Annotated in this window: 325 protein-coding genes, 1 other RNA gene and 6 pseudogenes (1 of these 332 running past the window's edge); 170 read left to right on the top strand and 162 right to left on the bottom strand. The window is 69.6% G+C overall.

Annotated features, from left to right (window positions below):
* Positions 1–333 precede the first annotated feature (333 nt).
* Complete coding sequence (locus ACZ7L6_RS12970; RefSeq protein ID WP_471922964.1) at positions 334–1,017, top strand: ABC transporter ATP-binding protein; 684 nt, start codon at positions 334–336, stop codon at positions 1,015–1,017.
* 265 nt (positions 1,018–1,282) lie between these two features.
* The gene (locus tag ACZ7L6_RS12965; protein WP_471923391.1) at positions 1,283–4,516 is read left to right on the top strand and encodes a S8 family peptidase; all 3,234 of its coding nucleotides are present in this window, start codon (positions 1,283–1,285) and stop codon (positions 4,514–4,516) included.
* Between the two features lie 75 nt (positions 4,517–4,591).
* Here ACZ7L6_RS12965 and sigJ read toward each other — a convergent pair whose 3' ends face one another.
* Complete coding sequence (gene sigJ, locus ACZ7L6_RS12960) at positions 4,592–5,530, bottom strand: RNA polymerase sigma factor SigJ (RefSeq protein WP_471922961.1); 939 nt, start codon at positions 5,528–5,530, stop codon at positions 4,592–4,594.
* Between the two features lie 142 nt (positions 5,531–5,672).
* Between sigJ and ACZ7L6_RS12955 the strand changes: the two genes are divergently transcribed.
* On the top strand, positions 5,673–6,212 hold the full coding sequence (locus tag ACZ7L6_RS12955; protein WP_471922958.1) for a YceI family protein: 540 nt from the start codon (positions 5,673–5,675) through the stop codon (positions 6,210–6,212).
* Positions 6,213–6,261: 49 nt separating this feature from the next.
* Complete coding sequence (locus ACZ7L6_RS12950; protein ID WP_471922955.1) at positions 6,262–7,032, top strand: globin domain-containing protein; 771 nt, start codon at positions 6,262–6,264, stop codon at positions 7,030–7,032.
* 28 nt (positions 7,033–7,060) lie between these two features.
* Here the strand turns inward: ACZ7L6_RS12950 and ACZ7L6_RS12945 are convergent, their stop codons facing one another.
* Complete coding sequence (locus ACZ7L6_RS12945; RefSeq protein ID WP_471922953.1) at positions 7,061–7,444, bottom strand: VOC family protein; 384 nt, start codon at positions 7,442–7,444, stop codon at positions 7,061–7,063.
* 222 nt (positions 7,445–7,666) lie between these two features.
* On the bottom strand, positions 7,667–8,710 hold the full coding sequence (locus ACZ7L6_RS12940; protein ID WP_471922951.1) for an NAD(P)-dependent alcohol dehydrogenase: 1,044 nt from the start codon (positions 8,708–8,710) through the stop codon (positions 7,667–7,669).
* A 183-nt stretch (positions 8,711–8,893) separates the two neighbouring features.
* On the opposite strand from ACZ7L6_RS12940, the gene ACZ7L6_RS12935 reads away from it, so the two are divergent.
* Positions 8,894–9,826: a helix-turn-helix domain-containing protein gene (locus ACZ7L6_RS12935; protein WP_471922948.1), complete on the top strand. Its 933-nt coding sequence runs from the start codon at positions 8,894–8,896 to the stop codon at positions 9,824–9,826.
* A gap of 104 nt (positions 9,827–9,930) precedes the next feature.
* Positions 9,931–10,713, top strand: a complete 783-nt coding sequence (locus tag ACZ7L6_RS12930) for a class I SAM-dependent methyltransferase (RefSeq protein ID WP_471922946.1) — start codon at positions 9,931–9,933, stop codon at positions 10,711–10,713.
* 25 nt (positions 10,714–10,738) lie between these two features.
* Here ACZ7L6_RS12930 and ACZ7L6_RS12925 read toward each other — a convergent pair whose 3' ends face one another.
* The 5 genes from ACZ7L6_RS12925 to ACZ7L6_RS12905 all read right to left on the bottom strand — a co-directional run bounded on the left by ACZ7L6_RS12925 (position 10,739) and on the right by ACZ7L6_RS12905 (position 15,342).
* The gene (locus ACZ7L6_RS12925) at positions 10,739–11,203 is read right to left on the bottom strand and encodes an SRPBCC family protein (protein ID WP_471922944.1); all 465 of its coding nucleotides are present in this window, start codon (positions 11,201–11,203) and stop codon (positions 10,739–10,741) included.
* 66 nt (positions 11,204–11,269) lie between these two features.
* Positions 11,270–11,932: a M15 family metallopeptidase gene (locus ACZ7L6_RS12920; RefSeq protein WP_471922940.1), complete on the bottom strand. Its 663-nt coding sequence runs from the start codon at positions 11,930–11,932 to the stop codon at positions 11,270–11,272.
* Complete coding sequence (locus tag ACZ7L6_RS12915; RefSeq protein ID WP_471922937.1) at positions 11,929–12,378, bottom strand: hypothetical protein; 450 nt, start codon at positions 12,376–12,378, stop codon at positions 11,929–11,931. The genes ACZ7L6_RS12920 and ACZ7L6_RS12915 overlap by 4 nt, the downstream gene beginning before the upstream one ends.
* Before the next feature lie 9 nt (positions 12,379–12,387).
* Complete coding sequence (locus ACZ7L6_RS12910) at positions 12,388–14,802, bottom strand: glycoside hydrolase domain-containing protein (protein WP_471922934.1); 2,415 nt, start codon at positions 14,800–14,802, stop codon at positions 12,388–12,390.
* Between the two features lie 237 nt (positions 14,803–15,039).
* Positions 15,040–15,342, bottom strand: coding sequence for a hypothetical protein (locus ACZ7L6_RS12905; RefSeq protein ID WP_471922932.1), 303 nt, complete (start codon positions 15,340–15,342; stop codon positions 15,040–15,042).
* 143 nt (positions 15,343–15,485) lie between these two features.
* Here ACZ7L6_RS12905 and msrA point away from each other — a divergent pair, with 143 nt between their 5' ends.
* On the top strand, positions 15,486–15,998 hold the full coding sequence (gene msrA, locus ACZ7L6_RS12900) for a peptide-methionine (S)-S-oxide reductase MsrA (RefSeq protein ID WP_471922930.1): 513 nt from the start codon (positions 15,486–15,488) through the stop codon (positions 15,996–15,998).
* A 64-nt stretch (positions 15,999–16,062) separates the two neighbouring features.
* Here msrA and ACZ7L6_RS12895 read toward each other — a convergent pair whose 3' ends face one another.
* Entirely contained in the window at positions 16,063–17,181 is a 1,119-nt protein-coding gene (locus ACZ7L6_RS12895; protein ID WP_471922928.1) for a hypothetical protein, read from the bottom strand.
* Between the two features lie 187 nt (positions 17,182–17,368).
* Between ACZ7L6_RS12895 and ACZ7L6_RS12890 the strand changes: the two genes are divergently transcribed.
* A complete protein-coding gene (locus ACZ7L6_RS12890; RefSeq protein WP_471922926.1) occupies positions 17,369–18,523 on the top strand; it encodes a cystathionine gamma-synthase in 1,155 nt (384 codons plus the stop codon).
* Between the two features lie 13 nt (positions 18,524–18,536).
* On the opposite strand, the gene ACZ7L6_RS12885 is transcribed toward ACZ7L6_RS12890, so the two are convergent.
* The 3 genes from ACZ7L6_RS12885 to ACZ7L6_RS12875 form a co-directional block, all read right to left on the bottom strand.
* Positions 18,537–18,785: a hypothetical protein gene (locus ACZ7L6_RS12885; protein ID WP_471922924.1), complete on the bottom strand. Its 249-nt coding sequence runs from the start codon at positions 18,783–18,785 to the stop codon at positions 18,537–18,539.
* Positions 18,782–19,294 carry a sigma factor-like helix-turn-helix DNA-binding protein gene (locus ACZ7L6_RS12880; RefSeq protein WP_471922921.1) on the bottom strand — a complete coding sequence of 171 codons (513 nt, stop codon included), beginning with the start codon at positions 19,292–19,294 and terminating at the stop codon, positions 18,782–18,784. Before ACZ7L6_RS12880 ends, ACZ7L6_RS12885 begins: the two co-directional genes overlap by 4 nt.
* A 194-nt stretch (positions 19,295–19,488) precedes the next feature.
* Positions 19,489–19,995 (bottom strand): MarR family winged helix-turn-helix transcriptional regulator, encoded by a 507-nt coding sequence (locus ACZ7L6_RS12875; protein WP_433054797.1) that lies wholly within the window; start codon positions 19,993–19,995, stop codon positions 19,489–19,491.
* Positions 19,996–20,158: 163 nt separating this feature from the next.
* Between ACZ7L6_RS12875 and ilvA the strand changes: the two genes are divergently transcribed.
* The 3 genes from ilvA (at position 20,159) to ACZ7L6_RS12860 (ending at position 23,334) form a co-directional block, all read left to right on the top strand.
* Entirely contained in the window at positions 20,159–21,388 is a 1,230-nt protein-coding gene (gene ilvA / locus ACZ7L6_RS12870) for a threonine ammonia-lyase (protein ID WP_471922917.1), read from the top strand.
* Positions 21,389–21,514: 126 nt separating this feature from the next.
* Positions 21,515–22,492, top strand: a complete 978-nt coding sequence (locus ACZ7L6_RS12865; RefSeq protein WP_471922914.1) for an ATP-binding cassette domain-containing protein — start codon at positions 21,515–21,517, stop codon at positions 22,490–22,492.
* The gene (locus tag ACZ7L6_RS12860) at positions 22,489–23,334 is read left to right on the top strand and encodes an ABC transporter permease (RefSeq protein WP_471922912.1); all 846 of its coding nucleotides are present in this window, start codon (positions 22,489–22,491) and stop codon (positions 23,332–23,334) included. Before ACZ7L6_RS12865 ends, ACZ7L6_RS12860 begins: the two co-directional genes overlap by 4 nt.
* Positions 23,335–23,413: 79 nt before the next feature.
* On the opposite strand, the gene greA is transcribed toward ACZ7L6_RS12860, so the two are convergent.
* Together greA and ACZ7L6_RS12850 are read right to left on the bottom strand one after the other, a co-directional pair.
* Positions 23,414–23,914: a transcription elongation factor GreA gene (gene greA, locus ACZ7L6_RS12855; protein ID WP_433046678.1), complete on the bottom strand. Its 501-nt coding sequence runs from the start codon at positions 23,912–23,914 to the stop codon at positions 23,414–23,416.
* Between the two features lie 211 nt (positions 23,915–24,125).
* Positions 24,126–24,524, bottom strand: coding sequence for a DUF4307 domain-containing protein (locus ACZ7L6_RS12850; RefSeq protein ID WP_471922910.1), 399 nt, complete (start codon positions 24,522–24,524; stop codon positions 24,126–24,128).
* A 167-nt stretch (positions 24,525–24,691) separates the two neighbouring features.
* On the opposite strand from ACZ7L6_RS12850, the gene mca reads away from it, so the two are divergent.
* Genes mca through ACZ7L6_RS12835 form a run of 3 tightly spaced genes read left to right on the top strand, consistent with a single transcriptional unit; the run spans position 24,692 to position 26,978 of the window.
* Positions 24,692–25,552 (top strand): mycothiol conjugate amidase Mca, encoded by an 861-nt coding sequence (gene mca, locus ACZ7L6_RS12845; RefSeq protein ID WP_471923389.1) that lies wholly within the window; start codon positions 24,692–24,694, stop codon positions 25,550–25,552.
* The gene (locus ACZ7L6_RS12840) at positions 25,545–25,778 is read left to right on the top strand and encodes a hypothetical protein (protein WP_471922908.1); all 234 of its coding nucleotides are present in this window, start codon (positions 25,545–25,547) and stop codon (positions 25,776–25,778) included. The genes mca and ACZ7L6_RS12840 overlap by 8 nt, the downstream gene beginning before the upstream one ends.
* Positions 25,779–25,838: 60 nt before the next feature.
* On the top strand, positions 25,839–26,978 hold the full coding sequence (locus ACZ7L6_RS12835) for a Fic family protein (protein ID WP_471922907.1): 1,140 nt from the start codon (positions 25,839–25,841) through the stop codon (positions 26,976–26,978).
* A gap of 36 nt (positions 26,979–27,014) precedes the next feature.
* On the opposite strand, the gene ACZ7L6_RS12830 is transcribed toward ACZ7L6_RS12835, so the two are convergent.
* Positions 27,015–30,218, bottom strand: coding sequence for a tetratricopeptide repeat protein (locus ACZ7L6_RS12830; protein WP_471922906.1), 3,204 nt, complete (start codon positions 30,216–30,218; stop codon positions 27,015–27,017).
* A gap of 156 nt (positions 30,219–30,374) precedes the next feature.
* On the opposite strand from ACZ7L6_RS12830, the gene ACZ7L6_RS12825 reads away from it, so the two are divergent.
* From ACZ7L6_RS12825 to ACZ7L6_RS12805, 5 genes are all read left to right on the top strand, one after another.
* Positions 30,375–32,408: a thioredoxin domain-containing protein gene (locus tag ACZ7L6_RS12825; protein ID WP_471922905.1), complete on the top strand. Its 2,034-nt coding sequence runs from the start codon at positions 30,375–30,377 to the stop codon at positions 32,406–32,408.
* Positions 32,409–32,599: 191 nt separating this feature from the next.
* Positions 32,600–33,877: a glycosyltransferase gene (locus ACZ7L6_RS12820; RefSeq protein WP_471922904.1), complete on the top strand. Its 1,278-nt coding sequence runs from the start codon at positions 32,600–32,602 to the stop codon at positions 33,875–33,877.
* On the top strand, positions 33,874–35,532 hold the full coding sequence (locus tag ACZ7L6_RS12815; protein ID WP_471922903.1) for an ArnT family glycosyltransferase: 1,659 nt from the start codon (positions 33,874–33,876) through the stop codon (positions 35,530–35,532). The genes ACZ7L6_RS12820 and ACZ7L6_RS12815 overlap by 4 nt, the downstream gene beginning before the upstream one ends.
* Complete coding sequence (locus ACZ7L6_RS12810; protein ID WP_471922902.1) at positions 35,529–36,710, top strand: glycosyltransferase; 1,182 nt, start codon at positions 35,529–35,531, stop codon at positions 36,708–36,710. The genes ACZ7L6_RS12815 and ACZ7L6_RS12810 overlap by 4 nt, the downstream gene beginning before the upstream one ends.
* On the top strand, positions 36,707–39,121 hold the full coding sequence (locus ACZ7L6_RS12805) for a galactose oxidase-like domain-containing protein (protein WP_471922901.1): 2,415 nt from the start codon (positions 36,707–36,709) through the stop codon (positions 39,119–39,121). The genes ACZ7L6_RS12810 and ACZ7L6_RS12805 overlap by 4 nt, the downstream gene beginning before the upstream one ends.
* Here the strand turns inward: ACZ7L6_RS12805 and ACZ7L6_RS12800 are convergent.
* The 8 genes from ACZ7L6_RS12800 to trhA form a co-directional block, all read right to left on the bottom strand.
* Positions 39,108–39,431 (bottom strand): hypothetical protein, encoded by a 324-nt coding sequence (locus ACZ7L6_RS12800; protein ID WP_471922900.1) that lies wholly within the window; start codon positions 39,429–39,431, stop codon positions 39,108–39,110. The two genes, ACZ7L6_RS12805 and ACZ7L6_RS12800, sit on opposite strands and share 14 nt — an antisense overlap.
* Positions 39,432–39,491: 60 nt before the next feature.
* On the bottom strand, positions 39,492–40,214 hold the full coding sequence (locus ACZ7L6_RS12795) for a Mut7-C RNAse domain-containing protein (protein WP_471922899.1): 723 nt from the start codon (positions 40,212–40,214) through the stop codon (positions 39,492–39,494).
* A gap of 33 nt (positions 40,215–40,247) precedes the next feature.
* Positions 40,248–40,877, bottom strand: a complete 630-nt coding sequence (locus ACZ7L6_RS12790) for a TetR/AcrR family transcriptional regulator (protein WP_471922898.1) — start codon at positions 40,875–40,877, stop codon at positions 40,248–40,250.
* Between the two features lie 5 nt (positions 40,878–40,882).
* Positions 40,883–41,665 (bottom strand): MFS transporter, encoded by a 783-nt coding sequence (locus ACZ7L6_RS12785; RefSeq protein WP_471922897.1) that lies wholly within the window; start codon positions 41,663–41,665, stop codon positions 40,883–40,885.
* Positions 41,662–41,916 carry a hypothetical protein gene (locus ACZ7L6_RS12780; RefSeq protein WP_471922896.1) on the bottom strand — a complete coding sequence of 85 codons (255 nt, stop codon included), beginning with the start codon at positions 41,914–41,916 and terminating at the stop codon, positions 41,662–41,664. The genes ACZ7L6_RS12785 and ACZ7L6_RS12780 overlap by 4 nt, the downstream gene beginning before the upstream one ends.
* A 30-nt stretch (positions 41,917–41,946) precedes the next feature.
* Positions 41,947–42,111: an MFS transporter gene (locus ACZ7L6_RS12775; RefSeq protein WP_471922895.1), complete on the bottom strand. Its 165-nt coding sequence runs from the start codon at positions 42,109–42,111 to the stop codon at positions 41,947–41,949.
* The gene (locus ACZ7L6_RS12770) at positions 42,111–42,242 is read right to left on the bottom strand and encodes a hypothetical protein (RefSeq protein ID WP_471922894.1); all 132 of its coding nucleotides are present in this window, start codon (positions 42,240–42,242) and stop codon (positions 42,111–42,113) included. Before ACZ7L6_RS12770 ends, ACZ7L6_RS12775 begins: the two co-directional genes overlap by 1 nt.
* 100 nt (positions 42,243–42,342) lie before the next feature.
* Positions 42,343–43,089, bottom strand: coding sequence for a PAQR family membrane homeostasis protein TrhA (trhA, locus tag ACZ7L6_RS12765; protein WP_471922893.1), 747 nt, complete (start codon positions 43,087–43,089; stop codon positions 42,343–42,345).
* Positions 43,090–43,418: 329 nt separating this feature from the next.
* Here trhA and ACZ7L6_RS12760 point away from each other — a divergent pair, with 329 nt between their 5' ends.
* Both ACZ7L6_RS12760 and ACZ7L6_RS12755 read left to right on the top strand, forming a co-directional pair.
* Positions 43,419–45,242, top strand: a complete 1,824-nt coding sequence (locus tag ACZ7L6_RS12760; RefSeq protein ID WP_471922890.1) for a phosphoenolpyruvate carboxykinase (GTP) — start codon at positions 43,419–43,421, stop codon at positions 45,240–45,242.
* A 306-nt stretch (positions 45,243–45,548) separates the two neighbouring features.
* The gene (locus ACZ7L6_RS12755; RefSeq protein WP_471922888.1) at positions 45,549–47,297 is read left to right on the top strand and encodes an Ig-like domain repeat protein; all 1,749 of its coding nucleotides are present in this window, start codon (positions 45,549–45,551) and stop codon (positions 47,295–47,297) included.
* Here the strand turns inward: ACZ7L6_RS12755 and ACZ7L6_RS12750 are convergent.
* The 6 genes from ACZ7L6_RS12750 to ACZ7L6_RS12725 form a co-directional block, all read right to left on the bottom strand.
* Entirely contained in the window at positions 47,287–47,910 is a 624-nt protein-coding gene (locus ACZ7L6_RS12750; RefSeq protein ID WP_471922886.1) for a hypothetical protein, read from the bottom strand. The genes ACZ7L6_RS12755 and ACZ7L6_RS12750 overlap by 11 nt on opposite strands.
* Positions 47,897–49,447 (bottom strand): substrate-binding and vWA domain-containing protein, encoded by a 1,551-nt coding sequence (locus ACZ7L6_RS12745; RefSeq protein WP_471922884.1) that lies wholly within the window; start codon positions 49,445–49,447, stop codon positions 47,897–47,899. The genes ACZ7L6_RS12750 and ACZ7L6_RS12745 overlap by 14 nt, the downstream gene beginning before the upstream one ends.
* On the bottom strand, positions 49,444–50,616 hold the full coding sequence (locus ACZ7L6_RS12740; RefSeq protein WP_471922882.1) for a toxic anion resistance protein: 1,173 nt from the start codon (positions 50,614–50,616) through the stop codon (positions 49,444–49,446). The genes ACZ7L6_RS12745 and ACZ7L6_RS12740 overlap by 4 nt, the downstream gene beginning before the upstream one ends.
* Before the next feature lie 14 nt (positions 50,617–50,630).
* Positions 50,631–51,695 carry a hypothetical protein gene (locus ACZ7L6_RS12735; protein ID WP_471922880.1) on the bottom strand — a complete coding sequence of 355 codons (1,065 nt, stop codon included), beginning with the start codon at positions 51,693–51,695 and terminating at the stop codon, positions 50,631–50,633.
* A 269-nt stretch (positions 51,696–51,964) separates the two neighbouring features.
* The gene (locus ACZ7L6_RS12730; protein ID WP_471922877.1) at positions 51,965–52,384 is read right to left on the bottom strand and encodes an SCO4983 family protein; all 420 of its coding nucleotides are present in this window, start codon (positions 52,382–52,384) and stop codon (positions 51,965–51,967) included.
* Positions 52,385–52,456: 72 nt separating this feature from the next.
* Positions 52,457–53,668, bottom strand: coding sequence for a pyridoxal phosphate-dependent aminotransferase (locus tag ACZ7L6_RS12725; protein WP_471922874.1), 1,212 nt, complete (start codon positions 53,666–53,668; stop codon positions 52,457–52,459).
* A 126-nt stretch (positions 53,669–53,794) separates the two neighbouring features.
* Between ACZ7L6_RS12725 and ACZ7L6_RS12720 the strand changes: the two genes are divergently transcribed.
* Entirely contained in the window at positions 53,795–54,619 is an 825-nt protein-coding gene (locus tag ACZ7L6_RS12720; RefSeq protein WP_471922871.1) for a hypothetical protein, read from the top strand.
* A gap of 100 nt (positions 54,620–54,719) precedes the next feature.
* Here ACZ7L6_RS12720 and ACZ7L6_RS12715 read toward each other — a convergent pair whose 3' ends face one another.
* Positions 54,720–55,397 (bottom strand): hypothetical protein, encoded by a 678-nt coding sequence (locus ACZ7L6_RS12715; RefSeq protein ID WP_471922869.1) that lies wholly within the window; start codon positions 55,395–55,397, stop codon positions 54,720–54,722.
* 324 nt (positions 55,398–55,721) lie between these two features.
* Between ACZ7L6_RS12715 and ACZ7L6_RS12710 the strand changes: the two genes are divergently transcribed.
* The gene (locus ACZ7L6_RS12710) at positions 55,722–56,660 is read left to right on the top strand and encodes a S1 family peptidase (RefSeq protein ID WP_471922866.1); all 939 of its coding nucleotides are present in this window, start codon (positions 55,722–55,724) and stop codon (positions 56,658–56,660) included.
* Between the two features lie 4 nt (positions 56,661–56,664).
* Here ACZ7L6_RS12710 and ACZ7L6_RS12705 read toward each other — a convergent pair whose 3' ends face one another.
* Positions 56,665–58,281, bottom strand: a complete 1,617-nt coding sequence (locus tag ACZ7L6_RS12705) for an N-acyl-D-amino-acid deacylase family protein (protein WP_471922864.1) — start codon at positions 58,279–58,281, stop codon at positions 56,665–56,667.
* Positions 58,282–58,293: 12 nt separating this feature from the next.
* The gene (locus tag ACZ7L6_RS12700) at positions 58,294–59,577 is read right to left on the bottom strand and encodes an amino acid deaminase (protein WP_471922861.1); all 1,284 of its coding nucleotides are present in this window, start codon (positions 59,575–59,577) and stop codon (positions 58,294–58,296) included.
* A gap of 135 nt (positions 59,578–59,712) precedes the next feature.
* On the opposite strand from ACZ7L6_RS12700, the pseudogene ACZ7L6_RS12695 reads away from it, so the two are divergent.
* The 6 genes and pseudogenes from ACZ7L6_RS12695 to ACZ7L6_RS12670 form a co-directional block, all read left to right on the top strand.
* A pseudogene (locus tag ACZ7L6_RS12695) lies at positions 59,713–60,447 on the top strand (sugar kinase); the annotation flags it as partial.
* A 771-nt stretch (positions 60,448–61,218) separates the two neighbouring features.
* Positions 61,219–61,521, top strand: a pseudogene (locus tag ACZ7L6_RS12690) (PfkB family carbohydrate kinase); the annotation flags it as partial.
* Positions 61,518–62,279: an IclR family transcriptional regulator gene (locus tag ACZ7L6_RS12685; protein ID WP_471922859.1), complete on the top strand. Its 762-nt coding sequence runs from the start codon at positions 61,518–61,520 to the stop codon at positions 62,277–62,279. The pseudogene ACZ7L6_RS12690 and the gene ACZ7L6_RS12685, both read left to right, overlap by 4 nt.
* 22 nt (positions 62,280–62,301) lie before the next feature.
* Entirely contained in the window at positions 62,302–62,712 is a 411-nt protein-coding gene (locus ACZ7L6_RS12680) for a RidA family protein (protein WP_471922856.1), read from the top strand.
* Between the two features lie 117 nt (positions 62,713–62,829).
* Positions 62,830–64,311, top strand: a complete 1,482-nt coding sequence (locus ACZ7L6_RS12675) for a GntP family permease (protein ID WP_471922854.1) — start codon at positions 62,830–62,832, stop codon at positions 64,309–64,311.
* Between the two features lie 54 nt (positions 64,312–64,365).
* On the top strand, positions 64,366–64,932 hold the full coding sequence (locus ACZ7L6_RS12670; RefSeq protein ID WP_471922851.1) for a hypothetical protein: 567 nt from the start codon (positions 64,366–64,368) through the stop codon (positions 64,930–64,932).
* On the opposite strand, the gene ACZ7L6_RS12665 is transcribed toward ACZ7L6_RS12670, so the two are convergent.
* Positions 64,929–66,281: a M14 family metallopeptidase gene (locus ACZ7L6_RS12665; RefSeq protein WP_471922848.1), complete on the bottom strand. Its 1,353-nt coding sequence runs from the start codon at positions 66,279–66,281 to the stop codon at positions 64,929–64,931. The genes ACZ7L6_RS12670 and ACZ7L6_RS12665 overlap by 4 nt on opposite strands.
* A 424-nt stretch (positions 66,282–66,705) precedes the next feature.
* Here ACZ7L6_RS12665 and ACZ7L6_RS12660 point away from each other — a divergent pair, with 424 nt between their 5' ends.
* From ACZ7L6_RS12660 to ACZ7L6_RS12645, 4 genes are all read left to right on the top strand, one after another.
* Positions 66,706–69,252 carry an ATP-binding protein gene (locus tag ACZ7L6_RS12660; protein WP_471922845.1) on the top strand — a complete coding sequence of 849 codons (2,547 nt, stop codon included), beginning with the start codon at positions 66,706–66,708 and terminating at the stop codon, positions 69,250–69,252.
* A 69-nt stretch (positions 69,253–69,321) separates the two neighbouring features.
* Positions 69,322–70,212 (top strand): anti-sigma factor RsbA family regulatory protein, encoded by an 891-nt coding sequence (locus ACZ7L6_RS12655; RefSeq protein WP_471922840.1) that lies wholly within the window; start codon positions 69,322–69,324, stop codon positions 70,210–70,212.
* Between the two features lie 75 nt (positions 70,213–70,287).
* Positions 70,288–70,806, top strand: a complete 519-nt coding sequence (locus tag ACZ7L6_RS12650) for an ATP-binding protein (RefSeq protein WP_471922837.1) — start codon at positions 70,288–70,290, stop codon at positions 70,804–70,806.
* 66 nt (positions 70,807–70,872) lie between these two features.
* The gene (locus tag ACZ7L6_RS12645) at positions 70,873–72,192 is read left to right on the top strand and encodes an Nramp family divalent metal transporter (protein WP_471922833.1); all 1,320 of its coding nucleotides are present in this window, start codon (positions 70,873–70,875) and stop codon (positions 72,190–72,192) included.
* Positions 72,193–72,204: 12 nt separating this feature from the next.
* On the opposite strand, the gene ACZ7L6_RS12640 is transcribed toward ACZ7L6_RS12645, so the two are convergent.
* Together ACZ7L6_RS12640 and ACZ7L6_RS12635 are read right to left on the bottom strand one after the other, a co-directional pair.
* The gene (locus tag ACZ7L6_RS12640; RefSeq protein ID WP_471922831.1) at positions 72,205–73,461 is read right to left on the bottom strand and encodes a hypothetical protein; all 1,257 of its coding nucleotides are present in this window, start codon (positions 73,459–73,461) and stop codon (positions 72,205–72,207) included.
* Positions 73,462–73,539: 78 nt separating this feature from the next.
* Positions 73,540–74,055: a SigE family RNA polymerase sigma factor gene (locus ACZ7L6_RS12635; RefSeq protein ID WP_471922826.1), complete on the bottom strand. Its 516-nt coding sequence runs from the start codon at positions 74,053–74,055 to the stop codon at positions 73,540–73,542.
* Positions 74,056–74,184: 129 nt separating this feature from the next.
* On the opposite strand from ACZ7L6_RS12635, the gene ACZ7L6_RS12630 reads away from it, so the two are divergent.
* Positions 74,185–74,640 (top strand): hypothetical protein, encoded by a 456-nt coding sequence (locus tag ACZ7L6_RS12630; protein ID WP_471922824.1) that lies wholly within the window; start codon positions 74,185–74,187, stop codon positions 74,638–74,640.
* A 12-nt stretch (positions 74,641–74,652) separates the two neighbouring features.
* On the opposite strand, the gene ACZ7L6_RS12625 is transcribed toward ACZ7L6_RS12630, so the two are convergent.
* Positions 74,653–76,332, bottom strand: a complete 1,680-nt coding sequence (locus ACZ7L6_RS12625) for a chitinase (RefSeq protein ID WP_471922822.1) — start codon at positions 76,330–76,332, stop codon at positions 74,653–74,655.
* 243 nt (positions 76,333–76,575) lie between these two features.
* Here ACZ7L6_RS12625 and ACZ7L6_RS12620 point away from each other — a divergent pair, with 243 nt between their 5' ends.
* The 17 genes from ACZ7L6_RS12620 (at position 76,576) to ACZ7L6_RS12540 (ending at position 89,810) form a co-directional block, all read left to right on the top strand.
* A complete protein-coding gene (locus tag ACZ7L6_RS12620; RefSeq protein WP_471923387.1) occupies positions 76,576–77,385 on the top strand; it encodes a hypothetical protein in 810 nt (269 codons plus the stop codon).
* Positions 77,386–77,463: 78 nt separating this feature from the next.
* The gene (gene cpaB, locus ACZ7L6_RS12615) at positions 77,464–78,171 is read left to right on the top strand and encodes a Flp pilus assembly protein CpaB (protein WP_471922819.1); all 708 of its coding nucleotides are present in this window, start codon (positions 77,464–77,466) and stop codon (positions 78,169–78,171) included.
* Between the two features lie 8 nt (positions 78,172–78,179).
* Complete coding sequence (locus tag ACZ7L6_RS12610; RefSeq protein WP_471922815.1) at positions 78,180–79,442, top strand: AAA family ATPase; 1,263 nt, start codon at positions 78,180–78,182, stop codon at positions 79,440–79,442.
* 50 nt (positions 79,443–79,492) lie between these two features.
* On the top strand, positions 79,493–79,816 hold the full coding sequence (locus ACZ7L6_RS12605; protein WP_471923385.1) for a pilus assembly protein: 324 nt from the start codon (positions 79,493–79,495) through the stop codon (positions 79,814–79,816).
* A gap of 1 nt (position 79,817) precedes the next feature.
* Positions 79,818–80,177, top strand: coding sequence for a TadE/TadG family type IV pilus assembly protein (locus tag ACZ7L6_RS12600; protein ID WP_471922813.1), 360 nt, complete (start codon positions 79,818–79,820; stop codon positions 80,175–80,177).
* 12 nt (positions 80,178–80,189) lie between these two features.
* Complete coding sequence (locus tag ACZ7L6_RS12595) at positions 80,190–81,527, top strand: CpaF family protein (RefSeq protein WP_471922811.1); 1,338 nt, start codon at positions 80,190–80,192, stop codon at positions 81,525–81,527.
* Between the two features lie 75 nt (positions 81,528–81,602).
* A complete protein-coding gene (locus tag ACZ7L6_RS12590) occupies positions 81,603–82,550 on the top strand; it encodes a type II secretion system F family protein (protein ID WP_471923383.1) in 948 nt (315 codons plus the stop codon).
* Between the two features lie 50 nt (positions 82,551–82,600).
* Positions 82,601–83,488: a DUF5936 domain-containing protein gene (locus ACZ7L6_RS12585; RefSeq protein ID WP_471923381.1), complete on the top strand. Its 888-nt coding sequence runs from the start codon at positions 82,601–82,603 to the stop codon at positions 83,486–83,488.
* A gap of 107 nt (positions 83,489–83,595) precedes the next feature.
* Positions 83,596–84,243: a response regulator transcription factor gene (locus ACZ7L6_RS12580; RefSeq protein ID WP_471922809.1), complete on the top strand. Its 648-nt coding sequence runs from the start codon at positions 83,596–83,598 to the stop codon at positions 84,241–84,243.
* Positions 84,244–84,399: 156 nt separating this feature from the next.
* Positions 84,400–84,597 carry a hypothetical protein gene (locus ACZ7L6_RS12575; protein WP_471922806.1) on the top strand — a complete coding sequence of 66 codons (198 nt, stop codon included), beginning with the start codon at positions 84,400–84,402 and terminating at the stop codon, positions 84,595–84,597.
* Positions 84,597–85,193 carry a pilus assembly protein TadG-related protein gene (locus ACZ7L6_RS12570; protein WP_471922803.1) on the top strand — a complete coding sequence of 199 codons (597 nt, stop codon included), beginning with the start codon at positions 84,597–84,599 and terminating at the stop codon, positions 85,191–85,193. The genes ACZ7L6_RS12575 and ACZ7L6_RS12570 overlap by 1 nt, the downstream gene beginning before the upstream one ends.
* Before the next feature lie 34 nt (positions 85,194–85,227).
* Positions 85,228–85,806: a hypothetical protein gene (locus tag ACZ7L6_RS12565; protein WP_471922801.1), complete on the top strand. Its 579-nt coding sequence runs from the start codon at positions 85,228–85,230 to the stop codon at positions 85,804–85,806.
* Positions 85,807–85,814: 8 nt separating this feature from the next.
* A complete protein-coding gene (locus ACZ7L6_RS12560; protein ID WP_471922799.1) occupies positions 85,815–86,444 on the top strand; it encodes an OmpA family protein in 630 nt (209 codons plus the stop codon).
* 24 nt (positions 86,445–86,468) lie between these two features.
* Entirely contained in the window at positions 86,469–88,574 is a 2,106-nt protein-coding gene (locus ACZ7L6_RS12555; RefSeq protein WP_471922797.1) for a CdiA C-terminal domain-containing protein, read from the top strand.
* Between the two features lie 14 nt (positions 88,575–88,588).
* Positions 88,589–88,981, top strand: a complete 393-nt coding sequence (locus ACZ7L6_RS12550) for a hypothetical protein (protein ID WP_471922795.1) — start codon at positions 88,589–88,591, stop codon at positions 88,979–88,981.
* A 119-nt stretch (positions 88,982–89,100) separates the two neighbouring features.
* The gene (locus ACZ7L6_RS12545) at positions 89,101–89,475 is read left to right on the top strand and encodes a type II toxin-antitoxin system RelE/ParE family toxin (protein ID WP_471922793.1); all 375 of its coding nucleotides are present in this window, start codon (positions 89,101–89,103) and stop codon (positions 89,473–89,475) included.
* On the top strand, positions 89,472–89,810 hold the full coding sequence (locus ACZ7L6_RS12540; protein WP_471922791.1) for a helix-turn-helix domain-containing protein: 339 nt from the start codon (positions 89,472–89,474) through the stop codon (positions 89,808–89,810). Before ACZ7L6_RS12545 ends, ACZ7L6_RS12540 begins: the two co-directional genes overlap by 4 nt.
* Positions 89,811–89,937: 127 nt before the next feature.
* On the opposite strand, the gene ACZ7L6_RS12535 is transcribed toward ACZ7L6_RS12540, so the two are convergent.
* The 3 genes from ACZ7L6_RS12535 to ACZ7L6_RS12525 form a co-directional block, all read right to left on the bottom strand.
* Positions 89,938–90,063 (bottom strand): hypothetical protein, encoded by a 126-nt coding sequence (locus tag ACZ7L6_RS12535; protein WP_471922788.1) that lies wholly within the window; start codon positions 90,061–90,063, stop codon positions 89,938–89,940.
* Between the two features lie 11 nt (positions 90,064–90,074).
* A complete protein-coding gene (locus ACZ7L6_RS12530) occupies positions 90,075–90,632 on the bottom strand; it encodes a hypothetical protein (protein WP_471922785.1) in 558 nt (185 codons plus the stop codon).
* Between the two features lie 268 nt (positions 90,633–90,900).
* Positions 90,901–91,083 carry an ATP-binding protein gene (locus ACZ7L6_RS12525; RefSeq protein ID WP_471922783.1) on the bottom strand — a complete coding sequence of 61 codons (183 nt, stop codon included), beginning with the start codon at positions 91,081–91,083 and terminating at the stop codon, positions 90,901–90,903.
* 30 nt (positions 91,084–91,113) lie between these two features.
* On the opposite strand from ACZ7L6_RS12525, the pseudogene ACZ7L6_RS12520 reads away from it, so the two are divergent.
* From ACZ7L6_RS12520 to ACZ7L6_RS12510, 3 genes and pseudogenes are all read left to right on the top strand, one after another.
* Positions 91,114–91,904, top strand: a pseudogene (locus ACZ7L6_RS12520) (helix-turn-helix domain-containing protein).
* A gap of 8 nt (positions 91,905–91,912) precedes the next feature.
* On the top strand, positions 91,913–92,158 hold the full coding sequence (locus tag ACZ7L6_RS12515; RefSeq protein WP_471922781.1) for a hypothetical protein: 246 nt from the start codon (positions 91,913–91,915) through the stop codon (positions 92,156–92,158).
* 488 nt (positions 92,159–92,646) lie between these two features.
* The gene (locus ACZ7L6_RS12510; RefSeq protein WP_471922779.1) at positions 92,647–93,090 is read left to right on the top strand and encodes a hypothetical protein; all 444 of its coding nucleotides are present in this window, start codon (positions 92,647–92,649) and stop codon (positions 93,088–93,090) included.
* A gap of 313 nt (positions 93,091–93,403) precedes the next feature.
* Here ACZ7L6_RS12510 and ACZ7L6_RS12505 read toward each other — a convergent pair whose 3' ends face one another.
* Positions 93,404–93,574 carry a hypothetical protein gene (locus ACZ7L6_RS12505; protein WP_471922777.1) on the bottom strand — a complete coding sequence of 57 codons (171 nt, stop codon included), beginning with the start codon at positions 93,572–93,574 and terminating at the stop codon, positions 93,404–93,406.
* Between the two features lie 1,367 nt (positions 93,575–94,941).
* Between ACZ7L6_RS12505 and mycP (ACZ7L6_RS12500) the strand changes: the two genes are divergently transcribed.
* The 5 genes from mycP (ACZ7L6_RS12500) to ACZ7L6_RS12480 all read left to right on the top strand — a co-directional run bounded on the left by mycP (ACZ7L6_RS12500) (position 94,942) and on the right by ACZ7L6_RS12480 (position 100,061).
* Positions 94,942–96,147: a type VII secretion-associated serine protease mycosin gene (gene mycP / locus ACZ7L6_RS12500; protein ID WP_471922775.1), complete on the top strand. Its 1,206-nt coding sequence runs from the start codon at positions 94,942–94,944 to the stop codon at positions 96,145–96,147.
* A gap of 151 nt (positions 96,148–96,298) precedes the next feature.
* Positions 96,299–96,751 carry a hypothetical protein gene (locus tag ACZ7L6_RS12495; protein WP_471922773.1) on the top strand — a complete coding sequence of 151 codons (453 nt, stop codon included), beginning with the start codon at positions 96,299–96,301 and terminating at the stop codon, positions 96,749–96,751.
* Between the two features lie 81 nt (positions 96,752–96,832).
* A complete protein-coding gene (locus ACZ7L6_RS12490; protein ID WP_471922771.1) occupies positions 96,833–98,896 on the top strand; it encodes a hypothetical protein in 2,064 nt (687 codons plus the stop codon).
* Positions 98,893–99,432 (top strand): hypothetical protein, encoded by a 540-nt coding sequence (locus ACZ7L6_RS12485; RefSeq protein ID WP_471922769.1) that lies wholly within the window; start codon positions 98,893–98,895, stop codon positions 99,430–99,432. The genes ACZ7L6_RS12490 and ACZ7L6_RS12485 overlap by 4 nt, the downstream gene beginning before the upstream one ends.
* A 164-nt stretch (positions 99,433–99,596) precedes the next feature.
* Positions 99,597–100,061: a hypothetical protein gene (locus tag ACZ7L6_RS12480; RefSeq protein ID WP_471922767.1), complete on the top strand. Its 465-nt coding sequence runs from the start codon at positions 99,597–99,599 to the stop codon at positions 100,059–100,061.
* Between the two features lie 290 nt (positions 100,062–100,351).
* Here the strand turns inward: ACZ7L6_RS12480 and ACZ7L6_RS12475 are convergent, their stop codons facing one another.
* The 4 genes from ACZ7L6_RS12475 to ACZ7L6_RS12460 all read right to left on the bottom strand — a co-directional run bounded on the left by ACZ7L6_RS12475 (position 100,352) and on the right by ACZ7L6_RS12460 (position 104,555).
* Complete coding sequence (locus ACZ7L6_RS12475) at positions 100,352–100,945, bottom strand: hypothetical protein (protein ID WP_471922765.1); 594 nt, start codon at positions 100,943–100,945, stop codon at positions 100,352–100,354.
* A gap of 258 nt (positions 100,946–101,203) precedes the next feature.
* Positions 101,204–102,406, bottom strand: a complete 1,203-nt coding sequence (locus ACZ7L6_RS12470) for a hypothetical protein (protein ID WP_471922763.1) — start codon at positions 102,404–102,406, stop codon at positions 101,204–101,206.
* Positions 102,403–103,551, bottom strand: a complete 1,149-nt coding sequence (locus ACZ7L6_RS12465) for a hypothetical protein (protein WP_471922761.1) — start codon at positions 103,549–103,551, stop codon at positions 102,403–102,405. The genes ACZ7L6_RS12470 and ACZ7L6_RS12465 overlap by 4 nt, the downstream gene beginning before the upstream one ends.
* Positions 103,552–103,958: 407 nt before the next feature.
* Positions 103,959–104,555 (bottom strand): TetR/AcrR family transcriptional regulator, encoded by a 597-nt coding sequence (locus tag ACZ7L6_RS12460; RefSeq protein ID WP_471922759.1) that lies wholly within the window; start codon positions 104,553–104,555, stop codon positions 103,959–103,961.
* Between the two features lie 64 nt (positions 104,556–104,619).
* Between ACZ7L6_RS12460 and ACZ7L6_RS12455 the strand changes: the two genes are divergently transcribed.
* Positions 104,620–105,129 (top strand): DUF3995 domain-containing protein, encoded by a 510-nt coding sequence (locus ACZ7L6_RS12455; RefSeq protein WP_471922757.1) that lies wholly within the window; start codon positions 104,620–104,622, stop codon positions 105,127–105,129.
* Positions 105,130–105,131: 2 nt separating this feature from the next.
* Complete coding sequence (locus tag ACZ7L6_RS12450) at positions 105,132–105,518, top strand: DUF6463 family protein (RefSeq protein WP_471922754.1); 387 nt, start codon at positions 105,132–105,134, stop codon at positions 105,516–105,518.
* Positions 105,519–105,553: 35 nt separating this feature from the next.
* Here the strand turns inward: ACZ7L6_RS12450 and ACZ7L6_RS12445 are convergent, their stop codons facing one another.
* From ACZ7L6_RS12445 to eccD, 7 genes are all read right to left on the bottom strand, one after another.
* A complete protein-coding gene (locus tag ACZ7L6_RS12445) occupies positions 105,554–106,108 on the bottom strand; it encodes a hypothetical protein (protein WP_471922751.1) in 555 nt (184 codons plus the stop codon).
* Positions 106,109–106,434: 326 nt separating this feature from the next.
* The gene (locus tag ACZ7L6_RS12440; RefSeq protein ID WP_471922749.1) at positions 106,435–107,133 is read right to left on the bottom strand and encodes a hypothetical protein; all 699 of its coding nucleotides are present in this window, start codon (positions 107,131–107,133) and stop codon (positions 106,435–106,437) included.
* A gap of 142 nt (positions 107,134–107,275) precedes the next feature.
* Positions 107,276–107,572: a WXG100 family type VII secretion target gene (locus ACZ7L6_RS12435; protein WP_062720929.1), complete on the bottom strand. Its 297-nt coding sequence runs from the start codon at positions 107,570–107,572 to the stop codon at positions 107,276–107,278.
* Between the two features lie 64 nt (positions 107,573–107,636).
* Entirely contained in the window at positions 107,637–108,005 is a 369-nt protein-coding gene (locus ACZ7L6_RS12430) for a WXG100 family type VII secretion target (RefSeq protein ID WP_471922745.1), read from the bottom strand.
* 251 nt (positions 108,006–108,256) lie between these two features.
* A complete protein-coding gene (gene mycP, locus ACZ7L6_RS12425) occupies positions 108,257–109,522 on the bottom strand; it encodes a type VII secretion-associated serine protease mycosin (protein ID WP_471922742.1) in 1,266 nt (421 codons plus the stop codon).
* Between the two features lie 16 nt (positions 109,523–109,538).
* Complete coding sequence (gene eccB / locus ACZ7L6_RS12420; RefSeq protein WP_471922740.1) at positions 109,539–111,083, bottom strand: type VII secretion protein EccB; 1,545 nt, start codon at positions 111,081–111,083, stop codon at positions 109,539–109,541.
* 42 nt (positions 111,084–111,125) lie between these two features.
* The gene (gene eccD, locus ACZ7L6_RS12415; RefSeq protein ID WP_471922738.1) at positions 111,126–112,676 is read right to left on the bottom strand and encodes a type VII secretion integral membrane protein EccD; all 1,551 of its coding nucleotides are present in this window, start codon (positions 112,674–112,676) and stop codon (positions 111,126–111,128) included.
* Between the two features lie 290 nt (positions 112,677–112,966).
* Between eccD and eccCa the strand changes: the two genes are divergently transcribed.
* Together eccCa and ACZ7L6_RS12405 are read left to right on the top strand one after the other, a co-directional pair.
* Positions 112,967–116,941, top strand: a complete 3,975-nt coding sequence (eccCa, locus tag ACZ7L6_RS12410) for a type VII secretion protein EccCa (RefSeq protein WP_471922736.1) — start codon at positions 112,967–112,969, stop codon at positions 116,939–116,941.
* Between the two features lie 51 nt (positions 116,942–116,992).
* Positions 116,993–117,286, top strand: coding sequence for a hypothetical protein (locus ACZ7L6_RS12405; protein ID WP_471922734.1), 294 nt, complete (start codon positions 116,993–116,995; stop codon positions 117,284–117,286).
* A 1,065-nt stretch (positions 117,287–118,351) separates the two neighbouring features.
* On the opposite strand, the pseudogene ACZ7L6_RS12400 reads toward ACZ7L6_RS12405, so the two are convergent.
* From ACZ7L6_RS12400 to ACZ7L6_RS12375, 6 genes and pseudogenes are all read right to left on the bottom strand, one after another.
* Positions 118,352–119,080: pseudogene (locus ACZ7L6_RS12400) on the bottom strand (extracellular solute-binding protein); the annotation flags it as partial.
* Positions 119,077–120,114 (bottom strand): hypothetical protein, encoded by a 1,038-nt coding sequence (locus tag ACZ7L6_RS12395; RefSeq protein ID WP_471922732.1) that lies wholly within the window; start codon positions 120,112–120,114, stop codon positions 119,077–119,079. The gene ACZ7L6_RS12395 and the pseudogene ACZ7L6_RS12400, both read right to left, overlap by 4 nt.
* Positions 120,111–121,502 (bottom strand): vWA domain-containing protein, encoded by a 1,392-nt coding sequence (locus ACZ7L6_RS12390; RefSeq protein WP_471922730.1) that lies wholly within the window; start codon positions 121,500–121,502, stop codon positions 120,111–120,113. The genes ACZ7L6_RS12395 and ACZ7L6_RS12390 overlap by 4 nt, the downstream gene beginning before the upstream one ends.
* 139 nt (positions 121,503–121,641) lie before the next feature.
* Entirely contained in the window at positions 121,642–124,002 is a 2,361-nt protein-coding gene (locus ACZ7L6_RS12385; RefSeq protein WP_471922728.1) for a tetratricopeptide repeat protein, read from the bottom strand.
* Positions 123,999–125,342, bottom strand: a complete 1,344-nt coding sequence (locus ACZ7L6_RS12380; protein WP_471922726.1) for a S1 family peptidase — start codon at positions 125,340–125,342, stop codon at positions 123,999–124,001. The genes ACZ7L6_RS12385 and ACZ7L6_RS12380 overlap by 4 nt, the downstream gene beginning before the upstream one ends.
* 241 nt (positions 125,343–125,583) lie before the next feature.
* On the bottom strand, positions 125,584–125,955 hold the full coding sequence (locus tag ACZ7L6_RS12375; protein WP_471922724.1) for a DUF192 domain-containing protein: 372 nt from the start codon (positions 125,953–125,955) through the stop codon (positions 125,584–125,586).
* 61 nt (positions 125,956–126,016) lie between these two features.
* Between ACZ7L6_RS12375 and ACZ7L6_RS12370 the strand changes: the two genes are divergently transcribed.
* From ACZ7L6_RS12370 to ACZ7L6_RS12360, 3 genes are all read left to right on the top strand, one after another.
* Complete coding sequence (locus tag ACZ7L6_RS12370) at positions 126,017–126,907, top strand: LLM class flavin-dependent oxidoreductase (protein WP_471922721.1); 891 nt, start codon at positions 126,017–126,019, stop codon at positions 126,905–126,907.
* A 109-nt stretch (positions 126,908–127,016) separates the two neighbouring features.
* The gene (locus ACZ7L6_RS12365) at positions 127,017–127,517 is read left to right on the top strand and encodes a GNAT family N-acetyltransferase (RefSeq protein ID WP_471922719.1); all 501 of its coding nucleotides are present in this window, start codon (positions 127,017–127,019) and stop codon (positions 127,515–127,517) included.
* A 56-nt stretch (positions 127,518–127,573) separates the two neighbouring features.
* The gene (locus tag ACZ7L6_RS12360) at positions 127,574–128,389 is read left to right on the top strand and encodes a class I SAM-dependent methyltransferase (protein WP_471922716.1); all 816 of its coding nucleotides are present in this window, start codon (positions 127,574–127,576) and stop codon (positions 128,387–128,389) included.
* A 122-nt stretch (positions 128,390–128,511) separates the two neighbouring features.
* Here the strand turns inward: ACZ7L6_RS12360 and ACZ7L6_RS12355 are convergent.
* Positions 128,512–128,862, bottom strand: a pseudogene (locus tag ACZ7L6_RS12355) (DNA glycosylase AlkZ-like family protein); the annotation flags it as partial.
* Positions 128,863–129,635: 773 nt separating this feature from the next.
* On the opposite strand from ACZ7L6_RS12355, the gene ACZ7L6_RS12350 reads away from it, so the two are divergent.
* From ACZ7L6_RS12350 to ACZ7L6_RS12335, 4 genes are all read left to right on the top strand, one after another.
* Positions 129,636–130,409 carry an isoprenyl transferase gene (locus ACZ7L6_RS12350; protein WP_471922714.1) on the top strand — a complete coding sequence of 258 codons (774 nt, stop codon included), beginning with the start codon at positions 129,636–129,638 and terminating at the stop codon, positions 130,407–130,409.
* 374 nt (positions 130,410–130,783) lie between these two features.
* Complete coding sequence (locus ACZ7L6_RS12345) at positions 130,784–132,109, top strand: PhoH family protein (RefSeq protein ID WP_471922711.1); 1,326 nt, start codon at positions 130,784–130,786, stop codon at positions 132,107–132,109.
* A 399-nt stretch (positions 132,110–132,508) separates the two neighbouring features.
* The gene (locus ACZ7L6_RS12340; RefSeq protein ID WP_471922709.1) at positions 132,509–133,213 is read left to right on the top strand and encodes an aggregation-promoting factor C-terminal-like domain-containing protein; all 705 of its coding nucleotides are present in this window, start codon (positions 132,509–132,511) and stop codon (positions 133,211–133,213) included.
* A gap of 221 nt (positions 133,214–133,434) precedes the next feature.
* A complete protein-coding gene (locus ACZ7L6_RS12335) occupies positions 133,435–134,841 on the top strand; it encodes an AI-2E family transporter (protein ID WP_471922706.1) in 1,407 nt (468 codons plus the stop codon).
* Between the two features lie 24 nt (positions 134,842–134,865).
* Here ACZ7L6_RS12335 and ACZ7L6_RS12330 read toward each other — a convergent pair whose 3' ends face one another.
* Positions 134,866–135,399, bottom strand: coding sequence for an alkyl hydroperoxide reductase (locus ACZ7L6_RS12330; RefSeq protein WP_471922703.1), 534 nt, complete (start codon positions 135,397–135,399; stop codon positions 134,866–134,868).
* Between the two features lie 5 nt (positions 135,400–135,404).
* Positions 135,405–135,959 (bottom strand): peroxiredoxin, encoded by a 555-nt coding sequence (locus tag ACZ7L6_RS12325; RefSeq protein ID WP_471922700.1) that lies wholly within the window; start codon positions 135,957–135,959, stop codon positions 135,405–135,407.
* Positions 135,960–136,095: 136 nt separating this feature from the next.
* Here ACZ7L6_RS12325 and ACZ7L6_RS12320 point away from each other — a divergent pair, with 136 nt between their 5' ends.
* On the top strand, positions 136,096–137,097 hold the full coding sequence (locus tag ACZ7L6_RS12320) for a LysR substrate-binding domain-containing protein (RefSeq protein ID WP_471922697.1): 1,002 nt from the start codon (positions 136,096–136,098) through the stop codon (positions 137,095–137,097).
* An 18-nt stretch (positions 137,098–137,115) separates the two neighbouring features.
* On the opposite strand, the gene ACZ7L6_RS12315 is transcribed toward ACZ7L6_RS12320, so the two are convergent.
* From ACZ7L6_RS12315 to ACZ7L6_RS12300, 4 genes are all read right to left on the bottom strand, one after another.
* On the bottom strand, positions 137,116–139,449 hold the full coding sequence (locus ACZ7L6_RS12315) for an ABC transporter permease (RefSeq protein WP_471922695.1): 2,334 nt from the start codon (positions 139,447–139,449) through the stop codon (positions 137,116–137,118).
* Positions 139,446–140,135, bottom strand: coding sequence for an ABC transporter ATP-binding protein (locus tag ACZ7L6_RS12310; RefSeq protein WP_468177940.1), 690 nt, complete (start codon positions 140,133–140,135; stop codon positions 139,446–139,448). The genes ACZ7L6_RS12315 and ACZ7L6_RS12310 overlap by 4 nt, the downstream gene beginning before the upstream one ends.
* Positions 140,132–140,656: a PadR family transcriptional regulator gene (locus ACZ7L6_RS12305; RefSeq protein ID WP_031483740.1), complete on the bottom strand. Its 525-nt coding sequence runs from the start codon at positions 140,654–140,656 to the stop codon at positions 140,132–140,134. Before ACZ7L6_RS12305 ends, ACZ7L6_RS12310 begins: the two co-directional genes overlap by 4 nt.
* 178 nt (positions 140,657–140,834) lie before the next feature.
* Positions 140,835–141,278 (bottom strand): hypothetical protein, encoded by a 444-nt coding sequence (locus ACZ7L6_RS12300; protein ID WP_471922690.1) that lies wholly within the window; start codon positions 141,276–141,278, stop codon positions 140,835–140,837.
* 570 nt (positions 141,279–141,848) lie between these two features.
* Here ACZ7L6_RS12300 and ACZ7L6_RS12295 point away from each other — a divergent pair.
* Positions 141,849–144,245, top strand: coding sequence for a transglycosylase domain-containing protein (locus tag ACZ7L6_RS12295; protein ID WP_471922688.1), 2,397 nt, complete (start codon positions 141,849–141,851; stop codon positions 144,243–144,245).
* Between the two features lie 84 nt (positions 144,246–144,329).
* Here the strand turns inward: ACZ7L6_RS12295 and ACZ7L6_RS12290 are convergent, their stop codons facing one another.
* From ACZ7L6_RS12290 to ACZ7L6_RS12275, 4 genes are all read right to left on the bottom strand, one after another.
* On the bottom strand, positions 144,330–146,441 hold the full coding sequence (locus tag ACZ7L6_RS12290) for a SpoIIE family protein phosphatase (protein ID WP_471922685.1): 2,112 nt from the start codon (positions 146,439–146,441) through the stop codon (positions 144,330–144,332).
* A gap of 295 nt (positions 146,442–146,736) precedes the next feature.
* Entirely contained in the window at positions 146,737–147,432 is a 696-nt protein-coding gene (gene fomD / locus ACZ7L6_RS12285) for a cytidylyl-2-hydroxypropylphosphonate hydrolase (RefSeq protein ID WP_471922683.1), read from the bottom strand.
* Positions 147,433–147,516: 84 nt separating this feature from the next.
* Positions 147,517–148,902 (bottom strand): class II fumarate hydratase, encoded by a 1,386-nt coding sequence (locus tag ACZ7L6_RS12280; protein ID WP_471922681.1) that lies wholly within the window; start codon positions 148,900–148,902, stop codon positions 147,517–147,519.
* Between the two features lie 312 nt (positions 148,903–149,214).
* The gene (locus tag ACZ7L6_RS12275) at positions 149,215–150,882 is read right to left on the bottom strand and encodes a fumarate hydratase (RefSeq protein ID WP_471922679.1); all 1,668 of its coding nucleotides are present in this window, start codon (positions 150,880–150,882) and stop codon (positions 149,215–149,217) included.
* A gap of 169 nt (positions 150,883–151,051) precedes the next feature.
* On the opposite strand from ACZ7L6_RS12275, the gene ACZ7L6_RS12270 reads away from it, so the two are divergent.
* Both ACZ7L6_RS12270 and ACZ7L6_RS12265 read left to right on the top strand, forming a co-directional pair.
* Positions 151,052–151,744: a DUF1707 SHOCT-like domain-containing protein gene (locus ACZ7L6_RS12270; protein ID WP_471922677.1), complete on the top strand. Its 693-nt coding sequence runs from the start codon at positions 151,052–151,054 to the stop codon at positions 151,742–151,744.
* A gap of 175 nt (positions 151,745–151,919) precedes the next feature.
* A complete protein-coding gene (locus tag ACZ7L6_RS12265) occupies positions 151,920–152,297 on the top strand; it encodes a WhiB family transcriptional regulator (RefSeq protein WP_398814398.1) in 378 nt (125 codons plus the stop codon).
* A 156-nt stretch (positions 152,298–152,453) separates the two neighbouring features.
* Here the strand turns inward: ACZ7L6_RS12265 and glpX are convergent, their stop codons facing one another.
* Positions 152,454–153,491 carry a class II fructose-bisphosphatase gene (glpX, locus tag ACZ7L6_RS12260; RefSeq protein ID WP_471922675.1) on the bottom strand — a complete coding sequence of 346 codons (1,038 nt, stop codon included), beginning with the start codon at positions 153,489–153,491 and terminating at the stop codon, positions 152,454–152,456.
* Between the two features lie 128 nt (positions 153,492–153,619).
* On the opposite strand from glpX, the gene ACZ7L6_RS12255 reads away from it, so the two are divergent.
* Positions 153,620–154,141, top strand: coding sequence for a DUF4245 domain-containing protein (locus tag ACZ7L6_RS12255; protein ID WP_471922673.1), 522 nt, complete (start codon positions 153,620–153,622; stop codon positions 154,139–154,141).
* A gap of 93 nt (positions 154,142–154,234) precedes the next feature.
* Here ACZ7L6_RS12255 and ACZ7L6_RS12250 read toward each other — a convergent pair whose 3' ends face one another.
* The 3 genes from ACZ7L6_RS12250 to xseA form a co-directional block, all read right to left on the bottom strand.
* Positions 154,235–154,825 carry a malonic semialdehyde reductase gene (locus ACZ7L6_RS12250; RefSeq protein WP_471922671.1) on the bottom strand — a complete coding sequence of 197 codons (591 nt, stop codon included), beginning with the start codon at positions 154,823–154,825 and terminating at the stop codon, positions 154,235–154,237.
* Between the two features lie 158 nt (positions 154,826–154,983).
* Positions 154,984–155,220, bottom strand: a complete 237-nt coding sequence (locus ACZ7L6_RS12245; protein WP_471922669.1) for an exodeoxyribonuclease VII small subunit — start codon at positions 155,218–155,220, stop codon at positions 154,984–154,986.
* A 9-nt stretch (positions 155,221–155,229) separates the two neighbouring features.
* A complete protein-coding gene (gene xseA, locus ACZ7L6_RS12240; RefSeq protein WP_471922667.1) occupies positions 155,230–156,462 on the bottom strand; it encodes an exodeoxyribonuclease VII large subunit in 1,233 nt (410 codons plus the stop codon).
* Between the two features lie 166 nt (positions 156,463–156,628).
* On the opposite strand from xseA, the gene ACZ7L6_RS12235 reads away from it, so the two are divergent.
* Together ACZ7L6_RS12235 and ppgK are read left to right on the top strand one after the other, a co-directional pair.
* The gene (locus tag ACZ7L6_RS12235) at positions 156,629–157,636 is read left to right on the top strand and encodes a 4-hydroxy-3-methylbut-2-enyl diphosphate reductase (protein WP_471922665.1); all 1,008 of its coding nucleotides are present in this window, start codon (positions 156,629–156,631) and stop codon (positions 157,634–157,636) included.
* Between the two features lie 29 nt (positions 157,637–157,665).
* Positions 157,666–158,415, top strand: a complete 750-nt coding sequence (gene ppgK, locus ACZ7L6_RS12230) for a polyphosphate--glucose phosphotransferase (protein WP_471922663.1) — start codon at positions 157,666–157,668, stop codon at positions 158,413–158,415.
* A 19-nt stretch (positions 158,416–158,434) separates the two neighbouring features.
* Here ppgK and ACZ7L6_RS12225 read toward each other — a convergent pair whose 3' ends face one another.
* Positions 158,435–158,836 (bottom strand): DUF6542 domain-containing protein, encoded by a 402-nt coding sequence (locus tag ACZ7L6_RS12225; RefSeq protein WP_471922661.1) that lies wholly within the window; start codon positions 158,834–158,836, stop codon positions 158,435–158,437.
* A 604-nt stretch (positions 158,837–159,440) separates the two neighbouring features.
* On the opposite strand from ACZ7L6_RS12225, the gene ychF reads away from it, so the two are divergent.
* Positions 159,441–160,529: a redox-regulated ATPase YchF gene (gene ychF, locus ACZ7L6_RS12220; protein ID WP_471922659.1), complete on the top strand. Its 1,089-nt coding sequence runs from the start codon at positions 159,441–159,443 to the stop codon at positions 160,527–160,529.
* A 349-nt stretch (positions 160,530–160,878) separates the two neighbouring features.
* Positions 160,879–162,108: a hypothetical protein gene (locus ACZ7L6_RS12215; RefSeq protein ID WP_471922657.1), complete on the top strand. Its 1,230-nt coding sequence runs from the start codon at positions 160,879–160,881 to the stop codon at positions 162,106–162,108.
* A gap of 16 nt (positions 162,109–162,124) precedes the next feature.
* On the opposite strand, the gene ACZ7L6_RS12210 is transcribed toward ACZ7L6_RS12215, so the two are convergent.
* From ACZ7L6_RS12210 to ACZ7L6_RS12065, 30 genes are all read right to left on the bottom strand, one after another.
* The gene (locus ACZ7L6_RS12210) at positions 162,125–162,505 is read right to left on the bottom strand and encodes a glutamate ligase domain-containing protein (RefSeq protein WP_471922655.1); all 381 of its coding nucleotides are present in this window, start codon (positions 162,503–162,505) and stop codon (positions 162,125–162,127) included.
* Positions 162,505–163,053, bottom strand: coding sequence for a C39 family peptidase (locus tag ACZ7L6_RS12205; RefSeq protein ID WP_471922653.1), 549 nt, complete (start codon positions 163,051–163,053; stop codon positions 162,505–162,507). Before ACZ7L6_RS12205 ends, ACZ7L6_RS12210 begins: the two co-directional genes overlap by 1 nt.
* 12 nt (positions 163,054–163,065) lie before the next feature.
* Positions 163,066–164,157 carry a D-alanine--D-alanine ligase family protein gene (locus ACZ7L6_RS12200; protein WP_471922651.1) on the bottom strand — a complete coding sequence of 364 codons (1,092 nt, stop codon included), beginning with the start codon at positions 164,155–164,157 and terminating at the stop codon, positions 163,066–163,068.
* Complete coding sequence (dapF, locus tag ACZ7L6_RS12195) at positions 164,154–164,963, bottom strand: diaminopimelate epimerase (protein ID WP_471922648.1); 810 nt, start codon at positions 164,961–164,963, stop codon at positions 164,154–164,156. The genes ACZ7L6_RS12200 and dapF overlap by 4 nt, the downstream gene beginning before the upstream one ends.
* A gap of 59 nt (positions 164,964–165,022) precedes the next feature.
* Positions 165,023–165,178, bottom strand: a complete 156-nt coding sequence (locus ACZ7L6_RS12190; protein ID WP_471922646.1) for a hypothetical protein — start codon at positions 165,176–165,178, stop codon at positions 165,023–165,025.
* Positions 165,179–165,360: 182 nt separating this feature from the next.
* Positions 165,361–165,903 carry an NUDIX hydrolase gene (locus tag ACZ7L6_RS12185; RefSeq protein ID WP_471922644.1) on the bottom strand — a complete coding sequence of 181 codons (543 nt, stop codon included), beginning with the start codon at positions 165,901–165,903 and terminating at the stop codon, positions 165,361–165,363.
* Positions 165,900–166,286 carry a hypothetical protein gene (locus ACZ7L6_RS12180; protein ID WP_471922641.1) on the bottom strand — a complete coding sequence of 129 codons (387 nt, stop codon included), beginning with the start codon at positions 166,284–166,286 and terminating at the stop codon, positions 165,900–165,902. The genes ACZ7L6_RS12185 and ACZ7L6_RS12180 overlap by 4 nt, the downstream gene beginning before the upstream one ends.
* Positions 166,287–166,378: 92 nt before the next feature.
* Positions 166,379–167,221: a helix-turn-helix domain-containing protein gene (locus tag ACZ7L6_RS12175; RefSeq protein WP_471922637.1), complete on the bottom strand. Its 843-nt coding sequence runs from the start codon at positions 167,219–167,221 to the stop codon at positions 166,379–166,381.
* Positions 167,222–167,248: 27 nt separating this feature from the next.
* The gene (locus ACZ7L6_RS12170) at positions 167,249–167,758 is read right to left on the bottom strand and encodes a DUF6879 family protein (RefSeq protein WP_471922634.1); all 510 of its coding nucleotides are present in this window, start codon (positions 167,756–167,758) and stop codon (positions 167,249–167,251) included.
* Positions 167,739–168,005 (bottom strand): hypothetical protein, encoded by a 267-nt coding sequence (locus ACZ7L6_RS12165; protein WP_471922632.1) that lies wholly within the window; start codon positions 168,003–168,005, stop codon positions 167,739–167,741. Before ACZ7L6_RS12165 ends, ACZ7L6_RS12170 begins: the two co-directional genes overlap by 20 nt.
* A 109-nt stretch (positions 168,006–168,114) precedes the next feature.
* A complete protein-coding gene (locus tag ACZ7L6_RS12160; RefSeq protein ID WP_471922629.1) occupies positions 168,115–168,390 on the bottom strand; it encodes a hypothetical protein in 276 nt (91 codons plus the stop codon).
* A gap of 73 nt (positions 168,391–168,463) precedes the next feature.
* Positions 168,464–170,608 carry a ribonucleoside-triphosphate reductase, adenosylcobalamin-dependent gene (gene nrdJ / locus ACZ7L6_RS12155; RefSeq protein WP_471922625.1) on the bottom strand — a complete coding sequence of 715 codons (2,145 nt, stop codon included), beginning with the start codon at positions 170,606–170,608 and terminating at the stop codon, positions 168,464–168,466.
* 2 nt (positions 170,609–170,610) lie between these two features.
* Positions 170,611–171,018 (bottom strand): hypothetical protein, encoded by a 408-nt coding sequence (locus ACZ7L6_RS12150; RefSeq protein WP_471922622.1) that lies wholly within the window; start codon positions 171,016–171,018, stop codon positions 170,611–170,613.
* Positions 171,015–171,398 (bottom strand): hypothetical protein, encoded by a 384-nt coding sequence (locus ACZ7L6_RS12145; protein ID WP_471922619.1) that lies wholly within the window; start codon positions 171,396–171,398, stop codon positions 171,015–171,017. The genes ACZ7L6_RS12150 and ACZ7L6_RS12145 overlap by 4 nt, the downstream gene beginning before the upstream one ends.
* On the bottom strand, positions 171,395–171,718 hold the full coding sequence (locus tag ACZ7L6_RS12140; RefSeq protein ID WP_471922616.1) for a hypothetical protein: 324 nt from the start codon (positions 171,716–171,718) through the stop codon (positions 171,395–171,397). Before ACZ7L6_RS12140 ends, ACZ7L6_RS12145 begins: the two co-directional genes overlap by 4 nt.
* Positions 171,715–172,893 carry a hypothetical protein gene (locus ACZ7L6_RS12135; RefSeq protein ID WP_471922614.1) on the bottom strand — a complete coding sequence of 393 codons (1,179 nt, stop codon included), beginning with the start codon at positions 172,891–172,893 and terminating at the stop codon, positions 171,715–171,717. The genes ACZ7L6_RS12140 and ACZ7L6_RS12135 overlap by 4 nt, the downstream gene beginning before the upstream one ends.
* 18 nt (positions 172,894–172,911) lie before the next feature.
* Entirely contained in the window at positions 172,912–173,121 is a 210-nt protein-coding gene (locus ACZ7L6_RS12130; RefSeq protein ID WP_471922612.1) for a hypothetical protein, read from the bottom strand.
* Positions 173,118–173,483 carry a hypothetical protein gene (locus ACZ7L6_RS12125; RefSeq protein ID WP_471922610.1) on the bottom strand — a complete coding sequence of 122 codons (366 nt, stop codon included), beginning with the start codon at positions 173,481–173,483 and terminating at the stop codon, positions 173,118–173,120. The genes ACZ7L6_RS12130 and ACZ7L6_RS12125 overlap by 4 nt, the downstream gene beginning before the upstream one ends.
* On the bottom strand, positions 173,480–174,097 hold the full coding sequence (locus ACZ7L6_RS12120; RefSeq protein WP_471923379.1) for a toprim domain-containing protein: 618 nt from the start codon (positions 174,095–174,097) through the stop codon (positions 173,480–173,482). The genes ACZ7L6_RS12125 and ACZ7L6_RS12120 overlap by 4 nt, the downstream gene beginning before the upstream one ends.
* Positions 173,979–174,284, bottom strand: a complete 306-nt coding sequence (locus ACZ7L6_RS12115) for a CHC2 zinc finger domain-containing protein (protein ID WP_471923377.1) — start codon at positions 174,282–174,284, stop codon at positions 173,979–173,981. The genes ACZ7L6_RS12120 and ACZ7L6_RS12115 overlap by 119 nt, the downstream gene beginning before the upstream one ends.
* A gap of 110 nt (positions 174,285–174,394) precedes the next feature.
* Positions 174,395–174,547, bottom strand: a complete 153-nt coding sequence (locus tag ACZ7L6_RS12110; protein ID WP_471922607.1) for a hypothetical protein — start codon at positions 174,545–174,547, stop codon at positions 174,395–174,397.
* Positions 174,544–174,921 carry a hypothetical protein gene (locus ACZ7L6_RS12105; RefSeq protein ID WP_471922604.1) on the bottom strand — a complete coding sequence of 126 codons (378 nt, stop codon included), beginning with the start codon at positions 174,919–174,921 and terminating at the stop codon, positions 174,544–174,546. The genes ACZ7L6_RS12110 and ACZ7L6_RS12105 overlap by 4 nt, the downstream gene beginning before the upstream one ends.
* Positions 174,922–174,936: 15 nt before the next feature.
* Positions 174,937–175,800: an AAA family ATPase gene (locus ACZ7L6_RS12100; RefSeq protein WP_471922601.1), complete on the bottom strand. Its 864-nt coding sequence runs from the start codon at positions 175,798–175,800 to the stop codon at positions 174,937–174,939.
* Positions 175,784–176,194 (bottom strand): deoxycytidylate deaminase, encoded by a 411-nt coding sequence (locus ACZ7L6_RS12095; protein WP_471922599.1) that lies wholly within the window; start codon positions 176,192–176,194, stop codon positions 175,784–175,786. Before ACZ7L6_RS12095 ends, ACZ7L6_RS12100 begins: the two co-directional genes overlap by 17 nt.
* A 62-nt stretch (positions 176,195–176,256) precedes the next feature.
* Positions 176,257–176,694: a hypothetical protein gene (locus ACZ7L6_RS12090; protein WP_471922597.1), complete on the bottom strand. Its 438-nt coding sequence runs from the start codon at positions 176,692–176,694 to the stop codon at positions 176,257–176,259.
* Positions 176,691–176,816, bottom strand: a complete 126-nt coding sequence (locus ACZ7L6_RS12085) for a hypothetical protein (protein ID WP_471922594.1) — start codon at positions 176,814–176,816, stop codon at positions 176,691–176,693. Before ACZ7L6_RS12085 ends, ACZ7L6_RS12090 begins: the two co-directional genes overlap by 4 nt.
* A gap of 5 nt (positions 176,817–176,821) precedes the next feature.
* Positions 176,822–177,310 (bottom strand): hypothetical protein, encoded by a 489-nt coding sequence (locus ACZ7L6_RS12080; RefSeq protein ID WP_471922592.1) that lies wholly within the window; start codon positions 177,308–177,310, stop codon positions 176,822–176,824.
* Positions 177,311–177,337: 27 nt separating this feature from the next.
* Positions 177,338–178,288 (bottom strand): hypothetical protein, encoded by a 951-nt coding sequence (locus ACZ7L6_RS12075; RefSeq protein ID WP_471922589.1) that lies wholly within the window; start codon positions 178,286–178,288, stop codon positions 177,338–177,340.
* Positions 178,285–178,692, bottom strand: coding sequence for a hypothetical protein (locus tag ACZ7L6_RS12070; protein WP_471922587.1), 408 nt, complete (start codon positions 178,690–178,692; stop codon positions 178,285–178,287). The genes ACZ7L6_RS12075 and ACZ7L6_RS12070 overlap by 4 nt, the downstream gene beginning before the upstream one ends.
* Before the next feature lie 258 nt (positions 178,693–178,950).
* Positions 178,951–179,400 (bottom strand): hypothetical protein, encoded by a 450-nt coding sequence (locus ACZ7L6_RS12065; RefSeq protein ID WP_471922586.1) that lies wholly within the window; start codon positions 179,398–179,400, stop codon positions 178,951–178,953.
* Positions 179,401–179,634: 234 nt separating this feature from the next.
* Between ACZ7L6_RS12065 and ACZ7L6_RS12060 the strand changes: the two genes are divergently transcribed.
* From ACZ7L6_RS12060 to ACZ7L6_RS12050, 3 genes are all read left to right on the top strand, one after another.
* Positions 179,635–180,546 carry a hypothetical protein gene (locus tag ACZ7L6_RS12060; protein WP_471922584.1) on the top strand — a complete coding sequence of 304 codons (912 nt, stop codon included), beginning with the start codon at positions 179,635–179,637 and terminating at the stop codon, positions 180,544–180,546.
* 56 nt (positions 180,547–180,602) lie between these two features.
* Complete coding sequence (locus tag ACZ7L6_RS12055; protein WP_471922582.1) at positions 180,603–181,277, top strand: hypothetical protein; 675 nt, start codon at positions 180,603–180,605, stop codon at positions 181,275–181,277.
* A 79-nt stretch (positions 181,278–181,356) separates the two neighbouring features.
* Entirely contained in the window at positions 181,357–181,686 is a 330-nt protein-coding gene (locus ACZ7L6_RS12050) for a hypothetical protein (protein WP_471922581.1), read from the top strand.
* Positions 181,687–181,741: 55 nt separating this feature from the next.
* Here the strand turns inward: ACZ7L6_RS12050 and ACZ7L6_RS12045 are convergent, their stop codons facing one another.
* The 23 genes from ACZ7L6_RS12045 to ACZ7L6_RS11935 form a co-directional block, all read right to left on the bottom strand.
* Positions 181,742–181,942, bottom strand: coding sequence for a DUF7439 family protein (locus ACZ7L6_RS12045; RefSeq protein WP_471922578.1), 201 nt, complete (start codon positions 181,940–181,942; stop codon positions 181,742–181,744).
* Complete coding sequence (locus ACZ7L6_RS12040; RefSeq protein WP_471922576.1) at positions 181,939–182,772, bottom strand: C40 family peptidase; 834 nt, start codon at positions 182,770–182,772, stop codon at positions 181,939–181,941. The genes ACZ7L6_RS12045 and ACZ7L6_RS12040 overlap by 4 nt, the downstream gene beginning before the upstream one ends.
* A 69-nt stretch (positions 182,773–182,841) precedes the next feature.
* Positions 182,842–183,192 (bottom strand): DUF2746 domain-containing protein, encoded by a 351-nt coding sequence (locus tag ACZ7L6_RS12035; protein ID WP_471922573.1) that lies wholly within the window; start codon positions 183,190–183,192, stop codon positions 182,842–182,844.
* Positions 183,189–184,496 carry a tail fiber domain-containing protein gene (locus ACZ7L6_RS12030; protein ID WP_471922572.1) on the bottom strand — a complete coding sequence of 436 codons (1,308 nt, stop codon included), beginning with the start codon at positions 184,494–184,496 and terminating at the stop codon, positions 183,189–183,191. The genes ACZ7L6_RS12035 and ACZ7L6_RS12030 overlap by 4 nt, the downstream gene beginning before the upstream one ends.
* 12 nt (positions 184,497–184,508) lie before the next feature.
* Positions 184,509–186,968 (bottom strand): siphovirus ReqiPepy6 Gp37-like family protein, encoded by a 2,460-nt coding sequence (locus tag ACZ7L6_RS12025; protein ID WP_471922570.1) that lies wholly within the window; start codon positions 186,966–186,968, stop codon positions 184,509–184,511.
* Complete coding sequence (locus ACZ7L6_RS12020) at positions 186,968–187,816, bottom strand: phage distal tail protein (protein WP_471922569.1); 849 nt, start codon at positions 187,814–187,816, stop codon at positions 186,968–186,970. Before ACZ7L6_RS12020 ends, ACZ7L6_RS12025 begins: the two co-directional genes overlap by 1 nt.
* Positions 187,813–192,588, bottom strand: coding sequence for a hypothetical protein (locus ACZ7L6_RS12015; protein WP_471922568.1), 4,776 nt, complete (start codon positions 192,586–192,588; stop codon positions 187,813–187,815). The genes ACZ7L6_RS12020 and ACZ7L6_RS12015 overlap by 4 nt, the downstream gene beginning before the upstream one ends.
* A 4-nt stretch (positions 192,589–192,592) precedes the next feature.
* The gene (locus tag ACZ7L6_RS12010) at positions 192,593–192,775 is read right to left on the bottom strand and encodes a hypothetical protein (protein ID WP_471922566.1); all 183 of its coding nucleotides are present in this window, start codon (positions 192,773–192,775) and stop codon (positions 192,593–192,595) included.
* Positions 192,776–192,969: 194 nt separating this feature from the next.
* A complete protein-coding gene (locus ACZ7L6_RS12005) occupies positions 192,970–193,308 on the bottom strand; it encodes a phage tail assembly protein (protein ID WP_471922564.1) in 339 nt (112 codons plus the stop codon).
* Positions 193,309–193,416: 108 nt separating this feature from the next.
* Entirely contained in the window at positions 193,417–194,157 is a 741-nt protein-coding gene (locus tag ACZ7L6_RS12000) for a phage tail tube protein (protein ID WP_471922561.1), read from the bottom strand.
* 75 nt (positions 194,158–194,232) lie between these two features.
* Positions 194,233–194,727: a hypothetical protein gene (locus ACZ7L6_RS11995; protein WP_471922559.1), complete on the bottom strand. Its 495-nt coding sequence runs from the start codon at positions 194,725–194,727 to the stop codon at positions 194,233–194,235.
* Positions 194,727–195,110 (bottom strand): DUF5403 family protein, encoded by a 384-nt coding sequence (locus ACZ7L6_RS11990; RefSeq protein ID WP_471922557.1) that lies wholly within the window; start codon positions 195,108–195,110, stop codon positions 194,727–194,729. Before ACZ7L6_RS11990 ends, ACZ7L6_RS11995 begins: the two co-directional genes overlap by 1 nt.
* Positions 195,110–195,445 carry a phage head-tail adapter protein gene (locus ACZ7L6_RS11985; RefSeq protein WP_471922555.1) on the bottom strand — a complete coding sequence of 112 codons (336 nt, stop codon included), beginning with the start codon at positions 195,443–195,445 and terminating at the stop codon, positions 195,110–195,112. The genes ACZ7L6_RS11990 and ACZ7L6_RS11985 overlap by 1 nt, the downstream gene beginning before the upstream one ends.
* Positions 195,442–195,900, bottom strand: a complete 459-nt coding sequence (locus tag ACZ7L6_RS11980; protein ID WP_471922551.1) for a hypothetical protein — start codon at positions 195,898–195,900, stop codon at positions 195,442–195,444. The genes ACZ7L6_RS11985 and ACZ7L6_RS11980 overlap by 4 nt, the downstream gene beginning before the upstream one ends.
* 76 nt (positions 195,901–195,976) lie before the next feature.
* A complete protein-coding gene (locus ACZ7L6_RS11975) occupies positions 195,977–197,038 on the bottom strand; it encodes a hypothetical protein (protein ID WP_471922549.1) in 1,062 nt (353 codons plus the stop codon).
* Between the two features lie 80 nt (positions 197,039–197,118).
* Entirely contained in the window at positions 197,119–197,640 is a 522-nt protein-coding gene (locus ACZ7L6_RS11970; RefSeq protein WP_471922547.1) for a hypothetical protein, read from the bottom strand.
* 1 nt (position 197,641) lies between these two features.
* Positions 197,642–198,664, bottom strand: a complete 1,023-nt coding sequence (locus tag ACZ7L6_RS11965; protein ID WP_471922545.1) for a VG15 protein — start codon at positions 198,662–198,664, stop codon at positions 197,642–197,644.
* A gap of 14 nt (positions 198,665–198,678) precedes the next feature.
* Positions 198,679–200,106: a phage portal protein gene (locus tag ACZ7L6_RS11960; RefSeq protein ID WP_471922544.1), complete on the bottom strand. Its 1,428-nt coding sequence runs from the start codon at positions 200,104–200,106 to the stop codon at positions 198,679–198,681.
* 32 nt (positions 200,107–200,138) lie between these two features.
* Complete coding sequence (locus ACZ7L6_RS11955) at positions 200,139–201,785, bottom strand: terminase (RefSeq protein WP_471922540.1); 1,647 nt, start codon at positions 201,783–201,785, stop codon at positions 200,139–200,141.
* Positions 201,786–201,804: 19 nt separating this feature from the next.
* Positions 201,805–202,233 (bottom strand): phage terminase small subunit, encoded by a 429-nt coding sequence (locus ACZ7L6_RS11950; protein ID WP_471922538.1) that lies wholly within the window; start codon positions 202,231–202,233, stop codon positions 201,805–201,807.
* A 23-nt stretch (positions 202,234–202,256) separates the two neighbouring features.
* Positions 202,257–202,481, bottom strand: coding sequence for a hypothetical protein (locus ACZ7L6_RS11945; protein WP_471922534.1), 225 nt, complete (start codon positions 202,479–202,481; stop codon positions 202,257–202,259).
* A 324-nt stretch (positions 202,482–202,805) separates the two neighbouring features.
* Entirely contained in the window at positions 202,806–202,940 is a 135-nt protein-coding gene (locus ACZ7L6_RS11940; protein ID WP_471922531.1) for a hypothetical protein, read from the bottom strand.
* A 277-nt stretch (positions 202,941–203,217) separates the two neighbouring features.
* A complete protein-coding gene (locus tag ACZ7L6_RS11935; RefSeq protein ID WP_471922527.1) occupies positions 203,218–203,727 on the bottom strand; it encodes a DNA cytosine methyltransferase in 510 nt (169 codons plus the stop codon).
* A gap of 1,271 nt (positions 203,728–204,998) precedes the next feature.
* Between ACZ7L6_RS11935 and ACZ7L6_RS11930 the strand changes: the two genes are divergently transcribed.
* The 21 genes from ACZ7L6_RS11930 to ACZ7L6_RS11830 all read left to right on the top strand — a co-directional run bounded on the left by ACZ7L6_RS11930 (position 204,999) and on the right by ACZ7L6_RS11830 (position 215,599).
* The gene (locus ACZ7L6_RS11930) at positions 204,999–205,403 is read left to right on the top strand and encodes a hypothetical protein (protein WP_471922525.1); all 405 of its coding nucleotides are present in this window, start codon (positions 204,999–205,001) and stop codon (positions 205,401–205,403) included.
* 85 nt (positions 205,404–205,488) lie between these two features.
* Positions 205,489–206,115, top strand: coding sequence for a hypothetical protein (locus ACZ7L6_RS11925; RefSeq protein WP_471922523.1), 627 nt, complete (start codon positions 205,489–205,491; stop codon positions 206,113–206,115).
* 74 nt (positions 206,116–206,189) lie between these two features.
* Positions 206,190–206,256, top strand: an RNA gene (locus ACZ7L6_RS11920) — hammerhead ribozyme type II.
* Between the two features lie 28 nt (positions 206,257–206,284).
* Positions 206,285–206,752, top strand: a complete 468-nt coding sequence (locus ACZ7L6_RS11915; RefSeq protein ID WP_471922521.1) for a hypothetical protein — start codon at positions 206,285–206,287, stop codon at positions 206,750–206,752.
* A gap of 31 nt (positions 206,753–206,783) precedes the next feature.
* Entirely contained in the window at positions 206,784–207,029 is a 246-nt protein-coding gene (locus ACZ7L6_RS11910) for a hypothetical protein (RefSeq protein WP_451290582.1), read from the top strand.
* Positions 207,030–207,108: 79 nt separating this feature from the next.
* Entirely contained in the window at positions 207,109–207,648 is a 540-nt protein-coding gene (locus tag ACZ7L6_RS11905) for an antirestriction protein ArdA (protein WP_471922518.1), read from the top strand.
* 33 nt (positions 207,649–207,681) lie between these two features.
* Positions 207,682–207,993: a hypothetical protein gene (locus ACZ7L6_RS11900; RefSeq protein ID WP_471922516.1), complete on the top strand. Its 312-nt coding sequence runs from the start codon at positions 207,682–207,684 to the stop codon at positions 207,991–207,993.
* Positions 207,990–208,244 (top strand): hypothetical protein, encoded by a 255-nt coding sequence (locus ACZ7L6_RS11895; protein WP_471922514.1) that lies wholly within the window; start codon positions 207,990–207,992, stop codon positions 208,242–208,244. The genes ACZ7L6_RS11900 and ACZ7L6_RS11895 overlap by 4 nt, the downstream gene beginning before the upstream one ends.
* A 56-nt stretch (positions 208,245–208,300) precedes the next feature.
* Positions 208,301–208,633 (top strand): hypothetical protein, encoded by a 333-nt coding sequence (locus tag ACZ7L6_RS11890; RefSeq protein ID WP_471922512.1) that lies wholly within the window; start codon positions 208,301–208,303, stop codon positions 208,631–208,633.
* 11 nt (positions 208,634–208,644) lie between these two features.
* Complete coding sequence (locus ACZ7L6_RS11885; RefSeq protein WP_471922510.1) at positions 208,645–208,869, top strand: hypothetical protein; 225 nt, start codon at positions 208,645–208,647, stop codon at positions 208,867–208,869.
* 27 nt (positions 208,870–208,896) lie between these two features.
* Positions 208,897–209,304: a hypothetical protein gene (locus ACZ7L6_RS11880; protein ID WP_471922508.1), complete on the top strand. Its 408-nt coding sequence runs from the start codon at positions 208,897–208,899 to the stop codon at positions 209,302–209,304.
* Between the two features lie 19 nt (positions 209,305–209,323).
* Positions 209,324–209,908 carry a hypothetical protein gene (locus tag ACZ7L6_RS11875; RefSeq protein ID WP_471922506.1) on the top strand — a complete coding sequence of 195 codons (585 nt, stop codon included), beginning with the start codon at positions 209,324–209,326 and terminating at the stop codon, positions 209,906–209,908.
* Between the two features lie 75 nt (positions 209,909–209,983).
* A complete protein-coding gene (locus ACZ7L6_RS11870) occupies positions 209,984–210,685 on the top strand; it encodes a hypothetical protein (protein ID WP_471922504.1) in 702 nt (233 codons plus the stop codon).
* A gap of 13 nt (positions 210,686–210,698) precedes the next feature.
* Entirely contained in the window at positions 210,699–211,262 is a 564-nt protein-coding gene (locus tag ACZ7L6_RS11865; protein ID WP_471922502.1) for a deoxynucleotide monophosphate kinase family protein, read from the top strand.
* Positions 211,263–211,291: 29 nt separating this feature from the next.
* On the top strand, positions 211,292–211,723 hold the full coding sequence (locus ACZ7L6_RS11860; protein ID WP_007264297.1) for a hypothetical protein: 432 nt from the start codon (positions 211,292–211,294) through the stop codon (positions 211,721–211,723).
* 19 nt (positions 211,724–211,742) lie between these two features.
* Entirely contained in the window at positions 211,743–211,991 is a 249-nt protein-coding gene (locus ACZ7L6_RS11855) for a hypothetical protein (RefSeq protein ID WP_471922500.1), read from the top strand.
* 17 nt (positions 211,992–212,008) lie between these two features.
* Positions 212,009–212,251: a hypothetical protein gene (locus ACZ7L6_RS11850; protein ID WP_471922499.1), complete on the top strand. Its 243-nt coding sequence runs from the start codon at positions 212,009–212,011 to the stop codon at positions 212,249–212,251.
* A gap of 56 nt (positions 212,252–212,307) precedes the next feature.
* Positions 212,308–212,997, top strand: a complete 690-nt coding sequence (thyX, locus tag ACZ7L6_RS11845; protein ID WP_471923375.1) for an FAD-dependent thymidylate synthase — start codon at positions 212,308–212,310, stop codon at positions 212,995–212,997.
* Complete coding sequence (locus ACZ7L6_RS11840) at positions 212,994–213,176, top strand: helix-turn-helix domain-containing protein (RefSeq protein ID WP_471922497.1); 183 nt, start codon at positions 212,994–212,996, stop codon at positions 213,174–213,176. Before thyX ends, ACZ7L6_RS11840 begins: the two co-directional genes overlap by 4 nt.
* Positions 213,177–213,217: 41 nt before the next feature.
* Complete coding sequence (locus ACZ7L6_RS11835) at positions 213,218–214,498, top strand: tyrosine-type recombinase/integrase (protein ID WP_471922495.1); 1,281 nt, start codon at positions 213,218–213,220, stop codon at positions 214,496–214,498.
* Between the two features lie 279 nt (positions 214,499–214,777).
* Positions 214,778–215,599, top strand: a complete 822-nt coding sequence (locus tag ACZ7L6_RS11830; RefSeq protein ID WP_471922493.1) for an SDR family NAD(P)-dependent oxidoreductase — start codon at positions 214,778–214,780, stop codon at positions 215,597–215,599.
* Positions 215,600–215,923: 324 nt separating this feature from the next.
* Here ACZ7L6_RS11830 and ACZ7L6_RS11825 read toward each other — a convergent pair whose 3' ends face one another.
* Entirely contained in the window at positions 215,924–216,760 is an 837-nt protein-coding gene (locus tag ACZ7L6_RS11825; protein WP_471922491.1) for a DUF2182 domain-containing protein, read from the bottom strand.
* A gap of 326 nt (positions 216,761–217,086) precedes the next feature.
* Between ACZ7L6_RS11825 and ACZ7L6_RS11820 the strand changes: the two genes are divergently transcribed.
* On the top strand, positions 217,087–217,743 hold the full coding sequence (locus tag ACZ7L6_RS11820; RefSeq protein ID WP_471922489.1) for a DUF1326 domain-containing protein: 657 nt from the start codon (positions 217,087–217,089) through the stop codon (positions 217,741–217,743).
* Positions 217,744–217,761: 18 nt separating this feature from the next.
* Here ACZ7L6_RS11820 and ACZ7L6_RS11815 read toward each other — a convergent pair whose 3' ends face one another.
* Complete coding sequence (locus ACZ7L6_RS11815; RefSeq protein ID WP_471922487.1) at positions 217,762–218,664, bottom strand: LysR family transcriptional regulator; 903 nt, start codon at positions 218,662–218,664, stop codon at positions 217,762–217,764.
* Between the two features lie 104 nt (positions 218,665–218,768).
* On the opposite strand from ACZ7L6_RS11815, the gene ACZ7L6_RS11810 reads away from it, so the two are divergent.
* The 9 genes from ACZ7L6_RS11810 to ACZ7L6_RS11770 all read left to right on the top strand — a co-directional run bounded on the left by ACZ7L6_RS11810 (position 218,769) and on the right by ACZ7L6_RS11770 (position 229,470).
* Positions 218,769–219,599, top strand: a complete 831-nt coding sequence (locus ACZ7L6_RS11810; RefSeq protein ID WP_471922485.1) for an oxidoreductase — start codon at positions 218,769–218,771, stop codon at positions 219,597–219,599.
* Positions 219,600–219,678: 79 nt separating this feature from the next.
* A complete protein-coding gene (locus ACZ7L6_RS11805; protein ID WP_471922482.1) occupies positions 219,679–219,903 on the top strand; it encodes a hypothetical protein in 225 nt (74 codons plus the stop codon).
* 335 nt (positions 219,904–220,238) lie between these two features.
* Positions 220,239–221,816 (top strand): S8 family peptidase, encoded by a 1,578-nt coding sequence (locus ACZ7L6_RS11800; protein ID WP_471922480.1) that lies wholly within the window; start codon positions 220,239–220,241, stop codon positions 221,814–221,816.
* 931 nt (positions 221,817–222,747) lie between these two features.
* Positions 222,748–224,016: a DUF4190 domain-containing protein gene (locus tag ACZ7L6_RS11795; protein ID WP_471922477.1), complete on the top strand. Its 1,269-nt coding sequence runs from the start codon at positions 222,748–222,750 to the stop codon at positions 224,014–224,016.
* A gap of 113 nt (positions 224,017–224,129) precedes the next feature.
* Positions 224,130–224,882: a GntR family transcriptional regulator gene (locus ACZ7L6_RS11790; RefSeq protein WP_471922474.1), complete on the top strand. Its 753-nt coding sequence runs from the start codon at positions 224,130–224,132 to the stop codon at positions 224,880–224,882.
* A 371-nt stretch (positions 224,883–225,253) separates the two neighbouring features.
* Entirely contained in the window at positions 225,254–225,445 is a 192-nt protein-coding gene (locus tag ACZ7L6_RS11785; RefSeq protein ID WP_471922471.1) for an SPOR domain-containing protein, read from the top strand.
* A gap of 41 nt (positions 225,446–225,486) precedes the next feature.
* Positions 225,487–225,879 carry a (deoxy)nucleoside triphosphate pyrophosphohydrolase gene (locus ACZ7L6_RS11780; RefSeq protein ID WP_471922469.1) on the top strand — a complete coding sequence of 131 codons (393 nt, stop codon included), beginning with the start codon at positions 225,487–225,489 and terminating at the stop codon, positions 225,877–225,879.
* A gap of 114 nt (positions 225,880–225,993) precedes the next feature.
* On the top strand, positions 225,994–226,458 hold the full coding sequence (locus tag ACZ7L6_RS11775) for an ATP-binding protein (RefSeq protein WP_471922466.1): 465 nt from the start codon (positions 225,994–225,996) through the stop codon (positions 226,456–226,458).
* A gap of 318 nt (positions 226,459–226,776) precedes the next feature.
* Positions 226,777–229,470: a SpoIIE family protein phosphatase gene (locus ACZ7L6_RS11770; RefSeq protein ID WP_471922465.1), complete on the top strand. Its 2,694-nt coding sequence runs from the start codon at positions 226,777–226,779 to the stop codon at positions 229,468–229,470.
* 250 nt (positions 229,471–229,720) lie between these two features.
* On the opposite strand, the gene ACZ7L6_RS11765 is transcribed toward ACZ7L6_RS11770, so the two are convergent.
* Positions 229,721–231,397 carry a hypothetical protein gene (locus tag ACZ7L6_RS11765; RefSeq protein ID WP_471922463.1) on the bottom strand — a complete coding sequence of 559 codons (1,677 nt, stop codon included), beginning with the start codon at positions 231,395–231,397 and terminating at the stop codon, positions 229,721–229,723.
* A 95-nt stretch (positions 231,398–231,492) separates the two neighbouring features.
* Between ACZ7L6_RS11765 and ACZ7L6_RS11760 the strand changes: the two are divergent.
* A pseudogene (locus ACZ7L6_RS11760) lies at positions 231,493–231,654 on the top strand (aminoglycoside phosphotransferase family protein); the annotation flags it as partial.
* 5 nt (positions 231,655–231,659) lie between these two features.
* On the top strand, positions 231,660–231,980 hold the full coding sequence (locus tag ACZ7L6_RS11755; protein WP_471922461.1) for a hypothetical protein: 321 nt from the start codon (positions 231,660–231,662) through the stop codon (positions 231,978–231,980).
* On the opposite strand, the gene ACZ7L6_RS11750 is transcribed toward ACZ7L6_RS11755, so the two are convergent.
* From ACZ7L6_RS11750 to ACZ7L6_RS11735, 4 genes are read right to left on the bottom strand one after another with little or no spacing between them, the layout of a single operon-like run.
* Positions 231,961–232,731: a succinate dehydrogenase/fumarate reductase iron-sulfur subunit gene (locus ACZ7L6_RS11750; RefSeq protein WP_471922460.1), complete on the bottom strand. Its 771-nt coding sequence runs from the start codon at positions 232,729–232,731 to the stop codon at positions 231,961–231,963. The genes ACZ7L6_RS11755 and ACZ7L6_RS11750 overlap by 20 nt on opposite strands.
* Positions 232,728–234,671, bottom strand: coding sequence for a fumarate reductase/succinate dehydrogenase flavoprotein subunit (locus ACZ7L6_RS11745; RefSeq protein ID WP_471922458.1), 1,944 nt, complete (start codon positions 234,669–234,671; stop codon positions 232,728–232,730). Before ACZ7L6_RS11745 ends, ACZ7L6_RS11750 begins: the two co-directional genes overlap by 4 nt.
* Positions 234,672–234,691: 20 nt before the next feature.
* A complete protein-coding gene (locus ACZ7L6_RS11740; protein WP_433047024.1) occupies positions 234,692–235,513 on the bottom strand; it encodes a hypothetical protein in 822 nt (273 codons plus the stop codon).
* A 26-nt stretch (positions 235,514–235,539) separates the two neighbouring features.
* Entirely contained in the window at positions 235,540–235,830 is a 291-nt protein-coding gene (locus tag ACZ7L6_RS11735) for a hypothetical protein (protein ID WP_471922456.1), read from the bottom strand.
* 377 nt (positions 235,831–236,207) lie between these two features.
* On the opposite strand from ACZ7L6_RS11735, the gene ACZ7L6_RS11730 reads away from it, so the two are divergent.
* From ACZ7L6_RS11730 to ACZ7L6_RS11690, 9 genes are all read left to right on the top strand, one after another.
* Positions 236,208–238,409, top strand: coding sequence for an ABC transporter family substrate-binding protein (locus ACZ7L6_RS11730; protein WP_471922454.1), 2,202 nt, complete (start codon positions 236,208–236,210; stop codon positions 238,407–238,409).
* Positions 238,410–238,566: 157 nt separating this feature from the next.
* Positions 238,567–239,238, top strand: a complete 672-nt coding sequence (locus ACZ7L6_RS11725) for a hypothetical protein (RefSeq protein ID WP_471922452.1) — start codon at positions 238,567–238,569, stop codon at positions 239,236–239,238.
* A 137-nt stretch (positions 239,239–239,375) separates the two neighbouring features.
* Positions 239,376–241,283 (top strand): translational GTPase TypA, encoded by a 1,908-nt coding sequence (typA, locus tag ACZ7L6_RS11720; protein ID WP_471922450.1) that lies wholly within the window; start codon positions 239,376–239,378, stop codon positions 241,281–241,283.
* 592 nt (positions 241,284–241,875) lie between these two features.
* Complete coding sequence (locus ACZ7L6_RS11715) at positions 241,876–243,504, top strand: peptide ABC transporter substrate-binding protein (RefSeq protein ID WP_471922448.1); 1,629 nt, start codon at positions 241,876–241,878, stop codon at positions 243,502–243,504.
* A gap of 151 nt (positions 243,505–243,655) precedes the next feature.
* Positions 243,656–244,588 carry an ABC transporter permease gene (locus ACZ7L6_RS11710; protein WP_471922446.1) on the top strand — a complete coding sequence of 311 codons (933 nt, stop codon included), beginning with the start codon at positions 243,656–243,658 and terminating at the stop codon, positions 244,586–244,588.
* On the top strand, positions 244,581–245,522 hold the full coding sequence (locus tag ACZ7L6_RS11705; protein ID WP_471922443.1) for an ABC transporter permease: 942 nt from the start codon (positions 244,581–244,583) through the stop codon (positions 245,520–245,522). Before ACZ7L6_RS11710 ends, ACZ7L6_RS11705 begins: the two co-directional genes overlap by 8 nt.
* Positions 245,523–245,533: 11 nt before the next feature.
* The gene (locus tag ACZ7L6_RS11700) at positions 245,534–246,592 is read left to right on the top strand and encodes an ABC transporter ATP-binding protein (RefSeq protein ID WP_471922440.1); all 1,059 of its coding nucleotides are present in this window, start codon (positions 245,534–245,536) and stop codon (positions 246,590–246,592) included.
* Positions 246,585–247,730, top strand: coding sequence for an ABC transporter ATP-binding protein (locus ACZ7L6_RS11695; RefSeq protein WP_471922438.1), 1,146 nt, complete (start codon positions 246,585–246,587; stop codon positions 247,728–247,730). The genes ACZ7L6_RS11700 and ACZ7L6_RS11695 overlap by 8 nt, the downstream gene beginning before the upstream one ends.
* Before the next feature lie 180 nt (positions 247,731–247,910).
* On the top strand, positions 247,911–248,300 hold the full coding sequence (locus ACZ7L6_RS11690) for a VOC family protein (RefSeq protein ID WP_471922436.1): 390 nt from the start codon (positions 247,911–247,913) through the stop codon (positions 248,298–248,300).
* Here the strand turns inward: ACZ7L6_RS11690 and ACZ7L6_RS11685 are convergent.
* From ACZ7L6_RS11685 to ACZ7L6_RS11665, 5 genes are all read right to left on the bottom strand, one after another.
* On the bottom strand, positions 248,290–249,267 hold the full coding sequence (locus ACZ7L6_RS11685) for an ABC transporter ATP-binding protein (RefSeq protein ID WP_471922434.1): 978 nt from the start codon (positions 249,265–249,267) through the stop codon (positions 248,290–248,292). The two genes, ACZ7L6_RS11690 and ACZ7L6_RS11685, sit on opposite strands and share 11 nt — an antisense overlap.
* A gap of 295 nt (positions 249,268–249,562) precedes the next feature.
* Positions 249,563–250,537, bottom strand: a complete 975-nt coding sequence (locus tag ACZ7L6_RS11680) for an ABC transporter ATP-binding protein (RefSeq protein ID WP_471922431.1) — start codon at positions 250,535–250,537, stop codon at positions 249,563–249,565.
* Between the two features lie 154 nt (positions 250,538–250,691).
* Positions 250,692–251,615 carry an ABC transporter permease gene (locus ACZ7L6_RS11675; protein ID WP_471923373.1) on the bottom strand — a complete coding sequence of 308 codons (924 nt, stop codon included), beginning with the start codon at positions 251,613–251,615 and terminating at the stop codon, positions 250,692–250,694.
* 74 nt (positions 251,616–251,689) lie between these two features.
* Positions 251,690–252,742 carry an ABC transporter permease gene (locus ACZ7L6_RS11670; protein WP_471922429.1) on the bottom strand — a complete coding sequence of 351 codons (1,053 nt, stop codon included), beginning with the start codon at positions 252,740–252,742 and terminating at the stop codon, positions 251,690–251,692.
* Between the two features lie 5 nt (positions 252,743–252,747).
* A complete protein-coding gene (locus ACZ7L6_RS11665) occupies positions 252,748–254,571 on the bottom strand; it encodes an ABC transporter substrate-binding protein (RefSeq protein ID WP_471922426.1) in 1,824 nt (607 codons plus the stop codon).
* A gap of 328 nt (positions 254,572–254,899) precedes the next feature.
* Between ACZ7L6_RS11665 and ACZ7L6_RS11660 the strand changes: the two genes are divergently transcribed.
* The 5 genes from ACZ7L6_RS11660 (at position 254,900) to ACZ7L6_RS11640 (ending at position 260,668) form a co-directional block, all read left to right on the top strand.
* Positions 254,900–256,525 (top strand): peptide ABC transporter substrate-binding protein, encoded by a 1,626-nt coding sequence (locus tag ACZ7L6_RS11660; RefSeq protein ID WP_471922423.1) that lies wholly within the window; start codon positions 254,900–254,902, stop codon positions 256,523–256,525.
* Between the two features lie 7 nt (positions 256,526–256,532).
* A complete protein-coding gene (locus ACZ7L6_RS11655) occupies positions 256,533–257,456 on the top strand; it encodes an ABC transporter permease (RefSeq protein WP_471922420.1) in 924 nt (307 codons plus the stop codon).
* Positions 257,449–258,477: an ABC transporter permease gene (locus tag ACZ7L6_RS11650; RefSeq protein WP_471922418.1), complete on the top strand. Its 1,029-nt coding sequence runs from the start codon at positions 257,449–257,451 to the stop codon at positions 258,475–258,477. Before ACZ7L6_RS11655 ends, ACZ7L6_RS11650 begins: the two co-directional genes overlap by 8 nt.
* 177 nt (positions 258,478–258,654) lie before the next feature.
* Positions 258,655–259,638 (top strand): ABC transporter ATP-binding protein, encoded by a 984-nt coding sequence (locus tag ACZ7L6_RS11645; RefSeq protein WP_471922416.1) that lies wholly within the window; start codon positions 258,655–258,657, stop codon positions 259,636–259,638.
* A complete protein-coding gene (locus ACZ7L6_RS11640; protein ID WP_471922414.1) occupies positions 259,631–260,668 on the top strand; it encodes an ABC transporter ATP-binding protein in 1,038 nt (345 codons plus the stop codon). Before ACZ7L6_RS11645 ends, ACZ7L6_RS11640 begins: the two co-directional genes overlap by 8 nt.
* A gap of 148 nt (positions 260,669–260,816) precedes the next feature.
* Here ACZ7L6_RS11640 and ACZ7L6_RS11635 read toward each other — a convergent pair whose 3' ends face one another.
* A complete protein-coding gene (locus ACZ7L6_RS11635) occupies positions 260,817–262,934 on the bottom strand; it encodes a S9 family peptidase (RefSeq protein ID WP_471922412.1) in 2,118 nt (705 codons plus the stop codon).
* Between the two features lie 175 nt (positions 262,935–263,109).
* Between ACZ7L6_RS11635 and ACZ7L6_RS11630 the strand changes: the two genes are divergently transcribed.
* The 8 genes from ACZ7L6_RS11630 to ACZ7L6_RS11595 all read left to right on the top strand — a co-directional run bounded on the left by ACZ7L6_RS11630 (position 263,110) and on the right by ACZ7L6_RS11595 (position 270,857).
* Positions 263,110–263,304, top strand: a complete 195-nt coding sequence (locus ACZ7L6_RS11630; protein WP_019755516.1) for a hypothetical protein — start codon at positions 263,110–263,112, stop codon at positions 263,302–263,304.
* A 30-nt stretch (positions 263,305–263,334) separates the two neighbouring features.
* Positions 263,335–264,207: an N-acetyl-1-D-myo-inositol-2-amino-2-deoxy-alpha-D-glucopyranoside deacetylase gene (gene mshB / locus ACZ7L6_RS11625; protein ID WP_471922409.1), complete on the top strand. Its 873-nt coding sequence runs from the start codon at positions 263,335–263,337 to the stop codon at positions 264,205–264,207.
* The gene (locus ACZ7L6_RS11620; protein WP_471922406.1) at positions 264,204–264,605 is read left to right on the top strand and encodes a DUF6113 family protein; all 402 of its coding nucleotides are present in this window, start codon (positions 264,204–264,206) and stop codon (positions 264,603–264,605) included. Before mshB ends, ACZ7L6_RS11620 begins: the two co-directional genes overlap by 4 nt.
* Positions 264,606–264,764: 159 nt before the next feature.
* Entirely contained in the window at positions 264,765–267,305 is a 2,541-nt protein-coding gene (locus ACZ7L6_RS11615; protein ID WP_471922404.1) for a hypothetical protein, read from the top strand.
* Between the two features lie 132 nt (positions 267,306–267,437).
* Positions 267,438–268,346, top strand: a complete 909-nt coding sequence (locus tag ACZ7L6_RS11610) for an ABC transporter ATP-binding protein (RefSeq protein WP_471922402.1) — start codon at positions 267,438–267,440, stop codon at positions 268,344–268,346.
* Entirely contained in the window at positions 268,343–269,083 is a 741-nt protein-coding gene (locus ACZ7L6_RS11605; protein WP_471922400.1) for an ABC transporter permease, read from the top strand. Before ACZ7L6_RS11610 ends, ACZ7L6_RS11605 begins: the two co-directional genes overlap by 4 nt.
* Positions 269,080–270,243: a sensor histidine kinase gene (locus tag ACZ7L6_RS11600; RefSeq protein ID WP_471922397.1), complete on the top strand. Its 1,164-nt coding sequence runs from the start codon at positions 269,080–269,082 to the stop codon at positions 270,241–270,243. Before ACZ7L6_RS11605 ends, ACZ7L6_RS11600 begins: the two co-directional genes overlap by 4 nt.
* Positions 270,240–270,857, top strand: a complete 618-nt coding sequence (locus ACZ7L6_RS11595) for a response regulator (RefSeq protein WP_471922394.1) — start codon at positions 270,240–270,242, stop codon at positions 270,855–270,857. Before ACZ7L6_RS11600 ends, ACZ7L6_RS11595 begins: the two co-directional genes overlap by 4 nt.
* Positions 270,858–271,013: 156 nt before the next feature.
* Here ACZ7L6_RS11595 and ACZ7L6_RS11590 read toward each other — a convergent pair whose 3' ends face one another.
* Positions 271,014–271,865 (bottom strand): transglutaminase family protein, encoded by an 852-nt coding sequence (locus tag ACZ7L6_RS11590; RefSeq protein ID WP_471922393.1) that lies wholly within the window; start codon positions 271,863–271,865, stop codon positions 271,014–271,016.
* 52 nt (positions 271,866–271,917) lie between these two features.
* Positions 271,918–272,904, bottom strand: a complete 987-nt coding sequence (locus ACZ7L6_RS11585) for a GNAT family N-acetyltransferase (protein WP_471922391.1) — start codon at positions 272,902–272,904, stop codon at positions 271,918–271,920.
* Positions 272,905–273,044: 140 nt separating this feature from the next.
* Here ACZ7L6_RS11585 and fdxA point away from each other — a divergent pair, with 140 nt between their 5' ends.
* Together fdxA and ACZ7L6_RS11575 are read left to right on the top strand one after the other, a co-directional pair.
* Positions 273,045–273,365: a ferredoxin gene (gene fdxA / locus ACZ7L6_RS11580; protein WP_030929316.1), complete on the top strand. Its 321-nt coding sequence runs from the start codon at positions 273,045–273,047 to the stop codon at positions 273,363–273,365.
* A gap of 131 nt (positions 273,366–273,496) precedes the next feature.
* A complete protein-coding gene (locus tag ACZ7L6_RS11575; RefSeq protein ID WP_471922389.1) occupies positions 273,497–274,591 on the top strand; it encodes a bifunctional succinyldiaminopimelate transaminase/glutamate-prephenate aminotransferase in 1,095 nt (364 codons plus the stop codon).
* A gap of 223 nt (positions 274,592–274,814) precedes the next feature.
* On the opposite strand, the gene ACZ7L6_RS11570 is transcribed toward ACZ7L6_RS11575, so the two are convergent.
* Positions 274,815–275,288 carry an ATP-binding protein gene (locus ACZ7L6_RS11570; protein WP_471922387.1) on the bottom strand — a complete coding sequence of 158 codons (474 nt, stop codon included), beginning with the start codon at positions 275,286–275,288 and terminating at the stop codon, positions 274,815–274,817.
* A gap of 358 nt (positions 275,289–275,646) precedes the next feature.
* On the bottom strand, positions 275,647–276,612 hold the full coding sequence (locus ACZ7L6_RS11565) for a heavy metal transporter (RefSeq protein WP_471922386.1): 966 nt from the start codon (positions 276,610–276,612) through the stop codon (positions 275,647–275,649).
* A gap of 85 nt (positions 276,613–276,697) precedes the next feature.
* Here ACZ7L6_RS11565 and dapE point away from each other — a divergent pair, with 85 nt between their 5' ends.
* Positions 276,698–277,777, top strand: coding sequence for a succinyl-diaminopimelate desuccinylase (gene dapE, locus ACZ7L6_RS11560; protein ID WP_471922384.1), 1,080 nt, complete (start codon positions 276,698–276,700; stop codon positions 277,775–277,777).
* Between the two features lie 175 nt (positions 277,778–277,952).
* Positions 277,953–278,711, top strand: a complete 759-nt coding sequence (locus tag ACZ7L6_RS11555) for an LOG family protein (RefSeq protein ID WP_471922383.1) — start codon at positions 277,953–277,955, stop codon at positions 278,709–278,711.
* Positions 278,712–279,165: 454 nt separating this feature from the next.
* Here the strand turns inward: ACZ7L6_RS11555 and folP are convergent, their stop codons facing one another.
* Entirely contained in the window at positions 279,166–280,026 is an 861-nt protein-coding gene (folP, locus tag ACZ7L6_RS11550) for a dihydropteroate synthase (RefSeq protein WP_471922382.1), read from the bottom strand.
* 145 nt (positions 280,027–280,171) lie between these two features.
* On the opposite strand from folP, the gene ACZ7L6_RS11545 reads away from it, so the two are divergent.
* Complete coding sequence (locus tag ACZ7L6_RS11545) at positions 280,172–280,525, top strand: DivIVA domain-containing protein (protein ID WP_471923371.1); 354 nt, start codon at positions 280,172–280,174, stop codon at positions 280,523–280,525.
* Positions 280,522–281,109 (top strand): DNA-3-methyladenine glycosylase I, encoded by a 588-nt coding sequence (locus tag ACZ7L6_RS11540; RefSeq protein ID WP_471922380.1) that lies wholly within the window; start codon positions 280,522–280,524, stop codon positions 281,107–281,109. The genes ACZ7L6_RS11545 and ACZ7L6_RS11540 overlap by 4 nt, the downstream gene beginning before the upstream one ends.
* 93 nt (positions 281,110–281,202) lie before the next feature.
* Here ACZ7L6_RS11540 and chcB read toward each other — a convergent pair whose 3' ends face one another.
* Positions 281,203–282,006, bottom strand: a complete 804-nt coding sequence (chcB, locus tag ACZ7L6_RS11535; protein WP_471922379.1) for a 2-cyclohexenylcarbonyl CoA isomerase — start codon at positions 282,004–282,006, stop codon at positions 281,203–281,205.
* A 367-nt stretch (positions 282,007–282,373) separates the two neighbouring features.
* On the opposite strand from chcB, the gene ACZ7L6_RS11530 reads away from it, so the two are divergent.
* Complete coding sequence (locus ACZ7L6_RS11530) at positions 282,374–282,541, top strand: DUF3117 domain-containing protein (RefSeq protein ID WP_003966491.1); 168 nt, start codon at positions 282,374–282,376, stop codon at positions 282,539–282,541.
* 104 nt (positions 282,542–282,645) lie between these two features.
* Here ACZ7L6_RS11530 and ACZ7L6_RS11525 read toward each other — a convergent pair whose 3' ends face one another.
* Complete coding sequence (locus tag ACZ7L6_RS11525) at positions 282,646–283,344, bottom strand: O-methyltransferase (protein WP_471923369.1); 699 nt, start codon at positions 283,342–283,344, stop codon at positions 282,646–282,648.
* Between the two features lie 235 nt (positions 283,345–283,579).
* Between ACZ7L6_RS11525 and sigE the strand changes: the two genes are divergently transcribed.
* The 5 genes from sigE to ACZ7L6_RS11500 all read left to right on the top strand — a co-directional run bounded on the left by sigE (position 283,580) and on the right by ACZ7L6_RS11500 (position 289,765).
* Positions 283,580–284,278, top strand: a complete 699-nt coding sequence (gene sigE, locus ACZ7L6_RS11520) for an RNA polymerase sigma factor SigE (RefSeq protein WP_037642843.1) — start codon at positions 283,580–283,582, stop codon at positions 284,276–284,278.
* Positions 284,275–285,246 (top strand): anti-sigma factor family protein, encoded by a 972-nt coding sequence (locus ACZ7L6_RS11515; RefSeq protein WP_471922377.1) that lies wholly within the window; start codon positions 284,275–284,277, stop codon positions 285,244–285,246. Before sigE ends, ACZ7L6_RS11515 begins: the two co-directional genes overlap by 4 nt.
* A 1,216-nt stretch (positions 285,247–286,462) precedes the next feature.
* Entirely contained in the window at positions 286,463–288,205 is a 1,743-nt protein-coding gene (locus ACZ7L6_RS11510; protein ID WP_471923367.1) for a S1C family serine protease, read from the top strand.
* Between the two features lie 217 nt (positions 288,206–288,422).
* Positions 288,423–288,869 (top strand): sec-independent translocase, encoded by a 447-nt coding sequence (locus tag ACZ7L6_RS11505; protein ID WP_471922375.1) that lies wholly within the window; start codon positions 288,423–288,425, stop codon positions 288,867–288,869.
* 227 nt (positions 288,870–289,096) lie between these two features.
* Entirely contained in the window at positions 289,097–289,765 is a 669-nt protein-coding gene (locus ACZ7L6_RS11500) for a hypothetical protein (protein WP_471922373.1), read from the top strand.
* A gap of 79 nt (positions 289,766–289,844) precedes the next feature.
* Here ACZ7L6_RS11500 and ACZ7L6_RS11495 read toward each other — a convergent pair whose 3' ends face one another.
* The 3 genes from ACZ7L6_RS11495 to ACZ7L6_RS11485 are packed head-to-tail and all read right to left on the bottom strand — an operon-like array spanning position 289,845 to position 292,921.
* Positions 289,845–290,978: an Mrp/NBP35 family ATP-binding protein gene (locus ACZ7L6_RS11495; RefSeq protein ID WP_471922371.1), complete on the bottom strand. Its 1,134-nt coding sequence runs from the start codon at positions 290,976–290,978 to the stop codon at positions 289,845–289,847.
* Between the two features lie 43 nt (positions 290,979–291,021).
* Complete coding sequence (locus ACZ7L6_RS11490) at positions 291,022–291,633, bottom strand: DUF1003 domain-containing protein (protein ID WP_471922369.1); 612 nt, start codon at positions 291,631–291,633, stop codon at positions 291,022–291,024.
* On the bottom strand, positions 291,623–292,921 hold the full coding sequence (locus ACZ7L6_RS11485) for a magnesium transporter MgtE N-terminal domain-containing protein (RefSeq protein ID WP_471922367.1): 1,299 nt from the start codon (positions 292,919–292,921) through the stop codon (positions 291,623–291,625). Before ACZ7L6_RS11485 ends, ACZ7L6_RS11490 begins: the two co-directional genes overlap by 11 nt.
* A gap of 223 nt (positions 292,922–293,144) precedes the next feature.
* On the opposite strand from ACZ7L6_RS11485, the gene ACZ7L6_RS11480 reads away from it, so the two are divergent.
* A complete protein-coding gene (locus ACZ7L6_RS11480; RefSeq protein WP_471922365.1) occupies positions 293,145–293,897 on the top strand; it encodes a hypothetical protein in 753 nt (250 codons plus the stop codon).
* A gap of 25 nt (positions 293,898–293,922) precedes the next feature.
* On the opposite strand, the gene ACZ7L6_RS11475 is transcribed toward ACZ7L6_RS11480, so the two are convergent.
* A complete protein-coding gene (locus tag ACZ7L6_RS11475; protein WP_471922363.1) occupies positions 293,923–294,438 on the bottom strand; it encodes a hypothetical protein in 516 nt (171 codons plus the stop codon).
* 41 nt (positions 294,439–294,479) lie between these two features.
* Positions 294,480–295,595: a magnesium and cobalt transport protein CorA gene (locus tag ACZ7L6_RS11470; protein ID WP_471922361.1), complete on the bottom strand. Its 1,116-nt coding sequence runs from the start codon at positions 295,593–295,595 to the stop codon at positions 294,480–294,482.
* A 510-nt stretch (positions 295,596–296,105) separates the two neighbouring features.
* Between ACZ7L6_RS11470 and ACZ7L6_RS11465 the strand changes: the two genes are divergently transcribed.
* The gene (locus ACZ7L6_RS11465; RefSeq protein ID WP_471922359.1) at positions 296,106–296,690 is read left to right on the top strand and encodes a suppressor of fused domain protein; all 585 of its coding nucleotides are present in this window, start codon (positions 296,106–296,108) and stop codon (positions 296,688–296,690) included.
* Between the two features lie 41 nt (positions 296,691–296,731).
* On the opposite strand, the gene ACZ7L6_RS11460 is transcribed toward ACZ7L6_RS11465, so the two are convergent.
* Positions 296,732–297,946 carry an MFS transporter gene (locus ACZ7L6_RS11460; protein ID WP_471922356.1) on the bottom strand — a complete coding sequence of 405 codons (1,215 nt, stop codon included), beginning with the start codon at positions 297,944–297,946 and terminating at the stop codon, positions 296,732–296,734.
* Between the two features lie 119 nt (positions 297,947–298,065).
* Here ACZ7L6_RS11460 and ACZ7L6_RS11455 point away from each other — a divergent pair, with 119 nt between their 5' ends.
* From ACZ7L6_RS11455 to ACZ7L6_RS11445, 3 genes are all read left to right on the top strand, one after another.
* Positions 298,066–298,707, top strand: a complete 642-nt coding sequence (locus ACZ7L6_RS11455) for a DUF6758 family protein (protein WP_471922354.1) — start codon at positions 298,066–298,068, stop codon at positions 298,705–298,707.
* 210 nt (positions 298,708–298,917) lie between these two features.
* A complete protein-coding gene (locus tag ACZ7L6_RS11450; RefSeq protein WP_471922352.1) occupies positions 298,918–299,775 on the top strand; it encodes a PHP domain-containing protein in 858 nt (285 codons plus the stop codon).
* 71 nt (positions 299,776–299,846) lie between these two features.
* The gene (locus ACZ7L6_RS11445) at positions 299,847–300,452 is read left to right on the top strand and encodes a MarC family protein (protein WP_471922350.1); all 606 of its coding nucleotides are present in this window, start codon (positions 299,847–299,849) and stop codon (positions 300,450–300,452) included.
* A gap of 120 nt (positions 300,453–300,572) precedes the next feature.
* On the opposite strand, the gene ACZ7L6_RS11440 is transcribed toward ACZ7L6_RS11445, so the two are convergent.
* Positions 300,573–300,725, bottom strand: a complete 153-nt coding sequence (locus ACZ7L6_RS11440; RefSeq protein WP_398814719.1) for a hypothetical protein — start codon at positions 300,723–300,725, stop codon at positions 300,573–300,575.
* A 217-nt stretch (positions 300,726–300,942) separates the two neighbouring features.
* On the opposite strand from ACZ7L6_RS11440, the gene ACZ7L6_RS11435 reads away from it, so the two are divergent.
* Positions 300,943–301,836, top strand: a complete 894-nt coding sequence (locus ACZ7L6_RS11435) for an NYN domain-containing protein (protein WP_384193493.1) — start codon at positions 300,943–300,945, stop codon at positions 301,834–301,836.
* A 63-nt stretch (positions 301,837–301,899) separates the two neighbouring features.
* On the opposite strand, the gene ACZ7L6_RS11430 is transcribed toward ACZ7L6_RS11435, so the two are convergent.
* Positions 301,900–302,841: an alpha/beta fold hydrolase gene (locus ACZ7L6_RS11430; RefSeq protein WP_471922347.1), complete on the bottom strand. Its 942-nt coding sequence runs from the start codon at positions 302,839–302,841 to the stop codon at positions 301,900–301,902.
* Between the two features lie 259 nt (positions 302,842–303,100).
* Positions 303,101–305,728, bottom strand: coding sequence for a DEAD/DEAH box helicase (locus tag ACZ7L6_RS11425; protein ID WP_471922345.1), 2,628 nt, complete (start codon positions 305,726–305,728; stop codon positions 303,101–303,103).
* 477 nt (positions 305,729–306,205) lie between these two features.
* Here ACZ7L6_RS11425 and ACZ7L6_RS11420 point away from each other — a divergent pair, with 477 nt between their 5' ends.
* Positions 306,206–306,970: a ferritin-like fold-containing protein gene (locus tag ACZ7L6_RS11420; RefSeq protein ID WP_471922343.1), complete on the top strand. Its 765-nt coding sequence runs from the start codon at positions 306,206–306,208 to the stop codon at positions 306,968–306,970.
* A gap of 166 nt (positions 306,971–307,136) precedes the next feature.
* On the opposite strand, the gene ACZ7L6_RS11415 is transcribed toward ACZ7L6_RS11420, so the two are convergent.
* The 4 genes from ACZ7L6_RS11415 to ACZ7L6_RS11400 all read right to left on the bottom strand — a co-directional run bounded on the left by ACZ7L6_RS11415 (position 307,137) and on the right by ACZ7L6_RS11400 (position 309,182).
* Positions 307,137–307,406 carry a hypothetical protein gene (locus tag ACZ7L6_RS11415; protein ID WP_433047193.1) on the bottom strand — a complete coding sequence of 90 codons (270 nt, stop codon included), beginning with the start codon at positions 307,404–307,406 and terminating at the stop codon, positions 307,137–307,139.
* A 197-nt stretch (positions 307,407–307,603) separates the two neighbouring features.
* On the bottom strand, positions 307,604–307,831 hold the full coding sequence (locus ACZ7L6_RS11410) for a DUF3107 domain-containing protein (protein WP_019754243.1): 228 nt from the start codon (positions 307,829–307,831) through the stop codon (positions 307,604–307,606).
* 223 nt (positions 307,832–308,054) lie between these two features.
* Positions 308,055–308,696 carry a TetR/AcrR family transcriptional regulator gene (locus tag ACZ7L6_RS11405; protein WP_234765491.1) on the bottom strand — a complete coding sequence of 214 codons (642 nt, stop codon included), beginning with the start codon at positions 308,694–308,696 and terminating at the stop codon, positions 308,055–308,057.
* A 261-nt stretch (positions 308,697–308,957) separates the two neighbouring features.
* Entirely contained in the window at positions 308,958–309,182 is a 225-nt protein-coding gene (locus ACZ7L6_RS11400) for a hypothetical protein (protein ID WP_471922341.1), read from the bottom strand.
* 250 nt (positions 309,183–309,432) lie between these two features.
* On the opposite strand from ACZ7L6_RS11400, the gene ACZ7L6_RS11395 reads away from it, so the two are divergent.
* The 12 genes from ACZ7L6_RS11395 to moeZ all read left to right on the top strand — a co-directional run bounded on the left by ACZ7L6_RS11395 (position 309,433) and on the right by moeZ (position 324,623).
* Positions 309,433–310,485 carry an alpha/beta fold hydrolase gene (locus ACZ7L6_RS11395; protein ID WP_471922339.1) on the top strand — a complete coding sequence of 351 codons (1,053 nt, stop codon included), beginning with the start codon at positions 309,433–309,435 and terminating at the stop codon, positions 310,483–310,485.
* A 356-nt stretch (positions 310,486–310,841) separates the two neighbouring features.
* On the top strand, positions 310,842–312,404 hold the full coding sequence (locus ACZ7L6_RS11390; RefSeq protein ID WP_471922337.1) for a DUF3152 domain-containing protein: 1,563 nt from the start codon (positions 310,842–310,844) through the stop codon (positions 312,402–312,404).
* Positions 312,405–312,460: 56 nt separating this feature from the next.
* Complete coding sequence (locus tag ACZ7L6_RS11385) at positions 312,461–312,553, top strand: Ms4533A family Cys-rich leader peptide (protein WP_341846150.1); 93 nt, start codon at positions 312,461–312,463, stop codon at positions 312,551–312,553.
* 237 nt (positions 312,554–312,790) lie between these two features.
* Positions 312,791–314,509: an ABC transporter substrate-binding protein gene (locus ACZ7L6_RS11380; protein WP_471922335.1), complete on the top strand. Its 1,719-nt coding sequence runs from the start codon at positions 312,791–312,793 to the stop codon at positions 314,507–314,509.
* Positions 314,510–314,559: 50 nt separating this feature from the next.
* Entirely contained in the window at positions 314,560–315,585 is a 1,026-nt protein-coding gene (locus ACZ7L6_RS11375; protein WP_471922333.1) for an ABC transporter permease, read from the top strand.
* The gene (locus ACZ7L6_RS11370) at positions 315,582–316,580 is read left to right on the top strand and encodes an ABC transporter permease (RefSeq protein WP_471922331.1); all 999 of its coding nucleotides are present in this window, start codon (positions 315,582–315,584) and stop codon (positions 316,578–316,580) included. The genes ACZ7L6_RS11375 and ACZ7L6_RS11370 overlap by 4 nt, the downstream gene beginning before the upstream one ends.
* Positions 316,577–318,190, top strand: coding sequence for a dipeptide ABC transporter ATP-binding protein (locus tag ACZ7L6_RS11365; RefSeq protein WP_471922329.1), 1,614 nt, complete (start codon positions 316,577–316,579; stop codon positions 318,188–318,190). The genes ACZ7L6_RS11370 and ACZ7L6_RS11365 overlap by 4 nt, the downstream gene beginning before the upstream one ends.
* Positions 318,191–318,409: 219 nt before the next feature.
* Positions 318,410–320,119: a DUF3492 domain-containing protein gene (locus tag ACZ7L6_RS11360; protein WP_471922327.1), complete on the top strand. Its 1,710-nt coding sequence runs from the start codon at positions 318,410–318,412 to the stop codon at positions 320,117–320,119.
* Positions 320,116–321,423, top strand: coding sequence for a hypothetical protein (locus ACZ7L6_RS11355; RefSeq protein ID WP_471922325.1), 1,308 nt, complete (start codon positions 320,116–320,118; stop codon positions 321,421–321,423). The genes ACZ7L6_RS11360 and ACZ7L6_RS11355 overlap by 4 nt, the downstream gene beginning before the upstream one ends.
* A gap of 216 nt (positions 321,424–321,639) precedes the next feature.
* Positions 321,640–322,617, top strand: coding sequence for an NAD-dependent epimerase/dehydratase family protein (locus ACZ7L6_RS11350; protein WP_471922323.1), 978 nt, complete (start codon positions 321,640–321,642; stop codon positions 322,615–322,617).
* Positions 322,605–323,381, top strand: coding sequence for a spherulation-specific family 4 protein (locus ACZ7L6_RS11345; protein WP_471922321.1), 777 nt, complete (start codon positions 322,605–322,607; stop codon positions 323,379–323,381). The genes ACZ7L6_RS11350 and ACZ7L6_RS11345 overlap by 13 nt, the downstream gene beginning before the upstream one ends.
* 63 nt (positions 323,382–323,444) lie before the next feature.
* Positions 323,445–324,623, top strand: coding sequence for an adenylyltransferase/sulfurtransferase MoeZ (gene moeZ, locus ACZ7L6_RS11340; RefSeq protein ID WP_471922319.1), 1,179 nt, complete (start codon positions 323,445–323,447; stop codon positions 324,621–324,623).
* 62 nt (positions 324,624–324,685) lie between these two features.
* Here moeZ and ACZ7L6_RS11335 read toward each other — a convergent pair whose 3' ends face one another.
* From ACZ7L6_RS11335 to ACZ7L6_RS11325, 3 genes are all read right to left on the bottom strand, one after another.
* The gene (locus ACZ7L6_RS11335; RefSeq protein WP_471922317.1) at positions 324,686–326,233 is read right to left on the bottom strand and encodes an alpha/beta hydrolase; all 1,548 of its coding nucleotides are present in this window, start codon (positions 326,231–326,233) and stop codon (positions 324,686–324,688) included.
* 135 nt (positions 326,234–326,368) lie between these two features.
* The gene (locus ACZ7L6_RS11330) at positions 326,369–327,919 is read right to left on the bottom strand and encodes an alpha/beta fold hydrolase (protein WP_471922314.1); all 1,551 of its coding nucleotides are present in this window, start codon (positions 327,917–327,919) and stop codon (positions 326,369–326,371) included.
* A 182-nt stretch (positions 327,920–328,101) separates the two neighbouring features.
* The gene (locus tag ACZ7L6_RS11325) at positions 328,102–330,900 is read right to left on the bottom strand and encodes a lysylphosphatidylglycerol synthase transmembrane domain-containing protein (protein ID WP_471922312.1); all 2,799 of its coding nucleotides are present in this window, start codon (positions 330,898–330,900) and stop codon (positions 328,102–328,104) included.
* Between the two features lie 186 nt (positions 330,901–331,086).
* Here ACZ7L6_RS11325 and ACZ7L6_RS11320 point away from each other — a divergent pair, with 186 nt between their 5' ends.
* Complete coding sequence (locus tag ACZ7L6_RS11320) at positions 331,087–331,494, top strand: MGMT family protein (protein WP_471922310.1); 408 nt, start codon at positions 331,087–331,089, stop codon at positions 331,492–331,494.
* A gap of 311 nt (positions 331,495–331,805) precedes the next feature.
* Positions 331,806–332,793, top strand: the beginning of a protein-coding gene (locus ACZ7L6_RS11315) for an ATP-dependent helicase (RefSeq protein ID WP_471922308.1). The gene runs 2,408 nt beyond the window's last position; the window shows 988 of its 3,396 coding nt (coding positions 1–988); the start codon lies at positions 331,806–331,808; its stop codon lies off the right edge, out of view.

The raw sequence follows: 332,793 nt of genomic DNA, 5'->3' as shown, positions 1-332,793 counted from the left end.
GGCCGGCGGGGCTGCAGCTCCCCAGGGGCGCGGGGAACTGCGCGACCAGCCCCCACGCACCCGCAGCGATGCAGCTGTGTCGGCCGGCGGGCTGCAGTGGTGTGCAGCTACGGCCGGCGGGGCTGCAGCTCCCCAGGGGCGCGGGGAACTGCGCGACCAGCCCCCACGCACCCGCAGCGATGCAGCTGTGTCGGCCGGCGGGCTGCGGCGGCGCGTAGCTACGGCCGGCGGGGCTGCAGCTCCCCAGGGGCGCGGGGAACTGCGCGACCAGCCCCCACGCACCCGCAGCCGTAAACGATCCGATCCACCCCCGAACCTCCCCCAGGAGCCACCATGTACGAACTCAGAAACGTCACCAAGCGCTACACCCGAGGCAAGGAAACCGTGGACGCTCTCGACGGAGTCGATCTCACCATCGCCGACGGGGACCGGCTCGTCATCCAGGGCCCCACCGGCGGCGGCAAGTCCACCCTCCTCCAGATGCTCGGCGGACTCGACCGGCCCACCGCAGGCGAAGTCGTGCTCGACGGCACGGACTTGGCCAAGCTCTCCGAGGCCCGGCTCACCAAGGTCCGCAGCGAGAACATCGGGTTCGTCTTCCAGAGCTTCAACCTGATCCCCACCCTCACCGCACAGGAGAACGTCGAGACCGCCCTCGTCCCCCTCGGCGTCAAGCCGAAGGACCGGCGCGAACGGGCCGCCGAGGCGCTGAAGTCCGTCGGCCTCGGTGAGCGGCTCGCGCATCTGCCGTCGGAGATGTCCGGTGGGCAGCAGCAGCGCGTCGCCATCGCCCGCGCACTCGTGAAGCAGCCCAAGGTGCTGCTCGCCGACGAACCCACCGGAAACCTCGACGAGTCGATGCGCGACGAGATCATGGACGTACTCGAACGCATGTGGAAGGAACTCGGGTTGACCTTCATCATGGTCACCCACGACTCCGCGATCGCGAAAAAGGCCCCGCGGCTGGCGACCATCCGTAAGGGGCAGATCACTGTCAAGGAGAACGCGGGGGCGTAACTTGACGACTCTGTAACGGAGTTCGCCGTTGCGTAACAGTCGGCAGGTGCGCCTCTCATCTCCCTCTCATGTATTGAGGTGCCTGATCACCCCTCGGCATACTGCGTATTCCGGGGGGTGACGCGCATGCGCACGGGACCGCCCCCGGCCGGGTGAACACGGTATTCGCCCGGAACTTCTGCAAGGGGGAAACTTGCGCAGACAAGTCAAAAGAGCATGCGCGGCCACTGTCGCCACGGCGGCCGCCGTCGCCCTCGCCGCGGGAATGACCAGCCCGGCGTCGGCCGAACCGGAGCAGCGCCCGTCCGGCGCCGCCTCCTCGTTCACGTCCCCCCACCGCATCACCCTGATCACGGGTGACCGGGTCTCCGTCGACTCCAAGGGCCGCGTGGTCGGCCTGGAGCGGGCCAAGGGGCGCCAGCACATACCCGTACAGATACGCAAGGCGGACGGGCACACCCTCGTGATCCCGGCCGACGCGGCCCGGCTGGTCGCCACCGGCAAGCTCGACCAGCGGCTGTTCGACATCACCGAGCTCAACAAGTCCGCGACCCGCACCTCCCAGGCCAAGGGCCTGAAGGTCATCGTCGGCTACCAGGGCGCCGCCGCCGACGCCAAGGCGGACGTCCGGGACGCGGGCAAGCTCCGCCGGACCCTGAAGTCCCTGAACGCGGACGCGGTGCAGACCCCGCAGCAGGACGCGCCCGAGCTTTGGGACGCGCTCACCAACGGGCACAGGACCGCCTCCGGCATCGCGCACGTCTGGCTCGACGGCGTCCGCAAGGCCAGCCTCGACAAGTCCGTGCCGCAGATCGGCGCCCCCAAGGCGTGGGCGGCCGGCTACGACGGCAAGGGCGTCAAGATCGCCGTCCTGGACACCGGCGTCGACGCCACCCACCCGGACCTCAAGGACCAGGTGATCGCGGCCAAGAACTTCTCGCCGGCCGCCACCGCGGAGGACAAGGTCGGCCACGGCACGCACGTCGCCTCCATCGCGGCCGGCACCGGCGCCAAGTCCGGAGGCAAGTACAAGGGTGTCGCACCGGGCGCCGACATCATCAGCGGCAAGGTCCTCGACGATCAGGGCTTCGGCGACGACTCCAGCATCCTGGCGGGCATGGAGTGGGCGGCCGAGCAGGGCGCCCAGGTCGTCAACCTCAGCCTCGGCGGGCAGGACACGCCCGAGGTCGACCCGCTGGAGGCGGCGGTCAACAAGCTGTCCGCCGAGAAGGGCATGCTCTTCGCGATCGCGGCGGGCAACTCCGGCCCGGAGTCGGTCGGTTCGCCCGGCAGCGCGGACGCCGCGCTCACCGTGGGCGCCGTCGACGACAAGGACAAGCTCGCCGACTTCTCCAGCACCGGCCCGCGGCTCGGCGACGGCGCCGTCAAGCCGGACGTCACCGCGCCCGGCGTGGACATCACGGCCGCCTCCGCCAAGGGCAGCCTCATCGAGCAGGAGGTCGGCGAGAACCCGGCCGGCTACCTGACCATCTCGGGCACGTCGATGGCGACCCCGCATGTCGCGGGCGCGGCGGCGATCCTCAAGCAGCAGCACCCGGACTGGACGTACGCCGAGCTCAAGGGCGCGCTGACCGGTTCGGCCAAGGGCGGCAAGTACACGCCGTTCGAGCAGGGTTCGGGCCGTATCCAGGTCGACAAGGCCATCAAGCAGACCGTGATCGCCGACCCGGTGTCGGTGAGCTTCGGTGTGCAGCAGTGGCCGCACACCGACGACAAGCCGGTCACCAAGGAGCTGACGTACCGCAACTTCGGTACGAAGGACGTGACGCTCAATCTCTCCGCGACGGCGACGAACCCCAAGGGCCAGGCGGCTCCGGCGGGCTTCTTCAAGCTCGGGGCGACTAAGGTGACGGTCCCGGCGGGCGGCAAGGCCGCCGTCGGCCTCACCGTCAACACCAAGCTGGGCGGCACGCTCGACGGCGCCTACTCCGCGTACGTGACGGCGACGGGCGACGGGCAGAGCGTCCGTACGGCCGCCGCGGTGCAGCGCGAGGTGGAGTCGTACGACGTCACCGTCAAGCACATCGACAAGGACGGCAAGCCGGCCCCCGACTACAACACCGCCCTGTTCGGCTACACCGGCCTGGGCACGGACCGCGCCTACCAGGTGCCGCTCGCCGCGTCCGGCACCACGAAGATGCGGCTGCCCAAGGGCACGTATCTGTTGGACGCCTGGATCGCCAAGGACTGGGTGAACTTCGAGGGCGGCCTCGACTGGGTGGTCCAGCCGAAGCTGAGCGTCACCAAGAACACCTCGGTGACGATCGACGCCCGCAAGACCAGGGCGGCCGACATCACCGTGCCGGACGCGCAGGCCAAGCAGACGTTCGCCGGCAGCAACTACTTCTACGACGCCGCGGGTGTCGGCGTCGCCTTCGCCCTCGACTCCTTCGCCGACCTGCGCATGGCGCACCTCGGCCCGGAGATCGCGAGCGGCCTGAGCCAGACCTGGAACGGGCAGTGGACCAAGGGCGACAACGCCGAGTACGACGTCGCCACCACCGCCGAGGTCAAGAAGATCGTGGGCAACAAGGTCCGCCACTTCAAGGCGGGCGACCTCGCCAAGGTGAAGAACAACCTCGGCGCGGCGACCCCCGGCAAGACCGGATCGCTCCTGCCCCTGGGCATCTTCCCGGAGGACGCCGCGATCGGCACCCCGATCGAGCAGAAGCTGCCCGGCTCGCGGACCGTGTACCTGTCGACGTCCGACAAGATCCAGTGGACGTTCGACTTCATGCAGTACGCCGGCAAGGACGCGGACGGCATCCCGATCATCGACGCGTACTACGGCCTGGGCGACCCCCAGACCTTCAAGGCGGGCCAGAGCTACTCGAAGACCTTCAGCACGGCGGTCTTCGGCCCGCACATCAACAAGAACTTCGGCGTGTTCCGTGAGGGCAACGACATCTACGGCTCCCTGCCGCTGTTCGCCGACGCCAACAAGCACGCGGGCTGGTCGGACTTCACCTCGGTGAGCACGAACCTTTACCGCAACGGCACCAAGATCGGCACCAACAAGGACCCGCTGTTCGGCGAGCCGTTCGCGGTCCCGGGCGCGGAGGCCGAGTACAAGCTGACGACGTCGGTCAAGCGCAGCACCAAGGTCGCGGCCGCCTCCACGCGGATCGACGCGAGCTGGACCTTCCGCTCCAAGAAGTCGGCCGATCTGGTCACGCTCCCGGCCTCCACGGTCCGCTTCAACGCCAAGACGGGCCTGGACAGCCGCGTCGAGGCCGACAAGACCCAGACCTTCCCGGTCACCGTGGTCGGCGCGGCCGCGGGCAGCAACCTCAAGTCGCTGCACGTGTACGTGTCGTACGACTACGGCCAGACCTGGAAGAAGCTCGAGGTCAAGGACGGCACGATCACCGTCAAGAACCCGGCGAGGGGGAAGGCAGTCTCCTTCCACGCCAAGGTCGCCGACAAGAAGGGCAACAAGTCGACGGTCTCGATCTACAACGCCTACTACGGCAAGTAGGTCTTAGGTCTCACCTGAGAGAAAGCCCCGCCGGAGGTGCAGCTTCCGGCGGGGCTTTCCCGTGCGGTGCGGGCGTCAGCCGGTCGTCCAGGGCTTGAGCTTCTCGGGGTTGCGTACCGCCCAGAGGTGCCTGATCCGGTCGCCCGCCATCTCGAACGCCAGCACCGTCACGATGACCCCGTCCTGCCGCACCACCAGGCCGGGCTGGGCGTTGACCGTACGCTCCAGGATCTCCACGGCGGGCGCGCGGTCAGCGAGTTCGACGAAGTAGCGCGCGATCCGCTCGCCGCCCTCGACCGGCTGGAGCGCCGCGCTGACCAGGCCGCCGCCGTCACCGACCGCCGTGGCGTCGGGGTCGAGGAGGCGGATCAGGGCGTCGAGGTCCTTGGCCTCCCAGGCGTGCTTGAAATCCCGGACGAGTTCGGCCCTCCGGGTGGGCGGAGTCGTGGTGACGGTCGCGGGAGGCCGGGACGCGCGAACACGGCGGCGGGCCGACGTGGCCAGCTGACGGCAGGCCGCAGGCGTGCGGCCGACGATCTCGCCCACCTCGGCGAAGGAGTAGCGGAAGACATCGTGCAGGACGAACGCGACGCGCTCGGCCGGGGTCATCGATTCCAGTACGACGAGAAAGGCCATGTTGACCGACTCGTCGAGGGTGACCCGGTCGGCCGGGTCCGCCGAGCCGGCGCCCTGCGCCCCCTCGATCCACTCCGTACGGTCGGGCAGCGGCTCCGGCACCCATTCGCCCACGTATCGCTCCCGCCGGGCGCGTGCCGAGCGGAGCACGTCGAGGCAGATCCGGCTCGCGACCCTGGTCAGCCAGGCGCCGGGGGACGTGATGGCCTGCTGCTCCCGCGGGGACATGGCGTACCAGCGGGCGTACGTCTCCTGCACGACGTCCTCGGCGTCGGCCAGCGAGCCGAGCAGGCGGTACGCGACATTGATCAGCTGCCGTCGCTCGCTCATGATCGCGCTCAGCCCCGGATCGGTCGTGCCCAGCTCCGGATCGGTCATCGTGCCGCTGACTCCCTCGCTCGTGTCTGCCTTCACCACTCCGACGGGACAGCGCAGCGGAATGTGACGTCGGGCCGCGCCTCACATTCCGGGTGCCCGAGTCGTCGTACCGGTGAGACCGACGTCCAAGGAGTGACCCAGCATGACAACCACCACCACGCTCAGCGAGCTGACCGGCGACTACGTCCTCGACAGCGTCCGCACGCGGATCGGCTTCGTGGGCCGGGCCGCGATGGTCAGCAAGGTGCGCGGACGGTTCGACGAGTTCCAGGGCAGCGCGCAGCTGGACGGCGACGACCCGTCGAGGTCCGGCGTCCGGCTCGTGATCCAGGCGCGGAGCGTCCTGACCGGCAAGCAGAAGTGCGACGACCATCTGCGCAGCGCCGACTTCCTGGACGTCGACCGGCATCCGGCGATCACCTTCACCTCGACGAAGGTGCGGCAGGTCGATGCGACCCGCTTCGAGGTCACCGGCGGCCTGACGGTCCGCGGCGTGACAAAGCCCGTGACCTTGGACTTCGAGCTGACCGGCGCCGAGAACGATCCGCGGGGCGACCTCCGGGCCGGCTTCAAGGGCAGCGCGATCATCAACCGCAAGGACTGGGGCGTCAGCTGGGGTGGAGTCCTGATCAGCGAGAAGGTCGCGCTGGAGCTCGACGTCGCGGTGACCCGCCGATCCTGAAGTCGGCGGAGGAGGAGCGTCCGCCCGGTTTTCGTGCTTCCGTGAGGCCATGACGGCTCACACGGTCGAATACATCCGGTACCGCATCCCCGAGCAGAAGTCGGCGGAGTTCCTGGCCGCCTACACCCGCGCCGCGGCCCAGCTCGCCGCGTCCCCCCACTGCGTCGACTACGAACTCGCCCGCTGCGAGGAGGACTTCGAGCACTACGTCCTGCGCATCACCTGGACGTCCACGCAGGACCACATGGAGGGCTTCCGCAAGTCGGAGCTGTTCGCCGACTTCTTCGCCGAGATCCGTCCGTACGTCACGCACATCGAGGAGATGCGCCACTACAAGCCGACGACGGTCCGCGGCACGGGCGCGTCGGTGCCGACGCTGTACGCCTGGGCGGGCGGCCCGGAGGCGTTCGCCCGCCTGACGTCGGTCTTCTACGACAAGGTCCGCAAGGACGACCTCCTGGCCCCGCTGTTCGAGAACCTGGACCCGGCCCACGCGGAACACGTGGCGCTCTGGCTCGGCGAGGTCTTCGGCGGCCCGCCCGCCTACTCCGAGACCCAGGGTGGCCACGGCCACATGGTCGCCAAGCACCTGGGCCGGGGGATCACCGAACCCCAGCGCCGCCGCTGGGTCAACCTCATCCAGGACGCGGCCGACGAGGCGGGCCTCCCGACGGACGCGGAGTTCCGCTCGGCGTTCCTGGCGTACGTGGAGTGGGGGACGCGGCTGGCGGTGTATTTCTCGGGGCCGGACGCGGTCCCGCCGGCGGAGCAGCCGGTGCCGCGGTGGAACTGGGGGGCCGCGCCGCCGTATCGGTGGTGACGGCTCGTCGAGTGGGAGGGGAGCGCTGTCAGCCGCCGCTGCCGTACGGCCGCGTCAGGATCTCCAGGTTGTGGCCGTTCGGGTCCTCGAAGTAGGCGCCGCGGCCGCCGTCGTTGTGGTTGATCTCGCCCTCGCGGCGGTGGTACGGGTCCGCCCAGTACGTCAGCCCGGCCTCCCGTATCCGGCCGAAGATCGTGTCGAAGTCGTCCTCCGACACCAGGAACGCATAGTGCTGCGGCGTGATGGCACCGGGTGAGTCGAGGTAGTCCAGGGTCACGCCGTTGGGGACCTGGACCGGGATGAAGGGGCCGTACTGCGGGCTGACCTCCAGGCCCAGGATGTCGGCGAGGAAGTGGGCCGACGCCTTCTTGTCGTGCGCGGCGACGATGGTGTGGTTGAGCTGGACGGTCATCGGGGCTGCCTCCTCGTGTGCACGGTTCGGACCGGCTCCTGGCTTCACGCTAGGCAGGGCCGCCGTGCGGCACATCGGCCGTAGGGAGGGAGTGGCTCTACTCCTTCGGTACTCCTCCGACGCGCCGAGAGCCCCGGAGCAGTGCGGCTCCGGGGCCCTCGGTCATAGGGCCGGCGTGTCGGCGTACCGGCTACCGACGAACCGGCTACCGGCGTACCGGTGTCAGATCGTGGCCGTGTCGATCACGAACCGGTAGCGCACATCGCTGCTGAGCACCCGCTCGTACGCCTCGTTGATCTCGTCCGCGCGGATCAGCTCGATCTCGGCGCCGAAGCCGTGCTCGGCGCAGAAGTCCAGCATCTCCTGGGTCTCGCCGATGCCGCCGATCATGGAGCCGGCGAGGGTCTTGCCGCCGCCGATCACGGAGAAGAGGTTGAGGGAGATCGGCTCCTCGGGGGCGCCCACGTTCACCAGCGCGCCCTCCGTCTTCAGCAGCGTCAGGTAGGCGTTGAAGTCCAGCGGGGCCGACACCGTGGACACGATCAGGTCGAACGTGCCGCGCAGCTCCTCGAAGGTCTTCGGGTCGCTGGTGGCGTAGTAGTGGTCGGCACCCAGCTTGAGGCCGTCCTCCTGCTTGCGCAGGGACTGCGACAGGACCGTCACCTCGGCGCCCAGGGCGTGCGCGATCTTCACGCCCATGTGGCCGAGGCCGCCCAGGCCGAGGATCGCGACCTTCCTGCCGGGGCCGGCGCCCCAGCGCTTCAGCGGGGAGTAGAGGGTGATGCCGGCGCACAGCAGCGGCGCGGCGACGTCCAGGGAGAGGCCGTCGGGGATGCGGACGACGTAGTTCTCGTCGACGACGATCTTCTGCGAGTAGCCGCCGTGGTTCGGCGTGCCGTCCCGGCCGATGGCGTTGTACGTGGGGCCGAAGCTGCCGTTGAGGCAGTACTGCTCCCGGCCGGCCTTGCAGTTCTCGCACTCACGGCAGGAGTCGACCAGACAGCCGACGCCCACACGGTCGCCGACCTGGAACTTGGTGACCCCCGAGCCGACCTCGGCGACGACGCCGGCGATCTCGTGGCCGGGGACCATCGGGAAGATCGCCTCGCCCCAGCCCTCCCGGGCCTGGTGGATGTCGGAGTGGCAGATACCGGCGAACTTGATGTCGATCAGGACGTCGAACTCGCCGACCTCACGGCGCTCGATGGTGGTGCGCTCCAGCGGAGCCTTGGCGGCGGGTGCTGCGTATGCGGCAACGGTGGTCATGCCGGGTATCTCCTAGCGGGGTTGCTGCGCCCGGCTGCCTTCTGTCCGTGCTGTCCGTCCGGGCACGGCATTCAGCCTGCCGGGAGGCGCGGGAGCCACCCAGACCTCGGTTGTACGTACGTCCGCCGGTCCTATCACTGGCGGGGTCAGGCTCGTGGGCGTACGACCGGGAATACTTGCGGCATGGACGAAAAGCCCGAATCCGTGACGGGACCCGCCGCCGACACCGGGGCCGGCCTGGACCGGCGCGCCGAACTCAGCGAGTTCCTGCGCACCCGGCGTGCCCGGCTGAAGCCGGAGGACGTCGGGCTGCCGGACTTCGGGCGGCACCGCAGGGTGCCGGGGCTGCGGCGCGAGGAGCTGGCACAGCTGGCCGGGGTGTCCGTGGCGTACTACACGCGCCTGGAGCAGGGCAACGGCCGGAACGTGTCGGCGGAGGTCCTGGACGCCATCGCCCGCGCGCTGCGGCTGTCCGATGCCGAGCACGCGCACCTCACGCACCTCGCGAAGCCGAAGCAGCACAAGAAGAAGCCGGCGGCGCGGCCGGAACAGGTGCGGCCGGCGCTGCGGCAGCTGCTGGACTCGATCGACGGCGTGCCCGCGTACGTCACCGGCCGGCGTTCGGACATCCTCGCCTGGAACCGGATGGCGGCGGCGGTCTTCGGCGACTGGGCGGAGCTGCCGGTACAGGAGCGCAACTGGGCCCGCCTCGTCTTCCTGCGGCCCGAGTACCGCGACCTGTTCGTCGAGTGGGACCAGAAGGCGTCCGACATGGTCAGCTACCTGCGCATGGACGCGGGCTGCCACCCCGACGACCCGCGCCTGTCCGCCCTGGTCGGCGAACTCTCCGTCAAGAGCGAGGAGTTCCGGCGGCTGTGGGCCACCCATGACGTCAAGGAGAAGACCTACGGCGTCAAGCGCATCCGGCACCCCCTGGTGGGCGAGCTGACCTTGAACTTCGAGTCGTTCCGCCTGTCCGACGGCACGGAACAGGTCCTGATCACGTACCACGCGGAACCGGGCTCGCCGTCGGCGGAGTCCCTGCGGCTGCTGGCGAGCTGGGGGACGGACGCGACGAAGGCGGGCACGGGGAGCAGCTCGGCGCCGTCGGCTTGAGTGGGGCACGCGGCGGCCGTGCGCCGGCCGGGAGGACGGCTACGCGGGAGACGGGAGGGCAGCCGCCGTGGCCCGGGAGGGTCGGCCGCCCCTAGCTTGGGGGCATGTCCGGAACCTCAGCGCGGGACTTCTACGACGACCTGGCCCCCGACTACCACCTGATCTTCCCGAACTGGGACGCGAGCATGGCCCGGCAGGCGCGGGCGCTGGACGCACTCGTCCGCGACCACCTGGGCCCCGGAGCCCGGCGAATCCTGGACTGCGCCTGCGGAATCGGCACCCAGGCCATCGGGCTGGCCCAGGCCGGTCACCGGCTCGTCGGCAGCGACCTGAGCCCCGTCGCCGCCGCACGTGCCGCGGCCGAGGCGGCCGCCCGGGGGGTGTCTCTCCCGGCGACCGCCGCGGACATGCGTGCGCTGCCGTTCACGCCGGCCGCCTTCGACGTCGTCGTCTGCGCCGACAACTCGCTCGCCCACCTCCTGTCCGCACAGGACGTCACGGCGGCGCTGCGCGGCATGCGACGGGTGCTGCGCGACGGCGGCCTCCTGATCATCACCGTCCGCCCCTACGACGAGATCCGCCGCACCAGACCCACCTCGACGCCGCCCCAGGTCACGCAGACCTCCGACGGCAAGGCGATCACCTTCCAGCTCTGGCACTGGCACGAGGACGGCGAGCGCTACGACCAGGAGCACTTCCAGCTCATCCCCACGGGGAACACCTGGACGGTCCGGGCCCGCCGGACCACGACCTGGGCCATCACCAGCGGCCGGCTGACGGACCTCGCCTGCGAAGCCGGTTTCACCGACCTCACCTGGCACACCCCGTCCACCAGCGGCTACTACCAGCCCGTACTCACCGCACGGCGCGCCCCGACCACAGCGTGACTCGGGGACGTCGGCGCCGCCCGCGTCAGCCGCTGCGCCTCTCGACCGCGGAGGCGACCTCGTCCAGGTCCTTGGCGATCGCCTTGCTCACCGCCCGTGTGCCCAGACCGCCCAGGATCCTGGCGAGCACGCCCGTGACGCCGCCGGAGGCCACGGCGGTGAAGGTCATCCGGACCGTCGTCGCCGATGGCCCGTCCGCCCGCAGCACCCATTCCGAGACGTAGTGGGTGCCGTGCGACTCGGCCTCCACCACATAGCGCTCGGGCGGTTCGCAGGCGGTCACGCACATCTCCTCGGTGGCCTCCTTGCCGAACATCCGCCTCGTCTCCCGCCACCGCGTCCCGACACCGAAGGCCCCGTCCGTGAGGACGTCGATCTTCGAGACACCGCTGAGCACCCGCTCCATGCCCCGAAGGTCGGTCAGGGCTTCCCACACGGGCCCCTGGCCCGCGGCGATGGGCCGCTCCACGAGGACACTCCTGCTGGTCATGCCACCCATGAGAGCACGAGGGTCCGACAATCGCTCGACGGCCGCGGGACGGCCGCGGTGCCGCTCCTACGAAGCGCGCCGTTGAAACGCGCGTACTGCCCTGCGGCGCTTCGGGTCGAACGCGTCGATCGCGCCGGCGCCCTCGTCGCCGGGGCCCGTTTCCCATCCGCGGATCTTGCGGGCGACACCCTTCAGGCGGGGGTGCCCGGGCCTGACGGCGATCTCGAAGTGTGATTCCTTCGGTGTCGTGAAGTCGCCTCCCCAGGCGACGACACCGTCCAGCTCCGTGAGGATGTCCCGCACCACGATCAGCTCGTTGGGGTACAGGTTCCCCTTCGAACCGACCGGGCCGGCCAGGGGGCGGATCGCGATCGCGGTGCCGGACAGGTGGTTCGACTCGTAGTCCGCCTTCACCTCGCGGTTGTCGGTCCAGCCGTGGACATCCCCGGAACGAAGGGAGTCGATCTCGTAGTTGAAACGTCTCGCCACGTGCAGAAGGACCGTCGCGGCATCGCCGCCGGCGAGCCGGACCGTGCGGTCACTGCCCTCGATGCGGAACGACTCGGCTGTCCCGAGGACCGGCCAGCCGTTCGTCGACCGCCCCGTGGACCATGTGCCGTCGGCCGCCGGGGCCGCGGTGGCTTCGCCGACGGTGGTGAGAGCGAGCGCGCCGACCACGCCGGCGGAGGCACCGATGAAGTGGCGCCTGGACAAGTCGGTCCTGATCATGACCGGAGTTCCTTTCGTTTCACGGTCGACGCACGGGACAAGCCGAGCCCGCCGAGCGCGAGGATGCAGAGCACCGCGATGACGAAGCAGGCCGCGACCGTCGGGTTGACCCATGAAGGGACGAGGTCGTAACTGGCGTTGCACTTGTTGCTCAGCGGAAACAGGCGCTGAAAGTCCTCGGCGTGGGCCGACCGATAGGCCGAGTCGTAGTGCTGATGGTGGGTCAGCCGGCACGACTCCTCGACGTCCAGCCCCCCGGAGAAGGCTCCGAACAGCCACGCGGCCGTGCCGGTGAAGAGGGCGACGGACAGGGTGCGAAGCCACCACATCGGACGGGTCCAGAAGCGCTCACGCAGCCCCTTGAAGATCTGGACCACACTCCAGACGCTCCAGACGAACCACGCGACCAGTGCGAGGACCACGGCGAACAGCGCTGTTTCCTTCATGCCTTGTGTCTACCTGTCGCGCCGCTGTGCGCGCGTGGCGGCGTCGCGCAGGAACCTTTCGTGGTTGGCGCGGTACTGCGAGGCCATCCGGGACTCCATGCCGCGCCGGGCGTTGATGGCGTCGACGAAGCCCTGGCAGAAGTTGTTGACCTTGTCCTCTCCACCTGGGGTGAGCTTGTAGTCGTTGGGAAGGACGGCGCCGCTCTTGGTGATGAGTCCGAGCTGGGCTGCCATGATCTTCGACTCGGTGCCGCACAGCGCGAAGTTCACGGAGTTCTTGCAGGTGGTCGAGTTGCCCCAGCGCTGCGTGAAGTAGTTGTTGAACCGGCGCAGGCCGCCACCGCCCTGGTAGTGGGCCTTCACCGCGTCGAGGATGCTCTTGCCGCCTCGGACGGCGCGCGCCAGGAGGTAGCCGTCGGCGTCCTCGACGAGGTCCGTGAAGCCGAAGGAGGAGGAGACGCCGGGAAGGGCGAGCTTGGCGTGGCAGAAGTCGAGCGGATTGGCGTACTCCTCCTCGGAGTGGCGCCAGTCGGACCAGAACGTCATGATGTCGCCGGCCCAGCCGCCGACGTCGCCGCCGTTCGCCTCGCCGAGGTCGCCGGGGTGGTCGATGAGGAGGTGGGCATTGGCCGTGGCCATCATGTGCTCGGCGCCCAGCGAGTATCCGGTGAACGGGTCCGTGAGCCCCTTCCGCACCGACATGCCCTTGGAGTTGGCGAAGTCCACGAAGCCGGTGTCGTAGCCGCCGATCAGTATCTTCCACTGCCAGTCGCCGTACGCGACATGGCGGACGTACTCCATGACGAGCTGGCTGCGCTTCGTGCCGGAGGCCCCGTACTCGCCGGCGAGGTCGTACAGCCTGCTGACGTAGTTGATGAAGTCGTCGGCCGGGCCGGCCTGGTCGTTGACGGAGGAGACACCGGGGTCGGTGCCGGAGACGACGTCACGGTCCAGGTCGAAGGTGTCGGAACCGTTGGTGACCTTGAACTCCTTGATCTGGTTGAACGACCAGTTCCCCGGCAGGGGGAAGCCGAGGTTTCCGGAGAAGCCCCAGGACATGCCGGAGACGAAGGAGTGGCGGGCGAACGTCTTCTCGGTGACGTTGATGCAGACGTTGCGGGAGCCGTAGACGCCGTGGTTGTACTTCTTGCCCTGGCTGGCCAGGCCGGCCTGCACACCGTGGAAGTAGGTGACGATGCCGTAGGTGCTGCCGTCGATCTCGGCCTGGGTGGCGTCGTAGTCGACGGCGAAGTAGATCGTGGTTCCGCGGTTGAAGCCGTAGTCGGAGGCCAGCTTGTGGGCGTTGAGGGCGTGCTGGTAGCCCTGGGAGTAGGTGAAGTCGGTGAGCCGGCGGGCGTTGTCCTGGTAGATGGGGAAGACCTTCAGGCCCGCGTCGAAGATGGTCTTCAGCTCGCCCGGCTTGATCTCCTTGTCGAGGGTGGAGCCGGGAGGGTCGTATATGTAGCGGCCGACGACGCGGTAGTTGTTGTCGTACAGCCACTTGGCGCGGGAGGCCGTGATCTCGTACCGGGTGTCGCTGCCGCTCGCGGGCCGGTCCGGGTCTCCCATGGAGACCAGCAGCTGAGCCCAGGTCTGGTAGTCGCCTCTGCGGGTGACCGACAGCCTGCTGAAGGACTGGAAGTCCTTCACCCAGTTCTCGAGGTCGCCGTTCCAGGAGCTGGTGAAGCCGGTACGCGGGGTGCCGGCGCCGGGGGTCGGTTCGTTGAACACGCAGGCGGCGGAGAAGAGCTGCATGAAGATGCCGGACGATCCGGGGCCGACGGTGTTGGCCTTCAGGCCGGCCTGGGTTCCGGGGCCGAAGTTGCCGTTCGGGGTCAGGCCCAGCTCGTACTGGATGGCGTACATCAGCGACTTCTGGACGTCGCGGGAGTAGATGCCGTCGCAGGGGCCGATGTTGAACTCGCTGCGGGTCCAGTACCGGCCGTTGAGCCACTGCTGAATCGAGCGGATCTTGTCGGTTCCGCCGGCCACGACGACGTAGGCGTCCATGTTGAGGATGGCCTTGGCGAGTTTGGCGTTGATGACGCCGTCACCCCCGATGCCCATGTTCTCGCGCAGGTCTTCGACGGCCGCACGGGTGACGCCGGTGAACCAGCCTTCGCTCCCGGGCTCTACGGCCCAGTAGCCCTTGCACCACAGGCCGTACTCGAGGACGGCGACGATGTTGCGGTTCTTGTCCCAGCCGAAGCCTACGTCTCCGAGGGCGGCGAACTTCGAGTAGGTGGTGGAGCCGAAGGAGGCGACGACCGGGCTGATGCCCAGCTCGTGCTGGAGGCCCATGATCAGGGAGTTCATGGTGGCCCAGCCGGTGTTGCCGTTCTCGGGGCAGCGCACGTAGCCGGTGACGTTGCCGTAAGTGGAGTTCACCCATTTCTGGGCTCTGAGGACCTGCTCATCCGCCACAGGTGACACCTTCCGCCGGTGTGACAAGACACCGCGCCGAAGACGGTTGTCCACGGCGCCGTGGCGGGGAGTGTATGAAGCGGATCTCTCCATTCAGTCCTGCCCACCAAGGCAGTTGAGCGCATCAGCGGCGCTCGGCTGAGGGCCGACGAGCCCAACACGTGCACGCTGAGGGGTGCGCTGTGTTCGTCAGACCACTGACGGAGGGGGGTGACGACGAGTCCGCATCCGCCGGAGTCAGTGGACAGCGGTGCCAGGTATCAGGGCCACCAGCCCGGACAGAAAGCTGCCTACTGCCGCGAGCGTGACGAGGGCTGCCTTGCCGTCCGAGAAGAGCCCGGAGCAGAACTCGCGCACCCGCCGCCGAACGATCAGCATTTTGAGCTTCTGCCACCGGTGCTGGCGGATGTGGCAGCCCATGAGGAGGCCGGTTGCGTTGTTACGGCAGCCGTCGTCCCGCCCCCTGACCGGTGCTCCGCAGGGCACCGGAGCTTGGAAGAAGGACCACAGGAGCACTACGGCCGATAGGACGGCGATCACCGCGGGTCCGGCTGCTCCTCTGAAGCTGAACGGGCGCGGAATCGCGCGGGGACCTCGCGTGTTGAGGAAGCTGGGCCTCGGATGCCGGTGGTGCGCGCGACGAGGAGCCCGAGTGATCAAGCTGACACGTATGGGAGGCCGCAATGGCTACGCAGACGCAGAGGGCCGTGCTGGCGGGCGGATGTTTCTGGGGAATGCAGGACCTGATCCGTCGGCTCCCGGGCGTCACGGCGACCCGGGTCGGCTACACCGGCGGTGACGTGCCGAACGCCACGTACCGTAACCACGGCACGCACGCGGAGGCCATTGAGATCCTTTTCGATCCCGAGAAGACCGACTTCCGCGCGATCCTGGAGTTCTTCTTCCAGATCCACGACCCGAGCACCAAGAACCGCCAGGGCAATGACATCGGCCTCAGCTACCGCTCGGCGATCTACTACGTGGACGACGAGCAGAAGAAGATCGCTGAGGACACGATCGCGGATGTGGACGCCTCCGGCCTGTGGCCGGGCAAGGTCGTCACCGAGGTGGAGCCGGTCGGCCCCTTCTGGGAGGCCGAGCCGGAGCATCAGGACTACCTGCAGCGTTACCCGGACGGCTACACCTGCCACTTCCCGCGCCCGGGATGGCGGCTGCCCGCCCGCACTGAGGGCTGACCGGAACCACGTCGGCGGAGGGGGTGCCCACCGGGCGGCACCCCTTCAACGTCCGGCCAGTGGATCAGTGCGGCAGAGTCGCCGGGCTGCCGCCGTTCGCCTCGTAACCGGCCACCGCCAGTGCGCGGTAGACCGCGAACTCCGCGGCCGGGTCGGGGGAGAGGGTCCAGGGGAGGGCGCCGACATGGCCGTCGACGTGTATCAGCTGGTTCATGGCCTCCGCCCAGCGCTCGCCGCGCACCAGGAAGAAGACCAGCAGATGGCGTACGTGCGCCAGCATCGGGTCGTCGGGACGGGCCGCGTGCACCGCGTACAGCGCCCCGTGCATCGCCTTCGTGACGACCTCGCTCTGGTAGAAGCCGCTGACCAGGTTCACCTCGGGCAGATGCTCGAACACCGCGAAGAGCGGCATGGCGGCGAGGAGGGAGCCCTGCGGGGCGCGGGCCGCCGCGGCCTCCGCGAAGTCGTTCGCCAGCTCGCGTGAGCCGTGCCACTTCTCGCACCAGTAGTGCAGGGCCGCCAGGTGCGCGCCCATGTGGGCCGGGGCGCGGTCCAGGATCTTCAGCCAGAGCTGCTCGAACTCCGGCCGGGGATAGGCCAGCCCACGGGCCACCGACAACTCGACGATGTACGGGATCGGGTCACCGGGAGCGAGCAGCGCGGCGTCGGCGCACGCCGACCTCGCCTCCTCCATGATGATCCGGAACTCGTCCGTGCCCGGCGTCGCCGTGCGCCACGCCTGCTGGACGAGGAACTCCGCGTGTACGGCCGCGCCGCCCGCGTCCTTGGGCTGCTCGGTCCGCCACACGCGCAGCCACTGCCCGCCCGGCGACTCACTGACCCCGCCCGGCCGCTGCTGCAGCTCCAGCGACGCGGCGCCGGCGAAGGCCTGCACGCGCTGCCAGCGCAGCTCGCCCTCCGCCTCCGTGCCGGCCAGCAGCTGCGAGGCCGCGCGGTAGTCCTGGGTGCGCTGGACCAGGTCCAGGACGTCCAGCAGGTCCTGGTCGGGGCCGGGCATGCGGACGTCCAGCTCCTCCTGCCGTACGAAGCCGTAGTTCGCCGGGTCCGCGGCGTCCGGGTGGCCCGGCGGGACCTGCTCGATCATGCCCCGCCTGCGCCTCATGAACGGCAGCACCACGAAGCCGAGCATGACGAGCGCGATCAGGACCCAGAGAATCTCCATGCCTCCAGCGTTCCAGACGCCGCGGACAAATGGCCAACGAGGTCGGGAGGCTGTGGAGAAAGGGTTCTGTGGCTGCGCCCACCCCCGCCCGCAGCAACGTCGGCCACGCGTCAGCCGGCCTCGGCTTCCAGCCGCGGAAACCCCGCCGCACCGCATCCACCCCGTTCGCGCATTACGCTCGGTGCCCATGAGTGACAGGCACATCAGTCAGCACTTCGAGACCCTTGCGATCCACGCGGGCAACACCGCCGATCCCCTCACCGGCGCGGTCGTCCCGCCGATCTACCAGGTCTCGACCTACAAGCAGGACGGCGTCGGCGGCCTGCGGGGCGGCTACGAGTACAGCCGTAGCGCCAACCCGACCAGGACCGCGCTGGAGGAGAACCTCGCCGCCCTGGAGGGCGGCCGCCGCGGCCTTGCGTTCGCGTCCGGACTGGCGGCCGAGGACTGCCTGTTGCGTACGCTGCTCAGCCCAGGTGACCACGTGGTCATCCCCAATGATGCGTATGGCGGTACGTTCCGCCTGTTCGCGAAGGTCGTCGCCCGGTGGGGGGTGGAGTGGTCGGTCGCCGACACCAGCGATCCCACCGCCGTACGAGCCGCCATCACCCCGAAGACCAAGGTCGTGTGGGTGGAGACCCCCTCCAACCCGCTGCTCGGCATCACCGACATCGCCGCCGTCGCCCAGGTCGCCCGGGACGCGGGCGCGAAGCTCGTCGTCGACAACACCTTCGCCACGCCGTACCTGCAGCAGCCGCTGTCCCTCGGCGCGGACGTCGTGGTGCACTCCCTGACGAAGTACATGGGCGGCCACTCGGACGTCGTCGGCGGCGCGCTGATCGTCAGCGACGCGGACCTCGGCGACGAACTGGCCTTCCACCAGAACGCGATGGGCGCGGTCGCCGGGCCCTTCGACTCCTGGCTCGTGCTGCGCGGCACCAAGACGCTGTCGGTGCGCATGGACCGGCACAGCGAGAACGCCACGAAGATCGCCGACATGCTCACCCGGCACGCGCGCGTGACGAGCGTTCTGTACCCGGGCCTGCCCGAGCACCCCGGTCACGAGGTCGCCGCCAAGCAGATGAAGGCGTTCGGCGGCATGATCTCCTTCCGGGTCAGCGGGGGCGAGGAGGCGGCCGTCGAGGTCTGCAACCGCGCCAAGGTGTTCACGCTCGGCGAGTCCCTGGGCGGTGTCGAGTCCCTCATCGAGCACCCCGGACGCATGACGCACGCGTCCGCGGCCGGCTCCGCCCTGGAGGTCCCCGCCGACCTCGTACGCCTCTCCGTGGGCATCGAGAACGTCGACGACCTCCTGGAGGACCTCCAGCAGGCGCTCGGCTAGGCCAGGAGGGGCCTCACCAGCCCGTCAGCGGTGGAGTCGTCTCCGACGGCGGCTCCACCCACGGCCGTGCCATCACGGCCCACACCACGAACGCCACCGTCGCGGCGAACAGCAGCAGCCACATCAGGCGTACGGCGGCCGTCCTGCGGCGCAGCATGCGGCCGCCGCGCCGCACGACCTCCGCGTACAGCTCCGGCGGCACCGGCGGCGGCGTGCCCTCCATGAGGCGCCGTACGGCCGCTTCCCGCTGGGGGCGATTCACGGCGACACCACCTTCGCTCCGAGCACGGCCGGCGCGGCGCCTCGCGGCGGATGCAGCAGCGTCGACGTCGCCCGGTCGCAGATCGCCTGGACGCGCTCCGTGGGCAGGCCCAGCAGGGCGGCCACCTGCTCCTCGGCGACACCCTCGTACAGCCGCAGCACCAGGATCAGGCGTTCCTGCGGTGAAAGCCGGGCGAGCGGGCCTTCAGGGGGCGGGCGGAACCGGGCGAGGGCGCCCGGGCCGCCGTACTGGTGCCAGGCGGCCCGGGAGAAGCGGGCGGCCAGGTACTGGCGGGCGCGGTCGTACGGGTCCTCGCCGCGCAGCCGGTCCCAGTACGCGTACGTGTGCGCGAGGGACAGCGTCAGCAGGCGCCTCGCGCGCGGGTTGTTCTCCGGCGGCTCCGCGGTGAGCAGCGTGGCGGCATGCAGCAGCCGCCCGGCCGCGCCCGCGACGAACGCCTCGAACTCACGGGCCCGGCGGGCGTCCTGGGTCGCACGCCGTCGTCCCACCGCCCCTCCCGCCTGAACGCCCTTGAGGAACCGGGCCCGCCCCGCACGGGACGCGTCGGTCGCGTGCGAGAGGAGGGCCCGGTTTCATATGAGGCCAGCGGCGGCCCGGGGTCAAGAGTCGGGAGCGGATCACCCGGGCACGCGTGCGTGCCGGTGTGCGGTCGCGTGAGCCGATCCCCCCGTCGAACCACCCCTCAGGACGGCGTAGGCGTCTCCGCGCCCGAGATCCCCTGGACGGCCATCCGCGCGGAGAGCGCGACGTTGAAGCGTGTGAGGAGCGTGCAGAACGCCTCGCGCTCCTCCGGGGCCCAGTCGTGTGTCAGCTCGGCCATCAACTGACGCCGGGACGACCGCACTTCCTCCAGTCGTGACTGCCCGCGCGGGGACAGCTGCAGCACCACAGCCCGACCGTCCTCCGGGTGCGAGGTCCGCTTGACGAGCCCCGTGTCGACGAGCGGCGCCACCTGCCGGGTGACCGTCGACGAGTCGATCCCCATGCTCGCGGCGAGCGCCTTGACGCCCATGGGGCCTTCCTTGTCGAGGCGGTTGAGCAGCAGGTATGCGGCGCGGTCCATGGAATTGCGCACCTGCCCGACCCCACCGAGCCGGGTCTGTTCGGCACGACGGGCGAACACCGCCACCTCGTGCTGCAGCGTGTCGAGGAGACCGCTGTCAGCGACGGTCGTCATGTCCATCGACATTTCAGGTGTTGTGGGCATGGCCGGGGGCTCACTTCATGAAGGGGGTGCTGGGTTGGGGGACAGGGTACGCGGCCCGGACGCGGGGTGTACCGGCGCTGCGCAAACCCGTCTCGGAGCTTGGTCACAACGGTGCTTCGCGCCTGTGAACTGCGAGACTTGTGTCATGAGCTACAGCACGGCTGACTCCTTGCCTCCCGTCACGCTCGACGACGTGCGCGGCGCCCAGAAGATGCTGACGGGCGTGGCGCGGGTGACGGCGATGGAGGGCAGCAGGCACCTGTCCCAGCTCGTGGGCGCGCCGGTGCACTTCAAGTGCGAGAACCTCCAGCGGACGGGTTCGTTCAAGCTGCGCGGCGCCTATGTGCGGATCGCCGGGCTGCTGCCGGAGGAGCGGGCGGCGGGGGTCGTGGCCGCGAGCGCCGGCAACCACGCGCAGGGCGTGGCCCTCGCGTCGTCGCTGCTCGGCGTGCGCTCGACGGTGTTCATGCCGAAGGGCGCCCCGCTGCCGAAGATCAGCGCCACCCGGGACTACGGCGCCGAGGTGCGCCTGCACGGCCAGGTGGTCGACGAGACGCTGGCCGCCGCGCAGGAGTACGCGGACGAGACCGGCGCGGTGTTCATCCACCCCTTCGACCACCCCGACATCATCGCGGGCCAGGGCACGGTCGGCCTGGAGATCCTCGAACAGTGCCCGGAGGTGCGGACGATCGTCGTCGGCATCGGCGGGGGAGGGCTCGCGGCGGGCATCGCGATGGCGGTGAAGTCGCTGCGGCCGGACGTGCGGATCGTGGGTGTGCAGGCGGCGGGCGCGGCGGCGTATCCGCCCTCGCTGGCGGCCGGGCACCCGGTCGCGGTCGACAACCCGGCGACGATGGCCGACGGCATCAGGGTCGGCAGGCCCGGTGACGTGCCGTTCCGGATCATCGGTGACCTGGTGGACGAGGTCCGCACGGTCACCGAGGACGAGCTGGCCACCGCTCTGCTGCTGTGCCTGGAGCGGGCCAAGCTGGTCGTCGAGCCGGCCGGGGCGAGCCCCGTCGCGGCGCTGCTGAGCGATCCCGGCGCCTTCGAGGGACCGGTCGTCGCGGTGCTGTCCGGCGGCAACGTCGACCCGGTGCTGCTGCAGCGCGTCCTGCGGCACGGCATGGCCGCGCAGGGCCGCTACCTGGCCGTACGGCTGCGGCTGACGGACCGGCCGGGCGCGCTCGCCACGCTTCTGGGGGTGTTGTCAGTGGTGGACGCTAACGTCCTCGATGTGAGTCACGTACGGACCGACCCACGGCTCGGGCTCACGGAGGCGGAGGTCGAGCTGCACCTGGAGACGAAGGGCCCCGAGCACTGCGTCGAGGTCGGCCAGGCCCTGCGCGAGGCGGGCTACACCGTCATCGACTGAGGGCGGGCCGCTCTTCGTCACCTGTTTCGTCACTCGTTCGAGTAAGTCCATTGAGAGACGCGATACATCGCGTTATGGTGTGTCTGCATTGCATGGCAGTAATCCCCCAACGACGTGGAGACCCATATGCCAGGCGCCATCTATGCCGAAGGCCTGGTGAAGACCTTCGGCGACGTAAGGGCTCTGGACGGCGTCGACCTCGATGTCCCCGAGGGCACGGTCCTCGGCCTGCTCGGGCCGAACGGCGCGGGCAAGACGACGACCGTCCGCTGTCTGACGACCCTGCTGCGCCCCGACAGCGGCTCGGCGGTCGTCGCGGGCATCGATGTCCTCAAACATCCCGACGCCGTACGCCGCTCCATCGGCCTGTCCGGCCAGTTCGCGGCGGTCGACGAGTACCTGACCGGCCGCGAGAACCTGCAGATGGTCGGCCAGCTCTACCAGATGAAGGCGAAGGTGGCGAAGGCCCGCGCGGCCGAACTGCTGGAGCAGTTCGACCTCGCCGACGCCGCCGACCGCCCCACCAAGACCTACTCCGGCGGCATGCGCCGCCGCCTCGACCTCGCGGCCGCCCTGGTGGTCTCACCGCCCGTGATGTTCATGGACGAGCCGACGACCGGCCTCGACCCGCGCAACCGGCAGCTGCTGTGGGAGGTCATCAAGCGGCTGGTCTCCGGCGGTACGACCCTGCTGCTGACCACCCAGTACCTGGAAGAGGCCGATCACCTGGCCCACGACATCGCGGTCGTCGACCACGGCCGTGTCATCGCCAAGGGCACCTCCGACCAGCTCAAGGCCCGCACCGGCGGCGAGCGCGTCGAGGTCGTGGTGCACGAGCGTGAGGACATACAGCCCGCGTCCGAGGTGCTGAGCGGCTTCGGCAAGGGCGAGACGACGGTCGAGGAGCACATGCGCAAGCTCACCGTGCCCGTGACCGGCGGCGCGAAGCTTCTCGCCGAGGTCATCCGCGAGCTCGACACCCGCGGTATCGAGATCGACGACATCGGTCTGCGCCGCCCGACCCTCGACGACGTGTTCCTGTCCCTGACGGGACATGTGGCCGAGGTGAAGGACGAGGAGAAGGACAAGGAGACCGCCAAGTGAGCGCCGTCACCGACGCCGTGCGGGTCGCGGCCCCCGGCAACCCCGTCAGCCAGTCGATCCGGGACTCGCTGGTCGTCGCGAAACGCAATCTGATCCGGATGTCCCGCATCCCGGAGATGGTCATCTTCGGGCTCATCCAGCCGATCATGTTCGTGGTGCTGTTCAGCTACGTCTTCGGCGGATCGATGAACATCGGCGGTACCACGGACTCCTCCGTCTACCGCGAGTTCCTGATGGCCGGCATCTTCGCCCAGACGGTCACCTTCGCCACCGCAGGAGCCGGCGCGGGCATCGCCGACGACATGCACAAGGGGCTCATCGACCGCTTCCGCTCGCTGCCCATGGCGCGCGGCGCGGTGCTGACCGGGCGCACCCTCGCCGACCTGGTGCAGACGGCGCTCACCTTGTTCGTGCTGGCGATCGTCGCCCTGCTGGTCGGCTGGCGCACCCACACCAGCTTCGGCGAGGTGCTCGGCGCCTTCGGGCTGCTGCTCCTGACCGGGTACGCGTTCACCTGGATCGGCGCCGTGATCGGCCTGTCCGTCCGCACTCCCGAGGCGGCAACGTCGGGCGGACTGATCTGGCTGTTCCCGGTGACGTTCATCTCGAACGCGTTCGTGGACTCCAGCCGGATGACGCCCTGGCTGCAGCACGTCGCCGACTGGAACCCGTTCAGCGCCACGGTCCAGGCCTGCCGCGAGCTCTTCGGCAACCCCGGGGTCTCACCCTCGGACGCCTGGCCCATGCAGCACCCGGTCTGGGCCTCGCTGATCTACTCGGTCCTGATCATCGGCATATTCCGCACCCTCGCGGTACGGAAGTACCGCTCGGCGGCAGCATGACAAAGGCCCCCGGCGCCACGTGGGCGCCGGGGGCCGGTCAAGGACATGTCGGTCGGGGTCAGCCGCCGCACGGCCCGGGTCAGCCGCTGTAGGGCTCGGCCTTCAGGATCTTCACCGAGGCCTTCTTGCCGTTGGGCAGCTCGTACTCGGCGTCCTCGCCGACCTTGTGACCGATGACGCCGGTGCCCAGCGGGGACTGCGGCGAGTAGGTCTCGATGTCGGCGCTCGCGTACTCGCGGGAGGCGAGCAGGAAGGTCAGGGTGTCGTCCTCGTCACCGTCGAAGGCGATCGTCACGACCATGCCGGGCGCGACCGCACCGTCCGCCGATGCCGGCGCCTCGCCGACCTGGGCGTTCTCCAGGAGCTGGGTGAGCTGGCGCACACGGAGCTCCTGCTTGCCCTGCTCCTCCTTGGCCGCGTGGTACCCGCCGTTCTCACGCAGGTCGCCCTCCTCGCGCGCGGCCGCGATCTTGGCGGCGATCTCCGTGCGCGCGGGACCAGTAAGGTACTCAAGCTCATCCTTGAGCTTGTTGTACGCCTCCTGGGTCAGCCAGGTGACGTTCTCGCTGGTCTGGGTCACAGGTGCTCCTCGTAGGTACTGGGAATACAAAGCATCGCCCTACCCAGAAGGATGTTCCTTCACGGATGGGCGAAACCACGAGCCTAACAATTCCATGGCCGAAGGGGGAGGACATAAGCCATCAGAATCACGTCAACGCAGGTCAGCGCCTACGTATTCCGGACACAGCCTGTCGGTGTCGACCGGCGTCGCCCCGGCTCGACCGGCCGGATCAGTCGGCGTGGCAGCCGAGCAGCTCGGCCGTCGTCCCCTGGGACGTCGTACGCAGCGTGACGACCTTGTCGATCCGCTTCGCGTCGCCGTCGAAGCGGAAGTCGGCCCGGCCCACCTCGGCGCCGTTCGCCGCCTGGGAGCGCAGGGTGCAGTAGCCGGAGGCGCCGGCGTCCTTGCGGACCTCCAGATGGACCTTGACCGCGTCCTTCGTCGCGTCGAACTCGATCACCTCGGCGCTGATCTTGTTCTGGCCGACGTAGTGGTAGCCGAAGTAGCCGACCAGCCCCAGCAGCACCACCCCGAGGACGGCGCCGACGACCTTGAGCGTGCGGTCGGCGCGCGCGTCCGAGGAGCGGCCGTAGCGGCCCTCGGGCAGTCGCGTGCTCGCCGTACTCATGATCGTCCTCTCGGCCGGGGCGGGACGGATGTCCCAAAACGGGGCCTGGGGCCCGTACCCCGGAATTATCCGCCCCCCGATTCGGTCACTATAGAAGCCGCCGATCGCACCGGTTCACACCGGGCGCCGACTACGAGGATTGAGTCTTGACTGACCAGCTGCGACTGATGGCCGTTCACGCCCACCCCGACGACGAGTCGAGCAAGGGCGCGGCCACCATGGCGAAGTACGTGTCCGAGGGGGTGGACGTGCTGGTGGTGACCTGCACGGGCGGGGAGCGCGGCTCCATCCTCAATCCGAAGCTGCAGGGCGACAAGTACATCGAGGAGCACATCCACGAGGTACGCAAGAAGGAGATGGACGAGGCTCGAGAGATCCTCGGCGTGAAGCAGGAGTGGCTCGGTTTCGTCGACTCCGGCCTCCCCGAGGGCGACCCGCTGCCGCCGCTGCCCGAGGGCTGCTTCGCCCTGGAGGACGTCGACAAGGCGGCCGGGGAACTGGTGAAGCAGATCCGCTCGTTCCGCCCCCAGGTGATCACCACCTACGACGAGAACGGCGGTTACCCGCACCCCGACCACATCATGACCCACAAGATCTCGATGGTGGCCTTCGAGGGCGCGGCGGACACCGAGAAGTACCCGGAGGGCGAGTACGGCCCCGCCTACCAGCCGCTCAAGCTCTACTACAACCAGGGCTTCAACCGTCCCCGCACCGAGGCGCTGCACCAGGCCATGCTCGACCGGGGCATGGAGTCCCCGTACGGCGACTGGCTCAAGCGCTGGGACGAGTTCGGCATGAAGCAGCGCACGCTCACCACGCATGTCCCGTGCGGTGACTTCTACGAGATCCGCGACAAGGCCCTGATCGCGCACGCCACGCAGATCGACCCCGACGGCGGTTGGTTCCGCGTCCCGCTGGAGCTCCAGCGGGAGGTCTGGCCGACGGAGGAGTACGAGCTCGCGAAGTCCCTCGTCGATACCTCCCTCCCCGAGGACGACCTCTTTGCGGGCATCCGCGACAATGCCTGACATGAGCGCAAGCGCAAGCCTGGCAATGACGCACCTCGCCACCTTCGCCAAGGAGGTGGACGAGGACAAGGTCACCCCTGGCGTCCTCGGCTTCATCGTCTTCGCGGTGATGGCGGTGGCCGTGTGGGGTCTGATGAAGTCCATGAACCGGCACATGGGCAAGGTGGACTTCAAGGAAGCCCCGGATCCGAAGGCAGAGTCCGGGGACGCGGCCGCGAAGGGCTGACCGGCGTTTGTGATGCATTAACGGCATGATTCCGTGATGCCTTGTGGGTATCACGGAATCATGCTGTATCGCACGCCTGCTCTCACCTCGAAGGACCGCGAGGTGCTGGAGGGCATCGACAAGATGCGCCACGAGTTGCGGCATCAGGTCCTGCAGACGCCGACGAAGTGGACAGCGGGACTGTGTAAGACGCTGACCGCGAACGCCATCGCCGGCTCCAACACCATCGAGGGCTACAAGGTCGACTCCGCCGACGTCGAGGACCTGATCGACGGCGAGCAGGAAGTGGCCACGTCACAGGAGAACAAGGCGGAGACGCTGGCGTACCAGCACGCCATGACATATATCCAGTCGCTCCACGACGCGCCTGGGTTCACCTACTCGGTGTGGCTGCTCAACGCCCTGCACTGGATGCTGCAGGGCCACCATCACCCGAAGAAGCTCGCAGGCCAGTTCCGCCGACGGGGAGTGTGGATCAACGAGCCGGGTGACCCGCAGGAAGCCGCGTACATTGCGCCGGATGCCGACCAGCTGCCGCCTCTCATGGATGAGCTGGTCGAATGGCTCAACCACGGTGACGCCGACACCCATGTCCTGGTCCGTGCCGCGATGGCGCACCTCAACCTGGTCAGCATCCACCCCTGGGCCGACGGCAACGGCCGTATGTCACGCTCACTGCAGACCCTGCTGATCGCGCGTGGCGGTACTCTCGCGCCCGAGTTCTCCTCGATCGAGGCCTGGCTGGGCAAGCCGAAGAACACCTGGGAGTACTACAAGGTCCTCAGCCGCGTAGGCGGCAAGGAGTGGACCCCCGACCGCGACACAGCCCCCTGGATCCGCTTCAACCTCCTCGCCTACCACCAGCAGTCACAGTCGGTGCGGCACCGGATCACCCGCTCCAACCGCTGCTGGATCGACCTCACCGAGTTCGCGGAGCGCCACGGCATCGGCGAACGCCAGGTCACCGCCCTCCACGACGCGGCGCTGTCCGGTCGTGTCCGCCGCGCCCGCTACCAGCGCGCCGAGAACCTGAGCAACCAGCAGGCGGTCCGGGACATTCGCGCCCTCACCGAGGCGGGCCTCCTCGAAGCCGTGGGCAACACCAAGGCGCGTTACTACGTGCCGGGGCCGGACTTCCCGGCGGAGGTGCTGGAGGCGGTCCGGCAGCCGATCCGGCTCGTCGATCCGTACGAGGACTGAGGACCGGCGCTGTCTCGGCCACCCGAACCGCCGACCTCACCCCCGTGAGGCCGCCACGCCCACCCCCATGACCTCCCGCGCATGCCGGTTCGGCACCATGCCGAGACGCCAGGCCTGCCAGCCGTCCTCCAGGTTCACGCCGCGTTCCAGCAGCAGCTGGTACGCCTCCACGTAGTCGTCCAGCTTCGTGTCCCGCAGTGGATGCCCGGCGCGGGACAGCTGGGCCAGTTCCTCCTGCGCCACAGCCGTCCCGACCTCCAAACCCCCGGGCGCCGCATACGGCAGCAACGTGCCCCGCAGGAACCGCGCCCAGTCCTCGCCCCTGCGGTCGCCGTACGACGCGAACAGTGTCACCGCCTCGTCGCACAGGGCCAGCGCCTGCTGCGTACGGGCGTTGCCCGCGTCAACGACGGCCAGCTCCAGGCACGTCCACGCCTCGCCGTGCGCGACGCCGATGCGCTGGAAGTTGGCGCGGGCGTCGACCAGGAGCTGGCGGGCGAAGCCGGAGTTCTTCAGGGAGCCGGTCTGGGCGGCTCGCTGGTCGCGGGTGACGCGGGCCGAGTGGTGGCGGGCGCAGGCCAGGCCGTAGACGTCCTGCATGCGGGAGAACATCGTGCGGGAGCGTTCCAGTTCGCGGACCGCCAGGTCCAGGTTGCCGGTCTCCTCCAGGGCCTGGCCCAGGTAGTAGACGGACCAGGCCTCGCCGCGCGCGTCCTCGTTGTCGCGGTGGCGGGCGGCCGCCTGACGCAGGCCGTCCACCGCCGGGGACGGGTCGCCGGCGACCAGGCGGGCGCGGGAGAGCTGGGTGAGCGCCCAGGCCTCGCCGCGGGCGTCGCGGGTACGGCCGTACAAGTCCAACGCCGTCCGCAACTCCGTCTCCGCGCGCGCTACGTCGCCCATGCGCAGGCTCAGCTGGCCCAGCTGGAAGTGGGCCCAGGCCTCGCCGTGGATCGACTCGCCGGCCCGGTGCAGGGACAGGGACTCGGTCAGCAGGTCCAGCGACTCCGACACCCGGCCGCGGTCCCGCTCAACCGCCGCCAGCGCGTGCATCGTCCAGGCGCGGTCCGTCGCCAGTGCGGGAGCGGACTGCAGGTCGAGGGCTTCGCGGAGTTTCGCCGCCGCCTCGGTGAGGTGGCCCTGGTGGTGGAGCGTGATGCCGAGGGAGCACAGGGCCCGGGCCGCGCCCGCGTCGTGGTGGGCCTCCATGTAGAGCTCGACCACCGAGGTCAGGGTCGTGCGCGCCTTGTCCAGCTCGCCGAGCTGGCGGGCCGCGATGCCCGTGCGCCACTGCACCGAGCGAACCAGCAGGCCCTGGTCCACGGCCTGGGCCAGCTCGCTGATCTCGCCGAGGCGGTAGAGGTCGCCGCGCAGCAGGCAGTAGTCGCACAGGGCGCCGAGCAGGTTCAGCACCGCCGCCTGGTTCACGTCCTCCGCATGCCGCAGCGCCGCCGTGATGAAGCTCGACTCGTCGTCCAGCCAGCGCAGCGCCTCGTCCAGCGAGGTGAAGCCGTGCGGGCTGAAACGGTCCGAGCGGGTCGACATGTTGCCGTCGACCAGGCGCAGCACCGAGTCCGCGAGCTCCGCGTAGTTCACGATCAGCCGCTCCTGAGCCGCCGTACGCTCCGCCGGCTCCTCCTCGTCGAGGAGACGCGCGTGGGCGAAGGCGCGGACCAGGTCGTGCAGGCGGTAGCGGCTGCCGCGGACCTGGTCGATCAGGCCCGACCGGGACAGGGCCACCAGATGGCGGGTCGCCTCCGCCTCGTCCGTGGCCAGGAGCGCCGCCGCCGCTGCCGCGCCCAGCGAGGCCCGGCCCGCCAGAGCGAGCCTGCGCAGCAGACGCCGCGCCGCCTCCGACTGGTCGGTGTAGCGCAGCCACAGCACCCGCTCGACCGGCTCGACCGGGCCGTACGCGCCCAGATCCGTCGCCAGCGTGCGCGGTGACCGCGGGCCCAGCGACGAGCCCGCGATGCGCAGCGCGAGCGGCAGGCCGCCGCACAACTGGCGTATCCGGTCCGCGGATTCGGCGTCGTACGGACCCGAGGCATCCTGCGCCGCCGCGCTCAGCAGTTCCTCCGCGCCCGCCGCGTCCAGCGTCTCCACCGGCAGCTGGTGCACCCAGGCGGCGAGGTCCGCGGGCAGGTCGAGGGGCTCGCGGGCGGTGACCAGGACCAGGCTGTCGGAGCGCTCGGGCACGAGGGTGCGGACCTGTTCCGGGTCCGAGGCGTCGTCCAGTACGACGGTGACCGGGAGGCCGGTGAGGTGCTGGTGGTAGAGCTCGCTCAGCCGTTTGACGTGCTGGTCGGCCGAGGAGCGCTCACGGAACAGGAGCTGCTCGCGCGGGGCGCCCAAACGGTTCAGCAGATGCAGCAGCGCGTCTCTCGTGGTGAGCGGGGGCTCCTCCGCGCTGTCGCCGCGCAGGTCCACCACGCACGCGCCGCGGAACTGGTCCTTCAGGTCATGGGCCGCGCGGACCGCCAGTGCCGTACGGCCGCTGCCGGGCGCCCCGTGCAGGACGACGACCGTCGGCCTCGTCTGCGTACTCGCCCGCGCCGCCTGCACCCACTGCCGGATGCGGGCCATCTCCTGCCTGCGGCCCGCGAACGGGCCGATCAGCTCGGGGAGCTGGCCGAACGACTGCTCCAGCACGTTCCGGCCGCGGGCCGCCGCGCTTTTGTCCGCGCCGCGCAGCTGGGGCCCCTTCTTCTTCGGCCCGGTGGACGCGGCCATCACGCGCTGCTGGTCGAGGAACGGGCGGATGCCCCGTACCTCCAGCGCCGTCAGCCACTGCAGGCGCAGCTGTTCCGGGCCGCCGGGCTGGCCGACGGCGCCCGCGCGGTGGTGTGCGGCGGGCAGATGCGTGCCGGCCACCTTCACGACCGTCGTCGCCGCGCCCACCACACCGACGGTCACGCCCGCGCCGACCGCCGTCCCCGCGCCGGTGCCGAGCGCCAGGTCGGACACGGCGGCCGCGACCGCCGCGACGCCCGCCACCAGCAGCGGCGTACCGCCGCCCTCCCGCGCGAACCGCTGCCCGAACGTCAGCCGGCCGGCCTCCGCCTCGTCGAGCGCGCGGATGTACGCCTCGTACTCCTCCGCCGCCGCCTGCGCCATGGAGTCCAGCGCCCCGCGCGCCCGCGACAACAGCACCTGCCCGTCGGTGCGCCCGCCCGAGCGCCGCACCTCCTCCTCCACGGCCCGAGCCAACAGCCGCTCGGCATCCACCCGATGGCTGTCCCGCATGTCATGTCCCCCTCCGGCGGCAACGGCGTTCTTGGTCAAGTGTGCTGCGGATGGGGAGCTGTGGGGAGAGGGCCGGAACGGATCATCCCGCCCCCGCGCCGGCCCCTCGCTGTGTGATGTCGGACGTCAGGGGGGTACTGCGGCAGGATGGACCCCATGCCGAACCGACTGGCTCACGAGACGTCCCCCTACCTGCTCCAGCACGCGGACAACCCCGTCGACTGGTGGCCGTGGTCGGCCGAGGCCTTCGAAGAGGCCCGCAAGAGCAGCAAACCGGTCCTGCTCAGCGTCGGGTACAGCAGCTGCCACTGGTGCCACGTGATGGCGCACGAGTCCTTCGAGGACCAGGAGACGGCGGAGTACCTCAACGCCCACTTCGTCAACATCAAGGTCGACCGCGAGGAACGCCCCGACGTGGACGCCGTCTACATGGAGGCCGTCCAGGCGGCCACCGGACAGGGCGGCTGGCCCATGACGGTGTTCCTCACCCCCGACGCCGAGCCCTTCTACTTCGGCACCTACTTCCCGCCCGCCCCCCGGCACGGCATGCCGTCCTTCCGTCAGGTGCTGGAGGGGGTCAGCGCCGCCTGGACCGACCGGCGGGACGAGGTCGCCGACGTCGCGGGGAAGATCGTGCGGGACCTCGCGGGGCGGGAGATCTCCTACGGCGGCACCGAGGCGCCCGGCGAGCAGGAGCTGGCGCAGGCGCTGCTCGGGCTCACCCGGGAGTACGACCCGCAGAGGGGCGGGTTCGCAGGGGCGCCCAAGTTCCCGCCGTCCATGGTGATCGAGTTCCTGCTGCGGCACCATGCGCGCACGGGCGCCGAGGGTGCGCTGCAGATGGCGCAGGACACCTGTGAGCGGATGGCCCGGGGTGGGATCTACGACCAGCTCGGCGGCGGGTTCGCGCGGTACTCCGTCGACCGCGACTGGGTCGTGCCGCACTTCGAGAAGATGCTGTACGACAACGCCCTGCTGTGCCGGGTGTACGCCCACCTGTGGCGGGCCACCGGGTCCGAGCTCGCCCGGCGCGTGGCGCTCGAGACCGCCGACTTCATGGTGCGCGAACTGCGCACGACCGAGGGCGGTTTCGCCTCCGCCCTCGACGCCGACAGCGACGACGGCACCGGCAGGCACGTCGAGGGCGCGTACTACGTATGGACCCCGCAGCAGCTGCGCGAGACCCTCGGCGACGAGGACGCCGACCTCGCCGCCCGGTACTTCGGTGTGACGGAAGAGGGCACATTCGAGCACGGCTCCTCCGTCCTCCAACTCCCGCAGCAGGACGGTCTCGCCGACGCCGAGAAGATCACGTCCATCAAGCAGCGGCTCCTGGCCGCGCGCGGCACCCGCCCCGCCCCCGGCCGGGACGACAAGATCGTCGCCGCCTGGAACGGGCTCGCGATCGCCGCCCTCGCCGAGACCGGCGCCTACTTCGACCGCCCCGACCTCGTGGACGCCGCCCTCGGCGCCGCCGACCTCCTCGTGCGGCTGCACCTGGACGACGCCGCCCGCCTCGCCCGCACCAGCAAGGACGGCCAGGTCGGCGCCAACGCGGGCGTCCTGGAGGACTACGGCGACGTCGCCGAGGGCTTCCTCGCGCTCGCCTCCGTCACCGGCGAGGGCGTCTGGCTGGACTTCGCCGGGTTCCTGCTCGACCACGTGCTCGCCCGTTTCGCCGACGAGGAGTCCGGCGCCCTCTACGACACCGCCGCCGACGCCGAGCAGCTGATCCGCCGCCCCCAGGACCCCACCGACAACGCCGCCCCCTCCGGCTGGAGCGCGGCGGCCGGCGCCCTGCTGAGCTACGCCGCCCAGACCGGCTCCGCACCCCATCGCGCCGCCGCCGAGAAGGCGCTCGGCGTCGTCAAGGCCCTCGGCCCGCGCGTCCCCCGCTTCATCGGCTGGGGTCTCGCCGTCGCCGAGGCCAACCTCGACGGGCCGCGTGAGGTCGCGGTCGTCGGACCGGCGATGGACGACCCCGCCACAAAGGCGCTGCACCACACGGCACTTCTGGGCACCGCCCCGGGTGCGGTCGTGGCCGTAGGCACTCCTGAGAGTGACGAGTTTCCGCTCCTTGTTGACCGGCCCTTGCAGCAGGGTCAACCCGCCGCCTACGTCTGCCGTAACTTCACTTGCGATGCCCCGACCACCGATCCGGACCGGTTGCGGACCGCGCTGACCAGCTGAAACGCTAGTGAGCAGCCAGTAGTTACGCAGCCGGTGTTCGAATTGTTCACTCTCGGGGATCGTTGTGATGAAACGCGCTCTTCACTGAAACGGCCTGCGGACTTCACAGATCGCCCTTAATGTCTACACAGTTCCGCGACAGATGTGACGTGTTGTCGCGGCAGGGGGCATTGGGGATCTGGGGGGATCTGTTGCTGACGTCTGTCTTCATAGCCGTCGTCTCGCTGGCCTTGTTCTGGATGGCGGCCTTCACCTTGTGGTGGCAGATGCACGCGTGGCGCACGCCCGAAGTGCTCGCCTCCACCCGGTTCAGCAGACCGGACGGCGGCGAGCACGTGTCGTTCTCGCTGCTGTTGCCGGCCCGGCACGAACAGGCCGTGCTGGACCACACCATCCAGCGCCTGCTGGAGTCGACCCACACCGACTTCGAGATCATCGTCATCGTCGGGCACGACGACCCGGAGACCACGCAGGTCGCCGAACGGGCCGCCGCTCGCGACCCACGGGTCCGCGTAGTCGTCGACACCCACGAGAAGAAGAACAAACCGAAGGCCATGAACACGGCGCTGCCGCACTGCCGCGGTGATGTCGTCGGGGTCTTCGACGCCGAGGACCAGGTCCACCCGGAGCTCCTCGCCCACGTCGACCATGCGTTCCGGACGACAAAGGCGGATGTGGTCCAAGGTGGCGTCCAGCTCATCAACTTCCACTCCAGCTGGTACAGCCTGCGCAACTGCCTGGAGTACTTCTTCTGGTTCCGCTCCCGGCTGCACCTGCACGCGCAGAAGGGGTTCATCCCGCTCGGCGGCAACACCGTCTTCGTACGGACGGACGTGCTCAGGGAAGCCGACGGCTGGGACCCGAACTGCCTGGCCGAGGACTGCGATCTCGGCGTCCGGCTGTCCAGCGTCGGCAAGAAGGTCGTCGTCGCCTACGACTCCGACATGGTGACCAAGGAGGAGACGCCCGGCAGCCTGATGTCGCTGCTGAAGCAGCGCACCCGCTGGAACCAGGGCTTCCTGCAGGTCTACCGGAAGAAGGACTGGAAGCAACTGCCCACCTTCGGACAGCGGTTGCTCGCCCGCTACACGCTCATGACACCGTTCATGCAGGCCTTCACCGGGCTCGTCATCCCGCTCAACATCGCGATCGCCGTCTTCCTCGACGTGTCCGTGACCGTCGCGTTCATCACCTTCCTGCCGGCCGTCACCGCGCTCGTCACCTTCGTCTTCGAGGTCGTCGGACTGCACGACTTCGGCAAGCAGTACGGGCTTCGCGTCCGCTTCGTCCACTACGTGAAGCTCATCGTGGGCGGCCCCTTCTACCAGGTGCTCCTCGCCGGGGCCGCCGTCCGCGCCGTATGGCGTGAGCAACGCGGCCGGAACGACTGGGAGTTGACCACCCACGTCGGCGCACACCTCACCAGCGCCGAAGTGACCCGAGACCTCCGAGAGGACGTCCCTGCGTGACCTCCACCCTTCCCGCGGTGACCACTCCCCAGGTCCCCGCGCAGAGACAAGCTGTCCCTGAGACGCGTTCGACCGGCCGAACAGCCCCGGCGGGCCCGCCGAAGCGCCTCCGTTCCTCCCGCCCCGACCTGGTCCTGTGCGGCGTACTCCTCGTCGCGATCCTCGTCGTGCAGGGCTGGAACATCACCGACTACCCGACGCTCAGCGACGACGAGGGCACATACCTCGCCCAGGCCTGGGCCGTCCAGGAAGGCCGGGGCCTCGCCCACTACACCTACTGGTACGACCACCCGCCCCTCGGCTGGATCCAGATAGCCCTGCTGACCTGGATACCTGCGGCGCTCAGCCCCGAGTCGATGACCGTCGGCACCATGCGCGCCGCGATGCTCGTCATCAGCGCGGTCAGCGCGGTCCTGGTCTACGTCCTCGGGCGGAGGCTGTCCCTGCCGCGCTGGGCGGCCGGGCTCGGCATGGTCCTGTTCGGGCTGTCGCCCCTGTCGGTGGTCCTGCAGCGGGAGATCTTCCTCGACAACCTCGCGGTGATGTGGACGCTCCTCGCCTTCGCCCTCGCCGCCTCCCCGAGCCGCCACCTCTGGCACCACTTCGGCGCCGGGATCGCGGCCGCCACGGCCGTGCTGACCAAGGAGACGATGCTCTTCGTCCTCCCCGCGGTCTTCATCACGATGTGGCGGCACAGCCACCGCGACACCCGCAAGTTCGCCCTGACCGGCGCGGTCACCGCGTGCGCGCTGATCGGCCTGTCCTACCCCCTGTTCGCCCTGCTGAAGGGCGAGCTGTTCCCGGGCAGCGGGCACGTCTCGCTGTGGGACGGCATCAAGTACCAGATGACCAGGCCCGGTTCGGGCTTCATCCTCGACCAGGGCTCCGGGTCGTACGGCGTCCTGCAGTCGTGGCTCTACTACGACCGCGTCCTCATCCTCGGCGGCCTCGCGGGCGGCCTGCTGCTCCTGGTCACCTGGCGCTGGTCGGTCACCGCCCGCGCCCTGGCCGGACCGTCGTTCGCCGTGGTGATCCTCGCCCTGGTGGCCATGCGCCCCAGCGGCTACCTGCCCGCGATGTACGTCATCCAGGCGCTGCCCTTCCTCGCCCTCGTCCTCGCCGGAGGAACCGCCTCCGTCGCCCACGCCGTCCTGCGGCGCCGGCGGTCCGAGACCGAGCACCGGTACGTCACCGGTGGCCGGTACGCCCTCGCGGCCGTCCTCGCGATCGCCGCCGGCGCCTATGTCGTACCCCGCTGGTACGACGGCGACCGCACCGCCGTCACCGCCGACGCGAACGCGCCCTACCAGGCCGCCGCCAAGTGGCTGTCCACCGAGGTGGACGACCCGCGGGACACCCGGGTCCTCGTCGACGACGCGTTGTGGCTCGACCTGGTGCACGCCGGGTACAAGCCCGGGCTCGGCGTCATCTGGTTCTACAAGGCCGACCTCGACCCGGCCGTGACGAAGACGATGCCGCGCGGCTGGAAGGACCTCGACTACGTCGTCGCCTCGCCGACAGTGCGCCGGGACGCGGTCGACCTTCCCAACGTCAAGGCGGCCATCGAGCACTCGACGCCGGTCGCCACCTTCGGCACCGGCGCGGACCGGATCGAGATCCGGCAGATCCAGACGGCCTCGGGAGGGGTTCGATGAGCCAGGAGTCCACCGTCCCCGAGGAGCTGGGCGATCCGGCCGTCCAGGCGGCCGAGATCCCCGAGCCGGGCGCGGTCACCATCGTCGTACCGACCTTCAACGAGTCGGCCAACGTACGGCAGCTGCTGCACCAGATCACCGAATCGGTGCCCTCCCGGCTGCCCTGCGAGGTCGTCTTCGTGGACGACTCCACCGACGACACCCCGCAGGTCATCAAGGAGGCCGCGCAGGACTGCCCGTTCCCCGTCACCGTCATCCACCGGGACGAACCCGTCGGCGGGCTCGGCGGCGCGGTCGTCGAGGGGATGAAGGCGGCCGGGTCGGACTGGATCGTGGTCATGGACGGCGACTGCCAGCATCCACCGTCCCTGGTCCCGGACCTGGTCGCCACCGGCGAGCGGGCGAACGCCGGGCTCGTCGTCGCCTCCCGGTACATCAAGGGCGGCAGCCGCGCCGGGCTCGCGGGCAGCTACCGGGTGGCCGTGTCGCGCGGGGCGACCTGGCTGACCAAGTCCCTCTTCCCGGGCAAGCTGCGCGGCATCAGCGACCCGATGAGCGGCTTCTTCGCGATCCGGCGCAGCGACATCACGGCGGAGGCACTGAAGCCGCTCGGTTACAAGATCCTGCTGGAACTGGCGGTCCGCAGCCGTCCGCGCGCGGTCGCGGAGGTGCCGTTCGTCTTCCAGGACCGGTTCGCCGGCGAGTCCAAGTCCACGGCGGCGGAGGGCCGCCGCTTCCTGCGGCACCTCGCCGGGCTGCGTACGGCCGACCCGCTGGCCCGCATGGTGGTGTTCGGGCTGATCGGGCTGACCGGCTTCGTGCCCAACCTGGCCGCGCTGTGGGCGATGACCGAGGCGGGGCTGCACTATCTGCCCGCGGAGATCGTCGCCAACCAGTTCGGCGTGGCCTGGAACTTCCTGCTCATCGAGAAGCTGCTGTTCCGCGACCGCCGCCGGCACCGCCACTGGGCCGACCGCACCGTACGGTTCGCGCTGCTCGCCAACGCCGACCTGGTGCTGCGCATCCCGCTGATCGCGCTGCTGGTCGGGCAGTTCGGGCTGGCGGTACTGCCGGCCACCGCGCTCGCCCTGGTCATCACGTTCGTCCTGCGCTTCGTCGGAACCGAGGCGCTGGTCTATCTGCCGCGCAGGAGCCGCACAGCAAGGAGTACCGCATGAGATCCAGCCGTACGAGATCCGGGAGGAGAACGGCCTTGCTGGCCGTGGCGGGCCTGACCGGTGGCCTGCTCCTCACCTCACCCCAGTCCGCCTCCGCCGCCAACCTCATCAAGAACCCCGGCTTCGAGACCGCCGGCACCGACGACATGCCGTACTGCTGGAAGAAGTCCGGCTGGGGCGACAACGACTTCGCCTTCGAGACAGTGGCCGACGCCCACTCCGGCGGCAAGGCCATGAAGGTCACGCTGACCCGGCGCGTGGAAGGCGACCGCAAGGCGCTGATCACCGAGTCCGCCGAGTGCGCGCCCGTCGTGACGCCGGGCAAGCAGTACGACCTCGGACTCTGGTACAAGTCGACCACCCCGGACACCTCGATCACCCTCTTCCGGCACGACGCCACGGCGGGCTGGCAGTACTGGACCGACCTCAAGACGCTGGAGATGGCGGCCGGTTGGACCGAGGCCACGGTCCGCACGCCCGAGGTGCCCACCGGTACCGACCGGATCGCCTGGGGCGTCTCCGTCTACGGCACCGGCTCCGTCACCACCGACGACTACACGATGGACCAGGTCGCCGACCCCGTCCCCGACCCGGTGTGCACGGGTACCGCCGAGGAGTGCGCGAACGGCCGCTGGGACGTCCTGCCGACAAAGAACCCGGTCCGCTCCATGCACTCCGTCGTCCTCAACAACGGCAAGGTGCTGCTGATCGCCGGCTCCGGCAACAGCGAGGAGCAGTTCGCGGCGGGCACCTTCACCAGCGCGGTCTACGACCCGGTCAAGGGCACCTACAAGGTCGTCCCCACCCCGAAGGACATGTTCTGCGCGGGCCACGTCCAGCTCGACGACGGGCGGGTGCTCGTGATGAGCGGCAACAAGGCCTACCCGGTGCCGGGCGGGCACGGCTACGAGGGCTTCAAGGACTCGTACGTCTTCGATCCCGTCACCGAGACGTACAGCAAGACGAACGACATGAACGACGGCCACTGGTATCCGTCGGCCACGATCCTCGGCAACGGTGACGTCATCTCGTTCGGCGGTCTGCGCGAGGACTCCACCGGTTCGGTGACCGCCGAGCTGTGGTCGGACGCCGAGCAGCGGTGGCAGCCGCTGTGGAAGGTCAACCAGACCTGGTCCTACTGGGGCCTGTACCCGTCGATGATCCTCATGCAGGACGGCCGCCTCTTCTACTCCGGCAGCCATGTCTTCGGCAACAACATCCCCGGCACCGGCTCGGCGATCTACGACTACAACGCCAACACGGTCACGCAGATCCCGGGACTGCGGAACAAGGACGAGCGCGACCAGTCCGCGAGCGTGCTGCTGCCTCCGGCCCAGGACCAGAAGGTCCTCACCATCGGCGGCGGCAACATCGACTCCAACCCGGACGCGAACCGCCTCACCGACGTCATCGACCTCAAGCAGCCCAACCCGTCCTACGTCGCCGGCCCGCCGCTCCCGCAGGGCCAGGTCGACCTGGGCGCCGGCAAGGTCGCCGAGACCGGCAACCAGGGCAAGATGTACGTCTCCGCCGTACTCCTGCCCGACGGCAAGGTCCTGGAGACGGGAGGCGCGCTGCACAACCGGGCGAACCCCGTGTACGAGTCGTCGCTCTACGACCCGGCGACCAACACCTTCGACCCGGTGGCCCCGGACCCGGAGGAGCGCGGCTACCACTCGTCGGCCTTCCTCCTTCCCGACGGCCGTGTGATGACGACGGGCGACAACCCGGGCAACGGCTCCTGGAACCACGACGTGTCGATCTACACCCCGCCCTATCTCCTCAAGGGCGAGCGCCCGACGATCACTTCGGTCATCGACACGGAGTGGACGTACGGCGACACCCAGCGGATCACCGTCGACCGGCCCATCGCCAAGGCCGAGCTGATCCGCCCGGCCGCCGTCACCCACTCCTCCGACCCGAACCAGCGCTTCGTCGACCTGCCGCTGTCGGTGGACGGCAACAACGTCGACCTGAACGTGACGAGCAACCCCAACCTGGCCCCGCCCGGCTGGTACATGCTCTTCGCGGTCGACGCCAACGGCGTGCCGTCGGTCGCCAAGTGGGTGCACCTCCAAGGCCCGCAGGCCCTGTCCGCCACGGACGCCTCGCCGCACGTCCACGACTTCGCCGACGACCTCAAGGGCAAGGTCACGGGCCCCGGCAAGAAGCGCACGTCCCAGAAGGTCGCCCCGACCGTCTCGGGCTGCGACCGCCACTACGGCTCGATCAACGTCTGCGTGCCGACGGACTTCCCGCCGACCGTGAAGGCGACGACGAAGTCCCGCTGCGACTGGCTGAAACAGAACGACTACGGCCGCCTCAAGGTCAACGGCAGGGACGACCCGCTGCGGTTGGACCGGAACAGGGACGGGTTCGCCTGCGGAAAGGCGGATATCAAGCGCCGCTGAGGATCAGCAGGCCCAGTGTGAACTGAAGAGCCCACTGCAACACCACGGCCCCGGCCCGGGCGGGCATCACCCGGTCCCGGGGCCACACCAGTACCGCCACGCCGGCCGCGGCGGAGGCGTAGAACAGGCCGTAGAGCAGGCTGCCCGGAATCTGCGAGCACTGCTCGCCGTACATCAGGCAGCGGCTGCCGCGTTCGCCGGCAAGCACGGCGAGCCAGGCGAGGCCGACGGTCGGCAGCAGCAGCACGAGGCTGGTCACGGACAGACCGGTCAAGAGCCGGGACGCGGACTGCTGCTGTGCTGTGTTCATGCCGCCATCCCATCGCGCCGGCCCGGTCGCAGTGATCGGCACGGGTACTCAACCCAGTACTCAACTCTCCTGGGTACGCATGCTCAACGCGCGCTCCACGATGGCCACCAGCTGTTCGTGGTGCGCGCCCTTCCAGTACGCGCGCCCGCACTGGCCGCACTGCGCGAAGACGTCGTACGACCGCTGCGTCCCGCCCTCCAACTGGTCCGCCACCTCCTCCTTGGTGGCCTCCTTGAGCAGGCCGTTGCAGGCGGTGCAGCGGGTCCAGGGACGCAGTTCGGGCCGGAACCGGTCGAGGACGTCGCGCAGCTGCTCCTCGGGCCGGGTGCTGTAGACGAACGCGCCGGCCCACAGCTCACGCCGGCGCAGCAGCCCCCGGTCCCGGCTCAGCATCACCCGCTGCTCGGCGGCCGAGCGGGCGGCGAGCGCCGGGTCGCCGATGTCCGTCGACTCGTACGCCGTGTCCACGCCGAGCAGGCGCAGGCGGCGGGCCAGGGTGCCGAGGTGGACGTCGAGGAGGAAGCGCAGGGGGGCGCCGGGCACCCGCTGGGGGCGCTCGACGGGCCGGACCTCCACCCGGTCGCCGGCCGCGGGGACGTACGCCGTCGGCACCTCCCGGCCGTCGGCCCACAGGGCGCCGACCTCGGTCAGCGGGACGCCGGCCGACTCGACGACGTGGCCCAGGGACGAGACGCCGTCGGTGACGAGCGTCCGGTGCAGGTCACGCTGGACGAACAGGGCCAGCTCGGGGGCGAACTCGACGTGGATCTCGGGACCGTTCACCCGGTCAGGATGTCACGGGTGGGGGCGCCGGCCTCAGGGCTTTTCGGTCGGGAGGCCGTGCTCGAGGACGTCCAGGGCCCGGTCCACCATGGCGCCGAGGTCGTCCTTGAAGCCGTTCTCCGCCCAGGACATGTTGACCTCCATCAGGCCGCCGACGAGGGCCATCGCGTAGACGCGCACATCGAGGCTGTCCGGTTCCAGGCCGGTGCGTTCGGCGAGGGCCGCGCGGAGCAGGCGCCCGGTCTCCGACATGCTCTCGACCATCCGGGAACGGATCGCGGGGACCTGGACCGCGAGATGCGCGCGCACCCTGATCACCTCGGGGTCCTCCGCCATCATCGCGTCGATGGCCTTGTGCATCACGTACCGCACCGAGTCCATCCAGGACTCTCCGGCGGGCCGGGCGCGCAACTCCTGAAGCATCTCAGGGTCGTACTCGTCCGTGAGGACGATGTCCTCCTTCGTCGGGAAGTACCGGAAGACCGTGGACGGTGACACCTCGGCGCGCTCGGCGATCTGCTCGATCGTGGTGGCGTCGTAGCCCTGCTCCTTGATCAGGGCGTAGGTCGCGGTGCGGATCGCCGTCCGGGTCTTGATCTTCTTCCGCTCACGAAGTCCCAGCTGGGGACGGTCGCCGAGGGGGAGGGGGCGTGCGGGTGTCATGCGGGTCATTGTCGGGCATCGGCCTGCTCGGCAGCCATGTCCGGGGTCGTGGAGGTCTCGGTCGGGCGGGGTGCGGACGGCAGGAACGCGGCCGCGAGCAGCGCGGAGACGAGGGCCGCGATGCCGCACACCAGGAGGACGACGCCCATGCCGTGGACGTACGCGCTGTTCGCGGAGGCCACCAGCTCCGCCGCCTGGGCGGGACCGGCCCGCTCGGCGACGAGGTGCGCCGCGACCACGGACTCCCCGGCGGTGTCGGCGGCTTGCGCGGGCAGTCCCGTGACGTCGAGCCGGTCGCGGAAGGTGCCGGCGAGCAGGCTGCCGAGCAGCGCGATGCCGATCGCACCGCCGACCTGACGCAGCGTCATCAGGAGCCCCGATCCGCTGCCGGGCGCGGTCACGAGGGAGGGTGCCCAGGGCGTTGTTCTCGCCGGGATGAGCGAGAAGCCGAAGCCGAGTCCGGTGAGGGAGAGCCACAGCGCGGTGAAGCCGTAGCCGGAGCCGGCCGTCGTACGGCTGCCGAGGAGCGCGGCGAAGGCCAGCACCACCAGGCCCGCGCTCACCGTGGCCCGCGCGCCGAAGCGGACGACGACCGGCGGAGCCGTCCGCGAGGCGACCAGGAGACCGCCCATCATCGGCAGCAGCCCGAATCCGGTGCCGAGGGCGTCGTGGCCGAGCACCGCCTGGAGGTAGGGCGGCAGCACGAACAGCAGGCCGGACAGGACGAACATCACCAGGGTCGCGGCGACGGTGTTGAACAGGAAGCCACGGTGGGCGAGCAGCGTCATGTGTCGAGCATGGGCCGCTCGACGCGCCGCTCGCGCAGCACCAGGGCGCCGATCAGGACGACGGAGGCCCCGAGCGCGGCGAGCACCAGCGGGTCGCCCCAGCCCCGCGTGGGCGCCTCGATGATCGCGTAGATCAGCGCGCCGAGGCCGGTCGCGGTGAGCGCGGTGGAGACGGTGTCGACCTTGGGGGAGGCGGGGTCCTTCGTCTCCGGGAGCAGGAAGACGCAGGCGGCGATCCCGATCGCGGCCATCGGGACGTTGACCAGGAAGACCGAGCCCCATCAGAAGGGGTTCAGCAGCCAGCCGCCGATGATCGGGCCGAGCGGCAGACCGAGCGCGGAGGCCGCGGACAGGCCGCCGACGGCCTTGGTGCGCTCGTCGGGGCTGAAGAGCGAGGGCAGCACGGAGAGCGCGAGCGGCGTGACCAGAGCCGCTCCGACGCCCATCACGGCACGGGCGACGATCTGAGCATCAGCCGCCGCCCGAACCGGTCGCCGAGCAGTCCGGCGCGGCGAAAGCTGGCGACGAGGGCGCCCAGGGCCCACCAGCGCCGGGGATCGGGAGTGAGAGTGCCCATTAAATGAGAGCAGCCCTCAAAAAAGGGAGACTGTCAATCGATTTCGGCATGCGAAAAGGGCCACGGCGCGAAGCCGTGGCCCTGAAGGAGCGGGTCGGTGCTACCCGTGCTGGTACGCCACCAGCGAGATCCCGACGTAGTGCGCGATGAAGGCCGCCAGCGTGAAGGAGTGGAAGACCTCGTGGAAGCCGAACCAGCGCGGTGACGGGTTCGGGCGCTTGATGCCGTAGACCACGCCGCCCGCGCTGTACAGGACGCCGCCGACGATCACCAGGACCAGTACGGCGATGCCGCCGGTGCGCATGAAGTCCGGCAGGAAGAAGACGGCCGCCCAGCCCATCGCGATGTAGCAGGGGGTGTAGAGCCAGCGCGGGGCGCCGACCCAGAAGACGCGGAAGACGATGCCGGCCGCCGCGGCCCCCCAGATGCCCCACAGCAGCCACTGCCCCTTGGTCCCCGGCAGCAGCAGCATCGTCAGCGGGGTGTACGTGCCCGCGATGATCAGGAAGATGTTGGCGTGATCCAGGCGGCGCAGGATGCCGTCCATGCGCGGGCTCCAGTTGCCCCGGTGGTACAGCGCGCTCACGCCGAACAGCAGGCAGGCCGTGAGGGCGTAGATCCCGCAGGCGATCCGGCCTCTGGGGGAGTCCGCCAGGGCGGTGAGCACCAGGCCCGCGACGAGCGCGGCCGGGAACATGCCCAGATGCAGCCAGCCCCGGAGCTTGGGCTTGATCTCCTCGGACAGCTGCTGGGCGTGGTGCGCGATCTGATGCGGCAAGGAGGGCGCGCCGGAACCCCGGCCGGCGGCCGGCGTGTCCGTGGGCGCGTCGGGGACGGGCGAAGTCATGGGGGAAATCGTACCTACGGAACCGTAAGTTACGTATCAGGGTGAGCAGATGAGCGCCCGGAAGTGGCCATCGTCTCATGGGGTACTCGGTGGGGGCGCACCCGGGGTGAAGCCGTGGTGACGCATCGAAAACATCTGGATGAGTGGCGATGCTCACGCCGCTCACCTGTGACGCCCTCTGGACATATGCGCAGAGCCGTCGGATGATCAAATGAGTGCGGTCGGCACCGGATGAGCGCGGAAGATCAGTCCGCGAAGCATCCGGGTCGCGGCCCCCACGGGGCATACAAGGGCATATTCAGGACAAAATCCCTCACTTAGGAGCAACCGTGGCGCGCGACATCGCGGCTCCCCCCGTCGTCCCCACCAACCACCGCGAACTGGTCTCGTGGGTGAACGAGATCGCCGAACTGACGCAGCCGGACAGCGTGGTCTGGTGTGACGGATCCGAGGCCGAGTACGAGCGTCTGTGCGAGGAGCTCGTCGCGAAGGGCACCTTCAAGAAGCTCGACCCGATCAAGCGCCCCAACTCGTACTACGCCGCCTCCGACCCGACCGACGTCGCCCGCGTCGAGGACCGGACCTTCATCTGCTCCGAGAAGGAGGAGGACGCGGGCCCCACGAACCACTGGATGGACCCCGCCGAGATGCGTGAGGTCTTCTCCGGTGAGAAGGGCGTCTTCCGCGGCTCGATGCGCGGCCGGACCATGTACGTCGTCCCGTTCTGCATGGGCCCGCTCGGCTCGAAACTCTCCGCGATCGGCGTCGAGATCACCGACTCCGCCTACGTCGCCGTCTCCATGCGCACCATGACCCGCATGGGCCAGGCCGTCCTCGACGAGCTCGGGGAGGACGGCTTCTTCGTGAAGGCCGTGCACTCCGTGGGCGCCCCGCTGGAGGAGGGCCAGGAGGACGTCCCCTGGCCGTGCAACCAGACCAAGTACATCTCCCACTTCCCGGAGAGCCGCGAGATCTGGTCCTACGGCTCCGGCTACGGCGGCAACGCCCTGCTCGGCAAGAAGTGCTACGCCCTGCGCATCGCCTCCGTCATGGCCCGCGACGAGGGCTGGCTCGCCGAGCACATGCTGATCCTCAAGCTCACCCCGCCGCAGGGCGAGTCCAAGTACGTCGCCGCAGCCTTCCCGAGCGCCTGCGGAAAGACGAACCTCGCCATGCTGGAGCCCACGATCTCCGGCTGGACGGTCGAGACGATCGGCGACGACATCGCCTGGATGCGCTTCGGCGAGGACGGCCGCCTGTACGCCATCAACCCCGAGGCCGGCTTCTTCGGCGTCGCGCCCGGCACGGGTGAGCACACCAACGCCAACGCGATGAAGACGCTGTGGGGCAACGCCGTCTTCACGAACGTGGCGCTGACGGACGACAACGACATCTGGTGGGAGGGCATGACCGAGGAGCCCCCGGCCCACCTCACCGACTGGAAGGGCAACTCCTGGACCCCGGAGTCCGAGACGCCCGCCGCCCACCCCAACGCCCGCTTCACCGTCCCCGCCGCCCAGTGCCCGATCATCGCGCCCGAGTGGGAGGACCCCAGGGGCGTGCCGATCTCGGCGATCCTCTTCGGTGGCCGCCGCGCCACCGCCGTACCGCTGGTGACGGAGTCCTTCGACTGGAACCACGGCGTGTTCCTCGGTGCCAACGTGGCGTCCGAGAAGACCGCCGCCGCCGAGGGCAAGGTCGGCGAACTGCGCCGCGACCCGTTCGCGATGCTGCCGTTCTGCGGCTACAACATGGGCGACTACATGGGCCACTGGGTCGACGTCGCCAAGGGCAAGGACCAGTCGAAGCTCCCGAAGATCTACTACGTCAACTGGTTCCGCAAGGACGACGAGGGCAAGTTCGTCTGGCCCGGATTCGGCGAGAACTCCCGCGTCCTGAAGTGGATCGTGGAGCGCCTGGAGGGCAGGGCCGAGGGCGTCGAGACCCCGATCGGCATCCTGCCGACCAAGGACGCCCTCGACACCAAGGGCCTCGAACTGTCCGACTCCCAGCTGGACTTCCTCCTCACCGTCGACAAGGAGGTCTGGCGCGAGGAGGCCGCGCTCGTCCCCGAGCACCTCAACACCTTCGGCGAGCACACGCCGAAGGAGCTGTGGGACGAGTACCGAGCGCTGGTGAAGCGCCTGGGCTGACGGTAGCCCCCCAAAGACGCCGCGGCCGGCTCCGAGTATGCCCTGACCAGCAACATCGTCACGGCCGGCCGCGGTGACCGCACCACAGACCGGCGAGGTTCCGTACAACGGCGTGCGGGGCTCTGGGCCTGTCGCCGCGCTCCCGTCCGCCCCGACGGAAGCACGCGGCGACAGGCCCTCGCCTGCATTTCGTTCACTTGTGCGGTCGCGCCGCCTTGATCGCGGGATCTACATGGCTGTTACATGGTCTCCACAGGAGCGTCACTGATCCCAGTGACCGCTCAATTCAGCCTGTGGGGGGCACAGTTGAATACTGCACGCCTTGATGGCGCACACCGTCCCAGACGTCTCGCGGCCACGCTGCTGGCCGCCGCACTCGCCGGGACCGGCCTGACCGTCGCCGCCGCACCCGCGGCGCACGCGGCGGCCTCCGACGCGGTCGCCAAGCTGCCGATCTCGTCGTACTCGGCGATGGCCGTGGACTCCGCGCACCAGCGGGTCTACGTCGCCGACAGCAACATGGGCAGCTACTCCAACAGCGGCCTCATCGCCGTCTACAACTTCCAGGGCGAGCGGATCACCACGATCAGCACCCAGCAGCACATCTCCGGACTGGCCCTGAACGCCGACGGCTCCACGCTCTACGTCGGCGGACGCGAGGTGATCTGGCGCTACGACACCAGCACCTACACCTCCAACGGCCTGTACGTCTCCACCGACACCTGCGGCCGCAGCCTCGCGTTCTCCGGCGGCACGGTGTACTTCACCACGCCGTACTCGTACTACACCTCGCAGTGCGACACGACGCTGACCTACCTGGACTCCTACGTCCCGGCCGGCAACACGGCGCCGCGCACCAACTGGCAGGACTACGGCAAGCTCCAGCTGGAGGCCGGTCCGGGCGACCGGATGCTGATGGGCCAGCCGCTCAACGCGCAGGCCGCCAACCCGTTCCTCACGGTGTACGACACCAGCGGCGGCACCCTCGTCCGCAACGCGGCCCGGCGGTTCGCCGACGCCGACGGCAAGGGCGCCCTGAACCTGAAGGACATGGCGTTCTCCGCGGACGGCAGCAAGGTCGCCGTCGCCGACGCCGCCTACGGCACCCGTCTGCTGAACACCAGCGATCTGTCCGACGCGGGGACCGGCTACCAGGCCCTGCCCTCCGATGCCACCGCCAGCGCGGTCGCCTTCGGCGGCGACGGCAAGTACATCGCGCGCGGCGCCTCGGCCACCGGCTCCACGCCCGACCTGCTGGTCCAGCCCGCCGACCCGGCCGACGCCACCACCCCGCTGGAGTTCGCCTTCGAGGGCAGCCTCGACGGCGACCGGGTCGCCCCGCGCGGCCTGGAGTGGTCGGCGGACGGCGCCCGGCTGTTCGCGGTGACCACCAACGCGGCCGGCAACCAGTTCTGGCTGCACGTCATCCAGCCCCCGGCCGTCCAGTACGACGCCCGCTTCACCGGCGGCCTCACGCACAGCCCCGCCCAGGCCGTGGCGGGCGAACCGCTGGCCGTGCGCGGCAGGCTGGAGCAGGACGGCCCGGCGCCCACCGAGCCCCTGAAGGTCAAGGCGACCCGCACCGACGCCACCGGCACCCACGACCTGGGCACCTTCACCGTCAAGGCCGACGGCACGTTCACCGTCCTCGACGAGCCCGACCTCGTCGGCGACGCCACGTACACCGTCTCCTTCCTCGGCGACCTGACCCACCGTCCCGCCGAGGACATCACCACCACGGTGTCCGTCGGCAAGGCGCCCACGTCGATCGCGCTCACCGCGCCCGAGGAGGGCTCGCTGAGCACGGGCGTCGAGATCACCGGCACCTTCACCGCGCAGGGCAAGGTGCTGCCGGACCGGGCGGTCCTCAAGGTCACCCGGACCGACCGGCTCGGCACCGGCACGCTGTCGTCGGTGACCGTCGGCGCCGACGGCACCTTCACGATCAACGACCTGCCGCGCACCCGGGGCGACGCGACCTACACGGTCGGCTGGCCGGGCGACGCCCTGCACACCGCGTCGTCCGCCGAGGCGACGGTGTACGTCAGGCGGTAAGGCCGCCGCCGGTCCCGCCCCGGTCCTCCAGGTACCGGGTGTGGGACTCCTGGCGGCGGGCCTCCGCCTCGCGCAGGCCCGCCGCCAGCCGCTCGGCGTCCTTCTTCAGCAGACCGAGCTGACGCTCCAGGTGCAGCTCGGGAGACTCCGTGCCCGGCGCCATCCGCGTCCACCACCGGGTCCGTACGAAGCTGTCGACGGCCTCGGGAAGGTCGCGCCGCACGATCCGGGAGAGCACGTGCACGCCCTCCGGATCGTGTGCGAGCAGTTCGGCGACCCAGCCGCGGTCGAGCAACGCGGCCAGCAGCTCGGTGAGTTCCCGCAGCCGCGCTGCGGCCGTCACCGACAGCTCGACGTCCGTCAGATAACCGCGCAGCTTCTCGAAGTCGCCCCGCAACTCGTCGAGCTGGGCCGAAGGGTCCGGGAAGTCGGGCGGCGCGGGCCGCTCCGGCGGGGCGATCAGCGCGCCCGCGCCGTACAGTCCCGCGACCACGACGGGCCAGTACGGCCCCGCCACCCCCGTGAAGGTCAGCACGAGACCGACCAGCCCGCACGCGCTCCCGGCGAGGTTCTTGCGGGACTCCAGGTACGCCACTGCCCTACTGGTAGCCACGGATCTCCTCGAAGGCGCCGTCCAGCGAGCCGTGTCGGGCGTCGAAGAGGCGGCCGCCGGTCAGTTCGGCGATGTGCTCCAGCTCGGAGCGGTCGGAGTCGCCGAAGAGGATGGGGAAGACGGGGATCTCCTTCCCGGCGGGGGTCAGACCGTTCCGGTAGAAGGTGTCGAACTCCCCGGCGTCCGCGCCCGCCGTGTTCTCGCCGTCCGTCATCAGCACGATCGACGTGAACGTGTCCTTGTCGGTGCTCAGATGGTCGTACGCCTTCTGCAGCGAGGTGAAGATCGCGGTGTCGCCCTCGGCTTCGAGCTCCTTGGTGTCCTTCCTGATCCCGTCGAGACCGGCCTTCGGATCCGCCGGGTCGATGACATGGGTCCGTACGCTCTTCACCTCCGACCCGAACGGCATCAGCGTGACCTCCTCGCGCTCGCGGAAGTCGCCGGTGAGGTCGGTGAGCGCCTGCTTCAGCTGCTCCAGGCGCTCGCCCTCCATCGAACCCGAGGTGTCGAGGACGTAGACGGTCCTGGACGGGCGGCGCAGCTCGTTCTCGTACGAGTCGAGCAGGCCGTCGGCGACGGAACGGCTGCCGGGGAAGGGCAGTTCGCGCCGCCGGCTGCTGTCGAGGCCGGGCGCGGGCGGGACGGAGGCGACGACCGGGCGGCGATGGGTGCGCTCGGTGATCAGCCGCTGGACGTCCTCGGTGCGCAGGGCCTCGGTGAGGCGGCGGACGTCCTCGCGGGTCGCGGCGCTCGTCGACGCGAGGGAGGAGAGCGGGTAGTCGGCGGTGACGACGCCGTCCTTCGGGCGGATCACGGTCAGGCCCGGGATGCCCTTGAGGACGGACTCGTAGTTGAGCAGGGCGTCGACGTTCCCGCGCCGCTTGTACGCCGTCGCCAGCCAGCCCGACGAGCCCGAGGTCAGCTTCTGCCCCTGGAAGAACTCCTTGAGGCGGGGAGTGGCCTTGGTGACGTCGGCGTCCGTGAGCGCGGACTGGGCGCCGGACAGGGCCGAGGCGACGGAGACGAGGGTGGCGAAGCCGGAGTTGGAGCGGGCCGGGTCGGTCATGCCGTAGGTGAGGCTGCCGTCCTGGACGGCCTGCTCGATCTGCGACCAGGTGACGTCCTCGGGCTTCCAGCCCAGCTTGCCGAGGGCCGTGCTCCTGACTCCGATGGCGACCGGGCTCGACATGACCGGCGTCTCCGACACGACCTTCTTCGCCGTATCGGGGCGCAGCCGCAGATAGTCGTTGGAGGACAGCCACAGCGCGTCGTACCGCCCGTCCGCCTTGCCCTTCGCCAGCAGCTCCACGGCGTCCAGGGTGCCCATGTAGGTGGGCCGGACCTTGATGCCGGTGTCGCCGGCGATGCGGTCGAGGACCGGGGTCATGTCGCCGAGCTCGCTGGAGGCGAGGACGCGGAGGGTGCCGGGTTGTGGCGCGTTGGGGTCGTCGTCCTTCTGCTGCGAGGTGCAGGCGGTCAGCAGGGCCAGCGCGGCGAGCGCGGAGGCGAGAAGCCGTCGGCCTTGAGGGTGTCTCATCCGAGCCCGCCCCCCTCCAGCGCGCCCTGCGCCCGGCTGCGCTCCAAGTAGGCGCTCGCGTCCTGCAGTTCGGCGGTCAGGTTCTCCACGGTCGTCGCCATCACCTCGGTCGCCTGGACCTTGTAGGTGTCGATGGCGTCGAGGGTGCGGTAGATCTGCTGGAAGGCGCTTCGCAGGGTCTCCGCCCCCACCGCCGGGTCGGCGGCGATGCGCTGGATCTCGCCGCTCTGCGTGGCGAGCATCTCGGCGTTGCCCCGGATGAGGTCCTCGGTCGTCCCGCGCAGGGCGTTGACCTGCTCGACGACCTTCTTCTGGTTGTCGAGCGCGGACGCCAGCATGACGGAGATGCGCAGGGCGGAGACGGTCGTGGTCGCGGCGCGGTCGACGCCCTTGATCAGCTCCTCGTTGTTGCGCCGTACGACGTCCATGGCGAGGTAGCCCTGCGCGCACACCGCGAGCTGGGTGAGCAGGTCCTGGTGCTTCTGCCGGACGGGGAAGAGGACGTCGGCCCGGAGATGGTCGGCCTGCTGAGGATCCGCGATCTGGGTGATGTGCTGCTCGACGGCGGTGTCCAGGGCCTCCGTCAGCACGACGTACTCCTGGAGCTTGCCCATGGTCTCCCACAGCCGCACCCGCTCGGTCTGCAGAGCGGCGTTGTCCCGCCGCAGCTCGTCCTGCCCGCCCCGCAGCGACCCCACGATCTTGTTGAGGGTCCCCTGCGCGGAGGCGTACTTGGCGACGTGATCGCGCAACTTGTTGCCACCGGGAAGCCTGGACAGGAACTTGCGCCCCTTGGCGGCGGGCAGGTCCCGCGGATCCAGGTCCTCGACCACCCGCCGCAGTTCCACGAGCGAGCCCGCGACCTGCGACTGGGCGTCCCCGCCCTGGTCCGGCAGGCTCCGGACGGTCCGCTCCAGCATCCGGTTGGACTGCGCGGCCGCCGTCCGCATCTCCCCGGCGCCGAGGGCGGTGATCTCACCGACCTTGCCGGCGAACTCGGGGGAGCGGGCGTCGAGGGCGGCGAGTCCCTCGACGTAGGCGGAGGCCTTCTTGGCCATGTCCGTACGGACGGTGTCGTCCACCGGGACGAGTCCGCCGGCCTTCTCCCGCGGCACGGAGGCCACGGGCTCGGGCGGAGTGAGGACGAAGCTGTCGTCTTTACTGCTCATGGTGCCGTTCCCCCTTATCCGCGCGCCCGTCGCGCCAGCTCGTGCAGCACCTTGGCGGTGGGCACGGGCGCCTGGCGGACGCCGGTCAGTTCCTGCTTGAGATAGGTGGCGCCGGAGGCGAACTCGGTGGCCTCACCCTGCGGGCGGAACCCGTGCCGGGCCTCCAGCTCGCGCAACTTCGGGTCAGAGGAGAGGAGTTCGGCGACCGCCTTGCCGTGCTCGGTCAGCGGTACGACGGTGTGGTCGCTGTTGACCGTGGTGTCCGGGTAGAGCACGACCAGGTCGTCGGGCTTCTCCCCGTCCGCCAGCAGCGAGGCGACCTGCGACTCGTAGACCACGACGAGCGGATTGCCGGCACCGCTGACGAAGTCCCGGAAGGCGGCGTCGCTGCCGGACTGCTGGGCGCCCTGCACGCTGACCAGCTTGTGCAGCAGCGGCGCGGTGCGATCGACCTCGGCGGCGGTGGCGACGACCTTGCCGCCGTTGGCGACGTAGGAGGCGGCCGCGAGGTAGAGGGCGCCGGAGTTGGAGGTCTCGGGGTCGGTGCTGGACAGATAGACCGTGCCCGTCAACTCCCCGTATCGCGCGGCCCCCTTGAGCTGCTGCCAGGTGCGGTCGGCGCGGGCGGCGTCCAGATAGGCGGTCATCTTCAGCGTGCCCCGGTGGGCCTCGTCCAGCGTGGCGAGCCCGTTCGCCGCGAGCACCTCGGCGGCGTTCTTGTGCGCCACGACGACGAGAGGCGAGTAGAAGGGGCGGGGCAGCGTCCCCGTCACCTTGTACTTCGTGGCCAGCTCGACGGCCGGCGCCTGACTCGACGGCAGCGCGAGGTCGTACCCCTTGAGGTCGAGCCCCTCCATGGCCCACGACCCGGAGGTCTCGGCCTTCACGGTGTAGCCCTTGGCGGCCAGGGCCTTCACCACGTCGGGATCGGCGAAGAACTCCGCCTTCTCCGATCCGATCACCGTGCGCACGGTCTTCGTTGCCGTGCCCTTGTCCTCATTACCACGGCCCGCGACGACGGCAACCACCACGCCACCGATCAGCAGCACCGCGAGGACGATCCCTGCGATACGTCTCACACGGGGAGAGTGCTCGCGGAACCCAACATTCCCCGTCGGGGGGAGTGAACGGGAGGTGTCGTACCGGTCCCGTTACGACACGGGGCAATGGGAGCGCCCCCTCAGGGGCGCGGGGAACTGCGCGATCAACCACGAACAACCCGCAGCCGCCGCACGACAGGAACCCCTACGGCGAAAGGGCGAACACCGGCCAAAGCCAACGCAGTGCTATGGCACCCGGTCCGCGCGTCGCTGCGGGTGCACGCGGACCGGGGCCGTTCAGGGGAGGGTCAGCCGACGCCGGTCAGTTCCTGCGGCTCGGCCAGCGCAGCGGCATGCGCGTCCATGCGCTCGGCGGCAAGGATCGCGGCAGCCGTGTCCGCACGAGACGCGGCGACGACCAGCGCCCGCCCGGCAAGGGCATGGGCGCGACGATGCAGTGCCGCAAGCTTCGAGTCGCCGGTCGTGGACGTCCGGACCGGCTTGCGTCCACCCCGCAGCCGGGTCACCTGGGCGGCGAGCCGCTCGGCCGCGAGGTCCAGGTCCTCGGACGGCGCAGCCCCCCGCAGCTCATCGGTGACGGCGAGCAGTGCCGCGAGATGGCCCCCCAGCTGGATGTCCAGCTCCTCCTCGCGCGTCCGGTGCGGAAAGTCGGAGGTCGTGCCGGCCATCGTGCTGTGGACCGACTTGGTGCGGATCGGTTCGTACATGGATGGCCTCCTGTGCTGTCAGGAAACCATCCTAGCTTAGATTCCGTCTAAAGTTGAGCGAACGAAAAAGATCTACGGCTGGCTGTATCCGTCCAGGAACCGCCCGATCCGCCCCACCGCGTCCCGCAGGTCCGTGACCGTCGGCAGGGTCACCACCCGGAAGTGGTCCGACTCCGGCCAGTTGAAGCCCGAGCCCTGGACGACCATGATCTTCTCGCGCCGCAGCAGGTCCAGGACCATCTGCCGGTCGTCCTTGATCTTGAAGACCTTGGGATCGAGGCGCGGGAAGAGATACAGCGCCCCCTTCGGCCGTACGCAGGTCACGCCGGGGATCTGCGTCAGCAGCTCGTACGCGACGTCCATCTGTTCCCTCAGCCGCCCCCCGGGCAGCACGAGGTCGTTGATGGACTGCCGCCCGCTGAGCGCGGCCACGACCCCGTGCTGACCGGGCATGTTCGCGCACAGTCGCATGTTCGCGAGGATCGTGAGGCCCTCGATGTAGGAGTCGGCGTGGGCGCGCGGGCCCGAGATCGACATCCAGCCCACCCGGTACCCGGCGACGCGGTACGCCTTCGACATGCCGTTGAAGGTGAGGGTGAGCAGGTCGGGGGCGATGGCGGCGGTCGGGGTGTGCGTGGCGCCGTCGTACAGGATCTTGTCGTAGATCTCGTCGGAGCAGACCAGGAGGTTGTGCCGCCGGGCGATGTCCGTCAGCCCGCGGAGCATGGCCTCGTCGTACACGGCCCCCGTGGGGTTGTTGGGGTTGATGATGACGATGGCCTTGGTGCGGTCGGTGACCTTGCGCTCGATGTCGGCGAGGTCGGGCATCCAGTCGGACTGCTCGTCGCACCTGTAGTGCACGGCGGTGCCGCCGGACAGGGACACGGCGGCGGTCCACAGGGGATAGTCGGGCGCCGGGACCAGCACCTCGTCGCCGTCGTCGAGCAGCCCCTGCATCGCCATGACGATGAGCTCGGAGACGCCGTTGCCGATGAAGACGTGCTCGACGTCCGTCTCGATGCCGAGGGTCTGGTTGTGCATGACGACAGCGCGGCGCGCCGCGAGCAGCCCCTTCGCGTCGCCGTACCCGTGCGCCGTGGACACGTTCCGGAGGATGTCCTCCAGGATCTCGGGCGGGCACTCGAAGCCGAACGCGGCCGGATTGCCGGTGTTCAGCTTGAGGATCCGATGCCCCGCCGACTCGAGCCGCATCGCCTCCTCGAGCACCGGGCCCCGGATCTCGTAACAGACGTTGGCGAGCTTGGTCGACTGGATCACCTGCATGTCAAGGAGCTTACGGCCCGGTAACGCCCCTTGGGCCGTGTTTTCCGACACGTGAGACGCGGTGGTTTGTGCTGTTATCGCCGGTAGCTGTCCCACGAGCCACTCCCGTCTCTACAATGCGCGGTCATGTCCAGGCCGCCGGAGCACGAAAACGGAACGTACGGGGCGAATACCGCGCACGGTACGCCCGGTGCGCACGACACGCATGGGGGGATCCAGCCGGCCGCCGCGCCCGAGGCGTCGCCGAACGTGTACCACCCGCACACGGAGCCGCCCCCGGCGTACGAGGCGTACGCCGACCCGGCGGCGGCCCACGGCTGGGCAGGCAACGCGTACGACGAGACGACCCAGCTGCCTCCGGTGGTCGACGGGGTGGAGGATGCCCATGGGGGCCGTGGTGTCGGTGGCGCCTCCGGTGCCGGGGAGGGCTACGACTACGTCTACGAGACGGGCTACGACTACGGCGACGACTATGACGACTATGACGCGGGACGCGGCCGCCGCAGCCACCGAGGCCGGCATCAGCCCGGCGTCTGGCGTTCGCGGCGCGTCGCAGTGGCCGCCGGTGCGGTGGGGGTGCTGTCGCTGGCCGCGCTGATCGCCGGGTTCTCCCTGTCCGGGTCCTCCTCGGAGGGCGGTGCGAAGACCAAGAGTGACCGGACGAGCACCACGTCCGGCGACTCGGTGGTGCCGCAGGAGCCCTCCGTGGGTGCGTCGGCCGGCGCCCGCCGGTCCGACGACGCCGATCCGTCGGGCAGCGTTTCCCCGGCCGCCTCGGCGAGCGCGTCCGCGGCGGACGACGCCGAGTCCGAGGACAGGACCGACGAGCCCTCGACCGCCCCCTCCACCACGAGCGAGGCCCCCTCGGCCCCGACGGTCACCGCGACCCCGACGGCAGCGGACAAGCCGGGGCGGGGACAGGGCCAGGGCAACACCAGGAAGCCGGGTTGAAGGACGGACGGGCGGGGATAGCGCTCGCGACGTGAAGCGCTGGGCGACCGCCCGGCCGAGGTCGGTCCTCGCAACCTGCGGGGCGAACCCTTCGCTGTGGTCACCCGCCTGGATACCGAGGGCGTTTCCGCTTGAGCTGGGCCAAGTCGCTGAGGTCGATCCCGGTGGCCTTGGAGTACTGCTTGGCCCAGTCCGCGACGGCTTGCCGGAAGAGGTAGTCGGGCCAGGGAGCCACCGGCTCCTCACCTCTCTCCCGCAGCTTCGCCACGGCCGCCTGTTCCAGCTCTTGATCCCCGGAGTGCCAGGCCAGCAGGATCGCCTGGGCAAGCCGGGCCGGCTCGTTGTCGGTCGGTGCGAAGCACCAGACGCTGCCGCGGTGAACGTGGGCATTTGCCAGCAAGAGAAGGCCCAGGTCGGGACGGTCGCGGACGAAGTGCAAGGAGGGGCGCCCGTACTGAGCGACAGCGGCGGTGACTTCCCTCGCCGGGGGAGTCCCGCTCGTCGGCCAGGGGTAGCAGGCGCCCTGGGGGATGTTGGTCGGATTCGTCTCGCCGGATGGGGTGGGGTGGTCGATCCGGACGCTCATTCCGCCGAAGCTCTTCATCTGCTCACGGAGGGCTGTGTCGTAGGTGACGACCATCCAGCCGAAGGCTGCCCGGTTGTAGCGGTTCTTCCAGATCGAGAGTGTGGAGTGCAGGTCTCCCCGCGCGAACGTGAGGGCGCCATCCTCCACACCGGCAGGAGCCATTCCGAGCAACTCGGCAAACTCATCCGCCATCTTGCGCATCGTCCAAGGCCGGGCCACGAGGCCATGCTAGGGCTGGTCAATCGGGGCCCCGCGCCGGGCAGCTGTGAGTTCAGGTCTCCCAAGCTGCGTGAGCCTCAGGTGCGCGACTGTGGTGATCTCACCCCCCTCTCGTGAACGTCCTGCGCCGCTCTCCCAACGCCCCCGTCCCCCCGTGATAGGGAAAGCCCTACGGCCTGAACTCGTCGGTAATCAAGTCCTTGTCCGCACCCCCCTCGTGCGTGAGAATGCGCATGACAAAAACGCGGGTGACCGGAAATTCTTCGGTCACCCCTCTTCGTATGAGGGGACCCCCACATGAGAAAACCTCTCGGCGCCGCCCTCCTCGCCCTGGCGATAGCCGGGGCCGGTGCCGCTCCCGCGATCGCGGCTCCCGTGGACACGACCGGCTCGTTCGGCAAGAGCGTGGACAGCGTGGACACGGAGACGGCTCTGTCGACCGTGCGTGACGCCGTCACGTCCACCACGGAGAGCCTGAGCCGGACCCTGAACCCCACGGTTCAGGCCGTCGACTTCGCGGGAACCGTCTCTCTCAGCAACTGTTCCGGCTCCGTCGTCCGCTTCCCGGACACGGAGGACAACGACCCGGCGCTGGTGATGTCCAACGGCCACTGCCTGGAGACCGGCATGCCGGGCCCCGGTCAGGTCGTCGTCGACCGGGCCTCCAGCCGCACCTTCGGACTGCTCAACTCGTCCGGCTCCCGGGTCGGCACGCTGCGGGCCAGCAAGATCGCCTACGGGACGATGACCGACACGGATGTGTCGATCTATCAGCTCACCAGCACCTACGCGCAGATCAAGAGCAGGTACGGCATCAGCGCGCTCACCGTGGCCGACACCCACCCGGTCGCCGGTACCGCCATCACCGTCGCCTCCGGCTACTGGAAGCGGCTGTACAACTGCAACATCGACGGGTTCGTGTACCGCCTCAAGGAAGGCGACTGGACCTTCAAGGACTCGGTCCGCTACACCTCCGCCTGCAACACCATCGGCGGCACCTCCGGCTCCCCCGTCATCGACCAGGCCACCAAGCAGGTCGTCGCCGTCAACAACACCGGCAACGAGGACGGCGAGCGCTGCACGGTCAACAACCCGTGCGAGGTGGACGAGAGCGGCAGCGTCACCGTCCGCCAGGGCATCAACTACGCCCAGGAGACCTACCAGATCCCCGCCTGCTTCGGCGTCGACAACAAGCTCGACCTGAGCGCGAGCGGCTGCGTGCTGCCCAAGCCGTAACCGGCTACGCCGGATACGCGGTTCCACGGATCGCCCGTCCCGCCAGTACGTCCGTCCGGCGGCCGTCGTCGATCACGAAACGGCCGTCGATCAGGACGTACGGGACACCCGTCGGTAGCGTGCGCGGCTCCTCGAACGTGGAGCCCGCCGCTACCGTCTCCGGGTCGAACAGGACGAGGTCCGCCCGGTAGCCCTCGCGGACCAGCCCGCGGTCCGGCAGGCGCAGGCGTGCGGCCGGGCGGCCGGTCACGTGGGCCACGCACTCCTCCAGGGACAGCACCTTCAACTCCCGTACGTACCGGCCGAGATAGTGCGGGAACGTGCCGTACGCCCGTGGATGCGGCTTCGTGCCCTGCAGGATGCCGTCCGAGCCGCCCGTGTGGACGCGGTGGCGCATGATCGTCCGCACGTTCTCCTCGTGTCCGACGTGCTGGAGGATCGTCGAGCCCAGCCGGTCCTGAAGCAGCAGACGGCGTGCGGTCGTCCAGGGCGCCTCGCCGCGAAGGTCCGCGGACTGCTGGATCGTACGGCCGACGTGGTCGCCCAGTGCCGGATCGCCCACGCCCGAGATCTCGATCGTGTCCCACTCGATGGGCACCCCGTGGCAGCCGTCGGCCCCGATGACCTCCATGTGGTGGCGGATGCGGTCGGCCGTCTCCTCGTCTGCCAGACGGGCCAGGATCGCCTCGGGGCCGCCCTCGCTCGCCCAGCTCGGCAGCATGGCGACGAGCGTCGTGCAGCCGGGGGTGTAGGGGTAGGTGTCGAGCGTGATGTCGGCCCCCGACTCCAGTGCCTCGTCCAGCAGCGTCAGCAGCTCCGGCGCGCGGCCCTTGTTCACGCCGAAGTTCATGGTGGCGTGGGCGAGATGGAGGGAGCAGCCCGCCTCCCGCGTCAGGGCCACCATCTCCGCGTACGCCTCCAGGGCCCCGGCCCCGTAGGAGCGGTGGTGCGGGCAGTAGTAGCCGCCGTACGACGCCACCACCCGGCACAGCTCCGTCAGTTCGGCGTCCTTGGCGTACATGCCCGGCGTGTACGTCAGCCCGGACGACATGCCGACCGCCCCCTGCTCCATGCCCTCCGCGACCAACTGCCGCATCCGGTCGAGCTCGGCCGGCCTCGCCTCCCGGTCCTCCCAGCCGACGGCGAGCGCGCGGACCGTCCCCTGGGGGATGAGGTACGCCGCGTTCACGGCGATGCCGCGGTCCAGTCGGTCGAGGTACTCGCCCACCGTCCGCCAGTCGAAGTCGATGTCGTCGCCGGAGCCGTTCCAGCCGGTGATCGCCCGGCGGACCTCGGCGAGCGTACGGTCGTCGACCGGGGCGTATGACAGCCCGTCCTGGCCGATGACTTCGAGGGTGACCCCCTGTGCGGCCTTCGCGCTGTGGTCGGGGTCGCGCAGCAGGGCGAGGTCGCTGTGGGCGTGCATGTCGATGAAGCCGGGGGAGAGGGCCAGGCCCTCGGCGTCCAACTCCCGCCGCGCTTTTGGCCGTTGGCAGCCGGCCGCGGCCGCTTCCTGGACGATCGACACGATCCGGCCGCCGTCCACCACCACATCGGCGCGGTAGGACGGACCGCCGCTGCCGTCGACGACCTCCGCGTCCCGGATGACGAGCTCTTCCACGACCGACACCTCCTAGAAGAACGTGCGGATGTAGTCGACGACCGTCCCGTCCGCCTCCGCGACCGGGATCAGCTGCCACTTGTCGAACGACGTGCACGGGTGGGACAGCCCCATGCCGAGCCAGTCCCCGACCTCCAGATCCGCCTCCTCGGTCGTCCGCAGCCACGCGTGCTGGTCGGACAGGCCGGTCACCGAGATGCCGGTGGCCGGGCGCTCGGCGCCGTCCCGGCGGACCACCTGGGCGAAGGGCAGATCGAGGTCGTACGCCGCGTCCCGCTTGCCCGCGTTGACGAAGGCCTGCTCGGGGGAGGGGCGGGAGACGACCTGGGCCCACAGGCGGAAGGCGGGTTCGAGGGCGCCCTCCTGCGGGACCCGGTTGAAGGGGGTCAGCTTGCGGTAGTGGCCGTCGTCGTGCGAGACGTACGCGCCCGAGCGCAGCAACTTCAGTACGGGCAGGGAGAGTCCGGGAATCTCGGCGAACACGTCGGCCACCGCGTCGAACCACGCGCTGCCACCGGCGCTGACGACGATCTCGTCGAGGTCCGCTCCCGCGAACCGCCCCGCCTTGTCGAACTCGACGGCGAGCGCGACCAGCCGCCGCAGCCACGCGTGCACGCGCTCGGTGTCCGCCTGCGGAACCTCGCCCTCGTACCCCGCGACGCCGACGAGCCGCAGCGTCGCGACGCCCGCCACCGCGTCCGCGACGGCCGCGCACTCGGCCTCCGTACGGACACCGGTACGGGCCCCGTCCCCCGCCGCCAGCTCGACGACGACGTCCAGCGGACGCGCCGAGCCCTGCAGGGCCGTGTCCATCAGCTCGACGCCGCGCACCGAGTCGACGTAGCAAACGAACTGGAAGTCCGGGTCGGCGGCCAGCTCACCGGCGATCCAGCGCAGGGCGGCCGGGTCCACCAGCTCGTTCGCGAGGAAGACCCGCTGGGTGCCGTACGCCCGCGCGACCCGCACCTGGTGCGGCACCGCGAGCGTGATGCCCCATGCCCCGTGCTCGATCTGCCGCTGGAACAGCTGGGGGGCCATGGAGGTCTTGCCGTGCGGGGCGAAGGCGAGGCCGTGGCGGGCGGCGTACGTCTCCATGAGGTCGAGGTTGTGCTCCAGGCGCTCGGCGGAGAGCGCGAGGACGGGGGTGGCGAAGCCGCCGGTGAAGAGGTTGCGGCGCTGGGCGGCCAGTTCGGCGACGGTCAGGCCGTCGGCGTCCGGGGGGAGGCCCTTGAAGCGGTGGTCGACGCGTTCCTCTGCGAGGCGGGCGAGGGCTTCGGAGGGGGTGTCGGCTGTCATGGAGTCTCCCTGATCTGGAGCGTTGCAGTACTTGCAACACTCGTTGCGTATATCGCTTACCGCTGTCTAACATCTCGGCCAACGCGGGGTCAACGGAACCGCCTCCCGCGAAAACGCCGAGGAGCTACGACGATCGTGACTGTCACCGGACCCTGCAATGCCCCCGACGTCGTGGACGTCGTCGCGCTCGGCGAGTCCATGGTCACGTTCCTGCCGTCCCGGCCGGGGCGCCTCGCCGACGTCCCGTCGTTCGAGCGGGGGATCGGGGGCGCCGAGTCGAACGTCGCGTGCGGGCTCGCTGCCGCGGGGCATGCGGTGCGGTGGGTCAGCCGGGTCGGCGCGGACGGGTTCGGCGACCACTTGGTGGAGACGGTCGGGGCATACGGCGTCGACGTCTCGTCCGTACGCCGGGATCCGGTGCGGCCGACGGGGGTGTACTTCCGCACGGCGGGGGACCGGGGAACGGATGCGCATGAGGTGGCGTACTACCGGGCGGGGTCGGCGGCGTCGGCGATGTCCGTCGAGAACGTGGACCTTGAGGCGGTGCGGGCGGGGCGGGTGCTGCATCTGTCGGGGATCACGGCAGCGCTGTCCGGTGGGTGCCTGGGGCTGCTGCGCGACCTCGTCGTACGGCGGCCCGGTGGCCCGCTCATCTCCTTCGACGTCAACTATCGGCCGGGACTGTGGCGGGACGCGGACGGTCCCGGCTTGCTGCTGGAGCTGGCGCGCGCCTGCGATCTGGTGTTTGTGGGCGCCGATGAGGCGGAGGCGGCTTGGGGTGTGACCGGGGGGCCGGAGGCGATCCGGGGGCTGCTGCCGGAGCCGGGGGTGCTGGTGGTGAAGCAAGGAGAAGTGGGGGCTACGGCATTCGTGTCGGCTGCGGCCGGTGGTGGGCTGATCGCGCCCACGCGGCGGAGCCGCACATGTCACAGCCCCGCGCCCCTTGGGTCGGCCGACAGTCGCCAGTCGCAAGCCGCGGGCACCCGACCCACCCAGCCTGCGGACAGCCCTCCCGGGCAGCCCGGGGGTGGTCGCCCTGCGCAGCCTGCGGGTGGTGCTGGGCTGGTCGCGCAGTTCCCCGCGTCCCTTGGGTCGGCTGACGGACGCCAGTCGCAAGCCGCGGACAGCCGACCCACGCAGCCTGCGGACAGCCGTCGGGGGCAGCCTGCGGGTGACCGTCCCGCCCAGCCCGGGGGTGGTCGCCCTGCGCAGCCTGCGGGTGGTGCTGGGCTGGTCGCGCAGTTCCCCGCGTCCCTTGGGTCGGCTGACGGACGCCAGTCGCAAGCCGCGGACAGCCGACCCACGCAGCCTGCGGACAGCCGTCGGGGGCAGCCTGCGGGTGACCGTCCCGCCCAGCCCGGGGGTGGCCGTCCTGCGCAGCCTGCGGGTGGTGCTGGGCTGGTCGCGCAGTTCCCCGCGTCCCTTGGGTCGGCTGACGGACGCCAGTCGCAAGCCGCGGACAGCCGACCCACGCAGCCTGCGGACAGCCGTCGGGGGCAGCCTGCGGGTGACCGTCCCGCCCAGCCTGCGGGCAGTCGTGCCGCTGGGGCGGCTCCCGGCCCGCAGAAGGGCGGCACCCCGCAAGGGCCGGGCTGCGCGATCCACCCCCGGCCCACCGCAGCCCCGGGCACCGCACAGCCGACGACCACCTTCGTACCCGCCCTTCACGTCACCCCCGTGGCAACGGTCGGCGCAGGCGACGCCTTCGCCGCCGGTTTCCTCTCCGCCACCCTCCGCGGGCTGCCCATACGCGACCGCCTCCGCCACGCCCACGTCTGGGCCGCAGCCACCCTCACCGCCCCCGGCGACCTCGCCCCACCCCCCTCCCGCGACCACGCCGACCGACTGGTCGCCCTCGACGACGCCGCGTGGGAGAAACTTCGACTCGGCCCCGGCTGGACGCAAGCCGCTCACAGGGCCGACGAGGAGGTACGTACGCCATGAGCCAGACCGTCGACCGCGCGCTCAGCATCCTGCCGCTGCTCGCCGAGGGTCCCGCCGACCTCGGCCAGGTCGCCGACCGCCTCGGCGTCCACAAATCCACGGCGCTGCGCCTCCTGCGCACCCTGCACGAGCACGGCATGGTCTACCGCCAGTCCGACCAGCGCTACCGCCTCGGCGCCCGCCTCATCGCGCTCGCCCAGGAGGCGATGGAGAACCTCGACATCCGCGAGATCGCCCACCCCCACCTCGTACGCCTCAACGAGCAGTGCGGCCACACCGTGCACCTCGCCGTGTACGAGGAGGACGAGGTGCTCTACATCGACAAGGTCGAGAGCCGGTACCCGGTGCGGATGTACTCCCGGATCGGCAAGCCGGTCGCGATCACCGTCGCCGCCGTCGCCAAGCTGCTGCTCGCCGACCTGCCCGAGCACGAGCGCCGCGCCCTCGCCGACAAGCTCGACTACCCCCTGTACACGGCCCGTTCCACCCCCAACGCCCCCGCCTTCCTGCGGGAGTTGGACAAGGTGCGCGAACAGGGCTGGGCCACCGACCTCGGCGGCCACGAGGAGTCCATCAACTGCGTCGCCGCACCGATCCGCGGCGCCGACGGCCGGGTCGTCGCCGCGATGTCGGTCTCCGCGCCGAACGTCGTCGTCACCGCCGACGAACTCCTCACCCTGCTCCCGCTGGTGCGCCGTACGGCGGACGACATCAGCGGCGAGTACTCCGGCAGAACATCGGCGAAGAACTCCGTATGACCGAGGACAGCAAGGATCCCGTATGACCGAGAAGATCGCACTCACCCCGAAGACCCACACCACTCCGCCCGCCAAGTTCTCGCACGGCGTCAAGAAGGGGAACATCCTCCAGGTCGCGGGCCAGGTCGGCTTCCTCCCCGCGGTCGAGGGGCAGCCCCCGACGCCCGCCGGCCCCACCCTGCGCGAGCAGACCCTCCAGACCCTCGCCAACGTCAAGGCGATCCTGGAGGAGGGCGGCGCCTCCTGGGACGACGTGATGATGATCCGCGTCTATCTGACGGACGTCGCCCACTTCGCCGAGATGAACGAGATCTACAACGCCTACTTCGAGGCGGCGGGCCTCACCCAGCCGCCCGCCGCCCGGACCACGGTCTACGTCGGTCTGCCCGCGGGCCTCCTCGTCGAGATCGACGCGCTCGCCGTACTGGGCTGACCGACTCCCCTCAACTCCCGCATGCCGTAACCGGTACGGCGCCTCAGACCCCCTGGAGCGCCGTACCGCGATCACCCCTGCCCGAAAGCTCTATGCATTTACGAAGAGGACCCCCGTATGTCCCATCCGCTCGCCGCAGCCGCCCCCGCCGCCGAAACCCCACCCCACACCGGAGGCCTGCTTCTCCTCATCGACGGTACGGCCGGTCTGCTGACGGTCGCCGCCATAGGCATCGCCCTGCTTCTGTTCCTGATCATCAAGGCGCGTCTCCAGCCCTTCGTGGCCCTTCTCGCGGTCTCCATAGCCGTCGGCCTCATGGCCGGCCTCTCGGTCACCGAACTCTTCGGCACCGTCCAGCGAAGCGACGCCGTGTCGACCATCGAGTCCGGCATGGGCGGCATCCTCGGCCATGTCGCGATCATCATCGGCCTGGGCACCATGCTCGGCGCGATCCTCGAAGTGAGCGGTGGCGCGGAGGTGCTGGCGTCCCGTCTGCTCAACCTCTTCGGTGAGAAGCGCGCGCCCCTCGCCATGGGCCTCACCGGCCTCATCTTCGGCATCCCGGTCTTCTTCGACGTCGGCATCTTCGTCCTCGCGCCGATCGTGTACGCCGCCGCCAAGCGCTCGGGGAAGTCCGTCCTGCTCTACTGCCTGCCGCTGCTGGCAGGCCTGTCGATGACGCACGCCTTCCTGCCCCCGCACCCGGGCCCGGTGGCGGCGGCCGGACTGCTCCACGTGGACCTCGGCTGGGTCATCCTCATGGGCATCGTGTGCGGCATCCCGGCGGTGTTCGCGGCCTGGGCGTTCTCGGCGTGGATCGGGCGGCGCATCTTCGTCCCGGTCCCGCAGGACATGGTGGAGGCGGCGGCCGAGGCGAGGACGGCGGTCATCAACGAGCAGCGTGCCGCGGGGGTCGAGTCGCAGGAGAAGCCGGTGCCGCTCGGCACGGTCCTCGGCATCATCGGCACACCGCTGGTACTGATCCTGGCGGCCACCTTCTCCTCGATCGCCCTGGACCCCTCCACCACCCGCTCGGTGATCGAGTTCTTCGGCAACCCGTTCGTGGCCCTGACGATCGCCCTGCTGCTCGCCTACTACCTTCTCGGCATCCGTCGCGGCTGGTCCCGCAAGTCCCTGGAAACGGTGTCGACTTCGTCCCTGAAGCCCGTCGGCAACATCCTCCTGGTCGTCGGCGCGGGCGGTGTCTTCGGCGCCATCCTCAAGGCCAGCGGCGTCGCCCAGGCCCTGTCCGACACCTTCAACGACGTCGGCCTCCCCGTGATCGTCCTCTCCTACCTGATCTCGGTGGTCCTCCGCGTCGCCCAGGGCTCGGCGACGGTCGCCATCGTCACCACGGCCGGCATCGTCGCCCCCCTCCTCACCGAGGGCAACCACTCCCAGGCCTTCACCGCACTCGTCATCATGGCCATCTCGGCAGGCTCGATCTTCGCCTCCCACGTCAACGACGGAGGCTTCTGGATCGTCGCCAAGTACTTCGGCATCAGCGAGCGGGACACGTTGAAGACGTGGACGGTGCTGGAGAGCGTGCTGTCGGTGGCGGGGTTCGTGGTGGCGGTGGTGTTGAGCTTGTTCGTGTAACGATGCGGGGGCTGGTTGCGCGGGACACAGGGTCGTCGACCATACTGCTCCGCTGTGGAGCAGCGCATAGGTTCAGGCAGCCAGCCCCTGGAAGGCGCCGGGTTCGACCCGGCCTTCATCCCCGGGCTCACCTCGCCCGCGTCCGCCAGGCCGGAAGGCGTGAAGCCGCAGGGCGTGCAGGACGACGACGTGGCCGAGGAGGCCGTTTCCGAGGAGACGGAATCCGAGGTGACCGAATCCGAGGAGGAGGCCGAATCCGCGGAGCCGGACCTCCAAGTCGCCGACGAGCCCGAGGAGGATGACGCCGACGGGGACGAGGACGAGGCGCCCGTCGACGGTCCCGTCTTCGAGGCCGCCGACCGCAGGGCCCGTATCGTCGCCGACCACAAGGGCGTACGGCTCTCCCTGGACGACCAGGAATGCGAGTTCCGCTGGGACGAGATCGGCGCCGTCGAGACGGAGACCCCGCGCTTCGGGAAGCGTTTCACCGTCACGGTGCACACTCCTGACCGCCGCTGGTACCCGATCGAGATCGAGGCGACGGCCAGGAGCCGCTTCACCGAGTGGGACGAGCAGTTGGACGCCGTCCTCGACGCCTACTTCGAGGACAGTGAGTCCTAACTGCAGTACTGGGCTTCCTTACCGATGGACCTGTACATGCAGTCCGCGTTCTCCAGAAGCTGCAGCACCGCGTCCCTGTTCCGGGAGGTCTCCCGCTCGATCACCTCGTCGGGCGGGTAGAACCCCCCACCTCCACTGGACGACGGATACATCTCGAAGGTGTATCCGAAGATCTTCTGGCTGCCCCACAGCCAGTCGTCGATCGACCCGTCCGTGATGTACAGGTCACTGGACTGCTCCGGCGTATAGCCGTTGCTCGCCGCCATCTTCTGCCCGACCGTCGCGAACGCGTTGCGGTCGTCGGCGGTCATCCCGGTCGTGGTGTCGGAGTACGTGTACCCGAACGGCCACAACACCAGTTCGCTGTACGTGTGGAAGTCGATCCCGGCCTTGATCTGCTGAACGCCGCCGACGACGCGGCTGCGCACGAAGTTGGCGACGACCTTGACCTCGGGCGCCGACTCGGCGGACGTGCCCCGGTAGGTGTCCGAGGACGGCGACCCCGAGGAACCGCCGCAGCAGCCCCACCGGTAGTTCCAGTTCCGGTTGAGGTCGGTCCCGACGTACGAGGAACCGGAGTTGGGCTGCCGGTTCTTGCGCCACGACCGGTAGGAGCCGGTGGCGATGTCGTACTCGCCGCCGTCCGGGTTGAGGTCGGGCACGATCCAGATCTCACGGTTGTTCACCATGCTGGTGACGCGGGAGTCGCTGCCGTAGTCGGAGGTCAGCTCCCGCAGCAGATACAGCGCCATCTCGACGGTGAGATGCTCACGGGCGTGCTGGTGGTGCGTGAAGAGGACCTCGGTTTCTGCCTCGTCGGTCCCGACGTTGTCGCTGATCTTGATCGCGACGATGTTCCGGCCCTGGTACGACGTACCGATCACGCGCTGGCTCGCGATGGAGGAGTTGGCCGAGACGATCGAGTTGATCTCGCTCGTCATCTCCGCGTAGTTGTGGTAGCGCGAGTCGCCCGACGGGAAGTCGTAGAGGCGTACGTCGTCCTCGCCGGCCGACCGGTCGGGGACCGCGCCGAGCGGGGTGACGTCGTAGCCGAGCGCGCGGAGCTTCTTGACCTGGTCCGCGCGGCCGGAGACGACGACCCCGTGACCGTGGACCTCGTCGACGGTCACACCCGTCCGCTGAAGTGCCGTGCGGTCCTTGGCGGTCGAGTGCATATGGATCTCGTACTGCCGGACGTCGTCGGCCGAAGGGGCCGCCTTGGCGGCGCTGTCGGCGTTCGCGGACACGTTCGCGGAGAGCGGCGCCGCGAGGGCCAGGGCGAGCAGTGCGGCGAGCGCGGCGGCACGTCTGCCGCTGCGGGCGCCCGAACCGCGTATGCGAAGTCGCATGAAGTCTCCTTGTGGGAGTGGGGGGTGGGGTTCAGTGCGACGTACGTGGTGCAGGTGTGGCGCCCATCGTGGGCCGGTGGCATGAACAGGTCAAGGGTGACACGGCGATCGACGGCGTGAATCGCTCGGAAATCAGCCGCGCAGTGTACGCGCGCGTACTGCTTGCGGAGTGGTCCCGGGCGAAGTCCACCCAGGGGTGTGATCCGGATGTGCGGGCCGGCGCGGGGCCGGGGGAGGGTGAGGGTCCGCGCAAGGGGGAGCGGTGGGAGCGGCGGGAGTGGTGGGGAACGCCGCACCCTCCCGCTCCCCGGCTCTCCACCCCGGCTCCGTCGGACCACATCCGGCCACGGACCCCGCGGTTTCGGACCCCAGCCGGCTCGGACCCCACCCGGCTTCGGACAACACCCCGGAGGAACGGCTGATCATGGGCGGATCAGCGCCACGACGGGATCACCATCTGCCGGTCGAGACCACCAGCTTCGTCGACCGGCGCGGCGAACTGGCCGCCGGACGGGAACTGTTGGCCCGGACCCGGCTGGTCACGCTGACCGGACCCGGCGGCGTCGGCAAGACCCGCCTCGCCGCACGCATCGCGGCCGGCGTACGGCGCACTTTCCCGGACGGCGTGCGCTTCGTACCCCTCTCCGGCCTGGACGACCCGGCCCTCGTCCCGCTCGCCGCCGCCGACGCGCTCGACCTGCACGACCACTCCGCGCGGCCCCCGTTGCAGGCGCTGGTGGAGCAGGTGAGGGACCGCAGGCTGCTGCTCCTCCTCGACAACTGCGAACACCTGCTGCCGGCCTGCGCCGAACTCGCCGCGGCCCTGCTGCACGGCACGACCGGCGTACGCATCCTCGCCACCAGCCGCCACCGCCTCGGCCTCACCGAGGAGCACCTCCTGGACGTACGACCCCTGCCGGTCCCCGACCCCGACGGCGACCTCTCCACCCCCGAGGGCTACCCCGCCCTGGCCCTCTTCGCCGACCGGGCCGCCGCGGTGGTCCCCGGCTTCCGCCTGACCGCCGCGAACCGGGCCGCCGTCGCCCGCCTGTGCCGACGCCTCGACGGCCTCCCCCTCGCCATCGAACTCGCCGCCGTCCGCATGCGCGTCCTCGACGTCGACCAGCTCCTCGACCGCCTCGACGACCGCTACCGCCTCCTCACCGGCGGCAGCCCCGCCGCCCTGCCCCGCCACCAGACGCTGCGCGCGGCGGTCGACTGGAGCCACGAACTGTGCACCGAGAGGGAGCAGTTGGTGTGGGCGCGGCTGTCGGTGCTGGCCGGGAGCTTCGACTTGGAGACGGCGGAGGCGGTGTGTGCGGGCATTCCGGCCCGTCTGGGGGTGCCCCCTCTGGGGGAGCTTGAGGACGAGGCCCTTTCGGGGCCGACGCGGGTCCAGGGAGCGGAGCCCCTTCAGGATGGGACGGGTAGGGGCGGCGGGGGCGAGAGAACCCGGGCGGTCACCACCCCCCACCTCCACCCCCACGACGTCCTCGACACCATCACCGCCCTCGTCGACAAATCCGTACTGTCCCGAGAGGCCGGCCCCGACGGCACCCGCTACCGCCTCCTCGACACCCTCCGCCACTACGGCCTGGACCACCTGCGCCGCCTCCCCGGCGAAGAGCCCGCGGCTCGCCGCCGCCAACGCGACTGGATGCTCCACCGCGCCGCCACCTGCGAGAACGCCTGGTTCGGCCCGGGCCAGCGCGAGATCGTCGCCCGCCTCCGCGCCGACCAGGACAACCTCCGCGCCGCCCTCGACTTCAGCCTCACCACCCCCGGCGAACGCCTCCCCGGACTGCGCCTCGCCGGCACCCTGTGGTTCTACTGGCACGCCTGCGGCGCCCCCCGCGAGGGCCGCCACTGGCTCGACCGCGCCCTGGCCGCCAACCCGGAGCCCACCCGGGAACGCGCCCGCGGCCTGTGGATCGCCGGTCTCCTCGCCGCCGCCACCCACGACCTCACCGCGGGCCTCGCCCGCGCCCGCGACGCCCACGCCCTCGCCCGCGACCTGCACGACGAGGCCGAAGCGGCCCACGCCGCGTACGCCATCGGCGTCATCACCCTGTTCATGGACGACCTCCCGACCGCCCTCACCCACTTCGAGGCCAGCGTCGCCCGCGGCCCCGTCCCCGGCCAGCACCTCAGTCTGTACGGCCTCGACCAGGTCGAACTCGCCTGTGCCCTGGGCTTCCTGGGCGAGGCCGACCGCGCCGTCGAGGTCTGCGAGCGGGCCCGCCGGATGTGCGAACGGCACGGCGAGGAGTGGGTGCACTCGTACGTCCTGCGGATGCTCGCCCTCGCCCACACCGTGCAGCGCGACTGGCGCCGCGCCGAACACCACGCCCGCCAGGCCCTGCGCCTCAAACTCGCCGTCCACGACGTCATCGGCATCGCCCTCACCCTCGACCTCCTGGCCCGCATCGCCACGGAGACCGGCGCCCACGAACGCGCCGCCGTCCTCCTCGGCGCCGCCGATCGCACATGGTCCGGCATCGACCGCGACCGCTGGGGCTCGGCGGCCCTCAACTCGACCCGCCACGACAGCGAGGCCCGCGCCCGCGAGGCCCTGGACCGCCCCGCCTTCCAACGGGCGTACGAACGCGGCACCGGACTCGGCCTGACGGAGACCGTCGACTACGCACTCACCGACGGCAGGCAGCCCCAACGGCCCACGGGGCCCGCAGGACTGACAAGCACCCCGCGCACAGCAAGCACGACCGGCACCACGGGCACGCGCAAAGGGAACGACAGACCCGGCCTCCGTCAGCCCACGGCCGGCGTCCGCCTCACCCGCCGCGAGACCGAGGTCGCCGAACTCGTCGCCCAAGGCCTCGCCAACCAGCAGATCGCCGACCGCCTGATCATCGCCCGCCGCACCGCCGAGGGCCACGTCGAACGCATCCTCGGCAAGCTCGGCTTCAGCAACCGCAGCCAGATCGCGGCGTGGGTGGCGGCCCAGCGCTGAGACATACGGCCGGTGCCGGACTCACCGAGCGCCTCCCGATCCAACCCCAGTTCCCGAGGAGAGCCCCCCATGACCCCCTTCGACCACCGCATGACCGTCTTCGCCACCGACGACGAGTTCCTCTCCACCGCCCTCCCCTTCCTCACCGAAGCCCTCTCCGCCCCCGGCGAGCCCCCGCCCGTGGCCATCGCCGCCCCCGCCAACCTGGACCTCCTGCGCGACGCGCTCGGCGGTGACGCGAAGAACGTCGGTCTCGTCCCGCACACCGAGTGGTACACCGGCTCCGCCGCCAACGCGATCGCCCGGGGCGCCGGCTACCTCGCCGCGCACGCCGGCCCCGGCGGCCGTATCCACCTCCTCATGGAACCCGTCTGGGGCGGCCGCGCGGGACGCTCGCCGCGGGAGGCCGCCGAGTGGATCCGCTACGAGGCGCTCGCCAACCTCCTCTTCGCCCCGCTCGCGACGACGGCCCTGTGCGCCTACGACGCCCGTGTGGCGGGCCCCGCCGTCGTCGCCGCCGCCCGCCGCGCCCACCCGGACACCGGCGTGTACGAGGACCCGGTCCGCCTCGCCGCCGAGCTCGACGCCGTACCGCTGCCACCGCCCCCCGCCGACGCCGAACGGCTCTCCGGCCCGGCACCCTCCGCCGACGCCGTACGGGGCTGGGCGGCCGCGCACGGACTGTCCGCCGCGGACGCCGAGCTGTTCGCCACGGCCGTCACGGAGGCGGCCGACGCCCTCGGTCCGCTCGACGGGGCCCTGCTGTGGGGTGAGGCCCCGGCGTGCGTCTGCGAACTGCGCGCCGGGCGCCGCGTCGACGACCCGCTCGCCGGCTTCGTACCGCCGCCGAGCGCGGAACTGGAACCCGGGCAGGGGCTGTGGTTCGCCCGGCAGGTGTGCGCGTACGTCGATGTCCGGGACGAGGGGGAGGGGGCGAGCGTGCGGCTGCAGTACGGGTAGCGGTGTGCCGGCGCAGGTATGGAATCAGGTATTCCTCCCCGTGCGGCCCCATCCCCGGGCCGCCACCCTGGACCCATGCTGCACCTCTCCGGGGCGCGCTTCCCTGAGTCCCATCCTCAGTACGGTTCGTATCCCCAACCGCCCATGGGAGCCGGCCATCTGACCGTCGAGTACGACCCCCGTCCCTCCGCGGTCCGCGAGGCCCGTGCGGAGGTCCGCCGGCAGCTGGAGGAATGGGGGCTCACGGACCTGGACGACGTGGCGGACGTCGCCGAGCTCCTGGTCAGCGAGCTTGCCACCAACGCCCTGCTGCACTCCGCGAGCCGCTTCCGGCTCACCCTGTTCGCCGCGCACGGGATCCTGCGCTGCGAGGTCCAGGACGCCGGCCGTCGCGTTCCGAAGGTGCTGGAGGCAGGTGCCTCGGAGAGCGGGCGCGGGATGTTCCTGGTGGACGCGCTCGCCCGGCGCTGGGGCTGCCACCAGGACGGCGTGGGCAAGACGGTGTGGTTCGAGCTCGGTACATGTGGGTCGGGCGACTGCTGTCGGCGGCAGTCGCCGCCCACCGAGCGGCAAACCGAGCGGTCCCGGGCATGAGCACATCGAGTGGAGATGACGCAGGCCCTCTTGTCCCCCCGCCGCCTTTGAGCTTTCTTGACCATCATGGCGGACACCACGGGAAACACATCGGCACCACAGGTGGGCGAGACCGACTCCGGCCCCCGTAAGTCCAGTTGGCGCTACATCGGCCCCGGCATCGTCGTCGCCGCGACCGGCGTCGGCGCCGGCGACCTGGTAGCCACTCTCATCGCGGGCAGCAACTTCGGCTACACCCTGCTCTGGGCCGCGATCATCGGCTGTCTGGTCAAGATCTCCCTCGCCGAGGCGGCGGGGCGCTGGCATCTGTCGACCGGGCGCACCCTCTTCGACGGCTGGGCGAGCCTCGGTCGCTGGACCACCTGGTTCTTCGTCGTCTACGCCGTGATCTGGGGGTTCGTCTACGGCGCGGCCGCGATGTCGTCGAGCGCGCTGCCGCTGCAGGCGCTGTTCCCGGACGTGATGGACCTGGAGTGGTGGGCCATCGCCTGCGGACTGGTCGGACTGGTGTTCGTCTGGTTCAACAAGTACGAGGTCTTCGAGAAGGTCATGACGGTCCTGGTGGGCGTCATGTTCGTGGTGACGGTGTATCTGGCGATCCGCGTCACGCCCAACCTCCCGGACGCCTTCGCCGGTCTGCTGCCCGTCCTGCCCGACGAGAAGGACTCGATCCTCAACACCCTCGGCCTCATCGGCGGCGTCGGCGGCACCATCACGCTTGCCGCGTACGGCTACTGGGTCAACGCCAAGGGCTGGACGGACACCGGCTGGATGAAGGTCATGCGGCTCGACAACCGCGTCGCCTACGCCACGACCGGCATCTTCGTCATCTCCATGCTGTTCGTCGGCGCCGAGCTGCTGCACTCGGCGAACATCGCCATCGCGAGCGGCGACAAGGGCCTGATCCAGCTCGGCGGCATCCTGGAGGACGAGTACGGCACGGCGACGGCCAAGTTCTTCCTGATCGGCTTCTTCGCCACCTCCTTCACCTCCCTCATCGGCGTCTGGCACGGTGTCAGCCTGATGTTCGCGGACTTCGTGGCCCGCTACCGCACGAGCCGGGAGCTGAAGGGCGAGGAGGTCGCCTCCGGCGCCCGCGAACGCTCCTGGCCGTTCCGCGCGTACCTGCTGTGGCTGACCTTCCCGCCCATCGTCCTGCTGTTCCAGGACGAGCCCTTCCGCCTGATCATCATCTACGGCGTCCTGGGCGCGGCCTTCCTCCCCTTCCTCGCCGGCACCCTGATCTGGCTCCTCAACTCCTCACGCACGCCGAGGGAATGGCGCAACGGACCGGTCAGCAACGTGATGCTGGCGATCGCCGGGCTGCTGTTCCTGGTGCTGTGCGTGAAGCAGATCTGGGACCAGCCGTGGTCGGAGTTCTTCTAGATCATCAGCTGTCTAGCGGAACCGGTCCCACGTGGAGCTGAGGGCGATCTCCCGGAGCTGTTGCGTGGTCAGGGCGGGCGTCGCGCGGGTCGGGGCGGCGTGCGGGCCGTCCGCGTTGTAGGCGCTGACCACGACACGGAAGCCGTCGGTGCGCAGGGTGTCGACGGTCCATCGCACGCAGCCCTGGACGTCCTTGTCGCCCGCGTCCTCCCGGCTGGTGACCTTGGTGCCGTCCGGCAGGGTCTCGGCGTCGCTCCCGAACAGCTCGCCGGCGACGTCGTCCATGCCGTGCTGGACGCCGATCTCGACGAGGCTCCTGCCCTTGCCGTCGTCTACGACGAGGTAGGAGTAGTCGCTGCCCTTGGCGACGACCTTCACGTTCTTGGGGAGGAGCGGCACGAGCGCCTTCTGGATCTCGGCGTAGGACGGCTCCTCGATGATGCTCGGCGTGGCCGTCGCTGTCGGCTTCTTCGGGTCCTCGGGAATGGAGTCGACGTACCCGCGCCACACCTGCGCCGTCACCAGCTCCTTCAACTGGGCCGTGGACAGAGGTGGTTCACTCCTGCTGATCGGCGCGCCCTTTTCTGCGGCGGCGTTCCACTCGCTGACGGAGATGTGCTGGCCGGCCGGGGTGACGAGGTCGGCCGTCCACCTCTTGGTGTCGACGCGCCGGTCCGGATACTCGTACCCCTGGAACAGCATGAGCAGGGAGCCGTCCGGCAGCCGGCTGGAGACGCACCTGTTGTGCGGGACGTACGCCTTGTCCGGGCAGTCCGTCGCCTGGCGGGCCTGATCGCTGCCGGGCTCGATCCGGTCCAGGCTGACGCCGATGACCCCGGGGCCCTTGCCGTCGTCGTACACGACGTGGACGTAGGGCATCGGCATGTCGCCCTCGGCGCCCCGCGCCTGCTGCTCGCTGACCTTGCCCTCGGGGAGCAGTTCCTCGATGGTCTCGATGAGTTCGCGGCTCGTAACGGGTGCGGGGGCGGTGGACGGCGTACCGGACGGCTGCTCGGCCACGCTGGAGCTCGACGGCAGCGGGGCGGGCGTGCCGCCCCACGGCACCAGCAGCGCGGCACCGACGCCGACCAGCGCGATCCCGGCGGCGCCCCCTGCCACGGCGGCCCGCCGCCGCAGCGTCAGCCGTCGCCCCCGCGCCTGACCGCCTGCCGCGAGTGCGGCCCGGTCGGCGTCGAAGTCGCCACCGGTGTCGTGCAGGGCGTGACTGAGCCGCCCCGCGAAGTGCTCCTCGTCGTGTTCCACAGGCATGGCAAAACCACCGTTTCTCAAGATTGCGGTCGTCGGGCTGAGGGCCGTGGGCAGGGGACCGTGGGAAGGGGCCGTGGGTCAGGGCGTCGCGTACTCGCCGAGATCCTCGCCCAGCAGCTCGCGCAACCGGCCGAGCGCCCGGGTGCACCGCGTGCGCACCGCCGCGGAACTGGCGTTCAGCGCGTCGGCGGTCTCCTCGACGGACCGGTCCTCCCAGTACCGCAGGACGATCACGGCCCGGTCCTTGGCGGGCAGCCGGGCGAGCGCCTGCAGCAGGGTCAGCCGCAGCGACAGGTCGCCGTGGCCGCCGCCCTCCGCCGCCCGGTCGGGAAAGGTGTCCGTGGCCCGCTCGGTGCTGCTGCGCCGCCGCTGATGGGCGAGGAAGGTACGGGTGAGGACCGTCTGCGCGTACCCGGCCGGGTTCTCCACCCGGGACACCCGCGCCCAGCGGACGTAGATCCGGCCGAGGGCCTCCTGGACGAGATCCTCGGCGAGGTGGGTGTCCCCGGCGGTCAGCAGACAGGCCGACCGGTACAGATGCCCGGCCCTGGCCACCGCGAACTCCGCGTACTCGTCCGCGCGGGCCTGTCTCATGCGCTCCCCCTGTGCTGTGCGCCGGCTGTCGGTGAGGTCCTCACTTCACTGATGCGGCGGGACAGGGAGAATGTTTCACCACAGCACGCAAAAAGCTCACGGCGAGCGCGAGGACCGAGGATCCGACGGATGACCGAGCAGCCCCCACCCCCACCCGTCCCGGGCTTCGGCCCGCCCCCGCCGCAGTACGCGCCGCCGTCCCCGCCGCACTATGCGCCGCCGCCCGCGCCCGCGCAGCCCCCGTACGCCCCGGTCCCGCCCCAGCCGGTTCCGCCTCAACCCGCTCCGCCCCACCCGGTTCCGCCCGGCCCGGACTTCCTCGCCGTCGACAAACGCAACGCCGTCGTCGTCGACGCGTCCGGCGTCGCCTTCGAGATGTCCGGCTACACGATGGAGTTCCGCTGGCCGGAGATCCGCAGTGTCCACTACAAGGCGAGCCCCGACGGCAAGGCCCTGATGGTGGCCGTCGTCCACATGGACGGCCGGTTCTACGAGTGCGTGGTGGAGGCCAAGCCCAGGCCGCGGCTGCAGGAGTGGTTCCCGCAGCTGGCCTGGGTGCTTGGCCATTACCGTCCGGCGGGGTGAGGGCGACGCCGCCTACGGCAGCGCGTGCACATGCGGCCCCACCGCGTTCGACCACGCGTTGCCCGCGGTCGCGTCCCAGTTCGTCGACCAGGTCATCGCGCCCCGCAGGTCGGGATAGGTCCGCGAGGGCTTGAAGGAACCGCACCCCGTGCCCCTGGTCAGACAGTCGAGGGCGTTGTTCACGACGGTCGGCGACACGTACCCGCTGCCCGCGCCCCGCGTGGAGGCCGGCAGGCCCAGCCCGACCTGGGACGGAGCCAGGCCGCCCTCCAGCTGGATGCAGGCCAGGGCGGTCAGGAAGTCCACCGAGCCCTGGCTGTAGACCTTGCCGTCGCAGCCGAGCATCGAACCGCTGTTGTAGTACTGCATGTTGACGACCGTGAGGATGTCCTTGATGTTCAGCGCGGTCTGGAAGTAGGAGTTCGACGTCGACTGCATGTCGATGGTCTGCGGCGCCATCGTGATGATCAGCGACGAGCCCGCCTTCGCCGACAGGGAGCGCAGCGCCTGCGTCATGTAGGTCGCGTTGAGGCCGTTCTCCAGGTCGATGTCGACGCCGTCGAAGCCGTACGTCTGCATCAGTGCGTACACCGAGTTCGCGAAGTTCGCCGCCGACGCCGCGTCGTTCACCGCGACCGTGCCGCGCTCACCGCCGACCGAGATGACGACCTTCTTCCCGGCGGCCTGCTTCGCCCTGATGTCGGCCTTGAACTGGTCGACGGTGTAGCCGCCCAGCCCGGCCGAGTCCAGGGCGAAGGTCACCGCGCCGGGCGTCGAGGTCGCGTCCGCGAAGGCGACGGCGATGATGTCGTACTGGGACTGGACGTCGGCGAGCTTCTGCACGGTGGCGCCGTTGTTGAAGTTCTGCCAGTACCCGGTGACCGCGTGCTTGGGGAGGGCCGGGCCGGGGCCGGTCGGGGTGTTCGTCGTGGCCGTCACCGCCGCCGACTTCGGCGACTCACCGGCCGCGTTGGTCGCCGTGACCTGGAAGGAGTACGACGTCGAGGCCGCGAGCCCGGTCACGGTCGCCGAGGTGCCGGTCACCGCGGTCACCTTCGTGCCGTCGCGGTAGACGCTGTAGCCGGTGGCGCCCGAGACGGTGTTCCAGGACAGCGACACCGACGAGGACGTCGTACCCGACACGGTCAGCCCGCTCGGCGCCCCGGGGATCGTGGGGGAGGGGTCGGTGCCTCCGCCGCCGTCGGGGCCGTACACCGACACGTCGTCCGTGTAGTACGCGGCCTGCCCGTACCAGCCGTGCGTGTACACCGTCACGGAGGTGGTGGAGGTGCCGGTGGTGAAGGTGGTCGACAGCTGCTTCCAGGCCGGTGAGTCGGGCGTCCAGGTCGACACGTCCGTCGTGCCCGTGCCCGTCACGCCGAGGTAGGTGTAGCCGCCCTGCACCCAGGCGCTCAGCGTGTACGTCGAGTTGGGCTTGACCGCGACCGTCTGGCTGCACCGGGCGTTGTCCTGCCCGGCGGGCGTCGCCTTGAGGGCCGCGGTGCCGCCGTGCACCGGAGAGGAGACGGTCGTCCCGCTGTTCGCGGAACAGGTCCAGTTGCTCAGGCCGGACTCGAAGCCGGCGTTCCTGGCGTTGTTGACGTCCGCGGCGGACGCGTGGCCCGCGGGGAGGAAGGCGAGGGCCAGGGCCGCGATGACGGCGCCCACCCGGAATCTGCTGCGTATGGACATGACAAGAGGCATGCCGAACAACTTGGTCCAGACCAATTCGCATGTCAAGGGATTCCGGTGGTGGAGAAATTGTGTGCGCAACCTGCCCCGTTTTGGCGTGACTTGTGCGAGGGGAGTTGTTTCTCGGCTGGGGAGAAGCTGTTCTCCGGCCATGGAGCCGTGGATACAGTGCTCAAATAGTCACGCAATGAAGTCATCGGGGAGCCGCGCGTGCCAACTGCCATTGCCGTGACCAGCGCCGACATGGCGCTGCCGGCACAGGACGAGCGAACCGTGCCCGCCGTCGTGCTCCGGGACCTCGACCGGGAGCCGCTGGAGCGGTCGTTGGCGGTCGTGCAGGCGCTCATCGAACAGCACGGGCATGTGATCGTCGTCTGCTCGCAGGCCGTCCCCCGGGGTGTCGAGCAGCGGCTGCGCACCGTACGGTCCCTGCTGGAGACCGACCGGATCGCCCTGTTCCGCCCCGAACTGCCCCCGCTCGGACTCGCCGTACTCGCCCGCCAGTTGCGGCAGCTGGCCTCCTGCGACCTCAGCCCCGGCGTCCTCGCCTCGGCCGGGCGGCTGCTCAGCCACTACATCCACGCCGGGGCCCTCCTCGGCTCCGTCGCCAAGCTGGACCGCATCCCCGTCGACCTCAAGTCGCACGCCAAGTCCTGGGTGCCCGGCAGCCAGTTCGGCGTCCTCGCCCACCCGGCCCCCCAGCTGGTCCGGATGGCCCCCGGCATCACCCTGCCCGGCCCGGAGTTCGGCACGTCGCTGCTGGTCGCCAAGGGGCAACTCCAGTCCGACTGGGTCACCGCCACCCTCGCCCCCTCCTGGAGACCGCAGGGCCTGCGCGAGGCGGCGCTGCCCGCCGAGTCCGCGGCCTGGTGGGGAACGCCCAAGCTGATCGAGTTCTGCGCCTATCTGCCCGACCTGTCGGTGCTTTACCAACTGGTCACCTCCGTACGGCAGAACTCCTGTCACTGGTGCGGCATCGACGTCATCGGCGACCGCTGCGTCTTCTGCTCCGCCGTCCCGCCCGCCCACGAGCAACCGGCCCGCGCCGGCTGACGGGACCCCGGCCGACCTGGCCGCCCCGACCCCACCCGACCGCTCCCGACCGATTCCCCCAATGAGGTTGTACGGTTCATGAACTCCCGTCAGCGCCGCGGCGTGATACTCCTGCTCCTGTCGGTCGTCTGCGCCCTCGGCGCCTTCGCCGGCGTCCTCTCCGTCATCAGCGACGTGAAGTCCAAGGTCGGGCCCGAGGTCACCGCGTACCGGGTCAAGTCGGGCGTGGCCCCCTACACGCAGCTCAGCGCGAGCCAGTTCGAGAAGATCTCGATGCCCGAGCGGTGGCTGTCCGAGAACGCGGTCACCGACCTCCGGGAGATCCAGGGCAAGATCGCCGTCACGACCCTGCGCGAGGGCTCCCTGCTGCAGAGCGACATGATCGTCGACCAGCCCGCCCTGAAGTCGGGCGAGCAGGAGATCGCCATCATGATCGACGCGGCGACGGGGGTCGCCGGCAAGATCACCGCGGGTGCCAAGGTCAACGTCTACGCCACCTTCGAGGGGCAGCGTGACTCGGACCCCGACCAGTCCAAGCTCATCGTGGAGAACGCCCGGGTCATCGCCGTGGGCAAGCTGACCTCGCTGGAACCCGACGAGAACGACCGCAACCGCCGGACCACCGAGGCCGTCCCGATCACCTTCGCCCTCACCCCCCTCGACGCCCAGCGCATCACCTACGCCGAGTCGTTCGCCGACGAGGTCCGGCTCGCCCTGGTGGCACCCGGGAGCGACTCCGACATCCCCGCGACGGACCGTACCTACGAACTCGCCAAGGACAAGTGAGAGGCCCTATGCCCACGAGGATCCTCCCGGCCGTCGGCGACGCGGACGCGGTCCGTTCCCTCACGACGCTGCTCAGTCAGCTCCCCGACGCCGAGCCGGTGGCCCCGGTCACCGACTCCACCCAGCTCGTCGACACCCTCGCGCGCCTGGCCGCCGAGTCCATCGACGAACTGCCCGAGGTCGTCGTCGTCCACGAACGCATCGGCCCCGTCCCGGCCCTGGAGCTCATCCGCGAGGTCGCCCTGCGCTTCCCCGCGGTCGGCGTCATCCTCGTGACCTCCGACGCGAGTCCCGGCCTCTTCCAGGCCGCCATGGACTACGGGGCCCGGGGCCTGGTCGCCCTGCCGCTGCACTACGAGGAGCTGGCCAGCCGGGTCCACGCGGTGGCCCAGTGGTCGGTGGGCGTACGGCGGCATCTGGGCGCGGGCGGGGACGTGTTCAGCGGCGTCGGCGGCACCGTCGTCACGGTGAGCGGCGCGAAGGGCGGGGTGGGCACCACCCTCACGGCCATCCAACTGGCCCTCGCCGCACAGGCGTCCGGGCGCGACACGGCCCTGCTCGACATGGACCTCCAGACCGGGGACATCGCCGCCTTCCTGGACATCCAGTTCCGCCGCTCGGTCGTCGACCTCGCCGCCATCAGCGACATCTCGCCGCGCGTGCTGGCGGACGCCGTCTTCCGGCACGACACGGGGGTGGCGCTGCTACTGGCCCCGGGTGACGGCGAGCGCGGTGAGGAGGTCACCGACCGGGCCGCCCGCCACATCGTCAGCGCCCTGCGCTCCCGCTACGAGGTCGTCGTCATCGACTGCGGCGGCCAGCTGACCGGCGCGAGCGCGGCCGCCGTGGAGATGGCCGACACGGCGCTCCTCGTCACCACCCCGGACGTGGTCGCCGTCCGTGGCGCCAAACGCACCGTACGGATGTGGGACCGGCTCCAGATCCGCAAGGCCGAGGAGACCACGATCGTCGTCAACCGCCACTCGCGCGGTGCGGAGATCCAGCCCGCCCTGATCCAGAAGATCACCGGCACGGGGATCGCCGCCACCGCGATCCCCGCCAACTACAAGGAACTCCAGGGCGCGATCGACGCCGGCCGGGTGCACGAGCTGGACGCCAAGGGGACGGTCAAGCAGGCCCTGTGGGCGCTCGCCGGGGAGCTGGGGCTGGTCAAGGGCACGGAGGGGGCCCTCCAGCGGCGGAACGGCAGGGCCCGGGGCGGGGACCGGGCGGCGCTGACGTTCCGGCGGCGGAAGGAGATAGGGAGGTGAGAGGGCGGCTCAGGGACGACCGGGGTCAGGTGACCATCGAGTTCCTCGGCATGACCCCGCTGATCATCCTGACCCTGGTGCTGCTGTGGCAGTGCGTGCTGCTCGGCTACACGTACTCCCTGGCCGGGAACGCCGCGGACGAGGGGGCGCGGGCCGGGGCGGTGTCCGAGGGACAGGCGGGTTGCCATGAGGCCGCGCTGCGACACCTGCCGGGCGCGTGGGAGGGCGGCGCCACGGTGAAGTGCGGTGCGAGCGGCGGGTATGCCACCGCGGACGTGTACCTGGAGGTGCCCGTCCTGTTCCCCGGCGCGATCGGCTTCCCGTTCACCGTCGACGGGCATGCCGGGGCCGTACAGGAGGAGAAGGGGGACTGAGATGTCGTACGGCGCGAAAGTCCGCGACCGCGGCCAGGTCGCCATCGAGTACCTCGGGTTCATCCCGATCCTGATCCTCGTCGCCATGGCCGGCGTGCAGCTCGGGCTCATCGCCTACACCGCTCAGCAGGCCGGTACGGCGGCCAGGGCGGGGGCGCGGGCGGCCTCGCTGGATGCCGGTGCCGCCCCGGAGGGGTGTCAGAACGCGGTCAGCAGCTGGCTGGCCGATGGGACCGAGTGCGCCGAGGCGCGCGGCGGCGACGAGGTCACCGTCACCGCCACCGTCGAGATCCCGTCGATCGTCCCCGGCTGGGAGTTCGACCCCGCCCAGAAGACCGCGACCATGCCGCTCGACCACTGAACGAGGATCCACATGAGCCTGAGGTCACGCATCAACACCCCCGAGGAGCCCGCCGGCCGGGGCGAGGACGGGCACCTGGTCGCCTCGTACCGGGCCAAGCTCCTGGAGGAGATCGACCTCGCGGAGATGAGCTCGCTGGCGGCGGCCGAGCGACGGGCCCGTCTGGAGCGGGTCCTCGGCCACATCATCAGCCGTGAGGGCCCGGTGCTGTCGACGGTCGAGCGCGCGCAGCTGATCCGCAGGGTCGTCGACGAGGCGCTCGGCCTCGGCATCCTCGAACCACTCCTGGAGGACGCGTCGATCACCGAGATCATGGTGAACGGCCCGGACGCGATCTTCGTCGAACGAGCGGGCCGCGTGGAGCAGTTGCCGCTGCGCTTCCCCTCCCACGACCAGCTGATGCAGACGATCGAGCGGATCGTCTCGACGGTGAACCGGCGGGTGGACGAGTCGAACCCGATGGTGGACGCCCGTCTGCCGTCCGGCGAGCGCGTGAACGTCATCATCCCGCCGCTGTCCCTGACCGGCGCGACCCTGACGATCCGCCGCTTCCCCCGCTCCTTCACCCTGCACGAGATGATCGGCCTCGGCTCGCTCGACGAGCCCATGGTGTATCTGCTGGCCGGGCTGGTGCAGGCCAAGTTCAACATCATCGTCTCGGGCGCCACGGGCACGGGAAAGACCACGCTGCTCAACGCGTTGTCGGGGCTTATCCCCGAGCGCGAGCGCATCATCACCATCGAGGACTCGGCCGAACTCCAACTCCAGCAGTCCCATGTGATCCGGCTGGAGTCCAGGCCGCCCAACGTCGAGGGCAAGGGCCAGGTGACGATCCGCGACCTGGTCCGCAACTCCCTGCGTATGCGCCCGGACCGCATCGTCGTCGGCGAGGTCCGCGGCGGCGAGTCCCTGGACATGCTCCAGGCGATGTCGACCGGCCACGACGGCTCCCTCGCCACCGTGCACGCCAACAGCACGGAGGACGCCCTGATGCGCCTGAAGACCCTCGCGTCCATGTCCGACGTGACGGTCCCCTTCGAGGCGCTGCACGACCAGATCAACAGCGCGGTGGACGTGATCATCCAGCTGACCCGGTTCCCGGACGGGGCGCGTCGGATCACCGAGATCGCCGTGCTGGACAGTCACGGCGCCGAGCCGTACCGCCTGGCGACGGTGGCCCGCTTCAACGCCCAGCCCATGACGCCGGACGGCCGCGTCCACGGCGCCTTCGCGTACTACCCCCTCCCGCGCCGCACCGCCGACCGCCTCTACATGGCGAGCCAGCCGATACCCCAGGCCTTCGGCGTCGCCCAGTCCCCGCTCGAGCTCGCCACCCGAGAAGCCAGGTAGGAACCCGTTGCCATGGAACCCCATACCGTCGCTCTGGACCCGCAGGCCGTCGCCATGGAGCTGCAGACCGTCGCTCTGGACCTCCAGACCCGCATCACGCTCACGACCGGCGTCGTCCTGCTGACCTGCACCCTGGTCGTGCTCGGCATCCACACATACGCCTCCGGCAGGGCCCAACGCCAGGCTCTGGTCGACCGCCTGACGGCCACCGGCCAGATCACCGGAGCCGGGGGCCGCCGACGCCGCTTCGCCGACCTGGACCGCCGCCTGCGCCGTACGAAACTCGGCAAACAGCTGGAACTGCGCCTGGCGGCAACGGGCCTGGACGTGACGCCCGGCGAGTTCTTCGCCTACATGCTGGCAGCGGTGGCGGGCCTGTGGCTGGTCGGCCAGGCGACCCTCGCGCCCTTCTTCGGCCCGATCGCGGGCCTGCTGGGCGTGTGGGCGGCGGTCCAGTTCCTCAACTGGCAACGCCAGAAGCGCATCGAGAAGTTCATCAACCAACTCCCCGAACTCGCCCGCATCCTGGCCAACGCCGCCCACGCCGGCCTCGCGCTCCGCACGGCGATCGGCCTGGCCGCGGAGGAACTGGAGGCTCCCGCGGGCGAGGAACTGGCCAAGGTCTCCCACCAGCTGGCACTGGGCGCCTCGATGGACGACGCCCTGGGCGATCTCGCCGAGCGCCTCCCGTCCCGTGAACTGGTCGTCCTGGTCACGACGCTGGTGCTGTCGAACCGGGCGGGCGGCCAGGTGGTGAGCGCGCTGCGGAACCTGACGGAGACGCTGGAGGAGCGCAAGGAGACGAGGCGCGAGGTCCGTACCCAGCTCTCCCAGGTGAACATGACGTCGTACGCGGTCCCGGTGCTGGGCGTGGGGTCGCTGTTCCTGATGAACGGCGTGAAGGACGGTGCCCTGGACCGCATGACGGGTTCGCCGCTCGGCCAGGCGGCGGTGCTGATCGCGTTCGGGCTGTACGCGGTCGGCTTCATCCTGATCCGCCGTATGTCGCGGATCGATGTCTGAGTCGGCCTGAAGCAGGGGAAAGGAGGACGACGACGATGGGACTGGCACAACTGGGCCTGCTCCTGGCGCTGGTGATGGCCCTGAGCGTGTGGGGCATCTTCGCCGGCATCCGCATGTACCGGGCGGACGCGAAACTGCCCAGCGATCTGGCGCTGGCCCTGGAGGTCGGCGCGACCCGCACCGGCGCCGTCGACTCGCTCGTCGACCGCCTGGGCATGCGCTACGCGCCCGCCGTGCTGCGCCTGATGGGCCCGAAGCTGGTGGCCAAGTACCGCCGCAAGATCGACCTCGCGGGCAACCCCGGCGGCCTGACCATCGACCGCTACGCGGCCAGGCGGGCGGTGTACGGCTTCCTGGGCGCGGTCGGCTTCCTGGTGTTCCTGCTCCGCGGCCAGCTGCTGATGGCGTTGCTCCTGCTGGCCTTCGGTGCGTTCTGGACGGAGGTGGGCATCTGGTCGGCGATCAGAGTGAGGAAGGACGAGATCGAGCGAACCCTGCCGGACTTCCTGGACGTACTCGCGGTCGTGGTCAGCGCGGGACTGGGCTTCCGCCAGGCGTTGGACCGGGTGGCGTCGAAATACGAGGGCCCGTGGGCCGACGAACTGCGCATCACGCTCCGCCAGATGGACCTGGGCATGAGCCGCCGCCAGGCCTTCGCGGAGCTGCGGCGGAGGAACGACTCCGAGCAGGTGGCGATGTTCGTGACCGCGCTCCAGCAGGGCGAGGAGCTGGGCGCGCCGATCGTCGACACGCTGGTGGCGCTGGCGAAGGACATGCGCCGCACCGACGCCCAGAACGCCCGCCGCAAGGCGGCCCGGGCGGTGCCCAAGGCCACGATGATGATCACGACGTTCATGGTGCCGGCGACGATGATCCTGCTGGGGGCGGGGCTGCTGCTGGGGTCGGGGACGGACTTCGGGTCACTGACGGGGGAGTAGGGGGAGGGCTGTATGGCAGGCGTGTCGCTGACGCATGTCGCTGAGGAAGGCAAGGAGATTCGCCTCGAACTGCCCGGGGTGGCCACGACGACGCCGGAGGCGACCCCATGAACGAGTCGCAGCCGCTCCAGCCCGCCACGCCCCTCCGGCTCGTGTTGGCGGACGACAACCCCGTGGTCCGAGCGGACCTGAGGGCCCTCTTCTGCGCCCACGCGGACATGACAGTCGTAGCCGAGGCGACGAACGGCCACGAGGCCTACGAGGCGGCCCGCCGCCACCGCCCCGACGTGATCCTCCTGGGCGCATCCGTGCCGGGCATGGACGGCATCACGGCACTCCAGGACCTCGGGCGCATCGCTCCCGTGGTGATGCACGGTGAGTTCACGGCGGACGAACTGGTGGAGGCCGTACGGGACATCACCCCCAGGACAGTGGCATACCTCGCGCAAGCAAACACCGAACTCCCAACTGCTACAGGCAATTACCCGGAACGACTTTCGCAAGTGCAACCAGATGTGGGACAGTCGTCGTCATACAGGTCACGGTTCCAGCTGAGCAGGAGGGAGGCGGAGATCATGGACCTCATCGCAGCCGGCCTGAACAACCAGCAGATCGCCGCCACCTGCTTCATCAGCGAGAAGACGGTCAAGAACCACATCAACCGCATCTTCGCCAAACTCCACAGCACCAGCCGGACCCAGGCCACCGCGAAGTGGCTTGGCACGGCGCCGGGTTCACACCCAGGACGGAGCTGACGGCGATGGCACAGCGATGGTTTTCGGCCAGGGCCCGGAATTGGGCGCAGGGACCCTCTGGTGTTTCGGGTATTCCCGCTTACTTTTCTCGCAAGACTTCTCTCGAGACTTGCGAGCCCAGCGCTCACCGATCGCCGGACACCAGAGGGGAACACCATGAGCAACTGGATCCACACCACCGTCGCACACCTCCGCTCCCGGACTGCTCGCGACGACAGGGGGCAGACGGCGGTGGAGTATCTGGGGATCGTTGCGGTGGTGGTGGCGATCGTGCTGGCGATTACGGGGACGGACATCGGTCAGACGATCTACAACGCGATCACCGACAAGATCCTCGAAGTCACCGGCGGCTGATGCGACCTCGTAGATACGGCGACGCAGGGCAGGCCTTCCCCATCTACATCACGGTGGTGGCTGGCCTGCTTTTTCTCGCGTTCGCCTACCTTGCGGTCGGCCAAGCCGCAGCAAATCGGAACGGTGCCCAGACAGCAGCTGACGCGGCAGCGCTCGCGGCGGCCCTGGACACCCGGGACAAGCTCACGGACGAGTGGCTGGAGAACATACTCGACCCGACGAAGTGGCAGGGAATCTTCGACGGTGAGGGTGTGGTGTTCGACGGGTGCGGACGCGCAGAACAGCTGGCAGCGCAGAATGACGCTACGGCGGACTGCACGCCGACGTTCGGACTGCCCCCGGGCTACGAGGTCGACGTCAAGACCACGAAACCCGTCGGTGACTCCATCGTGCCCGGCACTGAAAACACGCACTCGAAAGCGACAGCCACCGCCGTGATCGAGTCGCTCTGCGAGTTCGAGCTCCCGGGAGAGGACGCGGGGGACGACGTACTGCCGCAACTGACCTGCGGGGACACGACCTTGGATCCGGATCCGGATGACCCGACCACTATGCCGGAGCCCGAGGACCTCTTCGACGTCCACCTGGCCGACTGACAAGCGATCGACGAGTGACGAAGGAAACAGAGGCATGAGCATTCGGTGCACTACGAGGGCGCGCAGGGGGATGGTCGCGCTGACTGTTGCGGCCGGCCTGATCGTGGGCGTGGCCGGCTGCGGCAGTGGAGACGATGACAAGAAGCCGGAGGCGTCGACGTCGGCTCCCAAGAGCAGTGGTTCCGATCCGAGTGCTCAGGAGGGCCAGGCGGAGGAGCCGCTGGCCGAGTTGAAGGGCCCCAACGGTCTCTTGCTCCAGCTGACTTCCGCCACGCGGGACACTGGCGGATTTGTCACTGTGAGCGGGACTTTGAAGAGCGACGCCGACAAGGTGTTGTCGCTCCCTGCCCAGTTGAGCGGCAACGAGACCGAGATCCTCAGAAACGGGCGGTCCTTCGGCGGCGCCACGCTGGTCGATGCCAAGGGCAAGAAGCGTTACTACGTCCTCCGGGACACGGACGGTCGTCCTCTCACCACGACGGGCGTCACGTCCATCAAGTCCGGCGAGACCATCCCAGTGTTCATGCAGTTCCCGGCACCGCCCAATGACACGACCGAGGTCTCCTTCCAGTTGCCCATGTTCGCTCCGGCCGACATCACGATCTCCGGGTGAGGCCGACCATGACCCGCACCCCCCGCCTAACCCTCACCCTCACCGCAGTCACAGTCCTCGTCGCCACCAACATCCTCGGCGCCACAACAGCCGACGCCGCCGACGACCCCAGCGTCCCACCCGGCACCGAGGCGACGGCCTCCGCGCCCGTCGAAGTCGACGCGAACGACCCCGACCTCAAACTCCCGGAAGGCGCCACGCTCGCCGAACCCAAGGTCCTGGACATCAAGCAGGTGGTCGAGGACCAGGCCGGCGAGGAACGCCGGGAAGACACGAACACGGACGTGAAGTTCGCGCTCCAGGCAGAGGTGCTCTTCCCCAAGGACAGCGCAAAGCTGACCGGCGAGGCGAAGGCCCGTATCTCATCCATCGCGGAAGAGATCAAAACCCAGAACGCAACGCGCATCCGCGTCTTCGGCTTCACCGACAACCTGGGCTCCTCGGCCCACGGCGACGTGCTGTCCCGGAAGCGTGCGAATGCCGTACAGGGAATCCTGGAATCGGAGCTGAACGACTCCACGATCACGTACGAGGTACGGGGCTACGGCGAGCAGTACCCGATCTCCTCCAACGCGACGGAAGCCGGCCGTAAGAAGAACCGAAGGGTGGAGGTGTCGTTCCCGCGCTCGGAAGGCTGACCCGACACGACGGGGGAGACACGCGTGACCGTACTGATGTCGGCCGCGGCACTTTATGGCGTCGTACAACTCTTCGCGCTCTCCTGGCCAACGCGTTCCGTACGCCTTACCACGGTTCTGCTGACGGTCCTCGTAGGTGTCTACGTCTGCGGAACGGCCACCGCACTCCTGGAACTCACCTACACAAGAACGATCGCCGCGCAAACCGGCCGCTCGCTCTCCGAGGTCGTGAACACCACCGCCTACACCACGGCTCCATGGGCGGAGGAATTGCTGAAGGCCGGCCCTCTGCTGCTGGCAGGCCTGTACGCAAAGGTCCGTCGCCAATGGGGTCTGACGGACTTCACGATCCTCGGAGCCGCCCTCGGCGCAGGCTTCGGCCTGCTGGAAGCACTCCTGCGCTACTCCCTGGACGCGGACCGCGCCCTCGCCCGCCACGGCGGCTGGATCGTTCCGGACAGCCTCTCGGCGCCCTACATCCCAGGCCCCGGTGAGGTGTTCACTTCCTGGCTCCCGGCCCCGGCGGCCGCTCTGAACCTGGGTCGGACAGGCGAGGTCACGGTCCCGACGTTCACGCACCTCACATGGACGGCTCTGGCCGGTCTGGCGGTTGGCATCCTGTTGCGGGCGCGAGTCCGGTTGAAGCCACTCGCGCTGATCCCCTTCGGCGCAGCAGTGGCCCACCACACCCTCAACAACTACGCAGCCGGCCACGCGGGCGGTGAGTCCGGCCAGTGGCTGGAGAACCTGAACGGCAAGCTGTGGGCCGCACCCCTGCTGGCACTGCTGTTGGCGATGACGGCAGATCTGGCCTGCCTGCACCGCGGCAAGCGGCGCCTCCCCGGCGTACTGCTGGCGGCGGAGCGGACGGACGGTGACTCCGCGGCGGTGCTGATCCGCTATGCGTCTCGGTGCTTTCCATGGACCCCACTGATAGCCCTGCGCTTCATACGCCTGCGCCGCTCCCTCTGCTACTCCCGCACGGCTCCCACGGCCACCCTCCACACCGACGAGCCCTTACACCATTCAGTGGCCGAAATCGCCGCCCGAATCGATGCCACGGACAACACACACTCATGGCGGCACGCGGCCTCGATACGGGACCAGGTCAGGGCATTCCGATCCGCCGTGGGCGCGCCCCGCCGCAGACGGCTCCTGATCCTCGTCCCCTGCGTTCTCGTGCTCCCGTCCGTTCTCTTCCTCGGCGTCGGCTCGTTCAAGTCGACAGCCGAACTACAGGACTACTTCACGACGGGCCCCGGCCCGAATATCTTGCGGGCCTTCGCCATAGCGGCCCTGATGTGGATCACCTGGCTGCTGGCCACACTGCTCCGCACCTGGCACCGAGCGACCACCCACCCCCTGGGCGAACAACTGGCCACCCACCGTTTCCGCACCGGATCAGCGCTGGGTTCCGCTGCGACCGGAACCCTCCTCCTCTGGCGAAGCCTGGGCGCCGCCGGCGCCGACGGAAAGGCAATCCCCGCCGCGCACCTGCTGGAAGCCCTCGATCGCTTCCTCATCTACCTCGGCTTCGCCCTTCTCCTCCTCTCCCTTCTCGCCCTCTTTCCACCAGGAGCCGGCTTCGCCCTCGCCGGAGGCGGAGCGGCCGGAGGCCTCACCGCACAGGCTGTGGCCGCGGCTGCGCGCCTCGGCATCGCCGGTATCGCCCTCATGGCGGCCGCGGCTGCCGGCGGAGGCGGGGCAGGTGGAGAAGGGGGATCGGAGGAGGGGGATACCGGCAAATCCCGGGACGGTTCCATCGACGAGTCCGAGAAGCCGTTCAGTCCCAAGGAACGCAGAATCGCTGAGACGCTGCAGACGGAAGGAAGGAGCGTCAAGGCGCTCAAGGAGTCCGTGGTGGACGGCCGGAAGACACCCGACGCCATCGTGGACGGCGTACCTACGGAGTTCAAGACTCTGGATCCCGGTGCTGCACCGAACTCCGTCAAGAACACGCTGAACACTGCCAAGAAGCAGGCGCATGATGCGGTCGTCGATGCACGCGGGAGCGGCCTCGAGGAGAGCGGGGCGCGAGAGGGGTTGGAGAGGTTCCTGCGCAACAATCCGCCGGGTCGCATGAACTCAATTCGAATCATTGGTGATGGCTACAATATTCGTTGGCCTTAGGAGTGTCGCGTCGCATGAGTGAATACCACTACGTCTTCCTTCGTCCTGGATTTCCGCGAGAGCAACTCGTCCATGACATCGCGGAGGCATGCGATGTCGAGATGACGCCGGTGGACGCCGAGTTCGTCGACTATGCGGGAAACGTCGGGCACGCGGCGGTCGAGGTGGAGTTCACCCACGAGTACGAGGACGACCATGGCATGCCCTTCGAGCGGTACGACTCGCTGTTCACCGTCCGGGACTTCGACTCGAATCTGGAACGCCAAGAGGCAACGGCACGACGGATCTTCGAGAACCTGTCCGCCCTCGGCCGCTACGACCTGATTCTCGTACGGGACCTGCAAGAGCTGCTTGCCTGGTCCGGTCACTTCGGGCCGGGCTCGGACGCCGGGGAAGGCAGCATCTGAAGGCGGTGCCCCTGATGGAGGCGATGGCGGCGCCTGCGAACCTGGGGGTGGGCGCTCGTATGAGTGAAGGCACTCCCGAGACGGGACGTTCACCGTGTGGCATCACCTACGTTCACGGAGTGATCGATTCGTACGTGATCGAGCTGGAACCAGAAGTGAGGTCCTGGCTGGAGAGCCTCCCCCCGCAGCAATACCGTCAAGCGGAGGAGAAGGCAGAGCTTCTTGCCGCCTTTCCGACGACTCTGGGCGAGCCGCACTCTCGTAACCTGGGCGAGGGCGTACGTGAGCTGCGGTTCATACTGGGCAGTAAGGCTATGCGGGTGACGTACTGGCTGGCGCCTGATCGGCGGATCATCCTGCTCACGGTCTTCCGGAAGACCAGGATGCAGGAGGAGGCGGAGGTCAAGCGTGCCAAGCTGGCGAAAGAGCTGTGCGAGGCTGAGCATGGTGCCGCACATGACGAGTTCACTCGCGAGTTCCGGGAGGAGCTGTGAACCACACCCGCTGGAAGCTGTCACGGGAACGTCGAGCCGCCAAGGGCTACGTCGAGCCGCCCGAGGTGGTCGCGGAGCGTGAGCAGATCCGGCTGGCGCACGAACTGGGACAGCTGGTGTACGACCGCCGCACGGCCCTCGGGCTGACGCAGCCTGCTCTGGGTGAGCGTCTTGGACTGAGCGCCGAAGAAGTGGAGGCCGTCGAGCTCGGCGGAATGCTCCCCATCACAGCGGACCTGCTGGTCAGGATCGCGACGGCTCTCGATGTCACGGTGGACCTGCACGTGGTGTCCGGCGGGAACAACACGGTCGCGTTTGAGGATCACGCGGCGTGACGTGTCGCCATCCGGAGACCTCTCCCAGCGGAGGTCGCCAGCCCCGGCGGGCCGTCTGCAGCCCCCTCCCATGGCCCATAGCCACCGAGCCGCCCGGTGTGTCCTCTCGCAGCAGGACAGGTCCCCCTCATCCGGCTTCGACGGATGCGCTCTGCAGCACGGCGTCGACGGTCTCCTGCCCGGTCTTCCGCTCGGCGGTCCCATCGGGTCCGGTCGTGATGCCGATGAGGAAGGCCACGCGGCTGTCGTCCACGGCGATGACGGTCAGCGCAGACGCCCCGTACCGGTGTCGCTGTCCGACACGTTCAGCACCACCGTGTGAGCCAGCCGCCCGTCAACGGTGATCGCCCGTGACTCCTCCTCGGTCGTGGTGCCGTACGGGAAGAAGAACTCGGCGTTGGACCGCGCCCAGCGCTCGGTGGAGGGCCCCAGCTTGTCCTTGCTGACGCCCTCACCACCCCCGGCCACGACTGCGCTGCCGCTCTCGTCGTCGGCGTGCTCCTGGCTGATCGTGGAGGTGAAGGCGCCGATGAGCTTCCCCTCCTTCCGCTTCCACCCCTCGGGAATCGCATACGAGATCCCGGCGTCGCTGTCAGCCACTCGCGGTCGCCCTGCCAGCGGCCCACCGTCATCGCCGTAGACGACCCGCCACACGGCGAAGCCACCACTGGCCAGGACGAGCACCACCACCGCGACCACAGCGGCCACCAGTCCTCGGCGCCGCCGCGGCTGCCCGGGCGGGGGAGGCGGCGAGAAGCCGGCCGCAGGTGTCATGGGCTGGTACTGCGGCTGTTGCGGAGGCGGAGGGTACGGCGTTGTCATGGCCCCAGCCTCACGGACCTGCCCGGTCATGCCTTGAGCGCTCGTACTCAGAAGGCGTACCCAGTTCTCGGTTCAGGGGCGCTATTTGAGGGAGCCCTTGATCTCTCCAGCACGTACGCGACTTGACTCCGCCCCTGGAGCCGCCTCTGAGCGCGGCCCATCTGGGGCGTATGAGGAAGAGTTGGGCAGATCTATGCCACCGGCAGCCCATGACGCCAGGGGGCACTGCGGTACGGAGTGGCACGGATCCGCCTTTCCCGGAGCGGCTTCACTTTCGTGCGGCTTCGGACAGCTCGAACCACACCACCTTCCAGCCAGGCGCCCGGGAGCGACCGATCACGGGATAGCGGCCCCACACGTCCGCCAGCGCTTCCACCAGGTACAGGCGCCGACCGAAGTCCTGGTCCGGGGTGCAGGGCAAGGGGTCGGGGAGTTCCGGGTGGTTGTCCATGACTCCGATGCGTACGGCGTGCTGCGTAAGATGCGGTTGGCGGCAGGTGTCACCACGGAGTACGCCGCGGGCCTACTGGGGGTCGACAGGACGCGGCTGTCCAACATGGAGACGGGCATCCGGCCCTTTTCGCCGGAACGCGTCCGCACCCTGGCCTGCAACTACGCCTGCATGGACGGCGGTTACCTCGATGCTCTGGTGGCCATGGCGGCTGGCAAGGAGCGCGGATGGTGGGAACGTCACCGAGGGACGCTGCCCTCAGGGCTCCTGGACATCGCCGAGTTGGAGTGGCATGCCGCCCGCGTCCGCACGGCTCAGGTCATGCATGTCCCTGGCCTGCTCCAGACCGAGTAATACGCCCGCGCCGTCTTCGCTGCCGTACTGCCACCGCTGAGCCGACTGGAGATCGAGCTGCGCGTCGCGCACCGCATGGAGCGCCAGCAGGTTTTCGAACGGCCGGACCCGCTCCCGTACATCGCCTACGTCCACGAAGCCGCGCTGCGTATGCCCTACGGCGGCACGGAAGCGACTCAGGAGCAGCTGAAGCATCTGGCTGCCCAGTCAGAGCGACAGAACATCGAGGTCCGTGTGATTCCGACATCCAAGGGCGGGTTCCCCGGCGCGGGACACGCGCTGCTCCATGCCGACGGCCTGTACCCCAACTCGACACTGTGCAGCTGGACTCGGCGCACGGTCCGGAATTCACCCATGCCGAGGCCCAGCTCACGAAGTACCGTGCGCATCTGGACTGGATGGACGCCGCAGCAATGAATCCGGAAGCATCACGTGACGTCATCCACAAGATCGCCCGAGAACTGTAGGAGACGTCGTGAAGGATCGCATCACGTGGGAAGAGCCGTTCTGCGGTGAGGGCAACAACTGCTTCCGCCTCGGCACCGACCCCGACGGCAACGCCTACATCGCCATAGCCGGCGCCGAGGACTCCTACCTCGCGGACACTCGCGAAGCCCTCCGCGCGCTCATCCTCGACATCAAGGCGGGGAAGGTGGACCACCTGCTCCGGAGCGACGTTGCACCGTCGCTCCGGAGCAGGCTCACAAGTGGCACTTCTTGAGAGCGCTCCGCATTCGCATCAAGGAAACTGACGTCGAGTGGGATGCGGCACTTCGGCCTGGACCCAGTGCGTGTCGCTCGTGCTGTCCGCTGGTTCGCCGTGCTCCGTGCGGAGTGGCTCCATCCGCTCCTGCCAGGCCATCGGCCCATAAGTACACCTTTCGGCCATCGGTGGCGTCGGCGACGACAGCGTCTGTCACGAATTCGTGACGTTCAGTTGCGACCGACTGCGCCCAACTTGTCCGTTTGTGCGCACACTTGCAGGCGCAAAGAAGGTGTACGAATTGTCAGTGCCCGTAGCTAGAGTGAAACCTGACGCTTTGGCTAAACGGGGAGGATGCTGTGGCGGACGACGTGCCGATCGACGCGCCGGTGGCGGACCCAACCGCATGGGCGGCGGGTCATTTGGGAGGAGCAGCAGCATCGCTGGGCGCGGCAGCATTCGGCGTCGAGGGGGCCTTCCAGTCAGCCGTTTCGGCCGTAGGTGATGTGATCACCGAGTTGCAGTCCTTCACGAAGTTCCGAGACCGCATCGACGCGCTCCTGCGTGACCTGCGGGAAGGCCCCGCCGGTCCGAAGCAGGTCGGACAGGACGCGATATCGAGAGCCAACTTCGGTGGTGGAGCGGGTGGTTGGGCTGAGGCAACCAGCCTCTTCTCCTCGTACGAGACAGTGATCTCGGAGTTGGAGAAGCTCTCCAAGCTCCTCACCGGCTCCATCGAGGGCATGAGCATCGCGGTCCTGGCCTCGCACAAGGGCTACGAGAACGTGGACGCGGAGGTCAGCCAGCGCATGCTGGCGATCAGCAAGGACACGACCGAGCACTACGGCGGAAGCTACGAGCCGCAGGTTACGGGAGCGCCGGGTGAGGAGACCGCGAAGCCGGGCGCTGCCTCGGGAAGTGGCGACACGTCCGGGGCGTCGGGCTTCTGATGATGGCTGGTTAGGCATCACGCGGACACAAACGGGGACAACGGGGAGACGAGATGGGCGACAAGGGCAGGGGCGGCGGCAAGACGTCGTTCGAGAGCATGAGCCACGAGGACATGCTCGCCTGGCTGGATCAGGCCGACGCCAATACGGTCATCATCGCCGCGGCCAAGCTCTTGCGGGTGGGCGCGGAGATCAAGAAGGTCGGCGAGGAATTGAAGACGCGCCCGCAGTGGGTGAGTTGGAAGGGCGAGGGCGCCGACGCGTTCCGCAGCTGGAGCGCAGACCTCGCGAACGCGACGCTGCGGCTGGCGGACTACAGCGAAGGCGCCTCGAAGTGGCTCCAGGAGGCCGCCGGCACGATCGCGAGCGTCCAGGCGTCGATCCCCCGGGACACGAAGTACGGCCAGTCCACCCTGAGCAAGGCGCAGGCGAATCTGGAAGCGGCGAAGGCGACGCCCAAGGACCCGGATTCGGCTTCCGTCACCCGCGACTCCACCCAGGACATTCAGATGGTCCTGGCCAAGCGGGAGGCAGAGCGGCAAGAGGCTGCTCGGCAGATGAAGAAGCTCGGGGAGTCCTACACGCTGTCTGCGGAGCAGATGGACGGGTTGGAGAAGCCAGTGTTTCCGCCGCCGCCCAAGGCTGTGTTGCCGCGCACGCCGGTCATGCCAAGTGAAGAGCTTGCACGCTCTGGTGGTGCCAGTGGGGCAGATGCCACCGGCACGGCCGGCTCGGTAACGGCTGGTGGACGTACCAATGACTCGGTGAGCCAAAGTAATGGAGCCAGCGGGCCGGTTGGCGGTCGAGAGATTCCCGAGGATGCTCCCGGAGCCCCCGCCGGAGGCGCTGTGCGTCCGCAGCCGGTCACGGGGATGGAGATCGACAGCGTCGCGACCTTGCCCGAGGCCCCACCTGCACCGTCGGGGCCGGCGAGTGGCCCGCCGACAGGAGGTGTACGGCCGGAGGGAACTCCGGCATTCCCTCCCGGAGTGTCACCTCCGGTGGCTGGAGGCGTGCAGAGGCCGTTGGGTCCTTCTGCAGGGGCAAGCCGTCTCTCGCCTGGACTCCGGCCCCCGGTAGCCCCTGGGCAGTCCCCGAGGGGCGGCGGGCCTTCCGTGCAGCGCCCCACGACAGGGGGAGGGATCACGGGCGGGAGGCCCGTGGCTCCGTCTCCGGGACGGGGCAGCGGCGGTATCCCTCGGGGCACTGTGATCGGCGGTGAGGGTGTGCACGGCCGTGGCCCAGCGGGCCAGCCTGTCGCTACCGGAAGGCCTGGGGCTGCCCAGGGCGGAACGGGGAGTGCCCGGCGCATCGCAGGACAGCCCGAGGGCATTGTCGGTGGCCGACCGCAGGGGCCGGGAGGCGTGAATGCCCGTCCCATCAGTGCCGGCGGCTCCGCCACGGCGCGTGGTGCAGCTCCCTCAGCACCAGGCGGTGGGACGGGTGGTCGTCGTTTCGCCTCGGAGACTGGAGGCATCGTCGGCGGCCGTCCCCAGCAGGCTGGGACGGGGAGTGAACGCCCCTTCACCCCGGGCGGCTCTGGAGCGGTACACGGTTCGGGCGGCAGCGGGCGCCCTGCGAGCCCTGCAGGTCAAGGCGGCACGCGCAGCGGGTCCTCGGCCTCAGGCGTGGTGCGACGGGCGGGCGAGCCGCAGCACGGTGCTGGACCTGTTGGGCGTGGCGGACCGGTGGTGCCGCCGGGCTCTCGCTCAGCGGAGTCTCGTCGCGAGGATCGCCGAGGCGAGCGCCCCGACTACCTCACTGAAGACGAAGAGACCTGGCAGCAGGGCGCACGTCGCGCGACACCGCCCGTCGTGGACTGAACTCGTTAGAACCGCAAGAGGAATGCCGATGCCCACCAGCCAAATTCAGCGTCTCGCTCACAGGACCCTGCCGGGAGCACTGGCAGCCCTGCTAGTGGGCATCGCCGCCGCGCCGTCCCATGCGGAGTCCATCCGTTCCCAGCAGTGGCATCTGACCGCCATGAAGGCGGAAGAGATGTGGAAGGTCACCAGGGGCGAGGGGATCACCGTCGCAGTCATCGACAGCGGGGTCGACGACAAGAATCCCGACCTCCACGGCCAGGTGCTGAGGGGGATGAACTTCGCGCCGGACGCCCCGGGCGATCAGCACACCGACTCCAGTGGCCACGGGACGGGAGTGGCCGGATTGATCGCCGGAACCGGCGAGAGCGGGGGAGGGGACGGTGCCTTCGGCCTCGCCCCGAGGGCGAAGATCCTGCCCATTCGCGTGTCCCTGAGCGCAGCGATATTCCCCAAAGCGATCAGGTACGCCGTCGATGCAGGGGCCAAGGTCATCAACATTTCCATGGCGGGAGGAGGAAGCGCCGAATGGGATCAGGAAAGCGAGGCCGTGAAGTACGCCTTGAGCAAGGGAGCTTTGATCTTTGCAGGCGCCGGCAACGACGGGGACTCGTCTCTCGCTTACCCCGCCGCCACTCCAGGCGTCGTCGGAGTAGGAGCGATCGGCCAAGATCTCCGCAAGACCGCCGAATCACAGTACGGTCCGCAAGTGGACCTGGCAGCGCCGGGCGTCGACATGGTCCACGCATGCGGTGCCAAGACGGGCTTGTGTAAATCCCATGGCACGAGCGCAGCGACCGCCCTCGCCTCCGCAAGCGCAGCCCTCATCTGGTCGAAGCACCCTGACTGGACCAACAACCAGGTCCTCAGGGTCATGCTCAACACCGCAGCCGGCCCTACAAGCGGCGCCAAGCGCAACGACTACATCGGCTACGGAGTTGTCCGTCCCCGGATCGCCCTGAAGACCCCCGGCGACCCCGGCCCAGCCGACGAGTACCCGCTACCCGACCTTGCCGCTGCAGACCCCAAGTCTCCGTCTCCGAAGCCATCTGAGCCCGCCAGAAACAAGAACGAGGAAGACAAGCAGTCCGCCGCTGTCCCCGCACGTGACGATGACAGCGACACGGCTCTCTGGATCACGCTGGGCGTAGGTGCTGCCGCTCTGTTGGGTGCCGCAATCGCCATCCCTGTAGTGCGCGCCCGCCGCCGCAACACGACATTTATCGCCCAGTAAGGGCAGATACTCAGATGCACTGGCGTCAGGTACGGATGGGACCGTGATGGTGTGGCGATAGTGTCCTGTGGCCTGATGGAAGATACGCGATGCCGGTCGGTAACGCCGGTGCTCGTCTGGCGAGAGTCGTATACGGGGAGGTCACGTCCACATGGCGTGGGACGAATGGGAACAGTTCAAGACCGAAGCTGAATCCAGGCAGTCGGCTGGCATGCAGCTGAACCAGCTCCCGGCCGACAGGGGCGGTCCCGCTGCTGGTCCCGCCAACGGCCAGAAGGACTTGGCGTCAAGCCCGGCAGAGAAGCGGGCCGCAGCGCAGGCTATCGAGGAGCGCATCGAGCCCGGCACGCGTAAGTCTGGGGACCGGGCAGACGAGGAGACCAAGTCTGCGGTCAAAGCATTCGGTGCCAAGGACGGTCATGGGTGGCTTACGTCGGGTGCCCTCAAAAAGGCGCATAAGACGTGGGGTGAGCAGGTACAGAACTTGATGAATCGCCTGGGATCCGAGAAGGAGGCCCTGCGCAGCACCAGCACCCTGTTCCGGAACACCGACGGGGATGTGGGAACCAGCGTGCGTCATTCCTCCAACTTCAACAACTACTGAGCACCTACTGACCGCGAGCTCCTCCCTTCGATCGTTCACGTCAACGCACAACGGGGACCCATGCCGACGTATCACGAGATCATGACGACCGATCTGTCCGCTCTCACCGCAGCCGCCGACGGCTGGGACGACATGGCGGGGGAGTTCCACAAGCGGGAGCAGGACTATAAGCGGGATGTGCACGGCATCTCCATGGGCCAGACATGGGTGGGGCTGAGCGCGGATGCCGCCAACCGGCGCTTCGACGTCACCCTGAAGGAATTCCAGAACGCTCAGACCGAGGCCAAGGCCGTTGCCTCGCTTCTGCGCGACGCGCACACACAGTTCGTGGATCTGCGCGGCAAGCTCAAGACGGGTCGTCAGGAGGCCATCGACGCTGGCATGAAGGTGTCGGATCAGGGGGTGGTCTCGTACGACACCGCCCGGCTCGACCAAGGGACGCTCACCGCGTATCACCACGACCCTGGCTTTCAGGAGAGCGTCCGCAGCAGTGTCAGCTCCTGGCAGGACCGCATCGACCAGCTCGTGAAGAACGTGGAGGACGCCGACAAAGGCGTCGAAATCGCCTTGAACGCTGTTGTGCTCGACTCGGACGCCATGGATGGCGCACCCAACGGCTTCAACGGCGGGGCGCTGGGTGATATCGAGAAGTACGAGGCAGAGAAAGCCAACGACATCGCCACCCGGCTGGCGGGCGGCGAAAAGGTCGCCGCCGCCGATCTGGCCGACCTGCGGCGTGCCTTCCGCGACAATTCCGACGACAAGGCATTCAGTCAGACCTTCCTGAACGGCCTGGGCGCCCGAGGCACCATCAAGCTGACGAATGAGCTGAATGACCTGATTCATTTCAGGGGCAAAGGGGACCGCTCCGGTCAGTACGCGGCGATCGAGACAGGCTTGGCCAACACCCTCGCCGCAGCGACCAAGGACACCAAGTCCAAGTGGTACAAGGACTGGCGTACCGACATGCAGAAGGCCGGCGTCGAACGCTACGCCACCGATGTGCAGGGTGCCCGCCTCGACAAGGCCGTTGGTTACCAATCACTGGTCACCCTCATGCGGAAGGGAAGCGGGTACGCGCCCGACGTCCTTGAGGACCTCACCGACGACATGATCAAGGCGGAGAAGAGCGACCCGGGCATCTGGCAACTGAAGCATGAGTACAGCGGCAAGGACAGCAGGGGCTGGTTCGCCAATGATCCAGTGGACGGCATGCTCGGCATCATGAGCCGCGATCCCGACACAGCGGCGCGTTATCTCAACTCCGGCGACAACATGAAGTACTTCATGAAGGACCGAGAGTGGAACGTCACCCTTCACGAACACGAAGGCGCCAAAGCGTCCCACTACTCGCCGGGCCTGGACGGAGACAACCGTGCAGGTTTCGGTGCGGCCCTCCAAGCTGCGGCGACCGGAATCGACCCCTCGGACAAAAACGCGCACTACGTCGAGCACTCCAAACAGAACGATGCGATCTTCAAGTCATCCCTCAAATTCATGGCCGATAGCGGAGACGACCTCCCCGAGTCCCTGAGGCAACCCATGGCGAACATCCTTGTCAACCACGGGGACACGGTGCACGCTTCCATGAGCGAGGTCGACGTCTCCAAGTCCCCCTTGGACCAGAGTGAACTCTTCGAGGTCGCGAAGCAGGTGTCCAAGGACAAAGACGCCTACGGCATGCTCAATGGTGGGCTCAACCATGCGATGGTGGACAACATTCACGCGGACGACCCCAAGTCCACCGAGTCCCTGCTCCGCGCCGGCAGAACGGTTGGCTTTCTGGAGGAGGCTCACATCCAAGCACAAGGTGACCCCGAGACCGCCGAGTTCGGAGCCAAGCCGCTCTTTGATAAGGCGATCAGCTACATCCCTGTGGTGGGTGGAGACGTACAACAGGGCTTTGACTACGTGGTGGGAAAGTGGATGGAGGACGAACAGAAGCGGCTTGATGATCAGGGTGCCGATGACAACGTCAAGGCCTATTACAGGAGGAATGGTCAATTGATGTCCCTGGCGGAGGAATGGGCCAAGACGCATCAGGAAGGCGGCGGTTCGGACTTCAATCCCAAGTCGGAGATCGCCGCGTCAGCCGAAGACGGGATCGACCAAGCGACCGGAGTGTCCGGAGAGCAGCCCAAGTGAACTCACGTCTTCGTTCCTGCGCCATAGGCCTGACCGTGTTGTCGGTGTCTTCCTTTGCCATTTCTTGTGGTGGTTCATCTGCACCAGAGATCCCGGAGACGATTTGTGGGACGCCGATCGACGCCGATCTCACACGTCCACTCTTGACGTCCAGCGAAGACTTGCGGGAGTATGATCGAGTTGATCGTTCAGAGGCAATCACGGCTCCGTGTGTGCTTCTGTCAGGAAACGAGCCCGTTCTTGACCTCCAGTTCTCGTGGGATGAAAGCGCGCAGGACCTCATGTACCTGGCGAAGGAAACTGGATCGGTCTCGCGCGTCACCGAGCCGCGCAGGATCGACTTCAAATACAAGACAGTCGTCGGTAACGACGGTGCGATCGCGACCACTTCATGCAAGACCAGCGGCGGTAATTATTTCACTCTCACACTCCAGTTGCCCGAGGCCAATCCGACGGATCAGGGCCATCGCAAGGACATTGAGCGGTTCATCCGTGCGTACTTCCCCGTCACAGTCACGACCCTGGACTGCGCATAACTGCCGAGGGTAATTCGGGGCAACCATGACTCAGCTGCGTAATAGCGGAAGAGGATGGTCAGTCCCGCGGGGCGAGTTGGGAGCAGTTGAAGACGACTCCCTGGCCTTCAAGATTTAGGCGTCGCCGCCCGCGAAACGAACGGTGGATACGAGAAGGTGATCCGATGGGCTTCTTCGACGGACTGACCGGCAGCAGATACCCAGACAGTGGTGTCGTACCGCTACCGGCCATGGAGGTCCGTGCCGCCCTGCTCGCGCTAAACGCCCCTAACGTGCCGTTCCGCGTGCGCAACGCCCTCCCTGCGGAGAAGGCCGATCTGGTGGTGGAGTGCCAGATTCGGAAGGCGGGTGTCACCCTCAAGACCCGCATGCGCCTCGTCCCGGAGAAACACGAGGTGCGTGCCCTCGAAGAGCGATGGGAGACCTCGTCAGCCGAATACTCCCGCAGGCAGTACGGCCGTGGTCTGGCGACCACGGTGTATCGGCGGTGGGAGATCAAGCAAGGGCCCGACGGCCGTCGGCACAAGGTCGAGACGTTTCGCTTCGACACGCGGGACGTGAGGAATCCTCTGCTGGAAGCGGTACTCAACGCGGGATGGGCGTGGCGCGGAGTGCTGTTCAGGTGGTGACCGGCGGCGTAGTGCGCGTTGCAGTGACGACACCCAGTGATTCCGCGACGGACTGAGCTTGTTCTGCGCCCAAGAAGACAACTGAACACGTCATCCGAGGCGTTCCAGCAGATATGCGGTCGCTGGGGTGTGGTGCAGTCGTGGGGCGTTTCGCATCGGTCCGGGACAACGCCGCCGTGGAGTCCCTCCACTCTCTCCTCGGCCTCGATCGTCCACTGGCGCGCCTTTCCGCACGCGGGCGGCTGGCGGAAAGTGCCCGTTGCGTCCATCTCGGGCATCCGCTCTCCGCGTCATACCTCGTCCTCGCGCTCGAGGTCCTGGTGGCTGTACTCGTGCCGGACGCAGCCGCCGTTCGCGCGTAGGACGGGCTTGCCCGAATACCAGTCCGGGACGAGGGACAGCTCGATGCCGTTCTCGTCCGCGGCACTGACGCCGCGCAGGCCCGGGCCGGGCTCAACCCTGGAGGGAGGGGGGACTTGCTTCACGGTCAGGCCGCGGTCGGTCCAGGTCGCGCGGAGGTGCTCCACGGCGGCGTTGTAGGCGTCCGTGCTCGGGAACTCCAGGGCCCACTCATAGGTCGGTTCGTCTCGGGTGACGCCGGTGTCGTCGAAGCCGAAGTCGTCCACGCAGGAGCCGCTGACCTCCTCCAGGGACCCACCGCTCGTGGTGGGGATCGGTTCCAGGTCGCCCAGCGCGCGCTCGCCCGCCGCCTTTGTCTCGGCCACCCGGTCCCGGTACGCCACAGCAGACAGGACCGGACCGCCCGCCAGCGACTCGCAGGCGTGTGCGCCGAAGGCGAGCAGGATGACCAGGATGACGCCGAGTGTGGCGGGGAGCGTTGCTTTGGGGAGGGCCGGGTGGGCCGGGAACATGGGTTTGGACATGACGTCGATCAAAGCCGCCGGGCGGACGTGTCGGGAGGGCCCCGATACCTGGTTCGGACTGAGTATCAGTCCTCATGCTTCTCGTCCCGGTGCACGACGGTGTACCGGCATGCAGGTGACCAACCGCGCCCTGCGTCACCTGTCCGTCCTGGACACCGTATGGCTCGGGCAGCTACCCACGACAACGCCCCGCCCCCGGTATTCGAACTGCCGGAGGCGTGGCGTTTCGCATCGTTACGGCACAGCGGTCGGTTGGAGTCAGCGGCTCCCGCCCGGCCGTGGCAGTGTCAGATTCAGCGGGCCGCAGCCGAGGCGGGCGGCCTCTGCCTCGACGTAGCGGGGGAAGAGGGTGCGCAGGTCCGCGCTTATCTCGCGGTCGTTGGCCTGTACGAGGAACACCGTCGCGCCCGCCTGGCAACGGGCCTGGAAGACACCGAGGTTGGGACCGAGGCCGCCATAGCCCACTGCGGAGCGCACCCGGTCGCCCTCTTTCAGCGTCATCCTCGTGAAGATCGCTGCCAGTCGCGGGTCCTCGACGGTCATCAGGCGCTGCTCCCACTCCGAGCCCATGATGTCCCGGTCGCAGGTGCGTACCGGGCCGTGCCCGTCGGTGATCATGGGGTACTTGTTCGGCTTGCGCTTCTTGCCCAGGGTCAGTCCCTTGATGCCGCAGAGCGCGTCCGGTTTCTCCGTGCGGGTGTAGCGAGCGGCATTGGGCAGGCGTTCGACAGGATCAGCGATCGTGCCGGCGCAGCCCAGGTCCGCGCTGACCTTGTTGACGAGTTTCACGACCAGGCGGGCCATCGCGTCCCGCTCCTTGGTACGCGGCTCCAGGTCGGTGATCCAGCTGCCCTGGGCGATGTCCACTACCGTCGGCCCGTCGAAGTCGCTGGGGCGGCCCAGGCAGCCGTCCGGGATGGCGAGCCAGGCGCGGTTGTCCGAGGCCATGCCCAGGAGGCCGCCGCCGAGCGGGGTGAGGCGGGCGGAGAGGAATTCATCGGCCCAATGGCGGTCGTCGCCGACTCGGTCGTCCAGCTGGTGTACCCGGGCGGTGAGCGCCCATTCGTCGCCGTCGCTGTTCGTCAACTGGCAACGGCCCGTGGGGCCGTCCATGGAGCGTCCACCGTGCAGCACGGGGGCCTCGACCGCCTTGACGTTTTCCGGCTCACGGAACGTCGCGGCGAGGTCGTCGCGGGACAGCGCGCCCCAGCACACCTCGTCCGGCGCGAACGGCCCGGCCTTCGTCTGCCAGGCCGTGCCGCCGACGCCGAGCAGCATCCCGGCGAGACCTGCGGCCAGCAGCGGCCGGACCCGGCCGCGCAGCAGGTGGCGCCAGTGCAAACGGTGGCGCCGTCGGCGCCACCGCTCCCGGCACAGGCGCCGGTACCGCTCGCTGAGCAACTCCCGGTCGGCGGGCAGGGGCTGGTCGTAGCGGTTCGGCTCGTCCGCGGTGCTGCTCACAGGGCGGCTCCCTTGGGGGCGATGGGGGCGCAGCCTAGGCGGGCGGCGGCCGCGTTGGCGAAGGCGGCGAGACGGTCGGCGTCGGTGTAGGTACCGCCCATAAGGAAGGTGGCGGGCCGGCCGGCGCAGTCGGCTCGTACGATCGCGTGTTTCTCGCCGATGGTGCCCGCGCCGCGCCAGCCGCGGGCAACGGGGCGTTCGCCCGCGATGCCGTCGAACACCGCGGCCAGCCGGGGCTGGGCAACCATCGCCAGCTGCAGGTAGGGCACGCCGTTGAGATCGCCACGGACGCTGCACGTCTGCAGGTCGCGGGTGACCGCGCCGGTCTGGTCCTCGATGTCCTCCGTGCCGAGGTGCAGGCCACGGATGCCGCAGACGTCTTCAGCGGTGCTGTAGATGCGATCCGGCTCGCCCGGCAGGTCGTAGAGCGGCGAGCTGACCTTCAGCGGCTCGTCCGGCGCGCAACCGGCCGCCGCCATCCCACGGTTGGCCGCCGCGACGAGCAGCACCGCAGCCTCCCGGGCGCCGCCCAGATCGGCCGAGTCGCTCTGGGTGTACGAGGGGCCGCTGGTGTACGTGCCGGACGCCTGCATCGTGACGACCGTCGGCCTGCCGTCCTTCGTATCGCAGGACTTCGGGAGCACCAGCAGACCACCGCGCCCGTTCACCGTGCCCGGCAGGCCGTCCGGGAGCGGGACCATGTCGCCGCCCAGGAAACCGTCCTGGACCATCGCGAGCCGCGCCTCGGCGGCCTTGGGGACCGGGCCGTACTCGACGGACACCTGCTGGCGGATGGAGACCCTGTCACCGTCGTAACTGCTCTTGTAGTCGCCGGCGATGGAGACCTCGCAGCTGCCGGTCGGGCGTTCGCGAGTGGGCGCTGTCTCCTTGCTGGTGCGTGACCCGTCGTCATCGTCGCCGAACGCCTCGTCGCCGAGGAAGTCCGGGCCGCTGTCCTGTTCCCAAGCGCCCCAGCAGTAGCGGTCCTTCGGCCACGGCCAGGTGTCCGCCGCCCATGTGCCGAGGCCGGTGCCCGCAAGCGCGAGCACCAGCGCGGATATCAGCGACAACCGGCCGCGCCTGCTGGTCGGCAGCACTCGACGCAACCGACCGGGCGCCGCAGGCGCCTCGTCCGTCTCACTCACCCCGTGATTCCCCTCCGGCGCCGGCAGGTGCCGCAAACCGGTCCCCCACGTGCGCCGTTCCCGTAACCACACACTCACCCGCGGGTACACCAACAGCCCATGCCCTGCACGTCGGAGTGGGCGCCTGCGGATCTTGACCAGCAGTGTATTCATCGGTTGACGGCAGCAAAGGCGGCGCCCGCTTCGGACACCGAATCTTGATGCCGAGCGCGGTGGGGAGTGGGGCGCGCGGCGCGGTCGCGCCGCGGTGAGGTACCTAGGGCTGAGCCACGTCCTCCTGCTACGCGCCGGCCGACCGAACGGGGCCCGCCTTCAAGGCGCTGGCAGCCGTGCTCGCCGAAGTCGAGGAGTCGAGGAGTGTTGTACGAGGAGACCCAGCAGCCTCGTAGCCTCGTACCCAATCCGCTTTACTCCGGTCCCGCCTCGTGCAAGGCGGGTCGCGCCAACTCGGTGATGAGGTGGTCCAGGGCAGCAGCGGCGGTGGTGCCGGTGGCGGCGACTTCGGGAACGATGTCGCAGGCGGAGCGGCGTAGTTCGAGCCAGCCGAGGAAGGCGGCGTACGCGGTGACCGCCTGACGCCTGGCCGCGGCGGTGTCCAGGCCCAGGTCGGTGTAGAGATCGGTGAGATAGGCGATCCGCCGCTCGGTGACTCGGCGCAGGACCGGGGCGACGGCGGGGTGATCGGCGTGCGCGACGATCGCGGGCTCCAGGCCGTTGATGTCTTCCTGCCCCAGCGCGATGGAGAACAGAGCCGTCAGCCGCTGCCGGGGGTCGGTGATGTCGCCCAACTCCGCGATTAGCGCTGCGGTGTCGTCCCGCTCCCACGTCTCCAGTGCGGCCGTCAGCAGCGCGTCGCGATCCTTGAAGTGCCAGTAAAAGCTGCCTCGTGTCGCCTCCAGCTCGCCCGCGAGCGCGTTGACCGACACTGCGGCGACCCCGCCGCGTGCCATCGCGCGCAGCGCCGCGGTCGACCAGTCCTGGGGGGTGAGGGGCCTTCTAACCATGCCCGTACAGTACTGTATGGTCACTCCATACAGGCCTGTATGGAGTGACCATAGGGGGAGCCGTATGACGATGACGAACCTTGCTGGTGGGACGGCCGCAGTCGGCCTCGGTGCGGTCGGGGTGCTGCACGGGATCTGGACCTTCTCTCCCTGGCCGCTGGCCAGCCGTACCGATTTCGCCCGTACGGTCGTCGGGGTCGCCGAAGCCGACCTGCCTACACCGGGGTTGACGGCCGCGGTCGCGGCGGCGCTCGGAGCGGCGTCCTATGTGGTCGCAGCCCAGGCCGACTTGGTCCCTCAGCTCTCGGGGGTGCGGCCACGTCGTTTGGTGCGCCAGGGCGTATGGGTCGTCGCAGGCGTGCTGCTTCTGCGAGGTGCCGCTGGTCTGGCTTCGTCCGCCCTGACGAACCGGCCGACCGATTTCACCCGCTGGGACCTCATGCTGTATTCCCCGCTGTGTCTGGCGCTCGGAGGGCTGACGGCATACGTCGCCGCCTCCACTCGCGTTCCTCACCGCCAGAACCGGCGCCATGTCATGAGGAGCCTCAAGGGCCGCAGGAATCAGGGAGGCTGACGATGACACGCTTGATTCCCCGACTCGTGATCGGACTGGCTGCCGTGCACTTCGCGGTATCCCTGGTCGCCTCCAGCACCTTCGGTGATGTGGCCCACGACGGATTCTGGAACGCCGTCCCCGGAAAGCCGCAGCGTGAATACGAGATGTGGTTCTTCCTCGCCGGGTTCGGCCTCCTCGCCCTTGGCACACTCAGCCAACGCATCGTCCGTGACACCGGCAGGCTCCCGGCACAGGTGGGCTGGTATCTGCTTGCCATCGGCGTGCCGCTGCAGATTCTCTACCCCGTCTCCGGCGCACCGGGACTGATCGTGCTCGGCGTACTGGCCCTGATCGCGGTCCGGCGGGAGAGTGCGGGGGACAGCCGTCGGACAGATCGAGATGGGTAATCGGGCCCCGCTCGACCCCTGCGTACGAACCGTGCTCAGTTATTCACGCCACGCAACTGGCTCGGCGCCACTTGAGGTGGCAGCACCGGGTAGCCCAGGTTGTCCAGGCGGGTGCCGGAGGGATAGCGGGCGCAGTCGGAGTAGGCGGCCACCTGCAGATGGTCACGTGGGTAGGCCCAGATGCGAACCTCGTCGTTGGAATGCGGGGGCGTCAGTATGAGATGGCGCCAGGGCTTGTTCATAGAGTCCGCGACCGTCCAGTCCTGCCGGGTCAGCTCCTCCCGTGCATGCCTCAGGGCGGAGATCACCTCAGTCTCGGGTACGCCCTTCAGCGCCCACTCCGTGTGCACGTTGACCACACCCAGCATGCTCGGCGGGGTGGAGCTGAGCTGTTTGTCCAAGTGGCGCAGTCCTCGGTAGTGACAGCCCTCGCCGTGGGCTTCCGCGCCTGCTCCGGGCCAGCCGGTGTCCAGTTCGGCGCTCGGCAGGTCGAGTGCGTCGTACGCGGTTTGGGTGTAGCCGTCCAGCCGGTTGGCCGTGGCTACAGGGTCAGCGACTGGATACGGCTCTCCGGACCAGAGCTTGCTCAAGCCGAACGCCCCTGTCACGAGCAGTCCTACGGCGGTTGCCGTACAGATCTTTTGGAGCCAGGCGGGGCGGTGGCGGCGCGGTGTCATGCACAGCATCGTTCCGGGGGAGGGCACGCGGGGCATGAGCGAACGTACTCAGTAGCCGCTGGTATCTCAGGGTGGAGCCGCCGTACTGCTGGGTGGGCAATCGCTGATCAGCGCGGCGGTGCCCTCGCGCACCAGGAGCGGTAGTGGCGGAGGGCCGCCGGTAGTGAGGCAGGGGCGCCGGGCAGTGGGACTGGATGGGCTCAAGGGGCTGTGATTGGTCTGGAAACCCTGGAACAGGTTCAGCCCCGTTGGGAGGGACCGAGCGCCGGGGGCCTCTGGCCCTCTCCGGACGGGCCCGTGTCGCCGGTCTGCCAGGTGGGGTCGTAGGCGCAGGGCGCGGTCGCGCCGCCGGTGAAGTACTGCCGGTCCGGGTACCAGGTGAAGGACATCCGCTCGTCTCCGTCGTTCCGCTGGACGGACAGGCGCCAGTCGTTGGCCTTCCCACCCTCACGGTAGGTCGAGACCTCCCAGCCTTCGTCCTTCAGGTGCTCGTGCAGTCGGCGCAGGCCGGAGACCGCCTGGCTCGCGGGCACGTCGTCCAGTGCCCAGCCGTGGCTCATCTGGTAGGCGCCGTCGACGGTCTTGTCCTCCAGGCCGAGCGGACCACTGGTCCAGCAGAAGCTGGAGCTGAGCGTGTTCTCCGTGCTGACGCCGATGTCCTCGACGCCCGGTTCCACAGTGCGCTTGAACCCCATGACGTCGTACGCCTCCTGGGAGTGCTGGAAGGCACGGTTCGTCATGTCCTCGGGCGCGACGCGGGGGAAGTCGGTCGATCCCCGGTTGCCCCAGGCGAGTGTGCCGATCAGCAGGAGTACGGCCATGAGGGGTATGCCGATGAGCGCGGCGCAGCCGCATCCGAGGGCGGGGAGCAGCGAGGACGAGGAACTGGGCTCTGCCGGTGCGGTGGTTGTGCGGGTCGGCCCGGGCTGTTCTGGCATGCAGGCACGGTATGGCGGCGGGCAGCGCGGTGAATGGGCGCTGATGCCTGGTAAGGAGTGCGTACGCGTACTCAACTGAAGCCACTCAGGGTGGGTACCTCCCGTGCGTACCCACCCTGAGTCTTGAACCAGGCCTGCCGCGTCAGTAGTTGGCGGCGGCCTTTCGGTCGGCGGCGCTGTATGCCGCGCTCGCCTCGCGGACCGCGTTCGCGATGGCGTTCAGGGCCTGGTGGATTTCCCTGGCCTTGATGTCCCACTCGCGGTGGAGGCCGTCCGCCGCGGTCTTGGCCTCGCCCTCGAAGAAGGCGGAGAGGTCCTTCATCCGCTGCTGGAGGGCTTCCAGGTCCGTGTCCAGCTTCTTGGCCTGGGAGGTGATGTCCCCCGCGGCGCGCTCAAGTTCCGCGTAGGTGACGAGCATGGTGCCGTTGTCCACTGCCATGGCTGCTCCAACTTCCTTTCGTAGCCGGTGTTCCGGTGTATTGCAGTGCTGCGGTGCTGCTGCGCTACATGCCGGAGAAGGCCGAGGTCTTCGCGGACGGGGCCGCGGCGCCGCCGGCCGAGCCGGAGCTGCCGGTGTCGATGCCCGCCAGGGCCTGGTAGATCTCTTCGTCGTTGCTGCCGGCGATGCGGCGGTTGTCGTTGACCGCGTTCTGGAAGCGGACGAGCAGGTTGCCGATGTGGGCCATGCGCTCGTTGATTTCGGTCTGCTTTCGGTCGAAGGACACGGCGCCCTGGCCCTGCCACTTGCCTTCCACACCGTCGATCACGGCGTGCAGCTGCTGGAGCTGCTGCTTCACCGAGCCGAAGCGTTCGTTGAGCTCCTGCTCGAACTGCCGCAGTACGTCGTCTGTGACCTTCTGGGTTCCTGCCATCTGTTGTTCCTTTCGGGTGCTTTCCGGTGCTTTCCGGAGCTGTGGTGGGGCCCGACGGCTTGGAGAGATGCACGTGTTCCCTCTTCAGGCAGAAGTGCCGGCACACGGCATGACAGTCACCCTCCCCCGTAACCCCCGTGCTCCCCGTTTGCTACGACCGCAGGTCATTGCGATCGTGGTGACGCGAACGTCACCGAGTGCATGCGTGTCACTCTAGCCACTACCAGTGACAGGACCAACGGCCTTCTCGGCTATGCCGAGGACTGTCCTGAGGTCCGTCCGGAAGACGTCCTCTTCCGCGCATCCCGCACCGTCACCGCCCCACCCCCGATGACCGCCACCAGCACCAAGCTGCCCACCACCGCATAGGTCCCGAGGCGAACTGCCCGCTCCTGCGGCGTCTCCCCGAGCGGGAGTTGGGCCACCGTGGGCGCCTCGGCCCGCCCCGCGCCCTCGTTGCTCGGCACCGGCTGCTCGATCGGTTTGTCGTCCTCCGTCAGGGCGCGTACGGGGTCGACGACGCCCCAGCCGACCAGGCGGTCGTGGCCGGGGATGGAGCGTTCCGCGGTCTGCATGATCTGGGCGGTGATCTGTTCCTGTGTCCAGTTGCGGTGCTTGGCCTTGATGAGGGCGGCGACGCCGGCGACGTAGGGGGCGGAGAAGCTGGTGCCGTTGTCGGCGCAGTGTCCGCCGCCGGGCACGGTGGAGACCATGTCGACGCCAGGGGCTGCGACGTCGACGAAGTCGCCGGACTGGGAGAAGGCGGCGCGTTCGTTGTTGCGGTCGGAGGCGGCCACGGCCAGGACGTCTTCGTACGAGGCCGGGTAGGTCTTCTTCACGTTGCCTCCGAGGCCGTCGTTGCCCGCCGAGGCCACGATGACGATCTCCTTGGCCAGGGCGTTGTCCACCGCCTGCTTCAGTGTGGAGGTGGAGTCGATCGGGTTGACCGTGTCCTGGGAGATGTTGATGATGTCGGCCTTGGCCTCGTTGGCGGCGTAGTCGATCGCCGCCGCCAGGGTCTTGGTGTCGCCGTGGCCCTCCGCGTCGTTCTGCTGGATCGGGATGATCGTCGCCTTGGGAGCGAGGCCGACGAAGCCCGTGCCCTTCGCCGGCCTGGCGGCGATGATTCCCGCGACCTTCGTGCCGTGGCCCACCACGTCGGTGGTGCCGTCCTCGCGGCCGCGCTCGATCTTGTTGCCGCTGTCGTCCTTGAGGTTCTTCGGGAGGTAGTTGCGGCCGCTTTTGACGTCTACCGCCGGGGTGAGCTGGGGGTTCTTGACGTCCACGCCCGTGTCGATGACCGCGACGCGTACGCCTTCGCCCGTGGACTGCTTCCACAGCTCGTCCAGCAGGACCCGTTGCAGCGCCCAGGGCCGACCCTCGTACGTCCTGCCTCCGAAGGTGCACTGGTCTGCCGTACCGGCCGCGGTGGCCGTGGGCGACGGGGACACCCCGATGACCGCGAGGGCGGCAGCGGCCGTACCGGCGAGGCGGCGCAAGAAGCGATCCGTACGCATTACCCGGCCCGCCCGCTCACGAGCCCTGCGGCTGCCGCGCCGCCCCCGTCGACAGCCGCGGCCCCGTCGGCAGGAACGCGGACCACGCGGCCGGGATCGGCGCCGGCGTCACGTCCTTGTAGCCAAGGCGGTTCTGCGCCTGCTGAGCTTCCTGCAGCGCCGCCTCACGCTGTTCCCGTCGCTCCGCGGCCGAGCCCGAGGAGCCGATGCCCGCGTCGTCCGTCTCGCTGTCACCGTTGGACTGCATCGCATAGCGCAGGCCGGTGTCGGTGACCAGGAAGAAGAAGCCGGAGCGGGTCGACGAGCCCGTGAACTGGCGGAAGAACTGGCCCGAGCCCGGCGTGACGTACGCGCTGCTCGAACCCGTGGGAAGCGTGGCGGGAAAGGCTTTGCCCACCCACGTGCTCAGGGTCGTGGCGCCAGTGTCCTCGTCCACGTCGCGCAGGACGCTGCACAGGGTGTTGCGGCTGCCCTCGTCGGTGCTCGCCGAGTTGACCGGCTCGGGCTGCTGCTGAGGCCAGGTCTTCTCCGCGCCCAAAGGCTCCCCGGGTGTGAAGCTGCCGGCGCTGACAGGCATCGCCCGGCTCGCCTGCCCGAGGCTGGTGAGGTCCTTGCTGCTGAGCAGGAGCTTTGCCGTGAAGTCGGAGACCGGCGCGACCCGCCCCTTCAGGACGACGTACTTCTGCATCCTGGTACCGGACGGCGCCTCCAGGACCATGCCCACCTTGTTCGCCTCGGCCGGCAACCGGCCCTGGATGCCGGCGTCGGTGCCGGGTGCGTCCGGGATCTTCGGGAAGGCGATGGTGTCGCCCTGGTGCAGGGTCTTCAGCCAGCCGGCCGACACCCGCTGAGGCTGCCGGTCCTCGCCGACGACCGTGCGCAGGAGCAGTTCCTCGTTTGCCACGGGGTACGCCGTTCCCTGGGCGTCGACCACGTAGCGTGTGCGGTCCGGCCCCGGGCCTTCCACGTACATCAGCTCGCCGCCGCGCAGCCGCTCCGCGCCCTCGGTCCGGTCCATGTCGCGAGCGGCGAGGATGAAGGCCGCCTTCTCGATGGCACGGCCGCCTTCACCGGGGCGCTCGCAGACCACCCAGCGCTTCTTCGACCCGGCTTCGTCGGCGTCGGGCAGACGGTCGGGGGCGTACGGGATGCCGAGGGTGGGGCCGTGCGGGATCCTGCCGTTGTCCAGGACCGATTCGTCGACGTTGATGACCTTGCCCTTGTCGGGCTGCAGCAGCAGCTTCGCCGAGGACATGTTCAGGACCGGGTGCAGCTGTGCCTTGCCGTCGGTCTTGAGGATCACGTACCGCGTGGTGGACTTGCTCGAGATGATGACGTTCTCCCCAGGGTTGTCCCAACCCTGTGGTGCGGCCGGTTTGAACATGCCCCAGGCCCCGAACGCCGCGAGGATGACCGTCGCGACGATCGCACCCGGCACGACTGCGCGCAGCGGGCGCGGCCAGCCCTCCTCCGTGCCGTTCGGGTTGGGCTGCAGGAACTGCCCGACCAGGCGCCGTCGCGCGAAGGTGTAGGCGTTGAGCTCGTCCCGTCGTGATGCCATTGTTCCGCTGCCTCTTCCTCAAAGCCCGTCAGCCCGTTGCCCTCAGGAAGAGAGCGACCGCATCTGCTGGTATGCGCCGAACACCGCAAGGCACAGCGGCAGCAGCGTCAGAAGCACGAAACTCTCGGCGATCTCCAGGAATCGGCCCCAGAACGGGGTGACCCCCTTGCTGGGGACCACCAGCGCGATCGCGGTGATCGCCCCGGTGACGACGACGACCGCGAACGAAAGCCACACCAGCCTGACGTCGAGGGCCGTGCCGTCACCCCGTAGCGCCTCCAGGACCATCCAGCCGGGCGGGTTGAGCGAGAGGCCGAGTCCCAGGAGCACCAGCGAGGCAAGGCCCGCCGCGAGCGTGCAACCCACCTGAACGGTGTGCCGGAACAGATGGGCGCGCATCAGCAGGGCCAGGCCCGTGGCGAGTGCGAGCAGTTGGGCCCACAGGTCGTCGGAGAACCCGAGCACCGCGGCTGCCGCCGTCGCGACCAGCGCACAGCCGCCGACCAGGCCGAGCAGCAGCTCATGGCCGCGTCGTGCTCGAGCGGCGATGCGTTCGGCGTCGACCGCGGCGGGTGCACCGGCGCCGTCGCCGTCCTCATCGGTGTCGTCGTAACCGCTGCCGACGGCGGTGCGTGGCGGATCGAAGCCGATGGGAAGGCGGGCGAAGCGCGTGGCGAGGCCGGGCAGGAAGGCGAGGGCACCCAGGGCGAGCGGGGAGCAGACCGCCGCGGTCTCGACCGGCCTCATCTCGGTGAGGATCGACACGAACGTCAGCAGCATGCCCGTGCCCGAGGCGAAGACGAAGGCGACGAAGGGGCCGTCACCGCTCGGTGTGAGGACCACCAGCGCAACCGCTCCCACCAGCACGGCGGCGCAGGCGAGCAGGAACTGCAGCCTGCCGATGCCCTCCCCGGCCGACAGCGGGAGCAGTCCGCTGCCGGCGACTCCCAGGTTCGCGAGGGCGCCTGTGCCGAAGGCCACGCACGAGCCGCGGTCGCCGTACACCCGGGCCCGTACCCCGGCGATCGCCAGGAGCACCACGCCCGAGACCGCCGCCACGATGCCCGCGAGGCCGTGCATGTCGTGGCGGACGTCGGAGCTCCAGGCCACGAAGGCGAGCAGCAGCAGGAGCACACAGCCGCCGAAGAGCCCTGCGGAGCGCAGGAGTTCGTCGTTCCACAGTGCGCGGTCCCGGGTGACGGCGCTGGCCGTGGCATGCGAGACGTCGTCGAACACCGCGGGCGGAAGGGATTCGGAGAAGGGGCGCAGCAGCAGGAACTCGCCGTCGGCGATGCGCTGCGTGGCGAGTGAGCGTGCCTCGTCGAGCACCGTCCCGTCGCGGCGCACCAGGTGATATCCGACCGGGGCGCCGGGTGCCGGGCTCTGCCCCGACAGGCGCAGGATCTCCGGACAGAGGTGCGCGAGCGGAATGTCGTCGGGCAGCGCCACATCGATGCGGCTGTCGGGTGCCGCCACGATGATCCGGCGGAAGCCGGTGCTGCGCGTGGTCGGCGCCCCCGGTCCCGTATGGGCCCCCGCTCCCGCATGTCCGCCGGTGTTTGCCGCCGCTCGAACCGTCCCCGTCGTAGGCACCTACTGCTCCCCCTCGCGGTGCTTCTCAGATCGCGGGCCGCGCCCTTGTTCCGTTCGTTCGCGTGTCCGCTCTCACTGCGGTCTCATCCCGAACGACCGTGAATGCCCCCGAAACCATTGCTTGTTCGCGGGTTTCGCGTTTCGCGGGTGCGCACACGCGTGGCGCAACCCTACCGTCCGCGATGTCAGTGCTCGCCAGTAGGATCTGCTCCAGATCCGGTCCGGATTGAAGTCGGCGCCACGGGGGTGCGGACAGGGGCTCTTCAGACCGCGAGGGGGACGGGTCAGCTTTGAGCCAGATCGTCGTCAAACGGCCACCGAGGACTCTGCCCACCGAGGTGCCCGCCGAGCCAGTGCAGTTGCAATCCCCGCCCGAGTTGCCCAGAGGGCAGCAGGAGGGGGCGCTGATGCAGCTGCTGCCCATGCTGGGGATGGGCGGTTCCGTCGTGTTCTTCTTCATGACGCCGAACCCGGTCATGCGCATCATGGGCATGGTGATGATCGCGTCGACGATCGCCATGGGCATCGCCATGCTCGTCCGCTACCGGCGCGGCACCCAGGGCCAACTCGCCGACATGCGGCGGGACTACCTGAAATACCTGGCCAAAACTCGTCGTGCGGTGCTGAGAACCGCGCGGCTGCAGCGTGACGCGCAGTTCTATCTGCACCCGGCGCCCGAGCAGTTGTGGGCCCTGGTCGCCGAAGGCAGCCGCATCTGGGAGCGGCGCATCAGCGACGACGACTTCGGGCAGGTACGGGTCGGGCTGGGCAGTCAGCAGCTCGCCACCCCACTGATCGCTCCCGAGACGGCTCCGGTGGACGAGCTGGAGCCGCTCACCGCCGGGGCCATGAAGCAGTTCCTCACCGCGCACAGCACGATCGAGGGCCTGCCCATGGCGATCTCGCTGCGCGCCTTCTACCACCTCACCATCAGCGGGGACGAGAGCCATGTCCGCGCATCGGCGCGCGCCATGGTGGCCTCCCTGGTCTCGCTGCACTCTCCGGACGACCTGGTCGTCGCCATCGCCACCGGGAACGACGCGGCCCCGCACTGGGAATGGGCCAAGTGGCTTCCCCACGCCCAGACCGACGGAAGTGACGGAGCGGACAGCCGGCGTCTGATCACGTCCAACGCTCATGACCTGGAGCTGCTGCTCAAGGAACACCTCGAAGGCCGTCCCCGGTTCCAGGCCGGCGGCCAGCCCCTCCTGGAACAGCCGCACATCGTCGTCGTACTCGACGGAGAGGCACTGTCGCCGCTGTCGGCGCTGGCGGCAGCCGAGGGGCTGCAGGGTGTCACGGTCATCGAGGTCGTACCAGGCAGACTCACCACGGCACGCGGCGGCCTCTCGGTCGTCGTCCATCCCCATGCGCTGCGCCTGGAGTCCGGCGACGGGCACGTCTACGAAGGGACGCCCGACCGCCTCAGTCACGAAGGCGCCGAGGCCCTCGCACTCCAACTCGCGCCCCTCTACATGGCGTCCGGCAGCGACTCCGATGAACCGCTGCTCGCCAACCTGGAGTTCACCGATCTCCTCGACCTGGACGACGCGGAATCCGTAAACGTCGGCCGCACGTGGCGCCCGCGTTCCCGTGCCGAACGCCTGCGTGTCCCGATCGGGGTCGGCGAGGACGGCACCCCGGTGATGCTCGACCTGAAGGAAGCCGCGCAGGACGGCATGGGCCCGCACGGCCTGTGCGTCGGCGCCACCGGATCCGGCAAGTCCGAACTGCTGCGCACCCTCGTGCTCGGCCTCGCGGTCACCCACTCCTCGGAGACGCTCAACTTCGTCCTCGCGGACTTCAAGGGCGGTGCCACCTTCGCCGGCATGGCCGACCTGCCGCATGTCGCCGCGGTGATCACCAACCTCGCGGACGACCTGACCCTCGTGGACCGCATGGGCGACTCCATCCGCGGCGAACTCAACCGCCGCCAGGAACTGCTGCGCCGGGCGGGCAACTACGCCAACATCCACGACTACGAGAAGGCCCGCTCGCTCGGCGGCGCCCTGGAGCCCATCCCCTCCCTCGTCCTGGTCATCGACGAGTTCAGCGAACTCCTCACGGCCAAGCCGGACTTCATCGACATGTTCGTCCAGATCGGCCGCATCGGCCGCTCCCTGGGCGTCCACCTGCTGCTCGCCTCACAGCGCCTGGAGGAAGGCCGCCTGCGCGGCCTGGAGACCTACCTCTCGTACCGCATCGGCCTGCGGACGTTCTCCGAGGCCGAGTCGCGCGCCGCCCTCGGCGTGCCGGACGCCTACCACCTGCCGAACGTCCCGGGCTCGGGCTATCTGAAGTACGGCACGGACGAAATGGCCCGCTTCAAGGCGGCCTACGTATCCGGCCCGCACCGGCCCGTCTCCGCCCGAGCCACGACCGGGGACGGTTCGCTGCCGGTGGACCGCCGTCCCGTGCCCTTCACCGCCGCCCCCGTGCCGGTGCACTACGTACAGCCCGATCCCCGGACCCAGGTGCCGGACCCGCGGGTGAACGGGGACGACGCCCTCGCCGAGACCGTGCTCGACGTCATCGTCCGCCGCCTCACCGGGCAAGGGCCGGCCGCGCACCAGGTGTGGCTGCCGCCGCTGGACAACCCTCCGTCGCTGGACGCCCTGCTCCCCGGACTCGCCGCCGAACAGGGCCGAGGCCTGACCAAGCCCGGCTACGAGGGCGCGGGCCGCCTCATCGTGCCGCTCGGTGTCGTCGACAAGCCCTTCGAGCAGCGGCGCGACACGCTCTACCGGGACTTCTCCGGCGCCGCCGGCCACATGCAGATCGTCGGCGGCCCGCAGTCCGGCAAATCGACCCTCATCAGGACCATCATCTCGGCCTTCGCGCTCACCCACACGCCGCACGAAGTCCAGTTCTACGGCCTCGACTTCGGCGGCGGCGGCATGTCCGCCGTCTCCGGGCTGCCACACGTCGGCGGGGTCGCCTCACGCCTCGACCCGGAGCGGGTCCGCCGCACGGTCGCCGAGGTGTACGGCATCATGACGCGCCGCGAGGAGTACTTCCGCAGCGCCGGCATCGACTCCATCGCCACGTTCCGGAAGATGCGTGCACGCGGCGACATCTCGGTGGCTGACCAGCCGTGGGGTGACGTCTTCCTGGCCATCGACGGCTGGGGGAACTTCCGCACCGAGTACGAAGCCCTGGAAGCGGCCGTCCTCGACATCGCCGCGCGGGGCCTCGGCTACGGCATCCACCTGGTCCTCACCGCCTCCCGCGCCATGGAGGTCCGCGCGAACCTGAAGGACCTGCTGATGAACCGCCTCGAACTGCGGCTCGGCGACCCGATGGACTCCGAACTCGACCGCAAGGCAGCCGGAAACGTGCCGACGGGCGTGCCCGGCCGGGGCGTCACTCCGGAAGCTCTGCACTTCATGGCTGCGGTCCCCCGCATCGACGGCATCCACTCCGACGACAACCTCTCCGAGGCGACCGCGGCCATGAGCCGGGACGTGGACCGCCACTGGACAGCACCCAGCGCGCCGGCAGTGCGCCTCCTGCCACGCCGATTGCCTCTCGCCGACCTGCCGGCAGCCCTCGCCGAGCCGGACCGTGGCGTCGCCTTCGCCCTCGACGAGAACAACCTGGAACCCGTCTTCGTCAACTTCGACCAGGACCCCTTCTTCCTCGTCTTCGGTGAAGGCGAGTCCGGCAAGTCCAACCTGCTGCGCCTGCTCATCAGGCAACTGACCGACCTGCACGACGGGGACTCCTGCAAGCTCTTCGTCATCGACAACCGCCGCTCGCTCCTGGACGCCGCCCCGGCATCCCACCTGGCCGAGTACGTGCCCATGTCCAACGCCATGGACCACCACGTCGAGGCTCTGGCCGACCTCATGCGCCGCCGCACGCCTTCGCCCGACGTCACAGCCGAGCAACTGCGGGCACGCAACTGGTGGAGCGGACCGACGGTGTACGTGGTCGTCGACGACTACGACCTGGTCTCGACGTCCAGCGGCAACCCCCTCGCCCCGCTCACCGAACTCCTCCCGTTCGCCCGCGACGTCGGCATCCGCTTCATCGTCGCCCGGAACACCGCGGGCGCCGGCCGCTCTTCGTACGAACCCTTAATGCAGCGGATCAAGGAGCTGGGTGCCCAGGGCGTCGTGCTCTCCGGTGATCCGAACGAGGGCGACATCCTGGGCAACGTCCGCCCGCGCACGATGCCGCCGGGGCGGGGCATCTTCGTCTCGCGGAAGCGCGGGAGTTTGTTGGTGCAGACGGGTCTCATGGGAGACGAAGACCAGCGCTGACGGCGCGATGCTCTGCGGCGCGTGGGCCTCTCGAGTGGCAGGATCGGTGCCATGGGCACCGAGAAGGGCTGGGTGTACCGGGTGGACGAGCCGCACGGCTCGCAGGGCTGGCGCCCCTACGGTGGCCGGCCTGAGCGGTGGCGGGGGACCGTTGTCACCGACGATCCGGAGGAGACCGCCGAGTACGTCGCAGCCCTCGTCGTCACGGACCTGGTGACCGAGTGGGAGAAGGGTGGCGCCGGACAGAGGCACGTGCGCGTGATCGTCTGGGAGGACAGGGAAGGCGACGGTCCCGAGGACGCCGTCTTCACCGTGGAGATCCAACCCGAGATCGACGCAGGGTGACCGGTCGGAGCCGTCGGTCCTGACTCACGCCGTACTGCACACCGTCTCCAGCGGCGCATCTCTGTCGGGCTGTGCATTCTGCACCTTCTGCAGATCCCGGAGGAGACCCGTGATGCCGAGGTCCGTCTCGGCCGCGGCCCGGGCGATGGTCAGCAGGGCGGCCTCGTAGAAGGCGTCCCGTACGGCGGGGGCCATGACGTCCGAGGCGTCCAGGCAGCGGGGGCGCTTGCCCGTGAGCCGGTCGGCGATCGCGTGCCCGATCGGGCCGGGCTTCCGCGGCACCTGGAGATTCGCCGAGAAGACGTCCGGATACTTGGCCCACGCCCGCTGGCCCTCCGAGGAGGCGAGCTTCTTGATCAGGTTCCGGGCCTGGGGCCGGTCGCTGAACAGGGCGGCGAAGTCGCCGGTCACCTCGTGGGCCCGGACGGGGTAGGGGCCTCCGGGGAGGAGCGGGGCGGAGTCGGTCAGGGCTGCGGGGTTCCCGTCGTAGAAGGAGCGTGCGAAGGAGCCCTGGTGCTCCAGGGTGCAGCCGCCCGAGCCGGAGTCCGAGGCGGAGGCTGATTCCGAGCCGGAGCCCGAGGCGGTGCCCGATTTCGAGCCGCGGCCCGACTCCGCGCCCAGGCCGGAGCGGGGGGCCGAGCCGGAGTCTGGTTGTGAGCCGGAGGGCGCGCCCGGGGCGGAGTGGGGAGCCGAGCCGGAGTCTGGTTGTGAGCCGGAGGGCGCGCCCGGGGCGGAGCCGGGGCTCGAGCCGGAGTCTGGTTGCGAGCCGGAGGCTGCGCCCGAGCCGGAGCGGGGGGCCGAGCCGGAGTCTGGTTGTGAGCCGGAGGGCGCGCCCGGGGCGGAGCCGGGGCTCGAGCCGGAGTCTGGTTGCGAGCCGGAGGCCGCGCCCGAGCCGGACCCCGAGCCCGAGGCGGACCCCGAGCCCGAGGCGGACCCCGAGCCCGAGGCGGGCCCCGAGCCCGAGCCGGACCCCGATTCCGAGTCGCGGCCCGAGCCAGAGCCCGAAGCCGAGGTCGTGCCCGGTTCCGAGCCGGAGCTCGAGCCCGGTTCCGGTTCCGGGTCTGAGAACAGGAGCCCGTGTTCTCCAGGGGCGCCCCGGTGGTCGTTGAGCAGGGCCCTCTTCGCCGCCCCCTTGTCCTGCTGGAGGAGGCCGGCCCACGCCTCCCAGGCGGCGCGTACCGGCTTGCCGGTCCACTTCTCCCGGCCCAGGGCCCACCTCCCGTAGGTGTCGGGGCCCGCCCGCTGCAGTACGAGGTCCTCGATCCAGTCGCTGCCGGGCCAGCCGGAGGCGCCGTCGTCGCCCATGCCGATGCACCAGTTCTCCAGCGGTGCCGGTGAACCGGCGGGTTCCTCGCCCTCGCGATACCAGACGACGCTCTTCAGGTCCGCCTTGACCGGGACCCAGTAGACATGCCCCGACGAGGTCCTGCCCGCCGACTTCCAGGGGGCGCCGTACTCCTTCTCGTCGTAGAGGCCGTCCAGCTCACTGAGGAGGTTCTGGTCGGCGTACTCGGCCAGCTCGCCGACGCCCGGCATGATCGCGATGTCCGGGGGCTCCCCCGCCTGCACCTTGGAGAGCAGCACCTCGCGCTGAGCCGCGGTGCCCTGGTAGTCGAAGGGGATGCCGAAGCCTCGCAGCACCTCCTCGAACTGCTCCTCCTGGTTGTCGGTCCACGGTCCGAGGATGGTCACCGGCTGCTCGGCGTCCCGCTGCGCCCAGACCGCCACCAGGCTGCCGCCCGAGACCAGCAGCAGCGCCACGAGGAGCACCAGCAGCTTGAAGGGCCGGGTCACCGTCGCCTCCAGTAGTCGTTGTCGAGCCTGAGACCGAGCCCCACCGCGGGGAGGACGACGACCAGCAGGCCGCCGATCAAGGTGCCCTGGTACACCCTGCCGGTCCAGGTGTCGTCGGCCAGCTCCCGCCGGACCTCCTCGGACTTCTCCGTGACCGTCCGCTGTGCCTGTGCCGGCTCCACGCCGCTGGAGTAGTCCTGCCGGGAGATGTCCGTGATCCGCCGCAGGTCCGCGCGCACGCTGTCGAGGTCGTCCTGGGCGGAGGACGCCGTCAGCAGCGGGACGATCGCGAGCAGCACCGTGAGGGCGAAGGCGGCGATCAGGTACGGGTTCCAGTCGCGGCCGCAGCGGTCGCGCAGCACGAACAGTGCGGAGAGCAGGGTCAGCGCCAGTGCGGCCAGGGCGAGTTCGGCGAGCCACCAGCCGCTGCGCTGCACCCACCCCATGGTGGCGGTGTCCTCGGCGTGCTGTAACTGGCTGCGCTGCAGTTGGTCCAGCCGCGGCGCGAGTCCGACGGGGTCGCGGGTGAGCAGCGAGTGGGCCTCGGCGAGCTTCTGCTGCCGCATGAACGGCTGGTCGCGGTACGTGGCCATGCCGAGGGTGATCGAGCTGCTGTAGGAGGCGAGCAGACCGTTGACGGTGCCGAGGTCCTGGTCCGTCCGGTCCGCGATGCGGGACAGGCCCTGGTCGGCCGCGGAGAGCTGGGCCCGGTACGTCTCGCCCGAGCCGGCGACGTCGGCGAGCTCCTCGTCCACCAGGAACCGGGCCTCCCAGTCGGCACGCAGCACCGCGAGCCGGGTGGCGGCGAGCCCCTGCACGGCCGGTGCCTCCCGGGAGGCGAGGGCCTGGCCGGCCTGCTGGGTCTGGCGGTACGAGATGAGCAGGGCACTGACTGCGACGGCCGCGCACAGCGTCAGGACCAGCAGGTGCGCCTCCAGCAGCCGGCGGGTCCGGAAGGGGCGCAGGCGCCGCCGCCAGAAGGCTGCCGGGGAGTGCTTGGGCCGGGTCGGGGCGCGTCCGGTCGTCACGGTCACAGCAGCTTCTCCCCGCACTTGATGCAGTAACGGGCCTCGCTCCCGGCCGGGGTGTCGCAGTGGCCGCAGCGCGGGCCGGGCGGCAGACCGGCGATGTCGGTCAGGGGGCCGCCGGGACGGGATCCGGCGCGCAGGAGCATCGGGGCGAGCGTGTCGGCGTCGACGGCGGGACGCAGCCGGACCCGCCCCGCGCGCAGGTCCTCGATGACGGCGACCGCGCCGATCTCGTCCAGCACCCACTGGGTACCGAGCCGTGCCGCCAGGCGTGCGGCCTGACCCAAGTGGCGTTCGGCGGAGTCCGCTTGGTGTTCCCGGACGGCGACGAGTCCCCTGCGCAGGGCGTCCCGCATCACGGTGGTGGTCTTCAGCCCGCGCAGGGTGCCACTGCCCGCCGGGCCGTGCGGAGGGGGCCGCTCGGGGTGGTGCCAGCGGGCGGTGACGGGTACGTGGACATCGCCGACGGAGACCATGGCGAACTGCAGGTCGGTCTCCAGCGGGTCGGTACCGGCGTCGGCGACGAGGGTGAGCAGATAGTCGCGCGAGCCCGGCTCCCATTGGTACGTGGGGAAGCTCCACAGATGGGGCCGGCCGGGCGCTGGCAGCCCGCCGAGCCGGTGCGGCCGGGGCGCCTTCTCGTTCAGGGACACCTGGCGGACGGTGGGCCGTACGGTCACCTCGATGGGCAGCTGGGGGGCGTGCACCCGGCGCAGTCGCCGGATGGCCGCGGTGATCGCCGAGCTGAGCCCGTCGTCGACGAACTCGGCGGTGCCGTGCAGCCGTTCGGCGAGGGCCAGCAGCGGGTCGGGGGCCCAGTCGTGGCCCACGGCGAACACGTCGCAGGTGAACTGCCCGGCGCAGGAGTCCAGTTCCTCGTGCAGCCGGGTCTCGCCCCGGGCGCTGCTGCCGTCGGTGATCAGGAGCAGATGGCGTACGGACAGGGGGCGGGCGGCGAGCAGGGCGCGTGCCCTCGCCGCCCAGGCGGCGTACCCGGCGGGGCGCGGACCGTCGCGATGCAGCGGGACGGCGCCCGCGGCGAAGGCGGCCCGGCGTCTGTGATGCTGGTCGGCCACGGCCCACTCGGCACCGCTCAGCGGATAGCACGGGGCCGGCTCGGGACCGCCGCCGAGCACGGCGAAGGAGATGCCGTCGGGCAGGGCGCGCAGCGCGGCGGGCAGGGCGCGTCGGACGGCCGCCCGGTGGGTCTCGGCGACGTCCACCGCGATGATCACGGCGAGTTCGACGGCCGGTAGCTCGGCGGCGGCACCGGTTGCGGTCACGTCGACCCGCAGATGAGCCTCGAGCTTGGCGCTGCGGTGCGGGCGCAGGTCGCGGTCGAGGTCGACGTGCAGCTGAATGCCCAGGTGCGGCGGCCGGGTGGGGCTGCTCATGTCGTACGTCACCGCTCCTTCGCTTCGTCGCCGTTCGCACCGGGTCCGGGTCGGGGTCCCGGTCCGGGTCCGGTGCCGTCCTGCCCTGTTCCTGCGTTGCGCGCCTTGCGTGCGTTGCGTGCGGGTGCGTGCCGTGCGCTCAGATGGCGGTCTGGGGTCGTACCGCGTGGGAGAGGTCCACGAGGTGTTCGTGGGCGCTGGCCGACTCCCGGTGATGGGCGGCCAGTTGCCGGTAGTGCCGCTCCATCCGCGCACGCACCTCGCGCTCCTGCGGGGTCGGGCGTCTCAGGCCGCGGGCGCCGAGCCGTCCGGCGCCACGGCCCGGGGTGCCGGGCGCGTCGCTACGGCTGTGCAGCGCGTCCAGCTTCCATTCGTTCAGCTCGGTGCTCAGGCGCAGCGCCTCGTCCTCGGACACGGTCGGCTCGCCGACGCCCGGGTTCCGGCGCATGAGGCCGCGCAGCTCGGCCAGCGCCGCGTCGACCTCGGCGGGCGCGGGCAGCGGATCGTCACCGTGCGGCAGTCGGGCCGCGCGGATGCGCAGGGAGGCGATGCGGGCGACGGTGTGGTCCAGGGAGCCGGCGCGGACCCGGTCCAGTACGTCGAGGGCAGCACCGCGGTCGCCGTCGCGGAGCGCGAGCCGGGCGAGGCCCAGGGCGGCGCCGCCGTGCGAGGGGTTGCGGGCGAAGACGGCCTCGTACAGCTCCTTGGCGGTGGGGCCGGTCGTGTCGTCGCCGAGCAACTCCCCGCAGTAGGCGAGGGCCAGTTTGGGCGCGTACTCCCCGGGCAGGTCGAGGCGGACCCGAGTGAAGTGGGACTTGGCCTCGGCGACCTGACGCGGGTCGTCGTCGAGGTCGGCGCGGCGCAGCGCGATCAGGGCGCGGTGCCACTCCAGCCGCCACTGGCGTACGGCACGCGGCCCGGGAATGGAGTCGGCGGTGTCGAGCTCCTCCTGGGCGCGTTCCAGGTCCTCCCGCGTGTTCCGGCTCAGCAGGACGCGGACGTTGTGCAGGCAGATCTCCACCGACGTGGGCCGCTCGCCGTCCTGGCCGAGGAGTTGGCCCGGATCGTAGCCACTGCTCACCTCGAAGCGTGCGGTCTGGGGATCGCCCGGATAGTGCACCGGCACCGGCAGACAGCGCGCGATCTCGGTGGGGGTGGGTGCGCCGAGGTCGAGGGCGGGTGCGACGGGCGGCTCGTACCGGTGGCGGCGCGGACGGCCCAGCCAGTGTTCGATGCCCGGCACCGTACCGAGCCGGGCGCCGAGCAGCCGCGGGGACGGCCGGAAGTACTGGGACGGCTCGGGCGGGTCGCTCTTGCCGCGCAGGGCACGGATCTCCCGCAGGGCGCCGCGCAGTTGGCCCGCCATGTCCTGGGCGCTCGCGAAGCGCAGGTCCGGGTCCCGCCGGGTGGCGCGCTCGACGACCCACCAGAAGGAGGCGGCGCCGAGGCCGGGCACCTCGTCGACGGCCCAGCCGGCGAGGTCGCGCAGTGTGGCGCCGACGGTGTGCAGGTCGTGGGCGACGGTGGGCAGACCCGAGGACTCGGTCTCGGGGGCCATGTAGCCGGGGGTGACATGGGCGGGCGGCTCGCTCTGGCCCTGTTCGCGCATGCCGCCGAGGTCGATGACCTTGACGCCGTCCCCGTGGTGGACCACGTTCGAGGGCTTCATGTCCCCGTACACGAAGACCGGTTCGCCACCGGCGTGCAGATGGCCGAGGGCCTCCAGGATCTGGCAGCCGTACGCGGCGACGTCCTCGATGTCGAGCACCCACTCCCCGCGCCGGGTCTCCTCCACGACCTTCTCCAGGGTGCCGTCGCCGACGTCGTCCATGACGACATGGCCGCCGGTCACCTGGCCGGTGCCGTCCCGCCGGGCGACGAAGTCACGGATCTGGACGATCCGGGGATGGCGGATGGCGACGAGGTTGCGGCGTTCGACGTCGGCGAGCCGGGCGCCGTCCCGCTCGTAGCGGTTGAGCAGTCCCTTGACGGCGACGACATCACCGAGGTGGGTGTCCTCGGCGAGATACACCCAGCCCTGCCCGCCGTGCGCCATGGGCCCCATGATCCGGTACTGGTCGCGCAGCACATCGCCCGCGGCGAGTTCCGGCCGGTACGAGTAGGGCTCGCCGCAGGCCGGGCAGTACCCCTCGATCGGCACCGGACCCTCGGTGTAGGGAGGGGCGAAGACGACCCCGCACTCGGGGGACGAGCAGCCCATACGGATGCGCAGCGGCGCCTCGGGATCGATGAGCCGTGCCCGCTCGGAGCGCGGCTCGCGCACGGGCAGGGCGAGGAGGTCCCGGGGGCCGAGGTCCCACGGGTCCCCGGGCAGCGGGGGCAGTCCGGGGCCGTTCTCGTGCCGGCCGCACTCGGCGCAGTGGCCGGTGGGCAGGAGGTGGCCGCCGCAGGGGGCGCCGGTGAAGCGCCGGTGCGGGCAATGCGTCCTGGTCCCGTCGTCGGTGCTCCCTGTCGCCGGCCGGGTGCTGGGCTGCCTCATGCCCGGCCTCCGTGGCGGCCTCCGTGGCGCCCCAGGTCGCCGCGCAGCGTGCTGATCAGCTCGCGCAGTGAGGTGAGTTGCCGATGGGGGTCCGTCTGCTCGCCGATGATCCGGCGCTCGGCCTGGCGCCGGTCGGCCGTCTCCGTCGCGGAGGCGAGCGAATGGTCGTCGACGATGCCGAGCTGGACCGAGCGGTTGAACTCCGCGCGCCGCAGCCGGGCGAGCAGCGCGTCCGCGTGGGCGAGGAGCGCGGGCCGCAGCAGTTCGTCGTACGCCGCGGTCCAGCCGGTGCCGCCCGCGTGGCGGAAGACGAGCAGCAGCCGGAAGCCGCACTCCCGCAGCCGGCCGAGGAGGTCGATCAGGGGGCCGGGCTCGGGCTCCTCGTCGAGGCCGTCGACGAGGACCGTAGGGGGTGGGCGGTCGGCCGCGAGGGCGGGCGCCTGGGCGGGGCGGCGCCTGGTGCCGAGCAGCCAGTCCCAGTACGCCAGATACCGGCCGGGCGGGAACGCGATGTGCTCCAGGGCGTGGTCGGCGAGATCCGGCCTGCCGGAGGAGCCGCCGCGGTACACGAGGTCGGCGCGGTGCAGCAGATGCCGCAGCGAGCGCTCCTTGCCACTGCCCGGAGCCACCACGGTGACCTTCACCGGCTCCTCGTCCGGGTCCGCGAACCACCGGTCCAGCCGCTCCTCGAAGCCGTGATCCCAGGCGTACGGACTGCTCAACTCCTTGATGACGGGTGAGAGTTCGGCGATCCGGTCGACGGGAATCAGATAGGAGAAGGCGAGCCGGTTGTTCTCGGGCAGCAGTGCGCCCATGTCCCCGCGCCAGCTGACGACGAGCCCGACCACGCGGGCGGGACGCCCTTCGCCCGGCCGCGTGCACACGGCGGCACCGCTGAACCCCGCCCGCACCACCTCCGCCTTGGCGACGGCGTCGAGCTGCACCCGCTCCCCGCTGGCCCCGCTGATACGGCCCCATAGCGTCATGCCGTCGTCGAAGCCCTCCGCATACCCGGTCGCGGAGACCTCCAGGCCGCCCCACAACCTGGGTTCCAACGGCGCGGGGCGCGCCTGCGGGCGCGGGCTGTCCAGGCGCAGCACGGCGATGTCCTCGCCGCCCTCCGTCTCCGGCAGCCACCCGCCGGGCAGGACACGTGCGGCGACGGGTTCGAGGTCGCGGTTCTCCGCGAACTCCAGCCACATCACGGCGTCCGGATCGCGCACCACGTGCGCGCAGGTCAGCGCCGTACGCTGGTCGACGAGCACACCGGCGCCCGCGATGGGACCGCGCGCGCCCCCGCGCCGCAACCTGAGCCTCCAGTCTGCGCGTAGCTCCCCCATACCGCTTCACACTACGCGCGGTGCATGGTGCTCCCTAGACTCGTGACCAGGTTCGATCGGCCAATATCGGCAATCCGGCGGTGAGTTGGCGTGGGAGCGACCTTGCGGGCGGGGCGGAGGATGGCCCGGGGGACGGCATACGGAACGGTGCGGGGGATGACAAGGGAGCCGGCATGGGGGATGGCGTGAGGGACACGGAAGCGGTCGGTCTCGCGGAGGGCATCCGGCCCGGCTCGGCGGGTCAGCCGGCCTCGACCTCAACCGTCAACCGCACCCCGACCCGCAGCCCCCACCCCGCCATGGCCCCGGCCTCCGCCTCCAGCACATGCCGCGAACGAAACCGGGGCCGCCCCAGCCGCCCCGGCGGCATCGTGCGTACGGCGATGACGTTCAGCTTGCGGTCGAGGTAGGCGACGTCGATCGGGATGCGCATGCCGAAGGTGTGCACCCCACCGGCCGGTGTGAGCAGTAGCGCCCCGTCGACGAAGTCCCGCCCCAGGAGCCCCCTGGTACGGGCTCGGTACGACGAGGCGACTTCCAGGGGGACCGAGACGTCGTCCCCCCGTCCGTGCACCACCAGCGTCCCCCGCCCGTCACGCCAACGCCGCCCCATCCGCGGGCACCTCCTGGAATTCCTGTTGTCCGCCGAGTGCTACCCGGGTAGGAAAGATCCCATGACCGGACTCGGCGCAGTGTTCCGTCCCCAACTCGCCCCCGAACGACTCCGATCCGTCGCCCGGCTCGCCGACGACGCCGGCCTCGAGGAGCTCTGGCTCTGGGAGGACTGTTTCCGGGAGGGAGGGATCTCCACGGCCGCGGCCGCCCTCGCTTGGACCGAGCGGGTCAAGGTCGGCGTCGGACTGCTGCCCGTCCCCTTGCGCAACGTGGCCATCACCGCCATGGAGGCCGCCACCCTGTACCGCATGTTCCCGGGCCGCCCGATCCTCGCCGTCGGACACGGTGTGCAGGACTGGATGGGTCAGGTCGGGGCTCGGGTCGAGTCGCCGGTGACCCTGTTGCGGGAGCACCTCGACGCGCTGCGGGCTCTGCTGCGCGGGGAGCGCCTCACCGTCGAGGGGCGGTACGTGAACCTCGACGACGTCGCCCTCGACTGGCCGCCCGCCGAGCCGGTGCCCATCGTCGCCGGCGTCACCGGCCCCCGCTCGCTCCGGCTCGCCGGTGAGGCCGCCGACGGGACCCTGCTCACCGCCTCGACCTCACCCGAGGGGGTACGGCGGGCACGGCAACTCATCGACGAGGGGCGGCAGGCAGCGGGGCGCGCGGGTGCCGGTTCCGGTGCCGGGCCGCATCCGATCGTCGTCTATCTCCTCGCCGCCACCGGGCCCGACGGTCCCGCCCGCCTCAGGGCCGAGCTCGCTGCGGAAGGGCTCGCATCCGTCCCCGATCTCGGTGTCGCCGGGGACGCAGGCGCCGTTGCGAAGGCCGTGCAGCGGCTTGCGGACGCCGGTGCCGACACCGTGGTCCTGCAGCCGACGGGGGACGAGCCGGATCCGGAGGGGTTCGTGCGGTTCGTGGCCGAGGAAGTACGGCCGCTGGTTCCGTAGACGTGGTTCCGAAGGCGTGGTTCCGTAGACGTGGTTCCGAAGGCGTGGTTCCGCAGACCGTCCGGCCGACCGCGCGGCGTTGTCAGTGGCTCCTGCCACACTCCTCGACATGACCGACATGAGCGATGAGCCGCGCCACGGCAACGCCGACGTACGCCTGCGCGAGGTCCTGGACTCCGACCTCGAGGCCTTCCTCGCCTACGAGCACGATCCGGAAGCCGTCCGGCGGTCGAGCTTCACGCCTCGGCCGCGCGACGCCTTCATGAAGCACTGGCGAACCCGCGTGCTCGGCAACGAGACCGGCCTCGTGCGGACGATCCTGATCGGAGACGACGTGGCCGGCAACATCGTCTCGTGGTGGGACGGCGACCGCCGCTTCCTCGGCTACTGGCTCGGGCGGGCGTACTGGGGGCGCGGCATCGGCACCAAAGCGCTCGCCCTCTTCCTGGAACTCGAGAAGACCCGGCCCCTGTACGCCGACCCGTTCCACGACAACGCCGCCTCCATACGACTCCTCGAACGCCACGGCTTCCAGCGCACCGGCACGCTCCCGCACGACGAGGACGGATTCGTGCTGCTCGTCCTCCCCGACGCCCCGACACCGTCGTAAGGGATCGGCGTAAAAATCAGCGGCGCCCACCGACGCCGCCCTGACACGATCACGGCATGAGCGAGCCGCAGCGCCCCCGTACCTTCGAGGATCACCCCCATACCTTCGAAAACCTCGTCGCCGAAGGCGCCGCCGTCCCCACCGAAGGCTGGGACTTCTCCTGGTTCGAGGGGCGGGCCACCGAGGCGCGCCCCTCCTGGGGATACGCCACGTCCCTCACCGAGCGGCTCACCCATGCCGGCGCCGCCCTCGACATCCAGACCGGGGGAGGAGAGGTACTCGACTTCGCCCTCCGCCGCGCCGACGCGAAGGTCCCGCCCCTCACCGTCGCCACCGAAGGCTGGCCGCCGAACGTGGCCAAGGCCACCGCCCTGCTCCGCCCGCACGGCACCGCCGTCGTCGCCTCGCCGGAGGACGCTCCGCTGCCCTTCGCCGACGGCACCTTCGACCTCGTCAGCAGCCGGCACCCGGTCACCCCGCACTGGGCCGAGATCACCCGCGTCCTCCAGCCCGGCGGCACGTACTTCGCCCAGCATGTCGGGCCCCGCAGCGTCTTCGAGCTCGTCGAGTACTTCCTCGGCCCCCTCCCGCAGGAGCAGAGCAGCAACCGCCACCCCGACCGCGAGCGCGCCGCCGCCGAGGCCGCCGGGCTCGAGATCGTCGATCTGCGGGCCGAGCGGCTGCGCATCGAGTTCTACGACATCGCAGCCGTCGTCCACTTCCTGCGGAAGGTGATCTGGATGGTCCCCGGCTTCACCGTCGAGGCGTACCGACCGCGACTCCGCGCGCTGCACGAGCAGATCGAGTCCGAGGGCCCGTTCGTCGCGCACAGCACCCGCCACCTCTTCGAGGCCCGCAAGCCCAGCGCGTGAGTCCGCCCCCGGCTCACCTCACGCGTGCGGCCCGACCGTGACTTCCCCGACCACCAACTCCGCCTTCACCTCGACCACTTCCCCGCCCCGCTCCACCGGCTCGCCCAACTCCCGCCCCTGCCGCACCGTCAGCCGCACATCCGGCGGAACGGGCTCGGCCCCGTCGGGATCGCGCTTAGCGCACCGCACCACAGCGGCAGCTCGGTGGCGGGAAGCAGATGCATGGTTCCGCGCGGGCCGAACGTCCTCACCAGCGAGCGGTCGTCCCGCAGCGCCGCTCGTACGTCCGCCCGAGTCACCACGGCGGCCCGCACACCCACCGACACCTCGGCCGCGGACAGCACCCGCGCGTGCGCGCCGAGCATCGCCCCGACCACACCGGCGACGGGCGTGCCGCGCTCGGCGGGCCGCTCCAGGAACTGCCGCGCCAGGCGTCGTGCACTCGCCTCGTCCCATGTGACGGTGACAGCCATAGGGCGACGTCAGGCCGGATGTAGGTCAGACACCGTCCGCTCGGACCCGCGCCCGCGCCGCCTGGTGCAAACCGTGCATCCGTGCGCGAGGGCCCTTCGCCTCCTGCGCATCCAAGGAACCCTCACCTTTTCCACATTGTTATGACGGCCGACTCGCTTTCCCTCCGCCGCTCACGTAAGTTCAGACCAAGGCAATTCGCGTAAGCAAAGCTGCGCGGCGGCACCGCGCAGTGGAGGGGGCTGCGCGGTGCCGTGCGCCCGTACCCGCCCCTGCTGGACGCGCATCGCATCGAATCCGTGTCCGCACCCCGCAGCCATGTGCGCCGTCAAGTGGACGTTCGCGGTCGGGGTCACCCGGGGGAGGGAAGCGCGGACAAGTCGCCGAGCGGACCGCAAGCTGCGCCAAACCCTACGGATCCGTCCGCATCCCACGCGTTTCCCCAGGGAATCGGCCCCGACGAGGCCACGATTCCGCCACGAAGGGGCCCTCTCATGGCCACCGCCCCGTCGCCGAGCGATTTCGGAGAGTAGTTGTGGCATGCCGATGCGCGCAGCATCCCTTACGAAGGGTTATGGTGGAAACCCCCCCTCGGGCCGGTCCGTCTCCCCCCCACGGACCGGCCCGTTTTTTGTGCCCGCGCGACCCAGTCGTCGTCTTCTTCTTCGGCGTGGGTCGGCGGCACGCAACTCGCACCCGAAAGACAGGCCCAGCCCCGGCGGCGGTACCCTTCGGTCCACGGGGACCGTATCCGTACGGAGGGGCTGACAATCACGTGAACCTGCGCGACAAGCTGCGCGGCCTGCTGGTCAGGCTGTACGCACGCCGGGTGGAAGGTCACCTGGACCACGCTCAGGTGCCCAAGCACATCGGCGTGATCATGGACGGCAACCGGCGCTGGGCGAAGGCGGCGGGCTCCTCCACCGTGCACGGCCACCGCGCCGGTGCCGAGAAGATCGAGGAGTTCCTCGGCTGGTGCTCCGAGACGGACGTCGAGGTCGTCACCCTCTGGCTGCTGTCGACCGACAACTTCGACCGGCCGCAGGAGGAGCTCGTCCCGCTCCTCGGGATCATCGAGGGCGTCGTCCGCTCCCTCGCCGCCGACGGGCGCTGGCGGGTGCACCACGTCGGCACGCCCGACCTGCTGCCGTCCGCGATGCAGACCACCCTCAAGGAGGCCGAGGAGGCCACCGCGCACGTCGACGGGATACTGGTCAACGTCGCCATCGGCTACGGCGGCCGCCAGGAGATCGCCGACGCGGTGCGCTCGATGCTGCTCGACGCCCAGGAGAAGGGCACCTCCCTGGAGGACCTCGCCGAGGCCGTCGACATCGACATGATCGGCCGCCACCTCTACACCGGCGACCAGCCCGATCCGGACCTCGTGATCCGCACCAGCGGGGAGCAGCGGCTGTCCGGATTCATGCTCTGGCAGACGGCCCACTCCGAGTACTACTTCTGCGACGTCTTCTGGCCGGCCTTCCGCAAGGTGGACTTCCTGCGCGCCCTTCGCGACTACGCGGCCCGGCACCGGCGTTACGGCGGCTGAGCCCTTTCCGGCCAGTCCAGGGCCGTACTCCGGCCAGACGGAAGTCGCCCTCTGGCGGACAGAAGTAGCCCACCACGGGACAGAAGTAACAAGGAGTTCACCAGCGCGCCGTCATATGCGTCGGCATGGCACCGCATGTTCGAGGGCATAAGCCAAGCAGGTCGACACCCGAACCACGGGTGTCGTATCTCAGCGGGCGGCACCGGAGCCGTCCGCCCGGGAGGCCCTTTGCACCAGCTCGACCGTGCGATCACGGCATGGAAGAAGCAGTGGAGGGCCGGTTTTCGGCCCGTGCATGACGTGCAGGGCGGCCGACGACCGGTCCAGCTCCACTCCGTCGCTCCCCGACCTCATCCGAGGGGGTACGTCCTTCCGTGGTGACCAGCACAAAGCGCCACAAGCCAGACCGGCGCACCTACGTTCTCGACACCAGCGTCCTGCTGGCCGACCCGAACGCCCTGAGCCGCTTCGACGAGCACGAGGTCGTGCTCCCCATCGTCGTGGTGACGGAACTGGAGGCCAAGCGGCACCATCCCGAACTCGGCTACTTCGCCCGGCAGGCGCTGCGCCTGCTCGACGACTACCGGGTGAAGTACGGCCGTCTCGACGCCCCCATTCCGACCGGGGACCTCGGCGGGACCGTCCGTGTCGAGCTCAACCACTCGGACCCCAGCGTGCTGCCCACCGGCTACCGCCTGGGGGACAACGACTCCCGTATCCTCGCGGTCGCCCGCAATCTGCAGGCCGAGGGGTTCGACGTCACCGTCGTGTCGAAGGACCTGCCGCTCAGGATCAAGGCCTCTTCCGTCGGTCTCCTCGCCGAGGAGTACCGCGCCGAGCTCGCCATCACGGACTCCTCCGGCTGGACCGGAATGTCCGAACTGACCCTGCCGGGCGAGCAGGTGGACATCCTCTTCGAGGAAGGCCATGTCTACGTCCCCGAAGCCGCCGACATGCCCGTGCACACAGGGCTGACGATCCACTCCGAGCGCGGCAAGGCGCTGGGCCGGATCGCACCCGACGGCAACGTCCGCCTGGTGCGCGGCGACCGGGAGGCGTTCGGCATCAAGGGCCGCAGCGCCGAGCAGCGGATCGCGCTCGATCTGCTCCTCGACCCGGACGTCGGGATCGTGTCCATGGGTGGCCGGGCCGGCACCGGCAAGTCGGCGCTGGCGCTGTGCGCGGGGCTCGAGGCGGTGCTGGAGCGCCGTCAGCACCAGAAGGTGATGGTCTTCCGGCCGCTGTACGCGGTGGGCGGGCAGGAGCTCGGCTATCTGCCCGGCACCGAGGCCGAGAAGATGAGCCCCTGGGCGCAGGCGGTCTTCGACACGCTGTCCGCGGTCACCAGCCGCGAGGTCATCGAAGAGGTCACCGCGAGGGGAATGCTGGAGGTGCTCCCTCTCACGCACATCCGTGGGCGCTCGCTGCACGACGCCTTCGTGATCGTGGACGAGGCGCAGTCGCTGGAACGGAATGTACTGCTGACCGTTCTGTCCCGAATCGGCGCCAATTCACGGGTCGTTCTGACCCACGACGTGGCACAAAGGGACAATTTGCGGGTCGGGCGATACGACGGTGTCGTCGCCGTCGTGGAAAAGCTGAAGGGACATCCACTCTTCGCCCACGTCACGCTGACGCGGTCCGAGAGGTCCCAGATCGCGGCCCTTGTGACCGAAATGCTGGAGGACGGGCAGATCTGACCCAAGTGCTCAACTTGCGGTAGCTACTCGTTGGTTGGCGCCGTTCGGAAAGGCGGGAGAGCCTATCCGGGCGGCGCCTCGGCGTGTGCGGCTTTCCGGAAATCCCCTGGGACAAACGAGGTGTGAGCTTTCACACGCAACTCGGAATTGCCTTGCGGCATCGGGTTACGGCAGAGTCTCACTCCTGTCAGGCCCCGCATACGACACACCTGTACCCCCAGCGGTACGGCGCAACAGCAACACCACATCAACTCCATAGCGTCGTCGTATGCCGCCCGAGCACCACGCGGCGCTCCCCTCGCGGGAGTTGCCCACCGGGCCCGCGCCTCCCGTGACCCCTTAGGTGGGAGGCCAGCGTCAGGGGCAAGATTGCGTCCGCCAGGGTCACCGAAGCGGGCGATGCTGGAAGGAAACCGTGTGAGTCCGATTTCGGTCAGGGGATTCGCAGTGGCCTCTGCCACCGCGGTCACCGCTGTCGGAAGCGTCGTCGGCGTTGCCTCGGGCAGCACCGCGCAGAACAACGACGCCGAGGCGACGGCTGCCGATTCGACGCTCCTCGCGGACATACCCGCGGGCCAGCAGGCCCAGGTGCAGACCGAGTCGCTGACGGCACAGGCCAACGTCCAGGCCATCGCCGCGGACGCGAGCGCCAAGAAGGATGCCGAGGAGGCGGCCCGCAAGGCCGCCGCCCAGAGCGCGATCGAGAAGCAGAAGGCCGCCGAGAAGGCGGCGCAGTTGGCCAAGGAGCGCGAAGAGGCCGAGACGAAGGCCTCCCGGTCCTCCTCCGCCGACTTCCCGATCCAGAGCTCGTACACCATCGCGCAGATCCAGGCGATGGCGCGCCAGATGGTGCCGAGCGACCAGTTCCAGTGCTTCAGCAACATCGTGGACCACGAGTCCAGCTGGAACTACCAGGCGGTCAACCCTTCTTCGGGTGCCTACGGCCTCTTCCAGGCGCTCCCGGCCGGCAAGTACTCCTCCGCCGGCTCCGACTGGCAGACGAACCCGGCCACCCAGATCAAGTGGGGCCTCAACTACATGAACGAGCGGTACGACAGCCCGTGTGGCGCCTGGTCGTTCTGGCAGGCCAACCACTGGTACTAGACGCTCCGTCGGCTCAGCCGCGATAGGTCGTTCTTTGTGTGCGGCGCCGTTGTGGCTGGTCGCGCAGTTCCCCGCGCCCCTTTAGGGCGCTTCTCAACCCTGCGTCGCCCCTCACCGTCCTTTTGGTGAGGGGCTTTCGCTGTTCTCCGGTGACGCATGTACGGTCGGACGGACGACTCCAGGGGGGAGTGGTGAGGAGAGACGGGGGAAGAGGACGGATCATGTCGCGAGTGCCAGGGTGGCTCGGTCGGCTCGGGGCCGGACTGACCGAGATGAGTGAGCGGTTGGACGAGCGTCGCGCCGAGGTGGAGCGGGAGAGCGCCGAGTTCCGGCCGGAGCGGAGGTCCGCCACCGCCGTCGCGCCCGCACCGCCCGCCGCCGAGGCCCCCGCACCGCCCGCCGGCAATGTCCCACGGACCCCCGACTACGCCCCCGCGGCTCCGCCGCCCCGCCCCGACCCCGCGCAGGTCGTGCCGTGGGGCGTTCGGGTCGCGGCGGAGGCCGGCTGGCGGCTGCTGGTGCTGGCCGGCACGGTCTGGGTGCTCATGCGGGTCATCAGCGCCGTACAGCTCGTCGTGCTGGCGTTCGTCATCGCCCTGCTCCTCACCGCGCTGATGCAGCCCTCGGTGGCGTGGCTTACCCGGCGTGGCGTGCCGCGCGGGCCCGCCACCGCCCTGACCGCGATCCTCGGATTCGTCGTCATCGGGCTGATGGGCTGGTTCGTGACCTGGCAGGTCATGGAGAACATCGACAACCTCTCCGACCAGGTCCAGGACGGCATCGACGAACTGCGCAAGTGGCTGCTCAACAGCCCCTTCCACGTCACCGACAAGCAGATCAACGACATCGCCGAGAACCTCCGGGAGGCGATCGGCGCCAACACCGACGAGATCACCTCCGCCGGCCTGGAAGGCGTCACGGTCGTCGTAGAGACCCTCACCGGCATCCTGCTGGCGGCCTTCTCGACCCTCTTCCTGCTCTACGACGGCAAGCGCATCTGGGAGTGGACGCTGAAGCTCGTGCCCGCCGCGGCCCGCCCGGGCGTCGCCGGCGCCGGCCCGCGCGCGTGGGCGACCCTCACGGCGTACGTGCGCGGCACGGTCCTCGTCGCCCTGATCGACGCCGTCTTCATCGGCATCGGCATCTACTTCCTCGACGTGCCGATGGCCGTCCCGCTGGCCGTCTTCATCTTCCTGTTCTCCTTCATCCCGCTCGTCGGAGCGGTTGCCTCCGGTGCCCTCGCCGTGGTCGTGGCCCTGGTGACACAGGGCATCTTCACGGCGGTCATGACCCTCGTGGTCGTCCTGGCGGTCCAGCAGATCGAGGGGCACATCCTGCAGCCGTTCATCCTGGGGCGCGCGGTCCGCGTCCATCCGCTGGCGGTGGTGCTGTCCGTCGCGGCCGGGGGCATGGTGGCCGGGATCGGCGGCGCGGTGGTGGCCGTACCGCTGGTGGCGGTGTCGAACACGATCGTGGCGTATCTGCGGGCGTACTCGCAGGAGGCAGTGCTGCACCAACCGGCCCGTCCGGCGTTTGAGGACGAGGCCGTTGAGGCCCAAGGGGGGTCTGGGGGCGCAGCTCCCAGGGACAGCGACGAAAACGCCGAGGGCCCCGCCCACCAGCAGTGAGCGAGGCCCTCGAGGAAGCCCGGCCTACTCGGAGAGCACGGCCTCGGCCTCCAGCGTCGTACCGACCGCCTGAATCACGGAAGCAATCTTGAACGCCTCCTGGACGACCTCGCGGTCGACCCCGGCCTTGCGCAGCACCTGCTCGTGCGAGTCCAGGCACAGGCCGCAACCGTTGATGGCGGACACCGCGAAGGACCACAGCTCGAAGTCGACCTTGTCGACACCGGGGTTGCCGATGACGTTCATACGGAGCCCCGCGCGCAGGTTGCCGTACTCGTGGTCGGACAGCAGGTGCCGGGTCCGGTAGAAGACGTTGTTCATCGCCATCACCGCGGCCGCGGACTTCGCCGCGGTGTACGCCTCCGGCGAGAGGTTCGCCTTGGCCTCCGGCGCCAGTTCGCGCAGCACGATCGGGGAGCGCGCGGCGATCGCGGTGGCGAGTACCGTGCCCCACAGCTGCTGGGCCGGGAGGTCGGAGTTGCCGATGACCGAGCCGAGGTTGAGCTTCAGGTCCTTGGCGTAGTCCGGTATGCGGGACTTGAGGGAGTCGAGGGACATGTCCGTCACTCTCCGGCGAGGAGCTTGACCGGGTCCAGGGTCTCGTCGCCCTTGGTCCAGTTGCACGGGCACAGCTCGTCCGTCTGGAGGGCGTCCAGGACCCGCAGGACCTCCTTGGGGTTACGGCCGACGGAGCCGGCGGTCACCATGGAGAACTGGATCTCGTTGTTCTGGTCGACGATGAAGACGGCACGCTTGGCGAAGCCGTCCTCGCCCTCGATGCCGAGGTCGCGCATCAGCTCGCGCTTGGTGTCGGCCAGCATCGGGAACGGCAGGTCACGCAGGTCGTCGTGGTCCTTGCGCCAGGCGTGGTGCACGTACTCGGAGTCACCGGAGAAGCCGAGGACCTGGGCGTCGCGATCGGCGAACTCCTCGTTCAGCTTGCCGAAGGCCGCGATCTCGGTCGGACACACGAAAGTGAAGTCCGCAGGCCAGGCAAACACGATCTTCCACTTGCCCTCGTAGGTCTTGTGGTTGATCGTCTCGAACTCCTTGCCCTTCTCCAGCGAGACGCAGGCGGTCAGTTCGAACTCGGGGAACTTGTCACCGACAGTGAGCACACGCTCTCCTTGCAGCGAAGAGACACCCGTTCGGTACAGGCGTCTCCCTTTGGGTTGGACCTTACCGATCCTGGCACAGGCTGCATTGATACGGGAAATAGCTACACTCGGTCAGGTTGATCGGAGGGTTCTATCAGTGACCGTGAGTAAGAGAAGGCAGCCCAGCCTCGCCCAGTTGCGCGCCTTCGCGGCCGTCGCCGAGCACCTTCATTTCCGGGACGCCGCCGCGGCGATCGGCATGAGCCAGCCCGCTCTGTCGGGTGCCGTATCCGCCCTGGAGGAGTCACTCGGAGTGACGCTCCTGGAGCGCACCACCCGCAAGGTGCTGCTCTCGCCCGCCGGTGAGCGTCTGGCCGTACGGGCCAAGGCCGTTCTGGCGGAGGTCGGGGCGCTGATGGAGGAGGCGGAGGCGGTGCGGGCCCCGTTCACGGGCGCCCTGCGCCTCGGGGTCATTCCTACGGTGGCGCCGTATCTGCTGCCGACCGTTCTGCGGCTCGTCCACGACCGGTACCCGCACCTCGACCTCCAGGTGCACGAGGAGCAGACCGCCAGTCTCGTCGAGGGGCTCACCACCGGGCGCCTGGACCTGCTGCTGCTCGCGGTACCCCTCGGCGTGCCCGGCATCGCCGAACTCCCGCTCTTCGACGAGGACTTCGTGCTCGTCACGCCGCTCGGCCACCAGCTCGGCGGCCGCGAGGGAATCCCGCGCGAAGCCCTCAAGGAGCTGAACCTGCTGCTCCTCGACGAGGGCCACTGCCTGCGCGACCAGGCCCTCGACATCTGCCGCGAGGCCGGTCTGGGATTCAAGGGGGCGGGGCGAAGCCCCTCGGCTGAGGGTGGTGGTGGGCGACGGGAGGGCGCCCCGGTCACCACGACGGCCGCCGGCCTGTCGACGCTCGTCCAGCTCGTCGCGGGCGGCCTGGGCTGCACCCTGCTGCCGCGCACCGCCCTCAAGCTGGAGACGACCCGCAGCAACTGCCTCCTCACCGGCTCCTTCGCCGACCCCGCCCCCACGCGCCGCGTCGCCCTCGCCATGCGGACGGGGGCGGCGCGGGGAGCGGAGTACGAGGAGCTGGCGGCCGCGTTGCGGGTGGCGCTGCAGCCCTTGCCCGTACGGGTGCTGGGGGCCGACGCCTGAGCGTCGGCCCCCGTTCCTTCACTCCGTGCGCAGCCCGTCCGGCCGCATCAGCCGCAGCAGCGGCGGCAGGCTGAGCAGCGTCACCGCGAGCACGACTCCGGCGCCGATGCCCGTCATCGTCAGCACGCTCGCCCAGTCCACGCTCACCGTGGCCTCGACCATCTTCAGCAGCACCGCGCCCAGGGTGAGCCCCACCACCGAGGCAAGGAGCAGGCCCAGCGCGATCGGGATCGCCGTCTGCCACAGCACCGACAGGCTCAGCGTGCGGCGCCGCGTGCCGAAGGCGACCAGGGACGACAGCAGCTTCTTGCGCTCGCGCAGCTGCTCCAGCTGGGAGACCAGCAGGCTCGCGCCGATCAGCACCAGGACGCAGGTCGCGCCGACGAACAGGCCGTTGCGGATGGCGCGGAACTCCTCGGACTGCCGACTGGCGGTCAGGGCGCTCACGTCCGTCAGCGCATCGACCCGCGCGGCGGTGTTGCGCGCGAACTCGGCGGCGTCCGGCACCGAGGTGTCCAGCGAGAGGTACACCTTCTCGTACATGCCCGCTGCCGCGCCCTCGGGCAGTGCGCCCCGGGTGAACAGCAGGCCGCCGCGCGCGTAGCCGGTGGGATCCTCGCGTTGCGCCGCCGCCTTGATGCCGGTGGGCACCTTCCAGGACACCGTGTGGCTGGGCGAACCCGGGTAGGCCGGGTCGAAGTACAGGGTCCGGCCCGGCGCTGTGAGCTTCTCCGTGTCGCCGTCGTACTCCGTGCCGAGGATTCTGAAGACGTCGCCGTCCCGGCAGGACGACAGACGCGCCACCTCACGCAACTCGGCGCAGCCGGCGACGGTCACCTCGACCGAGTTGTCCGGCTCCTTGGCCCGGTCGCCGAGCGAGCCCTCGGCGAGGGCCGTCGCGTGGCGCACTCCCTCGGTGTGCGTCAGCTTCCCGGCGAGCTCGCCCAGCGAGGCGTCGTCCCGCAGGTAGAAGGTCAGCTGAGCCCGGCTCAGGTCGTTGCCCGTGTCCTCGGTGTAGTCGGACTCGACCCCGGCGAACAGCATCTGCAGGGCGATCGCCCCGGCCACCGCGACCGCGATGCCGTTGACCATGCGGGCGGCCGTGCCGCTGCTCAACTGCAGCCTTCGGACGGCCAGTTGCCAGGAGACCGAGCCCGAGTTCAGCCGGGCCACCACGGCCTCCACGATCCACGGCAGCAGCGCGGTGACGCCGACCAGCAGCAGTACGGTGCCGCCGATCACCATCCACTCGTTGAAGTTCCCGTTGTCGTTGCCCTGACCCACCATCGGGTACAGCAGCGCGAGGCCGGCCAGCGGCAGCAGCAGTCGCCACCACAGCCGGCGGCGCGGGGGCTTCGCCGTACGGACGACGCCGAGGGGCTCGATGACGACCCCGCGCAGCGCGAACAGCGTCACCAGCACGGCCGCGGCCGGTACGGCGACGGCGACCAGCGCGGCGAGCGCGGGCGACGGATTGAGGTCGCTCGGGAACACGCTGATGTTGCGGACCTTCAGCAGGGACGCCAGCTGACGCCCCGCCAGGAAGAACCCGGTACCGAGGACGAGCCCGAGCAGTGCCCCGGCGAGTGCCTCGCCGGCCGCGACCCGGCGCGCCATCCCCCCGTCCGCGCCGACCAGCCTGAGGGCCGCGAGGCGACGGTCCCGGCGCTCGCCGCCGAAGCGCACGGCCGCCGCGATGAACACGCCGACCGGCAGCAGCAGCACCACAAAGATGATCATGACGAGCAGGATCAGGATCGGGTCCAGCCCGTCGTCCACCGCCCCCGAGGAGGGCCCGAAGTAGTCGATGCGCTCGATGGAACCGTTGCTCAGATGGCTTGCCATCCCCGAGCCGCCCGCGTAGTAGGCGAGTTCGGCGGGCCCGACGAGTCCGGACTTCTGGATGGTGCCGGTGATCCGATAGGGGATGCGTTCGCGCAGCAGCTTGCCCGAGTCGGACTCCAGCAGGCGCTTCAATGCCGGCGAGGCGACCATCTCGCCCTTCGCGGGGAACTTCTCGACACCCGGCGGCAGCGGCGCCCGCGAGCCCTCGGGCTCCAGGAGGCGGCCCCGCACGTCATCGGTGCGGAAGGTCGTGTCGACATCCGCGATGATCAACGTGTCGTCCGCCTTGGACAGCTGCTCCGCGCCGTACGTGAAGTCGTCCCGGGCGGTGCCGCGGTGTTCGCGCTCGGTCAGCGCACTCGGCACGGCGGTCGTCAGCAGCAGCAGCGCCACCCCGAGCCCGACTCCGACGGCCGTCAGCAGGGCCCGGACCCAGCCCTCCCGTCCGCCGGCGAAGGCGAACCGGACCCCCAGCCCCAGATCCTTGGCCCACTGACCCACGCTCATACGACGCGCTCCATGTCCCGGGACTTGCCGTCCCGTACGACGATCTCGCGGTCGGAGTAGGCGGCGACCCGCGCCTCGTGCGTGACGAGGACGACGGCGGCGTTGGTCGACCGGGCGGCGTCCGTCAGCAGCTCCATCACGCGCTCGCCGTTGAGGGAGTCGAGCGCGCCGGTCGGCTCGTCGGCGAACAGCACGCGCGGGTTGGTGACCAGCGCGCGGGCGACGGCGACGCGCTGCCCCTGACCGCCGGAGACCTCACCGGGTCGCTTCTTGCGCAGGTCGTCGACCTCGAGCCGCTCCATCCAGGTCAGGGCGGCCTTCTCGGCCTCCTTGCGGGAGGTGCCGTTCAGCCGCAGCGGAAGGGCGACGTTCTCGACGCAGGTCAACTCCGGTACGAGCTGCCCGAACTGGAAGACGAACCCGAACTCGGAGCGCCGCAGAGCGCTGCGCTGGGCGTCGCTCATGGTGGCCAGCTCGCGCCCGTTGTAGGTGATGGACCCCGAGTCGGGCGGCACGATGCCGGCGAGGCAGTGCAGCAACGTCGACTTGCCGGAGCCGGACGGCCCCATGACGGCGACGACCTCGCCGGGGTGGATGGAGAACTCGGCGCCGTCGAGGGCGAGGGTCGGGCCGTAGGCCTTGCGCAGCTCTTCGGCCGCGAGCAGGGATCCGGGAGGCGGGGTCACTTGGCCACCACCTCCGCCAGCTTGTCCAGGCGTGCGGCGGTGAGTTCCAGCCAGCGCAGGTCGGCCTCGAGGTGGAAGAGCGCGTGGTCGCAGATCAGCTGATCGGCCAGGTCGCCCTTGCGCTTGCGGTCGGTGAGGATGCGCATCATGCGCAGGTGCTCGGCGCGCTGGGTGTCGAGGATGTCGGCCGCGTTGCGCCGGGTGAGCAGGGCGAGGACGACCTTGGTGTAGAGGGTCGACTGGAGATACGGCTCCGGCTTCTCGGGCGTCGCGAGCCAGCGCTGCACGTCGGTGATACCGGCGTCGGTGATCGCGTACCGCTTGCGCTCGGGCCCGCCGCCGGGCTCGATCCCGTCGACCTCGACGAGCCCGTTCTTCAGCAGCCGGGACATCGTCGAATAGACCTGGCCGTAGTGCAGCGGCCGGTCGTGACCGAACTTCTCGTCGAAGGCCCGCTTGAGGTCGTAGCCGTGGCGGGGGCCGGACTCCAGGAGCCCGAGGAGAGTGTGACCGATGGACATGGGAGCACTGTACATGCGGTGTATACCTAGCGTGTATACGCGGCGTGTGCAGTGCTCGACGGTCGGTGTGAAGGCCCTGGTGGGGGCTGATTGTCACGGTTGTGTCACTGGACCACCCCATGGTCCTCGAAACCGCGACGTGCCCGGACTCCAGCCCTGGAGTCCGGGCACCGTCTGGTCAGACGAGGTTGCTCACCCAGCCGGAGCAGGTACCCGCAGTGATCAGCTTGGTGTCCCAGTGGCCCAGGCAGATGCGGAAGCGGATGGTGGCACCCTCCGGGAAGTCCTTGTTCTTGTAGCGGTAGGTGGAGACGCCGCTGGCGTTGAAAATGGCGCCGAAGCGGTTCCTCACTTCCCAGTCCACGACGGCGGAAGAGCCATCCGACTTCCCGTCGTAGACCAGGAACCAGTCGCCGACGGGGGAGAAGCAGGCCTGGTACTTGATGCTGCCGTCCTCCCGTTTGTCGGCGCACTTCACCCACTCCTCGGCATTGGAGTAATCGGTGGCGGTCGCGCGCTCGATTTCGGCGGCGGCGTTTGCCTGGGTGACGGTGAGGAGAAGGGCGGCGGAGAGGGTGCCTGCGACGGTGCTTATTCGCTTGAGCCGACGGTTGTTGAGCACGGAGTTCCTCCTGTGAGCTTCGTCCAAAGGGGCACTGGCATGGCCATGGGGCCGATGAGGGGGGATGCGTTGATCAACGGACACGCGCAGATGCCCCGGAAGCGGCTCTTGTTCTGAGCCGCGGTTTGGAAGGGGGGCGCGTCGGTGGGGGTGAGTCGGCACCGATTCCGCCCCTGCGCGGCCGGCGTGCGGTCAGTTACCGGCCGGGCGCCCGAGTAGTCACCACGTGTGGCCACTCTCGCCGTCGGCGTCGAGGCCGTAGTTGATCTTTCCGTCAGCAGTCCACTTGCCCACTGGGGTCCCCCCGGTTCGCGTTCGAGCGGTCGACTCGAACGTGAGTGCCCATCGTATGCAAGGTTCATGACAACGGCAAACGTCTAATGGCCGCGCAACCTTCGTGTGCCGGTGTGAGTCGGTTCCATTGAACGGGCGTGCTGATTGTCACGTCCGCAAAAGGCCGGATGGAAAGGTCTTTGTCACATCTTCCGGTGTTAGCTTTCTGAGCTGACCTGTGCGGCGAACCTGTGTGGCAGGAGTGCACACAAGAACGAAGCGGAGCGGATCGGACCCATGGGACGAGCGGAAGACAGACGAGCGCGGCAGCGTGGTGGCCGTCGCGCGGCGCCCCGGCGCTCGTCCGGGACGCCGTCGGCCGCTGGAGCAGGCCCGTCGACCACCGTCATAGGGACACCGTCGGAGGCCGTGGGAGGCCGGGCCGCGGCCCGCCGAGCGGCCAAGGCCGGGCGCAAGGGCGGCGACGGCAAGGGCCGAATACGCCGGCTCTTCACCTGGAAGAAGATCCTCGGCACGTTCCTCGGCACGTGCCTGCTCGCCATCGGCGCCTTCATCGCGCTGTACCTGCTGGTGCCCGTCCCGGACGGCAACGCCGCCGCCCAGGCCGCCCAGCGCCAGAGCAACATCTACAAGTACAGCGACGGCTCGGTCCTGGCCCGCGACGGCAAGGTCAACCGCGAGATCGTGGACCTGTCCAAGGTGCCGAAGAAGGTCCAGCGCACCTTTGTCGCGGCGGAGAACAAGTCCTTCTACCACGACAACGGAATCGACCTGAAGGGCACGGCCCGCGGTGTGCTCAACACGCTGATGGGCAAGGGCGCGCAGGGCGGCTCGACGATCACCCAGCAATACGTCAAGAACTACTACCTCAGCCAGGAACAGACGGTCAGCCGCAAGCTCAAGGAGATGGTCATCTCCTTGAAGGTGGACCGGCAGATGTCCAAGGACGAGATCCTCGCGGGCTACATCAACACCAGCTACTACGGCCGCAACGCCTACGGCATCCAGGCCGCCGCCCAGGCCTACTACCGCGTCGACGCCGAGAAGCTCAGCGTTGCACAGGGCGCGTATCTCGCCGCATTGCTGCAGGCGCCGAGCCAGTACGACTGGGCGGCCGCGTCCGACACCGGCAAGCGGCTGGTGAAGGCCCGCTGGAACTACGTCCTGGACAACATGGTCGAGGAGGGCTGGCTGGACAAGGCCAAGCGCCAGGGCATGCAGTTCCCCGAGCCGGAGGAGCCGAAGCCCACCGCCGGCCTCGAGGGCCAGAAGGGCTACCTGGTCGCGCTCGCCAACCGTCAGCTGGAGGACCAGCTGATGAAGCAGCAGGACCTCACCCGCTCCCAGGCCGAGGCCGCGGTCGTCGACCAGGGCTGGACCATCACCCTCAACGTCGACAAGAAGAAGCAGGCCGCGCTGGAGAAGGCCGTCAAGACGCAGCTGACCAGCAAGCTGGACGAGAAGAAGCGGCCGGTGGACGCGGACATCCAGGCCGGCGCGGTCTCCGTCGACCCCAAGACGGGCAAGGTCGTCGCGCTGTACGGCGGCGTGGACTACTTCAAGCACTACACCAGCAACGCGACCCGCGCGGACTACCAGCCCGCGTCGACGTTCAAGCCGGTGATCCTGGCCGCCGCCCTGGAGGAGAACGCCGAGACCCAGGACGGCAAGCCGATCACCGCGAACACGATCTACGACGGCACCAGCAAGCGGCAGGTCGTGGACAACGGCAGGAAGGTCGGGTTCGCCCCCGAGAACGAGGACGACTACAACTACGGCGACATCACCGTCCAGACGGCGATGAACAAGTCCGTCAACTCCGTCTTCGCGCAGATGGGCGTCGACGTCGGCATGAAGAACGTCATGGACGTCGCCGCCAAGCTCGGCATGGACACCGCCGACGAGCAGGCCGTCCCCGCCCAGACCCTGGGTTCCATGGGCGCGAGCCCGCTGCAGATGGCCGGGGTGTACGCCACCCTCGACAACCACGGCAAGAAGGTCACCCCGAGCATCATCAAGGCGGCCGAGCACAACAGCCGTACGGTCGAGCTGCCGAACCCGATCGGCGAACAGGTCATCAGCCCCGAGTCGGCCGACACCGTGACCTCGGTGCTGACGGGCGTGGTCGACGACGGTACGGCCCAGAGGTCCGTGGCGAACAACCCCAAGCGCGACGGCCAGGAGGTCGCCGGCAAGACGGGTACGTCCGACGACAACAAGTCGGCCTGGTTCACTGGCTACACGCCGGATCTGGTCACCTCGGTGGGCCTGTTCGGTGAGGACGACAAGCCCCCGCACCGGCAGGTCAAGATGTACGGCGCGCTCGGCGAGGACCGCATCAACGGCGGTGACTTCCCGGCGGAGATCTGGGCGGCGTACATGTTCGGCGTGACGAAGACGGACGCCGAGTTCGACCTCGACACCGACCAGGGCGCGGCGGTCCAGCCGACCTGGACGCCGGCCCCGACGCAGGAGCCGACGACCCAGGAGCCGACGGAGGAGCCGACGACTCAGAAGCCGACGGAGACGCCGACGACCGAAGAGCCGACGGAGGAGCCGACGACCCAGGAGCCGACGGAGGAGCCGACGACCGAGCCGCCCACGGTGGAGCCGACGGGCGAACCGACGGACGACGTCACCCTGGACCCGGTCAGACCTGGAAACGACCAGTAGGAAAACGCCCTGAGGGGCGCGGGGAACTGCGCGACAAGCCACGACGATTCCGCAGTCGGGATCGCGTAGTTCCCCCTACGGGGCTCAGCCGCGATTCAATTCGAACCAGACAACTTTCCCGGTGCTCAACCGCGTAGCCCCCCACCGTCGGGCCAGCCGGTTGACCAGATACAGCCCACGCCCACCCTCATCGGTGGCCCGAGCCTGCCGAAGTCGCGGCAACTGGGGAACGTCATCGCCGACCTCGCACCGCAGGACGTCGGTGCGCAGCAGCCGGAGGGTGACCGGCCGGGAGGCATACCGCACCGCGTTCGTCACGACCTCGCTCACCAGCAGCTCGACCGAGTCGGAGAGGTCCTCCATGCCCCACCGGGCCAACGCCCGCCGCGCAAGCCGCCGGGCACGGCCGGGCGCCGCGTCCTCCGGCTCCAGGAACCAGTACGCCACGTCGCTGGGCGCGATCCCGTCGAAGCGGGCGGCGAGGAGCGCGATGTCGTCGTCCCGGTCGCCCGGGCCGAGCATGTCGAGGACCTCGTCGCAGAGGGCTTCGAGGGGCGGCGGATGGTCGGGGCCGGTCAGCTGCGCGGTGGCGGCGAGCTTCTCGCGCAGCTGCTCTATGCCGGTCCACACGTCGCGCAGACGGGACTCGACGAGGCCGTCGGTGTAGAGCAGCAGGGTCGCTCCGGCCGGAGCGTCCAGTTCCACGGCCTCGAAGTCGACGCCGCCGACACCGATCGGCGCGCCCGCCGGAACCCGCAGTACCTCCGCCCGGCCGCCCAGGTGCAGCAGGACGGGCGGCGGATGGCCGGCGTTGGCGATGGTGATGCGGTGCGATACCGGGTCGTAGACCGCGTAGAGGCAGGTCGCCATGCGGTCGGTACCCAGCCGCTGGGCCTGCTCGTCCAGGTGGTGCAGGACCTCCTGCGGGGGCAGGTCGAGGCCGGCGAGGGTCTGGGCCGTCGTCCGCAGCTGGCCCATGATCGCGGCCGACGTCATGGAGTGGCCCATGACGTCACCGACGACCAGCGCCACCCGGCTGCCCGGCAGCGGGATCGCGTCGTACCAGTCGCCGCCCACCCGGGCCGTCTCGGCCGCCGGGAGGTAGCGGGACGCCAGCCGCACGCCCGTCGGACGCGGCAGGGTCTCCGGGAGCATGGTGCGCTGCAGCTCGTCGGCGATGTACGCCTCCCGGCCGTACAGCACCGCCTTGTCGATGCCGAGCGCGCTGTGCGTGGCGAGCTGGGCGGCGACGAGGAGGTCGTCCGGCTCGAAGGCCAGGCGCTCCGGGCGGCGCAGGAAGACCGCGGCGCCGATGACACGGCGGCGGCCGCGCAAGGGGGCGAGGATCGCGCGCTGACCGTCGGGGATGATCAACTCGCCGTCGTCGCCGAGGAGTTCGGGCAGGGCGGCACGGGCGGCGGGCGCGTCGGCGAAGACGGGACGTACGCCGCGCAGCACCTCGGCGAGCGCGCCGCCCGGCCGCACCTCGCACAGTTCGGCGGTGAGGGCGGACAGTTCGGCCAGCTCGGTCGGCTCCTGCTGCTGCTGGGCCGGCAGGAAGCCGCCCTCGGTGTCCCGCTCCTCCGGGATGCGGTCGGTGCGGCGCAGCCGCAGCACGACGGGACCCGTGGGCCGCTCGTCGCCGACCGGCAGGGGATCGCGCAGATAGACGAGGATCGCGTCGGAGAAGGTCGGCACGGTCGCCCGGCACAGCCCCATCACGATCTCGTCCAGGTCGATACCGCGGGCGATCCGCCGGGTGGCGGCGCCCACGAAGCGCAGCCGGTCCCCGTCCCGCCGCATCGGCGTGGGCCGCCCGGGCGGCACCCCCTGACCGGTGCGCCGCTCGGCGGACGCCTGTGACTGCTCGGTGCCCGGCTGGGGCGGTATGGCCTCCGGAACGGGCCGCGGCCGGTGTGTGTCGGGCTCGGCGGCGACGGAGGGCTGCGAGTGCTCGGGGCCGTTGCCGGCGATGACTGGGGGCTCCTTGCTCGGGCCGGACGGTGCGGTGGTGCCCGGCGTGGAAGGGGTCTCTCCGGTGCGCGCCTGCGCGGGTAAGGCGGCGGCGCCGCCAGGTGGGTGCGGCGGCGTGGCGTGCGTCGTCGACGGCGTCGAGGTACGCACGAGCGCCCCGCGGGACTCCGCGGGGTCGACGCCCGTCTCAGAGCGTTCGAAGGAGGTCGGCTGCTCCGTCACGCCTTTCGAATCCATCCGTCCGGGGCTGCGCGCCACGCGTGCAGTTCGTCCCGCCGAAACTCCGATACCCGGAATACGTGCCCCAGGAACGGAATCCCCGCGTGGCCGGAGGCAGTTCCTGTGCCACCGGTGGACCGTCTGCGGCCCGTACCCGGATTGCCCTGGTAACCCTCGCTCACGTCCTGCCGCCCCTCGGTGACGATCGGTCAAGCCCGGCGCGCACTTAGGTAGTTGCCCCTGCGCGCCCTTGCGGAGGACGATCCTACGTTTGTTGCCCGGGGGCGCATCAAGGGTCTCATGAGGACATGTGCGCGGATGCGCGATCCCAGTCCTCAGGCAAAGAAGGTACAGCCCAGGCGGGATCCGGGCGCCAGTGCGGCCAGCCGTCGGCGAACGGCGGCCCCCAGGCACGGATCACCTCGACCGCGTCACGCCCGGCCTGACGCACCTGTGCGGCCAACCGTTCGTCGATCAGTCCGTCCCGCTGGGCCTGCGCGAACTCGTCCTCGTCCCGCCAGTGCCAACTGCGGTCGGGGTGCACGGAGATGTCGAGAAAGTGGTCCTCGGAGTCCACCCCGCCCGCCCAACGGGCCAGCGGCTCCTCAAGATTCACGTACCAGTTCTTGAACTGCCACCCGGGCTCCCAGAACAACCACACCGACCACGGCTCACCTGGCCGCGCGAGCTTCAGCACCCCGGTCCCGAACCAACGGTCGCGCTGGACGGTACGCGGCTTGGTGTACCGCGTCTCAAGCGGCTCCAGATGTACGGCGGTTCCGTCGGCGAGCACCGGCTTGATGCACTCCGTACCCGGCGCCAGCCATACGGCGAGGACCTCGTCGTCGTCCCGTACGACGGTCACGGGACGCGCGATGTGGAAGCGACGGCCGGCGTTCTCCCGGTACCGCCACAGGATCTGCGTCCCGGGCGCCCAGAAGCCCGTCGACCCGCCCGCTTCCACTTCCGTCGTCACCGCTCCACCGTCTGCCATGCACAGATATTAGGTGCCACAGGCATACGACGCTGCGGCGCCGGTCACGGTTCTCACCGCAGCGTCGGTCGAAGTGACAACTCGTTACGGCCGCGTCATCCGCAGGACATCCAGGGCCTCGTCCAACTGCTCAAGCGTGAGGTCGCCGCGCTCCACGTACCCGCTCTCCAGGACGACTTGGCGGATCGTCTTCCGCTGCGCGAGGGCCTTCTTGGCGACCTTGGCGGCCTCCTCGTACCCGATGTACTTGTTGAGCGGCGTGACCACGGAGGGTGACGACTCGGCGTACTCCAGGGCACGTTCGCGGTGGGCGACGATGCCGTCGACGGTCCGGTCGGCGAGCAGCCGCGAGGCGTTGGCCAGCAGCCGGATGGACTCCAGGACGTTCTTCGCGATGACCGGAAGCATCACGTTCAGCTCGAAGTTGCCGGCGGCTCCGGCGGTGGCCACGGTGGCGTCATTGCCGATGACCTGCGCGGCGACCATGAGCACGGCCTCCGGGATGACCGGGTTGACCTTGCCGGGCATGATCGACGACCCCGGCTGGAGATCGGGCAGGCTGATCTCGGCGAGCCCGGTGCGCGGCCCGGACGACATCCACCGCAGGTCGTTCGCGATCTTCGTCAGCCCGACCGCGATGGTCCTGAGCTGCCCACTGGTCTCGACGATGCCGTCCCGCGCACCCTGCGCCTCGAAGTGGTCCCGCGCCTCGGTGAGCGGCAGTCCGGTGACGCGGGCCACCTCCTCGATGACGGCGGCGGAGAAGCCGGGGGGTGTGTTGATGCCGGTGCCGACGGCCGTGCCGCCGAGGGGGAGTTCGGCGAGCCGGGGGAGGGAGGCGCCCAGCCGCTCGACGCCGTACCGCACCTGGGCGGCGTACCCGCCGAACTCCTGCCCCAGCGTCACGGGCGTGGCGTCCATGAGATGGGTCCGCCCGGACTTCACGACATCGGCGAACTCCTCGGCCTTCCGCTCCAGGGAGGCGGCGAGGTGCTCGAGGGCCGGGATGAGATCGCGGGTGACGGCGGCGGTGGCGGCGATGTGGATGGAGGAGGGGAAGACGTCGTTGGACGACTGGGACGCATTGACGTGATCGTTCGGATGGACGTCCCGGCCGAGCCGCTCGGTCGCGAGGGTGGCGATGACCTCGTTGGTGTTCATGTTGGACGAGGTCCCGGACCCCGTCTGGAACACATCAACGGGGAAGTGCTCGTCCCACCGCCCCCCGGCGACCTCTTCGGCGGCTTCCTGAACGGCCTCGGCGATGTCCTTGTCGAGCACCCCGAGCCGCGCGTTCACCTTCGCGGCCGCGCCCTTGATCCGGGCGAGCGCCTCGATGTGGGCCCGCTCGATGCGCTGGCCGGAGACGGGGAAGTTCTCGACGGCACGCTGCGTCTGGGCGCGCCACTTGGCGTGTGCGGGAACCCGCACTTCACCCATGGAGTCGTGCTCGATGCGGTAGTCGCTCATACCGGGTACAGCGTGGGGGCGGGTGCGGTTGTTCCGGCCTTGCTCCACTCGGGGTGCCTTTCTCGCCCCGCCGCCCCTACCCGCCCCTTCCACCCCGCCAGGGGGCCTTGCCCCCTGGACCCTCGCTCCTCAAACGCCGGAGGGGCTGACTAACCAGCCCGTCCGGCGTTTGAGGACAAGGCCCCTTCAGGGCCGAAGCGGGGGTCTGGGGGCCGCAGGCCCCCAGGGACCGGGGTCGAAGGGGCAGCGCCCCTGGGGGATGGGACGGGTAGGGGCGGCGGGGGCGAAAAACTCCCCGCCGCACCCCAGGCGCTACGCCAGCCCAGGCCCCCGCACCGGAATCGACGTGAACGTCGGCTGGGGCGCCGGGTCCTGGAAGAAGTCGTTGCCCTTGTCGTCGACCACGATGAACGCCGGGAAGTCCTCGACCTCGATCTTCCAGACGGCCTCCATGCCGAGCTCCTCGTACTCGACGACCTCGACCTTCTTGATGCAGTCCTGGGCGAGCCGGGCAGCGGGCCCACCGATGGAGCCGAGGTAGAACCCGCCGTGCGCCGCACACGCGTCAGTGACCTGCTTGCTCCGGTTGCCCTTCGCCAGCATCACCTTGGAGCCACCCGCCGCCTGGAACTGCTCGACGTAGGAGTCCATACGGCCGGCGGTCGTGGGACCGAAGGAACCCGACGCGTACCCCTCCGGCGTCTTCGCGGGACCCGCGTAGTACACCGGATGGTCCTTCAGGTACTGCGGCATCTCCTCACCCGCGTCCAGCCGCTCCTTGATCTTGGCGTGCGCGATGTCACGGGCCACGACCAGCGGCCCGGTCAGCGAAAGCCGCGTCTTCACCGGGTACTTGGTCAGCTCGGCGAGGATGTCGTCCATCGGCTGGTTGAGGTCGATCTTGACGACGTCACCGTCCGACTCCAGGTGCTCGTCGGTCGTCTCCGGCAGGAACCGCGCCGGGTCGGTCTCCAGCTGCTCCAGGAAGACACCCTCGGCCGTGATCTTCGCGACGGCCTGACGGTCGGCGGAGCAGGACACGGCGATGGCGACGGGGCAGGACGCCCCGTGCCGCGGCAGCCGCACGACCCGCACGTCGTGGCAGAAGTACTTCCCGCCGAACTGCGCGCCGATCCCGATCTTCTGCGTCAGCTCGAAGACCTTCTCCTCCAGCTCCTTGTCCCGGAACCCGTGCCCGAGCGGCGAGCCCTCGGCCGGAATCTCGTCCAGGTAGTGCGCGGAGGCGTACTTCGCGGTCTTGAGGGCGTATTCGGCGCTCGTACCACCCACCACGATCGCCAGGTGGTACGGCGGACAGGCGGCCGTACCCAGCGAACGGATCTTCTCCTCCAGGAACTTCATCATGGAGGCCTCGTTCAGGACGGCCTTCGTCTCCTGGTACAGGAAGGACTTGTTGGCGGAGCCGCCGCCCTTCGCCATGAACAGGAACTTGTAGGCGCCGCCGTCGGTGGCGTACAGCTCGATCTGGGCCGGCAGGTTCGACCCGGTGTTCTTCTCCTCCCACATGGTGAGCGGAGCCATCTGCGAGTACCGGAGGTTGAGCTTGGTGTACGCGTCGTAGATGCCGCGCGACAGGGCTTCCTCGTCCCCGCCCTGCGTCAGCACGTTCTGCCCGCGCTTGCCCATCACGATCGCCGTACCGGTGTCCTGGCACATGGGGAGCACGCCGGCGGCCGCGATGTTCGCGTTCTTCAGCAGGTCGAGCGCCACGAACTTGTCGTTGCTCGACGCCTCGGGGTCGTCGATGATGCGGCGCAGCTGGGCGAGGTGGGCGGGGCGCAGGTAGTGCTGGATGTCGTGGATGGCCTCCTCGGCCAGCTTGCGCAGCGCCTCGGGCTCCACCTTGAGGAACGTCCGCCCGTCGGCCTCGAAGGTGGAGACACCTTCGGAGGTCACCAGCCGGTACGGGGTGGTGTCCTCTCCCATGGGGAGCAGATCGGTGTACGCGAACTCAGGCATCTCGCCCATTCCTCACTCGACAGACAGCGGCTGGCCTCCATTGGCAGCGCCCACCAGCGTAGAACCTGCCACTGACGGCGAGCTTGTGAGGTAAGGCTCAGTTCGACGCCCACCGAGCAAACCCGGACAGGGGCTATCGCGATCTATCGTGTTTGGGTACGCTGCTGCCGTGGACCTTCAGAAGCAGACCGCACCCGCTGCCGCCACCGAGCTACGCGCGTCCGACGCCGATCGCGACCGGATCGCCGACATCCTGCGCGAGGCCCTGGCCGAGGGCCGCCTCACCGCCGACGAGCACGCCGAGCGCGTCGAGGGGGTGCTGGCCGCCAAGACGGTCGGCGAACTGGACGTCTTCATACGGGACCTGCCCGCCGCCCACCAGCGCCGCGCACCCCACATCCCGGCCGCCGGCCGCCCCGCCCCCGTCGCGTTCCCGGCCGACCCCGACGACAACGTGGTCGCGGTCTTCAGCAGCGCCGTCCGCAAGGGCCGCTGGCGCGCGGGCCGCCGTATCCATGCGTACGCGATCTTCGGCAGCGTGGAGATAGATCTCAGCGAGGCGCTCTTCGAGTACCAGCAGGTCGTGATCCGGGCGATCTCGGTCTTCGGCAGCGTCGAGGTGCGCGTCCCGGAGAACGTCTCGCTGCGCGGCACCGGCGGCGGTGTGCTCGGCGCCTTCGAGGTGGACCACCTCGACGCGGAGGACCCCGAGGCACCGGTCGTCCAGGTCGACGGCTGGGCCGTGCTCGGCAGCATCGAGGGCAGGCCGAAGCGGGGCAAACTCGTCGCGGACATTCTCGACCGCGTTCAGCGCAGTGTGGACAAGGGCACCAGGAGTTTGCGCAAGCATTTGGATCATTGACGGTTGTGAATCGAACCGATTCCCACCCGCTTCCGGGGCTTTCCCGATCGCCGTACAGCGGCGCGCGGTGACCCCCGAAATCCAGCGGTTCGGAACTGACTGCATAGGCGCGCGCACAGCGGGTAGACCTTGCTGCATCGTCTCTCGCTCGCGAAGCCGTCGTCAGGAGTAGACCGTGCTGCAACCGCCGCATTCGTCCCTGCAGGTAGCTGCCGTTCCGGCCCAGCGGGTGCCAGTGCGAGACAGGGACCAAGACGCCCCGTGGCATACCGAGGCCGTGTGCCGCCGCGACGAGGCCGGCCTGTTCTTCGCCCCCTCGAAAGAGCCCACCGCGGCCCGCCTCTCCCGCGAGGAGGCAGCCAAGCGAGTCTGTGCCCGCTGCCCGGTCATGGTCGAGTGCCGCGAACACGCCCTCCTCCAGCCCGAGCCCTACGGCGTCTGGGGCGGCCTCACCGCAGCGGAACGCCGAGTGGTGCTGGCGAGGCGCCGCCGCCGCGAAATGGAACTGAAGAAGGCGGCGAGGACGGCAAACCGGATAGCGCAGGCGGGATAGGCAACAAAAAGGGCGCCCCCTCCGCACCGGGGGCGCCCAACGCCTTTAGGGGCGCGGGACTGTGTTTGATATGCGGCTCCGCCGCGTGGGCGCGATCAACCACAAACCAACCCGCAGTCGCTGACGATCCGCAGTCCCGAGCTGCCAGGCGCTATTTCACTTCGCCCTGTCGAAGTCGATCGCGCTGTAAGCCCGCAGCTTGCTCAGCCGGTGCTCGGAGTCGATCCTCCGCACCGTCCCCGACTTCGACCGCATCACGATCGAGTCGGTGGTCGCGGTCTCCGACCGGTACCGCACACCCCGCAGCAGCTCACCGTCGGTGATCCCGGTCGCGACGAAGAACACGTTGTCCCCGGCGACCAGGTCATCGGTCATCAGCACCCGGTCCAGGTCGTGCCCGGCGTCAATGGCGCGCTGCCGCTCCTCGTCGTCCTTGGGCCACAGCTTGCCCTGGATGGTTCCGCCGAGGCACTTCACGGCACACGCCGAGATGATCCCCTCCGGCGTACCGCCGATACCGAGCAGCATGTCGACGCCGGTGCCCTCACGCAGCGCGTAGATCGACCCGGCGACGTCGCCGTCGGAGATCAGCTTGATGCGGGCGCCCGCGTCCCGGATCTCCTTGATGATGCCCTCGTGCCGGGGCCGGTCGAGGATGACGACGGTGACGTCCTCGGGCGTCGACCGCTTCGCCTTGGCGACCCGGCGGATGTTCACTTCCACGGGCGCGTCGATGTCGACGAAGTCGGCGGCCTCGGGACCGGTGACCAGCTTGTCCATGTAGAAGACGGCCGACGGGTCGAACATGGACCCGCGGTCGGCCGCGGCGAGCACGGAGATCGCGTTGGGCATGCCCTTCGCGGTCAGGGTGGTTCCGTCGATCGGGTCGACGGCGATGTCGCATTCGGGACCGGTGCCGTCGCCGACCCGCTCCCCGTTGAAGAGCATCGGCGCCTCGTCCTTCTCGCCCTCACCGATGACGACGACGCCGTTCATCGACACGGTGTGGACGAGGGTCCGCATGGCGCGCACCGCGGCACCGTCGGCGCCGTTCTTGTCGCCGCGGCCGACCCAACGGCCCGCGGCCATCGCCGCGGCTTCGGTCACACGGACCAGTTCCAGGGCGAGGTTGCGGTCGGGGGCTTCGCTGGGTACCTCGAGCTCGGTCGGCAGATGATGATGATTCTCGGTCATCGGAGCGCACCTTTCTGATACGACGACGGCCGGATGAGGGTGACGGCCTTGACTCTATCCCCGGGTGGGCAGAATGAGCAGGGGGCCCCACGGATGAGCAGGCCAGGGCACCTGCGACGATAGGGGGCGTGGCAGGTTCGAACGGCAAGCAGAAGTCGGTCCGGAACATGGTCCTCTCCCTCGGGGTGACCGTGCTCGCGGCGGGGGTCATCTATCTCTTCGTCCCCCATGAGGAGGGCGACCCCGACCTCCCGCGCGTCGACTACCGCGTGGAGCTGCTGACGGCCCGCCGTGCGGCGTCCTACCCGGTGGCCGCGCCGCAGGGCCTGCCCGACTCCTGGAAGGCGACCTCCGTCCGCTTCCAGGGCGACGACTTCGACGCCTGGCATCTCGGCTTCCACACGCCCGACGGGGAGTACGTCCAGGTCGAGCAGTCGGCTCAGAAGCCGTCGGCGTTCCTCGAGGAGGCCACCCAGGGCGCGCGGGAGACCAAGGTCACCCAGAAGATCGGCGACCGGACGTGGACGCGGTACACGGGCGGCCGATACGACGCGCTCGTCCACCAGGAGAAGGGCGCGACGACCGTCGTGGCGGGCACGGGCTCCTTCGAGCAGCTGACGCGGCTGGCGGCGGCGCTGAAGACGGAGTGACCGCGGGGACGGGGACCGCGGGGACGGTGACCGCAGAGACATGACGAAGGCCCCCGGTGTTCCCACCGGGGGCCTTCGCTGTGCGCGGGTCCGTCAGACCGTGGTGACGACCTGGTCGAACTCCAGGCGCGGGGAGCGCGGGTACCAGGCGTCGGGGCCCGGCTTGCCGATGTTGACGACCATCAGCGGGGTGTGGTCGTCGTCCAGGAACTCCTTGCGGACGCCCTCGAAGTCGAACCCGGTCATCGGGCCGGCGGCCAGCCCGGCGGCGCGGACGCCGACGATGAAGTACGCGGCCTGGAGGGCGGCGTTCATGCCGGCGGCGTTCTCACGGGCAGCGCGCTCGCTGAAGAAGAGGTCCTTCGCCTGCGGGAAGGCCGGGAAGAGGTGCGGCAGCTCCTCGTGGAACTCGTTGTCCGCGGCGAGGATCGCGACCAGCGGGGCGGCGGCGGTCTTGGCCTGGTTGCCCTCGGCCATGTGCTGCACCAGACGCTCACGGGCCTCGGCGGAGCGGACCAGGGTGATGCGCAGGGGGGTCTGGTTGAAGGCGGTGGGGCCGTACTTGACCAGGTCGTAGATCGCCTGGACCTGCTCCTCGGTCACCGGCTCGTCGGTGAAGGAGTTCGCGGTGCGGGCCTCGCGGAACAGCAGGTCCTGGGCGGCGGGGTCAAGGACGAGAGACATGCGTGAACCTTCTCGGGTTGTGCGTCGGCGTAAACGGACCGGGGACCGGTTTCGGCATCGACGGTACGCAAGTCAAGTTCAAGTTTCAACCAATGGCGGGTTCTGGTGATCCGCTTCACAGTCCCGCCCGCGTTCACGACCCCCGTCGCCGCCTTCGCCTACGACTCTCCCTCGCCGTCCTGCTCGGCCTCGGCCTCCTCGGCGAGCGCCGCGTCCAGGCGTGCCCGCGCACCCTCCAGCCAGCGCCGGCACACCTTGGCCAGCTCCTCGCCCCGCTCCCACAGCGCGAGGGACTCCTCCAGCGTCGTACCGCCCGCCTCCAGCCGCCGTACGACCTCGATCAGCTCGTCCCGGGCCTGCTCGTAGCCCAGTGCCTCTTCCACCTTGCTGGTCATTCGCCCACCCTATGCATCGGCCTGTGCGTCGACGTGTGCGTCGACCCGTACGGAGAACTCACCCTCGGCGACCCGCGCCCGCAGCGCCTCGTCCGCCGTCACCTCACCCGGGTCACGGACCACGTGCCCGTCGGCCTTCTGCAGCACCGCATATCCCCGTTTCAGGGTCGCCGCGGGGGAGAGCGCCACCACGCGCGCGTGCGTGTGCGTCAGCTCCGACTCGGCCCGGTCGAGGTGGTGGCCGAGGCAGCGGCGACCGCGGTCGAGGAGCGAGGCGACATGATCGGCCCGCTCGTCGATCATCCGGTGCGGATCCTCTATCGAGGGCCGCGCGAGGGCGTGCGCGAGCCCGCGCTCCTCCCGCTCGACGAACGCCTCCACGCACCGCCGGGCGCGGTCGCGCAGCAGCCGTACGCGCTCGTACTCCTCGCCGACGTCCGGTACGACCTTCTTGGCGGCGTCGGTGGGGGTGGAGGCACGCAGATCGGCGACGTGGTCGAGCAGGGGATTGTCCGGTTCGTGCCCGATCGCGGACACGACGGGCGTACGACACGAGGCGACGGCACGGACCAGCTGCTCGTCGGAGAAGGGCAGCAGGTCCTCGACGCTCCCACCCCCACGGGCGACGATGATCACATCCACGTCGTCGATCTCGTCGAGCTCCTTGACCGCCTGCACGACCTGCGGCACGGCGTGCACGCCCTGCACGGGGACGTTGCGCACCTCGAAGCGGACGGCGGGCCAGCGGTGGCGGGCGTTCTCCAGCACGTCCCGCTCGGCGGCGGAGGCCCGTCCGCAGACGAGGCCGATCAGCTGGGGGAGGAAGGGCAGCGGCTTCTTCCGCTCCGGCGCGAAGAGCCCCTCGGCGGCGAGGGCCTTCTTCAGCATCTCCAGCCGGGCCAGCAGCTCGCCGACGCCGACCGGCCTTATCTCGGCGGCGCGCAGGGAGAGCTGGCCGCGCGGGGCGTACCACTCCGGCTTGGCCAGTACGACGACCCGGGCGCCCTCGCTCACCACGTCGGCCACGGCGTCGAACACCTGCCGGTACGCCGTCACGCTCACGGAGATGTCGTACGACGGATCCCGCAACGTCAGGAACACGACGCCGGCACCGGGCCGCCGCGACAGCTGCGTGATCTGCCCCTCGACCCAGATCGCCCCGAGCCGGTCGATCCACCCCCCGATGAGCCGCGACACCTCACCGACGGGCAGGGGCGATTCGGGCGACGTGTTCACAGCCATGCGCCGAGCGTAACGGCCGCCACCGACAACACGCGGCGCGTGGGTGACGGGTTGGTGAGGAGACCGACGGTGGGTTGTGAGGGGTGGGAAACGACGGGTGCGGACGAGGCGAGGTCGTGGGTGAGGTCGATCTCCGACCCGCGAACGCACCCTTACGATGGGGTGCATGACTGCTTCGCCTGGCCGCCGTGTCCTGCTCGCCGCCCCCCGTGGCTACTGCGCGGGCGTGGACCGCGCCGTGATCGCCGTCGAGAAAGCCCTGGAGCAGTACGGCGCTCCGGTGTACGTCCGGCACGAGATCGTCCACAACAAGTACGTCGTGCAGACCCTGGAGAGGAAGGGCGCCATCTTCGTCGAGCAGACGGAGGAGGTCCCGCCGGGGAACATCGTCATGTTCTCGGCGCACGGCGTCGCCCCGACCGTCCACGAAGAAGCCGAGCGCGGCAGGCTCGCCACCATCGACGCAACCTGCCCGCTGGTCACCAAGGTCCACAAGGAAGCCGTCCGCTTCGCCAAGGAGGACTACGACATCCTCCTGATCGGGCACGAGGGCCACGAAGAGGTCATCGGCACGTCCGGCGAGGCCCCGGACCACATCCAGCTCGTCGACGGTCCGAAGGACGTCGCCAAGGTCGAGGTCCGCGACCCGTCGAAGGTCGTGTGGCTGTCGCAGACCACCCTCTCCGTCGACGAGACCATGGAGACCGTCGACGCCCTCAAGGAGAAGTTCCCGCAGCTCATCTCCCCGCCCAGCGACGACATCTGCTACGCCACGCAGAACCGCCAGCTCGCGGTGAAGCAGATGGGCGCCGAGGCCGAGCTGGTCATCGTGGTCGGCTCCCGCAACTCCTCCAACTCCAAGCGCCTGGTCGAGGTCGCCAAGCTGGCCGGCGCGCGCGAGGCCTACCTCGTGGACTTCGCGAGCGAGATCGACGAGGCCTGGCTGGAGGGCGTGACGACGGTGGGCGTCACCTCCGGCGCCTCCGTCCCGGAGGTCCTCGTCGAGGAGGTCCTGGAGTGGCTCGGTGCGCGCGGCTACGGCGACGTCGAGCTCGTCAAGGCGGCCGAGGAGTCCATCACGTTCTCCCTGCCGAAGGAACTGCGCCGGGACCTGCGCGAGGAGGCGGCGGCACTGATCGCCGAGCGCACGGACTCCGGTGACGCGCGGGAGTGACTGTCAGTCCTCCGTCGTAACGTAGGGCCATGCAGATCTTCGGCGTGGACATCGGTGGATCCGGGATCAAGGGCGCCCCGGTGGACCTGGACAGGGGCGACCTCGCCCAGGAGCGCTTCAAAGTGCTCACTCCGCACCCGGCCACGCCCGACGGGGTGGCCGACGGTGTGCGGCAGGTCGTCGAGCACTACGGCTGGACGGGGGCCGTCGGGCTCACCTTCCCCGGCGTCGTCACCGACGGATCCACGATCCGTACGGCGGCGAACGTCGACAAGAGCTGGATCGACACCGACGCGCGCGCGTTGTTCAGCGAACGCCTCGGCGGCCTCCCGGTGACGGTGGTCAACGACGCGGACGCGGCCGGCGTCGCCGAGATGCACTTCGGCGCGGGCCGCGACCGCCGCGGCACCGTGATCCTGCTCACGTTCGGCACGGGCATCGGCAGCGCGCTGTTCATCGACGGCGCCCTGGTCCCCAACACCGAGCTGGGCCACCTCGAACTCCACGGCCACGACGCCGAGAAGCGCGCCTCCAGCAAGGCCAAGGAGGACGAGGAACTGACGTGGGAGCACTGGGCCCATCGCGTCCAGAAGTACCTCGCCCATGTCGAGATGCTGTTCTCCCCGGAGCTGTTCATCATCGGCGGCGGGGTGAGCCGCAAGTCCCACAAGTTCCTGCACCACATCGAGGGCATCAAGGCGGAGATCGTCCCGGCCCAGCTGCAGAACAACGCGGGGATCGTGGGGGCGGCGATGCGGGCGGCGGAGAAGGACCGCTAGGGCCTGTCCCGGCCGACGGTCACAGCGACCGGCGGCGGGCCGCCGCCCTGCGGGCCAGCACGCGGACCTTTCGCACGGTCACGATGAGACCGGCGACCAGCGTTCCCCCGTACAGCCACCCGGCCTGTGTGGCGAGGGCGGTGAAGAGCCCCATCAGGTGACCGCCGAAGCCCCCGCCGTCGTCCGCCACCGGAACCAGTCCCACGGCGAACGCGATCGGTACGACCACCGGCGCCGTCAGCAGGTCACCCCTGCGCACCCACACCGCGGTCAGCACACACACCGGCAGGAACAGCACGCTGTACACCGTGAGCGACGCGTCGAAGAGCAGCGCGTCGAGGTAGCCGAGCAGGATCATCACGGCACCGCAGAACAGGCCACTGCCCAGGCCGGTGAGCCGGGGGTTGGGGAACCGGGCCACCGCCCGCGGCGGCGGGGGCGGTCCCGGGCGTCGTACGGCTGCTGCGGCCGGAGCCGTTCCCGGGCGGCGCTGGGGGCCGGGCCGGGTGGAGCGTACGGGCTGGTCGGAACGGCCGGCGCGGGGAGACCGAGCGGATCGGCCGGCTCGGGCCGACCGAGCGGAACCGTTCCCTTTCCTCGCGAACCCCCCTTCCCCCCTCACCGCTCTGTCCCCGCCTCGCGGGAAACCGCCCTCTCTCCGTGGGAAACCACCCTCACCCCCTGGGAAACCACCCTCATTCCGCGCCGCGGCGCCCCCACCCCGCGCCGCCTGCGGCGGCAACGGCGGTGACGTACCGCGTCGCGATTCGTACCCGCCGGCCCGCGCCCTGTGTTGTTCCACTGGACCAACTTAGGTCGGCTTATGTGCCGAATCAGCCCTCAGACACGCCTGGGGGCGGACCTTGGCCAGGTGTTCGACACGACGCCGGGGCCGGGTCCGGCACGCCGTAGACTGGTGGATCGGCCCGTGCATCTGCATCGAAGATCGATCTGCATCGAAGATCGAAGAAGGACCGGGCCCCAGCCCAGCCCCTGAAGTCCTCTCACGTACGGGAAGTCGCAACGTGTCGCTCACGATCGGAATCGTCGGTCTGCCGAATGTCGGCAAGTCGACCCTGTTCAACGCCCTGACCAAGAACGACGTGCTGGCGGCCAACTACCCGTTCGCCACGATCGAGCCGAACGTCGGCGTCGTGGGCGTCCCCGACGCACGCCTCACCAAACTGGCCGAGATCTTCTCCTCGCAGCGCGTCCTCCCGGCGACCGTCGACTTCGTCGACATCGCGGGCATCGTGCGCGGCGCCTCCGAGGGCGAGGGCCTGGGCAACAAGTTCCTCGCGAACATCCGTGAGTCCGACGCGATCTGCCAGGTCATCCGCGCCTTCAAGGACGAGAACGTCGTCCACGTCGACGGCAAGGTCTCGCCCAAGGACGACATCGAGACGATCAACACCGAGCTGATCCTCGCCGACCTCCAGACCATCGAGAAGGTCCTGCCCCGCCTCCAGAAGGAGTCGCGGATCAAGAAGGACGTCGCGCCGAAGGTCAAGGCCGTCGAGGAGGCCAAGGAGATCCTGGAGAAGGGCGACACGCTCTTCGCGCACGGCATCGTCCAGGGCACCGAGCGCAACGAGCTCCTGCACGACCTGCACCTCCTCACCACCAAGCCCTTCCTCTACGTCTTCAACGTCGACGAGGACGAGCTGATCGACGAGGACTTCAAGAACGAGCAGCGTGCCCTGGTCGCCCCCGCCGAGGCGATCTTCCTCAACGCCAAGCTCGAGGCCGACCTCGCCGAGCTCGACGAGGACGAGGCCCTCGAGCTCCTGCAGTCCGTCGGCCAGGACGAGCCGGGCCTCGCCACCCTCGCCCGCGTCGGCTTCAACACCCTCGGCCTGCAGACCTACCTGACGGCCGGCCCCAAGGAATCCCGCGCCTGGACCATCAAGAAGGGCGCCACCGCCCCCGAGGCCGCCGGCGTCATCCACACCGACTTCCAGAAGGGCTTCATCAAGGCCGAGGTCATCTCCTTCGCCGACCTGGTGGAGACCGGCTCGGTCGCGGAGGCCCGCGCGAAGGGGAAGGCGCGCATGGAGGGCAAGGACTATGTGATGCAGGACGGGGACGTGGTGGAGTTCCGCTTCAACGTGTGACGGGTCGCATAGCACGGCACTGCTGATCTTGCAAACATGCAGGTCAGATGGGGTCCATCCCTTCGGGGGTGGGCCCCCTTTTCGTTCCCGTGCTGACTTGGTGCTGACCTGGAAGCACCTCTCATCACCCCTCGGAACCCCTTCCGTGCTGACTTGGTGCTGACTTTGAGCGAGCGGCTACCGAGGGATAGGGGGAGCCCTGGGGGTCGGCTCGCATCATCCGCCGGCATGAGCTGAAGGCCCTCACGGGATGATGATCATTTGTCTTTACATACCCCCTCAGCTCGAACGTACGTTCCCATGTTCTAATAACTGGACTCTTAGGTTCCGCAAAGAGGGGGGCACCGCCATGCGCCACCGCAAGCCTGTTCAGCGTCTTCTCGCGATCCCAGCAAAGGGTGAACCGCAACGAAGAACGGCCATGCTGAGCTGGGGCATGCTCGGTGCGATGGTGGTCTACGGCGGCACCCTTGCATTGACTGATGTCAACGATGACGCCTCGGCCGACAAGAGGCACCGTGCGGGCCACAGCACCTCTGACACGGCCGCAGAGGGCTCGCAGGCCGAAGGAGGTCAGGAAGCCTCCCGAAGTGCTGGAAACAGCGCCTCCGCGCCTTCCGAGAGCGACGGCTACCTCCCGACCTTCTTTGACGGGCGCGGAGGCATCGCCGGAGTGGACTTCACCCCGGAACAGCGGAAGGCCATCATGCGCGAGGCCCAGAGCCGAGGCATGACGAAGGAAGAGGCCCACGAACTCGCCTACGGCTTCGAGCACGGGGACGAGGACGGCGGCGACGACGAGGGGGCGTATGTCCTTATCGGCGGAGAGGTGTACCGACACCTCACGCCCGCCGAAGATGCCACGTTCACCGCTGCGAGCGATGGAGACGAAGCCCCCAGCGCCGAGAGCTACGTTGCCGCCGCGAGCCTGGGCAACAAGAAGGCCGCCCAGAAGGAAGGGTCCAAGAAGACTGCCCCGGCCCCCAAGGGCAGCAAGGCCGAGCCGGGCAAGAAGGCCGCGGTGACCGGTGAGGGCGCGAAGCAGGACCAGCCCAAGAAGAAGGGCGTCAAAGACACTGTGAAGGGCGCAGTGAAGGACATCGTCCCCGACTCGATCGAGGACGCGGTCAAGAGCCTGCCGGACGGTCTCGCGCCCTTCCGCTCCTTCATGGCCGACATCAGCCTGCCGGGCACCGAGCCCGAGTACAGGGTCTACACGCTCGACGTGGACCACGACGCGGACGTGGAAGCCCTTCAGGTCACGGCGACCGCGCAGGTGTCCGAGTCGATAACGGTGACGGCTGAGGTGGTCGCTCCGGTCGAGGAGTCCCCCGAAGCGCCCCCGTGCATGGTCGCCGTCACACTCACGGACCCGAGCACGGACAAGGTGATTGCCGCAACCGAACCTGTCATCGTGAGCGACCCGCAGGACGTGTCTCAGGCCGCCATCGGCGAGATTGTCGATACCGTCGTGGATACCACCCAGCCCGCGCCGTCCGAGCCAGAGACGCAGCGCGTTGACCCCGCCCCGGCGGCGCGGCCGGAGGACGCCGAGTCGCCGTTCACCCTGGCGAGTTAGCGGATCGGGCCCGGCCTCAGTCCACAGGTTGGCCGGACAGGTTCGTGACGGTCTGGCCGGAGAGGGACTGGGCGATCTGCCAGAGCTGGCCGCCGCGCGATGCCTTGACGAGAACCGTGTCGCCCGGCTGCACGACGGAGTGGAGGTAGGCGGCAGCCGTCTTGGTGTCGCCCACGATCGCAACCTCGGGCACGCCCGCGTCGCCTGCTGCGAGCGCGAGCTGCTTGGCGAGGTCTCCGCCGACCGCCACGACGAGATCGACGCCGACCTCGGCTGCGAAGCGCCCGATCTCGCGGTGGGCGTCTACCGCCTCGTCACCTAGCTCCAGCATCTCGCCGAGTACAGCGATCGTCCGGCCGGCAGCCGTCTCGGCCGTGTCGCCGTCTGCCTCGGGCATCAAGAGTCTCCGTTGGTCTTCAGGGGTTCGAAGGTGATTGCGCGGCCTGTGTACGAGCAGGACAGGCGGCTGAAGGGGACGCGATCGTGCGTCTGGCCCCACCTCGACGGGTCTCGGAAGAGGATCGTCGGGTCGGGGCCGTCCTCGTAGCCGTGAAGGATGACGAGGTGTCCGCCCTTGCGTCCATCGTCAGGGAACTGCTCGGTCACGGAGGCGATGAGTGGGGCATCGCAGAGGCGGCCGAGCAGGTCGTCAGCCGGTACCGGCTCTGCGGTCGCTGACACTCCGAGGTCGGCCGCCATGCTCGCGATCCCCGCGTGAAGGGCTCCACGCGGGGTCAGAACCTCGTGCTTGACCGCGAGCTTCAGGAGTTCAGTCACCGTGGGCGCTTCGCGCCCGTAGGCGAGCAGGATCGCTCTCAGCGACGCCAGGCCGCACGCCCGGTTGGACCATTCGATCCTGTCTCCCAGTGCCCAGCCGCCGTGTAGATCCCACTCGGCGGGTTCGATGAGCTGTCGGCACAGGGGGACATCGTGGACGCGCGGCACAGCGGCAGGCTCCTACGGCGAGACGGCAGCCTCCCGCGTCAGTGTGGTGCTGGAGAACACGGGAGTGGGCAGGGGGACATCGTACGGCGGCCGGGCCAGGGCCTCGTGAAGCATCGCCAGCACGACGTCCGTGTGCGTGAGCCCGACCATCGCCGCCCCGACCGTGAAGTTGCTGTCACGGGACATGCCCGGTGTGGTGTTGACCTCCAGCACGAAGGCGTCGCCGTCCTCCGTGACGATGAAGTCGATACGGGCGGAGCCGCGCAGCCCCATCCCGTCCCACAGTGTCCGCGCGTCCCTGGTGATCCTGCTCAACGTGACGGGCTCCAGCTCGGCGACGCGGACGTTCACCGTCCCCTTGGAGTCCATGTCGAGCTTGGTGTCGGCGTCGTAGAACTCGGCTTCGGTCGCCTCGGTGGTCAGCGGCGGGAAGACGACGACGGACCCGCCCGGCAGCTCCAGCAGTCCCACGGTCACCGGAGTGCCGATCACGTAGTCCTCGATCAGCACCTCGTCACCCTCTGCGCCGGCAGCGTCCGCGAGGGCGCGGGGTAGCTCCTCTGCCTCACGGACGAGGCTCATGCCGACACTGGACCCGCCGAAGGGCGGCTTCACCATGACGGTCTGCCCGCCCCAGTTCGCCGGACCGCCGGACCAGACGCGCCAGCCGGGCGTCGGGACGCCGAGGGTCAGCATCACCCGCTTGCAGAGGATCTTGTCTGCGGCCACCGCGGATGCCTGGACCCCGCTGCCGCAGTAGGGCACGCGCAGGTAGTCGAGCAGGCCCTGCAACCGGCCGTCCTCACCGTAGGGGCCGTGGAGGTTGGAGAGGGCCACGTCGTGCCCAGACAGCTCCTGAATGAAGTCGGGCTCGGTGGGGTCCAGCACCTTCCACTTCGCGCCGATCTCTTCCAGCGCCTCGCCCAGGGCAGTGACAGACCGCTGCTCGACGGGGCACTTCGAGTGGTAGAGCCGGTCCTCGGCGGACACAGGCCCGTAGATGAGGGCGACGCCGAGGCCCTTGCGGCTCCGGCCCCACGCGCGGAGCGCCTCGGCGGCCACGTGTACGGCCTGGTCCGAGCTGGAATCGAGAAAGAGGGTCATGCGAGTACCCCTTCGAAGGTGTAGGTGACCGGCCCGCCAACCCATGCGGTCCGGTTCGGATGGCGCTCGTGCGGGCGGACGGTGAGAGGCTCACCGGCCTGGTTGTGCACCGTGACCTCGCGCTTGCCGACGAGGCCGCGCATGGTGGCGATGACGACTGCGGCGACAGCTCCGCTGCCGCAGGAGAGGGTCTCTGCCTCGACTCCGCGCTCGTACGTGCGGATCTTCAGCGCTTGGCCGCCGAGGTGCTGGACGAAGTTGACGTTGGTCCCGATGGGCGCGACGCGTTCGTGGTGCCGGACGATCCGGCCTACGAGTTCCGTGTTGATGGCGTCCACGTCGTTCACGACGGCGACGACGTGTTCGGTCCCGGTGTGCACGCTGTCGAACCATGTCGGCTGGCCGTTGATGACGGTTTGTAAGCGACGGGGCTCGATCGCCCGAACCTCGGCCGTGACCCATACGGAGTCCGTTTCGATGACGGCCTCGTGCACGACGCCCGCCATGCGGAGCTTCCGAGCGTTCGCCGTCCCGAGGCCGCCGTCGTGGTGGGCTGCCCAGGCCGCGCACCGCAGCGCGTTGCCACACATCGTGGCGACCGACCCGTCTGCGTTGAAGCACTGGACTTCGAGCATGGTGGGGTCATCGTCGGCGGGACGGCTGACGACCAGGCCATCCGCACCCACACCGGTACGCCTGGCGCACAGTTGCTCCGCCGCTTTGGCCCAGGCCGTGTCGTCCTTCGGGCCGGGGTCCGTGAAGAGTACGAAGTCGTTGCCCGCTCCGTGAATCTTGCGAAAGCGCATGCCAAAGCTCCTCGCGTCGAGAGGGTGAGAGAGGTCGTGCGGGCCCGAGGGGGCTGAGATCAGCGGTAGTCGATGGGCCGGTAGGTGGTCCGCGCCTCGCGCATGGTCCAGGGGGCGCGTCCGGCGAAGTGCAGGACGCGGGCCGATGCGGTGCCGGCGGACCTCATGTCCTGTATTCGCTGGTACTGGCCGTCGAGGAGGATGAAGTCGCCCACGCGGACATCAGACGGCGGCCTGTGCGTTGGGACCGTTCCGACCGGCGGAGGGGGCGGCTCGTCGTGCGTCGCCTTGGCACCCCTGTGCACGTACTGCATTCAACCCCTCCAGATTCCGAGCAGGATGGCGCCGCCAAGCGCCAAAAGGCTTGCGACATAGGCGAGTTGTTGGTTGCGGGGGCTCACTGGATTCCGATCAGGTGGCACTCCACACGCCTGCGGACGGCCTCGATACCGATTTCGGCGAGGGGCATCCAGGCCGCTGCGCCCATGTCGATCATCGAAGGGAAGACTGCACCGGAGTGGGCGCGGAACAGGTACCGGATACCGACACGGAGGCGAGGCCCGTAGCTGTGCTTGCCCGGCCTCGTCACGTCGACCAGGAAGGCGCCCTCAGAGCCGGGATGCGTCCACACGTCGCGTATGCCGATCTGTTCGGCCAGCAGGCGCAGGGCCGCACCGCTGAGGGTGTCGTCCTCCTCTTCCGGCTGGGCCTCGGCGAGCGCGTAGCCGTTCCCGTTCCGCAGGCAGAGGACGCTGCCCTCCTCGTTCACGACGACGGCCCCCGTCACTACAACCGGGCAGCGCTGGTCGTGGGTGCAGGCACCGCGCCGCGAGTGGTCCACGGCGGCGTCGTAGACCGGCATCAACGCCATCTGTTCTTCAGGGTATTTGGCGATGTAGTGGGACAGCTCCCGGACGATCTGGTCTTCTCTGACCGTCACGGCGCCCCCAGTCCGTTCCGCGCGGTGTAGATCCACAGCAGCCGGCGCAACAGGGTGGCGACATCGCGGAGGTAGATGAACGTTCCGAACGTCGGCGTCTCGCTGGTCGGCCGGTTCGGGAGTTCAATCAGCTTCCTCGCCTCACGGACGATTCGCTGTACGTCGCCGTCCTCCTGGGCGCCCAAGTCCGTGTCGAGGAGACCGCTCAATTCGCTGGCAAGTCGCGGCAAGTAGCGGTCCAACTGCTCGCGCGTCGTCGTGCCCAGGCGGAACGCGAGAACGGTCTCGCTCAGCGAGGATGCTTCCGCCACGCTAATGGGGTCGCCGTCGTCCTCGAATTCGTCCGCAAGTACCTCCGACTTGCCCGGACTTGCCAATGCCATCACGTCCCTCCCAGGCACGTTTTGGAACCGTGCGCATAACGGTAGGAGGGGCAGCGAGCAGAACTCCAGGAGTGTGCCCATACTTGCCAGACTCAGTCGAGTGAATTGATGGCCCTGGTGATGATGTCGCGTGCGTCGTGCCCAGTGACGGAGAGATCAGCCAATGCCGTGAAGGTCTCGGCGTACATGGCGACCTCATGCCTTTGCACGACAGTCAGATGGGCGGAAACCAGTTCGACGTTCACAGTGTGATCGTCGAAGAGGAAGAACCCCTCGACGGGCATGAAAGGCCGCTCGATATCTCGCGGGATGATTCCGATACTCACTGTGGGCAGAGCCATGACGGTGAGCAGGTACCCGAGCTGTCCGGCCAGGACTGCCGGCCCGCCGACGCGATGGTAGAGGGCGTCCTCTTCCAGCAGGATGGAGAACTGGTGATTCCGGTAGACGATCTTCTGCTTCTCAACGCGGACTTCAACCGCGGAGTCGATGTCGTCGGCGAGGCCCCGGTGGTCGCGAATGGAAGTCAGCAGCGCCTTGATGTACGAGGCGGTCTGTACGGGGCCGGGAATCAGCCACGGCGAGTAAAAGCGGAAGCGCTGAGTGCGCTCCCAGAGCGGTAGGGCAGACCGCTGAGCATAGGTGAGGCCGTCGCGCTCCATCTCGCGCCACTCGACGTACATGCCTTCGATGCCCTGGGCTGTCGAAACCAGGTCTTCGGCCTGATCGTCCGCCCCGCATGCGTGGCACCACGCACGAAGATCGCGCTCCGAGGGCGCACGTGTGCCGCTCTCGAAGCGCGATGCCTTCGACTCGTGCCATCCGAGTTCTTGGGCCAGGGCTCTCTTTGTGAGCCCGGCCGACTTTCGGATTTCACCAAGGCGTCGTCCGAGCGACTTGCGGGCTTCCTGGACGCTCGAAGATGCCGGTTCCATTTTGCGGTGGCGATCCTATGCGAAGTTTCAGTGTGGTTCGAACTCTGCGTGGGGCGTGGCTACGCTCCAGACGGCCTCGAAAGCGGCTCCGCAGAGCTTTACGATCTCCGGGTCCTCTGTGAGTTCCGGCTCTGTGGGTTCGCCCTCTCCATCGAAATGGTTCACGTACACAAGGCTGGAGTCGAAAACCCAGAAGTCATTTCCCGGCAGGGACAGGCCCGTCGCATTTCGCCGCGAGAGCCAACGTACATCTTCACCCGCCGCGATATTCAACCCCGCTGTCACGTCGTACTCGAAGCGAATGTACTCGCTTACGGGAACGGAGACGATTCGCGCTCGCCGTACCTCGACTCCTCGTGACACAGCCTCCGAGACGATGGAGAGCCAGGGGCCCCAGCGTTCGGCCGGGTCGATCGTCTGACCGGCCTGCCAGTCGATGAAGACGGGGTCCGACTTCATGTAGGCGTCGCGCGACTCCAGATGGACGGCAGTCCTATGGCAGTCGCGGAACAGCTCCTCAAACGTTGGGGCCGGCACCCTTCTTCTCCTCCGGGTCGGGGACAGCGGTGGTCGGGTTCCTGTCGCTGGGCAGGAAGTACCCCACCATGTACCGAGGGATCTCCACCACCGTTTCGTGCTCGGGGATGTCCATCTGGGCGAGTCGCTCCTCGTCCAGAACCTTGAACCCTTGCACGAGGTACCTGTCCGTCTCCTCGTCCACGTACACGGTGGGCGAGTTGCCGTTGGGGCTGTTCGGGTCCTTGCCGAGCATACGCAGTGCCATGATGCCCTCCTCACGAGGCCGGTGTCGCCCTCTGTGCCTGATCCTGCACGAAGCGGGGCTAGGGCGTCGAGAAACTTGCCGGAACTTGCCAGGGCCGCCGGACTTGGCCTTACGCGGCCGGGGTCAGGGCGACGAGAAGAGGACCCGCGGCCTCGCTCCAGTCCCGACCGGCCTCGACTGCGGCCTTCCCGGCAACGGCGATGCCGTCCCGGACGGGGGCGAGGAACGTCTCGCGGAAGTGGGCCTGCGCCTCAGGGGCCATGCCGCTCGTAGAGACGGCCGCCTCGATCTTCTCGTCGAGGACCGTAGCCGCCTCGCGGAAGTCGCTGCCGGTCCACTCGTTTGCGTGCTCGGCGACCAGCGCCCACGTCATCTTGAACGTCATGTAGGCATTCTACCTGCGGAAACGCCAGAAGGGCCCCTCGAAAGGGGCCCAACTCAGCTTCTACGCACGGCAGTTACCTGATCGGGCAAGCGCCGGTCGAGCACTCCTCGTCGGTCGAATCCTCGATCCGGTAGGACTCGTACTCGTCGAACTGGTCGCGGCTGATCCGCTCGTACGGAGCCTGCGGCCTGGTCCCGTCGACCATGACCGTGGTCCCCTTCAGGTGGGGCAGCCACTTCTCGATCACGTCCGCCGTCTCGTCGAGGTCGAGGCCCTCGGGCACGTTCGCCGTGAAGCTCACCGCGTTGTCCGCGTACTCGGCCTGGTACATCGCCTGGAAGGCGAGCATCTCGTCGAGGGACAGCTCGTCCGCCGACTCCACCAGGTCCGCCGGATAGCCGCGCTCCTCGACCTCGGCGACGAGCTTGTCCAGCGTGGGGAACTCGACGACCATCGTGTTCCCGCTGGGGTCGTAGACGCAGGGCTCGACCTTGTACCCCTCGAACTCGAAGGCGGCGACCCTGGCGGCCTGGTCCGGGTCAGCCATCGAGAACCGCACGCGTCGCAGGAAGGTGCGGGCGTAGACGGGATGGATGCCCTCGGTCACGCCGGGGAGCTTGGCTATGGTGCCGGTCGGCGCGACGGTCGTCGTCTTCACGGGCTCCGCGATGCGCAGCTCGAAGGCGTAGTCGCGGGCGGCCTGGCGGACGGCCCTCTTCAGGCGGCCCAGCAACAGTCGGAAGCGGGTGTGTGCCGGCGCTTCGCTGTAGCGGATGCCCTGCTTGGCGAGGAACCCTTGCACGCCCAGGTGGCCGACGCCGATGCGGCGCTGTGCGGCCAGGCGCTCGGCCTGCTCGGCGTCGTTCACGTCGCCGTACGTCGCGCGTATCAGGAAGCGGGTCATCAGCTCGTGAGCCCGCTTGAGCCCCGTCTCGTCGTAAGCGGCGTGGCCGTCGACCACGAACGCGTCGAGGTTGACGTGCCCCAAGTTGCAGTTTTCCCAGCTCAGGAGCGCAATTTCGCCACACGGATTTGTAGCAACCACTGTACCAACCTCGCCTACATTGGAGTAGGTCGAGTTCCAGTAGCCGGGCTCGCCGTTCTTCAGCATCCCGGCGACGACCTTGCGGTGGACCATGTAAGCCAGCTCGTTCCCGCCGGGGCCGAAGTCGTCGTGCTTCTCGCCGGACAGGTAGTCGATGAAGTCCTGGTCGATCTCCACGCTGATGTTCGTGGTCCAGTGCTTCGAGGGGTCCTCCTTGCAGGCGAGGAACTCCTCGATGTGCGCGTCGTCCCACGAGCAGATCGCCATGCGGGCCGAGCGCCGGTTGCCTCCCGAGACGACGCACTCCGCGATGGCGTGGTCGATCTCCATGGCCTCGGTCGGGGTGATGTACGGCTCGACCGCCCACTCGCCCACCTCGTCGGCGGCGCCGGACAGGATGCGGCCGATCTCCTGCATCATGCGGGCGAACGGGGCCGGGCCCGAGGCGACGCCCCCGAACGTCTTCAGCCGGGCGCCCTTCCCGCGCACGCGCGACACGTCGTATACGCGGTCGCCGTGCTTCACCTCGTCGTCGGTCATGAAGGTGTCGATCAGGTCGACCAGGGCGTTCGCCCAACCCTCGCGAGAGTCCTCGACCTCGAAGGCCCCAGCCCAGTCGGAGTCGTAGGCCGTGGACAGGACGCCGGCAGACCGCATGTCCTCGTAGTCGGGGTGACTGGGGTCGCACACGATGTGCACGGTCAGGGCCCGGCGCGGGGCGCCGTACGGGCGGAGGTACTTCGAGCTGTAGTTGGCGCCGACGCCACCGCCTTCCATGAGCCGCATGAAACTGAACTCGTAATGGCGGCTGAGCTTCTCGCCCCACCCGCTGACGTGGCAGTTGAAGAGGTACTGCCTGCCCTTCACGCCGGACGCCCACAGGTGTCGCCCTGCGGGCAGCACGGCGAAGCGGTCCATCAGGGCGACCAGCTCGTCATGCTCGGCCCGTACGTCCTCGCTCCAGCCCTCGGCGGGGCCGTAGACGAGGCCGAGGTTTCCGGCCACGACGCGGCGGACCGTCTCGGGCCACGTCTCGCGGGAACCGTCCGCCTTCGTGCGGCTGTAGGTGCGCTCGTAGACGGTCTGACCAGTGGGGCCGAACGGGACAGCAGGGGTGGTGATGGGGTTCTCCTTCGGGTCGGTGGTGTTGGCGGTGATCAGCAGCTCGGCCAAGGTCAGACCGGCTTGTTCAACATGACGGACAGCACCTTGATCAGCCGCTTCAGAGTTCCGGCGCTGTATGCCGCGAGGTCGGACAGCACTCTGATCTGTGCCGCCGTCTCCTCGCCGGTCGGTGCGGGCAGCGCCAGGAAGGCGAGGCTCAGGTCGATCCGCTGGTCGAGGTACTCGATCGCGCCCGTGGCCTCCGCATGCAGGTCGTCGAGCGCCAACTCGTCCTGATGCTGGTTGACTTCAGTCTCGGAGTAGGGCCGGGCGATGACCGCTCCGTCCGCACGGCGCTCGTAGTAGGTCAGGGTCGAGTCGTCCCAGAACTCGTAGTCCTCCGCGCCCATGCCGGCGGGCGGCTCGACGCCCGGCTCGGGCTCCTCGGCGACGGGCTCCTCGGGCAGAGGCTCGCTCACGCTGCGGTCTCCAATTCGTCGTAACTGTCGATGTAGTCAGTGCCGTTGAGGTGGGCGGCGAGCTTTCCGACCCCGCGCTCAAGGCGGTAGCGGATGGCCCGGTCGGTGACCGCCTCGCGGGCTGCGATCCGTCGGTCGTCCCAGTCGAGGGCGAAGCGCATGAACAGCGCCCGCCGCTCGCCCAGGGACAGAGGCGCCGTTTTCCAGCCGCGCCGGATGTCGGCGAGATGGGCGAACAGCGTCCCCGCGGCCTTCTTGTCGACGGTCCCCTTCGGCATGTCCGCGTCCGGGGCCGTGGGGTTGCGGATGCCGTACGCGGCTTCCACGTCCCACACGGTCGGAAGCAGGTGCTCGACGAGCCGCCGGTCGTACCCGCTCACACACGCCCCTTCTCGGCCGCGTCGCAGGCCGCCTCGTAGGAGGTGTGCCGGATGCGGCGCCGGGCTTCCGTCTTCACGCGGTCGACGAGATCGAGCACCAGGCGGTGATAGAGCACACCGAGACCGAGGTTCGGATCGGACAGGCACTCGCTGACCATGGCCGTCTTCGTCGCGAGGATGATCAGGGCCTCTTGCCGGGCGTCCTCGTACTCCATCGTCAGCGTGTCCTCGTAGCCGTCCGCGATGCGGCGGGCAGCTCTGCCGGCGAGGGCGACGACCTCGGGCAGGGAGAGGAATCTCCAGTCCGGTGCGTCGGTCACCGGACCACTTCCTTCACCGGCACAGCGCCGTCCTTCGTGACCATGACCATCAGGCCGGGCGCCCCGCGTGTGCCCTTCAGGTGCCGCCACCACGTCGACTCGGACTCCATGGCCGGGATCTGGATGAACGTCCTCGGCCCGTCCGTGTCCACGAACTCGTGATGGAGGTGGGCGGCGAGGAGCAGATCCGCGGTGTGCATCGCGCTCGTCTTGTCGAACGCCTGCGCCCGCCACCATTCGAAGTGCTTGCCTGGCCTCCACTGGTGGCCGTGAGCGTGGGCAACGACCGTGCCCGAGCACTCGACTACGACCGTCAGTTCGTCTGTGTCGGGGACGTACACCTCGACGTGCGCGAACTCCTCACCCGCCAGGGTCAGGGCCTCGCTGACGGATATCAGGGCGTCCGTGTCGTGGCTGTCGTCGTACCGGGTCACGCCCTTGCCGCCCGGCCGGACCGCCTCGCCGTGGTTGCCGGGGACAGCGACGACTGTCAGCCGGTTGGCCAGGGAGGCGAAGCGGATGATCGCGTACGCCATCAGCCGGCGGGTAAGGCGGATCTGTTCGGTGAGGGTGAGCTGAGTTCTCCAGACGTTCGCCCCGCCCTGACTGACGAACCCCTCGACGTGATCGCCGAGCCACGCAAGGTGGACGTGCTCAATGTCGAACCGCTTGCGGTACTCGCCGAGGAGATCGGCCGCCTGGTCGATGCAGGACATTGCCCGCTTGAGCGTGCCCTCGTACCCGTCACCGTCGATCTTGCCGAACTGCATGTCGCCCAGGGCGACGATGAACGTGAACTCGCCCTGCTCGTCTTCCTGGACGAAGCCGGGGGCCTCGTCGAAGACGCGGAGAAGCTCGTCGATGTCCGGGCGCTCGGCAACCGTGCACGGCTTGCGGCGGCCGAAGGAGAAGCGGGCGGAGACGCCCGTCTCACCGTTCGCCATGGTCCACTCGCTCGACCGGAAGCCGGTGACCTCCCACTCGGCGGGGTCGAGCTGGTGCGCGCGAAGCACGTCGGCTGCCGACGACTCGGGGTCGATGCCCTCGGGGCCGCGCACGGTCACCTCGGCAGAGTCGCCGTTGACCTCGATCTGACGGGTGAAGTCCCGCTCCGGGTCGGCCTGACGGCCGGGGACGGCCGGGGCGGTCGGTGTGGCGAGAAGGTCGTTCAGCAACTCGGAACGGTCCAAAGTTTACACCCCATCACGGAGAGAGCGGCGGTACGTGCGGATCGTGGAAGCGGACACGGTGTGCCCGTGCTTGCGGAGGACGAGGGCCAGGCGCTCGGCCGAGGAGCCGTGGTCGAGAAGTCGCAGGACGACGGTCTCCCGTACGTCCGGCTCCAGCTCCTCGTACAGGCGCTTGAGGGTCGGGCCGGGTTCGCCCGGCAGTGCCTCGCTCACTTCCCCTCCTGGTCGATCTGAGCGACAGCCGCCATGGCGAGCGAGGCCAGACGGACGAGGCCGCTGCGGATCTCGTCGAGGGTCCGTCCGCCGAAGGCAGCGAAGGCGGTCTGCACGGCCAGGCCGTCAACGCCGAGAGTCCCGGCGTCCTCACGGGCCTCATTGATGGAGGCCCAGTCCTCCGCACGGTTGCGGTAGTTGTCGGCACCCCGCGAGGGGAGGTGACCGCCGACGAGGTTGGAAGGCAGGTTGCCGACCACTCGGGCGGCCTCGCCGACCTCCGCCAGGACGGGTGCGAGCGGATCGGCCTTTCGTGCCGGCGCCTTGCGCGGGGCGGTCTTCTTGGCCGGGGCCGTGGTCACTGCTCGTTCTCCTTGATCAGGTCGAGAAGGGGCTGAGCGCCCCCCTGCATGTAGGTGTCGGTCACATCCCCGTCCCGCAGGCGCATGCCCTTGGCGGAACGGAGGGCCCGGCAGATACGGGCGGTGAACTCGGCTCCTGCGTCGTCCGGATCACCCCAGACGCGGACGCGGTTGAAGCCTGCGAGCATCCGCCTGTGGCGTCCCTGCCAGAGGGCGGCGCCGGGAATGGCGACCGCGTGAAGGCCGATCTTCTTCAGGATGATCCGGTCGAGTTCGCCCTCGGTCACGTCGATGGTGTCCCCGGCCTGGTGCACGTCGGCGATGCCGTACATGCGCGGCGGGTCATCCTTGATCGTGTTGTACTTCCCGTGGAAGTGCGCCCTGTGGTCGTGGTCTTCGAGGCAGCGGAACCGGACGGTCAGCGGCTTTCCGTTGCGGTCGAGGTACGGGATCGCGAGCATTCCGCGGAAGCGCTCATGGCCGGGGAAGGGGTGGTCACCGACGACGCCAAGCCGGTGTGTAACCGCCTCCTCGCGGCCGATTCCCCGGTCGTGGAGATACTGAGCGACGCCCGGCGTAAGAGCTGCCTGATACGCGCCCGTCGCCTCCTCCAGCATCTCGCGTTGCGAAGGCGAGAGAGGCTGCAAGGGCTCGTGCTCCGACAAAGTCAGTGCCTTCCTTTTCCATGATCAGAGTGAATGAGTCACCGCCCTTCCCGCAGGAGTGGCACTTCCACAGGCCCTTGTCCGTGTTGAAGGACATGGACGGGGTGTTGTCCTCGTGCAGCGGGCACGCCGTCATGCCCGTGACGCGGTGCGAGTTGAAGTCGATGTCGTAGTGCTCGAAGACGGCTTCGAGCGTGGGCTTCTCGTGCTCCTGGTCCTCGTGGTCGCTGTCGATCCGGCGGAACCTCACGGCAACCGCCTACCGACGAACCAGCCCTTCCGGTCGTCGTAGCCGAGGGACTCCAGCCCTGCGGCCCCGGCCGTCTCCACGTCGAAGCGGTTCAGCTCGTCGACCAGGCGCTCGTACTCGTTGGCCTCTTCGAAGGTGATGGCGTTCACTCGGCGTCGCCCAGACCGAAGTACGCCTCGACCGTGGTCAGGACGAACGCCTTCCGCCAGTTCTTTCCACGGCGCTTCACGACGACGATCGACTCCACGCGATCAGGGTCGATGCCTCGGTGCTTGGCGAAGTTCAGGCGCTCGCGCTCGGCCTCGTCGAGGAACGGGCCCGGCTCGAACTTGGCGTTCTTCGCTTCGATGATGGTGAATAGGCCGTCGTCCTCGCGGATAGCGAGATCGCCCTCGTCCTCTGCGCCGGTAAGTCGCAGGCGCTCGGCGTCTTCGCCGACCGACCGGAGGCCCGTCATCAACTCGATCTCCCAGTCGGCACCCTTGCGCTTGTTGGCCCGGTTGCGCGTCGTGATCGTGGTCAAACTTTACACCGCCTTCTACTTGATCAGGGCATCTGTGGGAGACCAGGGCTTCGCGGGCGTCGCCGCCGGCACCGCGCGTTCGAGCTTCGAGAAGCGCGTCACCTCGGGGTGGCACCGCATCGACGCGTACCGCCTGGCCGTGGGGTCACACGGCCCCATGCGCTGTTTGATCACGGCGACCCGATACTCGTGCGAGGTCGGGTCCAGCGCCACGGAGAGGCTCAGTTCGGGCTTCTCCGAGAGGCCACCTTTCACCTGATCGCGCGAGGGCGGGGCCCACGGGTCCGACTTCGCTTCCCAGCTCTTGTCACTTGCGTGATGCAGGACGATCACGGTTGCGCCGGTCGCTCGGGCAAGCTCGGTGAGGCCGCTCATCACGGACATCTGCTCCGTGTAGTCGGACTCGGCGCCCTCGAAGTCCATCAGGTTGTCGAAGACGAAGACGGCCGGGTACGAGTCCCACAGTTCGACCCAGGCTTCGAGTTCCTCGTCGATGGCCTTCCAGGTGATCGGCGAGCCGAAGCTGAACGTGAACGGCAGGCCGGAAAGGGAGTTGAGGTACTCCATGCGGTGACGGCCCCCGGCCGCCATGCCCGCCTCGACCATCTCCGTCGTGTCGCCGGTCATCATCGACGCGAGCCGCGAGGACGCGGTGAAGGCGCTCATGTCGGCGGAGAAGTACAGGGTCGGCAAGGCCATCTGCGCCGTCCAGTACAGGGCGAAGCCGGACTTCTGCGTGCCGCTTCGGCCCGCGATCATGACGACCTCGCCGTGACGCGGACGGCACCCCATGCCGTACAGGGCCTCGAACGCCTCGACCCTCGGCAGTTCCTTGCCGGACTCGGCATGAAGCGCGAGAGACCTAGCGGGGGTCAGCACTGACGGGCTCCTCTCTGTGGACGACGCGGCGGATTCCCGCCGAGCGGATCAGGGTCAGGCAGGCCGGGCACGGCTTGCGGGTGACGTACAAGGTCGAGCCCCGAAGCTGAGCGGGGTCGGCGTGATGGATGGCGTTCGCCTCGGCATGGACGGCCGCGCAGTTCGAGTAGTCCGAGTCGCGGGCGCACTCCTCGACCGAGAGCCGCCCTCGCGGGCAGTTCGCGGCCGTCGCGCAGCCGGGCAGTCCCGCCGGCAGGCCGTTGTAGCCGACGCTCAGGACGCGGTTCGTACGGGACAGGAGCACGGCACCGACCTGCGCCCGCGTGCAGTCGGCACGGGTCGCGACGGTCTCGGCGATGCTCATGGCCCAGCAGTCCCAGTCGGGACGGGGCACGGGTCCTCCAGACCCGCGAGGCGGGGGCCAGCCAGCGACCGGCCCCCAGCTCCTCGCGTGTGTCAGTCGAAGTCGGGAGCCTCGGCGACGGCCGCGTTCACGGCGGCCTCGCGTGCCTGGGCGTACTCGATGACCTTCTGACGGACCCCGGCGTCGTTCACCGGACGCCAGACCCAGGCGGGGTGGGCGCCCGGCCGCTTCGGGGGAACCTGGTCCAGCTTGACGATCGTCGCGTTGCCGACGACCTTCTCCAGGTCACGGGCGAGGAGGGTCTGTTCGACCCGCGTGCCCTTGTTGATCTCGGGGGAGAGCTTCTCCAGGCTCTCGCGGTCCTTGAAGATGGTGATGTCGCAGAGGGCGGAGTCCTTCGGCCCGTTCGGCGTGGGCCGCTGGGACTCGTACGAGTTGACCTCGATCAGGAACGCCACCGCGTCCTTCACATCGGCAGGCTTGAACCAGCCGCCGCCAGCGGTGGGGATCTCGACGAAGTTCAGGGTCACTCGGTTTCTCCTTCGGTGGTGCTGTCGTTGCGGTAGTAGGGGGTCGGCTCGGAAAGGCGCGGGGTGATGACGGAGCCCAGCGCGGAGACGACCAGGACGAATGCGAGGATCACGGCGGGCACGGGCGCTACCCGTTCTTGATGGCCCGGCCGCGGGCCTTGTAGGCGGACATGACGGTGGGGTCGTCGAACATGGCCTGGTTGGCGGCCCAGAGCTTCTTCAGCTCGTCGGGGCTGGGCGCCTTCTCGATCTCGCCCAGAATCCAGGCCGACTTGTTGTCGGTGGTCTGCTCGGGCTTCGAGGCCGAGACAGCCGCCCACGGGTCGTTCTCCGGGGCCGGGGCGGGAGTCTCGGAGATGATCCGAGCGTCGAGGATCGAGGCGACGTTGCCCTTCCCGTGTGCGAGGTTCGTCGCGTTGACAACGAGGTCGCTCAGCGAGAGGCCGGTCTCATCTTTACACTCGAACCCGAAGTAGTCACAGATCAGCTGACGGACCTGGGGCACGGTCCCACGGAAGACAGCCCAGGTGTCCTCGTAGCCCTTGCCGTACTTGATGGTGACGCCGATCGTTCCGTCCGCGTAGGACGTGACGAGTTCTGCCTGATCTGCTTTCACTTCAACTCCCTCTCTCTAGGTCCAAACTTAACACGCGGGCCGATGTTTTGCAGCCTTCGTATCTGTGACGCCACTCACCCACGGGCGCATCGCGCCCTTCACGCTGCGGGTCGCGCGGATGTCGAGGGCCAGGCGCGCGGCGGCCCAGCCGATCTCCAGGTCGACCCAGTGGAGCGTGCACTCCCCGGAGCCCGCAGGCAGGTTGATGATGACGCCCCACTTCTGCGACACCCCGGCCAGCGGCGTGTACGCCTGCGCGGCTTCTTCCGCCGGCACCTCACGCTTCTTCCAGGCCGCGAACGCCTTCTTGTCCGCGCGATCCACGGGGAAGCGGGTGTAGTCGTAGAACTCGCCGCGCGAGTACACGGCAAGCTGCATCGCCATCTTCAGCTCGCTGTACTTCACGGAGCCCGTCTTCAGGTCGCCGATGAACAGACCCTCGATGTGGTTGCCGTCCGGGTCGGGCCCGGCGTATTCGAGGGTGCGGTCGAAGGTTCCGCCCGTGCGCAGCTCGGGGACGACGACGAACTTCTCCACGGCCCTGACCTCGAAGTCGATCGTCTCCATCAGGTACGCGGTCATGTCGCGTTGGTCCACTGCGGATGTGCCGGCGGGCAGGGGCTCGCCACGGTCGACGTACTCAGACAGCGTGTGCAGGTGGGTGCCCTTCTCCCGCTTCACGTTGGCCCCGGCGATGTCCTGCGCCTGTTCGGCGAGCTGATTCAGCCTGCGCTTGTCGGTCGGGTCCTCTGGGTCGAGCTGCCTCACCACGTCGAGGAGGTCAGGGCGCTTGGCGGCCCCGATCAGGGTGTTACGCGACTTCCAGTCGGACAGTGCGCTCTTGTCTTCGAGGCAGTCGATGAACGTCGTGGTGCGGGTCAGGGCCACCGGCTTACCTCCCTGCTTCGGGACGACGAGGGGGCGGTCCCATCCGTCGCGGGGGACGGTAGGCGCGGGCGTCAGGTCTATGAACTTCAAGCGATGGACTCCATGTCGTCGGCTTCGAACGGGTCTTCGGGGGCGATCGGGACCAGCCACATCCGGACTGATCCGTCGTCGAGGAGTTCGGGCTCGCACTCGTCGTCGTCCAGTGGCTCAAGACCGAGGAGCTGCACCAGGGCGAGGCCCTTACGCATGTCCGAGGGAGAGGTTTCCGGCTGGACGATCAGGGCACGGTCCCAGGCGGAGGAGTCTCCGACCAGTTCCATACCAGTCGGTAGGTTAAACTTGCTACGCGCAAGAATCCATCGGCCGATGCTGTCCTCGCCGAGCGCGTAGAGATCAGGCAGGCTCGCTTCGTGCGGCACGTCCTCCTTGTCCCGTACGAAGAGGCACTTCGTGGCGAAGCCCTGTGACCACTGCTCACCGCCGGTGTTCAGCATTCCCGTCAACGGCATCGTGGCCCCCCTGCGTGTAAACATTGGACTTGCTAGGCCCTTTCTACGTGGGCCCTACACAAGCTGTCAACCGGCAGTGTCCGGCGCTTCACCCACGGACACGCCAAGCGGAACCTTACGGTTCGCTTACCGGACTCACACTATCCAGCCGCAGGTCAGAGACCTATCAGACTCAAGGATGAGAAAACCCCCCGCTGGTCTCAGACGGGGGGTTGATTCGAACGAGATTCGAACAAGGGCAGACTAGTCACGTGCCTGGTTGCCGGTCTTCAGCTTCGGCTGACGGATGAGGTCGGTGTCGGTCTCCTCGCGCGGGATGTAGAAGAAGCCCTCCTCGGTCTCCTCGTCGTAGTGCACAACGAGACCGTCCTCGGCGAGGGTCTGCTTCCAGCTCGCCAGGCGCTTCGTGTCGCGCTCGTTCAGCTCGCGTCCGGCGCGTAGTCGGGCCTCCGCGCGCAGCATGATCGCCGGGTATAGATGCCGATGCTCGGCCTTGATCTTCCATGGGAGGAGGTCGTCGGCGCGTAGATTGCGCCGGTCAAGCCCCTTCCGCCGTCGGAAGGCGGCCCACATGGGGATCGTCGTCTCGATCCCGTACTTCTCCATGTAGGTCTGCTGCATCCACTCGTATGTTCGGTTCTCCTCGAACCAGCGGATGACTTCCTGCTCGTCTTGGATCTTCCTCGGCGGCATGGCTCCCCCTGTCTGTGGCGGTCGTCTCAATCGGTCTCAGGCGTACAACCCTGACGCAACAAGGTAAAGGTTGACCTACGCCCGATGATCATGTCAAGCTGTGACCGGACACAGAGTTGGTCCAAAACTAAACAGGTGACCCCGGCAGCGCGCCAACGCTCCGGGGTCTGGCACTGAGAGTGGTAGCTCCCAATGCGAATCCATCGTACTCGGCACGACCGTGACTTCACGGTGGTGCCAAACCGCACTGCCCGCAATCGCAAGCTGTCCTTCACAGCGCGCGGCCTGTGGCTGCACCTGATCTCCCTGCCCGATGGGGCCAAGGAAGACGTGCGCACCCTGGCCGACAACAATCCCGGCGTAGGCCGCAAGGGCGTCGCCAACGCTCTCGATGAGCTGGTGGCCCACGGCTACTACTTCCGGTTCACCATCCGTGACCCGGAGACCGGCCGCGTGTGGACCGAGACGGCCATCCACGACCTTCCCCAGACTGAGGGCTCCCCGGCTCCCGCATCACCGGCAACCGGAGACCCGGCCCTTGGGAACGCGGGAACCTCCCCTTCGGGGGAAAGGAACGTCTCTAAGGACCAGGGAAAGATCCCTCCCTTCCCTCCGCAGGACAGCGACGCCCCGACCGGGGCTGAGCAGAGGGAGGGCACCGGCGAGAAGCAGGACAAGCAGACGGCCGAGGCCGCGCGCATCCTGCGCCGCTTTGCTGCGATCGACAGCCGCCTGAAGCTGTCCGAGCGGCAGGTCGCCAAACTCGTCCCCTCCGTCGCTGACTGGCTCGACCGTGGGGCCACCATCGGCGAGATCACCGACGCCGTGACCCAGGGCCTTCCCCCGAAGGTCTACTCCGCCGCGCGCCTGATCGCCGACCGCCTCGACCGAAAGCGCCCCGAGCGCAAGCGGCAGTGGAAGCAGTACACCGACTGCGCCGAGAGCTGCGGCAACCTGTTGCCCGCAGGCCAGGAGACCGGCATCTGCACCGAGTGCGCCCTCGGCGCCGCCTCGTACTTCGAGATCGACTGCACCACGGGCGAGATCGCCGACAGCCCCGAGGCCCCGGCGCTCGGTGAGCCCGGCCCCCTCGCGCCCGCAGGTCTCGCCGCCTTCCGCGCCGCTCGCGCGGCCATGGCGAAGTAGCCCCTCCCTTCACCCGCACCACCTTGAAAGGCACAGCCATGTCTCAGCCTGCCCGCATGCCCCGGTACGCCTACGTCGTCGGCGGCCTGGTGCTCGCCGTCGCCCTCGCGATGTCCGCCCCCGGCGAGTACCAGCTCGCCCGCACAGCCGGATGGAACGAGTGGGTCGCCGCCGGTATGCCGGTCTGCATGTCCGTGTACGCCGTGGTCGCGGTCTGGTTCACCGAGAGCCGGGCCAAGGGAGAGAAGGGCCGAGGGAGCGCGATAGCGGGAGCCGTGGGCGCTCTCGGTATGACCCTCGCCGGTCAGGTCGTCGCGCACTGGATCTCTGCCGAGTACATGACCTCCTCGAAGGCGCTGGTCGCCGCCGTCTCCGCCGTCCCTGCGGTCGTCGCTGGACACGTCGCCCACATGGTCATCCGCTCCGCCCGGCCTGTGCCGGCGGAAGCCGCGGTGGTCATCGAGGACCAGGAGCAGGACGAGCACCAGGACCAGGACGCCGAGCCCGTTCAGCCGACCCTCGACGGTGACGAGCTGCCGGTCGACGAGGTGGCCAAGGCCCGCGCCCGGCGCCGTCCCGGCCGTCCCGCCCCCACCCTGGAGGAGATCAAGGAGGCCGCGAAGACCCTCGTCGCCCAGGGCGAAGAGGTCAACGGACCGAACCTCGCCAAGATCATGGGTCGCGACCGCCGGACCGGTAGCCGCTACCTCTCCCGCCTGAACGCCGCCTGACCCAAACAGCGAGCCGCGAGCCCGGCGAGTGGGGGACAATGTTGACAAGGCGTGTCCCCCACCCCTGGGAAGCGGAGGAATGGACGTAACGATCACCGTGCGTGTCTGTGACGAGTGCAAGCGGCAGGACAGGGCCGCGACCAGATACACCCTGACCGCCGAAGAGGGCGAGCCGATCACCCGCGACCTGTGCGACGAGGACGCCGCCCCCGTGCTCGGCGCCTTCGGCAAGCCCGCGAAGGCTCCCGAGAGCAAGCCCCCGGCACAGAGGAAGGCGCCGGCAAAGAAGGCCGCGGAGAAGGCACCCGCCAAGAAGGCGACGGCGGCACCCCGCAGGCGCGGCAGGACGCCGGTCAAGACTCTCGACCAGATCGAGGCGGAGAAGCAGGCCAGGGCCGCTAAGTCCTGAGACGCACGAAAGCGCCCCCCTGCCGACCCGCGAGGGCCAACAGGGGGGCGCAGTGCTACTCGGCGTCGGGCCCGTCGACCAGGCCCAGGGAGGTCGCCACCTGGACGATCAGGGCGACCTCGGGCTTGTCGGCGTACACGACGGCGGCGACGCTCACCAGGACACCCAGGGCCGCAAAGACGGCCCCGAAGCGCGAGCGGTAGCGGACAGGGAGGGCGGACAGGAAAGCCGATACGGGCTTGCGGTGCTTGCTCATCGGCGTCCCGCCTGCTTCTGGAGCGCGACGAAGCCCTTCGGCCCGATCTTCGGGTCGTGCAGCCCGCTGCGGTACGCCGGATTACGGTCGTGGAAGCGGGCCACGGCCTTCTGAGTCTCCGGACCGTAGAAGGTCGTGTACGCGCCCTTGATCGGGCCGTATCCCGCCTTGATGAGGAGCTGCTGAAGCTCCTTCACCTGGGCGTGAGTGGCGCCCGGCTTCACCGCCGCGTTCAGGGCGACGATGTTCGAAGCGGGCTTCGGGGCAGGCTTGGGTGCCGGCGGCTTCGGCTTCTCGGCCGCAGGCTTGGGCGCCTTGTCCTTCCATGCCGGGTCGGCCGACTTGATCCCCTCGGCGAAGGCCGGGTAGCCGTAACCGAACACGTAGTCGTCCTTGCGGCGGTGCTTCATCAGGTACACGCCGTCGCCCTCGGGGCTTCCGGTGCCGCCGTTGGTGTTGCCCTCGACCGTGTAAATGAAGCCGTCCGGGTCGTCGTCGTAGTCGTAGACGAGGCCGGTGTGCGTCCCGCCGTTCTTGCCGAAGAACACCATCGCGCCCACTGCGGGATACGCGCTGAACTGCTTGCGCTGCTTGAACCAGGCGACGCCGGTCAGGCAGGACGCGGTGACCGGGTACAGGCTGGCGATGCCCGCCTTGTAGGCGCACCACGCGACGAACGTCGCGCACCAGGCCATCTTGTCCGACCAGGCCAGGCCGGGCGTCTCGTCCGAATACTTCTGGTCGTTGTTCCAGTGACCGCCGCTTCGGCCTTCGTGGTAACCCTCCTCGGCCTTGGCGATACCGAGGATCTTCTGAGCCTGAGTGCTCAAGGGATGCCCTCCTTTGGGACATGCGAAAGGCCCCGTCCGCAGGGACAGGGCCTCGGGGGATGAGAGGTCTTAGGGGGTGGGGGCGGAAGCCGCGATGTGGGTGTCGAGACGTTCGGACACGGCCAGGCGCTCGACGCGCTCATGGGACAGCTCGGCGCGCAGCTCGCGAATGTCCCGGCTGTGCTCGGCCTGTCCCGCGAGGACTTGATCGAGTCCCGAGATCACGCGGTCGAGGTCGTCCCTCAAGTTCGTGGAGTGCGTGTTGGAGACCTGCTCGCGGGCCTCCTGCGCGTGCTCGCGCACTTCGTTCAGCGCTGTCCCCTGGCGGCGCACCAGTTCGACGAGGACGCCCACCAGGGCCGCGGTGACCATGCCGCCGGCGGAGACAGCCGCGACCTGAACGCTTGGGTCAAGGCTCATCGAGACATGTCCCTTACGAGCTGCTCCAGACGCTCGATCCGCTCGGCCTGGTCCTGCACGACGGACAGAAGGGCCACGCCGAGAAGGTCGTAGCGCAGGGCGTCGATGCGTCCCTCTTCGTCGTAGGTGACGATCTCGGGAAGCGTCTCGGCGACCTCTTCGGCGATCAGGCCGAACTCGTCCCGCAGGTAGTCGCCGCCCTCCTCCTTCGGCCGTCGGTCGTAGATGCGGGGACGCAGGGACAGAACTGCATCGGGGTCGATGTCGATGTCCCGGATGTTCTGCTTGAAGCGGCGGGACGAGGTGTTCCGCGCGAAGGTGCCGTCGCCCTGCACCCACACTGCGTAGTACGTCCCGGAGCCGGACACGGAGTCGGCGTGCACGCGCTTCGTACCGTTGGCCCATGCGATCGTGTCCCCGGACTCCAGGTAGGACGAGTGGGAGTGGGACGACGGCGTGAACGTCGTCGGCTTCGAGGTGATGCTCGACCAGGAGTGGGAGTGCGTCGAGGGAGCGAAAGTCGCTGGGACACCGGTCAGTTCCGACCAGGCGTGGCCGTGGGCGCTCGGGGCGAAACTCGTCGGCTTGTTGGTTACCTGCGACCAGTCGTGCGTGTGCGCGGCCGGAGGCAATGACGTGGGGGCGTCGGTGATGTCCGCCCACAAGTGCGAGTGCGCGGATGGAGGGAACGTCGCAGGCTTGCCGGACAGGTTGGCCCAGGAGACATTCGAGATCAGAGGCGTCCACGCTGTGTCGTTCCAGAACTCGAAAGCAGAGGTGTCGGCGTTGTAGCCGATCTGTCCCAGGCGCGGGGTCGCGGGACGGGTCAGGGAGTTCCACACCAGGATGCGACTCCCGACGAAGGGACGCGTCCTCTGGATGTCCCCGGACGCAATCGAGGTGACGCTCGCGTTCACCGTGACCTGCGCCAGGGCCATTTCGTAAATGCCGGTGTCCGTCTGGGTCAGGGCCGGGGGAGTCGTCGAGCCCGCGGTGCCCTGCTTCACGGCAAGGACGATGCTGTTCAGGGACGGATCGAGACGCAGAACCACCCGGTCGACGCGGGCGGACGTGCTCGCGGCCGGGATCGTCACGACCTCGGTCGCGGTGCTCTGCACCATGTGGCCCCGCAGGAAAGCCAGACCCGAGGAGACGTTCAGATTCATGCCTGACCCGGCCGTGACCGTGAAGCCAGACCCGCCGAACGAGGCCACGACGCCCGAGTCCTGGAACTCGCGGAACATCTGGGAGAACTGCGTCTCGGTGACGACCTGGGCATCGAAGGGGTAGGAGGTTATAGCCAAAGGGGGAACTCCTTAGATGGCCGCGCCCGCGTCCTCAATGACCAACTGCGACAGGGAGCCCGGCAGGTAGCGGACCATGCCGTACGTCGCGGCGGCTCGGCGAGTGTTGAGCGTGACGCCGACCGTGATCAGTCCGGCCGGGGGGTTGTTGATGTAGCAGTTGATGTCGAGGCCGGTCGCCGTGTTCGAGTCGTCGTCGAAGGTCGTGCTGAACGCGTCGCCGACGAGCGTGCTCGTAGTGGAAACCGTCGATCCGGCAGCCCAGCGGACGCAGGTGTATGCGCCCTGCTTGGCGTAGCGGAGGCTGGCGTTATCGCCCGTGCCGTCCGTGTCGACGGCCGCGATCCTGAGCACGACCTTGTAGCAGCGGCCCGCCTCGGCCGTGAACTGCTGCGTGTAGATCACGGACGCCGTGTCACCGATGTACGACGAGGTGGCGAGGCTCTGTATGGCGAGGACGCCCTTCGCGGCCTTCTCGTTGAACGCCGTGGTCCGCCAAGCCGTCCAGCCCGCCGCGTCGTTGCCCGTGCGCGTCCACTCCTCGACGGTGGTCGGGCTGAGCCGAAGCCACGTCTGGTGAGCGTAGGTACTGCCGACAGGGTGGACGGTTTTCACCGTGCCGTACTTGCCTCCGTTGCCGAAGGCCCATCCGCCGGCAGCGGCTTGTGTCTCGTTCATCGTCATCGTGGACACGCCGTAGGGGTACGCGCCCGGCAGTGAGCTTTGGGTGTAGCTCGCGGGGTTCAGCTGTGCGTCGAAACCGGCCTGCCGCCAAGAGCCCCAGCCCGAGCTATTGCCTGCGCGCGTCCACGTCTCGGGAGTTGTGTCGCTTCCGCCGACCCGCTGCCAGGTCTGCGAGGCGTTTACGCCTACCCGTCGCGTGGTGAGGATTCCCCACTTCCCGCCGAAGTCCCAGCCGCCCGAGGTTGCCTCGGTGTCGGCGAGGTAGAGGGTCGAATGCCCCTCCGGGAAGGACGCCACGGGTGTGGACTGGGTGACGGCGGAGGCCGTGAGCTGGTGATCGAAGCCGACCTGTCGCCAGGGCGACCAGCCGCTCGTGTTGCCACCGCGCACCCACATCTCATGGTTGGTGGTGTTCGCGTGCACGCGGCGCCACGTCTGAGTAGCGTCGCCGCCAGTCCATACGCGGGTGGTGACGTACCCCCACTTCCCGCTGAAGTCCCAGCCGCCCTGGGTCGCGGCGGTGTTGCTCAGGTAGAACTCGGTCGTTTGGCCCTGGGGGTACGCCGTGGGCGGCGTTGCCTGCGTGATGCCGCCAGGGTTGATGACGCGAGGGCCGGGAGGCGTCGCTTCCGCCGTGCGCTCCAGCGAGGAGACACGGGACTCCAAGTCCTTCTGCGCAGAGGCCGCAGCCGCTTCGGGGGACAGCGGGGTCGGATCGCCCAGGGTGGCGCCCAGCCGGTAGCCGTCCGAGTCGACCTTCAGGACCACGCCCGTGACGACGGCCGCCATCTCCGTTCCGCCGACGATGACGGACACCTTGTCGCCGAGGAACCAGTCGCGTCCGAAGTCGAGCGCGGAGTCTTCCATCGGTACGGCCTGCGCCGCCCGTACGGTCGTGCCCCCATCGGCGAGGGCCTCGGTGCCCTTCTGCGTCAGCTCCGCCGTGTCGGTCGAGGACCGCTCGTCGATGAACGTCTCGATCCGTCGACCCCAGTCCGTCTCGGCCGCGATCGAGTCGGCGTTGTCGACGGGCACGAACAGGCGGTTCGAGCCGTCTCCGTCGCCGCCCACGATTACTCGAGTTTTTGCCGGCGTCGACACTGAGACTCGCTGGCCCGCGAGCGTGTTGTTCACGACGCCGAGGCGGGCCTCCTTCGTGCGGTCCTTCACGGCGTACGTCTCGAAGACGAGGTTCGCGCCCCGCTGGACGACTCGGAAGCCGAGGCCCGCAGGCTCCGCCAGTTCCTTGCACAGCTCGCCGAGCTGCTGGAAGCGGGCGGCCTTGCTCACGATCGTGCCTCGCGCGCCGTTGGTGCCCATGATGAGCCCGGCCCGGCGCCGGTTGGCCGGGGCGCTTGGCCCGCAGTTCGCGTTGACGTAGTAGTGCATGAGCGACTCGGGCGTGTCGGTCCGGTCGTCGTAGGCCCGGCTCTGCGTCGAGGCGTCCCCGTTGGTCGGCTCGGGCCAGGCGAGCATGTCGCCCAGGATGATCGTGTCGTCCACGCCCTCGACGGTCAGCGTGCCGAGAGGGTCGGTCGCGGTGACGGCGTTCTCCGTCTTCGTCACCGGCCCCGAGAACAGCACGTCCGAAGGGCCGGTCACGATGATGCCTGCGCCGGGCGTGGACAGAACGGCGGCGAGCGGATGCTCGGCGTTGATCTGGAGCTTCCACGTCCCGACGTTGTTGTGTACGTCCTCCGCTTCCATCGTCAGGAGATCCGCGGGGATGGCCCCGACGCGCGTCAGCGTCTTGTCGCGCACCTCGACGAGGAGATCCTCTTGCTTCACTAGATCACCACCCACTTACGAGGCCGCCAGGAGCACACGATCTTCGAAGCGGACGTGGTGTTGAGGAGTGAGGCCGTCGCCGTCGTGGTGCCGGGCGGGATGGACCAGAAGGCCGGGGCCGTAGCCAGGGAGGCGTACCGGTTCGCGCCGGTCCCGTCCTTGACCGTGCCCGCGCCCATGTCGACGATCAGCTTCTCCCCGGCCGCGAGCGTCCCCGTCCAGTGCAGCGTCTTGCCGGCGGGACTGATCGCCTTGAAGTTGTCGCCCGGCCCGGTCACCTCCCACACGGGGTAGGCGTTCACGTCCCCGTCGTTGGAGAGCTGAACCGAGCCGATCGCCTGCGAGGAAGCGAGCGGCATGTTCGACATGGACGACAGGAACGCGCCCGCTGACGCCCCGCCGATCGGTACCGTCTGCGGGGAGTCGGCGAGGAAGTACGGGGACGGGGCCCGCAGGGTGATGGTCGTCTGCACGTCCCGAGAGCCGGTGCCGGCGTCCATCTCCCCGCCGCCGATCCATGCGACGGGTGTCGACCAGCGACCGCCCGTGCTGTCGATGTGCGTCAGGGTCAGCCCGCTCTCGTCCGCCAGGACCCGCGCGAGGCGGGTCACCAGCTCGGACAGGTGGACCTTGTTCCGCCCCACGATGTCGAGGGGGATGTCGATGTCGCGGGGCAGGACGCGCCGCCCACGGTAGGCGGCGCCGTCCCCTGCACCTTCGAGCCACTGAACGGAGAGCTTGGGCAGGCCCAGGCCGGTTGCCCCGGCGAGGGCCTGGAACCCCACCCCATCCGTCTCGAACCCGTCCAAGCTGAGCCTGTCCGAGGCCGAACTCAGTTCCAGCTTCACCAGCCGACCATCCTTGCCCGCGAGGCAGCCGCGAACAGCTCCTCCTCGGACGAGAGGGAGCTGCTGCCCGCGTAGTAGTTGAGAACCTTCGTGACGGTCTGGCCGGGGCCAGCCGTCGACAGACCGCCAGAGACAGCCGCCGAGACCTCACGAGACGCCCCGGAGTAGGCGCTCGACGCGAGCGCGTTCGTGGCACGCTCGACCCGCCCGCGCTCGTCCGAGACGCCGAGGCTGAACCCCTGGCCGACGAACGAGCCGAGCTTGCGGAACAGGCGGCTGGGCGAGTGGATGTGCAGCGCCTTCTTGATCGCGTCCACCATGGCGTCGGCGATCTTGAGCATCTGCTTCTCGATGGCGTCCTGCTGCGCTTCCAGACCCTTGACGAGTCCTTCCGCCGCCTGAATCCCCGCGTCGTACATGTAGTGCGCTGCGGTGGACCCGGCCTTGCCGGCGTACTTCTCCAGCTCCTTCTGAAGGTCGTTGACCTCCGAGACGCCAGAAGCGCCAGCGTTGGCGATGGCTTCGGCTGCCGCGAGTCCGGCCTCCGGTCCGGCCATGGCGATCTGATCGAACGTGGTCTGGTTCAGCCCGAGTTGCTTGAGCTTCGCCAGCACGGACGCGAACCGCTTGGCCTGCTCGACCGCGTTCTTCAGGGAGTTGGAGATGGTCTCGAAGGTGGCGTCCTTGACCTTGGTCACGTCGCCCGTGTCGATGACCTTCTCGCGAACCTGCTTCGCGTAGTTCGACATGTCGTCGCGGAGCTTGTCGAGCTTGTCCTTCGCCGCTTCGAGCCTCTTGGCCCCGGCCTCCCACGAGGCGGCCAACTGAAGGAGCTTGGTCCGGTCTCGGTTGATCCGGTCCTTCAGGCCCTTCGAGGCGTTCTTCGGGATCTTGGCCGTCAGGTCTTGCAGCGACTGCTTGACCTTGTCGTACTGGGACTCAAGGCCCTTGATCAGACCCGAGATGATCAGGCGACCGGCGTCGTAGAGGAGCTTGGCGTCCTTGGGTGCCGGGCCCTTCCAGTCGGTCAGCTTGTCGGTCAGGCTGCCCAGCGTGCTCTTGACCGAGCTGAACATGGACTTCAGACCGTCGATCAGACCGGTGATGATCTTCTTGCCCGCATCGACAAGCAGAGACTTAGCGTCGCTGAATATCTGCTTGACGTTCTTCGGCAGATCCTTGACGAAGTTCACGCAGTCCTTGATCTTCTGAGAGAAGACCGTCTTGACTGCCTCCCAGGCGGTACCCGCCTCGGACTTGATCTTTGACCACGTTTCGCTGAAGAACTTGATGATGGCTTGCAGGGCCGCGCCAGGGGCATTCCTCAGTGCCGTCATGAACTCTGCGAAGTTGGCCTTCGTCGCGTTCCAGACGTTGATGGCAGCCGTCTTGATGGCGCCCCAGGAGTTGTCCCACAGGCCCTTGATGGAGGCCAGGAGCTTCTTTCCTGTGCCGAGAATGCCGACGTTGAGGAACACTAGGAACAGGCCCTTGATGGTGTCCCACAGGCCAGAGAGGAACGTCTTTAGGCCGCTCCACATCTGCTTCAGGCCGTCGAGAGCCATGCCCCAGTCGCCTGTGATCAGGCCGACGAAGACGCCGATGATCGTCTTGAAGAACCCGACCAGGAAATTCCAGACGCCGACGAAAACGTCCTTCACGCCGGTGAGGACATCGGCCACACCTTGAAGCGCCATGACGAGCGAGTCAAGGAAAAGCGACGCGATGAACTCGATGGCAGGCGCCAGGATCGGCATCAGGAAATCGACGATCGCGAGGAGGGCCTGAAGGAGAGGCTGAGCCGCCTCCATTACGGCGGTGAATGCCTCACCGATCTTCGGCAGGAACTCGGCGGCGAGCGACTGGATAACCGGGATCAGCGGCAGAATCGCGGCCGTGAGAATCTGCATGAGAATCTCGATGATCGGCTGGAGTGCAGCCGACATGGTGGACAGCGTTTCTACGATGATCGGAATGATCGGCGCGAGTCCAGCGACCAGGGCCTCGATCAGCGGGGTCAGCGCCGTGACAACCGTCGTGATCAACGGAGCCAGAGCGGCGACCGCGCCACCGAGGGCCTCGCCGAGGAGCCCGATCAGGGGCTCGATCGCCGGGGCGAGCGCCGAGAATGCCTCGGAGAGTGGCGTCAGGACGGCCGCGATCAGCGGGCCGAGCATCGACAGGAACGAGCCGACCAGGCTGAGCATGGTGCCGAGCGCAGCGCCAAGCGGGGCCATCGCGGGGGCGAGGGCGTTTACCGCATCCTGCATGCCGTCGAAGACAGCGTGGATTCCGTCGGTCACCGCCGGCTGATTCAGCGCGCTGGCGATAGCGCCCACTGCCGTACCGATGATGTTGCCGACCTGCGGGAGAACGCTCGTCAGGAGACTGACGAATCCCGAAAGGAAGCTCTTGATCTCGGGACCGGCGACGATCCCGATTTCCTTCATCGCCTCGTGCGCCGAGTAGAACAGCATCCGCATGGCGTCCTGGACGCCAGAGCTGTCGATCAGCGTGTGAATGCGGTCGAGGGTGCCCGCGAGGATCTGGAGGGTTGAACCTCCGGCCTCTTCGGCTGCGCGGGAGATCCCCGCGAAGATGCCTCCAACATCGACGATGATCGAGCCGAGAGCCTTGAGAGCATCAATGCCCTCATCGACCATCTTCTTGATTCCGTCGTCGCCCTTTTTCTTGAGCCAGCCGTCGAACTTCTCGGAGATGTCGACGAACCAGTTCGCCAACTGCGGGAGGTACGAGGTGCCGACCCGGCCCAGGGTGGCGATGATCGAGGCGAAAGTGTCGGTGCCCGCCGTCGCATTCGTGATCGACTGCGACAGGTCCGTGAACATCTGGTCGAGCGCGGGGGAAAGCGCGCCCTTGAGGTTCGTTGCGAAGGAACCGAAGAACCCGCCCAGTTCGGTGGCCGTCTTCTCGACGCCGGCACGGAACTGCGGAAGCAGCTCGGTCACCATTCCGCGAATCGGCTCTGCGGCCTTGGCCCAGAAGTTCTCGGAGATGGTGTCCTGCAAGCCCGAGAGGGCCTGCTTCGCCTCGGGGATCTGCTTGTTGAAGTCCTTGAAGGCGGCGACCGTTACGCCCAGGCCGACCGCGACTCCGCCCAGAAGACCGGGGAGGAGAAGGGCCGTTGGCGCGATCGACGCCAGCGAGGCGGACAGCGTGAAGAGGTTCGAGGCCGCGGTGATGCCCCACCCGGCGAGGCCCGCGATGGCGGTCGCCAGGGTGCCGATGATCGGCGCCGACTTGTCGAGGTTGCGGATGGTGTTGCCGAGGTGCTCGAACACCTCGCCCAGGACGCGGCCTCCGGAGAGCGCCTTCAGCATCGCGGCAGCCGTCGCCGCAGCCGAAGCGTTGACCTTCGGGATGATGTCGACGACGCGGTTCCTCGTCAGCAGGGCGAGGTGCGCCACGGTGGCGAGGACGCCGGTACGGGAGACCTCGGGCTCGATCTCCGACTTCAGCTTGTCGATCTTGTCCTGAAGCTGGTCGATGTCGCGCTCGACCTTGCGCTTCGCCATCGCGTCCAGCTCGGGCGTGATCTTCGCCTTGAGGTCATGCATCTGCTCGAAGGCCGCTTCGAGCTGCCGCTTCGTCTCGATGACCATCTGCTTGTCGAGCTTCGGCCGGACCTTGATGGCGTCCATCTGGGCCTGGATCTCGTCGCGCGCCTTCTGGGCGGCCTCGCGATCCGCGGTGACCTTGGCCTGGATCTGGGCGTCGAGGATGGACTTCATCTCGGCCTGCGCGGTCAGGAGAGACCGCTTGTCCATCTTGACCTTGATCTCTTCCCGGCCCATTTCTTCGAGCTGGTCTTCGATCTGCTTCAGTGCAGCCTCGACGGACGACATCGACTTCTTGTCGACCTTGAGGTCAAGGGTCAGATGCTTTTCGAGACGCTCACGCGCTTTCAGGAGAGACGCCTCGTCCATCTTGACGGAGAGGTCGATCTCCTTGAACTTCTCCAGCTCTGCGTCGATCTTCGCAATCGCGGCCTTGACGGAGTTCGTCGAGCGCGGGTTGAAGCCGATCTCCAGGCGGAGGAGCTTTTCGAGTCGCGCCTTCTCGGCCTGAAGCGACGCCTCGTCGAGCTTGACCTTGATGTCGACGGCGCGCAGATCGGAAAGCTCGCGGTCGATCTGGCCAATGGCCGACTTGATCGAGGACTGCGATTCCTTGTCGACGCGCAGATTGATATGCGCGATCTCGCCGAGGCGCTCCTCGAACAGGTCGACAGCCGCATTCAGGGAGTCCGAGTTAACGTCGATGTCGATGTCGGTCTGGGCGAGTTCGTCGAGCGCGGCCCGAACCTTGGAGATGGCCTTGGCCACCGACGCCTGAGAGTCGAGGTTCACGCCGAGGCTGAGGTCCGACAGCTCCTCGTCGGCGCCCTGGCGGACACGGCGGGCCTCGTTGATCATCTGCTGACCCGAGGCCCGGAAGGTGATGCGCTGCTGGTTGGCCCGCTGCTGGTACGCCTGAGCGGCCTTCTTGACCTCGCCGGACATGCCCGCGAGGTCGAGCTTCGTGTAGAACCGGATCTTCCGGGAGTCCGTGTTCTTGTTGTCCCGGTTGATGTCCTTGACGATTTCGAGGACATCCTTGCGGGCGCCGGCAGCGTCGGCCTTCGTGCGGATCGTGATCGCAAGATCGTGCTCGATCTTTTCGAGCTGCTTCTTCAGGTCTTCCTTAAAGCCGGACGTATCCGGCATGACCTTTACAGCAATCCGACCGACGATATTCGATTCCGACGCCACGGGCTTACCTCCGCTGGAAGTGCTTGTAAATCTCCGCGACGGTCCGCGGCTTCTTGGCCTTGTCCTTCTTCTTCGCGGCCTTCGCCGTCGGCCTCGGATAGGCGGGGATCTTCGGAGCTTTGCCCTTGCCCCACTGGCCGGTTGCGCGCGTGTTCTGATTGAGGGCGTCGAATAGGTCGGCCGTCATGTGACGGTCCTGACCCCAGCCGAAATGCTCACGGCCGCCCGACGCCAAAGCGACAGTGAGGGAGGTGTCTGGAAGCCTCTGCACAAGCAGAAGGACGAGCGCAGGAGAGGGCCCCCGGCCCTCGATCACGTCGGCGAGATCGACGCCGAAATGAAAGAGGAGATCCGGGTACAGCCCTTCCGCGTAGTCGTCGATCAGCCCTGCGAGGCCGAGGCTTCCCCCACCTGAGTGCTCTCGCCGTAGTGGCCGAAGATTTCGGCGAGGATCGCGAGGTCCCCGTCCACGGCTTCGAGGAGCTTGTCGGCGGCCTTCTCCGACTCCGCGATGGTGCGGATGGCCTGGGCCAGAAGCTCGGCCTGGTCGGCGTTGTCGTTGCCCATCTCTTCCTGGAGGGCCAGGAGCGCGTCACGCCGGGCCTTCGGCAGGCGGAGCGGGTTGAGCAGACGAACGGTGTCGTCGCCGAGGCTGATGTCGGTCGAGCCGTACTTGCGCTCAGCGGCGGCGCGGATGTCGTCGAGGGAGTAAGAAGCCATGGGGGTGCGGACCTCCAGAGAGAGAAGACAGGAAAGGGCTGCGGACCTGAGAGAGAAGGGGGGAAGCCCGGCGCGGGCGGGTCCGCATCACACCCGCGCCGGGAGCTATCAGGCGGCCTGGCCAGCCACCCAGGCCGTGCCGTTCCAGTACGCCTTCGTGGCGTCGCCGAGAACGACGTGCTGACCGGTGGTCCACGCGCTCGTCGGGGTGGCGATGACACCAGCCAGACCGGCGAGGTTCGCCGGGGCGATAGCGCCGTCCGGGGTGAAGGAACCGGGGCTGCCGGCGGAAGCGCCGGTCGCGAGGGTGCCGCCCAGGGGCGTGATCGCGTACGTCCAGACGTTCGAGCCGTAGGCCATCGGCTTGACGCCGAGCGGCAGACCGGCGAGGGACTCCGTGTCGGAGATCGCCATGTCGTCCGCGCGGTAAATCTCGGCGCGCGGAGCGTAGAAGGCGAAGTGGTTGTCGCCGTCCACGAAGACCGCGAGGAAGGCCGCCTGCGTCGGCTCGGGCTCCGTGGGAACGCCGACCGAACCATCCGGCAGAAGCGGGGCGTTGGCGCCGAAGTACAGCTTCAGCGCGGCCGTGTCGAACTGCTGGAGAGTGAACGTCATGGTCTCGGTCCGCGCGCTGTACTTCGTGCGGAGGGACTTGTTCTGAAGCGACCCGATGGTGGTCGCCTCACCACCCTCGGACGTGATGCCGAAGATGTCTTCGAGGGAGGTGTGACCGACGTTCTGCCACGGACTGACCGGGGTCAGGAGATCCGCCGGCATGGCCGTTCCGACCGGGGCCGTCAGGTAGTTTCCGGACCCGACGACAAGGGTTGCGTTGTCGTTGATCGCCAAGAGGGCTGCATCCTTACTCGCGCACGCAAAAGGCCCGCACCCCCGAAGGGGCCGGGCCTGCGTGAAGGGGAACTGTTAGGGGGTGTAGGGGCGAGTCCGCGGCTTGCGGATCTGCACGTCGTAGATCGACTCGTAACGCCAGATCCCCGTGGGGAGGTCGGCGTACTGGACCGGGCCCGTCGCGGTCGCCCAGTCCGTAGCCCGTCTCGGCGCGGAGTTGAGGTCCACGCGGATGATGTGGCCGAGGCGCGGATACACCTTCTGGTTCAGCCAGGCGTCGCGCATGACGACGCGGACGGCCTCGCCGAGAATCGCCGCGTCCTCGTCCCCGTTGGGGTCGGGTGCGAACGTGTTGATCACGATGCGGGCCGCGTCCGTGAAGCGGGTGTCGCCCTGCCACTGGCCCCAGGTCGGGTCGCGGCGGACCAGGACGAGGGGGAACTTCTCATGCAGGTCGACGAGGGACTTCACCCGAACATCGGGCAGGCCCTCGCGCAGTACCGCGAGAAGGAGATCCTCGACGGGGGACAGCTCCGCCATGGCCTTGATGTGGTCGGGGAGTCCTGCCATCAGTCGAGGTGCACCTTCCCCTTCCGCTTCTTGGGGAGGTTCGCGGCGCGAGCCAGGATGAACAGGCCCTCGGAGGCCGGGATCACGTCGAGGTAGGTAGTGCCGTCCTTACGCTTCTTGACGACGATGGACTCAGCCCGGCCGTACTCGATCGACAAGGCGGCGTCCTTGCCGCGCTCATCGTCGAGGATCACGTACTTGTCGATCCGGCCGTCCTCAACGTCGATCGAGGCGTGGCCTTCCTGGCGGTGCTGGAGTAGCAGGGCCTCGGCTCGCGCGGCGACTTCGAAGCGGGCCTCGTCGAGCGACCGCTGTACGCCGGGCATGCGGGCGATGTACTCCTCCAGCTTCTTGCCGCCCACCGTGTTTTCGATCTCTGCCATCAGGGCCGCTCCCGAATGTCGATCGACCAGTGCCGTGTACGGCGGTCGCCGTGGTGGTAGGAGGGCGGCGTCACGATGTCCCACATGCGGCCCTGGTACTCGACGCGGGACCACAGGGTGACGCCCTCGACATGGGCGTCCACGATCATGCGCGTCACGTTGATCTGCTGCTGACCGGGAACCTCGGCCTTGCCGGACCGCTGCGGGATGAAGGCGGCCTTGACCGTGATCGGGTTGTCCTCGTCCACGGCGATGACGGTGTTGCCCCGGTTGTCGACGAACTCCTTCGTCGCCCACACGATCGCGGTCTGCCCGCGCCTGCGCTGAACGCTCACCAGGGGCTCACCCCGTCACTGAAGAACGGGAAGGGGTCGCCGTTGTAGTCGACGGGGACGTGCCCGGCCGCGTCCCGCTCGGGGAGCTTCGTGCCCCACGTCGAGACGGGCACGCTGTAGATGCCGCGCTTGCGCCCGGCGAGGTCTTCGAGGAGACGGATCTCCTCGCGGGTGAAGTACACGCTGCCGGCGTCTCGGCCGTGAGCGTCCGACCAGGCCAGCGTCTCGTCACCGGCCCGGCTCTGGGTGTAGCCGTTGGGGTTGCGCACGTAACGCGCGGCGGCCTTCAGGACGAGGGTCTTCACCAGGCGGGGCGCCGTGGCCTCCGGCCACTCGCGGCCATAGGAGGCCGCAAGCTCCGAAGCGTCCATCAGAGCCCCCGAGGCGATGCGCTCCTCGTCCGCGTCCAACTCCCAATCGAGACGGCCCTTCAGCTCGTCGAGGGTTGCGTACAAGCCCCGACCTCCTTTCCGAAAGGCCGGGGGGCCGCGCTCCCGGTCTGCCCCAGGTCACGCGGCCCCCCGTTCACGATCAGGCGTTGGCCGGGTCGGTCTCCGCCTTCATGCCGGTCGGGGTCCACACCTTCGCGTCCGAGACGCCGGTGATGGTGGCCAGCTCGGACGAGGCCGCCGGGTAGTTCGACGCGCCGTCGAGGGTGAGCTTGATGCCCCGGACGAAGTGCTCGCCGGTCGAGACGATCTCCTTCTCGTTCACCGCATCCCAGCCGACCAGGACATCGGTCACCGAGCGGAAGCCCGCGTAGGTGTTCACGACGGAACGGTCCTGCATGTAGAGCGGGTCGTAGTCGCGGACCCACCGCAGGGCGATGGACTCGAACGAGGTGGTCGCGCCGTACGGAACCGACTGCGGAACCGAGGGTGCGCCGGACAGGAAGATGAACGCCGAGGACGCGAAGGCGTACGCGGCATCCGCGGGGATGGTCTGGTCGACCACGATGCGGAAGCCGAAGCGCTCGCCGATGGTGGCGGTACGGAGCGCGGTCTCGGCCTCGCTGTCGCCGACGTTCTGCGCGAGGTTCAGCTTCTCGTCGTTCAGGAGCGCCGACTCGAACTCCGTGCCGACCAGGAGGTAACGGCCCTCCTTCGGAGCGTGGAAGGCGTTCAGGACCCGGCGGGCCTCGATCAGCGCGCCGCGAAGGTTCTGACCGGCGTTGCCGATGACGGCGTTGTAGGTCTGGCCGGTCAGGAGGTTGACGGCCCGGCGCTGGAGACCGCGAGCAACCGCCTTGGACTGCGGGCGCAGGAGCTTCGACCAGTTGTCGATGTCGAAGTCGTTCTGCTCGTCGGTGAGCTTGACCGCCGAGTAGACGTTGCCGCCGAAGGTGACAGCGATGGTCCGCTCGCTGTACTCGTCGAAGACGATCGGCGAGGTTCGGTCGTTCCTCCACCCGTAGTCGTGGAACGGGAGGATTCCCTCGACCTTCATGGAGATCGTGTCGTTCTCGGCGCCCTTGAACTGGTCGACGCCCTGCTTCTGGAACAGGTTCGGGATGACGAGTTCCTGCTCCAGCATGCCGACTGCGGCATTGACGAGCTTCTGCGGCTTGACGACCTGATGCTGTGCGGTGGGCAAGAGTGCTACCTCCGGGGGCATGAAGAAACCCCCGGCCAAGTCAGCACGGGGGTTGCGTAAGGGGGGTCATGGGAGGGGCGCTAGAAGCGCCGGGATCGCCGCGCGAGCTTGCGCGGGTCCATCTCCCCGTCGTCCTCGTCGTCGGACGGGGTGAGGCCGCCACCCAGAGCGGGCGGGGCGGCCGGGGTGATGAGTGCCTGAAGGGCCTTGGCGTCCGCCTCCAGCTCCTCGGGAGTCGAGCCGCGCAGTCGCCCGGCCAGCTCCTGGGGGAGGTCATACTTCCGGGCCACGGACGCGACGACGAGCGAGTGCTCCAGCTCGGCGTTCTTCGCCTTCACCTCGGCGACGGCGGCCTCGACTTCCTCGGGCGTCTTCGCCTGAGACAGCTTGGTCTCGGCGTCCCGCAGTCGAGTGCGGTAACCGGCGGCCTCGCCGCGAACCTTGGCCAGCTCCTTGCGAGCCCAGTCGGGCAGCTCGTCTTCCGACGTGCCGCCGGCACCGGCCTTGTCGTCCGGCTTCTGCTCGTCGTCCGGCTTCTGGCCGGGCGGAGTCTCGCCGGGCTTCTCCTCGGTCGGCTTCTCGTCAGGCTTCTCTTCGGGCACTTCACGCCTCCGGGGCTGTGTCAGTGGACTGCCGCGCCTCCTGGGCTGCGGCTCGTTGCTTCTGGCGGATGAATCGGCGCCAGACCGATACGGCGTCCTTGCCGGTGTGGCCCTTCGTGACCTCCGGCCACAGGGCCTCGTACTGCCGCGAAAGCGCGGTCAGCTCGCTCGACTGGTACTGATCCCGGTTCCAGACCGGCATCGCGTAGCAGTGGCAGTTGTCGTGGTACTTGTCGCCGTCGTTGAACGTCGCGGACTCGCGGCTCTTGTAGACCGGGCCTCGGCTGATCAACATGGCGCACCAGCCGCACGGAGTGCCCGTGCGCGAGAGACGTACATAGCCGAGGGCCCGCCCGTCGCGGCGCATGTGGTTCCAGTTCGTTGACCGGGCGCCGTTCATGGCGATGCGGGACGCGGCTGCGGCCTGGCGTGCGCCTGCCTGGCGGTGCGCTTCCTCGGGATCTGAATCCTCGAGTTTCAGCCGGCGGTCGAGGTTGGCGGTGCCGAGGGCTTCCAGCGCGATCCGAAGTTCCTCTTCGGCCTGGCGCTCGATGCGCTCCTCGTCCTCGCGAATCCCCTTGAGGTCCTCGACGAGGATGCGTTCCCAGTCGGGCTCGTCCTCGTCGTCCTCGTCGTGTCGGGCGGGCGAGGCTTCCCCGTCATCGACGGTCGCGGCCTCGCCCCCCTGCTCTGTGGGCGGTTCGTAGTTGCCCGCCAGTTCGGCGAACTCCCGGCGCAGATCCGCCAGGGTCACGTGCGACGGTTCGGGGTGGTAGGGGTCGGCGACGGTCGTGCCGGTCTGGAGTGCTCGGGCGAGCCGGTAGTAGGCCCGCGCGAGGTCTCGGCTCTGCCGGCGTCTGCTCATCACGAGCGTGATCGCCTTGCGCAGCCAGGCCCCAGCCGTAGCGGCTCGCCGCTCGATCGGAACGTCCTGCCACAGGGCCAGGGCCTCAGCTGTGGTCCTGGCCCCGATCTCCGTCAGCGCGACGTGGAAGGCTGCCGCAACCTCGTCGGTCTCGGCCATCCTCGACAGCGCCACTACGCAGCCACCGCCACCGAATCCGTGGTGACCGGCTCAGGCTCGGCGGTTGCCCGCGTGAGCGCGGAAGCGAGCTGACCCACCGAGTCTTCTTCGTCGGCGAGGTCGTCCCACTCGTCCAGCTCGGTTTGCGTGACGTTCGGGACGCGCTTCCACAGGCCCTTCGCCGGGATGCCGAGCTGCTCGCGCAGCTTGCCCAGGGCGTCAGCGGCCTGCGCGAGGGAGCGCTGCTCCATGTCGCGCCAGATGACCTCGCCCTTGAAGTCGTCCACGCCAGCCGCGCCTTCCAGCTCGGCGGCCAACCTGAACACCCGCTCCCACGCTTCACCGAACACGGTCCGGAACTCCTGGATCTTGCGAGAGAGGGCCGTCTCGGCGGCCTGCAAGGCTTCGGCCGAGAGGTTGGCGATCTGCCCGAGTAGGTGGTGCGGGGGCACCTGCGCCACGGCACTGAGGTGCCGGATGCTCATGTCGATCGAGTCGATGAACCCGCCGAGCGGAGTCTCGTCCAGGCTCCCGAACTTCACGTCCGGGTCCTCGGCGAACAAGAACCGCTTGCTGTTGTGGTTGATCGGCAGGGGTATCGGGTTGCCCTGCTCGTCGTAGACGACCTCGCCCGTCTCCGGGTCGCGCTGGACCGGCGGGGCCATGCCCGTCACGGTCCGGACCTTCGTCGAGCCGTACGACTGGGCGAGCAAGAGGTCGAAGATCGTCTGGTTGATCCGGTTCTGCAATGGGATCATCGGCTCGATCACGCCGACCGTGCGGCCCTCAAGGTCGACCGACGCAGCGAAGCGGGTGACTGGGCATTCCGAGGCGCCGTGACGCTTGCCCTTGGCGACCTTCACGCCGTCCGCGTCGTCGAGAGACTTGAAGCGGACCGCGTACTCGAAGCGGCCGTCCCACATGCGGGCGGTGCCGGCGGATTCGCCGGACGGCCAGGCCGTGACGGTCAAGGCCGCGTACGGGGTGTCGTCGTTCGCCGGGTCTTCGTACAGGGCGGCCGTCCGCAGCGCGGACAGGCCCTTCGTCAGGACCACGCCCTTCACGCGCTCGGTCAGCGTGAACGAATGCCCGTACGTCAGCGCGCCCTTGTAGACGGCGGACTGCCGGGCGTCGAGGCGGGAACGCTGCCAGTGCTCCCACTGCGGGGAGGACAGGTCCGTCGCCGAGCCCTGGCCCTCGTCGTCACCCGCGCGGTACCCGTCCACGTAGAGGGCCTGCGCAGGGGTGTTGACGAGGAGAGGCGTCCAGTTCGAAACGGCGCGCTTCGCGAGGAGCCGGTACTCGTCATCCGCCATGGCGGGCATGTACGGGTCGTCATGCCTGCCGTGGAGGTAGTTGTCGATCCGGGTCAGCCGGTCTTTGTCCCGGCCAAGGATGGCGAGGAGCTGCACCGCCAGAGAAGCGGGCGAGGGGTCGGCCATGGTTCACCACCCTTGGTTACATGTTTACACCGCTACAGGAAGAACCCTCGGCCGGTCCGCTTACGGACCTTCTTGCCGCGGGCACGAAGGTCGACCAGGGCCTCGTGCGCCAACATCAAGGCGGCGTAGGCATCGACCTTCTTGGGCGACTCGCGCGACTCCTTGCCGAACGAGACGCCGTAGTTGTTGGTCCGTCGCCGCGCATTCAGCACGTGCCGGCGGAGCTTCCGGTCTCCGTCGTGGGAGACCTTGCGATCGAAGATCGAGCGCATGAGGCGCTCGTTCGCGAGGGTCGACGCCTTCAGGCTGGTCCGCATGTCCCAGCCGATCGCGTCCTTGCCAGGCGCCTTCACTGCCAGGCCCTCGCCGTACGTCGCCGACCACTCGGAGATGTAGGACTCCCAGAGCGCCACGTCGGCGTACATGCCCTGCACGGAGAACACACGGAAGGCGTCATGCACGGCCGAGTCGACCTGATCGCGGGGGACTTCCCAGTCCTTCCCTTGCGGTCCGTCCGGCTTCTCCCATAGGCCGAGCACGAAAGCGCACATGTCCTTGACACGCAGAGCCACCAGGGCCGTGCTGTCGTCGCGGAGGCCGCCATCGAACCCGAGAGTGATCTCGTCGCCGGGCTGGAGCTGCTTCGCGTCGTCCCGCAGGACATCCCACTCGGCCGGGCCGAAGAGGGCATCCTCGCTCGCAACGATCTGGTTGAGCCACATACGCCGCGAGCGGCTGGGCGCGATCGTCGTGTCGAGGATCGACTGAAGGATCGTCTCGACTCGGAGCCACACGGCGTCACCGCGGATCTTCGGCAGGACGATCCGAATTGCCTCGGGCGTCAGGGGAGTTGCGGGGTGCGCCTCGATCGAGTCGTACATGAAGCCGATGTCGGCCGCCCGGCCTTCGAGGATCTTCTCGAAAGCCTCGCGCATCCGCTCGGCCACGCTGTCTTCGCCGGGGAGGAAGGCGTTCGTGATCGCGAGGTAACGGCTGTCCTTCTTGGTGGCGTTACCGTCGATCGTCTCGTACATGCGGTCGCCGTTGTTGCCCGTCACCCAGTGGTGGGTTTCGTTCAGCACGGTGAAGGTGACTCGGCCACCTTCCAGCGCACGGAAGGAGCTGGTGACCGCTTCGAGTCTCTGCCGGCCACCGTTCGCACGGATCAGCTCGGCGCCCGCCTTGATGCCGTACGTCTCGATGAACTTGTCGCTCATGAGGCTCGGCATCAGGGTCATGGTGTTGCGGGTCTGGTCCCGCGAGACGGCCGCGATCTGCACCCACGCCTGGGGGTGTGGCACGCCGACCGGCTGCCCGTCCGTGCCCCAGTGCGAGAAGCGGCTCGGGCCGACAAACTCGACGAGCGAGATCACGGCCAAGAGCGGGTCCTTGCCCCAGCCCTTGAGCCTCTGCAAGACGCCCTTGCGGTAGATGAACCGGCCGGTGTCGTCGACCGCGTACCACCACAGGACGAAGCGGAGCTGCTCGCGCGTGAAGCGCCAGGGCCCGCTGTCCTCGGCCTTGAGGAACTCGGCGCACCAACCGGCGATCTGCCACCCGAGCGTCTGCGTCGGGAGCTTCCACGAACCGTCTGCCTCGCGTGCCCATGTGGGGCCCAGGAAGGTCGGTTCGAGGGCGTCGATCTCCTCGTCGGTGAGCTTCGGGGGGGCCTTCATCATGCGGGCTCACCCCCCGGAGCTACTCGGCGAGTCCGAGATCCTTCTTGTAGTCGGCGATGGCGAGCACGGCCGCGGATTGTTCCTCGGGCTCGGGCTCATGCAGCTCGATACGCACACGACGACGGTCGCCCTCGGCGACGAGGAGCCGCTCGAAGGCGCTGTAGATGGTCTGGAGCATCTGGCCCGACCGCTTCCCCGACTTCTTGTAGAAGGAGAGGTCTTCGCAGAGGGAATAGGCGAGGGCCCAGTCGGACTGCTGGTAGAAGTCGGCCTGGCCGCTCTGCTTCAGCGAGTCCCACAAGCGCTTCGCGATCGGATGCCAGTCGCGGTCGGCGTTCGGCACCTTCGTGGGCCGGGCAACGCCGCGCGTCACGGACTGAACGTCGCCGCCTTTGCGCTCGCGGGGGCGAGCCAGGTCGGCTTCACGGTTGGGTACGGGGCCGGGCACTGGCTCACCTCCTTCGAGTTAGGTCAGAACGTCCCGCCGGTTAGAAAGTGGGCAGACAGCCAGGCCATGAACGCGACCAGGACGAAGCGGCGCAGCCGGGTTGTCCGGTCGGGCACGGCGCCCTTCGCGGTGTGGAACCACCGCCAGATGTGTTCAGACAGGGTGTCGCCGGGTGCCTTCAGGTACAGGGCGGCACCCTCGATCACGACGAACAGAGCGAGCCAGGCAACCCAGGCCACAGTGAACACGGGCACCTCCTCACAGAAGGCCCGGATGGGCCTCGGTCCGCTTGAAGCGCTTGCCGTTCCGGCGCCGCTTGGCGGCTAGAGCGAGAGCGCCTTCGCGGGAAGATTTGGCCTGGTGATGCCACCCGCAGAGCGATCTCAGGTTGGCTTCTCGGTGGTCGTCACCAGGCACGATGTGGTCTACGTCCGTCGCGACTTCCTCGCAGCGCTGCCCATACTGATTTCGGGCGGTGCAGCGGTGTCCGTCGCGCCGCAGGACGCGGAGTCGGATCTTCGGCCAGTCCGCCGGCAGACGCTCTCGCCTGTCCGAGCCAGACCAGTTCGGCATCACACCTCCAGTTCGAGGAGCACTCCGAACGCGAGCGATGCCTGCTGGGGGACGACACCGTTGCCGAGGATCTGAAGCTGTTGTCCGCGCGTCAGGCCGGGAACGTCGGTGACGTATCCGTGAGGCAGGCCCATGAGCCACTCGACCCATCGCGCGCTGACGCGCGGGCTGCCCTGAAGGCCGATCTCGGTAGGCGGGGGAGCGGCCCGGCCGGTCACGTCCTCCCACCGACGAATGCCGGGGAGGTACTCGCCCCACCAGGAAGCGGGGGAATGGGGCCCGTCGATCTCGGGCTCAGGCTCGCGACCTTCGCGGATCGCGCAGGAGTAGGGGAGAACGAAGCTCGCCTCGTCGTCGAGCGTGGGGCCGTGACCACCAGCTCGGCGTTCGTCAGGGTGGCGGGGCCCGCCGTTAGACCCGAGGTTCGCCGTCGGTGTCTTCAGGGGTCGCGATGCAGAACCAACGGTCTCGCAGGTGGGGAGCACCAGCTTCGGAAGCTCGTACGCACACCCACCGCGCGCTATACCCGATCGCGGCCAGGTCGGAGATGACGACTTCGAGACCGCGCGTCCGGAGGTTCGAGACGTTCTCCAGGAAGAGGATTCGGGGTCGAATGACGCGAACTGCTTCAGCGACGTGGACCCAAACTCCAGAGCGAGCGCCTCGAATTCCAACCCGGTTCCCCGCAATGCTGATGTCCTGGCAGGGGAACCCTGCGGTGATCACGTCGACCAGGCCGACGAGCTGCGTCCAGTCGATGTCGCGGATGTCGCCGAGGTTGGGAGCGTCCGGGTACCTCTCGGCCAGGACGGCGCTCGGGCCGGGTGCGCTCTCCGCCACGTACACAACGCGGCCGTTCACGAGCGGTGCCACAGCCATACCAAGGCCGCCGTATCCGGCGCAGAGTTCGAGGAGTCTCAAGCAGACCCCCTCGCGCGAAAGACGTACGTACGTACTCGCGTCCTTCGTCTTCGACCAGGGGCCCCTTCGGGGCCAAGCCTCAACTTGCGCTGTACGTACGGCGTCTTCATGCAGGCGAGCCCCGCCAGGGGCTCAAGCCTCGCGAGCCTTGCGACTTACGTACTTACACTTACAAGTCGCTAAATGATCTTGCTTTCGGAAACAGGTCGGCCTGTGACCTCGCTCACACTCCGGCGGCGCCCGAAGGGCGACGGCGGAAGGAGGCAGCGGCGAAGGAGCAGTGCCGCCCGGAGGGCGGACAACATGAAGACCGCGAGCGGCTGTGGCGGCCGGTAGGCCGCCCCTTCGTGAAGACGCGAAGACGTACTTCGGTCAGGTGAGCGCGGCGGCCCTGGCCCTGTGCGGCGCCATGCATTCCTGTGCAGTGCCGGCGGATGCGCTGCAGGGCCCTTGCGTCGCCGCTGACCTGCGCATTTGCGCGGGCTTGACACGGGGCTGCGGGCCCCGGCCGACCCTGGAACCGTGGCAGAATCCGAGCTGCTAAGACGAGGCGGCCGGGAAAGCATCGCCGAAAGGGTCATACCCCCCACCCCTGTCGATCGGGTGTCAATACGGACACACGCGCGCCATGCCGGCCGCTTGGGTGTGAATCGGACATCAAGGCATCAGGCCAGCCGCTTGGGTGCAGAAACGGACATGCATAGGCATGTGTGTGTATCGAGCGCATCGCATTGCATAGGCGCACGTCAGTCACACATGGGCGCATGCGAGACAGAGCGCTATGCAAGGGCGTAAGGCAGGGCTAAGCCAGGCGCACAGCACAGACAGGCCAGAGCGGACAGCGCGCACGCGCGCATAGAGGCTAAGGACTCCAGCCCTGTCGGGACCGGGCGAGAAACCGGGGGTTGCCGAACGGGTCGGCAGTCGTGTTAAGGTGTGACCACACCACGACGAACGGCCCGGCAACGGGGCGGACGGAATGGCACGCAGGACCGGGAAACCGCAGCTCACGCAAGGGAGTTGCGGAACCGACCGGGAATCGTGTTAAGATGTGACCACGCCGAACGGATCGCAAGGTTCGGGAGGGGTAGCGCAACCGGCCACACGGTCCGGGCGGTAGGACAATGGGAGTGCCTACCGCTGACCAGGCCAAACGCGAAACTCCGAACGGCAAGCGTGATAAGGTGAGACCACGCCGAACCAGCCCGGTTCGGCGAAAAAAACCCGCTGGTGTAAACTTGAGACCAGCAAACCTCGAAGGGTAAGGTCACATGACCGAGTACGTGTTCAGCGACGCCGACCGCGAGTACGGCAAGCGCGTCGGAGTCAAGAAGTCGGACGGCGACTTCAGGTGTTACCAGTGCGTCGACTTCAGCTTCTACGAGCGGGAGGTCGCCGAGGGTGACGCGGAGGAGCGGTGCTCCTACTGCGGTGGGTTCGTCTTCATCACCCCGCAGGTGATCGCCCAGCTTGAGGCCCCGGAGCAGGTCCGGCCGGTCAACCTCTCGAAGCCCGACGTGCAGCGGTTCGACCTGCTGTCCATCGCGTTCCATCTGCGCAGCCGACTGGACGACGTGTCGTACGCCTACGACAAGGCCCGTCAGCGGATCGCGGAGCTGGAGGCCCGTCTCGCCGAATACGAGGACGCCGGTTTCGTCGAGACCGTCGACGCCTAAGCACCCTCTGTAAACATTGGACCAGGCTGCCCCTTCCCGCACAGGGAGAGGGCGGGGGCAGCCCCTCTCTCGAATGCGAGGACACATGTCGACCATCGTTGCCCCCTCCGAGGCCCGTTGGTACCTGATGCTGATCGTCGAGGACGCCCAGGGCGAGACGACGTACATCGACCACTACCTCGACGACGAGCCCGACGACGTGTGGGAGTTCATCCCAAAGGGCTGGGACCTCCTCGAAGACGAGTCCGAGGAGATCATCCGAGGCGCGCATGACTGCGAGTGCTGCGGCATGCACATCATGAACGCCCACGAGTGCGAGTCCTGCCGCAACGAAGACTGCGACCCGGCCAACTCGTGGCACTGCTTCACCGGGTACTGCGACGGCTCGGGGTGCACGTTCGAGGGCGAGTGCGAGCCGAACCATGAGGTCCGGGTCTGGCGCGAGAACGGCGACCTGGTGGGCCTGTGGGAGGTCGAGGCACAAGCGAACGGCCGAGTCCTGGTGACGCAGCGCGAGGGATACGAGCGCGACGCCGAATCCCGCTTCACCTCCCTGTGGTCGGCCTGGCAGTACGCCCAGGGCTGCGCCGAGATGCACGCACAGATCCTCCGCGACGAGTGCGAGTGCGGCGAGGACGACTGCGGCGTGATTCACGAGCACGGGATCTCCGTGCAGGAGGTCACCTCGAACAGCGATCTCGCACGGGCCTGACCCACCCCCTGAACTGCCGTCCCTCCCTGACCTCCCCCTCTCGGGGAGGGGCGGCCCAACTCCCCCGGATGCAAAGGCGAAACACCCCGCATGGGGTGTCAGCGGGAGGCGGTTCCTCCCCTCTGACGATGCCAGCCCGCATCGAACCATCCCCGAACGTGAGGATCACATGAGCACGTCCCTGCCCGACGCGATCAAGGCTGCCGCCGGCATGGTGGACCAGCACCGCGGAGTGGTCTGTCTCGCCCTGGCCACCGACCGCGAGGAACTGCGACTCGCGGCCCAGCGGTTCCGCAGCAAGGCGATTCACCAGCTCGCCAACGAGCGCGACGACGAGTCGGGCCTCGCGGGTCACGTCGGTACCGCGCTGACCAACCGCGTGAACACCCCGGCCTTCTGGGTCGAGCACCACTGGCAGACCATCTTGGCCGCCGTGGTCCGCCGTGAGGCTGCCGACCTCGCCCACCGCCGGTCGCTCCTGAAGTGGCTGGGCGGATACGAGGGGCCGACCGATGCGCCGGTCTTCAAGGTCCAGTCCTGGCAGTTCAAGTCGGCCGGTCAGCGCGCCGAAGCGCTCGCCGAGGTCAAGGCCGCACTTACCGCCGTGCGCGACGCCTCCCGCTCCGCCGCTGCCTGATCACCCACCCCTCACGAAAGCGAGCCCGATCATGATCAAGCCCGACGACCAGATCGCCTTCCTGGCCCCCGAGTGCTACGCGCTCTCCGTCCTCCTCCGCTTCGGTGACGTGGTGATCGCAGGGTTCTACGAGCCCTTCGAGATCGACCCCCGCGAGCAGGTCGTCATGAGCTTCGACCTCCCGACCTTCGAGGAGCGCGAGGCCGCAGCGAAGGCCCGCATCGACGAGGCCGCCATCGGCCACATCCTCGACGGCTGGGACCTGATCTCCGTCTGACCCCCCGACCCATCGGCCGCCCCCTGTCCACACAGGGAGAGGGCAGGGGCGGCCCCCCTTACCGCGAAAGCGAGGACACATGATCACGGCCCGCAAGATCGACCCGCAAGTCTGGATCGGTTGCCTGGCCTGCTACAACGCCGGTCGACTGGTGGGTGATTGGTACGCCGCCGACACGGCCGATCTGGTCACCCCGGCCGACCTGCACAAGCGGGAGACCTCCCACGAAGAACTGTGGGTGATGGACCACGAAGGGTTCTGCGGAGCGCTGGAGGGCGAGTGCTCGCCGGTCGAAGCGGCCGAGATCGCCGAGGCCCTGGCCAGCCTGACCGAGGACGAGGCGCAAGCGTTCGCCTGCTGGGTCGAGGTGTTCGGTGAGCAGTCCGATCGCGCCCACTGGGTCGACAAGTTCCGCGACGCCTACCGGGGCTTCTACGACGACGAGGCGGCCTACGCCCAGGAGTGGGCCGAGATGACCTCCTCGGACGAGGACAAGGAGCGCATGACGCGCTGGCCCTTCAACGAGATCGACTGGACGAGGGCGGCCGAGGAGCTGTTCAGCGGCGGCCTGCACGCCGAAGAGGTGCTCGGCGGAATCCACGTCTTCTGGTCCGACTGACCCGACCCCCTTCTCACACCACCCGCTGTAAACATGAGACCACAGGAAGAGACGCACATGATGCCGACCATTCGAAACGCCGAGTCCATCGCGCTCGACAGGATCAAAAGCCTCGTCGCCGACGTGCTCAAGATCGCGCGGGAGGTCACCGCCTGGCGCAACGACTACGACCCCGGCACGCAGGAGTGGTACACGCTCTGCAACCTCGCCCAGACCTCCGAGAGCCTGGCCCTCTCCCTGCCGGTCGAGATGCTCCCCGACGAGGAGTGGCGCTGGGTCAGCCCCGCCGAGTACGCGGCCTGCGACGAGATCCTCGCGCTGCTCGAAGGGAGCGAGGGCAAGTGAAGCTCCTTCGCGCCATCGTCGCCGGATTCGCCGCCGCCGTCTTCCTGATCCTCGCGGACTACGCAGGCGCCTACCACCTGCCCGAGCCCGCCAAGCCGAAGCCCGCCCACCCCGCCGCAACCTTCGACGAGCGCATGAAGGCCGAGCGCCGCGAGTTCTGGGGCGAGGTCGACGGACACCGCGACTGCTGGGCCCGCATCGGCGACACCTCGTACGTGCTCTGCCGCGACGGCTACCGCACCACTTCCTGACGCAAGCGGCCCCTCCTCACAGGGAGCGAGGAGGGGCCACCTCGAAAGGCTACCCGATGGACACGATCCGCTGCGGCGACTGCGGCGCCCCCTTCGGCCTCCGGCCGGACGGCCTCTTCCAGTGCGACGGCAAGCAGGCCCACGAACTCGACCCCCGCGACATCGACCTCGACGGCTCCGACGTGTGGGCCGTGAACGCCGCCGGCACTCTCGTGATCGTCGCCGACCCCGCCGTCACCGCCGAGTGGGCCCGCGAGGCCCTCGACACCTACCTCGAAGACGAGCTCGGCACCTGGGGCGAGGGCGACTCGATGCGCTCCTTCCTCGAAGCGGTCGACGACCTCCTCGACGCGGCCTGTGCGGGCCTCCCCCTCCCCAACACCCCCTGAAAGAGCCCGACATGAAGAACCTGCGCGACCACATCGACCTGACCGCCGAGAAGGCCCAGATCGACGCCGACATGCAGTACGCCGTGACCTTGGACTTCGGCCCGTACCTCGGCTACCTCGCCCACTACGGCCAGACCCTCGCCCGCATGGCAGGCGAGTACCGACAGCACGAGATCGCCCGCCGAATCCTCACCGCCTACGCCGACGAGGCCCTCGACCGCGCCAACGGCAACTGACCCCAACTCCCCTGAAAGGAAGCCAACATGACCGCCCCGTTCCTCTCCTCGTTCCTCCGCCCCAACCCGCGCAACCTGGAGAGCCTCAAAGCGGCCTGGGCCCGCATGCTCGAACTCGGCTACACCACCCGAACCGAGCCGGTCGACGAGCCCGAGGGATGCACCCGAACCCGCTGCGCTGGAGTCCACGAGGGCTACCCCGGCAGTGAGCACCGATGGGCCCTGTACTGCCTGCTGTGCGCCGCCGACATCGAGGTCTTCTACAGCCACATGCGGGAGCGCAAGGGCAAGAACCCGGCGCCGCCTCGCCGCCACAAGGGCTGCAAGTTCAGCGGCCCCAGCCGCGCCCAGGCCCGCGCCGCCCGCTACGCCGAACTCGGCCTCGACCTGCCCGCCTGGGACACCGACGCCCACGCCGCCCGCATCGCCGCCTGACTCCTCGAAGGAGACCAACATGTCCGACGTACTCGCCACCACCGAAGACGGCCGCTTCCGCGTGCGCCTGGTGCTCGACGAGCACCCCGAGAACCCCCGCAACGACGCCGAGACGCTCGCCCACGTCGTCACGATCGACACCCACCTCGGGCAGTACCACCCTGTCGACAAGGACGGCGGCCCTCTCGCCTGGGCGTGGGAGCGCCTGAAGTGGAACCGCTGGACCGGCATCGACATCTTCACGCGCTACGTCTCGATCTACCACGGCGGGATCGTGCTGGAGTCCAGCCCGCAGCGGGGCCCGCGCTCCCTCTGGTACGTCACCGGCGAAGAGGCCCGCGCCATCGACGGCGGCCTCCTCACCGAGGGATACGTCGAGGCCGAGATGCAGGAATACGAGGCATGGGCCGAGGGCGACGTGTGGGGCTTCGTGGTCGAGGAGCGCGTCGACTGGACCCGTGACGATGATCCCGACGAGTCCATGGAGACCTGGGAGCACGTCGACTCCTGCTTCGGCTTCTACGGCAAGCCGTACGCCCGAAGCCAGGCCCGCGAGGCCCTCCGCTTCTACGCCGCCCGAACCGCCGGCACCGAAGCAGCCTGACCCTCACCCCACCACGGCCGCCCCGTCCATACAGGGAGAGGGCAGGGCGGCCCCCTCACAGAGAGCAGAGAGACCATGAGCGAGACCGAGTTCGAGTACGCCGGACACGTCGGCCTGTCCTTCGGAACCGTCTACTTCGAGCGCCTGGCCGTCGAGCCCAACGACAAGCCGTGGGCCACCACCGACCGGCCGTGGGTGACCACCTACCGCGTGAGCGGCCCCCGAATCCGCGGGACGGTCCGGATCACGCCGAAGTACGACGAGCCGCTCGTCACCTGGCACACGAACGGCCCCAACGAGAACGCCTGGGAGTTCCTCCCGTCCGGCTTCTACGTCGGGTACGGCCGGACCCACTACGCGGACTGTGAGGGCGACCTCGAAGTGTGGGGTTCGCAACTGGCCGAGGGCGCGCACGTCTACACGAAGCGCGAGATGGACTGGAACATCTCGGTGCGCCGCAGGGAAGGCGGAATCGACGACTACCCGGCGCCCAGGGGGACGCGCGACAAGACGCGCGAGCTGATCCGGGCCCTGGTCGAGCTGCACCAGGATGACGCCGCGCTCGTCCACGAGAAGGCCGTCGCGCTGGCCCGAGAGAAGCGCGCCAAGCGCACGGCCACCCTGCGCGAGGAGTACCGCGAGGTCGACCGGATGCTCCGCGAACTCCAGGGCCGCCACGCCGAGCTGCAAATGCGTGTCGGCCTCATGGAAGGCGCCTGGTCCTTCGAGACCGCCATCGACGAGGCGGCCCCGGCCGTCACCACCCGCACCGCCTGAAGGAGACAGAACGATGAACGCCCCTCTGATCGGTCTTGCCGGCGCTGCGCGCTCGGGCAAGGACACCGCAGCTCAGTCGCTCCTCGACCTGGGCTGGACGCGCCGAGCCTTCGCCGACAAGGTCCGTGACGTGCTGTACGCGATGAACCCCCTCCTCGACGAGTCGTCGTACGCCGATGGGTTCACCTCTCTGCGGTACGAAGTCGACCACTACGGCTGGGAGAGCGTGAAGGAGATGTACCCGGAGGTGCGCCGCTACCTTCAGCGCCTCGGCACTGAGGGCGGCCGGGAGATCCTCGGCGAGTCCGTGTGGGTCGACGCCCTGTTCCGCGACTCCGAGTCGTGGGGGCCGACCGTCATCACCGACGTGCGGTTCCCCAACGAGGCGAACGCGATCCGCGAGCACGGCGGCCTGGTCGTGCGAATCGAGCGGCCCGGCATGAAGCCGATCCGGGAGGCCGGGCACTCCAGCGAGAACGCGCTCGCCGGGTACCTGTACGACGACGTGATCCTCAACGACGGCACCGTGGAACAGCTCCGCGACCGAGTGATGCAGCTCATCCCGCTCCATCTGTAAACATGAGACCGTCGTGTTAAGGTTGGCCCATGCGACTGACCCCCCGAAAGGAAGAGGTCGAGGCGATAAAGGCGCTCCTGGAGGACCCCACCTTCGAGAGCGCCGACCAGATGGCCAAGGCCGTCTTCAAGGAAGCCGCCGACCTCATCCAGATGCGCAACACGATCGCCCTCGTCCACACCTGGGCGGACGGTCACCGCGGCCTGAACTTCGGCCCCTTCGGCAGCGAAGCGGAGGTGAAGACCTTCGCCTCGAAGATGGCGTTCGGAGGCACAGGCCGCATGGTCCAACTCCACAGCCCCGGCGTGATGTTGGCCAACGTGGACGGCAAGAAGGGCTGGAAGGGCTACTGCTTCCACCCCGAATGCGGCCACGCACCCTTCACCCACTCAGCAGCAGGCGCCGGCAGAGGCGCCTGCCAACTCCCCACCTGCCCGTGCGACAAGTTCCGGGCGAAATGACCCCAGATCGGAAGCCGCCATGACCGAACTCCGCGCCCCCAAGATGACCCCGGCCGAGATCGCCGAACTGCGCGCCCTTCGCGAAGGCCCGCGCGTAACCCGAGATTTCCTCGTCCGCCTGGCAGAGCACTACCTGAAGGCCGAGGTCGACGGAGTGATCAACCCGGCCCGCCACCTCGCTGATCACCTCGGCGTTCAGCGTCAGACCGTCCTCACCTACATGCGGATGGCCCGGAACAGCGGCCTCGCCCCGAAGAACCGCCCCTAAGCCGAAGGAAAGCCACCATGAAGACCGTCGACTTCCACACCTGCGAGTGCTCGGACAAGCGGGCCTTCCCCGACAAGCGCTCCGCCGAGAAGGCTCTCGGCCGCGCGCAGGCCAAGCGCGACCGTCAGGCCCAGTCGATCCGTGGGCGCGGCCCCATCAACCGCGAAAACCGCGTCTACGAGTGCGACTTCGGCATGTGGCACCTGACGAAGCAGTCCCGCCGCTCCTACGAGGACTACGCCGCCAACTACGCGGCCTGACTGTAAACATTGGACCGAAGGAACAAGCCGTGACCGACCTGACCTTCCGCGACGACATGACCGTCCGCCTTATCAAGCACGCAGCCTCGGACGCCGATGCAGTCTTCGCGGCCCGCGTATCCACCCAGGGCGCCGATTCGCTCCCCGCCGAGATCCTCGGCGCCAGCGAGAACGGCCTGATCAACTACCTCATGCGCGAGCGGCACGGCAGCCCCTTCGAGCACAACTCCATGACCTTCTACGTAGAGGCGCCGATCTTCGTCCTCCGCGAGTGGATGCGTCACCGGATCGGGGTCAGCTACAACGAGGAGAGCGGGCGCTACCGGGAACTCGGCCCCGTCTTCTACGTGCCGGCGGAAGACCGCAATCTCGTCCAGGTCGGCAAGCCCGGCCACTACACCTTCGAGCCCGGCTCCATCCTTCAGGGTGCGGTCGTCCGAGAGGCCACTCGCGCCGCCTACGAACACGCCTGGTACTCGTACCGCACGATGCTCGCCGCAGGCGTTGCCCGCGAGGTAGCCCGCGTCGTCCTGCCCGTCGGCACGTACTCGTCGATGTACGTCACCTTCAACGCCCGCTCCCTGATGAACTTCCTCGCCCTGCGCACGCACAACGAGTCTGCGGCCTTCGTCTCCCATCCTCAGCGCGAGATCGAGATGTGCGCCGAGAAGGTCGAGGCCATCTTCGCCGACCTGATGCCGGTCACCCATGCCGCCTTCGAGGCGAACGGGCGGGTCGCCCCTTGACGGCAGGGGGGAGTAACCGGCTGCTGACGCCGACAGAGGTCGCGGACTGGCTGAAGGTCAGCGAGATCACCGTCAAGAACAAGTACCGGACGTGGGGGTTGAAGGCCCAGAAGGTCGGCCGCCTCCTGCGATTCCGCGAGCGCGACATCGTCGCCTATCTCGAAGATCACTACGGGTAACAGGCACAGCGTTGCCTTGCCCAAGTACGGAAGGGGGCCACATGGCAACCGTTTTTCAGAAGTGCAAAGAGGACGAGCAGAACCGCTACTACCCGTGCGAGAAGAACCGCTGCGGTCACAGTTGGACCGTCCGGTACCGCGAGCCCGGCGGCCGGACCGCGAGACAGCGAGAGAAGACCTTCGCGAAGAAGACCGGTCCGGACGGAGCTGACGCCTTCGCCTCCAAGGTCGAGCACGACAAGGGAATGGGGATCTACCTCGACCCCCAGCGCGGCGCTATCACCCTTCGGGCCTGGTCGCGAGAGTGGTTGGACCGGCAGATCCTCGCCGAGGGCACCCTGCGCAACTACGAGGGGTTCACAAAGAACCACCTCGTCCCCCACCTCGGCCGCAAGACTCTCGCTGGGCTCGCGAAGGCCGACTTCGAGCGCTTCGTGGCGACCCTGCACCACAAGGGCGAGGGCATGGCCGCTTCGACGATCAACGACCGCATGAAGTTCGTGGCCGCGATGCTTGAGGCAGCCGTCGTCGAGAAGCGCATATCCGAGAACCCGGCGAAGGGTGTCAAGATCCCCCGGACGAGTTCGCTCGCCGTGGACGAGGACGAGATTCCCAGCCTCGAAGAGGTCGAGCTGTTGGCGAAGCACATCTCGCCTCAGTACCGGCTGTCGATCTACTTGCAGTCGGGGGCTGGCCTCCGGATCAGCGAAACTCTGGCCTTCGCGAGCGAGTGCCGGCGGACCGACTTCATCCGCGTCCGCTGGCAGGTCAGCTCGCAGGCCAACCGCGGCGATCGCCGTACGACCTTCGTCCCGCTGAAGCACCGGGCCGAGGGGGAGTACCGGGACATCCCGATCGCTCCCTTCATCGACGACGAGATCGACACCCACCTGGAGCAGTGGGACTCCATCCCGGTGACCTTCAAGGACAAGGCGGGCAAGGATCGACAGCTCGAAGTCTTCTTCGCTCCGCGTGATCGAGGCAAGGGCACCATGCCCACGGCGACGACGTACGGCTACCACTTCAAGAAGGCGTGTCGGGCCGCCGGTCTGGTGGACGTGAACGGCAAGCCGAAGTACACCCCGCACTCGCTGAGGCACTTCTTCGCCTCGACTGCTCTTGCAAACGGCATCCCGATCCACGAGGTCTCGCGCTGGCTGGGCCACAAGTCGATCAAGACCACCGTGGACATCTATGGGCACCTCGTGCCGGGTGCCTGGCACCGCTGCCGCGAGGTCATGCAGAATGCCATGCGGCCCGTGCCGGTGGAGATCCCGAGCGAGGCTCCGCGAACCTCGGAGGGGTACGACGAAGTGGCCTAGGTGCTGACCTTGTTTTTCCGTGCTGATTCTGTGCTGACTTGGATCTCTCAGAAGCCCGTTTCCGCAGGTGAGAGCGTTGTGGTAGACGTTCCGCTTCAATGTGTAGCGGGTTGCCGGGCATGTGATCACTGATCTGGCAAACATGCAGGTCAGGTGGGGTCGGTTCCATTGGGGACCGGCCCCGTTCTCGTGGCCGGCCCTGTCTCAAAGCCGTCGGCAATGGATCAGTGGGTTCTAGGCTCGGATCCACCTTGTGATCCCGAAGGAGCCAGAACACCAGTGACGGACAGGCGAGTTGTCATTGTGACCGGCGGCGGTACGGGCATTGGAGAGGCCGCCGTACGCCTGCTGCGCGAGGGAGGCCACCACGTGGTCGTCTCCGGTCGGCGGAGCGAGCCGTTGCGGCGTCTCGAACGGGAGACCGGGGCACTTGCGTATCCGTCCGATGTGGGGGACCCCGAGGCCGCCGACGGTCTCGTCCGAGCAGCCCTGGACGCGCATGGACGACTCGACGGGCTTGTGCTCAATGCGGGTATCGGGCGCGGTGGAACCGTAGGCGACTTGTCGCTGGAGGACTGGGACGAGGTCATGCGCACCAACGTCACCGGCCCGCTGCTGCTCCTGCGCGCGGCGATCCCGCACCTGCTGGAGGCGAGCGGGGCGGTGGTCGCTGTCGCTTCGGTGTCCGCTCTGCGCAACGGCACGAGCAACGCCCCGTACGCCACGTCCAAGGCGGCCTTGCTGCAGCTTTGCCGTTCCGTCGCCGTCGATTACGGGCGTCAGGGGGTGCGGGCCAACATCGTGTGCCCGAGCTGGGTACGGAGCGAGATGGCCGACCGGCGCATGGCGCGCTTCGCCGCGGAAGCGGACCTGCCGGGAGACGGCGTGGCGAACGCCTACGAGGAGGTGACCAGACTCCTGCCCATGGGCCGGCCGGGCGAGCCACGTGAGATCGCGGAGGCGATCGGCTGGCTGCTGTCCCCGGCAGCGTCGTATGTCAATGGCGCCGTGCTCACCGTCGACGGCGGGGCGACGGCCGTTGATCCCGGGACGCTGGCGTTCGACTTCCATGTCACGCCACGCCGTGACGAGGTCTCCTGACACCGGGGGCCGGGAGGGGCTCGCCCTCGCAGGTCGGGCCCCGGGCGCGGGCCTCGTGCCGCGGCCTTGTTTCTTCTCCGTCCGGAGGCGAAACCCATCCCGCCGGGCCCGCTTCATGCGGTGAAAGTTACTGACGTTGACGTTACTGACATTCGTGTCAGCACGCTCGAGCGCGAAGCTGCTCCGGGGCTCGATGCCGTCTACCGCCCCGGCGATTTGCTGGCCGCCTGGCCACTGTGAGTGGCGGGGCACAGCAGTTGGTGCGAGAGCCCGCACCAGCCATCCGGGAACCGACCCATGAGGCCGGCTGCCCCCGGTCGTGGGTCACATGTCGTCCATCGACGACATCGAGTCCTGCAGACCCGGCAGCAGCCAGTTCTGGGACAGGGCGAGTACGGCCAGGACGAGGAAGACGAGGCCCACGAGGCGGGAGAGCAACGGCCCGCGGGACCACAGTTTCTCGACGAAGATCAGGACGGCCAGCCCCGCCATGGCGGCCACGTTCATCACCCCGAGCGGGATCAGGACGATCATGAGCCCGGCGCAGCAGCCGACGCAGTAGGCGCCGTGGTGGAGCCCCACCCTCAGGTCGCGGGCGGGACGCCGGTAGCCGGCGTAGCGCATCAGGTGGCTCATGGGGGCGCGGCAGTGCCGCAGGCACACGTTCTTGAGGGGACCGAGCTGATACAGACCGGCGAGCAGGAACGCGCTGAAGCCGATCCAGCGCCCGGCGGTCGGATGATCGGCCACCAGATCGCCGGTGAGGACGAGGGCCGCATAGGCCAGCGCCCCGAAGGCCGTCCACACCATCAGGTATCCGCCGACGAACTCGGCCGTGCGCGCCGCCCGGGTCCAGCCGGAGGACCGGCGGCCGATTCCCCGCACCCATGTGATGGCCACCGGCGCCATGGACGGCAGCATCATCGCCGCCATCATCGTCACCCACAGCAGCAGGAACAGGGGCAGCGCCATCCCCATCGTGCCCGGCTCGACCCCCATGTCCCGGGCCTGCCCGATGGTGAGCGCCCACGCGGGCACCGCGATCAGGACGACGAGGAGCCAGGCGGCCGCGAGGTCCCGCCTCGGCAGCAACCCACCGCCGGCTCCGGTCGGCGCAGGCGACCGGGTGGGGGCGGGCTCGAAGGGCCGGGTGATACGCATCGGCATGGCCTCCTGCGGACACTTCCAGGAGAGCACGCCTCCACCTGCGGCGCGACAGCGCCCCTGGCGCCTCCTCACCGACGAGAACCCTGCGGCACGATGCTGCACGAGGCACCCGGGCTCGCCGATCCACTTGCCCAGCGGACCGCTTGCCCAGTTGACCCGCTTCCCCAGCTGAGCTGCCCGCCCCGCTTCCCCAGCGGCGCGATTACCCTTCCGCCCGGTCAGGCGCAAACTGGAATGGAGTCCTCGCGATCCCGAGAGCCTCCCGGGACGTGGTCTCGACACTCCGAACGAGCCTCCGGGCCCGGAAGGAGGGAAGCAAGATGACAGAGCAGGTGACCACCGATACGCGCTGGCATGTGGCCGGCGACTGGTTCGACGTCTGCAAGTGCGCCATACCGTGCCCGTGCACCTTCGCCCAGCCTCCCACCTACGGTGACTGCGAAGGCGTGATGGTCTGGCACATCCGGGAGGGCAACTTCGGCGACGTGAGACTCGACGATTTCAACGTCCTCATACTCGCCTCCTTCACCGGCAATGTCTGGGCCCGCGAGCACACGGATCCGTACGCCGCGGTCTTCCTCGACGAGCGGGCGGACCAGCGGCAACGCGACGCACTCGGGGCGATCTTCGGCGGCGCGGCCGGTGGCTGGCCCGCGCAGTTCGTTGAGGTCTTCGGCCCTGAGATGCGGGGCATGGACACCGCCCCCATCCAGGTGGAGATCGACGAGGACCTCGGGACCTGGCGTGCCGAGATCCCCGGACGCGTGGCCGCAAGCGCCGACGCGCTCACCGGGCCGACCACTCCGGAGGGCGTACGGGTACAGGTGCACGGCGCACCCGGTGCGGAGGTGGGACCGGGGCAGGTCGCGACCTGGGGACGGGCCACGACCGACCGTGTCGACGCGTTCGGCTTCTCCTGGGAACGCTCGGGAAAGTCGAGCAAGCACTTCCCCTTCGACTGGAGCGGCCCGGACTGAGCGCCCGGCAGAACCCGGTCAGCCGCCGCTGACCTTTCGGCATGCCTCCGCATACGCCCGCACCAGAGGCCGCCCCTCGTCCTCCCTGCGCCACGCCAGCGCGTACCGGCTCGGCGAGAGCCCTCGCACCGGGCGGGTCACCACCCCGCCCAGGGTGATCAGCGGGGCGTTGCCCGTCGCCACCAGGCAGATCCCCAGGCCGGCGACCAGTGCCTCGTACGTCTCCTCCGTGCTCGCGATCTCCGCCCCGACGCGCGGCGGCCGGCCTCCCCGCTCCTCCAGCGCCAGCCAGTAGTCGCGCAACGGCCCCGCACTCGCCGGCAGGGCGAGGAACGGCTCGTCGAGCAGGGCCGTGAAGTCGATCTCCGGACGGGACGCGAGGGGGTGGGTCTCCGGGAGGGCGACCAGGCGGGGCTCCTCGGCGATCACCGTCCAGGCGTAGCGGTCGGCGTCGGGCAGGGGCAGCCAGACGAAGGCCACGTCCGCGTCGCCGTCCGCCAGGCCCGCCGTCGGGTCCTCCCAGCTCACCTGGCGCAGACGCAGGACCGTGTCCGGGTGCGCGGCGGTGAAGCGGGAGCGGATCGCCGGGAGCAGGCCGCCGCGTCCCGGGCTGGTGCTCATGCCGACCACCAGCGTGCCGCGTGCCGCGACCCGGGCCGCCTCCACCGCCGCCGCCCCCTCCGACCAGGCGTCCAGCACCCGCCGGGCGTGCGGCAGCAGTGCCGCGCCGGCCTCGGTGAGCGTGACGCCCCGCGGATCTCGGCGGAACAGCTCCACACCCAACTGCCGCTCCAACGCCCGTACTTGCTTGCTGAGCGCGGGCTGTGAGACGTACAGCCGTTCGGCCGCGCGGGTGAAGTGCAGTTCCTCGGCCACCGTCAGGAAGTAGCGCAGGTCGCGCACATGAACGTCCATGGGCATAACCATCGGTTATCAGCGTGGGTCTTGGACGCGCAACTGGCAGAGGCAGCAGGCTGGTTCCTGCGCGACCACACGATTGCGATCAACGCATACGAGGAGCTGTCATGAACAAGGTTTGGCTGATCACCGGCGCGAGCAGCGGCTTCGGGCGGGCCATCGCGGAGGCGGCGCTCGCCGAGGGTGACGTGGTGGTGGGGGCGGTACGGCGGCCCGAGGGCCTGGACGATCTCGTGGCCGCCCACCCCGACCAGGTGGAGGCGCTGCGGCTGGACGTCGGCGACACGGGGGCCGCCGAGGCCGCCGTACGGGATGTGATCGCCCGGCACGGCCGGATCGACGTGCTGGTGAACAACGCGGGCCGCACCCATGTGGGCGCCTTCGAGGAGACAACCGAGGACGAGCTGCGCAAGCTGTTCAATGTGCATGTCTTCGGGCCCGCCGCCCTCACGCGTGCTGTGCTGCCGCACATGCGTGAGCGGCGGGCCGGAGCCATCGTGCAGATGAGCAGCATGGGCGGGCAGATGTCCTTCGCGGGCTTCTCGGCGTACAGCGCCACCAAGTTCGCGCTGGAGGGCATGTCCGAAGGGCTCGCGGACGAGGTCGCCGAGTTCGGCATCAAGGTACTGATCGTCGAGCCGGGTTCCTTCCGTACGTCGCTGTTCGAGACCGGGCGGGCCGGGGCCAGCACGGACAGCGGCCTGTACCCCAAGGTGAGCCAGACCCGCGGCTTCGTCTCCGGCGGCGACGGCACCCAGCCCGGCGACCCGGCCAAGGCGGCGGCCCTCATCCTGGCCGCCCTGGAGGCCGACCGCACCCCCCTGCGCCTCCCGCTCGGCGACGACGGCGTCACCGCGGTCCTCGGCCACCTCGACCAGGTCCGCGAGGACATCGCTCCGTGGGAGAAGAGCGCGCGGGCGACGGCCTTCGACGACTGAGGCCATGGCTGAAAAAGAGGTTGGGGGCGCGGAAGCCGCGCCCTAGCCTTTTTCTCCCCTGGCAGCAGGAAGGTGAGCGATGCCGGAAGAGCCGAGCGTCTGGGAAGTGCGGCTGGGCATCTATGCCACGCAGCGGCAGGCCGAGCAGATCGAGGAGCAGATCACCAAGCTCCTCTGCCCCGACCCCGATCACGCCCCGCCCTGTCCGGTCCCGTGGTCGGTCATGACGATGCACGAGTCGGCCCTCGACGACGACGCGTACGACGAGTTGCGGGAGCAGGCAAGGATCGAACAGGGCCGCTGAACCGGCCGATCTCCTCAACCTGCGGGCCGCATCCGTCGTGATCCTCTGCGAGCCGCAGCTCAAGTCAGCCGTCGAACACCAGGCGGCATCCCGCGCCCACCGCATGGGCCAGGTTCGCGCGGTCCGCGTGCACCGCCTGCTCTGCACGGGTTCGAGGCAGGCCCGCCCTCATCACAGCCGTGGGCTGAGTTCGCCGTGCAGGGGCCCTTGTGCAATTCCTGTGGAGGCCTCAATCTTTCGGCTGACACACAGGAACGGCACAGGGAATTGACATGCCCCTGCCTATTCCAGTGTCACCCCCACAAGCGCACCACCACTCGAGGAGGACCCCTCAGATGGCAGTGATGCGTAACTCCCGCAGAGACACCCGGCGAAGACTTGCCGCCCTCAGCGCCGTGGCCACCGCGGCCCTCGCCGCGAGCCTCGTCTCCGCTCTCCCCGCCGCGGCCGCTCCCGAGGGCCGCATCCAGTACGCGGGCGCGGCCGATGCCGTGGCCGACAGCTACATCGTGACCCTCAGGGCGGACCACGCCCGTTCGGGCTCGGCGACGGGGCGTGCCCTCGTCGAGAAGTACGGCGCCGACATCGAGCGGACGTACAAGAAGGCCCTCAACGGCTACGCGATCGAGGCCTCCGAGGCCGAGGCGAAGCGGCTCGCCGCCGACCCGGCGGTCGCCTCCGTGGTCCAGAACCGCACGTTCAGCATCGACGCGACCCAGACCAACCCGCCCTCCTGGGGCCTGGACCGCATCGACCAGAAGAACCTCCCCCTGAACAGCTCGTACACGTACCCGGACTCGGCCGGGCAGGGTGTGACGGCGTACGTCATCGACACCGGCGTCCGCATCACCCACAGCGACTTCGGCGGCCGGGCCTCCTACGGCTACGACGCCATCGACAACGACAACACCGCCCAGGACGGCCACGGCCACGGCACGCACGTGGCGGGCACGGTCGCCGGAAACGCATACGGCGTCGCCAAGAAGGCGAAGATCGTCGGCGTCCGTGTGCTGAACAACTCCGGTCAGGGCACCACCGACCAGGTCGTCGCCGGCATCGACTGGGTCGCCCGCAACGCGGTCAAGCCCGCCGTCGCCAACATGTCCCTCGGCGGCGGCGCCGACACCGCCCTCGACACGGCCGTACGCAACGCCATAGCCTCCGGCGTCACCTTCGCGGTGGCGGCGGGCAACGAGTCGACGAACGCCTCCACAAGGTCCCCCGCACGCGTGACGGAGGCCATCACGGTCGGCGCAACGACGTCGTCCGACGCCAAGGCGAGCTACTCCAACTACGGCTCGGTCCTCGACCTGTTCGCGCCGGGCTCGTCCATCACGTCGGCCTGGAACTCGAGCGACTCGGCGACCAACACCATCTCCGGTACGTCGATGGCGACGCCGCACGTCGCGGGCGCGGCCGCGCTGTACCTCGCCGACAACCCCTCGGCCACCCCGTCCCAGGTCGCCTCGGCCCTGACGGCCGCCGCCACGACCGGCGTCGTCACCAGCCCCGGCACCGGCTCGCCCAACCGGCTCCTGTACGTCGGCGGCGGTACGACGACCCCTCCGGGCCCGCGCTTCGAGAACACCGGTGACTACACCATCAGCGACAACTCCACGGTCGAGTCCCCGGTGACGGTCTCCGGCGTCTCCGGCAACGCGCCCTCGGCCCTCGCCGTCGAGGTCCACATCGTCCACACGTACATCGGCGACCTCCAGGTCCAGCTGATCGCCCCGGACGGCACGGCGTACACGCTGAAGTCGTACGGCACGGGCGGCAGTTCGGACAACATCAACACCACGTACTCGGTGAACGCCTCCTCGGAGGTCGCCAACGGCACGTGGAAGCTGCGGGTGAGCGACAACGCGAACTACGACACCGGGCGGATCGACGCCTGGGCACTGCAGTTCTGACCCCCACTCAATAACCCGGCGGCCCTGAGCCGCCCCCTCACCCTCGTCCTCGCGGAGCGGCTCTGGGCCCCGTGCCCCGGCCACCCGCGAGGACGAGCCGTATTCGGCGCCAAGGCACGAGGAAGCCGTTCCCCAGCATCTGCTCCGGCGTGGGGGCTGGGCGAGGGTGGGTGCGCAGCCCGGCGCGACGGGGTGCCGCCTCTGGTGGTCGGGAGCCGCCCCAGCGGCACGACTGCCCGCAGCTACGTCGGCATGACGGCCGTTGCTGCGCAGGCTACGGCGGGGTAGGCGTGACGGCCGTAGCTGCGCAGGTTGTGGCCGCCCGCGGCGGGGTAGGCGTGGCGGTCCGCCGCTACGCAGGCTAGCGCCCGACCTGCGGCTGGGTCGGCGCGACGGTCCGCAGCTGCGCGGGCTGTGGCTGCCCACGGCTAGGTAGACGCGAGGGCCCGCAGTTACGCAGCCTGCGGCGGCCCGCAGCTACGCACGCTGCGGCGGCCCACGGCTGCCCAGGCTGTGGCGGCCTACGGCTGCCCAGGCTGTTGCGGCCCGCGGCTGGGTCGGGCTGACGACTCCGCGGCTACGCAGGCGGCTGCAGCCGCACGTGGATGACGCGCACCCCCACGGGCCTGCAGTCGCGTACGGCGGGAAGGGGACGTGTCGGGGGTGTCCGCCCGCAGTGGCCGGCGTCAACACGCAGTACCTCCTGGCATAAGGGCAACCGCCGGTCCGAGGACGGACACCCCCCGGCGCGGCCCCGACCCACCCACCGACCCGCAGGCGCTACGCGCACCCCCACCCAACCCGCACAGGCGCCGCAGGCATCGGCCACGCGCACCCCCACCAAACCCGCACCCGCGCGGCTTACCATTCGCCAAGTCGTACCCCAGTTCCACCCCCCGGCCCCGCCGCCCGACCCAGGAGCACGGTACTCGTGTCCATACCTCCGCCCCCCGGACCCCAGCACCCCCAAGGGTCCCCGGAGCAGCCCCAAGGGCCGTACGCGCAGGGCCAGTACCCGCCGCCGTCGCCGTACCCGTACGGCGTCCCCGGCGCCCAGGGACCGTACGCGTACCACCCCTACGGCCCGTACACCCCCTTCGGCCGCCAGGCGCCCGTCAACGGCATCGCCATCGCCGCCCTGGTCGTCGGCATCCTGTGCTTCCTGCCCGCCGTGGGACTCGTGCTCGGCCTGATCGCGCTGGCGCAGATCAGGAAGAAGGGCGAGCGCGGCAAGGGCATGGCGATCGCCGGGTCCGTGCTGTCCGGCGTCGGCCTCGCCCTGTGGGTGCTCGCGCTCACGACAGGCGCCGCCTCCGACTTCTGGGACGGCTTCAAGGGCGCCGCGAGCGGCGACGGCACCGCCTACGCGCTCGCCAAGGGCGACTGCTTCGACTCGGCGACCGGCAACCTGGAGGGCGAGGCGTACGACGTCGACGAGGTGCCCTGCTCCGGCAGCCACGACGGCGAGGTCTTCGCGGTCGTCACGCTGCCGGGCGGCGCCTTCCCCGGCGACGACGAGGTCACCCGGATCGCCGACGACAAGTGCTACGCGCTCTCCGACGATTACGCCATGGACACCTGGGCCCTGCCGGACGACGCGGAGGTCTACTACTTCATCCCGTCCCGTCAGAGCTGGCGCTTCGGCGACCGCGAGATCACCTGCCTGTTCGGCAGCACGGAAGAGAACGGCAAGCTGACCGGCTCACTGCGCAGCGACGCGACGACGCTCGACGCGGACCAGATCGCCTTCCTCTCCGCGACCAACGCCGTCGACATGGCCCTGTACGAGGAGCCCGAGGACCTGCCCGAGGACGACCTGGCGGCGAACCAGGCCTGGGCGAAGGACGTGCACGAGGCGCTCGGCGAGCAGATCGCGGCGCTGCGCGGGCACACCTGGTCGAAGTCGGCCGCGCAGCCGGTCACCGAGCTGGTCGCGGAGATGGAGGCCGCCCGTAAGGAGTGGGCGCAGGCGGCGAAGACCGACGACCCGGACGTGTTCTACGCGCACTACGACGAGGCGTACGCGTACGTCGACGGCCCCACGACCGTCACCGCACGCAAGGCTCTGGGCCTGGACACCACCCTGCCGACGACGTACGAGGACGACTCCGACAGTGACGGCGGAAGCGTGTCGGCTCTGTCAGAACTGTGTGAGCGGATGTGTGAGCGCGGCTATAGCGGGGAGAAAGCGCCTGCGTAAAGCCCTCCCCGGGCACAAGTCATCACATCGAGTGATTCTCTGGCCTTTGCTTGCACGGGACAACCCACGGTTGCCACGCTGTTGCTGTCTGTACAGCCTGATGGGAGCGGCCAGTGACTTTCGGTGAGCAGCCGGCGTACCTGCGCGTCGCGGGTGATCTCCGCAAGAAGATCGTCGACGGTTCGCTGCCACCGCACACCCGCCTCCCGTCCCAGGCCAGGATCCGCGAGGAGTACGGCGTCTCGGACACCGTCGCGCTGGAGGCGCGCAAGGTACTGATGGCCGAGGGCCTGGTCGAGGGCCGCTCCGGCTCCGGGACCTACGTCCGCGAGCGTCCCGTGCCCCGCCGGATCGCCCGCTCCGGCTTCCGCCCGCCGAGCGGTGCCACGCCCTTCCGTCAGGAGCAGGCCAATGGCGAGGCCCGCGGCACCTGGGAGTCCAGCAGTGAGCAGACCGAGGCGAGCGTCGCCGTCGCCGAGCGGCTCGCCATCCGGCCCGGCGACCGCGTCATGTGTACGCGGTACGTCTTCCGGGACGCAGGCGAGGCGATGATGCTCTCCACGTCCTGGGAACCCCTCGCCGTCACCGGCCGTACGCCGGTGATGCTGCCCGAGGAGGGTCCGCTCGGCGGCATGGGCGTCGTCGAGCGCATGGCGGCCATCGACGTCGTCGTGGACAACGTGACGGAGGAGGTGGGCGCGCGCCCCGGCCTGGCGGAGGAACTCCTGGCGCTGGGCGGCGTTCCCGGCCATGTGGTGCTCGTCATCCAGCGCACCTACTACGCGTCCGGTCGCCCCGTGGAGACGGCGGACGTGGTGATCCCGGCGGACCGCTACCGGGTCGCGTACCACCTGCCCGTGAAGTAGCGCACACCTTTGGTGGTAGCGCACACCTTCACGGCAGTTACCCCCGCCAGAGCCCCAACTCCCGCCCCTCCCACCGCCGTTGGAATCTGGCCGTTTTCGCAGGTCGTAGCGCGCATCCCCGGCATGCCTGTGACCGGATGCATCGACGTCTGCGCACGGCGCATTCGATGACGTGCGCCCCCTGCGACTTGGCTGGTTGCGTACCTCTTTGTGAAAAGCCGTATTCGCTGCGTAAAGGTTAGGCGTAGGCTCGGGCATATGCGGATTGCGGTTTCCTTAGCGGGCGGGGCACGGCACAGGCCGCGAGCGAAGCGAGATGGGGGTCCCTCCGGCCGAAGGCTGGGGTGGGCGGGAAGGAGCAGGGGGGCGCCATGAACGACAGCACGATCACTCTTCCTTGGCTCGTCATCCGGCAGGACGACAACGGCAATCGCTACCGCGTGGGCCGGTACGCGACCCGGGCGGAGGCCCAGAAGATCGCGGACAGCCTCGACAACCGCGGACACAAGCAGCTGTACTGGGTCGAGCGGATCGCTCAGAACGGAAACAGCGCCGACAGCTGACGAATCCGCGCCCGCGCCGCCGCTCCCGTAGGCTCCGGCGCATGACGGAACGGATCGTGGTCGGTGCCGCGCTGCTGGAAGCGGGCCGCCTGCTCACGGCGCGCCGCAGCGCCCCCGAGGAACTGGCCGGGCGCTGGGAGTTGCCCGGGGGAAAGGTCGAGCCCGGGGAAGCGCCCGAGGCGGCGCTGGTGCGCGAGCTGCGGGAGGAACTCGGCGTCGATGCCGAGGTGATCGAGCGGGTGCCGGGTCAGTGGCCGCTGAGGCCTCCTTACGTCCTCCAGGTGTGGACCGTCCGACTTCTCCCCGGGGCGGGGGAGCCCAAGCCGCTCCAGGACCATGACGCGTTGCGCTGGCTGAGCCCGGGAGAGCTGTGGGACGTCGACTGGCTGGACCAGGATGTGCCGGCGGTACGGGAGGTGGCGCGGCGGCTGTGAGGCAGGACCGCCGGAGGCGCTGAGGTCGGTGCATACCCCCCAAGGCCGGTGCACCCCCGAACAAGGCGGGTACCCGCCTTGAACGAGCCCGGTACCGGCCCCCGAATATCGGGTATGTGCCTATTAACCCCACGAAACCGGACATGGGCGAACCCGCTGGCCTGGGAAGTGATCGGCGTGATCGACACCCATGGCGACTGCGCCGAGTGGAGCTTTCCCGCAGAGCCGGGCGCAGTGCGCGCCGCGCGTGCGGCCGTCCGCGGCCGCCTGCGCGACTGGGGCCTGGACAGCCTCGCCGACATCGCGGCGCTGTTGGTCAGTGAGCTGGTCACCAACTCCCTCCGGCACGCCACGGGCCCCATCGGCGTACGCCTGGTCCGTCCCGTCTCGCTCGGCGGCGTCCTCCTGGTCGAGGTCTCCGACCCCCTCCCCGACCCACCCCGCGAACGCACCGCCCACCTCGAGGACGAGAGCGGCCGCGGACTCCAACTCGTGGCGCACTCCTCGCGCCGCTGGGGAACCCGGCCGGGCCGCAGTACGGGCAAGACGGTGTGGTTCGAGCTCGCGGTACCGGAGTGACCTCCCGCGACTCCAGGTTCCGCGCAACGCGGACTTCAGGCCCTGTACAACCCGTCAGCAGGCGTCCATGCCGCTGTACGTCCGCCCGTGCCCTGTCGAGCGACTGGTTCAGGCCAGTGGCAGGTGGCCCGCCGCGTGATTCGACTGCGTGTCCGCTGGTTAGAAGTCTGGAAGTGTTTCCGCGGCCCGGACCGAAAACCATCGGGAACGTGCTGTGATCGTGAACACCGTGTTGTGCGGGGCCGTAGTGCTGGATACTGCGGGCAGCCGCCGCCGGTGACCGGTGCCGGACGCGGTGAGCTGGAGGGGACGGTTCGCGTGAGCGAGATACCAGCGAAGGCCACGGAGTCCGAGGACCCGTCGGACGGCGCGAGGGCGAAGGCCGCGGGAGAGCGGGCGGCCTACGACACACAGGCCTCCGAAGCCACACAGGCCTCCAGCGCCACAGATGCCTCTCAAGCCTCACCAGACACACAGGCCTCCGACGACGTCCGTCCCGGCGACGCCGTCTGGCAGAGCAGCCCGCCCGGCTCGATCTACGACTACATCAAGGTCGCGTCCTTCTCCATCGGCCCCGACGGCCTGGTCGACCAGTGGAGCCTGCGCGCCGAGCAGCTCTTCGGCATCCCGGCCCAGCGCGCCGTCGGTATGGACCCCATAGAGGCCTTCATCGACCCCGACCTGCGCGAGCACGGCCAGCGCAAGATGGCCGAGATCCTGGACGGGCGGGAGTGGACCGGTGTCGTCCCCTTCCGGACGCCGGGCGACGTCGGCGACGGGCGCGGCAAGGACGGTCTCGCCGAGGTGTACGTCATGCCGACGCGCACGGAGGACGGTGAGAAGGCCGCCGTGTGCATCGTTGTCGACGTCCGCACCCTCCGTCGTATGGAGACCGACCTGGCCGCCTCGCAGGCGATTTTCGGTCAATCTCCGTTCGGCTTCTTGCTGATCGACCCGGAACTGAAGGTCCGCCGCGTCAACCACCGGTTCGCCTCCGTCTTCGGCGGCACACCGGACGACCACCGGGGCCGCGATGTCCACGACTATCTGCCCCGCCCCGAGGCCGACCGGGTCACGGCCACCCTGCGCCGGGTCCTGGAGGGCGGCAGCTCCATCACGGACATGCACGTCACGGGCTTCCTGCCCGGCTCCGAGGAGCGTCGCCACTGGTCCGTCAACCTCTACCGGGTGCACAGCGGCAGCGGCCGTCCCATCGGCATCGCATGGCTCGGAACCGACATCACGTCCCGCCGCGCCGCCGCCCGCGAGGCGGCCGCCGCCCGGCGCAATCTCGCCCTGCTGAACGAGGCCGGTGCCCGGATCGGCAACTCCCTGGACCTGGAGACCACGGCCCGCGAACTCCTCGACGTCGTCGTGCCCGGCTTCTGCGACCTGGCCACGGTCGATCTCTACCAGGGCCTGCTGGCCGGCGACGAGACCCCGCCCGGCCTCGCCGACGGCAGCGCGGAGCTGCGCCGAGTCGCCTTCGCCAGCGCGGTCTCCGACGCGCCCTTCACCGGCTCCGGCGCCCCCGTCGCGGTCGGCGCGGTCCACCACTACCCGTTCAACTCGCCCTGCGCGGACGCCCTGCGCACCGCACGGCCGCAGTACGTGCCCGGCGAGGAGGGCGGCCTCGTGCAGTCCACGCTCGCCGTGCCGATGGTCGCCCACGACACGGTCGTAGGACTGGCGCAGTTCGCGCGTACGAAGGGCAGCGAGCCGTTCGGAGACCGGGACCGCGATCTCGCGGTGGAGCTGGCGGCGCGGGCGGCGGTGTGCATCGACAACGCCCGTCTGTACCGGCGCGAGCACGAGCGGGCGCTGATACTGCAGCGGTCCCTGCTCCCGCCGGGGGACCCGGTGGCCTCCGGGCTGGACATCGCGTGCCGTTATCTGCCGGGCAACGCCTCGTCCGACCGGCCCAGCGAGGTGGGCGGCGACTGGTTCGACGTCATCGAACTTCCCGGCCACCGCACGGCGTTGGTCGTCGGGGACGTCATGGGGCGGGGGCTGCGCGCGGCCGTCGCGATGGGCGAACTGCGTTCGGCTGTACGAACGCTGGCGTTGCTGGACCTCGAACCGGCCGAGGTCCTCTCGGCGCTGGACGAGATCGCGCGCGGCCTGGGCGCCCCCGGCGGCGTCCAGCAGGCCACGCGAGCCGCCCGCCGGCCCCGGGAGGCAGACCTGTCCGAGGTCTACCTGGCGACGTGCGTGTACGCGGTCTACGACTCCGTCACGCGCCGGTGCACCTTCGCCAACGCCGGGCATCTGCCGCCGGTCCTGGTCGAGCCCGGTGAGGCGGCGCTGATGCTGGACGTGCCGCCGGGGATGCCGCTGGGGGTGGGTGGAGAGCCGTTCGAGGAGGTGGAGGTCGAGCTGCCGGAGGGTGCGCTGCTGGCGCTCTACACGGATGGACTGGTCGAGTCCCGCGACCATCCCCTGGACGAGGGGCTGCAGGCTTTCGTCGGCGCGCTGACTGATCCCACGCGCCCCCTGGAGGACGTCTGCGATCACGTCCTCAACACCCTAGACAGCCATCACGGCGAGGACGACATCGCGTTGCTGATGGCCCGTGTGCAGGGGCTGCCCGCCGAGTCGGTGGGCGACTGGACGCTGCCGCGCGAGCCGCGCAGTGTGGGGCGGGCCCGTGAGTACGCCCGTGGTCAGCTGCTGTCGTGGGACCTGGAGCCTCTCGTCGACACGACCGAACTGCTGGTCAGTGAGCTGGTCACCAACGCCCTTCGGTACGGGGAGGGTGAGATCAGGCTCAGGCTGTTGCTGGACCGCACGCTGGTGTGCGAGGTGTGGGACTCCGGGCTGGTGCAGCCGCGGCGGCGGCGGGCGCGGGACACGGACGAGGGGGGCCGGGGGCTGCAGCTCGTCGGGCTGCTCAGTGCGGCGTGGGGGTCGCGGCGGACGCCTCGCGGCAAGACGGTGTGGTTCGAACTGCCGCTGCCGGGCGGGGAGAACGGGCTTGCCGATCCGGCGGAGGCGTTGCTGAGCCTGTTCTGAGGCCTCGGCTTCGCCTTCGGCGTGGTGTTTCCCGCCCGCACCACTCGTGCGGCTGTCGTGGTCGGGTGCGGGTGGCCCCTGTGGGGCTGTCTCGCCGTCGGCGGCTGCGGGCCCGTCGTTGGGATGGGGTTCCCACCCGCACCACTCGTGCGGCTTTCGTGGTCGGGTGCGGGTGGCCCTTGTGGGGCTGACCCGCCGTCTGCGGCTGCAGGCTCGTTCGGTGTGCGGCGGGGCGCGTCTGCGAGCATCCTCACGCGGGCGTCGTTCCTCCGCGGCGGCCCCGGGTGAGTGGGCCGCCGAAGCTTGCGGGTGGGGCGGCGTTCGGGTCACCGCCCAGCAGGACGCCGCCGAGGACCGCTCCGGCGAGGCCGTCGGTGTCCTCGGCGGGGCCGTCGAGGGGGTGGCCGTGCATCCGTGCGTCCTGTTCGGCCATTTCGCGGGCCTGCTGGGCCAGGGTGTCGGCGGTGAGGAGGTCGGCGAGCTGTCGGCGCGGGTCCCCGCCGGGCGGCGCGGACGGCGTGGACGTGAGCAGGCGGCGGGCCTCCGCCAGGCGGGTGCGGGCCTCGGCGGCCACCGCGGCCCGGTGCGTCGCGATCACGTCGTCCGCGGCGGCGACGGCACTGCGCGCGCACACCAGCGCGGCCGCCGGAAGCACGCCGGCCCGCCCCGCGACGACGGGCCCGACGCCCCGCACGATCCGCCGCAGCAGGTCCAGGGGGTCGTACGGCCCCGCGGTCAGCTTTTCCCGTACGACGGCCAGGACGACGTCGGCATGGGCGACACGGGCCCGCAGCTCACCGGGAGGGACCTCCGCATACGCGGCTCCGGTCCCCGCCGACGATTCCCGCGCGCCGGCGATCTCCACCTCCCCGCCGGTCAGCGCGGCCGGAACCATCGCCGCGGCCGTGGTGAGCTCCCCGGCGAGCCGTTCGATGCCGTCGACGAAGACGGCGGCCTGGGCGATGGCGCCCTCGGCGGACCGCAACTGGCCCGCGGCCCGCTCGATCTCGTCCAAGTCGGCACTCTGGCGGGCGTGGTTGAGGCGGGCCGTGGCGAACACCAGCCGGTCCTTGGCCTGCTCGACGTGCCCCACGACGGCGGCGACGGCCGAGGGGGCGTACCGCTCACCGAGCTCGCGTACGGCCGCGTCGGCACCCCCGGTCCGCCCGGCCAGCTCCCGGAACCGGCCCTCCGCGACGGCCAGCGCCTCGCCCAGCCCTCCACCCAGGCCCTCCTCCAGCCCGCGCAACTGGTCGAACGCGGCGGCCTGCGCGTCCAGCAACCGCCCCGCCTCCTCGGCCCGCCCGACGATCCCGGCCAGCACATGCCGCCGAGCCGCGCCCTCCTCCGGAACCCCGCCCTCGTACTGCCACCGCATCCGGAACGCGACCGCCAGCTCGGCCTCGGCGTCCCGCAGCACCCGCGCGAACGGCTCCACCTCCGCCGCCCCGACCGAGGCGTCCGGTCGGCCACCCACGACCCCGACCCGCCCCTCGACGAACCCCAGCTCCTCCCGACTGACCCGCACCCAGTCATCGGCCTCGACCAGCAAGGCCCGCGCCCGCTCGTCGAGTTCCCCCACCTGCGGCTCGGCGACCTGAACCGGCGCGCCACCGGGTGTCGTACGCCCCCGCGCCCGCCGCCTCCGCCGCAGGAACCCGAACCCCGCGAGCACCACCACCACGATCACGGCCAGCATCGGCATCACCAGATCCGCGGCGGACGTCTCGCCGACCTCCCCCTGACCCACCGCCCCGGCAACGGGCCGCTCCACCCCTCCCGCAACCGGCCCTCCACCGCCGATCGCCATCCCGGGCAACACCAACCACACCACCCCGATCAGCCCACCCACCAGGGCATGCACGACCCGCACCGATATGTGCGAGGCAGCACGCCGCGGCCGGCCCCGGATCAAGGATGACGTCACATTTCGGAGCGTATGAGCAGGAATGCGGCCGCGCGAGCGGGGTGCGTCCGGGGTGGGGCGGGGCAAGAGCCGGTACGGAGCCGGACCCCAGCTCCGGCCTGGACCAGCAGCGGCTGCGGCTGTACCGGCTGGCCCTGCACCTCAACCTCGTCGCGGGCCCGCTCCGGCTGCTCGACGGGGACTTCTTCTTTACGGAATCCATGCGCGGCATCGCGGAACACAACCTGGTGCAGGCTCTGCGCCTGGTGGGACGATGATCGCCATGCACATCTACTTGGTGGTGGGGGCGGCGCTGTCCCTGGGCCTGCTCGCGGTGCTCGGCGTCGTGACCGTCACGACCGGCTGGGTGGTGCCGTTCGGCCGCGCCAGGGTGCTGCGGCCGAAGCTCTGGGGGTACGGCTCGCTGGTGAGTGCCGTCGGTGGGGCGGTGTTCGTCTTCCTGGGCCCGCTCGCCCAGGCGTACGGCCCCCTGCCCTGGGCCGGCTGGCTCGCCTTCATGGCGGGCCTGGGCCTGCAGATGCTGGCCCAGCGCCCCGGCCGCGGCGCTACAAGCGCCACGAACGCTACGAAGACCGCCTCCTGATCTTCGACCCCAGCCACACCAACGGGTCGTACTTGCGGTCGACCGCCCGTTCCTTCAAGGGGATCAGCGCATTGTCCGTGATCTTGATGCCCTCGGGGCAGACCTCCGTGCAGCACTTGGTGATGTTGCAGTAGCCGAGTCCGTGTTCGTCCTGGGCGGTCTTCTTGCGGTCGAGGCCGCTCTCGCCCGCCGCGTCAAGCGGGTGCATGTCGAGCTCCGCGACCCGCATCAGGAAGCGCGGGCCCGCGAACGCCGTCTTGTTCTCCTCGTGGTCGCGGACCACATGGCAGGTGTCCTGGCACAGGAAGCACTCGATGCACTTGCGGAACTCCTGCGAGCGGTCCACGTCCTCCTGCATCATCCGGTACTCGCCGGGGCCGAGATCCGCGGGCGGTACGAAGGCCGGGACCTCCCGCGCCTTCGTGTAGTTGAAGCTAACGTCCGTGACGAGATCCCGGACCACCGGAAACGCCCGCAGTGGTGTGACGGTGATCGTCTCCTCGCGGTCGAACACCGACATCCGCGTCATGCACATCAGCCGCGGACGCCCGTTGATCTCCGCCGAACACGAACCGCACTTGCCCGCCTTGCAGTTCCAGCGGACGGCCAGGTCGGGGGCCTGGGTGGCCTGGAGGCGGTGGATGATGTCGAGGACCACCTCGCCGTCGTTCACCTCGACCTGGAAGTCCTCCAGGCCGCCGCCCTGCACATCGCCCCGCCACACCTTGAAGCGGGCCTCGTAGCTGCTCACTGGTACAGCTCCTCTTCGGCGAGGTACTTGACCAGCTCCTCCTTGTCGAACAGGGCGAGCAGGTCGGGGCGGACGGGGTCGGTGTTCTCGCGGACGAGGGTGATCTGGCCGCGTTCCGGGTCCATGGCCGCCAGGCCGCCCGTCGGATCGGCCAGGTGGCACAGCAGGTTGATGTTGCGCCACTTGCGGTCCATCGTCGGATGGTCCTCGCGGGTGTGGCCGCCCCGCGACTCCGTGCGCTCCAGCGCCGCCCGGGCCACGCACTCGCTGACCAGCAGCATGTTGCGCAGGTCGAGCGCGAGGTGCCAGCCGGGATTGAACTGGCGGTGCCCCTCGACGCCCGCCCTTCGGGCCCGTACCCGCAGATCGGCGAGCTTCTCCAGGGCCTGCTCCATCTCGCCCTCGCGGCGGATGATGCCGACGAGGTCGTTCATCGTCTGCTGGAGCTCCTGGTGGAGGGTGTAGGGGTTCTCCGGCGGGCGCCCGTCGTCCTCGCTCCCGACCGGCCCTTCCGCCGAGAAGGGCCGCAGCGCCTCCGCGGCGGCCGTGTCGACCTCCAGGTCGCTGACGTCGGGGCGTTCGAAGGCCCGCGCGGCCGCGTACTCGGCGGCGTGCCAGCCCGCGCGGCGCCCGAACACCAGCAGGTCGGAGAGGGAGTTGCCGCCGAGCCGGTTCGAGCCGTGCATGCCGCCGGCCACTTCACCGGCCGCGTACAGGCCCGGTACGTTCCGTGCCGCCGCCGTGTCCGACTCGACCGCGATGCCGCCCATGACGTAGTGACAGGTCGGCCCGACCTCCATCGCCTCCGCCGTGATGTCCACGTCCGCCAGCTCCTTGAACTGGTGGTACATGGAGGGCAGCCGGCGCTTGATGACCTCGGCCGGCATACGGGTCGAGACGTCCAGGAAGACGCCGCCGTGCGGGGAGCCGCGGCCCGCCTTCACCTCGGCGTTGATCGCCCGGGCGACCTCGTCACGGGGGAGGAGCTCAGGGGGACGCCGGTTGTTGTCCGGGTCCTCGTACCAGCGGTCGCCCTCCTCCTCCGACTCGGCGTACTTCTCCTTGAAGACGTCGGGGATGTAGTCGAACATGAACCGCTTGCCCTCGGAGTTGCGCAGCACCCCTCCGTCGCCCCGCACCGACTCCGTGACCAGGATCCCCTTCACCGACGGCGGCCAGACCATGCCCGTCGGATGGAACTGGACGAACTCCATGTTGAGAAGGGGCGCCCCGGCGAGCAGCGCCAGCGCGTGGCCGTCGCCCGTGTACTCCCACGAGTTCGACGTCACCTTGAAGGACTTGCCGATCCCGCCCGTCGCGATCACGACAGCGGGGGCTTCGAGGACGAAGAAACGGCCGCTCTCGCGCTCGTACGCGAACACCCCGGAGACCCGGCTGCCGTCTTTCAAGATCCTCGTGACCGTGCACTCCTGGTAGACCTTCAGGCGGGACTCGTAGTCCCCGGTCTCCTTCTTGTCCTCCTGCTGGAGCGAGACGATCTTCTGCTGGAGCGTGCGGATCAGCTCCAGGCCGGTGCGGTCGCCGACGTGCGCCAGGCGCGGGTACTCGTGGCCGCCGAAGTTGCGCTGCGAGATACGGCCGTCCTTGGTGCGGTCGAACAGCGCGCCCCAGGTCTCCAGCTCCCACACCCGGTCCGGGGCCTCGCGTGCGTGCAGCTCGGCCATCCGCCACTGGTTGAGGAACTTGCCGCCGCGCATGGTGTCGCGGAAGTGGACCTGCCAGTTGTCGTGCTCGTTGGCGTTGGCCATGGCCGCCGCGATGCCGCCCTCGGCCATCACCGTGTGCGCCTTGCCGAACAGCGACTTGCAGATCACGGCCGTACGGGCGCCTCGCTCCCGTGCCTCGATCGCCGCCCGGAGGCCCGCCCCGCCGGCGCCGACCACGACGACGTCCCACTCCTGCCGTTCGACCACGGACATCTGTTCAGTCCCCACCAAATCTAGAAGAAGCGCGGATCGTCGAAGACCCCGGACGCGACGAGATAGACGTAGAAGTCGGCGAGCGCCACGCTCACCAGCGACGTCCAGGCGAGCAGCATGTGGCGGGCGTTGAGCTTCCCGATCCACTGCCACATGCGGTAGCGCACGGGGTGCTTGGAGAAGTGCTTGAGCTTGCCGCCGACGATGTGCCGGCAGGAGTGACAGGAGAGGGTGTACGCCCAGATCAGCACGATGTTGACGAGGAAGACGAGGGTGCCGAGGCCCATGTGGCCCCACTCGTAGTTCTCGTCGCGGAAGGCGAGCACCGTGTCGTACGTCAGGATCCCGGCGACGGGGATCGCGGCGTAGAAGAAGTACCGGTGGATGTTCTGCAGGATCAGCGGGAACCGGGTCTCACCGCTGTACTTCTTGTGCGGCTCCGCCACCGCGCAGGCCGGGGGCGACATCCAGAAGCCGCGGTAGTAGGCCTTGCGGTAGTAGTAGCAGGTCAGGCGGAAGCCGAGCGGGAAGATCAGGATGATGATCGCGGGGGAGATGCCCCACCAGCTTCCGAACAGCTCCCAGTTCGGCCCGGCGCGCATGGGCTCGCAGTTCTCCGCGAGACAGGGCGAGTAGAACGGGGAGACGTACGGCGCCGCGTAGTAGTCCGCATTGGCGAAGGCCCGCCAGGTCGAGTACACGACGAAGGCCAGCAGACCGGCCGCGGTGGCGGCCGGGGCCAGCCACCAGCGGTCGGTCCGCAGATGCGGGGCGGCGATCGCGGCGCGCGTACCGGTTCGTACGCCGCCGCTGTTCAGATGGGGTTCCGTACCAGTGGCCAATGCATGACTCCGGTCGGGTGTGGGTTCTAGGGGGCGTGGCGGTCCCGGGCGCCGAGACCCTCGTCATCCGTGTCGATCCACAGAGAGTCGTCGTACGGCGTGTCGGGGATGGTGACGAGCTCCGGTTTGCGCTGGGTGGCCGGGCTCGCAGCCGACTCCCGCAGCAGCGCGACGCTCTCGCGCAGATGGTTGGCGTCGGTACGGACGCGGCGCATCTCCAGCCCGGCGGTGCCGAGCTGCTTCTCCAGGCGGCCCACGGACCGGGCCAGGTCGTCGAGACAGCGCTGGACAGTTGTCAGGTCGTCTTGCACGGACATGACGTGACCTCACTTCCGCGGGCCCTTCGGCCCTGGGTGGCAACGTTCATGCGCCTGCGAGTGTTGCGCGTCACACCTGTCGATGTGAAGGCATGTGCAGCGATTGGCGGATTGCATGCCTCCGACGCGCGCCCGCACGCGCTCTGTGTGCGCCGGGGAGGCGAGGGGGCGGCGGGGGTGCGCGCGGCCGGCACGCGTGGGAGCGCGTTGCTCCACACGGGTGGCCTTGTGCACCCCCGTCGCCGTGTCGTCTCCGCCTGGCGAACCCTTTCCTCTTCAGTGGGGGCCCGTAGATCTGATCAGCTCCAAAATACCGCCAAACGTGATCAAAACGTACACAACTCACCGGCGGGAGCCGCTCCCCGGAGGTACCAGAGATGTCCCACGGCGTCGGAACACGCTCTGTCATGCGGTCGGTCGCCGTCCTCGGCGCGAGCGCGCTCGCTGTGTCCCTGCTCGCCGGATGCAGTGACCCCGATCCGGCCGGAAAGCCGCTGGCCGGGCAGGACATCGCGCCGGCCGCCAGGGCCCTGGTCGCCGACGGCGGCACGCTGCGGTGGGCCGTGGACGCCGTACCGGAGACGCTGAACACCTTCCAGTCGGACGCCGACGCGACCACGACCCGGATCGCGCAGGCCACCCTGCCCTCGATGTTCCGGCTCGACGAGAGCGGGCGGCCGGAGCGCAACCCGGACTTCCTGGAGTCCGCCAAGATCGTCGAGACCGAGCCCAAGCAGGTCGTCCTCTACAAGCTCAACCAGGCGGCCGTCTGGAGCGACGGCCGGGAGATCGGCGCCGCCGACTTCGCCGCCCAGTGGCGGGCCCTGTCCGGCAAGGACAGCGCCTACTGGACCGCCCGCAACGCCGGCTACGACCGGATCGAGAAGATCGAGCGCGGCAAGGGCGACCTGGAGGTCCGGGTCACCTTCGGGCGGCCCTACGCCGACTGGCGGTCGCTGTTCTCGCCGCTGTACCCGAAGGACATCATGGGCACGCCGGACTCGTTCAACGACGGGGCGCGGCGGAAGCTGAAGCTCAGCGCCGGGCCGTTCGCCCTGAAGAAGATCGACCGCAAGGCCGACGAGGTCCGGCTCACCCGCAACCCCCGCTGGTGGGGAGAGCGGGCCAAGCTGCAGGAGATCGTGCTGCGGGCCGTGCCGCGCGACGAGCGGGCCGCCGAGCTCGCCGCCGGACGGCTCGACCTGGCCGAGATCGACCCCGGCGCGGCCCGGCGCATCGCGCTCGCCTCGCCGCCGCGGAGCGCCACCGCCAGTGCCGCCGGTTCGCCGGTCAGCTCGGGCTCGCCCCTGATGGGCCCCGACCGGCGCAAGATGACCCCCAAGCAGCGCCGGGAGGCGGCCGCCTTCCGGGGCTTCGAGGTGCGCAAGTCCCTGGAACCGGCCTACACCCAGCTCGCCCTCAACGGTGCCGACGGTCCGCTCGCCGACGAGCGGGTCCGGCGGGCCGTGGCCCGCGCGCTCGACCGCGAGGAACTCGCGAAGCTGGTCCTCGCCCCGCTCGGCCTCCCCGCCCAGCCGGTCGGCAGCCACCTAGCCCTGTCCGGCCAGGCCGCGTACGCCGACAACAGCGGCGCGATCGGCGACCACGACACCGAGGAGGCACAGGCGCTGCTCGCGGACGCCGGGTGGGTGCCGGGCGGGCCGATCAAGGAGGGGAAGAAGGGAGAGAAGGCGGCTGGGCCGGAGGGGAAGAAGGCCGGGAAGGGCGACGCCGGGGAGAAGGCCGAGAAGGGCGAGAAGTCCGACAGGGCCCACAAGGCCGACAAGGCCGACAAGGACTCCGAGTCCGCCGGCGGGGACGACGGGACGTACATCGTCGGGGAGGACAACGGGGGCGACAACAAGGCGGACGGCGGCGAGGGCCGCGAGGGGGCGCAGCTCGCCCAGGACGGCAAGCAGTACGGCAGCAAGCAGCTGGAGCAGGGCGGGGCGCCCGGCGCGTACGCCCCCCGGGGCACCGCCGCACCGGCGGGCGCGGCGGCCCGGCCGCTGGCGAAGGACGGCAAGCCACTGCTGCTGCGCTTCGTGGTGCCGTCGGGGGAGGGCTCGCAGGCGCTGCGCACGGTGGCGGACCGGATCGGCCTGATGCTGGAGCGGGTCGGTATCCGCACCGCGATCAGCAAGGTCCCGGACGAGAGCTACTTCAAGGACCACATCGCGTCCGGCCAGTACGACCTCGCCCTGTACTCCTGGCCCGCCTCCGCCTACCCCGCCACCGACGCCCGCCCCATCTACGCCAAGCCGGTCCCGGCCGCCGACGGCTCCCTGAACGTCGAGCAGAACTACACCCGGGTCGGCACCGACCAGGTCGACCAGCTCTTCGACCAGGCGATCGCCACGCTCGACGAGTCAGAGTCCCGCTCCCTGATCCGCAAGGCCGACTCCCGCATCTGGGCGGCGGCCGGCTCGATCCCCCTCTACCAGCGCCCCCAGCTGACAGCGGCGCGGAAGAACGTCGCCAACGCGGGCGCCTTCGGATTCCGGACGCCGGTGTTCGAGGACATGGGGTTCCTGGAAAAGGGGGCGAAGGCGTCGGCGAGCGCGTCGTCGGGCGGCTGACGTCCGCCGTACGTCAGAGATCGCCGGCTCAGCGACCGCTACCTCAGGGATCGCTCAAAGCCCTTGCCGCCCCCACCCGGCGCCCGCACCATGAGTCCAACAGTGATCATGGTGCGGGCGTCGACCGCGTCCGCCCAACGGGGGAGAGGCACCGATCATGCGAGGTACGGCCCGACGGACCTGGGCGGCGGGACTGGCCGCGGTGGCGATGACGGTGGGGCTCGCCGGGTGCACCGGGGACGAGAAGGAAGAGCCCAAGAGCAGCGGCAAGAGCGACGAGGCCGTGGTGAAGGCGTGCGCCGACGGCACGTTCACATGGACCGGCGTCCGGCGGACCGACCGGCTGACCGGGGTCTCCGAGGCCCAGCGAGTCGGGGCCGACGGCACGACGAACCTGCGGATGGAGCGCGTGTACACCCCGAAGCCGACCGTACGGGCCGAGGGTCCGGCCGTGTCCCCGGCGGAGGTCCTCTTCTCGCTGGGCAAGAGGATCGGCGAGATCGACTCCGACGCCCCCACGCTGGCGGAGGTGAGCGGCGATACCTGGTCCTTCACCGACGTGGACCTCGCGGCGCCGGAGCTTGACAGCGGCTTCTCCAAGCTCACCGGCCCCGGAGAACTCGTGGAGTACGCCGGAGTGCGGGAATGGGAAGGTGACTTCCGCTACACCTGCTCCGGCGGAAGGACCACCGCGGGCCACGCGAGGAACTGGACCGTCGACATCAGCGGAGTCCTCTCCTGCCAGGAGTCCGTCGACGGTGACGGCCTCGCTCTCCAGGCCGCTCGCCGTTCCTGCGAAGAGGGCTCTGCGGCCGTCGGGGAAGCCTGATCCCCTCCGCCCGGCGAGCCCACGCCACCGCGGCCCCGTACCATGGGGTGAGGCCGTGGCGTGTCCAGCCCGGCAGGGCCCGCGTAACACAGACGTACGCGAGAGCCGTCCTCACCACTCCGGGAGTACGCCGCAATATGGCCACGCGCCACGACATCCGCAACGTCGCCATCGTCGCCCACGTCGACCACGGCAAGACCACCATCGTCGACGGCATGCTGAAGCAGGCCGGTGCCTTCGCCGCCCACCAGCTCGACTCCGTCGACGACCGCATGATGGACTCGAACGACCTGGAGCGTGAGAAGGGCATCACGATCCTCGCCAAGAACACGGCGGTGAAGTACCACCCCAAGGACGGCGGGGACCCGATCACCATCAACATCATCGACACCCCCGGCCACGCCGACTTCGGCGGCGAGGTCGAGCGTGGTCTGTCGATGGTCGACGGTGTCGTGCTGCTCGTCGACGCCTCCGAGGGCCCGCTCCCGCAGACCCGCTTCGTGCTGCGCAAGGCGCTCCAGCAGCGGCTGCCGATCATCCTGTGCATCAACAAGACGGACCGGCCGGACTCCCGGATCGACGAGGTCGTCAACGAGACGTACGACCTCTTCCTCGACCTGGACGCCGACGAGGAGCAGATCGAGTTCCCGATCGTCTACGCCTGCGGCCGCGACGGCGTCGCCTCGCTGACCAAGCCCGAGGACGGGACCGTACCGACCGACTCGACCAGCCTCGAGCCGTTCTTCTCGACCATCCTCGAGCACATCCCGGCCCCGACCTACGACGAGACCGCCCCGCTCCAGGCGCACGTCACCAACCTCGACGCCGACAACTTCCTCGGCCGTATCGCCCTGCTCCGCGTCCACCAGGGCGAGCTGAAGAAGGGCCAGACGGTCGCGTGGATGAAGCGCGACGGGTCCGTCAGCAATGTCCGGATCTCCGAGCTGATGATGACCGAGGCGCTGACCCGCAAGCCGGCCGAGAAGGCCGGGCCCGGTGACATCTGTGCCGTCGCCGGTATCCCCGACATCATGATCGGCGAGACCCTCGCCGACACCGAGAACCCGGTCCCGCTGCCGCTGATCACGGTCGACGAGCCCGCGATCTCCATGACCATCGGCACCAACACCTCCCCGCTGGTCGGCCGCGGCGGCACCGGCAAGGGCGCCGACGCGAAGGCGGCCGTGAAGGACCGCAAGGTCACCGCCCGCCAGGTCAAGGACCGCCTCGACCGCGAGCTGATCGGTAACGTCAGCCTCCGCGTCCTGGAGACCGACCGTCCCGACGCCTGGGAGGTCCAGGGCCGTGGTGAGCTCGCGCTCGCCATCCTCGTCGAGACCATGCGACGGGAAGGGTACGAGCTGACGGTGGGCAAGCCGCAGGTCGTCACCAAGGACGTCGACGGCAAGGTCTACGAGCCGGTCGAGCGCATGACGATCGACGTGCCCGAGGAACACATGGGCGCCGTCACGCAGTTGATGGGCGTGCGCAAGGGCCGTATGGACAACATGTCCAACCACGGCTCGGGTTGGGTGCGCATGGAGTTCGTGGTGCCCTCCCGCGGTCTCATCGGGTTCCGGACCGAGTTCCTGACCCAGACGCGTGGTACGGGTATCGCCCACTCCATCCACGAGGGCCACGAGCCCTGGTTCGGCGCCCTCCAGACGCGCAACAACGGCTCGCTGGTCGCCGACCGCGCCGGTGCTGTCACCGCCTTCGCGATGACGAACCTCCAGGAGCGCGGCGTGCTGTTCGTCGAGCCCGGCACCGAGGTCTACGAGGGCATGATCGTCGGTGAGAACTCCCGCTCCGACGACATGGACGTCAACATCACCAAGGAGAAGAAGCTCACCAACATGCGGTCGTCCACGGCCGATGTGGCCGAGTCGATCGTCCCGCCGCGCAAGCTGTCGCTGGAGCAGTCCCTGGAGTTCTGCCGCGACGACGAGTGCGTCGAGGTGACCCCGGAGGCCGTCCGCATCCGCAAGGTGAACCTGGACGCCCGCGAGCGCGCCCGCGCCGCGAGCCGCGCCAAGCACGGCTGACGCCGGCCCCTGCGGCCTGACACGACGACACCGGGCACCCGCCGAGCGGCGGGTGCCCGGTGTCGTCGTAGGGGGCCCTACGGAGTCGTAGGGAAAACCCTCTATTTGCAAGAGATGGGCGTGGTCTTCACCGGATGGCCACTACGCTTCTGTGGACCTGCTGTGTCGCCGTCGGCGTACACGCACGGTGACCGCAGGGCCTTGCCGCGAGGGTGTGACGAAACCGCCATGCATGACGGCCGCGGTCGTCGCAATCGATTTTTCACGTCGATCCGTCCGGAATGCGGACGCTCACTCCCGATAGATGTGTAACAAGTCCGTTTCGCAGGGATCTTTCGTCAAACCCTTTGTCCGGATTTTGGAAGAAGTAGGCGCCAGGTGTGATCGAACCGAGACCTTACGGGTGTGGTTCGGCCATGTGGCAATGACAGATAGTTAGGCGCGTAGAGCTCGGAAGAACGAGTCACGCGCTGACGGGGCGCCGACTCGCGAGCGTGGGGGCACCAGACTTTCTTCGCTGCCGGTGACGGTGGCGGCAGCGTGTCTTGTGCGCCCCTTTGCGGTGAACCAATGGACTCATGAGGAGGAACCCATGCGCGGTGCCAAGAGCGCCAAGTGGGTCGCGATAGCCGCGGTTGTGGCCCTGGGCGCGACCGCCTGTGGTGGTGGAAGTGGTGACGGCGGGAGCGACAACAAGGCCGCGATCGACCCGAACGGCAAGTTCTCGATCGAGGTCGGCGAGCCGCAGAACCCGCTGCAGCCGGCGAACACCATGGAGTCCAACGGCAGCATCGTCACGCGTGCTCTGTTCTCCACGCTCGTCGACTACGACAAGAGCGGCAAGATCGTCATGGTGAACGCCGAGTCGGTGGACACCAAGGACAACAAGACCTTCACGGTCAAGCTGAAGCAGGGCTGGAAGTTCCACGACGGCACCCCGGTGACCGCCGAGTCCTACGTCAAGGCGTGGAACTGGGCCGCCAACCCGGAGAACAAGCAGACCAACAGCTTCTGGTTCGCCGACATCAAGGGCTACTCCGACGTGGCCCCCGAGTCCGGCAAGCCGAAGGCGAAGGAGATGTCCGGCCTCAAGGTCGTCGACGACAGCACCTTCACCATCGAGCTCACGAGCCCGATCCCGTACTTCGTGTACAAGCTGGGCTACGAGGTCTTCTCGCCGCTGCCCGAGTCCTTCTACAAGGACCCGAAGGCCGCCGGTGAGAAGCCGGTCGGCAACGGCCCCTACAAGTTCGTCAGCTGGGACCACAAGAAGCAGATCGAGGTCGCCCGCTACGACGACTACCAGGGTCCGAACAAGGCCAAGAACGGTGGTGTGATCTTCAAGAACTACACCAACCTGGAGACGGCCTACGAGGACCTGAAGTCCGGCAACGTCGACGTCCTGCGCCAGATCGCGCCCAAGGACCTGCCCGTCTACAAGACGGACCTCGGCGACCGTGCCGTGGACCAGGCCTACTCCGCGGTCCAGACGATCGCCCCCGCCTTCTACACCAAGCAGTGGAAGGACATCGACCCGAAGGTCCTGCAGGGCCTGTCGATGGCGATCGACCGCCCGACCATCACCAAGACGGTGCTGCAGGGCACCCGTGAGCCCGCCACCGGCTGGGTCGCGAAGGGCGTTCTGGGCTACCAGCCGAGCCTGGGCACCGACATCTTCACGTACGACGCTGCCAAGGCGAAGCAGCTCATCAAGGAGGGCGGCGGCGTTCCCGGCAACGCCATCTCCATCCAGTTCAACGCCGACGGCGGCCACAAGGAGTGGGTGGAGGCGGTCTGCAACTCCATCACCAAGGCCACCGGCGTGAAGTGCACCGGCGACTCCAAGGCCGACTTCCAGGCCGACCTCAACGCGCGTGACGCGAAGGAGGTCAAGTCCATGTACCGCTCGGGCTGGGTGCTGGACTACCCCTTCAACGCCAACTTCCTGCGTGACCTGTTCGGCACCAAGTCGTCCGGCAACCAGAGCGGCTTCTCCAACAAGGAGATCGACACCCTGATCTCGCAGGCCGACGGGGCCAAGTCGATCGAGGAGTCGCAGAAGCTGTACCAGGAGCTGGAGAAGAAGCTCCCCGAGTACATGCCGAGCATTCCGCTCTGGTACTACAAGGTCAACGCGGGCTACTCGGAGAACGTCACCGGCGTCGCGTACGCCCAGGACGGCGACCCGATCCTGACCGGCGTTCAGGTCAAGAAGAAGTAACCGCTGACAGCCCGCGATCCCGGGGCGGCGCCGAACGGCGCCGCCCCGGGGGGACGGCAGCGGCTGGGGGGCCCTTTCCACACGCATCCTGCGCGGGTGCGCGTGGAAAGGGCCCGTCGGCTGCCGCTGCTGGAATTGACATGGAGGCACGATGGGGCGCTACGTCGCACGACGACTGCTCCAGATGATCCCGGTGTTCTTCGGAACCACCCTGCTGATCTTTCTCATGGTCTACGCCCTGCCCGGTGACCCCGTGCGAGGGCTCTTCGGCGACAAGGCCGGCAGCCCGCAGGTGATTGCGGCCCTGAGACATGAGTACGGCCTGGACCAGCCGATCCTGGTGCAGTACTTCGACTACATGAAGAACATGATTCTGCACGCCGACTTCGGCACGCAGATCGCCAGCGGACGCCCCGTCACCGACGTGCTGGGCGACGCCTTCCCCGTGACCCTGCGCCTCGCCTCCCTGGCCTTCGCCATCGAGGTCGTCCTGGGCATCGCGCTGGGCGTGGTGGCGGGCATGCGCGCCGGCCGCCTGACGGACAACGTGATCCTCGTGGTCGCCCTGCTGTTCATCTCGGTGCCGGTCTTCGTGCTCGGCTACATCCTCAAGGTGGTCTTCGCCTTCGAGCTGGGCTGGCTGCCGCCGAACGTCAACGACTCCACGAACTACAACGAGTTGCTGATGCCGGCCATTGTGCTGGCAGCCGCGTCACTGGCCTATGTGACCCGGCTGACCCGGACCTCGATCGCCGAGAACCTGCGCGCCGACTACATCCGCACCGCGATCGCCAAGGGCCTGCCCAAGCGCCGTGTGGTGGGCGTCCACCTGATGCGCAACTCGCTGATCCCCGTGGTCACCTACCTGGGCATCGACATCGGCGCGCTGATGGGCGGCGCCGTCGTCACCGAGGGCCTGTTCAACATCCAGGGCGTCGGAGGCACCATCTACGAGTCCATCGTGCGCCGCGAGGGAACCACCGTGGTCGGACTGGTGACCATCCTGGTCCTCGTCTACCTCCTCGCCAGCCTGCTCGTCGACCTGCTCTACGCGGTCCTGGACCCGAGGATTCGCTATGCCTGACGTCACCAAGACCGCCGTGGCGGCGCAGGACGCGGCCGTCGCCGCCGAACTCGCCCCGCAGCCGGCCAAGCCGGAGAAGGCCCGCAGCCTCTGGGGTGACGCCTGGGCCGATCTGCGCCGCAGCTGGATCTTCCTGATCTCCAGCGCGCTGATCTTCGTCCTGCTGCTGATCACCTTCTTCCCGGGGATGTTCACCAGCACGGACCCGATCCTCGGCGACCTCGCCAAGCACTATCTGCAAAAGCCCAAGTTGGGCAACATCGGTGACCCCGACTGGCTCGGCTACGACCAGCAGGGCCGCAGCGTCTACGCCCGTGTCATCTACGGCACCCGGGCCTCCATCGCCGTCGGCTTCGGCACCACCCTCCTCGTCACGCTGCTCGGCGGACTCGTCGGCATGATCGCCGGGTACTTCGGCGGCGTCGTGGACGCGGTCCTGTCGCGCATCACGGACGTGTTCTTCGGTATCCCGTTCCTGCTCGGCACCATGGTCGTGCTCAACTCCTTCCAGGACCGCACGACCTGGGTCGTCATCGGTGCGCTCGGCTTCTTCGGCTGGACGCAGATCTGCCGCGTGATGCGCGGTGCGGTCATCACCACCAAGCAGTCCGACTACGTGCAGGCCGCCAAGGCCCTGGGCGCGAGCACCCCGCGGATCATGTTCCGGCACATCCTGCCGAACACCCTCGCCCCGGTGATCGTCGTCGCCACCATCTCGCTCGGCGTCTACATCGCCGCCGAGGCCACGCTGTCCTTCCTGGGCCTCGGCCTGAGCGGCGTCTCGTGGGGCAACGACATCTCCGACGGCGGCAACCAGATCCGCGTCGCCCAGTGGATCATGCTCTACCCGTCGATCATGCTCAGCATCACGGTGCTGGCGTTCATCATGCTCGGTGAGGCCGTCCGCAACGCCCTCGACCCGAAGATGCGCTGAGGGAGGCGTACGTGACCATCATCGAAGAAGTCGCTCCCGTGCCGTCGCCCCGCGACGGCGGCGGCGACGGTACCCCGCTGCTCGAAGTGCGTGACCTGCACGTCGAGTTCCACACCCGCGAGGGCCTCGCCAAGGCCGTCAACGGCGTCAACTACAGCGTGAACGCGGGCGAGACGCTCGCCGTGCTCGGCGAGTCCGGCTCCGGCAAGTCCGTCACCGCGCAGGCCATCATGGGCATCCTCGACATGCCGCCGGCGAAGATCCCGCAGGGCGAGATCCTCTTCCGCGGCCAGGACATGCTGAAGATGTCCGGCGAGGAGCGCCGCAAGATCCGCGGCCAGCGCATCGCCATGATCTTCCAGGACGCGCTGTCCTCGCTGAACCCGGTCCTGACCGTCGGCTACCAGCTCGGCGAGATGTTCCGCGTCCACCAGGGCATGTCCAAGAAGGACGCCAAGGTCAAGGCGATCGAGCTGATGGACCGGGTGAAGATCCCGGCCGCCGCGGCCCGCGTCAACGACTACCCGCACCAGTTCTCGGGCGGTATGCGCCAGCGCATCATGATCGCGATGGCGCTCGCCCTGGAGCCGGACCTGATCATCGCCGACGAGCCCACCACGGCCCTCGACGTGACGGTCCAGGCCCAGGTCATGGACCTGCTGGCGGAGCTGCAGCGCGAGTACAACATGGGTCTCATCCTGATCACCCACGACCTCGGCGTGGTCGCCGACGTCGCGGACAAGATCGCGGTGATGTACGCGGGGCGCATCGTGGAGCGCGCCCCGGTCCACGAGCTGTACAAGCGCCCCGCGCACCCGTACACCAAGGGTCTGCTGGACTCGATCCCGCGCCTGGACCAGAAGGGCCAGGAGCTGTACGCGATCAAGGGTCTGCCGCCCAACCTGCTGCGCATCCCGACCGGTTGCGCCTTCAACCCGCGCTGCCCCCAGGCCCAGGACGTCTGCCGTACCGACATCCCGGCCCTGCTCCCGGTCGCCGAGCGGGACGGCACCGAGCTGGCCGGCCGCGGCTCGGCCTGCCACTTCTGGAAGGAGACGATCCATGGCTGAGCTCAGCAAGAACGACGAGCCGCAGGACGCCACGCCGAACGTCTCCGAGGTCGAGGTCGTCGACGCGCACTCCGAGTCGGAGTCGGTCGCCGCGATCGAGGCACCTGTGGAGCGGGGTGAGCCGATCCTGCAGGTGCGCAACCTGGTGAAGCACTTCCCGCTCACCCAGGGCATCCTGTTCAAGAAGCAGGTCGGCGCGGTCAAGGCCGTCGACGGTGTCTCCTTCGACCTGTACCAGGGCGAGACGCTGGGCATCGTGGGCGAGTCGGGTTGCGGCAAGTCCACCGTTGCCAAGCTCCTGATGAACCTGGAGCGGGCGACGGCCGGCGAGATCTTCTACAAGGGCCAGGACATCACCAAGCTGTCCGGGCGTGCGCTGAAGGCGGTCCGCCGGAACATCCAGATGGTGTTCCAGGACCCGTACACCTCGCTCAACCCCCGTATGACGGTGGGCGACATCATCGGGGAGCCCTTCGACATCCACCCCGAGGTGGCCCCGAAGGGCGACCGGCGCCGCAAGGTCCAGGAGCTGCTGGACGTCGTGGGTCTGAACCCGGAGTACATCAACCGCTACCCGCACCAGTTCTCCGGCGGTCAGCGCCAGCGCATCGGCATCGCCCGCGGCCTGGCCCTGAACCCCGAGATCATCATCTGCGACGAGCCGGTCTCCGCGCTGGACGTGTCCGTCCAGGCGCAGGTCATCAACCTGATGGAGCGACTGCAGGACGAGTTCAACCTGTCCTACATCTTCATCGCCCACGACCTGTCGATCGTCCGGCACATCTCGGACCGGGTCGGTGTGATGTATCTCGGCAAGATGGCCGAGATCGGCACCGACGAGCAGATCTACGACCACCCGACGCACCCCTACACCCAGGCGCTGCTGTCGGCGGTCCCGGTCCCCGACCCGGACGCCCGCGACCACCGCGAGCGGATCATCCTCACCGGCGACGTCCCGTCCCCGGCCAACCCGCCGTCGGGCTGCCGCTTCCGCACCCGCTGCTGGAAGGCACAGGACAAGTGCGCCGAGGAGGTCCCGCTGCTGGCGGTCCCGGAGCGCTTCAAGGGCGAGGACACCCCGGCGGCCCACGAGTCGGCGTGCCACTTCGCCGAGGAGAAGGACGTCGTCCACGCGTAGCGTCTGCGACGGCTTGGCCGTTGTTCCCGGTGCCCCTCGCTGCAGGGGTGCCGGGAACTGGCGTTCTGGGCGGCGGTTTGTGGGTTCTGCGCGGCCCCGTCGGGGCTGGTCGCGCCCACGCGGCGGAGCCGCACATCGACACAGCCCCGCGCCCCTTTCGGGGCGGGTTCCGGGAGGGAAATGCTGCATCACGTCGAGCTCTGGGTCCCTGATCTGCCGCGTGCGGCGGGGGAGTGGGGCTGGCTGCTCACCCGACTCGGCTACACCCCGTACCAGGACTGGGAGCACGGCCGCAGCTGGCGTCTCGGCCCGACCTACCTCGTCGTGGAGCAGTCACCGGCGCTGACCGCCACCGAGCACGACCGCACCCGCCCGGGCCTCAACCACCTCGCCTTCCACGCCGGAACCCGCGAGGAGGTGGACGCGCTGGCCGCCGAGGCCCCCGCCCACGGCTGGACCCCCCTCTTCGCCGACCGGTACCCGCACGCCGGCGGCCCCCAGCACTACGCCGCCTACCTCGCGAACACCGACGGCTTCGAGGTGGAGCTGGTGGCCGGCGTCAGGCCGTGATGCCCGCCCGCGCCCAGTGGCACGCCACCTGCGCCTGCGCGCCTCCGCCGAGGACCTCCGGATCCTTCGTCCGGCAGGCGTCGGCCACTCCCGCCCTCTCCGCCTCCCCGCTCGCCAGCACCTGGCAGCGGGCGTGGAAGCGGCAGCCGGAGGGGATGCGGGACGGGTCCGGCGGTTCGCCGGTCAGAACCACCGGATCGCCGGGTGCTTCGGGCAGGACCGACAACAACGCCTGGGTGTACGGGTGTCGGGGCGCCGTCAGCACCTGCTCCACGTCCCCCGTCTCCACGATCCGGCCCAGGTACATCACGGCCACCCGGTCCGCGATGTTCCACGCCAGGCCCAGGTCGTGGGTCACCACCAGTGCCGACAGGCCGAGCTCGGTGCGCAGCCGTAGCAGCAGGGCGAGGATCTCGCCGCGTACGGAGGCGTCCAGGGAGGCCACCGGCTCGTCGGCGACGAGGAGTTCGGGTTCGAGGACCAACGCGCCGGCGATGACGACCCGTTGGCGCTGGCCGCCGGACAGTTCGTGCGGGTAGCGCAGGAAGAAGCGCTCGGGGGGTCGGAGGCCGGCCCTGGAGAGGGCCTCTGCCACGGCCGTACGCTCGTCGCCGCCGTGGCCGTGGATCCGCAGGCCCTCCGCCACCGCGTCGTACACCGTGTGCCGTGGGTTCAGCGACCCGGTCGGATCCTGGAGGACCAGCTGGGCCCGCCGCCGGTACGCCTTCAGAGCCCGCGAGGAGTACCGCAGCTGCTCGCCGTCGAACACGACCCGCCCCTGCGTCGGCGGCACCAGTCCGAGCAGCGCACGGGCCAGCGTCGTCTTGCCGCAGCCGGACTCGCCGACGAGCGCCACGATCTCGCCGGCACCGATGTCGAGGTCGACGCCGTCCACCGCGCGGGCGGGCAGGGCGCCGTGCCGGCCGGGGTAGGTGATGTGCAGGCCTTGTGCGCTCAGGAGGGTCATGGTCGGCTCCTTGCGTCCTGGGGTGCCTGCGCGTGTGGACGGGCCGTTCGCCGCCTCTGGACCGGCGGCATCGGGTCGGGCAGTGTGCGGGCCGGCGCCGTCCTGCCGCAGCCCGGCTGGGCCGGACGTCGGGCGCTGAGAAGGTTCATGGTCGGCCTCCTCGCGCCCTGGGGTGCCTGCGTGTGTGTACCGGCTGCTCGCCGCCCCTGCGTCGGCGGCACGAGAGAGAGCGGCGGGCGGGCCGGCGCCGTCCTGCCGCAGCCCGGCTCGCTCGGACCTCGTGCGCTCAAGAAGGTCACGGCCGGCTCCCCGCGTCCTGGGGCGCCCGTACGTGCACACACGCCGCCCTGCGGTCCTCGTCGGTCTCCCGGAGCTCCTGGTCGTCCACCGCGCAGGACTCCAGTGCGACCGGACAGCGTGGGTGGAAGGCGCATCCGGAGGGCACGGCGGACGGGTCCGGTGGGTCGCCCGGGAGGCCGCGCGGGGCGAAGCGGGAGGCCGGGTCGCCGATTCTCGGGAACGCCTCCGACAGGGCCTTGCCGTAGGGGTGCCGGGCGTCCTCGTAGACCGTGCGCGCCGGGCCCTCCTCGACCACTCGGCCCGCGTACATCACCGCCAGCCGGTCGCAGGTGTCGGCGAGGACCGCCAGGTCGTGACTGATCGCGATCAGGCCCAACTGCTGTTCCGTGACGAGCTGTTCGATGAGGCGGAGGATCTGTGCCTGGATCATCACGTCCAGCGCGGTGGTCGGCTCGTCGGCGATGATCAGGCGGGGGTCGCAGGCCAGGGCCATGGCGATCATCACGCGCTGGCGCTGGCCGCCGGACAGCTCGTGCGGATACGCCGATGCCCGCGCCGCCGGGAGGCCCACGTGTTCCAGGAGCTCGCCGGCCCTCTTCTTCGCGCCCGCCAAGGTCGCCTTCCGGTGCAGCAGGATCGGCTCGGCGATCTGGTCCCCGACGCGGTGGACGGCGTTCAGCGAGTGCATCGCGCCCTGGAAGACGATGGAGGCCCCGGCCCAGCGCACCGCCCGCACCCGGCCCCACTTCATGGTGAGGACGTCCTCGCCGTCCAGCAGGATCTCCCCGCCGATCCGGGTCCCGGCCGGCAGCAGCCGCAGCAGGGCGAGGGCGAGCGTCGACTTGCCGCAGCCCGACTCGCCCGCGATACCGAGCTTCTGCCCGGCCGCCAGCGTCAGGTCGACGCCCCGCACGGCGGCCGCCCCGCCGGCGTAGGTCACCGTCAGGTTTCTGACGTCGAGGAGGGTCAAGGCGTCGCCTCCGCTGTGGGGTCGAGGGAGTTGAGGACGGTTTGCCGAGCAGACCGGCGGGACGCGTGGGCAGGCGCTGCGGCCGAGCCGCCCCGCGCGCCGACGCAGTCACCCCGCGTGTCGGCCCGGCAGCCACCCCACCCGTCGAGCGATCTCAACGCCCCACCCCCAGCCTGGGGTTCAGTACCGACTCCACCGCACGCCCGCACAGCGTGAACGCCAGCGCCACCACCGCGATCGCGATGCCCGGCGGCACCAGATAGCTCCAGTTCCCGGAGCTGACCGCCCCCGCCTCCCGCGCGTCCTGGAGCAGCCCGCCCCAGGACACGACGGTCGGATCGCCCAGCCCCAGGAAGGCGAGCGTCGCCTCGGCGAGGATGGAGGACGAGATCATCAGGGTCGTCTGGGCGAGCACCAGCGGCATCACGTTGGGCAGCACATGCCGCGACATGATGTGCCAGTGACCGCCACCCAGCGCCGTCGCCCGTTCGATGTACGGCCGTGACTCCACCGCCAGTGTCTGCGCCCGCACCAGCCGGGCCGTGGTCGGCCAGGAGGTCACGCCGATCGCCAGCACGACCGTGCCCAGCGAGCGGGACATCACGGTGGCCAGCGCGATGGCGAGGACCAGGGTCGGCATCACCAGGAACCAGTCGGTGATCCGCATCAGCACGGTGCCGTACGCCCCTTTGAAGTGCCCCGCGGTGATCCCGACCAGCGTGCCGATCGCCACCGACAGCGCCGCGGCGAGCAGCCCGACCAGCAGCGACACCCGCGAGCCCCACACCACCAGGCCCAGCAGGTCCCGCCCGAACCGATCGGTGCCCAGGGGGAATTGCGCGCTCGGGCTCTCCATCGGCTGCCCGGGCGCCCCGGTCACACCGGCCACGTCCGAGCCGACCGTGAGCGGGGCGGTCAGCGCCAGCAGCGCGAACAGGGCGAGGGCCATGAGGCCCACCAGCCCCGCGCGATGGGTGCGGTACTGCTTCCAGAAGCGTGCGGCGGACCGGCGCCGCCGCTGCCACGCGAGGGCCCGCGGACCGGCCGCCCGCGCCTCGGTCCCGGTCGTCCCGGTCATGTCGGTCCCGGTCGCCTTGATCCCGGTCGCCTTGGTCTCGGTCGCCGTCGGTTCGGGCGCCGTGGGTTCGGTCGTCATCGGCCCACCCGGGGGTCGAGCAGCGGATAGACCAGGTCGGCCAGGGTGTTCATGACGATCACCGCCGCTGCGAAGAAGAGGAACAGGCCCTGCACCAGCGGCAGATCGGGCACGCTCAGCGCCTGGTAGAACAGCCCGCCCAGCCCCGGCCAGGAGAACACCGTCTCGACCAGGATCACGCCGGCGACCGTCCGGCCCAGATTGACGAAGACCAGCGTCACCGTCGGCAGCAGCGCGTTCGGCACGGCATGCCGGCGCCGGACCAGGTCGTCCCTGAGGCCCTTGGCGCGGGCGGTCGTCAGGTAGTCGCTGCCCATCTCGTCGAGGAGGGCCGAGCGGGCCACCAGCAGGGTCTGGCCGTACTCGACCGCGACCAGCGTGACGACGGGCAGGATCAGATGGTGGGCGACATCGAGGACGTACGCGAAGCCCTCCTCACTGCCGGACTCCATGCCACCGGTCGGGAACAGCCCGGGAATCGGGCCGATCCCCACCGAGAACACGATGATGAGCAGCAGGCCCAGCCAGAACGACGGGACCGAGTAGAGCGTCAGCGCCAGACCGGTGTTCAGTCGGTCGCCGAGCCCGCCGTGCCGCCAGGCCGAGCGGGTGCCCAGCACGATGCCGAGCAGGGTGTACAGGACGAACGCGGTGCCGGTCAGCAGCAGGGTGTTGGGCAGCGCCTCGGAGATCTTGTCGACGACAGGCGCCCGGAACTGGTACGACGTCCCCAGATCCCCGGTGAGCGCCTTGCCGCAGTAGTCGGTGAACTGCTGCCACAGCGGCAGGTCGAGCCCGAACTCCCTGCGGTAGGCGGCAAGTTGTTCCGCGGAGATGGGGCGGCCGCCCGTCATCGTCTTGACCGGGTCGCCGGGGATCAGCCGGAACAGGAAGAACCCGGTGACGAGGACGGCGAGCAGGGAGACGGCGGCGCCGCCCACCTTCCCGGCGCCGTACCGCAGATAGCGCGTGGTGGTGCGCGCCCGCGGTCCCCGGGCCGCGGGCGCGGCGGCCTTGACGGCCGCGGTGGAGGGTGCGTCGGCGGTCATCGGCGCTACTCGCGCTCCTCGGCGGTGGCCCGGCGGCGCAGCGCGAAGAGCACACCCGCACCGACGAGGACGGCGGCACCGACGGCGACCCCGATGACGACGCCCGTCGAGCCGGAGCCGCCGGAGGAGCCGTCGGAGTCCGCCGGGGTCGCCGACCACCAACTCCAGTAGCCGTCCTGCCCGTAGATGTTGCCCGCCTTCGCGGGCATCGTCGTGATCGACTCGATCTGGTCCGTGCGGTACGCCTCGACCGCGTTCGGATACGCCATGACGTTCATGTACCCGAGGTCGTACAGCCGTGACTCCATCTGCTTGACGATGTCCGCCCGTTTGGCGGGGTCGTACTCGGCGAGCTGCCGCGCGTACAGGTCGTCGTACTTCCTGTCGCAGATGAAGTTGTCGGTGGCGCCCGTGTCCTTCGGGGTCGCGGGCAGCGCGCCGCAGGTGTGGATCGACAGTACGAAGTCCGGGTCCGGGTTGACGGACCAGCCGTCGAAGGCGAGGTCGTAGTTCCCCGCGAGCCAGGGATCGCTGACGTTGTCCACGCAGTCGAGGTTCATGCCGATGCCGAGCTCGGCCCACCACTCCTTCAGGTACTGGCCGACCGCCTTGTCGTTGGGGTCGGTGGCGTGGCACAGGACGCGGTAGGTGATCGGTTTGCCGTCCTTGCCGACGCGCTTGCCGTCGCCGTTCTTCTTGTAGCCCGCCTGGTCGAGGAGGCGGGCGGCCTCGGCGGGGTCGTAGGCGAGTTCCTGGCCGTCGGCCGGTTTCCAGAAGTACGGGGCAAAGCGCGGCGGGATATAGCCCTGGCCCTGCACCGCGTACCCCTGGAACACCTTGTCGATGATGGTCTTGCGGTCGACCGCCATGAACAGGGCGTGCCGCACCCGCTCGTCCAGCAGCGACGGGTGGCCGTCACCGAACTTCTGGCCGTTCTTCGCCCGTGCGCCGGGGTTGACGGCGAGGGCGTAGAAGCGGCGGCCCGGGGCGTCGTTGACGTGGATGTTCTTCTCGCCCTTGAGAGACGCTGCCTGAGCGGGTGTCAGCGCGGGCGCTCCGGCGACGAAGGAGACCTCGCCCTTGCGCAGGGCGGCGACCGCGGCGTCCTGGTCCTTGTAGTACCGGAAGACCAGCTCGTCGAACTTCGGGGCCCCGCGCCAGAAGTCCTTGTTGGCCTTCAGGCGCACATAGCTGTCGGGCTTGTAGCCGGTGAGGATGAACGGCCCGTTCCCGACGACGGGGAACTTCTTGTCGTTGTTGAACTCCGAGAAGTCGCCGACCTTCTCCCAGACGTGCTTCGGCACGATCGGCACGTCCAGCGCCGTCATCGTGGCCTGCGGCTTCTTCAGCTCGATGACCAGCTCGGTCGGGCTCGGGGCCGTCACCTTCTTGAAGTTGGCGACGAAGCTGCCGTTGGCGGTGGCCGCGCCCTCGTCGGTCATCATCGTGTTGAACGTCCACGCCGCGTCCTCGGCGGTGGTCTGCCGGCCGTCCGACCACTTGGAGTCGGAGCGGATCGTGTACGTCCAGGTCAGCTTGTCCGGCGAGGACTCCCACTTGGTCGCCAGGGCCGGGACGGCGTGCGCGTCCTTGGGGTCGTAGTTGGTGAGGTACTCGTACATCAGCCGGTGGATGCTGGTGCTGAGGAGCCGCGACGCCAGGAAGGGGCTCAGCGAGTCGACGCTCTGTGCGACCGCGACGGTGAGGACCTTGTCGCCGTCCGCCGCCACCGCCTGGTGCGGCACGAGTCCGGCCGCCAGGGTCAGGGTGGCTGCTCCGGCGGCGGCGAGGAGCCGCCGCGCTCTGCTGTGCTGCTCGTGAGTGCTCATGGTCGTGACCTCGCGTCATCGCTTGCACAGGGACGGCTGGTTGGAACGGCTTGTTGGACTGTCAGCGCTTTTACTGCGCCCGTGAGCAGTGCATGAAACCCCATCTGGCCTGCGGAAAAAGCGAAGTGATGAGATTGAGACAGCCATTGGTCCACACCGGTGAAGAGCTCCTGGTGGGGCCCTGACGGTGCTTTCGCGCAGCGCCTGACGCCGAACGGGCTAACGGCGCCCCGGATGGGTGCCGTGCACATGCACAGTCCCTCCCGGCTGCCGATATTTGCTGCCAGGGCGCGGCGAAACAGGGGCGGCGCCGTCAGGAGGAGGCAGCATGCGCACAGCCACGCACGCCGGACGGGCCGCCTGCGCGGTGGCGGTCGCCCTCGCGGCGACGGCCTGCGGGGGCGGGGACGGCAGCGGCGCGGGCGGCGACGCGGTGCTCAGCTCGTCCTGGACCGATCCGCAGAACCCGCTGGAGCCGGCCAACACCAACGAGGTGCAGGGCGGCAAGGTGCTCGACATGATCTTCCGCGGACTGAAGCGGTACGACCCCAGGACCGGCGAGGCCGAGGACATGCTCGCCGAGAGGATCGAGACCACCGACTCGCGGAACTACACCGTCACCGTCAAGGACGGCTGGACCTTCAGCAACGGCGAGAAGGTCACCGCCCGGTCGTTCGTGGACGCCTGGAACTACGGGGCGAGCCTGAAGAACAGCCAGAAGAACGCGTACTTCTTCGGCTACATCGAGGGCTACGACCAGGTCCACCCGGAGAAGGGTGCGCAGCGCGCCGAGACGATGTCCGGGCTGAAGGTGCTCGACGACCGCACCTTCACCGTCAGACTCAGCCAGAAGTTCTCCAGCTTCCCCGACACCCTCGGCTACAACGCCTTCGTGCCGCTGCCGCGGGCGTTCTTCGACGACCACGCCGGCTGGCTGGCCAAGCCCGTCGGCAACGGGCCGTACACCGTGGAGGCGTACACCAAGGGCTCCGAGATGCGCCTGACGAAGTGGGACGCCTACCCGGGCGAGGACGCGGCCCGCAACGGCGGCGTCACCCTCAAGGTCTACACGGACAACAACACCGCCTACACCGACCTGCTGGCCGGCAACCTCGACCTGGTCGACGACGTACCGGCCCAGCAGCTGAAGAACGTCGAGAAGGACCTCGGCGACCGCTACCTCAACACCCCGGCCGGCATCATCCAGACCCTGGCCTTCCCCCACTACGACAAGAACTGGAACAAGGCGGGCTCGGTCAAGGTCCGCAAGGGACTGTCCCGGGCGATCGACCGCGAGCAGATCACCAAGACCATCTTCCAGGGGACCCGCACCCCCGCCACCGACTGGACCTCACCCGTCCTCGGCAAGGACGGCGGTTACAAGGCGGGGCTGTGCGGCCAGTGGTGCGAGTACGACGCCGCCGCGGCGAAGCAGCTGATCAAGGAGGGCGGCGGGCTGCCCGGCGGCCAGGTGAAGATCACGTACAACGCGGACACCGGCTCCCACAAGCTGTGGGTGGACGCCGTCTGCAACTCCATCAACAACGCCCTGGACAACGACCGGGCCTGCGTCGGCAACCCCATCGGCACCTTCGCCGACTTCCGCAGCAAGTCCACCACCCAGAAGCTCTCCGGCCCGTTCCGGGCGGGCTGGCAGATGGACTACCCGCTGACCCAGAACTTCCTCCAGCCGCTCTACTACACGGGCGCCTCCTCCAACGACGGCAAGTGGTCGAGCGAGGAGTTCGACAGGCTCGTCGACCGGGCGAACGCCGAGACCGACCCCGCGAAGGCCGTGGAGATGTTCCAGAAGGCCGAGGAGGTCGTCCGGGACAACATGGCGGCGATCCCGCTGTGGTACCAGAACGGCAGTGCCGGCTGGTCCGAGCGGCTGTCGAACGTGGCCCTGAACCCGTTCAGCGTCCCCGTCTACAACGAGATCAAGGTCGGCTGAGCCCGCCATGGGACGGTACGTCGTCCGGCGTCTGGTGCAGATGGTCCCGGTGTTCATCGGGTCCACGCTGCTGATCTTCCTCATGGTGAACGTGATGGGCGACCCCGTCGCGGGCCTGTGCGGCGACCGGCAGTGCGACCCGGCGACGGCCGGCCGGCTCAGGAAGGATTTCGGCCTCGACCAGCCCGTGTGGCAGCAGTACCTGACCTACATGGGGAACGTCTTCACCGGAGACTTCGGTACGGCGTTCAACGGCCAGGAAGTCACCGAGCTGATGTCGACGGCCTTCCCGGTCACCATCCGCCTCACGATCGTGGCGATCCTCTTCGAGATCCTCATCGGCATCACGCTGGGCGTCCTCACGGGCCTGCGCCGCGGCCGCCCCGTCGACACGGGCGTCCTGCTCCTCACCCTCGTCGTCATCTCCGTCCCCACCTTCGTCACCGGCCTGCTGCTCCAGCTGCTGCTCGGCGTGGAGTGGGGCTGGATCCGGCCGTCGGTCTCCCCGGCCGCCCCCTTCGGCGAGCTGATCGTCCCCGGCCTCGTCCTCGCCTCGGTCTCCCTGGCGTACGTCACCCGCCTGACCCGGACGTCCATCGCGGAGAACCGGCGCTCCGACTACGTCCGTACGGCGATCGCCAAAGGGCTGCCGCGCCACCGGGTCGTGACCCGGCACCTGCTGCGCAACTCCCTCATCCCGGTCGTCACCTTCATCGGCGCCGACATCGGCTTCCTCATGGGCGGCGCGATCGTCACCGAGCGGATCTTCAACATCCACGGCGTCGGCTACCAGCTCTACCAGGGCATCCTCCGCCAGAACACGCAGACCGTCGTCGGCTTCGTGACGGTCCTCGTCCTCGTCTTCCTCCTCTGCAACCTGGTCGTCGACCTCCTGTACGCCGTACTCGACCCGAGGATCCGCTATGCCTGACCAGCCGTTCCAGTCAGAGGGGGCGATCTCCGGCAGCGGATCGGGCGGCGCGACGCATATGGCCGCCGGCGAGGCGGAGATCCTCGAAGGCCCTCGCCCCGGCGGACGGGCGCCCGCGGAACCGGAGGTCGGCGCGGAGCCGACGGGCCCGGACCCCTGCGCCGCCTCCACCGACCGCCCCCGCAGCCTCTGGTCCGACGCCTGGCGGGACCTGCGCCGCAACCCGGTCTTCCTGGTCTCGGCCCTGATCATCCTCTTCCTGCTCTTCATCTCCTTCTGGCCCTCGGCGATCGCCTCCGGCAGCCCCCTCAAGTGCGACCTCGCCAAGGCCCAGCAGGGCTCAGCGCCCGGGCATCCCTTCGGCTACGACGGCCAGGGCTGCGACGTCTACACGCGCACCGTCCACGGCGCCCGTACGTCCGTCGCGGTCGGCGTGTGCGCCACGCTCGGGGTGGCGGTGCTCGGCTCGGTACTGGGCGCGCTGGCCGGCTTCTTCGGGGGCCTGTGGGACTCGGTCCTCTCCCGCGTCACCGACATCTTCTTCGCCATCCCGGTGGTCCTCGGCGGCCTGGTCCTGCTGTCGGTCGTGACGAGCAACTCCGTCTGGCCGGTCATCGGCTTCATCGTGCTGCTCGGCTGGCCGCAGATCTCCCGCATCGCCCGCGGCGCCGTCATCACCGCCCGGCAGAACGACTACGTGCAGGCCGCCCGTGCCCTGGGCGCCTCCAACTCCCGCATCCTGCTCCGCCACATCGCGCCCAACGCCGTCGCCCCGGTGATCGTGGTGGCGACGATCGCCCTGGGCACGTACATCGCCCTCGAGGCCACCCTGTCCTACCTGGGGGTGGGCCTGAAACCCCCGAGCGTCTCCTGGGGCATCGACATCTCGGCCGCCTCCCCCTACGTCCGCAACGCCCCCCACGCCCTCCTGTGGCCCTCGGGCGCCCTGGCGGTCACGGTCCTGGCGTTCATCATGCTCGGCGACGCGGTGCGCGACGCCCTCGATCCGAAGTTGAGGTGACGGTGTGGCGGTGTGTGGATCGCCCCAAACGGGCGCGAGGCTGTGTCCATGTGCGGCTACCGCCGCGTGGGCGCGACCAGCCACGACGGAGCCGCAGGCGATCGACGGCCTGTCGCGGCACCAGCGGAGCGCACCGTGCGCGACGCCCTCGATCCGAAGTTGAGGTGAGTCGGCGCCATGTTGCTCGAAGTACGGGATCTGTGGGTGGAGTTCGGGACCCGCGACGGAGTCGCCAAGGCAGTCAACGGGGTCGACTTCGGGGTGGAGGCGGGAGAGACGCTCGCCGTTCTCGGGGAGTCCGGGTCCGGGAAGTCGGTGACCGCGCAGGCGGTGATGGGGATTCTCGACATGCCGCCGGGGCGCATCACCGGGGGCGAGATCCGCTTCCAGGGGCGGGACCTGCTCACGCTGAAGGAAGAGGAGCGGCGCAAGGTCCGTGGGGCCGAGATGGCGATGATCTTCCAGGACGCCCTGTCGTCGCTGAATCCTGTGCTGACCGTGGGGGACCAGCTCGGCGAGATGTTCGTCGTACACCGGGGCATGTCGAGGAAGGACGCCCGCGCCAAGGCCGTGGAGCTGATGGACCGCGTGCGGATCCCGGCCGCCGAGGAGCGCGTACGGCAGTACCCGCACCAGTTCTCCGGCGGCATGCGCCAGCGCATCATGATCGCGATGGCCCTCGCCCTCGAACCGGCCCTGATCATCGCCGACGAGCCCACCACGGCCCTCGACGTCACCGTCCAGGCCCAGGTCATGGACCTGCTGGCGGAGTTGCAGCGCGAGTACACCATGGGCCTGGTCCTCATCACCCACGACCTCGGCGTGGTCGCGGACGTGGCGGACCGCATCGCCGTGATGTACGCGGGCCGGATCGTCGAGTCGGCGCCGGTCCACGACATCTACAAGGCGCCCGCCCACCCGTACACCCGGGGCCTGCTGGACTCCATCCCGCGCCTGGACCTCAAGGGCCGGGAGCTGTACGCCATCAAGGGCCTGCCGCCCAACCTCGTCAACGCCCCGCAGGGCTGCGCCTTCCACCCCCGCTGCCCGATGGCCCGCGACGTGTGCCGCACCGACGTACCCCCGCTGTACGAGGTCACCGAGTCGGACACACCCCGCGGCAGCGCCTGCCACTTCTGGAGGGAGTGCCTCAATGGCTGAGCCGATTCTCCAGGTCACCGGGCTCGTCAAGCACTACCCGCTCACCCAGGGCGTCCTCTTCAGGAAACAGGTCGGCTCGGTGAAGGCGGTCGACGGCGTCGACTTCACGCTCCACCGCGGCGAAACCCTCGGCATCGTCGGCGAGTCCGGCTGCGGCAAGTCGACGGTCGCGAAGATGCTGGTCAACCTGGAGAGACCGACGGCGGGGGAGATCCGCTACAAGGGCGAGGACATCACCAAACTGTCCGGCCGGGCCCTGAAGGCCGTACGGCGCAACATCCAGATGGTGTTCCAGGACCCGTACACCTCCCTCAACCCCCGTATGACGGTGGGCGACATCGTCGCAGAGCCGTACGACATCCATCCCGAGGCGGCCCCCAAGGGCGACCGGCGCCGCAGGGTCCAGGACCTACTCGACGTGGTCGGCCTCAACCCGGAGCACATCAACCGCTATCCGCACCAGTTCTCCGGCGGCCAGCGCCAACGCATCGGCATCGCACGCGGGTTGGCCCTGCGCCCCGACGTCATCGTCGCCGACGAACCCGTCTCCGCGCTGGACGTCTCCGTCCAGGCCCAGGTCATCAACCTGATGGACCGCCTGCAGAACGAGTTCGACCTCTCCTACGTCTTCATCGCCCACGACCTGTCCATCGTCCGGCACATCTCCGACCGCGTCGGGGTCATGTACCTCGGACGGATCGTGGAGACCGGCACGGACACCGAGATCTACGACCACCCCACGCACCCCTACACCCAGGCCCTGCTCTCCGCGGTCCCCGTCCCCGACCCGGAGGCCCGTGCACACCGCGAGCGCATCATCCTCACCGGCGACGTCCCGTCCCCGACGAACGTTCCCTCCGGCTGCCGCTTCCGCACCCGCTGCTGGAAGGCGCGGGAACGCTGCGCGCAGGAGGTACCGGAGCTCGCCGTGCCGTCGCGTTTCCGGGCGTTGAGCGGGCCCGAGGCGCACGACTCCGCCTGTCATTTCGCCGAGGAGAAGCAGTTGGTCCCACCGAAGGAGGCGGCATAGGCATACAAACGCACACCAACCGCGTTAACACGCAGGCAACTCAGTCGACCCGATCCCGATATACGGACGCGTCACTCTGAACAACGTACGGCCGTGCGGGTGCCGTAAACGGACCGGGGTGCGCCATGTCACCCCGGTCCGTTGCTGTCTAGGCGAGCCCGAGCGACCGCTTCAGGAAGTCCACCTGAAGCAGCAGCAGATTCTCCGCGACCTGCTCCTGCGGGGTCATATGGGTCACTCCGGACAGCGGCAGCACCTCGTGCGGGCGGCCGGCCGCCAGGAGGGCGGAGGACAGGCGCAGGGCGTGGGCCACCACCACGTTGTCGTCGGCCAGGCCGTGCACGATCATCAGCGGGCGGTGCGGCTCGGCGGGGGAAGAGAGCCCGTCGTCGGTGACGAGCGAGCTCTTCGCGTACGACTCCGGCTGCTTCGCGGGGTCACCCAGATACCGCTCCGTGTAGTGCGTGTCGTACAGGCGCCAGTCCGTGACCGGGGCGCCCGCGATGCCCGCGTGGAAGACGTCCGGGCGGCGCAGCACCGCCAGCCCCGCCAGCCAGCCACCGTACGACCAGCCGCGGATCGCCACCCGGGACAGGTCGAGCGGGTGGGACTTCGCGAGGTCCTGGAGCGCGTCGATCTGGTCGTCGAGCGAGACCGTGAAATCCCCATGGACCGCCTTCTCCCAGGCGGGCGAGCGCCCCGGCGTACCGCGCCCGTCCGCGACGACCACCGCGAACCCCTGGTCGGCGAACCACTGCGAGGTCAGGTGGGCATTGTGCGCGGCGACCACCCGAGGGCCGTGCGGTCCCCCGTACGGATCCAGCAAAACCGGGAGCGGAGTGTCACCGGCGTAGTCCCGAGGCATAAGCACGGCGCACGGGATGCGTCGTGCGCCCCCCTCAGTGAGGGTCACGCGCGGGGTCATACCGGGATCTTCGGCATACGACCGGACCGTCGCGGTGAGCTTTCCCTCGCGCAGTACCTGGACCTTGGCGCCGGGCCGGTCGAGGGCGTGGGACACCAGGACCGTCACGCCCCCGGCGCGCACCGCCGAGTGCACGCCGGGCTCCTGGGACACGCGCTCCACGCCGAGCTCGTTCACCCGGTACACATGCACTTCGCCGATCTCGGGATCGGCCGCGGCCTCACCCGCCGACGCCGAGATCAGTACGTCGTCGTCGGAGACGTCCAGCACCGCCCGGACGTGCAACTGCGGTCCTGTCAGCGGACGTTCGCCCACCGTCAGCACCCGGGCGCCACCCTCGTCGGCGATGCGCACGAGATGCCCGGAAGGGCTCCAGCAGGGCACACCGGCGAAAAGTTCCAGCCATTGTGGATCTTCGTCGGCGTGCACCATCCGCGTCGCCCCGGTCGCCGGGTCCACGGCCAGGAACAGCTGGCTGCGCTGGTCGCGCGCTTGTACGAGCAGAAGCGGCGCACCCGCCGCTGACCAGTGCACTCGCGCCAGATAGGGGTACCGCGCCCGGTCCCAGGAGACCTCCGTGCGCACCCCGTCCAGACCGATCACGAACAGCCGTACGTCCGCGTTCCCGGTCCCCGCCGCCGGATACGGAACCTGCTGCGGCTCGCGCTCCGGACGCGCCGGATCGGAGATCCACCACCGGCGCACCGGCGTGTCGTCCGCGCGCGCCACGAGCAACCGGTCCGACTCCGGACCCCACCAGAAGCCCCGGTAGCGCCCCATCTCCTCGGCCGCGATGAACTCGGCCAGCCCATAGGTGACCCCCTCCGACTCCGGCTCGGCGAGCGCACGGTCGCCCTCGCCCTCGGCGCCCACCACCCGCAGGGCGCCCTGCGCGACGTACGCGATGTGCCGCCCGTCGGGGGAGGGGCGGGGGTCGATCACCGGCCCCGGAACGGGGAGTTCGCGCGCCGTACCGGCCCGCAGCTCCGCCGCGAAAAGCCGCCCTGACAAGGCAAAAGACGCCAACTCCACGGCCGTGTCGGTCGCGTGGGCGACGATGCCGGCGCCCGCCTCACGGCTGCGTTCGCGCCGCGCCCGCTCCTCGGGCGAGAGGTCCTCCGAGGCGCCGCCCAGGAGGGCGCGCGGGTCGGCCGCCACGCGCTCCGTGCCGTCCACCGTGTCGAGCACCCACAGCGAACTCGCCGGGTCCGTACCGGAGGTGGAGCGCAGGAACGCGACACGGCTGCCGTCGGGCGCCACCGTGAACGCGCGCGGCGCGCCGAGCGTGAACCTCTGGGTGCGGGCGTGCCGTCGGGGGAAGGAGACTGGCTCGGTCGTCATGCCCCGACCATATTGGCCAGTGCGCCCCCTTGTGCGGCTGTGCGCCGATCGATGCGCACGTACGGATAGTTATGATCACTGTCGCATAGTGGGTATGAACCTGCTGGCTGCTGCATGGATTTATCTGCCCCCATAGTCCGACCCCCGCGCTTGGGATTCTTGGAGGTGAGCCGCCGTGGCACTCTCGATTTCGGCGGTGGTGCTGCTGGCGATCATCGTCTTCCTGTTGATCAAGAAATCAGGGCTGAAGGCCGGGCATGCGGTCGTCTGCATGCTGCTCGGCTTCTACCTGGCGTCCTCGACCGTCGCTCCCACCATCAGCGAGCTGACGACGAACATCGCGGGCATGATCGGCAGCATCAAGTTCTGAGCCTCCTGGTCTCCTCGTAGGGTGGGCTCCATGACGGAACTGCCCGACCGGCGTCTCCTCCTGGTGCACGCGCACCCGGACGACGAGTCGATCAACAACGGTGCGACCATGGCCAAGTACGCGGCCGAGGGTGCCCACGTGACCCTGGTCACCTGCACCCTCGGCGAGCACGGCGAGGTCATTCCTCCCGAGCTGCACCACCTCACCGGCACCGAGCTGGGCGAACACCGCCTGGGCGAGCTCACCGCCGCGATGCGCGAGCTCGGCGTCGAGGACTTCCGTCTCCTCGGCGGAAAGGGCCGCTACGAGGACTCCGGGATGATGGGCATCGCCGACAACGAGGACCCGGCCTCGCTGTGGCAGGCGGACGTCGACGACGCGGCCCGGGCTCTCGTCGAGGTGATCCTGGAGGTCCGCCCCCAGGTCCTCGTCACCTACGACCCCGACGGCGGCTACGGCCACCCCGACCACATCCAGGCCCACCGCATCGCCATGCGCGCGGCCGAGCTGGCCGCCGACGCCGGATGGCAGATCCCCAAGATCTACTGGAACCGCGTCCCGCGCACCGTCGCGGAGGAGGCCTTCGCCCGGCTTCAGGCGGATCTGCCCGGACTGCCCTTCAGCAAGGCCGCCACTGTCGACGACGTACCCGGAGTCGTCGACGACGAGCGGATCACCACCGTGATCGACGGCACCGGGTACGCCGCCGCCAAGGCCGCCGCGATGCGGGCGCACGCCACCCAGATCGACGTGGCCGAGCTGTACTTCGCTCTCTCCAACGAGCTCGCGCAACCCCTCTTCACCACCGAGTACTACGAGTTGGTACGCGGTGAGCGGGGCGCGCAGACGGAGTCCGACCTGTTCGCCGGTGTCGCCGTCGCCGGTGCCGAGGAGGCGTCATGAGCTCGATGCTCGCCCAGCCCCTGAAGCGGCCCTCCGGTCTGCGGGTCCTCGCCTACCTCGGGCTCTTCGTGCTCGGCGCCGTCGTCGGTGTGGCCGGGGCGCTGGTGCAGCCGGCGTGGTTCCCGGGCGGGCTGCTGCTCGCGCTCGCGGGCGAGGCCGGGCTCTGTCTGGGCGCCGCCCGGGCGACGGGCAGCCGGGCCGGGGCCGTCGCGCCCGCCGGCGGCTGGATGATCACCGTCATTCTGCTCACCGCCAGCCGCCCGGAGGGCGACTTCGTCTTCGGCACGGGAGCCGCCTCCTACCTCTTCCTGCTCGGCGGCATGGCGGTGGCTGTGATCTGCGCCACCCTCGCCCCCGTGCGGCAACCGGACGCCGACGGCGTCCGACATGGCAAGTGACGTACCACTTCTCCACAACTCACTCGTGCGAGTCCCGTGTGGGTTTCCCAGGCGGTCGTGGGATACGGCCCGGAAGTGGCCAGTATGGTGGTGCGCGCCGCCGATCCGCCCGAAGTAATGAGGTCGAACAGGCGGTGGAGCCAACCGGGAGAACCTGCCTTGAGTCGTGAAACTGACACTCCGTCCTCCGGGCCCAACGGGCGCGGCGGAGCCGCATACCCCTCGGGCACGCCGCCGTACGGGACCCCCATGGCTTCCGACAGCGGTACGGACGCGGGCCGTTCGGCCACGCAGCCGGAGGAACGCAAGACCGAGACCACGCTGACGACCCGGATCCGGATCAACATCCCGGGGTCGCGGCCCATTCCGCCGGTCGTCGTACGCAAGCCCGTCGCCGAGGCCGAGAGCTCCGGCGCCGGCGCGGACACCGAGCCGCCGGCGCCGTCCGCCCCCACCTCCACGTCCACGGGCACCGTCGAGTCCCCGGCCGAGCCCGCGGCGCAGGCGGAGGAGAAGACGAGCGACTGGTTCGCACCGCGCAAGTCCTCGGCGGGCAAGGGCGGTCAGAGCGGAACGGCAGGCAACGGGTCCGGTCTGCCCGGCGGTTCGGGCCCCGGTGCGGGCGGTCCCGGCGGCGCGGGCGCGGGCGCGGGTGCAGGTGCCGGTGCGCCCGGCGGTGCGCGGCCCGGTGCCGGTCGGCCCGGCGGTGTCGTCGGTTCGATGAGCGCGCCCGGCGGCGCGAACGGCACCCGGCCGGACGCGGGCTCCCGCCCCGGCGGCGCGAAGGGCGGCACGGGGCTCCCCGGCGCGACCGGCGGGCCCGTGGCTCCCGGGCACGGCGGCGGCACCGGTTCCTTCGACGTGACCGAGGCCCTGGCGGCAGGCGGGCTGGGCAACGGCAACGGTTCGCGCCCCGGTGGCGAGGCGCGCCGTGACGACCTGCCGTACTTCTCGGACAACGGCGGCGGCCAGAACGGCTACGGCACGCAGGGCGGCCCCGAGGGCCCGGCCGGTTACGGCGCCCAGGGTGGCCCGGGCGGTTTCGACCCCGCAGCCGACTTCAACGCCCCGAACGGCTTCGACGGCTCCGGCGACTTCAACGGGCCGAGCGACTTCGGCGGCCCGAACGGCCGCGGCGGCCAGGGCGGCCCGCAGGGCCCCTCCGGCCCGACGACCGGTCCGGTCACCGGCGACGGTCCGGCGGTGCCACCTGCCCCCGGCGGTGGACAGGGCGGACTCGGCGGACGCGGTGGTCCGAGCGGTCCCGGGGGTCCCGGCGGCTCCGGTGCGCCCGGCCGTCCGGGCGGTCCGGTCGGCTCCGGTATCTCCGCAGGCCCGGGTGGTCCGAGCGGTTCCGGTATCTCCGCGGGTCCGAGCAGGCCCGGTGGCCCCGGCCCCGCCGGTCCGAGCGGTCCTCCCGGACCCGCCGGCCCGGGTGGTCCCGGTATCTCCGCCGGTCCCGCCGGCCCCGGCGCCTCCCCCCACGGCGCGGGCCTCGGCCCCGGCGGCGGCATGAGCGACGACACCGCCATCCTCACCCCGCAGAAACCGGCCCCCGAGCCCGGCACCCCGCACTACGGCGGCGTCGCCGACAACGTCTCCGGCCACACCGTCACCAGCGGCATCCCCGTCGTGCCCTCCGGCGCGCAGAGCGGGCCCTTCGGGCCGGGCGCCACCGACGCACCCGGGCCGCACACGCCCCCGAAGCTGCCCGAGCCGGACACGTCGAGCACCCCGGCCTCCCGCACGCCCAAGAAGAAGGGCCGCAACAAGCTGGCCCTGATCGGCGGCGGCGTGATCGTCCTCGCCGGTGGCGTCTACGGCGCCGGCCTGCTGATGGCCCACTCCGACGTACCCAAGGGCACCACCGTGCTCGGCGTCGACATCGGCGGCGGCACCCGCGACGAGGCGGTGAAGAAGCTCAACGACGCCTTCGACGACCAGGTCAACAAGCCGTTGCAGCTGTCGGTGGGCGGCAGGACCGTCACGCTGGAGCCGGACAAGGCCGGGCTGCAGTTCGACATGCAGCAGACGGTCAGTGCGGCCGCGACCAGCGACTACAACCCGGTCTCGGTCATCGGCGCGCTGTTCGGCCAGGAGCGGGTCGTCGACCCGGTCATGCCCACCGACGAGGAGAAGCTGCACGCCGCCCTGGAGCAGGTCTCCGGCGGCTCCGGCTCGGTGACCGAGGGCACGGTCTCCTTCAAGACCGGCAAGGCGGTCGCCGTGTACGGCAAGCCCGGCAAGGGCATCGACGTGGCCAAGTCGACCACGGCGGTCGAGGAGGCGTACCGCACCCAGGTGGAGACGGGCAAGTCTTCCCCGGTGCAGGTCCCGACGACCACCCAGCAGCCGACGGTCACGAACGCCGAGGTCGACCGGTTCATGAAGGAGTTCGCCGAGCCGGCGATGGCCGGCAAGGTGACGATCCAGACGGACGCCGCGCACAGCATCCCGTTCGGCTCCCTGTCCCTGCCGAAGATCCTCGGCGTCAAGGCCGTCGACGGCAAGCTCGTGGACACGTACGACCTCAAGGCGCTCAAGGCGGCGTACGGCGCCACCTTCGACGGCGTGCAGATCAACGGCGCGAGCGGCAAGCGTGACGTCCTGCCGCAGGACGTCGCCTCGGCCCTGCGCAAGGCTCTGCGCGGCAAGACGGCGGCGGAGCGCACCGTCACCATCGACACCAACCCGACCTAGCGGTACCCGCTCGGACCACCGGGGCACCCGGCACTCGCCGGGTGCCCCTGGTCGTCGTATGACATCTGTCATCCGGCAGTCAGGACCGCCGACACTGCCGGGCGAGGGGCCCCGAAGGCCACTCTGGATCGCATGACGACGACAGTGGTCGCATTCGACCAGGTGAGCAAGGCATACGGCGAGGTCAGGGCCGTGGACGGGCTGAGCCTGGCCCTGCATCCGGGGGAGACCGTGGCGCTGCTGGGCCCGAACGGGGCCGGCAAGTCGACCACGCTCGATCTGCTGCTCGGCCTCAGGCAGCCCGACAGCGGCACGGTGCGGATCTTCGGCACCGAGCCGCGCGAGGCCATCGTCGCCGGGCGGGTGGGCGCCATGCTGCAGAGCGGCGGGCTGATGGACGAGGTCACTGTCGCCGAACTGGTGCGGCTCGCCTGTGACCTGCACCCGAGGCCGTACAAGGTCTCCGACGTACTGGCCCGCGCGGGCATCGCGCAGATCGCCGACCGCAAGGTCGACAAGCTCTCCGGCGGCCAGGCCCAGCGCGTCCGCTTCGCCCTCGCGACCGCCGGCGACAGCGACCTGATCGTCCTGGACGAGCCGACCACCGGCATGGATGTCACCACCCGCCAGGCCTTCTGGGCCACCATGCGCGAACAGGCCGAGCAGGGCCGCACGGTCCTCTTCGCCACCCACTACCTGGAAGAGGCCGACGCCGTCGCCGACCGCGTGCTGGTGCTGCACCGCGGCCGCCTGCTGGCCGACGGCACCGCGGCCGAGATCAAGGCCAAGGCGGGGGCCCGCAGGATCTCCTTCGACCTGCCCGACGGCCCGGTCGACGAGGCCGCGCTGCGGTCGCTGCCCTTCCTCAGGACGCTCGACATATCCGGCCGGACCGTCCGCATCCAGTCCTCCGACGCCGACGCCACGGTCCACTCCCTCTACGGCCTCGGCCTCTACCCCCGCAACCTCGAAGTCGCCGGGCTCGGACTGGAGCAGGCGTTCGTCGCCATCACCACCGCCGAGGAGGCGCGTACGTCATGAAGAGCCTGATCCGGCTGGAACTCAACCGCGCTCTGCGTAACCGCAAGTTCCTCTTCTTCTCGGTGCTCTACCCGTCCATCCTGTTCCTGCTGATCGCGGGCACCGCCGACACGACGACGAAGATCGACGGCACGGGCCTGACCCTGCCGACCTACATGATGGTCTCGATGGCCTCCTTCGGCGCCCTGACGGCCGTCCTGATGGGCAACAGCGAGCGCATCGCCAAGGAGCGCGAGAGCGGCTGGGTACGCCAACTGCGGCTGACGACCCTGCCGGGCCGCGGATACGTCCTGGCCAAGACCGCGAGTGCCGCCGTGGTCAGCCTGCCGTCCATCGTGATCGTCTTCGCGGTCGCCGCGATCGTGAAGGACGTCCGCCTGGACGCCTGGCAGTGGCTGGCGCTCACCGGGTCGATCTGGGCCGGCAGCCTCGTCTTCGCCGCGCTCGGCGTCGCCCTCGGCTACCTCGCGAGCGGGGATGCGGTCCGCCCGATCACGATGATCACCTACTTCGGGCTGTCCATCCTCGGCGGCCTGTGGATGCCGACCACGTCCTTCCCGTCCTGGCTGCAGGACATCGCCACCTGGGTGCCCACGCACGCGTACGCTGCCCTCGGGCAGGCGATCGAACAGAGCCAGGCCCCCCATGCGAAGGACATCGCCATCCTCGCCGTCTTCTTCGCCCTGTTCACCGGCGGCGCGGCCTGGCTGTACCGGAAGGACACGCTGAAGGCGTGAGCAGCGTCGGCATCGGGCAGCGCCCGCAGAACCGCAGACAGCAGGTCGTGAAGTTCCTCTGGATCGGGATCTGGCTCGCGTACCTGAGCGCACCCGTGGGTGACCTGCTGCACGGCGGACACAGCGACGGCGTCGTCGTCCTCGGCTGGATCGGCCTGGTCGCCTTCGTCGCCTGGTACTTCGCCCTCGTCTTCCGTACCGGGCGGGGCGAGACCAGCGGCGTGGTGCTCGGCTCGGTGGCGGTCCTGGCCACCCAGTCGACCGTCCTGGCGCTGACCCTGGGCCGGGAGTGGCTCGTCCTGTTCGTGTACGTGGCGATCTCCTCCGGTGCCGCCCTCCCGTTCCACCTCGCCCGCTGGACCATCCCGACCGTGTCCGCCCTGCTCACCGGGGTCGCCCTCGCGGTCCCCGGCGGCACCTCGTTCCTGTGGGGCCTGCTCTTCCCGGCCCTCCTCGGTGGTTTCTCCATGTCCGGCGTACGCCAACTGATCCGCACGACCATCGAGTTGCGCGAGGCCCGCGCCACGGTCGCCCACCTGGCCGCCAACGAGGAGCGGCTGCGCCTGGCCAGGGACCTGCACGACCTGCTGGGCCACTCGCTCTCGCTGATCACGCTCAAGAGCGAGCTGGCGGGCCGTATGCTCCCCGACCACCCCGACAAGGCGGCCCAGCAGGTCGCCGACATCGAACAGGTCAGCCGCCAGGCCCTGGTGGACGTACGCGAGGCGGTGACCGGCTACCGGCGCCCCCGCCTGGCCGGCGAACTCGCCGGCGCCAAGGCCGCCTTGACGGCGGCCGGGGTCACCGCGGGCCTGCCCGCCGCCGACCTGGACCTCACCGGTGTCCCCGAGGAGAGCGAGTCGGCCCTCGCCTGGGCGCTGCGCGAGGCCGTCACCAACGTCGTACGGCACAGCGGAGCCGCCCGTTGCACGGTCGACCTGGTCCGCCGCCAGACCCTCGACGGACCGGTGCTCGAACTCTCCGTCGAGGACAACGGCTCCGGCAGCTCGGGCGACGGTCCCGGCAACGGTCTCACCGGCCTCACCGAACGCCTGGAGAAGGCGGGCGGCACGCTGGAGGCGGGCGGGTCCAGGCAGGGGTTCCGCCTGGTCGCCCGCGTGCCGGCGGGCCCGGCCGCCGACATAGGATCCGCCCCATGACGAGCCGCACGATCAAGGTCCTGCTCGCCGAGGACCAGTCGATGGTCCGCGAGGCCCTGGCCGCCCTGCTCGGCCTGGAGGACGACATCGAGGTCGTCGCCCAGGCGGCCCGCGGCGACGAGGTCCTGGCGGCGGCCCGCGCGCACGACGTGGACGTGGCCCTTCTCGACATAGAGATGCCCGGCGCCACCGGCATCGAGGCGGCGGCCCTCCTGCACAAGGAGCTGCCGGCCGTGAAGCTGGTCATCCTCACCACCTTCGGCCGCCCCGGCTACCTCCGCAGCGCGATGGAGTCGGGCGCCGACGCCTTCCTGGTCAAGGACGCCCCCGCGGCCCAGCTGGCCGAGGCGGTACGCAAGGTGCTCGCAGGCGAACGCGTCATCGACCCCACCCTGGCGGCAGCGGCCCTTGCCGAGGGCGCCAACCCGCTGACGGACCGCGAGCGAGAGGTCCTGAGAGCAGCGGAGGACGGCTCCACGAACGCCGAACTGGCAGCGGCCCTGCACTTGTCCCAGGGCACGGTCCGGAACTACCTCTCGACGGCGATCCAGAAACTGGCGGTACGCAACCGGGCGGAGGCGGTGAGGATCGCGAGGGAGAAGGGTTGGTTGTAAGCGGGAGAAGGGTTGGTGCTGAATCGTCGGCCGGGGACAACGCCCCAAGGGGCGCGGGGCTGTGTCGATATGCGGCTCCGCCGCGTGGGCGCGACCAGCCACAACAAACCCGCAGTCGCACGACAACAGGCTCCCCCACGGCGAATAGGCGAACCGTCAGTTCAACATCGCCCGAGCCGCCCGAGCCTGCCCCCGCACCCGCTCCGCCGCGGCAGCATCCACCGCACTGATCAACTCCGCGTACCCCTCCAACTCCACGGCCCCCTCGACGAAGTCACCCCGCTGCACCAGCAACTGCGCCCGCTCGAACCGCAACCGAGCCGGATGCGACGGCAACAACAGCGACAACTCCACCGCCCACAACGCCACATCCGTCCGCTCAGGCCGCGTCGCCGCCCAGGCCCGGACGTTGTTCAGAATCCGCAGCACCACATCCAGGGGATCGGTCGGCGTCAACATCGACGGATCCAGCGGAGCCCCCGTGGCCCCCGCCACCAGCATCTCCGCATCGCCCCCCGTCAGTACCCGCCCCCCGTCGAACGGGTCGGCGAGCACCTGCTCATCGGCCGGACCGAACCCCACGACGAAGTGCCCGGGCAGAGCCACGCCGTACACCGGTGCCCCCGCCCGCCGGGCGACCTCCATCCACACCACCGACAGCAGGATCGGCAGCCCCCTGCGCCGCACCAGCACCTGATGCAGCAACGACGACTCCAGCCGCTGATAGTCCGCGGCGGAGCCGCGAAACCCGTACCGCTCCCCGAGCAGCTCCCGCAGGGCGACCGCCCACGCCCGCGGCCCCCCGGGCCGGAACGGCAGCCGCCCTGCCAGCCCGTCCAGCTCCACCTGCACCGCGTCCATCCCCGCCTCGTCCAGCGCCCCGTCCGCCTCGGCCCCCACCAGCAGACAGAGCAGGGACAGATCGGGCCGCTCGGACCGCGCCTCTTCGGCGAACCGCCGCCGCAGCTCGGCGGAGCGCTCGGGTGACGGGGGATAGGGGGGACGCATAGCTGGCTCGTGCCCTTTCACGGCGATCCGTACCGCAGCTGACGGCGATTGCTCACAGTGATCGATAGTGGTGGTACGCATGATGCGCGGCGAACCCCACCCCCGCGTACAGCTCCCGCGCCCCCGCGTTCTCCGTCTCGACCTGCAGCCACGCCGCCGACGCCCCCTCGTCGAGCGCCTGCCGGGCCAGCGCGGCCATCACCCGGGTGGCCAGACCCTGTCGCCGCAGCGCGGGATCCACCTCCACGGCGGCGAACCCGGCCCACCGCCCGTCCACGACACACCGCCCGATCGCGTCAGCACCCGCCGCACCCGGAACCGTCGCGAACCACACCGACGGCCCGCTGCCCAGCACCTTCAGGGCCACCTCGCTCACCCCCTTGCGCTGATACCGCGCAAGCCAAGCCTCGTCCGCCTCCCGGGACAGCACCACTCCGGCGCCCTCGTCCCGGTCGGCGACCGGCGCCAGCGCCCCGATCCACATCTCGGCGGACACCTCACGCACCCACCCCAGCCGCTCCAGCTCCGCACACAGCAGTTCCTGCGTGCCCTCGGCTCCCGTCGCGGTCTGGACGTACGCGGGGAGCCCACGGTCGCCGTACCAGCGCCGTACGACGTCGAGCGCGGCCTCCAGAGGCATCCCGGGGTCGCCGAGGGGCAGCACCGAGTTGGCGCGGCGGGTGAACCCGGACGCGGCCCGCAGCTCCCACTCGCCGAGCCGTTCGCTCTCCACGGGCCGCCACGCGCGCGTGGCGACGTGCGCGAGTTCCTCGTACGACGCGGAGGGACGCCGGCGACGGGCCGGGGCGCTCGGCACGACCTTCCCCGCGACCAGCGAGGATTCCGCGATGCGGACGGTCTCGCCACTCTTCCGTGTGATCAGCAGCACACCGTCGTCCCAGGATGCGAGAACACCCACCGTGTCGGTGAACTTCTCACCCGGAGCCGCAGGATCGTTCAGGCGGCGTACAGAGACCCGTTTGCCCACGTCAGCAGCGGTGATACGGACCTCAAGGCGCCCTGTCGCAGAGATTTCCACAGGTCAGTTCACCCCTCCTGTTCGGATCATGCCCAAGAACGGAGATACTAGGGGCGGGCATCGACGACGCCGCGCTCCCGCGCGCCAGGCGGCGGAGCCTGAGGAGGCCCGCCAGCGCCCTATCGAGGAGGAACGACAGCGTGACCTACGTCATCGCGCAGCCTTGTGTCGACGTCAAGGACAAGGCGTGCATCGAGGAGTGCCCGGTCGACTGCATCTACGAGGGCCAGCGGTCCTTGTACATCCACCCGGACGAATGCGTCGACTGTGGTGCCTGTGAGCCGGTATGCCCGGTCGAGGCGATCTTCTACGAGGACGACACTCCGGAGGAGTGGAAGGACTACTACAAGGCGAACGTCGAGTTCTTCGACGAGCTCGGCTCGCCCGGTGGTGCCAGCAAGCTGGGTCTGATCGAGCGCGACCACCCCTTCATCGCCGCGCTGCCGCCGCAGGCCGAGTAATCCTCACCGGCGACCCGCACAGCGTGCCGCCTCGGTCCCGTACGGCCTGATCGCCTTGATCGCCGTACGGGACCGAGGCGTTGCCGTATCCGGCAGTACCGGCAGCAGTACCAGAAAGTGAGCCAGATCCCGTGTCCGCAGTCTCCGACCGCCTTCCGACCTTCCCCTGGGACAAGCTGGAGCCGTACAAGAAGACGGCCGCCGCGCACCCGGACGGCATCGTCGACCTCTCCGTCGGCACGCCCGTCGACCCGGTCCCCGAGCTGATCCAGAAGGCTCTGATCGACGCGGCGGACTCCCCGGGCTACCCCACGGTCTGGGGCACCCCGGCGCTGCGTGACGCGATCACCGGCTGGGTGGAGCGCCGCCTGGGCGCCCGCGAGGTCACCCACCGCCACGTGCTCCCCATCGTCGGCTCCAAGGAACTGGTCGCCTGGCTCCCCACCCAGCTCGGCCTCGGCCCCGGCGACAAGGTGGCCTACCCACGGCTGGCCTACCCGACGTACGAGGTGGGCGCCCGTCTGGCCCGTGCCGACTACGAGGTGTACGACGACCCCACGGAGCTGGACCCCGAGGGCCTGAAGCTGCTCTGGCTGAACTCGCCGTCGAACCCCACGGGCAAGGTCCTCTCCAAGTCGGAGCTCACCCGGATCGTGGCCTGGGCCCGCTCGCACGGCATCCTGATCTTCTCCGACGAGTGCTACCTCGAGCTGGGCTGGGAGGCCGACCCGGTCTCGGTCCTGCACCCGGATGTGAACGGCGGCTCGTACGAGGGCATCGTCGCGGTCCACTCGCTGTCCAAGCGCTCGAACCTCGCGGGCTACCGCGCCGCGTTCCTGGCCGGCGACCCGGCGGTCCTGTCACCCCTCCTGGAGATCCGCAAGCACGGCGGCATGATGACGCCGGCGCCCACCCAGGCGGCGGTCGTCGCGGCCCTGGGCGACGACGAACACGTCCGCATCCAACGCGACCGCTACGCGGCCCGCCGCACCGCCCTCCGGGACGCCCTGGAGCGCCACGGCTTCCGCATCGAACACAGCGAGGCCAGCCTCTACCTCTGGGCCACGAAGAACGAGTCCTGCTGGACCACGGTCGCCCACCTGGCCGACCTCGGCATCCTGGTCGCCCCGGGCGACTTCTACGGCGAGGCAGGCGCCCAACACGTACGCGTGGCATTCACGGCAACGGACGAGCGGGTGCGGGCGGCGGTACAGCGCCTGGCGTAACGGCGCCGACAGCCGCCGCTGCGCAGCTACCGCTGTGCCGCTGCTACCGCTGTGGGCAGTCGTTCCGCAGGGCGGAACGGGTGGCCACAGCCTGCAGCGCCGGGCGCGGCTCAGAAAACGCCCCGGCCCCTGCCGACGTAGGCACGCCAGGCATGCAAATGCGGACGGGGCCCAGGGAAGCTCCCTGGGCCCCGTCGGCGGCTCAAGCCACGCGCAGCGAACGTCAGCCGAGCGGAAGCGCCTGCACCGGCAGCGACCCGGTCTTAGGCGTCGTCTGCGTGGCCGCACCGGCCGCGTCACCGAGGACGGTCCCGACCGACCCGGCCACACCCCCCGCGGTCTCCTGCGCCGCAGGCGTCGCCTTCTTCGCAACCTTGCTGCCGGCCTTGGCCGCGGTCGGCACCGCCTTCTTCGCGGTCTTGCCGCCGGTCTTGGTCACCTTGTCGCCGGCCTTCGTCGCGGTCGGCAGCGCCTTGTCGACCGTCGTGTCGACGGCGCCACCCGCGATCCCGGTGGCGTTCTGAGCCGCGCCGTCGACGACGCTCGCGCCGTCCAGGGCGGTCAGCCCGCCGACCTTCGAGGCGTCGGGCAGTTCGGGGGCCGCGCTGGCGGAGCCGGCCGCACCGACCCCGGCAGCCGCTCCCGCAGCGACGAGCAGCGCGGCACGGGCGATCCGGCGGGTCAGGGGGAGGGACATGATGCTCCTTCGACGGATATGTCGGATGAGAACGATGAAGTGTCCGACCACGCCCGGCAGTTGACCGACTGGCTGTTGATCTCCGGGCTCGGACGCAGTGACTACCGCTCGAAGCCCTCGAAGGTTGCGGCGCCGCAACGTAAAGAGTTGGCAATGCGTCGCATTATCGGCTGCGGATAAAAACGGTCAAAAGGCGCCCCGCCGGAAAGCCTGCCGAATCCTTACAGCCCTTTGTTCTCAAGGCATTTGACGGATGCGAGGGTGACTGCGCGAAAACCTGCGCACACCGTTGCCGACCGGCGCCCCGGGTAACCCGCGGGAGTGAGTCCCCGAACGGCTGCGCGCGCCGCTTCCCGCACTAGTGAGTCGTGATGATGCGGACCGAGTCCAGCCCGCTCTCGGCCCCCGAGCCCCCCGGCGCCGCGCTCGCACGCCACTGGCTGTCGGTGTTCCCGGCGGTCCACTCCTGCCCGGCGTACGACACCCGCTGGATGTGCAGGTCGGAAGCGTTGGCCACGGCCCAGTGGGCCAGCTGCCACCCACGCTCGGGGACACCGCGTCCGCCGCCGGAACCCTTGTCGGCGGTCACGGGCAGCAGGACGGTGTTCCCGTCGCCCTCGATCACGGAGGGGGTGGGGGTGGCCTGTGCGGAGCCCAGCTCGGCGGCGGTCGACTCCAGCCGCCCGAAGTCCCTGGCGAGCGCCGCCCGTACGGCGTCCGGACCCGCGACCCGCGTGCCCCCGGGACGCCCCTCGCAGGTCAGTGTCGCGGCCGAACGCCCGGTGAGGGCTGCGGCGAGCAGTGTCGCGTCCGGTTCGTGCTTGGCGTACGCCTCCGGAAAGCCGCTGCGCTGGACGCGCTGCGCGGCGACGGTGAGCGGCAGCTCCGTATAGCCGCGGACCTTGACCAGGTGCTCGTAGAAGATGCCGGACGAATAGATCGGGTCCAGGATCTCCTTCTCCGTGCCCCAGCCCTGCGAGGGCCGCTGCTGGAACAGGCCCAGCGAGTCACGGTCACCGTGCCTGATGTTGCGCAGCCCCGACTCCTGCAGGGCGGTGGCGAGCGCGATCGTCACGGCTCGCTCGGGCAGCCCGCGACCGGTGCCGACGGCGGCGATCGTCGCGGCGTTCACCGCCTGCTCCGGCGTGAACTCGTACCGCGCGCCGTCGCTCTTGCCCGAGACGACCGCGCAGCCCGGCGCCCCCGTGCCTCCGGTGACGTACTGCACCGCGAGGTACCCCGCGACGGCGAGCAGGACCATGAAGGCCGCCCCGCGACGCAGGAGGCGGCCACGACGTTTGCAGGAGGGAGACAGCTCTGGCACGTCCTACAAGGTAGCCGAGGTTACTGAGTGGTATGGGGTCCGTGGGAAAAGTGGGCCGACGGCCCCGCGCGTTAGGGTCGGCACCATGGCCGACACCTCTCTTGACCTCACGCTGGACGCCGCGAAGCTCACCGCGCAGCTCGTCGACTTCCCCTCCGTCAGCGGTACGGAACAGCCCCTCGCGGACGCCATCGAGGCCGCGCTGCGCGCCCTGCCGCACCTCACGGTCGACCGGTACGGCAACAACGTCGTGGCGCGGACCGACCTGGGGCGGCCGGAGCGCGTGATCCTCGCCGGCCACATCGACACGGTGCCGATCGCGGACAACGTCCCGTCGCGGCTGGACGAGGACGGCGTCCTGTGGGGCTGCGGCACCTGCGACATGAAGTCGGGCGTCGCGGTCCAGCTGCGCATCGCGGCCACGGTGCCGGCCCCCAACCGCGACCTGACCTTCGTCTTCTACGACAACGAAGAGGTGACCGCGGACCTCAACGGCCTCAAGCACGTCGCCGAGAACCGTCCGGAGTGGCTGGAGGGCGACTTCGCGGTGCTGCTGGAGCCGTCCGACGGCGAGGTGGAGGGCGGCTGCCAGGGCACGCTGCGGATGTTGCTGAAGACGACGGGCGAGCGCGCCCACTCCGCACGCAGCTGGATGGGCTCGAACGCGATCCACGCGGCGGCCCCGATCCTGGCGAAGCTGGCCTCGTACGAACCCCGCTACCCGGTGATCGACGGCCTGGAGTACCGGGAGGGCCTCAATGCGGTCGGCATCTCCGGCGGCGTCGCCGGTAACGTCATCCCCGACGAATGCGTCGTGACCGTCAACTTCCGCTACGCGCCGGACCGTACCGAGGAGGAGGCCGTCGCGCACGTCCGCGAGGTGTTCGCCGACTGCGGCGTCGAGGAGTTCGTGGTGGACGACCACAGCGGCGGCGCGCTGCCGGGCCTGTCCCACCCGGCGGCCGCGGCGTTCATGGCGGCGGTCGGCGGCACCGCGCGCCCCAAGTACGGCTGGACGGACGTCTCCCGCTTCTCGTCCCTGGGCATCCCGGCGGTCAACTACGGCCCCGGCAATCCGCACTTGGCGCACAAGCGGGACGAACGGGTGGAAACCGCGAAGATCCTGGCGGGGGAGGAGCGGCTGAGGGCCTGGCTCACGGCGTAGTGCCGGGGGCACGGCGCCGGGGGCATGGTGCCTGAGGACGGGCGCCGGGACGTCACTCCCCTCCATGGCGGTTCATGGCGGTCATGCTCACGTCCCCCGTCCGTAACCCGGGTGGATCTACGCTGAGGTGGAACGACCTGCAAGTCGCGCAGGCCCCGCAGCGGAGGGAGCGTACATGGCTACCGGCAACCCCGAGGGGAAGAAGCAGCCACCGTCGGAGCAGCGCCTGGGACCGGTCATCCGGAGGCGGAGCCAGGTGACGGCGAGTACGACCGACCAACGGCTGCTGGACGTGGGCGGGCCGTCCGACTGGGTCCACACGGACCCGTGGCGCGTCCTGCGCATCCAGTCGGAGTTCATCGAGGGCTTCGGGACCCTCGCCGAACTCCCGTCCGCGATCAGCGTGTTCGGCTCGGCGCGCACACCGGTCGACTCACCCGAGTACGACGCGGGGGTGCGCCTCGGCCGCGGCCTGGTCGAGGCGGGCTTCGCGGTGATCACGGGCGGTGGCCCCGGTGCCATGGAGGCGGCGAACAAGGGCGCGTGCGAGGCGGGCGGCATCTCGGTCGGCCTCGGCATCGAGCTCCCCTTCGAGCAGGGCCTGAACCCCTACGTCGACATCGGCCTGAACTTCCGGTACTTCTTCGTCCGCAAGATGATGTTCGTCAAGTACGCCCAGGGTTTCGTGGTCCTCCCCGGCGGCCTCGGCACCCTCGACGAACTCTTCGAGGCCCTCACCCTCGTCCAGACCCAGAAGGTCACCCGCTTCCCGATCGTCCTGTTCGGCAGCGAGTACTGGGGCGGGTTGGTCGACTGGCTGAAGAACACGCTGGTGGCCCAGGGCAAGGCATCGGAGAAGGACCTGCTGCTGTTCCACGTCACGGACGACGTGGACGAGGCGGTGGCGCTGGTGTCGAAGGAGGCGGGCCGCTAGCGCGGGCCGCTCGCGCGGGGCGTATGCCGGGGGACGGTGCCTACGGGGCCCGGCACCAGGGGGCTCCGCCCCCTGGACCCCGGGGGCGTCAGCCCACCCGACTCGGTCTCTCAAGAGGCTGAGCTCGAAAGCCCCCTGGGCTCCGCCCCAGACCCCGCCGACACTCCGCCCGCGCCGCGGTGGCTTGCCGCCGACTGCGCGGCCAACGGCCGCAGTGGGCTGGTCGCGCAGTTCCCCGCGCCCCTTCAGGGGCGATGCCGAACCGAGCCCTCTCGACGCCGGTCCGCGTCTGCCAGCCCGTCCGGCGTTTGAGGACGAGGCCCTTTCGGGGCCGACGGGGGTCCAGGGGGCGGAGCCCCCTGGCGGGGTGGAAGGGGCGGAGCCCCTTCAAGGATGGGACGGGTAGGGGCGGCGGGGGCGAGGAAAGTTGCCTGCGCCAGGTGGGCCCGACGGCCTAGGCCAGCCCCCGACGCGCCACCGCCGGAGCCCGATGCCCCGCGATCGACGCCACCATGTCCAGGACCTGCCGCGTCTCCGCCACCTCATGAACCCGGTACACCTGCGCCCCCAACCACGCCGACACCGCAGTCGTCGCCAAGGTCCCCACCACCCGCTCCTTCACCGGCTTGTCCAACGTCTCCCCGACAAAGTCCTTGTTCGACAGCGACACCAACACAGGCCACCCCGTCTCGACCATCTCCCCCAACCGCCGAGTCGCCTCAAGACTGTGCCGCGTGTTCTTACCGAAGTCGTGCCCGGGATCGATCAGAATCGACTCCCGCGGCACCCCCAGCGCCAACGCCCGCTCCGCCAACCCCACGGTCACCCGCAGAATGTCGGCCATGACGTCGTCGTACGTCACCCGATGCGGCCGAGTCCGCGGCTCCGCACCCCCCGCATGCGTACACACCAGCCCCACCCCGTACCGCGCGGCGACCTCCGCCAGCCCCGGATCCACCCCACCCCACGCGTCGTTCAGCAGATCCGCCCCGGCCTCGCACACCGCCGCCCCCACGTCGGCCCGCCAGGTGTCCACGCTGATCACGACATCCGGAAACCGCCGCCGCACCTCGGCCACGAACCCGACCGTCCGCCGTGCCTCCTCCTCGGCGGTCACCTCTTCCCCCGGCCCGGCCTTGACCCCACCGATGTCGATGATCGCCGCCCCCTCGGCCACGGCCTGCTCCACGCGCGCGAGGGCGGGCTCGTCGCGGAACGTCGCCCCTTGGTCGTAGAAGGAGTCCGGGGTCCGGTTCACGATCGCCATGATCACCGGCTCGTGCGCGTCGAACTCACGCCTGCCCAGCCTGAGCATCCCCTGTGACCTCTCCTAGTACGTCCTGGCAAGTCGCCGACCATCGACCGCCTGCGACCCTAACTGTCAGAGTCGCATGGCACGATCGGACACTGACACACTCGACCGCTCGCATTCACCGACCGTGGGGGCCACAGCGATGGTTATGTTCTTGTTCCTGGTCGTCGCGCTCGCCGTCGTGGTCGCCGCGGTGACACTCGCCGTGGTGGGCGGCGGCGAGGGCGACGGCCCGCTGCCCGAGGCCGCGCCCGAGCGCCTGCAGGACCTGCTGCCGCTGGACCGCCCGGTCGACCGCGCCGACATCGAGAGCCTCCGTTTCCCGCTCGCCGCCCGCGGCTACCGCATGGCCGACGTCGACGACGCCCTCAGCCGCCTCGGCGCCGAGCTCGCCGAGCGCGACGCCCGTATCTCCGACCTGGAGTCCGCGCTGGCCGGAGCCCAGGCGTCGGCCGGAGGCCATGTGTCGATGGAGAAGCCCGCCCAGGAGGACCAGCAGTGAGTGACGGTACGGCCCTCGCCGGCCCGGACGGCGCCCTGCGCTGCCCCTGGGCCCTGTCCACCCCGGACTACGTGACTTACCACGACGAGGAGTGGGGCCGCCCGGTCCACGGCGACGACGCGCTCTACGAACGCCTCAGCCTGGAGGCCTTCCAGTCGGGCCTGTCCTGGATCACGATCCTGCGCCGCCGCCCGGGCTTCCGCACCGCCTTCGCCGACTTCAAGATCGCCAAGGTCGCCGCCTTCACCGACACGGACCGCGACCGCCTCCTCGCCGACCCGGGCATCATCCGCAACAGAGCCAAGATCGACGCGACGCTGGCCAACGCGCGCGTACTGGCCGACTGGGCCCCGGGCGAACTGGACGAACTGATCTGGTCCCACGCCCCGGACCCCGGCACCCGTACGGTTCCGAAGACGCTCGCCGACGTCCCCGCGGTCACACCCGAGTCGACGGCCCTGTCCAAGGCCCTGAAGAAGCGGGGCCTGCGCTTCGTGGGCCCGACGACGGCATACGCCCTGATGCAGGCGTGCGGCTTGGTCGACGACCACTTGGAGACGTGCGTGGCGAGAAGCGCCCCGTAAGGGGCGCGGGGCGGTATCGATATGCGGCTCCGCCGCCGGGGCGCGATCAACCACATCGAACCCGCAGCCCCCGACGGCGCTACCGCCCCGAGCTCACCGACCCAAGTACTTCGGCTTTTCCTTGTTCACGAAGGCCTGCACCGCAATCGCATGGTCCTCGGACGACCCCGCCCGCGTCTGCAGCTCATCCTCCTTCTCCAACGTCTCCTCCAAGGAGTGCGACAGCCCGAACGCCACCGCCTCCTTGATCGCCCCATACGCCACCGTCGGCCCCTCGGCCAGCGCCCGAGCCACCTTCTCGGCCTCGCCGCGCAGCGCATCCGCCGGCACCAGCCGGTTCGCGATCCCGAGCTCGTAGGCCTCCTGCGCCTTGATGTTCCTGGGGAAAAGCAGCAGGTCGGCGGCGCGCCCGGCGCCGATGACCCGCGGCAGGGTCCAGGAGATCCCCGAGTCGGCCGTCAGAGCCACGCCCGCGAACGACGTATTGAAGGCAGCCGTATCCGCCACCACCCGATAGTCCGCAGCCAGCGCGAACCCGAAGCCCGCCCCCGCCGCGACCCCGTTCACCCCGGCCACCACCGGCTTCGGCATGGACGTGAGCGCCTGCACGATCGGGTTGTAATGCTCCCGCACCGTGCTCATCGTCTGCCTCGACCCGGTCTCCCGGTCCGTGATCAGCAGCCCGATGTGCTCCTTCAGGTCCTGCCCCACACAGAACGCCCGCTCCCCGGCCGCCGTCAGCAGCACGGCCCGTACGGCGTCGTCGCCCGCCGCGGCCCGGACCGCTTCCCGCAGGGCGACCTTGGCCTCGATGTTCAGCGCGTTCATCGCCTCGGGACGGTTCAGCGTGATCGTCGCGAGCCCGTCGCTCACCTCGTAGAGCACGGTGTCGGCCATGGCGTATCCCCTCCGGTGTCGCGGCTCGGGCGTACTCGTCGGTACGCACCTGTCTGAAGGACAGCATGGCGGAGATCACCGGCAACCGGTCATGTGACCTGCGTCAAAGAAGGCGTGTCCGATTCTGTTCGGCCGGATCGTGTGCGGTCGCGCAGTATCGCAGTCACATCGCCGAATTGAGTGGTTTTGCTCGCGCGCGTTGCCCAAGCGATGCCGACTGATGTTGGTCATCGGGTCCTGAGATGCGGGATAATGGCTTGGAAGCAATGTGTTCGATGCCGGTGTCGCGTGTCTCATGCCAGATACGCGTGCCCTCCATGGGGCCGTCGGCTTTGACTATGAGCTGGTTTCAGGAAGGGGAACGAGCATGGCGGCCATGAAGCCGCGGACGGGCGATGGCCCGCTCGAGGTGACCAAGGAGGGGCGGGGCATCGTCATGCGCGTTCCGCTCGAAGGCGGCGGTCGGCTCGTCGTCGAGCTGACCCCTGACGAGGCCGACGCACTGGGCGACGCCCTCAAGAAGGTCGTCGGCTGACGCGGACAGCGACCCTACCCTTTCGGCGACCCCGGCATCGCACGGTGCCGGGGTCGCTGCTTTCCCGGTACGTCCGCGGTCAGAGGGTTCAGAGGGTCAGGCGGTCAGCGCTTCACGGCGCACAGCAGCCCGTCCCCCACCGGCAGCAGTGACGGCACCAGCTCCTGGCTCTCGCGCACCGCGCGCAGCAGCTCCCGGATGCGTATGACCTCCGTGGGCTGCGGGCCCGAGTCCACCGTCCGGCCGTTGGCGAAGACGCCCTCGAAGACGACCAGGCCACCCGGACGCAGCAGGCGCAACGATTCAGCGAGATAGTCGAGAAACTCCAGCCGGTCGCCGTCACAGAAGACGAGGTCGTAGCCGGCGTCCGCGAGGCGGGGCAGGACGTCCAGGGCGCGGCCCGGGATGAAGCGGGCGCGGTTGCTGGCGAAGCCGGAGGCGCGGAAGGCCTGGCGGGCGAACTGCTGGTGCTCCGGTTCGGGGTCCACGGTCGTCAGGACGCCGTCGGGGCGCATGCCGTGCAGGAGGTGGATACCGGAGACGCCGGTGCCGGTGCCGATCTCGGCCACCGCCTTCGCGTCCACCGAGGCGGCCAGCAGTCGCAGCGCGGCGCCCGTGCCGGGCGACACCGAGCGCAGCCCCGCCTCACGGGCCCGGTCCCGGGCCCAGCGCAGGACGTCGTCCTCGGCGACGTAGGCGTCGGCGAACGCCCAGCTCGTCTGCCGGTTGCCGGTAATGGCCCTCTCCTTGCCCCGTGGTTGCCTGGGCGTGACTGTATCCGTTGCGGCCGGGAACCCGCAGATGGGACCGCGCGTTTAGAGGGGTGGGAAGACGAGCGGGGGGACACAGTTGGATCACGATGACGAGCGACACCGCGAGCAAGTGCTGACGCAGGCCCACCAGCCGTATCAGCCCAGATCAAATTCTCGTAAAACCGCTTATCCGGAGCTAACGGGCGAGGTGGCTATGGTAGGGGCTCCACTGGACACCACCAGAGCCGACAGGGGAGGTGCGGCTGCGCCTGTGGATCGGGGAGGAGTGCTGCGGCGCTTTCTCGGATCGGCGGGCAGGCCGAAATCCGTGAACGACACCGCTGACCACAGCCACGCCGGCGACTACGCCCAGACCGCGACCTTCTCCACCGACGCGGACGGGCAGGCGTGGACTCCGCCCACCTGGGAGGAGATCGTCAGCACGCACAGCGGCCGCGTCTACCGGCTGGCGTACCGCCTCACCGGTAACCAGCACGACGCCGAGGACCTCACGCAGGAGGTCTTCGTCCGAGTGTTCCGCTCCCTGTCGACCTACACGCCGGGCACCTTCGAGGGCTGGCTGCACCGCATCACCACGAACCTCTTCCTGGACATGGTCCGCCGCAAGCAGCGCATCCGCTTCGACGCGCTGGGCGAGGACGCGGCCGAGCGGCTGCCCAGCAAGGAACCCACCCCGCAGCAGGTCTTCAACGACGCGCACTTCGACGCGGACGTCCAGCAGGCTCTGGACACCCTCGCGCCCGAGTTCCGCGCCGCGGTCGTCCTGTGCGACATCGAAGGACTGTCGTACGAGGAGATCGCCGCGACCCTGGGCGTCAAGCTCGGCACGGTCCGGTCCCGTATCCACCGTGGCCGCTCGCAGCTGCGCAAGGCCCTCGCCCACCGCTCGCCGGAGGCGCGCGCCGAGCGCCGCTCCTTCGTGCCGCGTGTGGCCGCTCTGGGGGGAGGGGGCGCGACCGCGTGAGTGGCTCCCGACCCGACCCCGCCGAACGGCTCCTGGCAGAGCAGCATCTGGGAGACCGACTCTCCGCCCTTGTCGACGGAGAGCTCGGTCATGAGACGCGCGAGCGTGTCCTGGCCCACCTGGCGACGTGCGCCAAGTGCAAGGCCGAGGTCGACGCCCAGCGCCGGCTGAAGAACGTCTTCGCGGAGGCGGCCCCGCCGCCTCCCTCCGAGAGTTTCCTGGCCCGCCTTCAGGGCCTCCCCGGGGGAGGTGACCTGGACAGCGGTGGCTCGCCGCTGGGCGGGGGAGGATTCGGGGGACTGTCCGGGCGGCCGGGCGCCACCGGGGCGTTCGGAATGAAGCGGGGCGACCGCTTCGAGTTCGGATACGTCCCGTCGCGTGCGCATGCTCCTGCGCTCCCCGCCTCGGACCGCGGTTTCCGCACCCACCCCGTGGGCCGTCAGGACGCCGACCGCTCCGGGTCCTCCCGTATGCGTTTCGTGTTGGTCGCAGCGGGGGCGGTGTCACTCGCGGCCATCTCACTGGGCGGCGTCACGACGAGTGCGCCGACCGACGCCGAGGCGCGCGGCGGCTCGGGCGGCAGCAATGTGACACCGGCGCGCTCGCAGGGCACCGGCTCCACGACGGCACCCGAGAACCAGCGCCGCCGCGCGGTCGGCCCGCTGCTCGCCCAGGGGCAGGGGCAGCGGACGCCGGCCACCCCGGCGGCCCCGACCGAGGTGTCGGCCCCCCTCCTGCCCGGGGTGCCGACGCAGCCCGCCGACCAGGAGATGCACACCCTGACGGCGCCCATGGTGGCCGGCGCGGCCGCCATGTCGCCGCTGATACGCCCGCTCAGCGCGACCCCGCCGCTCACCCTCACCTCGTGGTCCACGGCCCCCGAGATCACGGCGACCCCCGACCTGCTCGCCGCACCCGTCCCCGACGCGACGTCATCTCCTTCCGTCTCGCCCGCCACCGGCCACTGACCCGGCCTCTGCGCAGCGGCCCACGAACCTGATTGAATCCGGGGTGGGCCGCGCCCCGCCGACAGCCGGGCGCGGAGTCGATCAACTGCGGCCGCCGTGGACGCCGCGTGCCGGGTGGGGGAGGTAGCACGAGGGCGCCGGTTTCCTGAGGGAACGTGAGCGCGACAGCGCAGAGTTGAGTAGGCGTTCGGGCGCCGGGGCGTTCCCGGTGACGGCCTGCCGGGGAACCAGGGTTGGGAAGCCGGTAGACCGGGCCCTCTCCGCGGGCTGCGGGATCGGCCGCACGACGGTCCATCGGCCGCGGCTGCCCGGCCGCGCTCCGGCCGTGTCCCTTCGGATGCGGCGGGGAGAGCGAAGCGTCCTACTCGAGCAACGGTCAGCAGCGAGTAGGAAGCAGAGCATGAACGAGGGGAAGCCCGCGAAGGCGAAGTGGTGGAACCGACCTCGGCCGCAGGAGCCCTCGGCCCGGGCGGAGGGCACCGAACCGACACCGGACGAGACGAGCGAGCCGACGGCGCCGGGCGCAGCGGCCGCGGCCGGGCCCACGGCACCGGGAGCCACCGGTGGGCCGGGCCTCGGTGGCGACACGGACGGCGACTTCGAGTTGGCGCGTCCGGCTGTGCGCGTGGGCGACGGCATGGCTTCGGCTGAGGGTGACACCGAGGGGGACTTCGAGCTGCGGCGGCCTGGTGTGGGCGGCGGCGGTGGTGCCGGGGCTTCGGACGAGAGCGACTTCGAGCTGCGGCGGCCTGGCGCCGACGGCGGTAGTGATGTCGGCGCTTCGGCTGAGGGCGACTTCGAGCTGCGGCGGCCTGGTGTGGGCGGCAGCGGTGGAGACCAGGCTTCGGCTGAGGGCGGCTACGAGCTGCGGCGGCCTGCTGTGAGCGGCGGCGTTGGAGACGAGGCGTCCGCCGAGGGCGACTTCGAGCTGGCACGTCCGGGCGCGGCGCCTGCGGCCGTCCCGTCGGCGGGTGATGTCGACGCGGCCGTGAGTGCTGGCGACGACGGAGGTGCCGTCGTCGTGGAGCGGGCTGAGGCCGGCGGTGCGGTGGGCGGGGACTCCGCCGACGGTGCTGCCGGTGCTGGGGCGGGGGCTGCCGATCAGGGGGCCGCGGTTTCGGCGGAGGCTGCCGATCGTGCGGGCACGGTCCCCGCAGAGGCTGCCGACGGTGCCGCCCCCGCCCCCGCAGCGCCCCCCGTCGAACGCCCCAAGCCCCTGCACGACCCCGACCCCTACAGCACCCCGCCCTACGGTGAGCCCGGACCCTGGGCGCCCGCTCCGCCGGTCCAGCACCCGGCGACCACGCCCGCGCACGGAACGGCCGTACCGATGCCACCACCCGCGCACGGCATGCCCGCACCCACGCCCGGCCTCCGCGCCCCGACGCCCGGCGCGCCGGCCGCAGCACCCGGCACGCCCGTGCCGTCGGCAGCCTCGGCCCCGACAGCCGGCGTACCCGCTCCAGTGCCGGCTCCGGCGACCGGCGCTCCTGTCCCGGCGCCTCCCGGCACCCCCGCCCAGTCGCCGCCCCCCGGCATCCCCGCCCAGGCGCCACCCTCGACAGCCAACACCCTTGCCCAGCCCACCCCCACCCACGGCACCCCGAGCCACAGCGCCCCGACCCACGGCACCCCGACCCACGGCACCCCGACCCACAGCACCTCCGCCCAAGCCGTACCCCTCCAAGTCACACCCGCCCCAGCCACCCCCGCCTACGCAGACACCCCACCCCTCACCAACCCCTGGCAGAACTACGACCCCTGGGCCTCCACAACCCACTCCACCCCCCACCCCACCGCCCCCCTCCAGCAGAACGGCGCCGCGGTTCGCACCGAGCAGCAGCGGCGCAAGCGGGCCAAGAAGGTGCTGATCGTCGGTGTTCTGCTGATCGCGCTCGTCTCCGGTGGCGTCGGTGGCGTCGTGGGGGCGTATCTGGAGCGCAACGGCGGTGTGGGGGACGTGGAGCTGCCGCAGGCCGGCGCCGAGCCCGCCGGGCGGGCGCCGGACAGCGTCGCCGGGATCGCCGCCCGTGCCCTGCCCAGCGTCGTGACGCTGCATGTGAGCGGGAGCGCGGAGCAGGGCACCGGGACGGGGTTCGTGCTCGACGACCGCGGCCACATCCTCACCAACAACCACGTCGTCGAACCCGCGGGCGACGACGGCGAGATATCGGTGACCTTCCACAGCGGTGACACCGCCAAGGCCACCGTCGTCGGACGCGACAGTGGCTACGACCTCGCCGTGGTCAAGGTCACCGGCGTCAGCGGCCTGAAGCCCCTGCCGCTCGGCAACTCCGACAACGTCCAGGTCGGCGACCCCGTCATAGCGATCGGCGCCCCGTTCGACCTGGAGGGCACCGTCACCTCCGGCATCATCAGCGCCAAGGAGCGGCCCATCACGGCCGGCGGCGAGAGCGGCGACGGGAGTGATGTGTCGTATGTGGATGCCCTGCAGACCGACGCGCCCATCAACCCGGGCAACTCCGGCGGCCCCCTCCTCGACGCCCGCGCCCGGGTCATCGGCATCAACTCGGCGATACGGTCGGCCGACAGCGGCTCGGACCTCGACAGCGGCCAGGCCGGCTCCATCGGCCTCGGCTTCGCCATCCCGGTCAACCAGGCCAAGCGGGTCGCCGAGGAGCTGATCAACACGGGAAAGGCGACCCACCCGGTCATCGGCGTCACACTCGACATGGACTACAGCGGCGACGGCGCCCGCGTCGGCACCAAGGGCAGCGACGGCGGCCCCGCGGTCACGCGGAACGGCCCCGGCGACAAGGCCGGCATCAAGCCGGGCGACGTCATCACCGAGGTCGACGGCCAGCGCGTCCACTCCGGCGAGGAACTCATCGTCAAGACCCGCGCCCACCGGCCCGGCGACCGTCTGGAGCTGACCCTGGAGCGCGGCGGCAAGGAGCTCACCATCTCGCTGACGCTCGGTTCGTCCAGCGGCGGCTGAGACTCACACGTACCTCACAGCCCAGCCCGCGTCACCGCCCCACAAGGGCTCTGACAAGGCAAACAACCCACAAAACCGCACGCATACGCGCACTCGGAGGCTCGGGACAGTACCGGTCGTACGGGATCGGAAGGTACCTTGGATCCGGCCCGGACCACGGCAAGACCCGCACAGACCATCGAGGGCCGAGGACCGAGGACATCGCAAGGAGCTTCAGGTGTTCAATGACATAGGACCGCTCGAGCTGGTGACGCTCGTCGTCCTTGCCGTGCTCATCTTCGGTCCGGACAAGCTCCCGAAGATGATCCAGGACGTCACACGGACGATCCGCAAGATCCGCGAGTTCTCGGAGAGCGCCAAGCAGGACATCCGGCAGGAACTCGGCCCGGAGTTCAAGGACTTCGAGTTCGAGGACCTCAACCCCAAGACGTTCATCCGCAAGCAGCTGGACAACGACGACCTGGGGCTCAAGGAGATCCGCAACGGCTTCGACCTGAAGAAGGAGATGGCCGAGGTCACCGACGCCGTCCACGGCCGTGACTCGGAGTCGTCGGCCTCCTCCTCGTCCTCCGCCGCGGGTTCCTCCGGCGGCAGCGTCGACATGACGAAGAAGCCCGAGAAAGCCCGCGACGAGCGTCCACCCTACGACGCCGACGCCACCTGAGCCGTACGAACACGGGAGCGAACACCGTTCATACGTGACGCTTCTCATACTCCGCCCGGGTCGCACGCGGCCTGAACCCGCCCCCTGCGCGCCCCACGCGCCGGGCGCTTTCCCTGCAGCTTTGTGCGGTGTGGTTATGCTGCCGAGTTGTTGTGCGGACCGGACGAGTACGCCCGAAGGGGGGCGGGCCGGGCTGGTCCGGCGAGAGCGAGGAGGCGTCCGGGCACATGGAGACGACGAGTCAGACGACGAGTCGGGCAGTCGCGCAGGCACCGGCCGCGGAGAGCGGACAGCACGTCCCCTCCGCCCGGCGCACGGTCGACGGCTACCTGCTGGCGCCCTTCCCGTGGTACGGCCTCGACGAGGCCTTCACGGGGCCGCGCTGGCTGATGCAGGTCGGCACGGCGGCCGACGGGGCCGTGGAACACGGGTCGATCGGGCACGGTGACGAGCCCTCCGTACGGAACGAGGCGTCGGAGGACCGGGAGAAGTTCGCGGTCGTGGTGACCGTCGCGGCGAATCCGTCCCGGAGGAGTGCCGACGGTACGGGGCTGCTGGAGGCCACGTCGGTGTCCTCGGCGGCGTGGCTGGCGGGGGTGGGGCTGCTGTCGTTCACGTGGCCCGGGCAGATGGACCACTCGCTGCGCGACGACTGGCTGGAGCAGCAGACGGAGACGGCGTGGGCTTTGGCCGACGATCTGGACGGGCCTGACTGGTCGACGCTGTCCCTTCCGGTGGACGGCGTGCCGACGCCCTTCCATTACCGGGAGTCCGAGTTCGGGTGGGTGCTGGCCGGCTCGACTCAGGAAGGGGTGCATGTGGGGGCGTACGGCAGAGGCATGAGCGCGTACGGGCTCGGCTTCGCCATGATCAAGGACATCTCGGCATACGCCTAGGCATCGCCCAGCACCAGGACAGGGCTACGACGATGGGGGCGCCGTCACACCGGACGGCGCCCCCATCGTCGTACAGGGATCAGAACTTGTTGCGCGGCGTGATACCCAGCGACATGCCCGACAGGCCCCGCTGGCGCCCGCCCAGCTTCCCCGCGATCGCTCGGAGCGCGGACCCCGCCGGGGAGTCCGGGTCCGTCAGGACCACCGGCTTGCCCTCGTCGCCGCCCTCGCGGAGGCGGACGTCGATGGGGATGTTGCCGAGGACCGGGACGTTCGTGCCGGTCGTGCGGGTGAGGCCGTCGGCGACCACCTGGCCGCCGCCCGTGCCGAAGACGTCGACCATCTCGCCGCAGTGCGGGCAGGGCAGGCCGGACATGTTCTCGACCACGCCGACGATCTTCTGGTGGGTCTGGACGGCGATGGAGCCCGCGCGCTCGGCGACCTCGGCCGCCGCCTGCTGCGGGGTCGTGACGACCAGGATCTCGGCGTTCGGGACCAGCTGGGCCACCGAGATGGCGATGTCACCCGTGCCCGGGGGCAGGTCCAGGAGCAGGACGTCCAGGTCGCCCCAGTAGACGTCCGCCAGGAACTGCTGGAGCGCCCGGTGGAGCATCGGGCCACGCCACACCACCGGCGCGTTGCCCGGCGTGAACATGCCGATGGAGATGACCTTCACGCCGTTCGCGGAGGGCGGCATGATCATGTTCTCGACCTGGGTCGGCCGGCCGTCCGCGCCCAGCATGCGCGGCACACTGTGGCCGTAGATGTCGGCGTCGACGACGCCCACCTTGAGGCCGTCGGCCGCCATCGCCGCCGCCAGGTTGACCGTGACGGAGGACTTGCCGACGCCGCCCTTGCCGGACGCGACCGCGTACACGCGGGTGAGCGAGCCGGGCTTGGCGAAGGGGACCTCGCGCTCGGCCTGGCCGCCGCGCAGGGCGTTGGCCAGCTCCTTGCGCTGCTCGTCGCTCATGACGTCGAGCGTGACGTCGACGCGGGTGACGCCGTCGACCCGGGAGACCGCGTCCGTCACTCGCTGCGTGATCGTCTCGCGCATCGGGCAGCCGGAGACCGTCAGGTACACGGTGACCGCGACCGCTCCGTCCGCCCCGATGTCGACCGACTTGACCATCCCGAGTTCGGTGATGGGGCGGTTGATCTCGGGGTCGTTCACCGTCGCCAGTGCTTCGCGCACCGCGTCTTCCGTAGCCATAAGGACGATGGTACGGCCCAGTAGCCTCGCCCCGGAAAGGCTGTCAGCGGTCGTCTGCGTCACGTCCCCGCGACCGTTCTGCCGGGAATACCCCGTGCTCGGGGTGGCCGTTCCCGCGGTGGCCGTCCTGCCGCTCCTCCAGCTCCTTCATCAGGTCCTGCAGCTCCGAGCGCATCCAGTCGCGGGTGGCGACCTCCCCGAGCCCGATGCGCAGGGCGGCGATCTCGCGGGTCAGGTACTCGGTGTCGGCGATGGACCGCTCGTTCTGCTTGCGGTCCTGTTCGAGGTTGACCCGGTCCCGGTCGTCCTGCCGGTTCTGCGCGAGCAGGATCAGCGGGGCGGCGTACGAGGCCTGCAGGGACAGGACCAGGGTCAGGAAGATGAACGGGTACTCGTCCCAGCGCAGGTCGGTCGGGGCCGCGATGTTCCACAGCACCCACACGACGATCACGACCGTCATCCAGACGAGGAACCGCCCGGTCCCGATGAAGCGGGCGATGCGCTCCGACAGCCGTCCGAAGGCCTCCGGGTCCCACTCCGGCAGGATCCGCCGCCGCGGCGGCCGGGGTTGGTCGAGGCGCGCGCGGGGCGCCCGGGTGGCCGCGGTGGCTCCCGACACCACGCGCTCACGCGTGCCCTCGCGCTCAGGAGCCATGGGTGGCCACCCCCTCGGCACCCTTGTCCTCGTCCAGGTGGAACTCCGTCTCCCGCCAGTCGTCGGGCAGCATGTGGTCCAGTACGTCGTCCACGGTCACCACGCCCAGCAGCGACCCGGACTCGTCGACGACGGGCGCCGCGACCATGTCGTACGTCGCGAAGAACCCGGCGACGACCGGCAGCGCGGCGTCCGGCTCCAGGGCCTCCAGTGCCTCGTCGACGAGCGAGCTGACCAGGGTGTACGGCGGGTCGCGCAGCAGGCGCTGGAAGTGGACCGTGCCGAGGTACTTGCCGGTGGGCGTCTCGTCGGGCGGCCGGCAGACGTAGACCTGGGCGGCGAGGGCGGGGGAGAGGTCCGGGTTGCGGACCCGGGCCAGCGCGTCGGCGACGGTCGCGTCCGGCCGCAGCACGATCGGCTCGGTCGTCATCAGACCGCCCGCCGTGTGCTCCTCGTACGCCATCAGGCGCCGCATGTCGGCCGCGTCGCCGGGCTGCATCAGGCTCAGCAGCCGCTCCTGCTCCTCCGTGGGCAGCTCGCCGAGCAGGTCGGCCGCGTCGTCCGGGTCCATGGCCTCCAGGACGTCTGCGGCGCGCTCCTCCTTCAGCTTGCCGAGGATCTCGATCTGGTCGTCCTCGGGGAGCTCTTCGAGTACGTCGGCGAGGCGGTCGTCGTCGAGGGCCGCGGCGACCTCGGCGCGGCGCTTGGGGGAGAGGTGGTGCAGGACGTTGGCGAGGTCGGCGGGGCGCAGCTGCTCGAAGGTCGCGAGGAGGTTCTCGGCGCCCTGTCCCTGCTCCTCCGCGGAGAAGCCGGTGACGGCGGACCACTCGACGGTCAGCGACTCGCCCTTGGCACGCCGGAAGGCCCCGCCCTTGCCGCCCTTGCGTACGAACACCTTGTCGATCTCCCAGTCCCGGCGGGCCGGGAGCTGCTGCACCGACAGGTCGAGGACCGTGACGTCCTCGCCGGTCTCGACGAGCCTGACGCGCCGGTCGAGGAGCTCGCCGAAGACGAGGCGCTCGGTGGGGCGCTGCTCGAAGCGGCGGACGTTGAGCACGCCGGTGGTGATGACCTGGCCGGACTCGATGCTGGTCACCCGGGTCATGGGCAGGAAGATGCGGCGCCGGGTGGAGAGTTCGACGACGAGGCCGAGCAGCCGCGGGGGGCGTCGGCCGACGCGCAGCATGACGACCAGATCTCTGACGCGGCCCACCTGGTCGCCGTTCGGGTCGAAGGCGGCGACACCGGCGAGGTGCGAGACGAAGATCCGGGGAGCGCCGGCTGCCATGGCTGAGGCTCCTTTGCGTGCGGGATGTGCCGTGTTTCTGGTGCGGTTCCGCGGACGGTGCCGCATTTGTCGAATTGCCCGCTCGGGTGGGCTTCAGGCTAGCCCGTCCTGATCCGATACGCCCTGGTGGGCGGTCCGGACGGACTGGCTCCGCCTGGGGCCTGAGGCCCCGGTACGCTGCGGTACGCCGCTCAGGTCCCACGACAGAAAGGCAGCCCCACCTGTGACTGCGATTTCCCAGGGGCGTAAGCGCCGGGCCGCGCTGGTGAGCGCCGTGTGCGCCCTGGTCGTGTCGGGAACGGGGCTGACGGGATGCAGTGAGGACCCCGACGAGGGCACCAACGGGGTCGGCAAGCTGCCGGCCGCCGAGATCCAGCGCAAGACCCGTACGGCCGCCGACTCCGCCGAGGCGGTGCGCCTGTCCGGGAACGTGGTGACCAGCGGGCGCACCTACAAACTCGACATGCAGCTGAAGACCGACGGGGCGACGGGGTCGGTCACCGTGCAGGGGGCGACCTTCCAGCTGCTGCGGATCGGGGAGCAGCTGTATCTGAAGGCCGGCGCCGACTTCTGGAGCGATGCGGACGGGCAGGGCGGCGGCAAGGCGGACGCGGCGGCCGCGGACAAGCTGGGCGGCAAGTACGTGAAGGTGCCGCAGGCCGATCCGTCGTACAAGAAGTTCAGCGGCTTCACGGAGAAGGCCGTCCTCCTCGACGGCCTGCTGACCCTGCACGGCACGCTGGCCACCGACGGCCACCACGAGCAGGCGGGCATCCGCACCATCCGCATCACCGGCGACAAGGGGTCCGGCGGCACCCTGGACGTCTCCCTCGAGGGCGCCCCGTACCCCCTGCGCCTGACCCGGGCGGGCGGCGCGGGCACCTTGACCTTCTCCTCCTGGGGCAAGGACTTCCCCCTGGAGAAGCCGGCGAAGGACGAGACGGTGGACTACGGCAAGCAGCTGCCGACGTCGTGACGGCCTGAGCGCTGCGCCGACCTGCCTAGCGGCGCCGCTTCTTTTTCTTCAGCAGCAGCCGCGGCAGCCCCGCTGGGATCGGCTGACGTGTCGTCGCCGGGGAAGGCAGCGGCGCCTCGGCCAGGGAGCCGTCCGGCAGCGGGGCGGTCGTTCCGGTCGGCTCCAGGCGCAGCACCCGGCATTCGCGGGCCCAGCGCTCCGGCATCGCCTCGCCGTCGGGGGCGTTCAGGCGCTTGCCCTTGAGTTCGGCGACCGCGGCGTCCCAGTGCTCGGACCCCGGCGCGAGCTCCACGACCTTCGCCGACCAGGAGACCAGCCGGCCCCCCTTGTCCTTGCTGCGGACCGTCACCTCGGCCGCGGCCCCGTCGGTCAGCCCCGGCAGCGGCTGCTCGCCCGGACCGTCGCCCACGACACACGCGGCACCCTCGTGCCAGACGTGCCACAGCGCCCGGGCCGGGTGACCAGGCCCCTTGACCCAGATGAGGCCGGACTTCTTGGTGGCCTCCTCGACGAGGGCCTGGTCGAGCAGCTCGCTAGTCATGGCGCAAGACTATCCAGCCGCGTCAGGCGTGTCCGGGCCGGTCAGAGCCATCCGTTCCGCTTCAGCGTGCGGTGGATGCCGATGCAGATCACCGCCGTGATCCCGAGCACCATCGGGTACCCGAACTTCCAGCGCAGCTCCGGCATGTAGTCGAAGTTCATCCCGTACACACCGCAGACCATCGTCGGTACGGCGATGATCGCGGCCCAGGAGGTGATCTTCCGCATGTCCTCGTTCTGCGCGACGGACGCCTGCGCCAGGTTGGCCTGGAGGATCGAGTTCAGCAGCTCGTCGAAGCCCATGACCTGCTCCTGCACGCGGGCCAGGTGGTCGGCGACGTCCCGGAAGTACTTCTGGATGTCCGGGTCGATCAGCCGCATCGGCCGCTCGCTCAGCAGCTGCATGGGACGCAGCAGGGGCGACACCGCGCGCTTGAACTCCAGGACCTCGCGCTTGAGTTGGTAGATCCGCCCCGCGTCCGTACCGCGCGGCGAGCCCTTCCGGCCCGGCGAGAAGACCTCGGTCTCCACCTCGTCGATGTCGTCCTGCACCGCGTCGGCGACCGCGATGTACCCGTCCACGACATGGTCGGCGATGGCGTGCAGCACGGCCGACGGGCCCTTGGCGAGCAGCTCGGGGTCGTCCTGCAGCCGGTGCCGCAGCGCCCGCAGCGAGCCCTGCCCGCCGTGCCGGACGGTGATGAAGAAGTCCCGCCCGGTGAAGCACATGACCTCGCCGGTCTCGACGATCTCGCTGTTGGCGGTGAGCTCGTCGTGCTCGACGTAGTGGATGGTCTTGAAGACGGTGAAGAGCGAGTCGTCGTAGCGCTCCAGCTTCGGGCGCTGGTGGGCCTGCACCGCGTCCTCGACGGCCAGCGGGTGCAGCCCGAACTCGCCGGCGATACCGGAGAATTCGGCCTCCGTCGGCTCGTGCAGCCCGATCCACACGAAGCCACCGTCACGCCGCACCTGGCGCATCGCCTCGTGCGGGGAGAGGGGCTTTTCGCTCTCGACACGGGCGCCGCCCCGGTAGACGGCGCAGTCGACGACGGCGGAGGGCGTCGCGGGGTCGCGGGTGGTGTCGTAGGTGCCGTTGTCCTTGCGCAGCGAGACGCGGGACGGGCGGACCACGGCACGCAGGTCGCGGATCATCGACATGAGCAGGCTCCTTCGCGGGCGGGCAACGAAGCGTGCAGGGCCGCGGCACGGGTGGAACTGCCCGGAATGGGGACGTCCTGACCTCAGGATGTTTGGCACGTCCACAAAGCGGGGAGCACCGCACCGTCGCGGTGATGGGCTTCGTTGCTGGAACAGATCAGACCGATCAGGCAAAGCGAAACGAAGTGCTCTTCCGCGGGAGGACGCAAGCGTGAAAGGCGGCGGTCAGCCAGAGCCGGAACAGCCGAATCAGCTACATCAGTGGCGGGAAGAGCGAGTGGTACTGCACGGTCGACTTCGATCCATAACAGCCCCACCTCCTCCGGCCGGTCCCTCGTGAGGGACGTTCCATACCCCGTCAGGGGTTCCCCGTAGGGGAGTCTCCATCCTGGCGTCGGGACTCGATCGCGACGCTTCTGCATGCTGTCCCGAACACCGGGCAAGAGTATCAGCCGACTGAAGTGTCAAGGCGCTGCTTTGCCCGGTGCTGACGAGTTCTATGCTCGCCGCATGGCTGATGTTCTCCCTCTGGTCGAAGCCCGGTTGCGCAGCGCTCTGGGCGAACCGGACGCGCGCGCGGCGGTCACCTTCCTCGGTACGGACCGCATCGAGGTGCTCCGTTTCCAGGAGGGCGACATCGTCCGCTACGCCACGCTCGGTATGTCCGCGCAGCCCATGAGCGACCCCACCGCGGTGGTGGCCGACCCGGTCAAGGGCCCCCGCGCCGAACTGGTCCTCTCGGTCCGCTCGGGCCTGGCCGACACCGACAAGGTGCTCCGCCCGCTCGCTGTACTCGCCGCGTCCCCGCAGGTGGAGGGTGTGATCGTGGCCCCGGGCGCCTCCCTGGACGTGGGTGAACCGCTGTGGCCCGGCGCCCCGTTCACCTCGGTCCTGGTCGCCGAGCCGGGCGGGCTGGTCGAGGACCTGGAGCTCGACGAGCCCGCCGACCCCGTGCACTTCCTGCCCCTTCTGCCCATGACCCCGAACGAGGCCGCCTGGAAGCGCGTGCACGGCGCCCAGGCCCTCCAGGAGCGCTGGCTGACGAACGGGACGGACCTTCGCGACCCCGCCCGCACCTCCGTCCCGCTCGACTGACAGTGGCGTGAGCAACCTCACCAACCGGTGGCTGAAAAGCGTCAGTTGGCGAACACGGTGACACTGTCCTCGGTGGCGTGCCTGGTCTCCAGTGCCTCGGCCTCGTCCGTGAGGGCCTTCCGCCGTACGACGACCACGAGCGCGCCCGCCACGGCCGTGACCGCGGCCACCACGAACGGGACGTGGACGCTGCCGGTCCACTCCTCGATCCTCGGCGCGAAGTAGGGCGCGGCCGCCGCCGCGAACCAGCGCACGAAGTTGTAGCCCGCGCTCGCCACCGGACGCGGCGCGTCCGAGACGCCGAGGGCCAGCTCCGTGTAGACGGTGTTGTTCACGCCGATGAACGCGCCGGACAGGACCGTGCAGACGACGGCGGTGGTGTGGTCGCCGTAACCGAGCACGAGTACGTCCACGGCCAGCAGCACCAGCGAGCCGCCGAGCACCTTCAGCGAACCGAACCGCCCCTGCAGCCGCGGCGCCACGATCACCGAGAACACGGCGAGCAGCACACCCCAGGCGAAGAACACCGCGCCCGACCGGTACGGGCTCATGTCCAGCACGAACGGCGTGAAGGCCAGCACGGTGAAGAACGTGTAGTTGTAGAAGAACGCCGAGACCGCCGCGGACGCGAGGCCACCGTGGCCGAGGGCCCTGATCGGGTCCAGCAGCGACGTCCTGCGGGCCGGCTTCGGCTGCTCCTTCAGGAACACCGCGATGCACAGGAAGCCGACGGCCATCAAGAAGGCCGTGCCGAAGAACGGGTAGCGCCAGCTGGCGTCCCCGAGGAGCGCGCCCAGCAGCGGCCCGCAGGCCATGCCGAGACCGAGGGCGGACTCGTACAGCAGGATCGCCGCCGCGCTGCCGCCGGCTGCCGCGCCGACGATGACCGCGAGGGCCGTGGAGACGAAGAGCGCGTTGCCGAGGCCCCAGCCCGCCCGGAAGCCGACCAGCTCGCCGACGGAACCGGACGTGCCCGCGAGCCCGGCGAAGACGACCACGAACGCCAGACCCAGCAGCAGGGTCCGGCGGCCGCCGATGCGGCTGGAGACGAAGCCGGTGACCAGCATGGCCACGGCGGTGATGAGGAAGTACGAGGTGAAGAGCAGGGAGACCTGGCCGGGCGTGGCGTTCAGGCCGCCCGCGATGGACGGCAGGATCGGGTCGACGAGGCCGATGCCCATGAAGGCGACGACGGACGCCCCGGCGGTCGCCCATACGGCCGTCGGCTGACGCAGAGAGATAGATGGCATATACATATATTAAGTTAGGCATGCTAACGACGCAAAGCGCATGCGGCTTCCTTCGTGAAACGGGTTCCGCCCGGTCGGGTGATCGTCCTTGACGTGACGCGGAAGGGGTAGGACCGTGGGGCCCTATGAGGGGCGAACCCAGTTGCCCGAAGTGTGGTGGCCGGGTCAGGGCTCCCGGACTCTTCGTCGACACCTGGCAGTGCGATGTGCACGGCACCGTGCATCCGGTGCAGCCTGTGATCCCGCCCAGCGTCGAGGCCCTCAGTGTTGTCGTGCACCGCACGCAGGTGCCGGTGTGGATCCCGTGGCCGCTGCCGATCGGCTGGCTGTTCACGGGCGTCGCCAGCGCGGGCGACGACCGCAGCGGGGGCCGTGCGACGGCCGTGGCCTGCTCCGGGCCCGGACCGCTCGGCGGCGTGGGCGAGTTGATCCTGGTCGCCGAGGAGCTCGGCGTCGGGCTCGGCGCGCGGTATGCGGGCATCGACGGGCCGGATCCCGGGCCGTACATGAACGTCGAGAAGCCGCCGCAGGCCAAGGTCCTCGCCGCGGGGCGGCCGACGCCGCTGTGGCATGTGTCGGGTACGCCCGACGACCGTGCCGTGTTCGCGGGGGAGGCGCTCGGGATGTGGCTCTGGGCGGTCGTGTGGCCGGAGCAGTCGGGGTTGCTGATGTACGACGAGCTGGTGCTGACGGATCTGCGGGATGCGGGGGCCGAGGTGGATCTGGTGCCCTGCGGGGCGCTTTCGCCGCGCTTGCTTGAGCCGTAGCGCCCACTGGGGTGGGGTGTGCTGAGGGGCGTGCGCGGCTGGTCCTGGGTTGCTCGCGCCCACGCGGCGGAGCCGCATATCGATACAGCCCCGCGCCCCTGGGTGCCTCGATGTAAGGGGCGCTTGGCTGTGCGGGTGTGACAGGGGGCTTGAAAATCCGGTTATCCTTGAGCGTCCCCGTTAGCGTCGTCACCGTCTGGAGTTCGCGTCGTGCGTATTGATCTGCACACCCACTCCTCCGCTTCCGACGGTACGGACACGCCGGCCCAGCTGGTGCTCAATGCCGCCGCGGCCGGGCTGGACGTGGTGGCGCTCACCGATCACGACACCACACGGGGGTACGCCGAGGCCATCGCCGCGCTGCCGGAGGGGCTCACGCTCGTCACCGGGGCCGAGCTGTCCTGCCGTATCGACGGTGTGAGCATGCACATGCTGGCCTATCTGTTCGACCCCGAGGAGCCGGCGCTGCTCGCCGAGCGGGAGCTGGTGCGGGACGACCGGGTGCCCCGGGCCCAGGGAATGGTCGCCAAGCTCAACGAGCTGGGTGTGCCGGTGACATGGGAGCAGGTGCTGCGGATCGCCGGGGACGGTTCGGTCGGCCGGCCGCACGTCGCCTCCGCGCTGGTCGAGCTGGGGGTCGTACCGACCGTGGGCGACGCCTTCACCGAGGACTGGCTGGCCGACGGCGGGCGGGCCTTCGTGGAGAAGCACGAGACCGACCCGTTCGAGGCGATCCGGCTGATCAAGGCCGCGGGCGGCGTCGCCGTCTTCGCGCACCCGGCCGCGAGCAAGCGGGGCCGTACCGTGCCGGAGTCCGCGATCGCCGAGATGGCCGCGGCCGGGCTCGACGGCATCGAGGTCGACCACATGGACCACGACCCCGACACGCGCGCGCGCCTGCGCGGGCTCGCGAAGGAGCTCGGGCTGCTGACCACCGGGTCCAGCGACTATCACGGCAGCCGCAAGACATGCGTGCTCGGGGAGTTCACGACGGATCCCGAGGTGTACGGGGAGATCACGCGGCGGGCGACCGGGGCGTTTCCCGTGCCGGGGGCCGGCGGGGTCTGAGCTTCCTCACCCACAGGTCCGTTCCTTCTCACCCGGCGCTGCACGCTGCCCTTTTTTCGCAAGGCTCACCCATGTTCGACCTCGCCGTCTTCGGCTCCCTCTTCCTGACCCTCTTCGTCATCATGGATCCCCCCGGGATCACCCCGATCTTCCTCGCGCTCACCGCCGGCCGGCCCGGCAAGGTGCAGAAGCGCATGGCCTTCCAGGCTGTGTGCGTGGCGGGTGGGGTGATCGCGGTGTTCGGGCTCCTCGGTCACCAGATCCTCAACTACCTGCATGTCTCCGTCCCCGCGCTGATGATCGCGGGCGGGCTGCTGCTCCTGCTGATCGCGCTCGACCTGCTCACCGGCAAGACGGACGAGCCCAAGCAGACCAAGGACGTCAACGTCGCCCTCGTACCGCTGGGCATGCCGTTGCTGGCGGGGCCGGGCGCGATCGTCTCCGTCATCCTCGCCGTGCAGAAGGCCGACACCGTGGCCACGCAGGCGTCGGTGTGGGCGGCGATCCTCGCCATCCACGTCGTGCTGTGGCTCGTGATGCGGTACTCGCTGCTGATCATCCGCGTCATCAAGGACGGCGGTGTGGTCCTGGTGACGCGGCTCGCGGGCATGATGCTGTCGGCGATCGCCGTGCAGCAGATCATCAACGGCGTCACGCAGGTGATCCAGGGCGCCTGAGCCGCCGCCGTATGCGCGAAGCCCCCGTCCGGCCTGGGTGCCGTACGGGGGCTTCGAAGCTTCTGCGGGGATCCGCGTCTGTTATGAGCGTCCGTTGCGAGCGTCTGTTGGGAGCATCTGTTACGAGGCCGAGGTCTCAGCCGGGCGGATCCACAGCCGCTGACCGATCGAGGCGGCCTGCTGAACGATCCGGTTGACGGAGGCGGCGTCCACGACGGTGCTGTCCACGGGTGTGCCGTCGACCTCGTCGAGTCGCATGATCTCGAAGCGCATGGCTTCTCCCTTCGTCTGGTCATCCTCCTGAGGAGAACTGCTGGGTTCACACTTGGTTACACACGTATGCAACGGTCTGCGTGTTACAAACATTCCCTACGCTAAAGAAATTTTTCGAACGGCTAACTACTGACCGGTAAGCGGCTGGTGAGAGATCACCGCGGGACTGACCGGGACCGGTTGTGTTCGCAGCGTGACCGCCGGGACAATGGAGGCGATGAACGACGACCTCGCGGCGCTCGGCGCCCGCATCGACCACACCAACGAGCTGCTGCAACGCATGCTCGCCGAGGTGGCGAAGACGCCTTCGACCCATGCGATCTTCGTAGACGCGGGTTATCTGTACGCCGCCGCGGGACGCCTGGTCGCCGGGACGGAGGACCGCCGGGCCTTCGATCTGGACGCGGAGGGCCTGATCGAGGCGCTCATCGACAGGGCACGCACGATCTTCGCGGACAGCAGGCTGCTGCGGGTCTACTGGTACGACGGTGCGCGGCGCCGTATCCACACGGCGGAGCAGCAGTCGATCGCCGAGCTGCCCGATGTGAAGGTGCGGCTGGGCAACCTCAACGCCAACAACCAGCAAAAGGGCGTCGATTCACTGATCCGGACCGACCTGGAGTCCCTGGCCAGACACCGTGCCATCAGCGACGCGGCACTGCTCGGCGGGGACGAGGACCTGGTGTCGGCGGTCGAGGCGGCGCAGGGGTACGGAGCGCGGGTGCACCTGTGGGGCATCGAGGCGCCGGAGGGCCGTAACCAGGCCGAGCCCCTGCTCTGGGAGGTCGACAGCCAGCGCACCTTCGACCTCGACTTCTTCAAGCCGTACGTCTCCCGGCGCACCGCCGCCGCGTACGAGGCGGCGGGGGCCCGGCCCACCCGGGAGGACGTCCGGTTCGTCGGCGCGCAGATCGCGGCGAAGTGGCTCGCGGCGCGGGGGCGGGAGTCGCTGGTCGAGCTCCTGCCCGGGCACCCTTACCTCCCCGGCTCGGTGGACCAGGACCTGCTGGTGGAGGCGGAGGGGCTGCTGCAGTACTCGCTGCGCGGGCAGGCCGATCTGCGGCGGGCGCTGCGGGACGGGTTCTGGGAGCACCTGCAGGCGCAGTACTAGCGGCGGGGCCGCTCCCGGCGGCGCTGGGCTCGGGCTCGGGGGCCTGGCTGTCCTCGTGCCGCCCTAGGCGTCCGTGGGGCGACGGCCGTCGGTGCCGTCCACGCTGTCCCAGAAGTCGGCGACGGCCTGGGCGGTGAGCAGGGGCTGGTCGGCGTTGGGGGAGTGCTCGGCGCCGGGGATGACCGTGCGGCGGGCGTGCAGCCGTACGGCCATGTCGTCCAGGACCGGGACCGGCCAGGTGTCGTCGCTGGCGCCGGACAGGACGTGGAACGGGAGCGGGACGGCGGCGAGTTCGTCGACGCGGTCCGGTTCCGTGCACAACTGGCGGCCGGTGGCGAGGAGTTGCGCGGGCTTCGTGCCGAGCCAGCGGCGGCGCAGCAGGTCCTGGCCGCCGATGCCGCGGGCCGGCCCGCCGACCTCCTCGGGCGGGCCCATGGCGAGGATCGCCTCCCAGGTCTCGGCCATGTTCATCACCGCGAGCGCGTCCCGCAGCAGTTTCACGCGCTGCTGCTGGGAGTCGGAGATCTGGGCGGGGCCCGATGCCATGAGGGTGAGTGACCGGAACGGGGAGTGGTCGAGGAGTACCGCGGCACGGGCGATCTGGCCGCCGAGGGAGTGGCCGAGGAGGTGCAGGGGGGTGTCGGGGCCGACCGGGCCCTCGGTGCCCTCGGGGTCGTCGAGGGTGCGGAGGGCTGCTGCCTGGGCGAGCACGTCCCGGGCCAACTCTGCCTGTGCGTACGGGGCTTCGTCGTGCTCGGGGCCGTCCGACTCGTGCTGGCCGCGTCCGTCCACGGCGATCGTGCGGTAGCCGCGTGCCGCGAGCGGCTCGTGCATGAGCGTGAAGTCCTCCTTGCTGCCGGTGAATCCGGGGAGCAGGAGGGCTACGCCGCGCAGCTTCACGTCGGGGGCGGCCGGGGAGTCGACCACGGCGAACGTGCCGCGGGGGGTGTGGAGGGGGTAGGCGCGGGCGTTGGGGGGCGGCGTGGCGGCGGGTTGGGTGGTCACGTTGGGGAGGGTAGCGGGTGGGGGCGGGATGTGGGTCGGCGAGTGGTGGGCCGGTGCTGCGGTGGCCCTCGGGGGGCTCGCCCCCTCCGCCCCTACCCGTCCCGTCCCTGGGGGCTGCCGCCCCCAGACCCCCGCTTCGGCCCTGAAGGGGCCTTGTCCTCAAACTCCGGACGGGCTGAAGGCGACAGGAGTGTGGGAGTCGCCGCAACGCCGACGGCCCGGCCCCACATGATGCGGGACCGGGCCGTCGTGCGGGAGATCAGCTCTCCGCGGGCTCCGCGGCGGCCGTCGCCTTGCGCGTACGGCGCACCTTGGGCTTCACCTCGGCCGTGCCGTCGGCAGCCTCCACGGTCGCCGTGGCCTTGCGGGTGCGGCGGCGGGGTGCGGGCGCTTCGGCGTCCGTCGGCTCGTGGGTGGCCTGGGCCGGGATGTCCGCGGCCAGGGTGGAGGACGCCGCGGTCTTGCGGGTGCGGCGTGCCTTCGGCTTGGCCTCGGCGGCCTCGGCCGTGTCCACGGCGGCCTCAGCGGTGGCCGCTGCCTTGCGGGTGCGCCGGGGCTTGACCTCGGCGGCCTCCGGCTCGGCAACGGTCGCGGTGGCCTTGCGCGTACGGCGCGGCTTCGCCTCCGTCGTCCCCTCGGCCGTGTCGACGGCGGCTTCGGCGGTGGCGGCCTTGCGCGTACGCCGCGCCTTGGGCTTCGCCTCCGCAGCCTCGGCCGTGTCCACGGCAGCCTCTGCCGCGGCGGTCGCCTTGCGCGTCCGCGGCGTCTTCGGCTTGGTCTCCGCGGCCTCGGCCGTGTCGACGGCCGTCTCGGCGGCAGCGGTGGCCTTGCGCGTACGGCGTGCCTTGGGCTTGGCCTCGGTGGGCTCCGGCTCCTGGGCCGTCTGGGCCGGGATGTCGGCCGTCTCGACGGACGCCGCGGTCTTGCGGGTGCGGCGCGTCTTCGGCTTGGTCTCCGCGGCCTCGGCCGTGTCGACGGCCGTCTCCGCGGCGGCCGTCTCCGCGGCGGTCGTCGCCTTGCGGGTGCGGCGGCGCGGCTTGGACTCCGTTGCCTCCGCGGCCTCCGGAGCCTGCTGTACGGCCTCGGTGGTGCTCTCCGCCGTGTCGACGGCCGTCTCCGCAGCGGTGGTCGCCTTGCGGGTGCGGCGGCGCGGCTTGGTGGCCGTGGCCTCCTCGGCTTCCGTCGCCTGCGGGGCGGCCGTGACAGGCTCGGACGCCTGCAGGGCTTCGGACGCCTGCACGGGTTCGGATGCCTGCACGGACTCCGAAGTGGTCGCAGCCTCGGCCGAAGTCGCCTTGAGCTCCGCCGACTTGCGCGTGCGACGGCGGCGCGGGTTCGCCGGGGCTTCCTCGGAGACGTCCAGGGACGGGCCCTCCGCCGTCGTGACCGCTGCCTGCGCGGCGTCCGCGGACGTGGCCGTCACGGCCGGAGCCGGCTCCGTCGACGCCCCGCCGCGGGTGCGGCGACGGCGGCGCGGGGTGCGGGGCGCGGTGACGGAGTCCGCCGAAGTGGCCTCGGCGGTCTCCTCGGGCGTCGCGGGACCGTTGGCGGGCGTCGGCGTCCCGTCCAGCGGCGACCCGCTGCGCGTACGGCGGCGGCGACGCGGCGTACGAGACGGGCGCTCGCGGTCGGACGAGGACGAGCGGGACTCGTCCCGGCCGCCTCGGGCACCGCGACCGCGCCCACCGCGGCCGCCGGTCTCACCGAGGTCCTCCACCTCCTCCGCCGCCAGCCCGGCGCGCGTGCGCTCCGAGCGGGGCAGGACACCCTTGGTGCCCGCGGGGATGTTCAGTTCCTCGAAGAGGTGCGGGGACGTGGAGTACGTCTCCGGCGGGTCGTTGAAGTTCAGCTCCAGCGCCTTGTTGATCAGCTGCCAGCGCGGGATGTCGTCCCAGTCGACCAGTGTGATCGCGATGCCCTTGTTGCCCGCGCGGCCGGTGCGGCCGATGCGGTGCAGGTACGTCTTCTCGTCTTCCGGCGACTGGTAGTTGATGACGTGCGTCACACCCTCGACGTCGATGCCGCGGGCGGCGACGTCGGTGCAGACGAGAACGTCCACCTTGCCGTTGCGGAAGGCGCGCAGCGCCTGCTCACGGGCGCCCTGCCCGAGGTCGCCGTGGACCGCGCCGGAGGCGAAACCGCGCTGCTGGAGCTGGTCGGCGAGGTCTGCCGCGGTGCGCTTCGTACGGCAGAAGACCATGGCCAGTCCCCGGCCGTCGGCCTGCAGTATGCGCGCGACCATCTCCGGCTTGTCCATGTTGTGCGCGCGGTAGACGTGCTGCGCGATGTTCGCGACCGTCACACCCTCGTCGTCCGGCGCGGTGGCGCGGATGTGGGTGGGCTGCGACATGTAGCGGCGCGCGAGGCCGATGACCGCGCCCGGCATGGTCGCCGAGAACAGCATCGTCTGGCGCTTGGCCGGCAGCATGTCGATGATCTTCTCGACGTCGGGCAGGAAGCCCAGGTCGAGCATCTCGTCGGCCTCGTCGAGGACGAGCGCCTTGATGTGCTTGAGGTTGAGCTTCTTCTGCCCCGCGAGGTCGAGCAGTCGGCCCGGGGTGCCGACGATGACGTCGACGCCCTTCTTGAGGGCCTCGACCTGGGGCTCGTAGGCCCGGCCGCCGTAGATGGCGAGGACGCGTACGTTGCGCACCTTGCCCGCGGTCAGCAGGTCGTTGGTGACCTGCGTGCACAGCTCGCGCGTGGGGACGACGACGAGCGCCTGCGGGGCGTCGGTGAGGGCCTCGGGCTTGGCGCGGCCGGCCTCCACGTCGGCGGGGACGGTGACGCGCTCGAGGAGCGGGAGGCCGAAGCCCAGCGTCTTGCCGGTGCCGGTCTTGGCCTGGCCGATGACGTCCGTGCCGGAGAGGGCGACGGGGAGGGTCATCTCCTGGATGGGGAAGGGAGTGGTGATGCCGACGGCTTCCAGGGCCTCGGCGGTCTCGGGAAGGATTCCGAGCTCTCGAAAAGTCGTAGTCAGGGTGCTGCCTCTTCTGTGTGCGCGGTGCGAGGCGAGCGCGGGGGGTCTTTGACGGACCGTGCCGGGGGACGTCGGCTGCCATACGGTCGGGCCGTAAGGCACGGGACCACTGCCGACGCTCTAGCGCTCGTACCGCTGAGGGTGTCCCCCTCCGGGCTTCGTACGCGGAGTGCCGTACGGCCGTGGAGGGCTGTCGGGTCGGAGCCGATCGGGCCACCGACCGGGCATCCTCATAACGTGCGGCCCGTCGAGATACGTCTGAGTACTCAGCGGGCGCATTACCACCATACCCCGGAAACACGCACATGCGATGGCCGAATTGGTCACGTAGTCGGCGTCACAGTGATTGACCAGGGACTTCCGTGACGCGGTGAGCGGGCTATTGTGCGCTTCATGACGACGTCTGACAACACTCCTGACGCCTCCGACACCGCAGACTCCTCCGCCGAACACACCGGGGTCGCCGCCCAGGACTGGGCGCGGGCCTCCGCCGATCCGCAGTACCGGGCCGCTGTCGTGGACCTGCTGGGCGCGCTGGCCTACGGGGAGCTGGCGGCGTTCGAGCGGCTGGCGGAGGACGCCAAGCTGGCGCCGACGCTGGCGGACAAGGCGGAGCTGGCCAAGATGGCGTCGGCCGAGTTCCACCACTACGAGAAGCTGCGCGACCGGCTCACCGAGATCGGGGCCGAGCCGACGCAGGCCATGGAGCCGTTCGTCGCCGCGCTGGACGGGTTCCACAAGCAGACGGCGCCGTCCGACTGGCTGGAAGGGCTCGTCAAGGCGTACGTCGGTGACTCGATCGCCAGTGACTTCTACCGGGAGGTCGCGGCCCGGCTCGACTCGGACACGCGAGGGCTGGTGCTGGCCGTGCTGGATGACACCGGGCATGCGTCGTTCGCCGTGGAGAAGGTGCGGGCCGCTATCGATGCCGATCCGCGTGTGGGTGGGCGGCTTGCGCTGTGGGCCCGGCGGTTGATGGGGGAGGCGCTGTCGCAGTCGCAGCGGGTGGTGGCCGATCGGGACGCGCTGTCCACGATGCTCGTGGGTGGGGTCGCGGACGGGTTCGATCTCGCGGAGGTCGGGAAGATGTTCTCGCGGATCACTGAGGCTCACACGAAGCGGATGGCTGCGCTGGGGCTGGCGGCGTAGGGTTCCCGCCCCTACCCGTCCCCTCCTGAAGGGACGCTGCCCCGTCGACCCCGGGCCCTGGGGGCTGCCGCCCCCAGACCCCCGCTCCGGCCCTGAAGGGGCCTCTCCTCAAACGCCGGACGGGCTGAAGACGTACGTCAGTCGTCCGGCGGCCGGTCCTCTGGGGTCACGCGGTCGCCGAGTGGCGGCGGAGTCTTCCCGCGGGGCGTACCAGCAGGGAGAGCGAGGCGGCGGAGACGACGGCCGCGCCGATGAGGACCACGAAGAGGTTGCCGAAGTCCAGCGCGGTGTGCGTGATGAAGGCGCCGAAGAGGCCGCCGGCGACACCCGTCGGCAGGACGAGGGAGCGCGCGGGCAGGCGGTGCGGCAGGCGGTGGGCGGCAGCCCAGGCCAGGGCCAGGCCGAGGATCGCGGAGCTGAGCGCTTCCAAGAGCATGTTGGGGTCCCTCCCACATGGCCGACCTGCTCGAAACGGTCGTAGCCCGTCATACCCCTGACCTGCGGAATGCAATCCTCCCCCGTGATCGACTTGTGCTCCATCTGTGGAGACGGAACGGGGGACGAAACGGGGAGGGGCCCGGCGACCGTAGTCACCGGGCCCCTCCCGTGAACGCCTGTCTGCCGACGCCTGCCTTACAGCGCGCCGAAGCCCACCTTGCGCGGGGCCGGCTCACCGAGCTCCACGTATGCGAGACGGTCGGCCGGGACCAGGACCTTGCGGCCGTGCTCGTCCACGAGGCTCAGCAGCTGCGACTTCCCGGCCAGCGCCTCGGACACCGCCCGCTCGACCTCCTCGGCACTCTGACCGCTCTCCAGAACGATCTCGCGGGGCGCGTGCTGCACGCCGATCTTGACCTCCACGGCTTTGTCCCTCCGACGGTCAGTGAAGTGCGCGACCTTCCGCGCCGTACCCAGCACACATTAGCCCGGTGAGGGGACGTACACCCTCCGCCCAAGAACGCCAGGAGCGAACAGCGGGCGGGAACAAATGCCCGGCCCGTCGGCGAAGGCCACGCGCGCGTGCGCGGCAGGTGCGTGGTAGTACGGCCACACGCGCGCGTGCGCGTCGGTCATGCGCGGTCGGTCAGTGGTGCTCGGTGCCGTGCAGCGGGAAGCCCGCGATGCCGCGCCACGCCAGGGACGTCAGCAGCTGCACCGCCTGGTCGCGCGGAACGCTGCGGTCGCTGTGCAGCCAGGAGCGGGCCACCACCTGGGCGAGGCCGCCGAGGCCGGAGGCGAGCAGCATGGACTCCGCGCGCGAGAGGCCGGTGTCCTCGGCGATGACGTCGCAGATCGCCTCGGCGCACTCGTTGGTGACCTTGTCGACGCGCTCGCGCACGGCGGGCTCGTTCGTCAGGTCCGACTCGAAGACCAGGCGGAAGGCGCCGCCGTCGTCCTCGACGTACGCGAAGTACGCGTCCATCGTCGCCCGTACGCGCTGCTTGTTGTCGGTCGTCGATGCAAGCGCGTTCCGTACGGCCTGGATCAGGGACTCGCAGTGCTGGTCCAGCAGGGCGAGGTAGAGGTCGAGCTTGCCCGGGAAGTGCTGGTAGAGCACCGGCTTGCTGACGCCGGCGCGCTCGGCGATGTCGTCCATCGCGGCAGCGTGGTAGCCCTGCGCGACGAAGACCTCCTGGGCGGCGCCCAGGAGCTGGTTCCGTCGGGCACGGCGCGGCAGGCGAGTGCCCCGCGGGCGTGCCGCCTCTGTCTGCTCGATGGCTGTCACGCCGCCTCCCAAAGTCGTCCACATGCGGTGTGCGCCGCGCCGCCATCGTACTTTTCGGTAACCCGGCTGTGCGCGGTGCGAGCGCAGAATTTCACGGACCGGACGGTGGCGAAAGTCGCGTAGAAGGTTTGAAACCAGGACCAAACGGGCAGCAAGCGGTCTCTTTCCTGCTCAGCGGCGCTCTTTTTCGCGCCAGAATGCACCCTGGTTCGCGCTCGTACGCGTTCGTTAGTGTTCACCGGCCCCGTGTGCGCGCCCGCGTCACCGGTAGTCGTCCTCGTCGATGGAGACGACGCGGGCCTGTTCGACCAGATCGGCCTCGTTGGCGCGGTCCGGGTTCACGGCGGTCATCGGGTCGTCGCGGTCGGGCCTGACGTCGGCGTGCTGTTCGGCCGCGTCGGCCGTGGGGGCCTCGACGTCGAACTCCTGGGCTTCCTCGGTGTCGTCGTCCACGAAGGTCTCGGGATCGGTGGGATCGACGGCCATGGTGGCTCCCTTCCTAGAACGTCCCCGTGGGGCACGACGTCCCTGGGCGAAGCAGGGGTCCACATGCGGGTGCCCTGCGTACGAGCCTAGGAGACACCCGTTCCGGACGCTATGCGATCTGCGGGGGATCTGTGGGCAATTCGGACGGGCCTCCCTCCATGGGTACACCGGTCAGGCGTCTGCCATGTACGTGTCGAGTTGTGACGCCGAACACATGAACCAGGGCGTGATCCTCTCGTAACATTGCCGCATGTCTTCGACCGAGCTCCCGTCCGTGCCGGCCGCCAATGTCCTCCCCAAGGTGGCGGCCGTCCGAGTCGGGGAGGGCGAGCGGCTGCGGTCGGTCGGGCTGCCGGGCATCACGCTCACGGTGCGCTCCAGGCCGCCCGCGCGCGAAGGGCTGCCGCCCGCGCTGTACGTGCACGGACTCGGTGGTTCCTCCCAGAACTGGTCGGCGCTGATGGAGCAGCTCGAGGGCGACGTCGACTGCGAGGCCGTGGACCTGCCGGGCTTCGGCGACTCGCCGCCACCGGACGACGGCGACTACTCGATCACCGCGCACGCACGCGCGGTGATCCGCTATCTCGACGCCTCCGACCGCGGCCCCGTACACCTCTTCGGCAACTCGCTCGGCGGCGCGGTCACCACGCGCGTCGCCGCGGTGCGCCCCGACCTGGTTCGTACGCTCACCCTCGTGTCGCCCGCGCTGCCGGAGATCCGCGTCCAGCGCAGCGCCGTGCCCACGGCGCTGCTCGCGGTGCCGGGTGTCACCGCGCTCTTCACCCGGCTCACCCGGCAGTGGACGGCGGAGCAGCGGGTCCGTGGCGTGCTGCACCTTTGCTACGGCGACCCCGGGCAGGTGACGCCGGAAGGATTCCGCAACGCCGTCGAGGAGATGGAGCGGCGGCTGCAACTGCCGTACTTCTGGGACGCGATGACGCGTTCCGCGCGCGGGCTGGTCAACGCCTACACGCTGGGCGGCCAGCACGCGCTGTGGCGCCAGGCCGAGCGGGTGCTGGCGCCGACGCTGCTCGTCTACGGCGGCCGGGACCAGCTCGTGGGCTACCGCATGTGCAGCAAGGCCGCGCGCACCTTCCGTGACTCCCGTCTGCTGAGCCTGCCGGAGGCCGGGCACGTGGCGATGATGGAGTACCCGGAGGTGATCGCCCGGGCGTTCCGTGAACTCCTCGCGGAGACGGGGGAAGCGGCGGCCGGCGGGCGTGCCGCCGTCGAGGGCGCGACCTCGCGCGTGGGTGTGGGCGTGGACGAGGGCGACGCAGTGACCGAGAGCGCGGGGAGCTGAGGCGCGACGTGGGACGCCACAGCCGCCGCGGATCCGCCGCCAAGCGCGACACCGCGGACACAACTGCACGACGGGGATCCCGGGGAGCACAGCCGGAGGCGGACGCCGACCGGCGGGGGCCGTCCGTACCGGGCACGGGTCCCGGACGGGTTCCGGCTGCGCGGCCGGGTACGGCTCCGGGGGCGGGGCAGGGCGGCTGGCCGCAGTCCGGCGGGCCTGGTGGTCCTGCTGGTCCTGGCGGGCCTGGTGCTCCCGGCGGGCCTGGCGGGCCTGGTGCTCCCGGCGGGCCTGGCGGGCCTGGCGCGCCTGGTCCCGGTGGTCGCCGAGTGTCGGGGCCACCGCTGGGTCGGCAGGGGATGCCGACGGGTGGGGCGCCGGCGTACGGAGGACCCGGGGTCCATGACGGTACGCCCCCGCGGGGGGTCCCTCGGCTGCCCGACGGCACGCCTGCGCAGGGTTTTGTGAGGTTGCCGGACGGCACTCCGGCGCATGGCATGCCGAGGTTGCCGGACGGTACTCCGGCGCATGGCATGCCGAGGTTGCCGGACGGTGCTCCGGCGCACGGCATTCCGCGGCTGCCCGACGGCACGCCCGCGCAGGGTTTTCCGCGGCTGGCGGACGGCACCCCGGCGCACGGCGTTCCGCGGCTGCCCGACGGCACGCCCGCGCACGGCTTTCCGAGGCTTCCCGACGGGACTCCCGCCCACGGCGTTCCCCGTCTGCCGGACGGGACTCCCGCCCACGGCACCCCCCTGATCCGCGGCGGTCACCCCGAGCCGCGTGAACCCGGTGGTGGCTGGGGTGAGCTGAGGGGGCGGACCGGGGTCGCTCGCGGGGCTTCCGGGGCGGCCGGTGCTCCGCCTGCGACCGGCGTTCCCCTTCCGCGGCCCCGGCAGGCGCCGCCGTCCGAGGGGCCCCGGCAGGAGTACCTGGACGCCTTCGGCGAGGACGGCGGCGACGACGTGTTCGCGCCCCGTACGTCCGGCTCCACGCACGTCGCCGACCCGTACGCCTCCGTCACCGACTGGGACACCGGGACCGGCATCGGCGTCGCGAACGACACCGACCTCGACGACGACGCCCCGCCGACCGGCGAGCCCGTGCCGGCGAAGGGCGCCAAGGGCCGGACCTTCACCGGCATCGCGGCCGCCGCTGTCGTCACCGCGCTGGCCGTCGTGGTCGCCGGGCAGGTCGCGAAGGGGCGGGACGACAGCGACGTACAGTCGCGGTCCGCCGCCGATCAGGCGCGGGACGCCCGTGACTCGGCCTCGCGCGGGGACGGGCGGCCGGTGCCGTCCGGTGTGCCGAGCGTGCCGCCGCTGACGTACGAGCAGAAGATGGGCGAGAAGTACGCGCTCGGCGCCACGCTCAAGGGCTCGGGGAAGTTCGACGCGATCCCGGGGATCGACAAGGCGCCCGGTGCGGGGCAGAAGTTCACCTATCGCGTGGACGTGGAGCAGGGGCTGGGGCTGGACGGCGAACTCTTCGCCGAGGCCGTGCAGAAGACGCTCAACGACGACCGCAGCTGGTCCCACAACGGCGCCCGCACCTTCGAGCGCATCTACTCGGGCAAACCCGACTTCGTCATCACACTGGCCAGCCCCGGCACCACCGCCGTCTGGTGCGCCAAGTCCGGACTCGACACCACCGAGGACAACGTGTCGTGCGACTCGGCCGCCACCGAGCGCGTGATGATCAACGCGTACAGATGGGCGCAGGGGTCGAAGACCTACGGTGACCGGATTCACGCGTACCGGCAGATGCTGATCAACCACGAGGTCGGGCACCGGCTCGGCTTCAGCCATGTCACCTGTGACAAGGACGGCGATCTCGCGCCGGTCATGCAGCAGCAGACCAAGTTCCTCGATCACAACGGGATCCACTGCCGGGCCAACCCCTGGCCATATCCCGGGAGTTGACGGATGGTTCATACATCACATTGACATGTGCAGCGTGTTGATCCATATTTCTGCACATGTCGACCCGTCACGCCTCTTCTCGCGCCGCCATCGAGCTGGCGCTCATCGGTGTGACCGCTCTGTGCGTGGCCGACATTCACTGTCGCTGACGCTCGCCCCTCGGCGTTCGCGTCGCGATCTTCTCCTTCTCCTGTGAGTCGCTGAGTCGCTGACGGGGTCCGACCCCGCGGCTCTTCTCACGGGTTTCCGACGACCCGGCGCCGGGGCAGACGTCTGCTCATTTCCGTCTCACTCCGCGTCAATCCGTCTCGCCATCCGAGACTGGTCGAGCCGAGTCGGTTCTCGACCGTCCATGCGAGATCCATCAAACCGAGAGGTCGTCTCCGATGCGTCATCCGTCCGTCATAGCGCGCCGCGTGGCCGCGGCATCCGTCAGCCTGGTCGTGGCAGCGGGCGCCGCCGCCTGCGGGCCTGAGGACAACGATGCCAAGGGCGCCGGCGGCGACTCCACGCCCCACAAGGGCGGCACGCTCACGGTCCTGAACTCCAGTCCGCAGCAGGACTTCGACCCCGCCCGCCTGTACACCTCCGGCGGCGGAAACGTCCCGTCCCTCGTCTTCCGCACGCTCACCACCCGCAACCGCGAGAACGGGGAGGCCGGTGCCGAGGTCGTCCCCGACCTCGCCACCGACACCGGGCGCCCGAACAAGGACGCCACCGTGTGGACGTACACCCTCAAGGAGGGCCTCAAGTACGAGGACGGCACCCCGATCACCTCGGCCGACATCAAGTACGGCATCGAGCGCTCCTTCGCGCCCGAACTGTCCGGCGGGGCACCCTACTTGAGGGACTGGCTGATCGGCGGCGCCGACTACGAGGGGCCGTACAAGGACAAGGGCGGGCTCGACTCGATCGAGACGCCGGACGAGCGGACCATCGTCTTCCGGCTCAACAAGCCCGAGGGCGAGTTCCCGTACCTGGCCACGCAGACGCAGTTCACGCCCGTGCCGCAGGAGAAGGACACCGGCACGAAGTACGAGGAGCACCCGGTCTCGTCCGGGCCGTACAAGGTCGTCAAGAACGAGAACGACGGTGAACGGCTCGTCCTGGAGCGGAACACCTACTGGTCCGCCGCGACGGACGCCGAGCGCAAGGCGTACCCGGACAAGATCGACGTACGGTCCGGGCTGGACTCGTCCGTGATCAACCAGCGGCTGTCCTCGTCCCAGGGTGCTGACGCGGCCGCGGTCACCACGGACACGAACCTCGGGCCGGCCGAGCTGGCCAAGGTGACGGGCGACAAGGAACTTGCTTCTCGCGTCGGCACCGGCCACTTCGGCTACACCAACTACATCGCGTTCAACCCGACGATCAAGCCGTTCGACAACGTCAAGGTGCGGCAGGCGATCTCGTACGCCATCGACCGGTCGTCCGTGGTCAATGCCGCGGGTGGTTCGGCGCTGGCCGAGCCCGCCACCACCTTCCTGCCGGACCAGAAGTCCTTCGGCTACACGCCGTACGACCACTTCCCGGCGGGCAAGGCCGGTGACCCGGCCAAGGCCAAGGAGTTGCTGAAGGAGGCCGGTTACGCGAACGGCCTGACCATCACCCTGACCCACTCCAACGCCAAGGACTTCGAGACCAGCCCCGAGATAGCGACCGCCATCCAGGACGCGCTCAAGAAGGCCGGCATCACGGTCAAGCTGCAGGGTCTGGAGGAGAACGACTACTCCGACAAGATCCACAACGTGAAGACCGAGCCCGGCTTCTTCCTCGCCCACTGGGGTGCCGACTGGCCCTCCGGCGGTCCGTTCCTCGCCCCGATCTTCGACGGCCGGCAGATCGTCAAGGACGGCGCGAACTTCAACACGGGCCTGCTCGACGACAAGTCGGTCAATGCCGAGATTGACGCGATCAACAAGTTGACCGATCTTGACGCCGCCGCCAAGCGATGGGGCGCACTGGACAAGAAGATCGGCGAGCAGGCCCTGACCGTGCCGCTGTTCCACCCGGTCTACAAGCGGCTGTACGGCAAGGGCGTCAAGAACGTCGTGATCAGTGACTGGACCGGCGTACTGGACATCTCCCAGGTCGCGGTCAAGTAGGTCAACCAGGTCAAGTGGATCAAGTAGTCAATGGATCTGGTCAAGTCATCATGAGCGAGGCCTTGTTGACCTCCCAGGCCCCCGGGGCGGACACCGCCGTCCCGGGGGCGTCGGGGGCTCGTCAGTTCTGGCGGCGGCTGCGAACGCAGCGTGCCGCCCTCGTCGCGGCGGTCGTCGTCGCGCTGCTCGTCCTGGTCGCGCTCGCTGCGCCGCTGCTCACCGCGCTCGAGGGCCAGGACCCCACCACCTACCACCCGTCCCTGGTGGACTCCGCGCGCGGGGGCGTGCCCATCGGGTCGTTCGGGGGAGTGAGCGCCGACCACTGGCTCGGCGTCGAACCGCAGACCGGCCGGGACCTGTTCGCGCGGCTGGTCCACGGCGCGCGTGTGTCGCTGGGTGTCGCGCTGGCGGCGACGGTCGTGCAGCTCGTGCTGGGCGTCGTCATCGGCGTCGCGGCCGGACTCGGCAACCGCTGGGTGGACCTTCTCCTGACCCGGATCGCGGACATCTTCGTGGCCATGCCGCTGATGGTCGTGGCGCTCGCCCTGCTCGCCGTCGTGCCCACGAGCTTCCCGCGCCCCGTCCTGGTGGCTCTGGTCGTCGGACTGGTCTCCGGCTGGGGCACGCTCGCCAAGATGGTGCGCGCGCAGACGCTCACCCTCAAGGAGCTCGACTACGTCGCCGCGGCCCGGCTCAGCGGCTGGGGCACCGTCCGGATCGCCCGCCGCGAGCTGCTCCCCGGCCTCGCGGCCCCCGTCATCACCTTCGCGGCGATCCTCGTCCCGACGAACATCACCGTCGAGGCCGCCCTGTCCTTCCTCGGCGTGGGGGTGAAGCCGCCGACGCCCTCCTGGGGGCAGATGCTGACCTCCGCGGACGTCTGGTACCAGGCGGCACCGCAGTACCTGCTGCTGCCCGCGGGCTCCCTCTTCGTGACCGTCCTCGCCCTCACCGTGCTCGGCGACGGCGTACGCACGGCCCTCGACCCGCGCGCGGCCTCGCGGCTGCGGGTGGGGACGGGGCGCGAGCAGGAGACGACGGAACACAAGCAAGAGGCGAAGGGGAGGGCGTCATGAGTGGTTTCGGTGGATTCGTGCTGCGCCGGGCCGCCGGTGCCGTGGTCACCCTGTTCGCCCTCTCGGTGATCATCTACGTCGTCTTCTACGTCACCCCCGGCAACGTCGCCCAGATCACCTGCGGTCCGCGCTGCTCGCCCGCCCAGGTGCAGCAGGTCGCCGGGCAACTGCACCTCGACGACCCGCTGTACACGCGTTACTGGCACTTCCTGCAGGGCCTCTTCGTCGGCCAGGACTACTCCACCGGCACCTCGGTCCAGCACTGCTCGGCGCCCTGCCTCGGGCTGTCGTACCAGAGCGACCAGCAGGTCACGGAGCTGATCCTGGCGAAGCTGCCGGTCACGGCCTCGCTCGCGCTCGGGGCGATGGTGCTGTGGCTGGTCATCGGCGTCGGCACCGGGGTGCTGTCGGTGTGGCGGCGCGGCCGGTTCAGCGAGCGGCTGCTGACCGCGCTCACGCTCGCGGGCATGTCCACGCCCGTCTTCGTCATCGGCCTCGTCCTGATGATCGTCGTCTGCGGACAACTGGAGCTGCTGCCCTTCCCGCAGTACGTCGCCTTCACCGACGACCCCGAACAGTGGGCCTGGAACCTCCTGCTGCCCTGGCTGTCGCTCGCGCTGATCGAGTCCGCCACGTACGCCCGGCTGACCCGGGCCTCCATGCTGGAGACCCTCGCCGAGGACCACGTGCGCACCTTCCGGGCCTACGGCGTCGGGGAGCGGGCGATCATCCGGCGGCACGCCCTGCGCGGCGCGGTGGCCCCGCTGATCGCCGTGAACGCCAACAACCTGGGCGTCCTGTTCGGCGGAGCCGTACTCACCGAGACGCTGTTCGGGCTGCCCGGCATCGGCCAGGAGCTGGTCGAGGCGGTCAAGGTCGTCGACCTGCCGGTGGTCGTCGGCATGGTCCTGGTGACCGGCTTCTTCGTGGTTCTCGCCAACGCCGTCGCGGACGTCCTGTACGCGGTGGCCGACCGACGGGTGGTGCTGGCATGAGTCTGGTCGACGTCACGGACCTGACGGTCGAGTTCGGGTCCCTGCGCGCCGTGGACGGGCTCTCCTTCCGGCTGGAGCAGGGCGCCGCCCTCGCCCTCGTCGGCGAGTCCGGCTCCGGCAAGTCCACGGTCGCCGCCGCCCTGCTCGGCCTGCACCGCGGTACGGGCGCGCGGGTCGGCGGCGGGATCGAGGTGGCCGGCGTCGACGTACGGAAGGCGCCTGAGGAGGCACTACGGCGGCTTCGTGGCGGAAAGGCCGCGATGGTGTTCCAGGATCCGCTGTCGTCCCTGGACCCGTACTACGCCGTCGGGGACCAGATCGCCGAGGTGTACCGCGTGCACACGCGTGCCTCGCGACGAACCGCACGCGCGCGTGCCGTCGAGGTGCTGGACCGGGTGGGCATTCCGGACGCCGTACGGCGATCCCGTGCCCGTCCCCACGAGTTCAGCGGCGGCATGCGCCAGCGCGCCCTCATCGCCATGGCGCTGGCCTGCGAACCCGACCTGCTGATCGCCGACGAGCCCACGACCGCGCTCGACGTGACCGTCCAGGCCCAGATCCTGGACCTCCTGCACACCCTCCGCGAGGAGACCGGCATGGGCCTCCTCCTCGTCACGCACGATGTGGGCGTCGCCGCCGAGAGCGTCGACGAGGTGCTCGTCATGCGGCACGGACGCGCGGTCGAACACGGGCCGGTCGCCACCGTCCTCGGCTCGCCCGCGCAGCCGTACACGCGCGAACTGCTCGGTGCCGTCCCGCGCGTCGACGCTCCGCGCCCCGTTGACGCGGCGGCGGAGGAACCGTCTGCCGCCTCGGCGGAGGTCGTCCTGGAGGCGAGCGGCCTGCGGCGCGAGTTCGGGCGCGGGAAGCGGGCGTTCACGGCGGTGGACGACGCTTCGCTGAGGATCCACCGCGGCGAGAGCCTCGGGATCGTGGGGGAGAGCGGCAGCGGCAAGACCACGCTCGGGCGCATGCTCGTCGGCCTCCTGGAACCGACGGCGGGCGAGGTCCGTTACGACGGCCACGCGCGCGTGGGCCTCGATCCGGCCGTGCAGATGGTCTTCCAGGACCCTGTCTCCTCCCTCAACCCGCGCCGCAGCGTGGGTGAGTCGATCGCCGACCCGCTCCGCGCGCGTGGGGAGCGTGACGAGGGGCGCATCCGAGGGCGTGTGCGGGAACTGCTGGAGCGCGTGGGGCTCGAAGCGGCGCACTACGACCGCTACCCGCACGAGTTCAGCGGCGGTCAGCGCCAGCGCGTCGGCATCGCGCGGGCGCTCGCGGCGGACCCGCGCGTCATCGTCTGCGACGAGCCCGTCTCCGCGCTCGACGTCACCACCCAGGCCCAGGTGGTCGCCCTGCTCGGCGAGTTGCAGCGCGAACTCGGGCTCGCGCTCGTCTTCGTCGCGCACGACCTCGCCGTCGTACGCCAGGTCAGTGACCGGGTCGCGGTGATGCAGCGCGGCCGGATCGTCGAACAGGGCCCCGTGGACGAGGTGTACGACAACCCGCAGGACCCGTACACCAAGCAGCTCCTGGCCGCCGTACCCGCACTCGACCCGCGGATCGCGGCCCAGCGGCGGGCCGCACGACGGGAGTTGGCCGTGGTGTGACCGTGACCGTCCGAGCCGTTCAGGTGTGACGATCCGTATGCGTGTGATCTCTTAGCGCGACGGAACGCGACCTGCACGGGAAAGTTACGACCGTTCACCCCTTTTGGTGGCGCGATGGACAACCGTCCATCGCGCCACCGCCTTGTCCGCATACGTTCGTCCCGCTGCGAGCCGCCGGAGGAACGGCGGCTCCCCTCAAGGGAGATCGGGGGTGTACTCGTGCGCATCGGACTGATTGCGGAGGGTGGCTATCCGTATGTGAGCGGTGACGCCGGGCTCTGGTGCGACCGGCTCGTGCGCGGGCTCGGACAGCACGAGTTCGACATCTATGCGCTCAGCCGCAGCGAGCGCCAGGAGAACGCGGGGTGGGTCCCGCTGCCGGCGCAGGTCAGCCGGGTGCGCACGGCGCCGTTGTGGACGGCGGAGGACGACGGGGTCGGCTACGGGCGCCGCGCACGCCGACGGTTCGCCGAGTGCTACGGCGAGCTCGTGACCGTGCTGTGCGCGGGCGGCCCCATGGACGCCCCCGGGATTCCCCAGGACGCGTCGGCCACTGAGGCGGACCGTTTCGGCAACGCGCTGTACGGGCTCGCCGAACTCGCCCGCGACGAGGGCGGGCTGGTGGGAGCGCTCCGATCCGAGGCCGCCGTACGCACCCTCGAGCGCGCCTGCCGGGCGCGGGGCGCACTGGGCCCGGCGCGGGAGGCGCGCGTACCCGATCTGCTGGCCGTCGCCGCGCATCTGGAACGCGCCCTGCGCCCCCTCTCGCTCGACTGGTACGAGGACGACGGTCTGGGCTCGGTCGACCTGTGCCACGCCGCCTCCGGGGGCCCCGCGGCCCTGCCCGGCCTGCTCGCCCGCCACTTCTGCGGCGTGCCGCTGCTGCTGACCGAGTACGGGGTCCGGCTGCGCACGCACTACCTGGCCGCCCCCGAGTCCTCGCCCGCCGTACGCTCCCTGCTCGCCGCCTTCCACGGCAGGCTCGCCGCCGAGACCTACACCCGGGCCGCCCTCATCACCCCCGGCAACGGCCACGCCCGCCGCTGGCAGGAGCGCTGCGGCGCCGACCGCGGGAAACTCCGCACCGTCTACCCCGGCATGGACGCATCCCGCTTCGCGGAGGTGGGCGAGGGCCCGGAGTGCGCGGACCCGGACACGCTCGTCTGGGTCGGCCGGGTCGAACCGGCGAAGGACCTGGTGTCGTTGCTGCACGCCTTCGCCGAGGTCCGCAAGGAGGAGCCGAAGACGCGCCTGCGGATCGTCGGCGCGCCCTCGGGCGCCGAGGGCGCCGCCTATCTCGGCCACTGCAAGACGCTGGCCGCGCAGCTCTTCCCCGACGAGGCCGAAGGCCCGCACACGGTCGGCGTCAACCCCGTCTCCTTCGAGGAGATCGGCGGCCCGGAGGTCCCGACCCTCGCCGACGCTTACGCCTCGGGCGCCGTGACCGTCCTGTCCAGCGTCGTGGAGGGCTTCCCGATCGGACTGGTCGAGGCCATGCTCTGCGGCCGGGCGACGGTGTCCACGGACGTCGGCGCGGTGGTGGAGGTCATCGGCGGCACCGGTCTCGTCGTGCCGCCGCGCAACCCACGGGCGCTCGCGGAGGCCTGTGTGGCGCTGTTGCGCGACCCCGAGCGCCGTGCGCGCCTGGGCGCGGCCGCACGCGCGCGTGCGCTCGAACTGTTCACCGTCGAGCAGAACGTCGCAGCATTTCACGGCATTTACCTGGAGATCGTCTCGCGCACCCCGGTCCGCCGAGTCGTCCTCGACGAGGCCGGAGCCCCCCTGCCGTTCGCCGTCCCCGCCGAAGCCCATGTCCCCGGTCGCTGGACCGAGCGCGGTGCACGCCTGGTGGCCCGCGGTGGCCCTGTGCGCCCGACGGGAGCCCCCGTACGCGCCACCACGGCGCCCGCGACCGAGGCGGCACGATGAGCGGCCCAGGAGGGCTGGACCTCCCCGGCGCCCCCACCAGCCCCGGGGCCTGGGACGAGCGGTCGGAGGAGTGGCTCGTGACGGAGACGCCCGTACGGGGGAACGGACCTGACGCCCGCGAGCACGGAGCCGACGCCCGCGAAGACGTAGCCGACACCCCATCCACGACCACGGAGCAATCAACCGCCGCACGCACGACCGGCCCCCGGCCGACCCCCACCCGCCGTACCGGCGCCGACCCCGTGAAGGCGCTGATGCACCGTCACCGCGACCTGTGCGAACGCGCGGTGGACCCCCTGGAGATCGCCGCCGGCCTGGAGGCCCACGGCGTCACCGACCGCACAGCGGCACGCTTCCTGCACCGGGACGTCTTCTCCCTCGCGGAGGAGATGTACGCCCGAATGCCCCGCGACGGAGAAGCGCGCCCCAGCTCCCCACCCCTCACCACCCCCCGCGCACGAGCCGGCTGGATCCTCCTCACCCTCCTCCCCGGAGCCCTCTGCACGGCGGCCGTGATCGCCCTGCATCACACCCACGGCCGGTCCCGCCTGATCGTGGCCGTCGCAGGAGCCCTCGCGGTGGCCCTTGCCGTGCGCGCCGCCCTGGCCCGAGGGCCGCTCGCCACCACGTTCCGCACGAACCCGACCGCCACCCGGACCTGCTGGCTCATCGCCTACGCCCTCCTCGGCGACGGACTCCTCCGCGCTGCCGCCAGTGGGGGGCCGGACACCTTCCCCACCGGCGCCGCGGAGGGCCCCTGGCCCCTGACCGCCGCCCCCGTCCTGGCCCTCACCCTCTCCTGCGCCCCCGCGGCCTGGTGCGCCCACTTCCTCGCCGTGCGGGCCCGCCGCAAAGTGTCGGCCAGCAGGGCCCTGGCCGAGTTCGCCACGTCCGCAAAGCCCCTGCTCCTGGGCACCTTCACGCTCTACCTCGGCGCCCTGGCTGCCCTCCTGGCCCTGACCACCACCGCCCTGGACGAGCCCGCCGCCTATCCCCAGACCCTCACCCTGGGCGCCCTCTTGTTCCTCTCGCGCCTTCTCACCACCCACGGCCCCACTCAGGCCCCCGCCCTCGTCCTCACGGCCACAGCCTCAGCCGAGGTGACGGCCCTGACCACCCTCTTCGCAGCCCGCCTCCCCGACTGTGCGTGGCTGGCAACCCCCGTCCAGGCCCTGATCGACACATGGGGCCCGGCCGCCGTGCCGACCATCGCCTGCGGCGCGGGCGCATTGACCCTCCTGCTGCACGCGTCGCGCACGCTCACGAGGGCGTCGGCACACGCAGGGCGGGATCAGCCGTGGTGACACGACAGCAACCCGCGCGGTGCCGCCCCGATCCACAACGCGTCGGGAGGCGCCACGCGCACGCCCCCTCACCGGCACAGACCGCCGCAGGCATACGTGCCCACGAACCGGATGAAGCGCTCCTGTCCGAATCCCCCTCTCCCCTGAAGTCGTTTAAGGAGACCTCCAAATGATCACCTCCCGACCCGACCGCCCCTCGGCCCCGGGAGCCGCCCGATGAGAGTCCTGCTGATCGGAGCCAACGGCTACCTCGGCCGCTTCGTGGCCGACCGCCTCCTCGCCGACCCCGCAGTCCAACTCACGGCACTGGGCCGCGGCGACGACGCCGACGTCCGCTTCGACCTCGCGTCCGGCAGCCCCGGTGCCCTCACCCGCTTCCTCGACGCGGTCCACCCCGGCGTCGTCATCAACTGCGCCGGCGCCACCCGGGGCGGCGCCCGCGAACTCACCCGCCACAACACCGTCGCCGTCGCCACCGTCTGCGAGGCCCTGCGCCGCAGCGGCTGCGGCGCCCGCCTCGTCCAGATCGGCTGCGGCGCCGAGTACGGCCCGAGCCAGCCAGGCTCCTCCACGGCCGAGGACGCCGTCCCCCGCCCCGGCGGCCCGTACGGCGTCAGCAAGCTCGCCGCCACCGAACTGGTCCTCGGCTCCGGCCTGGACGCCGTGGTCCTGAGGGTCTTCTCACCCGCAGGCCCCGGCACCCCCGCCGGCTCGCCCCTAGGCCGCCTCGCCGAGGCCATGCGCCGCGCCATGCAGTCCGGCGACGGCGAACTCAAACTCACCGGCCTCGGCGCCCAGCGCGACTTCGTCGACGTCCGCGACGTGGCCCGCGCCGTGCACGCCGCCTCACTCTCCGCGGCGCAGGGCGTCATCAACATCGGCTCCGGCCGCGCCGTCCGCCTCCGTGACGCCGCCGCGGTCCTCGCCCGCGTGGCCGGATACGGCGGCGCCCTCCACGAACTCGACGGCCCGCCCGGCCCGTTGCGCTCCACCATCGGCCACCCCCGCGCCGACTCGGACCACATGGCCCACCCGGGACACGCTGCCCCCGTCATGTACCCGTACCCGGACGGCTGCGGCAGCTGGCAGCAGGCCGACGTGCGCACCGCACGCGACCGGCTCGGCTGGCGCCCCCGGATCAACCTCGAAGAGTCCCTCGGTGACATCTGGATGGAGGCGGCATGCCGTATCTGACCGGCACCACACCGACCACATCGAGCACAGACCTTCGCACCGGCCTCGGCATCCCCGGCTACGCACACCCCCTTCTCGCACCCACCGAGTGGGGCGAACTCACCCGCCCCGGCACCCCCGTGCACTGGGTCGCCCTGAACGTCGCCAACGGCCCCGGGACCCGCCCCGACCCGCACTGCCTCCAGGCCGCCGAACGACTCCGCGCCGCGGGAGTCCGCATCCTCGGCCACCTCGCCACCGCCCGCCTCGGCACGGCCCATTTCGGCACGGCCCACGGCGCGCGTGCCTTCGGCGAGGTGATCTCCGAGGCGCACCGGTACCTCGACTGGTACCGGGTCGACGGCTTCCTCCTGGACGGCTGCCCGACCGACCGCGCCGCGCTGCCCGAGATCCGCCGCACGGTCGGCGCGCTCCGCGCGCTGCGTGACAAGGCCCACATCGTCCTCGGCCACGGCACCCACCCGCACCCCGGCTACGCCGAGTGCGGCGATCAACTGGTCACCTTCCGGGGCCCGTGGAGCGACTACCGCTGGTCGCAGGTGGCGGAGTGGACGGCCGACTACCCGCCCGACCGCTTCTGCCACTTCGTCCACGGAGTGCCCCTCGGCCACCTCGACGAGGCACTGCGCATCGCCCGCTGGCAGGGCGCAGCGACGATCTGGTTCACCGATCGCACGGGCCACGGCCGCACCGACCCGTGGGAGACCATGCCCGGCTACTGGGACGAAATCGTCTCGCGGATCGGAACAGGTGTCTCGGAATGAAAAAGCCCATGGCAGTGTTACGGGGAGAACAACTGTAGTGATCGACCGACCAACGGAGTCCCCGTGTCGTTGCCACCCCTGGTCGAGCCGGCCCCCGAGCTCACCGTAGACGAGGTTCGCAGGTACTCCCGCCACCTGATCATCCCCGATGTCGGGATGGACGGGCAGAAGCGGCTGAAGAACGCCAAGGTGCTGTGTGTGGGCGCCGGTGGCCTGGGCTCGCCGGCGCTGATGTACCTGGCCGCGGCGGGCGTCGGCACGCTCGGCATCGTGGAGTTCGACGAGGTCGACGAGTCCAACCTGCAGCGCCAGATCATCCACAGCCAGTCCGACATCGGCCGCTCCAAGGCCGAGTCCGCCCGCGACAGCGTCAAGGGCATCAACCCGTACGTGAACGTGATCCTTCACGAGGAGCGGCTCGAGGCCGACAACGTGATGGACATCTTCAGCCAGTACGACCTGATCGTCGACGGCACGGACAACTTCGCGACCCGCTACCTGGTCAACGACGCCTGCGTGCTGCTGAACAAGCCGTACGTGTGGGGCTCGATCTACCGCTTCGACGGCCAGGCCTCCGTCTTCTGGTCCGAGCACGGCCCCTGCTACCGCTGCCTCTACCCGGAGCCCCCGCCCCCCGGCATGGTCCCCTCCTGCGCCGAGGGCGGCGTGCTCGGCGTGCTGTGCGCGTCCATCGGTTCCATCCAGGTCAACGAGGCCATCAAGCTCCTCGCGGGCATCGGTGAGCCGCTGGTCGGCCGCCTGATGATCTACGACGCCCTGGAGATGCAGTACCGCCAGGTCAAGGTCCGCAAGGACCCGAACTGCGCGGTCTGCGGCGAGAACCCGACCGTCACCGAGCTCATCGACTACGAGGCCTTCTGCGGCGTCGTGTCCGAGGAGGCCCAGGAGGCGGCCGCCGGCGCGACGATCACTCCCAAGCAGCTCAAGGAGTGGATCGACGACGGCGAGAACATCGAGATCATCGACGTCCGCGAGATCAACGAGTACGAGATCGTCTCGATCCCCGGCGCCAAGCTGATCCCGAAGAACGAGTTCCTCATGGGCGCGGCCCTGGAGACCCTCCCGCAGGACAAGAAGATCGTCTTGCACTGCAAGACGGGTGTCCGCAGTGCGGAAGTCCTCGCGGTACTGAAGTCCGCCGGCTTCGCCGACGCCGTGCACGTCGGCGGCGGCGTGATCGGCTGGGTCAACCAGATCGAGCCGCACAAGCCGGTGTACTGACCCGACCTGCTCCGCGCGGCGGGGGCTTCGGGTGCCACGGGTGCCCGGAGCCCCCGCCGTCGTCATGAGCAGACCTTGCCGGCCTTCGGCACCGTGCCCTGCAGCAGATACGCGTTCACCGTGGAGTCGACGCAGTCGCTCCCCTTTCCGTACGCGGTGTGGCCCTCGCCCTTCCAGGTGAGCATCACGCCGACGCCCTTGCCCAGTTCGTCCGCCATCCTCCGGGTGCCCTCGTACGGCGTCGCCGGGTCGCCGGTGTTGCCGACCAGCAGGATCGGTGCCGCACCCGGCGCGCTCACCTCCGGGGTGTCGTACTGACCGGCCACCGGCCAGTCGTGGCACCAGCCGGCCGTGTCCCAGCCCAGCATGCGGCCGAACACGGGCGAGACCTTCTCGAACCGCGGCAGCTGCTTCTTCGCCTCCCCGGCCGTCGGCCGCTGCTTGTCGTCCAGGCACGATATGACCCGTTGCGAGTGGTTTCCCGTGGCGTAGTGCCCCGAGGCATCGCGGTCGTTGTACTGGTCGGCGAGGGCCAGGAGCCCCGAGCCGTCTCCCTTCTCCGCCGCCGCCAGGGCGCTGGTCAGCGTCGGCCAGCTCGCCTCGCTGTAGAGCGGCAGGATGAGGCCGGTGAGCGCGAGTGTCTCCGTGAGCTTGCGCCCGGAGGACGTCGGCAGCGGACTCGCATCGATCCGCTTCAGCAGGTCCACGATCTTCCGCGAGCCCTCTTCGGCGCCCTGGCCGGTGGACTTCAGGTAGTTGTTCAGCGCGCGCTGGAAGCCCCTGGCCTGGTTCTCGGCGTGCCCCGCCGAGTCGGCGCTCGGGTCGGAGACGGCGTCCAGGACCACTCGCCCCACGTTCTTGGGGAACAAGTGGGCGTACACACCGCCCAGTTCGGTGCCGTAGGAGATGCCGAAGTAGTGCATCTTCGTGTCGCCGAGGACCTGGCGCATCAGGTCCATGTCGCGGGCGGTGTCGGTGGTCGACACATGCGCCATCAGCGTGCCCGCGGACTTCTGGCAGCCCTTGCCGAAGGTGGCGGCGTCCCGGAAGTACGCCGTCTCCTCGGCCGGGGTGTCCGGCGTGATGTCCAAGGACTCGGAGGCCTCGATCTCCTTGTCGCTGCGGCAGCGGACGCCCTCACTGGCGCCCACCCCGCGCGGGTCCCAGCTCACCAGGTCGTACCGCTCGCCCAGCTCGGACGCGTTGGAGGCGTACCACGGCAGCGTGGACAGCCCCGAGCTGCCGGGGCCGCCGAAGTTGAACAGGAGCGAGCCGATGCGGTCGTCGCCAGTGGCCTTGGCGCGGATCAGCGCGAGGTCGATCGTCTTGCCCCCTGGTTTCGTCCAGTCCAGCGGCGCCTTGAGCGTCGCGCACTGCCACTCGTCGCCCGGCGCGGAGGAGTCCCCGGTGGCCTTGCAGCGTCCCCAGTCGAGCTTCTGCGAGGTCAGCGAGGACGGCAGCGGCGTCGCCGAGTCGGCGGACGCCGTCGGTGCACTCGGCCTGCCCGTCTCCCCACCGGCCTTGTCGCCGTCGGACGAGCCGCCGCTGCAGCCCGCCGCCAGCACCGCGGCGGCGGCCGTCAGGGCCGTCCACCGTACGAAACGCGCCATGTCACTTCCCCCCTCGCAAGCCGTCCGCGCTGTGCCGCGGATGGCGGTCAGGCCATAGTAGGCAGATCACGAAAAGACCGTGACGGCCTGTGGATAACTCTCTGACCTGCTGCTTTACCGGGTTCAGGGGTGGTCTCAGCCGCAGACGGTGCCTGCCGCCGGCAGCTTCCCGTCCAGCAGATAGGCGTTCACCGCGTCCTGCACGCACCTGTTCTTGCTGTTGTAGGCCCCGTGTCCCTGTCCCTTGTACGTCAGCTCGACACCCACCCCCTTGCCCAGCGCCTCCACCATCCTCCGTGCGCCCTCGTACGGCGTAGCCGGGTCGCCCGTGTTGCCCACGACGAGGATGGGCGCCGAGCCGGGCGCGCTGACATCGGGGTGGTCGGCGGCACCGGCCACGGGCCAGTCGGTGCAGCTGAGCAGGGACCAGGCGAACGAGTCGCCGAACAGGTTCGAGGCGGACCGGAATTCGGGCAGCTTCTGCTCCACGTATGCGGGGGTGTACCGCGGTTTCTCGTCGGCGCAGTTGATCGAGACGTTGGCGGCGGTGATGTTGCTGTACTCGCCGTTCTCGCTGCGCCCGTTCAACGAGTCGGACAGCCGCATCAGAGTCTGGCCCTGACCGCCGTACGCCTCCTCGAGACCCTGGGTGAGGAACGGCCAGAACTCCTGCGAGTACAGCGCCTGAGCGATGCCGTTGGTCGCGGCGCTCTGGGTCAGCTGACGCGGGAAGATGCCCTCGATCGGCTTGCTGTCGAGGTCCTTCAGCAGCTTGGCGATGCGGTCCTTGACGTCCTGGGGGGTGTCGCCGATCGGGCAGCCCTCGGTCTTGGAGGTGCAGTCCTCGGCGAAGTTGTCCAGCGCGAGCTGAAAGCCCTTGACCTGCCCGAGTGCCCCCTGTTCGGCGCTCTGCGTCGGGTCGACCACCGCGTCGAAGACGGCGCGGCCCACGTTCTTGGGGAACAAGTGGGCATAGACGCCGCCGAGTTCGGTGCCGTACGAGATGCCGAAGTAGTGCAGCTTGGCGTCGCCCAGGACCTGGCGCATCAGGTCCAGGTCGCGGGCCGCGTCGGTGGTGCCCACATGCGGCAGCATCCCGTCGGAGTTCTTCTCGCACGCCTCGTTGAACTCCTTGGTGCTGTCCACCAGTTCCGTCCGCTCGGCGGCGTCGTCCGGCGATGTGTCCTGCTGGAAGTAGGCGTCGAGCTGCTGGTCGTTCTCGCACCGTACGGGCTCGCTGCCGCCTACCCCGCGCGGGTCGAAGCTCACCAGGTCGTAGCGGGTGCGCAGCTTCTCGTAGGTCTCCCCGAAGCTGGGCAGCGCGGTGACCCCGGAGCCGCCGGGTCCCCCGAAGTTGAAGATCAGCGAGCCGATGCGCCGGTGCGCGGGGCCGTCGGACTTCACCCGGATCAGCTCGATGCCGATCGTGTCGCCCTTGGGTTCGTCCCAGTCCCGTGGCGCCTTCATCGTGGCGCACTGCCATGTGCCGCCGTCCGGCAGCGGTGACGGGCTGCCCTTGCCGCCCTGCGCCTGGGAGGGTGCCGGGCAGTCCTTCCAGTTCAGCTCCTGGGCCGTCAGGTCCTCGTCGCCGGAGTCGTCGTCGCTGCTGCAGCCCGCCAGCACGGAGGACAGCAGCAGGGCGGTGGCGGTCAGGGCAGCGGCGCGCAGCCGGGGAGGGTTCGGCATGATCCCATCCTGCGGTCGTACGGGGTGGGGCGCTCGGGGCACGGGCCGTACGAGGGACCGCGGCGCCTCACCTGTTCGGTGCCCCTACAACGTACGGCGCCCTGCGCCTCGTACGGCAGGCGCTCGCATGCGAAGTGACCTCGCGCGCGACGAGACCTCCCGGCCCTCGTACGGCACTGCCGCTAAAGCGCGCCCTTGCGTGTCAGGTGGTTGAAAGCCAGCCAGCCCGGCAGCACCGGCAGCCACAGCGTCAGCATGCGGAAGAGCAGCACCGAAGGCGCGGCGACCTCGCTGGGCAGGCCCACGGCGATCAGACCGACGGTCAGGGTCACGTCCACGGCGCCCACGCCGCCCGGAGTGGGGGCCGCCGAGCCGAGGGCATTGCCCGCGAGGAAGACCACGGCCACGCTGGCGAGGCTGATCGACGTCCCCTGGCTGCCGAAGGCCCGGATCGACGCGTCCAGGCACATCACGAAGCATGCGGTCAGCAGCAGCATGCCGCCGATGCCGGTGACCAGTTTCTGCGGCCGCTGCAGCACGTCCAGCATGCGCGGCACGACACCCGCGAACAGCGACCTCACGCGCGTGACGACGAATTTCCGCAGGAACGGCACCGACGTCACCACGAGCACCAGGACCGCCACCGTCAGCAGACCCGCGATGACCGTCCGGGACGGCGACAGCGACGGGGTCTTCTCGGTGCCGGTCAGATAGCCGAAGGCCAGCAGCATCAGGATGTGGCAGCCCAGCCCGAACAGCTGCGACGCGCCGACGCTCGCCACCGCGAGCCCCGGCCGCACTCCCGCGCGCTGCAGGAAGCGCGTGTTCAGGGCGACGCCACCGACCGCTGCCGGCGCGACGATCTTCACGAACGACCCGGCGACCTGCGCCGCCACCGTCCGCCGGAACGGCACCCGCTCGGGCACGAACCCCAGCAGCGCCATCGCGGCCGCGAGGTAGCTGGCCGCCGAGAACAGCACGGCCGCCGCCACCCAGCCCCACTGGGCGTTGGCGATCAGCGGGCCGAACTCGATGTGGGTGAGCTGCGTCAGCAGGAAGTACGCGGCGATGGCACCGGCGATGAAGCTGATCAGCGTGCGCGGCCGCACGCGTTCCAGCCTGGCAGGCTCGACCGGCGCCTGAGGCCTGATCCGCAGCACCTCGTGGCGGATCTGCGTGAGCAGGTCCTCCTCGCGTGCCTCCTCCAGGGCCTCGTCGATGGCCCGCTTCTCGGCCCGAGCCTGGGCCCGTACGGTCTTCTTGTCCGGCTTGTCGAGCGCGGGCCCGGCGTCGCCGGTGGCCTCCTCGTTGCGGGCGTGTTTGGCGTGCCGGGACGCCTCCAGCACCGCCTCGCGCTCGCGCTGGGCACGCTCCCGGGCGAGTCTGCGCAGCGTCGCGCGCGTGGAGCGGCTCAGCGCGATGGGCTGCAGCATCGGCAGACAGTCGGCCACGGCGTCGGGGCCGAGCACGCTCACCGCCGAGGCCACCGCGCGCTCGGCGCCCACCCGGAGCCCGAGGGTCACCAGCAGCTGGGAGATGTCCATCCGCAGCAGCAGACTGTTCGCCGCGATCTCGCCGATGCGCAGGTCGGTGATGATCACCTTGCCGGAACGATCCACCAGAATCGCGTCACCCACCAGCCTGCGGTGCGCGATGCGCCGGGACTGCAACGCCTTGACCTGGCGCCATGTGCCGTGCAGCAGATCGTCCGTGATCTCCTCGTCCGACAGGGAGTCCAGCGTGTGTCCGCCGGTGTGCTCGTAGACGAGCATCACGGCGTCCGGGCCGAGCTCGGAGGTCGCGATCAGCTTGGGCGCGTTGGCACCGGCCGCGATGGCCGCGTAGGCGAGCAGCGCCTCCTGCTCCAGGGCCTGGCGCAGCGACTGCAGGCTGCTGCGGGTGGCGAAGCCGCGCAGCGTGAGATTGCGCCACGCGCGATAGAAGAAGCCCTGCGCCTGCTGCTCACGGTCGACCACCGTCACATCCAGCGGCGGGCCGTCCTCCAGGGTGACGAAGTAGCGCCGGCCGCGGTCGGTGGTGGTCTCCTGGGTGTCGGAGACCTCCTCGCGGGCCGCGCTCACCGGGCGGAAGCCGACGTGCCTCAGGCCTGCCATCAGGGTCCGTCCGGTGGGACGGACGTTGGGCGAGCCGACCGCGTACAGCGTGCCGTAGGCGACGGCCCAGCCGATCAGCAGCGTCAGGAGGATCGAGAACGGCGTGGTGTAGCCGGTGACCAGCATGGAGAAGGCGTAGAGGACCAGGACCGCCCACAGGACCGCACGCCAGCGTGGTCGGCGGGACATGCCGACGGCCGTCATGTACGCGATGACCGGGGCGAGATAGCCGTGTACCGGGTCGGTGAGGGAGCCCACGTCGCCGGGCGAGGGCTGGGTCAGAGCGTCCCGGATGGACTCCGGGGCGGCCCGCGCGACCCAGAGGTCTGTGGCGAGTGTCACCCCGTGCGCGAGGACGGCCGCGAGGACGCCGTCGGCGATGCGCAGCCCGTCCCGCTTGATCAGCCGTTCGATCGCGAAGGCGACGGGCACCAGGAGGATCGCGATGCTGGACACCAGCCCGGCCATCTTGCTGAACACGTCGGGCGCCTGCCCGGTGCCCTTGTTGATGTCCTGCTCGAGACCCGAGGTGGTGCCGTGCGCGAACGCGGCGATCGCGAGCAGCAGGGCGATGCCCAGCACGCCCACCAGGAGCCGCATCAGGTCGGACGGACGGTGCACGCGCGCGGGGAGCAGCGGTTCGTCGCCCTCGACCTCGTCGACGTGCGCCTCTTCGAGGCCGTACGCCGCCTTCCCCTCGACGGCCTTGCGGCCGGCGTCGCCCGTGTCGGTGCCGTTCCCGGCCTCGCCCTTCTTGCCGCCGTCGCTCTCGCCGTGGTCCTTCTTGCCGGCGTTCGCGGTGCCGGGGCGCGACGAAGCGTCAGAGGTGCTCTCCGCGTCCTCCGGGTGCACACCCTGCTGCTTCATCGTCTCTTCTTGATCTCGTATCACCAGTCACCGCCCGCACGATGGTGGCATGCCCCACCGACACACGGGGGCATCAGGGTGCAAATGCGGGGGCGCACAGTCTGCCCGAAGCGCTGCCACGGGGCGAGGGATACGCACGGTGGCGAGCGCGTCACATTGTCGGTGCTGTGGGGCAGGATGGGCCGGATGAGCGAGGAGAGCCTTCCGGACGACGCCCGCCCGGAGTACGACGACGCCCGTCCGGAGTACACGGATGCGCTGCCGGAGTACGCCGAGCGGGTCCTCGAGGTCGCCGAACTGATCCCTCCGGGGCGTGTCATGACGTACGGGGACGTCGCGGAGTGGCTGGAGGAGGGTGGGCCCCGTCAGGTCGGCCGTGCGATGGCCCTCTACGGGGGAGCCGTTCCGTGGTGGCGGGTGGTCCGCGCGGACGGGGTCCTGCTGCCCGGTCACGAGCTGAGAGCTCTGGAGCACTACCGCGCGGAGGGCACGCCCCTGAAGGAGGCGAGCAAGGCCGCCGAGGGCCACCTGCCGCGCCTCGACATGAAGAGGGCGCGGTGGGACGGCGGTGAACGCGCACAGGGTCACACCTGACAGCTTCCGCCATTCGACGGCCCTCGGTGTGACCTGTGATCCGTACGGGGGAAACGGGGCACGTCCGTGGCATGACGTACGTTCGTGAGGTGAGGGACCCACGTGGCAGGAGTGCCCGGAGGGATGAATCGGAAGCCCTGCTTCCGCGCCATCCGTCGGCGTAGCGTCGGCTGCACGTGTCGCCCTCACCCCGCCGTCACCGCCCTCCACGCGTGAGGGGCGGCCCACCCGTCACCCGACCACCACCCCCCAACGACGGCGCTCCGCGCCGGCTGTGACCACTTGCACACCCACCAGGACCGGCGAACCACGTGAGCTCCTCTTCCTCCACCAGGCGCCTGTCGCACCCCCCGGTGCGACAGGGGGCCCGTGGCGCTTACCGGTTGGTGCGTACCCCTGTTGTGCAGGTGGCTCCCCCTCGTCTGGACGCCGCACAGCGCGTCGTGGTTGACCACGAGACCGGTCCGTTGCTCGTCCTCGCAGGTCCGGGCACCGGCAAGACCACCACGCTCGTCGAGTCGGTGGCGGCCCGGATCGCCCGCGGCGGGGACCCCGAGCGCATCCTGGTGCTGACGTTCAGCCGCAAGGCCGCGGTGGAGCTGCGCGACCGGATGGCGCTGCGCATGGGGGCGGCACGCGCGCCCCAGGCGACCACGTTCCACTCGTTCTGCTACGCCCTGGTCCGTGCCCACCAGGACAGCGACCTGTTCGTGGAGCCGCTGCGGCTGCTGTCCGGCCCCGAGCAGGACGTGACCGTACGGGAACTGCTGGCGGGCCAGCCGGACCTGGAACGGCTCGGTCTCGCCCATGTGCGCTGGCCGGACGAACTGCGCGCCTGCCTGACCACCCGCGGCTTCGCCGACGAGGTCCGCGCGGTCCTCGCCCGCAGCCGTGAGCTGGGCCTCGGGCCGGACGCCCTGGACGCCTTCGCGCGCCGCATCGGCCGCCCCGACTGGCGCGCCGCGGCCGCCTTCCTTGCCGAGTACCTCGACGTGCTCGACATGCAGGGCGTGCTCGACTACGCCGAACTGGTCCACCGCGCGGTACTCCTCGCCCGCCGCCCGGAGGCCGCCGAGCGGCTCGCCGCGCAGTACGACGCCGTGTACGTCGACGAGTACCAGGACACCGACCCCGCCCAGGTACGGCTGCTGCACGCCCTGGCGGGCGGTGGCCGCACCCTGGTCGCCTTCGGGGACCCCGACCAGTCGATCTACGCGTTCCGGGGCGCTGACGTGAACGGCATCCTGGAGTTCCCGCAGGCCTTCCCGCGCGCGGACGGCCGCCCGGCGCCCGTCGAGG

It is taken from the genome of Streptomyces sp. NPDC107522, from assembly GCF_055657525.1.
This window is presented reverse-complemented; position numbering and strand designations above follow the sequence as displayed.

Bases quoted from the DNA above. Each gene is read 5' to 3' on its own strand.
- ACZ7L6_RS12920 (WP_471922940.1), bottom strand. From the start codon at position 11,932: ATGATCAGGACCGACTTGTCCAGGCGCCACTTCATCGGTGCCTCCGCC.
- ACZ7L6_RS12550 (WP_471922795.1), top strand. From the start codon at position 88,589: ATGAGTGAATACCACTACGTCTTCCTTCGTCCTGGATTTCCGCGAGAG.
- ACZ7L6_RS11380 (WP_471922335.1), top strand. From the start codon at position 312,791: ATGCGTCATCCGTCCGTCATAGCGCGCCGCGTGGCCGCGGCATCCGTC.
- ACZ7L6_RS11395 (WP_471922339.1), top strand. From the start codon at position 309,433: ATGTCTTCGACCGAGCTCCCGTCCGTGCCGGCCGCCAATGTCCTCCCC.
- thyX (WP_471923375.1), top strand. From the start codon at position 212,308: ATGACCGTCCGCCTTATCAAGCACGCAGCCTCGGACGCCGATGCAGTC.
- ACZ7L6_RS11960 (WP_471922544.1), bottom strand. From the start codon at position 200,106: ATGGCCGACCCCTCGCCCGCTTCTCTGGCGGTGCAGCTCCTCGCCATC.
- ACZ7L6_RS12315 (WP_471922695.1), bottom strand. From the start codon at position 139,449: ATGAGCGTGGGTCAGTGGGCCAAGGATCTGGGGCTGGGGGTCCGGTTC.
- ACZ7L6_RS11815 (WP_471922487.1), bottom strand. From the start codon at position 218,664: ATGCCCATGGACGTTCATGTGCGCGACCTGCGCTACTTCCTGACGGTG.
- ACZ7L6_RS11445 (WP_471922350.1), top strand. From the start codon at position 299,847: ATGTTCGACCTCGCCGTCTTCGGCTCCCTCTTCCTGACCCTCTTCGTC.
- ACZ7L6_RS12680 (WP_471922856.1), top strand. From the start codon at position 62,302: ATGACCGAGAAGATCGCACTCACCCCGAAGACCCACACCACTCCGCCC.
- ilvA (WP_471922917.1), top strand. From the start codon at position 20,159: ATGAGCTACAGCACGGCTGACTCCTTGCCTCCCGTCACGCTCGACGAC.
- ACZ7L6_RS12360 (WP_471922716.1), top strand. From the start codon at position 127,574: ATGAGCGAGCCGCAGCGCCCCCGTACCTTCGAGGATCACCCCCATACC.
- ACZ7L6_RS12620 (WP_471923387.1), top strand. From the start codon at position 76,576: ATGGCGCTGCCGGCACAGGACGAGCGAACCGTGCCCGCCGTCGTGCTC.
- dapE (WP_471922384.1), top strand. From the start codon at position 276,698: ATGGCCGACACCTCTCTTGACCTCACGCTGGACGCCGCGAAGCTCACC.
- ACZ7L6_RS11640 (WP_471922414.1), top strand. From the start codon at position 259,631: ATGGCTGAGCCGATTCTCCAGGTCACCGGGCTCGTCAAGCACTACCCG.
- ACZ7L6_RS12685 (WP_471922859.1), top strand. From the start codon at position 61,518: ATGAGCCAGACCGTCGACCGCGCGCTCAGCATCCTGCCGCTGCTCGCC.
- ACZ7L6_RS12745 (WP_471922884.1), bottom strand. From the start codon at position 49,447: ATGAGACACCCTCAAGGCCGACGGCTTCTCGCCTCCGCGCTCGCCGCG.
- trhA (WP_471922893.1), bottom strand. From the start codon at position 43,089: ATGACTTCGCCCGTCCCCGACGCGCCCACGGACACGCCGGCCGCCGGC.
- ACZ7L6_RS12305 (WP_031483740.1), bottom strand. From the start codon at position 140,656: ATGTCCATCGGTCACACTCTCCTCGGGCTCCTGGAGTCCGGCCCCCGC.
- ACZ7L6_RS12850 (WP_471922910.1), bottom strand. From the start codon at position 24,524: ATGAGTACGGCGAGCACGCGACTGCCCGAGGGCCGCTACGGCCGCTCC.
- ACZ7L6_RS11460 (WP_471922356.1), bottom strand. From the start codon at position 297,946: ATGTATATGCCATCTATCTCTCTGCGTCAGCCGACGGCCGTATGGGCG.
- ACZ7L6_RS12730 (WP_471922877.1), bottom strand. From the start codon at position 52,384: ATGTACGAACCGATCCGCACCAAGTCGGTCCACAGCACGATGGCCGGC.
- ACZ7L6_RS12405 (WP_471922734.1), top strand. From the start codon at position 116,993: ATGGGCACCGAGAAGGGCTGGGTGTACCGGGTGGACGAGCCGCACGGC.
- ACZ7L6_RS12720 (WP_471922871.1), top strand. From the start codon at position 53,795: ATGTCCAGGCCGCCGGAGCACGAAAACGGAACGTACGGGGCGAATACC.
- ACZ7L6_RS12650 (WP_471922837.1), top strand. From the start codon at position 70,288: ATGCTGCACCTCTCCGGGGCGCGCTTCCCTGAGTCCCATCCTCAGTAC.
- ACZ7L6_RS12930 (WP_471922946.1), top strand. From the start codon at position 9,931: ATGTCCGGAACCTCAGCGCGGGACTTCTACGACGACCTGGCCCCCGAC.
- ACZ7L6_RS11785 (WP_471922471.1), top strand. From the start codon at position 225,254: ATGAACGACAGCACGATCACTCTTCCTTGGCTCGTCATCCGGCAGGAC.
- ACZ7L6_RS12700 (WP_471922861.1), bottom strand. From the start codon at position 59,577: ATGACAGCCGACACCCCCTCCGAAGCCCTCGCCCGCCTCGCAGAGGAA.
- xseA (WP_471922667.1), bottom strand. From the start codon at position 156,462: ATGGCTGTGAACACGTCGCCCGAATCGCCCCTGCCCGTCGGTGAGGTG.
- ACZ7L6_RS12280 (WP_471922681.1), bottom strand. From the start codon at position 148,902: ATGAGCGACTACCGCATCGAGCACGACTCCATGGGTGAAGTGCGGGTT.
- ppgK (WP_471922663.1), top strand. From the start codon at position 157,666: ATGCAGATCTTCGGCGTGGACATCGGTGGATCCGGGATCAAGGGCGCC.
- ACZ7L6_RS12965 (WP_471923391.1), top strand. From the start codon at position 1,283: ATGACCAGCCCGGCGTCGGCCGAACCGGAGCAGCGCCCGTCCGGCGCC.
- ACZ7L6_RS12390 (WP_471922730.1), bottom strand. From the start codon at position 121,502: ATGAGCAGCCCCACCCGGCCGCCGCACCTGGGCATTCAGCTGCACGTC.
- ACZ7L6_RS12915 (WP_471922937.1), bottom strand. From the start codon at position 12,378: ATGAAGGAAACAGCGCTGTTCGCCGTGGTCCTCGCACTGGTCGCGTGG.
- ACZ7L6_RS11335 (WP_471922317.1), bottom strand. From the start codon at position 326,233: ATGGCGCGTTTCGTACGGTGGACGGCCCTGACGGCCGCCGCCGCGGTG.
- ACZ7L6_RS12610 (WP_471922815.1), top strand. From the start codon at position 78,180: ATGCCCACGAGGATCCTCCCGGCCGTCGGCGACGCGGACGCGGTCCGT.
- ACZ7L6_RS12945 (WP_471922953.1), bottom strand. From the start codon at position 7,444: ATGACCGTCCAGCTCAACCACACCATCGTCGCCGCGCACGACAAGAAG.
- ACZ7L6_RS11675 (WP_471923373.1), bottom strand. From the start codon at position 251,615: ATGACCGGGACGACCGGGACCGAGGCGCGGGCGGCCGGTCCGCGGGCC.
- ACZ7L6_RS12780 (WP_471922896.1), bottom strand. From the start codon at position 41,916: ATGGCCGCGATCGGGATCGCCGCCTGCGTCTTCCTGCTCCCGGAGACG.
- ACZ7L6_RS12455 (WP_471922757.1), top strand. From the start codon at position 104,620: ATGACGATGACGAACCTTGCTGGTGGGACGGCCGCAGTCGGCCTCGGT.
- ACZ7L6_RS12050 (WP_471922581.1), top strand. From the start codon at position 181,357: ATGGACGTAACGATCACCGTGCGTGTCTGTGACGAGTGCAAGCGGCAG.
- ACZ7L6_RS12600 (WP_471922813.1), top strand. From the start codon at position 79,818: ATGTCGTACGGCGCGAAAGTCCGCGACCGCGGCCAGGTCGCCATCGAG.
- dapF (WP_471922648.1), bottom strand. From the start codon at position 164,963: ATGCGCTTTCGCAAGATTCACGGAGCGGGCAACGACTTCGTACTCTTC.
- eccB (WP_471922740.1), bottom strand. From the start codon at position 111,083: ATGGCATCACGACGGGACGAGCTCAACGCCTACACCTTCGCGCGACGG.
- ACZ7L6_RS11345 (WP_471922321.1), top strand. From the start codon at position 322,605: ATGCCGTATCTGACCGGCACCACACCGACCACATCGAGCACAGACCTT.
- ACZ7L6_RS12785 (WP_471922897.1), bottom strand. From the start codon at position 41,665: ATGACGCTGCTCGCCCACCGTGGCTTCCTGTTCAACACCGTCGCCGCG.
- fomD (WP_471922683.1), bottom strand. From the start codon at position 147,432: ATGGCAGACGGTGGAGCGGTGACGACGGAAGTGGAAGCGGGCGGGTCG.
- ACZ7L6_RS12830 (WP_471922906.1), bottom strand. From the start codon at position 30,218: ATGCGGGACAGCCATCGGGTGGATGCCGAGCGGCTGTTGGCTCGGGCC.
- ACZ7L6_RS12665 (WP_471922848.1), bottom strand. From the start codon at position 66,281: ATGCGACTTCGCATACGCGGTTCGGGCGCCCGCAGCGGCAGACGTGCC.
- ACZ7L6_RS11370 (WP_471922331.1), top strand. From the start codon at position 315,582: ATGAGTGGTTTCGGTGGATTCGTGCTGCGCCGGGCCGCCGGTGCCGTG.
- ACZ7L6_RS11910 (WP_451290582.1), top strand. From the start codon at position 206,784: ATGATCAAGCCCGACGACCAGATCGCCTTCCTGGCCCCCGAGTGCTAC.
- ACZ7L6_RS12380 (WP_471922726.1), bottom strand. From the start codon at position 125,342: ATGGGGGAGCTACGCGCAGACTGGAGGCTCAGGTTGCGGCGCGGGGGC.
- ACZ7L6_RS12935 (WP_471922948.1), top strand. From the start codon at position 8,894: ATGGACGAAAAGCCCGAATCCGTGACGGGACCCGCCGCCGACACCGGG.
- ACZ7L6_RS11645 (WP_471922416.1), top strand. From the start codon at position 258,655: ATGTTGCTCGAAGTACGGGATCTGTGGGTGGAGTTCGGGACCCGCGAC.
- ACZ7L6_RS11995 (WP_471922559.1), bottom strand. From the start codon at position 194,727: ATGGCAGGACTCCCCGACCACATCAAGGCCATGGCGGAGCTGTCCCCC.
- mca (WP_471923389.1), top strand. From the start codon at position 24,692: ATGGCCGTTCACGCCCACCCCGACGACGAGTCGAGCAAGGGCGCGGCC.
- ACZ7L6_RS11665 (WP_471922426.1), bottom strand. From the start codon at position 254,571: ATGAGCACTCACGAGCAGCACAGCAGAGCGCGGCGGCTCCTCGCCGCC.
- ACZ7L6_RS12925 (WP_471922944.1), bottom strand. From the start codon at position 11,203: ATGACCAGCAGGAGTGTCCTCGTGGAGCGGCCCATCGCCGCGGGCCAG.
- ACZ7L6_RS12710 (WP_471922866.1), top strand. From the start codon at position 55,722: ATGAGAAAACCTCTCGGCGCCGCCCTCCTCGCCCTGGCGATAGCCGGG.
- ACZ7L6_RS12430 (WP_471922745.1), bottom strand. From the start codon at position 108,005: ATGGCAGGAACCCAGAAGGTCACAGACGACGTACTGCGGCAGTTCGAG.
- ACZ7L6_RS11365 (WP_471922329.1), top strand. From the start codon at position 316,577: ATGAGTCTGGTCGACGTCACGGACCTGACGGTCGAGTTCGGGTCCCTG.
- ACZ7L6_RS11485 (WP_471922367.1), bottom strand. From the start codon at position 292,921: ATGGCAGCCGGCGCTCCCCGGATCTTCGTCTCGCACCTCGCCGGTGTC.
- ACZ7L6_RS11745 (WP_471922458.1), bottom strand. From the start codon at position 234,671: ATGTCCGTGGTCGAACGGCAGGAGTGGGACGTCGTCGTGGTCGGCGCC.
- ACZ7L6_RS11620 (WP_471922406.1), top strand. From the start codon at position 264,204: ATGAGCTCGATGCTCGCCCAGCCCCTGAAGCGGCCCTCCGGTCTGCGG.
- ACZ7L6_RS12575 (WP_471922806.1), top strand. From the start codon at position 84,400: ATGAGCAACTGGATCCACACCACCGTCGCACACCTCCGCTCCCGGACT.
- ACZ7L6_RS11495 (WP_471922371.1), bottom strand. From the start codon at position 290,978: ATGGCTACGGAAGACGCGGTGCGCGAAGCACTGGCGACGGTGAACGAC.
- ACZ7L6_RS11905 (WP_471922518.1), top strand. From the start codon at position 207,109: ATGATCACGGCCCGCAAGATCGACCCGCAAGTCTGGATCGGTTGCCTG.
- ACZ7L6_RS11940 (WP_471922531.1), bottom strand. From the start codon at position 202,940: ATGGGCCTGCCTCACGGATACGTCACCGACGTTCCCGGCCTGACGCGC.
- ACZ7L6_RS12055 (WP_471922582.1), top strand. From the start codon at position 180,603: ATGCCCCGGTACGCCTACGTCGTCGGCGGCCTGGTGCTCGCCGTCGCC.
- ACZ7L6_RS12490 (WP_471922771.1), top strand. From the start codon at position 96,833: ATGACGACCGATCTGTCCGCTCTCACCGCAGCCGCCGACGGCTGGGAC.
- ACZ7L6_RS11885 (WP_471922510.1), top strand. From the start codon at position 208,645: ATGAAGAACCTGCGCGACCACATCGACCTGACCGCCGAGAAGGCCCAG.
- ACZ7L6_RS11890 (WP_471922512.1), top strand. From the start codon at position 208,301: ATGGACACGATCCGCTGCGGCGACTGCGGCGCCCCCTTCGGCCTCCGG.
- ACZ7L6_RS12495 (WP_471922773.1), top strand. From the start codon at position 96,299: ATGGCGTGGGACGAATGGGAACAGTTCAAGACCGAAGCTGAATCCAGG.
- ACZ7L6_RS12770 (WP_471922894.1), bottom strand. From the start codon at position 42,242: ATGGGCACTCTCACTCCCGATCCCCGGCGCTGGTGGGCCCTGGGCGCC.
- ACZ7L6_RS11915 (WP_471922521.1), top strand. From the start codon at position 206,285: ATGAGCACGTCCCTGCCCGACGCGATCAAGGCTGCCGCCGGCATGGTG.
- ACZ7L6_RS11455 (WP_471922354.1), top strand. From the start codon at position 298,066: ATGAGGGGCGAACCCAGTTGCCCGAAGTGTGGTGGCCGGGTCAGGGCT.
- ACZ7L6_RS11850 (WP_471922499.1), top strand. From the start codon at position 212,009: ATGAAGACCGTCGACTTCCACACCTGCGAGTGCTCGGACAAGCGGGCC.
- ACZ7L6_RS11325 (WP_471922312.1), bottom strand. From the start codon at position 330,900: ATGAAGCAGCAGGGTGTGCACCCGGAGGACGCGGAGAGCACCTCTGAC.
- ACZ7L6_RS12275 (WP_471922679.1), bottom strand. From the start codon at position 150,882: ATGCCTGAGTTCGCGTACACCGATCTGCTCCCCATGGGAGAGGACACC.
- ACZ7L6_RS12375 (WP_471922724.1), bottom strand. From the start codon at position 125,955: ATGGGGCGGCGTTGGCGTGACGGGCGGGGGACGCTGGTGGTGCACGGA.
- ACZ7L6_RS11570 (WP_471922387.1), bottom strand. From the start codon at position 275,288: ATGTCCCTCCCCCTGACCCGCCGGATCGCCCGTGCCGCGCTGCTCGTC.
- ACZ7L6_RS12890 (WP_471922926.1), top strand. From the start codon at position 17,369: ATGAGTGACAGGCACATCAGTCAGCACTTCGAGACCCTTGCGATCCAC.
- ACZ7L6_RS12825 (WP_471922905.1), top strand. From the start codon at position 30,375: ATGCCGAACCGACTGGCTCACGAGACGTCCCCCTACCTGCTCCAGCAC.
- ACZ7L6_RS11330 (WP_471922314.1), bottom strand. From the start codon at position 327,919: ATGCCGAACCCTCCCCGGCTGCGCGCCGCTGCCCTGACCGCCACCGCC.
- ACZ7L6_RS12530 (WP_471922785.1), bottom strand. From the start codon at position 90,632: ATGACAACGCCGTACCCTCCGCCTCCGCAACAGCCGCAGTACCAGCCC.
- ACZ7L6_RS11805 (WP_471922482.1), top strand. From the start codon at position 219,679: ATGCCGGAAGAGCCGAGCGTCTGGGAAGTGCGGCTGGGCATCTATGCC.
- ACZ7L6_RS12840 (WP_471922908.1), top strand. From the start codon at position 25,545: ATGCCTGACATGAGCGCAAGCGCAAGCCTGGCAATGACGCACCTCGCC.
- ACZ7L6_RS12950 (WP_471922955.1), top strand. From the start codon at position 6,262: ATGACGGCTCACACGGTCGAATACATCCGGTACCGCATCCCCGAGCAG.
- ACZ7L6_RS12475 (WP_471922765.1), bottom strand. From the start codon at position 100,945: ATGTCCAAACCCATGTTCCCGGCCCACCCGGCCCTCCCCAAAGCAACG.
- ACZ7L6_RS12200 (WP_471922651.1), bottom strand. From the start codon at position 164,157: ATGACCCTCTTTCTCGATTCCAGCTCGGACCAGGCCGTACACGTGGCC.
- ACZ7L6_RS11660 (WP_471922423.1), top strand. From the start codon at position 254,900: ATGCGCACAGCCACGCACGCCGGACGGGCCGCCTGCGCGGTGGCGGTC.
- ACZ7L6_RS11955 (WP_471922540.1), bottom strand. From the start codon at position 201,785: ATGATGAAGGCCCCCCCGAAGCTCACCGACGAGGAGATCGACGCCCTC.
- ACZ7L6_RS11820 (WP_471922489.1), top strand. From the start codon at position 217,087: ATGACAGAGCAGGTGACCACCGATACGCGCTGGCATGTGGCCGGCGAC.
- ACZ7L6_RS11545 (WP_471923371.1), top strand. From the start codon at position 280,172: ATGTTCTTGTTCCTGGTCGTCGCGCTCGCCGTCGTGGTCGCCGCGGTG.
- ACZ7L6_RS11400 (WP_471922341.1), bottom strand. From the start codon at position 309,182: ATGGCCGTCGATCCCACCGATCCCGAGACCTTCGTGGACGACGACACC.
- glpX (WP_471922675.1), bottom strand. From the start codon at position 153,491: ATGACCGAGAATCATCATCATCTGCCGACCGAGCTCGAGGTACCCAGC.
- ACZ7L6_RS12800 (WP_471922900.1), bottom strand. From the start codon at position 39,431: ATGAACACAGCACAGCAGCAGTCCGCGTCCCGGCTCTTGACCGGTCTG.
- ACZ7L6_RS11775 (WP_471922466.1), top strand. From the start codon at position 225,994: ATGTGCCTATTAACCCCACGAAACCGGACATGGGCGAACCCGCTGGCC.
- ACZ7L6_RS12250 (WP_471922671.1), bottom strand. From the start codon at position 154,825: ATGTCTCTCGTCCTTGACCCCGCCGCCCAGGACCTGCTGTTCCGCGAG.
- typA (WP_471922450.1), top strand. From the start codon at position 239,376: ATGGCCACGCGCCACGACATCCGCAACGTCGCCATCGTCGCCCACGTC.
- ACZ7L6_RS12605 (WP_471923385.1), top strand. From the start codon at position 79,493: ATGACCCCGCTGATCATCCTGACCCTGGTGCTGCTGTGGCAGTGCGTG.
- ACZ7L6_RS11415 (WP_433047193.1), bottom strand. From the start codon at position 307,406: ATGCTCTTGGAAGCGCTCAGCTCCGCGATCCTCGGCCTGGCCCTGGCC.
- ACZ7L6_RS11610 (WP_471922402.1), top strand. From the start codon at position 267,438: ATGACGACGACAGTGGTCGCATTCGACCAGGTGAGCAAGGCATACGGC.
- ACZ7L6_RS12940 (WP_471922951.1), bottom strand. From the start codon at position 8,710: ATGACCACCGTTGCCGCATACGCAGCACCCGCCGCCAAGGCTCCGCTG.
- ACZ7L6_RS12335 (WP_471922706.1), top strand. From the start codon at position 133,435: ATGTCGCGAGTGCCAGGGTGGCTCGGTCGGCTCGGGGCCGGACTGACC.
- ACZ7L6_RS12480 (WP_471922767.1), top strand. From the start codon at position 99,597: ATGGGCTTCTTCGACGGACTGACCGGCAGCAGATACCCAGACAGTGGT.
- ACZ7L6_RS12875 (WP_433054797.1), bottom strand. From the start codon at position 19,995: ATGTCGATGGACATGACGACCGTCGCTGACAGCGGTCTCCTCGACACG.
- ACZ7L6_RS12385 (WP_471922728.1), bottom strand. From the start codon at position 124,002: ATGAGGCAGCCCAGCACCCGGCCGGCGACAGGGAGCACCGACGACGGG.
- ACZ7L6_RS11730 (WP_471922454.1), top strand. From the start codon at position 236,208: ATGTCCCACGGCGTCGGAACACGCTCTGTCATGCGGTCGGTCGCCGTC.
- ACZ7L6_RS11385 (WP_341846150.1), top strand. From the start codon at position 312,461: ATGTCGACCCGTCACGCCTCTTCTCGCGCCGCCATCGAGCTGGCGCTC.
- ACZ7L6_RS12070 (WP_471922587.1), bottom strand. From the start codon at position 178,692: ATGCTGAACACCGGCGGTGAGCAGTGGTCACAGGGCTTCGCCACGAAG.
- ACZ7L6_RS12340 (WP_471922709.1), top strand. From the start codon at position 132,509: ATGCTGGAAGGAAACCGTGTGAGTCCGATTTCGGTCAGGGGATTCGCA.
- ACZ7L6_RS11780 (WP_471922469.1), top strand. From the start codon at position 225,487: ATGACGGAACGGATCGTGGTCGGTGCCGCGCTGCTGGAAGCGGGCCGC.
- ACZ7L6_RS11870 (WP_471922504.1), top strand. From the start codon at position 209,984: ATGAGCGAGACCGAGTTCGAGTACGCCGGACACGTCGGCCTGTCCTTC.
- ACZ7L6_RS11595 (WP_471922394.1), top strand. From the start codon at position 270,240: ATGACGAGCCGCACGATCAAGGTCCTGCTCGCCGAGGACCAGTCGATG.
- ACZ7L6_RS11440 (WP_398814719.1), bottom strand. From the start codon at position 300,725: ATGCGCTTCGAGATCATGCGACTCGACGAGGTCGACGGCACACCCGTG.
- ACZ7L6_RS12295 (WP_471922688.1), top strand. From the start codon at position 141,849: ATGGGACGAGCGGAAGACAGACGAGCGCGGCAGCGTGGTGGCCGTCGC.
- ACZ7L6_RS11755 (WP_471922461.1), top strand. From the start codon at position 231,660: ATGCACATCTACTTGGTGGTGGGGGCGGCGCTGTCCCTGGGCCTGCTC.
- ACZ7L6_RS12775 (WP_471922895.1), bottom strand. From the start codon at position 42,111: ATGGGCGTCGGAGCGGCTCTGGTCACGCCGCTCGCGCTCTCCGTGCTG.
- ACZ7L6_RS11835 (WP_471922495.1), top strand. From the start codon at position 213,218: ATGGCAACCGTTTTTCAGAAGTGCAAAGAGGACGAGCAGAACCGCTAC.
- ACZ7L6_RS12035 (WP_471922573.1), bottom strand. From the start codon at position 183,192: ATGAGCCTTGACCCAAGCGTTCAGGTCGCGGCTGTCTCCGCCGGCGGC.
- ACZ7L6_RS11860 (WP_007264297.1), top strand. From the start codon at position 211,292: ATGCGACTGACCCCCCGAAAGGAAGAGGTCGAGGCGATAAAGGCGCTC.
- ACZ7L6_RS12810 (WP_471922902.1), top strand. From the start codon at position 35,529: ATGAGCCAGGAGTCCACCGTCCCCGAGGAGCTGGGCGATCCGGCCGTC.
- ACZ7L6_RS11880 (WP_471922508.1), top strand. From the start codon at position 208,897: ATGACCGCCCCGTTCCTCTCCTCGTTCCTCCGCCCCAACCCGCGCAAC.
- ACZ7L6_RS12835 (WP_471922907.1), top strand. From the start codon at position 25,839: ATGCTGTATCGCACGCCTGCTCTCACCTCGAAGGACCGCGAGGTGCTG.
- ACZ7L6_RS12370 (WP_471922721.1), top strand. From the start codon at position 126,017: ATGACCGGACTCGGCGCAGTGTTCCGTCCCCAACTCGCCCCCGAACGA.
- ACZ7L6_RS11690 (WP_471922436.1), top strand. From the start codon at position 247,911: ATGCTGCATCACGTCGAGCTCTGGGTCCCTGATCTGCCGCGTGCGGCG.
- ACZ7L6_RS11710 (WP_471922446.1), top strand. From the start codon at position 243,656: ATGGGGCGCTACGTCGCACGACGACTGCTCCAGATGATCCCGGTGTTC.
- ACZ7L6_RS11650 (WP_471922418.1), top strand. From the start codon at position 257,449: ATGCCTGACCAGCCGTTCCAGTCAGAGGGGGCGATCTCCGGCAGCGGA.
- ACZ7L6_RS11590 (WP_471922393.1), bottom strand. From the start codon at position 271,865: ATGCGTCCCCCCTATCCCCCGTCACCCGAGCGCTCCGCCGAGCTGCGG.
- ACZ7L6_RS11855 (WP_471922500.1), top strand. From the start codon at position 211,743: ATGACCGAACTCCGCGCCCCCAAGATGACCCCGGCCGAGATCGCCGAA.
- ACZ7L6_RS11800 (WP_471922480.1), top strand. From the start codon at position 220,239: ATGGCAGTGATGCGTAACTCCCGCAGAGACACCCGGCGAAGACTTGCC.
- ACZ7L6_RS12235 (WP_471922665.1), top strand. From the start codon at position 156,629: ATGACTGCTTCGCCTGGCCGCCGTGTCCTGCTCGCCGCCCCCCGTGGC.
- ACZ7L6_RS11490 (WP_471922369.1), bottom strand. From the start codon at position 291,633: ATGGCTCCTGAGCGCGAGGGCACGCGTGAGCGCGTGGTGTCGGGAGCC.
- ACZ7L6_RS11655 (WP_471922420.1), top strand. From the start codon at position 256,533: ATGGGACGGTACGTCGTCCGGCGTCTGGTGCAGATGGTCCCGGTGTTC.
- ACZ7L6_RS11555 (WP_471922383.1), top strand. From the start codon at position 277,953: ATGGCTACCGGCAACCCCGAGGGGAAGAAGCAGCCACCGTCGGAGCAG.
- ACZ7L6_RS11685 (WP_471922434.1), bottom strand. From the start codon at position 249,267: ATGACCCTCCTGAGCGCACAAGGCCTGCACATCACCTACCCCGGCCGG.
- ACZ7L6_RS12895 (WP_471922928.1), bottom strand. From the start codon at position 17,181: ATGGAGATTCTCTGGGTCCTGATCGCGCTCGTCATGCTCGGCTTCGTG.
- ACZ7L6_RS12740 (WP_471922882.1), bottom strand. From the start codon at position 50,616: ATGAGCAGTAAAGACGACAGCTTCGTCCTCACTCCGCCCGAGCCCGTG.
- ACZ7L6_RS12635 (WP_471922826.1), bottom strand. From the start codon at position 74,055: ATGAGACAGGCCCGCGCGGACGAGTACGCGGAGTTCGCGGTGGCCAGG.
- ACZ7L6_RS11500 (WP_471922373.1), top strand. From the start codon at position 289,097: ATGGAGACGACGAGTCAGACGACGAGTCGGGCAGTCGCGCAGGCACCG.
- ACZ7L6_RS11725 (WP_471922452.1), top strand. From the start codon at position 238,567: ATGCGAGGTACGGCCCGACGGACCTGGGCGGCGGGACTGGCCGCGGTG.
- ACZ7L6_RS11900 (WP_471922516.1), top strand. From the start codon at position 207,682: ATGAGACCACAGGAAGAGACGCACATGATGCCGACCATTCGAAACGCC.
- cpaB (WP_471922819.1), top strand. From the start codon at position 77,464: ATGAACTCCCGTCAGCGCCGCGGCGTGATACTCCTGCTCCTGTCGGTC.
- ACZ7L6_RS11435 (WP_384193493.1), top strand. From the start codon at position 300,943: ATGAACGACGACCTCGCGGCGCTCGGCGCCCGCATCGACCACACCAAC.
- chcB (WP_471922379.1), bottom strand. From the start codon at position 282,006: ATGGCCGACACCGTGCTCTACGAGGTGAGCGACGGGCTCGCGACGATC.
- ACZ7L6_RS11375 (WP_471922333.1), top strand. From the start codon at position 314,560: ATGAGCGAGGCCTTGTTGACCTCCCAGGCCCCCGGGGCGGACACCGCC.
- ACZ7L6_RS12450 (WP_471922754.1), top strand. From the start codon at position 105,132: ATGACACGCTTGATTCCCCGACTCGTGATCGGACTGGCTGCCGTGCAC.
- ACZ7L6_RS12645 (WP_471922833.1), top strand. From the start codon at position 70,873: ATGGCGGACACCACGGGAAACACATCGGCACCACAGGTGGGCGAGACC.
- sigJ (WP_471922961.1), bottom strand. From the start codon at position 5,530: ATGACCGATCCGGAGCTGGGCACGACCGATCCGGGGCTGAGCGCGATC.
- ACZ7L6_RS12660 (WP_471922845.1), top strand. From the start codon at position 66,706: ATGGGCGGATCAGCGCCACGACGGGATCACCATCTGCCGGTCGAGACC.
- ACZ7L6_RS11965 (WP_471922545.1), bottom strand. From the start codon at position 198,664: ATGGCCGAGACCGACGAGGTTGCGGCAGCCTTCCACGTCGCGCTGACG.
- ACZ7L6_RS11695 (WP_471922438.1), top strand. From the start codon at position 246,585: ATGGCTGAGCTCAGCAAGAACGACGAGCCGCAGGACGCCACGCCGAAC.
- ACZ7L6_RS11530 (WP_003966491.1), top strand. From the start codon at position 282,374: ATGGCGGCCATGAAGCCGCGGACGGGCGATGGCCCGCTCGAGGTGACC.
- ACZ7L6_RS11930 (WP_471922525.1), top strand. From the start codon at position 204,999: ATGACCGAGTACGTGTTCAGCGACGCCGACCGCGAGTACGGCAAGCGC.
- ACZ7L6_RS12625 (WP_471922822.1), bottom strand. From the start codon at position 76,332: ATGTCCATACGCAGCAGATTCCGGGTGGGCGCCGTCATCGCGGCCCTG.
- ACZ7L6_RS12175 (WP_471922637.1), bottom strand. From the start codon at position 167,221: ATGGAACCGGCATCTTCGAGCGTCCAGGAAGCCCGCAAGTCGCTCGGA.
- ACZ7L6_RS12440 (WP_471922749.1), bottom strand. From the start codon at position 107,133: ATGCCAGAACAGCCCGGGCCGACCCGCACAACCACCGCACCGGCAGAG.
- ACZ7L6_RS11670 (WP_471922429.1), bottom strand. From the start codon at position 252,742: ATGACCGCCGACGCACCCTCCACCGCGGCCGTCAAGGCCGCCGCGCCC.
- ACZ7L6_RS12725 (WP_471922874.1), bottom strand. From the start codon at position 53,668: ATGCAGGTGATCCAGTCGACCAAGCTCGCCAACGTCTGTTACGAGATC.
- ACZ7L6_RS11925 (WP_471922523.1), top strand. From the start codon at position 205,489: ATGTCGACCATCGTTGCCCCCTCCGAGGCCCGTTGGTACCTGATGCTG.
- folP (WP_471922382.1), bottom strand. From the start codon at position 280,026: ATGCTCAGGCTGGGCAGGCGTGAGTTCGACGCGCACGAGCCGGTGATC.
- ACZ7L6_RS11465 (WP_471922359.1), top strand. From the start codon at position 296,106: ATGGCTGATGTTCTCCCTCTGGTCGAAGCCCGGTTGCGCAGCGCTCTG.
- ACZ7L6_RS12525 (WP_471922783.1), bottom strand. From the start codon at position 91,083: ATGGACAACCACCCGGAACTCCCCGACCCCTTGCCCTGCACCCCGGAC.
- ACZ7L6_RS11635 (WP_471922412.1), bottom strand. From the start codon at position 262,934: ATGACGACCGAGCCAGTCTCCTTCCCCCGACGGCACGCCCGCACCCAG.
- ACZ7L6_RS12570 (WP_471922803.1), top strand. From the start codon at position 84,597: ATGCGACCTCGTAGATACGGCGACGCAGGGCAGGCCTTCCCCATCTAC.
- ACZ7L6_RS12215 (WP_471922657.1), top strand. From the start codon at position 160,879: ATGCGCCACCGCAAGCCTGTTCAGCGTCTTCTCGCGATCCCAGCAAAG.
- ACZ7L6_RS11825 (WP_471922491.1), bottom strand. From the start codon at position 216,760: ATGCGTATCACCCGGCCCTTCGAGCCCGCCCCCACCCGGTCGCCTGCG.
- ACZ7L6_RS12580 (WP_471922809.1), top strand. From the start codon at position 83,596: ATGAACGAGTCGCAGCCGCTCCAGCCCGCCACGCCCCTCCGGCTCGTG.
- ACZ7L6_RS11705 (WP_471922443.1), top strand. From the start codon at position 244,581: ATGCCTGACGTCACCAAGACCGCCGTGGCGGCGCAGGACGCGGCCGTC.
- ACZ7L6_RS11865 (WP_471922502.1), top strand. From the start codon at position 210,699: ATGAACGCCCCTCTGATCGGTCTTGCCGGCGCTGCGCGCTCGGGCAAG.
- ACZ7L6_RS12435 (WP_062720929.1), bottom strand. From the start codon at position 107,572: ATGGCAGTGGACAACGGCACCATGCTCGTCACCTACGCGGAACTTGAG.
- ACZ7L6_RS11810 (WP_471922485.1), top strand. From the start codon at position 218,769: ATGAACAAGGTTTGGCTGATCACCGGCGCGAGCAGCGGCTTCGGGCGG.
- ACZ7L6_RS12970 (WP_471922964.1), top strand. From the start codon at position 334: ATGTACGAACTCAGAAACGTCACCAAGCGCTACACCCGAGGCAAGGAA.
- ACZ7L6_RS12010 (WP_471922566.1), bottom strand. From the start codon at position 192,775: ATGACGGCCGACCTATTCGACGCCCTCAATCAGAACACGCGCGCAACC.
- mshB (WP_471922409.1), top strand. From the start codon at position 263,335: ATGACGGAACTGCCCGACCGGCGTCTCCTCCTGGTGCACGCGCACCCG.
- ACZ7L6_RS12640 (WP_471922831.1), bottom strand. From the start codon at position 73,461: ATGCCTGTGGAACACGACGAGGAGCACTTCGCGGGGCGGCTCAGTCAC.
- msrA (WP_471922930.1), top strand. From the start codon at position 15,486: ATGGCTACGCAGACGCAGAGGGCCGTGCTGGCGGGCGGATGTTTCTGG.
- ACZ7L6_RS12180 (WP_471922641.1), bottom strand. From the start codon at position 166,286: ATGGCATTGGCAAGTCCGGGCAAGTCGGAGGTACTTGCGGACGAATTC.
- ACZ7L6_RS12655 (WP_471922840.1), top strand. From the start codon at position 69,322: ATGACCCCCTTCGACCACCGCATGACCGTCTTCGCCACCGACGACGAG.
- ACZ7L6_RS12715 (WP_471922869.1), bottom strand. From the start codon at position 55,397: ATGGCGGATGAGTTTGCCGAGTTGCTCGGAATGGCTCCTGCCGGTGTG.
- ACZ7L6_RS11355 (WP_471922325.1), top strand. From the start codon at position 320,116: ATGAGCGGCCCAGGAGGGCTGGACCTCCCCGGCGCCCCCACCAGCCCC.
- ACZ7L6_RS11425 (WP_471922345.1), bottom strand. From the start codon at position 305,728: ATGACCCTCCCCGTCGCCCTCTCCGGCACGGACGTCATCGGCCAGGCC.
- ACZ7L6_RS12065 (WP_471922586.1), bottom strand. From the start codon at position 179,400: ATGCCGCCGAGGAAGATCCAAGACGAGCAGGAAGTCATCCGCTGGTTC.
- ACZ7L6_RS12595 (WP_471922811.1), top strand. From the start codon at position 80,190: ATGAGCCTGAGGTCACGCATCAACACCCCCGAGGAGCCCGCCGGCCGG.
- ACZ7L6_RS11475 (WP_471922363.1), bottom strand. From the start codon at position 294,438: ATGACTAGCGAGCTGCTCGACCAGGCCCTCGTCGAGGAGGCCACCAAG.
- ACZ7L6_RS11875 (WP_471922506.1), top strand. From the start codon at position 209,324: ATGTCCGACGTACTCGCCACCACCGAAGACGGCCGCTTCCGCGTGCGC.
- ACZ7L6_RS11605 (WP_471922400.1), top strand. From the start codon at position 268,343: ATGAAGAGCCTGATCCGGCTGGAACTCAACCGCGCTCTGCGTAACCGC.
- ACZ7L6_RS11390 (WP_471922337.1), top strand. From the start codon at position 310,842: ATGCCGACGGGTGGGGCGCCGGCGTACGGAGGACCCGGGGTCCATGAC.
- ACZ7L6_RS12005 (WP_471922564.1), bottom strand. From the start codon at position 193,308: ATGGCTTCTTACTCCCTCGACGACATCCGCGCCGCCGCTGAGCGCAAG.
- ACZ7L6_RS12245 (WP_471922669.1), bottom strand. From the start codon at position 155,220: ATGACCAGCAAGGTGGAAGAGGCACTGGGCTACGAGCAGGCCCGGGAC.
- mycP (WP_471922742.1), bottom strand. From the start codon at position 109,522: ATGCGTACGGATCGCTTCTTGCGCCGCCTCGCCGGTACGGCCGCTGCC.
- ACZ7L6_RS11735 (WP_471922456.1), bottom strand. From the start codon at position 235,830: ATGTCCGTGCAAGACGACCTGACAACTGTCCAGCGCTGTCTCGACGAC.
- ACZ7L6_RS12675 (WP_471922854.1), top strand. From the start codon at position 62,830: ATGTCCCATCCGCTCGCCGCAGCCGCCCCCGCCGCCGAAACCCCACCC.
- ACZ7L6_RS12330 (WP_471922703.1), bottom strand. From the start codon at position 135,399: ATGTCCCTCGACTCCCTCAAGTCCCGCATACCGGACTACGCCAAGGAC.
- ACZ7L6_RS12630 (WP_471922824.1), top strand. From the start codon at position 74,185: ATGACCGAGCAGCCCCCACCCCCACCCGTCCCGGGCTTCGGCCCGCCC.
- ACZ7L6_RS12165 (WP_471922632.1), bottom strand. From the start codon at position 168,005: ATGGCACTGCGTATGCTCGGCAAGGACCCGAACAGCCCCAACGGCAAC.
- ACZ7L6_RS12045 (WP_471922578.1), bottom strand. From the start codon at position 181,942: ATGAGCAAGCACCGCAAGCCCGTATCGGCTTTCCTGTCCGCCCTCCCT.
- ACZ7L6_RS12115 (WP_471923377.1), bottom strand. From the start codon at position 174,284: ATGACGGCGTGCCCGCTGCACGAGGACAACACCCCGTCCATGTCCTTC.
- ACZ7L6_RS11990 (WP_471922557.1), bottom strand. From the start codon at position 195,110: ATGGCAGAGATCGAAAACACGGTGGGCGGCAAGAAGCTGGAGGAGTAC.
- ACZ7L6_RS11715 (WP_471922448.1), top strand. From the start codon at position 241,876: ATGCGCGGTGCCAAGAGCGCCAAGTGGGTCGCGATAGCCGCGGTTGTG.
- ACZ7L6_RS12565 (WP_471922801.1), top strand. From the start codon at position 85,228: ATGAGCATTCGGTGCACTACGAGGGCGCGCAGGGGGATGGTCGCGCTG.
- ACZ7L6_RS12160 (WP_471922629.1), bottom strand. From the start codon at position 168,390: ATGACGTTCAAGATGACGTGGGCGCTGGTCGCCGAGCACGCAAACGAG.
- ACZ7L6_RS12805 (WP_471922901.1), top strand. From the start codon at position 36,707: ATGAGATCCAGCCGTACGAGATCCGGGAGGAGAACGGCCTTGCTGGCC.
- mycP (WP_471922775.1), top strand. From the start codon at position 94,942: ATGCCCACCAGCCAAATTCAGCGTCTCGCTCACAGGACCCTGCCGGGA.
- ACZ7L6_RS12790 (WP_471922898.1), bottom strand. From the start codon at position 40,877: ATGACACCCGCACGCCCCCTCCCCCTCGGCGACCGTCCCCAGCTGGGA.
- ACZ7L6_RS11320 (WP_471922310.1), top strand. From the start codon at position 331,087: ATGAGCGAGGAGAGCCTTCCGGACGACGCCCGCCCGGAGTACGACGAC.
- ACZ7L6_RS12460 (WP_471922759.1), bottom strand. From the start codon at position 104,555: ATGGTTAGAAGGCCCCTCACCCCCCAGGACTGGTCGACCGCGGCGCTG.
- ACZ7L6_RS12210 (WP_471922655.1), bottom strand. From the start codon at position 162,505: ATGCCCGAGGCAGACGGCGACACGGCCGAGACGGCTGCCGGCCGGACG.
- ACZ7L6_RS12865 (WP_471922914.1), top strand. From the start codon at position 21,515: ATGCCAGGCGCCATCTATGCCGAAGGCCTGGTGAAGACCTTCGGCGAC.
- ACZ7L6_RS12365 (WP_471922719.1), top strand. From the start codon at position 127,017: ATGACCGACATGAGCGATGAGCCGCGCCACGGCAACGCCGACGTACGC.
- ACZ7L6_RS11350 (WP_471922323.1), top strand. From the start codon at position 321,640: ATGAGAGTCCTGCTGATCGGAGCCAACGGCTACCTCGGCCGCTTCGTG.
- ACZ7L6_RS12955 (WP_471922958.1), top strand. From the start codon at position 5,673: ATGACAACCACCACCACGCTCAGCGAGCTGACCGGCGACTACGTCCTC.
- ACZ7L6_RS11470 (WP_471922361.1), bottom strand. From the start codon at position 295,595: ATGTCGATGATCCGCGACCTGCGTGCCGTGGTCCGCCCGTCCCGCGTC.
- ACZ7L6_RS12560 (WP_471922799.1), top strand. From the start codon at position 85,815: ATGACCCGCACCCCCCGCCTAACCCTCACCCTCACCGCAGTCACAGTC.